This window comes from Methylobacterium sp. C25 (genome assembly GCF_021352225.1).
Lineage (GTDB): Bacteria > Pseudomonadota > Alphaproteobacteria > Rhizobiales > Beijerinckiaceae > Methylobacterium.
On record NZ_JAAUVI010000002.1, the window covers coordinates 53663 to 496450 of the forward strand.

Annotated in this window: 455 protein-coding genes, 6 tRNA genes and 3 pseudogenes (2 of these 464 only partly in view); 209 read left to right on the forward strand and 255 right to left on the reverse strand. The window is 65.8% G+C overall.

What is annotated here, in order from left to right:
* From HCU64_RS06405 to HCU64_RS06460, 12 genes are all read right to left on the reverse strand, one after another.
* On the reverse strand, window positions 1-212 hold the 5' portion of the coding sequence (locus HCU64_RS06405) for a hypothetical protein (protein WP_233383008.1). Its footprint begins 16 nt before the window's first position; only the first 212 of its 228 coding nucleotides appear in the window; its start codon is at window positions 210-212; its stop codon lies beyond the left edge, outside the window.
* Window positions 213-226: 14 nt separating this feature from the next.
* Window positions 227-634, reverse strand: coding sequence for a hypothetical protein (locus HCU64_RS06410; protein WP_233383009.1), 408 nt, complete (start codon window positions 632-634; stop codon window positions 227-229).
* Window positions 635-821: 187 nt separating this feature from the next.
* Window positions 822-1259, reverse strand: coding sequence for a hypothetical protein (locus HCU64_RS06415; protein ID WP_233383010.1), 438 nt, complete (start codon window positions 1257-1259; stop codon window positions 822-824).
* Window positions 1259-1573, reverse strand: coding sequence for a hypothetical protein (locus tag HCU64_RS06420; protein WP_233383011.1), 315 nt, complete (start codon window positions 1571-1573; stop codon window positions 1259-1261). The genes HCU64_RS06415 and HCU64_RS06420 overlap by 1 nt, the downstream gene beginning before the upstream one ends.
* Entirely contained in the window at window positions 1573-1737 is a 165-nt protein-coding gene (locus HCU64_RS06425) for a hypothetical protein (protein ID WP_233383012.1), read from the reverse strand. Before HCU64_RS06425 ends, HCU64_RS06420 begins: the two co-directional genes overlap by 1 nt.
* Before the next feature lies 1 nt (window position 1738).
* Window positions 1739-2611: a hypothetical protein gene (locus tag HCU64_RS06430; protein ID WP_233383013.1), complete on the reverse strand. Its 873-nt coding sequence runs from the start codon at window positions 2609-2611 to the stop codon at window positions 1739-1741.
* 339 nt (window positions 2612-2950) lie between these two features.
* Window positions 2951-3250: a hypothetical protein gene (locus tag HCU64_RS06435; protein ID WP_233383014.1), complete on the reverse strand. Its 300-nt coding sequence runs from the start codon at window positions 3248-3250 to the stop codon at window positions 2951-2953.
* Complete coding sequence (locus HCU64_RS06440; RefSeq protein ID WP_233383015.1) at window positions 3247-3750, reverse strand: hypothetical protein; 504 nt, start codon at window positions 3748-3750, stop codon at window positions 3247-3249. Before HCU64_RS06440 ends, HCU64_RS06435 begins: the two co-directional genes overlap by 4 nt.
* 2 nt (window positions 3751-3752) lie before the next feature.
* On the reverse strand, window positions 3753-5756 hold the full coding sequence (locus HCU64_RS06445; RefSeq protein WP_233383016.1) for a hypothetical protein: 2004 nt from the start codon (window positions 5754-5756) through the stop codon (window positions 3753-3755).
* A 65-nt stretch (window positions 5757-5821) separates the two neighbouring features.
* Window positions 5822-10510: a host specificity factor TipJ family phage tail protein gene (locus tag HCU64_RS06450; protein ID WP_233383017.1), complete on the reverse strand. Its 4689-nt coding sequence runs from the start codon at window positions 10508-10510 to the stop codon at window positions 5822-5824.
* 2 nt (window positions 10511-10512) lie between these two features.
* Complete coding sequence (locus tag HCU64_RS06455; protein ID WP_233383018.1) at window positions 10513-10911, reverse strand: glycoside hydrolase; 399 nt, start codon at window positions 10909-10911, stop codon at window positions 10513-10515.
* Window positions 10911-11183 (reverse strand): hypothetical protein, encoded by a 273-nt coding sequence (locus HCU64_RS06460; RefSeq protein ID WP_233383019.1) that lies wholly within the window; start codon window positions 11181-11183, stop codon window positions 10911-10913. Before HCU64_RS06460 ends, HCU64_RS06455 begins: the two co-directional genes overlap by 1 nt.
* Before the next feature lie 92 nt (window positions 11184-11275).
* Here HCU64_RS06460 and HCU64_RS06465 point away from each other — a divergent pair, with 92 nt between their 5' ends.
* On the forward strand, window positions 11276-11818 hold the full coding sequence (locus HCU64_RS06465; RefSeq protein ID WP_233383020.1) for a hypothetical protein: 543 nt from the start codon (window positions 11276-11278) through the stop codon (window positions 11816-11818).
* On the opposite strand, the gene HCU64_RS06470 is transcribed toward HCU64_RS06465, so the two are convergent.
* Genes HCU64_RS06470 through HCU64_RS06480 form a run of 3 tightly spaced genes read right to left on the reverse strand, consistent with a single transcriptional unit; the run spans window position 11819 to window position 16454 of the window.
* On the reverse strand, window positions 11819-12322 hold the full coding sequence (locus HCU64_RS06470; RefSeq protein WP_233383021.1) for a DUF1833 family protein: 504 nt from the start codon (window positions 12320-12322) through the stop codon (window positions 11819-11821).
* Window positions 12323-12326: 4 nt separating this feature from the next.
* Window positions 12327-12701 carry a hypothetical protein gene (locus HCU64_RS06475; protein ID WP_233383022.1) on the reverse strand — a complete coding sequence of 125 codons (375 nt, stop codon included), beginning with the start codon at window positions 12699-12701 and terminating at the stop codon, window positions 12327-12329.
* Window positions 12702-12710: 9 nt separating this feature from the next.
* Window positions 12711-16454: a phage tail length tape measure family protein gene (locus HCU64_RS06480; RefSeq protein WP_233383023.1), complete on the reverse strand. Its 3744-nt coding sequence runs from the start codon at window positions 16452-16454 to the stop codon at window positions 12711-12713.
* On the opposite strand from HCU64_RS06480, the gene HCU64_RS06485 reads away from it, so the two are divergent.
* Complete coding sequence (locus HCU64_RS06485) at window positions 16453-16842, forward strand: hypothetical protein (RefSeq protein WP_233383024.1); 390 nt, start codon at window positions 16453-16455, stop codon at window positions 16840-16842. The two genes, HCU64_RS06480 and HCU64_RS06485, sit on opposite strands and share 2 nt — an antisense overlap.
* Here the strand turns inward: HCU64_RS06485 and HCU64_RS25580 are convergent.
* From HCU64_RS25580 to HCU64_RS06525, 8 genes are read right to left on the reverse strand one after another with little or no spacing between them, the layout of a single operon-like run.
* Window positions 16826-17179 (reverse strand): phage tail assembly chaperone, encoded by a 354-nt coding sequence (locus HCU64_RS25580; RefSeq protein ID WP_442785934.1) that lies wholly within the window; start codon window positions 17177-17179, stop codon window positions 16826-16828. The two genes, HCU64_RS06485 and HCU64_RS25580, sit on opposite strands and share 17 nt — an antisense overlap.
* Complete coding sequence (locus tag HCU64_RS06495) at window positions 17176-17601, reverse strand: hypothetical protein (RefSeq protein ID WP_233383026.1); 426 nt, start codon at window positions 17599-17601, stop codon at window positions 17176-17178. Before HCU64_RS06495 ends, HCU64_RS25580 begins: the two co-directional genes overlap by 4 nt.
* On the reverse strand, window positions 17598-17798 hold the full coding sequence (locus HCU64_RS06500; RefSeq protein WP_233383027.1) for a hypothetical protein: 201 nt from the start codon (window positions 17796-17798) through the stop codon (window positions 17598-17600). The genes HCU64_RS06495 and HCU64_RS06500 overlap by 4 nt, the downstream gene beginning before the upstream one ends.
* An 11-nt stretch (window positions 17799-17809) precedes the next feature.
* A complete protein-coding gene (locus tag HCU64_RS06505; protein WP_233383028.1) occupies window positions 17810-18742 on the reverse strand; it encodes a phage tail tube protein in 933 nt (310 codons plus the stop codon).
* Between the two features lie 32 nt (window positions 18743-18774).
* The gene (locus HCU64_RS06510) at window positions 18775-19227 is read right to left on the reverse strand and encodes a phage tail terminator-like protein (RefSeq protein WP_233383029.1); all 453 of its coding nucleotides are present in this window, start codon (window positions 19225-19227) and stop codon (window positions 18775-18777) included.
* 1 nt (window position 19228) lies between these two features.
* Complete coding sequence (locus HCU64_RS06515; RefSeq protein ID WP_233383030.1) at window positions 19229-19855, reverse strand: hypothetical protein; 627 nt, start codon at window positions 19853-19855, stop codon at window positions 19229-19231.
* Between the two features lie 53 nt (window positions 19856-19908).
* On the reverse strand, window positions 19909-20250 hold the full coding sequence (locus tag HCU64_RS06520) for a hypothetical protein (RefSeq protein ID WP_233383031.1): 342 nt from the start codon (window positions 20248-20250) through the stop codon (window positions 19909-19911).
* Window positions 20247-20912, reverse strand: a complete 666-nt coding sequence (locus tag HCU64_RS06525) for a hypothetical protein (protein ID WP_233383032.1) — start codon at window positions 20910-20912, stop codon at window positions 20247-20249. Before HCU64_RS06525 ends, HCU64_RS06520 begins: the two co-directional genes overlap by 4 nt.
* Window positions 20913-20950: 38 nt before the next feature.
* Here HCU64_RS06525 and HCU64_RS06530 point away from each other — a divergent pair, with 38 nt between their 5' ends.
* Window positions 20951-21202, forward strand: coding sequence for a hypothetical protein (locus tag HCU64_RS06530; RefSeq protein ID WP_233383033.1), 252 nt, complete (start codon window positions 20951-20953; stop codon window positions 21200-21202).
* An 11-nt stretch (window positions 21203-21213) separates the two neighbouring features.
* Here HCU64_RS06530 and HCU64_RS06535 read toward each other — a convergent pair whose 3' ends face one another.
* The 9 genes from HCU64_RS06535 to HCU64_RS06575 all read right to left on the reverse strand — a co-directional run bounded on the left by HCU64_RS06535 (window position 21214) and on the right by HCU64_RS06575 (window position 29211).
* Window positions 21214-21360 carry a hypothetical protein gene (locus HCU64_RS06535; protein ID WP_233383034.1) on the reverse strand — a complete coding sequence of 49 codons (147 nt, stop codon included), beginning with the start codon at window positions 21358-21360 and terminating at the stop codon, window positions 21214-21216.
* Between the two features lie 473 nt (window positions 21361-21833).
* Window positions 21834-22010: a hypothetical protein gene (locus HCU64_RS06540; protein ID WP_233383035.1), complete on the reverse strand. Its 177-nt coding sequence runs from the start codon at window positions 22008-22010 to the stop codon at window positions 21834-21836.
* 273 nt (window positions 22011-22283) lie between these two features.
* Window positions 22284-22880, reverse strand: coding sequence for a hypothetical protein (locus tag HCU64_RS06545; protein ID WP_233383036.1), 597 nt, complete (start codon window positions 22878-22880; stop codon window positions 22284-22286).
* A 30-nt stretch (window positions 22881-22910) separates the two neighbouring features.
* On the reverse strand, window positions 22911-23201 hold the full coding sequence (locus tag HCU64_RS06550) for a hypothetical protein (RefSeq protein WP_233383037.1): 291 nt from the start codon (window positions 23199-23201) through the stop codon (window positions 22911-22913).
* An 80-nt stretch (window positions 23202-23281) separates the two neighbouring features.
* On the reverse strand, window positions 23282-24598 hold the full coding sequence (locus HCU64_RS06555) for a phage major capsid protein (protein ID WP_233383038.1): 1317 nt from the start codon (window positions 24596-24598) through the stop codon (window positions 23282-23284).
* Window positions 24599-24611: 13 nt separating this feature from the next.
* Window positions 24612-25619: a head maturation protease, ClpP-related gene (locus tag HCU64_RS06560; RefSeq protein WP_233383039.1), complete on the reverse strand. Its 1008-nt coding sequence runs from the start codon at window positions 25617-25619 to the stop codon at window positions 24612-24614.
* Entirely contained in the window at window positions 25612-26847 is a 1236-nt protein-coding gene (locus tag HCU64_RS06565; protein WP_233383040.1) for a phage portal protein, read from the reverse strand. Before HCU64_RS06565 ends, HCU64_RS06560 begins: the two co-directional genes overlap by 8 nt.
* A gap of 64 nt (window positions 26848-26911) precedes the next feature.
* On the reverse strand, window positions 26912-28618 hold the full coding sequence (locus HCU64_RS06570) for a terminase large subunit (RefSeq protein WP_233383041.1): 1707 nt from the start codon (window positions 28616-28618) through the stop codon (window positions 26912-26914).
* Window positions 28618-29211, reverse strand: coding sequence for a hypothetical protein (locus tag HCU64_RS06575; protein ID WP_233383042.1), 594 nt, complete (start codon window positions 29209-29211; stop codon window positions 28618-28620). Before HCU64_RS06575 ends, HCU64_RS06570 begins: the two co-directional genes overlap by 1 nt.
* Window positions 29212-29371: 160 nt before the next feature.
* Between HCU64_RS06575 and HCU64_RS06580 the strand changes: the two genes are divergently transcribed.
* Complete coding sequence (locus HCU64_RS06580) at window positions 29372-29569, forward strand: hypothetical protein (protein ID WP_233383043.1); 198 nt, start codon at window positions 29372-29374, stop codon at window positions 29567-29569.
* A 21-nt stretch (window positions 29570-29590) separates the two neighbouring features.
* Here HCU64_RS06580 and HCU64_RS06585 read toward each other — a convergent pair whose 3' ends face one another.
* The 23 genes and pseudogenes from HCU64_RS06585 to HCU64_RS06685 all read right to left on the reverse strand — a co-directional run bounded on the left by HCU64_RS06585 (window position 29591) and on the right by HCU64_RS06685 (window position 41937).
* Window positions 29591-29806, reverse strand: a complete 216-nt coding sequence (locus HCU64_RS06585; protein ID WP_233383044.1) for an HNH endonuclease — start codon at window positions 29804-29806, stop codon at window positions 29591-29593.
* An 890-nt stretch (window positions 29807-30696) separates the two neighbouring features.
* Entirely contained in the window at window positions 30697-31272 is a 576-nt protein-coding gene (locus tag HCU64_RS06590; protein ID WP_233383045.1) for an HNH endonuclease, read from the reverse strand.
* A 28-nt stretch (window positions 31273-31300) separates the two neighbouring features.
* Window positions 31301-31507, reverse strand: a pseudogene (locus tag HCU64_RS25585) (IS1 family transposase); the annotation flags it as partial.
* 29 nt (window positions 31508-31536) lie between these two features.
* Window positions 31537-32610: a helix-turn-helix domain-containing protein gene (locus HCU64_RS06595; protein WP_233383046.1), complete on the reverse strand. Its 1074-nt coding sequence runs from the start codon at window positions 32608-32610 to the stop codon at window positions 31537-31539.
* An 11-nt stretch (window positions 32611-32621) separates the two neighbouring features.
* A complete protein-coding gene (locus tag HCU64_RS06600; RefSeq protein WP_233383047.1) occupies window positions 32622-33233 on the reverse strand; it encodes a hypothetical protein in 612 nt (203 codons plus the stop codon).
* A 28-nt stretch (window positions 33234-33261) separates the two neighbouring features.
* Window positions 33262-33450 (reverse strand): hypothetical protein, encoded by a 189-nt coding sequence (locus HCU64_RS06605; RefSeq protein ID WP_233383048.1) that lies wholly within the window; start codon window positions 33448-33450, stop codon window positions 33262-33264.
* 62 nt (window positions 33451-33512) lie between these two features.
* Window positions 33513-33827: a hypothetical protein gene (locus HCU64_RS06610; RefSeq protein WP_233383049.1), complete on the reverse strand. Its 315-nt coding sequence runs from the start codon at window positions 33825-33827 to the stop codon at window positions 33513-33515.
* Window positions 33828-33952: 125 nt separating this feature from the next.
* Window positions 33953-34114, reverse strand: a pseudogene (locus tag HCU64_RS06615) (KOW motif-containing protein); the annotation flags it as partial.
* A gap of 734 nt (window positions 34115-34848) precedes the next feature.
* Window positions 34849-35121 (reverse strand): hypothetical protein, encoded by a 273-nt coding sequence (locus HCU64_RS06620; RefSeq protein ID WP_233383050.1) that lies wholly within the window; start codon window positions 35119-35121, stop codon window positions 34849-34851.
* Window positions 35118-35711, reverse strand: coding sequence for a GcrA family cell cycle regulator (locus tag HCU64_RS06625; protein WP_233383051.1), 594 nt, complete (start codon window positions 35709-35711; stop codon window positions 35118-35120). The genes HCU64_RS06620 and HCU64_RS06625 overlap by 4 nt, the downstream gene beginning before the upstream one ends.
* Window positions 35711-36271 carry a hypothetical protein gene (locus tag HCU64_RS06630; protein ID WP_233383052.1) on the reverse strand — a complete coding sequence of 187 codons (561 nt, stop codon included), beginning with the start codon at window positions 36269-36271 and terminating at the stop codon, window positions 35711-35713. Before HCU64_RS06630 ends, HCU64_RS06625 begins: the two co-directional genes overlap by 1 nt.
* A 16-nt stretch (window positions 36272-36287) precedes the next feature.
* Window positions 36288-37259: a DUF1376 domain-containing protein gene (locus HCU64_RS06635; protein ID WP_233383053.1), complete on the reverse strand. Its 972-nt coding sequence runs from the start codon at window positions 37257-37259 to the stop codon at window positions 36288-36290.
* A 6-nt stretch (window positions 37260-37265) separates the two neighbouring features.
* On the reverse strand, window positions 37266-37643 hold the full coding sequence (locus HCU64_RS06640) for a DUF3489 domain-containing protein (protein ID WP_233383054.1): 378 nt from the start codon (window positions 37641-37643) through the stop codon (window positions 37266-37268).
* Complete coding sequence (locus HCU64_RS06645) at window positions 37640-38416, reverse strand: DNA-methyltransferase (RefSeq protein ID WP_233383055.1); 777 nt, start codon at window positions 38414-38416, stop codon at window positions 37640-37642. The genes HCU64_RS06640 and HCU64_RS06645 overlap by 4 nt, the downstream gene beginning before the upstream one ends.
* Window positions 38417-38605: 189 nt before the next feature.
* Window positions 38606-38839 carry a hypothetical protein gene (locus HCU64_RS06650; RefSeq protein ID WP_233383056.1) on the reverse strand — a complete coding sequence of 78 codons (234 nt, stop codon included), beginning with the start codon at window positions 38837-38839 and terminating at the stop codon, window positions 38606-38608.
* Entirely contained in the window at window positions 38836-39411 is a 576-nt protein-coding gene (locus tag HCU64_RS06655; protein WP_233383057.1) for a hypothetical protein, read from the reverse strand. The genes HCU64_RS06650 and HCU64_RS06655 overlap by 4 nt, the downstream gene beginning before the upstream one ends.
* 3 nt (window positions 39412-39414) lie before the next feature.
* Window positions 39415-39696, reverse strand: coding sequence for a DUF2312 domain-containing protein (locus HCU64_RS06660; RefSeq protein WP_233383058.1), 282 nt, complete (start codon window positions 39694-39696; stop codon window positions 39415-39417).
* 83 nt (window positions 39697-39779) lie between these two features.
* Complete coding sequence (locus tag HCU64_RS06665; protein ID WP_233383059.1) at window positions 39780-40259, reverse strand: MucR family transcriptional regulator; 480 nt, start codon at window positions 40257-40259, stop codon at window positions 39780-39782.
* 47 nt (window positions 40260-40306) lie between these two features.
* Entirely contained in the window at window positions 40307-40567 is a 261-nt protein-coding gene (locus HCU64_RS06670) for a hypothetical protein (protein ID WP_233383060.1), read from the reverse strand.
* Entirely contained in the window at window positions 40564-40875 is a 312-nt protein-coding gene (locus HCU64_RS06675; RefSeq protein WP_233383061.1) for a TSCPD domain-containing protein, read from the reverse strand. Before HCU64_RS06675 ends, HCU64_RS06670 begins: the two co-directional genes overlap by 4 nt.
* Window positions 40872-40997: a hypothetical protein gene (locus tag HCU64_RS25225; RefSeq protein WP_267922216.1), complete on the reverse strand. Its 126-nt coding sequence runs from the start codon at window positions 40995-40997 to the stop codon at window positions 40872-40874. Before HCU64_RS25225 ends, HCU64_RS06675 begins: the two co-directional genes overlap by 4 nt.
* The gene (locus HCU64_RS06680) at window positions 40994-41416 is read right to left on the reverse strand and encodes a hypothetical protein (protein ID WP_233383062.1); all 423 of its coding nucleotides are present in this window, start codon (window positions 41414-41416) and stop codon (window positions 40994-40996) included. Before HCU64_RS06680 ends, HCU64_RS25225 begins: the two co-directional genes overlap by 4 nt.
* A gap of 368 nt (window positions 41417-41784) precedes the next feature.
* A complete protein-coding gene (locus HCU64_RS06685) occupies window positions 41785-41937 on the reverse strand; it encodes a hypothetical protein (protein WP_233383063.1) in 153 nt (50 codons plus the stop codon).
* Between the two features lie 126 nt (window positions 41938-42063).
* On the opposite strand from HCU64_RS06685, the gene HCU64_RS06690 reads away from it, so the two are divergent.
* Window positions 42064-42282, forward strand: coding sequence for a hypothetical protein (locus HCU64_RS06690; RefSeq protein ID WP_233383064.1), 219 nt, complete (start codon window positions 42064-42066; stop codon window positions 42280-42282).
* A gap of 24 nt (window positions 42283-42306) precedes the next feature.
* Here HCU64_RS06690 and HCU64_RS06695 read toward each other — a convergent pair whose 3' ends face one another.
* Complete coding sequence (locus HCU64_RS06695) at window positions 42307-42636, reverse strand: hypothetical protein (RefSeq protein ID WP_233383065.1); 330 nt, start codon at window positions 42634-42636, stop codon at window positions 42307-42309.
* Between the two features lie 87 nt (window positions 42637-42723).
* Here HCU64_RS06695 and HCU64_RS06700 point away from each other — a divergent pair, with 87 nt between their 5' ends.
* The 19 genes from HCU64_RS06700 to HCU64_RS06785 all read left to right on the forward strand — a co-directional run bounded on the left by HCU64_RS06700 (window position 42724) and on the right by HCU64_RS06785 (window position 51513).
* Window positions 42724-43461 carry a LexA family protein gene (locus HCU64_RS06700; RefSeq protein ID WP_233383066.1) on the forward strand — a complete coding sequence of 246 codons (738 nt, stop codon included), beginning with the start codon at window positions 42724-42726 and terminating at the stop codon, window positions 43459-43461.
* A 105-nt stretch (window positions 43462-43566) separates the two neighbouring features.
* Entirely contained in the window at window positions 43567-43809 is a 243-nt protein-coding gene (locus HCU64_RS06705; protein WP_233383067.1) for a hypothetical protein, read from the forward strand.
* A 203-nt stretch (window positions 43810-44012) separates the two neighbouring features.
* The gene (locus tag HCU64_RS06710) at window positions 44013-44837 is read left to right on the forward strand and encodes a ParB N-terminal domain-containing protein (RefSeq protein WP_233383068.1); all 825 of its coding nucleotides are present in this window, start codon (window positions 44013-44015) and stop codon (window positions 44835-44837) included.
* On the forward strand, window positions 44737-45690 hold the full coding sequence (locus HCU64_RS06715; protein ID WP_233383069.1) for a hypothetical protein: 954 nt from the start codon (window positions 44737-44739) through the stop codon (window positions 45688-45690). The genes HCU64_RS06710 and HCU64_RS06715 overlap by 101 nt, the downstream gene beginning before the upstream one ends.
* Window positions 45687-46094 (forward strand): hypothetical protein, encoded by a 408-nt coding sequence (locus tag HCU64_RS06720; RefSeq protein WP_233383070.1) that lies wholly within the window; start codon window positions 45687-45689, stop codon window positions 46092-46094. Before HCU64_RS06715 ends, HCU64_RS06720 begins: the two co-directional genes overlap by 4 nt.
* Window positions 46091-46399 (forward strand): hypothetical protein, encoded by a 309-nt coding sequence (locus tag HCU64_RS06725; protein ID WP_233383071.1) that lies wholly within the window; start codon window positions 46091-46093, stop codon window positions 46397-46399. The genes HCU64_RS06720 and HCU64_RS06725 overlap by 4 nt, the downstream gene beginning before the upstream one ends.
* Complete coding sequence (locus tag HCU64_RS06730) at window positions 46399-46737, forward strand: hypothetical protein (protein WP_233383072.1); 339 nt, start codon at window positions 46399-46401, stop codon at window positions 46735-46737. Before HCU64_RS06725 ends, HCU64_RS06730 begins: the two co-directional genes overlap by 1 nt.
* Before the next feature lies 1 nt (window position 46738).
* A complete protein-coding gene (locus HCU64_RS06735) occupies window positions 46739-47011 on the forward strand; it encodes a hypothetical protein (RefSeq protein ID WP_233383073.1) in 273 nt (90 codons plus the stop codon).
* A complete protein-coding gene (locus tag HCU64_RS25230) occupies window positions 47008-47139 on the forward strand; it encodes a hypothetical protein (RefSeq protein ID WP_267922217.1) in 132 nt (43 codons plus the stop codon). Before HCU64_RS06735 ends, HCU64_RS25230 begins: the two co-directional genes overlap by 4 nt.
* Complete coding sequence (locus HCU64_RS06740) at window positions 47132-47425, forward strand: hypothetical protein (RefSeq protein WP_233383074.1); 294 nt, start codon at window positions 47132-47134, stop codon at window positions 47423-47425. The genes HCU64_RS25230 and HCU64_RS06740 overlap by 8 nt, the downstream gene beginning before the upstream one ends.
* Window positions 47422-47817 carry an HNH endonuclease gene (locus HCU64_RS06745; RefSeq protein ID WP_233383075.1) on the forward strand — a complete coding sequence of 132 codons (396 nt, stop codon included), beginning with the start codon at window positions 47422-47424 and terminating at the stop codon, window positions 47815-47817. Before HCU64_RS06740 ends, HCU64_RS06745 begins: the two co-directional genes overlap by 4 nt.
* A gap of 32 nt (window positions 47818-47849) precedes the next feature.
* Entirely contained in the window at window positions 47850-48164 is a 315-nt protein-coding gene (locus HCU64_RS06750) for a hypothetical protein (protein ID WP_233383076.1), read from the forward strand.
* Window positions 48165-48289: 125 nt separating this feature from the next.
* Complete coding sequence (locus HCU64_RS06755; RefSeq protein WP_233383077.1) at window positions 48290-49342, forward strand: hypothetical protein; 1053 nt, start codon at window positions 48290-48292, stop codon at window positions 49340-49342.
* A complete protein-coding gene (locus HCU64_RS06760) occupies window positions 49342-49749 on the forward strand; it encodes a hypothetical protein (protein WP_233383078.1) in 408 nt (135 codons plus the stop codon). Before HCU64_RS06755 ends, HCU64_RS06760 begins: the two co-directional genes overlap by 1 nt.
* Window positions 49746-50399: a hypothetical protein gene (locus tag HCU64_RS06765; protein ID WP_233383079.1), complete on the forward strand. Its 654-nt coding sequence runs from the start codon at window positions 49746-49748 to the stop codon at window positions 50397-50399. Before HCU64_RS06760 ends, HCU64_RS06765 begins: the two co-directional genes overlap by 4 nt.
* Window positions 50396-50791: a hypothetical protein gene (locus tag HCU64_RS06770; RefSeq protein WP_233383080.1), complete on the forward strand. Its 396-nt coding sequence runs from the start codon at window positions 50396-50398 to the stop codon at window positions 50789-50791. Before HCU64_RS06765 ends, HCU64_RS06770 begins: the two co-directional genes overlap by 4 nt.
* On the forward strand, window positions 50788-51030 hold the full coding sequence (locus HCU64_RS06775; protein WP_233383081.1) for a hypothetical protein: 243 nt from the start codon (window positions 50788-50790) through the stop codon (window positions 51028-51030). The genes HCU64_RS06770 and HCU64_RS06775 overlap by 4 nt, the downstream gene beginning before the upstream one ends.
* Window positions 51027-51230 (forward strand): hypothetical protein, encoded by a 204-nt coding sequence (locus HCU64_RS06780; RefSeq protein WP_233383082.1) that lies wholly within the window; start codon window positions 51027-51029, stop codon window positions 51228-51230. Before HCU64_RS06775 ends, HCU64_RS06780 begins: the two co-directional genes overlap by 4 nt.
* A 91-nt stretch (window positions 51231-51321) precedes the next feature.
* A complete protein-coding gene (locus HCU64_RS06785; RefSeq protein WP_233383083.1) occupies window positions 51322-51513 on the forward strand; it encodes a helix-turn-helix domain-containing protein in 192 nt (63 codons plus the stop codon).
* On the opposite strand, the gene HCU64_RS06790 is transcribed toward HCU64_RS06785, so the two are convergent.
* Both HCU64_RS06790 and HCU64_RS06795 read right to left on the reverse strand, forming a co-directional pair.
* On the reverse strand, window positions 51468-52664 hold the full coding sequence (locus HCU64_RS06790; RefSeq protein WP_233383647.1) for a tyrosine-type recombinase/integrase: 1197 nt from the start codon (window positions 52662-52664) through the stop codon (window positions 51468-51470). The genes HCU64_RS06785 and HCU64_RS06790 overlap by 46 nt on opposite strands.
* Window positions 52665-52810: 146 nt before the next feature.
* Window positions 52811-52886, reverse strand: a tRNA-Ala gene (locus HCU64_RS06795).
* A gap of 119 nt (window positions 52887-53005) precedes the next feature.
* Here HCU64_RS06795 and HCU64_RS06800 point away from each other — a divergent pair.
* The gene (locus HCU64_RS06800; RefSeq protein ID WP_233383084.1) at window positions 53006-53296 is read left to right on the forward strand and encodes a YggT family protein; all 291 of its coding nucleotides are present in this window, start codon (window positions 53006-53008) and stop codon (window positions 53294-53296) included.
* Window positions 53297-53413: 117 nt separating this feature from the next.
* Entirely contained in the window at window positions 53414-54460 is a 1047-nt protein-coding gene (locus tag HCU64_RS06805; RefSeq protein WP_233383085.1) for a MaoC family dehydratase, read from the forward strand.
* On the opposite strand, the gene HCU64_RS06810 is transcribed toward HCU64_RS06805, so the two are convergent.
* From HCU64_RS06810 to HCU64_RS06820, 3 genes are all read right to left on the reverse strand, one after another.
* Entirely contained in the window at window positions 54457-55257 is an 801-nt protein-coding gene (locus HCU64_RS06810) for a TSUP family transporter (protein WP_233383648.1), read from the reverse strand. The two genes, HCU64_RS06805 and HCU64_RS06810, sit on opposite strands and share 4 nt — an antisense overlap.
* Before the next feature lie 109 nt (window positions 55258-55366).
* The gene (locus tag HCU64_RS06815) at window positions 55367-57601 is read right to left on the reverse strand and encodes a putative bifunctional diguanylate cyclase/phosphodiesterase (RefSeq protein WP_233383086.1); all 2235 of its coding nucleotides are present in this window, start codon (window positions 57599-57601) and stop codon (window positions 55367-55369) included.
* Between the two features lie 298 nt (window positions 57602-57899).
* Window positions 57900-58430, reverse strand: a complete 531-nt coding sequence (locus HCU64_RS06820; protein ID WP_233383649.1) for a L,D-transpeptidase — start codon at window positions 58428-58430, stop codon at window positions 57900-57902.
* Window positions 58431-58794: 364 nt separating this feature from the next.
* Between HCU64_RS06820 and HCU64_RS06825 the strand changes: the two genes are divergently transcribed.
* The 7 genes from HCU64_RS06825 (at window position 58795) to HCU64_RS06855 (ending at window position 67533) form a co-directional block, all read left to right on the forward strand.
* Window positions 58795-59070: a hypothetical protein gene (locus tag HCU64_RS06825; protein ID WP_233383087.1), complete on the forward strand. Its 276-nt coding sequence runs from the start codon at window positions 58795-58797 to the stop codon at window positions 59068-59070.
* A gap of 291 nt (window positions 59071-59361) precedes the next feature.
* Window positions 59362-60633, forward strand: a complete 1272-nt coding sequence (locus HCU64_RS06830; protein ID WP_442785920.1) for an efflux RND transporter periplasmic adaptor subunit — start codon at window positions 59362-59364, stop codon at window positions 60631-60633.
* Between the two features lie 15 nt (window positions 60634-60648).
* Entirely contained in the window at window positions 60649-63807 is a 3159-nt protein-coding gene (locus HCU64_RS06835) for an efflux RND transporter permease subunit (RefSeq protein WP_233383088.1), read from the forward strand.
* A gap of 224 nt (window positions 63808-64031) precedes the next feature.
* Entirely contained in the window at window positions 64032-64178 is a 147-nt protein-coding gene (locus HCU64_RS06840) for a hypothetical protein (RefSeq protein WP_233383089.1), read from the forward strand.
* 48 nt (window positions 64179-64226) lie between these two features.
* On the forward strand, window positions 64227-64952 hold the full coding sequence (recO, locus tag HCU64_RS06845) for a DNA repair protein RecO (protein ID WP_233383090.1): 726 nt from the start codon (window positions 64227-64229) through the stop codon (window positions 64950-64952).
* Between the two features lie 43 nt (window positions 64953-64995).
* Window positions 64996-67251 (forward strand): DNA topoisomerase IV subunit A, encoded by a 2256-nt coding sequence (gene parC / locus HCU64_RS06850; protein WP_233383091.1) that lies wholly within the window; start codon window positions 64996-64998, stop codon window positions 67249-67251.
* 108 nt (window positions 67252-67359) lie between these two features.
* A complete protein-coding gene (locus tag HCU64_RS06855) occupies window positions 67360-67533 on the forward strand; it encodes a hypothetical protein (protein ID WP_233383092.1) in 174 nt (57 codons plus the stop codon).
* 72 nt (window positions 67534-67605) lie between these two features.
* Here the strand turns inward: HCU64_RS06855 and HCU64_RS06860 are convergent, their stop codons facing one another.
* From HCU64_RS06860 to HCU64_RS06870, 3 genes are all read right to left on the reverse strand, one after another.
* A complete protein-coding gene (locus HCU64_RS06860; protein WP_233383093.1) occupies window positions 67606-69414 on the reverse strand; it encodes a pyrroloquinoline quinone-dependent dehydrogenase in 1809 nt (602 codons plus the stop codon).
* A 150-nt stretch (window positions 69415-69564) separates the two neighbouring features.
* On the reverse strand, window positions 69565-69840 hold the full coding sequence (gene infA, locus HCU64_RS06865) for a translation initiation factor IF-1 (protein ID WP_147081632.1): 276 nt from the start codon (window positions 69838-69840) through the stop codon (window positions 69565-69567).
* Window positions 69841-70055: 215 nt separating this feature from the next.
* A complete protein-coding gene (locus HCU64_RS06870; protein ID WP_233383094.1) occupies window positions 70056-71192 on the reverse strand; it encodes a branched-chain amino acid ABC transporter substrate-binding protein in 1137 nt (378 codons plus the stop codon).
* A 176-nt stretch (window positions 71193-71368) separates the two neighbouring features.
* Here HCU64_RS06870 and HCU64_RS06875 point away from each other — a divergent pair, with 176 nt between their 5' ends.
* Genes HCU64_RS06875 through HCU64_RS06885 form a run of 3 tightly spaced genes read left to right on the forward strand, consistent with a single transcriptional unit; the run spans window position 71369 to window position 73044 of the window.
* Complete coding sequence (locus HCU64_RS06875; protein WP_233383651.1) at window positions 71369-71692, forward strand: XdhC family protein; 324 nt, start codon at window positions 71369-71371, stop codon at window positions 71690-71692.
* A 10-nt stretch (window positions 71693-71702) separates the two neighbouring features.
* Window positions 71703-72443, forward strand: a complete 741-nt coding sequence (locus tag HCU64_RS06880) for an XdhC family protein (RefSeq protein WP_233383095.1) — start codon at window positions 71703-71705, stop codon at window positions 72441-72443.
* A complete protein-coding gene (locus tag HCU64_RS06885) occupies window positions 72436-73044 on the forward strand; it encodes a nucleotidyltransferase family protein (RefSeq protein WP_233383096.1) in 609 nt (202 codons plus the stop codon). Before HCU64_RS06880 ends, HCU64_RS06885 begins: the two co-directional genes overlap by 8 nt.
* Window positions 73045-73074: 30 nt before the next feature.
* Here HCU64_RS06885 and HCU64_RS06890 read toward each other — a convergent pair whose 3' ends face one another.
* The 3 genes from HCU64_RS06890 to gatC all read right to left on the reverse strand — a co-directional run bounded on the left by HCU64_RS06890 (window position 73075) and on the right by gatC (window position 75240).
* Window positions 73075-73335: a hypothetical protein gene (locus tag HCU64_RS06890; RefSeq protein WP_233383652.1), complete on the reverse strand. Its 261-nt coding sequence runs from the start codon at window positions 73333-73335 to the stop codon at window positions 73075-73077.
* Window positions 73336-73385: 50 nt separating this feature from the next.
* Entirely contained in the window at window positions 73386-74867 is a 1482-nt protein-coding gene (gatA, locus tag HCU64_RS06895; RefSeq protein ID WP_233383097.1) for an Asp-tRNA(Asn)/Glu-tRNA(Gln) amidotransferase subunit GatA, read from the reverse strand.
* An 85-nt stretch (window positions 74868-74952) separates the two neighbouring features.
* A complete protein-coding gene (gene gatC / locus HCU64_RS06900; protein ID WP_233383098.1) occupies window positions 74953-75240 on the reverse strand; it encodes an Asp-tRNA(Asn)/Glu-tRNA(Gln) amidotransferase subunit GatC in 288 nt (95 codons plus the stop codon).
* A 489-nt stretch (window positions 75241-75729) separates the two neighbouring features.
* Between gatC and HCU64_RS06905 the strand changes: the two genes are divergently transcribed.
* Window positions 75730-76332, forward strand: a complete 603-nt coding sequence (locus HCU64_RS06905) for an SMI1/KNR4 family protein (protein WP_233383099.1) — start codon at window positions 75730-75732, stop codon at window positions 76330-76332.
* Window positions 76329-76826, forward strand: a complete 498-nt coding sequence (gene ruvX, locus HCU64_RS06910) for a Holliday junction resolvase RuvX (RefSeq protein ID WP_233383100.1) — start codon at window positions 76329-76331, stop codon at window positions 76824-76826. Before HCU64_RS06905 ends, ruvX begins: the two co-directional genes overlap by 4 nt.
* On the opposite strand, the gene HCU64_RS06915 is transcribed toward ruvX, so the two are convergent.
* On the reverse strand, window positions 76816-77487 hold the full coding sequence (locus tag HCU64_RS06915) for a DJ-1/PfpI family protein (RefSeq protein ID WP_233383101.1): 672 nt from the start codon (window positions 77485-77487) through the stop codon (window positions 76816-76818). The two genes, ruvX and HCU64_RS06915, sit on opposite strands and share 11 nt — an antisense overlap.
* 171 nt (window positions 77488-77658) lie before the next feature.
* Between HCU64_RS06915 and HCU64_RS06920 the strand changes: the two genes are divergently transcribed.
* Entirely contained in the window at window positions 77659-78336 is a 678-nt protein-coding gene (locus HCU64_RS06920) for a gamma-glutamylcyclotransferase (protein WP_233383102.1), read from the forward strand.
* Window positions 78337-78343: 7 nt separating this feature from the next.
* Here HCU64_RS06920 and dprA read toward each other — a convergent pair whose 3' ends face one another.
* Genes dprA through HCU64_RS06940 form a run of 4 tightly spaced genes read right to left on the reverse strand, consistent with a single transcriptional unit; the run spans window position 78344 to window position 82425 of the window.
* Window positions 78344-79528 (reverse strand): DNA-processing protein DprA, encoded by a 1185-nt coding sequence (dprA, locus tag HCU64_RS06925; RefSeq protein WP_233383103.1) that lies wholly within the window; start codon window positions 79526-79528, stop codon window positions 78344-78346.
* 31 nt (window positions 79529-79559) lie between these two features.
* Window positions 79560-80159 carry a glycerol-3-phosphate 1-O-acyltransferase PlsY gene (gene plsY / locus HCU64_RS06930; protein ID WP_233383104.1) on the reverse strand — a complete coding sequence of 200 codons (600 nt, stop codon included), beginning with the start codon at window positions 80157-80159 and terminating at the stop codon, window positions 79560-79562.
* A complete protein-coding gene (locus HCU64_RS06935) occupies window positions 80159-81469 on the reverse strand; it encodes a dihydroorotase (protein WP_233383105.1) in 1311 nt (436 codons plus the stop codon). Before HCU64_RS06935 ends, plsY begins: the two co-directional genes overlap by 1 nt.
* Before the next feature lie 5 nt (window positions 81470-81474).
* A complete protein-coding gene (locus HCU64_RS06940; protein WP_233383106.1) occupies window positions 81475-82425 on the reverse strand; it encodes an aspartate carbamoyltransferase catalytic subunit in 951 nt (316 codons plus the stop codon).
* 234 nt (window positions 82426-82659) lie between these two features.
* Between HCU64_RS06940 and HCU64_RS06945 the strand changes: the two genes are divergently transcribed.
* The 3 genes from HCU64_RS06945 (at window position 82660) to HCU64_RS06955 (ending at window position 84759) form a co-directional block, all read left to right on the forward strand.
* Window positions 82660-82950, forward strand: a complete 291-nt coding sequence (locus HCU64_RS06945) for a hypothetical protein (RefSeq protein ID WP_233383107.1) — start codon at window positions 82660-82662, stop codon at window positions 82948-82950.
* A 91-nt stretch (window positions 82951-83041) separates the two neighbouring features.
* Entirely contained in the window at window positions 83042-83914 is an 873-nt protein-coding gene (locus HCU64_RS06950) for a cytochrome b/b6 domain-containing protein (RefSeq protein ID WP_233383108.1), read from the forward strand.
* Window positions 83911-84759 (forward strand): molybdopterin-binding protein, encoded by an 849-nt coding sequence (locus tag HCU64_RS06955; RefSeq protein WP_233383109.1) that lies wholly within the window; start codon window positions 83911-83913, stop codon window positions 84757-84759. The genes HCU64_RS06950 and HCU64_RS06955 overlap by 4 nt, the downstream gene beginning before the upstream one ends.
* Before the next feature lie 22 nt (window positions 84760-84781).
* Here HCU64_RS06955 and HCU64_RS06960 read toward each other — a convergent pair whose 3' ends face one another.
* The 6 genes from HCU64_RS06960 to HCU64_RS06985 all read right to left on the reverse strand — a co-directional run bounded on the left by HCU64_RS06960 (window position 84782) and on the right by HCU64_RS06985 (window position 91087).
* A complete protein-coding gene (locus tag HCU64_RS06960) occupies window positions 84782-85255 on the reverse strand; it encodes a GNAT family N-acetyltransferase (protein WP_233383110.1) in 474 nt (157 codons plus the stop codon).
* A 24-nt stretch (window positions 85256-85279) separates the two neighbouring features.
* Window positions 85280-86020, reverse strand: coding sequence for a class I SAM-dependent methyltransferase (locus tag HCU64_RS06965; RefSeq protein ID WP_233383111.1), 741 nt, complete (start codon window positions 86018-86020; stop codon window positions 85280-85282).
* Window positions 86017-86814 carry a phytanoyl-CoA dioxygenase family protein gene (locus tag HCU64_RS06970; RefSeq protein ID WP_233383112.1) on the reverse strand — a complete coding sequence of 266 codons (798 nt, stop codon included), beginning with the start codon at window positions 86812-86814 and terminating at the stop codon, window positions 86017-86019. The genes HCU64_RS06965 and HCU64_RS06970 overlap by 4 nt, the downstream gene beginning before the upstream one ends.
* A gap of 123 nt (window positions 86815-86937) precedes the next feature.
* Entirely contained in the window at window positions 86938-87696 is a 759-nt protein-coding gene (locus HCU64_RS06975; protein WP_233383113.1) for a WbqC family protein, read from the reverse strand.
* Window positions 87693-88961: a DegT/DnrJ/EryC1/StrS family aminotransferase gene (locus HCU64_RS06980; protein ID WP_233383114.1), complete on the reverse strand. Its 1269-nt coding sequence runs from the start codon at window positions 88959-88961 to the stop codon at window positions 87693-87695. The genes HCU64_RS06975 and HCU64_RS06980 overlap by 4 nt, the downstream gene beginning before the upstream one ends.
* Window positions 88961-91087, reverse strand: a complete 2127-nt coding sequence (locus HCU64_RS06985; protein ID WP_325169959.1) for an O-linked N-acetylglucosamine transferase family protein — start codon at window positions 91085-91087, stop codon at window positions 88961-88963. Before HCU64_RS06985 ends, HCU64_RS06980 begins: the two co-directional genes overlap by 1 nt.
* Window positions 91088-91270: 183 nt before the next feature.
* Between HCU64_RS06985 and HCU64_RS06990 the strand changes: the two genes are divergently transcribed.
* The 3 genes from HCU64_RS06990 (at window position 91271) to HCU64_RS07000 (ending at window position 95897) form a co-directional block, all read left to right on the forward strand.
* On the forward strand, window positions 91271-91654 hold the full coding sequence (locus HCU64_RS06990) for a tautomerase family protein (protein ID WP_233383116.1): 384 nt from the start codon (window positions 91271-91273) through the stop codon (window positions 91652-91654).
* Between the two features lie 149 nt (window positions 91655-91803).
* Window positions 91804-94467 carry a type I DNA topoisomerase gene (topA, locus tag HCU64_RS06995; RefSeq protein ID WP_233383117.1) on the forward strand — a complete coding sequence of 888 codons (2664 nt, stop codon included), beginning with the start codon at window positions 91804-91806 and terminating at the stop codon, window positions 94465-94467.
* Window positions 94468-94844: 377 nt separating this feature from the next.
* Window positions 94845-95897 (forward strand): threonine aldolase family protein, encoded by a 1053-nt coding sequence (locus tag HCU64_RS07000; protein WP_233383118.1) that lies wholly within the window; start codon window positions 94845-94847, stop codon window positions 95895-95897.
* Window positions 95898-95940: 43 nt separating this feature from the next.
* Here HCU64_RS07000 and HCU64_RS07005 read toward each other — a convergent pair whose 3' ends face one another.
* Entirely contained in the window at window positions 95941-96135 is a 195-nt protein-coding gene (locus HCU64_RS07005) for a hypothetical protein (RefSeq protein WP_233383119.1), read from the reverse strand.
* 318 nt (window positions 96136-96453) lie between these two features.
* Between HCU64_RS07005 and parE the strand changes: the two genes are divergently transcribed.
* The gene (gene parE, locus HCU64_RS07010) at window positions 96454-98499 is read left to right on the forward strand and encodes a DNA topoisomerase IV subunit B (RefSeq protein ID WP_233383120.1); all 2046 of its coding nucleotides are present in this window, start codon (window positions 96454-96456) and stop codon (window positions 98497-98499) included.
* A gap of 20 nt (window positions 98500-98519) precedes the next feature.
* On the opposite strand, the gene HCU64_RS07015 is transcribed toward parE, so the two are convergent.
* The 5 genes from HCU64_RS07015 to HCU64_RS07035 form a co-directional block, all read right to left on the reverse strand.
* Complete coding sequence (locus tag HCU64_RS07015) at window positions 98520-99299, reverse strand: bestrophin-like domain (RefSeq protein ID WP_233383121.1); 780 nt, start codon at window positions 99297-99299, stop codon at window positions 98520-98522.
* A gap of 137 nt (window positions 99300-99436) precedes the next feature.
* Window positions 99437-99709, reverse strand: a complete 273-nt coding sequence (locus tag HCU64_RS07020) for a GCG_CRPN prefix-to-repeats domain-containing protein (protein WP_233383122.1) — start codon at window positions 99707-99709, stop codon at window positions 99437-99439.
* 123 nt (window positions 99710-99832) lie between these two features.
* Window positions 99833-100111, reverse strand: a complete 279-nt coding sequence (locus HCU64_RS07025) for a GCG_CRPN prefix-to-repeats domain-containing protein (protein WP_233383123.1) — start codon at window positions 100109-100111, stop codon at window positions 99833-99835.
* A gap of 123 nt (window positions 100112-100234) precedes the next feature.
* Window positions 100235-101614 carry a sensor histidine kinase gene (locus tag HCU64_RS07030; protein WP_233383124.1) on the reverse strand — a complete coding sequence of 460 codons (1380 nt, stop codon included), beginning with the start codon at window positions 101612-101614 and terminating at the stop codon, window positions 100235-100237.
* A gap of 3 nt (window positions 101615-101617) precedes the next feature.
* A complete protein-coding gene (locus HCU64_RS07035; RefSeq protein WP_233383125.1) occupies window positions 101618-102337 on the reverse strand; it encodes a response regulator in 720 nt (239 codons plus the stop codon).
* 505 nt (window positions 102338-102842) lie between these two features.
* On the opposite strand from HCU64_RS07035, the gene HCU64_RS07040 reads away from it, so the two are divergent.
* Window positions 102843-104453, forward strand: coding sequence for a GGDEF domain-containing protein (locus HCU64_RS07040; RefSeq protein ID WP_233383126.1), 1611 nt, complete (start codon window positions 102843-102845; stop codon window positions 104451-104453).
* A 34-nt stretch (window positions 104454-104487) separates the two neighbouring features.
* On the opposite strand, the gene HCU64_RS07045 is transcribed toward HCU64_RS07040, so the two are convergent.
* Together HCU64_RS07045 and HCU64_RS07050 are read right to left on the reverse strand one after the other, a co-directional pair.
* A complete protein-coding gene (locus HCU64_RS07045) occupies window positions 104488-105624 on the reverse strand; it encodes an FAD-dependent monooxygenase (protein WP_233383127.1) in 1137 nt (378 codons plus the stop codon).
* Between the two features lie 130 nt (window positions 105625-105754).
* Window positions 105755-106681 carry an alpha/beta hydrolase gene (locus HCU64_RS07050; protein ID WP_233383128.1) on the reverse strand — a complete coding sequence of 309 codons (927 nt, stop codon included), beginning with the start codon at window positions 106679-106681 and terminating at the stop codon, window positions 105755-105757.
* A 142-nt stretch (window positions 106682-106823) separates the two neighbouring features.
* Between HCU64_RS07050 and HCU64_RS07055 the strand changes: the two genes are divergently transcribed.
* Window positions 106824-107615 carry a hypothetical protein gene (locus HCU64_RS07055; RefSeq protein ID WP_233383129.1) on the forward strand — a complete coding sequence of 264 codons (792 nt, stop codon included), beginning with the start codon at window positions 106824-106826 and terminating at the stop codon, window positions 107613-107615.
* Window positions 107616-107633: 18 nt separating this feature from the next.
* On the opposite strand, the gene HCU64_RS07060 is transcribed toward HCU64_RS07055, so the two are convergent.
* From HCU64_RS07060 to HCU64_RS07090, 7 genes are all read right to left on the reverse strand, one after another.
* Window positions 107634-108329: a hypothetical protein gene (locus tag HCU64_RS07060; RefSeq protein ID WP_233383130.1), complete on the reverse strand. Its 696-nt coding sequence runs from the start codon at window positions 108327-108329 to the stop codon at window positions 107634-107636.
* Between the two features lie 74 nt (window positions 108330-108403).
* Window positions 108404-108679, reverse strand: a complete 276-nt coding sequence (locus HCU64_RS07065; RefSeq protein WP_233383131.1) for a YiaA/YiaB family inner membrane protein — start codon at window positions 108677-108679, stop codon at window positions 108404-108406.
* Between the two features lie 39 nt (window positions 108680-108718).
* Window positions 108719-109393, reverse strand: a complete 675-nt coding sequence (locus tag HCU64_RS07070) for a PspA/IM30 family protein (protein ID WP_233383132.1) — start codon at window positions 109391-109393, stop codon at window positions 108719-108721.
* 216 nt (window positions 109394-109609) lie between these two features.
* The gene (locus HCU64_RS07075) at window positions 109610-110080 is read right to left on the reverse strand and encodes a DUF6163 family protein (RefSeq protein ID WP_233383133.1); all 471 of its coding nucleotides are present in this window, start codon (window positions 110078-110080) and stop codon (window positions 109610-109612) included.
* A gap of 13 nt (window positions 110081-110093) precedes the next feature.
* Window positions 110094-111155, reverse strand: coding sequence for an enoyl-CoA hydratase/isomerase family protein (locus HCU64_RS07080; RefSeq protein ID WP_233383134.1), 1062 nt, complete (start codon window positions 111153-111155; stop codon window positions 110094-110096).
* 118 nt (window positions 111156-111273) lie between these two features.
* Complete coding sequence (locus HCU64_RS07085; protein ID WP_233383653.1) at window positions 111274-112191, reverse strand: tripartite tricarboxylate transporter substrate-binding protein; 918 nt, start codon at window positions 112189-112191, stop codon at window positions 111274-111276.
* Window positions 112192-112412: 221 nt separating this feature from the next.
* Entirely contained in the window at window positions 112413-115082 is a 2670-nt protein-coding gene (locus tag HCU64_RS07090) for a DUF3772 domain-containing protein (RefSeq protein WP_442785921.1), read from the reverse strand.
* 598 nt (window positions 115083-115680) lie between these two features.
* Here HCU64_RS07090 and HCU64_RS07095 point away from each other — a divergent pair.
* Window positions 115681-116247, forward strand: a complete 567-nt coding sequence (locus tag HCU64_RS07095; protein ID WP_233383135.1) for an HNH endonuclease — start codon at window positions 115681-115683, stop codon at window positions 116245-116247.
* Between the two features lie 106 nt (window positions 116248-116353).
* A complete protein-coding gene (gene sugE, locus HCU64_RS07100) occupies window positions 116354-116668 on the forward strand; it encodes a quaternary ammonium compound efflux SMR transporter SugE (protein ID WP_233383136.1) in 315 nt (104 codons plus the stop codon).
* Window positions 116669-116671: 3 nt separating this feature from the next.
* Here sugE and HCU64_RS07105 read toward each other — a convergent pair whose 3' ends face one another.
* From HCU64_RS07105 to HCU64_RS07130, 6 genes are all read right to left on the reverse strand, one after another.
* Window positions 116672-117382, reverse strand: a complete 711-nt coding sequence (locus tag HCU64_RS07105; protein ID WP_233383137.1) for a DUF2459 domain-containing protein — start codon at window positions 117380-117382, stop codon at window positions 116672-116674.
* Window positions 117383-117440: 58 nt separating this feature from the next.
* Window positions 117441-120161, reverse strand: coding sequence for a valine--tRNA ligase (locus tag HCU64_RS07110; protein ID WP_233383138.1), 2721 nt, complete (start codon window positions 120159-120161; stop codon window positions 117441-117443).
* 105 nt (window positions 120162-120266) lie between these two features.
* Window positions 120267-120845 carry a PopZ family protein gene (locus HCU64_RS07115; RefSeq protein WP_233383139.1) on the reverse strand — a complete coding sequence of 193 codons (579 nt, stop codon included), beginning with the start codon at window positions 120843-120845 and terminating at the stop codon, window positions 120267-120269.
* 133 nt (window positions 120846-120978) lie between these two features.
* Window positions 120979-122373, reverse strand: a complete 1395-nt coding sequence (locus HCU64_RS07120; protein ID WP_233383140.1) for a TolC family outer membrane protein — start codon at window positions 122371-122373, stop codon at window positions 120979-120981.
* A 209-nt stretch (window positions 122374-122582) separates the two neighbouring features.
* Window positions 122583-123236 carry a protein-L-isoaspartate O-methyltransferase family protein gene (locus HCU64_RS07125; protein WP_233383141.1) on the reverse strand — a complete coding sequence of 218 codons (654 nt, stop codon included), beginning with the start codon at window positions 123234-123236 and terminating at the stop codon, window positions 122583-122585.
* Between the two features lie 273 nt (window positions 123237-123509).
* Window positions 123510-123583, reverse strand: a tRNA-Cys gene (locus HCU64_RS07130).
* Between the two features lie 263 nt (window positions 123584-123846).
* Between HCU64_RS07130 and HCU64_RS07135 the strand changes: the two genes are divergently transcribed.
* A tRNA-Asn gene (locus HCU64_RS07135) sits at window positions 123847-123922 on the forward strand.
* A 200-nt stretch (window positions 123923-124122) separates the two neighbouring features.
* Complete coding sequence (locus HCU64_RS07140) at window positions 124123-124425, forward strand: hypothetical protein (RefSeq protein ID WP_233383142.1); 303 nt, start codon at window positions 124123-124125, stop codon at window positions 124423-124425.
* A 750-nt stretch (window positions 124426-125175) separates the two neighbouring features.
* Here HCU64_RS07140 and HCU64_RS07145 read toward each other — a convergent pair.
* Together HCU64_RS07145 and HCU64_RS07150 are read right to left on the reverse strand one after the other, a co-directional pair.
* Entirely contained in the window at window positions 125176-125568 is a 393-nt protein-coding gene (locus HCU64_RS07145) for an acyl-CoA thioesterase (RefSeq protein WP_233383143.1), read from the reverse strand.
* 73 nt (window positions 125569-125641) lie between these two features.
* Window positions 125642-126214 carry a polysaccharide biosynthesis/export family protein gene (locus tag HCU64_RS07150; protein WP_233383144.1) on the reverse strand — a complete coding sequence of 191 codons (573 nt, stop codon included), beginning with the start codon at window positions 126212-126214 and terminating at the stop codon, window positions 125642-125644.
* 186 nt (window positions 126215-126400) lie between these two features.
* Between HCU64_RS07150 and HCU64_RS07155 the strand changes: the two genes are divergently transcribed.
* A complete protein-coding gene (locus HCU64_RS07155) occupies window positions 126401-128692 on the forward strand; it encodes a GumC family protein (RefSeq protein WP_233383145.1) in 2292 nt (763 codons plus the stop codon).
* A 5-nt stretch (window positions 128693-128697) separates the two neighbouring features.
* Here HCU64_RS07155 and HCU64_RS07160 read toward each other — a convergent pair whose 3' ends face one another.
* On the reverse strand, window positions 128698-129891 hold the full coding sequence (locus tag HCU64_RS07160) for a GNAT family N-acetyltransferase (RefSeq protein ID WP_233383146.1): 1194 nt from the start codon (window positions 129889-129891) through the stop codon (window positions 128698-128700).
* A 186-nt stretch (window positions 129892-130077) separates the two neighbouring features.
* Here HCU64_RS07160 and HCU64_RS07165 point away from each other — a divergent pair, with 186 nt between their 5' ends.
* Window positions 130078-131148, forward strand: a complete 1071-nt coding sequence (locus tag HCU64_RS07165) for a polysaccharide deacetylase family protein (protein WP_233383147.1) — start codon at window positions 130078-130080, stop codon at window positions 131146-131148.
* 33 nt (window positions 131149-131181) lie between these two features.
* Here the strand turns inward: HCU64_RS07165 and HCU64_RS07170 are convergent, their stop codons facing one another.
* Together HCU64_RS07170 and HCU64_RS07175 are read right to left on the reverse strand one after the other, a co-directional pair.
* Window positions 131182-132708: a caspase family protein gene (locus HCU64_RS07170; protein WP_233383148.1), complete on the reverse strand. Its 1527-nt coding sequence runs from the start codon at window positions 132706-132708 to the stop codon at window positions 131182-131184.
* Entirely contained in the window at window positions 132705-133577 is an 873-nt protein-coding gene (locus HCU64_RS07175) for a DUF4399 domain-containing protein (RefSeq protein WP_233383149.1), read from the reverse strand. Before HCU64_RS07175 ends, HCU64_RS07170 begins: the two co-directional genes overlap by 4 nt.
* A gap of 171 nt (window positions 133578-133748) precedes the next feature.
* Between HCU64_RS07175 and HCU64_RS07180 the strand changes: the two genes are divergently transcribed.
* The gene (locus HCU64_RS07180) at window positions 133749-135278 is read left to right on the forward strand and encodes an SUMF1/EgtB/PvdO family nonheme iron enzyme (RefSeq protein ID WP_233383150.1); all 1530 of its coding nucleotides are present in this window, start codon (window positions 133749-133751) and stop codon (window positions 135276-135278) included.
* Window positions 135279-135288: 10 nt separating this feature from the next.
* On the opposite strand, the gene HCU64_RS07185 is transcribed toward HCU64_RS07180, so the two are convergent.
* Together HCU64_RS07185 and HCU64_RS07190 are read right to left on the reverse strand one after the other, a co-directional pair.
* Window positions 135289-135696 carry a hypothetical protein gene (locus HCU64_RS07185; protein WP_233383151.1) on the reverse strand — a complete coding sequence of 136 codons (408 nt, stop codon included), beginning with the start codon at window positions 135694-135696 and terminating at the stop codon, window positions 135289-135291.
* Between the two features lie 76 nt (window positions 135697-135772).
* Complete coding sequence (locus HCU64_RS07190) at window positions 135773-135985, reverse strand: DUF2842 domain-containing protein (RefSeq protein ID WP_233383152.1); 213 nt, start codon at window positions 135983-135985, stop codon at window positions 135773-135775.
* 180 nt (window positions 135986-136165) lie between these two features.
* On the opposite strand from HCU64_RS07190, the gene HCU64_RS07195 reads away from it, so the two are divergent.
* Window positions 136166-137296: a COX15/CtaA family protein gene (locus tag HCU64_RS07195; RefSeq protein ID WP_233383153.1), complete on the forward strand. Its 1131-nt coding sequence runs from the start codon at window positions 136166-136168 to the stop codon at window positions 137294-137296.
* 262 nt (window positions 137297-137558) lie between these two features.
* Complete coding sequence (gene trhA, locus HCU64_RS07200) at window positions 137559-138239, forward strand: PAQR family membrane homeostasis protein TrhA (protein ID WP_233383154.1); 681 nt, start codon at window positions 137559-137561, stop codon at window positions 138237-138239.
* Between the two features lie 9 nt (window positions 138240-138248).
* Here trhA and HCU64_RS07205 read toward each other — a convergent pair whose 3' ends face one another.
* Window positions 138249-138497, reverse strand: coding sequence for a hypothetical protein (locus HCU64_RS07205; RefSeq protein WP_233383155.1), 249 nt, complete (start codon window positions 138495-138497; stop codon window positions 138249-138251).
* Between the two features lie 308 nt (window positions 138498-138805).
* Here HCU64_RS07205 and HCU64_RS07210 point away from each other — a divergent pair, with 308 nt between their 5' ends.
* Entirely contained in the window at window positions 138806-139027 is a 222-nt protein-coding gene (locus HCU64_RS07210; protein ID WP_233383156.1) for a hypothetical protein, read from the forward strand.
* A gap of 29 nt (window positions 139028-139056) precedes the next feature.
* Window positions 139057-139599: a hypothetical protein gene (locus tag HCU64_RS07215; RefSeq protein WP_233383157.1), complete on the forward strand. Its 543-nt coding sequence runs from the start codon at window positions 139057-139059 to the stop codon at window positions 139597-139599.
* A 7-nt stretch (window positions 139600-139606) separates the two neighbouring features.
* On the opposite strand, the gene HCU64_RS07220 is transcribed toward HCU64_RS07215, so the two are convergent.
* Window positions 139607-140677: a hypothetical protein gene (locus HCU64_RS07220; protein WP_233383158.1), complete on the reverse strand. Its 1071-nt coding sequence runs from the start codon at window positions 140675-140677 to the stop codon at window positions 139607-139609.
* Window positions 140678-140720: 43 nt separating this feature from the next.
* On the reverse strand, window positions 140721-143741 hold the full coding sequence (locus tag HCU64_RS07225) for a penicillin-binding protein 1A (RefSeq protein WP_233383159.1): 3021 nt from the start codon (window positions 143739-143741) through the stop codon (window positions 140721-140723).
* 241 nt (window positions 143742-143982) lie between these two features.
* Here HCU64_RS07225 and HCU64_RS07230 point away from each other — a divergent pair, with 241 nt between their 5' ends.
* From HCU64_RS07230 to gyrB, 3 genes are all read left to right on the forward strand, one after another.
* On the forward strand, window positions 143983-144480 hold the full coding sequence (locus tag HCU64_RS07230; RefSeq protein WP_233383160.1) for a hypothetical protein: 498 nt from the start codon (window positions 143983-143985) through the stop codon (window positions 144478-144480).
* Window positions 144481-144576: 96 nt separating this feature from the next.
* Window positions 144577-145224, forward strand: coding sequence for an MBL fold metallo-hydrolase (locus HCU64_RS07235; protein WP_233383161.1), 648 nt, complete (start codon window positions 144577-144579; stop codon window positions 145222-145224).
* A 266-nt stretch (window positions 145225-145490) separates the two neighbouring features.
* Complete coding sequence (gene gyrB / locus HCU64_RS07240; RefSeq protein ID WP_233383162.1) at window positions 145491-147938, forward strand: DNA topoisomerase (ATP-hydrolyzing) subunit B; 2448 nt, start codon at window positions 145491-145493, stop codon at window positions 147936-147938.
* A 12-nt stretch (window positions 147939-147950) separates the two neighbouring features.
* On the opposite strand, the gene HCU64_RS07245 is transcribed toward gyrB, so the two are convergent.
* Complete coding sequence (locus HCU64_RS07245) at window positions 147951-148184, reverse strand: hypothetical protein (protein ID WP_233383163.1); 234 nt, start codon at window positions 148182-148184, stop codon at window positions 147951-147953.
* A gap of 300 nt (window positions 148185-148484) precedes the next feature.
* Here HCU64_RS07245 and HCU64_RS07250 point away from each other — a divergent pair, with 300 nt between their 5' ends.
* Both HCU64_RS07250 and HCU64_RS07255 read left to right on the forward strand, forming a co-directional pair.
* A complete protein-coding gene (locus tag HCU64_RS07250) occupies window positions 148485-149705 on the forward strand; it encodes a glycosyltransferase (protein WP_233383164.1) in 1221 nt (406 codons plus the stop codon).
* 95 nt (window positions 149706-149800) lie between these two features.
* Entirely contained in the window at window positions 149801-151360 is a 1560-nt protein-coding gene (locus HCU64_RS07255) for an undecaprenyl-phosphate glucose phosphotransferase (RefSeq protein WP_233383165.1), read from the forward strand.
* Window positions 151361-151517: 157 nt separating this feature from the next.
* On the opposite strand, the gene HCU64_RS07260 is transcribed toward HCU64_RS07255, so the two are convergent.
* From HCU64_RS07260 to HCU64_RS07300, 9 genes are all read right to left on the reverse strand, one after another.
* Entirely contained in the window at window positions 151518-151928 is a 411-nt protein-coding gene (locus tag HCU64_RS07260; RefSeq protein ID WP_233383166.1) for an EF-hand domain-containing protein, read from the reverse strand.
* Between the two features lie 266 nt (window positions 151929-152194).
* A complete protein-coding gene (locus HCU64_RS07265; RefSeq protein WP_233383167.1) occupies window positions 152195-154747 on the reverse strand; it encodes a TonB-dependent receptor in 2553 nt (850 codons plus the stop codon).
* Between the two features lie 337 nt (window positions 154748-155084).
* The gene (locus tag HCU64_RS07270) at window positions 155085-155711 is read right to left on the reverse strand and encodes a hypothetical protein (protein ID WP_233383168.1); all 627 of its coding nucleotides are present in this window, start codon (window positions 155709-155711) and stop codon (window positions 155085-155087) included.
* Window positions 155712-155732: 21 nt separating this feature from the next.
* Complete coding sequence (locus HCU64_RS07275) at window positions 155733-156638, reverse strand: ABC transporter permease (RefSeq protein WP_233383169.1); 906 nt, start codon at window positions 156636-156638, stop codon at window positions 155733-155735.
* Entirely contained in the window at window positions 156635-157390 is a 756-nt protein-coding gene (locus HCU64_RS07280) for an ABC transporter ATP-binding protein (protein ID WP_233383170.1), read from the reverse strand. Before HCU64_RS07280 ends, HCU64_RS07275 begins: the two co-directional genes overlap by 4 nt.
* Entirely contained in the window at window positions 157387-157635 is a 249-nt protein-coding gene (locus tag HCU64_RS07285) for a hypothetical protein (protein WP_233383171.1), read from the reverse strand. The genes HCU64_RS07280 and HCU64_RS07285 overlap by 4 nt, the downstream gene beginning before the upstream one ends.
* Window positions 157636-157643: 8 nt before the next feature.
* The gene (locus HCU64_RS07290) at window positions 157644-158075 is read right to left on the reverse strand and encodes a hypothetical protein (protein WP_233383172.1); all 432 of its coding nucleotides are present in this window, start codon (window positions 158073-158075) and stop codon (window positions 157644-157646) included.
* A 182-nt stretch (window positions 158076-158257) separates the two neighbouring features.
* Window positions 158258-159244, reverse strand: coding sequence for a YVTN family beta-propeller repeat protein (locus tag HCU64_RS07295; RefSeq protein ID WP_233383173.1), 987 nt, complete (start codon window positions 159242-159244; stop codon window positions 158258-158260).
* A gap of 133 nt (window positions 159245-159377) precedes the next feature.
* Window positions 159378-160637 (reverse strand): ABC transporter substrate-binding protein, encoded by a 1260-nt coding sequence (locus HCU64_RS07300; RefSeq protein WP_442785923.1) that lies wholly within the window; start codon window positions 160635-160637, stop codon window positions 159378-159380.
* Window positions 160638-160869: 232 nt separating this feature from the next.
* Here HCU64_RS07300 and HCU64_RS07305 point away from each other — a divergent pair, with 232 nt between their 5' ends.
* The 8 genes and pseudogenes from HCU64_RS07305 (at window position 160870) to HCU64_RS07340 (ending at window position 167140) form a co-directional block, all read left to right on the forward strand.
* A complete protein-coding gene (locus HCU64_RS07305; protein WP_442785935.1) occupies window positions 160870-161394 on the forward strand; it encodes a DUF3280 domain-containing protein in 525 nt (174 codons plus the stop codon).
* Between the two features lie 35 nt (window positions 161395-161429).
* On the forward strand, window positions 161430-162146 hold the full coding sequence (locus HCU64_RS07310) for a (5-formylfuran-3-yl)methyl phosphate synthase (protein WP_442785924.1): 717 nt from the start codon (window positions 161430-161432) through the stop codon (window positions 162144-162146).
* Between the two features lie 2 nt (window positions 162147-162148).
* Window positions 162149-162706, forward strand: a pseudogene (locus tag HCU64_RS07315) (amino acid kinase family protein); the annotation flags it as partial.
* 170 nt (window positions 162707-162876) lie between these two features.
* A complete protein-coding gene (locus HCU64_RS07320) occupies window positions 162877-164367 on the forward strand; it encodes a DUF6513 domain-containing protein (protein ID WP_233383176.1) in 1491 nt (496 codons plus the stop codon).
* Window positions 164368-164372: 5 nt separating this feature from the next.
* Complete coding sequence (locus tag HCU64_RS07325) at window positions 164373-164969, forward strand: DUF447 domain-containing protein (RefSeq protein WP_233383177.1); 597 nt, start codon at window positions 164373-164375, stop codon at window positions 164967-164969.
* A 24-nt stretch (window positions 164970-164993) separates the two neighbouring features.
* On the forward strand, window positions 164994-165548 hold the full coding sequence (locus tag HCU64_RS07330) for an SRPBCC family protein (protein WP_233383178.1): 555 nt from the start codon (window positions 164994-164996) through the stop codon (window positions 165546-165548).
* Window positions 165549-165626: 78 nt separating this feature from the next.
* Window positions 165627-166157: an SRPBCC family protein gene (locus HCU64_RS07335; protein WP_183504673.1), complete on the forward strand. Its 531-nt coding sequence runs from the start codon at window positions 165627-165629 to the stop codon at window positions 166155-166157.
* Window positions 166158-166174: 17 nt separating this feature from the next.
* Window positions 166175-167140, forward strand: a complete 966-nt coding sequence (locus HCU64_RS07340; RefSeq protein ID WP_233383179.1) for a YncE family protein — start codon at window positions 166175-166177, stop codon at window positions 167138-167140.
* 30 nt (window positions 167141-167170) lie between these two features.
* Here the strand turns inward: HCU64_RS07340 and HCU64_RS07345 are convergent, their stop codons facing one another.
* The gene (locus tag HCU64_RS07345) at window positions 167171-167347 is read right to left on the reverse strand and encodes a hypothetical protein (RefSeq protein ID WP_233383180.1); all 177 of its coding nucleotides are present in this window, start codon (window positions 167345-167347) and stop codon (window positions 167171-167173) included.
* 126 nt (window positions 167348-167473) lie between these two features.
* On the opposite strand from HCU64_RS07345, the gene HCU64_RS07350 reads away from it, so the two are divergent.
* Entirely contained in the window at window positions 167474-168049 is a 576-nt protein-coding gene (locus HCU64_RS07350) for a hypothetical protein (protein ID WP_442785936.1), read from the forward strand.
* Between the two features lie 18 nt (window positions 168050-168067).
* Here the strand turns inward: HCU64_RS07350 and HCU64_RS07355 are convergent, their stop codons facing one another.
* Together HCU64_RS07355 and HCU64_RS07360 are read right to left on the reverse strand one after the other, a co-directional pair.
* Complete coding sequence (locus tag HCU64_RS07355; RefSeq protein ID WP_233383181.1) at window positions 168068-168547, reverse strand: SMI1/KNR4 family protein; 480 nt, start codon at window positions 168545-168547, stop codon at window positions 168068-168070.
* Window positions 168548-168571: 24 nt separating this feature from the next.
* On the reverse strand, window positions 168572-169618 hold the full coding sequence (locus tag HCU64_RS07360) for a hydantoinase/oxoprolinase family protein (protein ID WP_233383182.1): 1047 nt from the start codon (window positions 169616-169618) through the stop codon (window positions 168572-168574).
* Window positions 169619-169644: 26 nt separating this feature from the next.
* Here HCU64_RS07360 and HCU64_RS07365 point away from each other — a divergent pair, with 26 nt between their 5' ends.
* A complete protein-coding gene (locus tag HCU64_RS07365) occupies window positions 169645-170322 on the forward strand; it encodes a HisA/HisF-related TIM barrel protein (protein ID WP_233383183.1) in 678 nt (225 codons plus the stop codon).
* A 136-nt stretch (window positions 170323-170458) separates the two neighbouring features.
* On the opposite strand, the gene fae is transcribed toward HCU64_RS07365, so the two are convergent.
* The 7 genes from fae to HCU64_RS07400 form a co-directional block, all read right to left on the reverse strand.
* A complete protein-coding gene (fae, locus tag HCU64_RS07370) occupies window positions 170459-170971 on the reverse strand; it encodes a 5,6,7,8-tetrahydromethanopterin hydro-lyase (protein ID WP_233383184.1) in 513 nt (170 codons plus the stop codon).
* 234 nt (window positions 170972-171205) lie between these two features.
* On the reverse strand, window positions 171206-172060 hold the full coding sequence (locus HCU64_RS07375; RefSeq protein ID WP_233383185.1) for a triphosphoribosyl-dephospho-CoA synthase: 855 nt from the start codon (window positions 172058-172060) through the stop codon (window positions 171206-171208).
* Window positions 172057-172971, reverse strand: a complete 915-nt coding sequence (locus HCU64_RS07380; RefSeq protein WP_233383186.1) for an ATP-grasp domain-containing protein — start codon at window positions 172969-172971, stop codon at window positions 172057-172059. The genes HCU64_RS07375 and HCU64_RS07380 overlap by 4 nt, the downstream gene beginning before the upstream one ends.
* 15 nt (window positions 172972-172986) lie before the next feature.
* Window positions 172987-173958, reverse strand: coding sequence for a methenyltetrahydromethanopterin cyclohydrolase (mch, locus tag HCU64_RS07385; protein ID WP_233383187.1), 972 nt, complete (start codon window positions 173956-173958; stop codon window positions 172987-172989).
* On the reverse strand, window positions 173888-175096 hold the full coding sequence (locus HCU64_RS07390) for an ATP-grasp domain-containing protein (protein ID WP_233383188.1): 1209 nt from the start codon (window positions 175094-175096) through the stop codon (window positions 173888-173890). The genes mch and HCU64_RS07390 overlap by 71 nt, the downstream gene beginning before the upstream one ends.
* 14 nt (window positions 175097-175110) lie before the next feature.
* Entirely contained in the window at window positions 175111-176004 is an 894-nt protein-coding gene (locus tag HCU64_RS07395) for an NAD(P)-dependent methylenetetrahydromethanopterin dehydrogenase (RefSeq protein WP_233383189.1), read from the reverse strand.
* Window positions 176005-176121: 117 nt separating this feature from the next.
* Entirely contained in the window at window positions 176122-177144 is a 1023-nt protein-coding gene (locus tag HCU64_RS07400) for a beta-ribofuranosylaminobenzene 5'-phosphate synthase family protein (protein WP_233383190.1), read from the reverse strand.
* A gap of 370 nt (window positions 177145-177514) precedes the next feature.
* Between HCU64_RS07400 and HCU64_RS07405 the strand changes: the two genes are divergently transcribed.
* The 16 genes from HCU64_RS07405 to folK all read left to right on the forward strand — a co-directional run bounded on the left by HCU64_RS07405 (window position 177515) and on the right by folK (window position 191231).
* Window positions 177515-178591, forward strand: coding sequence for a formyltransferase (locus tag HCU64_RS07405; RefSeq protein WP_233383191.1), 1077 nt, complete (start codon window positions 177515-177517; stop codon window positions 178589-178591).
* On the forward strand, window positions 178585-180228 hold the full coding sequence (locus HCU64_RS07410; protein ID WP_233383192.1) for a formylmethanofuran dehydrogenase subunit A: 1644 nt from the start codon (window positions 178585-178587) through the stop codon (window positions 180226-180228). Before HCU64_RS07405 ends, HCU64_RS07410 begins: the two co-directional genes overlap by 7 nt.
* Before the next feature lie 28 nt (window positions 180229-180256).
* On the forward strand, window positions 180257-181195 hold the full coding sequence (fhcD, locus tag HCU64_RS07415; protein WP_233383193.1) for a formylmethanofuran--tetrahydromethanopterin N-formyltransferase: 939 nt from the start codon (window positions 180257-180259) through the stop codon (window positions 181193-181195).
* Window positions 181192-181989 carry a formylmethanofuran dehydrogenase subunit C gene (locus HCU64_RS07420; protein ID WP_233383194.1) on the forward strand — a complete coding sequence of 266 codons (798 nt, stop codon included), beginning with the start codon at window positions 181192-181194 and terminating at the stop codon, window positions 181987-181989. Before fhcD ends, HCU64_RS07420 begins: the two co-directional genes overlap by 4 nt.
* Before the next feature lie 108 nt (window positions 181990-182097).
* The gene (locus HCU64_RS07425) at window positions 182098-182304 is read left to right on the forward strand and encodes a hypothetical protein (RefSeq protein ID WP_233383195.1); all 207 of its coding nucleotides are present in this window, start codon (window positions 182098-182100) and stop codon (window positions 182302-182304) included.
* A gap of 88 nt (window positions 182305-182392) precedes the next feature.
* A complete protein-coding gene (locus HCU64_RS07430; RefSeq protein ID WP_233383196.1) occupies window positions 182393-184012 on the forward strand; it encodes a sensor histidine kinase in 1620 nt (539 codons plus the stop codon).
* The gene (locus HCU64_RS07435) at window positions 184009-184713 is read left to right on the forward strand and encodes a response regulator transcription factor (RefSeq protein WP_233383197.1); all 705 of its coding nucleotides are present in this window, start codon (window positions 184009-184011) and stop codon (window positions 184711-184713) included. Before HCU64_RS07430 ends, HCU64_RS07435 begins: the two co-directional genes overlap by 4 nt.
* 178 nt (window positions 184714-184891) lie before the next feature.
* Window positions 184892-184981, forward strand: a complete 90-nt coding sequence (gene pqqA / locus HCU64_RS07440) for a pyrroloquinoline quinone precursor peptide PqqA (protein ID WP_007564431.1) — start codon at window positions 184892-184894, stop codon at window positions 184979-184981.
* Between the two features lie 41 nt (window positions 184982-185022).
* Window positions 185023-185922, forward strand: coding sequence for a pyrroloquinoline quinone biosynthesis protein PqqB (pqqB, locus tag HCU64_RS07445; RefSeq protein WP_233383198.1), 900 nt, complete (start codon window positions 185023-185025; stop codon window positions 185920-185922).
* Between the two features lie 231 nt (window positions 185923-186153).
* Entirely contained in the window at window positions 186154-187230 is a 1077-nt protein-coding gene (gene pqqC / locus HCU64_RS07450; protein WP_233383199.1) for a pyrroloquinoline-quinone synthase PqqC, read from the forward strand.
* The gene (pqqE, locus tag HCU64_RS07455) at window positions 187227-188381 is read left to right on the forward strand and encodes a pyrroloquinoline quinone biosynthesis protein PqqE (RefSeq protein ID WP_233383200.1); all 1155 of its coding nucleotides are present in this window, start codon (window positions 187227-187229) and stop codon (window positions 188379-188381) included. The genes pqqC and pqqE overlap by 4 nt, the downstream gene beginning before the upstream one ends.
* 26 nt (window positions 188382-188407) lie before the next feature.
* Window positions 188408-189088: a hypothetical protein gene (locus tag HCU64_RS07460; RefSeq protein ID WP_442785937.1), complete on the forward strand. Its 681-nt coding sequence runs from the start codon at window positions 188408-188410 to the stop codon at window positions 189086-189088.
* Complete coding sequence (locus HCU64_RS07465) at window positions 189069-189440, forward strand: hypothetical protein (protein ID WP_233383202.1); 372 nt, start codon at window positions 189069-189071, stop codon at window positions 189438-189440. Before HCU64_RS07460 ends, HCU64_RS07465 begins: the two co-directional genes overlap by 20 nt.
* A gap of 165 nt (window positions 189441-189605) precedes the next feature.
* Window positions 189606-190388: a dihydropteroate synthase gene (folP, locus tag HCU64_RS07470; protein ID WP_233383657.1), complete on the forward strand. Its 783-nt coding sequence runs from the start codon at window positions 189606-189608 to the stop codon at window positions 190386-190388.
* Entirely contained in the window at window positions 190381-190758 is a 378-nt protein-coding gene (gene folB, locus HCU64_RS07475) for a dihydroneopterin aldolase (protein WP_233383203.1), read from the forward strand. The genes folP and folB overlap by 8 nt, the downstream gene beginning before the upstream one ends.
* Window positions 190755-191231, forward strand: a complete 477-nt coding sequence (folK, locus tag HCU64_RS07480) for a 2-amino-4-hydroxy-6-hydroxymethyldihydropteridine diphosphokinase (protein WP_233383204.1) — start codon at window positions 190755-190757, stop codon at window positions 191229-191231. The genes folB and folK overlap by 4 nt, the downstream gene beginning before the upstream one ends.
* A gap of 101 nt (window positions 191232-191332) precedes the next feature.
* Here the strand turns inward: folK and xoxJ are convergent, their stop codons facing one another.
* The 5 genes from xoxJ to HCU64_RS07505 form a co-directional block, all read right to left on the reverse strand.
* The gene (xoxJ, locus tag HCU64_RS07485) at window positions 191333-192184 is read right to left on the reverse strand and encodes a rare earth element methanol dehydrogenase accessory protein XoxJ (protein WP_233383205.1); all 852 of its coding nucleotides are present in this window, start codon (window positions 192182-192184) and stop codon (window positions 191333-191335) included.
* Complete coding sequence (locus HCU64_RS07490; RefSeq protein WP_233383658.1) at window positions 192184-192717, reverse strand: c-type cytochrome, methanol metabolism-related; 534 nt, start codon at window positions 192715-192717, stop codon at window positions 192184-192186. The genes xoxJ and HCU64_RS07490 overlap by 1 nt, the downstream gene beginning before the upstream one ends.
* Before the next feature lie 189 nt (window positions 192718-192906).
* Window positions 192907-194697, reverse strand: a complete 1791-nt coding sequence (gene xoxF1 / locus HCU64_RS07495) for a lanthanide-dependent methanol dehydrogenase XoxF1 (protein ID WP_233383206.1) — start codon at window positions 194695-194697, stop codon at window positions 192907-192909.
* Window positions 194698-195403: 706 nt separating this feature from the next.
* Window positions 195404-196087 (reverse strand): SDR family NAD(P)-dependent oxidoreductase, encoded by a 684-nt coding sequence (locus HCU64_RS07500; protein WP_233383207.1) that lies wholly within the window; start codon window positions 196085-196087, stop codon window positions 195404-195406.
* Between the two features lie 114 nt (window positions 196088-196201).
* On the reverse strand, window positions 196202-196918 hold the full coding sequence (locus tag HCU64_RS07505; protein ID WP_233383208.1) for an MgtC/SapB family protein: 717 nt from the start codon (window positions 196916-196918) through the stop codon (window positions 196202-196204).
* A 226-nt stretch (window positions 196919-197144) separates the two neighbouring features.
* Between HCU64_RS07505 and HCU64_RS07510 the strand changes: the two genes are divergently transcribed.
* The 7 genes from HCU64_RS07510 (at window position 197145) to HCU64_RS07540 (ending at window position 204111) form a co-directional block, all read left to right on the forward strand.
* Window positions 197145-198152 (forward strand): AAA family ATPase, encoded by a 1008-nt coding sequence (locus HCU64_RS07510; RefSeq protein WP_233383209.1) that lies wholly within the window; start codon window positions 197145-197147, stop codon window positions 198150-198152.
* A 106-nt stretch (window positions 198153-198258) separates the two neighbouring features.
* The gene (locus tag HCU64_RS07515) at window positions 198259-199185 is read left to right on the forward strand and encodes a DUF58 domain-containing protein (protein WP_233383210.1); all 927 of its coding nucleotides are present in this window, start codon (window positions 198259-198261) and stop codon (window positions 199183-199185) included.
* Window positions 199186-199347: 162 nt separating this feature from the next.
* Window positions 199348-199800: a DUF4381 domain-containing protein gene (locus HCU64_RS07520; protein WP_233383211.1), complete on the forward strand. Its 453-nt coding sequence runs from the start codon at window positions 199348-199350 to the stop codon at window positions 199798-199800.
* 1 nt (window position 199801) lies between these two features.
* Entirely contained in the window at window positions 199802-200824 is a 1023-nt protein-coding gene (locus tag HCU64_RS07525; RefSeq protein ID WP_233383212.1) for a VWA domain-containing protein, read from the forward strand.
* Between the two features lie 124 nt (window positions 200825-200948).
* Window positions 200949-201875: a VWA domain-containing protein gene (locus HCU64_RS07530; protein ID WP_233383213.1), complete on the forward strand. Its 927-nt coding sequence runs from the start codon at window positions 200949-200951 to the stop codon at window positions 201873-201875.
* Window positions 201875-202804 (forward strand): tetratricopeptide repeat protein, encoded by a 930-nt coding sequence (locus HCU64_RS07535; RefSeq protein ID WP_233383214.1) that lies wholly within the window; start codon window positions 201875-201877, stop codon window positions 202802-202804. The genes HCU64_RS07530 and HCU64_RS07535 overlap by 1 nt, the downstream gene beginning before the upstream one ends.
* Window positions 202801-204111, forward strand: a complete 1311-nt coding sequence (locus HCU64_RS07540) for a hypothetical protein (protein ID WP_442785938.1) — start codon at window positions 202801-202803, stop codon at window positions 204109-204111. The genes HCU64_RS07535 and HCU64_RS07540 overlap by 4 nt, the downstream gene beginning before the upstream one ends.
* Before the next feature lie 4 nt (window positions 204112-204115).
* On the opposite strand, the gene HCU64_RS07545 is transcribed toward HCU64_RS07540, so the two are convergent.
* Window positions 204116-204412 carry a hypothetical protein gene (locus tag HCU64_RS07545; protein WP_233383215.1) on the reverse strand — a complete coding sequence of 99 codons (297 nt, stop codon included), beginning with the start codon at window positions 204410-204412 and terminating at the stop codon, window positions 204116-204118.
* A gap of 420 nt (window positions 204413-204832) precedes the next feature.
* Between HCU64_RS07545 and bioB the strand changes: the two genes are divergently transcribed.
* Complete coding sequence (gene bioB / locus HCU64_RS07550) at window positions 204833-205840, forward strand: biotin synthase BioB (RefSeq protein WP_233383216.1); 1008 nt, start codon at window positions 204833-204835, stop codon at window positions 205838-205840.
* 216 nt (window positions 205841-206056) lie between these two features.
* On the opposite strand, the gene HCU64_RS07555 is transcribed toward bioB, so the two are convergent.
* From HCU64_RS07555 to mnmA, 3 genes are read right to left on the reverse strand one after another with little or no spacing between them, the layout of a single operon-like run.
* Window positions 206057-206848 (reverse strand): TVP38/TMEM64 family protein, encoded by a 792-nt coding sequence (locus HCU64_RS07555; RefSeq protein WP_233383217.1) that lies wholly within the window; start codon window positions 206846-206848, stop codon window positions 206057-206059.
* A 23-nt stretch (window positions 206849-206871) separates the two neighbouring features.
* Entirely contained in the window at window positions 206872-207537 is a 666-nt protein-coding gene (locus tag HCU64_RS07560; protein ID WP_233383218.1) for a class I SAM-dependent methyltransferase, read from the reverse strand.
* A gap of 33 nt (window positions 207538-207570) precedes the next feature.
* On the reverse strand, window positions 207571-208731 hold the full coding sequence (mnmA, locus tag HCU64_RS07565) for a tRNA 2-thiouridine(34) synthase MnmA (RefSeq protein ID WP_233383219.1): 1161 nt from the start codon (window positions 208729-208731) through the stop codon (window positions 207571-207573).
* A 298-nt stretch (window positions 208732-209029) separates the two neighbouring features.
* Between mnmA and HCU64_RS07570 the strand changes: the two genes are divergently transcribed.
* The 8 genes from HCU64_RS07570 to flbD all read left to right on the forward strand — a co-directional run bounded on the left by HCU64_RS07570 (window position 209030) and on the right by flbD (window position 216620).
* A complete protein-coding gene (locus HCU64_RS07570) occupies window positions 209030-210286 on the forward strand; it encodes a flagellar hook-length control protein FliK (RefSeq protein WP_233383220.1) in 1257 nt (418 codons plus the stop codon).
* Window positions 210287-210298: 12 nt separating this feature from the next.
* Entirely contained in the window at window positions 210299-210970 is a 672-nt protein-coding gene (locus HCU64_RS07575; RefSeq protein ID WP_233383221.1) for a flagellar hook assembly protein FlgD, read from the forward strand.
* A 118-nt stretch (window positions 210971-211088) separates the two neighbouring features.
* Window positions 211089-211364 carry a CtrA inhibitor SciP gene (gene sciP / locus HCU64_RS07580; RefSeq protein WP_147045024.1) on the forward strand — a complete coding sequence of 92 codons (276 nt, stop codon included), beginning with the start codon at window positions 211089-211091 and terminating at the stop codon, window positions 211362-211364.
* 185 nt (window positions 211365-211549) lie between these two features.
* Window positions 211550-213166 carry a flagellar basal-body MS-ring/collar protein FliF gene (gene fliF, locus HCU64_RS07585; RefSeq protein WP_233383660.1) on the forward strand — a complete coding sequence of 539 codons (1617 nt, stop codon included), beginning with the start codon at window positions 211550-211552 and terminating at the stop codon, window positions 213164-213166.
* 39 nt (window positions 213167-213205) lie between these two features.
* Entirely contained in the window at window positions 213206-214258 is a 1053-nt protein-coding gene (fliG, locus tag HCU64_RS07590; protein WP_233383222.1) for a flagellar motor switch protein FliG, read from the forward strand.
* Window positions 214255-214851 carry a FliH/SctL family protein gene (locus tag HCU64_RS07595; protein WP_233383223.1) on the forward strand — a complete coding sequence of 199 codons (597 nt, stop codon included), beginning with the start codon at window positions 214255-214257 and terminating at the stop codon, window positions 214849-214851. The genes fliG and HCU64_RS07595 overlap by 4 nt, the downstream gene beginning before the upstream one ends.
* 12 nt (window positions 214852-214863) lie before the next feature.
* Window positions 214864-215211, forward strand: a complete 348-nt coding sequence (gene fliN / locus HCU64_RS07600) for a flagellar motor switch protein FliN (RefSeq protein WP_233383224.1) — start codon at window positions 214864-214866, stop codon at window positions 215209-215211.
* 44 nt (window positions 215212-215255) lie between these two features.
* Window positions 215256-216620 (forward strand): sigma-54-dependent transcriptional regulator FlbD, encoded by a 1365-nt coding sequence (gene flbD / locus HCU64_RS07605; RefSeq protein ID WP_233383225.1) that lies wholly within the window; start codon window positions 215256-215258, stop codon window positions 216618-216620.
* A 7-nt stretch (window positions 216621-216627) separates the two neighbouring features.
* Here the strand turns inward: flbD and HCU64_RS07610 are convergent, their stop codons facing one another.
* Together HCU64_RS07610 and HCU64_RS07615 are read right to left on the reverse strand one after the other, a co-directional pair.
* Window positions 216628-216906, reverse strand: a complete 279-nt coding sequence (locus HCU64_RS07610; RefSeq protein ID WP_233383226.1) for a hypothetical protein — start codon at window positions 216904-216906, stop codon at window positions 216628-216630.
* 222 nt (window positions 216907-217128) lie between these two features.
* On the reverse strand, window positions 217129-218466 hold the full coding sequence (locus HCU64_RS07615; RefSeq protein ID WP_233383227.1) for a capsule biosynthesis protein: 1338 nt from the start codon (window positions 218464-218466) through the stop codon (window positions 217129-217131).
* 241 nt (window positions 218467-218707) lie between these two features.
* On the opposite strand from HCU64_RS07615, the gene HCU64_RS07620 reads away from it, so the two are divergent.
* From HCU64_RS07620 to HCU64_RS07630, 3 genes are all read left to right on the forward strand, one after another.
* Window positions 218708-219091 (forward strand): hypothetical protein, encoded by a 384-nt coding sequence (locus HCU64_RS07620; RefSeq protein ID WP_233383228.1) that lies wholly within the window; start codon window positions 218708-218710, stop codon window positions 219089-219091.
* Window positions 219091-220143 (forward strand): lysylphosphatidylglycerol synthase domain-containing protein, encoded by a 1053-nt coding sequence (locus tag HCU64_RS07625; protein WP_233383661.1) that lies wholly within the window; start codon window positions 219091-219093, stop codon window positions 220141-220143. The genes HCU64_RS07620 and HCU64_RS07625 overlap by 1 nt, the downstream gene beginning before the upstream one ends.
* Window positions 220144-220344: 201 nt before the next feature.
* Window positions 220345-221223 (forward strand): aldose 1-epimerase family protein, encoded by an 879-nt coding sequence (locus HCU64_RS07630; protein WP_233383229.1) that lies wholly within the window; start codon window positions 220345-220347, stop codon window positions 221221-221223.
* Between the two features lie 12 nt (window positions 221224-221235).
* Here HCU64_RS07630 and HCU64_RS07635 read toward each other — a convergent pair whose 3' ends face one another.
* The 3 genes from HCU64_RS07635 to HCU64_RS07645 all read right to left on the reverse strand — a co-directional run bounded on the left by HCU64_RS07635 (window position 221236) and on the right by HCU64_RS07645 (window position 222404).
* Window positions 221236-221763, reverse strand: a complete 528-nt coding sequence (locus HCU64_RS07635) for a hypothetical protein (RefSeq protein ID WP_233383230.1) — start codon at window positions 221761-221763, stop codon at window positions 221236-221238.
* Between the two features lie 5 nt (window positions 221764-221768).
* Window positions 221769-221978: a TOBE domain-containing protein gene (locus HCU64_RS07640; RefSeq protein WP_183505078.1), complete on the reverse strand. Its 210-nt coding sequence runs from the start codon at window positions 221976-221978 to the stop codon at window positions 221769-221771.
* Window positions 221979-222071: 93 nt separating this feature from the next.
* On the reverse strand, window positions 222072-222404 hold the full coding sequence (locus HCU64_RS07645) for a DUF2293 domain-containing protein (protein WP_233383231.1): 333 nt from the start codon (window positions 222402-222404) through the stop codon (window positions 222072-222074).
* A gap of 158 nt (window positions 222405-222562) precedes the next feature.
* On the opposite strand from HCU64_RS07645, the gene HCU64_RS07650 reads away from it, so the two are divergent.
* Window positions 222563-222895 carry a hypothetical protein gene (locus tag HCU64_RS07650; RefSeq protein WP_233383232.1) on the forward strand — a complete coding sequence of 111 codons (333 nt, stop codon included), beginning with the start codon at window positions 222563-222565 and terminating at the stop codon, window positions 222893-222895.
* 34 nt (window positions 222896-222929) lie between these two features.
* Entirely contained in the window at window positions 222930-223898 is a 969-nt protein-coding gene (locus HCU64_RS07655) for an ABC transporter ATP-binding protein (RefSeq protein WP_233383233.1), read from the forward strand.
* 8 nt (window positions 223899-223906) lie between these two features.
* Here HCU64_RS07655 and HCU64_RS07660 read toward each other — a convergent pair whose 3' ends face one another.
* From HCU64_RS07660 to HCU64_RS07670, 3 genes are all read right to left on the reverse strand, one after another.
* Window positions 223907-224350: an NUDIX hydrolase gene (locus tag HCU64_RS07660; protein ID WP_442785925.1), complete on the reverse strand. Its 444-nt coding sequence runs from the start codon at window positions 224348-224350 to the stop codon at window positions 223907-223909.
* A 269-nt stretch (window positions 224351-224619) separates the two neighbouring features.
* On the reverse strand, window positions 224620-225096 hold the full coding sequence (locus HCU64_RS07665; protein ID WP_442785926.1) for a MarR family winged helix-turn-helix transcriptional regulator: 477 nt from the start codon (window positions 225094-225096) through the stop codon (window positions 224620-224622).
* A 240-nt stretch (window positions 225097-225336) separates the two neighbouring features.
* Window positions 225337-225504 carry a DUF3309 domain-containing protein gene (locus HCU64_RS07670; protein ID WP_233383236.1) on the reverse strand — a complete coding sequence of 56 codons (168 nt, stop codon included), beginning with the start codon at window positions 225502-225504 and terminating at the stop codon, window positions 225337-225339.
* Window positions 225505-225924: 420 nt separating this feature from the next.
* Here HCU64_RS07670 and HCU64_RS07675 point away from each other — a divergent pair, with 420 nt between their 5' ends.
* From HCU64_RS07675 to HCU64_RS07680, 3 genes are all read left to right on the forward strand, one after another.
* Window positions 225925-227076, forward strand: a complete 1152-nt coding sequence (locus HCU64_RS07675) for a tyrosine-type recombinase/integrase (RefSeq protein ID WP_233383237.1) — start codon at window positions 225925-225927, stop codon at window positions 227074-227076.
* A 634-nt stretch (window positions 227077-227710) separates the two neighbouring features.
* Complete coding sequence (locus HCU64_RS25590; protein ID WP_442785939.1) at window positions 227711-227890, forward strand: helix-turn-helix domain-containing protein; 180 nt, start codon at window positions 227711-227713, stop codon at window positions 227888-227890.
* A 268-nt stretch (window positions 227891-228158) separates the two neighbouring features.
* Window positions 228159-229310: a hypothetical protein gene (locus HCU64_RS07680; protein ID WP_233383238.1), complete on the forward strand. Its 1152-nt coding sequence runs from the start codon at window positions 228159-228161 to the stop codon at window positions 229308-229310.
* 17 nt (window positions 229311-229327) lie between these two features.
* Here the strand turns inward: HCU64_RS07680 and HCU64_RS07685 are convergent, their stop codons facing one another.
* Window positions 229328-229690 carry a hypothetical protein gene (locus tag HCU64_RS07685; RefSeq protein ID WP_233383239.1) on the reverse strand — a complete coding sequence of 121 codons (363 nt, stop codon included), beginning with the start codon at window positions 229688-229690 and terminating at the stop codon, window positions 229328-229330.
* 288 nt (window positions 229691-229978) lie between these two features.
* Between HCU64_RS07685 and HCU64_RS07690 the strand changes: the two genes are divergently transcribed.
* From HCU64_RS07690 to HCU64_RS07720, 8 genes are all read left to right on the forward strand, one after another.
* Window positions 229979-230794 carry a hypothetical protein gene (locus tag HCU64_RS07690; RefSeq protein WP_233383240.1) on the forward strand — a complete coding sequence of 272 codons (816 nt, stop codon included), beginning with the start codon at window positions 229979-229981 and terminating at the stop codon, window positions 230792-230794.
* 905 nt (window positions 230795-231699) lie between these two features.
* Complete coding sequence (locus HCU64_RS07695) at window positions 231700-232428, forward strand: recombinase family protein (protein ID WP_233383241.1); 729 nt, start codon at window positions 231700-231702, stop codon at window positions 232426-232428.
* A gap of 209 nt (window positions 232429-232637) precedes the next feature.
* Window positions 232638-233072 carry a hypothetical protein gene (locus HCU64_RS07700; RefSeq protein WP_233383242.1) on the forward strand — a complete coding sequence of 145 codons (435 nt, stop codon included), beginning with the start codon at window positions 232638-232640 and terminating at the stop codon, window positions 233070-233072.
* A 21-nt stretch (window positions 233073-233093) separates the two neighbouring features.
* Window positions 233094-234221, forward strand: a complete 1128-nt coding sequence (locus HCU64_RS07705; RefSeq protein ID WP_233383243.1) for a phage tail protein — start codon at window positions 233094-233096, stop codon at window positions 234219-234221.
* A 21-nt stretch (window positions 234222-234242) separates the two neighbouring features.
* On the forward strand, window positions 234243-234674 hold the full coding sequence (locus HCU64_RS07710; RefSeq protein WP_233383244.1) for a hypothetical protein: 432 nt from the start codon (window positions 234243-234245) through the stop codon (window positions 234672-234674).
* A 336-nt stretch (window positions 234675-235010) separates the two neighbouring features.
* Window positions 235011-235313 (forward strand): winged helix-turn-helix transcriptional regulator, encoded by a 303-nt coding sequence (locus tag HCU64_RS07715; protein ID WP_233383245.1) that lies wholly within the window; start codon window positions 235011-235013, stop codon window positions 235311-235313.
* A gap of 151 nt (window positions 235314-235464) precedes the next feature.
* Window positions 235465-235629: a ribbon-helix-helix protein, CopG family gene (locus HCU64_RS25595; protein WP_442785927.1), complete on the forward strand. Its 165-nt coding sequence runs from the start codon at window positions 235465-235467 to the stop codon at window positions 235627-235629.
* Window positions 235626-236234 (forward strand): HNH endonuclease, encoded by a 609-nt coding sequence (locus HCU64_RS07720; RefSeq protein WP_233383246.1) that lies wholly within the window; start codon window positions 235626-235628, stop codon window positions 236232-236234. Before HCU64_RS25595 ends, HCU64_RS07720 begins: the two co-directional genes overlap by 4 nt.
* A 240-nt stretch (window positions 236235-236474) precedes the next feature.
* Here HCU64_RS07720 and HCU64_RS07725 read toward each other — a convergent pair whose 3' ends face one another.
* The 4 genes from HCU64_RS07725 to HCU64_RS07740 all read right to left on the reverse strand — a co-directional run bounded on the left by HCU64_RS07725 (window position 236475) and on the right by HCU64_RS07740 (window position 242068).
* On the reverse strand, window positions 236475-237893 hold the full coding sequence (locus HCU64_RS07725; protein ID WP_233383247.1) for a UvrD-helicase domain-containing protein: 1419 nt from the start codon (window positions 237891-237893) through the stop codon (window positions 236475-236477).
* Window positions 237883-239592 (reverse strand): ATP-dependent nuclease, encoded by a 1710-nt coding sequence (locus HCU64_RS07730; RefSeq protein ID WP_233383248.1) that lies wholly within the window; start codon window positions 239590-239592, stop codon window positions 237883-237885. Before HCU64_RS07730 ends, HCU64_RS07725 begins: the two co-directional genes overlap by 11 nt.
* Window positions 239593-240213: 621 nt before the next feature.
* Window positions 240214-240289: transfer RNA gene (locus tag HCU64_RS07735), tRNA-Lys, on the reverse strand.
* Window positions 240290-240511: 222 nt separating this feature from the next.
* Window positions 240512-242068: a 2-isopropylmalate synthase gene (locus HCU64_RS07740; RefSeq protein ID WP_233383249.1), complete on the reverse strand. Its 1557-nt coding sequence runs from the start codon at window positions 242066-242068 to the stop codon at window positions 240512-240514.
* A 470-nt stretch (window positions 242069-242538) separates the two neighbouring features.
* Between HCU64_RS07740 and HCU64_RS07745 the strand changes: the two genes are divergently transcribed.
* A complete protein-coding gene (locus tag HCU64_RS07745) occupies window positions 242539-242889 on the forward strand; it encodes a hypothetical protein (protein ID WP_233383250.1) in 351 nt (116 codons plus the stop codon).
* Between the two features lie 149 nt (window positions 242890-243038).
* On the forward strand, window positions 243039-243995 hold the full coding sequence (locus HCU64_RS07750; protein WP_233383251.1) for a TAXI family TRAP transporter solute-binding subunit: 957 nt from the start codon (window positions 243039-243041) through the stop codon (window positions 243993-243995).
* A 31-nt stretch (window positions 243996-244026) separates the two neighbouring features.
* Here the strand turns inward: HCU64_RS07750 and HCU64_RS07755 are convergent, their stop codons facing one another.
* The 3 genes from HCU64_RS07755 to pdxY all read right to left on the reverse strand — a co-directional run bounded on the left by HCU64_RS07755 (window position 244027) and on the right by pdxY (window position 246649).
* Complete coding sequence (locus tag HCU64_RS07755; RefSeq protein WP_233383252.1) at window positions 244027-244746, reverse strand: NUDIX hydrolase; 720 nt, start codon at window positions 244744-244746, stop codon at window positions 244027-244029.
* Entirely contained in the window at window positions 244739-245659 is a 921-nt protein-coding gene (locus HCU64_RS07760; RefSeq protein WP_233383253.1) for a PhzF family phenazine biosynthesis protein, read from the reverse strand. The genes HCU64_RS07755 and HCU64_RS07760 overlap by 8 nt, the downstream gene beginning before the upstream one ends.
* A 138-nt stretch (window positions 245660-245797) precedes the next feature.
* Window positions 245798-246649, reverse strand: a complete 852-nt coding sequence (gene pdxY, locus HCU64_RS07765; protein WP_233383662.1) for a pyridoxal kinase PdxY — start codon at window positions 246647-246649, stop codon at window positions 245798-245800.
* Between the two features lie 240 nt (window positions 246650-246889).
* On the opposite strand from pdxY, the gene HCU64_RS07770 reads away from it, so the two are divergent.
* The 3 genes from HCU64_RS07770 to HCU64_RS07780 all read left to right on the forward strand — a co-directional run bounded on the left by HCU64_RS07770 (window position 246890) and on the right by HCU64_RS07780 (window position 249402).
* Window positions 246890-248014 (forward strand): acyltransferase family protein, encoded by a 1125-nt coding sequence (locus HCU64_RS07770; RefSeq protein ID WP_233383254.1) that lies wholly within the window; start codon window positions 246890-246892, stop codon window positions 248012-248014.
* Between the two features lie 67 nt (window positions 248015-248081).
* Window positions 248082-248603, forward strand: coding sequence for a DedA family protein (locus HCU64_RS07775; protein WP_233383255.1), 522 nt, complete (start codon window positions 248082-248084; stop codon window positions 248601-248603).
* Between the two features lie 4 nt (window positions 248604-248607).
* Window positions 248608-249402, forward strand: a complete 795-nt coding sequence (locus tag HCU64_RS07780) for a cobalamin-binding protein (protein WP_233383256.1) — start codon at window positions 248608-248610, stop codon at window positions 249400-249402.
* Window positions 249403-249406: 4 nt separating this feature from the next.
* On the opposite strand, the gene HCU64_RS07785 is transcribed toward HCU64_RS07780, so the two are convergent.
* Window positions 249407-250009: a TetR/AcrR family transcriptional regulator gene (locus HCU64_RS07785; RefSeq protein WP_233383257.1), complete on the reverse strand. Its 603-nt coding sequence runs from the start codon at window positions 250007-250009 to the stop codon at window positions 249407-249409.
* 94 nt (window positions 250010-250103) lie between these two features.
* Here HCU64_RS07785 and HCU64_RS07790 point away from each other — a divergent pair, with 94 nt between their 5' ends.
* Window positions 250104-251132, forward strand: a complete 1029-nt coding sequence (locus tag HCU64_RS07790) for an SDR family oxidoreductase (protein ID WP_233383258.1) — start codon at window positions 250104-250106, stop codon at window positions 251130-251132.
* Window positions 251133-251343: 211 nt separating this feature from the next.
* Complete coding sequence (locus HCU64_RS07795) at window positions 251344-251829, forward strand: MmcB family DNA repair protein (protein WP_233383259.1); 486 nt, start codon at window positions 251344-251346, stop codon at window positions 251827-251829.
* Window positions 251830-251978: 149 nt separating this feature from the next.
* Here HCU64_RS07795 and HCU64_RS07800 read toward each other — a convergent pair whose 3' ends face one another.
* Window positions 251979-252974, reverse strand: a complete 996-nt coding sequence (locus HCU64_RS07800; RefSeq protein WP_233383260.1) for a glucokinase — start codon at window positions 252972-252974, stop codon at window positions 251979-251981.
* A gap of 76 nt (window positions 252975-253050) precedes the next feature.
* Window positions 253051-253806 (reverse strand): trehalose-phosphatase, encoded by a 756-nt coding sequence (otsB, locus tag HCU64_RS07805; RefSeq protein WP_233383261.1) that lies wholly within the window; start codon window positions 253804-253806, stop codon window positions 253051-253053.
* A 66-nt stretch (window positions 253807-253872) separates the two neighbouring features.
* Here otsB and HCU64_RS07810 point away from each other — a divergent pair, with 66 nt between their 5' ends.
* Complete coding sequence (locus HCU64_RS07810; protein WP_233383262.1) at window positions 253873-254370, forward strand: DUF427 domain-containing protein; 498 nt, start codon at window positions 253873-253875, stop codon at window positions 254368-254370.
* Window positions 254371-254373: 3 nt separating this feature from the next.
* Here the strand turns inward: HCU64_RS07810 and HCU64_RS07815 are convergent, their stop codons facing one another.
* Window positions 254374-254790: an FKBP-type peptidyl-prolyl cis-trans isomerase gene (locus HCU64_RS07815; protein ID WP_233383263.1), complete on the reverse strand. Its 417-nt coding sequence runs from the start codon at window positions 254788-254790 to the stop codon at window positions 254374-254376.
* Between the two features lie 98 nt (window positions 254791-254888).
* Window positions 254889-255041, reverse strand: coding sequence for a hypothetical protein (locus HCU64_RS07820; protein ID WP_233383264.1), 153 nt, complete (start codon window positions 255039-255041; stop codon window positions 254889-254891).
* A 188-nt stretch (window positions 255042-255229) separates the two neighbouring features.
* Between HCU64_RS07820 and tenA the strand changes: the two genes are divergently transcribed.
* Window positions 255230-255889 (forward strand): thiaminase II, encoded by a 660-nt coding sequence (tenA, locus tag HCU64_RS07825; RefSeq protein WP_233383265.1) that lies wholly within the window; start codon window positions 255230-255232, stop codon window positions 255887-255889.
* A gap of 74 nt (window positions 255890-255963) precedes the next feature.
* On the opposite strand, the gene HCU64_RS07830 is transcribed toward tenA, so the two are convergent.
* Window positions 255964-256437, reverse strand: a complete 474-nt coding sequence (locus HCU64_RS07830; protein ID WP_233383266.1) for a hypothetical protein — start codon at window positions 256435-256437, stop codon at window positions 255964-255966.
* A 170-nt stretch (window positions 256438-256607) separates the two neighbouring features.
* Here HCU64_RS07830 and HCU64_RS07835 point away from each other — a divergent pair, with 170 nt between their 5' ends.
* Complete coding sequence (locus HCU64_RS07835; protein ID WP_233383267.1) at window positions 256608-257423, forward strand: enoyl-CoA hydratase/isomerase family protein; 816 nt, start codon at window positions 256608-256610, stop codon at window positions 257421-257423.
* 40 nt (window positions 257424-257463) lie between these two features.
* Here the strand turns inward: HCU64_RS07835 and HCU64_RS07840 are convergent, their stop codons facing one another.
* From HCU64_RS07840 to HCU64_RS07855, 4 genes are all read right to left on the reverse strand, one after another.
* A complete protein-coding gene (locus tag HCU64_RS07840; protein ID WP_233383268.1) occupies window positions 257464-258159 on the reverse strand; it encodes a GntR family transcriptional regulator in 696 nt (231 codons plus the stop codon).
* 172 nt (window positions 258160-258331) lie between these two features.
* Complete coding sequence (locus tag HCU64_RS07845) at window positions 258332-258610, reverse strand: hypothetical protein (protein WP_233383269.1); 279 nt, start codon at window positions 258608-258610, stop codon at window positions 258332-258334.
* Window positions 258611-258737: 127 nt separating this feature from the next.
* Entirely contained in the window at window positions 258738-259373 is a 636-nt protein-coding gene (locus tag HCU64_RS07850; protein WP_233383270.1) for a DUF4194 domain-containing protein, read from the reverse strand.
* Complete coding sequence (locus HCU64_RS07855) at window positions 259366-260745, reverse strand: Wadjet anti-phage system protein JetA family protein (protein WP_233383271.1); 1380 nt, start codon at window positions 260743-260745, stop codon at window positions 259366-259368. The genes HCU64_RS07850 and HCU64_RS07855 overlap by 8 nt, the downstream gene beginning before the upstream one ends.
* A gap of 415 nt (window positions 260746-261160) precedes the next feature.
* Here HCU64_RS07855 and HCU64_RS07860 point away from each other — a divergent pair, with 415 nt between their 5' ends.
* Entirely contained in the window at window positions 261161-261445 is a 285-nt protein-coding gene (locus tag HCU64_RS07860) for a hypothetical protein (RefSeq protein WP_233383272.1), read from the forward strand.
* A gap of 146 nt (window positions 261446-261591) precedes the next feature.
* Window positions 261592-261930, forward strand: coding sequence for a hypothetical protein (locus HCU64_RS07865; RefSeq protein WP_233383273.1), 339 nt, complete (start codon window positions 261592-261594; stop codon window positions 261928-261930).
* 144 nt (window positions 261931-262074) lie between these two features.
* On the opposite strand, the gene HCU64_RS07870 is transcribed toward HCU64_RS07865, so the two are convergent.
* Window positions 262075-262971, reverse strand: a complete 897-nt coding sequence (locus tag HCU64_RS07870) for an HpcH/HpaI aldolase/citrate lyase family protein (protein ID WP_233383274.1) — start codon at window positions 262969-262971, stop codon at window positions 262075-262077.
* 322 nt (window positions 262972-263293) lie between these two features.
* Here HCU64_RS07870 and HCU64_RS07875 point away from each other — a divergent pair, with 322 nt between their 5' ends.
* Window positions 263294-263683 carry a tautomerase family protein gene (locus tag HCU64_RS07875; RefSeq protein ID WP_233383275.1) on the forward strand — a complete coding sequence of 130 codons (390 nt, stop codon included), beginning with the start codon at window positions 263294-263296 and terminating at the stop codon, window positions 263681-263683.
* Here the strand turns inward: HCU64_RS07875 and HCU64_RS07880 are convergent.
* On the reverse strand, window positions 263667-264563 hold the full coding sequence (locus HCU64_RS07880) for a LysR substrate-binding domain-containing protein (protein WP_233383276.1): 897 nt from the start codon (window positions 264561-264563) through the stop codon (window positions 263667-263669). The genes HCU64_RS07875 and HCU64_RS07880 overlap by 17 nt on opposite strands.
* A gap of 149 nt (window positions 264564-264712) precedes the next feature.
* Here HCU64_RS07880 and HCU64_RS07885 point away from each other — a divergent pair, with 149 nt between their 5' ends.
* The 4 genes from HCU64_RS07885 (at window position 264713) to HCU64_RS07900 (ending at window position 267073) form a co-directional block, all read left to right on the forward strand.
* The gene (locus HCU64_RS07885; protein WP_233383277.1) at window positions 264713-265894 is read left to right on the forward strand and encodes an MFS transporter; all 1182 of its coding nucleotides are present in this window, start codon (window positions 264713-264715) and stop codon (window positions 265892-265894) included.
* A gap of 129 nt (window positions 265895-266023) precedes the next feature.
* Window positions 266024-266416, forward strand: a complete 393-nt coding sequence (locus HCU64_RS07890) for a hypothetical protein (protein ID WP_233383278.1) — start codon at window positions 266024-266026, stop codon at window positions 266414-266416.
* 132 nt (window positions 266417-266548) lie between these two features.
* Window positions 266549-266788: a hypothetical protein gene (locus HCU64_RS07895; RefSeq protein ID WP_233383279.1), complete on the forward strand. Its 240-nt coding sequence runs from the start codon at window positions 266549-266551 to the stop codon at window positions 266786-266788.
* A complete protein-coding gene (locus HCU64_RS07900) occupies window positions 266789-267073 on the forward strand; it encodes a hypothetical protein (RefSeq protein WP_233383280.1) in 285 nt (94 codons plus the stop codon).
* Between the two features lie 54 nt (window positions 267074-267127).
* Here HCU64_RS07900 and HCU64_RS07905 read toward each other — a convergent pair whose 3' ends face one another.
* Window positions 267128-268459 (reverse strand): MATE family efflux transporter, encoded by a 1332-nt coding sequence (locus tag HCU64_RS07905; protein ID WP_233383281.1) that lies wholly within the window; start codon window positions 268457-268459, stop codon window positions 267128-267130.
* 48 nt (window positions 268460-268507) lie between these two features.
* Window positions 268508-269758, reverse strand: coding sequence for an MFS transporter (locus tag HCU64_RS07910; RefSeq protein WP_233383282.1), 1251 nt, complete (start codon window positions 269756-269758; stop codon window positions 268508-268510).
* Window positions 269759-269852: 94 nt separating this feature from the next.
* On the opposite strand from HCU64_RS07910, the gene HCU64_RS07915 reads away from it, so the two are divergent.
* On the forward strand, window positions 269853-270770 hold the full coding sequence (locus HCU64_RS07915) for a LysR family transcriptional regulator (RefSeq protein WP_233383283.1): 918 nt from the start codon (window positions 269853-269855) through the stop codon (window positions 270768-270770).
* 9 nt (window positions 270771-270779) lie between these two features.
* Here the strand turns inward: HCU64_RS07915 and HCU64_RS07920 are convergent, their stop codons facing one another.
* From HCU64_RS07920 to HCU64_RS07935, 4 genes are all read right to left on the reverse strand, one after another.
* Window positions 270780-271553 (reverse strand): lysophospholipid acyltransferase family protein, encoded by a 774-nt coding sequence (locus tag HCU64_RS07920; RefSeq protein ID WP_233383284.1) that lies wholly within the window; start codon window positions 271551-271553, stop codon window positions 270780-270782.
* A gap of 84 nt (window positions 271554-271637) precedes the next feature.
* Window positions 271638-273482 carry a reverse transcriptase family protein gene (locus HCU64_RS07925; protein WP_233383285.1) on the reverse strand — a complete coding sequence of 615 codons (1845 nt, stop codon included), beginning with the start codon at window positions 273480-273482 and terminating at the stop codon, window positions 271638-271640.
* Window positions 273483-273963: 481 nt separating this feature from the next.
* Complete coding sequence (locus HCU64_RS07930) at window positions 273964-275616, reverse strand: SWIM zinc finger family protein (RefSeq protein ID WP_233383286.1); 1653 nt, start codon at window positions 275614-275616, stop codon at window positions 273964-273966.
* Window positions 275616-278753, reverse strand: a complete 3138-nt coding sequence (locus HCU64_RS07935) for a hypothetical protein (protein ID WP_233383287.1) — start codon at window positions 278751-278753, stop codon at window positions 275616-275618. The genes HCU64_RS07930 and HCU64_RS07935 overlap by 1 nt, the downstream gene beginning before the upstream one ends.
* A gap of 237 nt (window positions 278754-278990) precedes the next feature.
* Between HCU64_RS07935 and HCU64_RS07940 the strand changes: the two genes are divergently transcribed.
* Window positions 278991-281546, forward strand: a complete 2556-nt coding sequence (locus HCU64_RS07940) for a PAS domain-containing protein (protein WP_442785928.1) — start codon at window positions 278991-278993, stop codon at window positions 281544-281546.
* A 55-nt stretch (window positions 281547-281601) separates the two neighbouring features.
* Here HCU64_RS07940 and HCU64_RS07945 read toward each other — a convergent pair whose 3' ends face one another.
* Window positions 281602-282777 carry a hypothetical protein gene (locus HCU64_RS07945; RefSeq protein WP_233383289.1) on the reverse strand — a complete coding sequence of 392 codons (1176 nt, stop codon included), beginning with the start codon at window positions 282775-282777 and terminating at the stop codon, window positions 281602-281604.
* Window positions 282778-282889: 112 nt separating this feature from the next.
* Here HCU64_RS07945 and HCU64_RS07950 point away from each other — a divergent pair, with 112 nt between their 5' ends.
* From HCU64_RS07950 to der, 3 genes are all read left to right on the forward strand, one after another.
* A complete protein-coding gene (locus HCU64_RS07950) occupies window positions 282890-283486 on the forward strand; it encodes an NnrU family protein (protein WP_233383290.1) in 597 nt (198 codons plus the stop codon).
* A gap of 105 nt (window positions 283487-283591) precedes the next feature.
* Window positions 283592-284302: a tetratricopeptide repeat protein gene (locus HCU64_RS07955; RefSeq protein WP_233383291.1), complete on the forward strand. Its 711-nt coding sequence runs from the start codon at window positions 283592-283594 to the stop codon at window positions 284300-284302.
* Window positions 284303-284330: 28 nt separating this feature from the next.
* Complete coding sequence (gene der / locus HCU64_RS07960) at window positions 284331-285674, forward strand: ribosome biogenesis GTPase Der (RefSeq protein ID WP_233383292.1); 1344 nt, start codon at window positions 284331-284333, stop codon at window positions 285672-285674.
* A 6-nt stretch (window positions 285675-285680) separates the two neighbouring features.
* Here der and HCU64_RS07965 read toward each other — a convergent pair whose 3' ends face one another.
* The 6 genes from HCU64_RS07965 to rpmG all read right to left on the reverse strand — a co-directional run bounded on the left by HCU64_RS07965 (window position 285681) and on the right by rpmG (window position 290724).
* Complete coding sequence (locus tag HCU64_RS07965; protein WP_233383293.1) at window positions 285681-286808, reverse strand: carboxylate-amine ligase; 1128 nt, start codon at window positions 286806-286808, stop codon at window positions 285681-285683.
* A gap of 69 nt (window positions 286809-286877) precedes the next feature.
* Complete coding sequence (locus tag HCU64_RS07970) at window positions 286878-287294, reverse strand: dihydrofolate reductase (RefSeq protein WP_233383294.1); 417 nt, start codon at window positions 287292-287294, stop codon at window positions 286878-286880.
* The gene (locus HCU64_RS07975) at window positions 287291-288052 is read right to left on the reverse strand and encodes an SDR family NAD(P)-dependent oxidoreductase (RefSeq protein ID WP_233383295.1); all 762 of its coding nucleotides are present in this window, start codon (window positions 288050-288052) and stop codon (window positions 287291-287293) included. Before HCU64_RS07975 ends, HCU64_RS07970 begins: the two co-directional genes overlap by 4 nt.
* Before the next feature lie 7 nt (window positions 288053-288059).
* Window positions 288060-289550 carry an amidophosphoribosyltransferase gene (purF, locus tag HCU64_RS07980; protein WP_233383296.1) on the reverse strand — a complete coding sequence of 497 codons (1491 nt, stop codon included), beginning with the start codon at window positions 289548-289550 and terminating at the stop codon, window positions 288060-288062.
* A 102-nt stretch (window positions 289551-289652) separates the two neighbouring features.
* Entirely contained in the window at window positions 289653-290264 is a 612-nt protein-coding gene (locus HCU64_RS07985; protein WP_233383297.1) for a CvpA family protein, read from the reverse strand.
* 292 nt (window positions 290265-290556) lie between these two features.
* A complete protein-coding gene (rpmG, locus tag HCU64_RS07990; protein ID WP_007565747.1) occupies window positions 290557-290724 on the reverse strand; it encodes a 50S ribosomal protein L33 in 168 nt (55 codons plus the stop codon).
* 239 nt (window positions 290725-290963) lie between these two features.
* Here rpmG and HCU64_RS07995 point away from each other — a divergent pair, with 239 nt between their 5' ends.
* On the forward strand, window positions 290964-291578 hold the full coding sequence (locus HCU64_RS07995; protein ID WP_233383298.1) for a cytochrome b: 615 nt from the start codon (window positions 290964-290966) through the stop codon (window positions 291576-291578).
* Here HCU64_RS07995 and panB read toward each other — a convergent pair.
* From panB to HCU64_RS08020, 5 genes are all read right to left on the reverse strand, one after another.
* Window positions 291560-292387, reverse strand: a complete 828-nt coding sequence (panB, locus tag HCU64_RS08000) for a 3-methyl-2-oxobutanoate hydroxymethyltransferase (RefSeq protein WP_233383299.1) — start codon at window positions 292385-292387, stop codon at window positions 291560-291562. The genes HCU64_RS07995 and panB overlap by 19 nt on opposite strands.
* A 363-nt stretch (window positions 292388-292750) precedes the next feature.
* A complete protein-coding gene (locus tag HCU64_RS08005) occupies window positions 292751-293137 on the reverse strand; it encodes a thioredoxin family protein (protein WP_233383300.1) in 387 nt (128 codons plus the stop codon).
* Window positions 293138-293159: 22 nt separating this feature from the next.
* Window positions 293160-293780, reverse strand: a complete 621-nt coding sequence (locus HCU64_RS08010) for a rhodanese-like domain-containing protein (RefSeq protein WP_233383301.1) — start codon at window positions 293778-293780, stop codon at window positions 293160-293162.
* A 7-nt stretch (window positions 293781-293787) separates the two neighbouring features.
* Window positions 293788-294603: a quinoprotein dehydrogenase-associated SoxYZ-like carrier gene (locus HCU64_RS08015; RefSeq protein WP_233383302.1), complete on the reverse strand. Its 816-nt coding sequence runs from the start codon at window positions 294601-294603 to the stop codon at window positions 293788-293790.
* A gap of 71 nt (window positions 294604-294674) precedes the next feature.
* Window positions 294675-295607, reverse strand: a complete 933-nt coding sequence (locus HCU64_RS08020; protein WP_233383303.1) for a quinoprotein relay system zinc metallohydrolase 2 — start codon at window positions 295605-295607, stop codon at window positions 294675-294677.
* Window positions 295608-295795: 188 nt separating this feature from the next.
* Between HCU64_RS08020 and HCU64_RS08025 the strand changes: the two genes are divergently transcribed.
* Window positions 295796-296380, forward strand: a complete 585-nt coding sequence (locus HCU64_RS08025) for a TetR/AcrR family transcriptional regulator (protein WP_233383304.1) — start codon at window positions 295796-295798, stop codon at window positions 296378-296380.
* On the opposite strand, the gene HCU64_RS08030 is transcribed toward HCU64_RS08025, so the two are convergent.
* From HCU64_RS08030 to HCU64_RS08040, 3 genes are all read right to left on the reverse strand, one after another.
* Complete coding sequence (locus HCU64_RS08030; RefSeq protein WP_233383305.1) at window positions 296363-297904, reverse strand: efflux transporter outer membrane subunit; 1542 nt, start codon at window positions 297902-297904, stop codon at window positions 296363-296365. The two genes, HCU64_RS08025 and HCU64_RS08030, sit on opposite strands and share 18 nt — an antisense overlap.
* Before the next feature lie 133 nt (window positions 297905-298037).
* Window positions 298038-301190 carry an efflux RND transporter permease subunit gene (locus tag HCU64_RS08035; protein WP_233383306.1) on the reverse strand — a complete coding sequence of 1051 codons (3153 nt, stop codon included), beginning with the start codon at window positions 301188-301190 and terminating at the stop codon, window positions 298038-298040.
* 21 nt (window positions 301191-301211) lie between these two features.
* Window positions 301212-302570 carry an efflux RND transporter periplasmic adaptor subunit gene (locus HCU64_RS08040; RefSeq protein ID WP_233383307.1) on the reverse strand — a complete coding sequence of 453 codons (1359 nt, stop codon included), beginning with the start codon at window positions 302568-302570 and terminating at the stop codon, window positions 301212-301214.
* A gap of 339 nt (window positions 302571-302909) precedes the next feature.
* Between HCU64_RS08040 and HCU64_RS08045 the strand changes: the two genes are divergently transcribed.
* Entirely contained in the window at window positions 302910-303893 is a 984-nt protein-coding gene (locus HCU64_RS08045) for a CobW family GTP-binding protein (protein WP_233383308.1), read from the forward strand.
* A 179-nt stretch (window positions 303894-304072) separates the two neighbouring features.
* The gene (locus HCU64_RS08050) at window positions 304073-304297 is read left to right on the forward strand and encodes a hypothetical protein (protein WP_233383309.1); all 225 of its coding nucleotides are present in this window, start codon (window positions 304073-304075) and stop codon (window positions 304295-304297) included.
* Window positions 304298-304307: 10 nt separating this feature from the next.
* Here the strand turns inward: HCU64_RS08050 and HCU64_RS08055 are convergent, their stop codons facing one another.
* Complete coding sequence (locus HCU64_RS08055) at window positions 304308-304643, reverse strand: hypothetical protein (protein ID WP_233383310.1); 336 nt, start codon at window positions 304641-304643, stop codon at window positions 304308-304310.
* 187 nt (window positions 304644-304830) lie between these two features.
* Here HCU64_RS08055 and HCU64_RS08060 point away from each other — a divergent pair, with 187 nt between their 5' ends.
* From HCU64_RS08060 to HCU64_RS08070, 3 genes are all read left to right on the forward strand, one after another.
* Window positions 304831-305577 carry a CDP-diacylglycerol diphosphatase gene (locus HCU64_RS08060; RefSeq protein ID WP_233383311.1) on the forward strand — a complete coding sequence of 249 codons (747 nt, stop codon included), beginning with the start codon at window positions 304831-304833 and terminating at the stop codon, window positions 305575-305577.
* A 378-nt stretch (window positions 305578-305955) separates the two neighbouring features.
* Window positions 305956-307218 carry an O-antigen ligase family protein gene (locus tag HCU64_RS08065; RefSeq protein ID WP_233383312.1) on the forward strand — a complete coding sequence of 421 codons (1263 nt, stop codon included), beginning with the start codon at window positions 305956-305958 and terminating at the stop codon, window positions 307216-307218.
* Window positions 307219-307336: 118 nt separating this feature from the next.
* On the forward strand, window positions 307337-310699 hold the full coding sequence (locus tag HCU64_RS08070; RefSeq protein WP_233383313.1) for an ATP-binding protein: 3363 nt from the start codon (window positions 307337-307339) through the stop codon (window positions 310697-310699).
* Between the two features lie 4 nt (window positions 310700-310703).
* Here the strand turns inward: HCU64_RS08070 and HCU64_RS08075 are convergent, their stop codons facing one another.
* The 6 genes from HCU64_RS08075 to HCU64_RS08100 all read right to left on the reverse strand — a co-directional run bounded on the left by HCU64_RS08075 (window position 310704) and on the right by HCU64_RS08100 (window position 315268).
* Complete coding sequence (locus HCU64_RS08075) at window positions 310704-311006, reverse strand: hypothetical protein (protein ID WP_233383314.1); 303 nt, start codon at window positions 311004-311006, stop codon at window positions 310704-310706.
* Between the two features lie 16 nt (window positions 311007-311022).
* The gene (locus HCU64_RS08080) at window positions 311023-311334 is read right to left on the reverse strand and encodes an EthD family reductase (protein ID WP_233383315.1); all 312 of its coding nucleotides are present in this window, start codon (window positions 311332-311334) and stop codon (window positions 311023-311025) included.
* A 74-nt stretch (window positions 311335-311408) separates the two neighbouring features.
* Window positions 311409-312311 (reverse strand): chlorophyll synthase ChlG, encoded by a 903-nt coding sequence (chlG, locus tag HCU64_RS08085; protein WP_233383316.1) that lies wholly within the window; start codon window positions 312309-312311, stop codon window positions 311409-311411.
* Window positions 312312-312464: 153 nt separating this feature from the next.
* Window positions 312465-312549, reverse strand: a tRNA-Leu gene (locus HCU64_RS08090).
* Between the two features lie 88 nt (window positions 312550-312637).
* Window positions 312638-313999: an ATP-binding response regulator gene (locus tag HCU64_RS08095; protein ID WP_233383317.1), complete on the reverse strand. Its 1362-nt coding sequence runs from the start codon at window positions 313997-313999 to the stop codon at window positions 312638-312640.
* A gap of 99 nt (window positions 314000-314098) precedes the next feature.
* Complete coding sequence (locus tag HCU64_RS08100) at window positions 314099-315268, reverse strand: FIST N-terminal domain-containing protein (protein ID WP_233383318.1); 1170 nt, start codon at window positions 315266-315268, stop codon at window positions 314099-314101.
* A gap of 310 nt (window positions 315269-315578) precedes the next feature.
* Between HCU64_RS08100 and HCU64_RS08105 the strand changes: the two genes are divergently transcribed.
* Entirely contained in the window at window positions 315579-317159 is a 1581-nt protein-coding gene (locus tag HCU64_RS08105; protein WP_233383319.1) for a putative bifunctional diguanylate cyclase/phosphodiesterase, read from the forward strand.
* Window positions 317160-317190: 31 nt separating this feature from the next.
* Here the strand turns inward: HCU64_RS08105 and HCU64_RS08110 are convergent, their stop codons facing one another.
* The gene (locus tag HCU64_RS08110; protein ID WP_233383320.1) at window positions 317191-318198 is read right to left on the reverse strand and encodes a YVTN family beta-propeller repeat protein; all 1008 of its coding nucleotides are present in this window, start codon (window positions 318196-318198) and stop codon (window positions 317191-317193) included.
* A 1-nt stretch (window position 318199) separates the two neighbouring features.
* On the reverse strand, window positions 318200-319405 hold the full coding sequence (locus HCU64_RS08115; RefSeq protein ID WP_233383321.1) for an ABC transporter substrate-binding protein: 1206 nt from the start codon (window positions 319403-319405) through the stop codon (window positions 318200-318202).
* A gap of 269 nt (window positions 319406-319674) precedes the next feature.
* Between HCU64_RS08115 and HCU64_RS08120 the strand changes: the two genes are divergently transcribed.
* From HCU64_RS08120 to HCU64_RS08145, 6 genes are all read left to right on the forward strand, one after another.
* Complete coding sequence (locus tag HCU64_RS08120) at window positions 319675-320958, forward strand: PQQ-dependent sugar dehydrogenase (RefSeq protein ID WP_233383322.1); 1284 nt, start codon at window positions 319675-319677, stop codon at window positions 320956-320958.
* Window positions 320955-321302 carry a c-type cytochrome gene (locus tag HCU64_RS08125; RefSeq protein ID WP_233383323.1) on the forward strand — a complete coding sequence of 116 codons (348 nt, stop codon included), beginning with the start codon at window positions 320955-320957 and terminating at the stop codon, window positions 321300-321302. Before HCU64_RS08120 ends, HCU64_RS08125 begins: the two co-directional genes overlap by 4 nt.
* Window positions 321303-321483: 181 nt before the next feature.
* Window positions 321484-321909 carry a cytochrome c-550 PedF gene (pedF, locus tag HCU64_RS08130; protein ID WP_233383324.1) on the forward strand — a complete coding sequence of 142 codons (426 nt, stop codon included), beginning with the start codon at window positions 321484-321486 and terminating at the stop codon, window positions 321907-321909.
* A gap of 36 nt (window positions 321910-321945) precedes the next feature.
* Window positions 321946-322794, forward strand: coding sequence for a substrate-binding periplasmic protein (locus tag HCU64_RS08135; RefSeq protein WP_233383325.1), 849 nt, complete (start codon window positions 321946-321948; stop codon window positions 322792-322794).
* Window positions 322795-323040: 246 nt separating this feature from the next.
* The gene (locus HCU64_RS08140) at window positions 323041-324843 is read left to right on the forward strand and encodes a PQQ-dependent methanol/ethanol family dehydrogenase (RefSeq protein ID WP_325169960.1); all 1803 of its coding nucleotides are present in this window, start codon (window positions 323041-323043) and stop codon (window positions 324841-324843) included.
* Window positions 324844-325041: 198 nt separating this feature from the next.
* The gene (locus tag HCU64_RS08145; RefSeq protein WP_233383326.1) at window positions 325042-325755 is read left to right on the forward strand and encodes a response regulator; all 714 of its coding nucleotides are present in this window, start codon (window positions 325042-325044) and stop codon (window positions 325753-325755) included.
* A 110-nt stretch (window positions 325756-325865) separates the two neighbouring features.
* Here the strand turns inward: HCU64_RS08145 and HCU64_RS08150 are convergent, their stop codons facing one another.
* The 5 genes from HCU64_RS08150 to HCU64_RS08170 all read right to left on the reverse strand — a co-directional run bounded on the left by HCU64_RS08150 (window position 325866) and on the right by HCU64_RS08170 (window position 331615).
* A complete protein-coding gene (locus tag HCU64_RS08150; RefSeq protein ID WP_233383327.1) occupies window positions 325866-326723 on the reverse strand; it encodes a CheR family methyltransferase in 858 nt (285 codons plus the stop codon).
* Window positions 326720-327883 carry a protein-glutamate methylesterase/protein-glutamine glutaminase gene (locus HCU64_RS08155; RefSeq protein WP_233383328.1) on the reverse strand — a complete coding sequence of 388 codons (1164 nt, stop codon included), beginning with the start codon at window positions 327881-327883 and terminating at the stop codon, window positions 326720-326722. The genes HCU64_RS08150 and HCU64_RS08155 overlap by 4 nt, the downstream gene beginning before the upstream one ends.
* A gap of 117 nt (window positions 327884-328000) precedes the next feature.
* Window positions 328001-328384, reverse strand: a complete 384-nt coding sequence (locus HCU64_RS08160) for a response regulator (RefSeq protein ID WP_233383329.1) — start codon at window positions 328382-328384, stop codon at window positions 328001-328003.
* 31 nt (window positions 328385-328415) lie between these two features.
* A complete protein-coding gene (locus HCU64_RS08165) occupies window positions 328416-328895 on the reverse strand; it encodes a chemotaxis protein CheW (RefSeq protein ID WP_233383330.1) in 480 nt (159 codons plus the stop codon).
* A gap of 26 nt (window positions 328896-328921) precedes the next feature.
* Window positions 328922-331615, reverse strand: a complete 2694-nt coding sequence (locus HCU64_RS08170) for a hybrid sensor histidine kinase/response regulator (RefSeq protein WP_233383331.1) — start codon at window positions 331613-331615, stop codon at window positions 328922-328924.
* Between the two features lie 374 nt (window positions 331616-331989).
* On the opposite strand from HCU64_RS08170, the gene HCU64_RS08175 reads away from it, so the two are divergent.
* Entirely contained in the window at window positions 331990-332478 is a 489-nt protein-coding gene (locus HCU64_RS08175; protein WP_233383332.1) for a PilZ domain-containing protein, read from the forward strand.
* Window positions 332479-332687: 209 nt separating this feature from the next.
* On the opposite strand, the gene chpT is transcribed toward HCU64_RS08175, so the two are convergent.
* Complete coding sequence (gene chpT / locus HCU64_RS08180) at window positions 332688-333419, reverse strand: histidine phosphotransferase ChpT (RefSeq protein WP_233383333.1); 732 nt, start codon at window positions 333417-333419, stop codon at window positions 332688-332690.
* A gap of 176 nt (window positions 333420-333595) precedes the next feature.
* Here chpT and HCU64_RS08185 point away from each other — a divergent pair, with 176 nt between their 5' ends.
* The 6 genes from HCU64_RS08185 to lysA all read left to right on the forward strand — a co-directional run bounded on the left by HCU64_RS08185 (window position 333596) and on the right by lysA (window position 338397).
* On the forward strand, window positions 333596-334528 hold the full coding sequence (locus HCU64_RS08185) for a 3'(2'),5'-bisphosphate nucleotidase CysQ family protein (RefSeq protein WP_233383334.1): 933 nt from the start codon (window positions 333596-333598) through the stop codon (window positions 334526-334528).
* An 89-nt stretch (window positions 334529-334617) separates the two neighbouring features.
* Window positions 334618-335229: a DUF1134 domain-containing protein gene (locus tag HCU64_RS08190; protein WP_233383335.1), complete on the forward strand. Its 612-nt coding sequence runs from the start codon at window positions 334618-334620 to the stop codon at window positions 335227-335229.
* A 138-nt stretch (window positions 335230-335367) separates the two neighbouring features.
* Window positions 335368-336192: a hypothetical protein gene (locus HCU64_RS08195; protein WP_233383336.1), complete on the forward strand. Its 825-nt coding sequence runs from the start codon at window positions 335368-335370 to the stop codon at window positions 336190-336192.
* 163 nt (window positions 336193-336355) lie between these two features.
* A complete protein-coding gene (locus HCU64_RS08200) occupies window positions 336356-336625 on the forward strand; it encodes a 3',5'-cyclic-nucleotide phosphodiesterase (protein WP_233383337.1) in 270 nt (89 codons plus the stop codon).
* Between the two features lie 90 nt (window positions 336626-336715).
* Window positions 336716-337081, forward strand: coding sequence for a hypothetical protein (locus tag HCU64_RS08205; RefSeq protein WP_233383338.1), 366 nt, complete (start codon window positions 336716-336718; stop codon window positions 337079-337081).
* Window positions 337082-337131: 50 nt separating this feature from the next.
* Window positions 337132-338397: a diaminopimelate decarboxylase gene (gene lysA / locus HCU64_RS08210; RefSeq protein ID WP_233383339.1), complete on the forward strand. Its 1266-nt coding sequence runs from the start codon at window positions 337132-337134 to the stop codon at window positions 338395-338397.
* Between the two features lie 30 nt (window positions 338398-338427).
* Here lysA and HCU64_RS08215 read toward each other — a convergent pair whose 3' ends face one another.
* Entirely contained in the window at window positions 338428-338658 is a 231-nt protein-coding gene (locus HCU64_RS08215) for a hypothetical protein (RefSeq protein WP_233383340.1), read from the reverse strand.
* A gap of 208 nt (window positions 338659-338866) precedes the next feature.
* Between HCU64_RS08215 and HCU64_RS08220 the strand changes: the two genes are divergently transcribed.
* The 4 genes from HCU64_RS08220 (at window position 338867) to HCU64_RS08235 (ending at window position 343314) form a co-directional block, all read left to right on the forward strand.
* Window positions 338867-341557 (forward strand): TIGR02302 family protein, encoded by a 2691-nt coding sequence (locus tag HCU64_RS08220; protein WP_233383341.1) that lies wholly within the window; start codon window positions 338867-338869, stop codon window positions 341555-341557.
* Between the two features lie 111 nt (window positions 341558-341668).
* Window positions 341669-341854, forward strand: coding sequence for a twin transmembrane helix small protein (locus HCU64_RS08225; RefSeq protein ID WP_233383342.1), 186 nt, complete (start codon window positions 341669-341671; stop codon window positions 341852-341854).
* A gap of 132 nt (window positions 341855-341986) precedes the next feature.
* On the forward strand, window positions 341987-342625 hold the full coding sequence (locus HCU64_RS08230; RefSeq protein ID WP_233383343.1) for an acyloxyacyl hydrolase: 639 nt from the start codon (window positions 341987-341989) through the stop codon (window positions 342623-342625).
* A 116-nt stretch (window positions 342626-342741) separates the two neighbouring features.
* Window positions 342742-343314, forward strand: a complete 573-nt coding sequence (locus HCU64_RS08235; protein WP_233383344.1) for a cob(I)yrinic acid a,c-diamide adenosyltransferase — start codon at window positions 342742-342744, stop codon at window positions 343312-343314.
* 6 nt (window positions 343315-343320) lie between these two features.
* Here HCU64_RS08235 and HCU64_RS08240 read toward each other — a convergent pair whose 3' ends face one another.
* On the reverse strand, window positions 343321-343569 hold the full coding sequence (locus tag HCU64_RS08240) for a hypothetical protein (protein WP_233383345.1): 249 nt from the start codon (window positions 343567-343569) through the stop codon (window positions 343321-343323).
* A gap of 254 nt (window positions 343570-343823) precedes the next feature.
* Here HCU64_RS08240 and HCU64_RS08245 point away from each other — a divergent pair, with 254 nt between their 5' ends.
* From HCU64_RS08245 to HCU64_RS08260, 4 genes are all read left to right on the forward strand, one after another.
* Window positions 343824-345926: a hypothetical protein gene (locus HCU64_RS08245; RefSeq protein WP_233383346.1), complete on the forward strand. Its 2103-nt coding sequence runs from the start codon at window positions 343824-343826 to the stop codon at window positions 345924-345926.
* A gap of 203 nt (window positions 345927-346129) precedes the next feature.
* Window positions 346130-346879, forward strand: coding sequence for an electron transfer flavoprotein subunit beta/FixA family protein (locus tag HCU64_RS08250; RefSeq protein WP_233383347.1), 750 nt, complete (start codon window positions 346130-346132; stop codon window positions 346877-346879).
* Between the two features lie 75 nt (window positions 346880-346954).
* Window positions 346955-347905 (forward strand): electron transfer flavoprotein subunit alpha/FixB family protein, encoded by a 951-nt coding sequence (locus HCU64_RS08255; protein WP_233383348.1) that lies wholly within the window; start codon window positions 346955-346957, stop codon window positions 347903-347905.
* A gap of 182 nt (window positions 347906-348087) precedes the next feature.
* Window positions 348088-348969: a 3-hydroxybutyryl-CoA dehydrogenase gene (locus HCU64_RS08260; protein WP_233383349.1), complete on the forward strand. Its 882-nt coding sequence runs from the start codon at window positions 348088-348090 to the stop codon at window positions 348967-348969.
* Window positions 348970-349104: 135 nt separating this feature from the next.
* Here the strand turns inward: HCU64_RS08260 and HCU64_RS08265 are convergent, their stop codons facing one another.
* From HCU64_RS08265 to HCU64_RS08290, 6 genes are all read right to left on the reverse strand, one after another.
* Window positions 349105-349347, reverse strand: coding sequence for a hypothetical protein (locus tag HCU64_RS08265; protein WP_233383350.1), 243 nt, complete (start codon window positions 349345-349347; stop codon window positions 349105-349107).
* Window positions 349348-349463: 116 nt separating this feature from the next.
* Window positions 349464-350468 (reverse strand): NAD(P)H-quinone oxidoreductase, encoded by a 1005-nt coding sequence (locus HCU64_RS08270; RefSeq protein WP_233383351.1) that lies wholly within the window; start codon window positions 350466-350468, stop codon window positions 349464-349466.
* Window positions 350469-350534: 66 nt separating this feature from the next.
* Window positions 350535-351167 carry a uracil phosphoribosyltransferase gene (gene upp / locus HCU64_RS08275; protein WP_233383352.1) on the reverse strand — a complete coding sequence of 211 codons (633 nt, stop codon included), beginning with the start codon at window positions 351165-351167 and terminating at the stop codon, window positions 350535-350537.
* An 82-nt stretch (window positions 351168-351249) separates the two neighbouring features.
* Window positions 351250-351600: a PilZ domain-containing protein gene (locus tag HCU64_RS08280; RefSeq protein WP_233383353.1), complete on the reverse strand. Its 351-nt coding sequence runs from the start codon at window positions 351598-351600 to the stop codon at window positions 351250-351252.
* A 137-nt stretch (window positions 351601-351737) separates the two neighbouring features.
* Window positions 351738-352937 (reverse strand): flagellin N-terminal helical domain-containing protein, encoded by a 1200-nt coding sequence (locus HCU64_RS08285; RefSeq protein ID WP_233383354.1) that lies wholly within the window; start codon window positions 352935-352937, stop codon window positions 351738-351740.
* 196 nt (window positions 352938-353133) lie between these two features.
* Window positions 353134-354348, reverse strand: a complete 1215-nt coding sequence (locus HCU64_RS08290) for a flagellin N-terminal helical domain-containing protein (RefSeq protein WP_233383355.1) — start codon at window positions 354346-354348, stop codon at window positions 353134-353136.
* A 188-nt stretch (window positions 354349-354536) separates the two neighbouring features.
* Here HCU64_RS08290 and HCU64_RS08295 point away from each other — a divergent pair, with 188 nt between their 5' ends.
* Window positions 354537-354950: a flagellar biosynthesis repressor FlbT gene (locus HCU64_RS08295; protein WP_233383356.1), complete on the forward strand. Its 414-nt coding sequence runs from the start codon at window positions 354537-354539 to the stop codon at window positions 354948-354950.
* Window positions 354951-354965: 15 nt separating this feature from the next.
* Here the strand turns inward: HCU64_RS08295 and glgX are convergent, their stop codons facing one another.
* Both glgX and HCU64_RS08305 read right to left on the reverse strand, forming a co-directional pair.
* The gene (gene glgX / locus HCU64_RS08300) at window positions 354966-357083 is read right to left on the reverse strand and encodes a glycogen debranching protein GlgX (protein ID WP_233383357.1); all 2118 of its coding nucleotides are present in this window, start codon (window positions 357081-357083) and stop codon (window positions 354966-354968) included.
* An 80-nt stretch (window positions 357084-357163) separates the two neighbouring features.
* Entirely contained in the window at window positions 357164-358585 is a 1422-nt protein-coding gene (locus tag HCU64_RS08305; protein ID WP_233383358.1) for an alpha,alpha-trehalose-phosphate synthase (UDP-forming), read from the reverse strand.
* A 449-nt stretch (window positions 358586-359034) separates the two neighbouring features.
* Here HCU64_RS08305 and HCU64_RS08310 point away from each other — a divergent pair, with 449 nt between their 5' ends.
* The 7 genes from HCU64_RS08310 (at window position 359035) to HCU64_RS08340 (ending at window position 363360) form a co-directional block, all read left to right on the forward strand.
* Window positions 359035-359496, forward strand: coding sequence for a hypothetical protein (locus HCU64_RS08310; protein ID WP_233383359.1), 462 nt, complete (start codon window positions 359035-359037; stop codon window positions 359494-359496).
* An 11-nt stretch (window positions 359497-359507) separates the two neighbouring features.
* On the forward strand, window positions 359508-359903 hold the full coding sequence (locus HCU64_RS08315) for a phage holin family protein (RefSeq protein WP_233383360.1): 396 nt from the start codon (window positions 359508-359510) through the stop codon (window positions 359901-359903).
* On the forward strand, window positions 359900-360286 hold the full coding sequence (locus tag HCU64_RS08320; protein ID WP_233383361.1) for a DUF3618 domain-containing protein: 387 nt from the start codon (window positions 359900-359902) through the stop codon (window positions 360284-360286). The genes HCU64_RS08315 and HCU64_RS08320 overlap by 4 nt, the downstream gene beginning before the upstream one ends.
* A 140-nt stretch (window positions 360287-360426) precedes the next feature.
* Window positions 360427-361146, forward strand: a complete 720-nt coding sequence (locus HCU64_RS08325) for a hypothetical protein (RefSeq protein ID WP_233383362.1) — start codon at window positions 360427-360429, stop codon at window positions 361144-361146.
* Between the two features lie 46 nt (window positions 361147-361192).
* Window positions 361193-361918, forward strand: coding sequence for a 5-oxoprolinase subunit PxpB (gene pxpB, locus HCU64_RS08330; RefSeq protein WP_233383363.1), 726 nt, complete (start codon window positions 361193-361195; stop codon window positions 361916-361918).
* The gene (locus HCU64_RS08335) at window positions 361915-362937 is read left to right on the forward strand and encodes a biotin-dependent carboxyltransferase family protein (RefSeq protein WP_233383364.1); all 1023 of its coding nucleotides are present in this window, start codon (window positions 361915-361917) and stop codon (window positions 362935-362937) included. Before pxpB ends, HCU64_RS08335 begins: the two co-directional genes overlap by 4 nt.
* A gap of 204 nt (window positions 362938-363141) precedes the next feature.
* On the forward strand, window positions 363142-363360 hold the full coding sequence (locus tag HCU64_RS08340) for a hypothetical protein (RefSeq protein ID WP_233383365.1): 219 nt from the start codon (window positions 363142-363144) through the stop codon (window positions 363358-363360).
* A gap of 6 nt (window positions 363361-363366) precedes the next feature.
* On the opposite strand, the gene HCU64_RS08345 is transcribed toward HCU64_RS08340, so the two are convergent.
* Window positions 363367-364266: a PfkB family carbohydrate kinase gene (locus tag HCU64_RS08345; RefSeq protein WP_233383366.1), complete on the reverse strand. Its 900-nt coding sequence runs from the start codon at window positions 364264-364266 to the stop codon at window positions 363367-363369.
* Between the two features lie 117 nt (window positions 364267-364383).
* Between HCU64_RS08345 and HCU64_RS08350 the strand changes: the two genes are divergently transcribed.
* Genes HCU64_RS08350 through HCU64_RS08360 form a run of 3 tightly spaced genes read left to right on the forward strand, consistent with a single transcriptional unit; the run spans window position 364384 to window position 366800 of the window.
* Complete coding sequence (locus HCU64_RS08350) at window positions 364384-365121, forward strand: GntR family transcriptional regulator (protein ID WP_233383367.1); 738 nt, start codon at window positions 364384-364386, stop codon at window positions 365119-365121.
* A 25-nt stretch (window positions 365122-365146) separates the two neighbouring features.
* Window positions 365147-366214 (forward strand): UV damage endonuclease UvsE, encoded by a 1068-nt coding sequence (locus tag HCU64_RS08355; protein WP_233383368.1) that lies wholly within the window; start codon window positions 365147-365149, stop codon window positions 366212-366214.
* Between the two features lie 31 nt (window positions 366215-366245).
* Complete coding sequence (locus tag HCU64_RS08360) at window positions 366246-366800, forward strand: RBBP9/YdeN family alpha/beta hydrolase (RefSeq protein WP_233383369.1); 555 nt, start codon at window positions 366246-366248, stop codon at window positions 366798-366800.
* 487 nt (window positions 366801-367287) lie between these two features.
* Here HCU64_RS08360 and HCU64_RS08365 read toward each other — a convergent pair whose 3' ends face one another.
* Window positions 367288-367923: a glutathione S-transferase N-terminal domain-containing protein gene (locus HCU64_RS08365; protein ID WP_233383370.1), complete on the reverse strand. Its 636-nt coding sequence runs from the start codon at window positions 367921-367923 to the stop codon at window positions 367288-367290.
* 235 nt (window positions 367924-368158) lie between these two features.
* Here HCU64_RS08365 and HCU64_RS08370 point away from each other — a divergent pair, with 235 nt between their 5' ends.
* From HCU64_RS08370 to HCU64_RS08390, 5 genes are all read left to right on the forward strand, one after another.
* On the forward strand, window positions 368159-368404 hold the full coding sequence (locus HCU64_RS08370; RefSeq protein ID WP_233383371.1) for a hypothetical protein: 246 nt from the start codon (window positions 368159-368161) through the stop codon (window positions 368402-368404).
* A gap of 10 nt (window positions 368405-368414) precedes the next feature.
* Complete coding sequence (locus HCU64_RS08375; protein ID WP_233383372.1) at window positions 368415-368909, forward strand: DUF4345 domain-containing protein; 495 nt, start codon at window positions 368415-368417, stop codon at window positions 368907-368909.
* Window positions 368910-369180: 271 nt separating this feature from the next.
* On the forward strand, window positions 369181-370518 hold the full coding sequence (locus tag HCU64_RS25410) for an O-antigen ligase family protein (protein ID WP_233383373.1): 1338 nt from the start codon (window positions 369181-369183) through the stop codon (window positions 370516-370518).
* Between the two features lie 84 nt (window positions 370519-370602).
* Window positions 370603-371874: an acyltransferase family protein gene (locus tag HCU64_RS08385; protein WP_233383374.1), complete on the forward strand. Its 1272-nt coding sequence runs from the start codon at window positions 370603-370605 to the stop codon at window positions 371872-371874.
* Complete coding sequence (locus HCU64_RS08390; RefSeq protein ID WP_233383375.1) at window positions 371874-373052, forward strand: endo-1,4-beta-xylanase; 1179 nt, start codon at window positions 371874-371876, stop codon at window positions 373050-373052. Before HCU64_RS08385 ends, HCU64_RS08390 begins: the two co-directional genes overlap by 1 nt.
* Window positions 373053-373061: 9 nt before the next feature.
* On the opposite strand, the gene HCU64_RS08395 is transcribed toward HCU64_RS08390, so the two are convergent.
* The 10 genes from HCU64_RS08395 to HCU64_RS08440 all read right to left on the reverse strand — a co-directional run bounded on the left by HCU64_RS08395 (window position 373062) and on the right by HCU64_RS08440 (window position 383716).
* Window positions 373062-373349 carry a hypothetical protein gene (locus HCU64_RS08395; protein ID WP_233383376.1) on the reverse strand — a complete coding sequence of 96 codons (288 nt, stop codon included), beginning with the start codon at window positions 373347-373349 and terminating at the stop codon, window positions 373062-373064.
* Between the two features lie 35 nt (window positions 373350-373384).
* Complete coding sequence (locus HCU64_RS08400) at window positions 373385-374350, reverse strand: outer membrane protein (protein WP_233383377.1); 966 nt, start codon at window positions 374348-374350, stop codon at window positions 373385-373387.
* Between the two features lie 202 nt (window positions 374351-374552).
* Window positions 374553-375392 carry an outer membrane protein gene (locus tag HCU64_RS08405; protein WP_233383378.1) on the reverse strand — a complete coding sequence of 280 codons (840 nt, stop codon included), beginning with the start codon at window positions 375390-375392 and terminating at the stop codon, window positions 374553-374555.
* Window positions 375393-375583: 191 nt separating this feature from the next.
* Window positions 375584-376456: an outer membrane protein gene (locus tag HCU64_RS08410; protein ID WP_233383379.1), complete on the reverse strand. Its 873-nt coding sequence runs from the start codon at window positions 376454-376456 to the stop codon at window positions 375584-375586.
* Between the two features lie 234 nt (window positions 376457-376690).
* On the reverse strand, window positions 376691-378034 hold the full coding sequence (glmM, locus tag HCU64_RS08415) for a phosphoglucosamine mutase (protein ID WP_233383380.1): 1344 nt from the start codon (window positions 378032-378034) through the stop codon (window positions 376691-376693).
* Between the two features lie 252 nt (window positions 378035-378286).
* Entirely contained in the window at window positions 378287-380215 is a 1929-nt protein-coding gene (ftsH, locus tag HCU64_RS08420) for an ATP-dependent zinc metalloprotease FtsH (protein ID WP_233383664.1), read from the reverse strand.
* A gap of 195 nt (window positions 380216-380410) precedes the next feature.
* Window positions 380411-381454, reverse strand: coding sequence for a tRNA lysidine(34) synthetase TilS (tilS, locus tag HCU64_RS08425; protein WP_233383381.1), 1044 nt, complete (start codon window positions 381452-381454; stop codon window positions 380411-380413).
* On the reverse strand, window positions 381451-382437 hold the full coding sequence (gene ybgF / locus HCU64_RS08430) for a tol-pal system protein YbgF (RefSeq protein ID WP_233383382.1): 987 nt from the start codon (window positions 382435-382437) through the stop codon (window positions 381451-381453). Before ybgF ends, tilS begins: the two co-directional genes overlap by 4 nt.
* A gap of 117 nt (window positions 382438-382554) precedes the next feature.
* A complete protein-coding gene (pal, locus tag HCU64_RS08435) occupies window positions 382555-383058 on the reverse strand; it encodes a peptidoglycan-associated lipoprotein Pal (protein WP_233383383.1) in 504 nt (167 codons plus the stop codon).
* Window positions 383059-383353: 295 nt separating this feature from the next.
* The gene (locus HCU64_RS08440; RefSeq protein WP_233383384.1) at window positions 383354-383716 is read right to left on the reverse strand and encodes an Hpt domain-containing protein; all 363 of its coding nucleotides are present in this window, start codon (window positions 383714-383716) and stop codon (window positions 383354-383356) included.
* Between the two features lie 186 nt (window positions 383717-383902).
* Between HCU64_RS08440 and HCU64_RS08445 the strand changes: the two genes are divergently transcribed.
* Entirely contained in the window at window positions 383903-384301 is a 399-nt protein-coding gene (locus HCU64_RS08445; protein ID WP_233383385.1) for a response regulator, read from the forward strand.
* Here HCU64_RS08445 and HCU64_RS08450 read toward each other — a convergent pair.
* Window positions 384284-385273 carry a WcbI family polysaccharide biosynthesis putative acetyltransferase gene (locus tag HCU64_RS08450; protein ID WP_267922260.1) on the reverse strand — a complete coding sequence of 330 codons (990 nt, stop codon included), beginning with the start codon at window positions 385271-385273 and terminating at the stop codon, window positions 384284-384286. The two genes, HCU64_RS08445 and HCU64_RS08450, sit on opposite strands and share 18 nt — an antisense overlap.
* A gap of 74 nt (window positions 385274-385347) precedes the next feature.
* Between HCU64_RS08450 and HCU64_RS08455 the strand changes: the two genes are divergently transcribed.
* Window positions 385348-386415, forward strand: coding sequence for a GSCFA domain-containing protein (locus tag HCU64_RS08455; protein ID WP_233383387.1), 1068 nt, complete (start codon window positions 385348-385350; stop codon window positions 386413-386415).
* A gap of 16 nt (window positions 386416-386431) precedes the next feature.
* Here HCU64_RS08455 and hemC read toward each other — a convergent pair whose 3' ends face one another.
* The 4 genes from hemC to HCU64_RS25600 form a co-directional block, all read right to left on the reverse strand.
* A complete protein-coding gene (gene hemC, locus HCU64_RS08460; protein WP_233383388.1) occupies window positions 386432-387361 on the reverse strand; it encodes a hydroxymethylbilane synthase in 930 nt (309 codons plus the stop codon).
* A 59-nt stretch (window positions 387362-387420) separates the two neighbouring features.
* Complete coding sequence (locus HCU64_RS08465) at window positions 387421-387720, reverse strand: antibiotic biosynthesis monooxygenase family protein (protein ID WP_233383389.1); 300 nt, start codon at window positions 387718-387720, stop codon at window positions 387421-387423.
* A gap of 179 nt (window positions 387721-387899) precedes the next feature.
* Window positions 387900-389225 carry a type III PLP-dependent enzyme gene (locus HCU64_RS08470; RefSeq protein ID WP_233383390.1) on the reverse strand — a complete coding sequence of 442 codons (1326 nt, stop codon included), beginning with the start codon at window positions 389223-389225 and terminating at the stop codon, window positions 387900-387902.
* A 699-nt stretch (window positions 389226-389924) separates the two neighbouring features.
* Entirely contained in the window at window positions 389925-390149 is a 225-nt protein-coding gene (locus HCU64_RS25600; RefSeq protein ID WP_442785929.1) for a DUF6894 family protein, read from the reverse strand.
* A 483-nt stretch (window positions 390150-390632) separates the two neighbouring features.
* Here HCU64_RS25600 and HCU64_RS08475 point away from each other — a divergent pair, with 483 nt between their 5' ends.
* The 4 genes from HCU64_RS08475 (at window position 390633) to HCU64_RS08490 (ending at window position 395385) form a co-directional block, all read left to right on the forward strand.
* Complete coding sequence (locus HCU64_RS08475) at window positions 390633-391235, forward strand: TetR/AcrR family transcriptional regulator (RefSeq protein WP_233383391.1); 603 nt, start codon at window positions 390633-390635, stop codon at window positions 391233-391235.
* A gap of 214 nt (window positions 391236-391449) precedes the next feature.
* A complete protein-coding gene (locus tag HCU64_RS08480; RefSeq protein WP_233383392.1) occupies window positions 391450-391902 on the forward strand; it encodes a (2Fe-2S)-binding protein in 453 nt (150 codons plus the stop codon).
* A gap of 11 nt (window positions 391903-391913) precedes the next feature.
* Window positions 391914-394073 (forward strand): xanthine dehydrogenase family protein molybdopterin-binding subunit, encoded by a 2160-nt coding sequence (locus HCU64_RS08485; protein ID WP_233383393.1) that lies wholly within the window; start codon window positions 391914-391916, stop codon window positions 394071-394073.
* Window positions 394074-394077: 4 nt separating this feature from the next.
* Complete coding sequence (locus HCU64_RS08490; RefSeq protein ID WP_233383394.1) at window positions 394078-395385, forward strand: c-type cytochrome; 1308 nt, start codon at window positions 394078-394080, stop codon at window positions 395383-395385.
* A 64-nt stretch (window positions 395386-395449) separates the two neighbouring features.
* Here the strand turns inward: HCU64_RS08490 and HCU64_RS08495 are convergent, their stop codons facing one another.
* Window positions 395450-398644: an efflux RND transporter permease subunit gene (locus tag HCU64_RS08495; RefSeq protein WP_233383395.1), complete on the reverse strand. Its 3195-nt coding sequence runs from the start codon at window positions 398642-398644 to the stop codon at window positions 395450-395452.
* Window positions 398645-398734: 90 nt separating this feature from the next.
* A complete protein-coding gene (locus HCU64_RS08500) occupies window positions 398735-399997 on the reverse strand; it encodes an efflux RND transporter periplasmic adaptor subunit (RefSeq protein ID WP_233383396.1) in 1263 nt (420 codons plus the stop codon).
* Window positions 399998-400085: 88 nt separating this feature from the next.
* Between HCU64_RS08500 and HCU64_RS08505 the strand changes: the two genes are divergently transcribed.
* On the forward strand, window positions 400086-400685 hold the full coding sequence (locus HCU64_RS08505; protein ID WP_233383397.1) for a TetR/AcrR family transcriptional regulator: 600 nt from the start codon (window positions 400086-400088) through the stop codon (window positions 400683-400685).
* A gap of 27 nt (window positions 400686-400712) precedes the next feature.
* On the opposite strand, the gene HCU64_RS08510 is transcribed toward HCU64_RS08505, so the two are convergent.
* Window positions 400713-401297 (reverse strand): TetR/AcrR family transcriptional regulator, encoded by a 585-nt coding sequence (locus HCU64_RS08510; RefSeq protein WP_233383398.1) that lies wholly within the window; start codon window positions 401295-401297, stop codon window positions 400713-400715.
* 117 nt (window positions 401298-401414) lie between these two features.
* On the opposite strand from HCU64_RS08510, the gene HCU64_RS08515 reads away from it, so the two are divergent.
* From HCU64_RS08515 to HCU64_RS08525, 3 genes are all read left to right on the forward strand, one after another.
* The gene (locus HCU64_RS08515; RefSeq protein WP_233383399.1) at window positions 401415-402377 is read left to right on the forward strand and encodes an SDR family NAD(P)-dependent oxidoreductase; all 963 of its coding nucleotides are present in this window, start codon (window positions 401415-401417) and stop codon (window positions 402375-402377) included.
* A 25-nt stretch (window positions 402378-402402) separates the two neighbouring features.
* On the forward strand, window positions 402403-403272 hold the full coding sequence (locus HCU64_RS08520; RefSeq protein ID WP_233383400.1) for an SDR family oxidoreductase: 870 nt from the start codon (window positions 402403-402405) through the stop codon (window positions 403270-403272).
* 338 nt (window positions 403273-403610) lie between these two features.
* The gene (locus HCU64_RS08525) at window positions 403611-404651 is read left to right on the forward strand and encodes an HD-GYP domain-containing protein (RefSeq protein WP_233383401.1); all 1041 of its coding nucleotides are present in this window, start codon (window positions 403611-403613) and stop codon (window positions 404649-404651) included.
* Between the two features lie 229 nt (window positions 404652-404880).
* On the opposite strand, the gene HCU64_RS08530 is transcribed toward HCU64_RS08525, so the two are convergent.
* From HCU64_RS08530 to HCU64_RS08555, 6 genes are all read right to left on the reverse strand, one after another.
* A tRNA-Ile gene (locus HCU64_RS08530) sits at window positions 404881-404956 on the reverse strand.
* Window positions 404957-405055: 99 nt separating this feature from the next.
* Complete coding sequence (locus HCU64_RS08535) at window positions 405056-406114, reverse strand: sulfate/molybdate ABC transporter ATP-binding protein (RefSeq protein ID WP_233383402.1); 1059 nt, start codon at window positions 406112-406114, stop codon at window positions 405056-405058.
* On the reverse strand, window positions 406098-406997 hold the full coding sequence (gene cysW, locus HCU64_RS08540; protein ID WP_233383403.1) for a sulfate ABC transporter permease subunit CysW: 900 nt from the start codon (window positions 406995-406997) through the stop codon (window positions 406098-406100). The genes HCU64_RS08535 and cysW overlap by 17 nt, the downstream gene beginning before the upstream one ends.
* Window positions 406990-407847, reverse strand: coding sequence for a sulfate ABC transporter permease subunit CysT (cysT, locus tag HCU64_RS08545; RefSeq protein ID WP_233383404.1), 858 nt, complete (start codon window positions 407845-407847; stop codon window positions 406990-406992). Before cysT ends, cysW begins: the two co-directional genes overlap by 8 nt.
* Before the next feature lie 7 nt (window positions 407848-407854).
* Window positions 407855-408829, reverse strand: a complete 975-nt coding sequence (locus tag HCU64_RS08550; RefSeq protein WP_233383665.1) for a sulfate ABC transporter substrate-binding protein — start codon at window positions 408827-408829, stop codon at window positions 407855-407857.
* Window positions 408830-409386: 557 nt separating this feature from the next.
* Window positions 409387-409830 (reverse strand): DUF488 domain-containing protein, encoded by a 444-nt coding sequence (locus tag HCU64_RS08555; RefSeq protein ID WP_233383405.1) that lies wholly within the window; start codon window positions 409828-409830, stop codon window positions 409387-409389.
* A 189-nt stretch (window positions 409831-410019) separates the two neighbouring features.
* On the opposite strand from HCU64_RS08555, the gene HCU64_RS08560 reads away from it, so the two are divergent.
* On the forward strand, window positions 410020-410883 hold the full coding sequence (locus HCU64_RS08560; protein ID WP_233383406.1) for a glycoside hydrolase family 25 protein: 864 nt from the start codon (window positions 410020-410022) through the stop codon (window positions 410881-410883).
* Between the two features lie 170 nt (window positions 410884-411053).
* Window positions 411054-411869: a Crp/Fnr family transcriptional regulator gene (locus tag HCU64_RS08565; protein WP_233383407.1), complete on the forward strand. Its 816-nt coding sequence runs from the start codon at window positions 411054-411056 to the stop codon at window positions 411867-411869.
* Window positions 411870-412027: 158 nt separating this feature from the next.
* Here the strand turns inward: HCU64_RS08565 and HCU64_RS08570 are convergent, their stop codons facing one another.
* The 10 genes from HCU64_RS08570 to dapF all read right to left on the reverse strand — a co-directional run bounded on the left by HCU64_RS08570 (window position 412028) and on the right by dapF (window position 423892).
* Window positions 412028-414082 (reverse strand): methyl-accepting chemotaxis protein, encoded by a 2055-nt coding sequence (locus HCU64_RS08570; protein ID WP_233383408.1) that lies wholly within the window; start codon window positions 414080-414082, stop codon window positions 412028-412030.
* Between the two features lie 325 nt (window positions 414083-414407).
* On the reverse strand, window positions 414408-415655 hold the full coding sequence (gene trpB, locus HCU64_RS08575) for a tryptophan synthase subunit beta (RefSeq protein ID WP_233383409.1): 1248 nt from the start codon (window positions 415653-415655) through the stop codon (window positions 414408-414410).
* A 139-nt stretch (window positions 415656-415794) separates the two neighbouring features.
* On the reverse strand, window positions 415795-416805 hold the full coding sequence (locus HCU64_RS08580; RefSeq protein WP_233383410.1) for a fumarylacetoacetate hydrolase family protein: 1011 nt from the start codon (window positions 416803-416805) through the stop codon (window positions 415795-415797).
* Between the two features lie 84 nt (window positions 416806-416889).
* Complete coding sequence (locus HCU64_RS08585) at window positions 416890-417534, reverse strand: phosphoribosylanthranilate isomerase (protein ID WP_233383411.1); 645 nt, start codon at window positions 417532-417534, stop codon at window positions 416890-416892.
* 22 nt (window positions 417535-417556) lie between these two features.
* Complete coding sequence (locus HCU64_RS08590; protein ID WP_233383412.1) at window positions 417557-417907, reverse strand: lipopolysaccharide assembly protein LapA domain-containing protein; 351 nt, start codon at window positions 417905-417907, stop codon at window positions 417557-417559.
* A 37-nt stretch (window positions 417908-417944) separates the two neighbouring features.
* A complete protein-coding gene (locus HCU64_RS08595; RefSeq protein WP_183504198.1) occupies window positions 417945-418262 on the reverse strand; it encodes an integration host factor subunit beta in 318 nt (105 codons plus the stop codon).
* A gap of 42 nt (window positions 418263-418304) precedes the next feature.
* Window positions 418305-419276, reverse strand: coding sequence for a signal peptide peptidase SppA (gene sppA / locus HCU64_RS08600; RefSeq protein ID WP_233383413.1), 972 nt, complete (start codon window positions 419274-419276; stop codon window positions 418305-418307).
* 419 nt (window positions 419277-419695) lie between these two features.
* Window positions 419696-421411 carry a 30S ribosomal protein S1 gene (gene rpsA, locus HCU64_RS08605; RefSeq protein WP_233383414.1) on the reverse strand — a complete coding sequence of 572 codons (1716 nt, stop codon included), beginning with the start codon at window positions 421409-421411 and terminating at the stop codon, window positions 419696-419698.
* Window positions 421412-421745: 334 nt separating this feature from the next.
* Window positions 421746-423005 carry a tRNA (N(6)-L-threonylcarbamoyladenosine(37)-C(2))-methylthiotransferase MtaB gene (gene mtaB, locus HCU64_RS08610; RefSeq protein ID WP_233383415.1) on the reverse strand — a complete coding sequence of 420 codons (1260 nt, stop codon included), beginning with the start codon at window positions 423003-423005 and terminating at the stop codon, window positions 421746-421748.
* Window positions 423002-423892, reverse strand: a complete 891-nt coding sequence (dapF, locus tag HCU64_RS08615) for a diaminopimelate epimerase (RefSeq protein ID WP_233383416.1) — start codon at window positions 423890-423892, stop codon at window positions 423002-423004. The genes mtaB and dapF overlap by 4 nt, the downstream gene beginning before the upstream one ends.
* 222 nt (window positions 423893-424114) lie before the next feature.
* On the opposite strand from dapF, the gene HCU64_RS08620 reads away from it, so the two are divergent.
* Both HCU64_RS08620 and trpS read left to right on the forward strand, forming a co-directional pair.
* Window positions 424115-424867, forward strand: coding sequence for a GyrI-like domain-containing protein (locus HCU64_RS08620; RefSeq protein ID WP_233383417.1), 753 nt, complete (start codon window positions 424115-424117; stop codon window positions 424865-424867).
* A gap of 276 nt (window positions 424868-425143) precedes the next feature.
* Complete coding sequence (trpS, locus tag HCU64_RS08625; RefSeq protein ID WP_233383418.1) at window positions 425144-426205, forward strand: tryptophan--tRNA ligase; 1062 nt, start codon at window positions 425144-425146, stop codon at window positions 426203-426205.
* On the opposite strand, the gene HCU64_RS08630 is transcribed toward trpS, so the two are convergent.
* From HCU64_RS08630 to HCU64_RS08660, 7 genes are all read right to left on the reverse strand, one after another.
* Window positions 426202-428277 (reverse strand): methyl-accepting chemotaxis protein, encoded by a 2076-nt coding sequence (locus HCU64_RS08630; RefSeq protein WP_233383419.1) that lies wholly within the window; start codon window positions 428275-428277, stop codon window positions 426202-426204. The genes trpS and HCU64_RS08630 overlap by 4 nt on opposite strands.
* Before the next feature lie 114 nt (window positions 428278-428391).
* Complete coding sequence (locus tag HCU64_RS08635) at window positions 428392-429045, reverse strand: pyridoxamine 5'-phosphate oxidase family protein (RefSeq protein ID WP_233383420.1); 654 nt, start codon at window positions 429043-429045, stop codon at window positions 428392-428394.
* A 479-nt stretch (window positions 429046-429524) separates the two neighbouring features.
* The gene (ilvC, locus tag HCU64_RS08640) at window positions 429525-430676 is read right to left on the reverse strand and encodes a ketol-acid reductoisomerase (RefSeq protein WP_267922264.1); all 1152 of its coding nucleotides are present in this window, start codon (window positions 430674-430676) and stop codon (window positions 429525-429527) included.
* Window positions 430573-431220 carry a TetR/AcrR family transcriptional regulator gene (locus HCU64_RS08645; protein ID WP_233383422.1) on the reverse strand — a complete coding sequence of 216 codons (648 nt, stop codon included), beginning with the start codon at window positions 431218-431220 and terminating at the stop codon, window positions 430573-430575. The genes ilvC and HCU64_RS08645 overlap by 104 nt, the downstream gene beginning before the upstream one ends.
* Window positions 431221-431306: 86 nt before the next feature.
* Complete coding sequence (locus HCU64_RS08650) at window positions 431307-431948, reverse strand: glutathione S-transferase family protein (RefSeq protein WP_233383423.1); 642 nt, start codon at window positions 431946-431948, stop codon at window positions 431307-431309.
* A gap of 486 nt (window positions 431949-432434) precedes the next feature.
* Entirely contained in the window at window positions 432435-432977 is a 543-nt protein-coding gene (gene ilvN / locus HCU64_RS08655; RefSeq protein WP_233383424.1) for an acetolactate synthase small subunit, read from the reverse strand.
* 139 nt (window positions 432978-433116) lie between these two features.
* Entirely contained in the window at window positions 433117-434892 is a 1776-nt protein-coding gene (locus HCU64_RS08660) for an acetolactate synthase 3 large subunit (RefSeq protein WP_233383425.1), read from the reverse strand.
* A gap of 377 nt (window positions 434893-435269) precedes the next feature.
* Here HCU64_RS08660 and HCU64_RS08665 point away from each other — a divergent pair, with 377 nt between their 5' ends.
* The 6 genes in view from HCU64_RS08665 to cheB are tightly spaced (at most 35 nt apart) and all read left to right on the forward strand, a layout consistent with a single transcriptional unit that may run on beyond the window.
* Window positions 435270-435764: a chemotaxis protein CheW gene (locus tag HCU64_RS08665; RefSeq protein WP_233383426.1), complete on the forward strand. Its 495-nt coding sequence runs from the start codon at window positions 435270-435272 to the stop codon at window positions 435762-435764.
* 11 nt (window positions 435765-435775) lie between these two features.
* Entirely contained in the window at window positions 435776-437254 is a 1479-nt protein-coding gene (locus HCU64_RS08670; protein ID WP_233383427.1) for a CheR family methyltransferase, read from the forward strand.
* Window positions 437251-437796, forward strand: coding sequence for a chemotaxis protein CheW (locus HCU64_RS08675; RefSeq protein ID WP_233383428.1), 546 nt, complete (start codon window positions 437251-437253; stop codon window positions 437794-437796). Before HCU64_RS08670 ends, HCU64_RS08675 begins: the two co-directional genes overlap by 4 nt.
* Window positions 437797-437831: 35 nt before the next feature.
* Window positions 437832-439505: a methyl-accepting chemotaxis protein gene (locus tag HCU64_RS08680; RefSeq protein ID WP_233383429.1), complete on the forward strand. Its 1674-nt coding sequence runs from the start codon at window positions 437832-437834 to the stop codon at window positions 439503-439505.
* A gap of 24 nt (window positions 439506-439529) precedes the next feature.
* On the forward strand, window positions 439530-441767 hold the full coding sequence (locus HCU64_RS08685) for a hybrid sensor histidine kinase/response regulator (RefSeq protein WP_233383430.1): 2238 nt from the start codon (window positions 439530-439532) through the stop codon (window positions 441765-441767).
* Between the two features lie 29 nt (window positions 441768-441796).
* A protein-coding gene (gene cheB, locus HCU64_RS08690) for a chemotaxis-specific protein-glutamate methyltransferase CheB (RefSeq protein ID WP_233383666.1) crosses the window boundary here: on the forward strand, window positions 441797-442788 show its 5' portion. Its footprint extends 61 nt past the window's final position; the window shows 992 of its 1053 coding nt (coding positions 1-992); it begins with the start codon at window positions 441797-441799; the stop codon falls past the right edge of the window.

The window sequence follows — 442788 nt, forward strand, 5'->3', positions numbered from 1 at the left end:
AGAAGCTGTTCCAGGGTCTCACCGCGGCTGCGCAACCTGCGCTCGGTGCGCTCACGAAGGCCGGCTTCAATCTCATCCGGGTCTTGGCCGGCGTCGCGCACCAATTCCTCGGACACGTCCCCGGCGCGTTGCTGGGCCTCGACGTTACGGGTGATCGCCGCGTCGAACTCGCTCGGGTCGTGGGTGTGAGGCGTCGGGAAGAACCACGACATGATCCACCTCCACATCAGGAGCGCTCCCGAGGCCGGAGCGTCTCCAGGATTGTCCGGGCGTTCGCCAGCGAATGGCGGATCTCCTGCGTGCCCAGCTCGACCTTCCGATTCAGGTCCTCGTTGGTGTCTCTGACCTCGCCGAAGGCGACCCTGATGCCCTCCATTGCGACGCCGATTTTCTCGGCGGCCGCCGTCGCCGCGTTCTGCGCGGTGATGATTTGCTTCTGGTCCTCGAGCTTCGACGCCTGGAGTGCCTTGATGTCCTGATACAAGGCACGGATCACGAGGACCGCGCCGAGAAACAGCAGAATGAAGATGATGCAGGTCGCGCCAAGGACGCCCTGATTGATGTAGACGTCGGCCGCCCCGGTCGCGGCCTTCGCGGCTTCCGCCGCCTGCGCGTGGGCTTCGTCGATCAGCACGCTACTGCCCCGCCGCCGCGATGATGAGCACGGCCGAGATCATGGCCACGATGAGAGCGAGAACCGGGGCGGCTTCCACGTCAGCCCGGAAAGCTAGGCTGAGGGGTGCCGAAGAACCAGATCACGAAGGCAATGAGCGCCACTGCTGCGACAGGCCCGGCGATGCAGATTAGGATCTCGCGCATGGTCAGCGCTTCGCGATAGCCGCAGCGCCAGCCCGGACTGCTTGGACGACGGGGGCGACCACGAAGAACGAGAGCAGGATCTTGCCCTGCCAGTCGTCGTAGGGAGCCGGCGGCTTCGGCACACCCCAAGCGCCGACCACATGCGAGCCGAACGGCGTCCAGAACGGCAGGCTGTCGAGGTAGATGCCTGCCGCGTGCAGCGCGGGCGGGACGGCGATAAGGTAGACGATCCAAGGGTACGCCGCCTGCGATGCCGCCTTCAGCTTATTGGCTTCGACGGCGGCTTGGAGCGTCGCAAGGTTCTGCTCCTTTTCCGAGGTCACACCGGCAATGACGATGTCCCGGCCGGATGCGTCACGCTGCTTGAAATAGGCCAGCACCGGCTCGGCAATGCCAGAGCCCAGGAGCTTGACGAGGAAGCCACCCAGAAGCGCGAGCATCAGCGGCGATCCTCGAACCGGCGTTCATCCCGATCCAGCACGATCGGCTTCGTGCCGACGGCGCGCAGGAGCAGCGTCAGCACGTTCACGCCGACGATCCAGAGAAGCGCCTGCTGTGGGGTCACCACCGAGCCGATGTTGACCGTCTGGAGGTAGCCGAGGATCAGCAGGACCGTGGAGGCGAGACCGCTGAGCACGTTCAGCAGAGTCGTTTTCCATGCGGTGCGCAGCGCGGCGGCAGGCTTCACCTTCTCGGTGAGCGCGTCGGACGTGACCGAGACAGCCTGGACGGCGGGCTTCGAATCGTCTGCCATCAGACTGCGAGCCCCGCGACGAACGCTCCGGCGATCAGGCCGAGCGCGATGAGGCTTCCGGTCCGCGGATGCACCGCGAGCCACGTCCAGATGTAGCGAAGGCCGGACTTGCCGGCGTTGCTCGCGAGCGTGGTGACGTTCGCTTCTGCGCTCTTCAGGTCCATGTCAGGAGCTCCAGATGTTGGTGAGCTTGGTGGCGAGCCAGTTTCCGAGCCGCGTGCGGACTGGGCTCGTCGGCGAGGCGATCGGAGGCGGCTGGATCTTCTCGATCGCTTCGGCCGTCGGGGTCAGGGGCTCGAGCGGAGACACCGAGACCGGCGGCCTAGGCACGCTCGACGCGGCGGCGTTCGCCTTGTGGCCGGCAGCGATCAGCGCGGCTTTGAAGCTCGCGTAGATGACCGCGATCGAGGCGCCCTCGTTGTCCGGATTGACCATCGCGCGGGCGGCGGTCGGGTTGTCGCGACCCGGCCCGAAATAGTCGGACAACTTCTTGCCCGTGTACCAGCCCTCGGAGAGGCCGGTGTAGAGCATGGCCGCCGCGATGAACGGGTCCAGCATCAGGGTCGGCGTCACCTCGAGGTCTTGCGCCCTGGTGAGGTATCCGAGGTCACGCAGCCGGCCCGTGGCGCGGCGCGCATTGTCTCGGCCGGTCGCCTGGACGTCGCCCATGCCGCGGAAGTCCCAGCCGTCGTTCGGCAGCTTGTTTCCGAGCCGGCCGCCGTAGACCTTGTTAGCGAGGGTCTGCGGATTGCGAACGTAGGGCTGCGCCGATGCCTCGGTCAGGAACCGGCTGGGCCAGACCTGGCGTATGCGAGCGGCCGTTGAGTAGCTCAGGTTCTCCAAGACGGGCCACATCGCGTGCCCGGTCTCGTGCTTCGTGGTCGCCAGGCAGTAGGCCAGTGGCGCGGTCTCCATCGCCGGAGGGCAGGCGTCGAGAAGCGCATTGAGGCCGTCGACCTGCCGTTGCGACAGGCTTCCGCCGAAAGGTGTCTTGCGCACAGCCGCGTAGAAGGCCGCGCGATCCAGGCTCGCAACCATGCGTATTCTCGCTCTTGGAACGGAGTTTGCTCGACGACTTAAGGATTCGAGCTGAGAGGGACTGGGTTGACGGAGGACTTTCAAAGAGAGGTGCTGGCGATCATCCAAGCGGACACGCATTCGGCGCAGTGCCGGAACCTGCCAGATGTCTACACAGCGGTCCGGGACAGCCTCTCCAGCGTCTGTCCTACGCCCCAGCGGATTGAGCTCATCCCCAACCTGAAGGTCCGAGGCTGCATTCGCGTACGGATCTGCGGTCCCGAGCTCGTCGGTGAATTTGAGGTCGGTCTACGGCGCGGAGGCAAATGAGCGCTCGGCCTCACCCGGCCGGCCAGGGTCTCAGGCGAGCGTCAGGTTCGCCGTCTGCACCGGAAACTGGATCGTCATGCCCTGATCGTTCACGCCCATCAGCGTGGTAAGCGGGCTGAACTCGGGATCGCAGAGCATCACGGTGCCGACATCGCCGACCATGAAGGCGCCGGGGATGCCGGTGCGATTCGTGACCCGAACGCGGTCGCCAAGCTTGAACGGAGCCGCCACCTGCCGGCGCTCGAACTCGGCATGGACGTGATCAGCAATCGCCTCGGGTGTGTCGAGCGTGGTCTCTTCGACCTTGGTCTGTCTGAGCGTGAGCATCATACGGCTCCAGGAAGCGGCCACTGGCCGGAAAGATCGCCCTTCGCCACCTGCGCCGCACGCCACAGACTTTCGTCGACGTCGGCGGCGGTGAAGCCGAAGGCGTCTTTGAGCTGCAGGAGCTGCGCGCACAGAACGTTGTTGGCGTATTCGAGCCGTTCCTTGGCGACCTTGCCCAGCATGGCCTGAGCCGGCACGCTGGAGGCGACGAGCGCGTTGACCTTCGCCGTCACGTCGTCGATCCGCCCCCAAAGTGTGAGACCGACGCGCCAATCACTGAGGGTCGGATTGTCTGGCACCGGTTGAGCAGGCGCTTCGAATTCTGCGATTGCGGCGGACCCGGCCTCGACCATCTCCATCAGCGCGTCGTAGGCCGGCAGCCCTTCTGACGGCGCCGCGAAGCTGATCTGTGCCGGCCCGGCGCTGTTTCCGAGCTGATCCCCTTCCGCGAGATCGACGATGATGGCGGTGTGGCCCGGGTCGGCAAAACGTGCGTTGATCATGGTCACATCCTCGAATCCAGGCCGACGGCACCGCCGCCCGCGAAGCTGCCCACGAGACCGGCCGTCTGTGCTGGGGTGGCCAAAGTGATCTGAGCCGCCGTAGTGCTGGCGAAGCCGACCGTTGCGCCGGTCACGTTCACGACGGCAGAGCCCGGCCGCTGGATTGCGCCGGAACCGCTGATCAGGGACGCGGCTGGCGGCACGCGCATCGGTTCGGTCGAGAAATCGGCCGTGGCGGCGAACTTCGTGCCGTCGCTCTCCCACCAGTTGCCGGAGCAGGCCGGCAGGAAACGCCAGTACCGCCGGCATCTGCGAGCATCGTCATCCTGGCTCGCGAGTTCGAAGGGCGGCGCTACGCTGCCCTCATACACACCGACATCGAAGAACTCACAGACGTTCGAGGTGCTGGCGAGGAAGTTGCTCTGCCCAGCAGAGCTCACACCGCCGCCCGTTGCCCAAGCCTCGCCCGCCGTCTGCAGACCGGAGCCGGCAGCGAGCACGAGCGTGAGAACGAGGCCGACGGTATTATCTCGCGCCCAGGTCCCAGCGACGTCACCCGGTATAGGCACCGTGATGATCTGATCCGTGTTGGCTTGGGGCCCGGTGATCGTGAACAGCTTCGCGAAGCAACGGCTGAATGCGCCGTTCCTGGCCGCCACGGCATAGGTGCCGGCAGGAAGCCGCACGCCCTTGCGCACCACGAAAGCGCGCGCATCCGTCGATCCGAGCTTGAGGTCCGCCACCTCGATGCCCTCGATCGGGATGGACAGCGTGCAGTAGTCATTGCTCCCAAGGCTGCCGGCCGCCGTGGTGACAGTCACGCGAACACGATTTGGAGAACCTGCCGGCGAGTTGCTGGCGATCTGCTGAGCGCTAATCCGGCCAGAAGAGCTCAGCTCTGCCTTGACCCCATCAACGACATACAGGCCGCCCCCTACAGGCGAGACCGTACTGACGCCGTTGGCCAGACTGATCCGCATCCCGGCATTGCCGAAGCGATTGCGCTTGCGCGTGTAGAGGGCATCGGTCCCCAACAGGCCGAGCATCGCGGGATAGTTCGCCGCCGCAAGGAGAGAGCGCCCGGCAGAGGAAGCGTCCGAGATGTCGGCCAACGCGATCGCGGCGGTCTTCAGCGACGTGCCGTCTGCGCGCGCATAGCTGCGCACGTGCCAGTTGCCGGATGAGTCCTGCGTGGCGTGGCAAGTGTCGCCGGCCTGTGTCGTGATGTTGGTGGCGCCCGGCAGCTTCAGCGACGTGGCGTTGTGCGTCAGCACGAGGCCGGCATCCTGGAAAGTGAGCAGCCGTTCGAGGTGCTTGCCAGGACCAAATGACGTGATCGTCACCGTGCCGGTGATCGTGACCTTCTTCTTACGGGCGGAGCTGAGATCGGTGAGCGACGCGGCTACCATCGTGACGGAGTCCGCGAGCGCATCCACACCACCAGTCGCCGTGTCGACGTAGATGGCATCGGTCAGGATCGTGCCATCTGCCGACGTGCGCAGCGTGATTGCTTCGGTCGTCGTCGTGGTGCCGCCGGTCGGTGTGTAGGTGACCGTCCGCTGCTCCATCCGGCCGAACAACACCCCGCCGACCGCGAAGGCGAGATAGGACACGCTGCTGGTGAGCTTCTTATCGAGCCAGAGCTGACGGTTGCCGCCGGCGAGGTTGGTATTGATGCCGCCGAAGGTCCGAAGGGCGTTCAGAACCTGATAATCGGCCTCGAGCTGCAGCACGGCCGCAGCGCCGACATAGGCGATCGTGTCGATGAGGAAGGCGGCGTTGGTGTAAGGCGCATCGACGGAGCCGATGAGCACGATGGTGCCGCCGCTGTTGCCCGTCGGAGTCACGGCAGCGATGATCAGGCCATCGCCTTTCACCCGGTCGCGCGCACCGAGGTAGAGCACCATCCCGGGCTGGACCTGGTTGAGGTCCATCCCCGAGATCGCAACGCTGTTGGTATTTTGCGCGACCGTCGCCGTAGCGGTGGCCGAGGTGAGAAAAGCCATGCGAGAGCGTCCTCAGGATGAGGGAGTGCAGATAAAAAAAGGTGAGTTGAGGCCGAAGCCGAGTATCAGCGTTTGGTTAGCTGATAGTCGAGCTGACCACCGATGATTTGGGCCACGTCGTTAGAGAACTGGCCCTGCCAAGCATAGACGAGTTCCAGCTTGTGCGTTCCCGGCGGGAGCTTGCGAAATACAGTAACCGTTCCCTCGCGATCCTGCGTGGTCGGGTTTGTAAAGCCATTGACGCCGTTGACAATAAACGGAGCACCGCCTGTGATGTTGTTTCCATTCAGAAACAGATAAAGCGAGAACGTTGCGGAAGTTAAGCGATTTTGATTTGTGATAGAATTTGCAGTAACGCGAGTTAGAGCATCAACACCGACAAGAAGACCAGCATTGGCGTCAACTGAGAGCGAGACAGACTGCGCGGTGCCAAAGCGTGTCGTAGAAGTTTGCCCGCTATCGACGGTGCCTATGGCTAGGGCGATAGAGTCGAAGGTGCTCACCGCGCCCGGCAGGATCGCGCTCTGCGTCACCCGTAGGCTCGGCACCGTCAGCGTCGTGCCATCGAAAGTGAAGGGATAGGTCAGGCCGCCATTTGCGGTAAGCGCGAACAGGTTTGCGTCGACCACAAACCGCGACGTGCCATCCGGCATCAGATCGAGATACCAGCCCGCGTTGCGCTGGACGCCATAGGTTTCGGTCGAGGCGACAGCGGCGAGGCGAACCGACACCCCGGACGGTGCCGAAACGGCGCTCATCCCAAAGCGCCCCGCAGCCGTGCCCGCCGAACTCTGCGCAAACAGCGTCGTGATGCTGGAGGCGTTGGCCGCATCACCAGAGGCGCGGGCCTGCGCTTCGTTCGAAACTCCAGCTTCTACGCCACCAACCCGCGAGAGCAGAGCGTCGTAATTCGAGGTCAGAACACCGTCCGCAGAGATCCGTGCCTGTGTCTCCGACGCGACCGAACCCTCGGCACTCCCCAGTCGAACGAGGTAGGCATCAAGCCGCTGCGCGAGCGCGCTTTCGCCTGTCGCAACGGTTTGGGTCAGCTGGCTGATGGTCGCCGTCGTCGACGCGAACTGAGCATCGTAGAGCGCCTGTGTTTGGACGAGCGCCTGCGTCGCATCGGCAACTGCCTTGGTGACCGAGACGAACTGCGCGGCGGCCTGATCCTGGAAGCTGAAGAGCTTCGTTTGGACCTGAGCCGTCGCCCGACCCGCATCATCGAAGCCCGCGGACAGGTTGGACTCGGCCCGAGCGAAGCTCTGCGACAAGGCGCCGAGCTGCTCGCCAAGCAAGCCCAGAAAGCCGGTGAGCGTCTTTGGAAGCAGGGCCTGATCGAGCGAGGCCGAGTTGGTCGATTGGACCGCCTGCGAGATAGTGCCCAACGCGGCGTTGAGCGATTGCTGCACTTGGCTGATCTGCAGGCCTTGAGCGCTCACGGTCGCCTGCTCGGCCTTGCTGGCAATGGAAGCGGCCTGCGCGTCGAGCCGCGTTTCCGCCGATCCCAGACGGGAAATCAGCGGGTTGAACTGCGCGCTCGTCACGAGGCTGGAGATCGTGCCCTGGAGCGCGTTCAGTGTCTGCGAAACCGTGGTGATTTGCGAGATCAGCCCGGAGAGGTCGCCGGTCTGCACCGAGCCATAGAGCTCGACTTGGTGCTTGAGCGCATCGACATTCACCGAAAGGCTCGTGACCTGCGTTCCGACCTCACTCTGCAGCGCCTCGATCGCGTAGAACCGGGCACGGCCCTCGGCAGGGATGACCTCAAGGCCAGCTGAGGCCAGAGAGCCCTGCAGATCGGCAAGCGCCTGCTGGTTCCGATCCGCCGAGGTGAGCAGAAGCTCCAGATCGCCGCGAAGGTCACCGATGATGGTGTCGACGTAACCCTGGCGCACGGATGGATCGAGTGCGAGGGCCTTACGGAGATTGTCGAGACCTTCGACGACAGGGGTGATCTTGTCGAGCTGGCCTTGAACGATGTCGTCGAGATCGTCGTAGGCGATCGGCGCCAGCGCCACGTTCAAGGCCGACGCCGGCAGGTCGACCGGCGTGTAGACGAAGACGCCCGGCAGTCCCGTCGCGCCGAAAGCACGAGCCCGCAGAACCAGCGTCGTCGGGTCGACCGGGTTCAATTCGATCGAGCCCGTCATGTCGGCGTCGCTGCGCGCGTCGAAGTGGCTGCCGTTGTCGTAGGACAGCCCAACCTCGAACGAGCGTGCGCCGCGTCCCGGCTGGATCGCATAGGTCAGCCGGAAGCCGGCCGCGATCGGCACGATGTTGGCCGTCAGGCTGAGGATCGACGGGCTCTCGGACTCCAGGATGCCGCCGTAGCCGGGAGGAGGATTGCCGGTGGCAGCGCCGATCGCTGCCCAGACACGAGGATCGTCGATCAGCGCCTCGATGTTCGCCTTGTAGGCGCCGTCCATCTTGGCCGATTGGATCAGGTAGTTTTCCTGAAGATCCACGAGCGCGCCGACCACGATGGTGGTCATGTCGCGCCGACCGTCCGAGAGTACCTTCGCGAGCGTCAGCCCGGTCTGGGCCTCGATCGACTGACGGTCGGACGCGCCAAGCACGATGTCGCGCGCGGACGCACCCTGCGAGACGGCCAGCGGCCCCCATTCCCGGCCGGCTCGATCGCGCAATGTCGCCATCTCGCCGGCAGCCAGCACGACGTCGCAATCGAGGTGCAGGGTGTCGCCGTCGTTGTCGACGACGCCGGCCGCCTTGCGCACGTCGATGAACCACGGGTCGACCGAGATGGAGTCGCCGCGCTTGTAGATGCGCCCTTCCATCTCGACGCCGAAGGGCGCGGCCTGCCGCCGGAAGGCACCGGATGAGGCCCGCCAGCGGGTAAGGTGCTGAGCGTGCGCGTAGCTCTTTACGCCCGTCCAGCGCTGCCGCGTCGGCGTCAGCGAGGCCTCGCCGTAGATCGCCAACGTCTGGTTCGGAACGCGGTAGTCGCCGTCCTGATCGAACTCCCCAATGACGTGGCCGGCGCCCGACTCTGTGTCGAGGTCGAAGGTGATCTGAGATGAGCCCTTGAGCATCTGCCGCCGGGTGATGACGTGACGGCGCACCGACTTCGGCTCGTCGCGCACGAGGCTCCAGAACCGGCCGAGATGGACAGGCTCGGCGCGCATGGCCAGGAGCACGCTCGCCGCCGCCTCGTAGACCGAGACGGGTCCACGGATCGTCGCGTCGAAGGTGTCGAACTCGCTGAGTGCGCCCGCGTAGTAAAGCGCCGTTCCGAGGTCGAGCTGATTGTCCGAGATCGCGCCGCCGTAATCCTGGTTGCGCATGATATCGAGGAAGGCCCAGACCGCCTTCGAGGTCTCTTGCTCGACCCACTGCGAGCCGGTCCACACGGGGATGATCGCCGCAGCGTCGATCTCGATCTCACCGAAGGCGGACGCTTGGTTGCCCTTCGTGGCGTACATGCGCAGCGCCATTTCGGTGACGCCCGGCCGGATCGCCACGTCGTTCACCCAACCCGAGGCGCCGTCCCACTGCGCGGCGTTGATGTTGGCCGCCCCCGCACCGGTTGACGCCGTCGTGTCGGCAAGGCGGTTCCGGCCACGCACGGCATACCGACCGGCCGGCACGTCGAGGAATTTGGTGTAGCGCAGCGGATGCGTGGCGAAGCGGAAGCCCTCGGTGGCGTCACTGCCGCTGTAGAGCGTCTGCCAAGGGCCGGTGATCGTCCCGCCAGCGTCGATCGGCGCATACTCGAACAGCACCGACCACGCGCCCACCTGGTTGGAGAGCACCACCTTCGATTTGGTGGTGATCGTGCTCGAGATGCCCTGTGGGAACTGGAAGTCGACCTGAAGGCGGTTGATGAGCGCGCCCGTCTGATTGATCAGGAAGGGGCCGGCGATGGTCGGATTGTCTTCCGGCCGGGGAAGCTGGCCGCCGACGCCCGCCGCCGAAATGACGTTGCTCGGGACCAGCGTCGACGGCGTGCCGTACAGGAACTCGATTGCGTTGCGAGCATCGTCGAAGGGCGGGAGGAACCCCGAGCCTTCCTTCCACATCACCTGCTTGCCGGCGCGGACCTGGTAGATGTGATACTTGCCGAGCCCATTCGTGTGGCGCTTGAGCAGGATCTGATCATCACCGTCGTACTGCGAGAAGTCCGGCTGCGAGAGGTCCGGCTTCATCCACGACCGGCCGTAGCCGCGCGGGATGCGGTCGCCGGGCTTCGGCAGATTGCCGCCGCCGGAAACGCCATAGATCTGCGTCGTGTCGGTCGGGGTCTTGTTCGCCTTGGCGCGGGACGCCAGGGAGAGCAGCGCGGTCCCGCCGATGACAAGGCCGGCTTGTAGGGCGAAGGTCGCCGTCGAGCCGAACACCAGGGACGGCAGCAGCGCGCCCGCGATCGGGCCAGCGAAGGCGGCGAGCGCGAGCCCGGCAATACCGAGAGCGATGGAAAGCGGCGACTTCCGGCGCGAGCCGGCTGATCCGCCACCGATGCCACCGCGCGGCAGGTAGACCACGACGACAACCGCGTCGGCCGGCAGGTAGCGTCGCGGCCAGGGCTTCACGTCTCCGGCCTTGTTTCGGCCGCGCGTAACCCACGCCTCGTCGATCGGCTGCAACGGGTCACGCGCCCGCTGGATAGCGATCATATGCGGGCGCGACTTGTCGACGTGCCGACCGACCACCTGCGAGAGGCGACGGCGGCGCGGGTCGAGCGTCCGCGGCGGCGCAAGAGACTTGCCCGCTGCATTGAGCGTCAGGAGGTGCATGATCAGCGCGGGACGTAGAACTCTGTGCGCCAGTTGCGCAGGTTGAGGCTCGCCGGATCGTCGAAGGTCACGCCCGCCTCCTCATCAGCATGCAGAACGCCGCCGCCGTCGAGGTCGAGGTAGACGCCGGCATGGATCGCTCGGGCGTGGCTGCCGGGCCGGTGCATCAGGACGATGGCTCCGTGGACCGGCGCCGGCACCTGCTGCCAGCGAGCACGCTCCTGATGGCCATGGAACGCCCTCACGAGTTCGCGGGCATTCGGCTTGTCATCGATGTCGACGGTCGGCAGGCCGCGCCCGAAGAGATCGCGCTGCACATCCTGGACGAGGCACCAGCAATGCTGACCGACCGACCAGGGGCGCCCTTGGATCGCCGAGACATAGGCCGCCGGATCCAGCATCAGCCAGCAGTCGTGAGGTTCGGAACGTGCATAGTCGCCCCGTCAAAACGGAACGGATACGTCATGCCGCTGTCGGCGCGGATCTCAAAGGCGCTCGCATCTACGATGACACGACTGGTCCCATCAGGCATGAGATCCAACGTGAAACTGGCTTGATCGTTGGGAGCGCCAAACGAGCCTGTGATGCGCTCGGGATCACAAATCACAGCCACAGCTACAAGCGCGGCAACCGGCGCAATGCCAAGCCACCGCATGAAGAAGCGTCGGTTCATGGGATCTCTCACGATGTGAAGAATGCGGTGTGGCCTGACCGCACTCGACTCTCGGTTGCGCGGCTGTTTTCAGTGACGCCATGGAGAGCGTCATGAGATTGCTGTTATTTGCCGCGGCTATGCTGCTGAGTGGCGCAGCGCCACAAGCACAGGTGCTGGATCAGTTTCAGGCAGCCAAGCCAGTTGACCCGGCAAATGTGATAAATCTTCCGATCTATAATGGAACGCAACCTGCGCTTAACGGATATGTTCAGACGTACGTCGTGCCAACAAGTGGGGTGACATTCGTCGGCGATGGTATTGGTAACCGGCAGTACATTAGCATTGATCAATTCGCTTCAGCGCAGCAGCTGCGGGACCAGCAGGCACGCCAGGATCAATTCGCTTTCTTCATGCGCAGAGACTTTGATCGACTGAGCCAAGGCATTGCCCTCGCTTCCGCGCTGACCGTCATGCCGCCCAACCCAGGCGATCGGTTCGCTGTCACCGTATCGGGCGCCGGCTTTGACGGCCGAGGCGCAGGCTCGATCAGTGGTACTTATCGAGTGCGCGAGGACATTCTGGTATTCGGCGGCTACGCGCGCAGCGAGACGCAGAACCTTGTGAAGGGCGGAGCGACGTTCTCGTTCCGCTGATCAGGAATTCCACAGACCCGGATAGGTCTCGATATCGTAGGTCCGGCGCGGGAAGGCCTGTGTCGCGATCTCCTTGAACGAAAGCTCGCCCTGCGCCGACGTGGCCGAGAGGCTGACCTTCTTCAGTTCGAGACCTTCGATCAGGTCTACCGGGGTCGCGAGGTCGTCGCCGAGATAGGCACGGTACGTGACCTTGATGGAGCCGGCACCGACTGCATCCTTCAGTACAGGGAAGAGCTTGTAGGACACGCCGTCGATCGAGAGTTGGGCCGGGGTCGGACCGCTATCCTCGAAGCCCGGCGGCGTAAGGTCGAAAGCGCAGGCGATGGCCGTGACCGACGTTCCGTTCTCCAGCGTGATCGTTACGTCCTCTTCGACGGCGGCCATGAAGTAGAGCGGCGCATCAAAGGACGGGTGATCGAGTTCCACGACATGGCGGACGACCTGATCGACCGGCCCGGAGGCATAGGCCTCGTCGCGGGATTGCTCGGCGGCTGTCGGCACACGCTCACCAGTCCAGGACGTTGAGGGTGAAAGTCACGATCATCCGATCAGGGCCATCAGGCTTCGCCTGCCAAGTGCCCTTCTCGATGTAGACGATCTTCTGTGGCCAGGGGTCGGGCGTGTTTGGCCGTCCGACCGGCATCTTGAATCGGGCCGTGCCCTGAACGAGCGTCACGACCACGAAGGTGTCGAGCGTGTCGAACTCTGCGTTCGGCATGCTGATCTGGTAGGCCAGCTTCGACCAGATCGCGATCGAGGTGGCCCGCATTCTCTCCGGCCCGTCCTCCATCTCGGTCGCTGCCGGAGGCGCAAACCGCTGCGGGACGTTGTAGGGATCGCGCAGCGGCCGGTAGCGGACGCCGGCGGGCCAGATGGACAAAGCCACGGATCAACCCCGAAGCCGACGGCCGCCGGAAACCGCTGCCGCCAGCGGCCCCTGCGCGCTTGCCACCCGACTGGCAGAACGTGCCTCGATCTTGTCGAGGATGATGTCCATCGATCCGTCTGATCTCTGCTTCACCTCGGCGCTGACCGGCTCGCCATTGTTGATGACGTTCACGACGGGCGGCCCAGCGTTTCCGTTGGCGGCAGGCATCCCGACCATGCCGCCATGCGACCCATTGCCGACGAAGCCGCCAATCTCGTAGCCTCGAGCACCTCGACGCATCGCCTCAAGCGTGCTCACGCCAATGCGTGCTGTGGCGCGAGCATCGAAGACATACTCGTTGCCGTGAACAACGCCGACTGGGACGTGAGGCGCTGCGGGGCCGGTCCAGCCGCCATCAGCGAAGCCGAAGAACTTGCCGATCGAGCCGAAGAGGTCGCCGCCGCCTCCCTTCGTGAGTATGCCGAAACCTTGGCTGATGACGCTGTCGAGCGCTTTCGAGATCAGCCGATCGGCGGCATTGCCGAAGGCATTGGACAGCGCCTCTGCCGCGTCTCCTCCCCGGCGCAGGGCCGTCGCGAACGACGTCACGCCTTCGGTGATCATCGACTTCTGGTCGGCGAGATCGATGGTCGCGCGAGAGCGCTCGATCACAGACTGCGCGGCCGGGGTCGAGGTGTCGCCGACGAGGCTGCGTGCACGCGCATAAGCCTGCTGATCGGTCGCGTCTCGACCAAGCTGAGCGCGAGCAAAATCGTCATCTCGCGCGAACTGAACAAGCTTTGCCTGCTGCGCGAGCGTCACCGTCTTGTCGATGAGCCCGCCGAAGGCGATCGAGGCCGCATCGCTGGCCGAGACGCCACGATCGAGCAACTCGTTGTATTTGGCCTGGCGCTGCTGAATCGTCTCCAGGGCTGCGCCATTGACGCCGTAGTTGCGGTTGAGGTTGTCGAGCTGCTGGCTCGCATCGCGCTGGGAGCGCGTGAGCGCGTCCTGGTCGCGGATCAGACCTTGCGTGGACGGGTCGCCCATCTGGCCGGCGCGCCGCAGGATATCGGCACCGTAGCCGGGGCCGGTCCCATAGTTATTCAGCGCCTTGCCGAGATCGCCGCCGGCATCTTTCAGCTTCATCTGAAGCACGCCATAGATGCCCTCGACCATTGTCGAGGTGTCCATCCGATCGAAGTCGCCGGGGAGGAAGCCGCGTCGCACCGCATCCGCCGCCGTCCCGCGCGTGATCTGACCAAGCCCGTATGCCGTGCCGACCGAGCCGTCCGGGTTGCGCTCCTTGGTGTAGCCGATGTTGAGGTCGCCGGTAGACTCGCGCTCGGCAATGGCGGCCACGATGCTGGCGGGGATCTGACCGAACTGTGGGTTCTGGGCTGCCGCCAGGATCTGCTGTTGGATTTGCCCGGACAGTCGAGCGAAGGCTCCTCCGCCTGTCGTCAGGTCCAGCGAGGACTGGCTGGTCAGCGTTTGCAGCTCGAGGCGCTGACGCTCCTTAATCGAATTGATCTGGAAGTCGCGGAGAAGCGGATCCTCGCGGTTGAGGTTCGCTGAGCGGATGTCGTCCTCGGCGCGCTTGTTGATGTCGGCGGCGGAGCGCCCCTGCGGCGTGAAACCAACCGTCTTGAGGCCGTACTGGGCATCGCGGACCGCATTGGCGAAGGCGGTCCCGCCTGCCGCCATATCCTCGCGCAACTGCTTCGCCGAGGCGGCCAAACCGTCCATCGAGCGCCGGGATGTGCCGTCCTTGTCGATCACGCCGTCGGCGAGATCCTTCCGAATGCGGGACGCGCCATCTTCAAGCTGCTTTAGAGATTGGGTCGTGGGATTGAGCGATCGGACCAACGCGTCGGTTTGCAGCCCGCGCTGAGCTAGTGAGGCCGTGCTGCTTTGCTTGCTGGCTTTGTCGATCTCGGCCTGCACCTCGGCGATCTGTCGCTTGATCGTATCGACATCGAAGCCCAGCAGACCGTCAAAGATGCCGCCGGCAGTGCCCATGTTCCGCTGGCGAAAGCTGAGCTGGCTCTGTAGGGTTTTCAGGCGCTCTTCGGCGTCGCCGCCGCCGAGACCCTTGTCGACGAACCGACCGATCGCGTCGAATTCATTGCTCGTGTTCCGGGAGAACTCCTGCCACTGGCGCGAGAAGAACCCCAGCCTTTGATCGGCATTCACGAGGCTCGTCGAGAAGGCGTCGAACAGAGCCTTCTGCGCAGCGAGCCGATTGCCCTGCGCGTCGAAGCGTTCGATGGTCTCCTTGGTGGTGGCGTCGAGGAATCCTAGCTGTGCGTTCAGCATCTCCGCACCCTTCACAGGGTCGGCGAATGCTTCGGCGAGCGCCTTGTTGGCGTCCGGTACTTCCTGTCGGGTCGTTGCAGCGTAGTCGCGAGCGGACCCCAGGAGCTTGCCGTACATCTCCGAGCCGATCCGGCCCGTGGCGGCGTATTCGGCGGCCATGTCGCGCGCGGAAGAGACCGACAGCCCGGCACCCATCGCGGAGCCAAGGGCAGACGAATTGATCTGGCCGACGCTGGCACCGCTGGCTCGCCCGATGCCGGACACCGAGAGCTGAAGATCCTTCTGCTGCGCCCGGTAAGATGCGAGCGCGGTGATGCCGAGGCCGGCGGCCGTCGTCACGACACCGATCGCCCCGCCTACCAGACCGAGCCCGCGGGCAGCGCCGGCCGCGCCGTCGGCGAGGTCCTTCACCTTGCCAGCGATCCCGCCGATGACGTCGCCAGCGCCCAGGCCGGCCTGCCCGGCAATCGTCGCCGCCGTTGGTAACTGCATCAGGCCCGCGCGGATCGGCGAGCTGCCCGAGAGAACTTGCTCGAAGAAGTCCTTTCCCTGGATGCCGATGTTCAGCAGCGCCTGGTTGCGAAACTCCTCGCTGATCTGCCGATTGTTTTGGTTGGCGGCCTGGGGCGCGCCGAGCGTCCCGAGACGACGACTCGCCTCGATGTTCGCGAGCGCTGCGCTTCCTTGCGCGCCTAGCTGCCCCCATCCAGCGGCTACATTTTTGGCCGACGTCGAGCGCAGGTCGACAATGCGCCGCTGCTGGTCGGCCTCCTCGCGATAGAGCTCCTCAAACACAGCCGCCGAAGCACGGGCGCTCTTAGTGCCGGCATCGACACCCAGGCGGCCGTTGATGTCGAACTGAGCCGTTAGCGCGGACTGCTGGGCGCGCGCCGTGGAAATAAACTCCTCACGCGCGGCGACCAGCGCCTCGGCCGCTTCACGCTCACGCGCGGCCTCTTCGAAAATGGCGGCCGAGGCCCGCGCTGATGATCCGGTCGAGCGATCCACGCCCAGAAGCTGGTTGATGTTGTACTGAGCCGAGCTCGCAGTCTGCTCGGCACGCGCCCGCGACACCTCGGCAGCCGCTGCGTTCTGCGCAGCGTTCGCGACACTACTGTAGCGCGCCTCCAACAGCGCAAGGGTTTGAGCATGGCTCGCGGCGTCCGTGCCGCCCCGCTGAAAGGCCGACCCGAGCTTGAGAGTCTGCTGCTCAAGCTGAAGCTGGGCGCGATAGACCGGGTCCACCGACGAACGAATGCGGTCATACGACGTGGTCGCCGAGCCGATGCGACGCGCAGCCTGCTCCGTAGCAACCGCTGCCTTGTCGGCGGACTGCCCTAGCTTGTCCTGAGAAGCAGCTGCAGCGTCGCCGTCGGCCCGGAACTTCTCCGCACCGGTCGACTCGTAGCTTACCTTCACGGTGCGGATAGTGGTGAGTGAAGCCATGAAGGACTACCTGACTTCGAGCGTGTGGATCGTCAGCGCACTGGGGCTCGGTCTGTCGACAAGTTCGGCCGACGCAGATCGGCTCGCAGACGAAATAAATATTGATGCGCAAGTGGTCGCGCGTCTCGCTGCAGTCGGAACCGGGTGCAAAAACGTCTTTTTGGTCAATAAAGAGAAGACCAATGCATTGGTCGCCATGAGAATTAAATCGGCAACAAAGAAGGCGAATGGCGACTTGTTTTTTGCGCTGGGCGCTGAATACACTAAGCAATATGCAGAACAGATCTCTTATCTGGGCATTGAGGAGTGGTGCGTCAGACAGAAGGCCGACCTGGACTTGATCGGCGTCAATATCCTGGGAGAAAGCTGCTTTAAGGCGCGCTGTTAGTCGCTATCTTCGCCTTCGCCGCTACGTCCTTCAGGTAGACCCGGTCCTGAGCCCCAATGAGCGCTTCGAACCGCTCAAAGGCATCAGGATCGGTGATGCCGTGCCTTGCCGCGTACCGCTCAATGCTCGACCAGGGGATATGACCGCATCCGCCAAGAGCACCCAGCGGGCGGTCTGGCGACAGCGACCAGAACGCATCACGGGCGAAGACGAGGTGATCTGGCAGGTCCGGCCGGTTCAGAAGCGCTTTCGGCGCCGTACCGTCTTCATCTGCCAGCTCTAACAGCCAAGCAGCGCGCTCGCCCCACTCCAGATCCCAGGCGAGCGCGTCTGTCAGTTTTTTGCGTCGGCCTTGGCGTCTGCCTCAGCATCGGAGGAAACGACACCCGCCGCCCAGGTCACCGCATTCCGGAACACGATGTACTCGGGCTCCGAGAGCAGGCGGCGGGCAGTCTCTGCGGAGTACGGCACGGGCCTGTCGAGGTCGCCGACCGCGCCGTCGCCGGTGAGGTTGTCCCATTCCAGTAGGATGCTCTCCAGCAGGCATTCGGTGTCGATGGCGAATGCGTCGTCATCCGAGAGCCCGCGCAGGCGGTTCTCGCGCGGCACCCTGGCGACCAGATCGTTCTGCAGGCGATTCCAGTCCTTGTTGCCGGACCCGCGCACTCGGAGGCGGAGATCGCCCATGCCCGGGATATTCTCGATCCACCGCCCCTGCTCGACGGCCGTGGTGTTCCTGCGGATGGCGGAGAGCTTCACGCGTCGGCGTCCTTCTGAGCGGTGGCGGGAATGGCGGCAGGCACCGGCTTCGGAGCGATCTCCTTCGCCAGTCCCTTCCCGATGATGAGATCGGCGAACTTATCCGACAGCTCCGGCTCGTCGCCGGCCGTGAACCGGCGCTCGTCCTTGTCGTTCGGGTAGCCGTCGAAGGTTTCTGTGATGCGGACGGTCTTCATCGCGGCGGCCCCTATGCGACGTTGCGGGTGAGGACGATGGTCGCCGCCGAGGTGTCGTCGTAGACGGCACGGAACGGGATCGAGACCATCACGTCGTCGTTGTTGCCGCCCGGCCGACGCTCGCCGTTGCCGAAGATGATCTTGGGCAGCGAGAAGGTGTACTTCTTGTTCGGAGCATTCCCGACCGTGAAGGACAGCGCGCCGCTGCCGTGGTCGAGCACCTTCTGATAGAGGTCGTTCGTCTCGAAGTAGCATTCGAGAGTGCCGGTAACCTCGCAGCGGCCATAGCCGAAGCTGTCGGTGAACAGGCTGCCGACGAGCGGACGGGTCCGCAGGTTGTTGTTGATCTCGATGTTGAGGCTGCGAACCTTCGGCGGGGTCGCGATGCCAGTCACCGTGAGTGCCGCGACGTTGGCTGAGGCGGTAGAGATCGGCGTCGTGCCGGGCGCCGCGTAGGTCGCGCCGGTGACGATCGCGGTGTCGAGCGCTTCCTGCTGGCCCATCAAAGTGACAGAGCCGGTGATCGCCGCTCGCGATGCGATGGCTAGGCTCAGCATCGAGACCATGCAGCCGTCGAAGCGGGAGAACGACTTGTTGCCGCCGCCGAGGTCAACGGTTTCCTCGAAGGTAAAGCTCTTCGCGGTCACGCCGTTTTTCAGGACGTCGGTCGCCCAGGCGCCGAACAGGACGCCCTCGAGCAGGTCATCGAGATTGCCGTAGGCGAGCTCGAAGTTGTAGGCGCCGGCCACGTCCTGTCCGAGCTGAAACTCGTCGCGGACGTTGCGATCGGCCTGGATCTCGTCCGAGGTGCCGGTTGTCTTGTTCGTACGGGGGCCACCGCCAGTGGCCCGGAACGTCTTGAACGAGGGCGTCGCCGGGGTCGTGCCGAATACCGTCTCCGGCACATAGGCAATCCGGCGGGTCGAACCGCTTGCAATCGTCATGGCTGTCTCCTGGATGGTAGGCGCAGCGGCGGCTAGCCGAAGAGGTCCGCTTGGTAGGGGACCGCGACCGAAAGGATGAAGTACCGGCCGTTGTCGTTACGATCGTCGATCGCTGGGGAGGATGGCGCGAAGGTCTGCACGCCTCCGAATTCTTTCCCTCGGAACAGCGCAGCGAGCTGATCGGCCAGTGTGAGGCCGTCTGCGACACCGCCCGCGCGGCGCGCCATAACATCGAGCTGAAACGTGCCAGTCTCTCGATAGACGTTGCTGCCCGGCGCACCGATCGTAAGCTGTTCGCCGTTCGCCACCGGGTACGAGACTTGAACGAAGGTGCCGTCCTCGGCCGGCGTGTCGCCCTCGAAATTGACACCGAAGACTGGGCATTCGCCGAGCCCGGCGTCCAGACGAGCTTGCACTGCAGTCTCTGACGACCAGTCGGCGGCCAGGCGCCCTTCGACAGCGTCGACGACGAGCTTCAGCGGCATGTCAGCGGCCCGGATCAATGATGATGGCGGGCTGACGGGTCAGCCAATCTTCGTGCGTCCGCGGGTTTCCACCACGGACCCGCTTGGCGAGTGCCGTAGCGTTGGCCGACTGCGCCCATTTGCCGACAGCGCCGCCTGGGAACGGTCGGTAGCCGAACCCGACATAGGCGACGTTGCCGAACCGTCGTTTCGCGAGCGTGGCAACGCCTTGGTAGACGCCGTCGGGCGCTTGGTTGGACTGTCCGCGCTCGATCTTCCGCGCGTACGGAACCTCGTTCAGCACCACGTACTGCTCGGCCGGCGGCGGCTCCGACGAGTCGAACTCGACATCATCCGCGAACCAGACGTGCGACCGCGCATAAGTGCCGCGCTTCACGGGCGAGTGGATGATCAACTGCTCGTCGACCCATTCGATGATGTCGGTGAGCAGCTTGAATTCGAACAGCACGCTGCTCTTTGGCATGATGCCGGCGAGCGTCTCGCGGCGCGCCCCGTCAATGAAGGTCTCGTGTTCCGGGACGTAGCCCAGGGCCTGCCGATTGGTATCCTGCGCCTCAGAGAGCGCGTCCTGCGCGGCCTCGGCGAGAAACGCCTGCTGCGCATCCGGTGAAAGCTCCTCGTCGAGCATCAGCGCGATGTCGCGAGCGATGGGATCGATGCGGACCGAGGTCCGGCCAGCCATCAGCCCCGCACCCAGAGCTCGATCCTCACAACCTGGTCGTTGAGCATCACCGGGTTGGCGACCTCGATGCTTCGAACCCGGCCCGCAACGACAACACGATCCAATCGAACGATGGGTCCAGCGAACCCGGATTTCGCGAGCTCTGTCGGCGACACGATCACCGTGCTGTCGCCTTGCTGGACACCTCCAGCGAGTTCGTCCGGCTTGTAGCCACGCACGAAGGCCCGAAGGCCCTTGTCCTGGCTCCCATCCTTCGCCGCGGCCTTCCGCAGCTGGATAGTCTGGCCCTTCCTGGCGACCTGCCGATCGAGCTTCGAGATCTCCTGCGCGGCGAGGCTCACGCGAACATCACCCTGCGGTATGCCGATAGGATGGATTCGGCCTCGGGATGCGGGAGGGCGGCCGACGTACCCTGGACGTAGTAATCGGTCTGGCCGACGCCCTCGGTTTGCTCGCTCTTGATCATAATGTCCCGGCCTGAGCCCGAGAGGGCGACGCCGACGAGGAGGATCACGGCCCGCTCGACAGCGGCAGGCAGAAGCGGAACGCCAGCGGGCGCGGAGCCGGAATCGCTCGGCAGAAACCAGCCGGTTTTGTACTCGACTGCAGCGCTGCGTCCGCGCCAGAGGATCGGCGTGCCGCTATGCAGGAGTCGGAGATAGAACAGTGAGATCGGATCTGCGGGCTCTTCGTCGAGCCGATAGCCGGACGGATCTAACACCGTACCGTCGAGCGAGACGCTCGCGACCGAGTTCACTGGAGCGCCCGAGAGTAGCGGCTCTGCACACCAAGTGCCGCGGCGACAGAGGTCGAAGTGCTCCCGCATTGTCTGTCGACCGAAGATGCGTCGACAGTAGGTTGCGGCTGTCTCCGAGGCTTGGTCGATGAAACGCCTGAGCTGATCGTCAGACGGCGAGTCTGCGGCGAGGCCGAGGTCGCTACGGACGTTCGCCGGGGTCGTCAGCGCGGTCGCCGTGGCGCGGGTGATGACAACAAGACTCATGCGGCACCCACGAATGAGACAAACGCCCGGATGGTGCGTTGCTCGTCCTCACCAGCGCGGAAATCGCCATGATCCCGATCAAGAAACTCGCCCGAGTTCTCACCGACCAAGTGGAAGGCGGCTTCCACCTGACACTTGAGGCCGAAGGTGGGGAGATCTTCCGTGTTTTCCTGACCGAGGGTCAGATGGGGGATCTTGCCGACGAGATCGACGAGGTACTCAGCGAGGACGACGTCGAAGACAATACGGCTCAAGCCGACGAGCCGACGACGGAAGAACAGCCGTCCTGACGCGGCCGCCATCAGTTGCAGATCACGCGCACGGTCAGGCTCGTGCCGCTATCGGCCTGTCGGAAGGGCGTTCCGGACAGGGCAAGCGTGCCTTGCGAGACCTTCACGTTCACGGTTGCGCCGGTCAGGCTTTGCGAGGCAACGCCGCCGGTCGTCATCTGTTGGGCACCGAGGATGGTAACCCAGCTCGGGATGATATCGACGTCTGGCGTGGAGGTGCAGGCCGACCACGTATACGTGGCGATTCCGCTCGCGTTGGCTGCTGCCGTGTAGCGCTCAACCCGCTTCGGTGTGCCGGCAGGGCCGGTGGCTCCGATGGGCCCCTGAGGCCCGGCTACTCCTGCGGGTCCGGCGGGTCCTTGCGACCCTTGAGGCCCTGCATCTCCCTTTGGGCCTCCCGGTCCGACCGAGCCCGTTTGGCCTGCTGGACCAGTTGGACCTGCTGCTCCGTTGGCTCCCGCGGGGCCTGTGGCGCCCGTTTCGCCTTTGGCGCCTTGGGGACCGGCGGCTCCGACATCACCCTTGGATCCTTGTGAGCCAGATTCGCCTTGCGGGCCTCTGGCTCCGGTCGCTCCTATACCACCCGCGGGTCCTGCCGGGCCAACTGGCCCGGTGTCCCCTTTTTCGCCCTTCAGTCCTGCGGCTCCCTGGCTGCCTTGAGAGCCTGTATCGCCTTTCGGGCCTGTTGCTCCGACTGCTCCTGCCGGACCCTGGCCGCCCACTGCTCCAGGGTCTCCTTTGGCGCCCGCCGCTCCTTGTGGTCCTGTCGCTCCGACATCGCCTTTGTCGCCTTTTGCTCCTTGAGCACCGGCAACTCCTTGGGGACCGACATCGCCCTGCGGCCCTTTCGCGCCGGGCGCGCCTGTGACGCCTGGATCTCCCTGTGCACCGACTACCCGCCCAACATCGGCGCTCGATCCGTCCGAGTAGGTCAGGACGAGGTGCCCGGCCCCATTGATCGTACTCGCCGCGACACTGCGCCCAACTGCTGCTGGGCTCATCATCATCGAGCTCTCGTCCTCCGCAGATGCGGGACAGGCGAGAAGCGCGAGGGCAGCTCCGATGGCGAGGATCCGGCGCATCAGTTGCCGCTCCCGTAATGCATCCGGAAGGCACATGGCGTCGTGCCCGGGTCGGTGAGTGCCATGATCGAGACGTATCGGGTCTGGCCGCCCATCGGATTGACTGAACTCCCGAGCACGCGCCCGGAACGGGCCATGAACAGCGTGTCCTGGAACTTGTTCGCGGTGCCGGTCGCCGAGGTGACGAGCTGCACGTTCCCGATGGTTTCGCCGCCGAGCGTCGCTGGCTGCGTAGTGACGGGCGCCGTCGCCGAAACCGTCGCGATGACGATGTCGACGTTGCACGGATTGATGCCGCGATAGACCAGCGCGCCGGCAGGCTGCTGGATGGCGTAGGTCTGCGGCGTCGTGCTGACCGGCAGCGCGAAAGCCTTCCCGTTGCGCTGGAACGGGGCGGTGAGCGCGTTCAGCGGCGAGGCTGCAACGCCACACGGCGTCGCCACCCGGGTCTCTGGATCGGCACAGAGCAGCACCTGACCCGGCACATCGGCGCCTCCCGGCTGACTGAAGGGCTGAAACCCTCCCTGATCAGCGGCAGCCGAGTGCGCGGCCGCGAGCCACAGGCCGGCGACCGCGATCCGGATCAGCTTGCGCATGGCGTGCTGTCCTAGGTTCAGCCTGATGGCCTACTTGTTCTTGGACTTCTTGGCCGCCTCGGCAACCTCGTCCTGGTCCATGGTCTCGACGCCCTGCTCGTTGAGAGCGTCGGCGACGGCCTGGTGACCTGGGATGGTCGGATCGTTGAAGTCGATCTTGTTCTGCAGGACCGACCTACCAGCCCGCGGATTGTCGTCGACCGCCGGATGGCTCATGTCGACGTCCGGAACGAGCTGCTGCGGCGCGCCGGAGGTGTCGATCGTCTTGGCAGGCGCGATGTCGGCAGCCTGTGAGCCGTCGTTCTGCTTGGTCTCGGCCATGATGGCCTCCCGTATTCGTGGAGATCTGGACGGCAGGCCGCGGCAGCCGGTGAGCCGCCGCGACGCTGTGCTGGCCGGCCTTAGGAGTTGGCAGCGACCTTCAGGGCCCGCATGGGCTCCGGGTTGTAGACGCCGCCACCCACACGCTTGACCGTGTAGAACTGGACGTACGGCTTGCTGGTGTAGGGGTCGCGCAGGACCGAGACACCGATCCGGTCGATCACCTGGTAGGTGGCGGCCATATCGCCGTAGAGGGCGACGATGTTGCCGGCCGCGACCACCGGCATGTCCGGTACTTCCACGATCGGCGAGCCGTTCAGGGTTTGCGGCTGGCCCTGCTGGTAGGCCGGCTGCCACAGGTAGTTACCCTGACCGTCCTTCAGCTTGCGCGCGGCGCCGAGCGACAGTCGGTTGATGTAGAGCTTCGCGTTGGCCGCGAAGTCGCCCGGGAGCGAGTACATCAGATCGATGAAGCCATCGCCCGTAAGAGCGGCTGCAGCCCCGGAGTTGCCGACGGCGATGGCGCCCCAAGGATGCTTCGCCGCGTTAGCCGCGCCAGTGACGTAGGTGAGGATACCGAACGGCTTATTGGCGCCGTCACCACTTAGGAAGGCGATGCCCTCCTGCCGGGCAAACTCGAACTCCACCTCCTCGCCGAGCCAGTCTTCGAGATTGATGGCGGAGTCGTCGAGCAGCTGCTGCGAGATCGCCGGGTTCGCGTAGAGCTCACCGGGGACGAAATCGAGCGAGCCGATGCCAGGGGTCGAGGTGGCGGGACGCGACGCGGTTTCGCCGACCCAGCCGGAGCCGACTGCGCGGTCAGTGAAAAGCTTCTTGAAGCCCGCCACCGAGATCCGAACGACGCGCGCGTTGGCGCGGATCGGCGAGACCTGCTTGAGGCGGCCGGTCAGAGAGCGATCCCACTCAATCGGGGTGAGATAGCCGCCGTTCGAGTCGGTGCCCTTGTCCATGGCAGCGGAGACGCTGCCCTTTCGCATCCAGGCCTTGTAGGCGCCCAGATACTCCGGATCAGCCGGCACGTCGCCGACACCACCGGCGCCAATCTGCGCAGCCGCCAGCTTTGCGTTCAGCTCGTCGAGCGCAGCCTTCGCATTGACCGTGTACTCGTCGAACTTGGTCTGGAGTGCGCCGACCGCGGTATTGACGCGCTCGACCTTCTCGGAGGCTACCACGTCAGCCTTGGCCTTGATCGTCTCCTCGTTCGCGGCCTTGAAGTCCTCGAAGGCCTTCGCAAGGTCTGCGAGCATCTTCTTCGGATCAGTGTTGTCGGCACGGATCACGGGGCTGAGAATGGCTCGAGGCATCGGACGGCTGCCGAGGTCGAGCAGATGCATCGGGGCGGCCTGTTCGACCGCCGCCGGCGTGACGTTCTTCATTGTCTGGATGCTCCTATGAGCGGATTGCTGCCATGAGGCCGGTCAGACCGGACCAGTCGTCTTCGCCAGCGCCCGGCGTGGCGGCGGTATCGAGAGCAGCGCCTGGCGTACCCTTGATTTTGTTGATCCGGTCGCGCGCTGCGGAGCGCGTCATGCCGGACGCGACGAGCTGAAGCTCCATCGCTCGCAAATCATTGACGTCGCGAGCCTTTGCTCGAGCAGCGTCGTCGACCTTCGTCTTGTCGGCCGACATCATCTTGTCGGCGAAGCCCTTCTCGATGGCCTGAGACCCGCTCATGTAGGTCTCGTCATCCATCATCTTCACGATAGCCTTGGCGTCGAGCCCGGTACGTGCCGCGTAGACATCAGCCATAGCCCGGTCGAAAGGCTCCAGGAACGCAGCGGCCTCCAGGAAGTCGTGCCGGTTTCCGCCGGCGAAGACCGCGCAGTTGTGGATCATGATGAAGCTGGCGGCGCTGATCTCGACCGTGTCAGCCGCCATCGTGATGATTGAAGCGGCCGAGGCGGCAATGCCCATCACCTTGATGGTCACGTCGTAGGGGTGCTCGCGCAGCACGTTGTAGATCGCGATCCCCTCGAACATGTCGCCGCCAAAGGAATTTATGTGCACCTCGACGGGGCGGCCGCCGATCGCGCGGAGCTGCGCCGTTGTCTTCTTTGCGGTGATGCCGTCGCCGGTCCAGAAATCCTCGCCCACCATGCCGAACATCGTGATCACGTTGTCGTCGATCTCGACGGCCTGGATTCCCGCAGCTTCGGCATTCCAGCGCTCGATCACTGGCGCGGGCGTGAACGCCGAGACCTTCTTCACGGCGGGCATCGGCAGCGCACCAGGACGGGTGCTCGGGTCGTTCTTCACTCGACCAATGATGCCGCGCGGACGCTGAGCCTTCACCAAGCTATTCAGCTCGCGGCTGCCGACCAGTTCAGGCCGGCCCTTCGTGGCTTCCTCGCCAGAAGGCTTCTGACCCTGGGTCGGCTTGCGGGTGTCTTCAGCCATTGCCAGGCGCTCCATTGTCGTTGAGCGGCGGACCGCCGTTGTGGCCCATCATCGGGTTGCTGAGCCGGTTGCCGTCGTCGTGGGCGGGCATATCGAGGGTCTCGCGGACCTCGTTCGGGGTCATCCAAGGCTGCTGACCGCCGGCGCCGAGCGCCTTCGCGAAATACTCGGCCTGGTCAGCCATCGAGCCGCGCAGTAGAGCGCCGGGATTGAACTTGGCCTCGTACTGCTCGGCCTCATCGTCATTGAGCAGAGCGACCTCGACCGCCTGCTGCCATGCCTCGAACCAGGGCCCGAGGGCGAAGGCGACGAAGAAGCGGCCAAGCGCCTCGATGCCCGACCCCCATGAGGTCTCGTCGACCATCAGGAGCGGCCTTGGTACGCCGAAGATCCGGGCGATCTCCTCGACCTGATAGCCCCGGGTTTCGTGGGACTGGGCGTCCTTCGCGTTCGCGCCGAGCGGCTTGTAGGTCAGCCCCTCTTCGAGGATCGGCGTGCCGCCGGCGTTGTCGGCGCCGGAGAAGCGGCCATCCCAGTAGCTCCGCAGATGCTTCAGCGCCGTTTCGCTGATCGTCTTCGGATGCTCGAGGGTCCCGTTGACGAAGCTGCCGTTCCGATAGAGCCGCGAGAGCGCTAGTTCGGCTGCAATCGCCAACCCGATCGCGTCTGCCGCTTGCCGGACCAGCGACATGCCGCACAGGCCGTCTTTCGACATGCTGCGGAGGTGGAAGACGTCGGGCGGGTCGAAGGTGCTCTGTGGCCCGTTGGTCGGGGTGTAGCGATACGACAGCGTAAGATCCGAGTTCTGGATAGGCCTCACGAAGTCGGGATCGAGCGGGATGAGCTGCTCGACAGTCTTGTTGCGCATGCTTCGGTCGCGGGACCGCACGATGCGGGCGTATCCGTTGCCTTTCACCAGCGCCCGGTGCTGCATCAGCGTCCGGAAATCGTAGGCCGTTTGCCAGACATTCGGCTTGCGATGGAGCACCCTAAACAACGGAACGTCGCGGGCTTTCTCCTTCGTGGCCTTGTCGACGAGATGCAGCGGAAGCATCCCGATCGACTGAGAGATGAGGCTCACCGACCGAAACACGGCCGGATTGCGCATGGCTCGCTCGACGCTGACCGTGATCCCGGACGCGGAGACCTGCCCTCCCCTCAGGTACTCGACGACAGCGGGGTCATCGAGGTCGAGGAACGACGCAGCCGCAAGCGGGATCACGGGCATGGATGCCTGAGGTTCCGCCGCAGGGGCCGAGCGGAAGAGATCCAGAAGTCCCATCCGCTATCCTTCAGACCATAAGGACGCCGCGGTCCTCGTAAACGGAGCGGGTGTTCACCGGCTCAGGGTTCAGCGACATCGGCACAACGGCGTCGAACAGCGCCATCACGGGATCGATTTTGGCGTCGCCTGCGTTCTGTTTCGTTGCGCGGATGCCGGTCGCGCTCGGCTCTATTTTCAGGTTCGACACGGACCAGGCCATGAGGCCGAGGCCGGCATGCCGAAGAGTCCCGTTCGCCAACTTCCGCTCTGCGGTCTTGATGGCGTTCATCATCCAGAGGCCCTGGGGGACACCAACGACCTGCTTCTCGTCTTGCGTCACGCCGATTTCGGCCAGCGCCTCGATGAACTCGCCGAGACCGGCCGGATCGACGCCCACGGTTGCTAGCAAGCCCGCAGCCTTCACGCGCGCTACGATCTCGACGATGGCGCTGATGTCGCCGAGTTCGTCATTGACGATCGTCAACTCTCCGGCCGCCCTGAACTCCTGCAGCTTCGTCGCGATCGACTTGCGCCGCGTCAGCACGCCCTCGTGGCACCACGCGTGAGACCACGCGAGCCAGTCGCGGGTCACCTTTTCTCGCCCGAGCACGCAAAGCCCGAACAGATCGTCGAGACCGCCGCCGTCGATGCCGATGCAGACGACTTCAGAGCGCTCGAGCACCGCATCGAGAGTGATCGTTGGGTCGGCGCCGCGGGACCAGAACTCGGCGCCAGGCCAGCGGTTTGCCCGAAGGTTCATCCCGATTTCGACGTTGAGATGCTTTGCCAGGAAGGTCCGGCGAGTGTCCTCGCCCTTCGCCTCTTCCTTCCGAAGCTCATCCTCCAGCCACTCCCGGCTCACTGACCGGTCAATATTCGGGTTCGTGATGTAGAAGTTGTCCGGGTCGAGGTAGGCCTTTGCCTCGATCATCGCCTTCGGGAACTCGTAGAGCAGGCCGAAGCTCTTCGGGTCGACGATCTTCCCGTCCCGCACGTCGCGGAAGTAGTCGAGCTTTGCCTTGAACACCCCTGCCGGCGGCTCGTCGCTCTGGGTCGAGAGCGAGATGACGAAGCCCTCGGGCCGAGACACCAGACCGCCCGTCGCCTCCCTTAGCATTGCGTCCGCCTTCGGGCGCTTTCCGAAGATCCAGAGCTCGTCGATCAGGATGCGGCCGGCCTTCTTGCCAGAGACTGTGTCCGTGTCGGCCGCGACCACCTTCAGCGCCGCGCGGGTGCTGAGATGCGTGATGGTCTTGAGATGGTCCTGCAGGTGAAGGAATCCGCCCTCGCCCTGCGACGCATCAAGCTCGGGGTCGGCCCGAACCATTGCAGCCGCGGGCTTGTAGGCGTTCTGCGCCACCTCGATCGTGGGCGCGAGGATCAGCACTTCTTCTTCGTGGCGCCAGTTGATGATGAGCGCCGTGAGCATGATGCCGGCGCCGAGGGTCGATTTGGTGTTCTTCTTGCTGATCAGCAGGAAGAAGTCCCGGATCAGCTGCTGACCCGTCTCTTCGTCATTGGCGCCGAAGATGGCGGCAACGAAATCGAACACCCAAGGCTCGCTCACCTCGCCGAAGGTCGGCTTTCCCGGCAGATCCACGACCCGCAGGGACTTGAAGACCCGCAGTGCGTCCTCTGCCGCCGCCGGGAAGAGCGGCTTGAACGGGATGAGCGACCGTCCGGCGACGATCCGCTTTTCCCAGTCCGGACACGCCGTGGTCCATTCGGGCCGCATCAGGAGCTGTGAACCAGCCTCGGCCCGTTACGCTGGGCGAACTTGCCGCCACCCGACAGCGCCTGATCGGCCGCACTCTGGCGCTGCTTCTTCTTGCCGTCGGGCGCCGAGGCCTCCGCAAAGGTCTTGGCGGCCAGGGCGAGGTTCTTCAGCGTCCCGGCACGGCTCGGCAGGCTGACCGCCTTCAGCATGGCGTCGCGGCGGCGCGCATCGTTCTTCCCGGTGGTAGCGTCCTCAATCGCTGTTTCGATCTCGCCAATGTTGGCGGTGTCGGCCTCAAGCTCGTCGAGCATGCGAACAGCGAGCTTCTGGCCTCGGCCGATGATGGCTTCGGGGCTCGCATCGAACTCTGCCGGAGCCGGGCGAATCCGCTCGACGATGGGTTCGACAGCGTCGGAATTGGGCTGTGCGGCCTGCGGAGCTGCCTGCGGAGCACCCTCGCCCCGGGGCGGCCACTTCTTCTCTTTGGCGCGGAGGCGGATGGCCTTATCCGAGATGCCGTACCAGCGAGCTATCTCCCTGATGGACTGATCGGTTTTCGAATACTCGCGCTCGACCGCCGCCCAGTCGATAGGTTTTTTTGCCTTGGCCATCACCCGCTGATCCGCGCTACTCCGCACCCTTCGAAATCACCCACCAGGAAAAAATCTGCGAATGGGACCCATTGCGGTAGCGGAGGCCCTAGGCTGGGGACTTTCGACCCCCCCAAGGGGGTGTCTTGGCTGGCCACCAGGGCGCATGTCATAGGGAGGCATGACGACAGAAGTGCCGCACCCCTATTCCATCACCGTCGAACCGCTGACGAAGCCCCAAGGCCACTACGGTTGGACGCTTAGGAAGCACGGAAAGCTCACCGAACGCTCAGACCGGGCATTCCCCAGTGAGAGCAAAGCCTTTGAGAGCGCCATGAAGGCAATTGAGCGCGATCAGGGCGGCTTCGAAATCCGGTAGTCCTCAGATTCACCGACTGCATTAGGTGTGAGGCCTCTCCGTCATCCTCTCGGCCCGAGCCCGCGCCGTCTTCACCTGATGGTGCTTCGGGCAGAGCGCCTGTCCGTTCGCCGGGTCGAGCGCCGCACCGCCGTCCTTCCGCTCAACGATGTGGTCGGCGTACAGCCTGACGCCGCCGTTGCCTCCGCGAACGCCGCATCCGTGCCATTGGCACCGCCAGCCAGCACGTCGCTTCACCTCTAAAGCCCAGGCTTTGTGTTCAGCCGTCTGGAGCTGGGTGTCAGCGACCTTCGGCGCCGGTCGAGCCGTCCGCGTGTCCAGCGTCGATAGACGGGAAGCTAAGATGGAGATGCGGGGGATTGTACTGCTTTCACCTCATTCCAGAGAAACTTATGAGGCCAGGACTTTCGCCTTGCGCTCGCAGCGCTCTGCTACTTCCGCGCATTCTCGTGCTGCGCCATCGTATCCGCCACGACGCCACAGTCGCGCGGCGCGCCGCCAATGCGCGGCGCAGCGATGACAGGCTTCGAGGGCAGTCTCAGCTACCATCCCATACCAACGGCAGCCAGCGGGCTCGGTTGCGGCGACTGGATTTGAACCAACGACCTTCAGGGTATGAGCCTGACCGGCTGTCAAGCTAGCGCAGGAGAAGGAAGGCGCTGGCGCCTAGGACTGCAAAGCTCAGCCAGAACCAGAACCGCCAGGGGTTTCCCTCTTTTGGGCCTCCGTACCGATCCACTGGCTTCAGGATCGGGCGGCGCTCCTCATAGCCAACCCCGAAGACGAAACTCACGACAAGCAGCAGGCATCCAAGGGCGGCTGCGAGTTCGATAAGCGATGTAAGGGACATCCTTCCCGACTGGCGAAAGTGGCAAGCGTCGCATTAAGACGCTTGCCACGCTCTCGGTTCCCAAGCGCCTGACGAGCTACCGGGCTGCTCTACGCCGACATGAAGTTGGGGGGGGCAGCGGACACGAGCCGCCATTTTCGCCGCCTGAGACGCCTCAGGGGCAGGGCCACCAGCTCATCCTTCGACCCGCACGCGGGGAGTACAAGGGGCGTCGTCCTGCGTGCATACATCCCGCATTGCGGTTGTAAGTCAAGGGTTTCCGCGCGGAGGTAGCGTCTCACTTTGAATTTTGCGCCTCTGAGATTCTTTCCTGCAAAGCCTCAACCGTCAGCGGCGGATCGCTTGTGTGAACCATCCGATGGCAGTTGGAGCACAGAACCGTCACTTCCTCGACGGTCACGACTTTCGGCTGCGCTAAGCCCTTTGCAACAGGATTTAGGTGGTGGCATTCGATAAAACCGATGCCAATTTTTCCATAGAACTTCTCAAAATTAAACCCGCAAGCACGACATATAGTTTTGTATTTTTCTTTCGCCGCAGACACTAAGCCTTTATTGCGTGTAATGATTTGCACTTCTGACCATTTACGTCCACCTTCAGTATATTCACTACTTGATTCGTCTACATCAGAAACGCAAACAAAGCCAAGGCCTTCCAGAATAGTTCTCGAGTCTCTTGTGGTTTTCTCAGAAGGGGCAGCCGGGGGATTGCAGGACGCCGCATAAATTGCTTTTAAGTCATAAAAGTTGTTATCATACAATACATAATGACTTTTAGCGCCAACGCCGCGGGCGTACTTTTGCAAAAAAGCTTTTTTCTTAATAACCTTATATTCTTCGATGCGCTCGAGCACGGATTTTCTTGTTGGCGTCATAGAAAACTCAGTGCGCCTCTCGCTTCTTATAAGCTCCCCGCCTCCCCAGCTTCGGCGCTGCCGCCTCCGCAAGAGCTGCGATATCCTCCACGCTCTACAACCGATCCGACACGCCAACTGCCATAGCCGGGCTCATCCGATGCTTCTTGCGCAGCTTCACGAAGTTGTACCAGACCGTATAGAGCGCGACCATGTGCGCATGGTTCTTGAACTTTTATGCTTGGCGCCAAGCATTGCGGGCAGTTAGCTCACTGCACGCAGATTGCCACGTGGGGATCGCTCAGGCGTCTCAACGACGCCAGCGAGGTTCCAGATAAGTCCCTCTAGCTCGTCGAGCGGTAGCCTCAACGCCTTCGCGATATCAGTTTTAGTTGTTCGTTCTTGCCATAGCTGCAGCAGTATCTTCTTCCAAACAATGGAAGTCTCCCGTTCTATGCCGACAGGCTCTTCAGAGCGATATCTTCTTTTTGTTAGTTCAATACAAAGGTTTTTGTACTGCCACTCTGTGACAATGCCAAGATTGTGCAGCCTATAAGCCATTGCCATAGCCGAAACGCGCCAACGCATCTTTGCTTTAAGAACTATCTCTAACGATACAGGTCGCGGCATTCGCGCTTTGACGTCATTCTCTGGCATCAGGAATGCAGAAGCGAAAGCATCGGCTTCTCGCTCCGCCGCGCGAGACTCTTTTGGATCACCATGCTTATGCATAACAAGGTGCCCAAGCTCATGGGCAGTGTCGAATATACTGCTTTCAGCGGTTTTGAAGTTGTTCAGAAATACGAATGGCTTGTTATCTCGCCAAAACGAAAACGCATTAACTGATGCTGTATTTTCGGAGAGAGAGAAAACGCGGACACCCTGCGTCTCCAAGAGGCCAAGCATATTCCCGATTGGCCTCTCGCCGAGAGACCAATGCTGACGCAACAGCATAGCTGCAACGGATGGACTTGTTTCGTAGCTTAGATCGATAAGATTGGCTTTAGGCAGACCAAAACGCGCTTCAACCCAATCGTTTAGCTGTAAGCCCAGCGAGCCAGCCGAGATCGCCGCATCGCGTTCCCGCGCACTCATCTTTGAGAAGCTGCGGAAACTCACGGAGGCGGTATCAATCTCCTCGGGGTCTTGTTCGGTGAAAAACTCGACGGGGAATCGCGTCGCCTTAGCGAGCTTGGCAATAGTCAGCTCGTCGGGCTCGTTATTGCCCTTCTCCAGGCGCGAGATCGTATCGACGGCAAGCTCTGCCTTTTCGGCAAGAGCCTTTCCCGTCATCCGCCGCCTTTTTCGGGCGAGGCTGAGTCTTTTCGCATTGAACATGGCTCGGTTCGCTAGATGCGGATCACTTGGGGGTCAAAATCATCAGCTGCATCGTCGGCCTCAAGCAGCGCGGAGCCGTCGTCCTCATCGCCGAAGCAAAGATAGATGCGCTCGATGAAGGCGGAGAAGGTGCCGGACGAGACGACTGGCCGAGACAGCTCCGCCGCGCCTTTTTCATCGACCATCAGGTAGAAAGTCGCTTCGCCGTCCGACGGGGCTGCTGCGAAGGTTGGAAGCTCCCCGAACATGTTGCCGATACAGGTCCGCTCGGCTCCTGCGCCCTTGCCGGACCGGGGCTTCGGGGTCGCGCTATAGTCGCACGCTACATCGACGTTGCTGAAGACTACCCGAACCTTCTCGTCATCGTTCCAAATTGCTTCGACGCCGTTCGGCCGTTCGACGCGCCATCCTCTACCGACAAACTCGTTCCGAAGCGCCCACGTGCCGTGCTGGTAGGCGAATGTTCCGGCAGCGTTCGCGCAATGGTGAGGTGTCGCGTTTGCTGCCTCGCTTCTTGCAACCCTAACCGCCCGAAGAAGACCTTCGCGGGTCAAGGCTAATTGCAGGATCCGCGGCTCAACCTCCCACGGCTTGCGCAGCACCACTGTTTCGATGAGACCCATCTGCCAACTCCATGTCGATTTTCATTACCTACTTGTAGGTCGCAAAAATCGACATGGCAACTAAGGTTTGGCCTACCGCTTCGCTGTTGCCTTTTGAGCGATCTCCGGCCGCCGCCCGCGCCGCGCCGCCCTTCTTACCCATTGCGGATGCGGCTTCATCCTTCTTGGGCTTAGCCGGGCCGTAGTCTTCTTCGTCCTCGCCGGTCGCGGTCCGCATCACCTTTACGGCGCTGCCGATCGCATTAGCGGGATGGCGCTAGACCTCAGGTTCGGTGGCCATCAGCGTGCATTTGCTTTGATTGCTTGCATAGTTGCAAAGAATGCTCGTACGTCCTCAGGATCGAGCACCCTTTCGCCCACCTTTATCCAGGGCTGCTTCCCATGATTGACTGGATGAATGACAGTCATAGCATAGATGATAGCTTCACCTAACAACCAGAAAGCTTCTGGATTTGGAGAGGGCGGTGTCTGGATATTTTTTAGATCGAAATTTGTTCTAGCTGGCGTGATCCCCAAAGGGAGCCAAACCAAGATTGCCGCCTCCTCCAACGAAAGCGAAAGACGATTTCCGGATGCGGTGGTAAAATCAGGCACGTTCAACTCCCTAATTGACGCCAAGCATACGCCAACGGGACGGCTCGCGCGAGGGATCGGAACGGGATCGTGAGGCCCGACCGTTCGGGATCACATTTCAAACTAAGACACTATCCACGCGGATGTCACAGCCTCCGGATCTGCTTGAACTCAAGCTCGACGGGCGTCGCGCCACCGAAAATCGACACTGCCACCTTCAAGCGCGAGCGGACGTCGTCGACTTCTTCGACTGTGGCATTGAAGCTGGCGAACGGGCCGTCCACGACGCGAACCACCTCACCGATCTCGATGGGGTCCGACAGGTCGAGGATCGGCGCCGCGCCTATCACGCAGTTCGCAAAGTTCTGCATTTCCTTCGGTCGAACCAGCGCCACCACCAGTCCGACTAGACCTGCTGCGTCCTTTCCCTCGACGCGTTCGTAGCGATCGACATTCCACGGGAACTCGCGCGCCGGCACCTCGACCTTGTCGCCGACCTCGACCTTGTCGAAGCGTGTCTCCAACGCATCTTGATGCTGGGCATCGGTGAGACGGCCGTACCTCTGGCCGGGAACGCGCTCGCCGAGCCAAGGGAAAGCCTTCTGCAGCTTGGCGAGATGCTCTTCGTTATCGACGCCCACGAACACCGTGCGTGCGACGAGCGGCACCCTGAGCTTCTGCTGTCGTCCTGAGGCTAGGACGCGCGTTACCTCGTCTTGAGCTCTGAAGTGCGGGATACCTTCCTGGCGGAGCTTCTGGCACAGCTCGTTTGTCCGGCCGACTGAGGCGCCGGCCATCACCCAGCGCTTGTCGTCGACGAGGTCGTGCTCGGCCCGGCGCTCGGCGATGCGTGCCGCCTCGCGTTCTAGCTGCTCCCGGACATGGCGTTCGCGCGGGCTCTCCGTCCGCGCGCTCTTCTTGGCCGATCCAGCAGCACGCGCCGCATCCTGCTCGCGCCGGATTTCTCCGCGCCGCATGAACGCCTTGTGGTCAGCCTCGCGGTCTCGCTTGATCCTGAGCCTCTGTTTCCGGGTCAATCGGCTCATCGGCAGGGTCCGTTTGTCGGTGCTGCGACAGCGACCGCATCCTGTTGCGGTCGAGCGATGCGCTGGCTGGCGTCGAGGTAGGTGAGCGCGCGGCCGTCGGGACTGACGATGAAGGCCGGCCCGTTGAGCGCACTGGTGCCGGTGAAGTCGCTCAGAGCGCGCTCGACCTCGTCCCGGAGCAACTTGCGCCAGGTTTCGACGTCGACGCCGTAGGCCCGTTCCATCCAGCGCAGAAGCGCGTGATCGGTGATGGCGAGGGCTACCGTCATCGCCAGATCCCGGTGCGCTCGTTGCCCTTCAGCTTGGTCGGCGTGACGTTGACGCGCTCCTGCCTCGGCTGGAACACTCGGGCTCGGTGCGCTTCACACCAGGATCCGTGAGGATCGTTTCGGCTGGCCGTAGTCGCCTCACCGCAGAACAGGTGCGGGCTGTGATCCGTGAGGGCGTAGCGGCATTGGAAGAGGCCGAGCTCGTGGAGTGGAATGCCGGTCGCGGCTGGCTGCTGTGGTTCGATCGGCCGCGGGAAAAGCGCCACCACGCGGGGCTCCGGCGGCCGCGGCGGTGCCCGGCGCTCGACACCGGCACGTTCTCCGTTCTTCACGCCATGCGGCCGTCCTGTGCTCTGCTGGCGCTTGCCCTTCCCGCATAGCCCCATCCTGGCGATCTTGCCGGAGACGCAGCTTCGGGAGACGGGCCGATTCAGGATCTCGGTCAGATCATCGGCGATCGCGCCGGCACTCAGGCCATCCTGTGTCCAGAGCTTCACGAAGCGTGCCGTGATTGCCGGAGACCAGATGCCCTCGGGATTGTAGGGCTCGGAGACGATGTGATGGTCAGTGAGAGGCTTGCACTTGGCCATTAGGCTGCGTCCTCGGTTTCTTTCGTCTGGGGATTGGGCTCGGCTTCGGCCGCTCGCTCTGCCGCCTCTCGACGGGCGGTGCGCTCGGCGAGCTCCGCCATCGCCGCAGGGTTGCGGTGTGGCCGCTCGGGTTCGCGTGGTTGGGCTGAACGCATCCGCGAGCGCTCCGCCGTCTCCTTCACGAACTGCGCATGATGCTCGGCGATCTTGGCGTGGTCCGCCTCGGTCGGGCTTTCGTAGACCTCGGCGTCGAGCACGAGCTTGATGCGCCCGCGCTCGGCCAAGGTGTCGGCGATGGCGAGGCGACATTCGTGCGCGACCTGCGCTGGCATCGGCGCGTAGGTCCGATCACCAAGGTATCCGTGCATGAACCGTGAGCAGACGTTCTCGACGATGGGCTCGGGAAACGGCGTCAGCATCAGCACGTAGCCCTCGATCGCGTCGTCGCTAGCGCTGTTCGCGATGACAAGGTTGCCGCGCATCAGCTCGACAGCGCGGACGATGGCGGCGCGGCGCGACGGGCTCAGCCAGCGGTCGATGTCGTCCACACGGGCCAGCATCAGGGCTCGCTCGCCCTCAGTGGGCGCGAGGCGGGAAGCCAAGGCGCGGCGGCGCCAGTCGGAGCCGTCCTCCAGGCGGTTCGTGAACGTCCTGATGAGGGTGTCGGTCCTGGGGTCCGCTGGCGCCAAAGTGCCCTTCAGCGTCAGCTTCGCTAGGGTCCTGGTCATGCCTGTCCTCCATCAACTCGAGGTGAGCCTGTCGGGCGCGGTCGAAGGCGCGCTGCTGGGGCGATGAGGCGTGTCCGTTGGGCGAGGCACGGGCCGGCGGCAGCGGCGGCTCGGCCGGCTGGTCGGCCCAGCGCCCTTGGTTCAGCCACGTCGTGGGGTGGCACCAATCGCGGGTCGGAGGCTTGCTGGCCTTGTAGCGGGCGAGGCCGTCCACGATCTCGGCGAACGAGACGCGGTCGCTGCGGCGAACGATGTCGAAGGCCCTCCGGGCGGCATCCTTCCCGACCTTGTGGGGGTAGGCAGCCCAGAACTCGTCGAAAGCCCGCGGAGGAAATGCGGAGTCCGCACGCGGATCAGATAGAGGTTCTGCCTCTATCTGATCTCTATCTCTCCCTCTTACTCTTTCTCTGCTTGATTTCGCTCCAACTGGGGTTGGAGCAACCGCTACATCAGCGTCGTTTGTTTTCAGGGACTTGCGGCGATTGTCTTGGGCCTGTGTTCCACCGATGTGCCCTGCGTCTGCCTGTTGTGTGCGGCGCGTCTCCCTCGCGTCTAGCTCACGTGTCACCCGGGTGTTGGTCAGATGTCCGTCGCGTTCGACGACTTTTCCGGCCTCGACGAGGTCCACGAGGAGCTTGCGAGCTTTGTTCGGATGGCACCGCCAGATGCGAGCGAGCGTCGTTGCGGCGCTCGGGATGGCGGCCTTGCGGCGGTAGAGCTGATGGCAGAGGCGCAGATACGCGGCCTCCTGTTCGAGCGTCAGCTCGTCGGTGCCCTCGTCCCAGGCTTCGAAGTCCATCTTGTAGAATTCGCCTGGCATGGGCGCTTACTCCGCATTCGCGGAGGCGTCGCCGGGCGCGGGCGAGGACGCGACGAGCTTCGCTGCGCGATAGAACGTCGTGGTGCCCTCACGCTTTCGCTCAACGGTCAGGCTCTCGGCCTTGGCGAGCGTGCTGATTGCGCCTCGGATTGTGTGAGGCTGCCAGCCGAGGGCGGACTGCAGTCGGTCGGCACGCTGCCAGCCGGCGAGCAGCATCCCGCGCAGGATGGCGCGCTTCGTGTCGGTGGGTGAGGCCTTAATCTTGGGCTTGTTCGATCCGATGACGAAGCCACCCTCGCAGGCCACGACGGAATCGGGATCGAGCCCCTGTTTGCGCGCGTCACGGCGCGCGTTCGATCTCACGGTGTAGATCTTCGGCTTCATGCCGATTCTCCGAAGAGGAAGGATTGATCGGGGCAGAGCTGCTGGCGCTTGAAGCGGCCGGGCGCCTTAAGGGCAGCCTCGATGCGGCGGCAGGACAGGTCGAACCAGCGCGTGTCTTGCTCGATGCCGACGAAGCAGCGGCCTGTCTTCACGGCAGCGACGCCGGTGGTGCCGGAGCCCATGAACGGGTCGCAGATGAGTTGGTCTGGCTGGCTGTAGAGGCTCACTAGCTCGACCATCAGCGGCACTGGCTTCTCGGTCGGATGCTCGCCCTGGCGATCGGCGTTCACGAGGTGAGTGAACACGCCGCGCCGGCCGCCGCCGTTCCAGCTACGATGGCCGCGACCGCACCATGCCGTGACCATGCACTCAGCGCCGCGGGCCGCGCCCTGGCCGTTGAATCGCGGCGAGGCGTCCGGCTTCACCCAGAACAGCGTCGTGTCGTATTTCGCCTTGGCGGCCTGGAGAGCGTCGCGCCAGGCGCGGACGCCCTCTGCGAGGGTGAAGAGCAGGCACCAGCCGTCAGAGGCGGCGACGCAGGCGGCGGCAACAGCGTCGCGCGTTCCGTTGATGCCGACGAAGCCGAGGTCGCCGTACATGGCGCGGCCGTCCGAGCGGACGATGCGCCGCTCCTTGGCGCCCTCGTGCAGCTCGTCCTCGTACGGAGGATCGCTGAAGATGTGCGCGACGGAGCCGAGGGTCGGCAGGATGTCCAGGCAATCGCCCAGGTGAAGGGTAATGCCGTCGGCGATTTGTTCGGTGCGGAGGCTCAAGCCCGAGCCCTCCATGCAGCGGCCTCGGCGATAGTCGCCGCGATGATCTGCTCGGCCGTCAGAGAGATCCGGCCGTCTCCGGCGCATTCATTGCAGCCCGGTCGGATCTTCATCTGCCAATTGCGCGACCGAGGCTTTCCCTGTGGAAAGCAGCACGAGCACCAGCGGCCATTGCCGATGAGGAAGCGGTCAGGCATCGCCCTGCCCTTCCTTCTTGCCGACCTGCCGCCACGTCTGCTGCCAGGACAGGATCCGATAGACGTCGGCTTCAGTGACCGGCTTGCCGTGGTGGTTTCGGTAGCCTTGGGCCGCGAGGGTTTTCGCGATGTCGTAGCTGTCGCGCTTCTTCGCCCAGAGGTCGGCGACCTCTCGATGCAGGGCGCTCCCGTCGGATTGGAATGGCGTGCGGGCGGCGGCCATCATCGGCGCAGCCCCGCGATGACGGTCTCGACCTGACCGAGCGACGCACCGGTGGCGATCGCGATGAGCTTGGGCGCCATGCCGTCGCGATGGCGGAGCTCGATCTCGGCCGCGATCTGGTCCTCGACCGGGACGGCCATGAGGACCATGCGGATGTCTTTGGGTTCGGTGCCGGGGTGCGGGCGGACTTCTCTAACGAACCGCTCTGTGGCTGCCGCGATGATGCCGGCCTGGGCCGCCGCATCGAGGCATGGCGCCGTGCGGTTCTCAGGCTTCCCGGTGAAGGACGGCATGTAGATGTCGACGTCGCAGAGGCCTGCGATGCGACCGGGTGCCGGAATGGTCGAGCTGATCGCGAGCACGGCGCCCTGCAGCCAGACCTTATAAGCTTGGGTGCAGATCCGGGTGTCGCCGACGCGGAAGAACGAGGTCGTGGTCTTCGGCGGCAGCGCGAACCGGATCTCTACTTGTCGCACGATGGGGCGACGCATGTAGACGCCGCGCTGCTCCGGTCGCTTGTGGAGCGCCTCGGTGCGTTTGATGCGCTTCTGTGCTGTCGGGGAGAGCGCGGCCATGGCCTAGACCGCCATCCCGAGGGCTTGGCAGTAGAGCTCTAGGATTGCCTCCTGCTCCTGGCGTTCGCTGTGGTCCTGCTTCCTGATCTTGAGGATGGCGCGGACAGCCTTCACGTCGAACCCGCGCCCTTTCAGCTCCGAGAACACCTCGGAGATGTCCTGCTTGATGGCGTCAGCCTCTTCCGCGAGCCGCTCGATGCGCTCGATGAACTGCTTGAGTTCGTCGGCTGCGACGCCCTCGGCGGAGGAAACAGGGGCTTGTTGCCCGGGACGTCCCGTGCTCATGTGCGGTTCTCCAAAAGTATCGTGACTGCGACCGCTCGAGCTTCCGTCTCAGGGAAAAGCTCGGGCGGTTTGCTTTTTGTGGCTCAGGCGGCGACGGGCTGCTGGGCTTCGCCGGCCGTGCGGGTGCCGAGGCCGATTCCCTTGGCGAGCGCGGAGCGGGCCGCCGAATAGCTGGCGGCGACCATCGGATAGTCGGCCGGCAGTCCGAACTGCGCCCGGTAGCTCTCTGGGGTCATCCCGTTCGTCGAGAGGTGGCGCTTCAACGTCTTGTAGGAGGCGCCGTCGATGAAGGAGATGAGCGCGTCCGGAGTGATGGATTTCCGGATCTGGGCGGGGGTGGCCTTCTCGCTGAGCTCGGGGCGCGCGGTCTCCGGCGCCGATGGCTGGCCGAGGGTCGTCACCGTTCCGTGCACGCTCTTGATGAGCGACGGCAGAGCTTCGGCCGTCACCGCGTTGTTCGAGACGTAGGCAGAGACGATGTCGCCAACGATGCTGATGGTCGGATCGAAGCGGGCGCCGGTATCGGTCAGCGGCAGACGGTGGACGGTCGAGGACTCGGACATGGTCGGCACTCCAACAGGGTGACGGGATCCGCCCGTCGGCGGGGAGTTCAGGTGCTTGGGCTGACGACCGCCGGGAGATCGGCGGATCGCCGCGGCACACGCAGGTCTGAGGAGGTGTCATCCGCGCTCACCTCCGCCTCTCGGCAGGCGCGCAGGATCTGCTCGGCGTAGTGGCGGGCGCCGTAGACGGGGAGGAGGAGTTCGCCGTGCGGCGCAGTGATTGCGAGGCGGACGTTGCCGGTGTCGGCCGCGACCACGGCGACGCTGGAGTTGATGCGGACGGAGCCGCCGGACAGCTCGACCTTCATGCTGGAATCTCCGCAATGCGATCGAGCGCGACGGAGAGAGCGCCAGCAGGACCGCCGCCCGCGGTACGGGTCAGAGCAGCGCGAAGATCGTCGGACGGGCATCCGCTCTGAAGCGCGAGCGACGCAGCGATGGCGCTATCGCGAGCGAGGACGTCGGCCTGGGAGTCCAGCTTGCCGCCATTGAGGAAAACCTCCGCGAGGCGGCCGTCCGAGAAACGGGAGAAGCCGGCGGTGTAGTCGATGTTGTCGTGCTGAAACTCGATGGTGATCGAGGCGCGACGGGTGGGCAGGCGCTCGCGGTCGATCATGCGCGCGCCTCAAACCAGTCGCCGACCCGCGCGAAGAACTTCGGCACGCCGATCGAAGCTTCGGACAGGCGGTGAAAACGGTCTGCTGCCCAGGCGCAGGCGATGCGGCGATAGCCCGTCACGCGGCAGTCTCCTGATAGGCCTGCTCCAGGGCGTTGATCTCTGTGCGGATGCGCTCGCGACGAATTTCGCGGCAGGCGCGGTCAATCCAGGAAGCGGGATTGTCCATGGTCGCGCAGAGAAGTTCAGGGCCGTAGGCGCCCAACAGCTTCAGGAAGGCAGCAGAGTTCGGCGCTGAGCCGCGATCCATCCAGCGCGCAACCGTTGCGGCCGCTATACCTGTATCGGCAGCGACGTTCTCAGCGGTCTTCTGAGGATGAAGCCTGCGAAGAAAATCGATCGTTCGATCTGCAACAACTGTTCGCTCATCTCCCACAACTGTGGGTGCATTCACGCGCGACTGTTTCATGACCTTCCCCGATGCTGCGAGCATCGAAAGGCGGTCAGACAGACCCTCGGGAATGAAGGAGACGGCACTCATGTCAGGCGGACCCGATGGAAATGAGCGGGGACGCGATACGCAGAACGAGAGCGCGGCCGAGGCTTTGGCGAGCAGAGCGGACGCGCGGGAAAGAGATCGAGCCGAAGCTCAGAAGCGCCTGGCAGCACTGATCCGAGACGGCGTGATCTGGTTTGGAGAAGGAAAGGGCCGAGACCCGAAGGCCTCGGCAGTCAGGGGAGGAACACACGAGGTGTTCGCCCTTTCGGGCCTGGGAAGCGCCGGAGCGGCGCGAATGGATGCTGGCACTCATGGCGCACACCACAGGATGGTGAGCACCGCGATGGGTGCGGCGACGATGAAGGACCACAGGGCGCCTTCGACCAGTGCGAGAGTTTGGCTCGATGCTGTCATCGGCCGATCTCCCGCGTCAGAGTGATCAGCTCACCGCGTTGGGCTTTTTCGTTCGCGACGATGACGGTTAAGACGACAGCGGCGACCCAGATGGTGATGCCCACTGTGATGGCGCCGCGGGTGATGGAATGAGGTTCCGACGCACGCATCAGGCGACTTCCCGCGTCGTCTGAGGTGACTTTGCTCGCACCTCCGCTTCGATGAGGAACAAGGCGCCCCTAGCCATCTCGGGACGCGCTACTCTCGAGCCGAAGATCGAATCGATAGGGCGAGAAATGAACGATACCGACAGCGCGCGCCTCGACGCGATCGAGACACTGCTAGGCCTGATGCTGAGGCGTGGCCCAAAGGAAGATGCCGTCGCAATCATCGACGACCTCCGCACGACGATCGCTGGAGCAAAACGGAACCGTCAGCTTCGTAAGCAAGCAGTCCCGGCGCTTGAGCACCTTGAGCACGTCCTGGCCGAGTGGGCAGATGCGCCGCGCTCTTGAAGCGGTGGAGATCGGAAATGGTGCTCATGCCGAAGCCCTTGCGGGTTCGGTGGGGGTGGAGCGCTTGGATGCAGCTCGAGCTGCGATACGGGCGACGACCCGAGCCCACTCGCCTTGGTCGGGCTTCGCGACCTGCTCCGGCCAATCCAGTCCTTCCGCCGGCCAGTGGGCAGAGAAGTACGCGAGGACCTCGTCGTACTTGCGGGCCGTGAAGCTCTTTGTTGGATCGCGAAGATTGTCGAAAAATCGACCGTCCCAGGCGGAAAGACGCCCGAGAGTGGAAAGCTTGAGCCCCTTCGCCGCGGCATACGCCTCGGCGATCAAGAGCAGATGGTTGGCGAGCTCGCGTTCCATGATGTGCGAGAATGTAGGACGAAACCCACTAAGTCAATGGGTTATAATCAACTCGCTTTCGGGCGGCCCCTGTTGGAAACAACCAACATGGCTAACCTCTTGAAAGAGCGAGTGCTTGCCCGCCTCGCTGCCTTAGAGCTCGGTCCCGTGGAAGCGGCGACGAAGGGTGGGCTTGAGCGCACGTTTATCCGCGACATAACCCACAAGGATAAGCAGACGGTCACCGTCCGCATGATGCCGAGACTTGCCGCCGCCCTGGCAACTACGTCAGCCTATCTCAGTGGCGAGATCGACGATCCGGCCATACCTTCCGAGGCTGCGCTGGAAGCGCGCCCCAGCCACGGAGAGATGATTACGGTGCCGAAGGTTGGGCGAGTGGAGGCAGGTGAGTTCAGAGAGGTGCTTGAGTTCGACGACTCCGAGCGCGAATTCCTTTTGGAGCACGTCGATGAAGAGTTCCCGCGCGCGCGGATGGTCGCCTTTGAGGTCGTAGGCGACTCAATGAACCGCGCCGAACCGGCCATCGCGCCCGGCTCGGTCGTGATCTGTGTGGACTTCGACGATACGGGATTGCCGCTGATGGACGGCATGATCGTCGTACTGGAGCGAACTCGGAACGGCGGCCTCACCCGAGAGTGGTCGGTAAAGGAGGTGGTGACCTTCAACGACCGAAACGAGTTCCAGCCGCGCTCTTCATCTGCGAAGCACGAAACGATCGTCGTTCGCGACAAGCCGGATGCGGACAACGGTGTAGAGGTGAAGGTTCTCGGCCTGGTGCGCCGGATATCCACACCCGTCCCGCGTTTTAAGCAACTGAAGCGCTGACGCTTTTCTCCTTCAACGCACAAGACCCTACCGTCGCGCGAGAAAGGATTCGACTCAGCGCTCCGAAAGAACAAATGTGGAACAAACCCACGAACGGAGACGCCCGTGTCATTCCAGGTTTCGACGATCCGCGCAGCCTTCACTCTGCGCTTGCGATGCCATCACTGCCTGAAGATCACCTGCCGCGAGTTGATTTCGCCAGACGTTGAGGACGCGCCGTCCGACATTGACGAGTTGCTGGGCAGCGCTTGGCTGAGCCGTCAGACTTTCGCCTGCGGAGAGTGCGAGAATCCCATCGCCACGTTGGTCAGCATCCAGAAAGACGAGCCTCCGTTGGTCATACAGTAGGATTAGGCCAACTTTCTAATTGACAGTAGGGTATAGCCCACTCTAGGCTTCCTCATCGCCCTTGGTGATGGAGCCTCCCCGTGCAATTCACGGCCGACCAATCGATCTGTCTCTGCCTCTGCGCCGGCGTGATGCTGGTCTCCTGGGTTTGGGGCGTCTTTCACCATCGCTACGGCCGGGGCTGAGCGATGGGTGCCGCAAACGTGGTCGCCTTCCCGACGGGCGACATCAGCTTCCATCCGTTGGCCGATCTGTTTCCTCTGATCGAGGGTCAGCAGTTCGAGGATCTGGTCGGGTCGATCCGCGAGAACGGCCAGCTCGATGCGATCATCCTGCTGGACGGGACGATCCTCGACGGTCGCAACCGGTTTCGTGCCTGCAAGGCGGCGGGCGTTCAGCCGCGCTTCGAAGTGTTCTCGGGAGAGAACCCGGCGAAGTTTGTCGCCGCCAAGAATGTTCACCGTCGCAATCTGACGACGAACGAGCGCGCTTTGATTGCGGCCAAGATGGCCGGCCTGGCGAATGGTTCAAACCAGCACGCCAAGCGCGAGAAGTCAGAGGGTGACGTTGAAACGTCACCCTGCGTTTCCCTCAGCCAGGCGGCTGAGCTGATGGGCGTCGCTCGCGACACGGTCGTGAGCGCCAAGACGATCATCGATCACGGCTCCGAGATCGATATCGCGTCTGCTCGAAAGGGGGCGGGTCTCCGGCCAATGGCCGACAAGATCCGAGCATCTTTCACGCCCGAGCAGCGGGCTGCGCGCGAGCGTGAGCAGGCGGAACGAAACGCCAGCAGCAATCGCGCAAATCCCGACCGCATCCGCACCCAGCAGATGCATGCAGAAGTCTGGGAACAGCTCAGGATCGCGATGGAAGCGCTAACCGCGCTGCCCTTGCCCTCCGATGTCGTCGGCATCGTGAAAGGCAATGCCGCCCGTCGACGGGCCACGGAAAACAAGTGTGCCGCCGCTGCGAAGTGGCTGTCCGATTTCGCTCAGCAGTGGGAGGCGCGCGATGGCCAGCGCTAAGGTTTCGAAGCAGCACGACATGGCATTCGACGGCGTGCGCGTCATGCTCACGCCCGAGCGGGCAACCGAACTTCTGGAGCACAATCAGCTCAACCGTCCGGTCAAAGATCAGCACGTCAAGCGCATCGCCAGCCAGATCGTCAGCGGCAAGTGGCGCTTTAACGGCGACACCATCAAGATCTCCGACGACGGGGGAATCCTCGACGGTCAGCACCGCCTCTGGGCCATCATCGAGGCCAAAGTCGCTGTTGAGACGATCATCATTCGCGGCATCGCCCGCGAGGCCTTCGCGACCATCGACACCGTACGGGCGCCGCGGTCTGGCGGAGACACACTTTCGCTGCTCGGCGTCAGCCGTCACCGGAACATCGTTTCTGGCGCCCTGTGCTGGTATCTGCGCCACCGCCGCGGCGTCCTGGAGAGCTACCGGGCACCTCAGAACCGGGTCGAGAACTCCGATATCGAAGCGGCGTTCGAACAAAACCGCAACATCGCGAAGGCGGTCGACAAGGCGATGCGGATTCGCCGTCTCGCCAACCCGTCGGTGATCGGCTTCGTCTACTACGTCGCTTCGACCCGTAACCCGGCCCTGGCCGAGCGCATGATGGCCGTGCTGGAGAACCCGGCCGGCGTGTCCGTCACGGACGCATTCTTCATGTTGCGCTCGCACTTCGCCTCAGGCTTCGACCCAAAGAAGCGCGACCCGGTCCAGTCTATCGCTCTGGCCTTCAAGGCACTGAACGCCGCGCATAACGACCTCGAGCTGAAGCACCTCAAGTGGCAGTCGCAGGGTCAGGTTGCGGAGGAGTTCCCGCGTCTCAACATCATGGCCGACAAAGCGGAGGCCGCATGATGTTCGAGCGCCCCCTCACCGTTACCGAGCTCGTCAGCGCCCGCGTTCGCGGCGAGAGCCGCAAGGCCAGCCGTGGCCGCGTTGCCCGACAGAATGACGTAGCCAAGCGCGAGCGTCTCACCGGAACGCAGGCCTGCTTCATACCGATCGCCGAGCGGGACGTACTTGCTAGTCGCCTCCGGGCGCTCGTGGCGCAGTCGCGGCTCGACCTGAACGCGGAACGCGCGCTTCGGCTCATTGTCGATGCCGAGCCATCCTATCGCCTGCCGGGGTGCGCAGCGCTCCGCCTCACACACCGGGACGCGGTGCTGCTGGGCAACGTCCTGCGTCGCCTGGGTGGCGAGCTGCCGGGGCTTGCCCGCATCGACGCAATCGCCTGCCGTGACGAGCGGAGGGCTTCGTGATGGGGTTCTCCCTCCAGAAGTCCCCTGATGGCTGGGTCGCGCTTCTCCACGGTGATCAGGCCGCGGAGATCGTCCACGCGCCGCACTTCCGCGCCTGGACCATCGAAGCCGATCGTGTGCGCTACCCGGCGCCGGCGGACCTGCCGGGCGTGTTCCGTGGCTGCCACTCCCATGAGGTGAAGGCGCTCGGTGACGTGTTCCGGTTCTTCGGTGTCCCGCTGCCGGGCGTCGCCGAGGCCGAGGTCTCCCTCATCCAGTTCGCGCATCGTCGCGGCATGCAGCTTCTCAGCGAGGAGGCAGCGTGATGGGCGCTCAACACACTTCAGGCCCATGGCAGGTCGAGACAAGGGGCAACGGCGGCGTCGTGGTTCGCGCGGCCGAGCAGCGGCCCGTCGCCGAGATTTGGTACAATGGCGATGACCCTGTTGCGAACGGTCATCTTGTTGCAGCCGCTCCCGACATGCTGGCAGCGGCCCAGGCCTTCGTCGCACCGTACGCCGATTTTGATGAAGGGAAGTTGCTTCAGGCCATGCGCCTGACGCCCGGCGATGTGCTGCGGTTCGGCGAAGTTGTGCTGACCCCGCACGTGGCTGCCTCAATCACCGTGGCGCGCGCAGCCATCGCGAAAGCGGAGGGCTGCTGACATGCGAACCCACGTCTTCAAGACATCCTTCTCCCTCGCGTTCGGCGAAGGCGCGTCGAGCTCGCTGTCGGTTCTCCTGAGCTACCGGATTCGCTTCGGTGACGAGGTCGAGATCCTGACGGCTCGGGTTCTCAGCGAAGAGGCGCCGAACTGGCTTCTGCGCCGGATCGAGAATGACCGGGCGCTGATGCGCGCGCTCCTGGCGCACACAGCCGAGGACGTGAAGTTCGAGCGTCGGCGCGCCGAGCCCCTCGAGATCCGGAGGGCGGCATGAACGGCACCGCTCTCGCCCTTGCCAGCTTCGTCTTCGTCGGCCTCTCGGTCTGCGCGATGATCGCCGTTCCCCTGCTCATTCGTTCGAACGACCAGCGCGAACGCCGCCGCGGAGGCTGGCATGGCTAAGGCTGCCGTCTACCTCCCGAAGCCTGTCGAATTCGGCCGCGGTCAGAACGACAGCGTCTGGATCCAATTTGAGACCGCTGCTGGTCAGCGCTGCTCACTCACATGGCCTGGAGACATCAAGGAGGCTGCGAGCTTTGCTCAGGCGGTCAACGCGATTCCTGGGCTTGTCGACGCCCTGAAGGCCATCCGCGCTGACGTCCGCGACCCTGACACGGACACGGCTATCTCCGGCGCATCCGGCGAGAAGCTCGACGATGCTCTGGCCGCCATGAGGGTTCGCCCATGAGCCGGACGAACTTCTCCAAAGCGACCAAGCGCGCCGCGCTCGACCGGGCGAACTGCCGCTGCGAAGGCATCCTCGAGACAGGCATCCGCTGCGATGCCCCGATCGGCCGCGGGCGCCCCGTCGAGTTCGACCACGTCCTTCAGGACTGGATGGGCGGCGATGCGACCCTCGAGAACTGCGAGGCGCTCTGCCCGCCCTGCCACAAGGTCAAGACGGCTGCTGATGCCGCCCGCCGGGCGAAGGCCAAGCGCCAGTTCGACCACCACAACGGGATCAAGGATCCGCACCGGCAGAAGCTGCAGGGACGCAGCTTCCGGCCGGCGCCGGCGCAGCGCAGCGCGTCTCGGCCCATCGCAAAATTCGCCGGCACGATCATGGAGCGCCGATCGTGAGCTATCAGCCCGACACGGCAGCGGAGTGACCCATGGGCGTCCGCACTACAGAATGCCCCGTCTGGAAAATCCCTGGCGCTGAGGCTCGGCTCGTCGAGCTCTGGACCAAAAGCAACGACAGCATCGAAGCGATCTGCCGTTGCCTCACCGCCGAGTACCGGATCCCGGTCCGACCTACGGCGCTGTCGAACAAGATCTCACGCATGGGCCTCCAAGGCTCGAGGCCACAGCCGGCACCGCCGCCCGAGGCCGACGAGGTCGAGACCATCTCCCTTCCCCATGGCTACGCGTATCGGGGCGGTCGCTTGCTCCGGGACGGTGCCGTTCTGGAGTTCCGGCAGCTATGACCCCTCCCCCGGTCTCTCCCACCACACCCGCTCCCCGGACCCTTGAGGCTCTGCGTTCTCTGAGCGAGAGGGCGACGCCCGGGCCTTGGGAAGTCGGCGAAGGGCTGCTTCTGAAGAACAGCGTGATGGTCCCGTGCCCCGGCGGCACGGAGCGGCTGTCTATTTTACGGGCCGACCTGATCGAAGCTCAGGATGCAGAAGGCCGTAAGTGGTTTGCCCCCGGCGACAGTGAGGCCAATGCCGCCTTCATCGTCGCCCTGGAAAATGCCTACCGCTCTGGCGAACTCGTCCATCGTAGCGCCTCCACCGCCCCCGGACGGCTTGATCGCGAGGCGGTGGCGCGGGCGATCCGATCGGCTTTGGTCGAGAATTGGTCCGACGCCGCGAACGCCCGCAGATGGGACGAAGACGTTCTGCTGACGGGTTGCCGCAAGGTTGGTGGCGGCAAGGGCTACGAGAAGCCCGAAGAGGCGGCACAGAACCTCGCTCTTGAAGCCGCCGACGCCATCCTCGCGCTAGCCCTAGCCTCACCAACTGCTCAGGGCCGCAAGAGGGAGAACGACAAGCCGAACCTCCGCGCCCGGATCACGAAAACGCTCATGACCCATCTGCCGGTGAGCCGGCCTCTGGCGGAAGAGGCAACGCGCTGGGTCTTCTGGGATTGCCTCTACAAGGACTACGTGCAGCCGCGTGAGGCCGCCGCCCTCGCCACCGCACCAGCGACGGATGCGGGGTTAGGGGCTGGGGTGCCGCTCAATCGTGACACCGTCACAGAGATAACGGCTGACGCGCTTCAAGCACTGCGAAAGTGGCAAGCGCAGACACGGGGACTTCGGGAGCCGACGCTCCGTGAGGTTGTCGAAACGATCATCCGCAAGGCACTCGCCGCATCCCTGTCACAACCGGAGACCGTGGCCGGGGGTGCCTCTCTGGAGCGCGTCCGGCATGTGAAGCGCGGAACCGAGTACGAGGTGCTGGGCGAGGCCGAGGCTCAGGTCAGCCACAACAAGCTGCCGACCGCAAGCTTCCACAAGCGGCCCATCCAAGATGGCGACGCGATCACCGTCTATCGCTGCATCAAGACCGGCAAGCTCTGGTGCCGCTTCACCGACGAGTTCCGTGACGGTCGCTTCGAGGCGCTTCCCACCGCTCCGGCTCGTGGCGTGGGAGGCGAGTGATGTGCAGCTATTGCGGTCACGAGTTCGGCGCCGGCTATCCCGATAGCGTATGCATCGACGGCTACCTCTGGGACGCCGACTCCGGCGACGAGGACGGTTTTACGAGTGGCGGCGAGTGGGCCTGTCCCGCTTGCAATACAGTGCAGATGCTCTCCGACGCACTGGAGGAGGCCAAGGAGGGCTCCTGCGGTCAATCGATGTGGAGGCCTTGGTGTGCGGCCACTCAATGGGAAAGCGCCTGCCAATCCGCTCTACGGAATAGCCGGAAGGAGGCCGAAGCTTTCATCCGCGCTATCGAGCCATTCCTAATCGTCGATTGGCCCAATCGTGAAGCGGTCTACGAGCGCGAGGCGCCGTGGGGCATCACGATTGAGAGAGTGTGGTCGCCGAGCGAGGTGCTCACATGACCGCCGCCCCAACCCCCAACGACATGGCCGATCGCGCGCTGCGGGAGGCGATGGCCGAAAAGGTCTATGCGGCGATCGAGAAGGCACAATGCCCTGGTCGCGAGGGGCCATACGGCCTCTACGACTACTCCAACTATGAAGGAGCCTCGGCTCCGCATGTCGTCCGGGATTTCCGAGACATGCGCAGCCCAGACTACGGCAAGTTCATCTTCCGATCGGATGACCCGGCCGTAGCACGAGACGAGTACGACCGGCTGACGCGGCTGCACATCGGCGAGACCGCCCTTGCTGCCGTAGACCCGTCCATCGCCGCCCTGCGCGCCGAGAACGAGCGGCTGAAGGCTGTCGAGATCGAAGCTCGCCTCAACGACCGGCCTGTCTATTCGCGCCGGAAGCTCATCGCAGAGCACGACGCTCTCGCCTCAGAACTCGGGCGGGTGAAGGCGGCTCTGAAGATCTCCCTCGACGGAGCGCGCGGCGGTAACGCTGACAAGTCGACTTCCGATCTCCTGCGCTGGGCTGCGCACCGTGTCCACGCCACGCACGGGGACGGTGAAGTCCCGACGCCGGCCATCTTCAACGAACGTGCCGTGATGCTTGATCGAGCTGTCTCGACGGCCCGCGCCGCCCTTCAGGGGCCGAAGCCATGAGCCGCGCGGATCTGGAAGGGCTGCTGGGCAAGATCGACGGGGTGTTTGACGACTTCGACGAGAAGCACGTCAACGCCTCGATCGCGGCCTCGGCCATCGGACTGATGATCCTGAACAATCGCGACGCTTTCGCCGCTCTCCGCTCTTCAGGCGCGGGCGCGGAGATGCGGGACGAAGGACGGTTGATTGCGACAGGATGGCTCACGCGGATGGGTCGCGAGGATGGCGAAGGTCGAGGCGTCACGGCCACCATGTTGGTGGACATGGAAATGGAGAACGCGGCCCGCTGGTCGGACGTGTGGTCCGGCAAGCGCTTTGAAATACGCGAATGCTCCGACCAATCCGGCAGAACTCTCCCCCGAGCCCTCCCGCTTGATGGAGGGCGGTCGTGAAGCTGACGGACGATCACCTCGCTTGCCTCGGGGCACTCGAAAAGCTTGCCCTCGCCGGCTGCCTGACAGGAAATCTGGCAGTGCGCGCCGGAGGCACGACGCGAGCCTCCTGGGCGACAAATCGGATGCGCACGCTTGCTAAGCGCGGTCTTGTCCAACGGCACGAGAGCAACGCCGAGCGCTGGTTCATCACCGAAGCTGGTCGCCAAGCCCTCGCGGCGCGGGGAGGCGATCAATGACACCGATCATCGTCTCCGCTGTCGTGTTCCTGGCGCTTGAGGGAACGGCCCACTTCAGCCGCATGCTGGCGTTCGGCGTCGCCATCGGAATGGCGCTGACATCGGCTCTGTACCTTCTCGCTGAACCGACACCCAAAGAGAAGGCCGACCCCAACAACGCAGCCCGTGTGGACGGGCGGGGTGGTCCGGACCATGGCTAAGCGCAAGCCCGTAGCTGCCGATCGTCTCGAGACCGATCAGCGCCCGCTCTCGAGACCTCTAGCCCTTAAACGACAGACCCAGGAGTCGGTGATGCAGCCCCTTGCCTATCGGATCGACCAGGCCGCCGCGATCATCGGCATCGGTCGAACGAAGCTCTACAGCTTGATCAGCAAGGGCAAGCTGAGAGCGCATCGACATGATGGCGTTACGCTGATCCACCGGGCCGATCTCGAGAGCTACTTGGCTGCGGGCGATCCCTTGCCGACGAAGGCCGCCCAGTGATCCATCAGGAGCCTGCGCTTCTCGAGCGCGTCTCCTCGGCGATAGGCCCGCTCGGTTTCATCGCCGACGAGGTGCGCCAGCGCGGCTTCGATCACCTCTCGAGGGTGGTCGGTCTCGTCGGCTGCCCAGTCTCGGAAGCTCGAGCGAAATCCGTGCGTGGTGACAGCATCCTTCTCGGCGCGCCGGAGCAGAGCTTCGAAGGCCATGTCGGACAGCATGCCACCGGTCGGGCTGGCGAACACCAGATCGTCGTCGGTTCGGGCCTCGAGTGCTCTTTCGGCCAGGATGGCGAGCGCGGCGGCCGGAAGCGGAACACGATGCGGTCGCTTCATCTTCATGCGCTCATCTGGAACGGTCCAAAGCGCGCCGATCGGATCGACCTCCGGCCAGCGCATGCCGCGGACCTCGCCGGATCTCGAGGCAGTCAGGATGATGAACTCGAGCGCTCGAGCCGTGACGGCTGGCCTCTGTCGCAGGCTAGACACGAACTCCGGCACTTCGGCCCAAGGCATCGCCGGATGGTGGCCTCTGCTCAGCCGCTTCGCTCGAGGGAGGATCGCCTCGAGGTGACCGCGCCAGCGCGCCGGGTTGTCGCCCGTTCGTTGACCGGCCGCTCGAGCAGCGTCCAACACACGTTCGATCCGGCCGCGCAGCCGACGCGCCGTCTCCGGCTTGACGTGCCAGATCGGGCGCAGGGCTTTCAGCACTTCATCCGTGCCGACGTCGGAAACCGGCAAGTCCCACATGCCATCGGTCTGATGCTCGAGCGTCTGGCGCCATTGCCAACGATGCTGTGCATTTCTCCAGACGGATTCGCGGTCATTCATGAAACTTTCTGCCGCGGACCCGAAGGTGATGACGGCCGGGGCAGCCTGTTTTGGTGGGGTGCGGCGCGCTTCAATGGGGTCCACCCCACCAGCGATTTGCTCTCGAGCTTCTGCCGCAACCTCTCGAGCGCGGGCCAGCGAGACGCTGATGACGGAGCCGAGCCCCATCTCGCGTCGGCGCCCATCAATGCGATAGAGAAGCACCCATCGCTTCGCGCCGGCATCGTCTACGACAAGATAGAGGCCGCCGCCGTCAGCGTGCCGTCCGCGCTCTGTGAGCGTCTGGACGCGACGGGCAGACAGGCGATTGACGGCTCGAGCCACAGCACCCCACCACGCACCCCACCGACGTTTGCGGATTGCCGCGAACACGTGAGAACATTTGCGAACGGATTTGTGCTAGTTTGGCGGAAGCCCGCAGCGGACGCCAGTCATAGGAGGACGGAAATGAACGCCCGCGAACGCCATCCTGGTGGAGCTGAGGGGATTCGAACCCCTGACCTCCGCAGTGCGATTGCGGCGCTCTCCCATCTGAGCTACAGCCCCGTCGAGGCGCCGGCCTTTTAGGCTTGGGCGTGTCATACTGTCAATTGCCGCGAGAGCCCCTGGCCGCCCTTGGGACGTGCCTTTGCGGGTGCGCGGACGCGTGGATCAGTAAGCCTCGGATGAACGCTCTTCTCTGGCTCTTCAACACCATCATCCAGCTCTACATCTACATCCTGATCGCGAGTGCCGTGCTGAGCTGGCTCATCGCGTTCAACGTCGTCAACGTGCGCTCTCCGGTGGTCTCCCAGATCGGTGAGTTCCTGTATCAGGTGACCGAGCCCGTTCTGCGCCCGATCCGCAACTTCCTGCCCAATCTCGGCGGTGTGGACGTGTCACCGGTCATCCTCATCCTGTTGCTGCTCTTCGTGCAGAAACTCGTGACCGATCTGGTGATCCAGCTCGCGTACTGAGCGCAGGAACGCCCCGTCACAACTTTTCCGGAGACATCGCTGCGGCCGGATGCTCTATGGGAGCATCGTGAGGCAAGCCTCTCTCCGAGCACCGTAATTCCCAGGACGACGAGACCCATGAAGACCAATCCGGGCCGCTTCTTCGAGGATTTTCGCCTCGGCGAGACCATCCGCCATGCGACGCCACGGACCGTCACCACTGGTGACGTTGCGCTCTACACGGCGCTCTACGGCCCTCGTTTCGCGGTGCAGTCCTCGGATGCCTTCGCCAAGGCGATCGGTTACCCGCAGAGCCCGCTCGACGATCTGCTGACCTTCCATGTCGTGTTCGGAAAGACTGTGCCGGACATCTCGCTGAACGCGCTGGCCAATCTCGGTTACGCCGAGGGCGGGTTCCACCGGCCGGTCTATCCAGGTGAGACGCTCTCCACGGTCTCCGAGGTCATCGGCCTGAAGGAGAGCTCGAACAAGCAGACCGGTGTGGTCTACGTACGCTCCACCGGCTCGGATTCCGCGGGCAAGACCGTGCTGAGCTATTGCCGGTGGGTGCTGGTGAAGAAGCGCGACCCCGAGGCGAAGATCGCCGAGGAACGCGTGCCCGATCTCGTCAAGGTGGTCGACCCGGCCGACCTCGCCCATTCGCTGCCGCCGCTCTCGGCGAAGGCCTACGACCTCGATCTCGCCGGCAGCCCCTATCGGTTCTCCGACTACGTGGCGGGTGAGCGTATCGACCATGTCGATGGCATGACCGTCGAGGAGGCCGAGCATCAAATCGCGACGCGCCTCTTCCAGAATACCGCGAAGGTGCATTTCGACGCTCACGCCACGAAGGAGACGCGGTTCGGCCGGCGCTTGATCTATGGCGGTCACGTCATCTCGCTGGCACGTGCGCTGAGCTTCAACGGCCTCGCCAACGCCTTTGCGCTCGCCGGCATCAATGCAGGGCGTCACGTGGCCCCGCTCTTTGCGGGCGACACGGTCTATGCCTGGAGCGAAGTGCTGGAGACGGCCGAGCTTCCCGGCCGCACGGATATCGGGGCGCTGCGCCTGCGCACCATCGCAACCAAGAACCAACCCTGCGGCAACTTCCCCGATCGTCAGGGCGACGGCTACGATCCGGCCGTGATCCTCGACTTCGACTATTGGGCCTTCATTCCGCGCTAAAACCCAAGCGCGCCAAGAACGGCGCGCCGCAGCGGGTTTCCCGGGTTTGAGAGCAGCTTCACGGCCATCGCGCAGGCGATGACGACGAGCAGCGGGCGGATCAGTCGGGCGCCGAGCCTGACTGCGAGCGCCGAGCCGGCCTGAGCGCCGATGAAGGCGCCGATCCCCATGGCGAGACCGACGGGCCAGACCACCGAGCCCTGAAGGGCGAAGAGCGCAAGGCTGCCCAGATTGCTGGCCGCGTTGCAGAGCTTGGTATGGGCCGTCGCGCGAACGACGCCGAGGCCGAGCAGAGTCACGAAGCCGATCATGTAGAACGAGCCGGCGCCCGGACCGAATACACCGTCGTAGAAGCCGACGGCAGGTGCGAGCGTCATCGCGAATTGCGCCGGCCTGATCCGCGCCGCGGCGTCCTCGTTGCTGATGCGGCGCGCGGTGGCGAAGTACAGCGCGATGCCGACGAGCAGCAGGGGCACCAGCGCGTCGAGGGTCCCGCGCGGTAGCAAGCTCACGCAAAGCGCACCGAAGATCGAGGCCGCCCCTGCGGCGAGCGCCGAGGGGAGCACGTCCGGCCAGTGGATCAGGCGGCGCCGTGCAAAGGCGATGCTCGCAGAAACGGAGCCGCTGCTACCCTGCAGCTTGTTGGTGGCGATGGCGCTGACCGGGTCGAACCCCGCTAGCAGCAGGGCGGGCAGCGTCAGCAGCCCTCCCCCGCCAGCGATGGCATCGAAGCAGCCTGCGACGACGGCGACTCCAAACAGCCCGGCAAGCGTTCCGGGATCGACGCTGGCGATCATGCGCAGAGCCGACGGGGTGACGAGACGACGATCACGGGGCAAGGCTCCAGGCCGGACGGGGCGTGCCTGCCTTAGCCGGTGTCGTGCTGCCGGGAAACGCCGCTTCGGGTCAAGAAGCCCGGCGTAGCCGTCGTTTGCTCGCCGAACCTGCGTGGTCGGCAGCCAAACGGGTCGCGAACTCCGCGGGCTCCATGCCCTTGCCGTAGCGGAAGCCCTGGACGAGACGGCAGCCCATCGCGAGCAGGGCTGCTTCTTGTTCAGCCGTCTCGATCCCCTCGGCGATCACCTGCAGGCCGAGGCCACGACCGATATCGAGCAGGCCTTTGACGATCGCCGCGTCAAAGGGGGCCGTAAGGATGTCGCGCACGAAGCTGCGGTCGATCTTGAGTTTCGTGAGCGGGAAGCTCTTGAGCATCGAGAGCGAGGCGAAGCCGGTGCCGAAATCGTCGAAAGCGATGCCGACGCCGCTTTCGTTGAGATTGCGCAGCGGACGTAGCATGTGGTCGTCTGGGCGCAGGGCGATGGTCTCGGTCACCTCGATCTCGAGGTCCTTCGGTTCGAGCCCGTGCCGCTCCAGGGCCTCCTTGACCACCTCTTCGAGGGTGCCGGCGCGCAGTTGTGCAGCAAACAGATTGACGGCCACCGGCATGGGCGGCAGCCCTGCTTCTCGCCAGGCTGCGGTCTGGCGGCAGGCCTCTTCGATCGTCCACCAGCCGATCGAGAGCGCGAGCACACTGGACTCGATGGCCGCCAGGAACTCACCGGGCATCACGAGCCCGCGTTCCGGATCCCGCCAGCGGATCAAGGCTTCTGAGCCGCAGATGCGGCCCGTCTCCAGATCGATCTGGGGCTGGTAGTGCAGTTCCAATTCCTGGCGCTCGATCGCAACCCTTACCCGGTCGAGCAGATTACGCCGCGCCGCTTCCGCGCTACGCATGGCAGGTTCGAACAGGCGGAAGCAGCGGCCGCCGTCGCGCCGCGCCCGGTCGAGCGCGAGGTCCGCACTGGCCAGCACTTCCTCGGCATCGCTACCGTGGCTCGGCGCGAGCGCTGCGCCGATGGCCACGCCGACATGCAGCGGATGATCGCCGACCTGGATCGGCTCGGCGAAGGCCAAGACCAGGGATTGCGCACAGGCCTGCGCCGCAAGGGGATCGGCAAGCCCGCGCAGTACCACGGCGAGTTCGTCGCTATGCAGCCGCGCCAGCAGAGCGCCGGGATCGAGGCGGGCGGTCAGCCGGACGCAGAGGGCTTCGAGCAGAGCGTCGCCGATGGCATGGCCGAGGTTGTCGTTGGCACCACGGAGACCCTCGACGCCGAGCACCAGGACGGTGGCCTCCCCTTGGCTCGCCTGGATGGCGGTGAGCTCTTCGATGACGCGATTGCGGTTCGGCAGGCCCGAACGCGGATCCTGGTGGGCGAGACGCAGCAGCCTGGCATCGCGACTCCGGCGCTCGGAAATATCCCGGATCGTGGCACCGATGGCGATGCCGGCGCTGCTTCGCCAGCTCGACAGCGACAGCTCGACGGGGATCTCGACGCCATCACGCTTGACCGCAGTCACTTCGACCGTCTTGCCGGCGAGACGGGGGGTGCCACCAGCCACCATGGCGGCCATGCCGGCCGTGTGCGGGCCGTGGAACCGCGTCGGCACGATGACGCGGACGTTGAGGCCCAGCATTCCGCCCGGCTGATAGCCGAGCATCCGCTCGCAGGCCGGATTGGCGAAGGTGATGGTGCCGACGCCGTCCGAAATCAGCAGCGGCGACTGTGTCGAGCTGAGGAAGCCGTGGGCTTGGTCGTAGACGGCACCCCGGCTCTCGTCCTCGAGGATCTCGACGACGATCCGTGCGATACGCTTCAACCGCGCCCGAGCGCGGCTCGGAAAAGCGCTGCGCGCCATGCGGTCGGCGACCGACAGCCAGCCAAGGACATCACCCTTCTGGCCGATCAGCGGGATGCCGACAAAGAACCGAAGGGAGGGTTCACCCGAGACCAGGGGATGCGTGGAGCGGGTGGGATCAGCGAGTGTATCGTGGACGATCACCGCGCCATCGAGTTCCAGCCCCCGAAGACAGCCGTCCTGCGCACGGGCGAAACCAGGGATGTTGCAAAGCGAGCTGCAGCCCTTCATCCACTGATGGCCACCGACGAGAGAGATCGCGGCGATCGGTGTGTCCGCGATGTCTGCTGCCAGACCGAGAAGTCGTTCGACATGCGGTATGTCGACGGCAGCCGGCATCGCGCTGGGCGGGCCATCCGGCTCCTGCAGCTGCGGCGTTCCGCAAGCTTGGGTAGTCGTCAGACCGGCTGAGCAGCTCGGTCCGGAGGCATCGTCGAGCATGCCCAGTGCAATCCTCGCCGTATCGTAGGCGGCGATACAATCCCTGGTGCACACTTTCAAATGGTTAAGACGTGAGCTCTAATCCTTCGCCGCATTCAAGATTTTCTCGCGCCCATAGCGAGTATTGCCGGGTTTCATCTTTCTCAACTCGCGTCGAAGCTTATTGATTGTATTTTGCATACCAGCAAATGCGAATGCTGGTCTGGTTCAGAGGCTAAAGCGTTTCGTTTTTCAAAACGATTTGACACGAGTACGCACGAGCCCCGCGCTCCCTGATGACGTGCGGGGCCCGAGTGCGTCAGTTGCGGACGATCACCTTCGTGCCGACGCGGACTCGATCATACAGGTCCACGACGTCCTTGTTGGTCATCCGGATGCAGCCCGACGAGACTGCGGCGCCCATCGTCTCGGGCTCGTTCGAGCCGTGGATGCGATAGAGCGACGAGCCGAGATACATGGCGCGGGCGCCGAGCGGGTTGTCTTGGCCTCCGGCCATGTAGCGCGGCAGATCGGGACGGCGGGCGAGCATCTGCTGGGGCGGACGCCAATCCGGCCATTCCTTCTTCATGGTCACGGACTTCACGCCGGACCATGAAAAGCCCTCTCGGCCGACGCCGACGCCGTACCGGACCGCCTCGTGGCCGTGAAGCACATAGTAGAGCCGCCGTTGGCTCGTGGAGACCACGATGGTGCCCGGCTTCTCCTTACCGCGCCAGGCGACGGTCTCGCGCGGGATGGCCTGCGTCTTGAAAATGTTCATGAAGTCGGCGAGCGGCCCGCTGTCGAGCGGATTGGCGCCAGCTTCGGGCGCGGCGCCCAGGCAGAGCATCGCGGCGATGGCAGCCGGTGCGATGGTGTGGCGGAAGGTCATGCCGATGGTGCTCCTCGTCGGTCCGATGCGCGCAGCCGCTTGGAGGTTGTGCGCGAGCTTCCCTGGAATGCCAGCCGAGTTGGGGCAGAAGGGAGGCGCCCCTGTGCGCTTCTGGCAACAAGCCCGGCGAAACCGCGTAGCGGCAAGTGGCGATTTGGTTCCGCCGTGAGCTGAGCGCCGGCTCGGGCAGAATGTCGCAGTGGCTTGCGCCGGGGAAGAATCCTCCCCAGTCTTCGGACCCGTGACGGCTACGCTCCTATCAAGACGGACGGGCCGGGCATGCTGCGCGCTGTTTGCCCTGCTCTGTCTCCTGACGACGGCCTTGTTCGCTGTAGTCGACGCCTCCGCGTCGAACACCGGCGTCACGGGCGACGTTCGTACGACTGCAGCGATCTCGGCGAGCGACCGCCAGGCTCCGCCCGTCTTCGCGGATCGCAATACGTCCGATGCCGACAATCCGTTCGAGCACGGCCGTCTTCCGGTCGCCGGTGCCGGCGTCACGGTGCCGCAAGCGATCTCGAGCAAGCCCGCATTGGGCAGCGTCGTCGGCTTGATCTCGGCCGAGCTCTCCTTGCCGGAACGGCCTCCACGGACCTGATCCGGTAGCGCTTGGCTTTGGCCGGCAGGTCGGTGTCCCGGCCATGCCGTCGTCGGATCGCCAAGATTTCTCGTCATTCTGCGACATCAGCCGGTCCATCGACGATGGCACGGTTGACGCATGACGATGCGTCCCGAACGTCCGCCCGGCCATCGCTGGCCTGGCCCAACGAGACATCGGCCTCGCGAATGCTCGCGCACTCCCTCAGGAGCGCCGCCCGCGAGTCTCGGCCATTCGGATTTCAGGAGGCTGTGCGCCTCCCACTGAGCGTATCGCAGGAGCGAACCCATCGTGACGTCGTCCAGCCAGAGCCCTCGCCAAGCCGCCCGCAGCGGTTGGACCTGGAGCGCCACGCTCGCCGTGAGCGTGGTGATGGTCGCCATCTCGGCCTGCAACGAGCAGAAGGCCGGCGCGCCCGTTCCGCTGCCGCCCCCTGAGGTCAGCGTCATCAAGGTGAAGGCGCAGCCGATTCCCTACCTGCGCGATCTGCCAGGACGCGTGGCACCCATGCGGATCGCCGAGGTGCGTTCGCGCGTCTCTGGCCTCGTCATCAAGCGCTTGTTCGAGCAGGGTAGTGCCGTCCATGAGGGCGACATCCTCTACAAGATCGATCCTGCTCCCTATCAGGTCGAACTCGCTAGCGCGGAGGCGGCGCTCGCCCGGACCGAGGCAGCCCTGGTCCTCGCGACACAGCAGGCCGATCGGCTGGAGACCCTGCTCGCCCGCAACACCGCGAGCCAGGCGCAATACGACGCCGCCGACGCCGCGCGGAAGCAGGCCGCTGCAGAGGTCGCAGGTGCAAAGGCCACGCGCGACCGCGCCAAGCTCAATCTGTCCTGGACGGACGTACGTGCCCCGATCTCGGGCCGTATCGGCCGCGCACTTCTGACCGAAGGGACCCTGATCGAGCAGGGCGCGACCGGCGTGCTCGCTACCGTGCAGCAGCTCGACCCGATCTATGTCGACATCACCCAGTCGGTCGGCGAGCTGAACAAGCTGCGCCGCGATTTCGCCAGTGGCGAGCTGGCCCGCCTCTCTCACGATGCCGCCAACGTGCACCTGATCATGGACGATGGCAGCCTCTACGGCTCGGCCGGGCGGCTGCTGTTCTCGGACGTGACCGCCGACCCGAGCACCGGCCAGGTGACGCTGCGCGTGCAGATCCCGAACCCGCACGATGAGCTGTTCCCCGGCATGTATGTCCGCGCCCGGATCAAGCAGGGCATCGATTCGGATGGCATCGCCGTGCCGCAGCAGGCGATCCAACGCACCAACGAGGGCAAGGCCGAGGTCTGGCTGGTGAAGCCGGACGGCCACGTCATGCTGCAGCCGGTCGAGGTCGGCCCGGTGGTCGACGGCAGCTGGGTCGTGCGCGAGGGGCTCGAGCCCGGGCAGAGCGTCGTGGTCGAGGGCTTCCAGAAGATCGTCGCCGGGATGCAGGTGCAGGCACGTCCCTGGAAGACGGAGGCGCCGGCCGGCGAGAAGCCGCACGATGCCGACGCGTCCGAGAAGGATTCGGCTTCGATCGACAAGTCGAACCAGCCCGTTGCTCAGGCTCGCTGAGGACGCGCGGATACCATGGCTCGCTTCTTCATCGATCGGCCCGTCTTCGCCTGGGTCGTCGCCCTGTTCATCATGCTGGGCGGCGCGCTTGCGATCCCGCAGCTTCCGGTGGCGCAGTATCCGATCATCGCTCCGCCCGCGATTGCGCTCAACACGCAATATCCCGGTGCCTCGGTGGAGAACCTCTATACGGGCACGACGCGCCTGATCGAGGACGAGCTGAACGGCGCGGCCAACATCCTCAGCTTCGAGTCGGCCTCCGACAGCTTCGGCGTCATCGAGATCACCGCGAACTTCATGCCGGGCACCGATCCCGGCTACGCGGGCGTCGAGGTCCAGAATCGTCTGAAGCGCGTCGAGGCGCGCCTGCCGGCCGAAGTGCGTCAGCAGGGTATCCTGGTCGAGGAAGCCTCGGCCGCCACGCTGAACATCATCACCCTGGTCTCTACGGACGGGAAGACCGACGAGGTCGGTCTCGGCGACTTCCTGATCCGCAACGTCATCAACGAGATCCGCCGCATCCCCGGCGTCGGTCGCGCGACGCTCTACTCGACCGAGCGCTCGCTCCGAATCTGGATCGACCCGGACAAGCTGCGCGGCCTCTCGCTGAACGCTGCCGACGTCACCAAGGCGATTGGCCGTCAGAACGTGCAGATCGCCTCCGGTGCCGTCGGCGCTCAGCCGAGCCCCGAGAGCCACGCGGTCAACTACCCGATCATCGTCAAGGGTCAGATGACCGAGCCGGACGCCTTCGGCGCCATCGTGCTGCGCGCCAATCCCGATGGGTCGAACGTGCGCCTGCGCGACGTCTCGCGGATCGAGCTCGGCGGCGACGACTACAAGTTTACCACGCGCCTCAATGGCGGCCCGGCCGCCGGTATCTCCGTGACGCTGGCGCCCGACGGCAACGCCATGGAGACCGCCAAGGCCATCCGGAAGAAGATGAACGAGCTGTCCCAGTTCTTCCCGGATACGGTGAAGTGGGACATTCCCTACGACATCACACCCGCTGTCGAGGCCTCTATCGAGAAGGTGCTCCACACGCTGGTCGAAGCCGTGGTGCTCGTCTTCATCGTGATGTTCCTGTTCCTCCAGAACATCCGCTACACGCTGATCCCGACCATCGTCGTGCCGATTGCGCTGCTCGGCACCTGCACGGTGATGCTGCTCGCCGGCTTCTCGGTGAACGTGCTCACCATGTTCGGCATGGTGCTCGCCATCGGCATCCTCGTCGACGACGCCATCGTCGTGGTCGAGAACGTCGAGCGCATCATGAACGAGGAGGGTCTCCCGCCGAAGGAGGCCACCAAGAAGGCGATGGGCCAGATCACCGGCGCCATCATCGGCATCACGCTGGTGCTCATCGCGGTGTTCATCCCGATGGCGTTCTTCCCCGGCTCCGTGGGCATCATCTACCGGCAGTTCTCGATCGCGATGGTCACCTCCATCGCCTTCTCGGCGCTGCTCGCCCTCTCGCTGACCCCTGCCCTCTGCGCCACGCTGCTCAAGCCCATCGAAAAGGGCCATGGCCACGCCAAGGGTGGCTTCTTCGGGTGGTTCAACCGCGTCGTCGACCGTGAGACGGCGCGCTACAGCCGCGGTGTCGGCTGGTTCATCAAGAAGTCCGGCCGCGTGATGATGATCTACGTCGCGCTGGTCGCCGGCGTTGGATTCGCCTTTGTGCGGATGCCCGAGGGCTTCCTGCCGCTGGAGGACCAGGGCTTCTTCACCGTCGACATCCAGACCCCGCCGGGCTCCTCCTACAACCGCACCATTTCCGCGGTGAAGAAGGTCGAGGATCACCTACTGGCTCAGCCGGGCGTCGCCACCGTGACGATGATCAACGGCTTCTCGTTCTCGGGCCAGGGCCAGATGACGAGCCAGGCCTTCGTGACGCTCAAGCCTTGGTCGGAGCGCGACGCGAGCCAGTCCGCCGCCAATCTCGTGAAGGGCACCAACGAAGCGATGGCCGGCTATCGCGACGCCGCCTTCGACGCGCAGGAGCCGCCGCCGATCGACAATCTCGGTAACGCGGCCGGCTTCTCGTTCCGCCTGCAGGACCGGGCGCAGAAGGGCTACACCGCCCTGCTCGCGGCGCAGGACCAGTTGCTCTCGCTCGCGAAGAAGAGCCCGGTCCTCGTCAAGATGAAGATCGAGGGCCTGCCCCCTGCCCCGCAGGCGGAGCTCGTGATCGATCGTGAGAAGGCGGCCGCGCTCGGCGTGAACTTCGAGGACATCAACGAGACGATCCAGGTCAATCTCGGCTCGGTCTACGTCAACGACTTCCCGAACCGGGGCAAGATGCAGCGCGTGATCGTCCAGTCGGACGATCTGCAGCGTCTCGGAGCGGCGGATCTGCTGAACTACGCGGTGAAGAACGCGCAGGGTACCATGGTGCCGATGTCGTCTTTCGCCGACCTGAAATGGAGTGTCGGCCCGGCCCAGATCGTCGGCTTCAACGGCTACCAGTCGGTGCGCTTCACGGGCGAGCCGGCCCCTGGCTACACGACCGGCGACACCATCAAGGAGATGGAACGGCTGATGACCTTCCTGCCGAAGGGCTTCGGCTACGCCTGGACGGGTCAGTCGCTGCAGGAAAAGGAGGCCGGGTCGCAGGCGACGCTTCTGCTCGCCTTGTCGGTGCTGATCGTCTTCCTATGTCTCGCGGCGCTCTACGAGAGTTGGGCGATCCCATTCTCGGTGCTGCTCGTGATCCCGCTCGGCGTGATCGGCTCCGTCGCGGCGGTCTATCTGCGCGGCATGCCGAACGACGTCTATTTCAAGATCGGGCTCATCACGATCATCGGCCTCTCGGCCAAGAACGCGATCCTGATCGTGGAATTCGCCAAGGACCTCTGGAAGCCGGGCACCTCGATCGTCGAGGCGACAATCACGGCGGCGCGCCTGCGCTTCCGCCCGATCGTGATGACCTCGCTGGCTTTCATCTTCGGCGTCGTGCCGCTCGCGATCGCGACCGGCGCCGCCTCGAAGAGCCAGCAGGCCATCGGCACCGGCGTGATGGGCGGCATGATCTCGGCCACCCTGCTCGCGGTGATGTTCGTGCCGGTGTTCTTCGTGGTGGTGATGCGTATCTTCAAGCGGAAGCAGGTCGCCGCTGGGGAGGAGGCTCAGGGCGAGCCGACGCCTGCCGGGCATCCGGCGCCGGCGGAGTGATGGTGGGGAGTGGGCGCTCGGTCGCCCACTCCACCACGCTTCCCAGGGTTCCCCTGGCCTCTCGACTACGGTGGTCGGCCGTCGCCGGGCGCGCGCCCAGCTTAACCTTCCGCAAACCATTCCGCAGCCGAATGGTGCGCTGCAGCGATCCATGTGCGCCAGCGCAAGTCCGCCCCATAAAGCCAAGCCTATGACCGCCACTCCTCGACGAGTGAAACAAGGTCATGCGGTACAAGGTTCTTCTGGTGCTCACGCTGCTCGCATTCGTGCTCGGCGGTCGCGCTCCGGGCATGCGCGAACTGCGCAATCCCGATGCCGAGCATGTCGGAGTGGGCCGTGCCGCCGTGGCGCTCAAACGCCACGTCGTCTGAGGCCTTGGGGCTCTCGGCTTTTCCGGCCGGCGGCCCTAATCCTCGGTCATGCAATGGTCCGACGACGGCCTGGTGCTCGGCCTACGCAAGCATGGCGAGACGGGTGTCATCCTCGAACTCATGACCGCCGAGCACGGGCGCCATCTCGGCCTCGTGCATGGCGGCCGCTCGCGCCGGATGCAGCCGATGCTGCAGCCGGGCAACACGCTGCACGCAACCTGGCGGGCGCGGATCGACGAGTCGCTCGGCTCCTACACCGTGGAGCCAGCGAGCCTCGTCGCCTCGCGGCTGATGGGGTCGGCGCTGGCGCTCTACGGTATTGGTCATATCGGTGCGCTGCTGCGGCTGCTGCCCGAGCGCGATCCGCATCTCGGTCTCTACGATGCGGCCCAAGTGCTGGTGGAGCATCTGGGCGATCGCAGTATCGCGCCGGCCCTCATGGTGCGCTTCGAGTTGGCCCTGCTGACCGAGCTGGGATTCGGCCTCGATCTCTCGAATTGCGCCGCCACCGGCGTGAACGATGCGCTGATCTACGTCTCGCCCAAGACCGGGCGCGCGGTCAGCGCCTCGGCCGGCGAGCCCTATCGCGACCGTCTTCTCAAGCTTCCCGCTTTCCTAAGGGACCGCAGCGGCGTACCGAGTGACGAGGAGATCGCTCACGGCTTCCGCCTGACCGGCTATTTCCTGTCCCAGCACATCTGGGAGCCACGTGGGCTGCAGCCCGCCGAGGAACGGGCACGATTCATCGCCAGCGGGACCGAGACCGAGGTATGATGTTCGTGTTATGTTCTATGTGAAACATCGACTGGGGTGAAGGATGGGCGAGGCTTTCGAGCCGCCGAGCAGTGATGGCAACGATGGCATCCAGAGCGTCGAGCTGAAGTCGGCTCTGGAGGACCGCTACTACGCCTATGCGCTCTCCACGATCATGCACCGGGCGCTGCCGGATGCCCGCGACGGGCTGAAGCCGGTGCATCGGCGCATCCTCTACGGCATGCGCCTGCTGCGGCTCGATCCGACCGCGGCCTTCAAGAAATGCGCAAAAATCGTCGGCGACGTGATGGGTGACTTCCACCCCCACGGCGACCAGGCGATCTACGACGCGCTGGTGCGCCTCAGCCAGGATTTCGCGCAGCGCTATCCGCTGGTCGACGGCCAGGGCAATTTCGGAAACATCGACGGCGATGGGCCGGCGGCCTACCGCTATACCGAGGCCCGGCTCACCGAGGTCGCCCGCCTGCTGCTCGACGGCATCGACGAGGACACGGTCGATTTCCGCGCCTCCTACAACGGCGAGAAGGAGGAGCCCGTCGTCCTGCCGGCGGCCTTCCCGAACCTGCTGGCTAACGGCTCGCAGGGCATCGCGGTCGGCATGGCGACCTCGATCCCGCCGCACAACGCCGCCGAATTGTGCGACGCCGCGCTCTACCTGATCCAGAACCGCGAGGCGTCGTCCGAGCAGCTCTGCACCTTCGTACAGGGCCCGGATTTCCCGACTGGCGGCGTGCTCATCGACAGCCCGGAATCGATCCGCGAAGCCTATCGCACCGGCCGCGGCGGCTTCCGCGTGCGCGCCCGCTGGATGAAAGAGGATCTCGGCCGCGGCACCTGGAACATCGTCGTCACCGAGATCCCCTACGGCGTGCCGAAGAGCCGGCTCATCGAGAAGATGGCCGAGCTTCTCCAGGAGAAGAAGCTGCCGCTGCTCGCCGACGTGCGTGACGAATCGGCCGAGGACGTGCGCGTGGTGCTGGAGCCACGCTCGCGCAGCGTCGACCCGGTCACGTTGATGGAATCGCTATTCCGGCTCACCGAGCTCGAAGCGCGTATCCCGCTGAACCTCAATGTGCTCGTCGGCGGCCTCGTGCCGCGCGTGATCGGGCTCGCCGAGTGCCTGCGCGAATGGATCGACCATCGCCGCGTCGTCCTGCAGCGCCGCTCGACCTTCCGCCTCGGTCAGATCGACCGCCGCCTCGAAATCCTCGGCGGCCTGCTCATCGTCTATCTCGATCTCGACGAGGTCATCCGCATCATCCGTGAGGAAGACGAGCCGAGGCCCGCGCTGCAGAAGCGCTTCGAACTCACCGAGCTCCAGGCCAACGCCATCCTCGACACGCGCCTGCGCAGCTTGCGCAAGCTCGAAGAGATGGAGCTGAAGCGCGAGTTCGACGACCTTACCAAGGAGAAGGCGGGGATCGACGAGCTTCTCGGATCCGAGAAGCTGCAATGGGCCGACATCACCAAGCAGATCCGCGCGGTGAAGAAGACCTTCGGGCCTGACACCAAGATCGGCAAGCGCCGCACCACGCTCGAAATCCCGCCCGACACCGCTGGCATCGACTTCACCGCCGCCATGGTCGAGCGCGAGCCGGTGACGGTGATCGTCTCGCAAAAGGGCTGGATCCGCGCACTGAAGGGCCATGTCGCCGACCTGTCGGGCGTGGCCTTCAAGGGCGACGATGCGCTGAAGGTCGCCTTCCCGAGCGAAACGACGGCCAAGGTCCTGGTGCTCGCCTCGAACGGCAAGGTCTTTACGCTGGAAGCCTCGAAGCTGCCGGGCGGCCGCGGCTTCGGCGATCCGATCCGGTTGATGGTCGATCTCGACGACGGCACCGAGATCGTCGCCGCCCTGCCCTACAAGCCGGAGAGCAAGCTGCTCATCGCCGGCACGGATGGGCGCGGCTTCGTCGCGCCGGCCGACGCGCTGATCGCCAACACCCGCAAGGGCAAGGGCATTCTCGGCCTCGACGACGGCGCCAGGGCAGCGTTCATCGTCCCGGCCGAGGGAACCCACGTTGCGGTGTGCAACTCGGCGAAGCTGATGCTGGTCTTCCCGATCTCCGAACTGCCGGAACTCGCCCGCGGCAAGGGCGTGCGGCTGCAGCGCTGTCGCCAGAGCGAGCTGACGGATGGCTGCGTGTTCCCGCTCACCGAGGGTCTGCCCTGGCGCGAGGTCGGCGGCGCGGTGCGGCTCGCCAACGCACAGGTGTTGGAGAAGTGGCTCGGCCACCGCGCCGAGGTCGGCACGCTGATGACGCGCAGCTTCCCGAAATTCGAGCGCTTCGGGAAATAGCCGCCGATCGTCGGCAGGGCCGCCCCATGTGCCACCGAGCACGGCGGCCCGGTCGAGCTAAAGGTTAAGCCTTCGTTCATGGCAGGACGCGAACCGCGGAGGGGCGCCATGAACAAGAGCTTGAAGGTCATCGTCGCCGGGTTGGTGCTGGCTGGAACCGTATCGGTTCCGGTGGCCCATGCAGCCAAGAGCCCGCGCGAATTGGCGCGCACTGAAGTCCCGGCCAAGGCCGATACGTGTAAGCCGAAATGGCCCTACATCGTTCTGACCTGCGTCGCCTGATCGTCCTTCGTCATTGCTTCGCTGCGCTCGCAGTGGCGGGATCAATCTGTCCTCTTTGAGCCCGAGGCCGGATCAGTCCGGCAGGCCGAACACGATCACCGCGCCTCCCTGGCGGAAGCCCCAGATCTGGCTGCCGCCGGCGGCGACGGCCACGAATTGCTTCCCGTCCAAGGCGAACGAGATCGGCGGCGCGTTCACGCCGGCTCCACAATTGAAGCGCCACAGCTTCTCACCGCTCTTCGCATCGTAGGCTGCGAAATCGCCGTTGCCCTCGCCGTTGAAGACGAGGCCGCCCTTGGTGGCGAGCACGCCGCCGACGAGCGGGTCCGGCGTCTTCTGCTGCCAGAGGATCTTGCCGTTCGCCTTCAGGTCGATGGCGGAGAGCAGGCCGTACTGGCCCGAGGCTGCCGGCTCGATGTTGAAATAGTGGACCGGCGGTTTGCCATCGACAGGCGGGAGCACCTGCGCCCGATAGGTCGAGGGCCAGTGCATGGCGGCGAGATAGACGACACCCTTCTCGGCATCGACGGAGGTCGGCGACCAGTTCACGCCACCGCCTACTCCGGGCGCGATCACGGTGCCTTCCAGGCTCGGCTGCTGGAAGAGGTTGGTCTGCGGCACGAAGGGCTCGGACTTGAAGAGCAGCTTGCCCGTTGCCCGATCGTGGACGAAGTACCAGCCGATCTTGCTGGCCTGCCCGACGACGGGCGTCGACTTGCCACCGATGTCGAGGTCGAACAGGGCGGGAGGGCTGGCGACGTCATAGCCCCAGAGGTCATGCGGCACCTGCTGGTAGTGCCAGACGATCTTGCCGGTCTTCGCATCCAGCGCGACGAGGGAAGAGGTGTAGAGGTTGTCGCCCGGCCGGCTCTCGCCGGCCGCTTGCGGCGACGGGTTGCCAATCCCGAAGAACAGCAAGCCAGTCTGCGAGTCGAGGGCTGGCGCGTGCCAGATCGAGCCGCCGCCGTAGCGCCAGGCATCCTTGTGCTCGGAGACGGCGGCCTTCTCGGCGGCGACGTCCCTGTGCATCGGGGTGCCGTAAGCGGTCGTCTCGACGAAGCTGCCTTCCCAGTCCTGCCGGGTCGTATCGAATTGCCAGGCGAGTTTGCCTGTCTGCGCGTCGAAGGCGGCAAGGAAACCGGGGCGACCGTAGCGTCCGGCGACGCCGATGACCGCGCCGAGCGGCGCTCCGGGCCTGTCGCTGTCGAGGTGCAGGCCGTAGCCGACACCGGTGATGCCGACGATCACCTTGCCGTCGAAGACCAGCGGCGCGGAGTTCGCACCGAGGCCAGTGGCGCCCGAGACCTTGCCCTTGAGGGCCGGGTCGGAGCCGGTCAGCGTGCTGCGGTCCTCGCTCGGGCCATCAGGCTCGGAGGCATCGGCGAGCGGGATGTCCCACGCCACCTTGCCGGTCGCCTGGTCCAGGGCAACGAGGCGCGCATCGACGGTGGCGACGAAGACTTTGCCGTAACCGAGTGCTGCGCCGCGATTGGCCGGTCCGCAGCAGAGCTTCTTCGTCCGAGGCTTGTGCTCGTAGCGCCAGATCTCCCGGCCGGTCCGGGCATCGACCGCCATGACGTGCGAGAACGGGGCGGTGACGTACATTACCCCATCGGCGACGAGGGGTGTGGTCTGGAAGGTCGCCGCAGTGCCGGTCTGGTAGATCCACTTCGGAACCAGCGTCTTCACGTTGTCCGTGCTGATCTGGTCGAGGGGCGAGAACCGGCGATCGGCGTAATCGCGGCCCGGCAGCAGCCAGTCCGACGAGTCCTTGTCGGCGCCGATGAGCCGCGCGTCGTCGACGGGCGCAGCGACGGCGGGCAAGGTCAGAAGCAGGATGGCAGCGAACAGACTCGCGAGCCGGTCGGCGAGGCGTGGCACGAAGGCGCTCTCCCTGTTGCGGCTTGGAGCGCCTGCCCGATCCGGACCAGAGCGCGCCGCTCGGGCGCGATCATCGGCGGTGACCGCCGTGCGTCAATTCTATCTTTGGTCCACCACGGCCCGCGACGGGCCGATCGGTGGTGGTACGGCTCAGCGGCGGCGGAACTGCTGGCCGCGCTGCGGCGGACGTGGGCCCGAGGCGCGCTCGTCCTTGTGGCGGAACACGAGGCGGCCCTTCTCGAGGTCGTAGGGCGACATCTCGACGGTCACGCGGTCGCCCGCCAGGGTCTTGATGCGGTTCTTCTTCATCTTGCCCGCCGTGTAGGCCACGATCTCGTGTCCCTGGTCGAGCTGCACGCGGTAGCGCGCGTCCGGAAGGATCTCGATCACGAGACCGTCGAACTGCATCAATTCTTCTTTCGCCATTCAACCTGTCTCCGGCCGGATCGCCGTCACGGGCGCATCGGCTGCATCGAAACCATCACTGCAATCTAGAACACTCGACCGTGCGGGTCCGATCCGCGGAGGCGCAGCCAGGACGAGCGAAAGCGTGATCTAGTCTTCGCGCCCTTCGCGCGCAACCTATCCACACCCTGAGGCGGCGACTTATCGACCGCCAAGGGCCGGATTATGCCGCGAGATCAGCGCGGAAGCTCGTTCCCCGCGTAGTCGATCCGGCCATCCGGCGTCTTGCGCCAGACGACGAGACCGTAGGGCGGATTTTTCAGGTCACCCCTGGCATCGAAAGCCACGTCGCCGAGGAGCGTGCGCAGCGGACGCCCGGAATGGAGGAATTCGGCGACGCGACGCGCATCGGCGGATTTCGTCGCCTCGATCGCGCCTTTCAACACTTCGACCGCCGCGTAGGAGCGCGCCGCGAAGGCCTCCGCCTCGGGTGGGCGTGATGCGGCTGGTTTGCGATCCTTGCCGTCGGGCAATTTGCGGGGCTCGGGGGCCAGCGTCATCACCGTCCCGTCGGCGCCGGGGCCGGCAATCTGCGCGAAATCCTTTTCGAGAATGCCGTCGCTGCCGATGAAAGTGCCGGCGAAGCCGCCGTCGCGCATTGCGCGCACCAGCAATGCGGCCTCGGCGGAACCTCCCCCGAAATAGACAGCGTCGACCTTGGCGGCCTTCATCCGCGCGACGAGGCCGGAAAAATCCTTGTCGCCCCGGCTGATGCCTTCGAACAGTGCTTCGCGCCCGCCGCGCTCCTTCAGCGCCCGCGTGGCCTCGTCGGCGAGCCCGCGGCCGAAGGCGGTCTTGTCGTTTATCAGGGCGACGGGCTTCCCGGCGAAGTGCTCCGCCAGCCAGGAACCGGCGAGCGCACCCTGCTGCGCATCGCTGCCGCAAAGGCGAAACACGTTCCACGCGCCGCGCGATGTCAGAGAGGTCCAGGCCGCGGCGGGCGTGATGGCAACGATCCCTGCATCCTCGTAGACGCCGAGGGCGGCCGCACTGGCGCCGGAATTCAGATGGCCGACGACGAGCGTTACGCCATCCGTTGCAAAGCTCTTGGCGACGATGGCGGCCTGTTTCGGATCGCCGGCATCGTCACGCACGACGAGCTGCAGCTTCTGTCCGTTGACGCCGCCGCCGCGGTTGATGTCGGCAACCGCCTGCTCGGCCCCGGCCTGCATGCCCTGGCCGAAGCCGGCATCCGGCCCCGTGAGCGGCGCGGCAAGGCCGATCCGAATCGGCGCCGGCGCAGCCGAGGCTGCGGCGGGCCAAGCCAGCAGAGCCGCCGCTGCAAGTGCGCGAAGCCGCCTGATCGCTGTCATGTCTGCCGCATCGCAGATCGCCGGATCCCCTGGCCGTTGGGTCAACGTGATAGCGCCGGGCGGCACGGCCCGGAAGCCAGCTTCGATTCCGCATTGCGAAATACAGCGCGGCGACTACCTCATTGACGAGACGCCTTCTCTCGCTGACCGGGGCAGCGCCCCTGGAGCTCAACACGATGCTTGCCACTGACCAGACCATCCTGCGCGAGGCCGAGGCCTGGCGCCGCGAGGGACGCGGCGTCGCATTGGCGACGGTGATCGAGACATGGGGCTCGGCGCCCCGGCCGGTCGGCAGCCATCTCGTGATCGAGCGCGACGGCAACTTCCTCGGTTCCGTTTCGGGGGGCTGCGTCGAGGGTGACGTGATCGCTGAGAGCCTCGACATCATCGAGAATGGAGGCTCCCGCGTGCTGGAATTCGGCGTTGCGGACGAGACGGCTTGGCGGGCCGGCCTGTCCTGCGGCGGACGTATCCGCGTCTTTGTCGAGCGGATCGACTGAGGCCGGCGCCATGAAGCTCGATCATCTCGCCGCCCTGAACGCCGAGCGCGACGCGCGCCGCCCGGCTATTCTCGTCACCGACACCGCAAACGGGACGCAGCGCCTGGTGCGTGAGATCGACATTGACGGCGACCCGCTCGCCGAGACGCTGCGGGAGCGTCTGCTGAGCGGCAAGAGTGGGATCGTCGAGGTAGAGGGGCGTTCGCTCTTCCTGACCGTGCAGGTGCCGCCGGTGCGGCTGCTGGTGGTTGGCGCAGTCCACATTTCGCAGGCCCTCTGCCCGATGGCCGCCGCGTTGGAACTCGACGTCACCGTGATCGATCCGCGCACGGCCTTCGCGACGCCGGAGCGGTTTCCCGACGTCGCCCTTCTGGCGGAATGGCCGGACGATGCCTTTGGCCGCCTCGCGCCGCTCGACCGTTACACGGCGCTCGCCGCGCTGACCCACGATCCGAAGATCGACGATCCCGCGTTGCTCGCGGCGCTGAAGGCGGAGTGCTTCTACGTCGGTGCCTTGGGCTCACGGAAATCGCATGCACGCCGGCTCGATCGCCTGCACGAGGCCGGGCTCGGCCCCGAGGCCACGGCTCGCATCCATGGGCCGATTGGCCTGGACATCGGCGCCATCACGCCGGCCGAGATCGCAGTCTCGATTCTCGCCGACGTGATCGCGACGCTCCGGCGAGATCGCATCCGCGGAAAGACGAAGGGCGAGCGCGCCGATTGCATGCGCCACGGCCTCGATGCCTGAGCCGACAATCGCCGCGGTCATCCTCGCGGCTGGTCGCGGCACCCGGTTCGGGCCAGCGCCGAAGTTGCTGGCATTGCTGGAGGGTGAGCCGCTTGTGCGGCATGTGGCGAAGGCGGCGCTGGCTTCGTCGGCAAGGCCGGTCGTCGTTGTCCTCGGCGCTCATGCCACTGCCGTCGCTGCCGCCCTCGACGGGCTCGACCTGCATCTCGTCGACAATCCGGATCACGCCGCCGGGCTCTCGACCTCCCTGCGTGCAGGGCTCGCAGCGCTGCCCGCCGATACGAGTGCTGCGATCGTTCTGCTCGGGGACATGCCGCGGATCTCCGCGGCCCATATCGATGCGCTTGCTGAAGCCTACCGGTTCGCCGACCCACGACCCGGCGCCGTCGTGCCGGTGACCTGCGGCCGGCGCGGCAATCCCGTATTGCTCGATCTCGATCGGCTTGCCGATGCGCTTGCGGCCGTGTCCGGCGACCGTGGCGCCGGGCCACTTCTCGCAGGCCGCGCCGACGTATTGGAGATCGCTATGGACGCGAGCGTCGCGTTCGACGTCGATACGCCGGAGGCGCTGGCAAGTTCAGTCGCGCGCGCCTCTCGTTGATCGCTCCTCCTCGTCGGAGGAAGCGGCCGTTCAGCGCTCCTTGATGATGCGGTGGGCCCCGTATCCCACCGAGGCCCAGACGAACGCTGCCGCGGTTCGTACCGGAAAGAACGTCGGTCCATCGTGACTGATGGGCGCCGGCCAGGGAATGCCGACGGCGCTGACCATCCAGGAAAACAGCACCGATACCGCGAGTCCGGCGATGGCCGCGATGAACAGCTTGCCGAACTGGTCCGCCTTCCATCCGAGGAACAGGGAAACGCCGATCAGGACCGGATCGAACGCCGCCATGATCCAGACGGCGACGGGATAGACCGGGACGGAGAGATGCTCGGCGGGGGTCACGCCCACCACGCCTTGGGCAGGCTCACGCGCCCGGCCGATTCCTCGATGACCTGCGAGGCGGCGAAGAGCGTCTCCTCGTCGAAGGGACGCCCGATCAGTTGCAGGCCCAGCGGCAGGCCCTGCGCGTCGAGGCCGGCGGGAACCGAGATACCCGGCAGGCCGGCCATGTTCACCGTCACCGTGAACACGTCGTTGAGATACATCTCGACCGGATCGGCCGAGCCCTTCTCGCCGATGCCGAAGGCGGCGGATGGCGTTGCCGGGGTCAGGATCGCGTCGACACCCGAGGCATAGGCCTCTTCGAAGTCGCGCTTGATCAGGGTGCGGATGCGCTGGGCGCGCACGTAATAGGCGTCGTAATAGCCGGCCGAGAGCACGTAGGTGCCGATCATGATGCGGCGGCGGACCTCGCGGCCGAAGCCGGCGGCGCGGGTGTTCTCGTACATCCCGGCGATGTCCTTGCCGGGCACGCGCAGGCCGTAGCGGACGCCGTCATAGCGGGCGAGGTTCGAGGAGGCCTCGGCCGGGGCGACGATGTAGTAGGCCGGCAGGGCGTATTTCGTGTGCGGCAGCGAGATCTCCTTGACCGTCGCGCCGGCGGCCTTGAGCCATTCCGCGCCCTGGTCCCAGAGCTTCAGGATCTCCGGCGACATGCCGTCGACCCTGTATTCCTTCGGGATGCCGATGGTCAGGCCCTTCACGCCCCACGAGACGGCGGCCTCGAAATCCGGCACCGGCATATCCACCGAGGTGGTGTCGCGCGGATCGTGGCCGGCCATGGAGCCGAGCAGGATCGCGCAGTCGCGCGTGGTGCGGGCGATCGGGCCGGCCTGGTCCAGCGAGGAGGCGTAGGCGACGATGCCCCAGCGCGAGCAGCGGCCGTAGGTCGGCTTGATGCCCACCGTGCCGGTGAAGGCGGCGGGCTGGCGGATCGAGCCGCCGGTATCCGTGGCGGTGGCGCCGAGGCAGAGATGCGCAGCAACTGCGGCCGAGGAGCCGCCGGAAGAGCCACCGGGGACGAGCTTGGTGTCCGAGCCGTTTCGACGCCAGGGCGAGATCACGTCGCCATAGGCGCTGGTCTCGTTCGACGAGCCCATGGCGAACTCGTCGAGGTTCAGCTTGCCGAGCATCACCGCCCCATCGCGCCAGAGCTGCGCCGAGACATTGGACTCGTAATGGGGCTCGAAGCCGCCAAGGATCTTGGAGCCCGCCGTGGTGTGGACACCCTGCGTGCAGAACAGGTCCTTGATGCCGAGCGGCAGGCCTTCCAGGCTCCGGGCCTCGCCCTTGGCGATCTTCTCGTCGCTGACCTCGGCCATCTTCAGCGCACGGTCGGGCGTCTCGACGAGATAGGCGTTGAGCACCCTCGCCTTCTCCAGCGCATCGATGTGAGCCTGCGTGATCTCGCGCGCCGAGAAGCGCTTCGCGATCAGCCCGTCGCGGGCATCGGCCAGGGTGAGTTCGTTGAGTGCCGTCATTCCCGATCCAGCTGGTCCGCCCATCGCCTGGGCGCGCTCCTCGCCGTGCGAGGAGGAAGAAAGGATGTTGCGCGTCGAGGTGCGGCTACTCGACGACCTTCGGCACCAGGAAGTAGTTGTCCTCGGTCTCGGGCGCGTTCGCGACGATGTCGGCAGCGCGGCCGCCCTCGGTGACGGTGTCGACGCGCTTCTTCATCACCATCGGAGTGACAGAAGTCATCGGCTGGACGCCCTCGACATCGACCTCGTTGAGCTGCTCGACGAAGGCCAGGATGGCGTTCAACTCGCCCTGGAGCGGCGCCACGTCCTCATCCGCGACCGCGATGCGCGCCAGATGCGCGATGCGCCGCACCGTTTTCTCGTCGACCGACATCGCGTCCTTGCCGTGCCAAATCCATTCGCGTGCCGAGAGGCCGCGGGTCGGCGGGGCTATAGCATCGGGTTTCGCGGGCGGGCAACGCCGCGCAGGGTCGCTCGGTTAGACCATCCGTCAGACGATCGCGTGCCCGATCGTTACGGGCTGCTCGACCAGGATCCCACGCCGCTGATACCGATCGGCGTAGCTGATACCGACAGCCAGCACCTCGATGGCAAGCGCCAGCATCAACACGTGCTTCCGCTTCAAGGTGCCCTTGCGTGCGGGCGCCGGAAGATCGGTCCGAGATGTCGGAGACGCGAGGCGGTCGAATGCGGCCATCGAGGACCCTGGTCGGGAGGGTTAATGGATCGTTAATGCCATATAGCCGTGCCTGATCCATTTGGCGCCATCTGAATTCTCGCGGATGGTGAACGGGCCGGTGGACAACCCGGAGGCGGCAGACGTAAGCCGGGGTTCAATCCGCGCCATTCCGGGAGGCCGATCATGTGGCAGGGCGTCTTCGCGGAAATCACGCCGGGGCTTCTCTCGACCGAGGCGGACATCGCGCGGGCCGAGGCCGAACTGGGCTTCGCGCTGCCCGCATCCTATCGAGCCTTCGCCCGGGAATGCGGGGCGGGCCGCATCGGCGGTCAGCTCCGGATCGCCACGCCGGTGCCCGTGCCCTCCGCCGACATCGTCACGCGGGCCCATGTTGTTGCCCACAGCGTGGCGGTGGCGATCGACAGCCTGTCCGAGAATCCCCTGACCCGTGACGAGCCGCACCGCTTCACCATCGAGGGCGATGCCGATGCGGCCCTGATGGAGCGTGCCGCGTTCTTCGGCGAGACCTCTGGCGGCAGCTTCCTGTTCTGGGACGTGACGCCCGGCGCGGAGGAGTACGAGATCTGGGCTCTCGACGCCGATCTGGAGACGATCCATTTCGGCGGAACCGATCTGCTCGCGCTGGTGCGGGGGCTCCAGGGTGCGGAAATCCTCCACATCCTCGGCGGGGCCGACGCGCCCCTGCCCTCGCTGTTCGAGGGCGACGACGAGGCGGCGCTCGCGCGGATCGCGCTCGAGGCTCCGGCCGGAGAGCTCGAGGCGTGAACCGGGAAGAAATCGCGGGTTTCGTCGGGGCATCGTCCGGCGGGCCCCGGCTGATGGGGCTCGATCTCGGCACGAAGACGATCGGGCTGGCGCTCTCCGATATCGGCCGGCAGATCGCCTCGCCGCTGGAGACGATCCGGCGCGTGAAGTTCACGCCCGACGTGGCGCGGCTCTCGGAACTCTGCGCGCAGCATCGCGTCGGCGGCCTCGTGATCGGCCTGCCGCTGAACATGGACGGGACAGAGGGGCCGAGGGTTCAGTCGACGCGCAGCTTCGTGCGCAACCTGAAGCCGATCCTGCCGCTGCCGGTCTTTCTGCAGGACGAGCGCCTGTCGAGCGCCGTGGTGAACCGGATGCTGATCGAGGCGGACGCCTCACGCGCCCGGCGCGGAGAGCTCGTGGACAAACTCGCCGCCGCCTACATCCTGCAGAGTTTTCTCGATGTGATGCGCGAAGCGCTGGTGCTGGACGCTGAGGATTCCGCTAGCGCGTGATCCGCGCGATCACAGCCTCGCGCTCGCGGCGGCTCGCCGCCAGCTTGTCCTTCACTGCGGCGACGATGCCGGGACGCGCGCGCTCCGGCGTGCCGGATTCGAAGGGCGGCGCCGGCGCGTATTCGAGATGAAGCTGGATCGCGCGCGCGGCGTCGTCATTGACCAGTTCTGCGATGAGCGTGAGCGCGAAATCGATGCCCGCAGTGACCCCGCCGCCGGTGACGATGTTGCCGTCCTGGACCACACGGCCCTGAGTCGGGATCGCGCCGAGGGCGGCGAGCAGGTCATGCGCGCCCCAATGCGTCGTCGCCTTGCGATTCTTCAGGAGGCCCGCCGCGCCAAGCACCAGCGAGCCCGTACAGACGGAGGTGACGTAGCGTGCATGCTCTGCCTGCCGGCGGATGAAATCGAGCGTCGTCTCGTCGGTAAGCAGCGGATTGATGCCGGAACCGCCCGGCACGCAGATCACGTCGAGTTGCGGGCAGTCCGCGAAGGTCACGGTCGGCGTGATCACCATCCCGGTCGAGCTCGTCACCGGAGTGAGCGACTTGGCGACGAGGTGCACCTCGACGTCGGGCAGCAGGGCGAAGACCTCATAGGGCCCGGTGAGATCCAGCTGCTGGACCTTGGGAAACGTCAGGAGGCCGATCTGGAGGGTCAAGGGCGTCGTCTTCGCTTCCGAAATGGCAGGATGTTGCAGGCATAGACCATCCGTTCGCCGCAGGCCCGCCCGTCCTCCGCCCGGCAGCCATGCGCCTGAGGCGACTGTCCACTCCGAGATCCGGGCCGTGCCGACCCTTGCCAGCTTCGTTGCGGGGTGCTGGATCGATGGATGGCCTCGCGATCCCTCGTCCTCACCGCCGAATTGATCGCCCGTGCCCATCCCGATCCCGTGGCCGACGACGAGACGGCGCTCCAGGTGATGACGGATGCGGAACTCGCGCCCGGACTGGCCCGAGCGCTCACCGCCCGCTCGGCTACGTCGGACCCCGTCTGGATCTTCGCCTATGGCTCACTGCTGTGGAGCCCGGAATTCGCGGTGACCGAGCAGAGGATCGGCCGTGTCCACGGTTGGCACCGCCGGTTCTGCCTGCTGCAGCGCCGTTTCCGTGGCTCGCCCGAGTGGCCGGGCGTGGTGCTAGCGCTGGAACCGGGCGGGTCGTGCCGCGGCGTCGCCTTTCGCCTCGACGGGCTCGACCCCCACGCGACACTGATGCCCGTCTGGCGGCGCGAGATGAAGGGCCGCGGCTACGAGGGGCGCTGGGTCGAGGTCGTCACGGATGAGGGGCCGGTCACGGCACTGACCTTCGTCGTGAACCGCGCCAGCGACCGCTATACCGGACGTCTCGACGAAGCGGCGATCGCCGACATCATCGCGACCGGCTGCGGGCATCTCGGGCCGAGCGCTGAATACCTGTTCCACACCGTGTCGGCCTGCGCCGAGCTCGGAATCCACGATCCGCATCTATGGCGCCTGCAGGCGCTGGTCGCCGATCGGTTGCGCGGCTGAGTCCCCCTCAGCCTGCGGCAAGCGAAACCGCACCGTTGCCGTGCCGCTCGACGCGCCCGTCGAGTTCGAGTTCCAGCAGCGCCGTCTGGACGATCCGGACCGACAGCCCGGCCGCACGCGACAGCTCGTCGGTGCCGATCGGTGTCGGGCTGAGGAAGGAAAGCAGGCGGGCGCTGTCCTCCTGCGGCGGCGCGGTCTCGGCAGCGAGGTCGGGCGCTGCGGCCGGCAGGCCAGCTCCGTCGAGATCGATCTCGTCCCAGAAATCCGGCTGCTCTTCCAGGGCCGCGTGCATAAGACCGAAGGCCTGTCCCTCGCTGAACGGATCGCTGCGCTCGACGAGCGGAGCGATAACGGTGAGGATATGCTCGACCTCCGCCACCAGCGTCGCGCCCTGACGGATCAGGTCGTTGGTGCCCTCCGCGCGTGGATCGAGCGGCGAACCCGGCACCGCGAAGACCTCCCTGCCCTGCTCCAGCGCGTAGCGCGCGGTGATGAGCGATCCGGAGCGGCGTGCGGCTTCGACCACCAGCGTGCCGAGGCCCAGCCCTGAAATGATGCGGTTGCGGCGGGGGAAATCGCGCCCGCGCGGCTCCCAGCCCATCGGCATCTCGGCGACGAGCACCCCTCCTTCTTCCAGGATTCTCTCGACCAACGGTCCGTGGTTCGACGGGTAGATCCGATCGTGGCCGCCAGCGAGCACGGCCACGGTGCCGGTGGCCAACGTAGCCTTGTGCGCGCTGGCATCGATGCCGCGCGCGAGTCCGGAAACCACGACGAGGCCTGCTTCGCCGAGCCCGCGGGCCAACCGGTCCGTCAGCGTCAATCCGGCTGCCGAGGCGTTGCGTGAGCCAACGATCGCCAGCGACGGGCCGGCAAGGGCCTCGAGGTTGCCGCGGACGGCGATCAGTGGCGGCGCTGCATCGGTGGCCTGGAGGCTACGCGGATAGGCGTCCTCGCCGGTGGCAATGAAGCGAACGCCGAACCGCGTAGCCGCCGCCATCTCCTTCTCGATCTCGGCCTTCGACGGCGGCGTCACCCGCTTGCCGGCGCGGCCGGTGATCGCGGGGAGAGCCTCGAGCGCGCCAACGGCGCCGCCGAACCGGCTGATGAGCCTGCGGAACGTGCGGGGGCCGACGCCGTCGGTGCGGATCAGGCGCAGCCAGTCGAGGCGCTGCGCGTCGGTGAGCTGCATCCGGCCCCTCCTCCCGGGAGAGGCGGCGAACTCAGCCCTTCTGCCCGATCCGCCCTTCGGTCCCCGCGATCAGTCGGCGGATGTTGGGCGTGTGCTTCCACCATAGCAGGGCGGCGAGCACGAGGAACAGCAGCGCAACCTGCGGATGTCCGAGTGCCCACAGGATCAGCGGCGTCGCGGCCGAGGCGGCGAGCGCAGAGAGCGATGAGTATTTCAACGCGAAGGCGAGACCGAGCCAGATCACCGCGAAGGCGAGCAACGCTAACGGGCTGAGGGCGAGCAGAACGCCGAGGAAGGTCGCGACGCCCTTCCCGCCCTTGAAGCCGAGCCAGACTGGGAAGAGATGGCCGAGAAAGGCCCCGAGGGCAGCCGCCAAGGCCGCCCCCTCGCCCCAATGCCCGGCGATCAGCACGGGCACGGTGCCCTTGAGGGCATCGAGCAGCAGCGTCGCGGCGGCGAGGCCCTTCCGGCCGGTGCGAAGCACGTTGGTCGCGCCGATATTGCCCGAGCCGATGGCCCGCACGTCGCCGAGCCCGGCGAATTTCGTGAGGATCAGGCCGAAGGGAATCGAGCCGCAGGCGTAGCCGAACACGAGACCGGCGAAGAGGAGCGGCCAGCCGGTGTCAGGCATCAGGCGGCACCCGCGAAAAGGTCGGAGCGGTGGACGATGCGGCCACCGACCAGGGTCATCATGGCGGCGCCCTGCAGCCGGGCCTCGTCGAATGGCGAGTTCTTGGAGCGCGACTTCAGCTGTCGCTTGTCGATCACGTAGGGCACGTCCGTATCGATCAGAACCAGGTCCGCCGGCGCACCAGGTGTTAGCTGCCCCGCCTCGCGGTTCAGGAGTCTGGCAGGGTTTGCCGAGAGCGCCGCGAGGACCCGCGCGAGCGGCACCTCGCCGGTATGGACAAGGCGGAGGGTTGCCCCGAGCAGGGTCTCGATGCCGAGCGCCCCATCCGCGGCCTCGGCGAAGGGCAGCCTTTTGGTCTCGACATCCTGCGGGTTGTGATCCGAGACGATGACGTCGATCACGCCCTCGTTCAGGGCCGCGATCACCGCGTGGCGGTCGGCCTCGCTGCGCAGCGGCGGCGAGAGCTTGCAGAAGGTCCGGTAGTGGCCGATGTCGCCCTCGTTCAGGACGAGGTTGTTCACCGAGACGCCGCAGGTCACCGGCAGGCCGTCCTGCTTGGCCCTGCGCACGATGTCCACCGAGTCGGCGCAGGAGATCATCGCCGCGTGGTAGCGCGCGCCGGTGAGGCGCACGAGGCGGATGTCGCGCTCGAGCATCACCGTCTCGGCCTCGCGCGGGATGCCGTGAAGGCCGAGCCGCGAGGCCATCTCGCCCTCGTTCATCACCCCGTCGCCGACGAGATCCGGCTCCTCGACATGCTGCATCAGCAGCGCGCCGAAATCGCGGGCATAGGTCAGGGCGCGGCGCATGAGCTGCGCGTTCGTCACCGCCTTGAGCCCGTCCGTGAAGGCGACGGCGCCGGCCTCCTGGAGAAGGCCGAACTCGGTCATTTCCTTGCCGGCCAGCCCCTTTGTGATGGCGGCCGCGGGCAGCACGTTGACGCTCGCCGTGTCGCGCGCCCGGCGCAGCACGAAATCGACGATCGGCGCGCCGTCGATCACCGGATTGGTGTCCGGCATGCAGACGAGTGTCGTCACGCCGCCGGCCGCAGCCGCGGCGCTCGCCGAGGCCAGCGTCTCCCGGTGCTCGGCGCCGGGCTCCCCGACGAAGGCGCGCAGATCGACGAGGCCCGGGGTGAGGACAGAATGGCCGCATTCGATCCGCTCGCATTCCTCCGGCACACCGGGCGTCGAACCCCAGGCGACCTCGGCGATGCGGCCGTCGACGACGAGGACAGAGCCGGGGGCCTCGCGACCGGTCGCGGGGTCGAGCAGGCGGGCGCTGGTGAGAAGAGCGGGACGCTGGGCCATCCGTGTCACTCGTTCGGCAGGTGCGTCGCGAGGGCTTCGAGCACGGCCATGCGCACGGCCACGCCCATCTCGACCTGCTCCCGGATCAGCGATTGGGAGCCGTCGGCGATCTCCGAAGAAATCTCGACGCCGCGGTTCATCGGGCCGGGATGCATGACGAGGGCGTCGGGTTTCGCGAGCGACAGCTTGTCGGCGTCGAGGCCGTAATAGCGAAAGTACTCCTTCACGCTGGGCACGAAGGAGCCGTGCATGCGCTCGCGCTGCAGGCGCAGCATCATGACGATGTCGCAGTCCTTCAGACCCTCGCGCATCTGCGTGAAGACCTCGACGCCGAAGCGCTCGATGCCCGGCGGCAGCAGATTGGAGGGGCCGATCACCCGCACACGGGCGCCGAGCGCCTGGAGCAGGATGATGTTCGAGCGGGCGACGCGCGAATGCAGGACGTCGCCGCAGATCGCGACCGTCAGGCCTTCGATCCGGCCCTTGTTGCGGCGGATGGTGAGCGCGTCGAGGAGCGCCTGGGTCGGGTGCTCGTGGGCGCCGTCGCCCGCATTCACCACCGCGCAATCGACCTTGCGAGCCAGCAGATGCACGGCGCCGGCCGCGTGGTGACGCACGACGATGATGTCGGGCCGCATGGCGTTGAGCGTCGCCGCGGTGTCGATCAGCGTCTCGCCCTTCTTCACCGAGGACGAGGCGACCGACATGTTCATCACGTCCGCGCCGAGTCGCTTCCCGGCGAGCTCGAACGAGGATTGCGTGCGGGTCGAGGGCTCGAAGAACAGGTTGATCTGGGTGCGCCCGCGCAGGACGTTGCGCTTCTTCTCGACCTGCCGGGACAGCGAGACCGCCGCCTCGGCCTGATCGAGCAATCCCTCGATATCAGGGCGCGACAGCCCCTCGATGCCGAGGAGGTGGCGGTGGGGAAAGCTCGGCGGGGATGCGGCGGGCGTCATATTGAGGCGATGGCTATAGGCGTCGCGGCCCAGGGCAGCAAGGCGATCGGCCCGACAGAAAATCGCTTCTCCATCGTCCTGAGCTGCAAAGGTTTTTCTCTTTGAAAAGCCCGTGGGTCGAAAAAAAAGTTGAAGGATTGGCGGCTAAGCCCATCTGAGCCGGTGTCCGGCGGGTCACTTCACGCGACGCTTCAACGCGCCGTTTGCAGCCCCGCGAAACCGGAAAGGTACAGTATGAACATTCGACTTCTCGCCACCGCCAGCGCCCTTTCGCTCGGCCTCGGCTTGTCCTCGGTCGCGATGGCGCAGGGCATGCAGCCGCAGGGTCAGCCCGGCATGGAACAGGGCCAGATGGGCGACGACATGGGCCAGGCGCAGCGCCCGATGAAGCGCGCCGCCCCTAAGAAGAAGATGAAGAAGTCCATGAAGAGCCAGAAGATGCGCTCCAATCAGCGCATGAATCAGGGCTCGGGCATGGAGCAGGGCGCGCCGGGTGCCGCCGGCGGCGCCGACGACGGGATGTAACTTTCCCGTCCGTTCAGACGTAGAAGATATGTCCGCCCGTCCGGTCCGACCGGGCGGGCGGTCTTCCTCTCGGCAACTGAACGAGACAGCCGTGGCCGCCACTTCGACGCCTGCCCCGCCCGCCATCGTCGACCCGCCCAGGCGGCAATGGACGTTCCGGCATCCGCTCGTGATCCGGGTGGCCCACTGGATCAACGTGGTCTGCCTCGCCGTGCTGCTGATGAGCGGCCTGCAGATCTTCAACGCCCACCCAGCGCTCTACTGGGGCTCGAAGTCGACCTTCGATACGCCGGCATTGGCCATCACCGACGACCAGACCGACAGCGGCGCCTCCCGCGGCATCGTGCAGATCGGGGGCCATACCTTCGACACCACCGGCTGGCTCGGCCTCTCGACCTACCAGGGCGAAGCCGCAGCGCGTGCTTTCCCCGCCTGGATCACGCTGCCGGCCAACCAGAATCTCGCGCAGGGGCGCCGCTGGCACTTCCTGTTCGCTTGGGCCTTCGTCATCAACGGCCTGATCTATCTGCTATACGGCATCGGCAGCGGCCAGCTTCGGCGCCGGGTCATCCCCGATGGCGACCAGATCCGGCATTTCGGCGCCTCGATCCGCGAGCACATCCTGTTGCGTTTCCCCAAGGGCGAGGAGGCGCGGCGCTACAACGTGCTGCAGAAGCTCACCTATCTCGTGGTCGTGCTCGTGCTGCTGCCGATGATGCTTTTCACCGGGCTCGGTATGTCGCCGGGCGTGAACGCGGCCTTCCCCTTCATCCTCGACGTGCTGGGCGGCCGCCAATCCGCGCGCACGCTCCACTTCATCACGGTGAACCTGCTCGTGCTCTTCGTGATCGTGCACGTGCTCCTGGTGATCGTCTCCGGCCTCTGGAACAACATGCGCTCAATGGTGACCGGCTGGTACACGATCGAAAACGAGACGCGCCGCGAAGGGGAGATCGCCCGATGACCCGTCGTCTCTCGATCCCCTCCCCCCACCGCCGCGGCTTCCTGGCCGGCGTGGCCGGCCTGTTCGGAACGGCCTCCCTAGGCGGCTGCGACAAGATCGCCGACAGCGCCTGGGGCACCCGCACCCTGAAGGCCGGAGAGGACGCCAACCTCTACGTCCAGCGCCTCCTGCTGAAGCCGACCTCACTCGCCCGCGAGTTCTCCGAGGCCGACATCTCCAAATGGTTCAAGCCGAACGGCACGATCGACCCGGAGGACACGCCCTACAAGGCGTTGGCCGCGAAGAACTTCTCGGCCTACACGCTTCGTGTCGACGGCCTCGTCGAGACCCCGCTCGATCTGTCCCTGGAGGAGCTGCGCAAGATGGCGGCCCGCACCCAGATCACGCGGCACGACTGCGTCGAGGGCTGGAGCGCCATTGGCAAGTGGAGCGGCGTGCCCCTTGCCGAGGTGCTGAACAAGGCGAAGCTCAAGCCGCAGGCGCGCTACATCGTCTTCCACTGTGCCGACACGATGGAGTACGCCCCGGCAGACGAAGCCGCGGCCGACGGCGATGCCAATGCCTCCGACGGTGCCGCGCCTGCCGGAAAGCCGATCCGCTACTACGAGAGCATCGACCTGACGGACGCCTTCCACCCGCAGACGATCCTTGCCTACGACATGAACGGCAAGCCGCTGCCGGTCTCCAACGGCGCGCCGTTGCGCCTGCGCGTCGAGCGCCAGCTCGGCTACAAGCAAGCCAAGTACATCATGCGGATCGAGGTGGCCGACACCCTCGCCCATGTCGGCCAGGGCAATGGCGGCTACTGGGAGGATAACGGCTACGAGTGGTACGCCGGGATTTGAGCGCGCCGTCCGCCCTCGCGCATCACGGCTGCGGAAGGCGCTCGGACGGCGGCGTGCGCAGATCCAGAAGCAGCTCGATGCCGTCACTACCTCGATCGCCGTCGCGAAACCCGACCGACCGGTAAAGCCCGACCGCGTGTGCGTCGGGCGCTACCGACAGGGCCAGCCGCGCGAAGCCGGAGGCTCGCGCATGCTCCAGCGCCTCGATCAACAGGCGGCGACCGATGCCCTTTTTTGTCCATGCCGGGACCACGCTGAGATTGGACAGAAACGCGGTCTGCCGATCCTCGGCGTTGCAGTAGAGAGCCGCGAGGCCGATCAGGTCGGCTCCGGACCAGGCCTCTGCCCGTTCCGCCCGATCAACCAGCCGGGCCGCGTAGTCTTCGATGGACACGCGGGTGCTGAGCGGGGTTCGAAAGGTGCCGTCGCAGGCGGCGAGATGCCGGCTGACATCGCCGGTTCGGGACCGGTTGCGCGTCAGGACGTACTCGCTCATCGCGCGGCCACCTCGGCAGGCCCGCTACTCGGCGCCTCTCTCGCAGACCACGTAGATGCTCGCGGTCAGGTCGGGGTATTGGGTCCCCAGCTGATAGCAGCCTTCGACATAGGCGTCCGTAATGATGCCCGCGGCGAGCGCCGCATCGAATTGATAGTTCGCCAGCGCCTTGAAGATCAGGCCGCCGCGCTGGAACACCGTGAAGCCTGCATCGCGCGTCGCCTGTTCGAGCGTGTCGAACGAGAAGGTATTGCAGTGGCCATTGGCGGCCTCGGCTGGCGTGACGGCGCTGTTGTGGGTGATCAGGCCCATCTTCACGGCGATCTGCCGCGAGGGCGCATTGGCATTCGGGACCAGGATGAACAGCCGCCCCTTGGGCGAGAGCCAGCGCCGGATCTTTCGAAGGACCAGCACCGGGTCGTCGAGGTGCTCGAGCGTGTTGATCAGGAAGATCGTGTCGAATTCCTCTTCGAGGGTGAGTTCCTCGAAGGTCGAGCAGATGAAGCGCGGACCGTCGCCGAGGCGCGCGCGGGCGGCTTCCACGAGGCTCGGCGCCGCTTCGACGACCGTCAGGTCCGCGTAGGAGCCCATCAGCCACTCGGTCGACTCGCCCATGTAGCAGCCGAGTTCGAGCGCACGGCCCGGCAACATGAAGGGCGTGAAGGCGCGCATCATGTAGCGACGGGTGATGGCGTCGAAATCGTAGTTGTAGCGCCGGTCGCCGACCTGAGCGGCTTCCCGGTCGTAGTCGCGCGCGAGGGTCATCCCTGGTTCGCCTGATAGAGCCGGTGCGCGGCCGGCTGGTAGAATTCCTCGTAGGAGGTCGGCACCATCGCGTTGTAGCCGAGCAGCTGGCGCAGCCTCGGCGACGCCTTCGCCCCGAACTCCGATCCGAGGAAGCGCGGATAGTCCATCTGCTGCTTCACGAAGGCGCGGCTGTAGCTCAGCGTCAGCGCGGTGCGCGTGCGGTCCGTGTGGTTGCTCCCGGCCGCATGCCACAGGTTCGAGTCGAACAGCACGATGCTGCCCGCCGGGCCGACCAGACGCTCGGACTCCGCCCAGAAGACGTCGTCGGCCGGCGGTGTCGATGAGCGATGCGATCCGGACAGGACATGCGTCGCGCCGTTCTCGGTGGTGAAGGGATCGACCATCACCAGCAGGTTCAGCATGAAGCGGAAGTCGCCGCCGAAGGTGCGCACGTCGCGATGGATGCGATGGAGGTAGCTCTTGGCAGCGGGGCTGACGCTCGCCGGATTGAAGGCGTGCAGGATGAAGGCCGCCCCACCGAAGTAATGGGACACCATCTCCTCGAGCCATCCGTTCTCGATGAAGCCATCGAGCGCCGGGTACTGGCCGACCGAGTGATGCGCGGTCCCGTCGGGCGCGGTGGTCGCGCCGCCCTCGACCTGCCGGCGCCCGCAATCGGCAACCGTGCCGAGCACCGCCTCGCGGATCGCTACGAGCTGTTCGCCGGGAATGACGCTTTCGAAGAGGACCCAGCCCTTTCGCCGCATCTGCTCGTCGAACCAATCGACGTCGCGCGGGACTGCGTCGGCCATGACTGCTTCCTGTCAGATCGAACGACCGGCACCTCGCCGCCATCGTCGGATGGCATTAGAGCCGCCCAACATGGTTAAGATTTGGTGAAGCATAGCCTGTCGCTCCGTCTTGCCCGTCGGTGACTACTGGAGCAGCGAAGGTTCGACGAAGCTTGCATCGGGGCGTTCCGCTGCCTCCGGCCGCTCGATCAGATCGTAGCCTTGGCTCAGCATGTCCCGCAGCCGATCGCGCGAATTGAACATCAGCACGTCGATGATCGACAGCCAGGGCACGAAGCCATGCTCGAACTGAGCGTAGGCCAATGGCTTCGAGCGCAGGAAGCGCAGTTGCATGCCCCACTCCGCGAAGGCCGGCGGATCATACAGATCGAGGCCGCCGATCGCGTTGACGTAGGTCGTCGCGCCGAGCCGCTCGCAGATGCCGATCACCCTGTCCTGCTTGCGCAAGGTGGTCGTTCCCTCGACGGCCGAGGCAATTCGGATCGGCGTCGCGATCCCCAGGTGCCGGCAGGTCAGGACCAGCGTCCGGTGCAGATAGTCGAAGAGGTTCGCGGCGCGGTGAGGAAGCGTGGCTTCCAGCAGCGGCATGGTTTCGGAAAGATGGGGCGCGCGCCGATAGGCTTGCTGCAGTTGCGCCAGGAGCTTGTCGGCCGAAAACTCCGCCGAGACGTGACGGTCGACGATGTCGAGCGTGTCGGAATCCTTCTCGATCGGAAGGGTGAAGATTACGGCCTCGCCATCGCGCAGGAAGCGATTGCGATTGATCCAGCCCTTCTTGGTGTATTTCGCCGTGTCGTAGACGACGAACTGATCCACGGCCGCAATCAGCTGGAAGTAGCCAATATACGGAAACAGGTAAGGCTGCATGATCGCAACCTTCATGGGCATCTGATCCGGCCTATGATGCGCGCCAGGGCGCGCTCCTCGAGGTCTGGATAGATCGGAAGGCACAGGATCCGGTCGGCGGCCGATGCCGCGACAGGCAAGTTTTCGCGGCTCGCGCTTGGGAGGCCGCTGTACATCGGGAAGTCCGAGATCAGCGGGTGGAAGTAGCGTCTGGCGTGGAGGCCGTCGGCCTTCAAGACCTCGTACAATGCATTCCGATCGATGGGATATTCCGGATCGATCAGGATCGGGAAATACGAGTAGTTGGTGGCGCAATCATCAGCCGGGGCGAGACACCGGATGCCGGGAATGCCGGCCAGCTCCCGTCGATAGCGCGCGTCGATCACCCGCCGCTGATCGATGGCCGCATCGATGTGCCGGAGTTGGAGTAGCCCGAGCGCAGCGTTGAACTCGCTCATCTTGCCGTTGAGGCCGACGTCGATAACCGAGGTCTCGCTCTCGAAACCGAAATTCTTGAGCTTTTCGATCCGGTCCTTCATCGCGGCGTCGTGGCAGACGATCGCGCCGCCCTCGAACGTGTTGAACACCTTCGTGGCGTGGAAGCTGAGGACGGAAAGGTCGCCGTAGCTCAGCACGCTACGTCCACGATAGCTCACGCCGAAAGCATGGGCGGCGTCGTAGATCACCTTGAGGCCGTGCCTTCGGGCGATGGCCTCGATCGCCTCGATGTCGCAGGGCCGGCCGTAGCAGTGAACCGGCAGGATCGCGGTTGTCCGAGGCGTGATCGCGGCTTCAATGGCCGCGGGATCGAGGTTGAGCGTCTGCGGATCGATGTCCGCAAACACGGGAGTGAGACCGCTCCACAGCAGCGCATGCGAGGTCGCTACGAAGGAGTATGGGGTCGTGATGACCTCGCCCGACAGGTCGAGCGCGCGCAGGGCCATGATCAATGCCGAGGTCGCATTGTTCAACAGCGCGACCTGCGGCACGCCGAGATGATCTCTGAGCCGCGCTTCCAACTCCTTGTGGTAGGGTCCGCCATTGCTGAGGACCCGGGTCTCCCAGATCCGGCGCAGCAGCGGCTCGAATTCCTCGAAGGGCGGCAGGTACGGGCGCGTGACGTAGACGGGCTCGTCGACGGCAGGTGTCGGAGCTGCGACCGCCTTCGTCTCGAAGGCCTGCGCGACCCCTTCCTCCAGCATCACCGCGAGCTCGCGGATGGTCTTCTGTCTGGGGGAACGGCGTCGGCTGACGCGCTCGGGCGGGGCGCCGTCCGTCGACCGAAGTGCGGCGCGGGACATCAGGGGTTTCCCGTGGCTGCGAGCCAACGCTGCCACATGGCTCGGAAGGCGTCGCCGATATCGGCGGCGAGGCGCTTCGGATCCATGAGGGCGCTCGAGAACATGCGCTCGCGCAATCCCGAGCGGATCGCGCGCAGCCGGGTGGGATCGCCTGCGAGCGCGAGTACCAGATCGACGTATTGCGCCGTCGTCTCGGCGATCAGCTCCTGTAGCCCGACGGCGCTGAGCACCAGCACCCCGGCGCGCGCAGGTGCATGCCTGCCGCCGAGCGTCACGAAGGGCACACCCATACAAAGAGTGTCGCAGCTGGTGGTCCCGCCCGAATAGGGGAAGGGGTCCAGGAGGATGTCGATGCGGTGGTAGAGCTCGAAGTAGCCGGAAGTGACTCTCGGGTGCAGATTCAGGCGGTCGAGCGGCAAACCGGCCTGTTCCAGCCGCGCCTCGATCCGAGCGCGCGTCCCGGGTTTGTCGACGTCGTTGATCACCATGAACAGGCGTGCATCGGGCGTCTCCCGAAGGATGCGTGCCCAGCATCCGAGCGCTTCGTCGCCGATTTTCTCGAAGCGGTTGAGCGCGCCGAACGTGACGAAGCCGTTGTCGTCGAACGGCATCCGGGCGCGGATGTCGGGAATGTCGGCCGGTGGCTGATAAGTGGCCGACACGCCCGGCAGCCTCCAGAGGGTCTCGGTATGGAGGTGTTCGGTCAGCCCTTCCGGATCGTGAAATCCGTCAGTGAGCCGGTAGTCCATCGCGGCCAGCCCGGTCGTGGCGGGATGCCCGATCCATGTCACCTGAATCGGCGCCGGCTTGCGGGCGAAGACCAGGAGTCGATGACCGCCGCTGTGACCCGAGAGATCGACGAGGATGTCGATCGCATCGGCTTCGATGAGATCGGCTGCCTCATCGTCGTTGAGCCCGGCGATGTTGGCCCAGCCGTCGAAGAGCGTGCGCAGGCGAGCGGAGGTCTCGTCTTCGGCGACCCGCGCCATGTAGGCGCGGATGTGGAGCTGCGATCGATCCAGATGCGCCAAGCACGGCTCCAGGAACCGCGCGACGGCGTGGCCGAAGAGGTCGCTCGAAACGAAGCCGATCCTCAGTTGGCGGTTCGGATCACGATCATGAGCGAAGGGCCTCGTCCGGAGCGCGTGGTCGGCAAAGGTCGCGGCGTAGGTTCTCGCGTCCCGCGCATAGTCTTCCGGCGAAAAGCTCTCGGCATAGAGCTTGGCGAACAGCCGATTGGAATGCGCGTGCTGCATCGTGGGATCGAGCGAGAGGGCCTTGTCATAGGCCTCGATCGCGTTCGGCATCTCACCGAGCGTCTTCAACGCGACACCGAGATTCACGTAGGCGCCCGCGTAACTCGGATCGAGCGCGATCGCCCGTCGCGCATGCTCGATGGACCGTCCGATGTCCCCGTGCTTCGTAAGGACAGCCGCTAGGTTGGAATGCGCCATGGCGAGGTCCGGATCGAGCGCGATCGCCTTCTCCTGGGCCGAGATCGACCCGACATCGTCACCCATCGTGTGCAGGAGCGTGCCGAGGGTCGTGAAGAAGGCAGCGCGTGTCGGATCCCGATAGATCGCGATGCCGAGGAGATCGAAGGCCGCCTGCAGGCGATTGGTGCGCGCGGCGATGACCCCGGCGTAATACGTCGCGTCAGCGTGGGTTTCGTCGAAGGCGATGACGAGTTCGAAGAACGACTCGGAGCGGACGAGATCGTCAGTGTCGTAAAGAGCGCGGCCCTTGCTATAGGCATCGTCGACAAACGCCTTCAGGACGACGCCGACCTGTTCGGCCGAAAAGCCCTGCGTCTTGAATTTCTCCATCAGGGCTCGGGCGTCGCCAAGCCTGTTGGTCTCCGTCAGCATCGCCGCGAGTGCCAGCCAACAATCGGCGCGATCGGGCGCGCCTCTCAAGGCAGCCACGAAATGCTGGATGGCGGGCTCGCTCTTGCCGGTTTGTCGAGCAAGCATGCCCGCTTCGAAATGCCCGTCCGTGTGGAGCGGATCGGCGTCGAGAACGAGCTTCAGCCTGTCACGGGCCTTGTCGTAGCGGCCCTGTGCCCGATGTCTCGAGGCTTCCGAAACGAGGTGCTCGACCGCAAGCGCACCACGTGAACGCCTCATGGAGCGCGGTGCGCGGTGCTTCAACATTTCTCGGCCCTTGAGATGCCGTGTAGCGTAGGAAATTCATGGTTAATGGCGAGTTAATCCACTCGCCCACACGCGATCTTCGACCTCGACCCGTGCGTTTCTTGCTGGATGACTGGGAAGGCTACGTCGAAGTCTGTGCCAATGCTGGAGAGCATCATGCCCCTCGTTCGCATCGCCATTCCTGCCGGCAGGGACGCGGCGTTCGCGCAGATGCTGTCCGGTGGCATCCAGGACGCGATGATCGCGACGATCGACGTGCCAGCGGACGATTTCTTCCAGGTGCTCACCGAGCACCAGAACCACATGCTCAGGATCGACCCCGGCTATCTTGGCGTCTCGCGTTCATCCGAGGCGATCATCGTCGAGATCTTGATGCGGAGCGGGAGGACCGATGCGCAGAAGCGCGCGCTCTACCGGACCATCGTCGCGAACCTGGAGCGGCGCGGAAACATTCGTCCACAGGACGTGATGATCACGCTCCGCGAGAACGAGCGCATCGACTGGTCGTTCGGTGACGGCGAGGCCCAGATCGCCCCGTGAAGAGTCGGCCCGCGACATTCCCGATTTGACAAGCCGCGCGGCCTAACCCACTTCTCCGCGGCGCGAGGCCCTGGCAGTTGCCGGGAGCGCACCTGCGCAACTCCTAAAAACAGGTCGTCGCGCCGAGGCTTCGTCAGGGGCAGAGGTATATGAAAGTCGTCGTCGTCGAGTCGCCGGCCAAGGCCAAGACGATCAACAAGTACCTCGGCAAGGACTATGAAGTCCTGGCCTCCTTCGGCCATATCCGCGACCTGCCGCCCAAGGACGGCTCGGTCGATCCGGAGGCCGACTTCGCGATGCTCTGGGAGCTCCAGGACAAGGGCTCGCAGCGGGTCTCGGAGATCGCCAAGGCGGTCAAGGGCGCCGAGAAGCTGATCCTCGCCACCGACCCGGATCGCGAGGGCGAGGCGATTTCCTGGCACGTGGTCGAGGCGCTGACCGCCAAGAAGGTGCTCAAGGGCATCCCGATCGAGCGCGTGACCTTCAACGCCATCACCAAGTCTTCGGTCGATGCGGCGATGCGCAAGCCGCGCCAGATCGACCAGGCTTTGGTCGACGCCTATCTCGCCCGCCGCGCGCTGGACTACCTCGTCGGCTTCAACCTCTCGCCGGTTCTCTGGCGCAAGCTGCCCGGCGCCAAGTCCGCCGGCCGCGTGCAGTCGGTGGCGCTCCGCCTCGTCGTCGAGCGCGAGATGGAGATCGAGCGCTTTAAGCCGCGCGAATACTGGTCGATCGTCGCGACGCTCGCCACCGCCGAGGGCGCGGTGTTCGAGGCGCGGCTGACCGGCGCCGACGGCAAGCGGATCCAGCGACTCGATGTCGGCACCGGCGAAGAGGCCGCGCGCTTCAAGAAGGATCTTGAACTCGCGACCTTCGCGGTGGCCTCCGTCGAGGCCAAGCCCGCCAAGCGCCACCCGGCTCCGCCCTTCACCACCTCGACCCTGCAGCAGGAGGCCTCGCGCAAGCTCGGGATGGCGCCGGCGCAGACCATGCGCGTCGCGCAAAGGCTCTACGAGGGCGTCGATATCGGTGGCGAGACGGTGGGCCTCATCACCTACATGCGTACCGACGGCGTCGACATGGCGCCGGAGGCGATCCGCGACGCGCGCTCGGTGATCGGCAAGGAATACGGCGACCGCTACGTTCCGGACGTGCCGCGCAAGTACTCGGTGAAGGCCAAGAACGCGCAGGAGGCCCACGAGGCCGTGCGCCCGACCGACATGGGCCGCCTGCCGAAGCAGGTCGCGCGCATGCTCGATCCCGAGCAGGCCCGGCTCTACGAGCTGATCTGGATCCGCACCGTCGCCAGCCAGATGGAATCGGCCGAACTCGAGCGCACCACGGTCGACATCACGGCCAAGGTCGGCCCCCGCACCATCGAACTGCGCGCCACCGGCCAGGTCGTGAAGTTCGACGGCTTCCTGACCCTCTACCAGGAGGGCAAGGACGACGAGGAGGACGAGGAGGGCAAGCGCCTGCCGCCGATGAAGGCGGGCGATCCGCTCAAGCGCGAGCGCATCGCTTCGACCCAGCACTTCACCGAGCCGCCGCCGCGCTATTCCGAGGCCAGTCTCGTCAAGCGCATGGAAGAGCTCGGCATCGGCCGGCCCTCGACCTACGCCGCCGTGCTGCAGACGCTGCGCGACCGTGAATACGTGAAGATCGAGAAGAAGCGCCTGCAGCCGGAGGACAAGGGCCGCCTCGTCACCGGCTTCCTGGAAAGCTTCTTCAAGCGCTACGTCGAGTACGATTTCACCGCCGACCTGGAAGAGCAGCTCGACCGCGTCTCGAACGCCGAGATCGACTGGCGCCAGGTTCTGCGCGACTTCTGGCGCGAGTTCTCCGCGGCGATCGACGGCACCAAGGAGCTGCGTGTCGCCGAGGTGCTGGAGGCGCTCAACGAGCTGCTCGGCCCGCACATCTTCCCGGAGAAGGCGGACGGCTCGAACCCGCGTGTCTGCCCGACCTGCGGCACCGGCCAGCTTTCGCTGAAGCTCGGCAAATACGGGGCCTTCATCGGTTGCTCGAACTATCCGGAGTGCAAGTACACCCGCCAGCTCGCGACCTCCGGCGTCGAGGGCGAAGGCGAAGGCACCTCGGAGGGCGGCCAGCCCGGCGTTCGCGTGCTCGGCGAGGACCCGAAAACCGGCCTGCAGGTGACCCTGCGCGACGGCCGCTTCGGCACCTTCGTTCAGCTCGGCGAGCAAGCCGCCGAGAAGGATGCGGAGAAGCCCAAACGCTCCTCGCTGCCGCGTGGCCTGTCCTCCGGTGACGTCACCCTGGAGATTGCCCTCAAGCTGCTCGCGTTGCCGCGCGAGGTGGCGAAGCACCCCGAGACCGGCGAGCCGATCCTCGCCAGCATCGGCCGCTACGGCCCCTATGTTCAGCACGGCCGCACCTACGCCAATCTCGGCAAGGACGACGACGTGCTGGAGATCGGCGGCAACCGCGCCATCGACCTGATCGTCGCCAAGGAACAGGGCGGCGGCCGCGGCCGGCCGTCGAGCGATCCGGGCCGGGCGCTCGGCAAGGACGAGGCCTCGGGCCGCGACCTCGTGGTGAAGGCCGGCAAATACGGCCCCTACGTCAGCGACGGCGAGGTCAACGCCACGCTACCGAAGACGATGTCCTCGGATTCGCTGACGCTCGCCCAGGCTATCGACTTGGTGAACGCCAAGCGCGCCTCGGGCGGCGGCAAGAAGGGTTCGGCGCGCGGGCGAAAGGCTCCGGCCAAGACCGCTGCCGCTGCGAAGAAGGCGCCCGCGAAAAAGGCCGCGGCCAAGAAGCCGGCTGCCAAGAAGGGCGCGAGCTAGTCGCTCGCCCCGGCGATCCCAGCCTGAGATGCGCGCGGCGGTCTCGAAGGGTCCTCCAGGCGGCTTCACGCAGACTGGATGATCCGTCGAGACCTGCGCTTCGCTTCGGCACGTCACAGGGTGAGGTTGTGTTTTGGATGGGCGCTTGCAGCGCCCTCCTCCGCCGAATAACCTCGCAATCAGCATCACGAGTTGAGCCGACGCTCAACGCCAACCTGCCCTCCCGGTAAGGTGGCGCCCTCGCGAGAGCATTTTCGAGCGAAGTGGACCCCGGTTCGCGTGTAGAAAATGCGTCTTGGCAAACCAAGGGGATGCGGCCGGTCCGGCAATCAAAGGGACTTCGCCGTGCGTCAGTTCATCCGAATGGGACAGCGTACGTGGCCGAGATCCTCAAAGAGCAGCAATTCGCCAGCGACAACTATTCGGGGGTCTGCCCCGAGGCCTGGGCGGCGATGGAGCAGGCCAATGCGGGGCACGCACCGGCCTATGGCGCCGATGCCTGGACCCAGCGGGCGTCGGATGCCTTCCGCGCGCTGTTCGAGACCGATTGCGAGGTCTTCTTCGCCTTCAACGGCACGGCCGCGAATTCGATGGCGCTGGCCTCGCTCTGCCAGAGCTATCACAGCGTGATCTGTGCCGAGAGCGCCCATGTCGAGACCGACGAATGCGGCGCTCCGGAATTCTTCTCCAACGGCTCGAAGCTGCTGGTCGCCCCGAGCGCTGACGGGCTGCTGACGCCGGCCTCGGTGCGCGCGGTGGCCGAGCGGCGCAGCGATATCCACTACCCGAAGCCGCGCGCGGTCACGATCACGCAATCCACCGAGACCGGCCGGGTCTATTCGATCGCGCAGCTTCAGGCTTTATCGGAGACCTGCCGCAGTCTCGGCTTGCGCCTCCACATGGACGGAGCGCGCTTCGCCAATGCCTGCGCTGCGCTTCGACTGTCCCCCGCGGAGCTGACCTGGAAGGCTGGGATCGACGTGCTCTGTTTCGGCGGCACCAAGAACGGCATGGCGGTGGGCGAGGCCATCCTGTTCTTCGACCGGGCGCTGGCCGAGGATTTCGACTACCGCTGCAAGCAGGCCGGCCAGCTCGCCTCGAAGATGCGCTACCTCTCGGCGCCCTGGGTCGGGATGCTGGAGAGCGGGGCGTGGCTCCGCAATGCCGGCCACGCCAATGCCTGCGCCCGCAGGCTCGCCGATGCGGTCTCGGACGTGCCGGGTATCGCCGCGATGTTTCCGGTGGAGGCGAACGCGGTGTTTCTCTCGATGCCGCCGGAGGTCCTCGACGCGCTGCGGCTGAAGGGCTGGCGCTTCTACACCTTCATCGGCGGTGGAGCGCGGTTCATGTTCGCCTGGGACACGGCGCCCGAGCGAGTCGATGCGCTGGCGCGCGACATTCGCGACTGCGCCGTTTTGGCGGCCGCGTGAGCCGTGATGGCTTCGCCTGCAGCTCGCTCTGACGAGTGGGGAATCAGACCAGATAGGTGATCGTCGCCGCCACGGCCGTCGCAACCGTGGCGATGGTGATCGTCGTGGGGGTCAGCAGCGACATGGCGCGGGAGGCCACCACCTTCTCGACCTCCTCGGCGCAGCCGAAGGCTTGGCCGGCCGCCTGCTCCAGGCGCACGAGGGAGAGATGACGCGCTTGGGCGGCGGCGGTGGTCATCGGAGGCGTCTCCCTGTCAGCCGAGTCGGCTGCTAAGCTTAAGCATTCGGATACCAACGCGCAAAACTCCGATTTGGTTCCGGCGCTAAAGTGCAGGCGAGACGATTTTAACCATGGCCGTCCGACAGTTCGGTGACACCGCCTTCACGCGGCGCGCCGGCGTTGCCGCCGATCACTGGCACCACCCCCAGCCCCTATGCGATGGTGCATGGCCTCCGGCACTCGGGAAGCGGCTTTCTGTTTCCTGTTTGTTCCGGTACATGACGAGGTATGAAAGCGAATGCTGCGCGTCCCCTTTCCGCCGCTCGGAGCCGCCGCGTGAGTGATCCTGCGCGCGATCTGTTCGGTCCCGGGGCGAAAGCCGCGCCGAAGGACCCCGCTGAACCCCGCCGCAAGCCAGCCGTGGTGCCGGCGCCCGCGAGCGCCGAGGCCGGCTACGATGCCTCCGCCATCGAGGTGCTGGAGGGGCTGGAGCCGGTGCGGCGTCGGCCAGGCATGTATATCGGCGGCACGGACGACCGCGCCTTGCACCACCTCTTCGCCGAGGTGATCGACAACTCGATGGACGAGGCGGTGGCGGGACACGCCAGCTTCATCGAGGTCGAGCTCGAGGAAGGCGGCACGCTCGTCGTCACCGACAATGGCCGCGGCATCCCGATCGACCCGCACCCGAAATTTCCGGGCAAGTCGGCGCTCGAGGTCATCATGACCACGCTGCATGCCGGCGGAAAATTCGACTCGAAGGTCTACGAGACCTCCGGCGGCCTGCACGGCGTCGGCATTTCGGTGGTGAACGCCCTCTCCGACCTGCTGGAGGTCGAGGTTGCCCGCAACCAGACCCTCTACCGCCAGACCTTCTCCCGCGGCCTGCCGCAGGGGCCGCTGGTCGAGGTCGGCCGCGTCAACAACCGGCGCGGCACCCGCACCCGCTTCCACCCCGATGCGCAAATTTTCGGGGCCCACCATTTCGACCCGCGCCGCCTCTTCAAGATGGCGCGCTCCAAGGCCTATCTGTTCGGCGGCGTCGAGATCCGCTGGCGCTGCGCGCCGTCCCTCGTCGAGGGCATGGAGGGCGTGCCCACGGAAGCCGTGCACAAGTTCCCCGGCGGCCTGCGCGACTATCTCGGCCGCGAGATCGAGGGCAAGGAGCTCGTCACCGACGCGGTTTTTTCGGGCAAGATCACCAAGCCAGGCGGCCACGGTTCGCTCGAATGGGCCGTCGCCTGGATGGTGCAGGATGACGGTGTCTCGTCCTCCTACTGCAACACGATCCCGACGCCGGAGGGCGGCACCCACGAATCCGGCCTGCGCGTCGCCCTGCTCCGGGCTCTGCGCGAACATGCCGAGCGGGTGAACCAGTCCAAGCGCATGGCCAACGTCACCACGGACGACGTGATGGCGACCTGCGCCTCCATGCTCTCCGTCTTCATCCGCGAGCCCGAGTTCCAGGGCCAGACCAAAGACAAGCTCGCTACCGTCGAGGCCTCGCGCATCGTCGAGACCGCGATCCGCGACGCCTTCGACCACTGGCTCGCCGCCTCCCCGGCCCAGGCCAACCGACTGCTCGATTGGGTGATCGAGCGCTGCGACGAGCGCATGCGCCGCCGCCAGGAGAAGGAGGTCGCCCGCAAGAGCGCCACACGCAAGCTGCGCCTGCCCGGCAAGCTCGCCGATTGCTCCAATGCCGGCACCACCGATTCCGAGATCTTCATCGTCGAGGGCGACTCGGCCGGCGGCTCGGCCAAGCAGGCGCGCGACCGCAAGACCCAAGCGATCCTGCCCTTGCGCGGGAAAATCCTCAATGTCGCCAGCGCTACGCGCGAAAAACTCGGCGCCAACCAGCTCATCGGCGACCTGACGCTGGCGCTCGGCTGCGGCACCGGCGCGCAGTTCAAGGAGGCTGATCTGCGCTACGAGCGCGTGATCATCATGACCGACGCCGATGTGGACGGCGCGCACATCGCCTCGCTCTTGATCACCTTCTTCTACCGGCAGATGCCCCGGCTCATCGACAAGGGCCACCTCTACCTCGCGATCCCGCCGCTCTACCGGCTGCAGCAGGGCTCGAAGACGGCTTATGCCCGCGACGATGCGGACAAGGACCGGATCATCAAGACGGTGTTCAAGAACGGCAAGGTCGAGATCGGCCGCTTCAAGGGCCTCGGCGAGATGATGCCGGCCCAGTTGAAGGAAACCACGATGGACCCGAAGAAGCGCACGCTCCTTCGCGTTGCCGTGCTGGACGAGGCGCGGGAATCGACGGGCGACACCGTCGAGCGCCTGATGGGCAACAAGCCGGAGGCGCGGTTCGCGTTTATTCAGGAGCGCGCAGCGTTTGCGGATGGGGCAGAGCTGGATATTTAGGTCGGGCGCAAGCCAGCCTTTCAGCGCTCCCCGCGCTCAAAATCCCCCAGCACGGCCTCCATCGCGTGCGGCGCCACTTTCACCGCCCCTGCGAAGGGCCGGTCTATGGCGGTGATGACGAGGAGGCCGGAAAAGATCAGGAAGGCCAGGATGCCGGTCATTAGCATCTGGGCGCGCAGGTTCTGGGTTCCGAAGAACAGCGTGAAGACGAGCGTCAGGATCGCGCCGCTCGACAGGATGAACCACAGCACCCGCGGCACCACGCCCGGCGCCAGCACGAGCCGCAGGCGGCGCGCCTGGGTCACGCCGTCGAGCTGGTCGAGGGCCTCGGCCAGCACGGCGTTGCCGCGGCCGTCGCCGGGGTGGAAAGCGAGCAAGGCCGCGTAGGCCCCGTCGAGCGCCCGGGTCGCGGCGCGGCTGGCCTCGCCGCGTTCCATTGCTGGCCATTCCTCGGCGATGACCGTCTTGCCGTAGTGGATCAGGGCGGTGCGGAAGGCGGCGCCGGGCTCGCCCTCGATCCCCTGCGACAGGCGGTAGAGGGTCGCGACCGAGCCGGCTTCCTTCGCGGCGGCGCCCTCGGCCTCGCTGAATTTTTCCCAGGCGATGATGACGGCGAAGGCGAGCAGCACCGCGTAGAGCACGCCGACCGTGGCGAAGGTGAAGCCGGCGACCTCGTTGTTGACCCGCAGGCGCTCGAGGCCGACGCGCCGGCGCACGAGGACCGGGGCGACCATCGCGAGCGCCGTCATCACGCCGACGAGGAGGGTGCCGGAGAGCCAGATCGGCTGGGTTGCCAGCATCGACAACAGCATGTCCGGCCGCCCCGTTTCGATCGACGGTGACTATGCCGAGTGGCGCGAGGGGCGGCAATCGGCGAAGGCCGCTCCAGCACGATGGCGCCTCGAGGATCAGGCGCATGCCGGGCCGGGCTCAGCCATCACCAGCGGTGATGCCAGCCGCCCCGGTGCCACCCGCCGTGCCACCCGAAGCGGCGCGGGCCACCCCATCCACCCCAGCGGTGCCAGCCGTAGTGCGGGCGGCCCCAGACGCCGGGCCCGTAGAAGCGCGGCCCCCAGGCGTTGGGGCGGCAGACGCCCCAGGGCGTACGATGGAAGCCGGGGCCGCAGCCGTCGCGGGCTTCGGCGATCCCCGCGCTGGCCCCGAGCAGTCCGAGGGCGACGAGGGGTGCTGCAATCCAGGTGCTACGCATGGTCTTCTCTTCCTGTGATGAGGTGGGTCGGCGCGTAGGCGGTCGCGGAACATGTTCCGAGCGAGCGCGCTGGCCTCTCGGTCGAGCGGCCGGGTCCCATGGCTCACGACGCCCGGTTTCGCCTCAGAAGCGGTTCGGCCAGCACTTGCGACCGTAGGGGCCGAGATGGAAGCCGGGCGGGCAGGCGCGGCCGCGCCCGTAGCCACCCCATTGTCCGCCCGACCTGCAGCCGCCATAGGGGCCACGATGGCCCATCGGGCCGCAGCCGCCATAGACCTGGATGATCTGAGCCTCGCCGCCAGTGTCGACGGCATTGACGATCGGCAGGGCCGAGGCCGGGCCAGCCAGTGAGACGGCCATCCCGAGCGCGAGCACGGGAGCGGCGACGAAGGTCTTCAACATCTCACATATCCTCCGATGGCGGCGGCGGCCTCGATGGCCGACCGTGAGGATGATGCTGCGCCCCGCTCCCTTCCCGGATGTGACGTGCGCGCGTCGCGTTGTGACGATTTGTAACTGAGAGTCTCAGCCGCGCCCGGCCCGAGGCAGGCTGAACGAAAATCGTGCGCCGCCGAGGCGACCCTCGGTCACCGCGAGCGTGCCGCCATGCGCCTCGACGATCTGCCGGGCGATGGCCAGCCCGAGGCCGCTGCCGCCGGTGCGGCGATTGCGCGAGCCCTCGACACGGTAGAAGGGACTGAAGATGGCAGCGCGCTGTGCTTCCGAGACGCCGGGGCCATCATCCTCGACACAGACGCGGCAGGCCTCCGTGCTCACCTCCAGCGCGACTTCGACCCGCTCACGGCCGAACTTCACCGCGTTGTCGACGAGGTTGGCGAGCACCCGCCGCAAGGCGATCGCATCGCCCGCCACGACCGCATCGTCAGGCCCTCCCGCGTCGCCGCCGACGAGGCTGACAGGCTGACCGAGGGCGTCGCGCTCCGCCACCTCGATCGCGGCGAGATCGGCGAGATCCACCCGCTCGCGCCTCTGCGAGATCGCGGTGCCGCGGGCGAAGGCGAGCGAGGTGTCGATGAGATCGGCCATGGCGTCGACATCGCCGATCATGCGCTCGCGTGCGGACTCGTCCGGCACGCCCTCGGCGCGCAGGCGTAGCCGGGTCAGGTAGGTCTTGATGTCGTGCGAGATCGCCCCGATCAGGAACGAGCGCTCCTGCAGCAGCCCGGCGACGCGCTCCTGCATGCCCTGAACCGCGCGGGCGAGGCGGCGGATATCCGGGGCGCCATCGGAGCCGATGGCAGAGGCCTCAGGATCGACCGGGCCGCCGTCGAAACCCTCCGCCACGGCGGTGAGGCGGCGCAGCGGGCGCATCTCGCGCTGCGTGGTGTAGAGCGCGAGCCCGGCGACCAGGATGCCGAGCAGGCCGATCCACAATCCCGGCGGAAGCCCGAGCAGCCGCAGGGCAAGGCCGCGGAATGGTTCGACATCCTCGATGATCAGCACCTTGCCGTCGGGCATCTGCCACGTGACGCGGGCCGGCCGCCCCTCGGTGCGGAAGATCGAGCGGCGCTCCGGCGCGGAGGCGTCGGTATAGGCTCGCAGGTCGCCCGTGATCTCCCCGCCGCCGAAGGTGCGGAGCGTCGCCTCGATGCGCGGTGCGCGGCGCAGGTCGGGCGCCTCCGCGGGCGCACTGTCGACGATCGACGCGCGGATGTGCAGGCCGTTGACCGCGCGCAGTATGCCCGAGCGCAGGCTCGGGTTCGCGTCGCGCATCAGGCCGATGATGCCGGCGGCCTGGGCGAGGCGCGGATAGGGGCCGGTGAACGTTTGGCGGGTCGTACTGCGCTCGATATGCGCGATCGCGATGGCGGCGCCGATGATCACGGCGAGCGCGAGCATGAGGATGAGCGTGAGGCGGCCGAGCAGACCGATGCGCGAGAGCATCGTTCAGGCCTGCGCCACCGACGCCGCGAGGATGTAGCCGGCGTTCCGCACCGTCTTGATGAGCGCCGCCGCGGCGCTTCCGCTCTCCTCCAACCGCTTGCGCAACCGGCTGACCTGAACGTCGATGGTGCGGTCGAAGGCGTCGGCGACGCGCCCGCGCGTCCAGTCGAGGAGCTGATCGCGGGAGAGCACGCGCTGGGGCCGCGTGACGAAACACATCAGCAGGTCGAACTCGGCGCTGGTCAGGACGATCTCGCTTTCGCCGGCCACCACGCGGCGTGCCCCGGCATCGATCACGAGATCGGCCACGCGCAACCGCTCCGGCGCGTCCACGTGATGCTCGGCGGCCGGCTTGGCGCGGCGCAGCACTGCGCGAATGCGCGCGAGCAGCACCCGTGGGTTGAACGGCTTCGAGACGTAGTCGTCGGCTCCCATTTCGAGGCCGAGCACCCGATCGATGTCCTCGTCCTTGGCGGTGAGCATGATGATCGGAGGACCTCCGGCCGCGCGCAGGCGCCGGCAGATCGAGAGCCCGTCCTCACCCGGCAGCATCCAGTCGAGCACGACGAGGTCCGGGGCCGGGCCATGCGCGAGCAGCTTGTCGAGGGCACCCCCCCCATCGAGTGGGCGCACGCAGAACCCCTCGCCTTCGAGGAATCCGCTGAGCAGCGCGCGGATCTCGGGGTCGTCCTCGACGATAGCGAGGGTCGTTCCGTCGTTCATGGGCTCAGCATAAGCGTGGGCGCAGACCCGGCAACGCAAAAGAGGCTGGCGTCACAAAACGTTACATGAGCAGGCATCTGCCGACTTCGGCCGCGACGAGAAAATGTCGGCGGCTGTTAATCATTATTCGGATGCCTATCCGAGGCGCAGATCAAACCCAGGCCACAAGTAGATTTGGAAAGCAGTTTCTTCAGGTGGTCGCGGAGTCGCGCTCTTTCTCGTTAAATAACGATCACGGAAAGCGATTTGAGAACCTGCCTCGACTCGATTAGCCTGCGATCAGTTGATTTGTTGCTGTGCGATTAACGATCTTCGTTGACGCTTGTTTCGGTATGTTCGTGCTTCAACGGGCGCTTGTGGTCTCCGCTCGCGAGACCTTCAAGGCCCAGCCATGGTCATCACCGACAGCGCGCTTCAGGCGTCCGCCCCGCATGAACGGCAGGGATTGATCAGGCGTCGAATGGTCGGGCAGGTCTGCCTCGTCCTTTTGATGATCACGATCGTCATGTCGGGGTTCTTCTTCACGAATTGGAACCAGCAGGCCCTGCTCGATCTGCGCGAGGGCGGACGGCAAGTGCGCATCGCTCAAGAAGCCTTGATGGATGCCGAGGCCTACGTGCTCAACAAGTCGCTCGGCGACCATGCCGTCGAGCATTCAACCTACAGCCGCGCCCTTGAGGCGCTGCACAGCCGGGACACTCAATTCACGAAACTCGACCGCTTCCTGCGAGCGCCGGACGGCACGCGGCGATCCGCAGTCGCCATCGTGAAGGCCCTAGAGACGAGTTGGACCGATGTCCTGGCGGTTGCCCGTGATGGCCGGCTCGACGAGGCGCAGGTGATGCTGCGCGAGCGCGGCAACGCCGCCCAGGTCGCCGGATTGCGCGCTGCCTTCGATCGCTTCCTGGTCGAATGGAACTCGCAATTCGCAAGCTATGAGACCCGCATCGAGATCGGCAAAGTGTTCGTGCTGCTCTCTGAGCTGGTCATCGGCGCCGTGATGATCTTCGCCTTCCGGGCCGGTGCGCGCGATGCGCGGGCACGCCAGGCGGCCATCGCGCAGATGGACGAATCCCGGACCCAGGTCGGCCATCTGTTCGAGATGACCGACATGCTGCAGAGCGCGGCTGACCGTCACGACGCCAACGCAGTGCTGCGTGCGACCGCAGGCCAACTGATCGGCGGATTCGGCGGCGCGCTCTATGTGTTCAACAACTCGCGGGACCGGCTCATCCTCTCGACCTCCTGGGCCTGCGAGGATGCCGATGCGTTGCCCGAGACGATCACCGTCAATCAGTGCTGGGCGATGAAGCGGGGCAAACCGCACATCAACCGTAGCGGCGGCCGGGCCCTCTGCTGCGAGCACCATGCATCGGCGGCGGCTGCCCTCGAAATTCCGATGATGGCGCGGGGCGAGAATCTCGGGCTCCTGCAGATCTTCGCCCATGGCGCGGAGGCCGAGGAGCGGCTCTCCCGCATCCTCTCGCTGAGCTCGGCGCTGGGGGATGCCATGTCACTCGCGCTGTCGAACATCGCGCTGCGCGAGAAGCTGCGCAACCAGGCGCTGCGCGACCCTCTCACCGGCCTCTACAACCGCCGCTACATGGAGGACAGCCTCGACCGATACGTGCGCCTCGCCGAGCGGGAGGGCCGCAAGGTCTCGGTGATCATGATCGACCTCGACCACTTCAAGCGGCTCAACGACGAGCACGGCCATGCGACCGGCGACGCCGTTCTGCGCGAGGCTGCGGCGGCGATCGTCGGGACCCTGCGCGAGACGGACGTCGCCTGCCGCTACGGCGGCGAGGAAATGATCGTCTTCCTGCCCGATTGCGATCTCGATGATGCGGCGGTGAAAGCCGAGCAGATCCGCGAGCGCATCGAGGCGCTCTCGGGTGCCCACGGCGCCCAGGTCTCGGCCTCGCTCGGCGTTTCCTCGGTCCCTGCCACGTCGAGCAACAGCGCGGACCTCGTCAAGGCCGCCGATACGGCCCTCTACCGGGCCAAGCACAATGGCCGTAACCAAGTGGCCCTGGCGCCGCTGCGCTCGGGCTGGCGGGGGCCGACGGACGGGCTGGACCAAGGCGCCGGCCCGCTGGCAATCGCCGCTGAGTGAAGCCCCGACGGGGCGCTCGATCCAAAGTTCGGCGTCACGCCTGGAGGACGGATTGCCTCAGCGGCTCGTAGGTCGAGCGGTAGCTCTTCGGTCCTACGATGGGCAGCAGCCTGCGCTGCAGCCAGCCCGGTAGCCGGGCGCTGCGGGAAACCCGGTCCTTCATCGCCTGGACGTGCTCGACACGGGGACGGCGGAGCCTCTCGTAGGTCTCTCCGACCGTGCCCCAATCCGGGCAATCGGCCAGCAGGCCAGCCAGCACCAGCGCGTCCTCGAGCGCCATCGCGGCGCCCTGCGCCCAAACCGGCGCGGTGGCATGTGCGGCATCGCCGACCAGAAGCACACGGCCGCGCGACCAGCGAGGGATGCGAACCTCTTCGAGCGGCGAATGATAGATCGAGTCCGGCCGTGCGAGGATCGACGCGAGAGTCTCTCGCACCGGGCGCGGAAAACTGCCGAAGACCGAGGCCGCTGCCGCGAGATCACTGCTCTCCGGCACGTCCCCGGTAAGGGCGGCCCAGCCATAGGCCTCGCCTTCGACCGGGATCAGTAGAAGCAGCCCGCGCCGGCCGCTCCACAGGGTCCAGCCGTCAATGCCCGGATTGGGCGCCATGAAGCGCCAGCTCGCGCGGGCCAACACGGCCGCGCCGAGAGCCGTCTCGCCGAATAGCGCACGGCGTACCGTCGAGCGGACGCCATCAGCACCGACCAATAGGGAACCGCGCTCGCTGGTGCCGTCCGCCAGTTCGACGGTGACGCCAGTCTCGTCCTGTCGGATCGCGGACACCCCGCAATTCTCACGGACGGTCTCGTCCGGCAGGCCCAGCCTCAACAGGTGAAGCAGATCAGCGCGACGCATGCAGCGCGGCTGCGCATCAGCATCCCAGAACGCACCTTCGTCGATGCCAAACAGGGTCCTATCGCGCTCGGTTCTGTAAGAACGGTGGCGAATGGCCGTGCCGGCCCTGACCAGCGCGTCGGCGAGCCCGAGCTCGGCCAGGGCGCGGATCGCGTTGCCCGGCAAGTTGATCGCGAGACCCGCATCGCCCGGCCCCGAACAGCGTTCGAGGACGAGCGCCGGGACGTTGCGGCGATGCAGAGCCCGCGCCACCGCGAGCCCGGCGACGCCACCTCCGACGATCAGCACGCGGTCGGTCGGGTCCGAGGTCATCATGGGCTCCGGTGCATTGCTTTGCGCGGTCCTCGCAGACGGGTGCGGGAGATGGCACGATCCCGCAGCCGCGTGAACGGCCTGCCCGTCGGGGCTGGGCCGAGCTGCGATCGCGCCGTCATCCGTCGAGACGTCAGCTCAGCATGCCGGCCCGTCGCAGCCACGCCTCGTACCAGCCTGGCCACGCCTCGCTCTCCGTGCCCGGGCGGCCCATGCCGAAGCCATGGCGGCCAGTCTGAGGCAGATGCTCCTCGACGGGCACGCCGGCCCGCATGCAGGCTTGCGTCATGATCCGGGTGTTCGCGGCAGCTGCGACCTGATCGTCCGCGGCGTGCACCAGGAAGACGGGCGGACCGCCGGCCCGGACTCCCGTCTGCACCGACCATTCGTAGGCGAGAGCAGGATCGCCATGGCGTCCGACGACCTGATGGGCGGTCGAACTGTCGTCGTAGGGCTGCTCCAGCGTGATGACGGGATAGGCCAAAGCTGCGCTCGACGGCTTGGCCGACAGGGCATCCATCGCGTCCACCGGATCGTAGGTCCGCAGGTCGAAGCGCGTTGCGGCCAGTCCCATCAGATAGCCGCCCGCCGAGAAGCCGAGCACGCCGACATGCTCCGGATCGAGCCCGTAGCGGCTGGCCCGCGCGCGGATCAGGCGGAGCGCCCGCTGGGCGTCCTGCAGAGGTGCCAGCCGTCCTGACGCCCAATCCTCGCGTGGCAAGCGGTAGAGCAGGGAGAAGGCGGTGATGCCGCGCGCCGCGAGCCAGCGACCGGCCGGCCGCGCCTCGAGATCCATCATGATCCGCCGATAGCCACCACCCGCCGCAATGAGCACGGCCGCGCCGTTTGGTTGCTCCGGCAGGAAGGCTTCGAGGCCCGGCAATGCGATGGAGCTGATCGCGCCCCTGCCATTGTCCTTCATCGGCCCCGAAGGACCACCGCCTCCCGGCGGCGTATCCGGCCAGAGCGGGATGAAGCCGGGCTCGGCCGCGATGACAGAGCGGCCAGCGGCGAGTGTCGCGCCGGCTCCGACCAGCAGCGCCCTTCGGTTGATCCTCATCCGTCGACCGTCTCGGCCACGCCTCGACGTCTGGCGTCCAGGGCGCAAATACACGATCTCTTCGAGACCGGCATGATCGTCGAGCGCGGATATTTCCAGCTGCCTCTTCTTGCCGCCCGTGTTCTAGAGGCTCGACCTGGCTTTGCTGCTCGACATGCTCCAGTCCCTGGTGACGCCCGCGCCCCTCGCCTACCGCCGCCTCGGCTGCGTCGGCGATGCGGTCCGGACTGGCTCTCGCTCGCGCCGATGCCGCCGGGCCTGGGCACCACATCTCGCCGCGACCCGCGAGGTCGTGTGCAAGGCGATCCACGGGGTAGCCCGGCACGATACCGCCGTGATCCTTGGGTCGGGCAGGCTCGACGACGTGCCGCTCACCATGCTCGCGAAGTCATTCGCCCGGGTCGTCCTGGTGGATGTCGTCCATCCCTTCGCGGCGCGTCGACGCGCTCGGCCTTATCGCAACGTCGAGATGATCACGGCCGATCTGAGCGGCAGCTTCTCGCTCGTGCTGTCGCGCGGCTCGGATCTTGAAGCGCCGCTGCCGCCCATCTGCAGCGAGCGCTCGACCGATCTGGTCGTCTCGGCCAACCTGCTCTCGCAGCTTCCGCTTCGCCCCATCGAGCGCCTTGAAGCCTCCTCCCGCGGCTATGGCCGCTGGCGGCCCGATGACGGCGACGACCTCGGCCGCGAGATCGTGGCACGTCATCTCGAAGCGCTGGCCGCTCTCCCTGCCCGTGTCTGCCTCGTGACCGATCTCGACCAGGTCGAGGAAGATCGCGAAGGCCACGTGCTCGATCGGTTGGATCTCCTCTACGGCACTACGCTCGGCGAGCCTGAGCGGGGCTGGAGCTGGGAGTTGGCACCTTTTGGGGAGATCGCCCGCGACCGGCGGTTGCTGCACGAGGTCGTGGGGTTTTCGGATTGGCGGCCGTAGGGCGGGCGGCATCGTTGCTCAAGCCGACTCCAGCTGGCGCAACCGAGGAGTGGCCGGCATCAACCTGCGCAGCACGATGTGCGTCGGCAAGAACAGGAGGAGCGGCAATCCGACGAGCATCAGCGAGAGCCAGGCCCAAGCCGGCATCCAAGCTTGTGCCGTCACGTCGCTGAAGCCCCAGACGTAGTTTATGTTCACCGGCGTCAGCCCGGCGTCGGTGCGTGGGGCCGGCATCAGGAAGAAGCAGACAAGGATCGTGATCACAGCCATCACGGTCCAGATCGGCAGCGCGCGGCGGTCGTAGCCAAGCCGGGCGACGAGGTAGACCAGCAGCAGCGGTAGCCATCCATGAAAGCCGGACAAGGCCCGCAAGAGCAAGGGTTTGGCCGGGTCGAACATGTACTCGGTCATGCCCGTGATCGGCCGGCCGATGGCGGTGCCGAGAAAATCGACGATCCAGAGGATCTGCGGTGCCAGGATGCCGACGGTGCAGAGCGAGATCAGCAACGGACTCTCGATCCAGATGCCGATCAGGGTGAGAAGCACGGCCTGATCGCAGAAATAAATGAAGTTCGTCGGACCGTAATGGAAGAGATAGACCGGGATCAGGACCAGCGCGAAGGCCGAGTAGGCGAGCTTCAACGACAGAGGAATTCTGGGTTCGCGCGCGACAAGCGCGGTGGGCGCCATCGAAATGGCGTTCGGGGCAGTCATCATCATCTCCGAAAACGGAAGGGATCAGCCGGCCGCGACGCCTTCGTGACATCGCGGGCCGGAGCCTGTCGGGATCAATCCTTGCCCACCGACATCAACAGGCGCTCGGTGCGGGCGTCCTCGATTCGGTTGTGCATGCGTTTGCTTTCGTGGACGTCGCGCATCGTCTTGGTGCAGGTCACGCAGGACTGGACGAGCATGACGACGCCCATGGCGAAGTAGCCCTTCATCCAGAAGTCGATCGGCATGAACAGGATGCCGATGGCGACCATCGCTGCAGAGGCGATGAAGGAGCCGTAGGTGAAGGTGACCCAGGCGCTCGAATGTTGGGGTGCGGTCTCGGTGGTCATGATGGATGTTTCCTCGGATGGCCGTAAGCAAGTGAAAGGTCAGGCGGCGTCGGCACGGCGGCGCAGCCGGTCGAGCACAGCGTCGGCGGTAGCCTTGCTGCTCGAGCCGAAGCCCTCGCGCGCCATGCGCTCCGCGATGTCCACGCCGGGATCGATCTCGGCCAATGCTGCCTCCGTATCGGCGGCCTCCAGCTGAAGCTCGCGAAGACGATTCAGCGTGGCCTCGGCCTCGGTCAGTGTCGCGAGTTCGTTCGGACCGGGATTGACCCGCATGCGGCGCACGGCCTCTGCGGCTGCGGCCGTGCGACGGCCGCGCTCGAGTTCGGCTTGACGCCGCGTCGCGTCGGCAACGACCGTGCGGATGCGCGCGACTTCAGCTTCGTAGCGACTGCGCGCCTGACGGATTGCGTCTCGCTCGGATTCGAGCTCGGCGATCGCTTGGGCGGCTTCCCGAGCGAGATCCTCGCGACCTGCGGACAGTGCCGCGATCGTGCGGGTTTCGAGGTCCGCAGCTCGGCTCTCTATTTCGGTGAGTTTTCGGCCCTCGGCCTGATCGGCCGCGATGGCTGCGGCCAGAGCGCGGCGGCTGCGCTCGAGGGAGGCGCGGGTCTCGCGGACCTGCTGGTCGAGGATCAGGAGCGCGTTGCGGTCGAGTAACTCTTCCTCGGCACGGGCCGCGGCGCCACGGGCGAGAATGCGGAACAGCTTGAGCATCGGTGTGTCTCCACAGGCGTGATCGATGTCACGCCGGATGGTTCACACGAGTTTGCACAGTGTTCAAGTGAGATATTGCACATCGTGCAAAATGCGCATCGCGGCTGCATCCGAGACGATGTCAGCGAGCCGTGTGACGGCTCGGCTCGCCGCTTGGCGGAAGACCCGGGGCTGTGAGTGACGAGAGGTCGGTGCCGCGCAGCGGCAACCGCGCGCCTACTGGTTCTCGCGGGCGGCGAGCCAGGACAATGTGAAATAAGCGACGATGGCGGCGCCCTGCAGGACGATCAGCAGGATCGGCATCGGCAGGAGTTGAGGCGTCAACACGGCGAGCGTGATGCCGCTGGTAGCGGCGAGCAGCCAGACCACGCCACCCCAGGCGCTGGTCAGCCAGAGGCCCACTGCAGCGGTGAAGTCGATCACGGCGAAATAGACCATCACCGTCTGCCGGCCGAGCGGCTCGCTTTCGAACGGAGGGCTGCCGGGAAGCACGTCGACGATATCGGCCCAGGTCAACACACCCTTGGCAACCCAGACCAGCGCCACGATGCGCATGAACCAGACCAGCACCGTGTCCCAATGCGTCTGCCGGCGCTCGGCACGCTCGATACGGTCGTTCGCGCCCTCGGCGCCTCCGATGCGCCCTCGGCCATCCCGCGTCGTGCCGACTTTTGTCAGGGCTTTCACCGGAAGGACCCGCTCAAGCGAAGGACGGCTCAGGGCCGTCGAGGGGTTCGAAGGCAGCAGCGATCGCCGCCGGATCGACCGCGTCGAGCGTGGCTGGCTGCCAGCGCGGCGCGCCGTCCTTGTCGACGATGACCGAGCGCACGCCTTCGAAGAAGTCGTTGCCGCCCATCACGCGGGTGCAGAGACGGTATTCCGTCAGCATTGCTTCGGCGAAGTCCAGATCGATCCCACGCCGCATCTGCTCGAACGCGATGAGCACACTCGTCGGCGAGCGCGAGCGGATCAGGGCCGCCGTCTCAGCCGGGAAGGATGCTCCGGACGACGCCGCCACGTCGAGGCGGCCGAGAACGTCGTGCAAGGTTGGGGCGGAGAAACACTCGTCGATCGTGCTGCGCTCGGCAACGAGCGGGCCGGTCTCGGGCCGTTCGGCCGTGAAGGCAGCAAGCGTGTCCTCGATATCCTCGCCCCTCGCCAGCGCGTTGACGATGGCCTCGAAATCGGCGGCCCGCGCGGCATGTGTGGCGAGACCGAGGGTGAGGGCATCGCCTGCTCCGACCCGTGCTCCTGTCACGGCGAGATAGGTGCCCGTGCGTCCTGGCAGGCGCGGAAGCGAATAGGTCATTCCGACATCGGGAAAGTAGCCGATGCCGGCCTCGGGCATGGCGAACATGTACTTCTCGGAGGCGACGCGCACGTCCCCGTGCAGCGAGAGCCCAACGCCTCCGCCCATCACGACGCCCTCGATCAGCGCGATGTAAGGCTTCGGATAGCGCTTCACGTAGGCGTCCAGCTGATACTCGCCGGTCCAGAACGCCATGGTCTCGTCGAAACGGCCGGCCTTGCCGAGTTCGTATATCTGGCGGATGTCGCCGCCTGCGCAGAAGGCCCGTCCGCCCGCCCCGCGGATGACGATCCGGCTGACAGCGTCGTCGGTTTCCCAGGCTTCCAACTGAGCGTGCATGGCTAGGATCATCGGCAGCGTCAGCGCGTTGAGCGCTTTCGGACGATTGAGGGTAATGAGGCCTGCCGCGCCTCGCCTTTCCAGGATGATTTCAGGACCGGCCTGATCCGACATGCACGCGCCTTCTCGTTGAAGCGCTTAGACGAAGTCTCAGACGCTCCGTCAATCACGGCCGAGCTGTCGTCGCGGGAAAGAGGGCTCGATCCGCGGCCACGCAAAAGTGGCGGCCGGCCTACTGGTTATCGACCGCCGCGCTCAGCGCCGGAGTCCAGCGCGCAACTTCGCTCTCCACGAGCTTTTGCAGGGCCGCGGGGCCGCGCTCGCTGCCCGTTGGGATCTTGCCGCCGAGCTTCAGCAGCCGCTCTCGCACGGTAGGGTCGTCGAGTGCCGCGTCGAGGGCGCCGACGAGCTTTGCCCTCACGTCTTTCGGCAGGTTCTTCGGCGCGAAGACGGCGTTCCAGGCGCTGACCTCGAAGCCGGGAAGCCCAGCCTCCCGCGTCGTCGGGACGTCTGGGAGGGCCGGCGAACGCTCCGGAGTGGCAATGGCGTAGGCCCTGATCGTTCCGGCCTTCAGGTGCGGCACCACATTGACGATCTGATCGGTCATGAAGTCGACCTGTCCGGAGACGAGGTCGTTCATGGCAGGGCCGGTGCCGCGATAGACGACGAAGGTCGGCTTCGCGTTGACCATCGCATCGAACAGCATCCCGGTTGAATGCGAGACTGAACCGACGCCGGCATGAGCCTGGCTATAGGTCGCGCCCTTGGTCTGCAGGGTCTCGATGAACCCCTTCAGGTCACTCGCCGGAAAATCCTTGCGGGCGACGACCAGCACCGGGGTTCCCGCCGCGACCCCGATCGGATCGAAGGTGCGGGCCGGGTCATATTTCAGGGTGCGGAAGAGGGCCGGAGCGGCCCCATGCGTGCCCATATGCCCGACCATGATGGTGTAGCCGTCGGGCTTGGCCCGCGAGGCCTCGGTGATGCCTGTGGTGCCGCCGCCGCCCGAGATGTTCTCGATCCGGATCGTCTGCCCGAGAGCCTTCGCCATGGACGGCGCGATGATCCGGGCGATCGTATCGGTCGGTCCGCCGGCCGCAAAAGGCACGACCAGGGCGATCGGTCGGTCCGGGTAGCCCTCCTCTGCCATTGTTGGAACCGATGCCGACAGAACCGCTCCCACGGCGAGAGCAGCAGCGAGCAGCGCGCGGGATCGATCGAGGGCGGACATCGGACATCCTCCTGGATGACAGCGCCTCACAGTTACGAGCAGCCGGTCATGGCCGGCAAGAGCTATGCCTGCCGGCCCTGTCGCGTGGTGATGCCGCCAGCGCGTTGATGCCGCCGAGGAAGCCGGTCGGCATCGCGTCATCAGGGCGCTGCGCCGAGCTTGCGGCGAATGGGCTCCCCACTCTCGCTGTCGCGGCGAGCCGGCTCCTCGGTATCGCCCCCCTTGCGCGCGGGAACGGTTCCGACGGCGCTCGCAATCTGGCCGAGCGCGTCTCGCACGGGCTCCAGCCCCTGAACGGTGATGAAGCTGGAGGCCGGTCCCATTGCTGGGATGAAGCCGGCTTCCGAGAGCGTCTTGAACACGGAGAAGTTGAGATCGCTCTGCACACTGGACCCGAGATTCACGTCGCTGATCATGGCGATCAGGTCGAATTCCAGGAACGGGTCGCCGATCTTCTTGAAGACGACGCGCGGTGGCGGCTGCTTGAGCACGTCCGCGTGGGCCTTCGCACACTCGACCAGCATCTCTGCCGCGCGCACCGGATCCTGGTTGCGCAGAACGCTCACCGAGACGATCACCCGCCCGCTGCGGTCGCCGCGCACGCGGTTCTTCACCACGCCCGAGATCAGGTTGGAATTCGGCACGATCACGGCCGAGCGGTCGAAGGTCTGGATCTCGGTCGAGCGCACCGAGATGCGCTTCACGATGCCCTCGCTGTCGCCGATCAGCACCTGGTCGCCGACCCGGATTGGGCGCTCCCAGAGCAAGAGCAGGCCCGAGACGAAGTTGTTGACGATGGACTGGAGGCCGAAACCGATACCGACCGAGAGCGCGCCGGCGACGATGGTGAGTTTCTCCAGGCTGAGGCCGAGATAGGAGAACGCCAGAGCGAGCGCGAGCAGGAAGCCGCAATAGCCCGCCATCGTCGAGATCGAGTTGCGTAAACCCGCATCGAGGTCAGTCGCGGGTAGGTAGGTATTCTCCAGCCAGCGCTGAATCGACCGTGTGACGAAGACCCCGAGCGCGAGGATGCCGAGGCCGAACACGATCCCGGAGAGCGAGATCGTGACGTCGCCGACCTTGAAGCCGAAAAAGGCCGAGCGCAGCGACGAGAAAACATCGTTCGAATCGAGCCCCCATGGTGCCAGCGCGAGGAGCAGCGCGACCGCGATGAGCACCAGCCGGGCCAGCCCCGTAGCGAGCACAGCGATCTGGTTGAGAGAGCGTTTGCGCAGGCCGGTATTGGCCTGGAGTGCGGTGGCGATCTTGGTGTCGTCGGTGAGTGAGCCGCCGATGAAGACGTCCGCGCTGGCAATGAGCAGCCAGAACAGCACGAAGAGGCTTGCCGTCCAGATCAATTGATCAACCAGGAACGACGCGAGGGCGACATAGCCGATAATGGCACCGATGCCGACGAGGACCGTCGCCGCCCAACCAAGCAGCCGCAGCGGGCCGCCAATGCCGCTCGACGTCTCGGTTCCGACGTAGGGACCGAAGCACGCCTCCTCCTTCTCCGCCGTGTCGGCGAAGCGGTGCAGGCCGATCGCCAGCAGCAACGCTGCGGTCACGGCACCGATGCCGCGGGTCGCGATGGAGATCGAAAGCGCGGCGTAGATGCCGGAGTTCAGAGCCTCGGTGGACTTCGAGACCGTAATGACGACCGCGATGCTGACCGCAAGGAGCTGTACGCGCCAGGCCGCCGCATCGCTGACTGGCGTCGGTCGCCAGGCCGGCTTGCCGACTGCCAGCAGCGCGTCGCAGAGCGCCTGGACAAAGGCGATGAAGGCAAGCCCGATCAGGATGGCGCTCGCCACCGGCATCAGCCGGGTCGGCAACAGGTTCGTGGCATCGAGCGCGTAGTAGATGGCATAGCTGCCGGCCACTGCCGGCACGGTGCCGAGGAGCAGCACGCGCCAGGCAGCAAGCAGCTTGGCTCGGCGGGATGGATCGGTCACCTTGATGTCGCGCCGGCCGAATTTTGGCGCGATGTTGCGCCGGCCGAAATACAGCGCGAACGAGATCCCGAAGGCCGCGCCGAGAACCAGCAGGTTCCACAGGCTGCCGTTGCGCGAGAAGAGATAGAGGATGTCTTCGAGCGCTGATTGAAGCGACTTGAGGTCCCGCGGCAGGTCGGCCCCGATCTTCATCCAGAGATCGGGACTGAACAGCGCGGATGAGCGCTCGAACAGGCCGCGGGTGAAGGCTGCACGGCGCTTGTTGGTGATCTGGTCGACGATCTGGTCGCTTTGGACCAGAAGCGACTTGGCCAGACGCTGTGTCTCGTCGATCTCGGTGACGGCGTGCTCGCGCTCGGCGCGCTCCTTGGCGACGTCCTCTCCCTCCTCCGTGTCCTTCGGCTTCGGCCCGAGTTGGGTCAGGCGCTCGCGCGCAGCCTCGAGCCGCGGCTCAAGGGCGGCGATGATCGTGCGGATCCGATCGGAAACGCTCTCCAGGCCGTCGCGGGCGCGGCTGAGAGCAGCGGGGTCGATGTCGCGGCCGGTGATCGACTTCTCGCGGGAATCGAGGTCGCCCTTGATCTGATCGAGGCGTCCGCGGACCGTCTTGATTCCCTCGGAGACCACCGGCTTCGCAACTGGCTTCGCCGCTGGAGCGGGTGTGGCCGCGGCGCCCTGTGCCGGCTGCGGCTTGTCGCCGCCAGCTTGGGGCGGCGGAGCCGCCTTCTGTTCCTGCGGTTGAGTGGGCGCCGCGCCCTGAGCCAGCGCCCCGGTTAGAGCCGCGAATCCGACACCTGCCAGGATTGCCGAGAGGGCCGCGATGCGCGCGGCGCGAAGGGTCGATCGAACCATCATCGTCCTTGTTCGAGGGCCGCGCCCGTGTCCGTGGCCAAAGTGATGTTCGCGACTGAGATGGAGCAGTTCGCGAAAATCGCACCGGTCGCGGTGTCTTCCGTCGCGGATCAATGGGGCGAAACGGTGCAGCTCGCACCTGAACATGTCGCTTAAGGATCGAATCTGTGCGCGCGACGTCTCGCCAATCCGACCGACCTTCACAACCCTGTCACGTCGATATTAGACTGAGCAGCAATGGACATGGCCCTGTCGTTTCGCTGCCGGGCAGCGACGATCGTCGTGACTCAGTCCGACGCCCCACTGCCCGCGTCTCACCGGCTGCCCCTCCCCGGCAGCCGTCGCCGCCGTTTCCATTCCGTTTTCGCTCCACGCCACCTCGGCGGCACTGTAACGGTCAAGCTTTCGCAGCGCGGAAGAAGAGCTGGGGGTGCCATGTCCGACCGGATCGGAGTATTGGACCAACCCACGGGGTCAGAGCTCGTGAACGCGATCAGAGAGTTGCGTCTATGACGAGTGCCCTCATCTTCGCTTTTGCCCTCCCATCGGCGGCGCGCTCCGAATGGCATTTCGGCGCGGCTGCCGATCATCGGAGGTCGACATGAACGCGCACGTCTCCAACCTGCGCACATTGGTGCTCAATGCCGACATGCAGCCGGTGAGCTGGGCGCCGCTCTCGGTCTGGAACTGGCAGGACGCGCTAGTGGCCGTGCTGCAAGAGCGCGTCATCCAAGTGAAGACCTACGACGACGTCGAGGTCCACTCCGCCAGCGAATCCTTCCAGGTTCCCTCGGTGGTGGCGCTCAAGAGCTACCACCGGCGCAAGAAAGTGGCTTTCACCCGGTACCACCTCTTCCTACGGGACGAGTTCACCTGCCAGTATTGCGGCGAGCGCCTGCCCCCGCAGGAACTGACCTTCGATCATGTCAATCCGCGTTCGAAGGGCGGTGAGTCGGTCTGGACCAACATCGTCGCGAGCTGCAGCGCGGACAACCTGCGCAAGGGCAACCGTTCGCTGGACCAGAGCGGAATGAACCTGCGCCGCAAGCCTTTCGAGCCGTCGCCCTACCAGCTCGACGCTATCGCCCGGCGTCTGCCCAAGGCCAAGAACGAGTTGCACAACACCTGGCTCGACTTCCTGTACTGGGACAGCCCGCTGGAAAGCTGAAGTCTCATCGCGCTTCGATGTGCGATCCGGCACTTGGCGGACAAGCGCGGGCCGCCATGGTCGGCTCCGGAAGCCCAGCGAAAGGTCGCCGGGCGAGGAGACCGTCATGGCCTGGGCCATTCTGTTCGTCGCCGGCCTGTTCGAGGTGGGCTGGGCCGTAGGACTGAAGTACGCGGACGGCTTCACGCGGCTTTGGCCATCGGTCTGGACGCTGGCGAGCATGGTGGTGAGCGTGGTGCTGCTCGCCTACGCGGTGAAATCCCTTCCGATCGGCACCGGATATGCGGTCTGGACCGGGATCGGCACGGTTGGCACGGCGATTCTCGGCATCGTGCTCTTCGCCGAGCCGGTCACCGCCATGCGGGTCGGCTGCATCGCCCTCGTGGTCGCGGGGATCCTCGGCCTGAAGCTCGCCGAGTGAGCGTCAGGGCGGCGGAAGTGCCGTCGCGCCCGAGCGCCAGGCGAGATCGAGGATCAGGCCGCGTGGATAGGTGTCGAGCACCGGCGCAACGGGCAGTCCTGCCGCGTTGAGCAGCCTCGCCGTCCAGTGGTTGCAGACATTCCCGAACCAGAAGCGGCCCGTGCCGGCATAGAACAGGCTCGGCCCGTAGAGGCCGGGGCCCTCCTCGATCGGCTGGCCGTCCTGGAGGCGAAAAGCGGCGTCGAGCCGGGCGAGCAGGCGTGCGAGGCCGGCCGGCGAGACGCGGATCGGCACGATCTCGGCCGCCGGGAAGACATGGCGCAGGTCGTCGGGCAGGCCGACTACCTGCACCACGCCGGCCCTGCCACCCGGGGTGAACAGCGCCTCGGCCGCGAGCCTCCAGTCGACGTCGGAGATCGTCGGCGTCGAGCGATAGAAGCGCGCCTCTCCCCAGCCGAATTCGATCTGGTCGTAGTCGCGGAAGCGGGTGGCGAGGTTCCGGAGCGCCGCAGCGGCGCCCTCGCCCCCCAGCGCCGCGCGGGGCAGCACGATGCCCGAATGCCAGCCATGGCTGACGAGGTGGATTTTTTGGGCGTTAGCTTCGGCGGGGGGGTAGAGGGCGGGATCGCCGGGCTTCGCCGTTAGCAGAGCGGCGATGAGCAGCGCCAGGACGACACTGGCAACGGCAAGGCCGAGACGGCGCAACCACGTCACGCCGGTTTCCCATCGAGCGCCCCTCCTCCCCACGAGGGAGAGGGAAAAAGCCGGCCCCTTACCCCTGATCCGTGAGCCGCGTCAGCGCCTCGCGGATCTTCTCCAGCCGCGCGGCCTCGCTGTCACGTCGTTCACGCTGCTCTTCGACGACCTCTTCCGGTGCGCGGGCGACGAAGTCGGCGTTATTCAGCTTGCCATCGAGCTTCTTGATCTCGCCCTCGGTTTTGCCCGCTTCCTTGCGCAGGCGGTCGACCTCGGCGGCGAGGTCGACGATGCCCTCCAGCGGGAGAGCCGCGACCGAGCCGCGCACGAGGAGCTGAACCGAGTTCTTCGGCGCATCCGTCTCGAATCGGATCTCGGACAGGCGGGCGAGGCGCAGCAGGGTGTCCTGCCAGCGCTGGACGCGCTCGCGCACGGTGCCGTCGACGCCGACGAGAACCAGCGGAATCTGTGCGCCGGCCGGCACGTTGGTCTCGGAGCGGGCCGAGCGGATCTCGGAGATCAGCTCGACCAGGAAGCCGACCTCGGCCTCGGCCTCGGAATTCGCGAGGCCGGAGAGATCGGGCCAGGAGGCGAGCGTCAGCAGGCCGCGATCGACCATGCCCTCGCCCTTGATCGCCCATAGCTCCTCCGTGAGGAACGGCATGAACGGGTGGAGCAGCTTGGCGATCTGATCGATCAGGTAGGCGATCGACTTCTGCGTCTCGTTCTTCAGCGCCGGATCGACGCCCTCGCCCTGCAGTACCGGCTTGGCGAGTTCGAGATACCAGTCACAGAAGATGTTCCAGACGAAGCGGTAGGCCGCGGCCGCCGCATCGTTGAAGCGGTAGGCGTCAAGCGCCGTGGCGACCTCGGAGACCGCGCGGGCGGCCTCGCCCAGCGCCCAGCGGTTGAGGACGGCCTTGGCCGCCTCCGGCTTGAAGTCCGGATCGAGGCGGCAGCCGTTCATCTCGGCGAAGCGCGAGGCGTTCCATAGCTTCGTCGCGAAGTTGCGGTAGCTCTCGACCTGGTTCGGGCCGAGCTTGATGTCGCGCCCCGGGGCGGCGAGCGCGGCCAGGGTGAAGCGCAGGGCGTCGGCGCCGTATTGCTCGATCAAGCCGAGCGGATCGACGACGTTGCCCTTCGATTTCGACATCTTGGCGCCGGTGGCGTCGCGGACCAGGGCGTGTAGGTAGACGGTCGAGAACGGTGCCTTGTCGGTGAGGTGGAGGCCCATCATGATCATGCGGGCGACCCAGAAGAACAGGATGTCCTTGCCGGTCACCAGCGTGTTGGTGGGGTAGTAGCGGGCGAGTTCCGGCGTCGCCTCGGGCCAGCCGAGGGTCGAGAACGGCCAGAGCGCCGAGGAGAACCAGGTGTCGAGGACGTCCTCGTCGCGCCGCAGGGTGACGGGGCCGCCGCGGGCCGACGCGGCTTTGGCCTGCGCCTCCTGCTCGTTCAGTGCGACGTAGATGCCGCCGTCCTCGTCGAACCAGGCCGGGATCTGGTGGCCCCACCAGAGCTGGCGCGAGATGCACCAGGGCTCGATGTTGGTGAGCCACTGGAAGAAGACCTTCTCGTTGTTCTCGGGGACGAAGCGGGTCTCACCGTCGCGCACCGCCTGGAGGGCGCGCTCGGCGAGCGGTTTCACGTTCACGTACCACTGGTCGGTGAGGTAGGGCTCGATGACCACGCCCGAACGGTCGCCATGCGGCACGGCGTGGACGTTGGGCTCGATCTTGAGGAGGAGGCCCTTCTCCTCCATCAGCGCGACGACGCGCTTGCGGGCGACGGCCCGGTCGAGGCCGTGGAGTTCCAGCGCCTCCGGCTCAGGATCGGCATCCTGCAGGAAGGCCTCGTTGCCGGCCAGCAGCATCTGCCCCTCTTCGTCGAGCACGTTGATGGCGCGCAGGCCGTGGCGCCGGCCGACCTCGAAGTCGTTGAAATCGTGGGCCGGGGTGATCTTCACTGCGCCGGTGCCCTTCTCCGGGTCGGAATAAGTGTCGGCGACGATCGGGATCGCGCGTCGCACCAGCGGCAAGAGCACCTTCTTGCCGATCAGGCCCGTGTAGCGCTTGTCGTCCGGGTGAACCGCGACGGCGGTGTCGCCGAGCATGGTCTCGGGGCGCGTGGTGGCGACCGTGATGGTCTCGCCGGTGAGGCCGTCGGCCTCGTCGACGACCGGGTAGTCGAAGTACCAGAGGTTGCCCTTGGTCTCGACCTGCAGGACTTCGAGGTCCGAGATCGCGGTCTGAAACTTCGGGTCCCAGTTCACGAGGCGCTTGTCGCGGTAGATCAGGCCCTGCGCATGCAGGTCGACGAAGGTCTTCAAAACGGCCTCTGAGAGGCCCTCGTCCATGGTGAAGCGCTCGCGCGACCAGTCGCAGGAGGCGCCGAGTCGCTTCAGCTGCCCAACGATGGCGCCGCCCGACTCTTCCTTCCAGGCCCAGACCTTCTCGAGGAAGGCCTCGCGGCCGAGCTCGCGCCGGCCGGGCTGCTGCCGCTCCATGAGCTGGCGCTCGACCACCATCTGCGTGGCGATGCCGGCATGGTCGGTGCCCGGCTGCCAGAGCACGTCGCGCCCGCGCATCCGCTCGAACCGGCAGAGGATGTCCTGCAGCGTGTTGTTGAGGGCATGGCCGATATGCAGCGAGCCCGTCACGTTCGGCGGCGGAATGACGATGCAGTAGGGCTCGGCGCCCGCGCGCTCGGGCCGGCCGGCACGGAACGCGCCCTCGGTTTCCCAGGCTGCGCCGACGCGCGCCTCGACGGCGGCGGGATCGAAGGTTTTGTCCATCATGGGGCGGTCGGGCCGTTGGTGCGGGCGGTCTTCTCAGGAAGACGCCGCTTTCAACCCTTCGCCGCCCCTGCGTCAACCGCGGGATCGCGCGATAGCCGGCCGAGACTACCGGCCTCTTGCAACCCGCTCGATCTCGGCGCGGACCAGGCGCTCGACCATGTTCGGCAGGTTCTCGTCGAGCCACGCTTTCAGCATCGGCTTGAGCATGTCCTTGACGAGGTCTTCGAGCGTGCGGGTGTTATTGGTCAATACGGTGTGGGCGAGCATTGTGAAATGCTGGCCGATGGCGTCATCCGTGTCCTTCGAGACGAGGCGCTCCACGACCTCTTCCTCGACCGCGGCTTGAAGACGCTGCGGCGCCTTCTCCGCAGCGGGGGGCGGTTGCGGCGGGGCGACCGGCTCGGGCTCGGTCATCGCAAAATCCACCTCGTCGAAGCCGAAATCGACCTCAGGTGGCTCGAAGGCGACGGGCTCGGGTCGGCGTACCGGCTTGGCGACTTGCGCGAGGTCGAGAACGTCGTCTGCGCGAGGCTTTGCGGCCGGCGATGGCGCTGGCTCCGGCTCTGCTTCGTTGCCGTTATCGTCCGCGATGATGCGTCGGATGGAGGCGAGGATCTCCTCCATGGAGGGCTCGCCCGCGGCGGGCTCCTTCATCTCCGGGAAACGGGGGCTTGCAGCACTCATCCTGACGACTACTCACGCGAGGGGTGCAGAAGAGAATCGGAGAAGATGGTTAACAATTCACTCGACGTTGACCAGGAAGCCGCCTGATCGCGCTGCGAGAGACGGGGAATCGCATCCCCGTCCCGGATCGAGGTCAGCGCCCGTCAGGCGTCGATACCCCGTACCAGAGGTCCTTGATCTGGTCGTAGTGTTCCTTGGCACTGTAGGGCGTGACCGGGAGCGAAGTGAAGCGCACGGTGAGCCGGCCGATGGATTGCACCACATCGTAGGAATAAACGACGCGGTCACGCTGAGCGAGGATCAGGTTCACGCGCGAACTCAGGAGTTCCTGCTGCGCGTTGAGGACGTCGAGGGTCGTGCGTTGGCCGACACGGGCCTCCTCACGCACGCCGTTCAGGGCAACCTCGTTGGCCTGGACTTGCGCTTGCGAGGCCAGAACCTGTGCCTTCGCGGCTTCGAGTCGGCCCCATGCCTGCACGATCACGGAGCGCACGCTATCGCGGTCGCGCTCGGCGATCAGTCGGGCCTGGCCGACCAACTCCTTGGCCTGACGGATCTGCGAGTACTCGGAGCCGCCCTGGTAGATCGGGATCGACAGGCGTCCGACGATCGAGGCAGCGGCGAAATTGTCGCCGGGAAATTGCGAGTCGTAGCGCTGCTGCACCTGCCCCTGGATGGCAGCGGTAGGCGACAGCATGCTCTCGGCGACCTTCACCTGCAACTCGGCCGCATCGACCGCGTGCAAAGAGGCCAGGATTTGCGGGTGCTCGTGCAGGCCGATCTCGATGCTCTCTTCGAGACTTTTCGGCACGAACCGATCGAACGGACGGCCCGGCGCGAGCTGGCGCGGCTCCACACCAATGTTCTGACGATACTGGGCGATCGCCGAGCGCAGCTGCGACTCGGCTCCGCTCACGCTTGAGCGGGCACCTGCCAGGCGGGCCTCGGCCTGTGCGACGTCGGTGCGCGTGACCTCGCCCACGTTGAAGCGGTCGCGGGTCTGCCGAAGCTGCTCTTCGAGCACTTCGACGTTGTTGCGCTGCAGCTCCAGGTTCGCCGTGCCGCTCAGGACGTACATGTAGGCCTGGGCTGCGTTGAACAGCGTCGTCATTTCCGTGAGGCGGATCGCCTCGCGGTTCGACAACACGTTCGACTCGGCCTGACGGGTCTGGCTGTCGGTCCGAAAGCCATTGAACAGGGTTTGGTTGATGGTGATGCCCGCGCCGCCGGGCCTTGTCACCTGGTTGAGCTGCTGGCTGGAGACTCGGCCCTGTGTCTGGGTCAGGCCGATATCCGCATCGATGGATACGGTCGGCCGATAGCCGGCCTGCGCCTGGTTCACGGTCTCGTCGACCGAACGCAGCCGGGCGCGCTCCGAGTTCAGAGCGGGGTTCGCGGCATAGGCCCGCGAAAGCGCGCTTTCTAGGGTTTCGGCTCCAGCCGGCCCGACGGTTACGAGCGCCAAAACGGCAGCGCTCGACAACCGACGCGCCCACCGCGCCGCAGGTGTCCGTACACTCACGCTCATCAGCCCTTGCGGTTTCTGAATGAACCGGCGGTCGCGATTGAGATTGCGACCTTCCACACGCCTGAAAGCGCGTTGCCGGCTTGCCCGCCTCAGTGCGAGCTTAGCCGATCGGGAACGCTGCGGGCCATATTGTGCAGGCGCGCTATCACCGATTGCTTAACGGTGGCGCATAAAGGCGACACTCGCTTAACCTGTGATGCAATCGCCCGTCAGAATGCGAAGCCGTGGGCCGCGGCAAAGTCCGGCAGTACCGGTAGGTTAGCGTCGAAGAGCGGGCGCGCGCCGAAGGCGTCGCCGGCTCGAACGAAGAGCGTGACCTTGGCGCCACGGTCCGGGCCGAGCACGCAGACCAAGCGTCCATCGTCCCGCAACTGGTCGAGCAGGGTTTGCGGCCGGGTCTCGACCCGCCCCTGGACCAGGATCGCATCGTAGGGACCTTGCGCTGCAACGCCCTCACCGAGCGGTCCGGCGATCACCTCGGCCGTTTGCCCGAGCCGCTCACGTGCCACCTGTGCCAAATCAGGGTCAGATTCGAGGGCCACCGCCCGCGCTTTCAACTCGGCGAGAAGCGCAGTTCCGTAGCCATAGCCTGCTGCCACGTCGAGCGCGCGCGCGCCCGGCCGGATCTTGAGCGCCTGGATCATGCGGGCGAGCACCATCGGCGCCGGCATGAAACGCGCGATCTCGCTGCCGCTGGAGAGCCGCAAGGTGCGGTCGATATAGGCGAAGTCCTCTGCCCCAGACTGCACGAAGCGCTCGCGGGGAACGGTGGCGAAGGCATCGAGCACCGGGATGTCGTTCACGTCGAACGTGCGCAACTGGCAATCGACCATGAGCTGTCGAGCCTGAGCGAAATCGAGCATGGAGGCTGCGACCCTTTTGGAAGGATCCGGTGCAGGCCTCGGGCGACCCCCGTGGTCGCTCGCCGCTCCGGCGCGCCGGGTTGTCGTGGATCGGTTCCAAAAAGGCAAGATTTCCGCGCGGCCTGAAGGCATCGGAACGGCGCAGGCTGCCGAGGCGGCACACTGCTATTCGGCGCCGCGAAATTCGGTCGCAACAAGGAAAAGGATGGAGTGTCGCGCGATGCTCGCGATATCGGCCCGTCGGGCCTCGATCGGTGCAATCGCCGAAAAAGATGGAGGCCTCGCCCGGAATCGAACCGGGGTGCAAGGATTTGCAGTCCTCTGCGTAACCACTCCGCCACGAGGCCGTCACGATGGCAGCGTCGGGATGCAACCATCATCTCCGACCGGGCGGCCGATCGGGGAGGACGGGTCTCTAGCAGAGCCGTAGGCCGATCGGCAACGGGGATTCCCGAACCATGGCGAATGGATTCTCTCCAGCCTCGGCTCAGCTCTGAGCCTGATCGCCATGCCAACAAGGTCTCTTGCGATCGTGGCACCGGAGCCACTTGCTTTGTTCGTCGGCGATGGGCTAAGGACCGCGCCGTGATCGCGACAGCGGCACCGGTGATCCCCGATAGCTCAGTTGGTAGAGCAGGCGACTGTTAATCGCCTTGTCGCAGGTTCGAGTCCTGCTCGGGGAGCCAATTTCCCATACATTTTGTTTTCGGCGGTTTTCTTGCGCAGTGCATGACAACAATCGTGCGGCGCTGCTGTTGGCCGTGCGCGGCCGAGGGGGTGTTCATCTCGCAACCGTGGGGGGCGTCGAACATTCGCCGTAAAAATTGTCGCAGATCCGTGCCCGGAAAGACCGAGATTCGCGCTCGGTTTGGGTGAGGTTGACGACATGAAGACGACGATCGCGACGGTTTTGATCGTGGGAAGCCTGACTGGCCTCGCGCCTGCAGCACAGGCCCGAGACGGCATCAGCGCGGGCGGCGCAGCCGCCCTCGGCGTGCTTGGTGGCCTCGCGGTCGGTGGTGCGATCGCTTCGTCGAACAACGACTATTACCCGGGCCGCCCGGTCTATCGCGCGCCTCGACCGGTCTACGTCGAGGAAGATGTCGGTCCCGTGTGCCATTTCGAACGCCGCCGCTATATCGACGCCTATGGTGACGTTCTCTTTCGGCGAGTTCGTGTCTGCGAATAAGTCCGCGCGAGAATGAGAATGCCCGGCCAGCATTGCCTGAGCCGAGCTTTTTTATGCGCCTTCGCCGATTAGGCGCGGCACGATGCAGATCGGTTCTGAGGGCGCTGGTAGAGCAGCGGCAAACAGCTCGAAGTTTTCCAAGCATAGAAGTCGGTACGCAGGCTCCGAACCGAATTTTGGGATCAATGCGGCGCGAACGGCCCGGGATTGGGCCCTGGAACTGGCTGAGGTTCGCGCTTCCCACGGTCGTCAGACTGCGGTTTCTGGCCGTCGACCGGACGGCTGGCGGCATCACCCTGCCCCGGGCGCTCCCTGTCCGGCTCGCTGCGCCCGACCTTTTCGTCATGCTCCTCAATTAGCTCTTCGGCAGTATCCCGGTCGCGCTCGCGATCCATCGCTCATCTCCTCGTTTACGAGTGACGAACTTTCGAACGGGCGTTCGGTTTCCCGCGTCGGCCAGCGAGCCCGGTCGAGCCTCGGGTTGCGCGCGCCCGGCTCTCTTCGCACCGTCCGCGTGGCGAGGCGCAGGGCGGCCTCGGTATGAGATTCCTGTCTTCTGCCCATTCGGCCGCTGTGGAGCCGAGGAAGGGTGTCGCTCGACCGAGCGTTCCTCATCGACGAACGCAGGAGGTCGGGCGACTTCTGATGGAAATGAATTTTCTAAGCGAAGGCGTCCGACTGAGGCCGGTTTGATCCAAGTGACAATCTGAGGCGCTGGACTGGAGCGGATGTGCAGACGCTGGCGACCGTTCAGGCTGGGATCGGCCGGGGCTTCCCGTCGTCGTCGATCGCTACGAACACGAAGGTTGCTGCGGTCACCTTTTCGCGGACCTGCGTGCGGAAGCGGCGGGCCCAGGCCTCGACCTCGATCGTCATGGAGGTGCGGCCGACGCGGCCGATGCGCGTATAGACGCAGAGAACATCGCCAACATGAACCGGGCGGATGAAAGTCATGGCATCGAGGGCGACCGTGACCACCCTGCCCTGCGCGCGGTCGACACCGGCGATGCCGCCGGCCTGGTCCATCTGCGAGAGGACCCATCCGCCGAAGATGTCGCCGTTGGCGTTGGTGTCGGCGGGCATCGCGATGGTGCGGACAGTAAGCTCGCCCTTCGGCTCGCCTTCGGCAACCGCCTCATCCATCTGCGCTTTCTCCCGCTTCGACTGCGCGTCCTTTATGCTCTGCGCAATCGATCGGGTCCAGTTGGAGCAGCTGCTAGAAGAAGCGCTCCTTGATCACAATGGTGTCGCCCGGTCGCACCGGATAACTCATCGGAACGATGCCGTTGACGAGGCCCCCCGGCCCTTCGCGCGTCAGCACGGCGTAGTCGCGCGCGGCGCGTGCGCCGAAGCCGGCGGCGATGGCCACAGCCGTCTCGACCGTCATGCCATTCACGTACTGGTACTGGCCCGAGGTCGTGACCTCGCCAAGGATGTAGAACGGCCGGTAGGCGTCGATCTCGACGGTGACATGCGGCTCGCGCAGGAACCCGTTCGAGAGCTTGCTCTCGATGAGTCGCGCGGCCTGCGCCGTGGTCTGGCCGCCGACCTGGACGGTGCCGACCAGCGGCAGCGCCACTCGGCCTCCGCCATCGACGGCGTAGATGTTCGAGAGGTTGTCCTGGCCAAATACGATGATGCGCAGCTTGTCGCCTGCCGACAGCGTGTAGCGCGCGGCGATGGAGCCGGTGCCGGTCGCGTCGAGTTCGCTGGTGCGGAAGTCCGGGCGCAAGCAGCCGCCGAGTGCCAGCGTCGACGCGAGAGCCAGGATCAGTGCTCGCCGGTTCATACGAATACGCCGTCGTTACGAAATGACTGATCCGGGTCTACGGCGATATGGTTAATGAAAGCTGACGTCCTGCATTCAGACACAGTCGCAATCAACGAGCTTAACTGTCAGTAAACCATGCCGGGTCTTATTGGTTAAGAGGGCCTTCGGGTCCCTGAAGTCTTGCCTTGCGTAAAGACGGTTGCCATGCCTCGCCGTTCATCGACTACCGATCCCTCGCCGCATCTGTCCTACCCGCCCTCGGCGCGGGATGGGCTGACGCTGTCGCAGGTCGCTCCGATCCTGCGGCGGTCCTGGGCCTGGATCCTCGTCCCGACCCTGCTGGTGGCGGCCGGCGCGGGTGTCTTCGTGCAGGTGGTCCCGCCCCGCTACACGGCGGAGTCGAAGATCCTGCTGGAGACCCGCGACCCGTCCTTTGCCCGCACCGCGACGGAGCGCGGCGATCAGGCGCAGCCGATCGACGAGCAGGCGGTGGCGAGCCAGGTCCAGGTGGTGATGTCGCGAGACCTCGCCCGTGAGGCGGTGCGCCGGCTCGACCTCGTCGGCAACCCCGAATTCGATCCGACCGCCGGCGAGCCCGGCCTGATCCGGCGTCTCCTGATGCTGGCAGGCCTGCGGAAGCCATCCCTCGACGCCAAGCCCGAGGACCGCGTCCTCGATACCTATTTCGACCGGCTCCTGGTCTATCCGGCCGGTAAGTCGCGAATCCTGCAGGTCGAGTTCAAGTCGGGCGATCCAGAGCTCGCCGCCAAGGCTGCCAACACGATCTCGGAGCTGTACATCGCTTCGCTGGAGGCCGCGAAAGTCGACACGGCCCGCTACGCGTCGACCTGGCTCGGCAGCAACATCGATACCCTGCGCGCTCGCGTTGCCGACGCCGAGGCGAAGGTCGAAGCCTACCGTGCCAAAAACGGCTTGATCAGCTCGGTCAACACCTCCGGCACCTCGCTCGGCGGTCAGCAGCTCGGCGAACTGTCGAGCCAGCTCTCGCAGGCCCGCACGATCAAGGCCGATCTCACGGGCCGCGTGAAGCTGCTCAAGGAGATGATCAAGGAAGGCCGCGCTTTCGAGATACCCGACGTCGCCAACAACGAACTGATCCGCCGCACGGTCGAAAGCCGGATGACGCTGCGCGCGCAGCTCGCCCTCGAATCGCGCACGCTGCTGCCGGCACATCCGCGCATCAAGGAGTTGACCGCGCAGGTCGAGGATCTCGACGCGCAGATCAAGGCCGCCGCCGAGCGCATCGTGCGCACGCTGGAGAACGACGCCAAGATCGCCAGTGCCCGCGTCGACAGCCTTCAGGCGACCGTGCAGGGCCAGAGCGACGTCGTCGCCAAAGGCAATTCCAGCGAGATCCAGCTTCGTGCCCTGGAGCGCGAGGCCAAGGTTCAGCGCGAGCAGCTTGAATCCTACCTCTCCCGCTACCGCGAGGCAGCCGCGCGCGACGCCGAGAGCGCGACGCCCGCCGATGCGCGCATCGTTTCGCGTGCGATGGTGCCGGAGCTGCCCTCCTTCCCGAAGAAGATCCCGATCGTCGGCTTCGCCACGATGCTGACGCTCATGCTCGCCGTCGCCGCCGTGCTCGGCCGCCACCTGCTCGCGACGCCGGAGGACGATCTCGACCGGCGCGCCACCCGTAGCGGATCGGGCCGCGACCCGTCCGGCACGATAGAGCCGGCTGCTGACCGCAGCGACTATCCCGAGCCGATGCCGCCGACCCGGCGCCGTCAGTCGCCCCGCATCGTTCCCGCCTATGGCAGCTTTGAGGCGCCTGTCACTGTCCACGCCGCCTTCCCTCGCCTCGTGGCAGAAGCGCGCGCCACGCCGTCCGTCGAGACGCCGGAGCAGGCTCGGCCGGCCGCGGCACAGGACGACCGCTACGCCCTGCAGATCCTGATCGATCGGCTCGGTACGACGACCGCTCAGGGTGGACGCTGCGTTCTCGTCGTCGAGACGACCGAGCCTGCCACCGCAACGGACGGCCTCGCCTGCGGTCTCGCTCGCGCTCTGGCCCCTCGCGCCACGACCCTGCTCGTGGATGTCGCTGGCGAGCCGGCCGGCCGCGGACATCCGGGCCTGACCGACCTCGTCGTTGGGGGGGCAGCCTTCCTCGACGTGATCCACCGTGCTGCTGGCTCGCGTCACCACGCGATCCGCACGGGCCTTGCCGACCGGTCGGTGCTGCTCGACGAGCCGCACGGCCTCGCCATCGGCCTCAACGCGATGGCACAGGCCTATGACTGGGTGATCTGCCGGCTGGTCGCGACGACGACCAATCCGGCCGACGACATGATGTCCGCTCTATCCGCCTGCATGGACTCGGTGGTGATCGCCTCCGACGCTGAGCCGGACGATGCTGGTCTCGTTGCCCTCTACGGCCTCGCTACCGAGGCCGGCGCGGGACAGGTGCTCGTGGCCCGCGATCCCCATGCTGAGGCGGCCGAGCCGCAGATGGCGCTCCGCCTGTCGGCCTGAAGGCGCTACGAGCGGCGCAGTTTGCGCAGGCGGCTTACCGCCTGCCACAGCTGTGGCGAGCGCTTGATGCGGCGCTTGAGCCGCGAGGCCGCGTTCGCCGCCAGCACGAACAGCTGACCACGCAGGGTCACCGGGATCAGCACTTCGACAAGTTCGATGGTTTCGTCGCAGATGCTCGACTTGTAGCGCGCTTCGCCGACACCGAGATCGAAGGCACGGCGCCCGGCGCTCGTCTGCTGGCCGATCAGGTGGTGCAGCAGGAGGTCGCCGGGGCTGAAGCGGCCGATCTCGGGATCGGGGTCGAACGAGGTCCACATCCCGCTGAAGCGGTCGTCGTTCACGGCGCCCCCGAAGGTCGCGAGCACCCGCCTGTCGTTTCTCGCGATCAGCGCATGCAGCTCGATCGCAGGGCGGCCCTCGCAGGGAGCGGTCGCACCTGCGATGAAGCGTCTCACGTCGTCGTCGGTGTAGGGGTTGGCGATACCCATGGCGGCGAAGCGCGTGCGCTTCTGTTCGTAGAAAGCCTCGAGGATCGCGGCGATGCTCTCGGGCGTCGTCGCCTGTACGTAGTCCACGGGGCCGAGTGCCTCGACGAGCTTGCGCTCCTTGGCGCGCAGCTTCTTGCGGGCGTCGCCGCTGAAGGAGCGCTTCACCGTTGCTTCGGCATCGGGGCCGAGCATAAGGCCGTAGGCGTCGCTGGCGCAGGGTGTGCCCCTGGCACTGAGCGGGTTGGCAGAGCCGTCCCAGAAGCGCGGCTGATGATCGAGGGCGTAGGCATCGATGCCCGCCGCCTGCCCGGCCCGCACGAGCGCAGCCTCCACCTCCTCCGCGGACAGTCCGGCGGCCTGATGCGAGGCAAAGAGAGGCATGTGGTAATTGGCGTGCTTGGCGCCGACAACGCGTGCCACCGTGAACCCGCGCATCCGTGCAATCAAAAGCGCCATCAGTGCAGCGGGCCGGCCAGCAGCGTCCCGCAGAACCAGGATGCGCAGGCGATCCTGCGCCTCAAGGCCCGCTACAAAGGCGGCGACCCAGTCGAAGCGCTGATACGGCGTCGCGAGGGCCTCTGGCGCCGTTTCCATGCTGCGCCAGAGCGCCTCGACACTCGCGAGGTCGGTGAAGAGCTCAGCCGTCAGGCCGTCGCGCAAGCTGTCACGGATCATGCCCGCACCCGTCAGGTCCTGTGCCAGACTCGTCATCGACCCGTCCTTGCCGGCCATTCGTCGTCCCCGGTCCAGTCGAGATAGCCCGCGAGAGCTGAACTCGGGATTGAAGGAGCCGGAACCGCCGGTGGCCGTCACCGGCGATCTCGCCGGATGGGTAACGAAAGCTTGTTCACTCACTCGCTACAGTCGCTGGCCGGGTTTCGTTCCGCAGGGCTTACGATGCTGTCGTCGCGCAATCGTCACCGGCTGTTCAGGGCCGGCTTCTCGGCCGTGTCGCTTGCCGGTGCGGACCGCTGGCTGGCACCGGCCACGCGCGGACGCGGACTGATCCTGACCTTCCACCACGTCCGCCCGGCGGCGCCGGCAGCATATGCGCCGAACAGTCTGCTCGCGATCACGCCGGACTTTCTCGATCGCACACTCACCCTGCTGCGGGCACGCGGTTTCGAACTGATCGGGCTCGACGCAGTCCCGGAGCGTTTGAGTGGGCGGGCCACCCAGGCACCCTTCGCTGTCCTGACCTTCGACGACGGCTATCGCGACAACCTGCAATTCGCTGCGCCCATTCTGGCGCGGCATGGCGCGCCTTGGACGCTGTTCGTCGCGAGCGATTTCGCGGAGGGGCGCGGACGCCTCTGGTGGATTGAACTCGAGCGGGCGATCGCCGCGCTCGACCGCGTCGCTCTGAGCCCTGAGCAGACGGGTGGGCTCGCCCTCGACCTGCTGGCTGGCGATGCGGCGCAGAAGTCGGCGGCCTTCGACGCCGTCTACCGCGCCTTGCGGTCGGCTCCGGAAGAGCGCCTGCTCGCGACGATCGCAGCGCTCTGCGAGCGCGCCGGCTTTGCACCCGGAAAGGTCGCCGAAGAGCTATGCCTGTCGTGGGACGAATTGCGCGCCCTTGCCGCTAATCCCGCTGTGACGATCGGTGCACATACGGTGAGCCATCCGATGCTTGCCAAGCACGATGAAACCTTCGCGCGGCGCGAGGTCGCCGAGAGCCGCGCACGGATCGCGGCCAGTCTCGGCCGCGACATCCGGCACCTTTCCTTCCCGGTTGGCGATCCGACCTCGGCGGGCCCTCGCGAATTCGCGATCGCACGAGAACTCGGTTTCGCGACCGCGGTGACGACGCGCCCCGGTCACCTCTTCGCCGATCATGCCGGGCATCTGCATGCTCTGCCGCGTGTCTCGATTAATGGGCTGCATCAGACCGATGCGGCGCTGGCGAGCCTGATCTCGGGCGTTCCGTTCTTGGTCTGGAATCGCGGCCGGCGGATCAATGTCGGCTGATGCGAGAGTCAGCCGCCGGAACCATCGTCACGTTCAGTTCTCCTGTAGGCTCTCGCGCAAACGCGAGACCTGGGGCTTCAGGGCTTTGCAGGTCAGATTCCGCTCGAATGTCTCGACCGCCGTCAGGTTCGGTGCCGATCTGAGGCGGGTGAGCGCCTTGGCCTCGTCCTCGCAACTCGGCGCGGAGCGATCGCTTCCCAGTGACACGGCAACGGCTGGAGTGCTCGTGGTGGGCTTCGTCGAGGGGGCGGCGAGTGACGCCTTGGCGCCGTCGGACGAGCCGGTGCTTTCGAGAAGCCGTGTGACCTGCGGCCGAAGTGCTTCGCATGTCAGGTCGCGCGCGAAGGCGGCGATTTCCTCCGCCACCTGCCGATCCCGCAGCATGGCGAGGGTTTCACGGTCGCGCTCGCAAGCGCTCCGCGGTACGACCTGAGCCACTTCTGGTTTGACCTCGACGGGGTCGTGCCGCCGCGCTTCCACCTTGACTGCTGGCGCCGGCTCTACGCCGGGGCGCTTGGGTGTCACCTTGGGGAGGTCGGCACGCGTCGCCACCGCTGGAGCCGGATCGTCCGGCAACTTCTGAAGCTGCGCGCGTGCGAGATCGGCCAGAAAGCCCGTGGGATGCGCTCGCAGGAAGTAATTCCAGGCATCCCGCGTTCCTATCCGATCCGCGAGCATGTAGTCGCGCGAACCGTCCGCGCTCGGATCTGTCTGCAAGACCGCTGGAGCCGGCTTTTCCGGAACGAGGCTAACCGTCGAGCCGCCGAGCGAACCGTAGACGAAAGGCTCCTGCTTGCCGCCCGTATCGCGCACGACGTCGTCGCGGACGCGGCCGAGGGCGACGCGGATGTCGAGGCCCGGTGTTGTCAGATGCTTGAGCAGCGCCGTGGTAAAGGGCGAATGATCCGTCTGGCCGTCATCTGCCACTGAGCCCGCTCGGGCGGCATAGGCGACGAGCGTATCGCTTGCGGCAGGCTCGACCTTGCCGAGACCCGCAGTAATCCCGCGCAAACTCACCGTCCGCTGCATCTGCGGGATGAAGGGGTTGTCGCGGCAAGCATCCAGGATGATGAGCCGCAGACGCCGCGCCGGCTCGACGGCGCGGATGATCCTCTCCAGCAAAACGCCTTCGTCTTCGGCGTCGAAATCCGTCTTGAGCCGCGCATCGACGGGGATGATGTAGTTGGCGCCGTTCACCTCGATCCCGTGCCCGGCGAAGAACACGACGGCGATTTCGGAATCCTTGGCAGTCCCGAGGAATGCGCGAATGGCGCGCTTTAGTTCCAGGCTTTCGAGGTCTTGCTTGAGCTCCACCTTCGTGAAGCCGGCCTTCTTAAACATTTCCGCGACGGACGAGGCGTCGCGCACCGGATTGGAGAGAACCGGCGCGTTGCGATAGGCCGAGTTGCCAATCACCAGCGCCACTCGTCGCTCGGACGCCTGCGCCTCCAGACCGGCCGGGGACAAAATGGAGCAGGCCAGCGCCAGCACGCGCAAGAGCCAGCCAGTCGTCGATTGGGCGCGCGAAGCCGGTCGCGAGGCTGCTCGTTCGTCGATCATCGCCGGCGCTTATGACGTTTGCGCCGCGGTGCCTGTCCGGATGCCGTGACGTTGACCGTGATCGGCTTCGAGACGACCGGTGGATCGTGCGCGACGTGGTTCTCGTCGGCCAGGACGAGCTGCAGCCTGTGCTGGCCGAGCGGCAACGAAACCTTCGCCTCGGTCTGCCCCGCGCCAAAATGGAGATGATTGGCATCGTTGGGAATCGGACGATCGAGCGGTGGCAGATCCGTATCGATGAGGAGGTGATGATGGCCGGTATTCGCCTTCGCGAAGCCTGCCGGTGCGACGCCCATGTTCTCGAGGCCGAACCGAATCAGCGGCGTGCGCGAGACGTAGCCGCCGTCGCGCGGGCTGACGATGTAGACCTTGGCGTCCTTCGGCGAGGGATGCCGGGCGCCCTTCTGCGCCGTCGTGGGTTCAGAGGCCGCGGCCTCCTTCACGATGACCTTGATGCGCTCCGACATCACGGGCGGTGAGTGCGGGATGTGCTTGTGGTCGGCCAGCAGGAGTTGAAGCGTGTGTTCGCCTGGCGGCAGGTCGAGCGTCGCCTCAGTCTGGCCAGCGCCGAAATGCAAGTGGTTCAGATCGTTCGGGATCGGCTCGTTCAGCTTTGGCAGGTCTGTGTCGATGAGCAGATGGTGATGGCCCGAATTGTCCTTCTGCAGGCCGGCCGCCGTCACGCCCATCCCGCGAAGGCCGAAATGCACCACGCTCGAGGGCGGAATGGTTGCGCCGTTCTTGAGGTCGATGAAGTACACCGCCGCGCCGGGCGGTGACGCACTCGGACCGGCCGGCTGTCCACCTTGGGCCAACACCGCGCCGGACTGCACAACTAGTACAACCGCGAGCCAAAAGGTTTGCCGCATCGCTATTCGGTGCACAGCATGGTTCCCGGCGGTCACGACTGAGGGATACAGTCTCCGCAAGACTTTCGTCCCGACGGAACACAATGGCAAGCCGTCACCTATGCAGACCTCACGAATCCTGTCACTTTCCGTGGAGGGTTGTCGGGCGCGCGTCGAGGATCTGCGGAAGACATGCGGAAGAGGTTGGCGACGGGACTGGCGTTGCTCCTGCTGCTGGTAATCTCGGCGACGGTTCACGTCCGTGCCCAGCAGCCGCCATCAGCCGATTCGGGTTCTCGCATCGCCTTGCTGCTCGGCAATGACCTCCAGGGGATCGGCGCTCAACTCGGTCGGCTCGGCTTCGCCACAACCATGATCGAGAATGCCGACAAGCGGCGCATGGCCGAGGCAGTGCGCAGCTTCGTCGCGAAGGCCCGCAACGGCTCGACGACCCTGTTCCTGTTCCGCGGCGCGATGTTGAGGCTGGGCCAGTCGAATATTTTGTTGCCCTCCGACGCACGGGGCGGCTCGGAGGAAGCGGCGCGGTCCGCCGGGATCGACCTGAACGCGATCGAGAGCGATCTCTCCCGCCGGGGCGCGTCGATCAAGATCATCATCGTCGACGCCCCGCGCAGCGGAGCCGTGGTGGAAGCCTTCGGGCTTCCGCACGGGCCGCCCGCAGCGCTGGAACTGCACGAGGGAACGCTCGCGATCGTTAACGCGAGCACGGACTCGCAGAAGGGCTCGCAGGGTGCGGCCGGCGACGCTGCCGATCCCTTCCTGCCGGAGCTTCAGCGTCAGACGGCCATCGCCAACGTGACACTCGAGCAGGCCTTCGCCAAGACGCGAAACGCCGTCGCCAAGGCCACGGCAGGCCGGCAGGTTCCCTTGGTGTCGTCCTCCCTCTTGAGTGACTTCTACATCACCGCGAACGTGCCGGCGGCCGCGCCGTCATCGAGCGGCGCTGCCACAGATGCCGACGCGACGGCGAAGGCGGCCGCCCCGCAGGCAGGCGAGACCTTCCGGGATTGCGACACTTGCCCTGAACTTGTGGTCGTTCCCTCCGGCGAATTTGCGATGGGCTCGACCGACAGCGAATTCGAGAAGCCGCAACACCGCGTGACGCTGGCGAAGCCCTTTGCCGTCGGCCGCTACGAGGTCACCTTCGCACAATGGGATGCCTGTGCTGCTGCCAAGGCCTGTCGCGCGGACATCGACGACCATGGCTTCGGGCGCGCCGATCGGCCGGTCATCGACGTGAGCTGGGACGAGGCACAGGTCTTCGTGAAATGGCTGTCGTCACAGACGAAACAGGCTTATCGGCTGCCGAGCGAAGCCGAGTGGGAATACGCTGCGCGCGCCGGGTCGCGTTCGGTTTTTCCCTGGGGAGCGGCCGCCGGCAACGCCAAAGCCAATTGCGACGACTGCTCCAGCAATCCCTCACGGACGACATTGCCGGTCGGCAGTTTCCGGCCGAATGCCTTCGGGCTGTTCGACACGGCCGGTAACGCGGCCGAATGGGTCGACGATTGCTGGAACGGCTCCTATCGGAGCGCCCCGTCGGACGGCTCGTCCTGGCGCACCGGGCAGTGCCAGATGCGGGTGCTTCGCGGCGGGGCATTTGCCAACAAGGCCAATGCGGCGCGCTCGTCCGCAAGGTTCCGCTACGATCGCGATGTCCGCTACTACACCAACGGGTTCCGCGTCGCCCGCGACCTATAGACGTGCCCGCTCAATGACGGCGTCGCCGTCTCCGGCGGCTCGATCCCTCCTCGCTCGAACCTCCGACGTCGAAGCTCGCGCTCTGCCGCCCTCCGCTGCGTGAATAACGGCTGCGCCGACCTCGGCGTGGAGTCTCATCGATCACGGGCTCTTCGAGAGCCGGCATGCCGGCAATGGCCGAAGGGGTTGGCGGCGGCACGGTGATCGCGGGGCCGCCGCCGGAATCGTCGCCTCCGGATACGCCCTTGGCGGCGGGGCCAAACATCGCGAGGCACTGATTGTAGGCCAAATCGTTCTTAAGCCGCTCGCAATCGGCGACGGAGCGTGGCGCACCCTGTGCCCAGGCAGCGGAGGCGAGCAGTGGCAGCAGACCTGCGGCACTAAGGGCAAGGATCGTCGATACGGGCAGACGGGGCATCGGGCGCGGTCGGCTCCGAGACTGATGGGGCGAGTTCGCGGCCTTCTGGAGAGGGAGTACGGCGAAATAAGGAGGATCAGGCAGGATCGTCCGGGCGCTCCATCCAACGGATCAGCGGCATCAGGGGAAAAATCCAGGCGATGCCAAGGATCGAGTAGAGAAATGCCTGCACCAGAGCTGGCGTCTCAGCGATGCGGCTGTCGGCGAGCGCCATTGCGAGCGGCGCATAGACGATCACGAAAGCCAGGATCGCGATGGTCCCGATCAGGGCGCGGATGCGGCGGGGCATGAGTCGGGTCCGAAGGCGTGTCTCGACGATGAGGGCAGGCCTAAAGCGCCTGTGCGAGCCTGGCAACGCATGTGGTTGCCGCTGCGACCCCGTCGGCGTTGCTCCGCGACCCACGCCCGGCCTAAAGCATCCCGACATGCCGGAACGTCCGGCGCGCGCCTTCAGACACCGCCGAGCCTCATGCCTTCTTCCCCTATCCCCGCCACCCGGGCCGCGGCCATCCGCCCGCATCGCCGTATGGTGCGGATCTGGCTCTACGTGCTCGCCGGGCTCGTTGTCGCGATGGTGGCGCTCGGCGGTGCGACCCGGCTGACCGGATCGGGCCTGTCGATCACAGAATGGAAGCCGGTTACCGGCGCGCTCCCGCCACTCTCGGCGGCAGACTGGGCCGCGGAGTTCGAGAAGTATCGCGACACGCCTCAGTACAAGATCCTCAACGAAGGCATGGGCCTCGATTCCTTCAAGGCGTTGTACTGGTGGGAATGGGCGCATCGCTTGCTCGGGCGGCTGATCGGCCTCGCATTCTTCCTGCCGCTGATTGTGTTCTGGCTTCGGGGCGCACTCGATAGGCGGCTCGGCCTTGGCCTCCTCGCGCTCGGCGTGATCGGCGCGTTCCAGGGCGCGATCGGCTGGATCATGGTGGCGTCCGGGCTCCAGCCCGGCATGACGGCGGTGGCGCCCGTGAAACTCGCGCTGCATCTCACGACGGCGAGCCTGATCCTGGCGGGTCTCGTCTGGCTCGCCGCCGGCACCCGCTCGACGGTGCTCGCGCCGGCGCCGGGACGCATCCGTGCGGGAGCCGTTGTGCTCATGGTTCTGGTTCTCGCCCAGATCGCACTCGGCGGCCTCGTCGCGGGCTCCCATGCCGGGCTGGCCTACAACACCTGGCCGACGATGAACGGCCGGCTCGTGCCGCCATTGGACACCCTGTTCGCGACGGTGCCCTGGATTGAGAACTTCGTCGACAACCTTACCCTCGTGCAGTTCAACCACCGGATCGTGGCTTATCTCGTCGTCCTCGCAGCGATCCTGCACGCGCTCGATGCGCGACTGAGCGCGGCCGGCACGGGCGCGGCGCGTCGGGCGGCAGGCGTCGCGATCCTGACGCTCGGACAAATGGGGCTCGGCATCGTCACGCTGTTGCTCGCGGTGCCGCTTTGGGCGGCACTCGCGCACCAGGTCTTCGCCATGGCGGTCCTGACGATGGCCACCGCCCATGCGCGGCTCAGCCGGGGCCACGATGCGGTCGCGGCGGCGGATGAGGCCGCCGTGCCGTTTGGCTTCGAGCAGCTCGCCGGCCGTCCGATCTGACCGCATAGCCCGTACCGTTTCGGGACTCCGCCGCGGCATGCCTCATGCAAGCTCCGCAAGGAGACCGGCGGAAGATCGGACTGTAGCGCCTTGCCGAACGCGGCAATGCGCTACAGGGCAGTACTCGTGCCGCACTGCACACGCGGCTCGAATCGGTTGTTCGTTCGAGCTTTGCACTGTGTCAGTGCAGCTCGGTATTCCGGTCGCGGAACAACTTGGACGTCTTGTGATTTATGATTGACCGATCGATGAGGAGCTTCAGATGTTCCTGGCGGAAGATGGAAGGCCGCTCGCGCTGACTTGGCACTACACCCGCGAGGAGCTGCGGGCCGATGGGGCCGTGCATCTTCTCGGGGTCGCCTTGGGCACCATTGGTGCAATCGCGCTCATCGTCATCGCCACCCTGACGCATCTTGGCTGGATCGCTCGGGCCTCGGTCCTGATCTATGCCGGCGCTCTCGTCGCCATGCTCGGCGTCTCCGCCGCCTACAACATGTGGCCGGTCTCGCCGCGCAAATGGATCCTGCGTCGGGTCGATCACGCCTTCATCTACCTGATGATCGCGGGGACCTACACGCCGCTCGTTGCGCTCGTCGGCAACGGCCCGGTTGCCTGGAGCCTGCTCGGGCTGATCTGGACCGTGGCTGCGATCGGAATCGCCATAAAGCTGCTGATGCCGGGCCGATGGGATCGCCTCTCGATCGTGCTCTATCTCATGCTCGGCTGGAGTGGCGTGCTCGCCTACGAGTCCACGATCGCAAGCCTTTCGCCGGCGGCCCTCTGGATGCTCGCCATCGGCGGACTGCTCTATTCCTTTGGCGTGGTCTTCCACGTCTGGCGCAGCCTGCCGTTTCAAAATGCGATCTGGCACGCCTTTGTGCTCGCGGCGGCATGCTGTCACTACGGTACGATCGTCACCAGCGTCCTCGCCGCCGGTAACTGACGGGCCCGTTCAGCCTGGGGCGGCTTCGCTGCCCTCGCCGAGACAGTCGAGCGCGCGTTCCACGGCGCCCACCGCTTCGAGCAGTCCCTGAACCATCGCGTCCACCTCGCAGGCGGGGCGGTTCATCAAGGCGGCCCTTTCGGCCAGATCCTGCAGCCCGTCGAGCGCGGCAAACAGATCGTCGGCAACCGAAACAACGTCGCAGCGCGGCCTGACGGTGACGGGTGCCGGACGGCGGAAGGGAACGACGTTGCTCATGGGGCGAGCCTTTCGCGATTTCGCCCCATTCTGCCACCGTCCGCCCGGCTTCCTCCACACGAATGCCGGGGTCTCGTGGCCTAACCCCCCGACTTCCGATCAGCGTGGTAAGCCCCGAGTGGCCTCTCGACATCACATCCAAGCGAAACCGTTAGGGAACGGTACAGAGTTGCTTGACGGAGACAGCGCCGGGTCGCAGGCCTGATGCGGACGATGGGATCCGTCCGATAGCGATCAGGCCATGCAGCTTTGCACGGTCGTTGCGCGACGGCCAGCGAGCCGCACATCTTGTTAACGGGAATCCACTGATGCGCCTGACCCTCGCCCTCTTCGTCGCCGGACTGGCCATGTCTGCGCTCTCCGGCTGCAACAGCACCGATTCCGGACCGGGCGGCAGCGGGCTCTCGGAGAGCTTCAACCCCGACAACTACCGCCGCTCGAGCAACACCAACGGCACACAGACTCGCCCTGACGTGAACCGCCAGTTCACGCAGCCGACGCTGCCGACGATCTCGAACCGCGGCTTCTGATCCGGGCGACCGGCGCGGCAGGGCACGGCATGAGAGGTTTCTCGATCGACGAGGGTGCCTGCGGCGCGGGAACCGGCTCCTACGAAGCTGGGCTGCTCACGCTGCCGGACGGCATGGCGCGCGGCGTCGAGACGATCGTGCGCCTGAGCCCTCATGCCGCGCCCCCCCGCAGCAGCGCCCTGCCGGGCTTCCTTGGAAACCTGCGCGAGGCATTGCCGGCGACGGGCGGTCTCGCAATGCCGGCGCGGCTCGCCGTTTCGACGGTGCGGGCCGGCCTCGGCGTGATCGAGGAGGGACTGACGCCTGATTCGACACAGCCCGCTGTGATCGACATCGACTTTGCCGACGGCACCACCATCGTCGCGCGGATGCGGCCGGAACTGATCGCCTCGCTGCGCCGGGATCGCGAGGTCGCCCTCGGCGCCCTCGATAGGGCTTCGCGCGGCGAGCCGCGCGCAGCGGAGGAGACCGCAGAGGCGCAGGAGGCGAGCGAGGCGCTTACCTCGATCTTCCGCTACGAGAAGCGCAATGGCCGCCTCCGCCGGGTCACCGAACCAGACGCAAAGGGCTGAGAAGCGATCAGTTCTTCGCCAGGGCCTCGGCGAAGGCGCTGATCCGGTTGCGGGAATAGGTCGGAAGTCCGGCGCTGATCGAATTGCCGGTGTTGAACGACGAATTGCCCATCAGCACCTGCACCGGGAGCAGGTTCTTGAGCACCGGCACGCGTACATATTCCTGTTTGCGGTCGAGCACGTCGGCCTTTACCGCGAGCGCCATGTAGGTGGTCACCACCGACTTGCCCGGATCGTTCGGCAGCGGCTGCACGACGGCCAGGAAGTTGCCGAAGCGCAGGATCTGGTTGACCCAGAAGATCGTCTGTTCGAGGCCGCCGGCGACCGGCGTGTCGATCTTCGTGAGCGCGTTGAGGCCGGCTGCCTCGCCGGGCTGCAGCACGCGCAGCTCGCTCTGGAACGAGACGAACTCGGCGACCTTCTTGGTCGAGCCGAGTTCGAGCTTGTTGGCGAGCCGGACGCCGAGCGGCAGCTTGCCTTCGAGATCGTAGCGCGACTCCAGGCAGACAGTGCTCGGCGCATCGCACCAGGCCCGGTCGGGACGTTTGGCAAAGGCGGCGGCTGGATCCTTGGTCGGGGTGACGTCGGCCGGGTTCAGCGCCTTGTGGCGGATCGCACCGTCCATCTTTGAGACGAAGTCGAGGGTGGCGTAGCGCGACACGTCGATGGCGCCGGGAGCCTTGTTCACGACGAAGCGGCCTTCCGCGACGTAGACCTTCAGGGTCTCGTGGCGCTGCTTCGTCACGCCATTGAGCGTCTGGCTGTAATCGGGCTCGGCGTAGCCCGGAAAAGGCGCCAGCGCCGCCGCCTCGGCGGGCCGTGTCTTGACCCAGTCATTATAGGAAATGAGCCCGCTCTCCGGATTGGTCGAGGCCTTGTCGCGGTAGTCCGTGAATAGGATGGTGCCGGGTTTGAGCGTCGCAACGTCGGTCGGGTCCAAGGCGCCCACGTCCTTCACGTTGGACGGCACGGTCGCCGAGGGCGCGGGGGGCGCCTGCAGCTTGATGGTCTCCTGAGCGTCAGCCGATCCAGCCGCCGCGAGGGCGAAGAGAAGGGTCGCCGAAAGCTGCTTCAGCACGTCGAATCCTTGGGGCTGTGAAGGCTATGCGCGGAGGCGCCGCTCAGTAGCGCGGATCGTCTCCGAACAGGTAGTCCGGATCGCGACGACGCGGTCGCGGGTAGCTGTCGGCGTCATCCCCGAATGGAGAAGGCTGAGCCTGACCATAGCGGTTGTGCCCTGGCCAGTTCTGATAGGGGTCGTAGCGCTGCTGCGTGCGCCGCGACGCATACGGATCGGTGTCGTTCCGGGCAAAGGGATCGAGCAGGTCGCTGCCATTGCGGCCGGCCCGGTTGCCGTAATAGTCGCCAGCGACGTCGGCGCCATCTTCGGAGTTGCCGTAGTCGCCGTCTTGGGAATCGGGCCGCATTGCGTACATCGTCTCGCGCGGCACGAGGTTGTACTGCGTGTCGGCAACCTGGCCGTTCTTCTTTCGGAAATGCTCGAGGAAACCTCCGCCGGAGAGCCGCTGCCCGCTCCTCGGATCGATCGGCAGGTCGGCGATCTGAGTCAGGGTTTCGGGCGATGGCGGCGCGAGCACGGTGCGCGGCACGCCATTGGCCCAGGCCGCCTGGAAGATCGACTTGGCGATCGGCACCGAAACATGGCCGCCGGTCTGGCCGCGGCCGAGCGTCTTGCGGATGCCATCGGCATTGTCGTAGCCGACCCAGACCACGACGCTGATCTCGTTGGTGAAGCCGGCGAACCAGGCGTCGTTCTCGTTCTCCGACGTGCCGGTCTTGCCGGCGACGTATTGTGAGATGCCGGACATCGCGGCGGCCGTGCCGTGCTGGGTCACGCCCTGCAGCATGGTCTTGAGCTGGTAGAAGGCGACGCGGTCGGCCGAGCCGATCCGCACCGGCGCCTTGGCCGGGTGGGTGAAGACCGGCTTGCCGTCCTTCTCGACCGATTCAAGAGAATAGGCGCTCGGGCGTGCACCCTCGTTGGCGATGGCGGCGTAGAAGCTCGCGAGGTCGATCATCCGCACTGGCTGCGCGCCGAGCACGAAGGGATAGTAGTTCTCGCACTCGGCGTAGAGTTGGGCTTCGAGGGCGATGTCGCAGACGCGCTTGAGGCTCTGCGGCGCCTTCTCGGCGATGCCGCCCTGGAGCAGGCGGGCGGTGACGAGGTTCTTCGAGAATTCGAGGCCGCGCCGCAGGGTGGTCGGGCCGGAGCCGCCGCCGTCGTAGTTTTTCGGCGACCAGGAATCCCCTGTCCCACCGATCGGCGGCAGCGTCACGGGAGAATCCATCACCAGGGTATTGGGCTGCAAGCCGGCATTCAGGGCCGCGAGATAGGTGAGCGGCTTGAGGGTCGAGCCGGGCTGACGGACGGTCTGAGTCACGCGGTTCAGCTGGCTCAGCGGGTAGGAGAAGCCGCCGGTCATCGCCAGGATGCGGCCGGTCTTGTTCTCCAGCACGATCGCTGCGCCCTGCACGGCCGGGCGGACGCGCAACTGGGCGCGCGGGGCGCGGGCGGACGGATCGACGAGCTTCACCCGCACCGCGTCGTAGAGCTGAAGCCGTCCGCGCGCAGCACCGGCATCGAGGCTCGCGACGCGCCCGTCCGCGAGGCCAACCTTGGTGCCAGCCTTGCCTGTGGAGAGGACGACCGCCAGCGGCCAATGAACGTCGTAGAGCACGGGCCGCGCCATTTCGAGGGCGCGCTGCCAGGCGGGTTTCGGACCGGCCGGCTTCGGAGGAAGCGGCTGCTTGAGGGCCGCCTTCCTGCCGCGGGTGGGTGCCGGCTCGGGCGGTGGCGGAGGCGGCAGCGCCGTTTCCACGGTCGGAGGCATCGCCTCGAACTTCTTCACGGCCTCGGCGAGGTTCATCTCCGGTCCGTCAAAGAAAACCCGACCCGTCCCGCGCTCGTAATTGGCGAGGCCATCCTGCAGGGCCGTCTCGACGGCTCTCTGCAGGCCGGAATTCACGGTGGAATGCACCGTGTAGGAGGTGCTGGTCAGCGATTCCAGGCCGGCGAAGGTGCGCGCCTCACGGCCGAGATGCTCGACGAAGTAGAAGCCGGCATCGCGGCGGACCTGCTCGAACGGCTTGATGCCGAGATCGCTCTTCTGTGCCTCGGCGAGCTGCTCCTCGGTGATGACGCCGTCCTCCTTCATGCGCGAGAGGACGTAGCCGCGGCGCTCGCGGGCGCGATCGGGGTACTTTTCGGGGCTGTAGTAATTCGGGCCCTTGGGTAGGCCGGCGAGGAGCGCCGCCTCGGCCACGCTGAGCTGCGCCACCGATTTCCCGAACCAGCTCCTGGCCGCCATCTCCACGCCGTAGGAGCCGCGGCCGAGATAGATGCCGTTGAGATAGAGGCCCAGGATCTGTGGCTTGGTCTGGATCTGCTCCAGCCGCGCCGCGACGATCATCTCGCGGATCTTGCGCTCGTAGGTGACGTCGTCGCCCACCGAGAGGTTCTTCACCACCTGCTGCGTGATGGTCGAGCCGCCCGCCGGGCGCCCTGGCGAGGCGAGGTTGCCGATGAAGGCGCGGATCACGCCGCGCTCGTCGATGCCGTGGTGCTGGTAGAAGCGCTTGTCCTCGGCCGCGACGAAGGCCTTCTGCACCATCTCCGGGATCTCGCCGATGGGCAGCACTCGGCGGCGTCCGTTGGTCTCGAAGGCCTCGGAATAGGTCTTGCCGGAATTGTCGAGGATGGTGCTCGCGCCCGGCAGCTTCGTATCCTTGAGCGCCTCGGCGGAGGGCAAGTCCTTCACCGCGTTGTTGTAGAACTCGATCACCGCGCGGGCGTCGAAGGGCGAGTTCGTCGGGTTCTCGCCCTTGCAGAACTGCTTGTAGCTCGTGTTCAGCTCGGCCAGATCGAGCCCGTGCAGAATCTTGGGCGCGTTGTCGCCTGCGACCGAGGACGGGTCCTCCATCGCCGTCGAGATCAGCTCGTCGAGATTGATGTCCTCGATGTCGAAGGCCTTGCGCATGTGCGCGCAGCCGTCGCGCAGCACCTGCACGACCTGATCGCGGTCCACCACCGGATCGAACTGCGTCTTCACCGCGTCCGGCCGCGTCGTGACCTGGCTGAGGGTCAGCGCGGTCGCGAACAGCTTGATCAGGATGGCGTTCATCGAGCGATGGGCACCGGTGCTATGACGCAAACGAAGGCGCCGTCCGAGGACAACGCCCGAGCCTCCATATGCGGTGCACAACGCGGCTGTTTTAAGGTGCCCGCGTCGGCGTGCCGGACATTGCGTGCAGCCGCGCACAGGCGACCGTTAAGAGGTGATCTACTGATCTCATCTGTCGAGAGGCCGATACGGAATCTTCGACCCGCGATGTTTCCCAGTGTTTACGAGCTCGGAGACCGTCATGACCCAGCGCATGATCGCCCTCGGTGCCGCTCTGACCTTCGCGGTCTCCTCGATCGCCCAAGCGGCCCCCCTCCCCTCGGCATCCGCCACGGTCGCGACGTCCGCTGCCGCACAGGGCGCCACGACGACCTGGGTCGACCCGCCGGCGAAGATTGCCGCCAAGCCGCTGCCGAGCGCCCCGGTCGCTTCCCAGACAGCGACCGGCCAGGGCCTCGCGTCCGTCAAAGAGCCGGCCAATACCGAGCCGGTGCAGGAGCCGGCGGCAGCGCAGGCCGCCGAGACTCGGAAGCATGCGCGGGCGTCGCGGCGAGCCGCTCCGGCTCCCGTGCGCCAGGCTGCCAAGCCGCGGGTCGTGCGTACGGTGCGCTATGCCGCTGGCGAAGGCGGCGCCTGGCGAACCGGGCGTGACAGCTTCGGCTTTTCCGGCTTCTTCGGCGGATGCCGGATCAGCGGCTTCGCCGGCTCGAACGGCTACCGCCTGAACCGGTTATGCTGATCGCCGGGAGCACCGCAGTCGCGGGTGCATTGCGCCACCGATCCGGCTAAGGAGACCGAAGGTGCCGAGCACCGGCACGCCACCGATCGGACGCCCATGACGGGAACGCTTCGCGCCGGGATCATCCCGGTCACGCCCTTCCAGCAGAACTGCACCCTGATCTGGGACGATGCGACCAAGATCGGTGCCGTGGTCGATCCCGGCGGAGACCTCGACCGGATCGAGCAGGCGATCCAGGGCCAGGGCCTGACGATCGAGAAGATCCTGCTCACCCACGGCCATATCGACCATGCTGGAGGCGCGGCCGAGCTAAAGGAGCGGCTGGGCGGCGTGCCGATCGAAGGGCCGCACCAGGCGGACCGCTTCCTGCTCGACCGGCTGCCGCAGACCGGCGCCGAATACGGCATCGCGGGCGCCCGCCAGGTCACGCCGGACCGCTGGCTCGACGAGGGCGACCAGGTCACCGTCTCGGGGCTGACCTTCGATATCCTGCACGCGCCGGGGCATTCGCCGGGTAGCGTGGTCTTCATGAGCGGAGACGAGCGGCTGGCGCTCGTCGGCGACGTGGTATTCCGCGGCTCGGTCGGCCGCACGGATCTTCCCGGGGGCAACCACGAGCAGTTGATCCGGGCGATTCTCGATAAGGTGCTGCCGCTCGGAGACGACGTGGCCTTCATCCCGGGGCACGGGCCGACCGGAACCCTCGGTGAGGAACGCGAGACCAACCCGTTTCTCCAGGGCTGAGACCAGTTCCAGCAGATTTTCTCCGCTGACCCCGGCGGTGACGAGCGTGTGTGAAGCGGCCTGATCGGCCTAGCGGCGCGCCCGACACGGTTGCCGAAAACTAATGCCGGCGGCCCGTAGGAGCCGGTCGAAAATCGATGCATTCGCAAGGCGGAACGCCTATATCAGCCGGGCACACAATTCGCAGGCGCGCGCCCGGCGCACCACCCTCACGTCGCCGGGCCGGATGATCCTTGAGCGAACACCTCGCCTGCTAGAGGAAGTTCATGTCCGACAACGAGAATCCCGCCGGCGCCGAAGAGTATGGCGCCGAGTCGATCCGAGTGCTTAAGGGCCTCGACGCCGTCCGCAAACGTCCCGGAATGTATATCGGCGACACCGACGACGGCTCCGGCCTCCACCACATGATCTATGAGGTCATCGACAACGGGATCGATGAGGCGCTCGCGGGGCATGCCAGCCTCGTGACCTTGACGCTCAATGCCGACGGCTCGGCCACTGTCTTCGACAACGGCCGCGGCATCCCGGTGGACATCCACAAGGAGGAAGGCGTCTCGGCGGCCGAGGTCATCATGACCCAGCTCCATGCCGGCGGTAAGTTCGACCAGAACTCCTATAAGGTCTCGGGCGGCCTCCACGGCGTCGGCGTCTCGGTTGTCAACGCGCTCTCGCAGTGGTTGCGCCTGCGCATCTGGCGCAACGGCCAGGAGCATATGATGGAGTTCCGCCACGGTGAGGCCGTGGCTCCGCTCGCCGTGGTCGGGCCGGCCGGCGACCGCCGCGGCACCGAGGTCAGCTTCCTGCCATCGACCGACACCTTCACCATGGTCGAGTTCGATTTCGGCACGTTGGAGAAGCGCCTGCGCGAGCTCGCCTTCCTGAACTCGGGCGTCCGCATCGTCATCGTCGATGCACGCCATGCCGAGCACAAGCGCGAGGAGCTCTGCTACGAGGGCGGCGTCGAGGAGTTCGTTCGCTACCTCGACCGCTCCCGCAAGCCGATCGACGGCGTGACCAAGCCGCTCGTGGTGCTGGGCGAGCGCGACGGCATCCGGGTCGAATGCGCCCTGTGGTGGAACGACTCGTTCAACGAGACCGTGCTGCCCTTCACCAACAACATCCCGCAGCGCGATGGCGGCACCCACATGGCGGGGTTCCGCGCGGCGCTGACCCGTCAGCTGACCGGCTACGCGGAATCCTCTGGCATCGCCAAGAAGGAGAAGGTCTCGCTCACCGGTGATGATTGCCGCGAGGGACTGACCGCGATCATCTCCGTGCAGGTGCCCGACCCGAAATTCTCCTCGCAGACCAAGGACAAACTGGTTTCCTCCGAGGTGCGCCCGGCGGTTGAGAACATCGTGAACCAGGGCCTTGCGACATGGCTCGAGGAGAACCCGTCACAGGCGAAATCCGTGATGGGCAAAGTCGTTCTGGCCGCGGCCGCCCGCGAGGCAGCCCGCAAGGCCCGCGAGACCATCACCCGCAAGGGCGCACTCGACATCGCCTCGCTGCCCGGCAAACTTGCCGACTGCCAGGAGCGCGATCCGACCAAGTGCGAGATCCTGCTGGTCGAGGGCGACTCGGCCGGCGGCTCGGCCAAGCAGGGCCGCGACCGTACTTTCCAGGCGGTCCTGCCGTTGCGCGGAAAGATCCTGAACGTTGAGCGCGTGCGCGCTGATCGGATGCTGTCCTCGGCCGAGATAGGAACGCTGATCACGGCGCTTGGCGCGGGCATCGGCCGCTCCTCGACCGACCGCGAAGGCTTCAACGCCGAGAAGCTGCGCTATCACCGCATCATCATCATGACCGATGCGGACGTGGACGGCTCCCACATCCGCACATTGCTGCTGACCTTCTTCTTCCGGCAGATGCCGGAGCTGATCGAGCGCGGCCACCTCTACATCGCGCAGCCGCCCCTCTACAAAGCCGAGCGCGGCCGCAAGGTGATCTACCTCAAGGACGAGCGGGCTCTCGAAGACTACCTGATCGACCAGGGCGTCGAAGGCGCGGTACTGCGGCTCGCTTCCGGGACCGAGTTCGGCGGCGAGCAGCTCAAGGTGCTCGTTGAGGAGGCTCGCAGCTTCCGCAGCACCCTGCAGGCTCTGCACACGCGCTACGACCGCTCCGTCGTGGAGCAGACGGTGCTTGCGGGTGCCCTGTCTCCCGAGATAGCCGAGAATGTCGGTGAAGCCGAAGCCCTGGCCGATGTGGTGGCCAAGCGCCTCGACCGGATCGCCGAGGATATCGAGCGCGGCTGGGTCGGCGAGGCTAGCGAGGGCGGCTACGCCTTCAGCCGGACTCTGCGCGGTGTCCGCCAGGTCTCGAGCCTCGACGCCTCGCTGATCTCGTCGCAGGAGGCCCGCCGGCTGCATTCGCGCGTCACGGCGCTTCGCGAGATTTACGACGAGCCCGTCACCCTCGCACGCAAGGGCGAGGAAGAAGTTCTTCATGGTCCCGTCGCCTTGTTCGAGACCATCATGGCCTTTGGCCGCAAGGGCCTGCAGCTCCAACGCTACAAGGGCCTGGGCGAGATGAACCCGCACCAGCTCTTCGAGACCACCCTCGATCGCGAGACCCGCTCGCTGCTCCAGGTGAAGGTCAAGGACAGCCAGGATGCCGACGACCTGTTCGTGAAGCTGATGGGCGACATCGTCGAGCCGCGCCGCGAGTTCATCCAGGAGAACGCGCTGAGCGTGGCGAACCTCGACGTGTAGTCGCCGCGAGCCTCACGGTTTGGAGGCGGCCGGCTGCTGATTGTCTCTGCCGGCCGCGACGTTAGACGCGGCGCGGGCCGCACGCGCCATCGCGATCAGATCGGCAGCCGTCAGCGTCGTGGCAGGCAGCCTTTTCCCGCGCGCCACGCCGGTTGGGATCGGAGGGCTCGCCGGCACTGCGCGTCGCGGACCGGGCCAGAGAAGAATCCGCATCCGGACGGCCTTGCCTTCTGTCCGCTGTCTCATCGCCGTGCTCCTTGCTGGAACGGCCAAGCTAGTGCCCCACCGACGTCGAACCATGCTTGACAGAGCGCAAGGTGGTGCTTCGCCGGCGCAAAAAGTGCTTTCCCCTGCGTGTAGCCAGGGTCTTTCCGGTTCGGTCGAATGCCGCGTGCGGCATTAGCCTGGCGCTTACCCTGGTTTTGGAAAGATCGTGCACGAGCCGCTTTGCGGGGGCGAAGGCGCGCCCTCCTTAACCGTCGGCCCACGCATCGTGCTGCAGGACTCTCGAAGCCGGCCAATGGCCGTCCGTCGAGGGAGCACGCCGTGGTCGCGTCCGCACATTCGCACAAGCCCGCTCAGGTCGATCGGGTCCTGCACGTGTTTCGTGCGCCGATCGGCGGCCTGTTTCGTCATGTCGTCGATCTCGCGCGCCTTCAGAGCGAGGCGGGGCATCTCGTCGGCATCGTCTGTGACTCGACGACGGGGGGAGGCCGCGCCGAGGAAGCTCTTCGCGAGCTGATGCCGTACCTGGCGCTGGGCGTGACCCGGATTCCGATGCGCAGGAATCCGCATCCGTCGGATCTCTCTGCGTTGATGAGCGTCCGGGACGTTGCCGAACGCATCCGCGCCACCATCCTGCATGGGCATGGCGCCAAAGGCGGTGTTTACGCCCGCCTCGCTCCCGTGCGCACCGATGACGGCGTACCGGGGCCGATCCGCGCCTATACCCCGCATGGGGGCAGCTACAATTATCGGCCCGGCAGCCTGCCGCACCGCGTCTACATGGCGGCCGAGGGTTTCCTGGCGCGGCACACCGACGTCTTCCTGTTCGAGAGCGAGTACGTCGCCTCGCGCCACCGGACCTTCGTCAGCGAGCCGCGATGCCAGATGCGCATCGTCCATAACGGGATCAGCGAGGCCGAGTTCGTGCCCATCGTCCCTGCCGACGCGCAGCACGATCTCGTCTATGTCGGCGAACTGCGCGAGGCGAAGGGCATCCCGTGGCTGCTCGATGCGCTGGCTTCCCTCCGTAGCCAGGGGCGCGCCTTGCGGCTCCTCATGGTCGGCTCGGGGCCGGATGCCGAAGCGGTGCGGGCTCATGCGGCGCGCCTGGGCCTAGCCGAGGCTGTCACGTTCGAGCCCCCGCAGCCGATCCGTCCCGTGCTCGCGCGCGGCCGGCTCATGGTGGTCCCGTCACTGGCGGAATCCCTCCCCTACGTCGTGCTGGAGGCGGCCGCCGCCGGACAGCCGCTCGTTGCCACGAATGTCGGCGGCATTCCCGAGATCTTCGGACCGAGCGCCTTCGATCTGGTTCCGCCCCGAGACGCCCACGCATTGGCCGAGGCGATCGCAAAGGTTCTCGATGCGACACCGGAGGCTAGAGAGGCTCGCTATGCCGCTTTGAGCACCTTCGTGCAGGCGCGCTTCTCGATGAGGCGCATGGGCGCCGATGTGCTTTCGGGCTACGCCGCGGCCTTCGCCGCGCGGGACGCCGCCCTGCCGTCCGGCGCCGAGGCTCGCGCAACCGCCCCGCAATCGGCCTGATTGCGGCGGCCCCATTAAACCTTCCGAGAGCGTCGGCGCGCTAGGCTCGCCAGCCGGCGCGTCACTCCCCTCGCGCAAGAGCCTGGACGTGAGCCATGAGTGCTTTCGGAGTTCGTGATCTGCTCGACGTGGCGGGCGCGCCCGGCACTGCTGAGCGGTCCGGTGCGGAGGATCGGATCGCCCATATGCAGGGGCCGCCCGCCTCGGCCCAACCGCCGGCTGAAGCACTGGCGCCCGTCCTGAAGGGCCCTGCCCTGACACCTGTGGTGCTGGTAGGCTGCGTGCGCGGCCTCGAGATCCTTTCGCTCGTCGTGCTCGGCTTCGTCGTTCAGCAGATCACGCTCGGCGGCGTCGTGCCGCTCGGCTGGTCCTATGTCGCGGTCATCCTCGCGATCGCGGGCCTTGCAGGCGCCGCCTTCCAGATCGGCGGCTGCTATCGGATCGCCGCCTTCCGCAGCATCGCGAAATCCTTCGCGAAGCTCGCGTTCGGTTGGTCGCTCGCCTTCCTCGTCGTCGCGACCGCCATGGTGCTCACCAAGCTGTCCGACCACTATTCGCGGATCTGGCTGGCGACCTTCTACGCAGGCGGCCTCAGCCTGCTGACCGTTGGTCGCGTCGTGCTCTTCGTGTTCACCGGCGTGCAGATGCGCAAGGGCCTCTTCGACCGCCGGACGGCGATCGTCGGCGGCGGTCCGGCCGCGGAAGAACTGATCCGGTCGCTGGAGGCCTCTGCCGACAGCAGCATCCGCATAGTCGGCGTGTTCGACGATCGGGGCGATGCGCGCTCCAACGATGTTGTCGCCGGGCACCCGAAGCTCGGCAACGTCAACGACCTCGTCGCCTATGCAAGGCGTGCGCGTATCGACCTGATCGTCTTCACGATTCCGATCTCGGCCGAGACGCGCATCCTGCAGATGCTCGCCAAGCTCTGGGTGCTGCCGATCGACATCCGGCTCTCGGCGCACGCGACGAAGCTGCGCCTGCGCCCGCGCGCCTATTCCTATCTCGGCGCCGTGCCGGTGCTCGATGTGTTCGACAAGCCGCTGGCCGACTGGGACGTCATCCTCAAGAACGTGTTCGACAGGATAGTCGCTGCTCTGGCGCTGATCGCCTTGGCCCCGGTGATGCTCAGCGTGGCACTCGCGGTGAAGTTCGGCTCGAAGGGACCGGTGCTGTTCAAGCAGAAGCGCTACGGCTTCAACAACGAGCTGATCGAGGTCTTCAAGTTCCGCTCGATGTATGTCGACCAGGGTGATGCCGGCGCCGCCAAGCTCGTGACAAAGGGCGACCCTCGCGTGACGCCGGTTGGCCGCTTCATCCGCAAGACCTCGCTCGATGAGCTGCCACAGCTTTTCAACGTGCTGAAGGGCAACCTCTCCCTGGTCGGTCCCCGGCCGCATGCGCTGCAGGCCAAGGCCGCCAACACGCTCTACGATCAGGTCGTCGACGGCTACTTCGCCCGCCACAAGGTCAAGCCGGGCATTACCGGCTGGGCCCAGATCAACGGCTGGCGCGGCGAGACCGACACCTCCGAGAAGCTGCAGCGCCGCGTCGAGCACGACCTGTACTACATCGAGAACTGGTCGATTCTGCTCGACATCCAGATCTTGGCGACGACGCCCTTCGCGCTGCTCAAGACCGAGAACGCTTACTGAGGAAGGGTGTCGGCAAGCGCTCGGCGAACTCGAGGCAAGTCAACGAAAAGGGGCGCGGATCGTGAGATCCGCGCCCCTTGCCGTCCGGTGGGAATTGTCGGCCGCTGATGCGGCTCGTTGCTCTGGTGACGATCCCCCGCCGAAGGGCGTTTCGATGTTAGCGGATGACCTGCACCAGGGCCGAACCGGCCGGGCTCATGAGCTCCTTGGCGTCGATGGTGCCGTCGTTGTCCGGATCGGCAGCCTTGAACAGGCCGAGCGCGAGGGCGACGTATTCCTTCTGGTCGAGCGTGCCGTCGTTGTCCGGGTCGGCCTTCTTGAGGTCGGCGGCGGTCAGGCGGCCGTCGAGCTCCTTGGCGTCGAGGGTGCCGTCCTTGTCCTTTTCGAGCTTGGCGAACGCGGCGGCGGCAGCCGTCTCGACTTCCTTGGCGTCGATGGTGCCGTCTTTGTCGGGATCGAAGGCGGCGATGTCGACCTTGGTCATGGTCGGGGCGGCGGCGAGCGGGGCGGCAGCGCCGAGGGTGACGATCGCCGCGAGAAGAGCGGCGCTGGTGAGCTTGATGGTCATGAAGGATCACTCCGGAGAAAGACGGCCACCGTAATGGCCAGCTTGAGACAACCGGTTCGAAGCCTCTTGCCGATGCAGCCTCATGCTGCAGGGCGCGGCCCCGACCTAACCTGGGTTGCGTAACTTGCCCGGGAGCATTTGGCAATAGCGATAAGGTATTTCTGGACCTTACGGGAGATCAAGCGTGGCTGCGGCCGTCCGCGAGATCAAACGTAAACGGCGCGGCTCCGGGGAGCCGCGCCGTCTGGTCGTTCCGTCTTGTCCGCTCAGTATTTGCGGATGATCGGCTCTTCCATCGGAACCGGATCGTCGCCGAACCGGTAGCGAAGGCCGGCATAGATCGACAGCGGCTGAGCTAGCGTCGTCGTGCGCGGATCATTGATGGGGTAACGGTTCGCGACCGTGCCGCCCTCAAGATATGTACCGAACGTTGCGTACTTGTTGTTGGTCAAGTTGGTGATGAGACCAAAGACCTGCAGGTTCCGCGTGACCTGGTAGGACGTGTTCAGGCCGAGCACGTAGTAGGCAGGCAGCGGCTTGTTCAGGTTCGACTCGTCGCCCCGATAGTAGGAGGACGAGAAGGCCTGAACGTTCATGCCGACACGCCAACCCGGCAGCACCATATAGTCGAATCCGGCCTTGATCTGGTGAGCCGGGATCAACGGCACCTTGTCGCCAGGCCTGACGAAGATCGCGCCATCGGCATCGGACGAGGGGTTGTTCGGCGAAGACAGCGTTCCGTTGAACTGGAACGTCGCGTCGACCAGAGCGTAGTTGGCGTAGAGAGAGAGATCGCCTCGCGAGTACTCGGCACCCACTTCGAAGCCCTGGCGACGGGTCGACGGCACGTTGACGTAGTAGCCGCGAGCCGCATTGCCGGGGGTGGCAAGCTGCAGGATGTCGTTGGCGAGATCGTTGCGGAAGGCGCCGATCTTATAGGTCAGCAATCCGCCGTCGTAGAAGTTCGGGATCGCACCACGGAAGCCCACCTCGTAGTTCTGCGCGGTGACCTGCTTGAGCGGCGGGTCGGCGACGAGCGAGTTCGGCAGGAGGCAGGGACGATCGGGATTCGAGCAGGCGAGCTCGAGCGGCGTCGGCGTGCGGTTCGACTCCGAGTAGCCACCATAGAGCGACATGAAGTCGAAGACCTTGTAGGTCAGGCCGGCGACGGGGTTGATCTTCGTAAAGTAGTGCGTGCCGTTGACGTCCGGTGAGAAGCCGGTCTGATCCGTCGCGGTGATCCGCGAGAAGTTCAGTCGGCCGCCGGCGGTAAGGGACAGTCGATCGGTGAGATCGATCGTGTCGGTGGCGTAGAGGCCCATCGACAAGGACGACCCGATCACCGAGCTCGGCGCGATACCGAGCGCGGCAGCCGTCCTCAGGAACTCTGTACCGAGGCCGGGGATGTTGCCGTAGGTCGGGTTGACGGGATTGGTCGTGACCGAGAGATCCGGGTTGATCACGCCGAGCGTGCTCGACGACTTGAACGAGTAATCCGCCGCGTCGATGCTGCCGCCGACGACGAAGCTGTTTCCGAAGCCGAACACGCGGTCGCGGTTGGCCGCCTGGAGCGAGCCGCCATAGCCGGTCGCCTCGGTCTTGGTCACGTCGATTGTGCCGTAGGGAACGCCGGCCGTGAACGGGATACCGTTCGCCGGAGTGCCGCGGCCGAGCATCAGGAACTGATTGCGGAACTGGGCCTGGGTCTGGCCCGGGGCCGGCGAGAAGCCGTCATCCTCGAAGCAGAGGCGGCCGCGGAAGTTGGAGCGGGTGCTGCAGTTCTCGAAATTGCCGTCGTTACCGTCGACATACTGGTTGCTGAAGCGACGGAAATAAGCGTTTCCTGCGAGATCCCAGGTCGGCGAGATGTCGACGCGACCCGTGACCTGCATCGTGCCCATCTGGGTCGTCGTGGTCTGCGGATAGGTGAAGATTGCGCGCGGATCGACTTGAGTGAAGTCGACCGGGGTCGCAGCCGCGGCACCGAAATACGTCCGGGCGAAGTTGCCGATCAGGTGGAATTCCGAATCCTGGGTCCGATAGCCGAGGTCCGTGTAGACGCGGCCAATCGTGCTCGGGCTCTCGTAGCGCCAGCCGCGATCGTTCAGGCCGTCGCCATTGAAGTAGAAGCTCCAGTCGCCGATCTGCTTGCCGTATTGCAGGCCGCCGCCGATACGGGCGTCCGAGCCACCGAGCGCGGTGACTTCGGTTCCCTGCCAGTTGAAGCCGTTCTTCATCTGGATGTTCACCGCGCCGCCGAGCGCGTTGAGGCCGAAGACCGGGTTCGAGGTGACGACGTCGATGCGCTGAATCGCCGAGGGCGGGATCAGGTCGAACTGAACGGTGTCGCCGAAGGCTTCGTTGACGCGCACGCCGTTCTGGTAGACGGCAAGGCCCTGCGCAACGCCCTGAACCGGCGATGCGGTGAAGCCGCGGTAGTTGACGTCGACGCGGTTGTTGCTGCCCTGCGAGTCGGTAAGGCTCAGGCCGGGCGTCACGCGAGCGAGCGTCGCCACCGCGTTGAACGTGCCGGTATCCTGCTCGAGCTGCGATGCAGTGACCGTCTCGACGGTGCTCGGGATCTTGTAGAGTGGCTGGGCGCCACCACGTAGGCGCTGCTCTACCGGAGCCGTCTGGCCGCCGGCCGGACCCGAGGCAACCACCCCGCGCCGTCCAATCCCGGTTCCCGATGACGCGCCGACGGGCGTCGTTGCGACAACAGAGATCTCGTCGAGAGTCGCCGATTCCTGAGCGTAACCCGCTCCTGGCAGTAGCGCGACCGAAGCAATCAGGCTGCTCCGCAGCACACGCATCGTCATTTTCCCCAGCCCCTTTTTTGGCGTCCCCGTTTTCGGGGTGTGCCGGGACTTTTCACGGGGTTGGGAAGCTCAGCAATTGCTGCTGCGGCACATTGCAGCCGGTAATAAGCGATTTATCAGGAATGATGGGCGCGCGTGGCGCTCGCGCAACATATTTCTGGAGAGATTTCAGTGGCTTAGGGATAATTAGGCAGTTTGTCCGGGATGATTTGGCAACCGTTTGAGATGTCTGAGAGGCTGCTCGTTTCGCAAATGTTACCGCCGTAATCGCGGACAGCAGCACCCGAGCCGCTTGCCGAATCATTCGTGCAAGCGCTCAGGCAAACCGGACTAAGCCTCAGAGTTTCGCCTGTATCTTCCTGGCGATTTCGCCGAGCCGCTGCTCCAGCAATGTCGGCACCTCGCAGACGTAGGTGACGGACTTGTTGCGCTCGTCGAAGATGCGGCGGTCCCAGTTGAAGGAGTTCTCGAGGTCGGTGCCCTCCTTGGTTGCAACCTTTGTCGCGTCTTCGGCCGGCCCCTCTCTCGTTTCGCTGATCTTGTCGGCCTCCTCACGGATGCGCTGGGCGAGACGGTGCTGGCCCTGTGCATAGCGGACGATGCCCGAAACGATGGTGTTGCGCTCGCCGTTGATCACCTCAAAGACGCCGGCAAAGACGCGAGTCAGCCGCTTGTCCTTCTCGTCCTTGTCCTTGATGTCCTTGGTGAAATCGTCGATCAGACCGTCGACATCGTTCAGCTCGGTGCGCCGCGAGGCAAGTTTGCGCGCAAACTGCGCCGCTTCGCGATCGTTGCCCCACTCGCCGGCTGCCGCCAGATCGGGGCCGGTCCAGAACGACCCATAACCGAGCGTTGAAACCTTGCGCTGGGCGCAAGGCCAGTCGGGATCGGGCTTCGGTTGCGCAAGGGCCGGTATGGCGACGGCCATCAGGCCGAAGCTTGCGAGAAGAAACGGACGGTACATGCGATTGTCCACGTCTAGGCTTCAGTTCGCCGCGCCTGCTGGTCCGCCGCGCCGGGCCATGATGCCGCGGCCGGGATCATAGGCGATGACGGCCAGGGTGAAGAACGCCAAGCCGGTCCCGATTACGACGGCGCAAGCGAGTGGCTCGAACTTCGCGTAAAGCGCGAAACGGACCAGCTCGACCGCGTGCGAAAACGGGTTGGCCTCGCAGATCCAGTAGAGCGTCTCACTCGACTCCCGGATCCGCCAGAGCGGATATAGGGCGGAAGAGGCAAAGAACATCGGGAAGATCACGAAGTTCATGATGCTCGCGAAGTTCTCGAGCTGGCGCACCATCGACGACAGGAACAGGCCGATGGCGCCGAGCATCAAGCCAGCGGCGATGAAAGCCGGCAGCGCCGTAAGGTAGCCCAGCGGCGGGATGTCGGTCTCCCAGAACCAAGCCACGGCGAGGAACGCGTAGGCCTGCACGATCGAGACCGAGACGCCCGCGATGAGCTTGGCCAGCAGCAGCGTCCAGCGCGGATAGGGCGAGGTCAGCAGCACCTTCATCGAGCCGACCTCGCGGTCGTAGACCATCGACAAGGATGACTGCATGCCGTTGAAAAGCTGGATCATCACGGCCAGGCCAGGCACCACGTAGACCTCGTACAGCACGTAGGTCTCGTAAGGCGGCGTGATCGAGACGCCGAGCGTGTTGCGAAAGCCGGCCGCGAAGATGAACAACCAGACCAGCGGCCGTACCAGCGCCGAGAAGAAGCGCTCCTTCTGATTGAAGAAGCGCAGCAACTCGCGGCGCACGATGCCACCGAGAGCCCGCAGGTAGCCTACGAAATCGAGCCGGCCGAGATGCGGCACCGGCTTCGCTGACGTTGCGCTGCTGCTCGGCGCCGCGGCGGCGATCGTGCTGTCGGAGGCGTTGCTCATGCCGCTGCCTTGCTCGGCTCGGCGACGAGGCGCCGGAAGGTGGTCTCAAGGCTCTCACCCGCTTCGCCGATGCCGCCGGCGAGACCGCGCGCAACCACCTGCCCCTTGTGCAGAACCACGACGTCGTCCTCGGCCGAGATTTCCTCGAAGATATGGGTCGCCCAAAGCACCGAGAGCCCCTCCTCTCGAACCAGCGCCCGCACGATGCCGACGATGTCTGCACGGGATTCGAGATCGAGACCGACGGTCGGCTCGTCGAGCAACAGCAGGCGCGGCTCGTGGATCAGCGAGCGTGCGATCTCGATGCGGCGCGACTGGCCGCCCGACAGCGTGCGGATCTTGTCGTTGCGCCGGTCGGCGAGACCGACGCGGTTGAGGAGCACGTCGATGCGGTCGCGCGCCGCACGCCGCGCAATTCCGTGCAGGCTGGCGTGGTAAAACAAGTTCTGCGCGACGGTGAGATCGGTATCCAGCGTGCGCGCCTGGAAGACCACGCCCAGGCGGGCCAGCGCGCGGGACGGTTCGCGGTCGAGGGGATGGCCGAGGATCGAGACCCGGCCGTGCTGATTGTTGTAGAGCCGCGTGACGACCGAGAAGAGCGTCGTCTTCCCGGCACCGTTCGGCCCGAGCAAAGCGGTGAAGCTGCCACGCTCGACCCGAAGCGAGACGTTCGACAGGGCCGCACGCTGACCGAAATTGTGGCTGACGTCGGCAATGTCGAGGGCTGCGCCCTCGCTCGGCTCTGGATTCATTTCAGTGCCCGCTTCGCGTCACCGACGGCATCCATGCACTCGTCGAACTCGCCCTCCTTTTGCTCGCGCTGAGCGTTCTTCAACGCCCGCTTGAGCTTGGCGAGGACGGGCTCGGCCGGCGCCTTGGCAATCTCGCCCTGGATCATCGTGATGCCGGTGGCGCAATCGGCCTTGTCGTCCGCGAGAGCGGGGGTGGCGAGGACGAGGGCAGCTAAGGTCATGCCCGTTGCGACGGATCGGTTCATCAGACGTCTCACTTCACCGAAATCGTGCCGGTCATGCCCTTGGACTCCAGTCCTTGCGCGTACCATTTGTAATCGCCCGGCTTGATCGCCACGAATTCGACGGCGATCTCGCCCGGATCGTCGAACTCGAGATGGTCCGGCGGGCCACCGCCGTGGATTTCCTTGTGCTCGATGACGATCTGGTTGAACCAGATATTCCGGAAAAACTCGGGCGCGTAGAACTTGTACTCCTGGTGGCCCTTGGCAATGATGCGAAGTCGGTAGGCCTTGCCGGCCTCCAGTTCGATGTCCTTGTTCTCGACGACGAAGTCGTTGCCGTCCTCGTTGCCCAGCACGAGGTCGGGCAGGTTTTGGCGCTTCTTCGTCAGGTCGAGCGCGCTGGCAGGCGCCGCGAACATCAAGGCCGAGCCGAGCAGCACGGCGAGCTTCCACACCTTCATTCCATCTCCTCCTGCCGCCGTTCGCCGGCGGTCCGACCGTGTTTTGTCTTAGTCCCAGCTCTCACCCCGAGGTGCCGCTGCGCAACTGAAGCCTCCGGCGTCCCAGGTATTCAGAGAGCTCCCCTTCGAGGCCTGCCGTCGCAGGCAACTCAGAATGAGGTTCCGGGTGGGATGTCCGCGTCCTAATTCTTTGAAATCGCCACGCCCCAGGGCAACAGGCCCGTCTGGATGCTCTTCAAAACCTTCAGGTTCTCGACGTCGATCACCGAGACGTCGTTCGAGCTGCCATTGGTCGTGTAGAGCTGCTTCTCGTCGGGCGTGAAGGCGAGCTGCCAGACGCGCTGACCCACCGGAAGATACTTCTCGACCTCGTAGGTCTTCGTGTTCACCACGGCGACGCGGTTGGCTGGACCCAGTGCCACGAAAGCCTTGGAACCGTCCTTGGTGAGCCGCACACCAACAGGCTGAATCTGCTCGTCGTTCACGCTCGGGATCTTGAAGGTCACCTTCTTGATCACCTTGCGGGTCGCCACGTCGATCACCGAGACGGTGCCGCCGACTTCGGCCGAGACCCAGAGCGTCTTGCCGTCACCCGAGAACTCGGCGAAGCGCGGGCGCGCATCGACCAGGACGTTGTCGATCACCTCGAAGGTCTTGGTATCGATGAAGTGGGCCATGTTGGTGGTCTCGGAGGTGTTCACGAGAACCTTCCCGTCCGGCGACAGGCCCATGCCTTCCGGCTCGACGCCGACCGGTACCTCGGCCAGCACTTTGTTCTTCTCGATGTCGATGATGGTGACCTGGCTGTCGTCCTCGTTGGCGACGTAGAGCGGGTTACCCGATGCCGCGAGGATGAACTGCTCCGGGTCGGGGCCGGAGCGCAGCGAGCGCGTGACCTTGCCGGTGGCGGTGTCGAGGACGTCGATGCGGTCGTCGTCGCTGGCGCAGACGAAGAGTTCCTTGTCATCCTTCGAGAGCGTGATGCCGCGCGGGCGCCGCCCCACCTTCCAGGTCGCGGTGACCGCCATGGTGTTGGTGTCGATGACGCTGACCGAGTTGCCCTTTTCGTTGGTCACGTAGGCGGTGAAGGCCTGCGCGGCCTCCGACAGCCCGAGCCAAGCTCCCGCGAGCACCGCAACGCTTACGCTCGCTCTGAAGCGACGGCCCATCAGCATCCTCCCTGTCGCGCGCGCTTTTCGCGCATTCGCCCCGGCGATCTAGCGCAATTTCCCGACAGGGACATTGGCCATTCAGCGGGATCGTCCGAATCCACAGCGTTTCATTGCCGCATCGAGCGCAGCGTTACTTGAACTTGCAGGTCGTCTCCGGCTGATCGGTGCCGAGCGTGTCAAGCGGCGTGCGCTGGTGGATGAAGCCCTGCTCCGGCGCCACGGACACCATCGCTTTCGGCTGCACAACGATGATCGGCTGGCGCAACTGGTGGTCCCAGGGGCGATAGCTCAGCGAGACGCCTTTGTAGGCTGGCAGGCTGAAGGTCGGATCCGTGAAGTACGGGATCAGCGTGGCCGCATCGGTGCTCTTCTTCTGCGTTGCTCCCTCGCCGACGCTGCGCACGCCCGCCCAGGCCTGGTAGTCGAGGGGCCGCATCAGCCTGCCCGAGAGCCTCCGGAAACGGTTCTGGGCCTGGGCCGCCCCCCAGGTCTCCAGCGTTGGATGCCAGGTCGTCGCCACCAAGCCGGCCGTTCCGGCGATGGGTCGCGGATCCACGGTGCGATACGGGACGTATTCGCCCCAATCCTGCTCCTCGTCGGCGACGATCGCCATGTCGTAGTCGATGCCCCGGGTGAAGATCATCGCCTCGGCGCGGGTCGGCGTATCGCCGCGCGCCTTCATCAGCGGGCCGAAGGTCCATGGTTTTTCTGCCGTGACCTTCAGGCCGAACTTCCTGGCGGAGTTCTTCATGGCCTCGGCATAGGCCTTGTCGCGGTCGCTGGGGCCGACGATCAGGAAGATCTTTCGCCAGCGCATCAGCGTCATGTACTGCGCGATCGCGTCGGTCTGCATCGCGCGGCTCGGGATGGTGTGGAAGACGTTGGCGCGGCAATCGGCCCCACGCAGGGAATCGTCTGGCGCGCCGGCGTTGAAGACGGCCACGCCGTCGCCCTTCAGCGCATCGGCGACGGCCAGAACTTCGGCTGCGGGCAGCGCGACCACGAAATACTTCACGCCCTTTCCGGCGAGTTCCTTGGCGGCGTCGACGGCGCTCTTGCCCTCCTCCAAGGCGACCTCGTCGAGAGCGTAGGTCTGCTTGGTGAAGCGGCCGGTGGTGTTGTTGTCCTTCACCGCCATGCGCGCGCCGGCGACGCCGAGATCTTCGGGATCGGCCTCCGCATCGTAGGACGAGGGCGCTGGGACCGGACGGTAGAGGAAGGCGATATGCGTCTCGCTGCCCGGCATGGTGGCAGGTTGCTGGGCCGTCGGCGAGCCGGGCGCAGGCTCGCCGGTCTCGGCCTTCGGCTCTTGAGCTATGCCGACCGCGCCGCTCATGACGGTGGCGAAGGCGGGCAGAACGGCGAGGAGGCGGAGGGCGGAAAAACGCATGCCCCGGGACGCTAACAACATCTCGGCGTGACCCTCAACGGTTGATGTATAAGGACTTTCTAAGCTCGCAACGCGGCGCGTCGGCGGTTGCGCTGCGGCAAATCCGGCCAGAGGAAACGAGAGCCCTCCGCGCCGACCGTTGCCAAAAGCTCCTCGCGCCCGACCTAAAACCGGACGAGGGCGATCCGTCTGAGCCGCTTGCCTGGAGGAATCTGTGATGAACCGGCGCCCGATGCTTACGCTTGGCCGTCTCGTGCTGGCGACCGTCGCGCTGATGCCGCTGCTCACGCCTGCCGCCATGGCCGAGATGGGGCGAAAGGCCGCGATCTTCACCGCCGAACTCGACGATCCGATGCTGCCCTATGGCCGCAAGCCGCCGCCGGCCTTCCTGAAGCGTCTCGACCTGATCACGGACGAGTTGCGCAAGACGCTCTCCGACAAGGGCAAGCTCGAGAGCGTCGACCTCGCTCCGCAGGCTGAGGAGATCAAGAAGCAGGCGCCGCTGTTCAAGTGCAACGGCTGTGTTCCGGATATCGCCAAGGCGCTGGGGGCGGATTACGCGGTGACGACCGTGGCCGAGAAAGGCGGCCCACAGCTTTTCAACCTGTCCGTCACGATCGTCGAGGTTGCATCCGGAAAGGTCGTGCGGAAGGGCATCGTCGTGATAAACGCCAATTCCGACGACGACTGGGCGCATGCCGCGCGCTCGGTGGTCAAGAACCGCCTGCTGGCGGAGCCGCTGCCGAACCCCTCCTGACCAGGAGGACGACGGCTCGCGATCCCCGAGTCCCGATGCGTCCCGTGTCCGAGCCATCCGAGAACAGTCCCCGCCTCCTCGTCAGCGTCCGCGATGCCGACGAAGCCGCGCTCGCCTGCGCGGCCGGTGTCGGCCTCGTCGATGCGAAAGACCCCGCGAACGGCGCCCTCGGCGCGCTGCCCGTGGAAACCGTGCGGGAGATCGTGAGGCGCGTCGGTGCCTCTGTCACGACGAGCGCAGTGGCCGGAGAGCCGGAGGACGCTGCGGCACTCGCTCCCATGGTCGCCGCCATGGCCGGCACCGGCGTCGACTACGTGAAAGTCGCGGTGCGGGCGGATCAGCCCGATATCGCCCTTGTCGAGGCGGCAGAGGCGGCGCCCGGGCGATTGATCGGTGTGCTTTTTGCCGGCGACGTCTTCGGGCTGAACGTCGTCTCGCGCCTAGCCGAGGCCGGTTTTTGCGGTGCGATGATCGACACGCGCGCGAAGGACGGACGACGCCTCGGCGACCTGCTTCTGCCGGATGACCTCGCAGCCTTCGTTGCGGCCTGCCACGCGCACGGGTTGCTCTCGGGGCTCGCGGGTTCGCTCGGTGTCGCAGACATTCCCGGCCTCGCCGCCCACGCGCCGGGCTATCTCGGATTCCGCGGCGGTCTCTGTCAGGACGGCGACCGTCGCAATGCGCTCGATCCGATAAGGGTCGGCGCCGCGATCGCGGCCCTGCGCGACCTCGATCGGCGCGACGCCGCGTGACGATGGCGGACGGCCCTCTGAGCGTGATCAAGGTCGGCGGCAGTTTGGCGTCCGATCCGGCCCGCTTGCGCGCCGTGCTGGCATCGCTCGCCGACGGCGGCGAAGGCCATGCCGTCATCGTGCCAGGCGGCGGACCGTTCGCCGATACGGTGCGCGCCTCGCAGGCATCGCTCGGATTTTCGGACGCGCTCGCCCACCGGCTCGCCCTCGGCGCGATGGGCCAGATGGCCGAGGTTCTTTCTGAGTTGGAGCCGCGGCTCTCGATCGTCCGAAGCGTCGAGGCGGCGAGAGCCCATGATGGCGTCTGCCTTTGGGATCCCGTGGGCCTGCGCGATGGACATCCCGACATTCCCGAGTCTTGGGACGTCACCTCCGACAGCCTCGCTCTGTGGCTTGCTGGCGCGCTCGGCGCGACGCGATGCGTGCTGGTGAAATCCGCGCCCTGCCCCGCCGATGCTTCGCCGGACCATCTCGCCGGACTCGGCCTCGTCGATCGCGCCTTCCCGGATTTCGCCCGTGCCTTTGCAGGCGAGATCGTCCTGTGCGGCTCGGACGCAATCTCCCACTCACCCCCTCATCCTGACGTGCGAGGCCCAGCCGAGCCTCGAAGGAAGGCTCCAGAAGCCACTGCGATCGCTGGAGCCCCTCCTCGAGGCTGCCGCTCCGCGCCAGCACCTCAGGATGAGGGTGTGGGTGGCGTCTTCCCATGCGCATCGGAGGACGAGGCGGCATGAGCGACCGCCCGGATCACCTCGTCTTCATTACCGGCAAGCTTGCCCATGCCCGGCTGGAAAAGGTCGCGAACACGCTGCCGGCTGAGCGCTTCAACTGGTCGATCGCCGATGCCGGCGTGAAGGTCGCCGCGCTGATGACCGAGGAGATCATCAAGCGCCGCATCACCATGCCCGAGGGGGCCACGCGCATCATCCTGCCGGGCCGCTGCCGAGCGAACCGCGAGGCACTGGCCGAGCACTTCAAGCTGCCCGTCGAGCTGGGCCCGGACGAGATCGTCGACCTGCCGGCCTATCTCGGTCTCGCGGGCCGCAAGGTCGATCTCTCGAAACACGACCTGCGCATCTTCTCCGAGATCGTCGATGCCTCGAAGATGAGCGTCGACCAGATCGTTGCGAAGGGCCTCGACCTCGCACGGCGCGGTTCGGACGTGATCGACCTCGGCGGCTTGCCCGACACACCCTTTCCGCACCTCGAAGACGCAGTGCGCGAGATGAAGCGCGCGGGCCTGACCGTGAGCGTCGACTCCTTCTCGCTCGACGAGCTGACGCGGGGAGCTAAAGGCGGTGCGGATTACCTGCTCAGCCTCAACGAGGAGACCCTCGATCTCGCCTTCGAGATCGGCGCCGTGCCGGTCCTGGTGCCGATGCGGCCCGATGACATGCCCTCTCTCGACCGGGCGATCGAGCGAATGGAGAAGGCGGGGCTGCCCTACATGGCCGACCCGATCCTCGAGCCGATCCATTTCGGTTTCGTCGAGTCGATCGCGCGCTACAACGACGTCCGCAAGCGCTGGCCCGACATCGAGATGATGATGGGCACCGGCAACCTCACTGAACTGACCGAGGCCGACAGCCTCGGCGTCACCGCGCTGCTCGCTGGAATGTGCTCGGAGCTCTCGATCCGCAACGTGCTGATCGTGCAGGTCTCGAACCATACGCGCCGCACCGTGGAGGAGCACGATGCGGCCCGACGTGTGATGTACGCGGCCAAGGCAGACTCCGCGCTGCCCAAGGGTTATGGCCGGGAGCTATTGGCACTTCACGACAAGCGACCCTTCGTGCAGACCCCGGACGAAATCGCCGCACTGGCGGCCGAGGTTCGCGATCCCAATTACCGCATCGCGGTCGCCGAGGATGGGATCCACGTCTACAACCGCGCGATCCACAAGGTCGGCACCGACGCAATGGCATTTTTCCCGGACATGGACGTGGCTTGCGACGGCGCTCACGCCTTTTACCTCGGCGGCGAGCTGACCAAGGCCGAGACTGCGTTCCGGCTCGGCAAGCGCTACGTGCAGGACGAGCCGCTCGATTGGGGCTGCGCGGCCGACCGCAACAGGGAAGACACCACCGCGTTCAAAAAGGCGGGTCACACCAGGCAGGGCGGCGCCGACGTACCACTGTCCGGAACGCGCGACGCCGTGCCTGCAGCCGAGGCGCCAAAGGGCCGGATCGTCTGCGGCAAGCTCGTGCCGGACGAGGGCTGAGCCACGTGCCGTTCATTCTCGAGACGATCGTCACCACGCTGTCGCCGGAGGGCGAACTGCACCTCGTGCCGTTCGGTCTTATCCGCGAAGGCGACGACTACGTGCTGGCGCCGTTCCGGCCCTCGCCGACCATCCTCAACCTCGAAGCCTCGCCGTTCTTCGCAGCCTCCGCGCCGACCGACGTGCGCGTCATCGCAGGCGTTGTCACGGGACGCCGCGAATGGCCGGTGGTCGATTGCGAGAAGATCCACGGCAAGCGGCTGGCCGCGTGCTTCGGCCATGCCGAGTTCGAGGTGCTCGACAAGGACGACGACGCCCAGCGCCCGCGCTATCGCGGCCGGATGGTCCATTCGGCCAGCCACAAGCCATTTCTCGGCTACAACCGGGCGCAGGCCGCGGTTCTGGAGGCGGCGATCCTCTCGACGCGCCTCAAGATGCTGGAGCCCGAGAAGATCCTGACCGAGATGGCCTACCATGCCATCGCGATCTCCAAGACCGCTGGTCCCGCCGAGCGCGAGGCCTGGGACTGGATCGAGGACAAGGTCGCGGACGCCCTCGGGCGCAGCGAGCGCGTTCTCCCACGAGCTGAACCCGCCGCGTGAGGCGGCAGACGGAGCAGATCACCGATGCGTAAGACGACCAGACGGACCCTGACGGCTGCGGCGGCTCTCGCCACCGCAAGCGTTCTCGCAGTCACCGCCCAGGCCCATGGCCCGACTCGCCGGAAAATTAGCGAGTCCATCGAGATCAACGCGCCGGCCGACAAGGTCTGGGCGGTCGTCGGCAACTTCAAGGATTCGAACTGGGTCGAGAACGTCGCCAAAACCGAGGCGCATGGCGACGATCCGGGCAAGTCGAAGCGGACGCTCACCCTCAAGAACGGTCATACGATCGAGGAGGAAGGCACCAACTACAAGCCTGACCGGATGCTGTTCGGCTACTTCATCGACAAGATCGACGTCGCCGATCTGCCGGTGAACGACTTCTCGTCAAACGTCACCGTCGAGGCTGAGGGCGATGGCAAGGCGAAGGTCGAGTGGAAGGCGGCGTTCTACCGCGGCTACATGAACAACGATCCGCCGCCGGAATTGAACGACGAGAATTCCGAGAAGGCGGTGAAGGCTTGGGTTCAGAAGAGCCTCGCCAATCTCAAGGCGCAGTTGGAGAAAGGCGCTTCCTGACGGGGTGACCTTAAAGCCCCGCACAACGATAAAGAGCGCCGCCGCCCCGGCGGCGCAAATGGGAGAGAGACGATCACGATGAGATATTACACGACAGCCGCCGTGGCGGTGTTGGCCGCAGTGTCCTTCGCCGCCCAGGCGCATGGCCCGAGCCGCCAGAAGGTGTCGGAAGAGGTCGAGATCAACGCACCGGCCGACAAGGTCTGGGCCGTGGTCGGCAACTTCCAGGATGGCAGCTGGATCCCGGTGGTCGAGAAGACCGAGGGCAAGGGCGGCAACGAGGTCAAGGCGACCCGTACCCTGCACCTCAAGGGCGGCGCTACCGTCGACGAGGAACTGGCCAAGTACGATGCCGGCAAGAAGACCTTCATGTACCGGATCAACAAGGTCGACGTGAAGGTTCTGCCGGTGAACGACTATTCCTCGACGATCGAGGTCGAGGATGCCGGCGGCAAGACCAAGGTGACCTGGAAGGGCGCTTTCTATCGCGGCTACATGAACAACGATCCGCCGCCCGAGCTGAACGACGAGGCCTCCAAGAAGGCCGTGTCGGGCCTCTACCGCGCGAGCCTCGATAACCTGAAGGCCAAGGTCGAGAAGGGCTCGTGAGGGCCCACCTCCGCGGAATGACGTCTCGGAGGGGCCGGCTCAAAGCCGGCCCTTTCAGTCTCGCCGCGCTTCTGCTCGTGTGGGCCAGCCCGTCGCTGGCGCAGGAGGCCTACGTCACCGCGCAACTCGCGAACGAGGTCGCCGTGGTGGATCTCGGTGCCGGCAAGGTGATCGCTCATATCCCGGTCGACGGTGCGCCGGCTGGTATCGCCCTCTCGCCGGACCGCAAGACAGCTTATGTCACGCGGCCCGAGGGGCAGTCGGTGGCGGTGCTCGATCTCGACAAGCGCACGGTCACGGCGAGCGTCGCCGTGCATGGCGGCCCGCTCGGGATCGCCGTCAACCCGAAGACCGGCGTGGTCTACGTTGCCGACTGGTATGCGACCCGCGTCGTCGTGCTGACGCCCTCCCCCGAAGGTTTGAAGCAGACCGGCGAGATCGCCGTCGGCAAGTCGCCCTCTGGCCTCGCCGTGACGCCCAATGGCGGCACGCTGCTGGTCGCCAATCGCGAGGCGGATTCGGTCTCCGTGGTCGACCTCGCCACGGCCAAGGAAACGCACGTCATCGCGGTGGGGCGGCACCCGTTCGGCCTCACGCTGTCGGCCGACGGCAGCCGGGCCTACACGGCCAACGTGACCTCGAACGACGTGTCCGTGATCGACGTCCCCGGTCACCGCGAGATCGGTCGCATCGCGACCGGTGATAGGCCCTACGTCGTGGCTCTGGCCGGCGGACACGGCTTCGTCACCGACCAGTATTCGAACAGCGTCACTGCCTTCGGCCTCGACGACCTCAAGCCGGCCGGCAGCATCGACGTCGAGGATCATCCCGAGGGCATCGCCGCGTCGCGGGACGGCAAGAGCCTCTACGTCGCCAACTGGGGCGACAACACGCTGAGCGTGATCGATGCCGCAACCCTCAAGGTCACCGGCAAGATCGCCGTGCCGGACGGGCCGAGGGCTTTCGGGGACTTTTTGCGCTAGCAGACCGGCCCGCGCTGGCGGGTATGCGTCTCAATCGTCATCCGCGGGCGAGTTCAGGATGTCTTCCAGCTCGTCCACCAGTTGGTCGATCTGATCCTCGCTGGCCAGCACCTTGACGGTGTCGCCGTCGGCTGTTGCGAAGGCGAGCTCGATGGAATCGCCGCTCCGCGCGGCCAGGATGCGGACGAGTTTCTTGGCGGCGCTCATGCGCGGGGCCTCATGGATGGATGGCTGACGGTCGAGGAGGCTCGACGCGGGACGACATCCGCAAAGCATGAGCGGAACCGTATTGTCGAGCCGGCGCTTTCTGGTGCTGGCCCGCCGAGTACCGCCATCGTGCCCCCTTACAGATCGATCCTCGTCCTCACCCTGCTGCTCGCGGTCTCCGGCGCGCTGGCGCAGACCGAAGAGCCTGCGCCCGTGCCCGCGCAAGAGGAGCCCGTCCCCGGCCCGCCGCCGCCATCGCCCGATCTCTCCGATCCGAACGCGCGCAACGCCGAGAGCCTGTCGGAGCCGGGACCGAACTCGACGATTCCCAAGACGCTCCGCGGCTCCGGTGCGAAGGCGGGCGGCCCTGCGAACGATCTCAATGTCGGCAGCGCGAGCGAAACACCTCGCCCGCGCAGCAATCTGGCCAACGTGCTCACGGGCAAGGAACTGTTCCACGGCAATTATTGCGGCGCCGGCCAGCGTGGCGAGGGCTTGCCGCCGACGGACCAGCTCGATGCCGCCTGCATGCGCCACGACGCCTGTTACGACGCCGCCGGCTACGCGTCCTGCGCCTGCGACCAAGTGCTCGGCCGCGAAGCCGGCGCCGTGGCCGATCAGCCGGGTGTGACTGCGGATGTCCGTGGCAAGGCGCTCAGCGTCGTCGAAGCCGCCGGTGTGCTTTCCTGCAAGTCGCCGTGAGCGGATTCCGGCCTGCGTCTACGCGGCGCGCGTGCTGAAGGGCTCGAACTCGCGCTCGGTGAACGGTTCGGCGATGACTCCCGAGCTGCACAGCCACTCGACCGCAGCGAGAAGGCCGCCTGCCACCGCGTGGATTTCCTCGGTGTCGCGTGGCAGCACGAGAATCCGATCGGGATCGCTCGGGCGAAACACCAACTCGTCGCCCTGGGTGGTATCGCCGACGATCACGCAGTCTGCCGCGTCGGGTTTCCCGAGCAGCGGACCGTCTCCCCAGAACCAATATTGCGCGACCCGCTGGCGCCACGTCGCCACATCGTTCGGCCCGCGGAGGATGCGGTGCGGCGGGTAGATGCGAACGAGGTCGCCTCCGAGGATTCCTTCGCCGAGCGTTGTCACGTAGGCGCGATAACCCTCCGGAAGCCGCGTGCCGAGGGCTGCTTCTGCAGCCAAGACCTCCTCGTACGTCGACAGGAAGAGGGGCCCGCCGATCACGCTCACGTCTCGCAGGTTCATCGAGCCACCTCAGGCGATCAGTGCCACCGCCACGGCCGGTCCGCAGGTCGAGACCCAGTCGGCATCGCGATCCGTCAGACCATCGGCGATGACGTCGGTGAAGGCGAGGCAGCGCCGACCGAGGCGGCGTGAGAGACGCTCGGCGACAAAGGCGCCAGCGCCACAGACGACGAGCGGCGCATCCTCGGGGAGGTCCGCCCGAGACAGGAGCGTCGCCGCGGCGTCGTGGAGCGGGCGGAGCTGCGCCTCCGCGAACCAGGCCGCGAGCGCTCGCCATTGCGCGGGCGAGCCCTCCCCATGGTCGCGGCCGATGATCCGGGCGAGGCGCGTCTCCGATTCCGCGATGGATTTTCCCTTAAGGTCTGCGCTGTGCTGTTGGTCCGCTCCCTCGGGAAGGTCGCCCAGCAAGCGATGGATATCGGCCGTGGTGGCGAAGGCTTCGGCCATCAACGCGGTGCGGCGACCCCGCCAGGGCGCATGCGTGGCGAGCGCAGGCAATGCTGTTCGCACGACGCCGGAATAGACGAGCTCGCCCGTCTCCAGCCGCTCGGCGTCGCTGTAGCCGGAGGCCGCGGGCCGGCCGTCGACGATCGGGATCAGGTCGGAGGTCGTCGAGCCGATGTCGACGAGGAGTGCGCTGCCGACGTGCCGTCCGACGAGCGCGGCGGTGGCGTGCCAGTTCGAGGAGGCGATGTCGGCGGCCTGCCGCTCGGCGGCTTCGGGCGCGACGAAGCCGGAGCGGCCGGCATAGATCCGCGCGGAGCCTTTCAGATTTGCGGCAGCCCAGGCGGCGAGCTGTGCGACGCCGTCCGCTCGGTCTCGGAAGCAGTCGGTCAGCTCGCCAGTCATGGTGACGGCGTGGCTAGCCTCACTGCGTGCCCAATCCGGTAGCGACGAGAGCGTCTCGTCGAGAGCGGGAATGCCGCGCCAGAGCTTGCAAGGCGCCTGCACCGCCTCTCTGACACGGCCGCCCGCTACGAGCGCAGCCTTGACATGCACCCCGCCGAGATCCCACCCCACCGTCGGGGCTGCTGGGTCATGCCGGGGCTGGCTCACGGGCGGCTCGCTGAGGCGGTGGACGGATGACGTTCCGGCTGATTCCGGTGATCGACCTGCGCGGCGGACTCGTCGTGCGAGCGCGCGCGGGCGACCGCGACGCCTATGCCCCGATCCGCACCCCTTTGGCCAGCGGATCGGCACCGGATGATGTCGCCCGCGGATTGCTCGCCGCTTGTCCGGCGGAGATCCTCTACGTCGCGGATCTCGACGCGATCGTGGATGGCCACGCGCCCGACCTAGCGAGCTTGCGCGCCATCCGCGCCGCCTGTCCCGCCGTGAGCCTCTGGCTCGATGCGGGTTTCTCGACGACGGAGGCTGTCAGAGCGTTTGTTGCTGAAGGTCTCGGCCAACCGGTGCTCGGCAGCGAGAGCCAAGCCGATTCAGCCCTCGTCCGCGCATGCGGCGATCGGGCGATTCTCTCGCTCGACAGCAGAGACGGAGCCTTTCTCGGCCCCCGCGATCTGCACGATGACCCGTCTTGCTGGCCGACGGACGTCATCGTGATGACCCTGGCACGCATCGGCGTGGGCGGCGGACCCGATGTTGCGGCTTTGGAACGTGTGACGCACGCGGCGCGTGGCCGCCGCGTCTATGCGGCCGGCGGCGTGCGGGGACCCGATGATGTCCGCGCATTACAGGAGATCGGTGTGGCTGGAGCCCTCGTTGCGTCGGCGATCCACGACGGCAAGCTTTTCCGGTAAGCCTCTGCGCGCAAAAAGAAAGGGACGGCTTTCGCCGTCCCAATCGTCGTCAGCGTCCAAGGAAGATGGAGGCCAGTCGCTGGAGCAGGCCCCGCGGTGCGGGCGGAGGCTCGCTCTGCCCAGGACTGTCCCCGATCTAAGCGTTGGCTGCGAAGGGGTGCTGCACCGAGTTGCGCTGCTCCGTGACGACCGAAGCCTTCGGCTCGCCGTTCACGGCGCGCTGGATGGAGAGCTTGGTGGCCTCGTAGTTGTACTTCTGGATCTTGGCGTCGTCGGCCGCTTCCCAGTGGATGAACACGCCGACCAGGATGAACAGGTCGTCGGCTTCGTCCACGGGGATGATGCCCTCGGCAACCGCGTCCTGAACGGCCTTGGCAACGCCGTGCTGGGCGGGGCCGAACATCTGGACGGCCTGACGGGCGTCGTTGATGGTGACCTTGTTGAACATCAGCGTGTTGGGCTTGCACGGCAGGTTCGGCGCGATGACCGCGAGCAGGCTGGTGAAGCCGTGCTTGTTGTTCACGAGACCGTTCGCGAAAGCCGTCTCAGCCGGCGAACCGCGGGGTCCGATGATCAGGTCGATGTGAGCGACTTCATTGCCGTCGCCGACGAGCGCTTCGCCGACCTGGAGCTTGGTGATCTTTGCCATTCGGGGATTCTCCCTGGATTTCCTCGGAGAAAAGGCTGCCCTCTTGTGAGGCGCAGCCTAAGCCGTCCTTGTTTCGGCGCTCGATGAGGAGCCGAGCCGGTTAGCCCGGACAGCGGCGCGGACCCTACAGCGGCGGATTTGCCGGAACAACCCGAGCAAGGCCCTGAAATCGGTAATTTTTCGGGGGTTCGGCGGATGGTTGACGGAACCGTTCTCGATCGAACGGTCAGGCAGTCAGCGAGCCTCGCCGCGCGCCGTGAGGATGGTGTCGGCAAACAGGGTCGCTACCGTGAAATCGGCGCTGGTCCCTGGATTGAGCCCGGCTTCTTTGAGGACCCGGTCATGCGCGAGCAGCACATCGACTGGCTCTCTTCTCAGGTCGATCCCGCCGAGCGCCCCGGCGGCCTCTTGCCGAACCTTCTCGGCCGTCTCGGCTCCATACTTCCGGGCGATGTGGCTGTCGGGAATGCTCGTCAGGAACGCGAGGTGAATGGCCGTCGTCGCCCAATTGGTCGAAAGATCCAGGCGCCGTGCCGCATCGAGGGCTGGCAGGCCGACGCTGAAGACGTCCTCGAAGCCGGTAACGTAAGCCCTTGCAATGCGGTCGCGGGGCGCGGCCTCGGCCATCGCTGCTCCGAGAGCCACCGACGTCGAGGCTTCAGTTACGTCATGGCGCTGCGCCGTCCCGAGTCCGCCGGGATTGGCATGCCGGATCGCCGCGAACACGTCGGCGCCGTCGCGTTCGTCGAGGGCAGAGAGGACGGCACTCATCCTTTGCTGGAGCCGCCCGGCCGTTTCGCTGGCGAGGGCGATCGGGGCACAGAGCAGAAGGATCCCGAGATTCGTGTTCTGGCCCACAGCCGAGATCGTCGCCTCGACGCCTCCGCGCACCCTCGCCCCGACGCTTGCGCCGGCGCGCGCGAGATGCGGTGCGGAAACCTCGGCGCTGGTGACGAAATCCGCCACCTCCATCCGGTGCCCGCCGGCATATGCGTGGACGTTGCCGACCTTGAGGGCGTCGAGCTCGGCGAGGCACGCCGCCCGGTAGAGATCGGCGACGATCGCTGGCGAGAGCGCGGTGCCGGTCACGCCTGCGACGCCACGAGCCTCGGCGGTCGCGCGGCCCGGACGGCGCCGAGAAATCCGCGCACGACGCTCGCCGCGATGTCGACCTCGGTGACCTGCTGGAGCCCCGACCAGGCCGGCATGGAATTGACTTCGAGAACCAGGAAGCCGCCCTCCCCGTCCTCGACGAGGTCGACGCCCGTGTAGTCGACCGCAATCGAAGCCGCCGCGGCTTCGGCTAGCTCGGCGGCCTTGGCTGGGACGTTCCAGGCGAAGGGCCGGCCTCCGCGGTGGACGTTGGTGATCCAGCCGTCGCCTTCGCGTATCATCCCGGCGATCGGCCGCCCCTCGCAGACGAAGACCCGGTAGTCGCGCCAGAGACCGTCGCGACGCGGGACGTAGCGCTGCAGGTAGTAGACGCGGTTCACGTCATCTTCCGGTGGCAACTCCTCGGGCCGCTCGATCAGCATCAAACCCTCGCCCTGTGAGCCGAAGAGCGGCTTGAGCACGATCGGCCGGCCGGGGCCGGCCTCGCGGGCGATCAGCTCGGCCGCTGCCTCACGCTTCGAGAAGACGAAGGTGTCCGGCGTCGGCAATCCGGCGCGGGCGACGGCAAGGCTGGTCGCCGCCTTGTCCACCGAGCGTTCGATCGCGGTCGGCGAGTTCCAGACCGTGACACCGGCCGAGACCAGGGCGTGGAGCACTCCGAGCCGCATGGTGGTGGCCTCGAAGGTGCCTCCTGCGATGGTCCTCATCAGGACCCCGTCGGGGAGGCCGTCCTCGAAGCCGGGTACGCGCAGGGGCTCGCCGCCACCCGTGACGATGGCGACGTCGGCGAGCGAGAACAGCACCGGTTCGATCCCGAAGGATTCGAGGGCGCCCCGCAACCTCGCCTTGTGCCAATTGCCGTTATCGGCCGCGAGCCCGATGCGCATGTGCTGGGGGATGCCTTACGCGAACGATGCGTCGACGAGGCTCGGCTCGAGCCGGCCGCCGCGGAAGGTGCTGCCGGTGCGGATCGAGGTCACGATCGCCTCCGCCGGCGAGAACAGCGCGCCGTCGATCTTGTAGAAGTCGCCGTTCACGCGGGAAAAGATCTCGGCGAAGGGCGCGCCATGGTCGCTCGACGTCGTCGACGGAAGCTGCTCGGCGAGCTGGCGCGCATCGGCATCCTCGGCATCCACGAAGAGCTGCACTCGGCCGCCATAGATGATGGCGTCGTTCGTACGACCCATCGCCTTCACGAAGTCGGGGTGCTGCGGCGAGAGCGGCGCAGAGCCGATCCCATCGACGATGGCATGCAGGTCGAAGCCGACCGTGTGCGCCTTGTGGAGTGCCACTTCGAGCACGCGGGCGACGACCTGGGTCGCGCCGGCGAGGCTCTGGGTCGGAGCGTAGACGAATGTGAGCTGTTCGGCCCGCAGCCCGGTGGCCTCGGCGACCTTCGCCACCACCGATGCCGGCGGGGCGCTGCCCGATTCGAGGACGAGCACGGTGCTGCCGGCGGAGTCGCGGTAGTTCAACTCCTTGTAGAGCTCCTCGACCACGGCGACGGCGCGTCCCGGACCGGAGCCCAGTGCGAAGAAGCCGGAATCGCCCGTCTCGTCGGCGAGGCTCCAGCCGGCATACTGGCTGCCGAGGCAGGCCAGAACCGGATCGGCCGAGTGGACGACGACCGAGTACGGCCAGGAGGCGATCGGCCCGGTCGGAGCGATGGTCACCGTGCCGAGGCCGCCCATGCAGATCTCAGCCAGACGGCGCCCGGCCTCGATCGAGCCGCGTACCTGCGAGCCGGCATCGACCATGCGGGCTCCGCTCTCGCGGGAGACGGCGAGCCGCAGGACGTCCGCGTCAGCGACCAGACGGTCGACCAGCGGCGCTGCCAGCGCGTTGATGCTCGGCGGCTTGATATCGGTAGCCATGGGTGTCCTCTCTCCCATCGAGCAGGGCGGCGATGGCGCCGGCCCTGTCCCGCAATGATTGTCGGACGGCCTCGGAATCCGGGCCGCTTGCCGTGACCGTGCAGAAGGGTGCGTCCCGCGCCACGAGGGAGCCCCCCCGCGGTCGATCGCGCGTGAAATCGGGCCATTCGAGCGGTGGCACGGAGGCGTAACGGTGGGCCGCGTAACAGATTTCCGAACCGGCCGCATCAACCGGTGATGGGTCGAGCGCCGGCAGGTTCCCGAGACTAGCCTCGACCTGCTGCACGAGAAGTGGCGTCCGACGCCGATCGAGCAGATCGAGCGTGGCGCCGGCCCGCGGATTGATCTCCAGGAGCCACCATGCGTCGCCGTCGACCAGCAGATCCGCGCTGGCGAGGCCGCGCAGCGCGGTCGCCTTGGCGAGACGCCCAACGGCCGCCGCGATCTCGGCGACGAGCGGCACGGAGAGGGCTGCGGGCTCGCCGCTGCCGCGTGCGACGGCACCTGCATAGCGGTAGGGACGGACCGCGCTCGGATGGCTCCACTGCTCGGTGACCGCGAGCGCCGCAATGTCGCGCCCGTCGGCCAAGAAGTTCAGGGCGTGGGCGCGGCCGGGGACGCGCTGCTGGAAATAGTGATCAGGCGGCGCATGACCGGCGGTCGCCGCGCGGATGTGGCTGCCGCCGGAACCTCCGGCCCGCTTCAGGAGCCAGGCGCGCCGGTCCGCAACCGGTTCGACCGAGATGCGCGGATGCGGGATCGAGAGACGTTCGCATAGACTGGCGAACAGGAGCGGGTCCTTGAGCGCGGCCACGGTGCCGGGACCGGCGCCGATCAGGCGATGGCGGGCGGCGATGCGGGCCATCAGTGCCGGTGCGTCCTCGAAGCCACTGCCGAGGATCACGCCGAGTACCCGATTGCCGGCGCGCGCCGTCAGATCGTCGAGCCCCGCAAGAACCGACTCTGCGCCGCTGCGGGCCATGCCGAAGCGGCCGGACAGCGTGCGATGCCCGTCGGCGAGTTCCAGGGTGTCCTCGTCACCGAACAGGTCGAGCACGTAGGGCCGCAACCCGGCTCGCCGGGCGGCCTGGGCCAGCGCCCGCCCCGACTGGGCTGCGATCAGGACCGCGTCGCGCATCGGGCTCGAAGGGGTCAGCCCGCCACCTCGACGGCGAGCTTGTAAGCGTCGCGGAAGTCGAGGCAGAGCGGCTCTTCTGCCGCCAGCATGCGCTGGAACAGGCGAGACTGCGTCTGGTATTTCACGTTTCCGACGGCCAGCGCACCGATGCCGACGCCCTTGCCGGTGGGCAACGCCACATCCTTGGCGTTCACGTCGATCCCGGCGATGCCGGCGGGCGGGACCGCGTTGACGTCCGAGGCGACCAGCAGCTTCGGCGCGGATTCGAGATCGGTCGCCGAGAGGATCGGGATGCCGGCAGGGCCGGCGGAGAGGATCACGTCGGCGTCCGTAATCGCCTTGCGCCGATCCTCCGGAGTGGTGCCGTCGACGGCGCCGACCTCGATGCCGAAGCGCCACTTCATGGTGAAGGCGATCTTCGAAACGCGCTCCTCGCCGTCATGGCCGACGAGCACGGTCTTGGCACCCTCAAGCGCTCCGATCACCGCCGCGACGTAGGCGACGACGCCGGCGCCGCCGAAGATCACGATGCGCTTGCCCTTGAGATCGGTACCGAACTTCGCCTTCAGCGCGCGGGATACCTCCGCGACCATGGCGGCGCCCGTGGTGAAGGAGCCGGCCGGGTCGGCGAAGATGTGGTTGGCGAAAGGCGGTACGAACGCCTTCTTGGCCCGGTCCACCATGTCGAGAGCGTCCTCGGCATTCTTGCCGCCGATGAAGATGCCGGTGCGCACGCCATCCTGCGGGGCACGCGAGAAGATCGAATCCTGAGTGATCGAGACGACGTCGGCGAGGTTCACCTCGGCATAGGTGACGATGGTCTCGAAGCCGGCATCCACTGCCATGTTGACGTCGAACGGGCTCATGTACTTGAGCGGCGTCAGCATGTGGAGGATCGAGCGGGCCATGATGCAGTGTCCTCTTGTCCCGGGCACGTCTGTCATTCGGCAACGACGTCCCGTGCAAAGCCGATGGGGCTCGCGTCGGTCAAGCTCAGGTTTCTTGAACGGGCGAGAAGAAAAACTCTAGATCTCGGCGATCGACGCGCCGTCGTTTCGGCCCTTGGCGATGACGAAGCGCAAACGACCCGGCCGCTCCAAAGATGCGACCAGCGCCTGCGCGTCCCGCTCCGATCGCATGAGTGCGAAGCCCGTCGGCCCCCAGGAGCTCTGGCCGTAGCCGGAGATGCCTTGTGCCGCCACGCTTCGTAGGACCTCGGCAACTGCGGCGCTGGCATAGCGCCCGCCCTGGTGGGGCGCGAAATAATCGCCGATCCGATCCTGGATCGTCGTGATGCCCCGCCCGAACGTGTCGAGGTCGGCCGTGGCGATGGCCGGGAGCACCTGCATCAGGGTGATGCGGCAGATCTCCGCGGCGCGCGATTCCTCGAAGGGAGGGAGATCGCGAAAGGCCTCCGTCTCGCGATGGCCGTGCACGCCGGTCGCGCCCTCGTCGAGGATCAGCACCACGCGCCACGCCTCGGGCCATGGCAGCCGCGAGATCACCGGCGGCGGCGCGCCGCTTGCGTCGCGACCGCCATCGACGATGAGACCGCCCTCGGTGAAGGCGGCGAGCCCGACGCCGGAGCGGTTGCCACGTTCGAGCACGTCGGCGAAATCGAGCAGGTCGACGGAGAGGCCATTGAGCCGGGCGAGCGCGGCCGCCACCGCGAGCGCTAGCTGCGTTCCCGAACCGAATCCGGCATGGGCCGGGATCGACTCCTCGACCTCGATGGCGACGGCATCGGACACGTCGAGATGGGCCGCCGCCGCGAGTAGGTAGGTGCGAATGCGCTCGGCCTCGGCCCCCTTGGCGGAGGCTCGCGCAGCGGCGCTTGCCTTGATCTGAAGCGCGGGGCTGTCGATGGCCAGCCCGATGCTTCCGAAGCGCCGGCCGAGGCCGCCATGCATGTCGAGGAAGCCGAAATGAAGTCTGGCCGGGGCGCGCACGCGCACCGCGGCGCTGCGGCCGATAGCCGGGATGCCGTCCTCGGGTCTCCTTACGGAACCCGTCGTGGTTGCGCCCATCCTGTCAGCGGACTCGGCCACGACGACACCCTCTCCTGTCCCGAGTGGCCCGCGCCTCTCGCGCGGGTCGAACTCGCCGGCTTGTCCCACGAGGAGCCTTCGGGAACAACAGGCGTGCTCGGCCAAGATCGGACTTGTGGACCGGTGCGCCCGAGAGGCTCAGGCCTCTGAAAACTCCAGTCTTGTCAAGTCCTCGCGACGTGCCGATCCCTCGGGCCATGCTTGCGAAATCTCCCCGGCAGGGCTTGCCGGGCACGGGTCGCCGATGCAAAACCCGCATCGCCTGCCTCGTGCAGAAGCAAACGTTTCGGAACGCTCCTTCCCTCGTCGGGAATGGGCGGCCGGCTTCGATCCGAAGTGGTCGCGGCTGAAGGCTCGGACGGGGAGGACGATGGCAGCCTGGGTCAAAGGAAACGCGGCCGATACGGACGCGGCGGTGGATGCCGCTGCAACCTTACTCGCAACCGCACGCACGCCCGTCTTCGCCGGCCTGAGCGCCGAGTTGGCCGCGGTCCGCGCCGCCTATCGCCTCGCCGACCGCATCGGCGCTTCGCTCGACCCGGCCGCCGGCGACAGCCTCTATGCCGAGCTCGGGTCGATCAGCGCCTCGGGCGCCCTCACCACCACGGCGCCCGAAGCGCTGGGCCGCGCCGACACCGTTCTCGTGATCGGTAAACGCCCCTGGGACGGCGATCTGGTCGCGGAGCTAGCGAAAACCAAGCCGGTGCGTGGTCGTGCGGCTGGCGCGGATCGCTCGGTGCTCTCGCTCGGCGGCTCGGCGAATGGCAGCAGCCGTCATGTCGCCTATGGGGTCGGCAATGCGAGCCTCGATGTCGCCATCGGTCATCTGCGCGCCTTCGTCCGCGGAAACTATGCCGGGGAGGAAGCGTTCGGCGACCTCGCCAAGCGCCTTCTGGCCGCGAAGTTCGGCGTCGTGATCTATGATGCCGGCGAGATCGGCGAGGCCGGCACGGACATGCTCCTCGGCCTCCTCAAGGATCTCGCTGAGACCACCCGCGTCTTCGCCCTGCCGTTAGCCGATCCGTTCCAGGGCCGCGCGGTGACCCAACTCGCAGCCTGGACCACGGGCCAAGCTCCCCGTGTCGGCTTCGGCCGGCACTTGCCCGAACACGACCCATGGCGCTTCGATAGCGCCCGTCAGGTTGCTGCGGGCGAGGTGGACGCTGCGCTCTGGCTCGCCTCTCTTCCCTCGCCGCGGCCGGACTGGCTCGGCAGCCTGCCCGCCATCGCGATCGTCGGCGAGGGCAGCGCGGATGCGCGTCCCGAGACGGCCGAGATTGTCATTACGGTCGGCGTGCCCGGCAGCTCCGCCGGTGGGGCCGTCTGGAATGAGCGCCGCGGCGTGATCGGCTATGTCGAGGCGACGGGCAAAGCCGTCGCCGACACGGCTGCGAGCGTCATCGCCGGCATCGCCAAGAAGGTCGAAGAGAAAGGCGCCTCATGCTGATTCGCATCCAGGGCGGCCGGGTCGTCGATCCGACCGACGGGCGCGATGCCGTCGGCGACGTCTGGATCGAGAACGGCAAGATCGTCGCGCCGTCCGAGCGCACGCCTGACCGCACCGTGGATGCCACGGGCTGCGTGGTCATGGCGGGCGGCGTCGAGGTCCATTCGCACATCGCCGGCGGCAACGTGGTGATGAGCCGCCTGCTGCTGCCGGACCTCTACGTCAGCGAGTCCGCGCCGAACGGCCATCCCTTCGCCCATGCCGGCGGCTCGGGATCCTGGGTTGGCGCAAACTACGCCAAGATGGGCTACACCACCGCCGTCGAGCCGGCCCTGCCGCCCTCGAACGCGCTCGCCACCCATCTCGAACTCGCAGACATCCCGCTGCTCGACCGCGGCGCGCTCGCCGTGCTCGGCAACGACGACCACCTCCTGCAGATCCTGCGCGATGGCGAAGGTAAGAACGCGGTGCGCGATCTCGTCGCCCATACGCTGTCCCATGCCCGCGGCCTCGGCGTGAAGTGCATCAATGCCGGTGGCGCCTCGGCCTTCAAGGACGGCGTGCTGAAGCTGAGCCTCGATGACGAGATCCCGGTCTATGGGCTCTCGACGCGGAAGATCATGACGGCGCTTCTCGACGCGGTCGAGGAAATCGGCGTGCCGCATCCGCTGCACGTCCACTGCAACAATCTCGGCCTGCCTGGAGCGGACGATTCCTTCGTCTCGACGCTGGACGCGGCCGAGGGCCGACGCATCCACTTCGCCCACGCCCAGTTCTACGCCTATGGCGCGGTCGACAAGGAGAACCCGCTAACTGGCGGCTTCCGTTCCGCGGCTGAGCGCATCACCGAGGCAATGGAGGCGCACCCGAACGCGACCTTCGACGTCGGCCAGGTCGTGTTCGGCCAGACGGTGACGATCTCGCTCGACGTTCTGCGCCAGTTCGCGGGCCGCAAGGGCGCGAACCCGAAGAAGTGGGCGCTCAGCGCCGGCGATGCCGAGGGCGGCGGCGTGGTGCCGTTCCTCTACAAGCCACGCGGCGGCGTTTCTTCGCTGCAATGGGCGATCGGCCTGGAGCTGATGCTCCTGTCGAAGGACCCCGAGCGCACCATCCTCACCACCGACCACCCGAATGGTGGCGTCTTCACCGAATATCCGCGCATCATCCACCTGCTGATGAGCCGCGAGGAGCGCGAGAAGGAGATCGCGACGCTGCCGGCCGTGGTCGGCGAGCGGTCGAGCCTGCCGACGATCGAGCGCGAATACACGCTCAGCGAGATCGCCCAGCTCACCCGCTCGGGTCCGGCCAAGCTCCTCGGCCTGACCGATCGCGGCCATCTGCGCGTCGGCGCCAAGGCGGACGTGGCGGTCTATCGCGACAGCCCGGACCGCACGGCGATGTTCTCACGCGCCAAGCTGGTGCTGAAGGATGGCGAGACCATCGTCGAGGACGGCGAGATCACGACGTGGCGCTTCGGCCGCACGCTGGAACTCGACGTCGAGGCGGATGCCGCCATCGTCAAGCGCAGTGAGACCTATCTGCAGGACCGCTACGGCCAGGGGCTCGACAGCTTCGCCGTGCCCGACGCGGCCTTCTCCGAGACCGAGAACTTCGAGGACGTCGCATGCCGGGCGTGATGCGTGACCGAACCGGGGCGGGCGACTGATGGCTGATTTCACCCTCAACGGCATCCGCGTCGTCGACACCTTCGCCGAGGCCTTCGACGTCGCCGGCACGGCGATCATCGTGACCAACGACACCCCTAAATGGGCGATGATCGCGGCCACCGTGATGACCGGGTTCGCCACCTCGGTGATTGGCTGCGGCGCCGAGGCCGGCATCGATGCCGAGCTCTCGCCGGAAGAGACGCCGGACGGCCGCCCGGGCGTGCGCATCCTGCTATTCGGCTTCGAGCCCAACGGGCTGAAGGACCAGCTCCTGAAGCGCGTCGGCCAGTGCATCCTGACCTGCCCCGGGACGGCCTGCTACGCCGGTGTCGAAGGCCCCACGAAGATCAAGCTCGGTGGCGCGATCCGCTATTTCGGCGACGGTTTCGCCGTGGCCAAGCGCCTGCCGGATGCTCAGGGCAAGCTGCGCCGCTACTGGCGCGTTCCGGTGATGGATGGCGAGTTCCTCTGCGAAGACTCGGTCCGCGCGGTCGACGGCGCCGTCGGCGGTGGCAACCTGCTCTTCCTCGGCCGGGTCCATTCCGAGACGCTGAAGGTTGCCGAGATCGCGGTCGAGGCGGCGAAATCGGTGCCCGGGGCGATCCTTCCCTTCCCCGGTGGCATCGTCCGCTCCGGCTCAAAAGTAGGTGGCCGCACCAAGGGCATGATGGCCTCCACTAACGATGCCTATTGTCCGACGCTGAAAGGTCGTGCCGGCTCCGAGCTGCCGCCCGAATGCGGAGTGGTGCTCGAGATCGTCATCGACGCCCTGACCTCCAAGGCGGTGGCCGAGTCGATGCGCCGGGGGCTGCACGCCGCGACCCAAGCGGGCGAGGCGCATGGCCTGATCGCAGTGACGGCCGGCAATTACGGCGGCAACCTCGGGCGCCACCACTACCATCTCAAGGACCTGCTCGGAGAGGCGCCGATCGCATGAGCACCCTCACCCTGCGCTCCGAGCCGGTCGAGCGAATCGACCTGCTGAACATCACGCCGAAGGCGCTGAGCAGCCTCTCGCATGCGGATGCCGCCAAGCTTCCCGTCGGTACGAGCCGACGTGGGCTTACGCTTGGTGATATCTTCGCGATCAAGCTCGACGGCTCCAATAGCCTGACCATCGAGGGTGGCTCCGCGCGGCTCGACCGCGTCGGTGCGGCCCTGTCCGAAGGCTCGATCCGTGTCGAGGGCAATGTCGGGCAGCGGCTCGGCGAGGGCATGGCCGGCGGCAGCCTTATGGTCACTGGTTCGGCGGGGCCATTTGCCGGGACCGGCGCTACCGGTGGCATCATCACCATCGAAGGCGATGCCGGCGACCATGCTGGCGGCGCGGTCTACGCCGCCAAGGCCGGGCTCGATGGCGCGACGCTGATCATCAATGGCAGCGCCGGCGACAAGCTCGGTGACCGCATGCGGCGCGGCATCATCCTCGTTCAAAAGGCGGGTGCCCGCGTGGGGCAACGCATGATCGCAGGGACCATCGTGGCCGGAGTGGTGGGCGACGAGCCGGGCTACGGCATGCGCCGCGGCACCATCGTCGCAGGAAGTCACGGCACGCTGCTGCCGACCTTCGCCGAAACCGGCACCCCCGACCTCGTTTTCCTGCGCCTGCTCGCCCGTTCGATCGGGACCCTTGGGGCCAAGAACCTCGATCTCTTGAAGGGGCCGATGCGGCGTTACTCGGGTGATCTCGCCACGATCGGCAAGGGCGAGCTGTTCACGCCGGCCGGATAAGATTGCCCGACCCGGCCTGCACAATATCTCTTGCCGGCTTTCCGGATCGTCCCAGTTGATGGCGTTGGGCCCTGTGAGCCCGAGCTCCGGACGCGAGGCCTGCAAACGATGTTCCTGCTGTTGTCCGTCTGCCTCCTCGCCGAGCCGGCGAAGTGCCACGAGGAACGGATCAACCTGTCATTGGGCAACCAGAACCCGGCGATCTGCTTGAGGAACTCGCAGGCGACGCTTGCCCAATGGGCCGGTGAGCACCCGGACCTGACCATCAAGTCGTGGCGCTGCGTCAGCAAAGCCAAGCTTCAGAACGACTTGTGATGGGGGCGCCGAGGCGCCGGCGCTTGGCCCCACGGCACGGTGGTGACACTGTCGTGCTCACGGCCAAGGGCCGACAGGGTCGGAGACGATGCGTTCGCTCAAAGTTCGGTTCGCGCTGTTGCTGCTCGGGACGGCGCTGCTCGTCATGCTGGCCGCGGCGAGCGTGTTGTGGTCGACGACTCTGTCCGAGCGCACGATCGACCGGGTGCTCGCCGCCCAGCATCGCCTCGAATTGCTGGCCGAGCTGTCCGGCCGCCTGACCCAATATGGCCTCGCCGCGGTCGAGACCCTCGGAAACCCCGACACGCCTCCCGAGGCGCTCTCGATCACCCGAGAGGCGGTGGACAAGGCTCTGAATACGGTCGAAGCCGCTATCGGCGGTGGCCTGGCCGCAAGTGAGGATCGGGTCGAGCAGATCCAGTACATGGCGCGGACGCGACCGCTGATGAAGCTTCGCTCCGCCCGCGTCATCCTCGACCGGCAAGTCTATCAGATCCAACGCGAAATCGACCCCGACAAGCGCAAGGATTCGATCCAGGGCGCCCTGAACGCCTTCGGCGCGATGACCGGGCAGCCGCTTTCCCTGCTGATCGAATCCGAGCGACGCGCCATGACGGCCGGCTCGGATGAAGCCCGCACCGTGTCGCAGCGGATGCGGACTCTGTCGCTCATCGGTCTCGCCATCGCTCTGGGCCTCGTCCTGGTGCTCTATCGGAGTGTGACGCGGCCGACCCTGGCGCGCATCGAGGCTGTGCGGTTGGCGGCGGGTGCCGTCGGCAGCGGTGCCCTCGACACGCGACTCTCTGTGGCGACGCGTGACGAACTCGGCCTGCTCGTCGCGAACTTCAACCGGATGGCGGCGCGGCTCGGGCGCCGCGAGCGCCACGTCGCGGCGGACCGCGCTGCACTCGAGGATACGATTGAGGCGCGTACGGCGGATCTGCGCGCTGCGAACGAGCGGCTCGAGATGGTCGACCGCTCCCGGCGCCGCTTCTTCGCCGATGTCAGCCACGAGCTTCGCACGCCTCTCACCGTGATCCTCGGCGAATGCGATCTCGCCAGTCGGTCGGCCGGCCGCACGGTCGATTACGGACCCGTCTTCGCGACGATCCGCAAGCGGGCGCAGGGCTTGAAGCGCCGGGTCGAGGATCTGCTGCGCGTCGCGCGCTCGGAGTCCGGCCAGATCGAGTTGGACCGTCGCCCGGTGAGCGCACTCGCCGTGCTGACCGCTGCCGTCGAAGGCGCAGCGAGCGAGGCAGCGAAACGCCGTGTGGCACTGAGCCTGGAGCCGGGAGAGCGCGACGTTGAGCTGCGGGCCGATCCCGAATGGCTGCGCCAAGTGGTGGAGAGTCTGACCGACAATGCGCTTCGCCATGCTACCGGCCTGACACGGATCGTGATCGCACTCGCCGAAAGTCGCAACGCCGGAGGCGTTCAAGCGCGGATCACCGTTACCGATGACGGCCCGGGCTTTCCCGAGCAGGGCGAGGACTTGTTCGAGCGGTTCCGGCGCGACGCGCATTCGGGAGAGCCGGGATTCGGCATAGGCTTAGCTCTAGCGCGCTGGGTGATAGAGCGGCATGATGGCATCATAAGCCTGGGCGCCGGCGTTGACGGATGCGGGGCGCGCGTGACGATCGAGTTGCCGGCCGCCGATATGGCCGCGGCTGACCACGGTCGCGAACGGGTGAGGACGGGAGTGGCATGACGCGCGTTTTGATCGTCGAGGACGACAGTGACATCCGCGGCATGCTCGCCCGGGGCCTCGAAGCCGAGGGCTTCTCCGTCGGCATGGCCGAGCGCGTCGACGATGCGCTGAGCGCGGCGCGCGACGATTCCCCCGAGGCCGTGGTCCTCGACATCACCCTGCCCGACGGCTCTGGCCACGACGTCTGCCGGTCCCTGCGTGAGGGCGGCTATCCCGGTGCGATCCTGTTTCTCAGCGCCCGCGACGAGATCCGTGACCGGGCCGAGGGGCTGGCGCTCGGCGCGGACGATTACATCGTCAAGCCGTTCGTCTTCGACGAGCTGCTTGCTCGCCTGCAGACGCATCTGCTGCGCCGGCGCGAGGCCGATTCGCCGCGAACCATCGTGACGGCGGGTCGTCTCGTGCTCGATCTCAATGTTCGCCAGGTCTCTTTTGGGGATGCGTCGGCACGCCTCACCCCCCGTGAGGCCGAGCTGCTCGCCCTGTTGATGGAAGAGGTCAATAAGCCGATCGCGCGCGGCACGATCTTCGACAAGCTCTGGGCGACCCAGGGCGGTCTCTCGCTGAATGTGGTCGATGTCTACGTGGGTTACCTGCGCAGCAAGCTGTCCGATTTCGTGCGCTTCGGCGGCCCGATCATCACGACCGTGCGCGGCAAAGGATTCATGCTCGACCTGCGCGGCCAAGACTTCCGTCATTAACGTTCGGCAATCCAGCTCACGGTATTTTGGGTAAATCCGGCAATTTGGCTCTTGCGGCGCCGGGTGGAATTGGCGATATAGCTCTCGCGCAAGAAATCTTAGCGCCGTCAGTGTCTTAGCATTCTCTTATAGAGCCATGCGGATGCTGCTGACGTTCTAGAAATATTGGAGAGATGCCATGAAGTGGGCCGCCCCCGTCGTTTCCGAGATCTGCGTCGGCATGGAAGTCACGAGCTACGAGTCGGCTGAGATCGACACCTTCAACTAAGGTGTAGCGCCGGCCGGGGATCGCAGGCAGCGGGTTCATCCATGCATGTCGTGATCCTCGGCTCGGCTGCCGGCGGCGGTGTTCCTCAGTGGAACTGCCGCTGCTCCATCTGCTCAATGGCTTGGGCAGGTGACCCCCGCGTAAAGTCCCGCACGCAGTCGAGCATCGCAGTCTCTCCGGACGGAGAACGCTGGCTCCTCGTGAATGCTTCCCCCGATATCCGGCAGCAGATTCAGGCCAACAGCGCGATGTTTCCGCGCGAGGGTCTGCGTCACTCGCCGATTCACTCGGTTCTGCTCACCAACGGCGATGTCGATCACGTCGCTGGCTTGCTGACCCTTCGCGAAGGTCAGACGTTCACGCTTTACGGAACGTCTGACATTCTCGGGTCCGTCACCGACAATCGCGTCTTCGACGTGATGGCTGCCAATGTCGTGACGCGGCAGCCGATCGCCGTGAATCAAGCTTTCGAGCCCGTGCCCGGCCTGACCGTTACACTGTTCTCCGTGCCCGGAAAGGTGCCGCTCTGGCTGGAGGACGCCAACATGAAAATCGGCGCCGAGACCGAGACTACGGTCGGCGCCATGATCGAGGCTGGTGGTAAGCGGCTTGCCTACATCCCCGGCTGCGCCCGCGTCACCGATGGCCTGAAACAGCGTATCGCGGGAGTCGACGCCCTGTTGTTCGACGGGACGGTGCTGGAAGACGACGACATGATCCGCGCTGGCGTCGGGACCAAGACCGGCTGGCGCATGGGCCATATTCAGATGAACGGCGAGACCGGCTCGATCGCCTCGCTGGCCGATGTCGATATCGGGCGCCGTGTCTTCGTCCATATCAACAACACGAACCCCGTTCTGGTCGAAGACTCGGCCGAACGGGCGAGCGTGGAAGAGCGCGGCTGGACCGTCGCCCATGACGGCCTGAGCCTCGCGCTCTAAGAGCTTTCTCAGGACGATAGCGTAGCCATTCTGCGCTATAAGATGAGCTGGCGCAACGACTTGAGCCTCATCGCAAGCGGTTCGCCAGCCGCCGCGAGAAGCTGGAAATTGCGTTCGAGAACAATATATTTTGCACGATACAATTGAGCCCACCGGATTGATGCTTTGGCATCGTGGTCGGCTCATCTAAGAATCGCTCCAGGAAACGCACGAGACGGACGCGCTGACGCCATGACCGCCCCCTTCCCGACTCCCGTTGCCGACCAGCGTCTCCTGACCCCCGAGGAACTGGAGGCAGCGCTCCGTGACATCGGCGCGCGCCGCTACCACAACCTGCACCCGTTCCACCGCTTGCTGCACGACGGCAAGCTGAACAAGGATCAGGTCCGCGCTTGGGCGCTGAACCGCTATTACTACCAGGCGATGATCCCGGTGAAGGACGCCGCGGTGCTTGCCCGGATGCACGATGCTGAGCTGCGCCGCGTCTGGCGCCAGCGTATCGTCGACCATGACGGCGATGCTCCCGGCGATGGTGGCATCGAGCGTTGGCTGAAGCTCGCCGAAGGCGTCGGCTTCCGCCGCGACTACGTGCTGTCCACCGACGGAATCCTCTCGGCCACGAAGTTCTCGGTCGAGGCCTATGTCCACTTCGTGAAGGAGAAGTCGCTGCTCGAAGCGATCGCCTCGTCGCTAACCGAGATGTTTTCGCCGACCATCATCTCCGAGCGCGTCTCGGGCATGCTCAAGAACTACGACTTCATCACCAAGGACACGCTCGCCTATTTCGAGAAGCGCCTCACCCAGGCGCCGCGTGATGCCGATTTCGCCCTCGATTACGTGAAACAGCACGCCACCACGCCGGAGCTGCAGCGCCAAGCGATGGCCGCGCTGACATTTAAGTGCAACGTGCTCTGGACGCAACTCGATGCCCTGTACTTCGCCTATGTCGCCCCCGGGATGGTGCCGCCGGATGCTTGGCAGCCTGGCGAGGGTCTCGTCGAGGCGACGTCCGCGGCAGCGGAGGGCAAACGCGGCCCTTTCGTCGGGACTGACGTACCTCGCCTCCCCCGCGGTGTGCGTCTGCGCTTCGACGATGTCCGCGGGAAGCACGTGCTGCTCGCGCCAGAGCGTACCTTCGATCTCGACGACAACGCCGTCGCCGTCCTGAAGCTGGTCGATGGCAAGCGCTCGGTCGGCGATATCGCGGGCGAGCTTGCAGCCATCTACGCCGCCGACCGTTCCGTCATTGAGGCCGACATCGGCGTGATGCTGGCCGATCTCGCACAGAAGAGGGTCCTGGAGCGATGAACGCACCGACACCCGCACCCGCCCCCGCCGAGGTCATCCCGGCGCCGGTGGGTCTGCTCGCCGAGCTAACCCATCGATGCCCCCTGCGCTGCCCCTATTGCTCCAATCCGATGGAGCTGGACCGGCGCTCGGCCGAACTCGATACACAGACTTGGTTGCGGGTGCTGACCGAGGCCTCGAAGCTCGGCGTTCTCCACGTCCACCTCTCCGGCGGCGAACCAACGGCGCGCCAGGACATCGTCGAGATCACGGCCAAATGCGCCGAACTCGGCCTCTACTCGAACCTGATCACCTCCGGCGTCGGTGGCGCGCTCCAAAAACTCGATGCGCTCTACGATGCCGGCCTCGACCATGTGCAGCTCTCGGTGCAGGGCGTCGACGCGGCGAACGCGGAAAAGATCGGCGGCCTCAAGAATGCGCAGCCGCAGAAGATGCAGTTCGCCGCCCGCGTCACCGAGCTCGGCCTGCCGCTGACCCTCAATTCGGTGATCCATCGCGGCAACATCCACGAGGTGCCCGGCTTCATCGATCTCGCGGTGAAGCTCGGCGCCAAGCGGCTTGAGGTCGCCCACACCCAGTATTACGGCTGGGCTTATGTGAACCGCGCCTCGCTGATGCCGAACAAGGCCCAGGTCGACGAGTCGATCCGCATCGTCGAGCGGGCTCGCGAGCAGCTCAAGGGCGAACTCGTCATCGACCTCGTGGTGCCGGACTATTACGCAAAGTACCCCAAGGCCTGCGCCGGCGGCTGGGGGCGCAAGCTCATGAACGTCACACCGCAGGGCAAGGTGCTACCCTGCCATGCGGCCGAGACGATCCCAGACCTCGAGTTCTGGTACGTCACGGACCACTCCCTCGGCGAGATCTGGACCCAGTCCCCGGCCTTCAATGCCTATCGCGGCACATCCTGGATGAAGGAGCCTTGCCGCTCCTGTGACCGGCGCGAGAAGGATTGGGGTGGCTGCCGCTGTCAGGCCCTTGCACTGGCCGGCGATGCTGCAGCGACCGATCCGGCCTGCTCGCTCTCGCCGCTCCACGGAAAGATGCGAGATCTTGCCACAGAGGAGGCCGCAGAGAACCCGCCGGACTACATCTACCGGACGATCGGGAGTAATGTGCAATCTCCTCTGAAGGAAAAGGCACCTCTTTGAAAACGAACGCCTTCGCCGCTGCCCTTATGCTGGCTGTGCTTCCCACTCTTGCGGGGGCCGCATCGGGGGACAGTCCAACGCCAAAGCCGGCCGCGGCCCAGGCGACGCCGGACGCTTCGGACGTGCTGTTCGAACAGCCGCAGATGAAGAACACGCAGCCGGGCACGACGCTGCGTTACGTCTATCTGCGGCGCAGTGGCATCACAAAGGGTCCCTACGGGCCGCCGATCGACGACGAAATCAAGCTGAAGATCGAGCCGGGTAAGAGCGCGGATGGCCGCGACATCCAGGTTCAGATGTTCTCGGGCGCCAACCGCGCGCCTGCCGGTCCCTTCGACGACATGCCGGGCAATCCGATCCTGCCGCTGTTCCTTGAGAACCATCTGAAGGGTCTTGCAGGCTTGCTGGAGGCGAACCCGCGCTACATCAAGAACGCAATCCGGGTCGGGCTGCGCAACAAGGCGACCGTCACTGCCACCAAGATCGATTTCAAGGGTAAGCAGGTGGACGGCTGGCGCATCGTGACCAAACCGTTCGAGGGTGACCCGCAGACCGCAAAGATGCGCGGATTTGACGGTCTCACCTACACCTTCGTTACCTCGCCGGAGGTTCCGGGCGAGATCGTCTCGATCGAGGCGCAGGCCAAGAAGCCGGATGGCGGCGAATTGCTCGAAGAGAGGCTGAGCTATGATCAGAACGCTGGCTAAGAGCGGCGCGCTCGTCGTCTGCCTCGCCGCACTGGCGGGGCCGGCTTCGTCTGAGGGCCTCGAGAACGACTATCCGACGGATGCGCGCGTCGATTACGTCTTCGGCTGCATGGCGGCCAACGGGCAGACCCGCGAGTCGATGGAGAAGTGCTCCTGCTCCGTCGACCAGCTCGCTGCGATCCTGCCCTACGACAAGTACGTCTCGGCTAGCACCATCCTCTCGATGCGCCAGGGTGCAGGCGGCCAGCGTCAGATGGCGTTCAAGTCCACCAAGATCTACGACGACAAGGTCGCCGATCTGCGCCGCGCCCAGGCCGAGGCGGAAATTCGTTGCTATCGCGGCGGGGCGTGAGCCTCGTCGATACGACGGTCCGGAACAGCCATTGCAGGAACGGCAAGGGCCGGGCACATGGCCGGGCCTGACCCTTCAGCCGGAGCCATCGTGTCCCCTGCCCTGCCTGCCGAGCGACGAAGCCTGCGCGACCTGTTGCCCGGTCTGGGCCAGCGATGCCTCGTCATGGGCATCCTCAACGTAACCCCGGACTCCTTCTCGGATGGCGGCCGCTTCGAGCGACCGGAGGTCGCGCTGGCGCAAGCCGGGGCCTTGGCCGCCGAGGGTGCGGCGCTCGTCGATATCGGGGGAGAGTCGACGCGGCCAGGCCATGTGCCGGTCTCGGCAGAGGAAGAGCAGAGCCGCGTCGTGCCGGTGATTGCGGCTTTGGCCGGTCGGCTCTCCGTTCCGATCTCCATCGACACCTACAAGGCCTCGACGGCAGAGGCCGCGCTGGCGGCGGGCGCTGCCATCGTCAACGACGTCTGGGGCTTGCAGCGCGAGCCCGACATCGCCCGCGTCGCGGCCAAACACGGCGCGCCGGTCATCGCGATGCATAACCGCGAGACCATCGATCCGGGCATCGACATCATTTCCGACATGCTGGCCTTCTTCGATCGCTCGCTCTCCATCGCCAGGCGCGCCGGCATCCCCGACGATTCGATCGCGCTCGATCCGGGTATCGGCTTCGGCAAATCTTGGGAGCAGCATCTCGAGGCTCTGCGTCGTCTGCCGGAAATCAAGGCGCTGGGCTTCCCGCTCCTCGTCGGCGTCTCGCGCAAATCCTTGCTCGGGCGCCTGCACGACAAGGAGACCGATCCGCAAGACCGGCTGTTCGGTTCGATCGCCGCGCACGTGCTGGCCGGGACGCTCGGCGCAGACATCCTGCGCGCGCACGACGTGCGGCCGCATGTCGAAGCTCTGCGCGTGGTCGACGCGGTCATGCGACCGGGGAACGGCCGTGGCTGATCGCATCCTCGTTCACCGCATCGCGGTCTTTGCCTATCACGGGCTGCTGGCCGAGGAAGAGCGGCTCGGACAGCGCTTCTTCATCTCGCTCGATTGCGGGCTGGACTTGGCGGCAGCAGGCGCTTCCGACGACGTCGCACAGACCGTGAGTTATGCCGACTTGACCGCGATCGCCGTCGAGATCGCCACCAAGCGCCGCTTCGCGCTGATCGAGGCGTTGGCGGAAGCGATTGCGGCCGAGATCCTCGCGCGTTTCCCGGTGATCGGGCGCGTGAGTGTGCGCGTGGATAAGCCGAGCGCGCCGGTCCCTGCCATCATCGACGGGGTCAGCGTCGAGATCACCCGAGTCCGGGCTGGAGCTGCGCGATGACACGCGCCTATCTCGGGCTCGGCAGCAATGTCGGCGACAAGGCGGCGATGCTCGCCGAGGCGGTCGATCGGCTTGCCGAGACGCCGGGCATCCGGCTGCTCGCCCGCTCACGCGACTACCGCACGCCGCCCTGGGGCGATACCGATCAGGACTGGTTCCTGAACGCGGCGATCGGGGTGGAAACGGAGCTGTCGCCGCATGATCTGCTCGAAGCAGGCCTCGCCATCGAGGCGTCGCTCGGGCGCGTGCGCGAGCGACGCTGGGGTCCACGGCTGATCGACATCGACGTGCTGTTCTACGAGGGTGCGGAAGTCAGCGACGAGCGCCTGATCCTACCCCACCGCTTCGTGCGAGAGCGTGCCTTCGTGCTGGTGCCACTCGAAGAAATCGCGCCCGATCTCGTCATCGGCGGCGAGACGGTGAGCGAGGCCTTGGCCAAGCTCGACCGGACGGGCATCACGCCCTTGGCGTAGGGCCGTCATCGTGAGCTCGGCGAAGCGACCCGAAGTCTTGCCACGCGATGCCGTCGCGGCGGCTCCGGATCGTGTCACTGCGTTCGCAATGGCGCCCTCGGCTACTGCGCCGACGATTGCAGAAGCTTGTTCTCTTCCTCGTCGAGCAACGGCACCTGGAACTCGCGCAGCACCTTCTCGATGTCGGCCTTTCGCTTGCGCAGAGCCGTGTTGAGCGTGCGCTTCCAGTCGTTCTCGTTCAGGCGCACGCCCATCGAGACGCGGAACGCCATGGGTGGCCGATCGGGCTCCTTCAGGAGCGGCACGACGTCCATCTCGACGCCGCTCTGCTTTGCGAGCCAGCCGCCGGACGGTCCCCACAGCAATGCGACGTCGAGCTTCTTCGAGGCGACGTCCGCGATAACCTCGGCCGCTACGGTCTGGAACTTGCGGTCCGCACCGAAAGCGTAGGCTGCGTAGGAGTGGGCCTGCGCCGTCAGCCCTAGGGCGCCGATCCGGTCGGCGGGCGGGGTGCCTGCGATCATGCCGATCTGCTTGTCCTTCAACCTCGGGTCGTCCAGCGAGGTGATGCCGGACAACTCGCCGTGACGGGAGATCAGAGCGTAGGACGAGCGGTAGTAGGGATTGGTCGGCTGGATGATGTCGCCGCCGGACGTGCCGATGATGACGTCGCACAATCCAGTACCGAGCGTGTTGCGGACGAAGCCAGGCCCTTGCGTCAACCAGTAGTAACGCAGCTTGACCTTGAGTTCGTCGGCGATGATCTCGGCGATCTTGTTCTCGAAGCCATCGCCCTTCTTCTCGGAGAACGGCATGTTGCCGGGATCCGAGCAGACGCGAAGGGTATCGGTGGTGACGAGATCGGGTAGGTGCTGCGCAGACGCGGTGCGCGCCCCTGCCGTGACCAGCAGGAGCGCGCCGAGCGCAGCGTGAAGCGATGCGCGGGTGATCATCAGCCGCCCAGGCAATCCTTCTCGGTCGTCTTGGCGGAGTCGGGCTTGTCCTCGTGCTCGCCCGGCCGAGCGCGGGGCCAAGCGCCAGCGGCGCGCGCACGCAGGTAGACGTAGAGATCGTCCGCGTAGCACATGACGTTCTTGTTGTCGGCGAAGGCCGGCATGACCTTCTGGTCGGACGAGTTCACGTCCTGCTTGCCGCCGGCGAGGATGCCCATGAACTCGCTGTAGGACAGGTGCTTCAGCGAGTCCTTGAGAGCGGGAGCGTAGGTCGAGCCCATCGCATCAGGGCCGTGGCAGACGTGGCACTCGGCGTGATAGCGGCGGTAGCCGGAATACAGGAACCAATCGACCTTCTTGCCGTCATTGACGATGTGGAAGGTCGGGTCGCCGTCCTTGTCCTTGTACTTGCCATCTTCGACCTTCACGGCCGCGCTGGCAGCGAGAACCTTGTCGTCGAGCTCCTTGACGTTGGGATCGAGCTTGTTTGCCATTGCCGCGTCTTCCGCACGGACGGCCACAGTCGAGAGCATTCCAAGTGCAACGGCGGCCAGAGCCGTCCGCAGCGCAGGCTTATTCGTATAACGCAACGGGTTTCTCCCAGTTTGTTTATTGCGCTGCAACATAAGAAGCCGCGCCAATTTTGAACGTAAGGACATAATCATAAAGATGCCGGCGCGGAAACCCGCGCCGGCACCAGTCAGTCACGCTAAAAGTGCGACTTAGTTGTTCGGCAGAGAGAACGCCGTCAGCTGACCACCGAGGTTGGTGTAGCTCGACAGAGCGGCGTAGCCACCGACGGCACCGAGACCAGCGTTCGGGTCGGTCAGGCCGGCCGCGAGGCCGATGCCGGCCCAGCCACCGACGCCCGACAGGACGGCGATGAACTGCTTGCCCTTGTGCTCGTAGGTCATCACGTTGCCGATGATGCCCGACGGGGTCTTGAACTTGTAGAGTTCCTTACCCGTCTTGGCGTCGACAGCCTTCAGGTAGCCCTCGAGGGTACCGTAGAAGACCACGTCGCCGGCAGTGGCAAGCGCGCCGCCCCAGGCCGAGAACTGCTCGGGGTTCGACCACTTGATCTTACCGACCTTGCCGTCCCAAGCGATGAAGTTACCCATGCCGCCATGGCTGTTCGGCGCGGGGTACATCGACAGGGTGGCGCCAACGTACGGCTGACCCGGGGTGTACGAGACCTTGAAGGGCTCGTAGTCCATGCAGACGTGGTTGGTCGGCACGTAGAACAGCTCGGTCTTCGGCGAGTAAGCCGCAGGCTGCTGATCCTTGGAGCCGAGAGCCGCCGGGCAGATGCCCTTCGAGTTCACGTCCTCGCCGTTCTGCTCGGTCGAGTACTTGGCGACGACGGCCGGACGGCCGGTCTTCATGTCCACGCCCGTGGTCCAGTTCACGGCCGGGTCGTACTTCTGGGCGACGAGGAGCTCGCCGGTGGCGCGATCGAGCGTGTAGCCGAGGCCGTTACGGTCGAAGTGCGTCAGGAGCGGGCGCTCCTTGCCGTCGATCTTCTGATCCGTGAGGATCATCTCGTTGATGCCGTCGAAGTCCCATTCGTCGTGCGGGGTCATCTGGTAGACCCACTTCGCCTTACCCGTGTCGGGGTTACGAGCGAAGATGGTCATCGACCACTTGTTGTCGCCCGGACGCTGCTTGGGGTTCCAGGTCGAGGGGTTGCCCGAGCCGTAGTAGAACAGGTCGAGCTTCGGATCGTAGGAGTACCAGCCCCAGGTGCAACCGCCGCCGGTCTTCCACTGGTCGCCTTCCCAGGTCTTGATCGAGGAGTCCTTGCCGATGGGCTTGCCCATGTCGGTGGTCTTCTCGGGGTCGACGAGCAGCTGGTCGTCGGTGCCGACCGAGTACGCGCGCCAGGCCTTCTTGCCGTCCTTCAGGTTGTAAGCGGTGACGTGGCACTGCACGCCGAACTCACCACCCGAGATACCGACGATGACCTTGTCCTTCACCGGGAGAACGGTGGCGGTGTTGGTCTCGCCCTTGGCCGGGTCGCCGTTCTTCACGGACCAGTTCACCTTGCCGGTCTTCGCATCGAGCGAGACGAGCGTGGTGTCTGCCTGATGCAGCAGGATGGCGCCGTCGGCATAGGCCAGACCACGGTTGACCGTGTCACAGCACATCACCGGGATGACGCTCGGATCCTGCTTCGGCTCGTACTTCCAAACGATCTTCGAGCCCTGGTCGAGGTCCAGAGCGTAGACGATGTTCGGGAAGGGGGTGTGGACGTACATCATGTTGCCGACCACGAGCGGCGAGCCCTCGTGACCGCGCAGCACGCCGGTCGAGAAGGTCCAGGCAACCTGGAGGTTCTTCACGTTGCTGGCGTTGATCTGGTCGAGCTTGGAATAACGCGTATTGGCATAGTCGACCGTCTGGAGCACCTGCTCCGCCGGGTTGGCGATGCCCTTCAGAACGCTTTCGTTGGCGAGCACTGGCGTTGCCGCCGCGATGCCCGCACCGAGTGCGAGGAGATGTACCGCTCTCATGGATTCCTCCGACAAGCCTTATTGCCTCGATCGTCGACGTAATGTCGCGAAGGTAGGTCGGCCTGTTGTTTGCGACAGGGATCGAGTTTCGCCTCGGCAGCTCGCGACAAACCCTTCAACGCACAGCGTAAAAGCACCTGTCGGGCTAGGGCCGCCATCCCTGGGCGGACCCCTCTGGTTCCGAAGCTTGAACGAACTCTAAGAAAAAAACCGACGCCGTCAACTCGCTTCAGCAAGCTGCGACAAAGACACGGTCAAGTCGCTGCAAATGATCTACTAACGGTCAAGCTGCCGGTGCTCTGCACAATTATTATGTTGCAGCGCACTGTAACGAATTACCATAGAAAAGCCGATTGAAGCGATTTGTCGTGTCGCATGCGACTTACGCATGCTCGGTCTTGAGAGCGATGCTTCCCATGCACTGGCAACGAGACAATCACGGCTTCAAGGAATACCGCGGGATTTTGTATGCCAAATTATCCCGTGCACTGCATCAGCGCGGGGTTCGCGCGTGAGCCAGCGGTGGCCAGTCCGAAGGTCGTTTGAACGCCAGCAGGGCCGCTGCGCTTTCTCGCCGCAGCGTCATCTCAGTGGTTTTCACTGAGCGGTCCGCGGTGCGTTCTGCACCGCAGAGTCCTTCTTAGAGAACCTAGCGTCTCTGGCGGACGTCGAAATCTCGTTGATTCTCCGGGTCCCGCTCTTCGCCTCACCAAGCCAGCGGCTGGCCCGTGTAATCAGGATAGGCGATCCCCCTCCTGCCGATCTGCCCCTCGATGACCTCGATCATGCCAGCGACGCTCGTCGGGATGTCGATGTCGGCGTCAGCCCCTCCCATATCGGTGCGCACCCAGCCAGGATGCAGGAGCAGCACGCCGAAGGGCCGCCCTCGGTGGCGCGCCTCGAAGCTGCGCGCATAGGTATTGAGTGCGGCCTTGCTCGCCCGATACGTCTCGGATCCGCCGTTCTCGTTCAGCGTGACGCTGCCGAGGATCGAGCTCATGAAGGCAATGGTTCCGCCCGGAGTGACCCGGTCGGCGAAAGCTTCGGCGAAGCGGATGGGGCTGACGGCGTTCGTCACATAGACCTGGGCGGCGACGTCGCGCGGGACGTGGTGCAACGGGTCCGCGATCGCGGTCGCTACACCAGCCACCACGAACACCAGGTCGAAGCTCCGCGCGCCGAGCCGCCCGCGGAGGGCGCCGACCGCATCATCGTCGTCGATGTCGACCGTCTCGATCGCAAGCGCCTCGGTCGCAAGCGCCGCGAGTTGCGGCGAGCGCTTTCGCTCGGTCGCGGTGACGCGCCACCCGCGCCCCAGCAAAGCCTCTACGAGCCCGAGACCGAGGCCGCGCGAGGCTCCGACAATCAAGGCAATGGGTGGTTCGGTCATGGTCGATCTCCCGCGCGGCCGTGCTCGAGCGTATAGCCGCCGAACGGGACTTGGGAGGGAGTGTGGTTCGGGAGAAGCCCTCGGATCCTCCTTGCCCCCGTCGGCGCATTCCGTTCAGTCGCCCGTCTGCACCGACCAAGTGGCGTGCCGGATGCCCGGCTGCTTCGCGAGCTCGGCCACCACTGCGTCGAGTTCCTTGGAATCGACGGCAGTCGCGGTCAGCGTGGCGACCACCTCGACGGCTTCCTCGCCGCGTTCCTCCACCTCGACGCCGCTCACCGGATAGGACGCTTCCTCCAGCCGCTCGACCAGGATGTCGCGTGCCGGGCCTGCAGCCTCGGCGTCCGTCGTCACCAGCACCTCGTAGGTTCCCTCGGTCGAACTTTCGTCGATCGGGATACGATCGATGAGGTTCACGAGTGGCCGCAGCAGCGTGTTGCCGGCCAGGACTGCGGCAGTGACGAAGCAAGCTTCCAGCGGCAGATCGGCTCCTGCGAACGCACCGACCGCGGCCGAGCACCAGAGGGTAGCGGCCGTGTTGAGGCCGCGCACGTTCATGCCCTCTTTCATAATGACGCCGGCACCGAGGAAGCCGATGCCGGAGATCACGTAGGCAACCGTTCGCGTCGCGCCATCGCCGCCGGTGAGCCGCATGCCGAGATCGACGAAGGCGGCCGCGCCGACGGAAACGAGCACTGCCGTGCGCAGACCTGCCGTCCGCTGCCGATACTGGCGTTCGGCGCCGATCAGCGTGCCGAGGCCGAAGGCGACGACGAGGCTGATCGCAGAGTTGAGAGCTTCGGGCGTGGGATAGGCGAAGGGACCGGGCATTGGGCTCTGCTTGGCCTAGCGATGTGACGGTTCGGTGAAGGCGGCGTCGCAGGCTTCCTCCCTCGGGCAAATTGACCGAGTCGGCGCCGGAACGGGTCAGCGGGATTGACGCCTAGCCCGGGCAGCGGGCACATCCGCTGCATGTGGCCCTCATAAGAAGCCACATCGAGGAGACGCATCATATGCCGGCAACCGGCCCAGCCTTCGTCATGGGGGCGACTCGCTCATGAGCGGTGCGACTTTGGCCGAGCGCCCCGCGACAACGTCATCCGCCGCCGATGGCGTCCATTCTCGCATCCTCGCGCTCCGCGATGGGCTCGAACATGGCCTGATCGGCTGCACAGGGCTCGTCGAGCGTCTGCTGATCGGTCTGCTGAGCGGTGGCCATCTGCTGATCGAAGGCGCACCGGGCCTTGCCAAGACCCGCGCCGTGAAGCGGCTCTCGGAGGGCCTCGACGGTTCTTTCGCCCGTGTCCAGTGCACGCCCGACCTGATGCCGGCCGACCTCACCGGTACGACGGTGTGGCGCCAGGATGCCGGGATCTTCGAGTTCCTTCCCGGCCCGCTCTTCCACTCGCTCATTCTGGTGGACGAGGTGAACCGCGCGCCGCCCAAGGTGCAGTCGGCCCTGTTGGAATCGATGGCCGAGAGCCAGATCACCGTGGCAGGCCATACCCATAAGCTGCCGGACCCGTTCATGGTGGTCGCGACGCAGAACCCCATCGAGCATGCCGGCACCTTCCCGCTGCCCGAGGCGCAGCTCGACCGCTTCTTGCTCCACGTCGTCGTCGACATGCCCGACGAGGCCTCCGAGCGGAAGATCCTCGACCTTGTCGAGGGCGAGCTGACCCATCACGCCGAGGCGATGCCGGTGAAGCTGTCGCTGGAGGAGATCCGCGTGGCGCGGGAGGCGGCGCTTGCCACCTACGTGTCGCCGGCGCTGAAGGATTATCTCGTGCGTCTCGTCGCCGGTACGCGCACCGACTCCGTCTCGCCCGAGCTGCGCGCTGCCATCGAGCACCCCGCTTCGCCACGCGGCACTCTCGCCCTGATGGTTGCGGGCAAGGCGCGCGCCTACCTGCACGGCCGCGATCACGTCATCCCCGAGGACGTCGCCGCCCTCGCCCGCGACGCCCTCGCCCACCGCATCGGCCTGACCTGGCGGGCGGCGGCCGAGGGACGCACTGCGCGCGGCATCATCGATGGGCTCGTGGCGCAGACGCGGGCGCTGTGAGGACGATGCTCGTCCCGGTCTTGCATTCTCCACTTCTAGACCTCCCCTCCGCTCCGGCACCGAAGGACGAGGGCGTGGCGGGGAACCACGGGTCAGACGCCTCGTCATGACCGCGTCCCCCGCTCCTGCCGATCCCTTCCAGGCTCCCGGAATTCACCTGTCCGGCGAGACCCTGATGGGTCTGCGCCATCTCGCCCGGCGTGGGGTCTCCCCTTCTTCGCGCACCCTGGCCGGCCTCCCCGGTGGCATCGTCACAAAGAAGCGTGGACGCGGCTCGGAGCCGGACGACGTGCGCCTGTGGTCGGAGGGCGACGACATGCGCTTCATCGACCGCAACGCTACCGCCCGCACGGGCGAGCTGCATGTGCGCACACATCATGACGAGCGTGATCGCGCCGTGGTCCTGCTCGCGGACTTTCGGCCGTCCATGCTGTTCGGCACGCGGCGTGCTCTGCGCTCGGTCGCGGCTGCGGAGGCGCTGGCCTTGCTCGGGTGGCGCGTCGTCGGCGACGGAGGCCGCGTCGGGCTGATCGTGGCCGGCGCCGGCGAGCCGGTGGTGATCCGCCCCGGCGGCGGCGAACGTGCGATGACCGCGATCACCGGAGCCATGGCCCAAGCCCATTCCGTGGCCCTCTCGGCCGTCGACAAAGATGACCCCCCGCTCGGGGCGATGCTGACCCTGGCGCGTTCTCTTCTGCCGTCCGGCGGTCACCTCGTGATGGCGACGGCCCTCGACGCGCCGGGCGCGGATTTCGACAGCTTGCTGACCATCCTCGCCGAACGTCTCTCGATCCGGCTCCTGCTCGTCTCGGACGCCTTCGAGCGGATGCGCATGCCGGGCTTCTATCCTTTCGCGACGCCCGACGGGCAGCGTGGCACCATCCAGGCAGCGCGCCGCGAAGACCACTCCAGGACGGCCGACGATCGCCTCGCCGAGATGCATCGACGCGGCATCGAGGGTCTGCGCATCGACGTCGAGAGCGGGCCGGAAGCCTACGCGCCCCTGATGGAGCGGCTCGATGCGATGCTGTGAGCATGGGTTCCCATCCCTGTCTCCTATCCGGGAGAGCTGCACCGGTGGAGCAGGACGGAAGGCTGGAGCGGCCTGTCCGGATGCGTCGCACTCGCTTCGCAACCCTCGCTCACGCGAGGAAGATCCTTCGCGGCGGGGTCGGGCTCACAGTCGGGCGCAGCGATGAACCCTGACCTCACGGCCCTGCGCGGCCTGCATCTTCCCCCCGCGGGCGGCAGCGTTCTCCAGGGCGAAATCATCGCCGCGATCGCAGTCGGCTTCGCCGCTGCGCTGATCGTCGGCCTCGCGCGGCTGTTGCAGGCCCGAATGCGCGCCACCGTCCGGCGCGCGGCGTTGAACGGGCTGAAGGACACGAGCGGTTTGGACCCGGAGGCGAGGCTGACGGCACAAGCCAGGCTGCTGCGTCGCGTCGTCCGCACGCTCTCGGGCGACGAGGCCGCCACCGTGCGCGGAACGGCCTGGGCCGCCACGCTCGACCGCACGTTCTCGACGGATTTCTTCAGCCGCGGTGCCGGACAGGTTCTCGTTGAGGGCCTGTACCGTAGGCCGGCTGCAGCCGACCTGATCGCGATCGATAGCGAGCTGGCGCGCCTGTTCTCTCGGATCAGGGGCTGACATGCCATCCTGGCTCTCCGCCCTCGTCTCGGCCTTCGATCTTGCGTCGCCCTATGCGCTCCTCCTGCTGCCGGTGCCGCTGCTGTTCGCGCGCCTCATGCCTGCCGAGCGCGAGGGCACCAGCGGTGCGCTGCGGGTGCCGCATTCCCTTGTCGGCGGGGGCGACCGCGGCGAGGGCCTGATCGCGCGTGGGCGCCGGCGGATTTGGCTGATCGCGACGCTCTGGCTTGCCCTGGTTGCGGCGCTGAGTGGCCCGCGCATCGTGCTCTCGGCCAACGCTCTGCCGGCTTCGGGCCGCGAGATCATCCTGACGCTCGACCTGTCGGGCAGCATGGAACGGAAGGATTTTGCGCTCGATGGCGAGTCCGTCAGCCGATTGGCAGCGGTCAAGCGCGTAGGCGCCGCCTTCATCCGTCGCCGCGCTGGGGACCGCATCGGCCTCGTCGCCTTCGCCGATCAGGCCTACGTCGCTGCAGCGCCGACCTTCGATACGGCTTCCGTCGCGCGCACGCTCGAGGAGGCCAATATCGGGCTCGTCGGCCGCTCCACCGGCATCGGTGACGGGCTTGGCCTCGCGTTGAAGCGGCTCGCGCCGGCTCAGATCGCGAGCGCGGATGAAGGCAGCCCGCCGCCTTCCTCCGACAAGGTGGTGGTGCTGCTTTCGGACGGCGCCAACAATGCCGGTCAGACTGCGCCGAAGGACGTCGCGGCGCTCGCGAAGGAGCTCGGCGTTCGGATCTACACGATCGCCCTGGGGCCCATCGACATGGCCGACAACCCGAACAACGAGCAGGACGTCGTCGACGTCGAGACGCTGCGCGAGATGGCCGAGATCAGCGGCGGCAAGGCTTTTCGGGTCAAGACCACGGACGACCTGAATGCGGTGGCCGATTCCATCGACCAGCTCGAAGGCGGCCGCGCCCAGGCGCCCCCGGTGCCGCTGCGGCGCGATCTCTGGCCCTGGCCTGCCGCCCTCGCCCTGCTCTGTGCCTGCGCGCTTCTCGCGGTGAGGCGCGACGCGTGATGGCGGCGAGCGTCATTGCCGGGGCTTCGGAGCAAACCGTGGCGACAGCCGTGAGGTCGGAGCGCGGTCTGCGGATTGCGTCGCCCTCGGCTCGCAATGACGATGCGGTCGGCAGGAGAGCGACGTGAGCCTCGACGCCTATGCCCTCCTCCGGCCCCTCTGGCTGCTCGCGATTCCGGTTGTCGCCCTGCTCACCCTGCGCGCGGCCTGGCGCTCGGCTCCGCTCGGCGACTGGGTGAAGGCGGTCGATCCCGCGCTGATGGCGATGCTGGCGCGGCGCGGTGCCATTCTCGGCGGTCGCCGGCAGGCCAATATCGTTGCGGCCCTGGCGGCCGGGCTGATCGCGCTGGCGCTGACCGGACCGGCCTTCGAGCGGCCCGACGCGGCGACCTTCCGTAACCTCGATGCCACCGTGGTGGTCCTCGACGTGTCGCGCTCGGTTACCGAAGGCGGGCGCTTCAAGGAGGCACGACAGGCGGCCGAGGCGGTGGCGCAGGCGGCCGGCAGCCGGTCGGTTGCCCTGGTGATCTATGCGGGCGACGCCTACACCGCCGTCTCGCCGACGACCGATCGGGATTCGATCGGCACGACTTTGTTCGCGCTCGACTCCGACACGGTACCCGACCGCGGCAGTCACCCCGAGCGCGGCCTGACCCTGGCCCGAAAGATCCTCGGCGAGGCGAACGTCGTCGCTGCGGACGTCGTGCTCATCAGCGACGGCGACGGCATCGGGCAAGCTGCCGAACGCGAGGCCGCTGCGATCCGCGAAAAAGGCTGGCACCTGCACGCGCTCTTCGTGCCCGCCGGCAGGGCACTGATGCCAGGCACGCCGAAGCCGGACCGTGCTGCCCTCGACAGGTTGGCCTCGCAGGGAGGTGGCCTGGCCGCGGATGTCGGCTCCGCGGAGCCGGTGCTCGACCGGGTCGGCGCGAGCACGGCCCAGCATCTCGTGGCCGGCGACTACAGCGTCCTGGCCTTTCACGATCTCGGCCGCTGGCTCCTGCTGCTGGCCCTGTTGCCCGCGTTGATCCTGTTTCGGAGGAGCGCCTAATGGCTGCCGCCCCGGATCATCGCCTGTTTCGTGCCGCCCTGCCCTTCCGCCGGACGGTCAATTCGCGTCGTTGGCGGCGGCCAATGCGCCTCGCCGGCCTCGGACTTGCGGGAGCCGCCATCCTCTCGCTCGTCCTCGTCTCGGATCCACGCACCACCTTCGGCCGTCTCCTGATGACGGGTGGCCTGCCGTCACTCGCCGCGAGCGTGTTGAGCGATGACGGATGGCGCGGCGCTGCGCTCTACGAGGCCGGTCGATATGCCGAGGCCATCGCGATCTTCCGCGCTCAGGGTAAGCGCGGCGCCTACAATCTCGGGAATGCGCTCGCTCGCTCGGGAGATCTCAAAGGCGCCGTCGATGCCTACGACGACGCCCTCGCCTACAACCCGCGCGACGCCGATGCCCAGGCCAACCGCTCCCTCGTCGCGAAGTTGATCGAAGAGGAGATCGACCGCGGCAAGGGGGGCGGCATCGCCAACGCCTCGGCCCAGTACAGCGCCCGTTTCGGTACGACCCAGAATCAGGACAAGGCGGACGACATCAAGGCCACCTCGAGCGGCGAGGGCCTCGCCGGCAACAAGGAGGCCGGGTCCAGCGAATCCCTGCCGGGCAACAGCCCCGTCGCTCGCCGCGGCCGATCGGACCAGCAATCGGTCGATTCCGGCAAGGGACAGGCGCGCGGCTCGGCCAGCGATGCGGCGGGTCGTGGTCGGCAGGGCGCAGGATCGGCGATGGTGGCCGCCGCGCCTGAGCGCGAGGCACGCCGCGTCACCAAGAGTTTCGAGGCGCACGAGATCCACGCGGACCGACTCTGGCTCCAGACCCTGCCGGACGAACCCGGGCGCTTCCTCAAGTTGCGACTCAAGGCCGAGCAGGCGCGCCGGATCGAGGCTGGAACGGCGATCCCGGGAGGCAGTAACCCGTGGTGACTCTTCTGGGATTTCTCGCGCGCCCGGCGCTCTGCCGTGGAGCGGGGAGCATTTGCCTAGCGCTGCTCGCGTTCCTTTTGGCAGCCCTGCCGGCCCGCGCCATCGAACCCGGTGACCTTACGCTCACCGTGTCACCGGAGCTGTCCGGTAACGCGCAGCCCTATGCCCGGGAAATGGTGCTTCTGAAGCTGCGCGGGGTTTACCGGACCCAGATCCTGCTCGAAGAGGTGCGCCAGCCGGCGCTGACCAACTTCTCCTGGACCCAGCTCGGCCGCGATTCCTGGACCCGGACGCAACTGCCGGACGGGCAGATGGCGCTGCTGTTCGAGCGCACCATCGCGATCTTTCCCCAACACACCGGCACCTTCACCATCGAGCCGTTTATCCACAAGCTGACCATCAACGACAATGGCGACCGCAAGGTCGTCGACGTGCACTCGGAGCCGATCGAGTTTCCCGTCGCCAAGTGGACAGCCGAAAGTGGCGGTCCCGACGCACCCGAGCCCTGGTGGCTGCCGGCACGTGACGTCACGATCACCGATTCCTGGGATCCCGATCCGGAAACGGTCAATCAGGGCGACACCGCCCGACGAATCGTCACCCTCGAGGCGCAGGGCATGCTTGCCGAGGGGCTGCCGCCGCGGCCGATCATGCGCACGCGCGGCATCGTCACCTTCGCCGGGCCGGTGAAGCGCGAGACCATCATCACCCCCATGGGTCCCGTTGCCCGCGCGACATATCAGTGGGACCTCAAGAAGGGCGTTCCCGAGATCATTGCCCTCGAGGGCATCCAGATACCCTGGTACGACACCCTCTCTCGCACGATGCGCGTGGCGGAGATTCCGGCCCGGCAGATCGGCGGCGGCCTGCCGGATCGCGAGGATGATCTGAAGTCCCGGAACCCGGTATCCTGGGCAACAATTGCAGCGGCCGGCTTGGCGGCCTTCGGGCTTGGGCTGGCGCTCATCGGGTTGGGGGCGAAGACACCGTCTCTGCGCGTCCGCCGCAGCGAGCGACAAGCGCTGCGTCGCGCCGCCGCGACGGGCGACGCGGTTGCGTTCCGGGCCGCCTTGGGGCGGGCGATGCAGGTCGAGCCGGATCTCGCGCGGGCATGGCAGACCGATCCGCAGGCAGCCGCTGCATTATCGGCGCTCGACAGGACGGTCTATGGAGCTGGCGAGAGCTCCGCGCCTGATCTGGATGGGCTGACCAAGCTCTTCACACGGCGTCGGAAAGCTGTCGTGTCCGTGCTCGCCGAGGAGCCGAGATTGGCTCCACTCGACGGTTGGGGCAGCTCTGCGCGCTGAGTGCTCAGCGCTTTGCGACGACGGCCTTCTGGGCCTTCTTTTCGGGTGCTGCGCCGGAGATCAGCTTCAACAGATGGCCCTGATCAAGGCCCTGCGTGACCGGCTCCGCCACGGCCTGAACACGCTCGACCTTGCGCGGCGTGATCGAGCCCGTCGTCACCGGATCGGGGATCGCAGCCATGGCGGCCGCCGGCGCGGGAGAGCCCGGATCGCGTTGGATGCGCAAGGCCCAATGGGCCGCAGTGGAGAGAGCGGCGATGGCGAGGATCGCCTTGATGCCGCCCGTAAGAAGGCGCCGCATGATCGATGGCCCGAAGAGACGCAACACGACGCGGAGGGTTCCCCGCGGCTTGCCTAGAGTTGCGCGGAAGCGTGAATGAACCTTCTCACGGCGCCGTGAACAGCGTCTCGTCCTGACACACGTTGCGAAATCTGTGGGCCATGCGCCGGGATCGCGGTTCCTGTTCCCCGCGCCCCCGACACGCCGACAGCGACTCGGCCCACTGAGCCTCACAGAGGCGGCGCAGAGAACTGGTCCGCGCCGCTCCGTCACTGCAAGCCCCACCGCCACGCAGGCCCGTTCGAGCTCGCGAAACCGTCGCAGGCGCATCGGCTGCGGGGAGGATCGATCTAGGATCGTTGACGTTCGGCGACAACCGAAGCTCGGCCGGATGTTGCCACCCCGGCTTGATTTTCGGGCCGAGATTCGCCTGATGGGCGCATGACAGAGCCAGCCGCCCTCCCCCGCCTCGAAACCAACGCTATCCGTCACGACTGGACGCTTGCCGAGGTGCAGGCCATCCACGACTTGCCGCTGCTGGACCTGGTTCACCGTGCCGGGACGGTGCATCGGGCGCATAACGACCCGGCCGACATTCAGCGGGCCTCCCTTCTGTCGATCAAGACCGGCGGCTGTCCGGAGGATTGTGCTTACTGCCCGCAATCCGCGCACCATAAGGAAGCCGGCATGTCGCGTCAGCGCCTGATGCCGGTGGACGCCGTGCTGCGCGAGGCTGCTGCCGCCAAGGCCCAGGGCGCTCACCGTTTCTGCATGGGCGCGGCCTGGCGCCAGCCGAAGGACGGGCCGGAATTCGACTCCGTGCTCGCGATGGTCCGCGGCGTGCGCGGCATGGGGATGGAGGCCTGTGTGACGCTCGGCATGCTCACGGCCTCCCAGGCCGAGCGCCTCGCCGAGGCGGGGCTGACATCCTACAACCACAACCTCGATACCGGCCCCGAATTCTACGGGGACATCATCTCGACCCGGACCTACGAGGACCGCCTGCAGACGCTGCAGCACGTCCGCGATGCCGGGATCGGCGTCTGCTGCGGCGGCATCGTCGGCATGGGTGAGCGGGTGCGCGATCGTGTCGAGATGCTGCAACTGCTGGCCAACCACGCGCCTCATCCCGAGAGCGTGCCGATCAACGCACTGGTCGCCGTCGAGGGCACGCCGTTGGAGGATCGCCCGGCCGTCGATCCGCTCGACCTTGTGCGGATGTGCGCCACGGCCCGGATCGTGATGCCGAAGGCGCGGGTGCGTCTCAGCGCCGGTCGCAAGGGGCTGACCCGTGAGGCGCAGATCCTGTGCTTCCTGGCCGGTGCGAACTCGATCTTCTACGGCGAGCGCCTGCTCACCACCGCCAACAACGAGGCTGACGAGGACGCGGCGCTGCTCCGCGACATTGGCGTCACGGTGCCGGAGATGACGCTGGCGGCTGCCGAATAAGCTGACGCCTCACGCGGCCACGGTTATCGCCTGCCGATCTGGAATGGTGAGAACGAAGCGCGCGCGCGCTCGGCCGAAGCTGCTCTCGCCGGCGCGCATGGAGCCTTGGAAGGGGGTGAACGGATAGGGCTTGGCCGGCACCGGGAATCCGGGCCCGCTAGCCGACACCATTATGGTCACCGCACCCTTGGCGCAGGGCTCACGCCGTCTCTTTGCTCAGGATCGCATGCCGCGGCGCGCGAGCCATCGGCGCAGGCCGACCGAAAGCAGGGCGAAAAGTGCGAGCGCGACGAGGCCGGCGATCATGCCGGGAGTGACGAGGCTGCGCAGATCGAGGGCGGCATCGCAGGACCCGTCGCCGCGGGCGAGGCAGACAGTCTTGGCGGCTTCATGCGCAGCCACGATCTCCTCGAGTCCGGCACCCGTGGCAGCGTAGACGAAGGCGCCCGGCGTCAGGCCAAGCAGCGTGGCGAGGACGAAAGTGCGCGGCCGGACGCCGAAGATGGCTGGCCCCAGATTGGTCATCCAGAACGGAAACAAGGGCAGCAGCCGCAGGAAGGCCACGTAGCCGAACGCGTCGCGTCGAAAGCCCTCGGCGAGCCGGCCGAGCCGCGAGCCAGCACGGCGCAGGAGAATGTCGCGCGCCGCATAGCGCCCGATGGAAAAGACGATCGCCGCCCCCGTGGTTGCCGAGCCGATCGCCGTCAGCGCGCCGGTCACCGTGCCGAACAGGAAGCCGCAGATCATGCTCAGTACGAGGCTCGCAGGCACCGAGACGACCACGCAGGCCACGTAGACCGCCGCCGCCACCGCAATCGCCCGGGGGCGGTTCTCCGCGACGGCCGCGTGCAACCAGGCGCGCGAGGCCATCAGCTGGTCCACGTCGAGCAGATGCGCGCCGCCGCCGATCAGCACCGCGAGCGAGATGCAGACCAGCAGGACGAGCGGCAGCCAGCGCAACCAAGCCTTACTCGGCCTTTCCGGGCGCGGCTCGTCGGCGCTGGTCATTGTGAGGAAGGTCCGATGATGGCCTAGGGGGCCTTCCGCATCCGCAGGATCTTGAAGAAGCCGCCGGGGAAGGTCGGTGCGACGCCAATGAACTCGACGTTGTTGCGCCGCGCCCAGGCCTCGATCCGCGTCGACTTGAAGTCCGACGACCAGCCGATCTTGGTGCAGAGGGGTGCCACGATTTCCTCGACCCGTGCCATCGGTCCATCGGTCTGTCCGAAATGGTTGGCGAGCACGATGCCGCCACCCGGGCGCACAACCCGCAGAAATTCAGAGAGCGCAGCCTCGGGATCCGGCACCAGCGTGATCAGGAACTGGGCCACAACCGCGTCGAAGGAATTGTCGGCGTAACCAAGCCGGCAGACATCCATCACCTGAAGACCGTGGACATGGGAGAGGCCACGGCGGCGCACCTTGGCCCGGGCCCGCTTCAGCATGTCCTCCGAAAGGTCGACGCCGCAGACGAAGCTGCCCGCCGGGTAGTAGCCGAGCGACAGGCCGGTGCCGACGCCCGCTTCCAGGACGCGCGGACCGTGCTCGACGGCCGCCTCGACAGCGGAGCGGGCGGCGGGCTCGGTGAGCTTGTCGTAGATCACGTCGTAGACGGGAGCCCAACGCGCGTAGGCCTTGCGCATCAAGGCCGTGCTGGGTCCAGCCGTGTTCGCCTCGGGCACTCGCTCGCTCAGCATGTCGAAGATCGTCTCCGGAAGGATTTCTTGCCGTTAGGCGGCCCGCGCATCGGCTTCGGCGGCGAGGGTCTGGACGCGACGGATCGTGCCGCCGCCGAGGACGCGGGACCGTTCGCTGGCGTCGGCATAGATCACGCAAGCCTGACCAGGGGAGACACCGTCCTCCGGCGTCGCCAGCACGATCTCGGCGCAGCCGGCCTCGACGTTCCAGTCGAGACGCGCCGGGCGCGGCTCCCGCGTGGAGCGGACGCGCACGGCGATGTCGGCTCCGTGAAGTTCCTGCATCGGGCCGTCTCCGAGCCAGTTCACGTCGTCCAGCCGGATGCGGCTCGTCGCCAGCGCCTCGCGGGGTCCGACGACGACGCGGGCGGTCTCGGGCTCCAGCCGGACGACGTAGAGCGGTGCGCCAGCGGCCACGCCGAGACCGCGGCGCTGGCCGACGGTGTAATGGATGATGCCCTCGTGCCGGCCGAGCGCGCGGCCTTCGAGGTCGACGATCTCGCCGGGCCGGGTCGCGTCGGGGCGCAGCTTGGCAATGACGTCGGCATAGCGACCCTGGGGCACGAAGCAGATATCCTGGCTGTCGGCCTTCTCGGCGACCGACAGGCCCAGGTCGCGGGCGAGCCGACGGGTCTCATCCTTGCCCATCTCGCCGAGGGGAAAGCGGAGAAAATCGAGCTGGGCCGGCGTGGTCGCGTAGAGGAAGTAGCTCTGGTCCCGCGCCGGGTCGAGCGCGCGGTAGAGGCCGCGCCCTCCCCCCGCCTGCGGCCGGCTCGCGACGTAGTGGCCGGTCGCCAACGCGTCGGCGCCGAGATCATGTGCCATGCCGAGCAGATCGCGGAACTTCACCGAGCGATTGCATTCGATGCAGGGGATCGGCGTCTCGCCCGCGAGGTAGCTGTCGGCGAAACGGTCGATCACCGCCTCGCGGAAGCGATCCTCGTAATCGAGTACGTAGTGCGGGATGCCCAGCACCTCGGCGACGCGTCGCGCGTCGTCGATGTCCTGCCCGGCGCAGCAGGCACCCTTGCGGTGAATGGCGGCGCCATGATCGTAAAGCTGCAGCGTGACGCCGACGACGTCGTAGCCTTCGCGCTTCAGGAGCCCGGCCACCACGGAAGAATCGACGCCGCCGGACATGGCGACGACGACGCGCGTCTCGTGCGGGGACTTCGGAAGATCGAGGGAATTCATCACGGCTGCATGCGGCCGGCGGAGCCGGATGCGGGTGGGTATAGCGATCCGAGGGCCGCGTTTCCAGCTATGGCGAGAGGACCCAAGGACATAGGTCGGCACATCACGCCAGCTCGCTCCCGCTCGATGGTGCGCGGGCCTCCAACCCTGACGACCGGGAAGAATCTGCCGGGCTGCGGCAATCTCCACCGGGCAGGCTGTCCGGACTGATAGAAAATCGAGTTATTTTTCAGATACTTGAAAAATTTTTGGACTGGCTCGCCGCTTGCTCACATCTCAGCGAAGGAGTGCGCGCCGGATGTCGCTGACGTTGAAGGATGTGGTGGAGAACCAGATGCGCCTGCGCGCGTCGGGTGTGCGTCGGGACGCTGACGACACGCGTGCCCGTCCCCAGGGCGCACGTGAGAGCTTCTCTGTCGATACATCCGAGCGGCCGGCCGCCCCTGATGCTGCAAAGGCGCGGTCATCCCAGACCGATGTCACCAAGCGGCAGGACGAGCAGGTTCGACCCGAGCGGAACACGGACGTGAAATCGGCAGCACCGCGCCCGGATCGTCCAGACACCGCAAAGAAGCCTGCCGCATCAGGTCGCGCCGGCAAGTCGCAGGATTCCAAAGCGGCACAGAAAGGCGCTGCCGAAGCGTCCGGGGCCGAGGCGGTTAAAGGAGACACCAGAACAATCGATCCGGCCAGCGGCGAGGCAGCGCCCGTCGAGACGACCGATGCCGGATCGCAGGCCGATGCCTCGTCGATCGTTGCCTTATTCGTCGCGCCACCAGCCGTGGCTCCGCCGCCGATTGCGACATCGCCCGCTTCGGATGGCGGCGCGTTGTCCGATGACGCATCCGAGATCGAGATCACCGAGGGCGCGACTAAGGGAGCGGCACCGTCCGATCCGAAATCCGGCGCAGCTTCCGCAACCGCCGCTGGAGCGAAAGCCGAGTTCCAGGCGATGCTCGGCGAACCGGCCGCATCATTGCAGTCCGGCGACGCGGGACAGACCGCAGCTTCGCCAAGTGCCGAGGCTGCGGGCACGGCCGTCGCATCCCCCGCGTCGCCCGCCTCTACGGACGCCAAGGCCACCACGGCAACTCATCCGCAGTCGCCGACGACGGCTCCCGTGCCGCTCGGCGCCGTGCCGATGACCATTGGCCTGCGTGCGCTCGGGGATTCAAACCGCTTCGAAATCCGCCTCGATCCGAAGGAGCTCGGCCGCATCGACGTGTCGATCGACATCGACAAGGGGAGCGGCACCGTGGGCGCACGCCTCGTCGTGGATAGACCGGAGACCCTCGCGCTTCTTCAGCGCGATGCGTCGAGCCTGCAGCAGGCGCTGTCGCAGACCGGCCTCGACGCGAGCGCCGGAATCAGCCTCTCGCTTCGCGGTGACGGAACCGGCCAGGGCAACGGCAACGCCTTCGGCACCCACGGTCAGCAGCAAGGCGGCGACCAAACCGATCGTCCCGGCCGACAGGCCGGAAACGATCAGCCTTCCATCGATCTCATCCCGCTGCGCTCCCTGACCGGGCTCGGCCGCGTCGACATCCGCATCTAAGGAGACACGCTCATGGCTTCAGGCATTTCCAACATTGCCAGCACGGCCTCGTCCTCCGCGGCAGCGAGCACGAGTACGCAGGCGATCGCCGGCAACTTCCAGCAGTTCCTGACGCTGCTGACGACGCAGCTCCAGAATCAGAATCCGCTCGATCCGATGGACACCAATCAGTTCACGCAGCAGCTGGTGCAGTTCGCCGGCGTCGAGCAGCAACTGAAGACGAACGACCGGCTCGATTCGATCCTGACCAACGCCAAGGCCTCCGCCTCGGCAACGGCCTCTAGCTTCATCGGCAAGACGATCACCGCAGATGGGACCAAGTCCACGCTGGCGGACGGCAGTGCCAGTTGGACGCTGACGCCGGCCCGTGCCGCGACGAAGGCCACGATCACGATCAGCGATGCCAACGGCAACATTGTCGCCACCCAGTCCACGACACTCGCGGCGGGCGCGCAGACCTATACGTGGGACGGCCGCGGCTCGTCGGGCTTCACCCAAGCGGACGGGACCTATTCCATCAAGGTCGACGCCTCCGATGCGACCGGCGCCACGGTCGCGGTCAGCACGTCCGTGACCGGGACCGTCGATAGCGTCGACCTCAGCGGTGACGAGCCTGTGCTCTCGGTTGGGACAGCAAAGCTCCCACTTTCGAGCGTGAAAAATCTTTCTAACGCAGGGGCTTAGGACGTTGTCCACATGGTACGCGCGATTTCGAATCAGATTCGATCGGACCGCTTCAACATATTTTAAGCGGGCGCAAGTAGCTTCCATCTCGACAGGTCAGTCGAGTGTAGAGCGTAACATGACCGAGACACCCCGCCCGAGAGTGAAGTACGTGATCGGGCCAGACGGGTCCCCGCTGACGATCGCGGATCTTCCCCCAGTATCTACCCGTCGTTGGGTCATCCGCCGCAAGGCGGAGGTCGTAGCTGCCGTCCGCGGCGGCCTGCTGAGCCTCGAAGAGGCCTGCCAGCGCTACACCCTGACCACCGAAGAGTTTCTGAGCTGGCAGTTTTCCATCGACCAGCACGGTCTCGCCGGACTGCGCACCACGCGCATCCAGCACTACCGCCACTAGCATTCCGCGTCGCCGCCCTTTCGGGCGCGTCGGGACTTTCAGAGCCGTGCCCGCAACACCGGGCACGGCTTTCTGCGTTCCACCGCCGGAATGAACCTTTCTTAACCAGCCGCTAACCACGCACCCGGCAAATCTTGCCGGGCGGGCCGCTCGGCGCCGCGATCGCTTTCGTGGGCGTACGGTCAGTGAAGTCGGTCCTCGAACTGGTGACGAAACTCGGGCCGGCACGGCTCGCCGCGATGGCGGCCGTCACGCTGACGCTCGTCGGCTTCTTCGCTTTCGTCATCCTGCGGATGTCGCGCCCGGACATGGGCGTGCTCTTCTCCGACCTGTCGATGCAGGATTCGGCGTCCGTGATCCGCGACCTCGATTCGCGTGGCATCACCTACGAGACCCGGGGCGATGCCGGCCAGACCATCCTGGCACCGCGTGCCGACCTCGCGCGGCTGCGCATGGACCTCGCCGGCAAGGGCCTGCCCCAGCAGGGAGGTGTCGGCTACGAGATCTTCGACAAGGGCGACGCCTTTTCCTCGACGAGCTTCGTCCAGAACGTGAATCACCTGCGCGCGCTCGAGGGCGAGTTGGCGCGCTCGATCCGCGCCATCGGCCGCGTCCAGGCCGCTCGCGTCCATCTCGTCCTGCCCGAGCGCCGCCTGTTCGAGCGCGACCGAGAGGCTCCGAGTGCTGCCATTGTGCTGAAGCTTGCAGGAGACCTCGACTCCTCGCAGGTCCGAGCCATCCGCCATCTCACGGCCTCCTCCGTCGAAGGCCTCAAGCCCGAGCGGGTCTCGATCGTCGACGAGCGCGGCCGCCTGTTGGCTGACGGTGCGCGCGGCGCCGAAGCCGACAGCGCCGTCGGCTACGAGGAGAAGCAGACGGGAATCGAGCGCCGGCTGCGCTCGCAGATCGAGGAGATCGTCGCCGGCGTCGTCGGCCAGGGCCGCGCCCGCGTCCAGGTCTCGGCCGATCTCGACGTCAATCGCATCGAGAGCCGGTCGGAGACCTTCGACCCCGAGAGCCGCGTCGTGCGCTCCAGCCAGACGCGCAGCGAGAACGCCCTGACCGGCGGGGCCGAGGGGCAGGTCAGCGTCGGAAACGAACTGCCGGGCGCCAACCAGCCCGACAAGCAGCCGAGCCAAAAGGATTCGAGCCAGAAGAACGAGGAGACGACGAACTACGAGATCTCCCGAGTCACCAAGACCGAGGTGGTCGAGGCCGGCCGCGTGAAGCGCCTCTCGGTCGCCGTGCTGGTCGATGGCGTCTACGTGCCGGGTGCCGATGGCAAGCCGACCTACCAGCCGCGCCCGGCCCAGGAGATCGACCGGATCACGGCGCTCGTTCGCACGGCGATCGGCTTCGACAAGACGCGCGGCGATCAGGTCGAGGTGGTCAATCTGCGCTTCGCCGAGGCTCCGACCACTCCGGAGTTCTCCGAGCCGACACTGGTCCAGTCGCTGCTTAGCCCGACCAAGGAAGACGTCATGCGCTGGGTGGAGCTCGCCGTGCTCTCCGCGCTCACCGTGCTGGTCCTGATGGCGGTGGTCCGTCCGCTGCTGAAGCGTGTGCTGGAGAGCGAGGCGCCCGTCGCGATGCTCGGCAGCCCCGTGGCGGCGGCGCTGCCTGGCGGAGGTGAACTCGCCGTGCCCGCCATCGCCGTGGAGAACCGCACCGCGACCTTTCTCGAACACGCCAAGCTGAACGGTAAGATCCAGGCCGAGACCGTCGAGCGCGTGGTCGACATGGTCCGCGCCAATCCGAACGAGACCGCCGAGGTTCTCCGCAACTGGATCCACGACAACTGAGATGAACGCGATCTCGTCCCTTCCTGAGAGGAACCGGTCATGGCAGCCGGCCTGAACCTCGCGACCCTGAACAGCTTCGATGCCAGCGGCGGCTTCGACCAGCTCACGGGCGCGCAGCGCGCCGCGACGCTCCTGCTGCTGCTCGGCGAGGCCGAGGGCGCCGCGATCTGGCGCCTGCTCGACGAAGAGGAGGTCAAGAAGGTCTCGCACGCGATGGTGCAGCTTGGCTCGCTCGAGGCCGAGACCATCGAGCGGCTGATCGTCGACTTCGTGTCGCGCCTGCCCTCGGGCGGCGGCATCACCTCGAACTACGAGCGCACCGAGTCGCTTCTGCTCAAGATCTTCCCGTCCGAGCAGGTCACCTCGATCATGGCGGAGATCAAGGGCGCCTCGGCGAAGCGCGTTTGGGGCAGCCTGACCCAGATCGACCCGGACATCCTCGCCGCCTTCCTGCGCAACGAATACCCGCAGACCGTCGCCGTCGTGCTCTCGAAGGTGCGGCCCGACTACGCGGCTCGTGTGCTCACCATCCTGCCGGAAGAGTTCGCGATCGACGTGCTCAACCGGATGCTGCGCATGGAGACCGTGCAGAAGGAGGCCCTGCGCCACATCGAGGAGACCCTGCGCGTCGAGTTCGTCTCGACCATCGCCCAGAGCACGCGCCGCGACGCGCACGAGCTTATGGCCGACGTCTTCAACGCCTTCGACCGCCAGACCGAGACGCGCTTCCTCGCCGCCCTCGACCAGGGCAATCGCGGCTCGGCCAAGCGCATCCGCGAATTGATGTTCACCTTCGAGGACCTGCTCAAGCTCGACCCGGGCTCCGTGCAGACCCTGATGCGCAGCATCGACAACGACACGCTCTGCCGCGCGCTGAAGGGTGCCGACGAGCGCGTGCGTGGCTTCTTCTTGGCCCAGATGTCGACCCGCGCCGCCAAGAACCTCACCGACGAGATGGGATCGATGGGCCCGATCCGCCTCAAGGAAGTGGATGAGGCACAGGCCAAGATGACCGAACTCGCGAAGGAGCTCGCCGAGAAGGGCGAGATCATGATCGCCAAGAATGGCGGCGAAGAGGAGCTGGTCTATTGAACGCGCGGCCCTTCCTGTTCGACACGGACTTCCGGCGGCCGAATGCGCAGGGCGCTGCGCGCGAGGCGGCGGCCGTCGCCGATGCGGAGGCGCGCGCTTATGCCCGCGGCCTCGAAGAGGGACGAGCCCAGGCCCAGGCGCAGGCCCAGGCTCGACTTTCCGACGCGCTGAATCGGCTCGCGCTCGCCGCATCGGGGCTCCTGTCGCAATCCGATGCCCGCGACGCTGAGCGTGAGGACCAGGCGATCACCTTCGCCACCGCACTCGCACGCAAGCTCGCGGGTGACGCCCTCGTTGCGAGCCCGCTAGCCGCTGTCGAGGAGGCGGCGCGCTCGGCGCTCCAGCATGTGCGCGGCGTGCCGCATCTCGTCGTCCGCGTGAACGACGCCATCGTCGAGGACGCGGAGGCGCTGGTGAAACGGCTTGCCCGCGAGCGCGGCTTCGAGGGGCGTCTCGTCGTGCTCGGCGAGCCGGACCTTCCGGAGGGCGATGCGCGCATCGAATGGGCCGACGGCGGCGTCGTGCGTGAGCGCGCACGGGTCGAAGAGGCGGCGCTCGGCGCCGCAGGCATTCTCTCATCACGGCACAGCTGAGGCATCGCATCCATGGCAAGCGACGATTTCCAACTGCCGCAGCTCGGCGACCTGGACCACTCCTTCGACGGCGCCGGTCCGGAATCGGTGCTCGACGCGCCGACCACGCCGAAGACCGCCTCGGATCTCGAACAGGTCTTCGACGTACCCGTCGTGGTGTCCGCGGTGCTCGGCTCCTCGCGCATGCCGATCGGCGACCTGTTGCGCCTCGAGCCCGGCGCGGTGCTGGAGCTCGACCGCAAGGTCGGCGAGGCCATCGACATCTTCGTGAACAACCGCCTCGTCGCCCGCGGCGAAGTCGTGCTGGTCGAGGAGCGCCTCGGCGTCACCATGACCGAGATCATCAAGAACGATCACTGAAACGACGCCGGGCCGAGAGGCCGAGCGAACGGAAAGATTGACCCATGCGGCTCCTCATCGTCGGACGGCTCTCGGGAGAGCTCGTCACCGCTTCGAAGATCGCCATGAACCGCGGTGCCGCCGTCACACATGCGGACGGAATCGAGCAGGGCCTCGCCGTCCTGCGTGCTCGCGGCGGCGACCTCGTGATGGTCGAGGTCAGCCTCGACATTCGCCGTTTCGTCACCGCCCTGGCCGAGGAGCGCATCCGCACCCCGGTCGTCGCGTGCGGCATCACCGCCGACGCCAAGGCGGCTGTCGCCGCGATCCAGGCCGGCGCCAAGGAGTACATCCCGCTCCCGCCCGATCCCGAAATGATCGCCGCAGTGCTGGAGGCGGTCGCCGCCGACGGCCGCAGCTTCGTCTGGCGCGACCCGTCCATGGAGCGCGTCGTCAAGCTCGCGGAGCAGATCGCCCGCTCGGACGCCTCCGTGCTGATCACTGGCGAGAGTGGCACCGGCAAGGAGGTGCTCGCCCGCCACGTTCACGCGCGCTCGAACCGCGCGAACAAGCCCTTTGTCTCGGTGAATTGCGCTGCCATTCCCGAGGCCCTGCTCGAATCCGAGCTGTTCGGGCACGAGAAGGGTGCCTTCACGGGTGCCGTCGCCCGCCGGATCGGCCGCTTCGAAGAGGCCAATGGCGGCACGCTACTCCTCGACGAGATCTCGGAGATGGATGTGCGCCTGCAGTCCAAGCTGCTGCGCGCGTTGCAGGAGCGTGTCATCGACCGCGTCGGCGGTTCAGCGCCGGTGAAAGTCGACATCCGCGTGCTCGCCACCTCGAACCGGCAACTCGCCGAGGAGGTGAAGAAGGGCACGTTCCGCGAGGATCTCTACTATCGCCTCAACGTCGTCCACCTGCGCATTCCGGCTCTGCGCGAGCGGCCGGCGGACATCCTCGAACTCGCCGCGCATTTCGCGAAGAAATACGCCGAGGCGAACGGTTTGCCGGTTCGCCCGCTCTCCCGCGAGGCGACGGCGCTGATCACGAAAAGCCCTTGGCGCGGCAACGTGCGCGAACTGGAGAACACGGTGCACCGCGCCGTGCTGCTCGCCACCGGCTCGGAGATTGGCAACGACGCGGTCCTGACGCCGGAGGGCGACGCGATCGGCGCCGTCGTCGGCCCCGCCGAGCGCGCGGCCCAGGTCGCCGAGGCCGCGACGCGCGGCCTGGTGGGCCGAACCGTCGCCGACGTGGAGCGCGACCTGATCCTCGACACGCTGGACCATTGCCTCGGCAACCGGACCCACGCGGCCAAGATCCTTGGCATCTCGATCCGGACGCTGCGCAACAAGCTCAACGAGTATGTCCAAGCGGGAATTGGCGTGGCCGAGCCGGGCAGCGTTCGGGCGGTCGCTGCCTACGGCTGAGGTGGCATCACCGGCGCCGACCGGATTGGGCGTCTGCGTCCTGCTTGGCTGCGACCTCGGCCAATTTCTTCAAGGTGACGTATCGGACGATGTCGATCTCGATGTCGCGGATGGTCTCCTCGACGAGGTGCCGCTGCAGGCTCCGCCGCGGATCGTGCGGATCGAGGTTCTCCCGCTCCTGTAGGCGGAGAACAGCCTGGCGTACGACGTCATAGACGGCATCGCGCTCTTCCCGGCTCATCGACGGGTTGACCGCACGCGCGACAAGATCTGTGAAATCCGACATGGGCCTATGACGGCAAAATCCCTCGGTGAGCCTCCTACCAGAGGTGCCCGCTCGCGATCCAGCCGCCGATGAGATCGCCCGTCTCGCTCGGACACGTCGTCGTCGCGTGTCTCGCACGAGGCACGAAAAGTTTCACCGAATCAACGGGTTGAGTCGGGCGTCAGCAAGGGGCTGACGCCACTGTTTTGCAGCCTGCTCAACTGCGCAGGCGGAAACACGCGATCAGAGCCGCTGGTCCTTGACGCCGCTGATCAGCAGCGATGCGGAACTCCAGAGCGCGAAGCAGCAGAAGAGCGTGATCAGGAGGACATGCCCCCGCTCCGGATAGATCGACGAGTCCGGGATCGTGGGTGGAACAAACGTCGCAAGATAGACCTGCTGCTTGCTCGCGGCGATGCGCGCCCTGTCAAGCATCAGGTGAAGCGACTCGTTGAGCTTCTCGGCGATCGTCTGCTCGACCTTCAGCCCTTCGAATTCGAGGAGGGCCTGCGTGATGTTGTTCGGGGCGCCCGCGGCGAGCCCCTCATTGGTCAGCTGGTTCCTCAGCCGCGTGATCTGACCGTCGACCGCCGCGACAGTCGCGACCAGCGTCTGGATACCGCGTGAATTCTCGTCGAGCCGTGAGCCGCGCAGCACCTGCAGGTCGTTCTCGGCCTTCAGCTTGTCCTTCTGCAGCTCACTGATGGTCTTCAGCGTCGACTCTGCGGTCTTGACCGGGTCGATGATGCCCCAGGTATTGCGGAAATTCTGGAGGGCGACGCGGGCCTTCTTCAGCCGTTCGTCCGAAGCCTGGGCGTCCTTTTCGGCGTGGGCGACGAGATCGGCCTGCGCGCGCCGGGAGATATCGTTGACCAGACCTTCCGAGCGCTCCATGACCAGCTTGGAGATCGCCAGCGCGTCCTCTGGCGTGAAGGCCCGCACTGTCACGGAGATCACGCCCGAGACCATCTCGATGTGGGCGTTAACGTGCTGGAGCCAATACTTCGCCAATTCCTCGATCGGCTGTCCGTCGCGGTAGCGCGCCCAGAAATCGGCCTCCCGTCGGGAAAACATCTTCGAGACCTGCAGCTCGGTCTGCGCGATCTCCGCCATGGCCCGACTCTGAATGAAGTCGCGGACGATAAAGCTGTCCTGGCTGTTGTGCTTGCCGATGAGGCCGGCGAACTCTCCGCCGCCTGTGGTCTGTCCCATCGGCTCGACATTGCCGCGAACCGCGAACTTGACCTCGGCGACGTATTGGTCGGAGGCGAACACGAAGAGGTAGAGCGCCATCAGCGCCGTCGGCAGAAGCACGAAGGCGCCTATGCGTTTGGCCAGGACGACCTGGAGTTTCTCTTCAGGCTTGGGTTCACTGGGTCGAAGGCCGGGCAGACGGCGCCAGTCGATCTGTTCCCGGGCACGCCGCAGCAATGCGACCGCACCCTTCGGCTTGATCGGATCGAGTGTCTCAGCGTTGCGGCGTAGCTCGGGCACGGAACGCCGGGCCAGATCCATCAGGCCTTGCAGGCCCTCACTCGGCCTCGTCTTGGCCTCGCGGTGCCTGACTTCGTCGGCATTCATTCAGTCGGGTCCCTGCGGATCCATCGGCGGGTATGAACCGTCGCGCTCCGGACATGAGCGCCTTACCACGATCGATGGGCCGGATCGCTCGTGCCTCGTCGTTGGGTCTCTTTTTTTTCAGCCCTTTTTGTGGCGCCTGCGGCACTTGGGCAGCAGCGCGGTGGTGGTAGGGAAACGGTGCTTCCGCGATACGAGGTTGGAAAGACGTTACCGCGCCCGCGATGCCGGAGGAGGACGCCGTTTGGGCAAGCAGGCAATTCAGGGGGCAGCGCCCGCAACCCGGACGACGATGCGTGCAGCGAAGGTCAAATTCGACGCCATCGTCGTGGTTTGCGCGAAATGCGCCAAGCGTCAGGGATTCGCCAAGCGTGATTTCTGCCGCTCATTGAAGCAGGCATTCCGGCGCGACACCCGTGGCCGGAAGATCAAGGTCGTCGAAAGCGGCTGCTTTGGTCCCTGTCCGAAGCGCCTGGTTGCCGTCGCCACACCGGCCTCGATGAGCCGCAGGCGGGTTGTGCTGCTCAATCCCGGTCTCATCTCGTCGGAGATCCAGGGACTGCTTCCCGATCTCGGTGTGGTCACCGCCCCGATATCCTCGGCCGCAAATCCTGGGAGCGGCGCGTGATGTCGCTCGGCATGGGCCGCCTCGGGCGCCCGCTGCTGCGCCGGCTGCCGCTCGCCGGTACGGTACTCGGCGTCGCGCTGGCACTCTGGCTTATTTCCACGAACGACCTCGCCGCCATCGGCGCGGCGTTCGGCCGGATCGGCTTTTTCGGTCTGGCGGGCGTTGTGCTGGTGCGTGTCGGGCTGATCCTCCTGTGTGGTCTCGCCTGGGCGCGCACCCTCGACGGCCTGGCGCACACCGGAAGCGCGCCCTTCGTCATCCTCCGCTTCGTCCGCGAGGGCATCAATGTGCTGCTTCCGGTTGCCTCCGTCGGCGGCGAGTTCGTGGGAGGGCGACTTCTGACCTTCTGGGGCGTCACCGGTACCCTGGCTGCGGCATCGGTCTTGGCCGACATGCTGATCCAGGTCGCCAGCGAGATGGCCTTCATCGTCCTGGGTGTGCTGCTGCTCCAGAAGGTCGAGGGCGAGCAAGCAGCCTCTCTGGCGAGTTGGACGCTCGAAGCCCTCGCGGTGGCCGCGATTCTGCTGTCAGCCTTCTTTTTCCTGCAACGATCCGGTGCAGCCCGGTTGATCGAGCGCCGTATCGTCTCGTTGGGACATCAGGTCTCCTCGGCTCCAGAGAACGGGGGAGGTGCCGAACCAGGCATTCAGGCGGCCCTGGATTCGGTTTGGGGACGCGGTCGACGCTTCGGTCTCGCCAAAGCCTTCTTCCTGCATCTCGCGGCTTGGGGCCTCGGCGCCACCGAGATCTGGATCGCGCTGGCCTGCCTCGGTATCGAAATCGGCATCACCGATGTCATCGTGCTGGAATCGCTCTCCCAGGCGATCAAGTCCGCGGCTTTCCCGGTACCGAGCGGGCTCGGCGTCCAAGAGGGAAGTTTCGTGCTCATCGGCGCCCTGTTCGGAATCGATGCGGGGACCGCCATCGCCCTGTCGCTGGTCAAGCGCGTGCCCGACGTGGTGCTCGGCCTGCCCTCTCTGATCGCCTGGCAGGTCCTGGAGGCCCGACGCGCGACAGTTCTTCCACCCGCTCCTGTCGCTGATCCCCGTTAGGCCAACTTTGTCCCGGGCCGGAAGGATCGTCTTCGAGCCCAAGGAAGGGCACACAACCCGATCCGCTCGCCTACGAGGGCGATGATCGGTTATGCATCATTACCGGGTTTGGGACTCTGCTCCGCTGTCGATCCTGTGCGGGCGTAGGCCTCGATGGAACCGGCCAAACCCGACGAGTGGCGTCGAAGGGAGGGCGAAGAGATGAGCGAGACCATCGAGATCCGTGCCGCTGACGGTACGAGCGCGCGCATCGCCCTGCGTGGCGCCGAGCCGGTTTCCTGGCAGGTCGGTGGGCGCGAGTACCTCTGGAGCGGCGATCCCGAGCACTGGAACCGGCATGCGCCATGGCTCTTCCCGGTCGTCGGAGCCTCGGCAGGCGGCGTCGTGCGTGTCGACGGCCGAACCTATCCTATGGCGCAACATGGCTTCGTGCGTGACCTCCCCTTCCGCGTGGTCACGCAGTCCGAGGATTCGGTGACTCTGCGGCTCGAGGACAGCGACGAAACCCGCTCCCACTATCCTTTCTCCTTTCGCCTCGACATCGACGTTCGGGTCGATGCAGCGCGTCTGCTCTTCGTTGTGAAGGTCGAGAATACCGGCGAGGCGGCTCTGCCCTACGCGATCGGCTTTCATCCCGCCTTCCCCTGGCCGTTCGCCGAGGGTGAGCGCCGAGCCGACGGTGGCTATCACGTCGTGTTCGACGAGGCCGAGGCTCCCGACGTGCCCGAGATCGCCGAAGGTGGCCTCATTGCCTCGGAGACGCGCGTGGTGCCGCTTACGGCCAATACGCTGCCGCTCGATCCCGAGATGTTCAAGGAGGCACTGGTTTTTCTCGACGCGAAGAGCCGTTCGATGCGCTTCGTCGGGCCGGGCGACAAAGCGATTGCCATGGCCGTGCAGGACTTCCCGCACCTCGCCATCTGGACGAAGCCGACAGCCCCGTTTCTCTCGCTCGAATGCTGGACCGGGCACGCCGATCGCGCTGGGTTCGAGGGTGAGTTGGCCGAGCGCGACTCGCAACGGTTGCTCGCTCCCGGTGGCCAGGCCCTGCACGGCGTTGGCCTCAGTCTCCAGGACTGACGCTGACCCCGGTTACTTCTCGACCGGCGTTACCGCGATACGGACCGTCTCGGACGGTGCATTGCTGACGCTGACAACAAGCGGCTTGGCATCGACCTTGAAGCGCACGCTCTTGCGCAGGGTCGCGCAGCCCTTGCGGCCACTATGGGCGCCGGGTTTGAGAACGGCGCCGCCCTCGGGTGCAACGTCGATCCAGCCCTCGCCCGAGAGCGTCACCTGGATCTCTCCCGGGGAAGCACGTCCGGCAACGCGGACATACCCCGCGAAGCTTCCAGGCTTGGGCTCGCGGCTCGGCGCCTGCGGCAGGTTAGCTTCGGCCACTGGTTTCAGCGCCAGCAGCGCGGCCGGGCGGTCGACCGGCAGGGTCGATCCCGAAATCGCGGCTGGTAGATCCGGCGCTGAGAACCAGGCGAGTTCGCGCGCGAGCGGCCAGTCGAAGCTCGCGCAGACATCCGCCTCTGGCCTCGCGGAATCCTCAGCCGCTGCGGCAGTGCCGGTGAGCGCGAGGACAACGAGGAGGGCAGAGGCGGTGGTGTGCATCGCGATCAGTCTACCGCGATCATCACATCGGAGCTCTTCACCACCGCATAGGCCTCGGACCCGACGGTGAGCTTGAGGCTGTCCACCGCCTCATTGGTGATCGACGAGGTGATGACCTGGCCGGGCGCGACCTCGATCTTCACGTGGGCCGTGGTAGCGCCCTTCTCCACCGAAACGATCTTGCCCTTGATGACGTTGCGCGCGCTGATCTTCATGACGTGTCCGTTCTTTCGATGCGAGGCGGCCGCGATGCGGCAGCGGGAGGGCGGCGACGTTCTGATCCGTGCCGGGGCGGAGATCAAGCCATCTCACGGCGCGGCCGCTTCCTCTTCGGGGTCGTCCGAGACCGTTCGTCGGCAGCCCCACTCCGAGAGGATTGCGTTCAGGTCGTCGAGCACGAAATGACGCGCGCTGTCGCGATCGTAGCCGTCATCCAGGAGCGAATCGTACTCCGTGAAGACGTGGCGGGCATAGGCGACGAGCGCGAGCCAAGCGGCCGTATCCGGAGCGGCGCCGCGCAAGCCGGCGCTCGACAGGGCGCGCTCGAGCGTGGCTTCTGCCTCGAAGGCCGGCAAACGCGGTGCGAGCTCTCTCAAAGCCTCGGCAACGGCCTCGCGGCGGTTTCGTGGCGCAGTGGACATGTGCCGTGTCGAACTCATCGCACCAAAACCCCTTCCGGCTGCGCCCGGCGGCGGCTTACGCTTGCGACCCGGCGACGCCAATGTCACTGTCGTCGGACCTCGGGTCGGTGCTGCAGCTGCTTTCGACGCTAGGCCCAGTCTTTCGGAATGATGATGCCATGCGCCGCCGTCTCGGAGCGTCCCCGCTAATCCTCGCTGCCGCACTGGTGAGCCTCAGTCTCGGTTCGCCGGCCGTGGCGCAAGGCGCTTCGCCGACCTCCCCGTCGGCCGACGGTGTGCTGCCGTCTGCTCCGAACGCTGGCCGCAACGTATCGGCAACGGGCCGCGTCATGCCGCCGGCGAGCGGGCGTTCGCCTGGTGGCGACCGCCGTCCGAACGAATCGTCCGTGGCGGCCGACATGCAGAAGGCTCAAAAAGCATCCGCGGCGCGGGAGAAGGCTTGGGATTCGAAGATGCGCCGGACGATGGGCTCGATCTGCTCCGGTTGCTGACGTCCTTCGGGCGCGGCCCTCGCCGGCGCGCGCCATGATCCTGTTCGAGGGCGTTTCCAAGCGTTTCGCGGGCGCCGACAGGCCCGCTGTCGACCGGCTCGATCTCACCGTACCCGAGGGGTCGACCTGCATCCTGCTGGGGCCTTCTGGCTGCGGCAAGTCGACGACGCTACGCATGGTCAACCGGCTCGTCGAACCGGATGCGGGCCGTGTGCTGGTGCACGGTGAGGATGTGGCAGGCGTAGATCCAGTGCGGCTGCGGCGCGGCATCGGCTACGTCCTGCAGGGAGTCGGGCTGTTTCCTCATCGCAGCGTGGCACAGAACGTGGCCACCGTGCCGGCGCTCCTGGGCTGGCCCCGGCCGCGGATCGTCGAGCGCGTCGACGCGATGCTCGCCATTGTCGGGCTAGACCCGGGCGAGTATCGCAACCGGCGCCCGGAGACCCTCTCGGGCGGGCAGCGCCAGCGTGTTGGCGTGGCGCGGGCCTTGGCCGCCGATCCACCCATCCTGCTGATGGACGAGCCGTTCGGCGCCGTCGATCCGGTGGCGCGCAGCCGGCTTCGAAGTGAGATCGGCGCGATCCTCGAACGGCTCGGTAAGACGGTGATGATCGTCACGCACGATCTCACCGAGGCTCTGCTGATGGGTGACCGGATCGTGCTGATGCGTGACGGCGCCGTTGTCCAGGCCGACACGCCCGAGCGGTTTCTGGCAAAGCCGGCCGACGCCTTCGCGTCCGATTTCATCGGTGCTGATCGGGTCCTGCGGCGTCTGGCGCTCGTCGCAGTTCGCGATGTCGCGGAGTCGGGAACGGCGCCCGGGGCGGCGAAGATCGGGCCCGAGGCCTCGCTCCAGGATGCGCTCGCCGTGATGCTTGCCTCAGGGGCCGACCGGCTCGCGCTGGACCATGGCGGTTCGCCGAGAGTGCTCACCCTCGACGCCGTAAGGGCGAAGATCCGCGAGGACAGCTCGCCCGACGCCGGACTCGCATGCGAAGCCTGAGGCGCCAATCAGCCGGTGGCGGCCGCCTCGCGCTTGCACGCCGCCCGGATGATGCCCGACAGCCCGGCCTCGGCGACGGCGTCGGCCGCATCGGATGGCGAGAACCACTGTCCCTCGCGCTGGCCCCTCTCGGGCCAATCCTTCAGTTGCTTGCGCACTTCCAGCGGAAACACCTTCACCTGGCAAAGCACGGAATCGCGGCTCTTCAGGCGCTTGTCGTAGAAGTAGAAGCCCAGCGGGCGCTTGCCGATATGTCCGACGAGCCCGGCCTCCTCGTAGGCCTCGCGTGCGGCCGCCTCATACGGTTTGCGGCCCTTCATCGGCCAACCCTTGGGGATCACCCAGCGCCGGCTTTCGCGGGACGTGATCAGGAAGATCGAGAAGCTGCCGTCGGGCATCCGTCGAAAGGGAAGAGCGCCGACCTGCCGGCGCGGCTCGAAGACCGATTCCATCTGGGCCGAACTCATTCCGCCCGGGCGCCCGGCCGGAGCCGGGCCATTGCAGGCGTTGATCGGTTCGAGTGTTTCGTGCGCGGCGCCATGAACTCAGTATCCAAGGCTGGCGCGAACGCTCAAGCAGAAATTTATCTGGCAAAGCATTTCGACTTTCCTCGCGCCGAATACGAGGGTCGTCAGGTGACAGGTTCGTGACATCCCGATCGATGATCTGAGATTTCTCTCTCAAGTTGCGCAGGCAAGGTCTGTTGAGACGGCCGACTGTCTCAGGGAACGATGCTGAGGTTCTCGATCAGGGCATTGAGATCGGCCCGCATCGCCTGGATCTCGGGCTCCGTCATGTGAAGCTGGCACATCACGGATTGCCGAACCGCAAGCGCTTCCGTGCGCAGTTCGTGGCCGCTGGCGGTCAGGGAGCATTCCACCTCGCGTTCGTCGGTGCGCCGCCGGCTGCGGATGACGAAACCCGCCGTCTCCAGCCGCTTGAGCACCGGTGTCAAAGTCCCCGAGTCGAGCCGGAGCCGCCGGCCGATCTCGGAGACCGTCACGCCATCGGTTTCCCAGAGCACCAGCAGCACGAGATATTGCGGATAGGTCAGCCCCATCCGCTCCAGCATCGGACGGTACGACTTGGTCATGCGATGCGCGGCGGCGTAGAGCGCGTAGCAGAGCTGATTGTCGAGCAGCAGCGGATCGCGGAGTTCTCCCGTCTGCTCGGTCTGCGCGTTCACCGTGCTCACCATCTCGCTGGGCCCCCTGCCCTCGGCCAGCCGTACCGAGGGAACGAGCGCCGACCGTTCGGGATCGGTGCCGCGATGTGGACATAGCACGGTCGAGGAAGGAAGCCCCTGAGATCCATGCACAAAACTCCCGGGAAATTTTTCATGTTCCCGCACGGATGATCTGTCGATGCGTCGCGCTGTTCTCTTCGCGCGCAACGCCGGTCCGCTGGATCGCGGTCACTCCGGGCCATCCCGAGCCAGCTACACGCCCGCGCCCTGAAGCGCCCGCACGATCAGGATCACCAGCAGCACGGTCAGCAGCAATCCGACGATGTTGCCCGGCCCACGATAGGCGCCGCGGAAGCCGAGATTGCCTCCTCCGAATGCGATCAGGATCAGGATGATCAGGAGGATTTCGACAAGGCCCATCGTGACGCTCCGTTCGGTGTCGGAGGGGCAACGGCGTTCATGGCGTGACGGTTTCGTATCGATGACGTGCGACAGCTATCGCTCGGCCGTTTCCGCCGCCGATTGTCTGCAAGACATGAAGATGACTGGATAGGACGATCCGCCAAGTCGCGGTTCGGGCGGTCGCCGAATTTGGCTCCGCCCGTCTCGTCCAAGTTCTTGGAATGATTGGTGGGCGCACTAGGGTTCGAACCTAGGACCCGCTGATTAAGAGTAAGTTGCTAGTTGCAACCCCCTCGGAGACACGCCAAGCGTTTAGCGCAATTATCCCTGCTTCAACAACCATTTGCGCTTGTCATTCGTTGCCATCGATGTACGTTCATGCATTGCGGGTACTGGTCCGTGCGCGGACATGATGCGGACACGAGCGCGGACATCAGAATGGCGCAACGAATCACGGAGACCTTGGTCAAGACCGCGCCATCGCCTCACGCTGGATCGCGCATCATTTATGACAGCGAATTAAAGGGGTTCGGGCTGCGCGTGACGGCATCGGGTGCTCGCGCCTTCGTCTTAAACTATCGTATTTCTGGGCGAGAGCGCCGCCTGACGATCGGCTCTGTTCCTGAATGGTCGGCTACTGCCGCCCGCAAGCACGCCGAGGGCCTCAAACGGGAGATCGACCTCGGGAAGGACCCAATGGCGGCCCGAGACGATGAGCGAGCAAGCCCAACGATGGCTGACCTTTGTAGCCTCTATCAATTGCGCCACTTACCGAGGAAGCGCGCGTCATCTCAGCGCGACGACCTTGCCGCTATCAAAACAATCATCAAGCCGAAGCTCGGTACCACTAAGGTGTCGCTCCTTACCCACTCGGACGTCGAGGCGTTGCACCGAGACATTTCGAAGCGTGCGCCTTTCCGCGCTAACCGCGTCGTAGCCCTTCTCTCGAAGATGCTCAGCCTCGCAGTGAAGTGGGGGTACCGAGCTGACAATCCCGCAAAGGGAATTGAACGCAATCCAGAGAATCAGCGCTATCGTTATCTCACCCCAGCCGAGCTTGGCAGGCTCGCGACCGCTTTGGAGGCTTATGCCAACCAGAACGTCGCCGATGCGATACGCCTTCTCCTCTTTACAGGCGCTCGCCGGATGGAGGTTCTTAGTGCGCAGTGGGAGCACTTCGATCTTCAAGCAGGCTCCTGGACGAAGCCCACAACCAATACGAAACAAAAGCGAGAACATCGCGTGCCGCTGTCTAGCGCAGCTCTCCGACTGCTTGTGGAGCTGCGTTGCGACGGCAGTGGACCGTATTTGTTTCCGGCACGAACAGGCGACGGCCATCTAACAGACATCAAGAAGGCGTGGGCAATCATCTCCAAGTCAGCTGCAATCGAAGCCTGCCGGCTGCACGATCTGAGGCACACCTACGCCTCTTATCTCGCATCTGCTGGTTACCCGCTGCACATGGTAGGCGCGCTGCTTGGCCACACACAGACACAGACCACGCAACGCTACGCACATCTGCTCGATGATCCTCTTCGTCAGGCGACAGAAAAGGTCGGATTGCTTATTGAAGGTAAATCGGGCGGATGACAGCGCGAATAGACGATCGAGACCATTGGTCAGTCCAGGAGAAGTATCAGCGGACGAAGAATGTCCTTTATGCTGTTCTAGCGATTGGACGATGGCACAGCAGGCCGGGTGCGAAAGAATCCGCGCCGCATTGGGCGCTGGACGCTTGTGCGGAGGTATTTGAGAAATCTATCGACGGCCTTGAACCTGTTGTGTCGCGCAAGCGTGGCCCTACGCCGTGCGCAAAAGATAGGGAGCGCATAGAAGAAGTGGCGAGAGCACGTCTCGCATGGATGCAGGACACGACAGGTTTGAGCAGCAGTAGGAAAGCTCCACGACTCGGAACCTTATTTCGAAAAATCCTGGAACGCGAAGGCGAGACTGACCCCGAGACTTTAAGGAGCGCCGTCAGACGGTTGAAGAACTCGTATGGTCCGGAATTTAAGGACCAAAATGGAAATCCGACAAATGAACGGGTTGCAGCCGAGGCCCGCCGATATGCGTTGCGAAGCGTAAGATGAACATAAGCTCGACACTCAAGTGGAACAATTAGACCTCTTGTTTGACCTCTTCATCCGCGATGTGATCGAATACACTTGTACGCACCTCAAACGAGCCGGGCGACGAGTGATCCATGGATATGATTAAAGGATACATGGAGAGACAAGAGCTGGCGGTAGCTCTTAGCATCCATGTTCGGACTTTAGATCGGTGGCATCTTGAAAGACGGGGGCCACCTCGGATCACCATTGGCCGACGCATTCTCTATCGTGAGGCCGCAGTCAACGAATGGCTTCAGGCCAACGAGGAAGCTGGTACGGTTCATCGGCGATGACTCAGCGAGCTTCACTAAATCAGCCGGTGCTCGCATGCCTGTATTTATTGCGAGCGCTTCTAACCTCGATCAGGGGCTTGATGACGGCTCGCGGACATAGCTCACTCGGAGAGCGCCTATCCGGAAGCAGTCTTTTCGAGGGTGACGCCCGTAGGGGCTATCCTGGAGTGAAAACGGTAGGCTCGCGCGGGCCCTCTACGCTCGAAAATGCGCTGCTGCGGCTGTGCGACGAGATCTTTGCACCCGGGTGCAAAACCGAGGTGCGGCCATGACGGGCGCTCGCAAACTCACTTCTGCGCCCGATACGCTTTCCAACGTCATTCCGCTATGGCCCGACATCGTCGTTTCGGCTTCAAAACCCGAGACCGGGAAGCGCCGAAAAACTCGTAGGAAGAGCACCCCAAAGGGGTCAACCGTGGGATCAATGACGCCATCGGTTCAGGCTGAAAACGTCATTGATAATAGTGGTTTGACAATGACCCTAGGGTCCACTCCCTTAGCGAAAACGGACGGTTCGGGGTCATCGATCCCACGGGATAAAGCGGATTTCCATCAGCTCGTCAGGAAACTCTCGAACGGGCAGTTGCGTAAGCATTTCCGCCTGGAGGCTCACTCTCACAGCGACATGAAGAAGCGTCGCAAAATGCACGGTGCAGTAGTGCATCCGATGTTCGAGGAATTCCGCTCGTTTTTGTTGCTCGTGGGGCCAAGGCCTGCACCGCAGTACACCTTAGACCGGGTGAGCCCGCATGATCCTGAATATGGGCCGGGGAAGGTTCGATGGGCTGACAAGCGCACGCAGGCGAACAACCGCCGCAACACAATCTACCTGACCGCTGATGGCGAGACCCTGTCCCTCGCGACCTGGGCCAGACGCCGAAACATGGACCCAAAAACCCTCCGCAAACGTCGGGATTACGGAGGGTGGACGGACCGAGAGATTATCTACGGGCGGACCGCTCAGACATCGCCGCAGATAGTTGACCAGCCTCCTGAGGTGAGGCCGTCCGACAGTGACGTTTGGCCTAGATTGAAGCGGGATCTTTGGGAGGAAGGCTTTCAAGGGTTCGTCGCCTACGCCAAGCACGATCCAACCCTGAAATGGTACACGGCTAGGCTGAACCGAGAGGTGTTTCTGGCCTGGATCGGCGGCAACCTGCTGCGGAAGGTGAAGAGCGAGCTGCGGGATAAATATCCCGGCTATGATGACCCCGAATACGACGCCGAGCCGCCCGAAGTCCGGAGAGACAGCTACTTCACCATCGTGGCGGCATACGAAGAGCCGGTTCGGCGAGCGCGGAGCGCCACGTTCAGCGATCGTGCTCTGTACGATCTCCTACGAAACTTCCTGAGCCGTTATCCCGTCCGGACGCTACCGCAGGACTGGGCGAGGCTCTTCAAGCGCCGTGAGGAGGAGTGATGCCCCTCTGCACATGTTCAGGCCGGCCGGCGCAGCCAAGCCCAGAGGCCTCGGGGAGCCGTAGCGAGTTCCCGCCACCGATCGGCTTCCTGGCGAGCTTCCGTCAGGCGCGTGCGCTCGATCTCCAACACGGCGTTCAGGATATCGACCTGGGCGGCTTGCATTCGCGACGCATCTCGATCGGTTACTGCCGTGGCAAGCTCCGCCTCCAGGCGCTCGATATGCCGCGTCAGCACGATGACGGCTTCCGAGATGTCACCCTTGTCGCTGGTGACATCCCCGGTGGCATCACCCGCGATGTCCCTGGCGTCGTCACCCGTGATGTCCCTGGGACTGTCACTGGAGACGTTCCGTTCTGCCTCCAGGCGCTCGATCGGCACCGCGACACGCGCTTTGCCGTCGTTCCCTTGGGTCTTGTGCCAGCCGCGACGGATCGCGAGACGCTTCGCGCTGGCTGTCGTGATCCCAAGGGCTGCGCCGAGATCCGCGTAGGTGAGCAGCTTGGTATCCAGGGGGTCACCCCCTCCATCCCCGGTGACGCCGCTGGTGATGTCCCGGTGGTGTCCCTAGTGGCGAGGGTGACGCTGGTTGGTTAACCGATCGTCAACGAAGATGTAGACCCATGAGAGATTGTCCAAAAGGCCCAGCAAAGGGAGGCCGTTAAGGCAATGGCGGACACTATGCCGATCTCCGATCCGGAGGGGTTTCCGACCAATGCGCAACTCAAAAAATGGAAACGCGCTCGACAGACAGAGGCTATCGTCGAGTGGTTCGGCCAAAATTTTGAGGACCCCGCCCATAGCACTCCGTACAACAGCGAGGAGGGCGGTTATCTCTACATATGGGGTGGTCCGTACGATACGAGTGAGGAGATCCTAGACAGGTTCGACGGGATCGCTTCGAAGGGCGCAATTGCTGACGCTATCTCCGAGCTGGAAAGCGAGGGTTCGGAGTGGGCACCGTCCCAAAGCCGCATTCAACCGGAAGAAGATGATTATGACGGGGCTTACGGGCCCTCTGATCATGCAGAGTTGCCTTTGGAAGAGGGATATTGGCGTGCTGAAATTGGGGCACGTCTAGATCAGCTTGAAACGGCCTTAGCAGAAGCGGGCCTAGGTCGTGCCGGAATAGGGCACAACAATCCCCCTTCTCCCATTCAAGATGATAGCCCTATCGAAGCTGCCGATCTCACTGAGATCCAACAGGCCATCGGTGAGGTGCGTACTCAAACAGTCGCAGAAACCCCTGATGGCGATAAGCTTTCCAGGCGTGCATCGCAGTTCAAGAACGTGGCACAGGCAATAGGCGTCTGGCTTGCTAAGAAGGGAGATCTGGCCTTCGACGAAGGGATTAAGATTGGCGTCAAAGTTTTAGGGGCTGGGGCGCTGTTCCTGTCAGCACAACCCGAACTTGAGAGGGTGCAAAGCGCTCTAAACCACGTTGCTGATGCCATCGTGCAGTTTGTCCACCTACTTGGCTTCTGAAATCAGAGGTGGGTCCTGGGCTACCCGGTCAGGGTTGATGACGAGACTGATTATCCCGTCATCAAACTCTCTTCGTCAGTGACCGAGATAAGCTACGACCAGGATGATCGAACCGATCATACCGAGACCGTATGTGACGGCTAGTATCGTGTATCCGTATACGAACATGGGGTTTCTCCCTTCTTCTTCTTCCACACCGGACAATCCCGGTGTGGGGATCGGTGGTTAGATTTCCGATCCGTTTTATTTAGCGATTTCGGTTTTTCAGGCAGCTCAAACGCCCGCACCCACGCCCTGATGGCGAGTGCCAAAATAAATTCCGAAGGCGGGAGCGTTTTGCTGCCCTTCGTAGTTTTCTGGCCAGCAGCTCGTCTGTTCCGGTTATGCCGCGGCACCCTCGAAAAAATATTTTCGGTTTAGGGGCCAACTAGACACCTGAAAAAGGTTCTAGCCCCGCCGAAACTCTGTTCGGTTTCCAGCCCGCCCTTACCCGGCGGGTTTTTTCGTGTCCAAACAACCTCTTACAACCCAAGCCATCCTCAAGCCCGCCCTTACCCGGCGGGCTTTTTCATGTCCGGAGCCCACCATGACCTACTTAGAGATCGCTACTGTTGCTGGCCCCACCCTCGCCAGTATTGCCGCATGCCTTACGGCTGGAGCCACACTCCTCGGGGCTTTGACCAGCTTCCTCGAACAACGCCGTAAGCATCAGCAGGCCAAGCGACGTCAGAGCGGGAAGGCCAAGCGTCCCCCGGTTCAGAAGGCATAGCCCCATGCATAGCTCGCGCGTTCTTACCCTCTGCTCTGCTTTAGGGCTTGCCGAGCCGAAGTTTTGCACCCAGGTTCAAAACAACAACATCCCTCCTCTCCACTAATTTGAGCAGCACCCCAAAGGGAGCAGCACGATGACCAAAGGCCGGTTCGTTGCCTATTACCGCGTGTCCACTGATCGGCAGGGTCGATCCGGGCTCGGCCTGAAGGCGCAGCAGGAGGCGGTGCGTCATCACCTGAATGGAGGGGCTTGGGAGCTGATCGCAGAGGTGACCGAGGTCGAGAGCGGGAAGCGCAATGACCGACCCAAGCTTACCGAGGCCCTGCGATTGTGCCGGCTCTACGGAGCAACCCTGATCATCGCGAAGATCGACCGGCTGGCGCGCAACGTCGCCTTCATCTCGAACCTGATGGAAAGCGGCGTGGACTTCGTGGCCGTGGATTTCCCGACCGCAAACCGGCTCACCGTGCACATCCTGGCCGCTGTCGCCGAGCACGAGGCCAAGGCCATCTCTGAACGCACCAAGGCTGCACTCGCTGCCGCAAAGGCCCGAGGCACCAAGCTCGGTGGTGATCGCGGTCAATTCATGGATATCCGCCACCTCGGGAGCGATCACAGCGTGGCGGTCCGGCAGCAGAAGGCCGACCAGCGTGCAACGGATCTGGCTCCGGTCATCCGTGAGCTTCAGGCGGCCGGCCTGACGGTGGCGGCTGTTGCCCGTGAGTTGACCCGGAGAGGCATTCCGACACCCCGAGGCAAGCACACCTGGGCAAGCCAGCAAGTCGTGAATGTCCTAGCCCGTGTTCCGGCACCCCCGGTTCAGTCGGATATCTCCAAGCCAGTGCGACGGCTGATAATCTAAATCCACTCCCGAATATCGATTGACTACGGATGTAGCGGGAAAACGGGTCTCCTAAGCCACCTGACAACCCGATCTAAGTCGATATTCGGCATGATCAGGGACAAAGCGTCCGTGTAAGACAGAGTATTTCTCAAAAATCGTCGCTTTTGGTATCGACCGACTGGTTAATAAGTGAAATTCTGGTGCTCAGCCATTGGTAATAGAGCGCCATGATCCTGACATCTCATTGGTTCGCAAAGCTTCCGCGCGATCACATCAAGATCGGTGTTTCTAGCGGCACGCCTTCTGGCTTCAAACATCTGCCGAGGATCGCGGAACTAGCTCCCGGACCTTACTTCAGGACCGCAGATGCCGAGACCTACCGGTCTCGCTACGTCACCCAGCTTGCACAGCTCGATCCTACCCAGATCGTCGATCGTATTGATCAGCTCGCACAGGGGCAGACCCCGGTACTCGTCTGCTGGGAAAGGCCCGGTACCGGCGACTGGTGCCATCGGGCGTGGATCAGCGTCTGGCTCGCTCACAGGCTTGGATTGATCGTCGAGGAATTCGGCCTTGAAGGTCGGGGCTTCGGGGCATCGCATCCGATGCTGCCCGAGGAGTACCGCCGACCCCAGTCTACGCCGGTCCCGACCCTTTTCTGATGCTTTTGGAGGATCTTGGAGATGGTCGATAGTCTGGCTGAAGGCCACATGATGCGTTGGGGCGCTTACACCTTCAAACTCACGACGGCGGCCTACCAAAAGCTTCGCAGGCAAGACACGTGGCGCTGGGCGACGCAGGAGCGCTTTGCGAACGATCCGGCAGAGCAGTTCATCGGCCGTGGGTCGAAGACGATGCTCCTGGAGGGCGTGATCTTCACCGCCTACAACCCAGGCCAGGGCGTCAGCGTAGCCCTGACGACGGCGGTAGGTACCCATCAGCTCGATCTGCTCCGCTACTACGCCGACCTGGGCGAGCCGCAGCAGATGGTGGACGGTCGCGGCAACGTGCTCGGACCTTGGGTTCTCGTCGGCATGTCTGAGGAGAGCGAATATTTCCTCGTGAATGGTGCCCCTCAGAAGCAGTGCTTCGGTCTGGAATTCCGCTACTACGCCCCCGACAGTGACGGCGGCTATGTGCAGTACGCCAAGGCGTCGGCCGCCTCGGTGCCCCTGCCTTCCCTCAGCTCAAACATCGCTTCGCAGCTCCAGGCCAGCGGACTGCCCGCTGATATCGCCCAGTCGCTCGGCAACCTCTCGCAGACATTTCAGGGGGTCAACTCGAACGTCATCAGCACGGACACCGTCTCGAATTTGGCCACCACGATCGGTGTCACGTTCGGCTTTGCTGAAGGTGGCTATCAAGTCGCCCTGTCGGTCCTGCAGAGGCTCACGAATGCGGGTGCTCCGGACATCACCAGCATCGTGAACACCGGCCTTCCTGGTGCGGCCTCGGCCTTTGCGCACATCGGGATCACCGATCAGGCGGCCGGCAACAACGTGCTCGCCCTGGCACAAAGCGCACCGGGCAATCTCGATCGGGGCACGTTCATGACCAACGCCGCCACGCAGATCGTGGAGGCCAGTGGCCGGCTCGGCGATATCGGTTCAGAACTGAGCCTGGGCACCATCGACCAGAACGACCGTGTCGCCGAGATCCTGGGCACGCTTGCCGGCTCCAAGGCCTCCAATCCCGAGACGTTCGCCGCGGCCTTCCCGGTCGAGACCTACGGCGAGCTGAACGTGATGACGGACAACGCCTCGTCCTTCGCCTCGAACATCTCGGCGGTCACCGAGGCGAGCCGCCGCTAGCGAACCACTCGGAGTGTGCTCATGAAAACCGCCCAGTGGGCCACATACAGCGGCCCAGGACGCATTGCCCTCAGTCAGGCACCAAGGGGCACACCGAAGGGCTACCGGCTCTCCAAGGCTCTCTACTTGGGCTCAGACGCTACTCTGGCGGAGGTCCAGGCGAGCTTCGCCTTGGCCGACGCCTGTGCGATCTGGCGAGCCTTCCACCTGCTCGTTTACCCGCATGAGCCCGTCCTGATGGGTGAGGCCCCGCTCGACGTGGACAGCTACCGGATGCAGGTCGCTTGCTGGATTGCGAGCCATACGGGGGAGAGCATCCCCGAGCTTGATCCGAAAACGTATCGGCCCACGAAGCAAGGCTGGCCAACTTTGCATGGTCTCCATTCTGCCAATCAGCTTAATCAAGCAAAGATCTTGAGATTGCACCCAGGTTCAAAAAGATCGATTTCTTGACGAAGAATGTAGTCAAACGTATAGACATCGTCCTCTAGCAATAGGGGACTTGACATGACTTCCGATCATATTACGTTGGCCACTGCAGGCGTAGTCGGAACCGGAGAGGGATCTCTATATACGGCGACACTTGTGCGGGGTTGTCTCTATGTTCTTCGGGACAAAGTGTTCCGTCGAGACGAGCCCGTAATCGTCAATCAGTGGGAGCGAGACCATCTCGCAAAGCATGCAGTCGAGCGCATTCTAAGGGCGAATTTCGATCCTGAGATCGATGATCCGGAAGATGCAATCGAAGCGGTATGCGCACTCACTTTCAAAATTCTGGAGTGAGAGCTGATGACCACTAGCATGTTCGACTTGTGGCCCTCCTGCACCCCCAAGGGTGGCGATCGGTCGAAGGTGGCCAAGGCTGCACCGACCAAGCTGGAGCCGGGTGCCAATAGCCCAGGTGAGAGCGCCATTCTGCGGGTACTGCGCAGCGGCCCGGTCACCACCGTCCAAGAGATTTCCCGAGAAGCTGGCCTCTCTCCCGAGGCCGCTGCCCTGCACATCCAGCGCCTTCAGGGCCGCAACCTTGTGCGAAGAGGCAGCACCTACGCGGGCTCCAGCTTCTACGAAGCTACTCGTCGGCCGATCTGACGATAGAGACCCCTTTCGAGCCCTAGCTTGGCAGGCTCCGGGGCTTTGAGAGGGAGGCGGGAAGCGTGCGGTCAGCGCATCTCGCTTTTGGAGGCGGCGGGGATCGATCCCTACGGTCCTCGCCGCTGCCTTCAATCCTTCGAGGAGCATCATGGAAAATCAAGTTCTCTCCGTCCGGCTACCTCGGAAGCTCGTTCAGGCCATTGATCAGCTTGCGATAGGGGATGGGCTCAATAAAGCAGCCCCTCGATCCGAGGTGATCAGAGATCTTCTCGCGAAGGTCGTAAGATCAGAGAGGCGAAAGCTATCGCGATGACTGTGAGAGCGACACGGGTAAGTTTTCCGTACAGGCTGGCGCACCACGACGATTTCCCAGGGGCGATCGTCATCCCTGATCAGATCGTCAGGAAGCTCAATAGCAGAGTGCACAAGGCCGGCGACAATGAGTGCTGGCGGTACATTCCGACCCGACCGTTCCGCTTCGTCGGCATCCTTCACGAGCCGAACCCGGCTCGCTATTTCGGGATACAGTGGACCGATCCCGAGACGGGCTTTTTTCAATCGGTCCCGGCCCATCGGCTGGCGCTGATCCAGGACAGTGGTCCGATCTCACCTGACCTTCTGGCCTGTCATCTCTGCGCGAACCCGTGGTGCTGCAATCCAGCGCATCTGTACGAGGGCACCTACAAGCAGAACGCCGCCGATCGCGTGCTGATGGAGGCCATTCTGCGCCATAGGGGCACGACGAAAGGTGTCGTGCTGCCTCGACATCCTCGATCGCAGATCGTCTGCGAGGAGCTGATTAGCGGTGTAGTTGACGTTCATGCCCGCAGTGCGTCCGTTGCCAATCTTAGCGGGCGCTCTCTGTTCCCTTCTCGCCGCCCTAGGCCTGCAAGAGCCGCAGTACAGCATCCAATCTGAGCATTAGTTCCGAGGCATCGAGTAATTGAAAAGCGACGCTTCCTAGACATCTGCTGGTCTGCCATCGGTCGCTAGATTAGACAAGCGGATGTTCGGGTTTCGGCAGTAGGTGGCGGAAATCTCTCGGTCCGCTTCGAAGCTTTTGCGGCAAAAAACAAACATTCTGCGCGGCATAGCTTGTCGCCTTAGCGTAGCTCTTCTTCGAAGTGCAGGCCGTCTGCGTTTGTATGATATCCAATGTTAGGCTGGCGTTATTATTGGGGTTGACGAACAAACGATCAGTTGTCGGGCCCCGCGGGTCATTGCCACGTAAAGGTGGCGATGATCCATAACACTTGGGTTAAGGATGACTGCAACATCGGCCTCTAAGCCCTTTAGCAAAAGCGTGCTGCCTACCGTGCGGGTTGCGAGGGGACGGCCTACGAGGCGGGACCGTTCCCTTACTGCAGTCGCAGCATCCGCGGGTGTCACTCCGTCTCGCCCGCGGCATGCCTTCAGCATGTCGTAGGCACCCCGTAGGATCGCCGGCCGGTGGGCACGGACGCCACCTTGGCTGTTGATCACCGATAGTAGGTCGGCCGCCGCGGCGTAGCTCGGGGCTTCGGCGAAACGCAGCGCGACTTCTTCAGCTCCAGTGGGCGCGATCCGAGCGCGTCCGCTTCGTAGGGTTACCAGACGCTGTATCATCGCGGCGGCGCCTACATTGGTCATAACGCTGCCGGCGAAGCTGATGACATGTTCGACAATGGTCGGGGAGGCGAGATCGAAGTTTTCGCCGAAGGCGACGAGATCCCGCATGTCAACATTCTCTACCACGACGCCGCCCGGTATTTGACCGGCGAAGTTCCGCTGCGCGTCTGGGTTGGTCGAGTCCGCCATAATGAGGACGCGTCCGTCGGCGACTGACGGCCTGGTAGACCCAGCCCCGAGACGTAGCCGATGGTCGTTAACGCCATCGAGCTGCACCCAACTAACGTTGGCGGGCGCCGTGCGGAGATCAACGGCGCCGCGAGCCTGTAGAAGGTGGCGCATTTCGAGGAGCCATCGGCCAAAAGCCTCTTCGCCAACATTGATCCATCGCCACGGCGTCGCGAGCTCCCCCGCATCTGGAAACTGTGGCTTCACCTGAGCTTCCCAATCCGCGGTCGGCCCTGCGAAATTGAAGATAGCCTGGAGGGGATCGCCAAGGACGCAGGTACGTAAGGCGGCGCTCGCGTTCGCGACGATCTCATGTTGGACCACGGAACAGTCCTGATACTCGTCCACGATGAGTCGGTCGTAGGTCGCTGCAAGGACGTCGTTGATGTGGCCGGTCATGAGCAGACCGCGTGCAGCGATGCGGATCGCTGGGTAGTGCTGTCGCGCTTGGGACAGGGTCAAGATTTCTGGATCATGGCCGCTGCGCCGAGGAAAAAGGGTGAGCAGCCGCATGGCCCAACCGTCAATTGTCGCCAGCCGGTACGCCGACGTCGCGACTTGGGCGCGCTCCAAGCGCCCGCGGAGTGCAGCTACCCCGGCATTGGTGTGGGTCAGGACCAGGACGGGTTTGCGGCCTGCATGGCGACTCAGAGCATGTGCAATAAGGTGGGTCTTGCCACAGCCCGCCGGAGCCGTAATCGTGCCCTGGTCGAAGGCAAGGAGATCGATTTCAGGCTCCACGGAATATCCACTGCTTAATGTCGGAGATCGTATTCCGGAAAATCTCGTCTGCGGTGGCGAGGTTTGGAAAGACAATGTCCCGCGCCGCCTCTTCCATCCTGGTGACCGACTTAAACCAGGAACCCTTCTTAGAGCGCGCGGCTTTGCCAAGCGTCTCTCGGGTTTGCAGGGAGAGCCCAACCCTACAGGCTGCAAAAGTGTGCTGGCCGTTGGAAGCGGAGCGAATATGGTCGTCCACTAGGTCAGCATCGAGCAGCTCGACTGCGCGTTCCAGTAGGCTGCCGACTGCAGCGTCCGAAAGGCATCGGAACATTTCGTCCTCAAGCGCGCAGCCGTCTCGCCACTTGAACACTGCGCCACCGTTTGCGAGGAACGCAGCTTCTTCGGCAGCCTCAGGCTGGACGTCGTCATCACGCAGGACAGCTACCCGGTAGCCTAGTCTCTGAAAAGCGCTAGCCCGGCCGTAGACCTGGGCGATGCCCTTTGCATCTACCCAGGCGATGCCGGCCGCAGTAATCGACTGCTCGCCGAGTGCGCTGCGATAAAGATCCATGCCGCGCAGAAGACCAACTTCACTGGCGCCTTCACAGACGACGATGGACGGCGCAAGGAAAGCCTCCGGATAGAGTCTGATCGTGCCCTGGACGTCGTCCGCGGTCCCCACCGTCCTCGCTTCGTGGCGGCCGCCGATATTGCGGACCACAAATAGCTGATCGCCACGGAGCTCACGGATTGCAACAGGCGAATGGGAGGTAATGAAGGCCTGCAGGGGAGGCGCCGCGTCTTTAGCGCCAATGGAGGTTAGTAGGCGGAGGATGCGGTGCGGTTCAAGACCGTGCTCAAGTTCGTCGATGAGCACTACAGTCGCCTTCTGCGCCGCTTGGCGTTGGAGACCGGCTAGGAGCAGTCGGGTCGAGCCGATTCCTAATGCCCGGAGTGGTACGCCATCAGCGCCGTGGAGCGCGATGGTACCGCCGCTGAAGGAGACTGAGTGGGTGTCGAGCATCGCCTTCAGACCTTCGCCGATTATAATGCCAAGGCTCTGGGCCGTCGCCTCGACGATCCGCAAGGTGCCTCCCAACTGAGCGTCGGCAAGGTCACCGAACGTCGCTCGCGCATTGCGGGCGGCGTCCGCTAGGGCGGCCGCCATCTCCGGTCGCTCATCGGATAGGCGGTTGAGCACCGAGCCCCGACGCCACGCGAGGTTATGGTCCGCTAAGCCGCCAACGCGGTTCGGCGCGAGCTGTGCGCGGTCGGCCCAAGTTAGGAATCGTGACTGGCCGGCGGTTTCAGCGCGATCGGACACTAAGGTCCAGACGGGGTCTAGGTCGCTGCCTACCGATAGGCGGACGCTGAGGACAGTCTCCGCTTGCGCTTCCGGCTCATCCTCGACGACGCCAGTCGCGGCATTGAAGCTGCGAAGGTAGGTCCCGTAGGTCTCCATGCTCTTCAAGTCGTCGTCCAACTCCCCGACCGTTGCGGTAATGACAATCGGGTTGGTGACATTCAGTCGATAGAAGTCGGCGTCAGTGAACGTCAGGGAACGGCGGGCGCCAAGGCAGAAGTCGATGGCGTCCAAGATCGAGGATTTGCCGGCATCGCCGGGGCCGATCAGGCAGTTGATCCCCGCAGAAGGAACCCAGGCGAGTTGTTGAATGCAACGGAAGTTCTTGATCTCGATGTGACGTATCCGAGCCATCTTCCTTCTCCCTCAGCGGAGAGCGGCACGCGATGGCCAGCCCCCTTTACAGCGGTCAAACCTGGTGCCTGCCGCTTAGATTCTTTTTTCAATGGAGTGCAGCAGTTTACGATAGGTGCCTGATTGGGCGCTCGGCAGCTGAGGCGCCGTTCAATTCTCTGCAAACTGACGAAAGGCCCCGGTGTCTTTCGCCATCGAAGCGTTACCCGCTTCGGTGTCTGGCCGGAAACGTTTGTTCCCTGTCGGACGATCGTTTAAATCCACTTATGGCGTTAAGCAGCAGCCGCCTTCGAAGTGCGGACGTCAGCCTTCGAACGCAGCGCAGTCAACCGTGTAGGACCGGGTTGCGTCGCAAACGGCCTCGTACCCGGAAAAGAGGCGTCAGATCCAGACCAATCGCTAGGAGATCAGCGAAGGGTCGTTGCACCCAGGTTCAAAGCTGGCTGTGAAAACTCCACGAGCCTGCTCAAGAAGCGCTGGAGCTCAATTCGCTTTTCCGACCGTAATCATGATAGGCCGCAGCACCAGCCTGCGCAGCTCGCCAAGGCCGCCTATTTCGGACACACTGCGGACATAGCGAAAGTGACTGAGCCAACAAAGGACTTAAGTCACTGATATATTTGGTGGGCGCACTAGGGTTCGAACCTAGGACCCGCTGATTAAGAGTCAGCTGCTCTACCAACTGAGCTATGCGCCCGTCGCCGAAACGACGACGCGGGGGCCACCAGTCCCCCGCGAGTGGGGGGCTGATAGCAATGCCGCCGGGGGCTGTCTACCCCCGACGGCCGAGTTTTCGGGGCAATCGCTCGAAAGCGATCGCCCCGGTTATTTTCTTGGCCTCAGTCGCCGGCGCCCGCCTCCGCGGGCTCAGGCTTTCGCTTCGCGGGCGCTCTTCGCGCCCGACGCCGCAAGAGCGGCTTCAGACCGTCGCCGCGTGCTGCGCATGCAGCCGCACGGAGGTGGCCGAGAGCTTGTTCAGCGCCGAGAGATAGGCCTTGGCGGAAGCCACCAGCGTGTCCGGATCGGCGCCGCGCGCGGTCATCGAGCGCTCGCCCGCCTTGAGGCGGACGGAGACCTCTGCCTGGGCGTCCGTGCCCTCGGTGACCGCGTGGACCTGATAGAGCTCGAGCACGGCGTCGTGCGGCACCATGGCCTTGATGCAGTTGAAGACCGCGTCGACCGGGCCGTTGCCGTCCGCTTCCTCGGTGAAGGTGCGGCTGTCCATGTCGATCTTCATGGTGGCCCGTTGCGGCCCGCGCGTGCCGGCGATCACCGAGAGCGAGACGAGCTTGATGCGGTCATGCGCCGTGGCGAGGTTCTCGTCGACCAGGGCCTCGATGTCCTCGTCGTAGACATGCTTCTTGCGGTCGGCGAGGTCCTTGAAGCGCTCGAACACGTCCTGCAACTGGTTGTCGGACAAGGACAGGCCGAGCTCCGTCAGCTTCGAGCGGAAGGCGGCACGGCCGGAATGCTTGCCCATCACCAGCGAGGTCTTGGTCAGGCCGACGGAGGCCGGAGTCATGATCTCGTAGGTGTTGGCGTGCTTGAGCATGCCGTCCTGGTGGATGCCGCTCTCGTGCGCGAAGGCGTTCCGGCCGACGATGGCCTTGTTGTACTGTACGGGGAAGTTCGTCGCGTGGCTGACGAGCTTCGAGGCGCGCGTCAGCATCGTGGAATCGATGCCGGTATCGTAGGGCATGACGTCGCCACGGGTGCGCAGGGCCATCACGACTTCTTCGAGCGCCGCATTCCCCGCGCGTTCGCCAATGCCGTTGATGGTGCACTCGATCTGCCGTGCGCCGCCCTCGACGCCGGCGAGCGAGTTGGCCACCGCGAGGCCGATGTCGTTGTGGCAGTGGGTCGAGAAGATCGCCTTGTCGGCGTTCGGCACGCGCTCGCGCACCTGCCGGAACATGTCCCGGTATTCCTCGGGCGTCGCGTAGCCGACGGTGTCGGGCAGGTTGATCGTGGTGGCACCCATGCGGATCGCCGATTCGACGCAGCGGCACAGATAGTCGATGCCGGTGCGGGTCGCGTCCATCGCCGACCACTCGACATCCTCGACGAGGTCGCGGGCCTGGGCGACCGTCTTCAGGATGATCTCGACCACTTCGTCCTCGGTCTTCCGCATCTGGTGCGCGAGGTGGATCGGCGAGGTCGAGACGAAGGTGTGGATGCGCCCGCGCTGCGCATGTCTCACTGCCTCGCCGGCCCGCGCGATGTCGGCGGGAATGGCGCGGGCGAGGCCGGCGATGGTGGCGCGCTTGGTGCGCTTGGCGATCTCGCTGACGGCCTCGAAGTCGCCATTCGAGGCGATCGGGAAGCCGGCCTCGATGATGTCGACGCCCATCGTGTCGAGCAACTCGGCGACCGCCAGCTTCTCGTCGAGGTTCATCGTGGCGCCGGGGCATTGCTCGCCGTCGCGCAGCGTCGTGTCGAAGATGACGACGCGGTCTTTATCGGTGGTGCTGGTCATGATCGTTGCTACCTTCTCGCGATGCGTTCTCCATCAGCGGGAGAGGCACCGAAACCCTGGATCGGTTGTCCGAAGCGCATCCCCTGAAGGCCCAGGCGGCCACGCCCGGACGGCCCTCAGGGGCGGGTAAGGAGAAGGCCTGCGAGAAGGAGCTTGGCGCGCGCGCTCGCCGCCGCGGAAGCGGTGGTCGAAATCGTCAGCGCTGAGCCGGCGAAAGCCACGGCTCGTCTCTCCTCGGTGGGGGCAACCCGGCATATCGCCGATCCCTGAAAGCCGTATCTAACTTTGGCGCGAAAGCCTGACAAGCGTACGGTTCTCGACAAGTGATGCGCGCCGGCCGCAACGGTGGGGAATCCGATCGGTTGCGACATCGGCGCGCGGCGGCCGCGATTGACCGACTGCCGGCAACGGCTCAGCTTCCAAGGTCAGAAGTACCGATCTCACGTCCTCGCAGTCCCGGAGACGTCGCCATGTCGATCCGCCGCACGGCTCTCGCCCTCGCCGCCCTCATTGCGGCCGGCTCACTCGGGGCCTGCAACAGCCTTTCGAGCGCCCCTGGCCCGACGGCTGCGGCCGCCCTGCCGGCCCAGCCCGCGGTGGCTCCCGTCGCCGATCTGGCGAAGGGGAGCGGTTGCGGCCCGACCATCGCGCATACGCGAGCGATCGTGGACAGCGACGTCGCGACCGAGAACCTCAATGCGTCCGTCGGCAAGCGCTTCACCGCGGACCTCGATGCCGCGGCGGCTGCCTGCGCTGCGGGGCGCAGCGCCGAGGGGATGCATCTTCTGGCGGCAGCCAAGTCGCGTTACGGATATCGCTGAACACCGCCTCCGGGTCCGCTTTCACCAGCCGCGAAGGCGGAAGCGTCGGCAACGGCTTCGTGAGCCGAGCCGGCATCCCTTTCCGACTTACGCGCGCTAGATGACGCCCGCCGGACGACATCGTGTCGTCCTCAAGGGCAGATTCATCAATGGCGAGACGGCTCACGCTTGCGGTGCTCTCGGTGCTGGCGCTGCTTTCGGCCGCGCAGGCGCAGCCGACGCCTCCCGCGCTCCAGGTCGTCCTCGGCACGGCGACGCCGGGCGGAGGGTTCCCGGCCTATGGCGAGGCGCTGGCCAAGGCCGTGCACGAGGTCGATCCGGCCCTTACCGTCGAATTGCGCACTACCAAGGGCTCGACCGAAAACCTCATTCTCCTCAGGGAGGGCAAGCTCGATCTCGCGCTGGTGCAGGGCGAATATGCTTTCGATGCCCTCGCCGCGCAGGGCGATACGCCGGGCCTCACCGTCGTCGCGCCCGTGGATACCACGCCCGGCATGTTCGTGGTCCCTGCAGCGAGCTCGATCCACGCCGTTTCCGATCTCCGCGGCAAGGCCATCGCCCTCGGCACGCGCAGCTCCGGCCTCACGGTGATGGGGCGCACCGTATTGAAGGGCTCAGGCATCGACCCCGAGCACGACATCACGCCGATCCTGCTCGACCGTGCCGGAGATGGCCCAACGCTGGTCATCGACGGAAAGGCGGCGGCGCTGTGGGGCGGCAGCGTCGGCTGGCCTGGTTTCAAGACGATGGCCGAAGCGCCTGGAGGTGCACGCTTCTTCGGCCCGGCGCCGGAGGCGGTCGAAGCCATCCTGGCGCTGCGACCTTCGCTTCGCCGCCTGACGATTCCGGCGAAGTCCTTCAAGGGACAGGACGCGGCGATCGATACGGTCGGCTCCTGGAGCTTCACCATGGGCAAGCCTGGCCTCGATCCGGCCGTGGTCTCGCGACTGGTGCGCGCCATCGACCAGGGCAAGGCACGGCTGGCGCAGCTCTATGCCCAGGGCGGCGAGAGCGATCCACGCAATCTGCCGGGCGCAACCAAGGCGAAGTGGCTGCATCCGGCGACGATCGACTACCTCAAGGAGATCGGGGCATTGCCGCGCTGAGATCGCAAGGGCGCGGCTCAGGCCGATGCGACTAGGCGAAGACGGCGTCGAGATAGGTCCTGACGTAGCCGGGCATGCGGGCCGGATCGATGTCGGCGGGGCTGCGCGCGATGACCATTCGGGCGAGTTCGGGTTCCTCGTCCCTGGCGTGGTGAGCCTCAGCCTGCGCTACCAACTCCTCGGCGCTCTCCGCAAAGGTGACGGGGCGCAGGAAGGCCAGCTGACCGTCGCCGCGCAGCAGCACCCACGGTGCGCGCCGCGCCTCCTTTGGCAGAACGAGACCCGTTTCCTCTTCGAACTCTCGTGCTGCGCTGTCGGGGAGATCGACGAGGCCGCCATCCCGGACATCCTCGCGATCCGGCGTGCCGCAGGGGAAATAGACCTGTCCGGCATTGGCGGTGTGAGCGCCCATCTCGCCGAGCAGCACCGCTCCGTCGCTCGTGTGAGGCACGATCGCCGAGAAGGCGTTGTAGACACCGGTCTTCGGCGCCTTCCAGTCGCGGGAGGCGATGAAGCGCGAGTAGCGCGTCTCGAAGAACCGGACCTCGCAGGCGCGGTTCGCAATCGTGCAGCCCTGGCTCAGCAGGACAGGCCCGTCGAACATGCCCGGACGCTCCGCGACGCGACGCTGCCAGTTGTCGTCGATCGCCTCCGCATTCTCCCGAGCCCAGGCCCAATCGTATTCGTCGAGCCGGGCGGAGACGCTTGCGAGGCGGACGAGGGTGAAGCCGTGCCCTGAGCCCTCAGACAAGCAGCTTGCCCTCGCTGATCAAAACGGCAGCGCCGCTGATTTCGGCGGAACGCAAGGTGCCGCCCTCGACCATAACCTGCAGGCCGATCTCGCTCGGACGGCCCATGGCGTAGCCCTGGCGGATGATCACGTCATGCGCGCCGTCGCCGAGCCGCTCGAATTGCATCAGCACGCCGGCGAAGGCGGCGGCCGCCGAACCCGTCGCCGGGTCTTCGGGGATGCCGCGATGCGGCGCGAACATCCGCGCCTGATAGCGCCGGCCAGTCGGAGCCGGATCCGGCGTGTAGAGGTAGAGGGCGCCGGTCTTGCCCGCCTCGTGGGCGCGATCGAAGGCGGCCGTGTCGAGCTTGGCCCGGTCGAGGGCCTCGCGGCTCGCGAGCGGCACGAAGGTGAAGGGCTCGCCGGTTCCGTGGCGGCTCGCCTTGTGCCGGAAATAGCCGATGTCTTCGGGCTTGAGCCCGAGCATGCTGGCGAGCGTGCTCGCCTCCAGCCCCTCTCCGGCGAAGACCGGCAGGCTCGGCACCTTGAAGCGGGCGCGGCCCATTCCCTTGCCCGTCTCGACCACGCATGGCACGACGCCGATGGTTTCCTCGAGCCCGAAGGCCGTCGCGTCGGCTTGGTTTTCGCCCCTATGCGTGGCGCGGTCGCGCAGGGCGAGGAGCACGGCCGTGCCGATCGTCGGGTGGCCAGCGAAGGGCAATTCGCTCAAGGGCGTGAAGATGCGCAGCCGCGCCCGGTGACGCGGCTGCTCGGGCGGCAGCACGAAGACCGTCTCCGACAGGTTGAACTCGCGGGCGATGGTCTGCATCGCCGCATCGTCCAGGCCCTCGGCATCCAGAACAACGGCGAGAGGATTGCCGGCGAGGGGCTCCTCCGTGAAGACGTCCAGGGTGGCGAAGCGGCGCTGGGTCATACGGTTCATCTCGGTCTGGGGGCCGCCAAGCGACAGAGATCGGCGGCTGGCGTCAAGGCCGAGATGGGCTTCCGGCTACCTCGTCGCGGCCAGCCGTCGGGCCATTCCGACGCTCGTGCTTCGACGCCGGTCGGGCGCTCATACGGCCTCGATCGGGAAAGTCTTGGTCGGGTTCACGAACTCGTCTTGTGCGTCGACGGTGAGAAGTTCCATCGAACCCGCCTCGGCCGTCGCCTTGAGCAGTCCGTGGATCGAGGAGGCGGCCATGCCGAGCGCCGTCGCGGCCGATCCGCTGCGCAGGTAGTGAACGAGGAACAGGGCGGCGACCGCATCGCCCGCGCCGCTCACCGCCTTGAGGTCGAGCCGCGGCGTGCGCACGCGCCAGAAGCTGCCGCCCTCCGCTGCCATCATGTCGATGGCATCGCCCGGAGTGGCGTCGGTGGAGAGGGAGGTGACGAGCACCACGCGCGGACCCATTGCCTGAATGGCAGAGGCCGCCGCCTTGGCCTCGGTGAGCGTCGTGGTCGGCAGATCGGAAAGCAGGTTCAGCTCGAACTGGTTCGGCGTGACGATATCGGCCGCGGGCACCGCGCGCTCGCGCATCAGATCGGCGATGCCGGGGCGAACATAGACGCCGGAATAGGTGTCGCCGATCACTGGGTCGCAGCAATAGAGCGCCTTCGCATTGGCCGCGCGCACCTTGGCGACCGCGTCGAGAATGGCGGTGCCGATATCGGGCGAGCCCATATAGCCCGAGAGCACGGCGTCGCAGTCGCCGAGCGCGCCGCGCTCTTCGACGCCCTGCACGACTTCCTCGATCGCCGGCCCGTCGAAGACGCGACCGCGCCAGGCGCCGTAGCCGGTGTGGTTCGAGAACTGGACCGTGTGAACGGGCAGCACCTCGACGCCCATGCGCTGCATCGGGAACACCGCGGAGGCGTTGCCGACATGGCCGTATGCGACGTGGGACTGGATCGAGAGAACCTTCATGGCGGGTCCGCCGATGATCAATGCCGTCGCCTGATAGCCGAGTTCGTCGACCGGCACATCAGCCTCCGTTCGACGGGATCTCCGCGCAGCCACGCCCCCGGAACGGGATTCCCCGTTTTCGGACAAATGCGAACGGCGCCGTTAATCCTAAACCAACGAATTGATGGTCGCCGGATGAAATCCGCGTAGGGATCGTGAGCCTGAGCGACCCCCTCCGTGGGTCGCGAGAGGGCCGGTGCCGTGTCGACATCCGTGGTTCAGCCGCCTGCGGCATCGGACGCGAAGATCCTGGTCCAGATCCAGTGGCTTCGCGCCATCGCGGCGATCATGGTGGTCTTCCACCATGCGAATTTTCACTGGAACGGGCTGCGCGAAGCCCTCGACCTGCCGGCGGCCGATTTCCTCGGCCTGAACTGCTGGTGGTTCGGCATCTACATTTTCTTCGTGATCTCCGGCTTCCTGATGGTGCGGGCGAGCCCCGATTTCGGCGTGCCTGGCGCATCGCGGCGATTCCTCGTGCGCCGCATCATCCGCATCGTGCCGCTCTACTGGCTACTGACGACGCTTTCGGTGCTGGCCCTGATCCTCGTCCCGTCGAGCCAGGTCATCGAGACGGGCACGCTCGCCTACGTCGTGAAATCCTACCTGTTCATCCCGGTCCTGCGCGTCTCCGGCGACATGCGGCCGATCCTCGGCCAGGGCTGGACGCTGAACTACGAGATGTTTTTCTACCTCTGTTTCGCCCTGGCGATGCTGCTACCGCGCCGGCTGGGCCTCACCGCACTGACGGCCAGCTTCCTGGCGCTCGCCTGGATCGGCCGGGACGCGACGGTCGCGACACCGATCTTCTACAGCGTCACGGACGGGTTGCTCGTGGTGTTCCTGTTCGGCTGCGGGCTCGGCCTCGCCCATGAGAAGGGCCTGCGGCTGCCCTGGCCGGTGGCCATTGCGGCGATCGTCTCTGGTATAGCCTGGCTGCTCGCCGATCTGCGGGGCTCTGCCCCCTGGGTCGCGGGCGTCCCGGCCCTGCTCGTGGTCGCCGGTGTGGCGCTGCGGCCGCCGCCGCGCGAGACTTTTGCCGGCCGCTGGTTCGCGGCGATCGGGGATGCCTCGTACAGCCTGTACCTGACACACACCTTCGTGCTGCGCGGCGTGTTCCTGGTTTGGAAGCGGCTCTGGCTCAGCGCGGCATCCGTCCCGTTTTTCATGCTGCTGTCGAGCCTCGCCGCGGTGGTCGCGAGCCTGCTGATTTACCGCTATGTCGAGCGGCCGATGACGCGGGCGCTGCTTGGGCGTTATCGCGCGATGGAAGCAAGAAACCGCCTGTCCGTGCTCGCGCCGGCGGCGGAGCCCCGCATCGCCTGATCGCGGCTCCTTGCGGGCCGAGCCCGCTCCGGCCACATGCTTGGCTCTCACTCAGAGCCTGCGAAGCATGGATTTCGACGCTATCCGCCAATCCGTCCTCGGCTTCGTCGAGTTGCACAAGGCATGGACGCCACTGGTCGCAGGCGTGCTCGCCTTCTGCGAGTCCCTGGCGTTCCTGTCGCTGCTGGTGCCGGCCACCGTGATCCTCGTCGGGATCGGCGCGCTGATCGGAGCGAGCGACATCCCGTTCTGGCCGGTGGTGATCGCCGCCGCCATCGGTGCTGCGCTCGGCGATTGGATCTCCTACGAGTTCGGCCGCTACTTCAAGGAAGACGCCAAGGGCTTCTGGCCAATGAGCCGCTATCCGGAGCCGACTCGCCGCGCCGAGGACTTCCTGCGTCGCTGGGGTGCCGGCGCCGTGGCGATCGGGCGGTTCTTCGGGCCGGTCCGCGCGGTGATCCCGCTCATTGCGGGCATCTTCGGCGTGAACCGACTGCCCTTCCAGGTCGCCAACGTCCTCTCGGCCGCGGTCTGGGCCTTCGTGCTGCTGGCGCCCGGCGCCGGGCTTCTCTCGTGGTTCCAGGGCTAGCGGCGTGAGGCGCTTCCCGCCCGAGCGCATCGTTTGCCTCACGGAAGAAACGGTCGAGACCCTGTATCTCCTCGGTGAGCAGGACCGCATCGTCGGCGTGTCCGGCTATGCGGTGCGCCCGCCTCAGGTGCGGCGGGAAAAACCGCGGGTCTCGGCCTTCACCAGCGCAGATCTCCCGAAGATCCTGGCACTGGAGCCGGACCTCGTCCTCGCCTTCTCGGACCTCCAGGCCGACATCGTCGCCGATCTCGCCCGCGCCGGCATCGCGGTGCACCTGTTCAACCAGCGCGACCTCGCCGGCTGCCTCGCCATGATCCGTACCGTCGGCGCCTTGGTCGGCGCTTCGGAAAAGGCCGAGGCGCTGGCGCAGGGCTACGAGCGCGATCTCGCCGCCGCTGCCGAAGCGAGCCGGGGACGACCACGGCCACGCGTCTATTTCGAGGAATGGGACGAGCCGATGATCTCGGGTATCGGCTGGGTCAGCGACCTGATCCGAGCCGCCGGAGCCGTCGACGTGTTTCCGGAGCTCTCGCGGGCGCAAGGGGCGAAGGACCGCATCGTTACCTCGGAGCAGGTCATCGCGGCTCGACCCGACATCATCCTGGCATCCTGGTGCGGGAAGAAGGTCAATGTCGAGCGCATCCGCGCGCGACCGGGCTGGGAGGCGATCCTCGCCGTGGCGGGCGGCTGCATCCACGAGATCAAGTCGCCGCTGATCCTGCAGCCGGGGCCAGCGGCGTTGACCGATGGCTTCGCGGCGATCCGGGCCGTGGTGGAAGCCTGGGCGGCCCGGACCTGATGACTTAGCCGCGCGCCGCAGGCTTGAGGATTTCCGCCAGCACCGGAGTCAGCAGGTCGACCAACACCGCCGGGTCGGCTTTGGCGAGCGCGTCGAGGCCCATCATCTGCCTCATGCCCTGGAAGCCTGCGACAAGCGCCAGGAAGATGGCCGCCCGCTCGCTCGGATGATCGGCGCCGACCGCGCCGCTCGCGGCCGCCTGGTGTGCCTGAGCGATGCGCTCGCGTGCGATCTGGGCTGCGGTCTCGCTGCCGGTCGAGCGCAACAGGATCTGGAAACCGTCGAGCGGGCTGGTCTCGCGTGCGGTGATGCCGACCAGGGCCTGCGCGAAAGCGCGCGGGATGTCCTTGGCCGCGAGGTTCTCCGGCGCGAGAATGACCGGATCGCGCATCGTGTCGGCAACCACCTCTCCGAACAGCCCCTCCTTCGATCCGAAATAGCGGCCCACCATCATGGCGGTGACGCCGGCTTCCGCTGCGATCGCGCGCAGGCCGACCCCGTCATAGCCATGTGCCGCGAAGGCGCGCCGCGCCGCCGCCAGGATCGCGGCTCTGGTGGCCGCCGCCTTGTCGGATCGCGTCACAGGCGATGAGGAAACGGCGTTCATTATACGACTGTAGACTTTCTGATCCATGTTGAGTATACGGCTGTAGACCAAAGGCGGCAATCGTTCGCCGTCTCGATGCGATCAGGACATTCTCATGACCGACGACCTCGTCCTCGTCACCGGTGGAACCGGCTTCATCGCCCAGCACTGCATTCTTGCCCTGCTCGACGCGGGATACCGGGTGCGGACGACCTTGCGCACGATGGCGCGCGAAGCCGAGGTGCGCCGTCATCTGCAGGCAGGCGGTGCGGAGCCCGGCGACCGCCTGTCCTTCGTCGTGGCCGATCTCGGGGCGGATCGCGGCTGGGCCGAGGCTGTCTCCGAATGCCTCTATGTGCTGCACGGCGCCTCCCCGACTCCGTCCGGCGATCAGGTGAGCGAGGAGGACTGGGTTCGGCCGGCGGTCGAGGGAAATCTCAGGGTGCTGCGTGCGGCCCGCGATGCCGGCGTGAAGCGGGTCGTCCTCACCTCCGCCTTTGGCGCGGTGGGTATGGGCCACAAGCCGATGAAGCGACCCTTCGACGAGACCGACTGGACCGATCTGAACGGCGACGTCGCGCTCTATCAGAAGTCGAAGACGCTCTCGGAGCGTGCGGCCTGGGAGTTCATCGCGGCCGAGGGACGCGGGCTCGAACTCGCCGCCGTGAACCCGACGGCGGTGCTCGGTCCGGTGCTCGGCGCCGACTACTCGCACTCGATCCGCATGATCAAGAACCTGATGGACGGGTTGCCGGGCTGCCCGAAGGTCAATTCTGGTTTCGTCGACGTGCGGGACGTCGCGGACCTGCATTTGCGCGCGATGACGGATCCCGCCGCGAATGGTGAGCGCTTCCTCGCCATTGCGGGCGAGAGCCTCTGGATCGCCGATGTCGCGCGGGTGCTTCGGGAACGCATGGGCGCCGCCGCGAGCAAGGTCACGACCCGCGAGATCCCCAACACCATCGTGCGCATCGGCGCGCATGCCAATCCCGCGATGAAGGCGCTGGTGCCGTTCCTCGGTCTCAACATGAACGCCACCAGCGAGAAGGCCATCCGCCTGCTCGGCTGGTCTCCGCGCCCGGCGGAAGAGGCCATCGTCGCCTCGGCGGAGAGCCTGGTTCAACTCGGCCTGATCGCCGGCTGAGCGCGAGCCCGAGCGCGTTTCCTGACGACGCCTTCGTCCGCGGCCTCGACCAGGCCGCGCACACTGGCCAGCCTATGGCCGCGCCGGTCGCTCGGTTCGGCGATCCGCGCGTCGATCTGCGGCCGCAGCGGCGACGCGGGCGTGAAACCGGGGATGACAAGCCGAGCCGCAGATGATTCAGTCATGCCGCACCCACCGCGTGTCGCCGTCCATGTCCGCTGCCCTCGCCCATGTCGTCTTGCCGCCCGATCGCCGTCAGTCGGCGACGGCGCTCCATGTTCAGCGCGGCGTGCGGCGGCTCTTCGCCGGGATGGGTTGCGTCACGCTGCCGGAATTCTCCCTGGCCAACGGACGCCGGGCCGACGTGATCGCCCTCTGTCCGGCCGGGCGGCTGACCATCGTCGAGATCAAGTCGAGCGTCGCGGATTTTCGTGCCGATCGGAAATGGCCGGACTATCGCGACTTCTGCGACCGCTTCCTGTTTGCGATTCCCGACACCGTGCCGGAGAGCCTGATCCCGGAGGAATGCGGCCTGATCGTCGCCGACGCCTTCGGTGCCGCGGTGCTGCGTGAGCCGTGCGAGCACCCGCTCAGCGGCGCTCGGAGGAAGGCCGTGACATTGCGATTCGCGCACTCGGCGGCGCGGCAGCTGCACACGCTGGCCGATCCCGGGGCGATCGGCGACGGGGCGCTCTGACACTCGCCGTCATTCCGGGGCCGCGGAGCGGAACCCGGAATCCAGAACCGCTGACGGAGCCATCATTGGCACCCTCGGCGGTTCTGGATTCCGGGTTCTCGCCTGCGGCGAGCCCCGGAACGACGGCGTGGTGTAGCGCTGCCGGCCCCTCAGCCGTGCCAGTTCTGACCGTGATAGATGAACCGGTCGCCCTCGCTCGCGAGCGCAGCGAGGCCGTTGAGGGCCGGGTCTTTCACCGTGATGACGCTGGTCGGGATGCCGTGCATCATCTCGGCAAAGGGCGGCTTGTGCTCGAAGCTCTTCCGGAAGCCGCCTTCGTTGAGCACCGGCAGGATACGCGGGGCGATGCCACCGCCGATATAGACGCCGCCGGTGGTCAGGAAGGTCAGGGCGAGATCACCGCAGACCCGGCCGAGATATTTTGAGAACAGGCGGATCGCCTCGGCGGCGTGCGGATCCTCGCCCGAGAGGCCGGTCTCGGTGACCTTAGACGGGTCGATGGCCGATCCGTCACCGCCGCCGCGCACGCGCCTCACGGCTGCATGGAGCCGGGCGAGGCCGGGGCCCGAGAGCAGCGCCTCGACGGTGATGCGGCCATCAATTCGCTCGAGGCCTGGCCAGATCTCGAAGTCTTCGTCGTCGCTAGGGCCGAAATCGGTGTGGCCGGCCTCGGTCGAAACGATGGCGAGGCGCTCCTGGTAAGGCACGAGCGCGGCGGCGCCGAAGCCGGTGCCGGGACCGAGGACGAGCCGGGCGCCGCGGCTGGAATGCCTGACGTCGCCGATCATCGAGAGATCGCCTTCGGTGATGTTCGCCGCGCCGGCCGCCACGGGCACGTAGTCGTTGACCACGACGACGCGGGTCAGTCCGAAATCCTTGCCGATGCGCTCGGCCTCGATCACCCAGTCGGCGTTGGTCAGGCGCACCGAGGGTGCGTCGACCCGGCCCGCGATGGCGAGGACGGCCGAGCGCGGCCTAGCGTCGCCGCCCTTGCCGAGGGAAGCGCGGATCGCGGCGCTGATGTCGGGATGACCCTTGGTCGGCTCGTGGGAGAGCATCCGCGGCGTGCCGCCAGCCTGCTCGATCAAGCCGAAGCGAGCATTCGTGCCGCCGATGTCGCCGAGGAGGACTGGAAATTCGAACATGGAGCCGCCGTCTCGCTTCGCCCCGCCGGTCGGACCGCTTCCTTGGGGCAGGCTATGGGATTGAACTTCGGTCGCGTCAGGCCGGCGGCAAGGCGTCGGGGTCGATCGGGGCTCCGTTGGCCCATGCGGCGATGAGCGCGCGGACATCAGCCGGGGCCGCCAGCCGGCGGCGGGCGATGGTCTCCTCGTCGCCGATGCGCACGCTGACGCCGCCATCGGCGTTCACGCTCTCGAAGGCGAGCTCGTCGGTCTTGTCGTCGCCAAAGAAGATCGCGCGGCGCCCGGCATAGGGCGGGCGCTCCAGGAAGGCGCGGATCGCGTGGCCCTTGGTGGCATCGGCAGGCACGACCTCGCCCACCGCCTTGCCGAGCTGCAGCCGATAGGCCGAGCCGAGTTCGGCGGCGAGCGCCTTGACGATGCCTTGCGCAGTCTCGGTATCGGCCTCGCTGGCGAGGCGCCAATGCACGGCGACGGAGGCGCCCTTGTCCTCGATCAGCACCTTGTCGAGGGCCGCGGCCTGTTGCTTCAGCCGCTCGACCCCGGCACGGAGCGTGGGGTGATCCTCCGGACGTCCGCCGCTGAGTCGGCCCTCGACCCGGCGTTCGACGCCGTGAAGACCGGCGACGTCGAAGCGCGAGGGCGCCAGGAAGTGGTCGATCACGCTGACGGGGCGCCCGGTCACGATCGCGAGAGCGCCGCCGAGGCGGCTCTTCAGGCTCTCGAGATTGGGAACCAGCGTCGGGTCGACCTGAACCGCGTCGGGGGTGGGGGCGAGCTCGGCGAGCGTGCCGTCGAAATCGAGGAAAACGGCGAAGGCGTCGGGCTCGCTCACGCGGGGTCCTTTCGGAGACTCGTCAGAGCGCTAGCTTGGGCGGAGGCCCCGAAAGGCAAGACGCCGATGCGCAGACCCGATCCGATCCCGCCGGCTCCCGGACAGGAAAGCGTCTGGGACTACCCGCGCCCTCCCCGGCTTGAGCGCGTCAGCCGACGGCTGCAGGTGATCTTCGGTGGCCAGGCCATCGCCGACACGACGTCGGGCTGGCGCGTGCTCGAGACGAGCCATCCGCCGACCTACTACTTCCCGGCGGATGCCGTGGCACCGGGCGCGCTCGGAGCCGCCCAGCGGGCCGGGATCTGCGAGTGGAAGGGTCTTGCGGTGATGTTCGACGTCATGTTCGGCGCGCACACGGCGCCCGGCGCCGCGTGGGCCTATCCGGATCCGAATCCGGGCTTTCGCGAGATCGCCGGCGCAGTCGCATTTTATGCCGGGCCGATGGGGGCTTGCCTCGTCGGCGAGATGCGCGCCGAGCCTCAGCCCGGCGGCTTCTATGGTGGCTGGATCACGCCCGACGTCACCGGTCCGTTCAAGGGCGGACCGGGGACGATGGGTTGGTAAGTCCTACTTAACGCCCAACAATTCGACGTCGAAGATCAGCGTGGCATTCGGGGGAATGACGCCGCCGGCGCCGCGCGCGCCGTAGCCGAGGGCGGCCGGGATGAGAAGGGTGCGCTTGCCGCCGACCTTCATGCCGGCGACGCCCTCGTCCCAGCCGCGGATGACCTGGCCGCCGCCGAGCGGGAAGGCGAAGGGCTGGTTGCGGTCGCGGGAGCTGTCGAACTTCTTGCCCTTCTTGCCGCCCTCATCAAGCCAGCCGGTGTAGTGGACGCTGACCTGCTGGCCGGGCTTGGCCTCCGCACCGGTGCCGACGACTTCGTCGGTATAGGTGAGGCCCGAGGCCGTGGTGACGGGAGAGGCGGCGGAAGCGGCGGCTGTCATGGCGAGGGCGAGTGCTCCGGCAAAAAGGGTCGAGCGCATGGATCGTTGATGTCCTGGCTGCTGCTGAACGGGCCGCGGGTTAGCACGGCGCGCGCAGCGACCCAAACGCCGCCCTGTCGATCGCCCGGGAGGGCTCGTCACAGATAGTGCCGGAATACGACGTCCGAGGCGGCCTGCTGCGTCGTCGCGGCAGCATCGCCATCTTTCGTGGGGCGGCAGGGCCCGAGGGCGGCGGGCACCGCCAAGGCCAGGAGTGTCAGCAGCCAGTGGAAAGACAGCTTGGACGTCATCGGCAAACTCCTCGATGGTCTCGGCTCCCCCGGTGACTGCTTTCGCAGACAGCCTGGACTTGCGGCTCCTGTTTGGAACAGCGCGGCCATTCGGGCTGTGCCGCTGCGCACATCGGGGTTAATGGCTGGCATCGGCCCTTGCGGGGCCGCACGACGTTTGCCGCCGACGATCCCTACAGGAGCCGCCCGTGTTCTCGACCGATGCCTGGGCACGAAACGCCGCGATCTACGAGGCGACACGCACGCACCCGTTCAACCGGGATCTCGCCGCCGGGACACTGCGGATGCCAGCCTTCCGCCACTACATGATTCAGGACGCGCATTACCTCGTCGCCTTCGCGCAGGCGCTCGCCGTGGCCGCGGCGAAATCCGACGATCCTGATCACATCGTGCAGTTCTCTGGCGCGGCTTCGGTGGCGATGGAAGTCGAGCGCTCGCTGCACACGGACTATTTCCGCCGCTTCGGGGTCACGGATGCCGAGGTCGCGGCCACCCCGCCGACCCCGGTGGCGCATCACTATCTCAGCTTCCTCATCGCCAGCGGCTTTCGCGAGCCGCTCGCCGTGCATCTCGCGGCCATGCTTCCCTGCTTCTGGATCTACCGGGAGATCGGCAACGATATCCATGCGAGCGCTGCAGCCGATAATCCGTATCGATCTTGGATCGATACCTATGCCGGGGAGGATTTTTCGCAGGCCGTCGATGCGATGATCGCGGTCACGGATGCGCTAGCCGCCCAGGTCGGCCCGAAGGTACTCGCCGGCATGCATGCGAGCTTCACGCGGGCGTGTCAGCTCGAGTGGATGTTCTGGGATTCGGCGTATCGCGAGGCGGGATGGCCGGTTTGAGCCAACCCTAGCCACGCAGTTAGTCCGAGGCTGCGCCGCGGTTACCGGAATGCCGGTGGTGGCTCGGAGGCTTGCTAGTACCGCGAATGCACCGCCGCACGGAACTCCGCCGGGCAGCCGGCTTCGACCCGGGGGCCAATCACCACGTCGCCCTGGCGCGGCATGTTGGCGGTGAGCGGCGCGGTGTCCTGGGTGCCGGGGACGAAGCCCGGGCCGAGCTGATCCTCGAAGAAGCCGGTGCCGATCTCGTAATAGCAGCGGTCGATGATCGCCGAGTAGGTGAGAGAGGTGCGGGAGACCGCGCTCTCCGGGCCGCCGGCGCCGCAGACCAGGGCGAAATCCACCCGGCCCGGCTGCGTGAGACGGATCGATTGCGAGCGGTGCGGCGGTACCGCGACCCAGGGGCCGCCATCGCGGCTGACGAGTGCCGTGAGCGCAGACTTGTTGACGATCTTGCGCGTGCAGCCCGCCTCGGCGGGAACAGCCACAACCCCGGCAAGGAGCCCCGCTGCGATGAACCCGATCGTCGTCGCTCTCACGCTCGTCATCCTTGGAAGTGCCGAAGCCCCACTTTGAACGGCGGTAGCACGAACACCTGGGTGCCGGAAGGTTCGCGGGGCCACGCTCGCGGGCTGAGTGCGCCGGGCTTGATCGCCACCGATCAACGCGCGACAGGGGCTCGCAGCGACCCGATCACCAGCCGAGGTAGGCCCATCCGATGAGCGAGCCCGATTCCAATCCAACGAACGAGCTTCTGTTCGAGACCGATCAAGCCGGGATCGCTCGCATCACGCTCAACCGGCCGCAGGCCCGCAACGCGCTGACCTTCGCCATGTACGAGGGACTGATCACCCTGTCCCAGCGGATCGAGGAGGATCGCTCGGTCAAGGCGGTGATCATCACCGGAGCTGGTGAGAAGGCCTTTGCGGCCGGCACCGACATCGCCCAGTTCCGCAGCTTCGAGAAGCCCGAGGATGCTCTGGGCTACGAGCGCTTCATGGACCGTGTGCTCGGCGCACTGGAGCGCCTGCGTGTGCCGACCATCGCTGCGGTGGCCGGGGCCTGCACCGGCGGCGGCGCAGCCATCGCCGCGGCCTGCGACATGCGGATCGCAACGCGCGACGCGCGCTTCGGCTTCCCGATCGCGCGTACGCTGGGCAACTGCCTGTCGCTCGGCAACCTGAAGCGGCTGTCCGGCCTAATCGGGCCGGCACGCGTGAAGGACATCCTGTTCACGGCCCGGCTCGTCGGCGCGGAGGAGGCACTGGGGATCGGCCTCGTCAACGAGGTGGTGGATGATGCAGCCGCCCTCGGAGAGCGCGCGACTGAGCTGGCGACGCTGTTGGCTGGGCATGCTCCGCTGACGCTCCAGGCGACCAAGGAAGGCTTGCGCCGGCTGGCCGAGGATGCTGTCGGCGATGATGAGGCACGGCCCGGCGACGACCTCATCCTGATGACCTACATGAGCCGCGACTTCCGCGAAGGCATGGAAGCGTTTCTCGGCAAGCGCCCGCCGAAATGGGAAGGCCGCTGAGTTGCGGCCGGTCTCTGCTGGATAAGGCTCGACGAAGGCGTCAGACGCCTTCGTGCTGCTCTGAATCCTGATCGCCGTAATTCGCGACGATCACCGGCTTCTTGCCGCGGATGTGCTCGCGCATCCGCTTGGCCAGGCCCTCGCCATCGCGGGCACGCAGCCGATCCATCAGGCCCTCGTGCTCCTCCACGGCCTGCGCCCATTGCTCGTCTGTCTGGTGCGCCCGATAGCGTGAGCGCTGCGTGCGGCCCGAGAGGCTGTCGTAGATCGATTGCAGGGTCGCGTTGCGGCTCGCGCTCATGATCGCTTCATGAATCTCGCGGTTCAGGCGAAAATACTCGACCTCTTCGCGCGCCTTCCAGGCTGCAATCATGCTGGCGTGCTTGTCCTCGATCGCGACGACCTCGTCCTGACCGATCCTCCGGCAGGCGATGTCGCAGGCCGTGGCCTCCAGCCCAGCGATGACCTCGATCATCTCCTCGATCTCGGCCTCGGAGATGCTGGCGACACGGGCGCCGCGGTTCGGAAGCAGCTCCAGCAGCCCTTCCGTGGCGAGAATCTTGATGGCTTCGCGCAAGGGCGTGCGAGAGATCCCGAAACGTTCGGTCAGCTCGCCCTCGTTGATGCGCGCCTTCGGCTCGAGCTCACCCGTCTGGATGAGTTCGCGCATGCGCTCGGCCACCTCGTCGTGCAGGTAGCGCCGGTTAATGCCGATCCCGGCCTCGATCTTCGTCATAGACCCATAAGAGTTTGGAGGCCTTCCCGAAAAGCGCCTCGCGGCTCGAAGCTAGGCTGAGCCGTGACGCATGTCGAGGCGACTACCCTTGATTGAGTGTGGCCGCCACATGAAATGTCACAGGAGTCCCGATCCCTGCAACTGGACTTAAGACGGCTGCTTGAAATGGCCGTTAGCGGCCCATGATCGCCTTAAGCGTCGATGGGTCGAGACCGCCGGCCCCAGCGCCCTGACCGGCCATGCCGCCGCTACTGCCCCCCGCACCGCCGATTCCGGTGGCCCCAAGCGATTGCTCGATCTTGTCGGTGCAGACCTGCTGGCAGATCGGCTCGACCATGGCCTGCGGTTGGCAGACCGGGATCGCCTTCCCGCGGATGCAGACACACTGGCACTCCGCCGATGCGAGGCTCGGTAGCAAGACCAAGGCGAGACCGGCCAGGATGGATCGCATGGGGTGAATCCGCTCGGTACATGGCGGCCAGGATAGCACGGCTGGCCCATGCCGGATGATAGCCGAGTTTGCGGTGTGCGCATGATGTGCCCAAGGCACAGGAAGCCCAGGATTGGGCCGCCGCCGATCAGGTGTCCCCGTCGCCGGCCGAAGCGGCCCAAGCCTGGACCTGGTCCATCCAGGCATCCGGCGAGAGCACCGCGATCCCGGGCAACACCATGAGCGGGGTTACGCGTTCGGCGCGGTCGCGCTCGCCGAGCTTCACTGCGCCCTTCCGAGCGAAGAGCCGAAGGATATCGGTCAACCGCGTCTCCTCGGGCGGGTCGCTGCGGGCGGCGGTGCGGATCTTTTCCGCAATGTCGTCGGTGGTGCACTCGACGATGCCGTCGGTGGTGACGCGATGGTCGCGCAGGCCCTCCTCGTAGACGAGCCGCAGGGACAGCAGCACGAGAGTCTCGTCCTTGCGCAGACGCTCCGCGGGCGCATCGTGCCGGGCGCCGTCCGTCGGCACACGTAGAAAAATCATCTGGTCGCGGTGCGATACCTCGAAGTCGTAGCCGAGGCAGGCGAAGTAATCGCGGAAGAACGGCGCGTAATGGCGCGCGAGCTCGTAGGAGCGGCCGATTCCGGGCGTGTCGGCATAGACCACCTGGATCTTGAGCAATGCCTGAAGCGCGCGGATCAAGTCCTCCTCGCCGGGAGCCTTCGATCCGGAGGGCGGCGGCTCGTCGCCGTCGATAATGGCGCGGAACGGCTCAAGCATGCGGTGCGCGCTCGACGGTGAAATCCGGGCAGTCGAGCCAGCCATTCTCGATCCGACCTTCGATGCGGGTCAGCCGATAGCGGCCGGAGAGCGCGCCGTCGAACAGCACGTCGAGCTCTCGCAGCCGTTGGAAGACAACGAAGGAATCGACGTCGTCGATTTCGATCTCCGAGGCGCGGATCGGTTTCCCGGTCGCGGAACGCAGTTCCAGGAAGGCGGCGATCGTCTGCGGCGTGACCGTCGTCCGGCGTCGAAATTCGTCCTTGGCCATGGCAAAGGCCTCGATCGACGCATCGCTCACCACATCCGGGAGCGGCTCGGTGACAATGGCGCGCCGCTTCAGCCGCGGCGAATAAAGATGGGGCGGTCCGATGGGCGGTCTCAGCGACAGAAGCGGTGGCTGGGGTGCGTTGGTGAGGTCGCTCACGGCGCCCACCGCGCGCAACGCTGCTGCCGTGCGTTCGATGCGGGCGCTATCGCGATTGCCCTCGTAGCGCAGGGCTGCCGCAATGCGCCGCTCCATCCGCGCGACGATGTCGGCCACCACGTCGAGGTGCCGGTCGAGGCTCTCGAAGATCCCGAGGATCTCGGTGAGTTCGCCGCGGACACTGCGTTCCGCCGCCTCGATGCCGGCAGCCCTCCCTTCCCGCACGGAACCTTCCGCCAGCGCCCGTACGGTGAGCGGATCGCGCAGCGCTCGACCCGCCTCGCGCACGATTCCGGAGCGGAAGCGGAACGGATTGAACCTGGTGTGCAGCGTTCGGTAATCGCTGACGAGGTGGCGCTCGACGAACTCGTCGAAATAGAGCCGGAAGGCCGCGCGCAGATCGTCTTCGGCGAGGATGCGCTCCTCGATCTTGCGCATAGAACCGGCGAGCCCACGCAGATGGCCAAGAAACTCGCGTGAGGATTTTGCGGCGTTGCTGAGGGCCTCGGAGCGTTCGCCTGGGTTCGACGTGGCGCTCTCGAGCGCGCTCAGGACGTCCAGCACCGCTCCGCCGTAGGAACGCGTCTCACCGCGATCGAGTCGGGCGAGATCGTCGAGCAGTAGACGCGCCTCCGGATCGAGGTCGACGACCGGCACATAGCGTTCGCGCCGCTCGACCAGCCAGCCCGCATCGAGCAGCCTCCGGTAGACTGCGGAACGCCGCTCCACCGGGTCGACCGGCGTGGTCTCGTCATCGGCGATCTCGGCCTGGGTCCAGTCCGCGCAGAAATCGCCGATCGCCGCCAGCAGCTCGCTCTTGCGCAGCGGCTCCATGGTGTCGCCGAACAGCCGCTCCCGCAGGTGCAGCAACAGGGCTGCATTGAAGGCCCTGCTGGGCGAAGCCAGTGGTTTGAACAGATCGTCGGAGAGGTGACTGAACAGCATCGTCTTGGCCGGAAGGACAAGCCGTGGCGGTGGCTCAGGTCAAGGGAGCGCCAACCGGTCTTGCAGGAAGAAGCGCCGAGTGGGGCCGTTATCCCCCACTTCGGGCCATTTCCAGACGCCCGGGCCGACGGTTCGATTTGGCGCGACGTCAGTCGAGGCCTTGCCGCATCCGAAGCTCCCTCGCCGAGTCTGAGCCCTGTCGTCCTTGGGGCACAACGGGGCCGCGGCGTAGAAGTGTCGCACCACCAGATCTCATAAAATTTCGAAATATCAGTGATTTGCATGATCTCGAGGCTGAGCATGAAGCCTTGGTTCGCCCTTCATTTGTGAACCCATCAGGACGACCATCGTTGGCTCGACATGTGACCCTTCGAGGGTCGAAGAGATGGAGCAAGCCTTGAAGAGATTTGCAGTCATGACCGCCGCCGCCCTCATCGGAGTGGGCAGCCTTGCCTCGACTGGCGCTGAAGCACGCGGACGCGGCGGTGCCGTCGCAGCCGGTGTCATCGGTGGCCTGGCACTGGGCGGGCTCGCCGCGGGTGCCGCCGCGAATTCTGGTTACGGATACGGCTATGGCCGTCCGGCCTATGGATATGGTGACGGCTATTACGGCGGATACCGCGGTGCCGGCTACGACGGCTATGATTACGGTCCCCGCTATCGCCGTCCGGGCTATGGCTATTACGGCTACGGCTACTGAGAAATGGACCTCGTTGAGCGAAGCGGTCGTGCCTCCGGGCACGGCCGTTTTTCATGCGTGGTCGCTCGACCGATTTGCGAAAGATTGAACTCTCCTCCGCGCCAAGCCGTTGGGGGCCATCGATTCCCGAGAAGAGGAGCTTCTCCATGAAAACGATCGCAGTTCTCTCGGCGGCTGCCGTCCTCGGCGTCGGCGCGCTGACATCGACGGGCGCGGAAGCACGCTGGCGTGGCGGCGGTGGCGCGGTGGCGGCAGGCATCGTCGGCGGTCTTGCCGCCGGTGCGTTGGCCGGTGCGGCGGCATCGGATTATGGCTACGCCCGGCCAGCCTATGGATATGACGACGGCTATCGCGGCGTCGGCTACGACGGTGGAGATGACGTGCCCGCCTATCGGACACGGCGCGTCGTGCGCGAGACCTACGAATACGGGCCCGGATATTCCTGGGGCGGTCCGCGCTACCGGCTGGACAACGACGAGGACTAGGATCGGTCCGCCTCTAAAGGCGGCCGCACGTGAGTGCGGCCGCCTGTCTCTACCGGATCAGAGTCCGGCATCCCCCGCATGTCATGGAACTCGGGGAAGGGTCTCATGACGCCTTTTCGATAGCCGGGAACAATCGGAGCCGCGCTAGCCCCGAGCCTCCGCATCGCGCGCTGCGATCGTCTCAGACCAGATCACTGCACGTGCAGCCATGCCGATATGCTGGCGCTCGTACATGCGCCCCTCGACCTTGATCGCGGCGCGCTTGGCGTTCTCCGGCAGATCGAACGCTTCGATGACCAGCCGCGCGCGGCGCACTTCCTCCTCGGTCGGCGCGAAGGAGGTGTTGGCCGGCTCGATCTGGTTGGGGTGGATCAGCGTCTTGCCGTCGAAGCCGAGATCTCGCGCTTGGCGGCATTCCTCGCGACAGCCCTCCGGGTCGGCGATGTCGTTCCAGACGCCGTCGAGAATCGTCAGGCCTTCGGCGCGGGCGGCAGCGAGAGCGAACATCATCCAAGGCAACATCGGCACGCGCCCGCGTACGAGCTGCGCCCACGTGTCCTTGGCGAGGTCGTTGGTGCCGAGCACAAAACAGGTCAGCCTTGTACGACGATCGCGACGCGCCTTGGCAATCTCGGCGATGTTCAAGATGGCGGCCGGCGTCTCGATCATCGCCCAGATCGCAATGGATTCGCGCGCGTCCAGTGCCTCGAGATGGTCGGCGATGCTCTCCAGCACGGCGGGAGAGGACACCTTCGGCATCAGGATGGCGTCGGGTTTGGCCTGGATCGCAGCGCGCAGATCTGCCTCGCCCCAGGGCGTCTGCGGAGCGTTGACCCGGATGATCAGTTCGCGATGGCCGTAACCGCCACCCTTCACCGCATTGCAGACCTGCTCGCGTGCCTCGTCCTTGGCCTCGTTCGCCACCGCGTCTTCGAGATCGAGGATCAGCGCGTCGGCAGGAAGGGTCTTGGCTTTTTCCAGGGCGCGCTGGTTCGAGCCCGGCATGTAGAGCACGCTACGGCGCAGGCGGAGGTCCGACATTGAGGTTCCCTTTGGCATGCGCGGACCCTTAGCGTGTGTGCAAAGGTCGATTCCAGTCATTTGCATTCAAAATGCAGAGGAATCGACGGCATCGTGCGGCGACTGTAAGGCGCTTGCGAGCGTATCCGCCAGAACGTCCGAGGTTGTCCACGGCACCCAAAGACGTGGCCGATCGCGGCGATTTCGCAAATTGCGCTGAAGAGACCGTGACTTGCGTTGAGATGGCCCGGCGACGAGAATACCAAAGTCTATCTCTGCTGCCACCGTCGCTGACGGCCGCTGGCGCAGCCGTGACGTTCACCAATTCCGGATAGGACATACGTTGCCTCTGCTCCGCTTCGACCTCATCGAGGGCCGTTCCGAGACCGAATTGAAGGCACTGCTCGACGCTGCGCACGAGGCGATGCTCGAAGCGTTTCAGGTTCCGCCGGGCGACCGCTACCAGATCGTCACCGAGCACAAGCCCTCGCGCATGATCGTCGAGGATACGGGCCTTGGCATTCAGCGCACGCGGGACATGGTCGTGCTGCAGATGATCACCCGGCCGCGCGGGCGGGAGAAGAAGGAGCTGTTCTATCGCCTGCTCACCGAGAAGCTGCAGGCGGCTTGCGGCATCTCTCCGGCCGACGTGCTGGTATCCACCGTTGAGAATACGGACGAGGACTGGAGCTTCGGCCACGGCCGCGCGCAGTTCCTCACGGGCGAGCTGTAGCAGGCTGGCCTTCCTCGACGAGCCAGTCGACGAAGGCCTTGAGCGAAGGCGTCTTGTCGGCGTCGTAGGGTGTGAGAGCGAAATAGCCCGGTCGTGCGACGCCGATCTCCGGGAACGGCGCCACGAGCCGGCCCGACGCAAGCGCGCCGTCGAGCACGGGGAACGGCCCAATTCCGAGGCCGAGGCCATCCTCGACCGCCTGTAGCGTCACGAAGAAGTGGTCGAAGACCTGCCGGCGCGCGTCGCGCGGCTGAGGCACACCCGCCGCCTGCATCCATTCCGTCCAATCGTTCGGGCGGGTCTCTGTGGCGAGCAGGATGTGCTGCGCCAGATCTGTCGGCAACTTCAGCGGAGTTCCTGCCAGCAGCGCGGGGCTGGCGACCAGCCTGTCTGTCTCGGTTAGGAATGGCACGGCGCGGTGCTGCGGCCAGGGCTCAGGTCCCCGGCGGATCGCGAGATCGAAGCCGCTGCGCAGTTCGTCATTCAGGGTCGTCACCGTGGCAACTGCGATCTCGGTCTCCGGCCGCGCAGCGCGGAACCGGTCGAGCCGGGGGATCAGCCAGCGCATGGCGAAGGTCGAGGGCGCATTGACACGAATGACGCGCGGCGTTGCCTTGCGCCCGCAGGCCTCGGCCGCCGCCGTCAGACGGTCGAAAGTCAGGCTGATCTCGGCGGCAAAGGCTCGCGCCGCAGGGGTCGCTGCCATCCGCCGACCGACACGGACGAACAGGCGCTGCCCCAGCCAGGATTCCAGGGCTGCGATCTGCCGGCTCACCGCGCCGTGCGTCAGCCCGAGTTCGGCTCCGGCCTCGGCGTAACTGCCGGTGCGCGCCGCCACCTCGAATACCCGAAGCGCGTGGAGGGGCGGAAGGCGGCGCATGGAAGGTATTTATCCGTGAGTTGAGCGCACAAGTTCCGTGAGACAATACCTCCTAATTTCCGAAAACTCACGGGTGTAGATGTTGTGCTCGACGTATTGCCTGAGAAGGAGTCCGAGTGAGCGGGTCAGCCTCTGTCGCGCGATCGGAAGTGGCCGCCGATCATGAGAAGGCCGAGCCCAGGCGCAGCCTGATCGGCGCCTGCCTCGCCCACGCTCTGCACGACGGCTACAGCGACCTACTCTACGTGCTCTTGCCCGTCTGGCAGACCGAGTTCGGCCTCTCCTATGCCGGCGTCGCGGTCATGCGCAGTCTCTATTACGGTACGATGGGTGGCCTGCAGGTGCCGGCCGATCGACTCGTGGACCGTCTGCCGATCCGCACGGCGCTCGCTCTATCGACGCTGATCGCGGCTTCGGGCTTCTGCGTGATGGCTTTCACGGGAAGCTTCTGGGGGCTTTGCGCCGGGCTTCTGCTGGCCGGGATGGGATCGAGTATCCAGCATCCACGCGGCTCGCTGCTCATTACTCAGGCCTTCGGCAAGGGTGCGCGTGGGCCGCTCGGGATCTACAACTTCTCCGGCGATCTCGGCAAAGCCGCGTTTCCCGTTTTAGTTGCGTTGCTGCTCGGACTCGTCGCTTGGCGCACGGCGGCCGGCTTCATCGCGGTGGCTGGCATCGTGGCGGCCATTGTCTTGCTACCGATCCTGCCGCGTGCGGCGGCCTTGCGTCACGACAGTAAGGCCTCGCAGGACGGATCGGGCGATCGCCGTGGCTTTCGCCTGCTGCTCACCATTGGCGGCCTCGATACGGCGACGCGCATGGGCTACCTGCTCTTTCTGCCCTTCTTGCTGCACGCCAAGGGCGGTGATCAGACGATGGTCGGGCTGAGCCTTGCACTGGTCTTCGCCGGGGGCGCCTTCGGCAAGGCAGCCTGCGGTTGGCTCGGTGAACATCTCGGCGTGGTGCGCAGCGTCGTCGCGACGGAATTGGCGACTGCCGTGCTCATCGCCGTGACGATCCCCCTCCCTCTCACCGCGACGCTCGTGGTGCTGCCAGTGATCGGCATCTTCCTCAATGGCACCTCCTCCGTGCTCTACGGAACGGTGCCGGAGCTGGCGCCGCGCGGCGACGTCGCGCGGGCTTTCGCGCTATTCTACACGGCGGTGATCGGCTCCGGCGGCGTTGCGCCGATTGCGTACGGCGCGCTCGCCGACCACACGGGCGAAACCTTCGGCGTCATGGCTGCGGCTTTGACGGCGCTGGTGATCGTGCCGCTGGTCCTGGGATTGCGGCCGGCTCTCGCGGCAAGCGGAGCAGTCGAGCGAGCTTGAGCATCGTGGCCGCTCGGATATTTTTAGTATGGCATAGCTTTTCTCTCGTCCTGCCAAGCATTTCCGGTCAATGTTTCGTCAAGATCGCGCGCGACACGACGATATCGATTTGGTCGGGGGGCGGTCGCCTTGAGAAAAGCTTGCTTCGGTCTGGTGCTGCTCGCGGGATTGTCTAGTCCCGTCGCAGCGATGGCCGCCGACAACACGGTCGTCGGCGTCGGCACTGGAGCCGTTGCTGGCGCACTCGTCGGTGGCCCGGTCGGAGCCGTCGTTGGCGCGGTCGCCGGTGGCTACATCGGCTCGAACTCCCGCAGCGCCCGTCCGCGCCACGCCCGTCGGTCCCGTCATGCCTATCGCCGTCGTGCCGCCCGCCCGGACATGGAGCGTGCCCGTCTTGCCGAGCGTGCGCCTATCCAGGAGCGAAGCCGGCCCGCGGCTTCTGAGATCAGCGCGCAGCCCCAATCCGAGACCACGGGTAGCACGCGCGCATCCGGATCAAAGGGCTGGAAGGATCCGAACTAGGCCGTGCGATCGACCTGTCTCCTAGAAATCACACCCGGCGAAATGACGAATGATGATCACCCCGCTGCCATTTTCATGACGCGAAGCCCGGCGCAGGATCGCTGAACGAAAGCGACAGCGAGCAAGGATGCCATGATTGATCCCGCCGCCAGCTTCCTCAACGTCGGTGCCTCCCGAATGGGGCAACCGAGAAGTGAGACCCAGACTGGTCTCGCTATCGGACGGGTGACCAAGGGGGTCGCCACCGCCATCGGAAAGTCACTCGCCGTCGAACGTGACGCCGCTCTTCCCGAAACCCTCGCCTCCCTCGTCGAGCGCCTGCAGGCAGGTCCGCTCGGTCAGACGCAACTCAAGCCCCGACGAGTCGCCTGAATGTCAAAGCCCGATCGTATGCTCTCCGCCGACGCCACCGTCGTTCAGTTCCCGCTCAGTGCCGCCGAGGCGGTTGCCGACGAGAACGTCGCCTCCGTAATCCAGGTCCTGCAGGACCAGCTCCAGCTCGCCCGCGAAGGCAAGCTGCGCTCGGTGGCCGTGGTCTCCGTCTCGAACGACGGCGCCGCCATCGGCACGCAGTGGTCCTGCACCAACGGCGACGTGGCCAGCCTCATCGGCAAGCTCGCCGTGCTCTCCCACGACATGATGGCCGCCCGGAACTGATTTTCCACCGGTTTCGCCATTCGAGAGCCGCCCGTTTTCGACGGGCGGCTTTTTCTATGCGTGTTGCGGAAACGTCTGCCGGCTGAGCCTCGGATACAGCAGCGCCTGCCCGATCCCGCGTGCGGCGAGGAACAGCAGGAAGGCTGCCCAGAGTCCGGCATTGCCCCAGCCGAGCGCCTGGAAGCAGACCAGTGCCAGCAGGTAGACGGTGACGGCAGCCATCATCAGGTCGCGCATCGCCCGCGTCCATGTCGCGCCGATGAAGATGCCGTCCATGGCGAAAGGCAGAGCTGCGAAGAACGGCGCCGCTGCCGCGAGCGGCAGATAGGCGTAGGCCGCGAGGCGCACATCCGGATTCGTCGTCACCGTATCGATGAAGGCGTGGCCGATGCCGAGGAACAGCGCACTCACGCCGATCCCGAATCCAAGGCTCCAAAGCAGATTGAGGCGTGCCGCCACAGTGAAGGCGTGCCGGTCGCGCGCACCCACCGCCTGACCGCAGGCGGCCTCCGAGGCGATGGTGAAGCCGTCGAGGAAGAAGCCGCCGATCAGGAACAGATTCCAGAGCACGGCATTCGCCGCCAACGTGATGTCGCCGAACCGCGCGCCGACGGCCGAGAACAGCACGATCGCCGCGACGAGCGCGAGGGTCCGAATCAGCACGTCGGCATTGATCTTAAGGGTCCGGATGAGCGCCGTCGCGTCGAGAACGTCGTCGCGGCTAACGCCGAAGGGCCGGGTGCCGAGGCGATGGACGATGGCGAGGCCGAAAGCCGTGCCGGCGGCGTCCGAGACCAGCGCCGAGATCGCCGCCCCGGCGATGCCAAGCCCGAGGCCGATCACCAGCACAAGCGTCAGGGCGATGTTCGTCAGGTTGATCGCGGCCTGGATCAAAAGGCCGAGATCGGTGCGCCCGCGCCCGAGCACCGAGCCGAGGATCGCGTAGTTCGCCAGGGTAAAGGGCGCGACGAAGATCCGGATGTGGAAGTAGGTCGCGAGCGCAATGAGCACGTCCGGGCTCGCACCGCTGACGAGCTCGACCACTCTGGCGATCGGTACCTGCGCCAGAACGAGGATCAGCCCGACTAAGGTTGCTGCCGTGAGCGCGCGGGCTAACGTCCGGGCTATCTCTGCGTCATCACGCGCGCCAACTGCCTGCGCGGTGAGGCCGGCCGTCGCCATGCGCAGGCAGCCGAAGCTCCAGAAGATCGCGTCGAACACCACGCCGCCGAGCGCCACCGCGCCGAGGAGCGCGGCATCGCCGAGGCGGCCAATTACCGTCGCTCCGACGAACCCGATGAGCGGCGTGGTGATGCTCGCCAGCGTCGCCGGAACGGCGAGCGCCAGCATGCGGCGGTTCGTGAGAGGCGTGAGCGTGGCCTGCATGCCGGGCTTATGCGGAGACGGAGCTCCACCTCGCAAGCGGCATCGCGCTTATCCGCGCGATGTGCGGTCCCCGAGGAAATCCGAGATCAACGAGAGAGCGCCGAAGCCCGCGCCCACCATGCAGACCGCCGGCCAGCCCCCCTGCGCCCAAGCATAGCCCGCCGCGGCGCTGCCGAGGGCCCCGCCGAGGAAGAAGATGCCGACGAACAGAGCATTGAGTCGTCCGCGCGCCTCCGAGGCGAGCAGGTTCACGGCCCGACGTCCGAGTGTCTGGTCCGTGATGACCCCGACGTCGAGGACGATCGCTGCGAGGCCGAGCAGCGCCAGGGGCCACCAGAACGGGCCGCCGAGCCGGTCGGCGAAGGCCGCGAGGCCGAAGCCGAGGATCGTCACGACGTGGGCCGCGATGGTGAGCTGCCGGGTCCAGCCGTGGTCCCCGGCGCGGCCGGCCAGCGGGGCCACGATCGCCCCGCTGGCTCCGACGAGGGCGAAGAGCGCGATATGCGACTGGTTAAGGCCGAACGGCGCCTGGGAGAGCCGGAGCGCGATTGCCGTCCAGAACACGGTGAAGGCCGCCATGCCGAGCGCCGCGGTCAGCGAGCGGCGGCGAAGCACCGGCTGCGTGGCGAGCAGGCTCGCGAGCGAGGCGATGAGGGCGGGGTAGCTGCCTGTCGCCTCGGGCCGGCGCACGGGAAGCCGCGTGCGCATCATCGGGATCAGCACGGCCATGCTGGCCGCGGAGATGACGTAGAAGGCGCGCCAGCCGAGGGTGTCGGCGACGAGGCTGGCGATGGGCCGGGAGAGCAGGACGCCGACCATCACCCCGCTCATGACGTCACCGATCACTTGGCCGCGCTCGGCTTCCCGCGCCATCGCGGCAGCAATCGGCACGAGAACCTGGATCGCCGAACAGGCGGCGCCGAGGAGGAAGAGCAAGGCGAGGAATGGCACGGCACCGGGCGCGAGCGCCGCCCCGATTGCCGACAGGACGGCGACCGCGAGCATGCCGATGACGAGGCCACGATTCTCGATCAGGTCGGAGAGCGGCACCAGGAAGAACAGCCCGGCGGCGTAGCCGAGCAAGCTCGCCGTGCCGATGAGCCCGGCCCAGCCCTCGCTGATCCGCAGTTCTGGCCCAATGACGCCGATCAGCGTCTGCGCAGCGGTGAGATCGACGAAGATCACGCCCACCGAGACCGCTAGGAACCAGACGGTGGCGCGCGGGATGCCCTGTCCATGGGCAACCGGAGCCACTGGCTCTGGATCGGCCGTCGTGAGGTTCTGCGTGCCTGCGGTCATGGGATTCTCGCCATCAACATCCGTCCCGGGGATGTGTCGCGGCTCTAGCCATGATACAAATCAATAATATTATCTTCTAACATGCGAGTTTCGCATGAACACAAACGATCTCGAAGCCTTCCTCGCCGTGATCGAGACGGGGTCACTGATGGCCGCAGCCGCTCGGCTGAACCTGACCCAGCCTGGGGTGACGCGGAGGGTGCAGAACCTGGAAGAGCAGCTCGGCGTCCAGCTCTTCGAGCGTCCGGCAAAGCCGCTGCGACCGACCGCGGCGGGTCGCGAGGCCTACGAACATGGCCGCCGGGTGCTGCAATCGATCGAGGATTTGCGCAGCGGCGCTTCGCCCAATGGCACCATCCGTGGCGAGCTGCGGATCGGCGTCACGATCGACCTTGCGGATTCGGCGCTGGCCGCACCCATCGACCGGCTGCGCGAGGCCTTTCCTGATCTGACCATTCGGCTGACCTCGGGCTGGTCGCCTCTGCTGATGGAGCAGGTGGCACGCAACCAGATCGATGCCGCGGCTATCACCTTGGCCGATGTCGGGCGGCCGATGGAGGATCTCGCAGCGGAAGATCTGCACGCCCAGACGGTCGTCGTCGTGGCGGGCCGCGGTCTCGACGTGCCGGACCACGCCACGCTGGCCGATCTCGCTCGTCATCCCTGGGTGACCAGCCAGGACGGGTGCGGCTTCCGGACGACCTTGCGTCGGCGGATGGAGGCGCAGGGCCTCAGCCTCACCGTCGGCGTGGAGGCGCCCTATACCGATCTTCGGCTCTCGCTCGTGGCGCGCGGCATGGGCCTCGCCATCGTTACGCCGCGTAAGCTCGCGCGTAGTCCCTTCCGCGAACAGATCCGGACGATCTCGGTCGAGGATTTCGAGCCGACGATCCGATCCTGGCTGGTTCATCGGCCGGTGACGGGCCGCCTGCGCAGGCCGATCGCCCTGTTTCGCGATGCCCTGCGAGAGGACATGGCCGACGAAGACGTCAGGCTGCTGGAGCCGGTCTGACCGACCGGCTCACGAGCCGGCGGCGCCCGATGCAGCCGGCATCGGCACCGACAGCCCCCGCCGGGCGAGGTCAGCACTGCCCTCGGCGAGAAGCGCGTTCGAGGCCATCTCGATCCGCTCCTGAACCTGCGGGAGGAACTCGGAGCGGCTGAGCCCATGCGGGATCGCCGGCAGGAATTCGATCGCCGTCGTGCCCGGCATCCGGCGGAATCCGTGCCGTCGCCAATACAGCCCGGTGTTCAGGGCGACCGGCACACAGGGCACGCCGAGAGCCACGTAGAGATGCGACAGGCCCTGCTTGTAGGCTGGCGGCGCGCCGGCGGCGCGGCGGGTGCCCTCGGGGAAGACGATGAGTTGGCGACCCTCGCGGATCGCCTTCGCCGCCGCCTCGTTGAGCTTCACCATCGTGCTTGCGCCCTTGGCGCGGTCGATCGGCACCATGCCCGAGCGACCGAGATACCAGCCGATCAGCGGTATCCACATCAACTCGCGCTTCAGCACGTAGGCGAAGCGATCGAAGGGAATCGTCAGCGCCAGCGTCTCGAGAGTGGATTGGTGCTTGGCCGCGATCAGCAGCGGACCTTCCGGGATGCTGTCGAGCCCGCGGAAATCGACCCGCGTGCCGGCGACGACCCGCAGCAGCCAGATAATGGTCCGGCCCCAGGCCTGTGCGAAGCGGATCGTCGCCTTTTGGGAGATCAGGACGGGCAACCCGACGATCGCGAACAGGGCCGTCACGACGTAGAACAGGGTGTTGAAGGCGAGCGAGCGGACGACGAGCATCGGAACCTGACGGACTGAGAGGCCCGCTTTAGCGCGGGCCGTTATGCATCGCCACCTTCGAGGCCGAGGTGGGCGCTCCCCTGATCAGCGCTTCTTTGCGGATCCCGCGACGTAGTAGCCGATCAGGAAGATCAGAGCGAAGGCCGCGAGCTTCGGCGAGGCGCTAGCGAGGATCCCAAGCAGGAGCAGGACGCCCAGGAGCTTGTAGATCCGTCGCGAGGCACGGCGGAGTGCGCCACGGCTTCCCTCCCCCGTATTGGCCGCTGGGCCGCTCGCAGCCGCACCCTGATTCCAGGCGCCGCCCGGCCCCTCCTGCTGCATCCTCGTCCGCATGCCCGCCGCGACGCCGATGGCGCTGCGGGGCGCGGCCGGCTGAGCTGGCTTCGGGGCAGGTTTCGGCGGCTCGACGAGGATCGGCTCGGGCTTCGGCGGTTCCGGCTCGGCTGGGCTCCACCACCGCGCGAGCGGGGACTCGCCGCGGGCGGACTTGGCGCGGAAGGAGGCCGCCTCCGGCACGGGTTTGGCAGCCTTGCCGTGTCTGGCTGCAAGCCGCCGGACATTGGTGACGAGCGGATCGCCGATGGCCGGCGTCACCATCCGCACGAAGAAGGCGAAACCGAGCGCCGCATCGAACACGTCGCGCGCCTTGCCCCAGTGCCGGCCGTCGGGACCGTTCTGGTCGATCTGGTGGAGCAGCGCGCGGAAGCGGCGAAGGGTCTCGCGGGGCACCGCGACCCGCTCGTTCACCGTGAGCCCCGTGACCTCCTGATGGCGGCCGCGGCGCATGACGCGGGTCTTGTCGGGATGGACAGTGAAACCCTCGGCCGCGACGATCTCGCCCACGTATTTCAGCAGTGCGGAGACCTTGGCGGCGCCCTCCCCTGAGGCCGAGAAGGTCATGTCGTCGGCATAGCGCGTGTAGGTAAAGCCGAGGGAGGCCGCGAGCGCGGCGAGGCGCTTGTCGAGCCGGATGCAGACGAGGTTGGTCAGCATCGGGCTCGTCGGCGCGCCCTGCGGCAGGCGGCGCGGGCCCTTGGCGGCGAAGAGGCGCTCGCCGTCGAGTTCCAGCTCGTCGACATCCGGCTCGGTGCAGAGGAGCGCCAGCACCGTCGCGACCGCCTCCGGAAAGCCGAGGCCGCGCAACTTGCCCTTCACCCGTTTGAAGGTCAGCGAGGGGAAGAAGTCCTTGAGGTCGAGATTGACCACGACCTCGCGGCCAACATGTGCCTGCGCATTGGTGACGATCGAGCGGCCCGGCACGAAGCCATGCGCGGCCTCGTGCACCGCGACCTTGTCGAGGATCGCATCGAGCACCCAGTATTGCGCGCGCTTGAGGCGCGGCATCGGCGCCGAGATGAGGCGCTCGCCGCCGGTCTTCTTCGGGATGGTGAAGCGCTGGTAGTGGCTGATGCGCGAGAGCGCGCGGTCGAAGGCGAGGAAGCGCAGTTCGGAGAGCGGGATGCCCATGGCGTCGGCCAGCGCCTTGGGGCTGGCGAGGGGCGGCAGGCCGGGCTTTAGGGGCTTCGTTGCGGAGTCGGAATGCAGGCCGGCAGAGACGCCCTCGCCGAGATAGAGCACGTCGCTCTTGCGGCGCTCGTGCCAGGCAAGCGCCTTGTCGTGTCGGCCTCTGGCGTTGCGGAGCTTGGTCTCCTTGCGACGGGCCAGCGCCTCCTTCTTGCGGCGCTTGTGCATCTCCTTGAGCGCCGTCTCGGGATCGCTCCAGAGCCGCTCCTTCTTGTGCAGCTCGGAGATCTCGCGGTGGATATCGCCGCGTCGCTTGATCAGTTCGGCTGGGAGATTCGGCTGCGCCTCGTTGCTCGGCCAGAAGCCGAGGCGGATCATCTCCTCGAGGATGACCTCGTCCTTCGAGGATTCACGGATGCGGTCGTAGAGCTGCTGCCGCGTCAGGCTGCCGGGCTGCACGGTCATGGCCGCGCTCCCGCATCGCAGGGAGATGGGAATACGAGGGACGCAGGCCGGGTTGCCTTCGTCTCATCTGAGGACTGGCGCGGTCCACTCGAAGGGACCCCGGCCACCGGTGCGGATTTGGGTTCAAGGAACCCAAACTGTAAATCCGCACCGGTGGCCTGGGGTCCCCCAGTGAAGACCGGGCCAGTGGCGCATTGCAGGGCAGGGTGCAAGGACGGCGAAGCGCCGCCCGGGTTGCAAGGTCCTGTCCAGCCTGCGTCCCTCGTGGGGGAAAAGCTACGGTCGAGTGGGTGGGAAGGCAAGGCTTTCCAACCCTCCACCTCATCCTGAGGTGCGAAGCAGAGCGGAGCCTCGAAGGAGGGCTCCAGGGATCGCGGTGCTTTCTGGAGCCCTCCTTCGAGGCTGCCGCTTCGCGTCCGCACCTCAGGAAGAGGTGGTTGGTGGGAGTTCGCGTGCTCGTTCATGGAGTCGGAAAAGGCCATCACGCCGCCTTCCCCTCGACCTGAGCATGAAACACCCGCCGCAGCGCAAGCATGTGCTCGCAGGGGCCGCGCATCAGCTTGTTGTGGCCGTAGAAGTAGCAATCGCAGCGCGCCTCAACGAGCCGGTCGTCTGCATCCAGAGCGATCATCGGCCGGTGCGTCTTGCCGTCGTCCAACACCTCGCCGCGGACGATGCGGCGGCCGTCGCGCTGGTCGGTGGACGCGATGGTGACGAGGCGTGCCTCAATGAAGCGGTCGGCCTTCTCCTCCTCCTCGGAGGCGAAGCGCAGTGCGCCCATGGCGAGCGGGTCGCGGGCCAGCTCGCGCAGGCGGTAGACGCCCTTGTCGAGGTCGTACATGGCCCGCCCGTTCTGGACATAGAGGCCGAGGGCCCCGGCAACGAGCGTGCGATCGAGGCCCGTTTCGGCACTGAGCGTCTCCACCGTTGCGAAGTGATGCTTTCGGAGTGCGCCGAAGACCCGCTCGGCTGAGGCCTGATCGACCCTGGTGCGCGGCGCCAAGAGATCGAACTGTCCGGCCCGGGACCAGTCGTTCGCAGTCCAGCCCGAGAGGCCGAGGGTGAAGCGCAGGCCGCCGAAATCCACTACCGCGAAGGATGGGAGGCCGGTGCCGAGGAGATGCAGCCGCACGGATTTTGCCAACGGGAGGGCCCGCGCGAGAATGGCGAGGCGGCGGCGGCCCCAGAGCCGGATCTCGGCGCCGCTCGTCCCGCGATAGATCGAGCGCCTGAACGTCAGCCGCTCGCCCCAGGGCTCGATCAGCACGCTCACCGGCTTGTCCGGCTCCAACAGGAAGCGCAGCGAGCGCGGCCCGTGGCGCTCCTTCTTCGCGGCGAGCCGGGTGATGATCGTGTGCATGTCGACCGGGTGCAGGTCGACGACGTGGGCCGGCTGCGCCATGGCGCTCGACACCTGGAGGAAGCCGCGCATCCAGCTGTCGGGCAGCTCGATCTTGTCCTCGCGATAGGTGTTCTCGCCCGTGGTCTGCACCTCGAAGCCGGTCGGATCGATCGACAGGGTGGTGTCGCGGTAGCTGCGGATCTTCTGGAACTCGTCGTAGAGCGCGTGGCTGTAGTCGATGTTCGTGGTGCCGCAGGCCATGTCCTCGATGCGCTCGAAAACGTCGTGGTCGCAGGACAGGCGGCCATAGGTGGATTCGTCGAGGCTGAAACACTCGAAGAAGACCTCGTCCGGATGCACGGTGATGACCGGATCGAGCACGATCCAGGCGTCGCGGTCGGCCTTGTAGAGCCAATTGAAGTAGCGCTGACGGGCATCGTAGAACGGCTTCATCAGGTCGCTGGAGCGCTTGCCGATCTCGCTCATCTCCTGGCGAAGCGCCTCGATCCGCGCCTTGGTGTCGTCGCGGTTGGCGAAGGCCTCGGCGAGAAGCTGCTGCTCGTGCCCCTTCAGCCACTCGAAATAGGCCGTGCGGTCCTTCGGCTTGAAGCGCAGGTCCGACACGACGACGTGGTGGAGCGCCGAGATCGCCTCGCGGAACGGCAGGTGCCGGGCCACGCGGCCGACGAAATAGGTCGGCTCGCGCAGGGTGTCGGGGGCGAAGCCGAGCAGCGTCGAGGCGGCGTCGGACGAAGCGCGGGTCTCGCCGAAATAGCGATGGACGAAGTTCATCAGGCAGCGTGTCCGGTCGGGCGGCTCGCGAGCGGACGGCGCGCGATCGGCAGAGAAGCGGAGGCGGCGAGGCCGGGATGGGCTTGGGCGATGTCGCGCAGGGCCAGCACGGCCTGCGCCCGGTCGCGCTCGGTGCCCGACAGGGTCAGGTCGGAAATGAGCGGCAGGACGGCCTCGGCGCGCGCCGGGTCGCGCAGGGCCTCGACCTTGAGAAAGGCGGCCATCCGGTCCTTGGCGACGCGACCCTTCAGCACCTGCAGCATGATGATGCGGGCGAGCGGAATCAGCTTGGCGAAGGCCTCGTCCGACTGCGCCTGCCCGATCAGCATCTCGGTGACGAGGAGGTGCATCGACTGGGCGGGATGTTCGAGCAGACGCGTGAGCTGCGCCTCGGCATTCTCGGGCCTGAGGCGGCTGCGCAGGAGATGGCGGGCGAAGGCGAGGACCTCCGGCTTCACGCTGTCAGTGACGACGGCGAGCGTGCCCGGCGACCAGACCTCGGGCGGCCAGGACTCGAACTGCCGCCTCGCGAACTCGTAGACTTCGGGCCATTCGGATTCGACGAGCGGCACCGCATCCTCGGCTTGCGCCTGAAAGCGCTGCGGCGCGGCCCCGTAGGCGGCTGTGGCCCATTGACGAGTCGCCAGGTGGGCGTGGTTGCCGAGCCGGGCGATCTGCCGGACGGAGAAATCTTCCGCCTTTCGGCCGGCAAGCAGCTCGGTGCCGAGCAACTGTGCCCCCTTGGCGCGGGCCTGGAGCAGACGCCAGACCATCCCGGCATCAAGTGCAGCGAGCTGTGCAGGCATCGCTTCGCGCAGAAGGGCAACGATGTCGGAGGGATAGTCGTCGTCCGGCGCGGTGGCGAAGAGCGTGTCGATGAGCTCGCGCGCCAGTCTTTCCGCGGTGGCCGGCTCGCGCGCGGCGATGCGGGCGACGAGTGGCCGGGCTGCTTGCCGCAACCGGGTCGAGCCCGAGGTTGCGAAGGCGAGCATCAGCGGCGCATGCCGCGACAGATCCTCGTCGCGCAAGCCGCCAAACAGCGTGAGGGCGGCTTCCTGCACGTCCTCGGAGGGTGACCCGAGCAACTCGCGCCAGGTCCCGTCCGGCAGCGTACCCGGATCGATGCCGCTGAGGCCGAGAAGGTCGATGCCTGCGGCAACCACGGCCGGCGCCCGATGGCTCATCAGCCGCCGCATGTCCGCATCGCCGAGCGGCATGGAACCGCCGGTCCAGAGATGACGGAGGCGGCCGCGCACGGTGCGGATGGTCGCGGCCTCCGACTCGCTTGGTTCTGTCGGCTTCGCCAGCAGCCAAGCGACGATCTGGTCCGTCAGCGGCTTCGAGAGCTCCGAGGCGAGCCGGCGCTCGCGTGCCCAGCCGAGAATCGGCTCGGCGAGGTCGGCATGCGCGGCCGTCAGCACGGCGAAGGCGAGGTCTGGGCTTGCCCAGGGCAAACTGGGCTCGCTGGCGATGCGGTCCGCTGCGAGACGGCGCGCCTCGACCAATTCGGCCCCGATCAGCAAGGCGAGTAATTCTTCGTCCGGGGCTCCGCCTGCGAGGCGCCCGCGCGCCTCCTCGAAGCCGAGTTGCAGCACCTCGGCATGCGCAGACGAGAGAAGCGCAGCGAGCTGGCCGGAGGTGAGCCCGGCGAGGAACCCTGGATTGGCCCTCAGCACGCGTACACCGAGCATGGCCACCGGCCAGATCGGGCTCCGTTCGGCGAACTGCAGGCCGAGATCGGGTCGTGCGTGCCAAAGCTCCGAAAACGCCTCGGGCCTGCTCGCCTCATGGCCTGAGGGCAACTCCATGAAGCTGAGGCTGCTCGGGCGCGCTTTCGCGCGCGGGTCGTTGCGCTGAAGCAGCTGGCTTGCCGTCCAGTTTTTCGCGAGCGGGCCGGAGGCTCTTTGCTCGCGCTCCCACTTGCCGCCTTGCCGCTGGACGAAATGAGTCCAAGTCGCGGGTCGGGCCAAGTCCGTCTCACGCAAGCCCAGTAGATAGGCGGCGGCAAGCTCCGCAAAGCTCGGATCGTTCAGCTCACCGCGTTTGCGCAGGGTGCGCCAGGTACGCCGGCGCAGGTACCGGAGGGTTGCCTCCGACAGGCCGACCGCGGCCTGTGCCCCGCCCGGCATCTCGCTCGGCTCGACGTATCGCCTGAGTTCGGAGACATAGACCTTGCCGCGATAGACGTTCCCGGGTCGGTACATCGGCGTCGCGGTCTCGAAGCGAAGCGCCGTCGCGGCGAAGAGCAGGCCGTCATCCGCCATCTCCGCGTATTTGTAGATCTTGCGAAGTCCGATCAGGTAGGGCGGCCGAGGCGGCAGGCGCCCGATGACGGCGGCGAGAACGACCTGCAACGCCATGTCGCCTTGAGCCCTGTGTGCCAGCGCCACGAGGGCACGCCCGAGGTCCAGGGCTCGTGCCGGGTCGCGCGGAGCGGCGAGCTCGGCGAGGGCGCCGGCCAGGCCGTCCGCATCCCGCGCTTCGGCAGCCCGCTTCAGCGGATTCGCCAGAGGCAGGGCCGCCTCCTCGCGGGCCTCACCCATGAGCCGCGAGACGAGAGCGAAGCGCGCGAGCTCCCCGACGAGCTGGCTGGAGGCCGTCTGCGCGATGATCCGCAGGGCTGGCGCGGCCTCGGCTCCGCCGGCCCGCGCCAGGGCGAAGACCAGCGAGTAGCTCGCATCGCGTCCGGTCTTCCGCGCCAGTTCGAGCAGTCCGGCCGTGGCCGCGCGGATGCGGACCTCGCCGATGCGCCAGAGTAGCCGGTCGAGATCCTTCGCGGGCCAGGGCGAGCGCAGGCAGGCATCCAGCCTCGCGAGCAGCTCGCGCTCGCGCCCGCCCTCCTGCGGCGCACGCGCTTCCGTCTCGCGCTCTGCGGGGATGGTCTCGTCGGTTCGCCGATAGCCCTCGTTGACCTTGGAGACGACGACGCTGTCGAAGATCCTGTCGGCCGACTCACGCGTCGCCGGGCTCGTCGTCTTGGTGCCTTCGCGCAAGGAAGCGCCGCGCCGGCCGTAACGGAAATTGACCAGGTAACGAACGTCGCCGGCGAGCCCGTCATTCTCGACGAGATCGACTTCATAGACCTTGTCGGACGTCCCGCCCTTGAACCAAAGCCTTGCCGAGCGGACGATATGCATCAGGACCTGAGCAGCTCCGAACCGGGGCGCTTCCTATAGCAACGCTGTACGGAAACTGACAAACCGATTGCTGCGGCACGCTCCCGGTCGACCTTTGCATAGGCATAGAACAAGCCTGCATCCTTACGAAATTCGGCCGTTTGATCTGGCGTCGTCTCACCGTGTTGGGCAGAAGGCACCGATGAGACGCCGCGGAGCCTTTCCTGCCAGCCTGATGAGTCCGGCACCGAAATCAGGGTGCGGCCGGTGAGCGGCGCGGAGACCGTCGATCTCCTGCGCCGCGCCGAACGTCTCGAAGAGGACGCAGCGCGGCTGCGCGCCCAGGCGGGCCAAGTAACGAGCGCCCGGAACGCGCCGACGGCAGAGGCGCTTCAACTGGCCGAGGATCGGCTTCGGCGCGCTCAGGAGGCCGGCGGCATCGGCGTGTTCTCGGTCGGGATCGATGATGGTGTCCTCCATCCGACGCCGGAATTCTGCCGCCTCTACGGGCTGCCAGAGCAGGCGAGCCATCCCGCGACGGCATTCGAGAGCCTTGTCGTTCCCGAGGACCGGCATCTGATCTCGACGGCCGAAAACCGCAGGCATGGCGAGCCACCCCGGGACGTCGAGTACCGGATCCGTCGCGCCGATACCGGCGAACTGCGATGGATTGCCCGCAAGGGCGGCATCGAGCGCGACGAGTCCGGCCGTCCAGTTCGCTTCTCGGGCGTGGCCCTTGACGTCACCGAGCAGAGATCGGCCCGAGACGCGCTTCGCGAGAGCGAGGAGCGCTACCGGGTCCTGTTCGAGGCCATCGACGACGGATTCTGCATCATCGAGTTCTTCGACGGGCCTCACGGTCCCTTAAGCGACTATGTCCATGTCGAGGCCAATCACGGCTACGAGCGCCACACCGGCATCGCGAACATCGTCGGCCAAACGCTTCGCGGCTTGGCGCCCGACGAGGCTGACGGATGGCTCGACCTCTATGGCGGCGTACTGCGAAACGGCCAGTCGATCAGGTTCGAGCGATACTTTGCGACTGCGGGGCGTCATATCGAAGTCTCGGCGGCCCGCGTCGAGCCCGCCAGCCGGCGGCAGGTTCTCGTGCTGTTCCGAGACATCACGGCGCGCAAGCACGCCGAGGACGCCCTGCGCGCGAGCGAGCGGGAGGCACGCGAGAATGCGCAGCGCGTGCAGCTCGCCCTCGAAGCCGGCGCAATTGGCGGCACATGGTTCTGGGACATCCCAGCCGATCGCTTCATCGTGGACGAGGCCTTCGCGCATAGTTTCGGGCTCGATCCCGCGGTCAGCCGGGAGGGCCTGAGCCTGTCGCAGATGCTGGAAACCGTTCACCCGGACGATCGGACCCAGCTCGCCGAATCGATCGAGGCCGCGATCACACGCGGGGGTCGCTACGCCCATCAATATCGGACCCGCCGTGCCGACGGAAAATACTACTGGCTGGAAGCGAATGGGCGCGTCGACCAAGCGCCGGATGGCACGCCCCTGAGCTCGCCTGGCGTCGTCATCGACCTGCAGGAGCGGCGTGCCATCGAGGCTGAACGCGACCGTGTCACCGCGATGCTGAGAGCCCTCAACGAGACGCTGGAGCAGCGCGTCGCCGAGCGTACGGCGGAGCTGATGCTGACTGAGGAGGCCCTGCGGCAATCCCAGAAGATGGAGGCTGTCGGCCAGCTCACCGGTGGCTTGGCGCACGACTTCAACAACATGCTGGCCGGCATCGCGGGCTCTCTGGAGCTGATGCAGTCACGCATGCTCCAGGGCCGGGTCTCGGACCTCGATCGCTACATCGCCGCCGCGCAGAGCGCGGCCAAGCGGGCGGCGGCGCTGACCCATCGCCTGCTTGCCTTCTCGCGCCGCCAGACCCTCGACCCAAAGCCCACGGACGTGAACCGGCTGATCGAGGGCATCGTCGAACTCGTGCGCCGCACCGTCGGCCCCTCCGTGGCGGTCGAGGTCGTCGGCGCGGGCGGGCTCTGGCCGACTTTGGTCGATCCGAGCCAGCTCGAGAATGCGTTGCTGAATCTGTGCATCAACGCCCGCGACGCGATGCCGGACGGTGGGCGCATCGTGATCGAGACGGGCAATCGCTGGCTCGATCACCGGGCGGCCAAGGAGCGCGACCTGGAGCCGGGTCAGTACATCTCGCTCTGCGTGTCAGATAACGGCACCGGCATGACATCGGACGTGATCGCAAAGGCGTTCGATCCGTTCTTCACGACGAAGCCCATGGGCGAGGGCACCGGGCTCGGCCTCTCGATGATCTATGGCTTCGTGAAGCAGTCGGGCGGCCAGGTGCGGATCTATTCGGAGCTCGGCGACGGCACGATGATCTGTCTCTACCTGCCCCGTCACCTCGGGGAAGCGGCCGGCCCGGACCTCGTGCCCGATCTCTCGGAGGCGGCGCGCGCCAAGGTCGGCGAAACGGTGCTCGTCGTCGACGACGAGCCGACCGTGCGGATGCTCGTCACCGAAGTCCTGGAAGATCTGGGCTACGCAGCGATCGAGGCGGCTGACGCGGCCTCGGGTCTGAAAGTGCTTCAATCGGACGTGCGCATCGACCTCCTCGTGACCGATGTCGGACTACCCGGCGGGATGAATGGGCGCCAGATGGCGGATGCTGCTCTGAGCAGCCGGCCCGAGCTGAAGGTGCTGTTCATCACCGGCTACGCCGAGAACGCCGCGTTGAACCACGGCCATCTCGCGCACGGCATGCAGGTGATGACCAAACCGTTCGCCCTGGAGGCGCTCGCGACTCGCATCCGTGGGATTATCGAGGGGGACGCCTGACGGCGTTCGATCATGGACGCAAAGTCGTGGCCGAGCGCGGATCGATCCCGCTCCGTCAGGGCCAGACCTTGATCGCAACCGGTCTGCGGACGAGGTCACGGTTCGAGGTGATCTCGCAACCCTTGGTCGCCAGCGTCGCGTAGAACAGCGCGGCCGTGTCGCCGACGTCATCGAAATTGCGGCCCTGCGCGGACGGATCGAGCAGAGAGGGGTAGGCGATCAGGCCGCTCCCTGCCCCGCAGACATCGTCGTAGAGTGTGGCTCCAGCCAGAAGCAGGCGCGGGTCGTCCCAGGCGACGAGGTCGCGCGAGGTCGTCCAGTAGAAGCCCGATTGTGGGAATTGGCCTCCGGCCTTGGCCATGAACACGGCGATGAACACCCCTGTGCCGCGATGGCGCACCACCGAGCCGACAGGAGCCGGGAATGGGGCGATCGGCTTGCAGGTGTCGGTGCGCTTGCCGGTCGTCCGATAGGGGTCCGGGAAGGCAGCCGTGAAACCCGTTCCCGTCCAGGCACGCCAACTCGCGGGGTTTGCCGGCGTCTCCGTGCGGAAGACGCAGACGCCGCTCCCCTGATCGCTGCCTGGCCTGTCCCACCCGGTGGTCGAGGCGAGGAAGTAGCGGTAGCGGCCGTCGGAAAAGATGTTCGAGGGGTTGAAGAAGCCCCGGTGCCTGCCCTGGTCGACCTCCTGGCGAAAGGGTGCGCCGGCCACCACCACGGGCGGCGTGCTGCGTGGGAAGCTCAGGCCACCATCGACCGAGGCCGCGCCGAGCACGGTGTTGTACCAGCACTCCATGTAGACCTTGGAGCGGCAGCGCCCCGGGTGCTCGTTGGCTTGGTATTCGTGATGAAGCAGGGCCGCCACGGCTTTGCCGTCTTCGGTCCAAGTCGCCGTGATCCACGAGCGATCGTCGTAGAGAGCCGGATCGTCCCGCTCGCCGGATTCGAGCACGACCCGGCAATCGATCTTGAGGTGGTCGAGATCCGGGCCTCTCAGCGCCCGGTTGCGGTAGTGCAGCCCGAAAAGGGCCACCGCGCCTGTCGCGTCGCGGAAAGCCCTGGAAGGAGCGTCGGGCACGTCTGCCCCGTCGCATGCATCGCGGGTGGCGACGAAGACCGGCGATGGCGGGCCGACCAGCGTCAGTGCGGAAAGCGGGGGATCGCCTTGGGCCCGCGCGGCACAGGCGAGCATCAGCGACCCGAGGAGGCCGGCGAAGACGCGAAGGATCATCGGGGCAGCCTGGACATCTTCGGCAAAGTCAGTCTTGAACCGTTACAGACAGGTTGCCGTCGCTTCGTCGGGGCACGGCGTCCACAGGTTGAACGGCCCCGCGGGAAACACGATGGCGATCCTGATCCTCGGCCTCGTGCTGTTTCTCGGCACCCATGCCTTTACGATGTTCCGCGGGCCGCGCGCCGAATTGATCGGGCGTGTCGGAGAGAATCGCTACAAGGGCGTCTACACGATCCTGTCGCTCCTCGGCTTCGTATTGATGATCTGGGGGTTCGGCCGCTACCGCGCGGACGGGATGATCCCGGTTTGGGATCCGCCGGTCTGGACGCGTCATCTCGCTGTGCTGCTGACGCTGTTCGCGTTCATTTGCCTCGCTGCGATGGGGCCGAAGCCGAGCCACATCCAGGCAGCTGTGAAGCATCCCATGTTGCTCGCCATCAAGATCTGGGCGACGGCGCACCTCCTCGCCAACGGCGATCTCGGTTCGATTTTGCTCTTCGGCGGGTTCCTGGCCTGGGCGGTCATCGCCCGCATCAGCCTCAAGCGGCGCACGGACGAGCCCGCTCGCAAGCTGCCGAAGCCTGCGCCTTCGGGTTGGCGCCGCGACATCACCGCCGTGCTGGCGGGCATCGTCGTTTGGTTCGTTTTCGCGCGCTTCCTGCATCCGCTCCTAATCGGTGTGGCCGTTTGGCCGGGGCAGGCCTGACGTCTTCCTCCGTCTTTCCCATTCGCCAAAGCCGGGCCGTCGTGCTAGGCGCGCGCCCTTGAGCAGGTTGAGGCGGGTTCGGCCCGATTGGGCGCCCGGAACGGTATGGCCGAGAACAACGAGTTCTTTCGCGAGGTCGAAGAGGACTATCGCCGCGACCAGATCGCCGCGATCTGGAAGCGCTACAGCGCGCTGATCATCGCCGCGGCGGTGCTGCTGACGGCCGGTGTCGGCGGCTGGCGCTACTGGCAGCATGCTCAACTGGTCCGTGCCGAGCAGGCCTCCGAGCAGTTCGACAAGGCGACCAAGGCGGCGACCGCCGGCAACGACGCCGAGGCCGACAAGGCCTTCGCCGAACTGCGCAACGACGGCACGACCGGCTACAAGATCCTCGCCCGGTTCCGCACCGCTGCCGACCTGTCGAAGCGCGATGCCGCCGCCTCGGCCGCCGAGTACGACAAGCTTGCCGCCGATACCTCGCTCGGAGACGGCCTGCGCGATCTCGCCCGCCTGCGTTCCGCGCTGATACGCGTCGATGCCGCCGATCCCACTCCCGCGATGACGAGCCTCCAGGGCCTCGCCACGCCGACCGGCACCTTCCGGCACACCGCCCGCGAGATGCTCGGCCTCGCTGCGCTCAAGAAGGGCGAGTACGAGGCCGCAGGCCGCTGGTTCGACCAGATCGCCGGCGATGCCGAGACCCCGCAGAGCCTCCGTCAGCGGGTCGAGGTCTATGAGGCGCTCGTCTCGGGTGGAACGGTGACGGTCACCGAGGCCAAGCCCGAACTGGCCGCGCCGCCACCAATGACCCGCTAGAAATCCTCGATTGTAGACTGACACCATCATGGACATGCCGACCGTCGCGATTGTCGGCCGCCCGAATGTCGGCAAGTCAACCCTGTTCAACCGTCTGGTTGGCAGGAAGCTCGCCCTCGTCGACGATCGGCCCGGCGTTACCCGCGACCGCCGCGAAGGCGACGTCGCCTTCGGTGGCCTCAAATTCCGCGTGATCGACACCGCCGGCCTCGAAGAGGCCGACGACGACACACTGACTGGCCGCATGCGTCTGCAGACCGAGGCCGCGATCCTCGAATCCGACGTCGTGTTGTTCGTGATCGATGCCCGCGCCGGCGTGCTCCCCGCCGACCGGGGCTTCGCCGAACTGGTGCGCCGTTCGGGTTGCCCGGTGATCCTGATCGCCAACAAGGCCGAGGGCACCAGCGGCCTTTCCGGCGCCTACGATGCATTCTCGCTCGGGCTCGGCGATCCGATCCCCTTCTCGGCCGAGCACGGCGAGGGTGTCGGAGAGCTCCACACGGCCCTGCAGGAAGTGCTCCCGGAGCCGGACGACGAAGACGAGGACGACGACCCCCGCGGCAAGGCCCTGCGCGTTGCCATCGTCGGCCGGCCGAATGCCGGCAAGTCGACGCTGATCAACCGCATGCTCGGCGAGGATCGTCTGCTCGTTGGCCCCGAGGCAGGCATCACGCGCGACTCGATCTCTCTCGACTGGGAATGGCGCGGCAAGCGGATCAAGCTGCACGACACGGCCGGGATGCGCCGCCGCGCACGGATCGATGACAAGCTGGAAAAGCTCGCGGTCTCTGACGGCCTGCGCGCCGTCCGCTTTGCCGAGGTCGTCGTCGTGCTGCTCGATGCCACGATCCCCTTCGAGAAGCAGGACCTCACCATCATCGACCTCGTCGAGAGCGAGGGCCGTGCCGTGGTGATCGGTCTCAACAAATGGGATCTGGTTGCCGACCAGCCAGGCCTGCTGAAGACGCTCCGGGAAGACTGCACGCGACTGCTGCCGCAGGTGCGCGGCGTCGGGGTGGTACCGCTCTCGGGACTGGCCGGAGAAGGCATCGACAAGCTGTTGCAGGCCATCATGGCCGCGTCCGAAGTCTGGAGCCGCCGCGTCTCGACATCGCGGATCAACGACTGGCTCAACGACGCGACCTCCCGGAACCCGCCGCCGGCCGTCTCGGGCCGTCGCATCAAGATCCGTTACGCGACGCAGGTGAAAAGCCGGCCGCCGCATTTCGCGTTGTTCGGCAACCAACTCGACGCGCTGCCGAAATCGTACACGCGCTACCTGGTCAACTCGCTGCGCGAGAGCTTCGATCTGCCCGGCACGCCGATCCGGCTGTCGCTCCGGACGACGCGCAACCCCTTCGACAAGGGCTGATCCGCCTCACGCGTCGCCGCGCGTCGTCTTGGCGAGCCAGTCCACCACTGAATCCATGGCGTGGCGATTGCTGGTCTCGCCGTCCTTCGCCTTTTCGAACAGCGCGATCTGCCGGTCCGCGCTGGTTCCCTCGCGGACGATGCGGTGGGCGTGCTCGACCTCGGCGCGACAGCCGAGGGATTCGACGTCCTCAGCTATCAGCGAGAGCACCGTGTCGAGATAGTCCGGGAAGGGATAGGCCTGCTCGGAGGCCTCGTCGATCAACTCGGCCTCCACGCCGTTGCGCTGGGCGCGCCATAGATTCTCCTGTGCCAGTGCCCGCGAGACGCCGCCGAGATGGGCATTGAGGTCTGGCCGCCGCTCCACGAGGCGCACGAGGCAGCGATAGATCGCGGCGATGGAGAGCGCGTCGTCGAGCCGAGTGCAGCTATCGGCGATGCGCAACTCCAGCGTCGGGAACTTCATCGACGGGCGAAGGGAGTACCAAAGAAAACTGGCATCCTGGATCGAGCCGGCATTGATCATGATGCGCACGTAGCGCGCGTAGTCTTCCTCCGTGGTGATCAACTCGGGTAGGCCGGTGCGGGGCAGCTCACCGAAGGCGCTGAGGCGGTAGGCCGAGAGGCCGGTCGGCTTGCCCTGCCAGAAGGGCGAGGAGGCCGAGAGGGCGAAGAGCAGGGGCTGGAACGGCAGCAGCCGGGTCATCAGCCCGACGCGGTTGTCCGGCTCCTTGACCTCGACATGAACGTGCATGCCGCAGATCAGGCTGCGGCGCCCAGCGAGCCCGACATCGCGCAGGATGCCGCGATAGCGGTCGCCCTTGGTGGGGAGTTGCTTGGCCCAATCCGCCACGGGATGGGTGCCGGCGGCGAAGACCACGAGCCCATGCTCGCGGCCGATATCGCCGAGCTGGCAGCGCTGCCGATGCAGCACCTCGCGCGCCTTCGCGAATTCCGTGGAGGGCGGCGTGCAGACCTCGACCTGGCATTGGAGCAACTCGCGCCCGATCTCGGGCAGCCGCTCGCCAGCCTCGACATGGAACGGCTTCACCGAGCGCCGCGGCGTACCGCGGGTCTCCGCATCGGCTAGAAAATACTCTTCCTCGATGCCGAACTGGTAGCCGTGACCGGCCATTCCGCGCCCTCCCCTGGCGCCCGGCTCGAACAGACCGGGCTCGGAGAACGTGTAGCGGGGCCGTTCGGTTCAGGTTGGCTGGATGCGCAACGCACCGCCTACCAGCCAGGCGGGATCGAACCAGCGGTCGGCCTCGCCGTCATAGGGCAGACGGGTGATGTCCCATTGCTGGATGTACTTGGCATAGACGTTCCAGACCGCGATGCCGCCGCCGACATAGATGCGCCGGCCCGGATAGCGCGCGAGCACCTCCTCGGGGTCCTCGTGCGAGCGGATCACATCGATGGTGCGGTCCTTGAAGGCGAATTCGGGAACCGAGGCGATCGTCTTGGGGCCGGCGATCAGGACGTGGCCCATGGTGATCGCGAAGAAGCGCGTCACGTCCTCGACGAAGACGGGATCGGTGTTGCCCTCCCAGGGGAGATGACCGTTGAGCCCGAGCTGCCCGCTCTGGCCAATGGCGCACATGCTGCGGACGTCGATCATGCCAGGGCCTCCGGCGGACCGAAGGCGAGCAGCTGACCGGTCGGAAAATCGAAGATCTTTCCGCTCTCGGTCCAAGCTGGGGAGGCCAGCCGCACGAAGCTCGGAGCGAGGTCCTCCGGTGTCTTCAGCGTCTCCGGGTCCTCGCCCGGCATGGCCGAGCGGCGCATGGCGGTGCGCAGCGGGCCGGGGCTGAGCAGCATGGCGCGGATGGGCGTGGTCGCGCTCTCGGCGGCGTAGGTGCGCACCATGGCGTCGAGCGCGGCTTTCGAGATCGAGTATGGCCCCCAATAGGCCCGGCACTTCGAGGCCGCACCGGAGGTCACGAAGATCGCGCGGCCGGCATCGGAGCGGCGCAGCAGCGGATCGAGGGAGCGGATCAGCCGCCAGTTCGCGGTGACGTTGATGTCGATCGTCTGCTGCCAGACCTTGGGCGTCAGGTGCCCGAGCGGCATCAGCGCTCCGAGAATGCCGGCATTGCCGACGAGGATGTCGAGCCGGCCCCAGCGCTCGTCGATCGCCGCGCCCAGCCGATCGATCGCGTCGTAGTCGGTGAGGTTCAAGGGAACGAGTGTGGCGGTCGAGCCGGCGGACTGGATCGCGTCGTCGAGCTCTTCGAGGGCGCCCTGCGTGCGCGCCACGGCGATCACATGCGCGCCGGCCTCGGCCAGCGCCAAAGCAGCGGCACGGCCAATGCCGCGCGAGGCACCGGTGACGACGGCGATCCGGCCGTCGAGCGGTTTCGCTTCATTCCCAGCCATCGCGGGATCAGTCGGCTTCGGCGAGCAGGGCGAGGCGGCGCTCACCGGCGATCTTCAGGTCGGTCAAACCCGTCGGGTAGTCGCCCGTAAAGCAGTGATCGGTGAATTGCGGGCAGGCCTCGTTGCGACTCTCCTCGCCCATGGCGCGGTAGAGGCCGGGGATCGAGAGGAAGGCCAGCGAATCCGCGCCGATATAGTCGCGCATGCCCTCGAGGTCGTAGGTCGCCGCGAGCAGCTTCTCACGCTCCGGCGTGTCGATCCCGTAGAAATCGGGATGCGTGATCGGCGGCGAGGCGATCCGGAAATGCACTTCCTTGGCGCCGGCCTCGCGCATCATGCGCACGATCTTGATGGAGGTGGTGCCGCGCACGAGGCTGTCGTCGACGAGCACGATGCGCTTGCCCTCAACCGCGGCGCGGTTGGCCGAGTGCTTCATGCGCACCCCGAGCTCGCGCACGGTCTGGGTCGGCTGGATGAAGGTGCGCCCGACATAGTGGTTGCGGATGATGCCCATTTCGAAGGGCAGCCCGGTCTCCTGGGCGTAGCCCAGGGCGGCGGGCACGCCGGAATCCGGCACGGGAATGACGATGTCGGCCTCGGCCGGCGCCTCGCGGGCGAGTTCCTTGCCGATATTCTTGCGGATCGCGTAGACGCTCTTGCCGTTCACCACCGAGTCCGGCCGGGCGAAGTAGATGTATTCGAAGATGCAGGGCCGCATCGGCTGCCGCTCAGCGAAGCGCATCGACTCGATGCCCTCCTCCGAAATCACCACGACCTCTCCGTTCTCGATGTCGCGCACGAAGCGGGCGCCGATGATGTCCAGCGCGCAGGTTTCCGAGGCGAGGATGTAGCGGCCGTCGAGTTCGCCCAGCACCAGCGGGCGGATTCCGAGCGGATCGCGCGCACCGATCAGCTTCTTGTTGGTCAGCGCCACGATGGCGTAGGCGCCCTCGATCCGCTGCAGGGCATCCACGAAGCGCTCGATGATGCGAGGTTTCCGGCTGCGTGCGGCGAGGTGCAGGATCACCTCGGTATCCGAGGTCGACTGCGTGATGGCGCCTTCGCTGACCAGCTCGCGGCGGATCGAGAGGGCGTTGGTCAAATTGCCGTTATGGGCCACCGCGAGCCCACCACTGGCCAGCTCCGCGAAGAGCGGCTGGACATTGCGGAGCACGGTCCCGCCCGTCGTCGAATAGCGGGTGTGGCCGATGGCGGCGCGGCCGCGCAGGCGCTCGATGGTGGCACGATCGGAGAAGTTGTCGCCGACGAGGCCCTGGCGGCGCTCGGAATGGAACACCAGCCCGTCGAAGGAGACGATGCCGGCCGCTTCCTGGCCGCGATGCTGCAGGGCGTGCAGGCCGAGGGCGACCACCGCCGAGGCATTCTCGTGGCCGTATATGCCGAAGACGCCGCACTCCTCGCGCAGCGTATCGCCATACTCGCCCAGCGGATCGCGATCGCTCTCCACGTCAGGGACGCTCACGCCGAGCTCAGGCATGCCGATACCGAATCCTCGTTGCCGGAACCGGGCTCCGGACGCTCTTGGAAAACCGCTACTTAGTCGGCCTTGCCGCCGTAACCAAGAACGGTTCCACGCAGATCAGCGTCCCGATGCCGGCGTGGCCGGCTGTGCATCGCTGCGCTTCTGGCCACCGACATCGGTTTCAGCCGGCGGCTCAACCGGCTCGCCGGTGCCGTCGCCCTTCGGCTTGCGCAGATTCTTCAGGAATCCCTCGGGGTTTGCCGGAAGCTGAGCGACTAGGGCATCTCCGGATTTCTCGAGATACGGCTTGCTCTTCGCCTGCGCAGCCCATTCCGGCATCTTACCCTGGACGAGCCAGGCCAGGAACACCCAGCCGATCACGCAGATCAAGAAGCCGCGCGCAGCGCCGAAGATGAAGCCGAGGGAGCGGTCGACCGCGCCGATGCGCGAATCGAGCACGATGTCGGAGATCTTCACGGTGATGATCGACACCACGATCAGAGTCCCGAGGAAGATCGCGGCGATCGAGGCAACGAGCGCGACGGTGTCGCTGGAGACGTGCTGCTTTACCGTAGGCAGCAACATCGGGTGCAGCGTCCAGGCGACCGCGGCGGCCACCACCCAGGCCACGATGGCGAGCACCTCGCGGGTGACGCCGCGAACGGCGGCCAGAAGTGCGGAGATCATCACGATGCCGAGCACCACGAGATCGAGGATCGAAAACGGCATCGCTGTCGGCAATCGTGGGGGCTGAGGAAGGCACGACGACATCGGCCAAACCGGTTCCCCCAGAACCGCAGGCCGTCGTCTCTTGGTTACCGAATATACCCCGCCGAACCTCGGCCGTCACCCGCCGCAGGGCCGAAACACGGTTCGTAATGGCCGACCGACCGTGCGACGCGGCACGTCATCGCCAAAAAAAAGACGCCGCCCCGTATGGAGCGGCGTCTTTTCCGAAGAGTGTTTGGGGCGTCTCGCGTGCGGGGAGACGCCGAAGCACTCAGATCAAGCCGGCGACGCCTTACTTGATCTTGGTCTCCTTGAACTCGACGTGCTTGCGAGCGACCGGGTCATACTTGCGCATGGTCAGCTTCTCGGTCTGGGTGCGCGAGTTCTTCTTGGTCACGTAGAAGTAACCGGTGTCGGCGGTGGAGATCAGCTTGATCTTGACGGTGACGGCCTTGGCCATGGCGCGGCGCTCCTGAAGCGGTGTGACGGGGCATTCCGCTCGGGCGAAACGCAAAAGGCCGGGCGAAACCCCGGCCGAATTCGGCGCGGTCAATGCCCGATCGGGCCACGTCCGTCAAGGCTCACGGCGCTACACTGGCCACCTACTCGACCGATGGCGTCGACCGACTTGCACATTATTGTAATTCGCGTTCTGTCGTCGTGACGCTTGCCGATCTGCTCACGCGAGAGAGGGGCTGCATGTCCTCGTCCGACCGCTCGCTTTCGATCACCCCCGAACTCACGCCGATGATCCCGCGCTACAGCGCGACGGCGCAGGTCCTGCACTGGCTAACCTCAGCCCTGGTCGTCGCAGTGCTGCCGCTGGCCTGGGTTGCCGCGAGCCTCGCGCGGGAGGAGCCGGCCAAGCCGGTGCTCTTCACCTTCCATAAGTCGGTCGGCCTGACGATCCTTGCTTTGGTGGTGGTCCGGATCCTGTGGCGGATCGTCAATCCACCGCCGCCGGAGGTCACGGAACCGCATGGCCTCGCGCTCATCGCGAAGGCGAGCCATTGGCTGCTCTATGCGGTCTTCCTGATCATGCCGGTCACCGGCTTCCTGCTCAGCGCCTTTAACGGCAACGCGACCCAGTTCTTCTACCTATTCCCGATCCCGGGGTTCGAGAAGAACAAGGAGCTTCACGAGGCCTTCGAGACGGCTCATCTCGTCGGACAGTGGGCGGTCTACCTCCTGGTCGGACTCCACATAGTGGCGACGGCCTGGCACGTTGCGATCCGCCGGGATTACGTGCTCGACCGGATGCTGCCCCGGCAGAATCCCGATCGGCTGCTGAAGCCTCACCCCCGTGGCGGATAGGTGTGCTCGATAGCCGGGAAGCGGCCTTCGCGGACCTCGTCGGCGTAGCCTTTGACGGCCTCTTCGATATGGGCGCGCAGCGAGCCGTAGCTCTTCACGAACTTCGGTGCGCGGTCTGACAGACCGAGCATGTCCTCAAGCACGAGGATCTGGCCGTCGCATTCCACGGTGGCGCCGATTCCGATGGTGAGCGCCGTAACATCCGTTGACCGACAGATCGCGCGCGCCACCGGTTCGACGATGCCCTCCATCACGATGGCGAAGGCGCCTGCCCGGCTAATCGCCACGGCATCTGCCATCAAGGCCTTCTCGCTTTCGGCCGAATGGCCCTGCACCCGAAACCCACCCATCGTGTTCACCGATTGCGGGGTGAGGCCAATATGGCCCATCACCGGCACGCCACGCTCGACGAGGAAGCCCACGGTCTCGGCGAACTTTGCGCCGCCCTCCATCTTGATGGCGCCAGCACCGGTCTCTTTGAGCACGCGGGAAGCCGTGAGAAAGGCCTGCTCCTTACTCGCCTCGTAGGAGCCGAAGGGCAGGTCGACGACGACCAGCGCCCGGGTGGTTCCGCGCATCACCGCCTGGGCCTGCACGATCATCATCTCCACCGTGACTGGCAGGGTCGACTCCATGCCGTGCATCACCATGCCGAGAGAATCGCCGACGAGGATGAAGTCGCAATAGGCGTCGAGGATGCTCGCCGTGTGAGCATGGTAGGCGGTGAGCGAGATGATCTTGCGCCCTTCGGCCTTGCATCGCGCGAGATCGACGGCTCGGAGGCGCCGTGACTGGACGACCTGCGACATGTTTTCTTGCCTCGATCCGTTGGCCCTGCGGCGACGCGTGCCCGCGCTGCAAAGGGCAGCAGCATACACGCACATTCGCGGCATAGCGCGCGCCGCGTGTTCGATCCAATCAGGACTATCGTTGAGGAGAGAAGCAGCCCGGAGAGGTCTGCATCACATGCGTGGTACGGTAACCCGTCCCGCTTGCCCTTGTTCGGGCGTTTCCTCCCTGGACTTCGAGCCGTCTCCGGGCGTGCCTTTTTTCCGCCACATCCCGACGGGTGTCAACAGCCGTATTCGCCTCGATGCAATTGAATTCGCTGAATTTTTGGGCGCGGCTCAGCATCTGCCTCAAGGCTAGGCGGATACCCGCGAGGATTGCAACTAGAGGGTCTTTTCAAGGAAGGATTCGATCCACTCCGGTTGTGTCTCCCCAACCGAACGACCGACTTCGTCCTTGCCCTTGAAGGCGATCAGGGTGCTTTGGCTGCGCGCGTTGAAGCGGCGGACCAATGCCTTCTGCGTGTCGAAGTCGATCTCGAAGATCGCGAGGTCGGAGAAGCGTGGGCCCGTGCCGAGTTTCAGCAAAATAGGCTTTTGAACTTTGCAGATCGGGCACCACGGGGCTGAGATCGTCACCAGAACCGGTCTGCCGGCCTTCTGAGCTGCATCGAAGGCGGCTTCGTCGAAGGGTGCCGGCGCCGCCGCGAAAGCCGCCGAGCCGCCAAGGATCAAGGCCGAGGCGGCGAGAAGGCTACGGCGCGTGACCATCGATCCAGTCCCTTCTTACGTATCAGTGCTGTGGCGCGACCGGCGGAGGAGCCTTCTCCTTGGTGGACGCCGTCCAGGCCTTGTCCGCTTCGACAACGCTCGTGTCATGGGTGTCCTGCCAGCCTTCGACGCCGAGCGGCCACCAGTAAATGCGGCTGTAACCGGCGCCAATTAGCCGCTTGCCCGCATTCCAGCTCCCCCAGCATTCCGGCCGGCAGAAGGTGACGATTGGCTTCGACTTGTCGCCGCCGGTCAACTCCTCGATGCGTTTGAAGAAGGCTGCCTGTTGCTCGGGCGTGAGAGGCACGACCCCGGCTCCTGGCAACCAAACCGCGCCGGGGATCGAGCGGTGGGAGGGCAACCAGAGCGTGCCCGGCGGCAGGCCTTCCGGCTTGCGATCGGCGAGCACGACGTCGAGCAGGAGCGGCTTGTCGTTCGCGATGAGCTTGTCGAGGCCAGCGAGGTTCACCACCGTCGCGCCCTTGAGCGTCTCCGGTGTGTATCCATGCTGCGGCCCGTCGTAGAGGTCTTGCGGCTCCGGTACGTTCACCGGAGAGTCCGCCGGAGCGGCCGCCACGAGCAGCCCTGCAAGAGTTGCAAGCACGGTCACTCCGACGGCACGCCTCAAGTCGGTGCGAGCCATCGTCCGCTCAGTTGCTCGGTGACGGAGCCTGGAAGGTGTGCTCCCACTTGCCGTCCTGGTTGTCGGAGGCGACGACCTTGATCGGTCCCTTACCCTCCGGCTTGAAGCCGAAGTTGATCACGGGGTTCGACGAGATCGATATGTCGCCGTCCATGTGGAAGATCAGCTTGTCGCCGTAGGACACGTCGAGCTTCTGGATGAACCGTGCCGGCGTGTAGTCGCGTGACACCTGATTCATCTGCATCCCCGAAAAGTTCGGATGGCGGATCATCAGAGTCGCCTCGGCCGGCTTGCCGGCGCCCATTTCGCCGAACTTCATCCGCATCTCGCCCATGCCCTTCATGGCCTCCTCGTCGCTCATGCCCATCGGGGCCGAGCAACCACCGGAAGCCTTCACGAAGCTCACGGACTCGTAGAACTTCCCGTCCGTCGTCTCGGTGACGGCGTGGACGTTGGTATAGTTGTTGACACGCACCCGCAGCTTGACCTCGCCCGGATCGGCAGCTGGACCAAAGGTGAAGTGAGCGGCGTAAGGCGTCGGGTTGTCGTCGATGACGAGCGACAGGCTCTTCACCTTGTCTTTCTGCGGCATGGTTAAAGTGATCGGAACCAACGCTGCATCGTCCGCGCGCTTGGGCGCGTCGATCTTCACCATCGCATCGCTCGGCTCGATGGTCTTGCCCGCGAAGAGCTCCTTCTTGAGATCGTTCCAGCGCTCCGCGCGCTCCTGATCGGTATCTGAAGCACCGGCGGCATAAGCCATTTCGGTAGTCAGCGCCGACGCCGAGAGCGAAAGGCCGAGGGCTACGATCAAGGCTTTCATGGCTTCCTCCTGATTGTTAACGGATTTAGCGCGCTTGCCGATCCGTGGATACGTGTTCGCTGCGCGGGGGATCACTCCCACTCCAGCTCCTTGTAGGCCTGGGTGACGTTTCGCGGATTGTAGGCGTCGAACAGGACCCACTTGTCTCGCTCATCCTGCGCAACGGTCTTCGTCGCTTTCTCGATGGAGACACTCGACGCGACTGCCTTGCGCGTCTGATCGCGCAGAGCGGTGAGGTAGCGGGTGATGTTGGCGAGTGCCGGTTCGAGATCGACGGTGGTCGGACCATGGCCGGGCACAGCGCGCTTTGCGCCGAACGTCTTCAGCCGGTCGATCTCCTTGAGCCAGCCGAGAAGGCTGCCGTCGAGCGAGGGGATGCGATGGACGAACAAGAGATCGGCCGGAAACAACAGGCCGCTCTCGGAGTCCAGCATCGAGAGATCGCAGTTGGTATGTGCCGTTCCGTGTGCGGTGAAGCTGAGTTTCCGTCCGCCGAGGTCGATTTCCGCGGCATCCCTCACTTCCATCGTCGGATAGACCACGCTGCCCGCCTTCTCGGCGCCGAGAATGTCTTCGAGCCGCTTACGGTAGAAGTCGCCGCGGGACTCGAGTGCCTCGCGTAAGGCGTGGTGACCGATGAAGATCGGCTTGTCTTCGCTGAAGGCCGAGGCACCAAAGCAGTGGTCCGGATGGACGTGGGTCAGCACGACGTGGCTGATCGGCTTCTCGGTGCGTTTCCGGATTTCGCTGCGGAGCCAGGCACCATCAGCGCGACTGCCCCCCGATTCCGTGACAAGCACCGAGTCGCGGCCGACGATGAAGCCGATATTGGCAATGGCGTCCGCATTGTCGGCGCTCGCTTCGCCGTCAATGCCGCGGCGAACGAATATGCCCGGCCCAACTTCGTCGAACCTGAACGCTTCGGCCGAGCGCCCGAGGGTCGGAAGGCAGCAGAGGCAGAGGCCACCGAATACGGCCTCGCGGCGGCTGGCGCGCCAACTCATCGCGTGACCTTCTCGGTTATCGCGACGCAGAGAGTCGATCCGCCTGGCGCGGGAACGCTCATTCGCAATTTCCTCCATCTTGTCTTTCTACCATTTAGTAGGTAGTCAGAGATTAGGTCAAGATCCGCGACAAACATTCGGGTATGATCGGCAATGGCCGTGATCCCGTTAGGCACAGACGACGGGCGATGAGGGACACACGCAGCGAATTGCTGATGCAGGCCGAGGTGCTCGTAAGGGGCCGCGGGTATTCTGGCTTCAGCTATGCCGACCTCGCGGAAGCTGTCGGCATCCGCAAGGCAAGCATTCACCACCATTTCCGCACGAAGGAGGATCTCGCGATCGCTCTCGTGGCGGCCTATGACGCGCGCTACGACGACGCGCTCGCGGCGATTCTCGAGCAGACCTCTGATGGAGCCGCCCGGATCGAAGCTTATGGCCGGCTCTATCTCTCCGGTGTCGAGCAGGGCCTGGGTTGTCTCTGCGCCGCCCTCGCCGTGGAACTCGTCACGCTCCCGGAGGCCTTGCGCCGGGACATTGCCCGTTTCTTCGACAAGCACATTGCCTGGCTGGAGCGCATCCTGGCTGACGGTGTTTCAGACGGAAGTATCCGGGCGAGCGTCGAGCCTGCCGATTCCGCCCGCATGGTGGTGGCGACGCTGGAGGGCGCGTTGCTGCTGGAGCGCCTGCTTGCAGGCGCGGAAGGTTTTTCGAGCAGTTTGAGGGCGCTTGCGGGTAGTCTCAGACCAACCGCTTCACAGGAAGGGTGCTAGATCCTTCTCCGGACGCGGCGCTGCGACGTCCATTCTGTTCCACCAACCGCCGCCGAGCGCCTGGAATAGCGCCACGGTGTCCGCGTACTGATTGGCGCGGGCGCCAGCCGATGTGACGAGGGCCGACAGGTAGGCCTGCTGGCCGATCAGCAACTGCGCGCTGTTGATGGCGCCTGCTTCGAACTGCTTGCGGATCAATCCGACGCTCTCGCTCGTCGCCTTCTCGGCGGCTGTCGCCGCCGCGACCGCATCTGCGTCCGATTGCAAGGCACGCAAGGTGTCGGCGACGTTCTGGAAGGCAGTGATGACGGTCTGACGGTACTGGGCCTGGGCGACCGTCAGCGCCTCCTCAGACGCGCGTTGGCGGCGGTAGAGCGTGCCGGCATCGAAGATCGGCTGCGCGACGGTACCGATGATCGAATAGAAGCCTGCCGCGGAGGTCGCGAGTTTGGCGATTTGCAACGCGCTCGACCCGCCATTGGCGCTGATCGTGAATTGGGGCAGGCGGTTGGCGACGGCGACGCCGATGCCGGCGCTCGCCTGCTGCACCAGCGCCTCCGCGGCTTTGACGTCCGGCCTCTGCTGCACGAGCCGGGAGGGCAGACTCACGGGTATCTTGGTGGGCAGGCGCAGGCTGCCGAGCGTGAACGTCTCGCTGACCTCCTCGCTCGGCAGGCGCCCGACCAGCGCGGTCAGCAGGTTGCGCTGCTGCGCGAGCTGCTTTTGCAGCGGCGGAAGCAGTTGTTGCGAGACCGAGAGCTGAGCCTGCTGCTGGATGACGTCGGCGCTGGCGATCTGCCCGAGCGAGAGCTGCTTGTTGTAGAGGTTGAGCACCTCGACCTGCGCCGCGATGACCTTCTTCGTCGCGTCAATCTGTGCGCGAAGCGAGGCTTCCTGGATCGCGGCGAGGACCACGTTCGAGGTCAGGGTAAGATAGGCTGCTTCGAGCTGGAACCGCTGGTTCTCGGCCGTCGCCTCAAGCCCCTCGATCTGGCGCCGGTTGCCGCCGAACACGTCCGGGGTGAACGCGACCTGCACCTGTGGCGTGAATAGGCTGTAGGTCAGTTTGGTCGGATCGTTGAGCGGACTCTGCAGCTGTCCGCCGGACGCCTTGTTGTAGGAGCCCTGCCCGTTGAAGCCGACCGTGGGGAACAGGGTGCCTTTCTGAGCCTCGACGTTCTCGCGCGCCATGCGCAGCGAGGCCTGGGCTGCGTCGAGCGACGGATTGTTGGCCAGTGCCTCCTCGACGAGGTGGTTGAGAGCCTTGGAGCGGAACAGCGTCCACCACTGGCCGGGAATGTCGGCGCCCTTGACGAAATCCTGATCCGCTGAGCCGCCCTGGGCGGTCTTCATGCCGCTCGCGGCGTGCGGATCCTTGAGTGCTCCACGGGTGTAGCCGGAGACGGCTGGATCGGCCGGCGCCATGTAGTCGGGGCCGACGGCGCAGGCGGACAGCCCCGAGGCCAACGCCAGAACGGCGACGGTCGAGCGCAGGCGTTCCGATCTCCGCGTGGCTCCCAGCATGCCCCCGTCCAGCGATACGCACTGCAGCGCTGCACTGCACAGGCGCCCGCGGAGAGCCCAAGTCAACGCGAAGCTTCGGTTGCGTGCGAGCCTTTCCGGCGCCTGTTGCGGGGGCAGCACGGGTTGCACCGTGTCAGGCTGCGGTTGCCTGTCCATGGACGCCCCGCGCCTCGGAGACCCGCTGCGGACGGCGGCGCGAGAACAGGGAGATCAGGACTGGAACGACGACGAGAATGAGGTTCGGCGCCAGCGTGATTCCGCCGACGACCACTAGGGCGAGCGGCTTCTGTACCTGCGAGCCGATGCCCGTCGACACCGCCGCCGGCAGGAGGCCGACGCAGGCGGCGACGCAGGTCATCATCACCGGCCTCATGCGGATGTTGGCGGCGTTCCAGACCGCGTCCTTGCGGCTCTGCCCCTCGTCAATGAGCTGGTTGTAGTAGGCGAGCAGGATCACGCCTTCCATCGTCGAGATGCCGAACAGCGCGATGAAGCCGATCGCCGCCGAGATCGAGAACGGCGTCCCCGTCAGGACCAGCGCGAAGATGCCGCCGATCATCGCCATCGGAATTACGCTGAGCGTCAGCGCCATGTCCACCACGGAGGAGAAGTTCACGTAGAGGAGCAGCGCGATCAGCGCGAGGGTGATCGGCACCACCACCGTAAGACGCGCCACGGCGTCCTGCAGATTGGTGAACTGGCCTACCCATTCGAGGTGATAGCCAGCCGGCAGCTGCACCTCGTCCGCCACACGCTTCTGCGCCTCGATCACAGCGCCGCCGAGATCGCGGCCGCGCACCGAGAATTTGACCGGGATGTAGCGTTCCTGATCCTCGCGGTAGATGAAGGCCGCGCCCGAGACGAGGTCGACGGTGGCAATTTCCGAGAGCGGCACTTGCACGACGCTGTCGCCCTGCTGCGCGCCGATCGTGATGTTGCGGATCGTCTCCAGCGAGCGACGGTACTCTGGAGCCAAACGGACGCGCATCGGGAAGTGCCGGTCCGAGCCGTATTCGTAGAGATCGCCTGCCGCCTGACCGCCGATGGCGGCCTGGACCGTGGTGTTGACGTCGCCTGGCGACAGGCCGAACCGCGCCGCCTTGCGGCGGTCGACGTCGATCCGCACCGTTGGCTGGCCGAGCGAGGTGAAGACCGCGAGATCCTCGATGCCCGGGACCGTGGCGAGCACCGCCTTGATCTTGTTGGCCGTGGCCGTGATCTGCTCGAGATCGCTGCCGTAGATCTTGACCGAGTTCTCGCCTTTCACGCCCGAGGCCGCCTCTTGGACGTTGTCCTCAATGTACTGCGAGAAGTTGAACTCTATACCAGGGAAGTCCGCCGCGAATTTCGCCTGCAGATCGGCGATGATCTCTTCCTTGGTCAGCCCCTTGCGCCACTCGTCGATGGGCTTGAGTGGCGCCAGAATCTCGACGTTGAAGAAGCCGGTCGCATCGGTGCCGTCGCTCGGCCGGCCCTGGTGCGAGAGCACGGTGACGACTTCCGGGACCTCCCGGACGATGCCGCGGATTTTCTCGACATAGGCGTTTCCGGCCTCGAGCGAGATCGAGCCCGGCATGGTGCCGCGGATGTAGAGGTTGCCCTCCTCCAGTTTCGGCAGGAATTCCAGGCCGAGTGTCTTGCCCGCGATACCGGCGGCGGCGAGGACGGCGATCGTGATGCCGAGCGCCAACAACTTATGATTCAGGGCCATGCGCAGCACGATCACGTGGCCGAAGCGCATTGCCCGCACGATCAGAGTGTCACGCTCTTCGACGTGGTTGGGCAGGATCAGCGCCGAGAGCGCCGGCGACACCGTGAAGGTCGCGAGCAGGCCGCCGACCAGCGCATAGGCGTAGGTCTTGGCCATCGGCCCGAAGATGTGGCCCTCGACACCGGTCAGCGTGAAGAGCGGCAGGAAGCCGACGATGATGATCGTGGCCGAGAAGAAGATCGCCCGGTTCACCTCCGAGCCGGCGATGGCGATGATGCCGAGCCGCCCGGTAAGGCCGCCGGGTGGCTTCTGACCTTCACTGTGTTCTGGTTCGGCCACGTGTCGAAACACGTTCTCGACCATGATCACGGTGGCATCGACGATCAGGCCGAAATCGATGGCGCCGAGCGACAGCAGGTTCGCGGAATCGCCGCGGATCACCAGGATCGCAATGGCGAAGCCAAGCGCGAATGGGATCGTCGCGGCCACGATGATCGCGCTGCGCAGCGAGCCGAGGAACAGCCACTGAACCACGAAGACCAGCACCACGCCGAAGACGAGGTTGTGCATCACGGTGTGGGTGGTGGTCTCGATCAGGCCACTGCGGTCGTAGATCCGCTCGATCTTTACGCCCGGTGGCAGGATGGTCGATGCGTTGATCCGGTCGATCTCGGCCTCGACACGACGCAACGTCGGCAGACTCTCACCGCCGCGGCTCATCAGGACGATCCCCTCGACGACGTCGCTTTGATCGTCGTGGCCGACGATGCCGAGGCGCGGCGCGCTCGACACGCGCACCTCAGCCACGTGGCGCACCAGAACCGGCACGCCCTTGACCTGCGTCAGCATCGTCTCGCGGATGTCGTCCATGTCGCGGATCAGGCCGACGCCACGTACGACGGCCGATTGCTCGCCGACGTTCAGTGTCTGGCCGCCGACGTTGATGCTCGAATTGTTGAGCGAGTTGATCACCTGGACGAGCGTCAGGCCGTAGGCCTGGAGCCGATTCAAGTCGACGGCGATCTCGTATTCCTTGGCCTTGCCGCCGAAGGCGGTGACGTCGACGACCCCGGGGATCGCCTTGAAGCGGCGCTGCAGCACCCAATCCTGCAGTGTCTTGAGGTCGGTGGGCGAGAATCCGGCCGGTCCGGTGATCTTATAGCGCATGATCTCTCCGACGGGGCTCGTCGGGGAGATCTGCGGCTGGGCGTTGTTCGGCAGCGGCGGCAGCTGAGACAGCCGGTTGAGCACCCGCTGCAGTGCCTCCTGGTAGGTGAACTCGTAATTGAACTGCACCTTCACATCGGACAGGCCGAACAGCGAAATGGTGCGCACCACCGTGGCGTTGGGAATGCCGGCGAGCTGCACCTCCAGCGGAATCGTGATGTAGCGCTCGATCTCGTCGGCCGATTGGCCCGGCACCTGGGTAATGACGTCGACGAGCGGCGGCACCGGGTCGGGATAAGCCTCGATGTTGAGCTGCAGGTAGCTGGCGTAGCCGATCCCGAGTGTCGTCAGGAACAGCAGGAAGACCAGAACGCGCTGTTTGAGGGAGAAGACGATCAGGGCGTTCATGGCGCGTCCCGTAACGGTCGATTAAGACGCGTTGCTGCCGCTGGCGGCGCGATCGATGAAGATGGCGCCACGGGTGACGACCTCCTCACCATTCTTCAGTCCCTCGACGACCTGGACGTTATCGCCATTCGTCAGGCCGAGCTTGACGTCGCGTGCCTCGATCGCGCCGTCAGGACGAGACACCCAGACATGCGCCTTCTCGCCCTCGTAGACGACGGCCGCGCTCGGGATGCTCGGCGAGAAGCGGTCGCCGCCGGTCGTGATGGTGAAGTTTGCGAACATCTCGGGCTTCAGCGAACGGTCGGGATTGTCGAGCTCCGCCCGCACGCCGAGGCGCCGCGTCGCCGCGTCGAGGCTAGTGGCAACGTAGCTGATCTTGGCGCGAAAGATCGTGCGCGGGAATCCGACGATGCGCGCATCGATGTCCTGGCCAATACGGACCTTCGGCACCTCGCTCTCGCGCACGTTGGCGATGAGCCAGACGGTGGAGAGATCGCCGATCACGAAGAGCGGGTCGCCGCTCGACGAGATGTACTGGCCGACGCCGACCTTGCGCTGGACGATGGTGCCGGCGATCGGCGCGCGGATCTCGGTCTCGGCGCTCATACGCCCGGCCTTCTCGAAGGCCGTGATCTCGTCATCGGTCTTGCCGAGTAGGCGCAGCTTGTTGCGGACCGCCTGTAGGGTCGCCTCGGCGGTCTTCAGGTCGCTCTGCGCGGCGATGACGTCGTTCTGGGCCTGTTCGTAATCCTTGAGCGAGGTGGCGCGCGCCTGGAACAGCTCCTGTTGCCGCGACGCAATGTTCTGTTCGAGCTTGTAGAGCGCCTGGGCCTTGTTGAGCCCGTTGATCGCACCCTGATAGTCGTTCTGGGCCTGAACCATGTCGCTGGCCTCGATGGTCAGCAGCACCTGGCCGGCCTTCACGTCGTCGCCGGCCCGCGCCAGCACCTTGGTCACGCGGCCCGAATAGGGCGAGCTGACCGGGACGTTGTCGTCCTCATTGACGGCGATGCGGCCCTCTGCGGCGTATTCCGGGCGAAAGGTCCCTGGCGCGACCGGCTTGATCTCGAGAGCGGTGCGCTGCTCCTTCGTCGGACGGAAAACGCGCTCGCCAGCATTGGCGGTCTTTGCCTCAGGCTTGTTGCCGGCAGTCTCCTTGACCTCGTTCTTGCCGGGCATGACGCTCTGCGCGATGGCTATGGCCTTTTCGGCAAGGTCGCGCACAGGCTGTGGCCAGATCGCAACGGCTGCGACCAAGGCGACGACGATCGACAGAAGAATCCCGAGACGCAGCATCGATCGGCGGGGCCGCTCGCGAGTCTCCTCGAAATAAGCGCGGGCAGAATCTGCCTCGGGCTCAACGGGTTTGCGCGCGTCCATGCTGTCTCGGGCTCGTGGTCACGGTGCTGCGGCCATCGTCGATCGAAGCGAATCAGCGATGGAGCCCGCGCGTCGCGACGCACAGAACTCCTTGATCCGGCTTCTGTAAGGCAGGGCACGCGACATCGCTCGTTGCCTCCCCCAGCGACAGGCGCCGGGCGGCCTGAACTGCCAAGCTTGAACGTCGCTGACAAGTGCCATCAGCGACGGATGGCAATGGCGAAGGATCCTCGGCACAGCCGCAATGGATGCCTTCTAACGCGAGCCCGATGACACAATATGACAGAGTGCTAGGTCATCCACCGACGGCCATCACCGCCAGCAACTCTACGGGTTCTCATGTCCGATACCGCGCGCCCCTCTTCGGAGAAGATTCCCGTCACCGTGCTCACCGGCTACCTTGGGGCCGGCAAGACGACGCTCCTCAACCGGATCCTCACCGAGAACCATGGCAAGCGCTACGCCGTGATCGTCAACGAGTTCGGTGAGATCGGCATCGACAACGATCTCGTCGTTGGCGCTGACGAGGAAGTGTTCGAGATGAACAACGGCTGCGTCTGCTGCACCGTGCGCGGCGACCTGATCCGCATCATGGACGGCCTGGTGAAGCGCCGCGGCAAGTTCGACGCCATCATCGTCGAGACGACTGGGCTCGCCGACCCGGCGCCCGTCGCGCAGACCTTCTTCGTCGACCAGGATGTCGGCGAGGCTGCGCGCCTCGACGCGGTCGTCACGGTCGCCGACGCGAAGTGGCTGTCGGATCGCTTGAAAGACGCTCCGGAGGCAAAGAACCAGATTGCCTTCGCCGACGTGATCCTCCTCAACAAGTCCGACCTCGTCGAGCCGGCCGACCTCGACCGGGTCGAGAGCGAGATCCGGGTGATCAATCCCTTCGCCAAGATCCACCGCACGCAAAACTGCGCCGTGCCGCTCGATGCCGTCCTGGAGCGTAATGCATTCGATCTCGCCCGTATCCTGGAGGTCGAGCCGGAATTCCTCGAGGAGGGGCATCACCACCATCACGACTCGGAAATCCAATCGATCTCGGCGCGGATCGATGGTCCGGTGGATCCGGAGACCTTCATGCCGTGGATCTCGACGCTCACGCAGGAGCAGGGGCCTGACATCCTGCGCTGCAAGGGCATCGTCGCCTTTCCGGACGAGCCGAAGCGCTTCGTGTTCCAGGGTGTCCACATGATCCTTGACGGCGATCTGCAGGCCGATTGGCGGGACGACGAGCCTCGCGTCTCACGCGTGGTGTTCATCGGCCGCAACCTTGATGCGGAGGCTATCCGAAAGGGTTTCCTGGCTTGCAAGGCATAGGGCGAACGGCTTCGTTCGACCCACTGTCAGCTCCTCCAACGGGTTAGCTGTACAAGAGGGAAAATCCGCATGGCGCCGCCGCTCCGGCGCGGCAGCGACCGATGATTTCACCGTTGACCGAACCCCTCGGCGCATGTCCTGTTCTTCTTTCGTTCTCATCTGGTTCGAAGGATAGGTCCATGCCGAGGAATGCGTATGCCGAGCCACATGAGCAGCCCGGCTGTCCTGTGGAGGACATCGTCACAGCCTATCTCGCGACGACGCATGGCGACGCTCGACTGGCTCTGCGCTGTGCCGTAACGGACGCGCTCTCGGACCTGATGGCGGCGGAGCGCCGTGCGCGGGATCGCAGCCGCCTGATTTCTCGCGGCTACGTCCGCGGACGATTCGAGGAGGCCGAATGAGCCTGGAGGCTCATTCCTCGCTGCTCCCGGCATTGTCGAGGGCTTCGAGCGCGGCTGGAAACTTCGCGAAGCGGGCGCGCAGCCGGCTCTCGTCCTGCTCGACCGTGTTGCATCTCAGCCGGAAGCGGGCCTGCGCGATCTGTGTGCCCCGCTCCGCATCCGTGGCCTCCTCGCCGGCCCAGTGATTGCACTCGGCAAGACGCTTCACGAAGGCCGCGACCTCCGGCGGCGGTGGCGCGGCCTTCGGGGTCGTGAGATCCAGAAGCTCTTGAGCCGACACTGGAGAGGCGGCCAAAAGGAGGAGCGCCGCCAGGGCAGAGCGCGGAAGGAGAGAGGATGGCGACATCGCGTGAATCTTCCGAAAAGCTCGGTCTGCCCGATTGTGCTGCCGACTCGTTCCGCAGTCACCGGGATAATGCGGCCCGCTGTGACGCCCAGCGCCTCGAGAGACCCGTCGCAAGTCGGGCGCCAAGATGGTTTCGCATACCTGCCGCCCGGACTGTTAACAGGTTCGCCGGATGGTAGATGGTGTCATGCGCGCCGCCCTCGCCTCGCTCGCCCTCGTTGTGACCGCGGGCGCGGCTTATGCCGGCGTGACCCGTGACACCCTCTGGGTCGTGACACGAACCTGCGTCGCTGCCCAGGCCACTTTCGGCAAACCCTTCCCCTGCCTGCGTGTCGATCTCGGCAGCCACGACCGACCCGGCTTCGCCATCTTGAAGGCTCCCCTGCTGAAGACGGAGGTCGTGGTAATGCCGACCGACCGGATCGCCGGCATCGAGGATCGTTCATTGCGCAAGGCGTCGGGCGCTGCTTATTGGCGGGGCGCTGCCGAGGCGCGTCACTTCGTCACCGACGCGCTGAAGGGCCGGCTCGATACCAGCGATGTCGCATTTGCCGTGAACTCGCAGGGTGGGCGCTCGCAGGATCAACTGCACATCCATCTCGACTGCGTTCGCCCGACGGTGCGCGCAGCGCTCCGCGCCCATTCGGGTATCTTCACGGCCGACTGGCGCCCCCTGCCCTTCCTGCTCGGAGGCGAGCGCTATTACGGGAAGCTTGTTCCGGCGGACACCCTGGATCGCCTTAACCCCTTCGAGCAGCTCGCGCATCTGCCGGGTCCGCACGATCTGCGGGCAACGAGTCTTGCCATGATCAGCACAGCTCCGGGCGATCCCGTGCCTGGTGCCTACCTGCTGGCTTATCGGGCGGGCGACAGCCATGCGGAATGGCTGCTCGACCACGACTGCGCACTGGCCGCGACGACGGCGGCTCAGTAGCGACGAGGGGCGGTTCGGGCGCGCCTCGTTCGGCGCTTCCGCTTCGGTTTCGCCGCGGGTGCGGTCTTGGTCATCGCATCGAGTGCGAGGCGCTGCTGGGCGCGCATGGCGTTCGTGGCGTGACCCATCCACCATGAAGCGGCTTGGTGGGCGGAAGAGAGCCAAAGGCTCATCACCGGGTTTTTCATGACAGCCTCCAAAGGGGGCTAACGGCCGACCCGCACAGATGTCCCGGAGGCGGGGCTTCGCCTTTCGTGAATCTCAACCATTCGGTGGTTTGATCACGGCTTGTACGGGACCGCGTGTTTGCGGGAGGGCGCCTGAAGCGGGGCGTCGTCTCGCGCGTTGCGTCGGGCGGTCCTCGGAGCGCGTCGAGCCATGTCGTCCACGGCTGCCGCCCTGCCCTCGCATGACAGCGCGGGCGCATGGGCCGAGATCCCCCTCGTCGCGGCCCTCCGAGGGCTTGCGAAGGTCATGCTCGCGGCCTTCATCTTCTTCGCCTGCTTCGCGTTTTCCGAAACCTCGCCCTACGACCTGATCGCGCTGCCCACGATGGCGCTCTGGCTGGCGCTCGGCATCCGCCTGCATCGCGGAGTGATGCCGCTGGTCGGCCTGTTGCTGCTTTATCTCGTCGCCATCGGCACGAGCCTGATGCCCTATTTGGCGGAACCTTTCCCGGTCACCTGGACGATCCAGCTCATCTATCTCGTGCTCACCTCCATCATCTTCGCGATGATCTTCTCCGACAACACGGAGAGCCGAATGGAGCTCGCGCTCAAGGCCTACACGGTGAGCTGCGTGTTTTCGGCCTTTCTCGGCCTGATCGGGTACCTGCAGATCCTCGGCATCGAGGATCTGTTCTACAAATACGACCGCGCCTCCGGCACCTTTCAGGACCCGAACGTGTTCGGCTCGTTCCTGACGCTCGGCGCGCTCTACCTGATGCACGGGCTGCTCACCGGCACGACGCGGCGGCCGGTCGTGTCCTTCGCCGCGCTGCTGGTGATCCTCGCCGGCATCTTCCTGTCCTTCTCGCGCGGCTCCTGGGGCGGGACGGTGGTGGCGACCGGGCTGATGATCCTCTCGGTCTATCGCACCAGCGCCTCGCCGCGGCTGCGCCGCAGGATCGTCGCGCTGAGTCTCGTGACCCTGGCGATCGGTGTCGTCGCAGTGATCGGGCTGCTCTCGATCGACCAGGTCCACAAGATGTTCGAGGCTCGCGCCGCGGTCACCCAGGACTACGACGAGGGCGAGACCGGGCGCTTCGGCAACCAGATCCGCGGAATCGGCATGCTCCTGGAGATGCCCTTCGGCATGGGCCCGATGCATTGGCGCCTGATCTTCAAGCTCGAGCCGCACAACTCGTATATCGGCAGCTTCGCCAATGGCGGCTGGCTCGGCGGCGCGACCTTCATCGTCCTCGTGGTGGCGACCGCCTTCGTCGGCTTCCGGCTGATGAGTCGGGACACGCCCTTCCGCGCCCATGCGCAGATCGTCTGGCCGGCTCTGATGATGTTCTTTCTGCAGGCCATGCAGATCGACATCGAGAAATGGCGCCACGTCTACATGATGCTGGGCATGGTCTGGGGGCTCGAGGCGGCCAGACTGCAATGGCTGTCGCGCCGGCACCGCGCCGCATAGGTCCCGAACGTCCCGTTAACCCCGCGTTAACGACGGTTAACTATCGATCCTCCAGGCGGCCATGCGAACAACTCAGAATTGCGGGCCGGGTCGACCTGCCTCAGGGGGGGCTTGTCCGGTGATCTCGCATCCGTCGGTCGAAGCGGACCGTCTGGCCGCGCTCCGCGCACTGCACATTCTCGATACGCCGTCGGAAGAGCATTTCGAGGCCGTCTGCCGCACGGCCAAGCGGATGTTCGGGGTTCCCACCGCCCTGGTCTCGCTCGTCGATGCCGACCGGCAGTGGCTGAAGAACGAGTGCAGCCCCGGCATCCAGAACCTTCCGCGCTCGGTGGCCTTCTGCGACCACACGATACGCAGCGATGCGGTCCTCGTCGTCGCCGATGCCACCCGCGACCCGCGCTTCGCGTCGAACCCCCTCGTGACCGGCGCGACGAACCTGCGCTTCTACGCTGGCGCGCCGCTGATCCTGCGCTCCGGCATCCGTGTCGGGGCGTTGTGCCTGATCGATACGGCGCCGCGCAGCTTCACCGACGACGATGTCGCGGCGCTGCGTGATCTCGCGGAGATCGTGGTCGCGCATCTGCGCCTGCACGAGGCCAACGAGCAGCGAGAGCGCGAGGCGGAGACCCGCAGGGCCCGCGAGCAGGTGATCGAAGCGCAGGCCTCGCAGTTGCGGATGCGCGAGGCGGCGCTCGGCGATGCGAACCGCCTCCTGACGCTGGCCGAGACCATCGCGCATGTCGGCCACTGGCGGGTCTCGCTCGCCGATGGCGCGACGGTGTGGTCGGACGGCACCTACGGCATCCTCGGTCGCGACACCGCTGCGCCGGTGCCCACGCTCGCCGAATCCCTGGCGGAGATCTATCATTTAAACGATCGCGAGCGCGTGAGCGCGATCGTGGCGGCGGCGGTGCAGGAGGGCGCCGTCTTCGCCTTCGAGGCGACGATCGTGCGTCCCGACGGCGAGGCCCGCGATGTCGCGGTTAGTGGTATCTGTGAGACGGGGCGGGACGGCGACGTTGTCGGCCTGTTCGGCACCATCCTCGACATCACCGAGCGTAAGAGCGCGGAGGCCGCGCTCGCGCAGAGCGAAGCGCGCTACCGTATCCTGGCCGATGCACTTCCGGTTCTCGTCTGGGCCGCTCACACCGAGAACGGGACGGCGACCTACACCAACACCTGCTTCAACGACTATTACGGCCCGATCGGCCCATCCCGCGCCGATCGCCGCCGCCGCGCCCATCCCGACGATGTCGGGCGGCTGGATGCCGCATGGCTCGGTTCGCGACACGGCGACCGGCCGTTCAACGTCGAGGTCCGGCTGCGACGGCACGACGGGATCTATCGCTGGCATAGGATCGTGATGATCCCGATCGCGCCGTCCGAGGAGGGCATGGCCGCGGAATGGCTCGGCACTGCGCTGGACGTCGACGACATCATCACGACGCAGAAGCGGCTCGAGGAGACCGGCGACCTGCTGCGTCTCGCCCAGGAAGCCGCCGACGCGGGCTCCTGGGACTTCGACATGCGCGCCGGCATCGTCGCATTGGATCGCGAGCACCAGCGGCTCTACGGGCTGCCCGAAGAGAGCGAGCTCTCGGTGCCCACAGCGACCTGGACCGGCCTCGTCCATCCCGATGACCGCGTCGGCGTCTGGGACGCGGTGCGGCGCGCCACCGACACCCATACCGACTACGTGGCCGAATACCGGATCATCGGTGGCGCCTCCGAGCGCTGGATGCATGCCTGCGGCCGCGTGCTCTATGACGCCGACGACCGGCCGATCCGTATGGTGGGCCTCAGCTTCGACGTCACCGAGCGCAAGCAGGCCGAGGCCGCGCTGCAGAGTGCAATAGCCGCTGCCGAGGCCGCGCGCGCGGAGGCAGAGCGCGCGAGCGAGGCGAAGAGCGAGTTCCTCGCGGCGATGAGCCACGAGATCCGCACGCCGTTGAACGGCATCCTCGGCTACGCGGACCTGCTGCTCGAAGGCAGGCGGCATAGCCGCGAGGACCAGCGCCGGCTCGAACTGATCCAGGGATCGGGCGCCGCGCTGCTCACCGTGGTCAACGACATCCTCGACTTCTCCAAGATCGAGGCTGGCCAGTTCGAGCTCGATCCGATCGCGTTCGCGCTGCACGGCCTCGTCGACAACACCGTCTCGATCGTGCGCGGAAGCGCGCTGAAGAGCCCGCTCTCGCTCGCCTGCCGGATCGACCCTGCTTTGCCGACCTTCGCGTTCGGCGATGCGAGCCGCCTGCGCCAAGTCCTGCTCAACCTGCTCAACAATGCCGTGAAGTTCACCCCGGCCGGTTCGGTGACGCTGTCGGTGGAGCACGAGGGCTCGCGCGTCTCGGCGACGGGCGAGACCGTGGAGGCGATGCGCTTCTCGGTATCCGACACCGGCATCGGCATCGCGCCGGAGCAGTTGGAGCGCCTGTTCAAGCGGTTCAGCCAGGTCGACGGCTCGATCAGCCGTCGCTTCGGCGGCTCGGGGCTCGGCCTCGCGATCTGCCGGAATCTCGTGACGATGATGGGCGGCGAGATCGGCGTCGAGAGCGAGATCGGCGTCGGCTCGACCTTCTGGTTCACGCTGGCGCTGCCGCGACGAGAGAGCGTACCGGAACTGGCCTCGGAAACGCTTCCCTTGTTCGCGACCCCAGAGTCGGAGCCAGCCGCGGCACACGAGGATGAGAAGCCCGCCCGCGTGCTCCTCGTCGAGGACGTGAAGATCAACCAGGAGCTCGCCCGGGCCGTCCTGGAAATCAAGGGATACCGCGTCGACATCGTCGAGGACGGAGCCGACGCAGTGGCGACGGTGCGCGCGACGGCAGACGGCCCGAACCCCTACGACGTCGTGCTGATGGACGTGCAGATGCCCGGGATGGATGGGCTGACGGCGACCCGCCTGATCCGCCAGATGCACGGCCATGCCGGCCAGGTGCCGATCGTCGCGATGACGGCCAATGTTCTGCCCAGGCAGATTGATGATCTGCAGGCGGCCGGCATGGACGACCATGTCGGCAAGCCGTTCAAGCGCGCCGAACTCTACGCCGCCATCGAGCGCTGGGTCGGGCGCGAGCGCAGCCGGCGGACCGGACAGGCGGCCTCAGCGAGCACTCCCGCGGGGACGCGCCCCCGCGAGGCGATCCTCGACCAGGACGCCTTCGCCAGCATCAAGGAGCGAATGGGTGCGGACCGCATCCAGGCCCTGCTGGTCCTGCTGGAGGAAGAGCTGCAAGCGCGTTTCGCCGCGACGGATCTGCAAAATTCCGACGTGGTCGACCGTGCCCAGCTGGCTCACGACGCCCACGCGATGGTCTCTGCCGCCGGCATTCTCGGCTTCGTCAGGCTGTCGCGGCTCTGCCGCGAGGTCGAGGCGGCCTGCCATGCCGGTGACGACCTCGTCCCCCTGATCCGACGGCTCGCCGAACTGCGCGGCGGAGCAATCCAGACCATTCAGGAACTGCGCGCGGCCTGAGCGTTCAGCCGTCGCCTTCGGCAAGCGGATCGCCGGTCCACTCCGTAGCGAACGCCGCGAGATGGCGTGAGTCCTGGAAGGCGAGCACGGTCACCTTGCGCTCGGCCGGCGGCGCGCCCGGATAAGGCGCGAGCAGAACCTTCTCCTGCGAGAGCCGCGCGCCGGGCGTCTGGCTCTCGATCCAGGATTGCGCTTCCGGAGTCAGCGTTTCGGGGTCGGCGAGCGCCCGCGAGTCGGCCCGCAGCACGATGATGGTCGAGGGAAGCGATGGATTGCTCCCCCGAAGCTGCTGGATGATGTCGATCATCGCTCGAACTGCCGCGTTACTCGGCGAAGTCGTTGATCTGGACGGCGGGCTGCGTGTCCGTGAAGTTCGGGATGTCGCCGAAGATCTCTTCGCCGTGTGCCTGCGCTGCGGCCGCGAAAGCGTCGGCGGATTCGAACCTGAGCAAGGCCATCACCTGGAATGGCGGAGGCGTACCGTCCGGCGTAGCGACGCCCTTCACCACCTCGTAGCCGTGCAGGCCCTTCGACGACCAACGCTCGCTTACCAGCGGCATGTGCGTCTTGAGATAGTAGCTCATGTCGAAGCGCGTGCCCGCGCCGCCCGGATACATCACGCTGATCAGGACCATGGCGTCTTCTCCCGCTTACGTTGTCGGTGCGGAGGGATAGACCATCGATCAATGGTGAGAGCAACGGTCTCTCGTCAGGCGACGAACCCGCGGACCGCGAAGGCGCTCGCCAGCATCCCCAGAACGTAGAGCGGGATGCCGAAACCGCTGTACCAGATCGCGCGCTCCGTCGGCGCGCGCAGGAAGTGCCGCATCAGGAGGCCCTGTCCGAGGAGCAGCACGGCGACGATCGCCGCCTCGACCGGGCGGCGCCAGGACAGCAGCAGGGCGATGACCACGATCTGCGGCAGCGCCATTACCCAGCAGGCGACGCTGGCGGCGCGCTCCCGCCCGAGCATGACCGGGAGCGACCGGATGCCCATCTCGCTGTCGCCCCGGACCGACTTGAAGTCGTTGAGCGTCATGATGCCGTGGGCACCCAGGCTGTACAGGAACGCGAGCGCGAGCGTCGACGTCGGAGGCAGGGCGCCGCCGATCATCACGGCCGTTCCGGTGATCCAGGCAAGGCCCTCGTAGCAGAGCCCGCAGGCTGCATTCCCCCACCAGCCGTTGCGCTTCAGCCGGAGGGGCGGAGCGCTGTAGGCCCAGGCGAGCGCCAGCCCGACGAGTGCCGAGACGAACACCCAGAGGCCGAGCCCGGCCGCGACGAGAAGGGACAGCCCCGTCCAGGCGATCGCGATGAAGAAGCCCCAACTGCCGGGAATGCGGCCCGAAGGGATCGGCCGATCCGGCTCGTTGATGGCGTCGACCTCGCGATCGTACCAGTCGTTCACCGCCTGGCTGGTGGCACAGACCAGCGGACCGGCGAGCAGGATGCCGGCAAGCGCGATGCCCCAGTGCCCCGCGAGCGGAATGCCCGACGCGACGACGCCGCAGCCAAAGGCCCACATCGGCGGAAACCAGGTCAGCGGCTTCAGAAGTTCGAGGACGGCAGACGGGGCCGGATAGGATCGGGCCGGTATCGCGACGCTTGGCATCCCCGCGTTCCTCGCCATCAGCCGGAGCGGCGCCCCAGGGGCCCATCCAACCGCCGCGAGAGCGTCATGTAAAGCGCTGTTGACAGATCGCGTGTGAAAACGGCCGTGACGGCGGCAGGCGTCGCCCGGATCGATCAGCCCTGTCGATGAAGGTGGTGCGGGCGGTCGGAATCGAACCGACACTCCTTTCGGAACCGGATTTTGAGTCCGGCGCGTCTACCAGTTCCACCACGCCCGCATGCGGCGGCGTCCTCCCGAGGGGAGTCGAACCATGCCGTCGCCGGTCAATGCCACACGCGACCCGACGACGTCCAGAGCGCGGCGGCTCAGGCGAGCATGTAGGCCAGCAGCGAGCGCAGTTGCGCCGGCTTGATCGGCTTGTGGACCAGTTCGGCTCCGGTCTCCATGACCTGCCGCTCGATCTCGCTGCTGTAATCGGCCGTGGTGACGATCACTGGCGTCACCCAGCCCTGCGTACGCCGGAGATAGCCGACCACGTCGAGACCGACTGCGCCATCGTCGAGATGATAGTCGATGATCATCACGTCGGGGCGCATCATGCCCTCGCTCAACGCCTGCACGACGCCCGCGAGGTCGCGGTGGGCGCGCACCTGGGCGTCCCAGTTCTTGAGGAGGCGCACCAGGGCCTCTGAGGTCGAGGCGTCGTTCTCGACGATGAGCACCCGGGCGCCGGTGAGCGTGGTGGCCACGGGCATAATGCGGATCTCAGCCTCGGGCCTCGGCTTCCCGCTCGGCAGGTCGAGCGTGATCCGCGTGCCGCGGCCGACCCGAGAATGCAGCGAGATCGGGTGGTCCAGTGTGGAGGCCATGCGCTGCACGATCGACAGGCCGAGGCCGAGGCCGAGCCCGGCCTCCGGATCGTCGGTATCCTTGCTGCCCCGGTAGAACTCCTCGAAGACCAGCGCCTGTTCGGCTTCGGGAATGCCGCGTCCGGTATCGATCACGTCGATGCGGCAGCGCTGGCCGCGCTTGCGCACCGCGATCAGGACGCCGCCGCTCTCGGTGTAGCGCACCGCGTTCGAGACCAGGTTCTGCAGGATGCGCTGCAGGAGCACGATGTCGGTCTCGACGAAGACGTCGCGGCAGCGCGTGACGAGGCGCAGGTCCTTGCGCTCGGCGAAGGGCCGGAAGCTCGCCTCGATGTTCGCGACGAGGTCGCGGAGCCGGACGGATTTCAGCACCGGGCGCACCACGCCGGCATCGAGCTTCGAGATGTCGATCAGCGTCTTGATCAGATCCTCGATGGTTTGCAGCCCGCGCTCGACCTGGCCGGCGACCGTCTGCGCCTCGGGGCTCGGCGAAAGATCGGCGAGAGCGGAGAGCGAGAGGCGCGCGGCGTTGAGCGGCTGCAGCAGATCGTGGCTCGCCGCCGCGAGGAAGCGCGTCTTGGAGCGGTTGGCGGTCTCGGCCTCTTCCTTGGCGGCCTGCAGCGCCTCGTTCGAGCGCTCCAGGCTGTACATCAGCGCCGTGAGCTCTTCCGTGCGCGAACGGACGCGCCCCTCCAGCGTGATCGCGGTCTGGAACAGCGAGTAGGCGCCGCCCTGCTGGTCCATCGCACGCTCGACATGGGCCATCAGCGAGGCGTTGATGCGCTCGAGCTTGTGCACGCGCCGGTTCAGGGCGTCGACCGTGTCGGGCGCGGTCTGCGGGAGGTCCGGGCCGTTCATCGCTGCTCGACCATGGCTGCGGCCCCTCGCGCCGACATCCCGGTCGGCTTCGGCGCAGACAATGCCACGAAACGATCCCGAGCGTTCATAGACCAAAGGTCAGACGGCGTTGCCGAGGCCGATGGCGATGCCGGTGAAGGTCTGGTTGAGGTGCATCGAACGGTACTGCTCGCCGTAGGTCTCGAAGCCGACGACGCCGTAGCGGCGGTAGAGGTCGGAGATCTTGTGGCGGACCTGCCGACTCTCCGCGTCGACGCGGCGCAGCACGCAGTCGAAGCCGATCACCACGTCGAGGCCGCCGAGCGCCGTATCGAGGCTCGACAACTCGGCCCGCGTCGCCTCGACGATGTCTCGCGGCTGGGCAAGCGTCAGCACCGCGCCCTCGCTGATCGCGCAGAAGAAGGTCAGCGATCCGTCCGGGTCGAGCCGGCTGATCGAGCGGCAATAATATTCCCCCCCGATCTTCACGGCGAGCGGATGAGCCGCGAAGCTCATCGGGGTGAGGTGCTCTGGATCGAGTCCGACCGCCATCGCGTATTCGCGCGCGGCGGGCTCCGCGTTGAGCTCGTAGACGCGCCGAGTCTCCTCGGAGGCCGCGGTCACGACGAATTTCTGCGCCGTCGGCTCGAAATTGTCGCTCTTGAAGATCCGGATCGGAAAATCGGTCTCGACGAGGATCAGCACCGCCGCGTTGGTGTGGACCTCCCCTTGGTGGATCAGCACGGTGCCCGAGAAGGCGAGGTCGTCGCCGGCCGAGCCGCCGACCAGCGGGATGCCGTCGAGCGCCCAGGCCACGGCAGAGACCACCGTCTCCTCGGCATTCGCCAGCGCGTCGATCAGCGAGAGCGCGAAGCGCTGGCCCGGATCGCGGTCCGGCCGGCCCTGGTCGAGGGTCCGGCGCAGTGCCCTGACCGAAGAGGCGGCGCTCTCCACGTCGAGCCGGTCGATCTCGGTGAGAACGTCGGAGACGATCCGGAACCCCTCGCGGGGGAAGGCGATGGCGACGAAGCCGCGGTCGATCGCGCCGGCCGGGCTGATCCCGCCCGACGTGCTGCATCCGGCGAGCCCGACGCCCGGAAATTGCTCGGCGACGGCGGCGGTGAGTTCGGTGGTGGAATAGGCAGGCGAGAAGAACAGGAGCAGATGTCCGATCGACGCGCGATCGAGCACCGACGCGATGGCGATCACGGCCTCGCGCGCGTCCGTCGCATCCGTCCAAGCTGTCTGGATTCCGCACAGATGCGCGCGCATCTGCGTTCCCTGCACCACTGCTTCACTCCCAGGCGCGAGGTCCGTCCGGTCACCGGCGGCCCTTTTCTGCTGAACTTTATGTCCGGATCGGCAAAGTCTGGCAATCGCTCCGCCGGCTGCGGTGGACAACGCGTTCGGGTGGTCCGCAGCATTGGCGCCGTCTGGGTTCGCCGGGCCAATCCGCGCCACGCAAGCCGATCGTTCAAGACTTGGTCACCATTCAAACAGTCAACCGGCCAATCTCGCCAAGTCGAATGCAGATGAGCGTTTTGATTAGATAGCCGTTAAGCCTCGAACGCTTTCATGCTTCGCACCAGGAGAGGGCCTTATGGCGAGCGGAAAGCGGGTCGGCCGGGGTGCGAGCGAGTTCTACGACCTCCTCTGCCTGATGATGATCGGTGTCTGCGGCTGGCTCGCCGGCATTCAGCTCGGGGCCTTCCGGACGCTCGACACCATCATGATCGATCACGGGCTAACCGAGCTGGTGATGCTCGGCTGCTTCGTCGGGCTTGGTGCCATCGTCGCAAGCCTTCACAAGTCCCTTCGGTTGCGCCGGGCGTTACGGGAGCGTGACAGCGCGGAGGCGCAGGCCCTGTCTGTGACGCGCCATGACGCCCTCACCGGGCTGGCGAACCGCCGCTGTTTCGTCGAGGGCGTGGATGCCGGCTTCCGGCGGGAAGCCGAGAAGACGGCGACTGTCCTGCTGATCGACCTCGATCGCTTCAAGCCGATCAACGACCTCTACGGCCACGCCGCGGGTGACATGGTGCTCTGTACCGTCGCCGAGCGCCTGAAGCAGGTTCTTCCCCCCGGCAGCCTCGCGGCGCGCCTCGGTGGTGACGAGTTCGCCGCCATGCTCCCTCCATTGGCCGGCAGGGAAGCAATCGCACGGGTGGCGCAGGGCGTGATCGCGGCGCTTTCGGCGCCGATCAGCTGGCAGAAGTCGGAGCTGAAGATTGGCGCGACCATCGGCATTGCGCTCGCAGGCGAGAGCGTCAGCGGTGCGGAGGCCGCGCTGCATGCGGCCGACCTCGCCATGTACCAGGGCAAGAAGGACGGCCGCGGCACGTTCCGCTTCTTCGAGAACGCGATGGGCGAGGAATTGCGCGCGCGCGCTCTCCTGGAATCGGAACTGCGCGGGGCGATCCTCGCTGGCCAGATCGAGCCGTTCTACCAGCCCGTGGTTTCGCTCCCGGGCCGCGAGCTGATCGGCTTCGAGGTGCTCGCCCGTTGGCTCCATCCCGAACGCGGCGTGCTGCTGCCGAGCGAGTTCATCCCGATCGCCGAGGAGACCGGGATGATCGGCGAGCTCTCCTACGACCTGCTTCGCCAGGCTTGCCGGGACGCGGCCGCATGGCCGTCGCACCTGCAGCTCGCCCTCAACGTGGCGCCTCAGCAGTTCCAGGACCATTGGTTCGCGGAGCAGATCCTCGCCGTGCTGAACGAGACCGGTTTCCCCGCACATCGCCTGGAGATTGAGATCACCGAGAGCGCGCTGATCCAGGATCTCGAGGCGACCCGGGCGACCCTGACGTCCTTGCAGAATCTCGGCGTGCGCATCGCGCTCGACGATTTCGGCACCGGCTATTCGAGCCTGTATCACCTGCGTGAGCTGAAGTTCGACAAGCTCAAGATCGACCGCAGCTACGTGAACTCGATCACCATGAGCGACGAGCGCGCGAAGCTGGTCGATGCGATCATCAAGCTCGGATCGAGCCTCGGCCTTGTCATGACGGCGGAGGGCATCGAGACGTCCGGCAGCCTCGACTGGCTAGAGGGTCAGGGCTGCGACTTCGGACAGGGCTATCTGTTCGGGAAGCCGATGTCGAAGCCAGAAGCCGATATGTACGTCGAGGGCGGTGCCCCCGAGGCGTCGGACGGCGCGGCGGCCGGACGGGCGGCTGCCTGAGCGATCGAACGAGCTTTTCGAGCCCGCAAACCTACTCAGCTGCGCCCGCGGATTTGTTGGCGCCTGCGCTGGTGGCGGGGCGGACGGCCGCGCCCCACGGAAAGCGCCCGACCTTGATGCTCTTGATCGCCTTGAGCGAGCCGACATCGATGACGGTCACGTCGCCCGATACGCCGTTGGTGGTCAGCAATCGGTCTTGCTCCGGCGTCAGCACCGTGTGCCAGACGCGGCGTCCGACCAGGATGTAGCTTATCACTTTCAGGGTCTTGGCATCGATCACCGCGACCCGGTCGGAGGGGCCGAGCGCCACGAAGGCGTAGCGGCCGTCGTCGGTCAGGCTGATCCCGACGGGCTGGATGCGGTCCCCCGAGATCCCCTTGATCTCGAAGCGGATCGTCTCGATCACCTTGCGGCTGGCGACGTCGATCACGGCGACCGTTCCGCCGATCTCCGACGAGACCCAGAGCCGGGTGCCGTCCTTGCTGAACTCGGCGTGGCGCGGGCGCTGCTCGACCTGGGTGGCGTCGATGGCCTGGAGCGTCTTGGTGTCGATCCAATGGACCATGTTGGTGGTCTCGGAGGTCGTCACCGCGGTCTTGCCGTCGGGGCTGACCGCCATGCCCTCCGGCTCGATGCCGACGTCGATCTGCGCCAGCACCTTGCGGGTTTCCGCGTCGACGACGGTGGTGGTGGCGTTGTTCTCGTTGGCGATGAACAGCGTCCTGCCGTCGGGCGCGAGGGAGAACTGCTCCGGATCCTCGCCCGATGGCAGGTCGTGGAGGAGCTTGCCGGTGGCCGGGTCGATGACCTGCACGGCATCGGAGTCACTGGCGCAGACGTAGAGGTGCTGCCCGTTCTTCGAGAAGACGATGCCACGCGGGCGCCGGCCGACCGGGAAGGTGCGGGTGACCTCGTAGGTCGTGGTGTCGATCACCGAGACCGAGTTGTCGCGCTCGTTGGTGACGTAGATCTCGTGGGCGAGCGCCGGCACGGCGAGCGCGCCGAACGCCAGCAGGCTCACGGTCGTGAGGCGGAGCATCCTATCCTCCCATCGCCTTGCAGGCGCTTTCGGGCTGGTCGAGGCCGAGGGTGTCGAGTTCGGTACGACGGTGCAGAAAGCCCTCGATCGGGGCGGCCGCCACCACGGCTCCGGGCCAGAGCAGGTAGAGCGGCTGGCGCAGCTGCCCGTTCCAGGGCCGGAAGCTCAGCGAACGACCCTTGAAGCCGCCCACCTCGAATTTCGGGCTGAGCATCAGATCCTTGATTGCGGCCGGATCGCCGGACTTGAGCTGCACGGCTGCCTCGCCAACGGCATGCACGGCCATCCACCCGGCCCAGTCGACCGGCAGCATCGTGCGGCCGGCGAGCTTCTTGAAACGCTGCTGGAGTTGCGCGGCCGCCCAGGCCTCGACGGCACGGCCCCAGGCGGCAGGCGTCAGCCCCTGTGTCCCGACGACAGGGCGCGGCGAGGCCGTGTTGTAGACGAGGTTTGTCCCGAACTCGCCGGCCTCGTCGGCCACCGCCACGACGTCGTGCTCGGGGCCGCGTGTCACGAGGGCAAACTCGCGCAGGGCGGAGTCGCGAAGATCCGCGCCGCGCGCGTCAAAGCTCGTTTCCGCGACGATCTTCGCGCCGAACTTCTTGGCGCTGCGCCGTAGCGCCTCGGCGTAGAGGCCGTCCGCTGGATTGGGGCCGGAGACGAGCAGCAGCCGCGTCCAGCGCTTGAAGACCAGAAGCTGCATCAGCGCGTCGGCAAGCATGTCTCGCGACGGGATGACGTGGAGCAGGCGGGCGCGGCAATCGCCGTCGCGCAGCCGGGTATCCGTGGCCCCGACATTGAGGAAGACGGTCTCCCTCCCCTCCTCCGAATCCGCCAGCGCGATCACGTCGTCAGCCGGTGCGTTGACCACCACGAAGCGCGGCGGGCCGTCCTTGGCGACCTCGGCGAAAGCCGCCCGGATGTCGGCGCCCGGCTCGACGACGGTCGGCTTGAGCGTGAAGGAGAGGCCGACGAAGCGCCCGGTGGCGTTCGAATCCTTGATGCCGAGCTCGGCGCCCCTGAGCCCCTCGTCCTCGGGGATCGGGTCCTCGTTGTTGAGGGGCGTCGGGCGCTCGATCCGACGCTCGATATAGTGGATCGTGACCGGTGCCGCGGCCGGTTTAACGGCCTGGGCATCGGCCGCGCCGGCCACGAGCAAGGCAATGGCCGCCAGGGCGCATCGAAGCCCGGCTGCGCGAAAGCGCATCCGTCGGCCGAACGTCCGGTCTCGTCTCGACCGCATCCCGATTGGTCTCGTTTCCAACCCCGTCCCGTTTTACCGGCAGGATAGGCGCCCCCCCCCTCTCGCGGAATTGGACCAAGGTCCGAGGTTCGGCCCAGCACGTGATCTCGCGATAGCGCCACGTCCACACACGCAAGCGTGAGCCTGCGCGTTCTTGTCCACGGTGAGGCGCCCGCTACAACGAGCGGCAACCGCCGTATCCATAATTATGGGCGGGCTCTGGAGGAAACGACATGCGAAGGTTCGGTCTCGCGTCGGTGGCGCTCGCCGCGTTCCTGGCTCCGCTCGGCGCGCTGGCGCAGAGCGCTCCCCCGGCCGCCGATGCCGGCAGCAAGGTGGACACCCTCGAGAAGCTGCAGGGCATGCAATCGACCGGCACCGCCGCCGGTGCCGAGATCCCGCAGACCGGCAAGCGCGCCGATGCGATCCGCAAAACGCTCTCAAAGATCAAGCTGCCCGCGGGCTTCAAGATCGACCTCTATGCCATCGTGCCCGATGCGCGTCAGATCGCCGTGGGGCCCAATGCCGGCGTACTCTTCGTCGGCACCCGCAAGACCAAGGTCTACACCGTCACCGATCGCGACAAGGACCGCGTCGCCGACGAGGTTCGCCCCTTCGCGCCGGGCGTCACCTTCCACGATCCGAACGGCGTCTGCTTCTCGCGCGATGGAGTTCTATTCATCGCCGAACTGAACCGCTTGCTGGCCTTCCCGGCCGCCGAGTTCTTCTACGAGAATCCGGACGTCGCGCTGAACGTTGTGGTGAAGCAGGGCGAACTGATCCCACCTTCGGAAGAAAGCTTCAATCACTCGGCCCACGTCTGCAAATTCGGGCCGGACGGCAAGATCTACATCGCGCTCGGCCAGCCGCATAACGTGCCGCCGAAGGAGAAGCTCGACCTCTACCACAAGACCGGTCTCGGCGGGATCATCCGTATGGATCCGCTCGGAAAGGACCGCGAGGTCTACGCGACCGGCATCCGCAACTCGGTGGGCATCGATTTCAGCCGCGAGGACAAGTCGCTCTGGTTCACCGACAATCAGGTCGACGGCATGGGCGACGACCAGCCGCCGGGCGAGCTGAACCGCGCCTCGAAGGCCGGCGAGAATTTCGGCTTCCCCTGGTACGGCGGCGGCAAGACCCGCACCGTCGAGTACAAGGACGAGACGCCGCCGAAGGACGTGGTCTTCCCGCAGGCCGAGATGCCCCCGCACGCGGCCGATCTCGGCATGACCTTCTACAATGCCAAGATGTTTCCCGAGAGCTATCGCGGTGGCATCTTCACCGCCGAGCACGGCTCATGGAACCGCACCCAGCCGCTCGGCGCCCGGGTGATGTTCACGCCGGTCAAGGACGGCAAGGCCGGCGAGCCGAAGCCCTTTGCCGAGGGCTGGCTCACGGGCGACGGCGAGTATCTCGGCCGCCCGGTGGACGTGGCCGTGCTGCAGGACGGCTCGCTGCTGGTCTCGGACGACACCACCGGCGCGATCTACCGCATCTCCTACGAGGGCAAATGAGGGCTCGTATCCTCAAGCGGGGAGCGGCGGCCGTCACGGCCGCCATTCTCCTCGGTGCGCTCGCAGCATCGCCTGGCTCGGCCGGCGATCCTGCTGCGGGTCGCAAGCGCGCAGTCGCCTGCCAGACCTGCCACGGCATCGACGGGGTCTCGAAAATGCCGGATGCGCCGAACCTCTCGGGCCAGGTCGAGGGATATCTCGTGAAGGCTCTCACGGATTTCCGATCGGGCGCGCGAAGCAACGAGACGATGAGCCTCGTCGCCAAGGATCTGAGCGATGCGGACATCGCCAATCTCGCGGCGCATTACGCACGCATCCAGGTCGAGATCACCCCGCCCGACTGATCGGACGGCGGCCTGCACAATCCTCCCGCCCGTGGTTGTACCAAAGCACAATGGGTTTGCTTGAACCCCCTTGGTAGCTTGGAACCAATCGAGATCAGCGCGTGCCAGAACGCGCCGATTTCACTCACGGCTCAGGCGACGGGCTCGCCAAAGACTGGCCGTTCAGGGAGGACAATTCGGTATGACCAAGAAGCTTGCGCTCGTGGGCAGCATTCTCGCAGCGCTCGTCGTATCGACCGGCGCCGTGTTCAGTCACGGCGATGTCCAGCCTCAGGAAATCAAGACCGATGGTCTCGATAAGCTCGGCGACGAGTGGAAGAACGAGAACCCGTATCGTGGCAACGAGACCGCCATCAAGATCGGCGCCTCCGGCTACAACCAGAACTGCGCCCGCTGCCACGGCCTGGAGGTCATCTCCGGCGGCCTCGCCCCCGATCTGCGCTACCTCGAGAAGGGCAAGGAAGGCGACGAGTGGTTCAAGGAGCGCGTGACCCACGGCGCCATCATCAACGGCGTCACCAAGATGCCCGTATTCGCCGGAGTGCTGTCGCAGGAAGGCCTGTGGGCGATCCGCAGCTTCCTGGAATCCAAGCACATCGACAACTAGGACGCGTGGCGACAGCGGCTGACGGCACCCGGACCCATGCGTAGCAAGATCCTCCTCGGTTTTACGGCGCTCGCTCTCGCGGCGGCGCCGGCCATGGCCCGTCCCTTCGACGAAGTCGTGAAGGACGGCACGCTGCGCGTGGTGCTCTATGAGCAGAACGCGCCGTTCTCCGACATGAAGGATGGCAAGCCCTACGGCATCGAGGTCGACCTCGCCGAGGCGATCGCCAAGGCGCTGAAGGTCAAGGCCGAGATCCGCCTCGTCGATGCCGGCGAGAACGTCGACGGCGACTTTCGGCTCAACCTCTGGAAGGGCGATCTCGCCGGCTCACCGCTCGCCGACCTGATGCTGCACGTGCCGATCGACAAGCTGCTGGCGATCCGCAACGAGCAGATCTTCATGACGCGGCCCTATTACGACGAGCGGCTCGCCTTCGCGTGGCGCAAGAACGCCGTCGAGAACTTCGAGACCGTCGGCGATATCGGCAAGACGCCGATCGACGTCGAGGGCAACAGCGCCTCCGATGCCATGCTGCTGACCGCCCAGGGTGGCCAGCTGCGGGAGAACCTGAAGCACTTCAAGAGCTTCGAAGAAGCCGCGAAGGCCTTCCTGGCCGGTGACGCGCCGATCCTCGCCGGCACGCGCGCCAATCTCGAGGCTGCTCTGTTCGCCGCCAAGGCGTCCAAGGACGAGATCGGTATCAAGGAATTGCGGCTCGGCGGACCGGTGAAGTTGAGCTGGGAAATCGGCGGCGCGGTGAAGAGCGACTCCCGCGATCTCGGCTATGCCATTGGCGATGCGATGACTGCCATGGCCGAAAACGGCAGCTTGAAGTCGATCTTCGAGAAGTATGGCGTCGAATACGCTGCCCCGAAGGGATATTGATAGGCAAGCATCTTAAGCTCAAATAGAGACGGTCAGAAAAATCTTCCGGGCCAGCAAGGTCGGCGGAGGTTATTTTGCTGTTTTCTGATTTTGCTGCCTATTTGTCTTCATAATAAGTGTCTTCTTATACTTATGGCCAATAACCCGTCTGGCCGACTCTGACTATCGTCCTGCGCGAGGCATGCCGCTCGTCCAATAAGGAGCACCAGCTCCCCGGCAGCCAGACGTTCAAGAGGAGGAGATGTCATGAGATTGCGTGACCAGTTTCTCACGGCGGCCGGGGCGCTCGCCCTGCTCGTCGGCGCGGCGGCGATGTCCGCGCCGCAGGCCAAGGAGCCGGAGAAGGCTGCGGCTTCCGGCGGCGTCAGCGATCAGGACATCCTGAACGACGCCAAGACCCCGGAAGACGTCGTCTCCTACGGCCTCGGCCCGCAGGCCCAGCGCTACAGCCCGCTCAAGGCCATCAACAAGGAGACCATCAAGGGTCTCGTCCCGGCTTATTCGTTCTCGTTCGGCGGTGAGAAGCAGCGCGGCCAGGAGAGCCAGGCGCTCGTCAAGGATGGCGTGATCTACGTCACCGGCTCGTACTCGCGCATGTACGCGATCGACTCGCGCACCGGTGAGAAGCTCTGGCAGTACGAGGCCCGCCTGCCCGAGGGCATCCTGCCCTGCTGCGACGTCGTGAACCGCGGCGCTGCGCTCTACAAGAACCTCGTGATCTTCGGCACGCTCGACGCCAAGCTTGTCGCCCTCGACCAGAAGACCGGCAAGGTCGTCTGGAAGAAGGACATCGACGATTTCAAGAGCGGCTACAGCTACACCGCTGCACCGCTCATCGTGAAGGGCAAGGTCATCACCGGCGTGTCCGGCGGTGAGTTCGGTGTCGTCGGCCGCGTCGAGGCCCGTGACGCCGAGACCGGCGAGCTCATCTGGCAGCGCCCGGTCATCGAAGGCCATATGGGCACGCTGAACGGTAAGGAATCCACGATGACCGGCAAGGTCAACGAGACCTGGCCGGGCGACATGTGGAAGTACGGCGGCGGCGCCACTTGGCTCGGCGGCACCTACGATCCCGAAACCAACCTGATCTACATGGGCACCGGCAATCCCGGCCCGTGGAACTCCTGGCTGCGTCCGGGCGACAACAAGTGGACCGCCTCGCGCATCGCCCTCAACCCGGAGAACGGCGAGATCGTCTGGGGCTTCCAGACCACCCCGCATGACGGCTGGGACTTCGACGGCGTGAACGAATTCGTGCCGTTCGACCTCAACAAGGGCGGCAAGACCATCAAGGCCGGCGCCACCGCCGACCGTAACGGCTTCTTCTACGTCCTCGACCGCACCAACGGTAAGTTCATCTCGGCCTCTCCCTTCGTCGAGAAGATCAACTGGGCGAGCGGCATCGATGAGAACGGCCGTCCGAAGTACATCGCCGAGAACCGCCCGGGCGACCCGTCCAAGGCGACCGGCGACGAAAAGAAGGGCAAGTCCGTGTTCGCGGTGCCGAGCTTCCTCGGCGGCAAGAACTGGATGCCGATCGGCTACAGCCCGGACACCAAGCTGTTCTACGTTCCGTCTAACGAGTGGGGCATGGACATCTGGAACGAGGCCGTCTCGTACAAGAAGGGCGCGGCCTATCTCGGCGCCGGCTTCACCATCAAGCCGGTCTTCGAGGACCATATCGGCTCGCTGAAGGCGATCGACCCGGCCACCGGCAAGGTGGTGTGGAACTACAAGAACAAGGCTCCGCTCTGGGGCGGCGTTCTGACCACGGGCGGCGGCCTCGTCTTCACCGGCACGCCGGAGGGCTTCCTGAAGGCCTTCGACGCCAAGACCGGTGAAGAGGTCTGGAAGTTCAACACGGGCACCGGCGTCGTCTCCTCCCCGATCACCTGGGAGCAGGACGGCGAGCAGTGGATCGGCGTCGCGGCCGGTTGGGGCGGTGCGGTTCCGCTCTGGGGTGGCGAGGTGGCCAAGTCCACCGCCGGCATCAACCAGGGCGGCAGCTTCTGGGCATTCAAGCTGCCGAAGAAGCTCGCGACCCGCTAAGGCGACACTCAACAGGCTTTCGGGACGGGGCTCTCATGCCCTGTCCCGATCGCCACCTTCCAAAACCATTCCGCGACGGGGCTGCTCCCCTGAGCAGTTCATTGCCGGAACGGACATTTCGCCGATCATTGGGTAGGCATGTCGCCGATCATGCAGACCGTACGCGCAAACGAGACGATTTCTCCTTCGGTTGGAGATATGCTCACCCCGGACCAGGGTATCGAGACCCGGCCGGAGGGCGTCGCGTTGCACCTTCTCATCGTCGACGATCACCCCCTGTTTCGCGAGGCGCTCGCGAGCGCGATCACTCTCGCCTTCCCCCAGGCGCGCCTAGAAGAGGCAGACGGCATCCGCTCCGCCTGCGACCTGCTCGCCAAGACGCCGACCATCGACCTGACGTTGCTCGATCTCTCCATGCAGGGCGTCACCGGCTTCGATGGCCTCGTCACGATCCGCACCCGCTTTCCCCGCATTCCGATCCTGATCGTCTCGGGGCTGGAAGATCCGCGCATCATGCGTGAGGCCGTCCATCATGGTGCCGCCGGCTTCGTGCCCAAGGCGGTGGATAAGGCCACGCTGACCCGCGCGATTTCGGAGGTGATGAACGGTGCCCTGTTCATGCCGCCGGAACTCGCCGGCAGCCCCGATCCGCTCCCGGCCCGCGCTAAGAAGACCCCGCTCGCCGAGCGCGTCGCTCTGCTGACGCCGCAGCAAATGCGTGTGCTGATGATGATCCGCCAGGGCAAGCTCAATAAGCAGATCGCTCACGAACTGCAGGTGGGCGATTCCACCGTGAAGGCCCACGTCTCCGAAATCCTGCGCAAGCTCGAAGTGATCAGCCGGACGCAGATTGTGATCGAGACGGCCTATATGGATTTCGACCAGAGCAACGGCTCGTTCACGGCGGGATAGGAGCCGCTCCGCTCCTGCGAGCGCCCTCAAACGCCTCCGGTTCAGCGGGTCTCTGTTCAGAGGCGCGCCTGAGCCGGCGCACCCTTCCCTTAGAGAGGGGCCGCGGGTGTTTACACCGCGGCCCGCATTGGGGGCGCGGGATGCGCCGCTGCGGTCGAGGCGACGCTCTTGCGGTAGAGCCCGCGATTGGCGCCGTCCGGCACGAGTGCGTCGGTGAGGCCGATCACGGTCTCGGCGGCCCCGAGCAGGACTGCCCCGTCCGGTGCGAGCGCCTTGGCGATCCGCCGCAGCACATCGCTCTTCGTAGGCATGTCGAAATAGATCAGCACGTTGCGGCAGAAAACGATGTCGAACGTGCCGAGATGGTCGAAGGGCTGGAGGAGATTCAGCGGCCGGAAGTCGATCATGCTGCCGAGGGCCGGATCAATGCGCCAGCGGTCCCCCTGCTGCGAGAAGTATTTGACGAGGAGCTGGGCGGGCAGACCGCGCTGCACCTCGAAGTGGCTGTAGAAGCCGGCCTTGGCCTTTTCCAGCACTTCGGTCGAGAGGTCGGTGGCGACGATCTCGATGTGCCAGCCAGCGAGCCGCGGCGCGGCCTCCTTGAGCAGCATCGCGAGCGAGTAAGGCTCCTGCCCACTTGAGGCCGCCGCGCTCCAGATGCGCAGGCGCCGGGTCGCAGCGCGCGCCGTGATCGCGCGCGGCAGCAGCACGTCGCGGAACATGTCGAACGGGGTCCGGTCGCGGAAGAAGAAGGTCTCGTTCGTGGTCATAGCCTCGACCACGGCCTGCTCGATGTCGCGGCGCGAGGCCCTCAGCGCCGTGCACAGATCGTTGAGCGTCGCGAGGTTGAAGCGACGGCAGATGGGATTCAGCCGGCTCTCGACGAGGTAGAGCTTCTCGGGTCCGAGCGCGAGGCCGGAGCGGTCCTTCAGGTAGGTCCGCAGGAAGTCGAAGGCGGGGTCGCTCATCGTGCCTGCCCCGTCAGATGGGACTTCAGGGCCGGGCCGATTTCCGGCAGCGGCAGCACACCGTGGCAGAGGCCGGCCTTGGCGACGCTGCCGGGCATGCCCCACACCGTGCTTGTGGCCTCGTCCTGCGCGAACAGCATGCCGCCGGCCTCGACGAGGGCACGTGCCCCAGGCGTGCCATCTGCACCCATGCCGGTGAGGATCACGCTCAGCGTCGCCGCACCGAACACTGCTGCGGCATCGAAGAACAAGACGTCGACCGCTGGACGGCAGAAGTTCACCACCGGACCGTCGTCGAGGCGGATCACGGGCTCGCCCTTGGCGAGGCCCATGTGACGGCCGCCGGGAGCGACGTAGATGCGGCCCGGCTGCAGCCGTTCGCCGTCCTTGCCCTCGGCCGCCGGCAGGCCGACGCGGGCGCCGAGATGCTCGGCGAAGACGGCGGTGAAGACCGGCGGCATGTGCTGGACGATGAGGGTCGGGACGCTGCGCAGGGTCTGCGCGCCGATCCGCTCCAGCACGTCTCCGACCGCGCGAGGGCCGCCGGTGGAGGAGCCGATCAGCAGGCAGCGCGGAGTGGCGATGGTGCGAGGCTTGGCTCGCAGCGTGATCGGTGAGGACAGACGCGAGGCTGCCGGTGCAGGCGCCGGAGCTGCTGCCGCGGATGCGCCGAGGCTCAATGGGGCGACCGGAGAGACGCGCCGGTGCCTCTTGCTACCGAACAGGCGTACCCGCTCGATCAGGTCGGTGCGGAAGGCGTCCGAGGTGGTGACGCCGCGTGAGCTTTCGGGCTTGGGCAGATAGTCGACCGCGCCGAGGGCGAGACACTTCAGCGAAATGTCGGCATTGCGCTGCGTCAGCGTCGACATCATCACGACCTGCAGGCCGGGAACCCGCGCCAGCATCAGCGGCAGCGCCGAGGTGCCGTCGAGCTCCGGCATGTCGATGTCGAGGAGCACGACGTCCGGGTCGTACTTGGACAGCGCGTCGAGAGCGATGCGGCCGTTCGAGGCGGTGGCCACGACCTCGAATCCGGACTCGGTGAGCCACCGTGAGACGAGACCACGCACCACAGCCGAGTCGTCGGCGATCAGGACCCGTGTCGGCGTGTTCGCCGAGGAGGCACCGGGGGGAGGAGTGACGGCGAGTGCGGCCGGCATGCGTTCAGCGCTTTCGGTGCAGGGTCGAGGGTGTCTCGGCAACGGACCTGCGAGCCGGAGACGGGACAGCGCGGGCTAGGATCAGGCGTTTTGGCTCAATGGCCCCTACGCCTGTGCTCAGGCAGCGTGTGCCTCGCGGGGCAGACCCACCTGCTCCAGCTTCGTCATCAGGATCTCGCGATCGAAGGGCTTCATGATGTACTCGTCAGCGCCGCCGTGCAGAGCGCGGGCGATGGCGCCGACGTCGTTCTCGGTGGTGCAGAACAGAACCTTCGGGTGCGCGCCGCCCGGAGTAGCCCGCAGTGCCGTGAGGAACTCGTAGCCGTCCATCTTCGGCATCGTCCAATCGAGCAGGATCACGTCCGGCATCGCCTGGTTGCACAGGGCGAGCGCGGTCTCGCCATCCTCGGCGTCCGAGACCTTGAGGTTCACGGTCTCGAGGATGCGCCGCGCCACCTTTCGGATCACGGCGGAGTCGTCGACGATCAGGGCAGTGTGCATGTCGGCTCTCGGCTGGGATTCGATGGGGACGTCAGGCCGCGATCGCTTCGCCGAAGGCGAGCAGCGCGCTGATGTCGAGGATGACGAGGAGGCGCCCGTCGAGCCGGTGGACGGCGCTGGCGAGGTCGCGCCAGCGGGCGTCCAGGTTGATCGGAACGGGCTCGCAGGTCTCAGCGCCGAGCTTCAGCACCTCGCCGACGCCGTCGGTGACGAGGGCGAAGGTCTCAGCGCCCTGCTCCAGGCCGATGGCCATGCAGGCCGCGCCCGGCTCGCGATCCGGCAGTCCGAGGCGGCGACGCAGGCAGAGCGCGGTGACGACGCGGCCGCGCAGATTGATCAGCCCGACGATCTCGCGGGGAGCGAGCGGCACGGCGGTGACGCCCGAGGGCATGAACACGTCGTGCACGCGCTCGATGGCGAGGCCGAACATCGCGTCACCGACGAAGACGGTGACGTAGTCGTGTTGACCCGAGACGGAGGCCTCGGAGGCGTTGGTGTTGGCAGCCTGCATGGCGGAGGTTCCGGAAGACATCGGGATCAGGCGGCTTGGTCGAGGGGAGTGGTGTTGAGCTCGCCCAGCGCGGCGACGAGGCCACTGCGGTCGAACTTCGCGACGAGGTCACTGATGGAGAGTGCGCGGGCCTTGGTGATCGACTCGGGGCCGATCTGACCGGACAGGGCGATCACCGGCAGGTCGCCGATGCGTCCGCCGTTCTTGCGCATGGCGGCGACGAGGTCGAAGCCGGTGCGGCCGGGCATCTCGAGATCCGCCACGACGACGCTGATCGCCGCGTCGGACTTGAGCTGGCGCAGCGCATCCTCGGCGCTCGCCGCCGTGGCGACCTCGTAGCCGGCCGCCTTCAGCACGGGGGTCAGCAGGTTGCGGAAGAACGCGGAGTCGTCGACGAGCAGCAACGTCGGGTTCTTGGCCTTCGGAGCCCGCGGGCCACGTGCCCAATCGTCATAGGCCAGCGGCAGGAAGTGGCTGACATCGACGATGTCGGTGGCGCGGCCGCGCAGCACCGCGGAGCCGATCAGGTCGGAACGGTCGGCGACGATCTCGACGTCGAGGTGATCCTCGACGATGTCGACGATCTCGTCGACCACGAGGCCCATGGCCCGGTCGCCGTCGGAGAACACCACCAGCGCCTGGCTGCCCTGCGAGCGGATCTCGATGGCCGGGTCGGCGGGAACCAGCGGCATCAGCTTGCCGCGATACTGGATCAGCGGCCGGCCGGCGAGCCACTCGATCTTGCCGGCATCGATCTCCTCGATGCGCGTGACGAGGGAGAGCGGAACCGCCTTGAAGCTGCCACCGCCCTTGAAGACGAGCAGCGTGGCCTTGTCGAGCGCGGCCTCGCCGGCCTCGTCCGCCTGCTCGGAGGCATCGCCGCTGGCGACGCCCTGGCCGACCTTGCGGGCGATGCCGTTCGGATCGACGATCAGCACCACGGCGCCGTCGCCGAGGATGGTGTTGCCGGCGAAGAGCGGGATGTGCCGCAGCTTCGACGACATCGGCTTCACGACGATTTCTTCCGTGTGGAAGACCTCGTCGACGAGGATGCCGAAGCGTTGGCGGCCGACCTGGGCGACCACGACGAAGCCGGAGACCGGCGTGTCGGCGACGGCCGCGCCCATGTCGCCATCCATCAGCGAGGAGAGCGAGGTGATCGGCAGCAGCCGCTCGCGCAGGCGCATCACGGGGGCGCCGTTGATGCGCTCGACCCGGTTCGTGCCTTCGGCCTCGATCCGCACCAGCTCGCGCACCGCGATCTGCGGTACGGCGTAGCGCTGGCCGGCGGACTCGACGATCAGCGCCGAGATGATGGCCAGCGTCAGCGGGATCTTGATGGTGAAGGTAGTGCCTTGGCCACGCTGGGTGGCGATGTCGATCATGCCGCCGATCGACTCGATGTTCGTCTTGACGACATCCATGCCGACACCGCGGCCGGAGACGGAGGTCACGACCTGCGCCGTCGAGAAGCCGGCGTGGAAAATGAACTTGGCGACGTCCGAGTCGCTCATGCGCTCGAGATCGGCCTGGGTGGCGATACCGCGATCGACGGCCTTGCGGCGGATGGCGGTGAGGTCGAGGCCGCGGCCGTCATCGGCGATCTCGATCGAGATGGTGCCGCCCTCGTGATAGGCGGAGAGGCGGATGGTGCCTCCCGCCGGCTTGCCGGCCTTGATGCGCTCGACGGTGGACTCGATGCCGTGGTCGGCGGAGTTCCGCACCATGTGGGTGAGCGGATCCTTGATCAGCTCGAGCACCTGCCGGTCGAGCTCGGTCTCGGCGCCGACCATGACCAGCTCGATGCCCTTCGACAGTTCGGCCGAGAGGTCGCGCACCACGCGCGGCAGCTTCTGCCAGGCATTGCCGATCGGCTGCATGCGGGTCTTCATCACGCCGTCCTGGAGTTCGGCGGTGACGTGGCTGAGCCGCTGCAGCGGGACCTTGTAGCTCGAATCCTCGTGGCGGCGGGCGATCTCGAGGAGCTGGTTGCGGGTCAGCACCAGCTCCGAGACCATCGTCATCAGGTGCTCGAGGGTCTCGACGTTGACCCGGATCGTGCGGTTCTTCTGCGCGGCCTCGGCCGCTTCAGCCGACATCTCGACGGGCTTCGATTCCGGCGCCTTCTCGGTGACCGGAGCGGCTGCTGCCGGAGCCGGCGCGGCGGCGACAGGGGCCGGCGTCTCGGGAATCACGGGCAGCGGCGGAAGCGGCGGCAGCTCGTCCGGGCCCTCGGCCTCCATGAAGGCGCGTTCCAGCTCCTCCAGCGAGACCTCGCCGGGCTTCAGCTCGCGCTCAAGGGTCTGCACGACCAGGGCCGCAGGAGCTGGGGCGGCCTCTTCGGCCGGCATCTGCGACATCGCATCGAGCGCTTCGATCAGGTCTGCATCGGAACCGGCCGGCTCGGTGCCGCCAGCTTCGAGATCCGCGAGGATCGCCTTGAGGCGGTCGAGGGTTGCGAGGATCAGCGTCACGGATGCGGAGCTGACCGGGAAACCATCGCGAAAGCGGCCCATCAGGTTCTCGGCGGCATGCGCCAAGGTTTCCAGCCGCGGCAGGCCGAGGAAGCCGCAGGTACCCTTGATGGTGTGGACTAGGCGGAAGATGTTCCGCAAGATCACCTGATTGTTGGGGTCCTGCTCGAATTTCACCAGTTCGGCATCAACGGTATCGAGATGCTCGGCGCTCTCAGTCAGGAACTCGCGAAGCAGATCGTCCATCGTGCAATACTCGGTCAACGCGCAGGCTCGTGCCATGCCTAGCGACTATTGACCGAATTGGGTTAGGGAAGCGTTTCTGCCGGCATGATTTTGCCGTCCTGTCTCAGGTCAAACCAGAACATCCAAGTGGAGAACTCCAGGTTCGATATCTCCGATCGGCGTTAATGCTTCGGTTACCATAACCGAACGTCTTAGTCGCGAATGCACGCAAGGCTTGAAACTATAGCGCAGCTTGCGACTTCACCGTTCAGTGCACTTTGAGGATTTGCGCGATGCTTGCCTTCGGAGAATTGCCCTGGGCGAACCAGGACCGTGTTACGGCCTCGGCGCGTTGCACGATCGGCGAGAGCAAGGAGTTTGCCTGCGTCGTCGACATGCTCGACAGCGAAACCGCAGCGGTCGCCTGCGATTACCTCGCCTCGGACGACGACATCGGCCAGGAGGTCATCTGCTACGTCGACGGGATCGGTCTGATCGCGGGCAGCGTGCGGGAACTGACCGAAACCGGCTTCACGATTGGCGTCGAGGTCAATGCCGAGCGCCACGCCCGAATCGAGGCGCGACTGACCTGGATGCGCGAGCACGTTCACGGCCTTGCGGACCGGCGTGCCAGCGCGCGCATCGTGCCCAAGCACCGACGCACCACCGTTAAATGGCCGGACGGCCGCCTGATCGATGCAGAAATCGCGGACCTGTCGATGTCAGGTGCCGGGCTGGTGCTCGCTGACAAACCGAGCGTGGGCGCGGTGGTGACGGTCGGCAAGCGCTTCGCCACGGTCGTGCGCCATAAGGACGATGGCATCGGCGTCGCCTTCCGCCTGCCGTTCAGCGCCGAGACGTTCAACGAACACGTGGTGTTGTGACCGAGGGCGACAATCGGGTCGTCATCGCTCCGGCTTCACGGCCCGCTGACGTGGCTCAACCGTTGGCGGATCTTCTTCGAGGCTGCAAACCGGAGCCCAGAACCCGCTCCTGATGCGTGGACACGAGATGTCCGCGCGGCCAATCGCCGATTCCGGGTTCACCTGTGGCGGCCCGGAATGACGGTGTGCAAGTTCAGGTCGTCGGCGTCCTAGGCCAGCGCGGTGTCCGGCGACTCGCTGTCCGATGGGCGGGAATCCTCGGGGACCGGGGCGTTTGCGGGAGCGGCCTCGGTAGCGGAGGTATTCGGCACGGCTTTGATCGTCACCGCGTCGCCCTCGATGGAGAAGCTCACGGACATTGCCGCGGCGCGGGCGACGAGGCCGGCGTAGTAGGCCAGGATCCCGTGGGAATCGACCGAACCGCTCTCCGGCGTGCCCGCGATCAGCTCCTCGGCATGGGGCGGGATGCGGGCATGCGAGCCCGTGGCTACGATCACGATTTCCGGCGCGTCGCCGTCGCCCGTCACCTTGACGTCGATCAGGCCGCCGCGGGGAATTGCGGTCGAGGCAATGACCACGAGGTTGAGGAGCAGCTTGACCTTGTTCTTCGGAAAGAGCGCCACCGGCGCGCTCCAGGCCACGTCCGGCTTCTCGTCGGCGAACATGTTGCGGGTGAGTTTTTCCGCGTCGGCGAGATCGATGGCAGCGCCCACCGAGCCCGAGGCGCCAAAGGCGATCCGCGCGAACTGGACCCGAGCCGAAGCGGTTCGCGCGCTCTTGCGGATCAGGTCGAGGGCGAATTCGCGCATTGAGGGATCGTTGTCGTCCTCGAGCACTTCGAGCCCGTTATTGATCGCACCGACCGGACTGATCAGGTCGTGGCAGACCCGCGAGCAGAGCAGCGCAGAGAGATCGAGGGCGTCGAGGGTAAGGCTGGCCATGAACCGCTCCGCGGTGAATTCGGTCTTAGATCCGCCGCGCTTGGCCGGGATGAACGAAGCTGTCGCAGCGTGCGCGTGCCCGGCACCGATAGACACCGTTCGCTGCTTTGAAAAGCGGCGGCTCATCTTGATGACGCCTGTCGACAAGCGGCCGCCTTCGGGGCATGACCTTTGAGATGAGTGTTTTGGGGTCAGAGTCGCGTTCGGCGGCGTCCCCTCGCCTGACGGCCCCGGTCTCGGATGCGTCGCGCGATGACGTCGCGGCGAGCCTTGCAGAAATCGCCTGCGGGGCCGGCGAGATCCTGCGCCGCTACCACGGCGGCGACTGCCCGCATCAGCTGAAGCCTGATGGCTCCCCGGCTAGCCTCGCCGACATGCGGTCTGAAGAGTTCATCGTCGCTGCGTTGAACCGTCTTTGGCCCGAGATTCCGGTCATCGCGGAGGAGACGAGTGGCGAGGCCAAGGCCGCCGAGCTGTTCTTCCTTGTCGATCCGCTCGATGGCACCCGCGATTTCCTGGCGGGCGTTCCCGAATACAGCGTCAACATCTGCCTGATCTGGAATGATCGGCCGATCGCGGCCGCCCTGGCGGCGCCTGGTCTCGGTCGGTGCTGGTATGCGGGCAGCCATGCCCTCGAAGCCCCCATGCGCGACGGACGGCTCGGCGAGCCGCGTCCGATCTCCGCACGTACGCCCCCGCGAGAGGGATTGGTTGCGCTGGTGAGCCGCTGCCACGGTGACGCCGAAACCGATGCCTGCCTCGACAGCCTGCCGATCGTGCTGCGGCGCGTGACGTCCTCGGCGCTCAAGTTCGGCCTGCTCGCCGCTGGCGAGGCCGATGTCTACGTTCGCTGCGTGCCGACGATGGAGTGGGACACTGCGGCCGGCGACCATATCCTTGCCGTTGCCGGCGGTTGGGTGGTGGGGCCGGATGGCGCGCGCCTGACCTACGGCCATCGCGGGCGATTCTATCGCAACGGCCCCTTCGCGGCGTTCGGTGAATGCGATCAGGCTCCTCCGGTTCCCCTCCCCTCGGATTGCTCGTCGAGCTATCGCGACAGGCGCCGTACCGGCGAGGTCACACGCGAAGAATCCTCGGCCCACTCGTGACGGCTCGTTAACCTTGTCTTGCCGTTAAAAGCCCATACTCCCCCGAATCAAAGGATTCGGCGCGGAAATGCCGCGCGAGGAGGACTGCGATGTCGACGAAGAAAGTGACGCAGCAGAAGCTGTCGCGCCGAGCCGTCATTCCCGCCCTGCTGGCAGCCCCTGCGGCCATCGTCCTGACCGGTCGCGAGGCCCTTGCGGTCGAGGATTTCGGTCGCCCCGAGAATTTCCGCCCCGCCGAGATCGTGGACAATGGCCACCGCTTCTTTGGCAGCGTGTCGCGCGGTTTGGCGCTGACCGTAGAGGAGGCCACCCGTCGCTGGGGCCAGCCGAACGGCTACATTCTCGGCCAGGAGGCTGCGGGCGCCTTCGTCGGCGGCCTGCGCTACGGCGAGGGCACGCTCTACACTCGGAACGCCGGCAACCGCCGCATTTACTGGCAGGGCCCGTCCATCGGCTTCGACGCCGGCGGCGACGGTGACCGCACCATGATGCTTGTCTACAACCTGCCGGGCCTGCGTGAGCTCTACCAGCGCTTCGGCGGTGTCGACGGGTCGGCCTATTTCGTGGGCGGCTTCGGCATGACGGCGGTGACCAACGACGGCATCGTCGTGGTTCCGATCCGCACTGGCGTCGGCGCCCGGCTCGGCATCAACGTCGGCTACCTCAAATTCACGAACCGGCCGACCTGGAACCCCTTCTGACGGCTTTGGGCGTGCCTTGAAGCAGGCCAGAACGCGCAATACAGCGTGGTGGTGCCGGCGTTCCCGGCATGCATCGCGCGCACTTTCGCGCGCCCCTAAGGTTTCACGCATGGGTCCGTCGGCGTGATCGAGACCGTGATGAGCTTCGCGCTCGGCTTCCTGGTGGCAAGCCTGGCCGCGCTTCTGATGCTGCCGGTGCTCAACCGCCGCGCGGCCCGTCTCGCCCGCCGGCGAATCGACGGGCTGTTTCCGATGTCGATGCAGGAGATCGCCGCGGAGCGCGACGCGCTGCGCGCCGAGTTCGCTGTTGCCGAGCGTCGCCTCGAGCGGAAGGTCGAGACGGCTCGGGCAGGCCGCCATGGCGACATGCAGACCGTCGGCGCCAAGCTGCTCGAAGTCGCCGCCCTGCAGCGCGACGTCGAAGGGCGCGATGCGGCACTCTCCGCGCGCAAGGTCGAGATCGATGAGGCGCTCACTCGCATCGCCGGGCTCGATCGCGACCTTTCCACCTCCCGCACCGACGGAGCCGCCAGCCTGGCGGCGTTGACCGCGCTGGAGATGGCCCACCGCGATATTCTGGTCGACCTGAAGACGACAAGGCGGGAGCGGGATGCCGTGCGCGAAGACCTCAAGGGTGCCCTGTCGCGCGACCAGGTGACTCGCACGCAGCCCACGGACGGCTCGTCCGACGAGAAGGGAGGCCCCGCCAGCCCTCCGGACGAGTTGCGCACTCGTCACGACGCGCTCGTCTCCGAGCGCGATACCCTCGCCGCGAGCCTCCAGGCAGCGGAGGCAGCATTGGCCAGCGCGCTTTCCGGTCGTCACGCCAAGGGATTGCCGCAGGGCGAGAACGACGACGCAGACCTGCGCCGGCGCATCACCGAGGTCGCCGACGCCCTGGTCAAGCGCGACCGTCTTCCTTCATCTGCCAGCTTTCCGCAGCCGGCCACCGCCGATACCTGATGCTGGCGACGTGCGCTGTCACGCTTGCCGCTGGGCTCTCAGGACAATAAGTCCGCGCTCACGACGGTATCGTCATGCGATCGCCCTGCCGATGCCTCGCTTCGACCATCGCGAGGCTGCATCCGATGCCGGCTTCCCTTTCACGCACGCTCCGAGACGACTTATGGCCTTGAACCTGAAGCCGTTCGCCCTTGCGGTGACCGCCCTTGCCGTCGCCAGCACCGCCCAGGCCGTCGAGTCCCGGCGCGGCAACGACACGCTCAAGAAGTACTGCACCGGCGATTACCTCTCCTATTGCGGCAACCTCGCTCCGGACGATCCGGCGACCGATGCCTGCTTCAAGACCAACTGGAAGAAGCTGTCGGAAAATTGCCGCCGCGCCATCGACGCCTACACGCCGACGCCTGCCGAGAAGAGCGGCAAGCGCGGCTGATCCGAAACGCGCATCGGCGTTGTTGCGCCGATGCGCTCGCATCCGGGCTCGCGAACGGCTAAGCTATCGCCGTTCATGCCGGACTCGTCGATGCACGCCCTCCCCGCCGCCCCGTCGCGCCCTGCGCCCAGGCGCCTGATCGCCATCGGGCTCTGCCTCTGCGTCGTTGCCCTGGCGGCCGGCGGCTGCGGTCGCCGCGGCAGGCTCGAGCCGCCGACGGATGCGCCGAGCCCAGCCGGGCGCACGACGGCCTCGCCCGCTTCGGCCCGTTCCCTTCCGCTCGGCACGGGAGCGGCCTCGGCAACTCCGGACTCGGATGCCGTGCGCGATGGAGACGAACTCCCCGCATCGGCCACGGCGCCCGCCATCGACTCCGCGCCGATTCAGACCAATCGCGGCGCCAAGAAGGGCTACAAGATCCCGAAGGATCCATTCATCCTCGACCCGATCCTCTGAGGGCGCTCAAGCCCCCTCGCCTCTGCCGCCCGTTCTGCTAAAGCGCGGGCATGCATCACTTCCAATATCGCGATGGGCGTCTTCACGCCGAGGACGTCGACCTGACCCTTCTCGCGGACGGGGTCGGCACGCCGTTCTACTGCTACGCCTCGGCCACGCTGGAGCGACACTACCGCGTCTTCTCCGAGGCCTTCGCCGGCGACGACGCCCTGACCTGCTTTGCTGTTAAGGCGAACTCGAACCAGGCGGTGCTGGCGACGCTGGCGCGCCTCGGCGCTGGCATGGACATCGTTTCGGAGGGCGAGTTGCGCCGGGCGCTCGCGGCCGGCGTGCCGGGCGAGCGCATCGTGTTCTCCGGTGTCGGCAAGACGCGCACCGAGATGGCGGCCGCGCTGCAGGCCGGCATCTTCTGCTTCAACGTCGAGAGCGAGCCGGAACTCGATGCACTCTCCGAGGTGGCCGTATCGATCGGTCGAGACGCGCCGGTCTCGATCCGGGTGAACCCGGATGTCGACGCGCTGACCCACGCCAAGATCGCGACAGGAAAATCCGAGAACAAGTTCGGCATCCCGATCGAACGGGCACGGGAAGTCTATGCCCATGCTGCGCGTCTGCCGGGCCTCTCGATCCACGGCGTCGACATGCATATCGGCAGCCAGATCACCGATCTCGCGCCCTTCGACCGGGCCGGCGCCCGTCTCTCGGCGCTGGCGCGCGAGCTGATGGCCGACGGCCACCCGTTGAAGCACATCGATTTCGGCGGCGGCCTCGGCATCCCCTATCGTGACGACAACGCCACGCCGCCCGACCCGACGGCGCTCGCCGAGGTGATGCGTCCGCATTTTCAGCCGCTCGGCCTTCGGCCGGTCTTCGAGATCGGCCGGATGATCTGCGGCAATGCCGGCATCCTCGTCACCCGCGTGATCTACGTGAAGCGCACGGCGAGCCGCACGTTCGTCATCGTCGATGCGGCGATGAACGACCTGATCCGCCCGACCCTCTACGAGGCCTTCCACGCCATGCGCCCGGTGGCCGAGCCCTCGGCCGACGCCCCTCGCATCGTTGCCGACGTGGTCGGCCCGGTCTGTGAGACCGGTGATTACTTGGCGCTGGGCCGCGACATGCCCGAGGTCGCGCCCGGGGATCTGATCGCGGTGATGACTGCGGGTGCCTATGGGGCAGTCCAGGCCAACACCTACAACACCCGGCTCCTGGTGCCGGAGGTGTTGGTCAGGGATGCGGAAGCCGTCCTGGTGCGGCCGCGTCCGAGCTACGAGGACTTGATCGGGCTCGATCGGATGCCGGCCTGGCTCTGATCCCTCGTTGGTGCTGCCGGCGTCGCTGCGTCAGGTCGTGTCCGCGTTGTGCTCGTCCATCCGCAGGCTCCAGACCATGTGGTCGTCCTTATCGGTCAGCCAGGCGAGATTGGTGCCGTCGACGATGAGGCTGTCCGCGTTGCTCAGCAGAGAGCTGATCGCCTCGCGGAGATTGGCAGCTTGGACGGTTTCGTCGCGAACGGGCGGGCGGACGACGCCGCGCTGATCCCGGAATGCGACGCGGAGGCGATAGGTCTGCAAAGGGCACTCGAATGACAGGTCGCCGTGGAGGCCAATGCCTGCACTGGACCGTACGATAGTCGACGTCCACCGGGACGATTAAGCAATGCCAGGAACTTGGCAACCGTCAAGCGCGGCTGGGTCAATTTGACCCCGTGGTGGACCGCTGCCACGGTATCACATTGGTTTAGACCGTGGTGGGCTCCGATCCCGCCAGAGCAAGGTTACGATGGCCGAGGCCGAAACGGCGACCTCCCGGACAGCACGCGACCCCGTCCGTGCGCGGCTCGACCGCCTCATAGCGGGTGCGCGTGCGGCCGGCTTGGTCGAGCGCGCTTGGCCGCTGCTCTGGCGCGGCCTGATGGTCGGTCTGGCCTTCCTCACCCTGTCCTGGCTCGGGCTGTGGCTCGAGTTGCCGCAGGTTTGGCGCATGGCGGGCCTCGCCGCCTTCGCGCTGCTCGCCGTCGCCGTGCTGGCTCCCCTCCTGAAACTGCGCGCGCTCGACCGCCGCCAGGCCCTCGCGCGTATCGACCGCGAGGCTGCCCGCGACGGGCGACCGGGTGGAGCGTTGGCGCATGATCCGGCCTCCGCGGTCGAGGACACGCTCGCCGTTGGCACGAGAGACCCGGCGACGAAGGCGCTGTGGGCCTTGCACCAGCGGCGGGCTGCCGCCGCCGTCGCGCGGCTTCGCGTCGGCTCACCACGGCCGGATATGCCGCGTCATGATCCCCTCGCGCTGCGTCTAGGCTTTGTGGTCGCCGCGATCGCCGCGCTCTTCGTGGCCGGTCCCGAATGGCGCGAGCGGATTGGTGCCGCCTTCGACTGGCGCGAGCCGCCCTCGCCCGGCCCGAGCTTCCGCGTCGACGGTTGGATCGATCCGCCGCTCTACACCCGTCTGCCGCCGCTGATCGTGACCATGTCCGGCGCCGAGGCCGGAAAATCCGCCGAGCAGCACCTGCGCGCGCCGGTAAACTCGACGCTGATCGTGCGGATCGCCGGTCACGGCGAGGCGACGCTGACGCCGAACGCCGTGCTCCAGCCGATCCGCAAAGATGCGAAGGACGATGCTGGTTCGCGCAAGGCCCCGCCGACCGGCGTTGCCTCCAGGACGGCGCAATCGGACCTTCGCGAGGAGCGCTTCCGGCTCGGTGCCGGGAATGCCGAGCTCAAGATCAAGACCGAGGGCGCGCCGTTGCAGCGCCTGACGATCGAGAGCATCCCCGACCGTCCGCCGGAGGTCGAGCGCGTCGGCGGTCTCGACGTCAACGGCCGCGGCACCTTCAACCTGACTTACCGGGCCAAGGACGATTACGGGATCGCCTCGGCCGAGGGGATCGTGGAGCCGTTGAAGCCGGGGCGCTCCCTCGTGCCGGTGCCGCGGCTGAACCTCGCGCTGCCGGCCGATGCCACCGGTGCTACCGATACGAAGACCCTGATCGATCTCACCGACAATCCCTGGTCGGGCGCGCGGGTGCGGCTGACCCTCGTCGTCAAGGATGAGCCCGGCCAGGAGGGGCGCACGCAGCCGGCCGAGATCACTCTGCCGGCGCGGCCCTTCATCCAGCCGCTGGCGCGCTCTCTGGCCGAAGAGCGCCGCCGCCTCGTCACAGCGCCGGACGACGACCGCAGGCGCGTCCAGATCGCTCTCGACGCGCTGCTGATCGCGCCCGAGACTTTCACGCCGCAGCCCTCGATTTTCCTGGGGCTCAAGACGGCTGCCGGCCGCCTGCGCGCGGCAAAGACCGACGAGGATCTGACGGCGGTGGCAGACCTCCTCTGGGAGATGGCCCTCAAGATCGAGGATGGCGATCTCTCCGATGCCGAGAAATCCCTGCGTGCTGCCCAAGACCGGCTCAAGGAGGCCATGGATCGCGGCGCGCCGGACGAGGAGATCAAGAAGCTCACCGACGACCTCAAGAAGGCGCTCGACCGCTTCATGAAGGAGTTCGCCGAGCGGCAGAACAAGGATCAGAAGAACGGTCAGCAGAAGCAGTCCGAACAGCAGCAGCAAGGAAAGCAGAAGACCGTCACGCCGGATCAGCTTCAGAAGATGATCCAGGACATGCAGGAAGCGATGAAGCGCGGCGACACGGCCGAGGCCCAGCGCCTGCTCGAACAGCTCCGCGGCATCCTGGAAAATCTTCAGAGCGCCCAGAACGGTCAGAAGCAGGGCCAGCAGCAGTCGCAGATGAACAAGCAGATGCAGGAGCTCGACCAGATGTCGCGCGACCAGCAGAAGCTGCGCGATCAGACCTTCAAGGAGTCTCAGGAACAACAGGGCCGTCCCCGCCAGAACAATCAGCAGAAGGGCCAACAGCAGCAGGGCCAGCAGAAACAGGGTCAGAAGGGGCAGCAAGGCCAACAAGGCCAGGGCCAGCAGCAGGAGGGTCAGCAGGGCCAGAACGGCAGCGAGCCGGGCCAAGGCAACACCGGCCAGCAGCAGCAGGCTTTACGCGAGCGGCTGCAAGAATTGCAGCGGCGCATGAAGGAGCAAGGCCTCGAGGGCGAGCAGGGCCTTTCCGACGCCGAGCAAGCCATGAAGGAGGCCGAGGATGCGCTGGGCCGCGGCCAGGGCGATCAGGCGGTGGATGCGCAGGGACGCGCTCTCGACGGGCTCAAGAAGGGCGCCGAGGGCATGCAGCAGCAAATGCAGCAGCAGGCAGAAGCCGAAGGTCAGGGCCAGCAGGACGGCGAGAATCCCGGTCAGCAGGGTCAGGCCGGCAATGCCGACGACGATCCGCTCGGACGGCCAACCAAGGGCCGCGATCTCTCCAACGGCAACGTCCGCGTACCGAATGCCGACGAATCGGCGGTGCAGCGCGCACGCAGGATCATGGAGGAGTTGCGGCGCAAGCTCGGCGACCCGACCCGTCCTCAGGAAGAGCTCGACTATTTCGAGCGTCTGCTGCGCCGGAACTGACGACAGGCCCGGCATGGCGTGGGAGCCGATGCGGGTCTAGTACGGCTCCCATGAGCGCGGCTTCCGGCTGGATTCCGGTCTGCCTCGCTTAGCGTTCGGGAAAGTCTGGTCATGTCCTCCAACACCCTCGTGCTCGCCGCCTGCATTGCGGTTGCCGCGGTCCTCTTCCTCGGTCTCGCGAACATGATGCGCGGCGGCAGCGCCAACCTCTCGCAGCGGCTGATGCGGCTGCGCGTGCTGCTTCAGTTTCTCGCCATCATCCTGATCATGGGCGTGCTGTGGTGGCGCGCCGCCTGACAGGCACGCGAGCCACAGGGTGTGACTGGCAGGACGCACAGGCTCGTTAACGTTCTCGTTCCGGATGAATTCGCGTCTCGGATAAGCCTGGCCGTGATATTTGGTGAAGGCTGAACTCCGGATCGCTCGCCGATGCACACGACTTTCTCCCGCCTCCTCGCCGGCACCCTGGCCCTGGCAGTCGCGACGGGTGCCACCCAGGCGGCCGATCTGAGCGCGCGGGCTCCGGCACCGATCCCGTACATGGCTCCGGTGCAGCCTTACAGCATCGTCTCCGAGATTCGGATCGGCGGCGCGGTTCACGATCCCGGCGCTCCCGAGGGCAAGCTCGGAAACTGGAGCAAGGTCGACGTCAACGGCGAAATCCTGTTCGCCAAGCCGCAAGTCAGCCTCGATCCGTTCTGGCAGGCCTTCGTGCCCCGCCCGACGGTCGGCGGCAGCTACAGCACCGGCGGTCGAACCAGCTACGCGTATATCGGTGGCACTTGGACGGTCGATCTCTTTCCCGAGACCTTTAACCGGCGCGTGTTCCTGGATGGGTTCTTCGGCGGCGCCGCTCACGACGGCTATACCGGCGAAAAGGCAGGCGCGCCCTTGGGGTTCAACCGCCTCGGCTGCAATCCGCTGTTCCGCGAGGCCGCCGCTCTCGGCTTCCGCATCACCGAGCATTGGAGCGTGATGGCCACCGTCGAGCACATGTCGAATGCCGGCCTGTGCCACGACAATCGCGGCCTGACGAATTTCGGCGGCAAGCTCGGCTACACCTTCTGAGCCTCTTGGAGCTTTCAGCCTCCCCGAGCAGCCTTTACGGCTTGCAAAGGCCCGCTGCGCGCGAGACATCCTCGCCCGGCGGGCTTTTTCGTTGCCCGATTGGGGACGGGTAGGCCGTGGTCAAGCTGAACAAGATCTACACGCGTACCGGCGACAAGGGCACGACGGGCCTTGCCAACGGTGAGCGACGCTCCAAGGCGGACCTGCGGGTCGAGGCCTATGGCGCGGTCGACGAGACCAATGCGTGCGTCGGTCTGGCGCGGCTCCATGCCGATGCGCGGATCGACGCGATGCTCGCAGCGATCCAGAACGACCTGTTCGATCTCGGCGCCGACCTCGCTACACCTCCGAGCGACAAGCCGCTGGAATACGAGCCCCTACGCATCGTTCCTTCGCAGGTCTCCCGTCTCGAGGCAGACATCGACGCGCTCAACGCCGATCTGAAGCCGCTGACCTCCTTCGTCCTGCCAGGCGGCTCGGCCTTCTCGGCGGCCCTCCATCTTGCCCGCACCGTCTGTCGCCGGGCCGAGCGGGTCACCGTGGCGCTCGCCGCGATCGATGCGGAAAAGATCTCGCCGGAGGCCGTGCAGTATCTCAACCGGCTGTCCGATTTCCTGTTCGTCGCCTCTCGAGTCGCCAACGCCAACGGAGCCGACGACGTGCTCTGGGTGCCTGGCAAGAATCGCTAAGCGGGCTCAGGACACCGTGAGGCGCTCCGTGTTCGCGGCGACGTGCTCGCGGTAGCGCGCGACGACGGCCGCGGGCGATTCGCCCGTGGCCAGCATTCCAAATGCCTCGATGGAGGCGCTGATTTTCTCCGTGACCATCGAGGCTATCTCGGCCTGGCCTTCGACACCGCCCCAGGCGATCCGTACGAGACGGAGCTCCACCACCTTCTGGGCTTCAAGGCCGAGCATCATCAGGCCGTGCAGAGGTCCGTACATGGCGGTCCCGAAGCAGCATTCGCGATCATTGTGCATCGCAACATGATAGCACGCTGAACTTTCAGCGCACTCACAAAAGCTACGCAGAGCGGATTCGGCGACACGCCTGTAACCGCGCTACTCTCACGGCCGAACCTTCGGCATCGAGCCGAGAGAGGTGCCGCTTGGACGTCCAGTCAGTCGATGGAGCGCGTCCTCGACGGTCGCGGGCCGGCGCCACACTTCTCTGGCTGTGGCGAGCCTATGGGAGGCTGGTGCGTCTGCTGACGACGATGGTCGTCGGCATCGTGCTGCTCTGCCTCGGCGTGCTGTTCATCAACTACGTCGTCCTGTCGACACCGAACGCCACGGCGTATCGCAACCTCGATCCTTCCCAAACCGCATGTCGCGATGGGCTCGCCAAGGGCTGGTCGATCCTGGCGGATCTCGGTCGCAAGACCCTCGACAACGATCAGGGGGCGGAGAGCGGCGGCTGGGAGGATGCGAGCAACGACGAGCGGACCGCCATCGCCCAGGATGCGGGCTGGCGGACGCGGCTTCGCTGCGCGCTGCAACGTCATCTCGTCCCGTCGACGAAGCCGGGCGGAAAACCTCTCGACTATCACCTCGGTTTTCTGGAGTTCCAGGAGACCGGTGAGCCCTATGCGCTGGTCTCCCGGAACGCTCGGGGTCGCGACGAGGCGATGACCTCGGCGATGCTGAAGGACAAGATGCAGGCGGCTCCCCATCGCCCAGGGGCGGATGGGGAGGCCCAGCCGGTCATCACCCAGCTCGACGCCCTGAAGCAGCATCTCTCGACCGGCTCGCACTACGTCATCGTGTTCATCCACGGCTGGCGCCATGACGCGCGGATCGGCGACGGCAACGTGGCCGACCTGCGGCTCTACGCGGCCCATGCCGCGCGGGTCCTCCAGGAACGGTGTCAGATCGAAGCGAGCGCCTGCGACACCAAGGTCACTGCGATCTATGTCGGCTGGCGCGGCGCCCGCGTCGACGAGCAGGGCCTCAAGGAGCGCTTCGGGGACACCGTCGGCGGCTTCCTCGGAAATCTCTCCGCAGGGGCGACCCTGTTCGACCGAAAGCCCGTGAGCGAGGCCATCGCGCCGGCGGCGGTCTCGGCGTTGCGAACGCTGGAGAGCGTGCTGGCACCGCCGCTCGGCCACAAGCCCGACGATCCGCGCGCGCGCAACAAGATGCTGGTCGTCGGCCACAGCCTCGGCGGCAACATGCTCGCCACCGGCTTGAAGGAGGACCTCGTCAAGGCCGTGCGGCGGCACAAGCTCGGCCAGGTGATGCCGCCGGTGCTCGGCAACCTCGTCCTGCTGATCAACCCCGCCTCGGAGGCAACGAAATGGACGGCGATCCAGCGCGAGGTCTGGAGCCGGGTCGCGACGCATGCCGACTCGAACACGCCGCTCTCGGAGGTCCAGCGCGATACCGGGTTCTTTCCCGCCGCACAGCGGCCGGTGATGGTCTCGATGACGGCCGCCCTCGCCTTCCCGGCCGGCGGGTTGCGGGCCGGCGATTGCGCCTGGATCGGCCTCGATGCGGATGACGGCTATCAGGATGCCCGAGCCAGGATCCGCGACCGCCTGAAGAGCACGGACGCGATGTTCGATGCCGGCGTCGACTACGATTGGGCGACGCACGATCTGTTCCCGACCTTCAAGTTCGACTTCCGCCCCGCCGCGGGCTGGCTGCGCCGTGCCGCGGGCCGCATCGAACACCGTCGGCCCGCTGGTGAGAGCTGTTCTGAGGCCGAGCCGGGCGACTGGCTCACCAGACTCGAAGCCCTTCCGATCCACGGCTTGGCCCTGCTCGCCGAGACCTTCCCGTTCCAGGACTCCTCTCGGGAAACGTCCCACACCATCGGCAATCTCGATCCGCCGCGGCCTGCCGCGGGCGTGCTGGCGGACGCCCAACCGTCCGCAGCCCCGTTCGGCACGACGCACGAACTGCTCGGATTACACGCCTCCGGCGAGGAGCGGCATCGCCCCTACGCGACCCTCGCGGATGCGCCGATCTCCTGCCCGCCGACGAACCGTTGGCTCAGCCGGGCGAGAACCCGGCAGGACGCCCAGTTCGGCCTGTATTGGGACAGCGAGAACCTGGCTCCAGCCGAGCGCGGCGTGCGCGGCCAGGGCGTACCCGCCGCCGAATTCCTGCACGGTCTGCAATTCGCCGGGATCGCGCCGATCACTGCCGCCAACGATCCGTTCTGGAACATGCGCGCCTTCGACAATGCGCTCGCGCGCCACGACGGCTACCGGCTGACCTCGTTCATCTGCGCGATCCACCAGCTCGTTCTCGACGACATTACCGGCGTGCCCCAGGACATGATCAGCACCATGCGGTGACGTCAGACGGTGGCCTCGTGGATGCACGGCAAAATCGCAAGCCCGGCAGGCACCTCCCGTACGTTTGGCTGCGTTGACAAGCCTGAAATCGGCTCGTTACGGTCCGCCCCCTAATTCATCCATGGTCGATGACCGTCGCCGTTGCGGGCCGCCCGCTCCTAGGGCTTGGGGCCCGCCGCGACGTGCCGGAGGAAGCTGCACCCATGAAGGTTCTCGTGCCCGTCAAGCGGGTTGTCGACTACAACGTCAAGATCCGCGTGAAGGCCGACGGCTCCGGCGTCGAACTCGCCAACGTCAAGATGTCAATGAACCCCTTCGACGAGATCGCCGTCGAGGAGGCGATCAAGCTGAAGGAAGCGGGCAAGGTGACCGAGGTCGTCGCCGTCTCGATCGGCCCCGAGAAGGCCCAGGAGACCCTGCGTACTGCGCTTGCCATGGGCGCGGACCGCGCCATCCTGGTGAAGACCGACGTGACCACCGAGCCGCTGGCCGTGGCCAAGCTCCTCAAGGCAGTCGTCGAGAAGGAGACGCCGAACCTCGTCATCCTCGGCAAGCAGGCGATCGACGACGATTGCAACCAGACTGGCCAGATGCTCGGCGCGCTGCTTGGGTGGCCGCAAGGCACATTCGCCTACAAGCTGACGGTCGAGGGCGAGAGCCTCGACGTGACCCGAGAGGTCGATGGCGGCCTGCAGACCGTGGGCCTCAAGCTTCCGGCGATTGTGACGACAGACCTGCGCCTCAACGAGCCGCGCTACGCCTCGCTGCCGAACATCATGAAGGCGAAGAAGAAGCCGCTCGACACGCTCTCCGCCGAGGAATTGGGCGTCGACGTGACCCCGAAGCTGAAGATCGTCAAGACCACCGAGCCCCCGGGCCGCTCTGCCGGCGTGAAGGTCGGTTCGGTCTCCGAGCTGGTGTCGAAGCTCAAGAACGAAGCCGGTGTGATCTGATTTTTTGGGCTTCCGCGCCGCTCCCGCCGACACGGTCGAGCGGCGCCCTCACCACATGATTGCGAGATCCGATCGATGACCACGCTCCTCTACGTCGAGCACGCCAATTCCGAGATCAAGGACGGCACGCTCAAGGCGCTCACCGCCGCCAAGGAACTCGGCGCCCCCATCCACGCCCTGGTGCTTGGCGCCGGGAGCAAGGCCGCGGCAGAAGCCGCCGGCAAGCTCGACGGCGTGGATAAGGTGCTGAACGCCGAAGACGCGGTCTACGACCACGACATGGCCGAGCCGATCGCCGCGCTCATTGCCAAGATCGCTGGTCCCTACGAGGCCATCATCTGCTCGGCCTCGACCACCGGCAAGAACATCCTGCCGCGTGTTGCAGCCCTGCTCGACGTGTCCCAGGTCTCGGACATCATCAAGGTGGTCTCGCCCGACACCTTCGAGCGGCCGATCTACGCCGGCAACGCCATCCAGACGGTACAGGCACCCGAAGGCAAGAAGGTGATCACCGTGCGTGGCGCCTCCTTTAAGCCGACCGGCGAAGGCGGCTCGCCCGCTCCCGTCGAGGCCGTGTCCGAGGGTGCTCAGGATGCCGGCGGTTCCGCCTACAAGAGCGAGGAGATCGCCAAGTCCGATCGCCCCGAACTCGCCTCGGCCAAGATCATCGTCTCCGGTGGCCGCGCGCTCGGCTCGTCCGACAAGTTCAAGGAAGTGATCGAGCCGCTGGCCGATGCCTTCGGTGCCGGTGTCGGCGCCTCGCGCGCTGCCGTCGATGCGGGCTACGCCCCCAACGACTGGCAGGTCGGCCAGACCGGTAAGGTCGTCGCACCGGATCTCTACGTCGCCGTCGGCATTTCCGGCGCGATCCAGCACCTCGCCGGCATGAAGGACTCGAAGGTCATCGTCGCCATCAACAAGGACGAGGATGCGCCGATTTTCCAGGTGGCCGATTACGGCCTCGTCGGCGACCTCTTCCAGATTGTGCCGGAACTTCAGGCCGAAGTGGCCAAGGTGAAGGGCTGAGGCTCGACAAATCCGGCCCGTGACGCGGGCCGGATAAATTTCGTATACCGCTCGACAGAAAAGGGGCTCCCGCAAAACCAAAAATGTTCTAGGGAGCGCGTTTGACGTGATTGTTGCGCTGCCGCATGTTCATTGGCGGTCCATGGGGCACTCTCGCGGTATCTGAGGATTCGGGAACGGCAATGGCCCTCGATATCAGGACAGTCGGCATCATTGGCGCCGGGCAGATGGGCAATGGCATTGCCCATGTCTGTGCGGCGGCCGGTCTCGACGTCCGCTTGAACGACCGCGATCCCGATCGCATCGGAGCGGGTCTTGCCGCGATCGAGGGCAACCTGACCCGGCAGGTTCAGAAGGGCACGCTCACCGAAGAGCAGAGCCGCAGTGCCATGGGTCGCATCGTCACCGCGCGCGGCTTCTCGGATCTCGAAGCCTGTGACCTCGTCATCGAGGCTGCCACCGAGGACGAAGCCACCAAGCGCCAGATCTTCCAAGCCCTCTGTCCGACTCTGCGCCCGGACACGCTGGTCGCCACCAACACGTCGTCGATTTCGATCACGCGGCTCGCGGCTTCGACCGACCGGCCCGAGCGTTTCATCGGCATCCATTTCATGAACCCGGTGCCGCTGATGCAGCTCGTCGAGCTGATCCGGGGCATCGCGACCGAAGACCCCACCTACGAAGCGGCCAAGCATTTCATCGCCAAGCTCGGCAAGATCTCGACGATGTCGGAGGATTTTCCGGCCTTCATCGTCAACCGCATCCTGCTGCCGATGATCAACGAGGCGATCTACACGCTCTACGAGGGCGTCGGCTCGGTGGAGTCGATCGATACCGCGATGAAGCTCGGCGCGAACCATCCCATGGGGCCGCTGCAACTCGCCGATTTCATCGGCTTGGATACCTGCCTTTCGGTGATGCAGGTGCTCTACGAAGGCCTTGCGGACTCGAAGTATCGCCCCTGCCCCCTCCTCGTGAAATACGTCGAAGCAGGGTGGCTCGGCCGCAAGACCAAGCGCGGCTTTTACGATTATCGCGGCGAGACACCGGTCCCCACCCGCTGAACTCAGCAGAGCCGAAGACAAAACAGCCAAGGCCAGCGTCCCGACTTCGGCGGATTGACCCTGATGTTGCGCTCGCAAGGACGCGACGCGGCAGGCCAGCATATCGCAGCTGCCGCGACCGTCTTCTTCTAGGGCTCACTTCGGCTTTTGCTCAGCCGGAACCGTCTTCTGCGGTGGCGTGGTCGGATTGTCGGCGGTCTGTTGAGCTGCTTGACCGCTCTGGCTCGCGTGATCCGCAGGCGAGACCTTCCCCTGCCAAGTCAAGGTGACGGCTCCCGCAATCACAGCCAGAAGCACCGCAGCAATCAGGACGTAGAGGATTGGCCTCCCCTTCTCGCCTTGGCGCGCCTGGGTTCCCGTCTCGACTTTGGCCATCATTACCTCGACTTACACGACACCATTGTCCGGTGACGGCCGGCAAACGCCGGCGAGAGTCGAGTGTTCCTAATCCGCCTCGCGGCAATAAGCCCGGATTTGGCGATGCTCGACAGAGCTCAGCGCCCAGTCGTCAGCATGATCTTTCCGAGATGCGCGCTCGATTCCATCAGCGCATGCGCCTTCGCCGCCTCCTCGAGCGGGAACGTCTCGTGGATGATCGGCCTGATCTTGCCCGCTTCGATCAGCGGCCAGACGTTGCTGCGCAACGCGTCAGCGATCGCTGCCTTGTTCTCCTTCGGTTGTGCCCGCAGCGTGGCGCCGGTGATGGTGAGACGCTTCAGCATGATCGGCGTGAGATTGACGCTCTCTGCCTTGTAGCCCTTCATGAAGGCGATTTGGACGAGGCGGCCTTCCACCGCCATCGAGGCGATATTCTTGGCGAGATAGGCCGCGCCGACCATGTCGAGGATCACGTCGACGCCACGGCCTTCCGTGAGCCGTTTGATCTCTTCGGCAAAATCGGCCTCGCGGTAGTTGATGGCGGCGTCCGCGCCGAGTTCCTCGCAGAACCGACACTTCTCGTCCGAGCCGGCTGTCGCGTAGACGATGGCGCCGTGCCGCTTGGCGATCTGGATCGCGGTCGAACCAATGCCGCTCGAGCCACCATGGACGAGAAAGCGCTCTCCCCGTTGCAGGCGCCCGCGCTGGATCACCGTACTGTAGACCGTGAAGACGGTCTCCGGCAGCGCGGCCGCCTCGATCAGTGAGAGGGACGCAGGTTTCAGCAGCACCTGCCCCACTTCCGCGACCGCGAATTCTGCATAGCCGCCGCTGATCACCAGCGCGCAAACCTCGTCGCCGATGGAGAATCCCGACACGCCCTCGCTCAGCGCCGCAATGCGGCCGGCGACTTCAAGGCCCGGGATCTCCGTTGCGCCCTTCGGCGGCGGATAAAGGCCCTGGCGCTGCATCACGTCGGGTCGGTTCACTCCGGCGGCGGCGACATCGATCAGCACCTGTCCGCGGCCAGGCTGCGGCAGCCCCACCGTTTCCACCGAGATCACCTCGGGGCCACCCGAGCCTTCGAAGCGGATCTGACGCATGGTGTCGGGGACGGGCATCGGGGAACTCCTTCAGACTTCTCCCCTAGTTGCGAAGGTTGCCCGCTGGGGCAAGGGGCTTTCGCCTCAGCGCGTCCCGTACATCCGGTCTCCGGCATCGCCGAGACCCGGCACGATGTAGCCGTGATCGTTCAGGTGGCTGTCGATCGCCGCGGTCCAGACCGGCACGTCCGGATGAACCCGCTGCAGGTGGGCGATTCCCTCGGGCGCTGCGAGCAGACAGACGAAGCGGAGGTCGAGTGCCCCCCGTCTCTTCAATTGCTCGATGGCAGCCACGGCCGAGTTCGCCGTGGCGAGCATCGGGTCGAGCACCAGGACGGTCCGGTCAGCAAGATCCGACGGGCTCTTGAAGTAGTATTCCACCGCCTGGAGAGACTCGGGATCACGATAGATGCCGATATGAGCCACGCGTGCGGCCGGCATCAGCGAAAGCATGCCATCGAGGAAGCCCACGCCGGCGCGCAGGATCGGAGCGAGCACCAACTTCTTGCCGGCGATCTGCTGGCCTTCCATCGCCTGAAGCGGCGTCTCGATGGTCACCGGTTCGAGGGGCAAGTCGCGCGTGACCTCGTAGGCCAGCAGCATGCCGATCTCGTTCAGGAGTTCGCGAAATCCCTTCGTCGAGCGCGTCACGTCGCGCATCAACGTCAGCTTGTGCTGGACGAGCGGGTGATCCACCACCGTGACGTTGGCTGCCATGCCCACGGGCTCCTTTGTTTCACGCACTGTCGCCCTTTATGCGCAGAATGCGCGGTCAGGCGAAGCCGGTTCGAAGGAGAGGTCAGTGAGCGGCACTCGCGGGCAGCCGCGCGATGCGCTCGATATGCACTCCGGCATAGCAATCCCGCTGCCAGGCGAGGCGGACCCGAAAGACGAAGCTGCGCCCATTCACCTTGAACATGAAGCGCTCGGGAAGCACGCATCCGCGCGGGATGCCGAGCCTTGCACCGGATTTCGAGACGTCCCTGACGATGCAGCGGATCTCCTCGCCGGATGGCAGGCGGATGACCGCGATCAGGTTGGCTTCGGTGCGTTCCTCACGGCGGTCGACCAGGCCCTTGCCTTCGGTGACGCCGATGGCGGCGGTGAGGTCCGGGTTTTCATCACCCCAATCGAGCGTAGCGTCCGACATACCGTTTCCTGCACTTCGCAGATCACGGAAATGTGTATCCCGATATCGGTTACGCGATGTCTAACGGCGTCTGCTCAAAACAGAGGCGGCCGGAGCTCTCACCCCGGCCGCCCAGAATTCGTGAAAAATATGGCCGATTACTGGAGCAGCTTCAGGATGCCCTGCTGAGCCTGATTGGCAAGCGAGAGCGCCGAGATGCCTAGCGACTGGCGGGTGGTCAGGGCCTGGGAGTTTGCGGCTTCTTCGTTGAGGTCGGCATCGGTGAGGTTCGCGGCGCCGGTGTCGAGCACGTTGATCAGGTGCTTCGAGAAGTCCTGACGGTTCTGAACGACCGAGAGGTTCGAGCCGAAGCTCGAAGACTTTGCACGCAGCGAGTCCGTGGCCGAGCTGAGAACATTGGCGGTCGACTTGATGTCCGCGTCGAGGAGGAAGTTGCCGCGGTTAGCGGCCGTCGCAACCGGGACCGAACCCGCGGTGCCCAGAACGGCGGAGAGGTTGAGGCCGGCGGAGGTCACGTCGACACCCTGGATGTCGAGGCTCGAGGTGTCCTTCTCGTTGAACGAGATGTGGAGCTTGTTCGACGTCGCATCGCTGCTGAGCAGGTTGACGCCGTTGTAGCTGGCATCCTTCGCGAGCTGGTCGATCTGCGTCAGCAGGCTGTTGTACTGCTGGGCGAGCGAGGCCCGGGTGTCGACTCCGGTGACGGTAAGCTCACTGCTCTTGCCGACTTTATCGTTGCCGGTGCCGTAGTAGTTGGTAACCGCCGCCGTACCAGAGCTGAACCCGAGCGCCGTCTGGCTGCCGGTGTCCTTGAACTCGATATCGGACGAGGCGTTCAGGACGAGCTTGGTGCCGGTGGTGTCCTTGGAATAGATCGCGGCACCAGCGGCGGTGTTCAGTTTGGTGATGGCGGTATCGATTGAGTCCGTGGTCGCGAGCGTAGCCGTCTTGGCCTCGCCATTGACGTAGAAACTTACGGTGCTGGCAGCTGCAGAGAAAGCCGTCGAAGCCGTTCCGCTGGTCGTGATCTGCGTGGCGAGCGCCTGGCTCGTGATCGACTTCGCCTGATCGACGAGCTTCTGGATCGAGGTGATGCCCTGGTTGGCAGCCTGGATCGTCTGAATGCCGTTGGAGATACCGTCGAGCAGGTTGCCGAGATCGCCCGAGCGGCTGCTGAGGCTGGCTGCGGTGAAGAAGTTGACCGGGTTGTCGAGGGCCGACGAGACCTTCTTGCCGGTGGAGAGGCGGTTCTGGGTCGTCGAGGTCAACGCAGCCGTGTCCTGCAGCGAGAGCAGGTTCTGACGGGTCGCGGCGGAAAGCGTGACATTGGACGACATTACAACTAGCCCGTTCTGGTTAATACGCCACCATCGTTGGCATTAGGGTTAATCTTGCACGTCAAGCCTTTCATTAAGGTTAAAGGTACGTGCCTGACGTTCGCTCAAGTCCAGTGTCATGACTCTATCCGCGACGCGCAAAAGGCCGAGGCATGGAGCCTCGGCCTTCTCGGTCTCAACGAGATCGTGTTGAGGATTAGCGCAGCAGCTGCAGGATGCCCTGCTGAGCCTGATTGGCCAGCGAGAGTGCCGAGATGCCCAGCGACTGACGGGTGGTCAGAGCCTGGGAGTTCGCGGCTTCCTCGTTGAGGTCGGCATCGGTGAGATTGGCGGCACCGGTGTCGAGCACGTTGATCAGGTTCTTCGAGAAGTCCTGACGGTTCTGAACGACCGAGAGGTTCGAACCGAAGGTCGAAGACTTCGCACGCAGCGAATCCGTGGCCGAAGCCAGCACATTGTTCGTCGCCTTGATGTCGGCGTCGAGCAGGAAGTTGCCACGGTTGGTAGCCGTCGCAGCCGTTGCGGTTGCCGAGGTCGAGGTGTTCGCCGCAAGGCTGAGGCCGGCGGAGGTCACGTCGACACCCTGGATGTCGAGGCTCGAGGTGTCCTTCTCGTTGAACGAGATGTGGAGCTTGTTCGACGTCGCATCGCTGCTGAGCAGGTTGACGCCGTTGTAACTGGCATCCTTCGCGAGCTGGTCGATCTGCGTCAGCAGGCTGTTGTACTGCTGGGCGAGCGAGGCCCGGGTGGAGACACCCGTCACGGCGAGATCGCCGCTCTGCTTGACGCCCTTGTCGACGCCAGTGCCGTAGTAGTTCGCGCCGGCCGAGTCCGCGGCACCGGCGGCGAAGCCGAGAGCGGTCTGGTCGGTTGACGCCTTGAACTCGATGTCCGAGGTGGCGTTCAGGACGATCTTCTTGCCGGTGGTGTCCTTGGAGAAGATCGACGAGCCGGCCGAGGTGTTGAGCGTGGCGATCGCGGTGTCGATGCTGTCCGTCGAGGCGAGCGCGGCGGTCTTTGCTTCACCGTTGACGTAGAACGTCACCGTCGAGGCACCGGTCGGTGCTGCGAAATCGGTAGAAGCCGTGCCAGTCGTGGTGATCTGCGTGGCGAGTGCCTGGCTGGTGATCGACTTCGCCTGATCGACGAGCTTCTGGATCGAGGTGAGGCCCTGGTTGGCAGCCTGGATCGTCTGAATGCCGTTGGAGATACCGTCGAGCAGGTTGCCGAGGTCGCCCGAGCGGCTGCTGAGGCTCTGCGCCGTGAAGAAGTTGACCGGGTTGTCGAGGGCCGACGAGACCTTCTTGCCGGTGGAGAGGCGGTTCTGGGTCGTCGAGGTCAACGCAGCCGTGTCCTGCAGCGAGAGCAGGTTCTGGCGGGTCGCGGCGGAAAGGGTAACGCTGGAAGACATGATCTGTAGATCCTTTTGATCTGATGCACCCCGTTTTGGAGTGGCCCGATCAAGCGCCCCCGCCCCCTTCCGAAACCTTACTTCGATCGCCGAGACTCGGCCGTATCGCCACCTCGTTGCCGGCTTGGTTGAGTGTTTCTTAACGGCCCAAGGCCGACATTCGGGCCGAATTGGAACGGGAGCGAATCATGCCCCTCAAGATCGATCTGAAGCCCAATGAGCGGCTCATCATCGGCAATGCCGCGATCCGCAACGGCGACCGACGGGCGAGCTTCGTGCTCGAGACGAACACGAAATTCCTGCGCGAGAGCGAGATCATTACCGAAAGCGAGGCGGACACGCCCTGCAAGAAGCTCTACGTGCTCCTGCAGGTGATCTACCTCGTGGACGAGACCTTCGAGGCCGAGAACGGCTTCACTGCTCTGGCGACCCAGATCATGGAAGCGGCGCCCAGCATGGCGCCGCGCATCGCCGCGATTCACGAATTCATGGCCTCTGGCGAACGTTATCGCGCCTTGAAGCTCGGTCGCGAACTCATCGCCTATGAGCGCGATCTGCTCGCTCGTGTCGTCCCTGCATCGACCGAATCCCTGCCGGCCTGAACTTGTAAGGTGGGGTCAGGCCGTTCCGCCGCACGCGTCGGCGGTGGGGACAGGCGGCGCCTTGAGCACTAGAACACTGCGCGGCGCGACCGGGACGCTGCCGCCCTCTTCGACGAGCGGAATCGTGTTTGGTGGGACTGTGCCGACCGCCAGCGTCGTGTCGAAGACGCGGCGCCAGGGGCCGCCGATCGCGCGGGCAAGCCGGAACTCGCACGGGCTCTCGGCGGCGTTCATCAGCACGAGCACGCGTTGCGCGCCCTCGATGTCGTTGCCGATCTGCATGCCGAAGTCCTTCCGGCCGGCATCGTCCCAGGCTGCCCCGTCCATCTCCGTGCCGTCGGGTGAAAGCCAATGGACGTCGCGCAACTCGGTTCCATCGACATGGGTGCCGTTCAGGAAGTGGCGGCGGCGGAGCGAGGGGCAGCGGCGGCGCAGCGCAGAGAGGTTGCCGACGAAGGACGCAAGGTCTGGATCGGGGTCGTGCGCCCAGTCCATCCAGCTCACCGCGTTGTCCTGGCAATAGGCGTTGTTGTTGCCCTGCTGGGTACGGCCGCGCTCGTCTCCCATCAGGAGCATCGGCACGCCCTGAGCCAGGAAGACCGTGGCCAGCATGTTGCGTGTCTGCCGTGCGCGAAGGCTCAAGATCGCGGGCTCGTCGGTCGCACCTTCAACGCCGTAATTGCGGGAGAGATTGTGCCCGTGTCCGTCGCGGTTTTCCTCGCCGTTGGCGTGGTTGTGTTTCTGCTCGTAGGCGACGACGTCCGCGAGTGTATAGCCGTCATGCGAGGCGGCATAGTTGATGCTCGCCTGTGGCGCTCGGCCCGACGGGTTGAAGATCTCCCGCGATCCCGAAAGGCCCTGAGTCAGCTTGCCGAGCAGGCCGTCATCGCCGCGCCAGAAGCCGCGCAGGTTGTCGCGGAACTGGTCGTTCCACTCGCTCCAGCCGTAGGGATAGCCGCCCAGCCGGTAGCCGCCGTGGCCGACATCCCAGGGCTCGGCGATCAGCTTGACGCGTGCAAGCACCGGGTCCTGCCGGATTGCCTGGAAAAAGGCGGCCCGGTGCCAGAAGTCGTAGGGCGAGCGGCCGAGGCTCGTCGCCAGGTCGAAACGGAAGCCGGCGACGCCGTAGGACTGGACCCAGTAGCGCAGGCTGTCGAGCACCATCTGCATGACGCGGGGATTGGCGACGTCGAGTGTGTTGCCGCAGCCAGTGCAGTCGACGTCCTCGCGCAGGTTCTCGGGCTTGAGCTTGTAATAGCTGTAGTTGTCGATGCCGCGGAACGACAGAGTCGGCCCCGTAGGACCGCCCTCGGCTGTGTGGTTGTAGACCACGTCGATGATGGTCTCGATCCCTGCTGCCGCGAGCTCGCGGATCGCGAAGCGCAGGCCGCCCGTACCGCCGTCACCGAGATAGCGCGGCTCGGGGGCGAAGTAGTTGTAGGGTTGGTAGCCCCAGAAATTCACGAGGCCCTTCTCGACCAGAAAACGATCATCGACGAACGCCTGGATCGGCAGGAGTTCGAGCGCCGTGACGCCGAGCTTGATCAAGTGATCGATGATCGCGGGGTGCGCCAGACCGAGATAAGTGCCTCGCTCCGATGCGGAGAGAGCCGGATGGGTCATGGTGAGCGCCTTGACGTGCGCCTCGTAGATGACTGTTTCGGAGAGCGGGCGAGCGTTCTGGCTAGGCGTGAAGTCCGGTGTGTCCGTTCGCGCGATCACCCCGCGCGGCATCGAGGGCGCGCTGTCGCGACGGTCGATGGCATCGTCGCGCTGCAGGCCCCGTCGAAAACCATAGACGGAATCGTTCCAGCGGATGCGGCCGGCGATCTCGCGGGCGTAGGGGTCGATGACAAGCTTGGCAGGGTTGAACCTGTGTCCGTGCGAAGGCTCCCAGGGGCCATGCACGCGGTAGCCGTATTGCTGGCCCGGAAGCACTCCGTGCAAATAGCCGTGGAAGACGTCGTCAGTCCGGCAGGGCAGCCGGATCACGTGCCGCTCGTGGCGCTCGCCCGGATCGAACAGGCAGAGATCGACGGCAGTCGCGTTCTGCGAAAACAGCGCGAAGTTCACGCCCCGGCCATCGAAGTGCGCGCCGAGCGGCGCTGGCACGCCTTCCTCGATGACGATCATCGTTTTCCTGAGCGTTCGCTGTCACGACCAGCAACGCTCAAGCCTTGCCCGATTTTGCGTGTGAGTGAAACCCGGCCCGATTACTCTGCCGCTGCGGCGGCCGTCGGCGGCGAGCGGTCGAGCACCCGGAAGCTTTCGAGCTCCGTCATGAAGTTGCGCGCCCACCAGTCGACGTCCTCGCGGACCATCCGCTCGTTCATCGGCTTCCAGCGGGCGAGCCGCTCATCGCGCGGCATGTACAGCGCCTCGCGGATTGCCTCAGACATCTCGAAGCGGTCATAGGGGTTCACCAGCAGCGCCTCTTGCATCTGCCGGGCAGCGCCTGCGAATTTCGAGAGCACGAGAACGCCGGGATCCTCCTCGCTCTGCGCGACGACGTACTCCTTGGCGACGAGGTTCATGCCGTCGCGCATCGGCGTTACGAGGCCGACGCGGGCTGCTCGGTAGAGGCCGGCCAAAACCGGCCGCGGATAGGCCTTGGTGACGTACTGGATCGGCGTCCAGGCCGGCTCGCCGAGCATGCCGTTGATGTCGCCGACCTTCTCGTTCACCTCGCGCGAGAGCTGCTCGTATTCCGGCACCTCGCTCCGGGATTTCGGCGTGATCTGGATATAGACGACGTTGCCGCGCTGGTCCGGGTTCGAAGCGAAGAAGCGGTCGACCGCCTCCATGCGCTCGGGCACGCCTTTGGAATAGTCGAGCCGGTCGACGCCGATCAGCAGCTTCCGGGTGCGTAGGCCGGCCATGGTCTCCCGGACCATCTTGTTGGATCCGGCTTTCTCGGCTGCTTCCTTGAACCCCGCTACGTCGATGCCGATGGGGAAGCTGCGGATTTTGGTGCGCCGTCCGTCGACCATCAGCGAGCCGCCACCCAGCGGAATTGCCCGCATGTCGTCGATCAGGTTGCGCGACAGGTTCAGGACGTCAGGCTCGGTCTGCAGGCCGATCAGGTCGTAGTCGGCGATGGCGCGCAGCAGGTCGCCGCTTGCCGGCAGCGTGTTGAATACGTCCGCGCCCGGCCAGGGAATGTGGTGGAAGTAACCGATTGGATTGTCGACGCCCTGGCCGCGCAGCTCGCTCGCCAGCGGGATCAGGTGATAGTCGTGCACCCAGACGAGGTCGTCCGGCTCCAGCAACTTGGCGAGGGCGCGGGCGAAGGACCGGTTGACGCGCTGATAGCCCGAATAGTCGGAGCGCGAATAGCTGCCGAGCCCCACGCGATAATGCATGATCGGCCAGAGCGCCCTGTTGGCGAAGCCGGCGTAATATTCTTTGTAGTCCTGCGGGGAGAGGTCGAGAACCGCATATTGTACCCGCCCACGCTCAATCAGTTTCGGCTCGGGATCGGGGTTTTCGGTGATCTCGCCGCTCCAGCCGAACCAGAGGCCCTCATAGGCGGAAAACGCCTCGTTCACCGCAACGGCGAGGCCTCCCGCGGAGACCGAAGCCTTGCCCTCCGCCGGTATCGCGACGCGGTTCGATACGATGACGAGACGTGCCACGAACTCGGACTCCGGACCTCAAAGGCTCGCCCAGGCGGCATGCCGCTCGGATCGAAGACACATTGCGGAAATGAAACGCGCGGCGAAGGCGCACGATCCGTCGCGTTTTGGTCGGGCGAAGACGGACGTCGGAGTTCGACTCGGCGGCATCCGGCGTTCCCTGATCCCCCTGCCCGTTCGGCGCTGCAACCTTAAACCGGGCTTTTCAGTTCCGCCATGGTTTTCGCTCGGAAAGTCCGACATTGGGGCTGCCAGCATCGCTTCATAGTAGCGTCGCAACCTGTACGCGGCGTGACCGCGACGTCGAATGCGCGCAATTCCAGGCTCGGTCCGCGTTCACAAGGCGGAACCCCCTGACGCCACCGATGTTACTCAGCCGAACATCGCCAGGACGTGCAATTCGTCGTCCTGGCCTTCTGGTCGACCGTACCGCCGAGGAGTATCGCCGAATGACCGCTTCCCCCAATCCTGGTCAGGCGAGCGATCCCGGTGATCTGAAGGATTTGAAACGGGACGTCGAAGAGACGGTGGATGTGGCGGTGGAACGCGGCAGGGGCTTCGCGGCGGCTGCACGTTCGCATGCGCTGAATTTCGCAGAAAGCCGTAAGGGCGAGGCGGCGCGTTCCGTTTCCGACATTGCCGATACACTTCGCGACAATGGAAAGGCGTTCGACGATCGCCCGAACGTGAAGGCCTTCTTCGACAGCGCAGCGGAAGGGCTGGACGACCTCGCCGGGTCCATCAAATCCCGCTCCTTCAACGAGTTGTACGAGGACGCGGAGGCTTTCGCGCGGCGCTCGCCGGTCGCCGTCGCGGTCGCGACCTTCGCGGCCGGCCTGTTGGTCGCCCGTTTCATCAAATCCTCCGGCGAGCGCCAGATCGACGCCGATCACGGTCGCGGACGCGACTGAGGAGACCGGAGATGTCGACCCCTCCCCCCGGCAATATTCAGAGCCTGATCGGCGATGCCCTCCGCGAGACGAGCGATCTCGCGCGTAAGGAGATCGCGCTTTTTCGTCAGGAGATGGTGAGCAACGTCCGCACGCTGTTCATCGGCCTCGCACTGATCGTCGCCGCAGCGGTCTTTGCCGTGGTGTCGCTGCTCGTGCTCATCGACGCTCTCGTGAAATACGTTGCGACGCTCGTGCACTCCGAATGGCTGGCGGCACTGATCGTCGGCGGCAGCTTCCTCTTCGTCGCGCTGATCCTCGGCTTCATCGGCGCCAGGGCGATGTCGCTGTCCAACCTCGCGCCAACGCGCACCACGCGACAGGTCCGTCAGGACGCGCGCGCCTTGTCGGAAAGGGTTTCCGGATGAGCGAGTCGTTGTCGGATCTCGAGAAGGACATCGAGGCGAGCCGCGCACGGCTCGACCAGACTATTGACCGCATCCAGGATCGGCTTTCGCCAGTCAATCTGGTGGACGAAATGCTCGGTTCTGCGCGCCAGACCCCGCTCAATGGTCTCTACGATGACGCGCTTGCCGTGGTGCGGCGCAACCCCTTGCCGGTGCTGCTGATCGCGGCGGGCGTGGGAATGCTGGTCAAAAAGCTCGCGCAAGGCCCACGCGCGCCGGTCGTCCGGCGGCCCCTTGCCGAGAGGATCGATCCGGCTCCCGGTACCGGCACCGAACGGGCCTACGATCCGGATCAGCCAGGCGGTCGTCCGGCGCGGATCCTCGACGACGATGCAAAGGCCTGAATCAGGACCTGGAAGTCCAGTCGGTCAGACCACGTCGTCGGCGTTCCCGTCCGATCGCGTGAACGTCCGAAAGTCCGACGGCAGTGTTTGCAGCGCGCGAGGCGTGCCGACCACCACAGAATGACATGCGGAGCGATGCAATGAGCGACAACAAGATGACAGGTGAGGCCGGCCTATCGCTGCCGGATGACATCACCGCCAAGGCCGGTTTGCCGCGGAGGGAGGAGGTGGAGCACTCGCTGCACGATATCGCCGACCGCGCCAGGCAGGACGTCAAGGATGCTCTCGCATCGGCGAGACAAAGCGGCGATCAAGCCGAAGAGGCCGCCGAAACCACCGCGCGGGAGGCTGCCAACGCCGCTTCGGACGTACGCGACCGTGTGTCGGACATGGCGGGATCGGCCCGCGAGCGCGTCGAGAGCACCGTGGACCGGGTGCGCGAACAAGCTGCCGACGCCTATGACGACGTGCGCTCCTGGGCAAACGATCGCATCGACAGGCACGGCCGCCGTGCCGCTGACCTCGCAGACCGGGGCTATGTGCGGCTGCGTGATGGCCGTAACGCGACCGAAGCGTTCGTGTCCGACAATCCTATGCTCGTCGGTGTCGTCGGCTTGGCGGCGGGGCTCCTTCTCGGCGCCCTTTTGCCTCGGACGCGTCGTGAGGACGAAGCTCTCGGCCCGTGGGCAGACGAGGTGCGCGACCAGGGCCTGCGCTACGCGCGCGAGATAACCCATCGCGGCCGTGAATATGTCGAGGCCGCCCTCGATACCGACACGCTCGATGCAGCTGTCCGCCGTGCGGGCACCAGGGAGGACGAGCCCTACGCGGGAGCGGACCGAACGGCGCATCGGCTCTGAGCGGGACGCACTTTACGCTCGGTGCCCGAGGCGGCTACGGGGCACAATGACCCTTCGGTATCCGCGTCTGCTGGCCTGCGGCGACACGGCCTTCACTGTCGAGTTCGGCGACGCCATCGACGCCGACTTGAATGCCGCTGTACTCGCGCTCGATGCCAGCCTCACCGAAGCGTCGCTGCCAGGGCTCGTCGAGACGGTACCGACCTATCGATCGCTGACGGTCCACTGCGACCCGGTGGCTGTCGACCCCGCAGAACTTGGACAGCAGGTGCTGGCGCTTGCGCGCTCTGAGCTGAAGCCCGCGAGGCCGGGCAGGGCTTGGCGCATCCCAGTCGTTTACGGCGGCGAGTTTGGTATCGATCTCGATGCCGTGGGGCAGCATCATGGCATCTCCCCGGACGAGGTGATCGCGCGCCATTCCGGCCGCGAGTACCGCGTCGCCATGCTCGGCTTCCTGCCAGGCTACGCCTATCTCAGCGGCCTCGATCCCACGCTTGCATTGTCCCGCCGGCCGTCACCGCGGCCGATGACGCCTGCCGGTACCATCTCGGTCGGCGGCATCCAGGCCCTGGTCGCCAGCATCGCGGCCCCGAGCGGCTGGCACCTGCTCGGCAGGACGCCCGTGCAAATCTTCATGCCCAGGCGGGAGCCGGTTTTCCTGCTGCAGCCCGGTGACGGCGTGCGCTTCGAGCCGATCGATCCCGATCGTTGGGACGCTCTCGACAGGGCCGCGGCAGCCGGCGAACCCGTTGCCGAACGGGTGGACGCGTGACCGTCACCCTTGTCGTCCTCGCCTGCGGCGCCTCCACCACCGTGCAGGACGGAGGGCGCCTTGGCTATCTGCGCTTCGGCCTGTCCGGCTCCGGACCGATCGACCACCTTGCTCACGCAGCGGCCAACGCTCTTGTCGGGAATTCGAGCGAAGCTCCGGCCATTGAGTTCGGCCTGTGCGGCGGCCGCTTTCGGGTCGAGGGGGGATCGCTGCGCCTCGCCCTGGCCGGCGCTCCCTGCCCGGTGAGCCTCGACGGCGAACTGGTTGCGCATCACCGATCGTTCGTGCTGCGCGAGGGCGCCGAACTGCGCATCGAGCGTCCACGCACCGGAGTCTTCGCCACGCTCGCGCTGGCAGGCAGCATGGCGTTGACGCCGGAAATGGGCAGCGTCTCGCTGCACCGACGAGCCGCTCTCGGCGGCTTCGATGGGCGCCCGTTGCGCGACGGAGACCGGATCAGCCTGACGCCGCAGCCGATTTCGGGCGAGGCCGACCGAGCGCTGGAGCCCGTGGCGATCGATCGCGAGCGGCAGATCCGTGTCGTACTCGGGCCTCAACAGGATCGCTTCACGATGCGCGGCGTGAAGACACTGCTCGGCTCGGGCTTCACTGTTTCCAACCAAGCCGATCGGATGGGCTACCAGCTCGACGGCCCTCCGATCGAGCACGGAGAAGCCGGCTTCAACATCGTCTCGGACGGCACCGTTGCCGGCTCGATCCAGGTGCCGGGCAGTTGCCGCCCCATCGTCCTGCTCGCCGACCGCCAAACGACCGGCGGCTATCCGAAAATCGCCACGGTTGCCTCGGCGGACCTGCGGCACCTGGGTCAGAGACGGCCGGGCGATGCTGTCAGATTCGCGGCCATTTCTCTTGAGGAGGCGGTCCACCTGGCGCGTGAACGCGCCGCCGAGGTCGCTGCGTTGCCCTCCCACCTCACGCCGTTCCTCGATGCGGCCGACCGGTTGGGTGCGGCCAATCTTGCGGGCGATGCGGTCGACGCCTTCGCCGCCGAGCCTTGAAGATCTGAGGGCCGCCGTCCGGAAACAAATCCGTGCTTGGTGACTACGCCAGTTAGGTCCAAAAACAGTCCAAAGGGCTCGATTCGAGCGAGCGCACTCACTCCGCATCGCAGACGTGCTCAGTGAGTGCAGGATGACGGACATCGCATTGCCGAAGGTCTTGCGAGCAAGTCAGCGGGCAGATCGAGAGAGGGTTTGACGAGTATGGCGCTGCCCTACGCGCTCCCGCTGGCCGAAGCGCTCGTTTTCACGGTCGGCTGTGCCGTATTGAACGCGCGCCGGTTCAATCCTGAGCGTGTCGGCGTCGTGCTGACCCTGATCGTCGCGGTCCTGTTCTTCGCGATCCTGATCGTGGGAACGGCCACCGAAGGTGTCGAGGTCGCCGTGCCTGGACCGGATGAGTTGCACTCCGTGCTCGAATGACCGGCCTCACGCTTCGGTATCCGTGCAGAAGCGTTCGAGTTCGGCCGTCGTCGGGAAGGCATCGAAGGCGCCGAACCGGGCAGCGGTGATAGCTCCGCAAGCCGCGGCCCGCGCCAAAGCTTCCGCGACTAGCCTTCCCTGCAACAGACTGACCGCGAAACCCGCCGAAAAGGCATCTCCAGCCCCGATCGTGTCGACCGCCGTCACGGGGACAGCCGCCTGCCGAGCGGGTGGCTCGGAACGGCTGAATGCCAGTGCACCGTCCTCGCCGAGCGTGACCACGACGATGTCTGGACCGGCCCGCATCAAGCGGTCCACCGTCGTCTCATCAGCGATGTCGATCCCGAGATCGACGGCTTCGACGCGGTTGACGATGAGGATCGAGGTGTCGGCGAGAATCCGAGAGTCGATCGGCCGGTTGGGTGACGGGTTCAGCAGCGTCCGGATGCCGCGTGCGCGGGCGGCGGCGAAGGCGGCCGCGATCGGCGCGTCCGGAGATTCGAACGTCGCCATGACGAGGTTGCAGTTTGCGATTCTCGCCGGCTCGACGTCCTTGGCTTCGAGGTATCGATTTGCGCCGAGGCTGACGGCAAGGCAGTTCTCTCCCGCCTGGTCCACGAAGCCGATTCCGGCGCCGGTGGACCCACTGCGCTTGAGCAGCATATCCGTCGCGAGTCCGGCTCCCTCGAAGGCGGAGACGGCGACGGAAGCGAATGGGTCGTCGCCGATCCCGAAGACGCCGTCGATCGCAGCACCGAGCCGATGCGCGGCGAGCGCGAGGTTGAACCCTTTCCCGCCTGGTTCTGCGACGAAAGCATCGGCATCGAGGGACTCACCGGCACGCGGAAGCCGTGCTACCTTGACGGAGCAGGCGACCACGAAGCTGCCTATGACGTAGATCCGCACCTGACGATGTCCCGGTAGCAGCAGTTGGCAACTAGAAAATCAACCGGCCCGTTCCGGCAAGTCTCAGCCAACGACTCTAAGGTCGTTTCTCTGCATCCCCTCGACCGCCCTTCGCTGATGTCGCTTCTGCGGCTGCGGGACGACACGGCGATGCCGCTCTACCAGCAGATCGACGAGCAGATCCACGCGCTGATCCTTTCCGGCGCGCTGCCGATGGGCACGGTCCTCCCCGCGGAGCGGCAGCTCGCCGAGAATCTCGGTGTCAGCCGCGTGACCATCCAGCGGGCCTACGCGGCCCTTCGCCAGCGCAACCTGCTCGCCTCTCAGGGACGCAGAGGGTTCCTGGTTCGGGCACGCCCCCATCAGGTCCATCCGGGAATGGATCGCCTGAAAGGCTTCACGGAAGAGATGCGCGAGCTCGGCAAGGTGCCGTCTTCGCGCATTGTCGAGCGGTCGCTGGTGGAAGATCGCTCGATCTCTTCGATCTTCGGCCTGCCCTCGACGGCACCGCTCTTGAAACTCACCCGCATCCGGTATGGCGACGAAGTCCCGATGTCTCGCGAGGTCGCGTGGTACAATCTCAAGGCCGTGCCGGAGCTCGCTGATGGGGATCTTTCGGGGTCGGTCTATGCCTTTCTCGCCGAACACACGGGCGCACGGCTCGTGAGCTGCGATCAGACCATCGAGGCCACGCTTCCCACGTCCGAGGAATGCCGGATCTTCGATTTCGATGAGCCGAGCCCCTGCCTTCTGATCAAGCGCCACAGCTTCACCGATACGCGCGTAATGATCGAGTATGTCGAGGGGCTGTTCCGCGGAGACGTGTACAGCTATCGGCTGACACTGCGGACCTGAGCTGCGCGCCCCGCGTTGTCGGGCCATGACGCGTTCGTCCTCCCGCCTCGGCTTCTGCTGCACCTTCATCCCCGACATGCCGCCCGGCGGCTATCCCACGCGAAAGGCCGAGCGTGAGGCCGTCCAGGCGATGAACCTCACCAGCACGACCATGACCTTTCTCGGGGGGCTGGCACCGGCCGCGCGGCGAGCAAAGCTCGACACGATCGCGCGGCACAATCTGGCTGCCCTGGGACGCCAGATCGACTGGGTCGCGCAGCGGAGGCCGATGGAGCGGCTGCTGCGCATCGCCAGCTCCCTGCTGCCCGGTTTCACCCATCCGGTCGCGATGGACATCTATGCCGAGCCGGGTCTGCGCCGGCTGATCGAGAACGGCCTTGCGCAGCTCGGCGAGCGGGCGCGGGCCGCCGGCATCCGCCTCAGCATGCATCCCGGCCAGTTCTGCATTATCGCCTCGCGCAACCCCTCGGCGCAGGCGAATGGTATCGCCGAACTCGAATACCACGCCGAGGCCATGTCCATGCTCGGCTACGGCAGCGGCTGGCACCCGCACGGCGCCCACATCAACATTCACGTCGGCGGCCGCGAGCCCGGAATCGAAGGGTTTCGTGATGGGCTGAAGCTGATCTCGCAGACCGCGCGCAATCTCCTCACCGCCGAGAATGATGAGATCTGCCACGGGCTCGACGCGGTGCTGCAACTCGCTGACGCCGTTCCAGTGGTACTCGACCTTCATCATCACTGGGTCGAGAGCGGTGGCGACTATATCGAGCCGGACGATCCCCGCATCGCGCGCATCCGCGAGTCGTGGCGCGGGACGCGGCCGCTGAGCCATATCAGCGTTTCCCGAGAAGACTTGCTCGATGGGCACGATCCGACGGTACCGCCCGATTTCGCGGCGCTGACCAAGGCTGGTCATTCGCGGCGTGACCTCGCTGCGCATTCCCATCTCATGTGGAACGCAGGAATCAACGCGCTCGTGGCGCGCCACCTCGCCTGGACCGATTTCGAGATCGAAGCGAAAGGCAAGAACCTCGCCTCGACCGCTCTGGCGGAATGGATCTCGTCCTCGTCCGTCGGTGCGGCTGCTTGATCGCGCCTCGGCCTCGACGGTAGGGAGGCGCATGAAGACGGGCGATTGCGATATCCTGATCTTGCCGGGCTACGCCGGCTCCGAGGAGGAGCACTGGCAGGCGCGTTGGGCCGGCCGCCTGCGCACGGGACGGGTCGTCGAGCAGGCGAATTGGCACGACCCCGATCCCGAGGCATGGATCGATCGGATTGTTGCGGCCGTGAAGGAGGCGACGCGTCCCGTCGTACTCATCGCGCACAGCCTAGGCGTGGTCGCAGCGGTCAAGGCTGCGCCGCGTTTCCCGAAGCAGGCCGTGCGCGGTGCCATGCTCGTCGCCTTCCCCGACATCGAAACCTGCACAGACCTTCCGGCTAGCGTCTGCTCCTTTGCGCCTGTACCGCGCGATCCTCTGCCCTTTCGGGCGTTGCTCGTGGCGAGCCGCACGGACCCGCATTGCAGCTACGAGCGGGCGGAAGAGTTCGCGGCTGCCTGGGGGGCGGAAATCGTCGATGCAGGCGAAGCTGGGCACATCAATGTCGCCAGCGGCCACGGCCCCTGGCCCGAGGGCCTCATGCGCCTCGCTGGGTTCATGCAGACGCTCAATTGATCAGGCAGAAACCAGTCCCAGCGCCTACGGTCCGACCGCTCGGGCACCAAGGCTGAGCGGGTTTCGCGACGGTAACGTTCCCGGGAGCCGGCGGCATCGGTGGGATCGGCGTATTGTCGTCCAGATCGGCCGCCTGGGCCTGAGTCGTCATCACGGCGGGAATCGTAGCGCCCGCGACCGCTTGCGCCGGAGCGGTCGAGCTGATTGCTCCGACGGCGGCTATGCTCGGAATACGGCGGGCCGTCGACAGGGAGGGCGTTGAAGGAAGCGGTGTCGAAGCGCTGGAACCGCGCAGCCGAAATCCACGGGCCTGGGTGTCCGCGACACCGCCGGCGAGCATCACGACCGACAAAGCAACGGCAATCGTCTTCATGGCTCCGCCTCCTACTGAGCAACAGGCTAGTGGCGGAGCGTTAACGGCATGCTCGTAATCCCGATCGTAGTTTAGTGGTCTCGGCTGCTGGGGATAACAGCGTGAATAAGGCGGTCAGACCGCGGCCAGCCCCCTCTGCACTGCGGGACGATTCAGGACCGATTCCAGCCAGCGCGCGACGTTGGCGTAAGTAGCGAGGTCAACGCCCTGCTTGTCGTAAAACTTGGCCCAGGTCAGCGTGGCGATGTCGGCGATGGAATAATCGCCAGCTAGGTATTCGCGGCCCTGCAGCCTGCGGTCGAGCACACCGTAGAGGCGTTTGGTCTCCTCGGTATAACGATCCACCGCGTAGGGGATCTTCTCTTTGGCGTAGATCCGGAAATGGTGAGCCTGGCCCAACATCGGACCGAAACCGCCGACTTGCCAGAAGAGCCACTCGTCGACTGCGACGCGGGCGCGTTCCTCGGTTGGGTAGAGGCAACCGGTCTTGCGCCCGAGATATTGCAGGATCGCACCGGACTCGAAGACCGAGATAGGCCCACCACCGGGACCGTCGGGATCGACGATCGCCGGGATCTTATTGTTGGGTGAGATGGCCAGAAAGTCGGGGGCCATCTGCTCGCCCTTGCCGATGTTCACCGGTACCACCCGGTAGGGCAGCCCGCACTCTTCCAGCATGATCGGGATCTTCCAGCCGTTCGGCGTGCTCCAGGTGTGAACGTCGATCACACCGGCCGTCGTTTGCGCCATGGTTGTCTCCGCGATCCGGGCCGCCGCTCGCTCCGGCGCGGCTTCCGATCGCGCGGAGTAGACCGCATTCGCCTCGGCATGAACAGGCTCGGCCCTCGTGAGCGCGATCGTCGCATGCGGTGAAACTCGGGAGCGCGTAAGTCGTTTTCGGTCTTGCCCTTTCCATTCGCTTGCGGCTGTGTCTGCCGATCCTGGCCCTGCACGGCGGGATGTTTTCATGCACGAGGTTGCCGGAATGTCGCTCCGTGTCGTCGCCTTGCTCGCCGCGGTGCTCTCGTTCGGGGGCCCGGCTTTGGCCCGCGAGGTGGCGAAGTCGACCGTCGCCGTACGCGAGAAGGAGCCCCAGCTGTCGCCGGCACGGGAACGGCAGAAGCGGTGCGGCGCCGAATGGCGTAGCCTCTCGACTGCGGACAAGGCGGCGAAGGGACCGACTTGGCCGCAATTCTACAGCAGGTGCGTCAAGCGCCTGAAGGCATCCTAGGGCGCTCGCCATGCAGCGCGAGCGCCACTTGTTGCAGCGGGTCGTCGCGGTCGCCGCGTTGCTGCCGATTGTCGCCGGCCTCTACGGGGTGCTGACCGGAATCGACGGCATCGGCACCGAGCGGATCGTCAACGTGTCCGCCGACAGCCACTTCCGTTACCTTTCCGGCTTGCTCACCGGCATCGGCATCCTGTTTTTGACCTGCGTGCCTGGGATCGAGCACAAGACCGGCCTTTTTCGCTTCCTCACCTTGGTTGTGGTGCTCGGCGGGCTGTCGCGTCTGCTCGGTCTCTACCTCACGGGCGTGCCGTCCATCGTGATGCTGGGTGCGCTCGCCTTCGAGCTGGGCGTGACCCCGATACTCTGCCTGTGGCAGGCGCGTGTGGCCCATCTCGCAGCTGGCGAGGAAGCCGAACGGCAAGCTCATGGCTCTCTCGGGCAAGGCTCAACCACGGGCGCATCGGCGTCCGCTCTCGCATCAACGGCCCGGTCACCGATCCGCTGATGCGGGTCGGCGGATATCTTGCGGAGGCGAAGTAGGCGGCCCTCCATCTCGGCGCCCAGGCCGGGATGGCGCTGATGGGCTATCGCAACCCAGACCGTCACGCAGTCTGGCACTCAGCACTCCTGGCGGGGCCTCGTATCAACCTTACGGACGGTTAGCTGGGCACAAAGTCTTCGCCGCCCCCAACCGGAGTGCGTTCTGCGCTAGTCTTCCATCGTTTCCGGACCGCCGCGCGCCGATGTGCCGGCCGGTCGCTCGATGAGGCCGCAGAGTGGCGTCGGCGATTGAAGTGCCTGCGAAGGGGCGAGCGCCCGCCGACCGTCCGTCCTTCGTCAAGGCGCGCGGCGACATGCCCGATGCGCTGCGCATGGCGCTCGGCGGAGCCTGCATCCTCGCCTTCTGGAACCACGCTCCGCTGGCGGATCTCAGCGACAAGAGCATCCTGGAGACCTCCACCGCCGGCAGCTGGCAGACGCAGGTCATCTTCCTGGTACTCGGCTTCTCTATGGCGCTGGCCCTGCGTCAGCTCGGTATCGAGAAGCTGCGGCCGCTGCTGACCTGGCCGCTGATGACGCTGTCCGGTTGGATGGGGCTGACGCTGTTGACCTCGGTCGATCCGCTGCTCTCGATCCGCCGCATCCTGCTCTTCGTGATCGTTACGATGATAGCGGCCGGCATTCCGGTGGTGATGCGCTCGGTCCGCCAGTTCGCCCTCACGCTTGCCGTGACGGCGATGATCATCGTGGTCGCCTCCTATCTCGCCGTCGTCTTCCTGCCTCAGCTCGCGATCCATTCGGCGGATTTCGATCTGCTCAACGAACCGGAGCACGAGGGTCTCTGGCGCGGGATCTTCGCGCACAAGAACGAGGCGGGCGGCGCCATGGCGCTGATGATCCTCACCGGCCTGTTCGTGGCCTCTGCGTTGAGCAGGGTCTGGGGCATCACCATCGTGCTGCTCGCGGCAGTGTTCCTGGCGGCGACGAACTCCAAGTCGGTCACCGCGCTCCTGCCCTTCATCGTGCTGGCGCCGAGCCTGTGCAGCTACATCCGGAACCGCTGGTTGCGGGCGGCGATCCTCATCGGCCCGACGGTGGCCGTCTCGCTGTTTTCTCTCGGCTCGGTCTTCTTCCCTCCGATCCGCGACGGCCTCGCCGGCGTCCTGCCCGACACCTCCTTCACCGGGCGAACGGAGATCTGGGAATTCGCGGCCAGCCACATCCTCGAGCGACCGCTATTCGGCTGGGGATTTGGTGCGTTCTGGGGCACCGAGCGGACGAAGTTCGGCTCCTCGGATCCCTTCAACTGGGTCACGAAGACCTCTCAGGCCCATAACACCTATCTCGACGTCTGCCTGCTGATCGGGCTGCCCGGCTTGCTGATGATTTTGGCCGCCTTCGTGGTGGCGCCGCTGCGTGATTTGCAGCGGATCGCGCCCGCGGGGCGGATCGATCCGATGACGCTCTACTTCGTGCGACTCTGGTTGCTGGCGCTGACCGGAGGCTCGTTCGAATCCGTGCTGTTCACGCCGAGCTCCTCGATCTGCTGCATGTTCATGCTCGCCATCTTCGGGCTGCGCTATCGCGCCTCCTACCGAACGGTGCCCGGCTGAGCGCCGAGATCACGAGACTTCGTGCGGATGGGCTGCCCCAGCACGACGCGGGCCGCGGGAACGAGCGGTGAGCGGCGGCAACGTTTGAGCGAGACGATGGGCTTCCTGCAAGAGCTTCGGAACCAAGACGGCCAGAGGCGACACGAGGCCCCCCCTGCGCGCGCTCATCAGCCGACCACGCCGCTGCCGGCTCTGACGTCCCTGCGCTTCTTGGCGGCTTTCTACGTCCTGGTCTTCCACTACGACCGCTTCTTCTTCCCCGATGGGCCGCGCAATACCGCGATCCTGCTCGGTCATACGGGCGTGACGTTCTTTTTCGTCCTGTCGGGCTTCATCCTCGCCTACACTTATCATGCGGTCGATCTCAGGGACCGGACATTGCGGCGGCGTTACCTCCTGGCGCGCTTCGCCAGGATCTATCCGGCCTTCCTGCTATCCCTCGCGATCAGTCTGCCGTGGTTCGCCGCCTGGGTGCTGAAGAGCGCGCCACCGCTCAAATGGCTGATGGCGTCGGGTGCGGTCCTCGCCCCGCTCGGTTTGCATGCCTGGGTGCCAGGGGCAGCCTGCTCGCTGAACTGTGCGAGCTGGTCGATCTCGGTCGAGGCGTTCTTCTACTTGCTGTTTCCTCTCTTGCTGCCGCTGGTGCTGCGCAGGCCGACCGAGTACGCGCTCGCCGCTCTCGGACTTTGGGCAGTGTTCGCTGCCTTCGGCACCTTGCTCTGGAACCGCTATGCGCCAGGAGTCTCGCTGATCGAGCCGGAGCCAGGCGGCACAGCTGCAATACTGCTCGCCCAGGGCATCAAGTACGATCCGCTGTTGCGGCTGCCCGAGTTCATCGCCGGGCTCGTACTCTTCGCCTGGTGGCGACAGATGCGTCCCGTCGCATCGGCCGACGAGATTGCTCTGCCTCGCTCCCGTGCCAAACCGTTCCTGGCCGCCGCGGCGCTGGCCGCCATCGTCCTGGTCCTGATCGATCCTTACGTGCCGGGCCCATTGATGCACAACGGGTTGAGCGCAATCGCCTGGGCTCCCCTGATCCTGGCGGGCGCGGAGCTGCGCGGAGGTGTCCTGGCGAGCGCGCCGCTGGTCTTTCTCGGACGGATCTCCTTTGCGCTCTATCTGCTGCACCTGCCGGCCTATGCGGCGATCAATTCGCTCGATCGTGCTCTGCACGGCGCGATTACCGGGGCTTCTCCGTGGCTTGGCGTCGGCCTGGCGACAACTCTGTCCCTCGCCCTGGCCGCTCTGGTGCATCTCTTCGTCGAGGAGCCGGCTCGGCTTGCCCTGTTGAATGGCAGGTTCAGACTGCCCGCGAGGCGCCCCGGGGGCGCCGTGGCCGAGAACAGAATCCAGTGATGACCGCAAATCGGCCGAGCCGCCGCGCCGTCCTGGGAAGCGGGGCTGCGGCGTTCGCGCTTGCCGGGACCGCCGAGGCCGCGCCCTCCCCGTTCGGCGACCTTGGCAAACCGTCCTGGTCTGCCGACGGTCTGCAGGCTGCCGCCGCCGCCAAGGGGCTCGCCTTCGGGACGGCAGTGCCGATCACGCGCTTCCGCCAGGACCGGCGCTGGCGTTCGCTCGCTGAGCGCGAATGCGGTGTGCTGGTCTGCGAGAACGCGATGAAGCTTTCGAGTGTCGTCCCGCGAGAGGGCGTGTTCGACACCGCCGCCGCCGACGAGACGCTAAGCTTCGCCCGAGCCAACGGCCAGCGCATGCGCGGCCACTGCCTCGTCTGGCATGAGGGCCTTCCGCCATGGGCCGAGACTATCCTGGCAAGCGGCAGCGCCTCGCGGGCGGAAACGCTGATGCGGCAATGGATCGGTGCCATGGCGCGGCGCTATCGCGGCGCTGTCGAGGCCTGGGACGTGGTCAACGAGATCGTTGTCCCCGCCGACCATCGACCCGGCGGCCTGCGCGCCACGCCGTGGCTCGCGACGCTCGGCCCCGGCTATGTCGACCTAGCCTTCCACATGCTCAAGGACGAGGATCCTGGCGCAGCGGCCGTCTACAACGAGAACGATTGCGAGCAGAAGGCAGACTGGATCGACGAGCGCCGCAGCGTCATCCTGCATTTACTGGAGGGAATGTTGAAGCGAGGTGTGCCGATCAGCCGGTTCGGCATCCAGGCCCATCTCACGAGCACCCTCCCCTTCGATGAGAAGACGCTGCGGATGTTCCTGCGCGAGATTGCCGGAATGGGCCTCGCCATCGAGATCACCGAGCTCGACATCGACGATCGCGCCTTTCCGGCAGATGTAGCGGCCCGCGACCGCGGTGTCGCCGATCTCGCGCGGCGCTTCCTCGAGACCGCCCTCGACGAGCCGGCAGTGCTCAACGTCCTGACGTGGGACCTGTACGACCCCGATACGTGGCTGAGTATCTATCCCGCACGGAAGCGGCCGGACGGCCTGCCCCAGCGCTCTCTCCCGTTTGATGCGGAGTATCGGCGAAAGCCGTTATGGGAAGCCATCCACACGACGTTTCGCGGCGCACCCGATCACCGAGCCGCGCGGCAGCGTCTGAGGGCGAAAGTCTGAAGCTCGGCGTCAGCGCAACGGAAACCGGCTCGGCGGCTCGTTGTACATCGGGACGTCGGTATTCCGAGGCAGATAGGCGTTGATCAGGAAATCCGGCGCACCGAAGTGCGGCGCGCGACGGCGCGGCGGCACGTATCGTGGATCGCGGTACCGGACCTCGGGAGCGAGGCGCGTTGCAGAAGCTTGGCGGTGTAACGCCCTCTCGCGACCGTGCCGGCTCTCCGCCAGCACGGGGCCGGCGAGGAAAAGGAGCGCAAGGGTCCCGCAGACGACTCGGCCGGCTGGGATGAGCGGCATGGAAACGGCCCTTCGATGGCGTGTCAGACGCTGCTTCAGAACTTGTAAGCCGCGCCGGCGCGGACGGTATTCACGTTGACCTTGTGGCCATTGAAATCGTTGAAGAGGACGTATTGGTACTCGCCGCGGATAAGGAAGTTCGAGGTGATCGCGTATTCGACGCCACCGCCAAGTGCGACGCCCGCGACGGCCTTGCTCTTCTTGGCAGAGTAAACCACGGTCGCCGGCGCTGGAGTCGTCTGGACGCCTTGTCCTGCTGGGGTTGTCCCATTCTCCGGATAGTTCTGGTTGAAGGCAGTGCTTCCATCCGGCTGCTGCTTGTAGCCGTGATTATAGACTGCAGCCGGTGATCCCGTTGTGAGGGCTTGGTTCGCCTCGTAGGTCTTACGGTCGTATCCGTAGTTTTGAACGACTGCTTCATCAAAAACTGTTGCGCGACCGACCGCAAAGCCACCGGACACGAAAGGCAGGAAGTTGCCGAACGCGTACCCAACCCGTCCGCGGACAGTGCCGAAATCCTCCAATTGGGTGGCGGACGTGCCCTTGACGTAAAGCGATTCGGCCATGCCGCCGGTAGTTAGGAGACGCCGACTAATCTCGTTGATCGACGCGCCGTTCCGATCGAAGCTGGTGTAGTCGACCTCAACACCGACCACCGCGTCGTCAAACTGAAAATTATAGCCCGCAAAGCCTCCGAAACTGGTCCCGCCAACGCGTTTCGACGGGAGCGTCAGAAGCGACGATACAGCGAATTCCTGCTCGATATCCCGGTTCCGAAAGTATGTGGCCAGCGGATCCTGCAACACGTTCTTAAATCCGAGGCCGGCCGAGCTATAGCCGCCATGCCCGCCGATATAGAAACCGCTCCAGTCGATGACCTGTGTCGAGACCGGCTCATAATCCGGGCCGCGCAGGTAATCGTCGGCGAAATCGGCGGCGCGCGCTGTGGACATGCTGCCGAGCGCGGTGAGTGCCAGGAAACCGATGGTGAGTTTACGCATCGTCATCGTCCTTCGGGCCGCACGACGCTTCAGCGCGGCTTGCCCCATGGACTGGTCTTACTTGAGTAACCTTAATGGTCGGTTGCTTTGCAGATATTCGTCTTGATCCGAAACGGCTCTTCCCAAGTGCGATGCTTCCGCACGAACGCATTCGGCCTGCCGTTCGGAACGGCAGGCCGGGATCCCTTTCTGAGGAGCTGCGTCAATTGCCGTAGGGGTTCTGCGAGATCATCGGCAGCACGCCGCCCGCGAACTGGTAGCGCAAGCCGACGCGCACTTCGTTTGATGTCAGATCCTTGAGCCTCGTGCTGTAGCCTGAGGAATCGAGGCCGCTCTTGACGCCGCCGAGGTCGACATAGCGATAGGCCGCGTCGAGGCTGAGGCCCGCCATAAGCTGGTAGGATACGCCGGCGGTGAGGCTCCAGGCCAAGGACGTGAACCCGTGATCGGGACGCGAGACCGGAGTGCGCGGGCCGATCGTGGGATTTCCATCGCAGTTGGTCGCGCTGGTGCAGGTGGTCTGCGTGTAATTGCCGTGGAAGCTGTTGTCGGCAAAGCCGATACCGCCGCCGAGATAAGGCGTCAGGCCCCACCAAGTCCCGAGATCCGCGTAGACATTGACGAGGCCGGTCAGGACGTCGACGTCGCCCGCTTCGATGTTGTAGCCGTAAGCGAAATTGGACCCGGAGGACAGCGCATGGAAGCGCGAGGGCGTGCGCTGATCAATCGTCGCGTCGATGCGAAGCCATTCGTTGACCCGATAGCCAACGCCACCGCCGTAACCAGCTTCGCTACTGAGCCGGAGGTCGAGGTAGGGTGGCAAGCTAGGGCTGGGGGGCGTCGCATCGCGCGGCTTGCCGAAATCGCTCGCCGTGGCGTCGACACGGAGATACCAGCCGCTCCCGACGGGCTGAGGCGCGACGATCTCTTCGGGCACGGGAGCATGGCGTAACAGATCAGCGGCGCCGGCGGATTGCACTGACAGGGGCGCGGCAAGGACGAGCCCTGCTCCGAGGATCCAGGCGCAATCTGGGAAACGCATGTCGGTGGTCTCTCCCGACGATGCCTCAGGGCGGTCATGTCGCAGTGTGGAGGCTATCGTCGCGATCTCATCATGCCCGACGCAAGTTATGATCCAGTTAAGCCTAACAAAATTCGATTTTTGGCGGCTTAAAACAGAAACGGCGCGAAAGTGATCCGCGCCGTTCCAAGATTTCGATGTCGAGTTCGCAATCAGTATTTGCGAACGAGCGGAGCGGGCTCATAGGCCGGAGCCAACGCCGGCAGCGGAGCTGCGCCGGCCGCACCGATCAGGTAGCGGAGGCCGATCTTGACGTCGTGAGAGGTCAGTTCGCTCACCTTGTAGCTCGCGAAGGAGCAGGTCGGATCGTTGACGCAGGCGACCGGGCCGGTCTTGGCGTGGCCCATGTTCAAGTAGCGGTACCCGACGTCGACCTTGAAGTTCGGGGTGACGTCGTAGGTCACACCGGCCTGAGCGGCCCATGCGAGGTTGGTGGAATTCTTGGTCGGCGCGGTGCCGAAGCCGCCGGCAGCCGTGCCGGCACCGATATCTTGGTAGCCGCTGATCTGGTTGAACGCGACGCCGACGCCGCCGCCGATATACGGCGTCAGGCACCACCAAGTGCCGAGGTCGATGTAGCCATTCGCCATGGTGACGATCGAGCGGAACTTGCCGGAATTGGTGTCGATGCCGGTACCGCCGTTCAGCGGGAAGCGCTCGACGTAGTGAAGGTCGCCACCGCCGCGGTACTCGCCGGTGATGTCGCCGCGCAGGAAGCTGTTGAACTGGTAGCCGACGCCGGCTCCGGCGAAGAACTGATCGCCTGCGGTGCGGTCGGTGATCGCATAGCCGGCCGGCAATGCAGCGCCCGTGACGCCGAGATTCGTTGTGACCTTCTCGAATTCAGCAGCGCCGACGCCGACGTCGCCACGCAGATACCAGCCGCCGCCGACGTCGACGGGCGCAGGCATGGGCGGGGGCGGAGGCGGCGGAAGGAGATCCGCGGCATGTGCGAGGCAGGGCGCTCCGACGCTCGCCATGAGCGTGAGGGAGCGCGCCAATGCATGAAGCTTGGAGCGGCCCATGGGATTTCCTTCACTCTTCGATACGTGCCGGAATCCGCGGGCGGCCGGCAGGGAGAACGAAGGGCATCATGGCCGAAGCTGGTTAAATCGTACTTAACGTAAAAAATTAGCCTTGCCGAAGTGTTGATTTCGTCATGACGACAGCCTGATCAAGTCATCGTGTGAATAGGCGCAGGCCACCGGACTGCCCTCGCAGGCGGCGATCCCGAGGCCTGGATCGGGTGGACGATGCGCTCAGGCAGCCGCGCGTGTGACGGCGTCAACCACCTCGTCCACGACCTCGTTGACCAGGTCGCGGTCATCGCCTTCGGCCATCACGCGGATGACGGGCTCGGTGCCGGACGGGCGAATGACGAGGCGGCCGGAGTTGCCGAGGCGCGCCTTGGCTTGTGCGATGGCCGTGACCACCGAATCCTGGCGCAGCGGCTCGCCGGAGCGGTAGCGGACGTTCTTCAGGATCTGCGGCAGCGGGTCGAAGCAGTGGCAGACCTCGCTCACCGGCCGCTCCAGGCGCTTGACGACGCTGAGGAGCTGAAGCGCGGCGACGAGGCCATCTCCCGTGGTGGCGTAATCGGACATGATGATGTGGCCCGATTGCTCGCCGCCGAGGTTGTAGCCGTGCTCGCGCATGTGCTCGAGTACGTAGCGGTCGCCGACTGCGGTGCGGGCGAGGTTGAGCCCGAGGCCGCCGAGGAAGCGTTCCAGGCCGAGATTCGACATGATGGTGGCGACGAGACCTGGCTGCGTCAGTCGTTCGTCCTCCTGCCAGGAGCGCGCGACCACGGCCATGAGCTGGTCGCCATCGACTTTCTGGCCCTTTTCGTCGACGATCAGGACCCTGTCCGCGTCGCCGTCGAGAGCGATGCCGACATCGGCACGCAGTTCCCGGACCTTGCTGATCAGGGCGTCCGGCGCGGTAGACCCGACATCAGCATTGATGTTGAAGCCATCCGGGTCGACGCCGATGGAAATGACCTCCGCACCGAGTTCCCAGAGGGTCTCAGGGGCGACGCGGTAGCCGGCGCCGTTGGCGCAATCGACCACGACGCGCAGCCCTTCCAGGGTGACCTGTCGCGGCAGCGTTCGCTTGGCGAACTCGATGTAGCGGGCATGCACGCTCTCGATGCGCTTGGCGCGGCCGAGTTCGCGCGACGTCGCGAGATTTTTTTTCATCTCGCCGTCGATCAGAGCCTCGATCTCATGCTCGACTTCGTCGGAAAGCTTGAACCCATCTGGGCCGAACAACTTGATGCCGTTATCCTCGAAGGGGTTGTGCGAGGCGGAGATCATCACGCCGAGATCGGCGCGCATCGAGCGCGTCAGCATGGCGACCGCGGGCGTCGGCATCGGACCGAGCAACATCACGTCCATGCCGACCGAGGTGAAGCCTGCGACCAGGGCCGTCTCGATCATGTAGCCGGAGAGCCGCGTATCCTTGCCGATCACGACGCGATGCCGGTGATCGCCGCGTTGAAAGACGATGCCAGCAGCCTGGCCGACCTTCAGCGCCAGCTCCGGTGTGATCACGCTGTTGGCGCGACCGCGGACACCGTCGGTCCCAAAATACTTTCGCGACATCGCCGTCGTAACCCCAAATTCCGGTGCCGCGCAGTTGTCGTCGAGCCGACATCTGCAAGCGGGGCAGTCAGTCTCGGTCTGTCACCGAGATCGTCGTCGCACAATCTGACGTAGCCCTTGCGATCTGGTGCTCAAACCCGGCAATCGCGAGGCGTCGTTACCACTTACTTTCGAGCCGCCAGCCACATCAACTGAAACGAGAAGAGCCCGCCAGCGGCGGGCTCTTCGTCAACACATTGCGCTGAAGGACACTCAGCCCTGGGGCTGCGGCGAAGGCTCCAGGCCCCCGTCGCTTCCACGCGGCCGGCCCCGGCCAGCGGAAGGTACGGATGAGCCACGCGACGGGGTCGATGGGATATCGCCGGAATCGCGTACCGGGGGCTCGCCCTGAAGCAGCTTGCGGATCTCGTCGCCCGACAGCGTCTCATATTCGAGCAACCCCTGCGCCAAGGCCTCCAGGTCGTCCTTCTTCTCGCTGAGGATTCGGCGCGCATCCTCAAGCCCGGTCTCGACCAGACGGCGGACCTCAGCATCGATTTTCTGAGCCGTCGACTCGGACACCGTCTGCTGGCGGCCCATCGACATGCCGAGGAAGACCTCGTCGTTATTGTCTCCGTACGCAACGGTGCCGAGCTCGGGCGAGAAGCCCCAGCGGGTCACCATCATCTTTGCAAGGCGCGTCGCCTGCTCGATGTCGGACTGCGCGCCGGACGTGACCTTGTCCTTGCCGAAGATCATCTCCTCGGCGATGCGGCCGCCCATCATGATCGCAAGCCGCGAGGTCATCTGCTCGAAGCTCATCGAGAGCTTGTCACGCTCGGGGAGCTGCATGACCATGCCGAGCGCGCGGCCGCGCGGAATGATCGTCGCCTTATGGACGGGATCGGTCGCCGGTACGTTGAAGGCGACGATGGCGTGGCCACCCTCGTGATAGGCGGTGAGCCGCTTCTCGTCCTCGGTCATGACCAGGGTGCGCCGCTCGGCGCCCATCATCACCTTGTCCTTCGCGTCCTCGAATTCGTGCATCGTGACGATGCGCTTGCCGCGCCGCGCCGCGAGCAGTGCGGACTCGTTGACAAGGTTCATCAGGTCGGCGCCGGAGAAGCCCGGCGTGCCGCGCGCGATCACCTTGAGGTCGACGTCTGGTGCCAACGGCACCTTGCGCACGTGGACGCGCAGAATGCGCTCGCGGCCGGTCACATCCGGGTTCGGCACCATGATCTGGCGGTCGAAGCGGCCGGGACGCAGCAGCGCGGGGTCGAGCACGTCGGGGCGGTTGGTCGCCGCGATGATGATGACGCCCTCGTTGGCCTCGAAGCCGTCCATCTCGACAAGGAGCTGGTTGAGGGTCTGCTCGCGCTCGTCGTTGCCGCCGCCGAGGCCGGCGCCGCGGTGACGTCCGACGGCGTCGATCTCGTCGATGAAGATGATGCAGGGCGCGTTCTTCTTGGCCTGCTCGAACATGTCGCGCACGCGGCTCGCGCCGACGCCGACGAACATTTCGACGAAGTCCGAGCCCGAGATCGTGAAGAACGGCACGTTCGCCTCGCCCGCGACGGCGCGTGCGATCAGCGTCTTACCCGTACCGGGCGGCCCGACGAGCAGCACGCCGCGCGGGATGCGGCCGCCGAGCCGCTGGAACTTCTGCGGGTCGCGCAGGAATTCAACGATCTCCTGCAGATCCTCCTTGGCCTCCTCGACGCCAGCGACGTCGTCGAAGCTGACGCGGCCGGAAGCCTCGGTCAGAAGCTTGGCCTTCGACTTGCCGAAGCCCATCGCTCTGCCCGCTCCCGACTGCATCTGGCGCGACAGGAAGATCCAGGCACCGATGAAGACGAGGATCGGCAGCCAGCTCACCAGGAGCTGGATGAACCAGGGCGTGTTGTCGGAGGGCGGCCGCGCGTTGATCTGAACGCCCTTGCCGGACAGCTTCGTCACGAGATTCGGGTCGTTCGGCGCGAAGGTCGAGAAATTGCCGCCGCCGACATAGGTGCCGCTGATGTCCTGGCCGGCGATTACCACGGACTGGATCTTGCCCGCGTCGGCATCGTTCAGGAGCTGGCTGTACGAGATCTCGCTGCCACCGCCCCGGTGACCCTGCCCCTGGAACAGGGTGACGAGGGCCAGGACGAGCAGGAAGATGACCACCCAAAGGGCAAAGTTGCGAAAATTCGGGTTCATCGACCAATCATTCCAGGACGAGCGCTGCGAGCCGTCCACTCATGCCTCGCTGAGTGAGCCTTACCCGAACGCTTCCCGTTTCACGCTTCTCCCCAGGGAGACGCAGATAGCGGCAACGTTCGGTGAAGGAGAGTCACTCCGGACACGTCCGGCCAATGTAAGCGCCCCCCCCTGCCTTGCCAAGTAAATCGGAGGCTACCGCGTCGTGACTGCGCGTGCCGCCGTTCCGGGCGAGCGCCGCGGCGGAGCGAGGGCGATCACGACGAGGCCGGCGGGCGTTGTCTCTACCAGTGTCCCGCGCAATGTCCGCCGCACGCGAGTCCCCTGCGCGAGCGCCGGCAGAAGGTCGTCGAGGACGAGTCTCTCGAGCCTTTCGAGCCTGTGCGGGGTCGCGCGTTGCGCATCGGGTTGGAGGGACGCGATGGCATGATCGAGCATGCGCAGCGTGATCGCTTCAGGGGCGGCAAGGAGGGACCCGCCGTCAAGGGCAAGAGTACCGACAGCACCAGGGCGCGTTGCTGTATCGAGCAGGTCGCGCGCAGCTCGCGAGAGCGCGGTCTCATCACGGGCGAGACGGTTGGCCAGGCGCGTGAGCCGCTCCCGAGTCAGGCCCTCGGCGGAGAGAGGAAGCATCAGCGCGCGCAGTCGGGCCCGGGTGAAGCGGTCATTGGTGTTGGACGGGTCGGTCGCGAAGGGCAGAGCGTTCGCCTCGCAATACGCGACGAGTTCGGCCTTCGGAATATCGAGGAACGGTCTCGCCAGCCGGATGCCGCCGCTGAGAGGCCGCTCGCGGGCCATACCGGCTAGTCCCCTCGGCCCGCTTCCAGCAACGAGCCGCATCAGCACGGTCTCGGCTTGGTCGTCGGCGGTATGCGCAGTCAGCACCAAGTCCGCGCCAATCGCAGCGGCATGGGCGGCCAGCAACCGATACCGAGCGGCTCGGGCTTGGGCTTGAAGACCGCCCCGCGGCCGCGTGCTCCAGCGCAAGACGGTGTGGCCGAGGCCGAGCGCTTCAGCGAGCCGTCCGACATCCTCGGCTTCGCGCACAGAGTCCGGCCTGAGGCCGTGATCGACGGTAGCGACGGCGAGGGACGTCTTCGGTGCGGCGCTTGCGGCAGCGTGCATGAGCGCCGTCGAGTCCGGGCCGCCGGACACGGCGAGCAGCACCACGCGCGGTGCTGCGAGGAAATAAGGAGTGAGAGCGCACGCCAGCCGGTCGGCGCCCTCCGCATGGATCACGCGGCGCAGCGCGCGCGCTTCTGCTCGCGCTCGACACCTTGTCGGACGGTGTTCGTCGCGCTCGGATACTTACGCTCGATCTCGGCAAGCGTCGCACAGGCCTGGGCCTTGGCGCCGAGCGCGTTGAGCGAGGCGCCGAGCTTCAGCATCGCCTCGGGGGCGACGGGCGATCCGGCATAGTCCGTTGAGACCTTGAGAAACTGTTCGGCCGCTTCGCGAGAGCGGTTGCGCTGCAGGTAGCTCTCACCGAGCCAATAGGTCGCCTTCGGGACCAGCCTGTCGCGTGGATGCGACTGGATGAACTGCCGCAAGCTCATCTCGGCCTGCTCGTATTGCCGGCCTTGGACGAGAGCGTAAGCCGCCTCGAAGTCCGATTTCGCGTCGCCGGTGCCGGTGGCCGCGACACTCGTCGAAGGCGTCGGCTCGATGGCACCCGTGGTCGGCACGGAGGGCGGCGGCGACAGGTCCACCGGGCCGCTCGGGCCGACATCCTGATCGTCGTCCGCACCTTCGTAATCGATCGCTGCCGGAATCCGGCGCGAGCCTTCGGCCTCGCGGGCGACCGGCGGGTTGGCGACGGGAGCCGACGGAGCGGCCGTGCCGATCTGGCGCGGGGCGCCCGGGGCGTTGGGATGCTGCTCGGGATCGAAGGCGTCGCCGCGCTTGCCGGGCCGCCCCTCGCCGGGATTGGTGCCCGAGGGCGAGGGACTGGCCGAAGGAGTGCGCTTGGCTGCCCCTCCGCCGCCCTTCGAGCCTTCCTGCAGGCGGAACTCGACGTCCTCCTGGAACTTGCGCAACTGCTCTTTGAGCTGGCGATTCTCGTACTGGAGGGTTTCGATCTGGCCCGAGAGCTGGCGCGTGACGTTCTCGACCCGATTGAGGCGGACGATCACGTCGGCGGCATCCTGCGCCTCGGCCTGAAAGCTTCCGAGGAAGACGAGGCTGGTGGCGACGGACGAGGCGAAAAGCAGGCGACGGAGCATGGCTTGGGGCACCGGTCGAAGAGCGTGCGCGCGGGAAAATCGCCCGCGCGCCGTATCAGAAGCCCCTGCTCGCGGCAAAACGAGGGCCGAGAGCCATGGGACGAGGTCGGACGTGCATCAAGAGCCGGCGCGGCCACCGTCGAGGACGCTGACGGCGCGGCGATTCTGAGACCAGCACGAGATGTCGTTGCACACGGCCACAGGGCGCTCCTTGCCGTAGGACACGGTGCGCATGCGCGAGCCGGCGATGCCGCGTGAGGAGAGGTAGTCCTGCACCGCCTGGGCGCGACGCGCGCCAAGGGAGAAGTTGTATTCGCGGGTGCCGCGCTCGTCGGCATGACCCTCGATCAGGAAGGTGTAGCGCGGGTACCGCTGCAGCCAGGAGGCCTGCTTGTCGAGGGTAGCGGTGGCGGTGGGGGTCAGGTCCGTCGAGTCCGACTCGAAGAACACGCGGTCGCCGACATTGACCACGAAGTCCTGCGCGCTGCCCGGCGTTGCCGCACCGGCGCCGAAGGCCGAGGCGTCCGCGAGGTCCTTGTCGTTGGAGCAGGCCGCGACGCTGAGCGCGGCGCAGAGCGCGACGGCCAGGGGAAGCACGCGGAAGCGAGCGGGTGTGGACATGGTCTGGTCTCCTCGCACGGCCTTCATCGTGTTCCGCCGTGACTTAAAAGCTTCGTCCAGGCCCTTTTAGACCCATGCGGTTAAGCGAAGGTTCGATCAACCTTGACGAGAGCTTTCCGTGTTCCGGTTTGGCCTCCGATGCGGTGCGTGATCGCACGCGCCGCCCGGCCCTCTCGTCTCCGCCGATCCGTCGGACCGGCGCGGCACTCTTCGCGCGACGATTGCGGCGTCCCGGCGGCACATGGGGCGGCGGTGCGAGTTGGCCGGTGGCTGTGGCGCTGCGACAACAGCGAGATCAGAGACGACCACGCAGGCTTGCAATCACCGGCCTCGCCCGCGCGGCCTCGGCCTGCACGGCTTGGAAGTCACCCTCGAGACTCGCTCTATCGAGGCAGGCCTGCTCCAGCGCCATGCAGGCCCGCGACAGGCTCATGAAGCCGAGAGTGCCGCTGACTGAGACGAGGGCGTGGGCGTGGGCGCCGAGATCAGTGCTCGTGGTCGTCGCCTGCCCCAGGCGTCGGACGATTTCCTCGTCGAGGCTGGCGAGCAGGTGCGCGAGCCGCTCGTTCCCGAACAGGTCAGCCAGGTCGGCGAGCGTCTCGGGATCGCAGATGGCCGGATCGACCTCGCCGAGTGGATCGGCCGCTAGGCTCATCATACTGTCGGTTCTCCTGATTTCGGCAGGTTATCCGGCGAGCGTTTATCAGAGATTAACCATTTCAGATCTCTCTTGTGCTGTGAGAACGTGGTGCGACCCCTCGGTCCGCTCGTGTCTCGGACACAAGATTGAACCACGAGCGTGGCACCCCTTGGCCGCCTCTGCTCCGAGACTGGGTTGAGAGCCATGACGCAGTCCGCCAGCGTCCTCATCGTCGAAGACAACTACCTCTTGCTCGAGATGCTCACGAGCCTGTGCGAGCAGCAGGGCATCCGCGTGTTCGCCGCCTCCAGCGGTGAGGACGCACTGACGATGCTGCGGCAGCGCGCCTCCGAGATCGACTGGCTGTTCACCGACATCTCGCTGCCGGGCATCATCGACGGCTGGGAGGTCGCAGCAGCCTATCGCGAGCGGCATCCCCGGCGCCCGGTGATCTACGCCTCGACCGCCCCGCACATCGCGCGGCGCACGGTCCCGGGGAGCATCTTCGTGCACAAGCCCTTCCAGGTGCGCGAGATCATCGCGTTGGCACGGATGATGGTCCAGGCTTCCGGCGAGGAATCGCTGCTAAGCGCCACCGGCTGACCGGAACAGCGCCCGAATCCCGGGATCCGCGCGCCAGGCTTCGATCCGCTCCGCGCGCAGATGCTCACGCGGAACTTTCGCGTACCGCGCGAAGCTCTCAGTGACGAAGCCCTTCAAGTCAAAGAGCCTCGGCGGTTGGCCCTTCAGGGTCTTCGCGCGGAACATGTTCTGTGCGGTCACGCCGTAGTGGCTCGCGATGGCGGGATAGATTGGCCACAGCGCCTCCTCGATGAGCGGGTCGGACAGGTAATCCTCCGCGGCCAGATCGAGCGGCCGCAGGCCCGACTCCACGGCGAGACGGGCCGCAATGTCGGCGAGCACGTGCAGCTTCGGATGGTTGCTGTCGTGCATGAAGCAGCCGCGGCGCTGCCAGCGCGCGAATTCCGACTCCAGGCCGAACTCGACCTCCCGCGCGGCGCTAAGCAGGTGCGCGGCCCCCTCCTCCCAGGCGCGATGGTAGCCGAGGCGCTCGAAGACGGCGCCGGTGTAGAGGCCGAGCGTCGCCTCGACGCTCAAGCCTTCGAGGAAGCCGAACAGCGCGATCGCCGAATGCGACGGGCCGAGCGGACCATGGACGAGAGCCGATAGCCGCAGGCTGTCGATGTCGCCGACATAGATCATGTCCGGGTGGAAAGCCGGAAAGACCACAATGGGAAACATCCGCAGGCGCGGCAGCTTGCGCTGCAGGTCGATCGTGTTGCCGCCGGGAAACGAGGCGAGCCAGAAGAAGTGCGAGAAGACGAAGTCGCTGTCGCGCAGGTGATGCGCCAGCCCGTCGTGGTCGCCGAAGCGCCGCTGAAGATGGGCGATGAGCTGGAGCTCGATCTGCGCATCGGGCAGCAGAAGCTGCAGCACCTGTGCGACACCCTCCGCCTGGCAATTGCCGATGACGGCGATCTTCGGCCCACGCCGTAGCGGCGCAGGTGCGGGCGAGCGCCACGGTGTTGCCCAGGATGGTATCGAGAAGGTCAGGGCGGAGAACGCGCCGGGCTGGTCCGGCCACGGGCGAAATTGCCGGCGTTCCGGATGATGGAGACGGGTCGATCGTGGCGACGAACCCTTACAGCGATCTACCGGCCGAGCGATTCTGGCGCAAGGCCGTGGCCGGCGTGCCGCCTTTCGCGGTCGATCCGCGGCCGAGGACGGCCTTAGCGATCCAGCGGGAGGATCGAGTCGCGACGGCCGGGTCTTGCTTTGCCCAGCGCGTCGCGGAGGCTTTGCGCGAGGCCGGTTTCAAGTACTACGTTACCGAGGCCGCGCCGGAGGGTACGCCCAAGGCCGAGGCCGACTCACGCCAGTTCGGCACTTACTCGGCCCGCTACGGCAACATCTACTATACCCGCCAGCTCATTCAGCTCTTCGATCGGGCCTACGGGACCTTCCAGCCCGAGCTGACGGCCTGGCAGCGGCAGGACGGGCGCTGGGTCGATCCGTTCCGCCCGACCATCGAGCCGGCCGGCTTCGCCAGCGAGGCGGAGGTGATCGCGGCGCGGGATGCGCATCTCGCGCAGGTTCGCGCCCTGTTCGAGACCCTCGATGTCTTCGTTCTGACGCTCGGCCTCAACGAAGGCTGGCGCTACCTCCCCGACGGTGCCGCCCTGCCGCTCGCACCGGGCGTCGCAGGAGGCGTCTTCGATCCCACGCTCTATGCCTGCGTCACCGCGGGCGCCGGCGAGATCGCCGAGGACTTGCGGGGGTTCCTGGCCCGGCTGCGTTCCGTCAATCCGGCTTCGCGGGTGATCATCACGGTCTCGCCCGTGCCGATGATCGCGACCTACCGGGACCGCCACGTGCTCGAATCGAACGGCTACTCGAAGGCGGTGCTGCGGGCGGCGGCGGGCGAGGTCTGCGACGGTGCTGACGCTGCTACCGTCTACTTCCCCTCCTACGAGATCATCACCGGCAGCGGCCCGGCTGGGCGCTATTTCAACGACGACCTCCGGACCATCACCGATGCCGGCGTCGGCCATGTGATGCGCTCGTTCCTTGGAGCTTTCGCGCCCGACCGCGTCGGTGCGTCCGTCAGCGCTGCCAGCTATGCCACAAAGGCCGAGTTTGCTGGCGTCTCCGGCGTGATCTGCGACGAGGAAGAGATCGAGCGCAGCGTGGCCTGAGGCCCTCGCTGCTACCCTACTGCAGGTGCCGGGCGTAGGTTTCGCCCGCCGCGCGCTTCAGCTCGGCACCCGCCTCACGGCCGATCGCGGCTGCGTCGCTTACGGATCCCTCGCGGGAAACCGCCCAGTGCCGGCTCCCGTCGCGTAGGAAGAGCAAGCCGTCGAGGCTGAGCCGGTCGCCGTCGATCCGGGCGAGCGCTGCGATCGGTGTGCGGCAGGAGCCGTCGAGTTCGGCCAGCAGCCCGCGCTCTGCATCGAGCGCCGTGGTGGTTTTTGCGCAGGCGATGGGCTGGAGCAAAGCTCGGATGTCGTCATCGCCGGCCCGCGTCTCGATGCCGAGCGCCCCCTGCGCCACCGCGGGCAGCATGTCCTCGACGGAGAGGACGCTGCGAGCGACATCCTCCATGCCGAGCCGTTGCAGCCCTGCCAAGGCGAGAAGCGTGGCGTCGCACTCGCCCGCTTCGAGCTTGCGCATCCGGGTGTTGGCGTTGCCGCGCAGCGGCACGATCCTGAGGTCCGGCCGGCGCATCAGCACTTGTGCGCCCCGTCGTAGTGAGGATGTCCCGACCCGCGCGCCAGCGGGCAGGTCCGCGAAGCCGTTGGCGCCATTGGCGGCGAGGAAGGCATCGCGCGGGTCGTCGCGTTCCAGGATGCAGGCGATGACAAGGCCATCAGGTAGCCACGTCTCGACGTCCTTCATGGAGTGAACGGCAACATCCACCTCGTTGGCGAACAGCGCCTGCTCCAGCTCTTTCGTGAAGAGCCCCTTGCCGCCGATCTCGGAGAGCGGCCGGTCGAGGATGCGGTCCGCCACGGTGGAGACCACGACGATCTCTGTCTCGAGCCCGGGATTGGCCGCGACGATCCTGTCGCGGACCATACCGGTCTGGGCCAGCGCCATCGGGCTGCCGCGGGTGCCGATTCGAAGGGGGCGTGACAGGCTCATGGCGATCGTCGTAGCCGAGGCAGGCTTGAGGTGTCACGCCCACCTGGTTCGTTGCGCACTCAGAACGCCTGGAGCGTCAGTTCCGTATGCTCCACTTGGGGCGGGCTCTCGAACGTATCGGAGACCAGAGCGCGGTAATCCTTCCAGGCCTGCGATCCCGTGAAATCTTTGGTGTGGGCCTCCAATGTGTCCCACTCGATCAGCAGTCGATAGCGCTGCGGTTTTTCCACCGAGCGGTAGACGCGGAAGCTGTGGCAACCCTTCGCCGCCCTGAAGATCTCTGCTGCCTTTTCGATCCCCGTTTCGAACTGGGCCTCCGACCCGGCCTTCACGTCGATCTGTGCGATTTCGAGGATCATGCTCGGTGCGTGCTCCGTTGTCGATCAGTGGCGCTCATAGCGCCTCGGCCAACATCGTCCCACCGAAATCCCTCAACATCCCCTGATCGTGAGCGCTTGCGCCACGATGACTTGAAGCCGCGGGCAGCCGATTGCGTCACTGGGCGAGACGGTGGAGAGCGAAGGGCGAACTGCGCCATTCAGCCGCCAATGTCAGGCGCCGCGACTGTCGCCTCGAAAGTCCCGCGCGCTCGGATCAGCGAGATGCGCCCTCGATCCACCAGCACCTCAGCCGGGGTCGGGTGGCTGAGAAAGCCGATCGGGCTGGCGGTGAGGCCGTAGGCGCCCGATTGCAGGATCGCGACGAGCTCGCCCGCGCGCAGGTCCGGCAGTTTGGCTTGGCGGGCCAGCGTATCGAGGGGGGTGCAGAGTGGCCCGACCACGCTGCAGGGCGAGGCCTCGCGGCCGCCCGGAACTGCCGCGACGACCGGGTAGTCCCGTTTGATCACCTGACCGAGATTTCCCGATGCTGCGAGATGATGATGCATGCCGCCGTCCATGACGAGAAAGCGGGTGCCGCGCGAGATCTTTGAGGCCAGTACCTGCGCGGCATAGAGACCCGAGGGGCCAACCAGGAAGCGGCCCGGCTCGATGAGTATTGTGGCGTCGCGAATGAGCGGCTCGTCGTGGACGAGCGCTTGGAGATCCTGGACGCGCTCTCCAAGGCGCTCAAGGTCGAGCGCCGTCTCGCCCTGGAAGTACGGGATGCCGAGGCCGCCGCCGAGATCGATCGTCTCCAGCGGCCGCCCGAGATGTTTCGCAGCCCTTACCGCCAGTCGCAGACCGTGCTCCCACTGGCCGGCAAGCACGCCGGCATCGAGAATCTGGGTTCCGGCGAAGAGATGGATGCCGGCAAGGCGCAATGAAGGCTGCCCCGAGACCACATCGATGACCGACTCCAGTTCCTCTTCGTCGAAGCCGAACGGCGACGGCTTGCCGCCCATCCGCATCGCTCCTCCCTGGGCCGTGGCCGAAGGGTTGATGCGCAGCGCTGCCTTGACCTCGACGCCGAGCCCCTGCCCGATCGAGGCCACGCGCGCGATCTCCTCGTGGCTTTCGAGATGGATTTCGCCAATCCCGCGCTCGATGACGTAGGCGAGTTCATCCGGGCGCTTGCCAGGGCCGGCGAACAGGATGCGTTCGGGATCGGCGCCTGCCGCGCGCGCGGCGGCGTACTCGGCAGCCGAGGCGATCTCCAATCCGGCTCCCTCCTCGACCAGTACACGCGCGATGGCAGGGTTCGGGTTCGCCTTGATGGAATAGTAGATGCCGGCAAAGCCAAAGACGGTATCCCTCAGGTGCCGGTAAGCACCGCGAATCCGCTCGGCATCATAGACATAGAGAGGCGTGCCGAATTGCTCGGCGAGATTTGTGAGTGGAATGCCGCCGATCGCAAGTTGTCCCTCGTATGATCCGAACAGGTCGGCGAGGTCTTGCGAAGATGAACGGCCGTCTATCTGCGGCATTCACGGTCCCGTCAGGCGCCCAGGCCTAGCCATGTCGCGGTGGAGCGAGCCCGAATAGCAGACGGATCTGTCTTTTACGACGGCCGATACGTCCGAGGCCAAACGGGACTGCAACCAACGTCGAGCGCAGGCGTTTACTGCCGAGCTTAGCTTGGCCTTATGACCGGAGGTTATGATGACCCTGATCACGTTTCTCGTCGCCGGCAACCTGATTATCGCTGGCGCCTTCTCCTGCATCGCGATGCTGGCGGAGTGACAGCGCCTCGGTGCACGGATGAAGTCTGAGGCGATCTGAAGGCTCGCAATAGTCCAGCCCTAGATCGAAAGAAGAGGCTCTCTTCGCTGCCCCGGTCAGCACCGCTGTGACGGTGGGACCTGCGACAGAAACAGCGCAATGAGTACCCAGGGGTGCACCCTGCGCACGCAGATCGGCGCCTTTCGGGGTCAAGACGGTGGGGCGCGGAGGTGGCGGCCATAGCCATGATCGGCGGCAGGCCTCCTACTGAGCGGATTCTTCGCGCAGGAAGCAGAAACACTGAGAAGACCAGACGAGGAAAGAACAGTCGACTCGGTCACACGAGAGGCTGAATACAAAGTCCTGCGCAATCTCCGTGTCCGGCTCTGGCGCTGTCGGTGTCAGTGGCTATTTGCTCAGTCGTCCAACATGCACACCTGTTCCTTCCGCGCAGCGACGGCAAGCTAGATCGGGAGCCGATGAAGATTGTTGCCTTTGTCATCTCGAATAATGAGGGTCCAACCTTCCGACTCGCCTAATCGTAGTGTCTGCCTCAGCTCTTCGAGCCCAAGCTTTGCCTGTTCTATTACGTCAGCAACGTTGTTAGCTTCGACGCCATGCTCATCGCGAATTACATCATCGTCTTTAACTGCGTCGAAGTAATATCGCGATGGCACAGTGCTCTCCATATTTCGTATTTTACTCGGCGCGAGCACACAAATACAATTACCAATTTAATCCGCGTGCGTGTGTGAAATGCTGTCGCACGTGTAGTTAAGTTTCCACAGACTGCGTAGTCAATATCCGCTTGATTTCCTGCCAAGCCACGGCTTACACCTAAAGGCCAATAAAGGGAGGTAGGGCCGTGATCCAGTCAAGCGCAAGCGAAGCTATCACTCCTTCTATGCCCGTCAATGCATCTCAAAACGAAGTGCGAGACCATATTCGTAAGGTTTTGCAGAAGCTTGCGTTGCACATAGCCGCAAAGCGCGCTGCCAAGAAGTCTTGATCCGGCTCAAGCGGGCTGTTCAGGCTCGCTCCGACCAAGTCATGAGATTGGGCGATGGTAGGGCGGCTAGCGAGGGCTTTCCGCTAGAAGTTTTCGGAAGTGTCGGCGGCAAAACCGATCTGCCCACTAGACGACCGGTCTAGTCCGGACTATCTGGGGGGCCATGACCACCGCGCGAGAGATGGGCGACGTTCGCCAGGGCATCCTTGCAACCGCCCAGGCGATCATGGCGGCGAAGGGATTCTCGGCTGTCGGACTCAACGAGATCCTCGCGGCTGCGGGTGTTCCGAAGGGATCGTTCTACCACTATTTCGGCTCCAAGGACGCTTTCGGCGAAGCGTTGTTGAAGAACTACTTCGACAACTACCTTACGGGTGTCGATGAGATCTTCGCGACGTCGAGCCTCACATTCGCCGATCGCCTGATCGCGTATTTCCGCCAGTGGCAGGAGAATCAGGGAGCGCTGGACTGCCAGGGCAAGTGCCTCGCGGTGAAGCTCGGCGCCGAAGTCGCAGATCTTTCCGAGGCCATGCGGGCAGTGCTGAAGAACGGCACGGCCGGCATCATCGGACGCCTCACCGAGGCCATCGAGAACGGCATTGCCGATGGGTCGCTCACGATCTCCGAAGATCCACGTAGCCTCGCCGAGACGCTCTATCATCTCTGGCTCGGTGCGAGTCTGAGGGCGAAGATCGTCCGGTCTACGCAACCGTTCGATTCCGCGATGGTGGCGACACAGCGCCTCCTCGACCGACGCTCGTCCTGACCTTGTGAGGCACGCCATGCAGACGGAACGGAGCGATTTGCAGCCTGATTATTCGACTGGTCTAATTTTTGAATTGGTCCGGTCACGATTTCCATGTCGGCGCTTTCGCCTCGCTGCTTCCCGCACCGGTGCAAATCCAGGATCGCGGGTCGCCCCCTGAACCACCAGCCCCGTCATCGGGGCCTTCCATCACCTTCGAACGAGGATTGGTTCTATGCCATCGATCGAGATCAACGGACACATGCGCGACTTCGATGTCGCTGACGACACCCCCCTCCTCTGGGCGCTTCGCGACGTCGCCGGACTGACGGGCACCAAGTTCGGTTGCGGCGTCGCCCTTTGCGGCTGCTGCACGGTTCATCTCGACGGCGAGCCGATCCGCTCCTGCGTTACCGCGATCGGCGATGTCGCCGGCCGCAAGATCACGACGATCGAAGCGATCGGCGAGACCGAGGCTGGTGCCAAGATTCAGAAGGCGTGGCTCGACCTCGAAGTCGTGCAGTGCGGCTACTGCCAGTCGGGCCAGATCATGTCGGCTGCGGCGCTCCTCGCTGGCAATCCCAAGCCGAGCGACGGCGACATCGATACGGCGATGAGCGGCAACATCTGTCGGTGCGGCACCTATCCGCGCATCCGCGCCGCCATCAAACACGCAGCGACGATCTGAGGAGGATGGACATGAACAAGCCGCTCTCCGATCGCGATCTCGCGCCGCTCCATCGCCGTGGCTTCCTGACGGGCGTCGGCGCGCTCGTCGTCGCCACATCCATCCCGGCCGGATCGCGCATGGCGCGTGCTGCCGCTGCCGAGTTCGCTCCGAACGCCTTCATCCGCATCGCCGGTGACGGCAAGATCACCTTGATCATGCGCGACGTCGAGATGGGCCAGGGCATTTGGACCGGCGCATCGATGCTGCTCGCGGAAGAGCTCGACGTCGGCCTCGACCAGGTCACGCCCGAGTTCGCTCCGCCGGACGAGAAGCTCTACGCGAGCCCAGTGCTGATGACCCAGGCGACGGGCGGCTCGACCTCGATCCGCGGTGATTGGGAGCAGTTCCGCAAGACCGCCGCGATCACCCGCGCGGTGCTCGTCCAGGCCGCCGCCCAGCAATGGGGTGTCGAGACGGCCTCGTGCACGGTCGAACGCGGTACCGTCCACCATTCCGCGTCCGGACGCACGGCCTCCTACGGGTCGCTCGCTGCACTCGCGGCGACGCTGCCCTTGCCGTCAGATGCTCCCCTGAAGCCGAAGGAGACCTGGAAGCTCATCGGCACGCCGCAGAAGCGGCTCGACACGCCGACCAAGGTCAATGGCGGCACCGTCTACGGCATCGATGTCCAGGTGCCGGGGCAGAAGGTCGCCAGCGTGGCGATGTGCCCGGTGGTCGGCGGCAAGCTCCGAAAGGTCGACGACAGCGCCGCGAAGAAGATCAAGGGCGTCGTCGCAGTGCTCAAGCTCGGCAACGGCGTCGCCGTCGTCGGCGATCATTTCGGGGCCGCGCAGAAGGGGCTGGAAGCGCTGGACGTCGAGTGGGATCTCGGCCCCAATGCCCGGCTCTCGCAGGCGGACATCATCGAGGGCCATCGCGTCGCCTCTCGCGGCACAGGGATCGTCGCGAAGGCCGAGGGCGACGCTCCGGCCGCAATTGCCGGCGGGGCGATCAAGCTGGACGCTGTCTATCAACTCCCCTTCCTGTCCCACGCGCCGATGGAGCCGATCAACTGCACCGTCCATGTGAAGCCGGACGGTGTCGATGTCTGGTGCGGCACGCAGGTGCCCGGCCGAGCGCAGGACGAGGCGGCCAAGGCGGCCGGCGTCGAGAAGGCCAAGGTCACCATCCATAGCCACATGATCGGCGGCGGCTTCGGGAGGCGGCTCGAGGCCGAGTATGTCGGCATCGCGACGGCCCTGGCGAAGCAGGTCCCCTACCCGCTCAAAATGATCTGGTCCCGTGAGACCGACATCCAGCACGACCGGTACCGGCCCTACTACTACGATCAGGTCTCGGCCGGTCTCGATGCGAAGGGCCGCATCGTCGGCTGGACTCACAAGGTCACCGGATCGAGCGTGATGGCCCGCTGGGCGCCCCCCGGCATGAAGCCGAACGGTCTCGACCCCGACACCGTCGAATGCGCGGAGGAGACGCCTTACGACATCCCGGCGCATCACGTGTCCTGGGTACGCCACGAACCGCCGGGTGTGGTCACGGCTTGGTGGCGCGGCGTCGGTCCGGCCCACAACGTCTTCGTCGTCGAGGTGGTGATCGACGAGCTGGCGCATGCCGCCAAGCAGGACCCGGTCGCCTTCCGCAAGCCGCTCCTCGCCAAGAACCCGCGTTCGCTGAAGGTGCTGGAACTCGCGGCCGAGAAGGCCGGCTGGGGGACGCCCCTGCCCAAGGGCGTCGGCCGCGGCATCATGCTGGAGAACGCCTTCGGTTCGTTCCTCTCGGTCGTGTGCGAGGCGGAGGTCACGGAGGGCGGCGACGTCAGGCTGCGCCGGATCGTGGCCGCGCTCGATTGCGGACAGGTGATCAACCCCGATTCCGTCAAGGCGCAGATCGAGGGCGGTCTCGTCTTTGGTCTCACGGCGGCGCTCTACGGCGAGATCACGCTCGACAAGGGCCGGGTGCAGCAGGGGAACTTCAACACCTACCGGATGCTGCGCATGAACGAGACGCCGCCCATCGAGGTGCATCTCGTCGACAGCAGCGAGAAGCCCGGCGGTCTCGGCGAGACCGGGACGGCCGCGGCTTTCCCGGCGGTGGCCAACGCGGTCTTCGCCGCGAGTGGCCGGCGCGTGCGCACGCTGCCGATCCTCAGCAACGCGAAGGTGGGGTGACGCCGTGGCCCGACGCATCCTCAAGCCCCTCATCACGGCCGCATCGGTCGTCGCCCTCGCGGGCGCCGTCTTCGTGGGCTGGCGCCTCTACGACCGGGACCCCGAGATCTCGGCCCCGGACGTCGCCCACACCCCGGAGCTGATCGCCAGGGGCGACTACCTCGTGAAGGCCGCCGATTGCGCGGCCTGCCACGACACGCCCGGCGGCAAGCCCTTCGCGGGCGGTCGCGCCTTCACGCTGCCGTTCGGAACGATCTACTCGACAAACATCACCGCCGATCGCGAGACCGGCATCGGCACCTGGAGCGACGACGACTTCGTGCGCGCTCTGCACAAGGGTGTCGCGAAGGACGGGTCGCATCTCTACCCGGCCTTCCCCTACTCCTCGTATACGGGCTTGAGCCGCGACGACATCGTGGCGATGAAGGCCTATCTGTTCTCGCTGCCGAGCGTTCACGCCCCGGCGACGGCCAACTCGCTGGGCTTCCCCTTCAACCAGCGCTGGACGCTGGCTTTCTGGAACCTCGCCTTCCTCGACCAGAAGCGTTTTCTTCCGGAGCCGAAGGCGAGCGCGGTCGAGAACCGCGGCGAGTACCTCGCGACGGCGCTCGGCCATTGCGGCGAATGCCACACGCCGCGCAATGTCGGCTTCGCCATGGCGATGTCGAAGCAGTTCGGCGGCGCGATGCTGGAGGGCTGGCACGCCTACAACATCACCACCGACAAGGGTTACGGCATCGGCGACTGGAGCGACGAGCAGCTCACCGCATATCTGTCGACCGGCCACGCCCCCGGGCGCGGCTCGGCGGCGGGTCCCATGGCCGAGGTCATCGCCAACAGCCTGCAATACCTGAAGCCCGAGGACATCGCCGCCCTCGTCGCCTATCTCCGCCGCGTCGAGCCGAAGACCGGCAAGCCGGGCACCGAGGTCAATCCGGCCCCCGCGACGATGACCTCATCGGTCGCGTGGAAGCCCGGCTCGATCGACACCGGGAACCAGGCCGGCCAGCGCCTCTTCGAGGGCGCCTGCGCCTCCTGCCACCAGTGGAACGGCGGTGGCCGCCAGACGCACTACGCCTCACTCGCCGGCAGCCAGGCGGTGAACGATCCGGCGGGCACCAACCTCGTCCGCGTCATGCTGGAGGGCGCCGACCTCAAGACGAGCAAGGGGCGCGGCTACATGCCGAGTTTCGCCGACAGCTACAGCGATGCCGAACTCGCCTCGGTCGCAAACTACGTGATCGGTCATTTCGGTGGCAAGCCGGGCCAGGTGACCGCGGCGGCGGTTCGGGAGCGTCGGACTCCGCACTAGCGTCGATGTCGATCGGAAGCCCGAAAGCCGCGGCGGCGTCTGAGCCGCCGCGGACCCGTTCGAGCTACGCGGGCTCGGCGATATGATCGTGGGCGATCGGCGCCACGGTCGCTCCGTGGTGCTTCAGTGCCTTGTCGCCGCTCAGTCGACGCAGCAGCACGTAGAAGACCGGCGTCAGGAACAGGCCGAAGGCGGTGACACCGATCATGCCGGAGAACACGGCGACGCCCATGGCGTTGCGCATCTCCGCGCCGGCCCCCGTGGCCGTCACAAGCGGCAGCACGCCCATGATGAAGGCCATGGAGGTCATCAGGATCGGGCGCAGCCGCAGCCGGCTCGCCTCGATGGCGGCCTGAAGGGGCGTGCGGCCAGCGATCTCCAACTCGCGGGCGAATTCCACGATCAGGATCGCGTTCTTCGCCGACAGGCCCACGAGGACGATCAGGCCGATCTGCGTGAAGACGTTGTTGTCGCCGGCCGACAGCCAGACACCGAACATCGCCGCGAGCAGCCCCATCGGCACGATCATCAGGATCGCCAAGGGCAGCGCGAGGCTCTCGTACTGCGCGGCCAGCACGAGGAAGACTAGGATCAGCGCGAGCGGGAAGACCCAGATCCCGGAATTGCCGGCAATGAACTCCTGGTAGGTCAGGTCTGTCCACTCGAAGGCGAAGCCGCGCGGCAGAGTTTCCGCGGCGATGCGCGTCGCCGCCGCCTGGGCCTGTCCCGACGAGTAGCCGGGTGCGGCGCCGGCATTCACGTCGGCGGAAAGGAAGCCGTTGTAGCGCATGGCCCGCTCGGGACCGGCGGTCTGGCGGACGCGCAGCAGCGCCGAGAGCGGCACCATCTCGCCGGAGCCGGCCCGGACCTTGAGCAGACCGACATCGTCGGAGCGGGCCCGGAACGGTGCATCGGCCTGGACGCGTACCGAGTAGGTGCGGCCGAACTTGTTGAAGTCGTTGACGTAGAGCGAGCCGAGATAGATCTGCAGCGTGTCGAACACGTCGGTGACGGGGATGCGCAGCTGCCGCGCCTTGGTGCGGTCGATATCCGCGAAGAGCTGCGGCACGTTCATCTGGAAGCTGGAGAACAGGCCCGCGAGTTCCGGCGCCTGGCTGGCCTTGGCCATAAAGGCCTTGGTGGCGTCGTTCAGCGCCTCGTAGCCGAGACCGGCCCGATCCTCGATCTGCAGCTTGAAGCCGCCGATGGTCCCGAGGCCGTTGACGGGTGGCGGCGGGAACATCGCGATGAAGGCCTCGGGGATCGCCGCGTACTTCTTGTTCAGCGACATCGCGATGGCCGCCCCGCTCAACGCGGGACCCTTGCGCTCGTCGAAGGGCTTCAGCGTCGAGAACACGATTCCCGAGTTCGAGCTGTTGGTGAAGCCATTGATCGACAGGCCCGGGAAGGCGACGGCGCTCTCGACGCCCGGCTCCTTGAGGGCGATCTCGCTCATCTTGCGGATCACCTCCTCGGTCCGGTCGAGGGTCGCGCCGTCAGGCAGCTGCGCGAAGCCGACGAGGTATTGCTTGTCCTGGCCGGGCACGAAGCCGCCCGGGATCTGGCGGAACAGCACCACGGTCAGGCCGACGAGCCCTGCATAGAGCACCATCATCACCGCCCGGCGCGAAACGACGAAGCCGACGCCACGACCATAACCGTTCGACGCCGCACCGAAGGCCCTGTTGAATCGGCGGAAGAACCAGCCGAGCAGCGTGTCGAGGATCCGGGTCAGGCGGTCCTTCGGCGCGTGATGGTCCTTCAACAGCAGGGCCGAGAGGGCCGGCGACAGGGTCAGCGAGTTGATCGCCGAGATCACCGTCGAGATCGCGATGGTCAGGGCGAACTGCTTGTAGAACTGGCCCGTCAGCCCGCTGATGAAGGCGAGCGGCACGAACACGGCCACGAGGACCAGGGCGATGGCGATGATCGGCCCGGAGACCTCGCGCATGGCCTGATAGCTGGCCTCGCGCGGCGAGAGCCCGGCCTCGATGTTGCGCTCGACGTTCTCGACCACGACGATGGCGTCGTCGACGACGATGCCGATGGCGAGCACGAGTCCGAACAGGCTCAGCGCGTTGATCGAGAACCCGAAGACATGCATCACCGCGAAGGTGCCGACGATCGAGACTGGCACGGCGAGCAGCGGGATGATCGAAGCCCGCCACGTCTGCAGGAACAGGATCACCACGAGGACGACGAGGGCGATCGCTTCCAGCAGCGTATGGATCACCGCCTCGATGGAGGCCCGCACGAACTGCGTCGGATCGTAGACGATCTGGTAGTCGACGCCCTCGGGCATGTTCTTCTTGATCTCGGCCATGGTCCGGCGGACCTCGTCCGAGATTTGGATCGCGTTCGAACCCGGCGACTGCGAGATCGGGATCGCGACGGCCGACTTGTTGTCGAGGAGCGAGCGGAGCGCATAGTCCGAGGCGCCGAGTTCGATCCGGGCAACGTCACGCAGGCGGGTGATCTCGCCATCCGCGCCGGTCTTCACGACGATGTCGCCGAACTGCTCCTCGCTGTTGAGGCGCCCTTCGGCATTGAGGGAGAGCTGCAAGTCGAGGCCCGGGACAGCCGGCGACGAGCCGATCACGCCGGCCGCGGCCTCGACGTTCTGGGCCTGGATCTCGCGCACGACGTCGCCGGCTGACAGGCCATGCTCGGCCACCTTCTGCGGGTCGAGCCAGATGCGCATCGAATAGTCACCGGAGCCGAAGAGCTGGACCTGCCCGACGCCGTCGAGCCGGGCGAGCCGGTCCTTGATGTTCAGCACCGCGTAGTTGCGCAGGTAAGTCATGTCGTAGCGCCCGTTGGGCGAGACGAGGTGCACGACCATGGTCAGGTCGGGCGAAGACTTCACCGTGACGATGCCGAGCTGACGCACCACGGCAGGCAACCGCGGCTCGGCCTGCGAGACACGGTTCTGGACGAGCTGTTGCGCCTTGTCGGGATCGGTGCCGAGCTTGAACGTCACCGTCAGCGTCATGATGCCGTCGGTCGTGGCCTGGCTCGACATGTAGAGCATGCCTTCGACGCCGTTGATCTGCTCCTCGATCGGCGTTGCCACGGTCTCGACGATGACCTTCGGATTGGCGCCGGGGAAGGTCGCGCGCACGACCACCGAGGGCGGCACCACGTCCGGATACTCGGAGATCGGCATCGCGAAGAGCGAGAGCAGGCCGCCGATGAAGATCAGCACGGACAGGACGCCGGCGAAGATCGGGCGGTCGATGAAGAACTTGGAGAGGTTCATGCCGCCCTCCGCGGGCGAATAGAGACGAAGGGAGAGAGGGCGGCCGCGTTGCGGCTGCCTGGGAGATCAATGAGGTGAGTAGGGCGGGTGCTAGCCGGGGTCGGCGTTCGCGAGCTTGCGCGTGGCCTGGCCCTCGGGGCGCAGGCCCATGGCGACGTCCTCGGGCTTGACGAGGCTGCCCGGACGAACGCGCTGCAACCCGTTGACCACGATCCGCTCGCCGCCGGAGAGCCCCGCGGTCACGACGCGTAGCCCGTCGACGGCGCGGCCGAGGGTGATGGCGCGGAACTCGGCGCGGCTGTCTGCGCCGACCACGAGGACGAACTTCTTGTCCTGGTCGGTGCCGATGGCGCGCTCATCGACGAGTACCAGCTTCTCCGGCACTGCCTGGCCGAGCCGCATGCGAGCGAACTGGCCCGGGATCAGGCGCCCATCGCCATTCGCGAACGTCGCGCGGACCCGGACCGTACCGCTATGCGCGTCGACCTTGTTGTCGATGAACTGGAGGTGGCCCCGCGAGGTGACGCCATCGGACGTGACCATCTCGACCGGGATGCGATCGAGCCGGCCGCGACCACCCTTCGGCTCAGCGATCGACGCGAGAGCCTTCAGCACGATCGTCTCGTTGGCATCGAAGCCCGCGTAAACGGGATCGACGGAGACGAGGGTCGTCAGGACGGCGCCGGCCGCTCCAGCCGTCACCAGATTGCCGGGCGTGATTTCGCGGCGTCCGACACGGCCGCCGACGGCGGCGCGGACCTGCGTGTATCCGAGGTTCAGCCGGGCCGTTTCCAGGGCGGCCTTGGCGCCGTCGAGGGCGGCTTTCGCTTCCTTGAACGCGTTGGCACGCACGTCGAGATCCCGAACCGTGACGATGGCCTGATCCGACAGTCGCCTGCCGCGCTCCAGGTCGCTCGTCGTCAGGGAGACGCGCGCCTCTGCACTGGCCACCTGCGCCTCCAGGCGCTGGACCTCGGCGGCGTAGGGCGCGGGATCAATCGTCACCAGCAGGTCGCCGGGCTTGACCAGCTCACCTTCGGCGAAATGCGTGGACTGGACCGCGCCGCCGACCCGCGCGCGTACATCGATGCGGTCGACCGCTTCGAGGCGACCCGAGAACTCGTCCCACAGCACGACGTCGCGCGGCTCCACCGTAGCGACGGCGGCGGTGACGGCCTGCTCCGCCGGCGCCGGCGCAGCAACGGCCTCGGCGCGGTGGAACATCGAAGGCGGTACGAGGCGATACGACGCGCTCGCAAGGAGCACGGCCACCATTCCGACCCCGGCGCTGCGTCGGAAGAAGAAGCGCGATAGGGATGGCGCACGATCAGGGTTCACGACCGACTCCGACATATGTACAGTTCGCTACACATGTCGGCATAGACGTTGGCCGTCAAGATGCTTATTTATCGTTCGATAAAGAAATTGGAGCCCGCAGACAATGGTGATGGGGAGGCCACGGTCCTTCTGCACCGACAAGGCACTCGACGAGGCGATGGAGGTGTTCTGGCGCCACGGCTACGACGGCTCGAGCCTTGCCATGCTCACCAAGGCCATGGGTATCAAGCCTCCGAGCCTGTACGCCGCCTTCGGTAGCAAGGAAGGTCTGCTCAAGGCTGCGCTCGATCGCTACGCCCAGCGGCGCTCCGAACACATGGGCTACGTGCTGGCCGGCGAAACGGCCCGGGACGTTGCCGAGCGGTTCCTCTTAAGCATTGCGGAAAGCCACACCGATCCGGCCAATCCCCCCGGTTGCCTTCTCGTCCAGGGCGGCCTCGCGTGTGGCGAAGGCTCTGAGAGCATCCCCTTCGAACTCGCGGCAAAGCGCGCGGAGACCGAGCGGGATCTCAAGGAACGCTTCGTCCTCGCCAAGCAGACCGGCGATCTCTCCGAGGATTCAGATCCGTCGGCCTTGGCGCGGTTTCTCTCGACCGTCGCCTCGGGAATGGGGGTCCTTGCATCATCCGGCGCCGACCGCGAGGCGCTTCGCGAGGTTGCACGAGTCTCGATTCGCGCGTTCTCCAGAACTCCGGTTGCCTGAGCTCGTAGATCGAAAAAGGAGTGATCGTCACCGGCTCGTGCGAAGGCCTTCGAGCAGCACATCGACCATCACGACGGCCGACCGCTTCCAGTTCTCGGCGGGGCTCATGTTCGCGATGCCAGCGATCGCGCGCAAAAGATCGAGCGGCTCCATGTCCATCCGGATTTGGCCTGTTTGGACGGCTGCGGCCACCAGCGTGCCGAGAGCTGCTCTGACCTTTGCGGACGACTCGCCGTAGAGCGCATCCGTTCCGCCGATCAGCGTCTTCAGCGCGTCCGACATGCCCTGCTTGGACTCGAGATACTCGACGAAGAGCATGAGCCATTCGCGCAGTGCGGCGACCGGCTCCAATTCTCTCGACAACCGCTCAGCGCCCGACAGCAGGGCTTCCGTCTCTTGCCGGTAGACGGCCTCGACGAGGGCGTCACGCGTCGGGAAGTGCCGATAGAGCGTGCCGATCCCGAGTTCGGCGTCCCGGGAGATCTGATCCAGGCTCGCCGAGGCGCCCTTCTCGGCGAAGGCGCGCTTGGCGGCCTCGATCAGGCGGAGCCGGTTTCGCTCGCCATCTGCGCGCAGCTTGCGCGTCGGGCTCTGCCCCTCGAGATCGGTCACGCGACAGCCATGGCTTGAAAGCGGAGATATCCTCCGTATATTAATCGGAGCCACCCTCCGTATAACATGAGAGTCGGTGGCAGATACCTGCCCAACACCTCGCGGGACCTGCATCCGATGACAACAGCGTTCAATGCAAAATCCACGGCGGACGACGTGCTGGCGGGGATTGATCTGACCGGGAAGCGGGTTCTGGTCACCGGCGTATCCGCCGGGCTCGGAGTGGAGACCGCGCGCGCCCTTTCCGCCCACGGGGCGGAAGTGATCGGCGCTGCGCGTGATCTCCAAAAGGCGTCTCGGGCGCTTGCCGAGGCTGGGGCCGGCGACGTCTCGACCATCACGCTCGATCTCGCGTCGCTGGCAAGCGTCAGAACCTGTGCCGATGTCCTGCTCGCCGACGGACGCACCTTCGACCTCGTGATCTGTAATGCCGGCGTGATGGCGCCGCCGCTCGGTCATACTGAGGACGGCTTCGAGATGCAGCTCGGCACCAACCATCTCGGCCACTTCGTGCTCGTCAACCGCATCGCGCAACTGCTTCGCTCCGGCAGCCGCGTGATCAGCCTATCTTCCGCTGGCCATCGCTACAGCGACGTCGATCTCGACGATCCGAATTTCGAGCGCACGACCTACGACCCGTGGGTCGGATACGGTCGCTCGAAGACCGCCAACATCCTCTTCTCGGTGGAACTCGACCGGCGTCGCAGGGTGCAGGGCATCCGGGCGGCAGCGGTTCATCCCGGTGGAATCGCCACGGAACTGGGACGTCACGCCTTCGCCGAGCCTGGCGCGCTGCAGAAGCGCCTCGACGAACTCAATGTCGAGCGCGCCGAGATCGGAGCGCCACCCTTCGAGATGAAGAGCGTGCCTCAGGGCGCAGCTACTTCGGTCTGGGCAGGCGTAGTCGCATCGGCGGACGAGATCGGCGGTCGCTACTGCGAAGATTGCCATGTCTCGCCGCTGCTCACGGGCGATCCGTCGAACGCGATGACCGAGGGCGTGCGGGGCTATGCGCTCGATCCCGAGAGCGCTGCGGCGCTCTGGGCGAAGAGCGAAGAACTCGTCGGCGAGCGCTTCTGATCGGCTGGCATCGAGGACAGCAGCCATGAAGACATGGTTCATAACCGGCATCAGCACCGGCTTCGGCCGGATCATGACAGAGCGATTGCTGGCCTCGGGTGACCGCGTTGCGGGAACCCTGCGCGACCGGGCCGTCCTCGGTGATCTAGAGGCACGGCATGGCGACCGATTGTGGCTCAGCACGCTCGACCTCACCGATACGGCCGCCATCCGCAACGTCGTCGATGCGGCATGGATGGCGATGGGACGCATCGACGTTGTGGTCAGCAATGCCGGCTATGGCCTGATGGGCGCGGCCGAAGAACTGACCGACGACCAGATCCGTCACCAGCTCGACACCAATCTGCTCGGCTCGATCCAGCTCGTTCGAGCCGCGCTGCCGCATTTGCGTCAGCAGGGCGGTGGCCGCATCCTGCAGCTATCGAGCATGGGTGGACAGGTCGCGTTTCCGGGCGGCTCGCTTTACCACGCGACCAAATGGGGCATCGAGGGCTTTATAGAGGCCGTCGCGCAAGAGGTAGCGGTCTTTGGGATCGGCTGCACCATCGTTCAGCCGGGTGGCGCGCGCACCGATTTCCGCAGCCGCAGCGTAGCGATAGGCCCCATCAACCGTGCCTACGAGGCCTCACCCTCACGCATGATCAATCGCGTGCTAGAAGACAGGACGATCCTGTCGCCGGGTGATCCCTTGAAGATGGTCGAGGCGATGATCGGGAGTGTCTCCCAGAACCCTGCGCCGCTTCGGCTAACGCTTGGCAAGGATGCGTTCACCTTGATCGAGCGGGCCTTGTCCACCCGGCTCACGGCTCTACGGACGCAAAGCGAACTCGCGTGCTCGACGGACGTGGCCGGTGAACCTAGCGGCGCGCCCTGGTTCGATCGAATAGACAGCTAAGATAGCCATTGTCGGTGACTTGCTGCCCCCTCCCGCTTTTGAGCGTGGATATGGACAGACAGATATCGGTCGCCTGGCACCCATTGGCCGGAAGTGGAAATTTTGCTCTCGGATTGTGGTTGCCCGAGCGACCGTTCCCGGGGAGATGCTGCCACGATCTTGCGGCTCTTGATCCGATCAAGCTGATCCACCTTCCGCCGAGTCTGCGCCAGTATTTTTGATACATTTTATTAACTAAGCAGGTAAACCTGAGGGTATAAGTTTTGTGAAATAAGTTTCTACCTGTTGGAACACTGGCGGATGCGCGTTGGATCGCGCATTCACACGGCTTGCTCAAAATGGCCATTGTATTGATCACGGACAATGTGAGGCGAAGCAGGCCGCTGATTGAAGCGTTGCAAAACCTTGGCGATTGCCGCGTCGTACAACTTGATGTCGACTGGAACAAGCAAGCGCCCGCTACGGCCATCGTTGCCGATTGCGACTTTACAGATCTGTCTGTTGCCCGTTGCCTCAAATCGTTGAAGGACCGGCAGGACATCACTCAAAAGGTGCTTGGGATCGCCTACAGAAACTCAAACAAGGCTCTGCAAACGGCAATGGCTCTCGGCCTCGACGCCTGCATTCCGTTCTACACCGAGCCGCACGTCGTAGTGGCCGCAGTCCAGAATCTGATCAATCCAAACGATGGCGATCTCAATGCGGCAATGCGTCGATGCGCCAACAAGGCAGCGACTGCGGTTGGGCAATTGTTCGAGTCAGCCGGCACAAGAGGAAGAATAGATCTCACAGCGGTAGACGATTCCGTCGATCCCATCCTCACCGCGCTCGAGGATGGCGGCTTAGCCCGGTGGCTCAACGCAATAGAGGCGCATGATAAGGCAACCTATCAGCACAGCCTGAGGGTGGCTGGGCTTTCCGCGCAATTCGCGACCTATGTTGGCTTTCCGGATGCGCAAAGGCGACGATTGGTTCGGGCTGCGCTGGTCCACGATCTAGGCAAGTCGCAGATCCCGCGAGAATTGTTGCTGAAAAGGGGCTCGCTGAACGCGGACGAGCTAGCGATCATGCGGACGCACACGACGCTCGGCTACGACGTTCTTCGGGCAAGCAGCGACGCCGATTCCGCGATGCTGGACGCCGTGAGGCATCATCATGAGCTTCTGGACGGAAGCGGATATCCAGATGGCCTGTCCGGCGACGGAATCAGCGACATCGTCCGGCTCTTGACGATATGCGACATCTATTCGGCCCTGACCGAACGTCGCTCTTACAAGCCTGCCATGGCATCCGATGAGGCGGTCAAAGTCCTCCAAGGAATGACAGGCAAAGTCGAACCGCGGTTCGTCCGGGCTCTCGACCGATCACTGGCTGCTTAAGATCAGGTGGTCGGCATTTGCGGCCTCGGCACTGCGTTTGATCGCGGATCGTTGACAGACGGGACGCCACCTAGGCGGCGCTATCGGCTTCAGCTCAAGCCACCGCTATCGGAGCGTCCCGCTCGCTCCACTCAAGATCGGTATGCCGAACGAACTCGCTCACGCACCCAGACGGCCCGAGCCGAAGTCTCTCGCGAGAACAGAAACAAGAATGTTTGGGGAAAACGCGTGGTGGGCCCGGCAGGACTCGAACCTGCAACCAGACCGTTATGAGCGGTCGGCTCTAACCATTGAGCTACAGGCCCAGCAGCACGAAGGCCTCTCCTAGCCGTTGGTGCAGCGCGCGTCATCCCGGATTTTTGCCCCGGCGTGACGGCCGGGGGGCAACTCCCGGCCGCTCTCAATCAATTTGCGAAGACGTAGCCGCTGTTGATCTTCAAGCCGACGGGATGGCCTGCATCCAAGCGAGCGTTGTCCGAGGCCTCGACCACCAGAAGTTTGCCGCCAGGGCGATCGACCTCGATACGCTGACGGCCCTGAGCCCGATAGGACGAGCGGACAAAGCCGTTGAGATGCGCGTGTTCCTCGTCGGCGAACTGAAGTTGCCAAGGTCGGACGTAGAGCTTGACCGGGCCGACTGCCGAGGCCGGTGCCGAGACGGGGGTCTCGCGGCCGTTGACGTGAACGCGCCCGTTCTGGGCGATGGCCTCGACCTCGATCGTGTCGCCGAGGAACTTCAGCACCGTCGGCGAGGCTGGGTGCTCCTGGACCTCGTCGGGCGTGCCGATCTGCTCCAGGCGCCCCTTGTCGAGCACCGCGACGCGGTCGGAGAGCTCCAGTGCCTCGTCCTGGTCGTGGGTCACGAAGATCGTGGTCTGGCCGGTGCGGTCGTGGATCTCGCGCAACCAACGGCGCAGGTCCTTCCGGACCTGGGCATCGAGAGCGCCGAAGGGCTCGTCGAGCAGCAGCACACGCGGCTCGACAGCGAGCGCACGGGCGAGCGCGATGCGCTGGCGCTGGCCGCCGGAGAGTTGCGAGGGATAGCGGTCGCCGAAATTCGACAGCTTGATCAGATCGAGCAGGTCGCCGACCCGCTTCTTGATCTCGGCCTTGGCCGGCCGTTCGGATCGCTTCCGGGCGTTGAGGCCGTAGGCGATGTTGTCGGCCACCGTCAGGTGCTTGAACAGGGCATAGTGCTGGAACACGAAGCCGACCGCGCGCTCCTGGACGGGCAAACGCGTGGCATCGTCTCCGCCGAAGATGATGCGCCCGGCATCTGGTCGATCGAGCCCTGCGATGATGCGCAGGAGCGTCGTCTTGCCCGAGCCCGAGGGGCCGAGAAGGCCGAGCAATTCGCCTGCCCTAACGTCGAGTGAGAGGTCGTGCAGGACGGCGGCCGTGTCGAAGGTCTTGGAGATCGCCTCGACGCGGATCGCCGTAGAACCGCTAGTGGCGGCGTGCACCCGCCGCGATGTCGTCGGCGTAGCGCCACTCGAGGAGAGACTTGATGACGAGGGTGACAAGAGCGAGGCCGGCAAGGAGGGAGGCGACGGCGAAAGAGGCAACGAAGTTGTACTCATTGTAGAGAATCTCCACGTGCAGCGGGAGTGTGTTGGTCAGGCCGCGGATATGGCCGGAAACGACGGAGACGGCGCCGAACTCGCCCATGGCGCGGGCGTTACAGAGCAGCACCGCGTAGAGCAGGCCCCAGCGGATGTTGGGCAGCGTGACCGTCCGGAAGGCGTGCCAGCCGGAGGCGCCGAGCGTCAGCGCCGCTTCCTCCTCGACCGTGCCCTGTTCCTGCATCAGCGGGATGAGTTGGCGAGCGACGAAGGGAAAGGTCACGAAAATCGTGGCGAGCACGATGCCAGGCACCGCGAAGATGATCTGGATGTCGTGCTCGATGAGCCAGGGGCCGATGAGACCCTGTGACCCGAAAACCAGCACGTAGATAAGCCCCGAGACCACGGGCGAGACCGAGAACGGCAGATCGATCAAGGTCACGAGCAGGTCGCGGCCCCAGAACTGGAACTTGGCGATCGCCCAGGCCGCCGCCACACCGAACACGACGTTGAACGGCACCGCGATGGCCGCCGTGATCAGGGTCAGCTTGATTGCCGCATGGGCGTCGGGCTCCTTGAAGGCGGCGAGATAGGCATCCAGCCCCTTGGCGAAGGCCTGAACGAAGACCGTCACCAGTGGCAGGACCAGGAACAAGGCCAGGAAGGCAATCGCCACCGCTATGAGGAGCACGCGGACCCAGCCCGTCTCGGTGACGACGCTTGCCGGAGGACGCAGCCCGGATTCGGCAACTGGGAAATCGGATGGAGTGATCGCCTCAGACATAGCCGAACCTCCGCCGGCTCCAGGCCTGGATCAGGTTGATGAGAAGCAGCACTGCGAACGAGATCGCGAGCATGATGGTCGCGATGGCGCAGGCGCCCGCATAGTCGAACTCCGAGAGCTTGATCACGATCAAGAGCGGCGCGATCTCGGAGACGTAAGGCAGGTTGCCGGCGATGAAGATGATCGAGCCGTACTCGCCGACGCCCCGGGCGAAGGCGAGAGCGAAGCCTGTCAGCACGGCCGGGATCAGCGGTGGCAGTACCACCTTGGTCAGGGTGCCGAGCCGGGTCGAGCCGAGGATGGCCGAGGCCTCCTCGACCTCTTTGTCGATCTCGGCGATCAGCGGCTGCACCGTACGAACGGCAAAGGGCAAGCCGATGAACACCATGGCGATGAAAATGCCCACCGGCGTGTAGGCCGCCTCGATTCCGACCTTGGCGAGTTGCTCGCCGACGAGACCATTTGGCGCGTAGAGCGAGGCGAGCGCGATACCGGCGACCGCTGTCGGCAGTGCGAAGGGAAGGTCGACGACGGCATCGATGACCCGTCGGCCTGGGAAGTCGTAGCGGGTCAGCACCCAGGCGACGATGCTGCCGAACAGCGATGCCGTCAGCGCAGCAAGCAACGAGACGCCGAAGCTCACGCGCAGCGCGCTGAACACGCGTGGGTCGGTGGCGACGCCCCAGATTCCGGAAAAGCCGAGGCCCGATGCACGGGCCACGAGGGCTGCGAGCGGCAGCAGGACGACCAGGGACAGGACGGTGAGGGTGTAGCCCAGCGTGAGCCCAAAACCGGGGATGACGCTGGGCTGACGAAACCGCCGCCTCGGACGAGGGGATGAGACGGCCATGGCTGCCTCAGTGACCCTGTTTGCCGAGCTGGTCGAACAGGCCGCCGTTGTCGAAATTCTTCTTCTGGATGTCGTCCCAGTTGCCCTGGAAGTCCTCGATCTTGAAGAGCTTGATTTCCGGCAGAAGCGCGAGGTCTTCCGTTTTGGCGGCCTCCCGCTTGATCGGGCGGTAATGATGCTTGGCGAAGATCGCCTGCGCCTTGTCCGAGTAGAGGAACTGTAGATAGGCCTCGGCCTGCTTGCGGGTGCCCTTCTTGTCGACATTGGCGTCGACGATGGCGACCGGCGGCTCGGCATAGATCGAGCTCGGCGGGACGACGACGTCGAACTTGTCACGCCCGAACTCGTCGAACACGAGGAAGGCCTCGTTCTCCCAGGTCGGCAGCACGTCGCCGAGGCCGCGCTGGGCGAAGGTCACGGTCGAGCCGCGAGCGCCCGTGTCGAGCACCGGGACGTTCTTGTAGACCTGACCGACGAAGGCGTTGGCCTTCTCGGCATCCTTGGCGTTCTGCTCGTAGGCGTAGCCCCAGGCGGCGAGGAAGTTCCAGCGGCCGCCCGCGGAGGTCTTGGGGTTCGGGGTGATCACCTTGACGTCCGGCTTCACCAGGTCGCCCCAGTCTTTGATGCCCTTCGGGTTGCCCTTGCGGACCAGGAACACCACGGTCGAGGTGTAGGGTAGCGCGCCGTTCGGCTGCTTGCTGCGCCAATCGGGATCGATCTTCTTCGAGAGCTTGGAGATCGAGTCGATGTCGGAGGGGATGCCGAGGGTGACGACGTCGGCCGGGATGCCGTCGATCACTGTTCGGGCCTGGGCACCGGAGCCGCCATGGGCGGCGCGCACCGTGATTGTCTCGCCGGTCTTGGCCTTCCACTCCTCGGAGAAGGCCGCGTTGATGTCTTTGTAGAGCTCGCGCGTCGGATCATACGAGACGTTGAGCAATTCGGTCTGGGCACGAAGCGCAGAGACGGACGTCAGGCCCATTGCGGCGCTGGCGGCAACGATCAGAGCAGATCGCCGCATCCCGAAAAACGTGGTCTGTCCGTGGTGTCGGGACATCGGCATAGGCAGCCCTGCATTTACAAAAGCAATTCGGCGCCGGCGGCATCCGAGAGGCTTCTTGTCGTTCCATAAAACGAACGATGTCAAGTCTAGGGCTGCGGATTCCCGATGCGGATTAGTATTTGTCGATATAGTTCTTGCTCGAAGAGTGCATCTATTTGGCCCGAAACAGAGCGAAACTTCTTCAGCAACTACCTGGCGCGCGGTGAATTTTCTCCCGGGCTGGCGTTCGGTAAAAAGAATTTATGAATCCGCTGGAGAGGGTCCTGTCGTCGTGCGATCTCCCGACGACGCAGGCTACTACGCGGCTTAACGCTTCATTCACCGTGAATCGGCGAGGCTGAGGAATGGTCGCGCTTACCGCCATTGCTGGCTTGCTGGTGCTGGGTGTTACCCTGGCCTGCGGAGCCCAGTGGGTCGCAATCAGCGACGCTAACCGCCAATGCGGCGGTTACTGGTAGCGCTCCGGATTCCCCGGCTCAGCCGAACAGATCCACCGTTGTGAAGCCTTTCGCGGCCAGCCGCTCGGTCAGTATTCTGCGGTGGCAAAGTGCGGGATCACGCTCGAAGCAGAGCAGGCAGATTGGTGACGTGCCCGCCAGCTCAGCGAGTGTGTCGAGGGCGAGGCCGCCATCGGCAGTGTCGAGCACCTCCTCGCAGTAGATTTTGCGCATCAGAGCCGCGTCGTGCGCGCGGGCCGCCTGGCGCCCGGCTTTCGGCGTTCCCAGGCCGCGAAGATGATCGTAGCCGAGGCCAGCTTCCTCGAGACTCGTCTTCAGCGCGCCCTTGGAGAATCCGCGCTTGCGTGAGTTAGCGACGGCTCGCACGTCGACGAGCCGGGCCACACCCGCGTCCTTGAGCGCGCCGGTCAGCCTCTCGGGATCAAGGCCTTCGTAGCCGATGGTAAACAGGATCTTGGCCATATCGTCCTCAACGAAACGCCAGAAGTCTCAAGATGTTGATGGTGCCGGCGGCACCCGATGCCGCCGGCATGTGGCTGTTCCGCCACTGGTGTCGAGAAACTGTTCGGTTGCCGTCAAAACTCCGTTAACCGCGTCTAGGGCATCGATTACCCATATTAGTTGCGCGGCCAAGGTCGAGCGGGGGCGTCGATGTCTTTCGAATGCGGGACCTTCCTCGCGTCTGCTTCGCGCAAAGGCGGTCTCCGTCGCTGGATCGGTCGTGCCACTGCCGCCGCGCTCCTGACAGGTCTGGCAGCCTGCGCCGGCGACACTTTCACCTATTACCCGACCAAGGGTGACGCGAAGCCTCATCCAGGCGTGGCAAAAGCCAAGCAGCATCCCATCCAGGGCATCGACATTTCCAAGTGGCAGGGCCCGGTGGACTGGGCCTCGGTGAAGGGCGCAGGCACCCAGTTCGTCTTCATCAAGGCGACCGAGGGCGGCGATCACGTCGACGACCGGTTCCGCGCAAACTGGGACGGCGCCGGCGCAGCCGGCGTGCCACGTGGAGCCTATCACTTCGTCTACTGGTGTCGCTCCCCCGAGGAGCAGATGGCTTGGTTCAAGCGCAACGTCCCGAACGACCCGACTGCCCTGCCGCCGGTGCTGGACGTGGAGTGGAACGGCCACTCACAGAGCTGCCCGAAAAAGCTACCGAAGGCAGAAGCGCTCGGAATGATCCGCTACATGCTCGCCGAAATGGAGCGGTATACCGGCAAGCGGCCCATCATTTACACGGACATCACCTTCCATAAGGACGTGCTCGAGGACGAACTGCCCGATTACCCGCACTGGCTGCGCTCAACCGCGGCCGAGCCCGAGCAGCGCTTTGCCAACCGCAAGTGGATGCTCTGGCAGTTCACCTCGACCGGCCGGGTACCGGGCGTGCAAGGCAACGTTGACCGCAACGCCTTCTATGGGACGCCGGCCGAGTGGGCATCCTTCCTCTCGACGGATTGCGATCCACGCGAGCACCCTCGGTTGTCGCGCCAAGGTCTCTGCACCGACAAGTGATTGCGGGCTGGCCTCGCCGGCTCGAAGCGCCGTAGTTTCTCGATAACTCTTTTTATCGAGCCGTCTGGCATCACGTTCGAAACTGCGCTCAAGGTCTACTAGCGTACAGACGCTCATGTCTCGAATGCGCTACGTGTCGGCGCAGACGAACCGTGAACATTGTGTGGCGAATGTCTGCAACGGCCGAGCTCATTGAAGCCAACCTGCTGCTCAAGGCCTTGCGCAGCGCGGACCGCGCCCTGCTTGAGCCCTATCTTGAGCCGATCGAGTTCAACCGCGGCGAGACAGTCTTCGCGGCAGGCGGCGAAATCTCCTACATCACTTTCCCGTGCGAGCGGACGGTCGTCACCCTGCTCATCACGATGCTGGATGGTCGCAGCGCCGAGACGGCGACGATCGGACGCGAGGGTGCCGTCGGCGGCATCGTCAGCGCCGGCGGCCTGCCGGCTTCAACCCACGCCGTTACCCAGCTCGGCGGGCCGGCTCTACGCATCGACTCAGCCCGCCTCCAGGAGGCGAAGCGCGTTTCGGAGCCGGTTCGCAATCTCTTCAGCCGCTATGCCGATTGCCTGCTAGCACAGGTCCTGCAGTCAGTGGCCTGCAACGCCTTGCATCCGATCGAGTCGCGGTGCCTTCGTTGGCTGATGACGCTGCAGGATCGGATTGGCTCCGACGTCCTGCCGGTGACACAGGAACTGCTCGCCGCAATGCTCGGCGTCCAGCGAACCTACCTGACCCGCATTCTGCGTACGCTGCAGATGAATGGCCTGATTGAGATCGGGCGCGGCCGTATCACCATCGTCGCGCGACCGGCGATGGAGAAGGCGGCCTGCGAGTGCCACGAATGCGTCAGGCGTCACTTCGATACCGTGCTCGGCGCCGTCTACGGGCCCACGGGCCGCTTCGTCGCCTTCGAGCCGCCGCCGCTTCCCAAGCGGCCGCGCCGCGGGCCGATCGTGACGGTCGCCGAGGGCATTGACCGGTAGCGACACAGCGATCCGACCAGGGTCTCAGGGTGTGCTCTCCCTTATGGGAAGAGGCCTGTCGTCGGGGTGGCTCGAGATCGAGCGGTCCCGTCGTTTCTGCGCAGACCCCGCCTCCTCGCCGCCCTGGAACGGCGAGGAGGGCACCGAGGTGATCGGAGTCAGGCGGCCCGTACCGTCGCCAGGAAACCGCCGATCTCCGAGCGAAGTGCCTCGGCCTGCCGAGCAAGGTCGCTCGCAGCACTGAGCACCTGCGCCGAACCTGCGCTGGTCGAATTCGCGGCTTCCGCCAAGCCTGCGATGTTCTCGGAGACCAGGCGGGCGCCGCGCGAGGTGTCCGCCGTCGTCCGCGCGATCTCGCCGGTGGCTGCGCCCTGCTCCTCGACGGCCGAGGCGATGTCGGCGGAGATCCGCGACAAGCTCTGGATCCTCGCGGTGATGCCGGTGATGCCGCTGACCGACGCTTCGGTCGAAGACGTGATCTCGCCGACGCGCGCAGCGATCTCCTCGGTAGCCTTGGCTGTCTGGTTGGCTAGGTTTTTCACCTCTGCAGCCACGACCGAAAAGCCGCGGCCGGCCTCCCCTGCCCGCGCCGCTTCGATGGTAGCGTTGAGAGCGAGCAGATTTGTCTGGCCGGCGATCTCCGAGATCAGCCCGACGATGCGGCCGATGCTGCCGGCTGCGCTGGCGAGGCGCTCGACCTCCTCGGTCATGCGGGCGGCGTCGCGCTCGGCGATACCTGCGGCATCCGCCGAGGCGCTGACCTGTGTCGCGATCTCGCGTATCGAGGCGGAGAGTTCCTCGGTCGCAGCCGCGACGGTGTCTGAGTGACGCGCGGCCTGCTCTGAGGCCTCGGCCACGGCGGTACTGCGATGGGAAGTCTCTCCGGCGGTCGAGCTCATGGCTCTGGCCGCGGCCTCGAGCTGGTGCGAAGCCGCTGAGACCGCCTCGACGATTCCGCCGACACGTGCCTCGAAACTGTCGGCCACGCCCATCATAGCGGCGCGCTGACCAGCGGCCTGCTCGGCGGTTATCCGCTGCTGCGCCTCACGACTGCGCTGGCGCTCGACGACGCTGTCGCGGAACTCTACGGCGGCGGCGGCGATAGCGCGCACCTCGTTCGGCCCCTTGGTCGCGATCTCCACGTCGGTCTTGCCGCGGCCGATCGCGGTCAGCACCTCCGCCATGCGGGCGAGCGGGCGGGCAATCGCTGAGCCAAGTCCGAAGGCGAGGAGCGCCGAGAGCGCAAGCGTGGTGACACCTGCAACGCCCCACATCCAGACCGCGTTCTCGGCCCGGGTACGGACCCCGCTGGCCGCGTCAGCGAGTCCGTGGGTCAGTTGATCTTCGATCGTTTTGAGACCGTCGATGCGCTGTGTCGCGAGCTTGAACCAGCCCTTGGCGTCGGTGAAGGCGAGCGGCTGGCCGGGAACGGTATCGAGAATCATGCCGCGGATCCGGGTGACCTCGCGCGCAGCTTCGGAGCCCTTGGCGGCGTCGAGGGCAGCAGCGTGCGCAGTCGGGCTCCCGAGTCGAAACAGCTCCTCGAAGGTCATCTGGTTGGCGGCCAGACCGTTCACCCTTTTGAGACCGGCGAGATCGAGCGTGCCGGAGGCGAGGATCGCGGAGGCAGCCGCGCGCTCTTGGCCTGCAAACTCTTTGAGCGAGAGGAAGGCTGAATAGGCCGAGACCCTCGCGCCGATCGCCGGGTCCGACGCCACCCGCGAGACCTCGCGCACGACGTTCAGCGCGTCGTTGATGACCCCCGTATAAAGCGCGTTGTTCTGCGGCGCGGTCGGACCCAGACCATCGACCGCTTTGCGGTGTGGCTCTATCTTGCCGACGGACATGCGCAACGCTGCGATCTTGCTCGCGAAGCCGTCCCCGATCCGCTGCTCGTCCGCGGCATCGAGGCCGCGGCTCATCGGCTCGCGTGTTGTGTCGAGAAGCTTGCGCTGCGCTGCTAGCTCGGGCGCGAACTGCGTACCCTTCGAGCCCAGGAAGAGACTCGAGGCACCGCGCTCTTTCTGTGCCTCATGGACGAAGGCGCTGATGGTACCCGACAGAGTCACGAGACCTTCGAGCCGGCTCATCTCGCGGCCTTGCGCCATCCGATCGAGCACCGCCAGCATCGCGACTGCCGCGAAGGCAAGACAGGGGATCAATGCGACCGCGACGATGCGACTGCGCAGGGACGAAAAAAGGCCGCCGGGCATGGGTAAACCTGAGCTTTCAGAAGTTGCTCGAAGTTGACCCGTGCCAGTGAAAAAAGAGTTTCCGCTGGATGATCGACATTAACCTATGGGCTGCGCGGATGCTCTAATTTTAAGCAGATATAGCCGCTTTTTAATGCTTTGGCTTAAGTCTTAGCCGTCGGTCTCTGATAAGGGTCTCAGGCGCTTCGGTCGTTGTGCATGATCCACAGACCTTCGAAAGTTAGCGCGCCGCTCCCACCTCAGTAAAGTCGCGCCGTATCGGAGCTGCTGTCGAGCTGAAACACGCCAGTACTTCCACTCACGCTCACGCTGATCAGGCCGACCTTCACGCGCCTCCGGACTTCGCAAAGATCTCCGATACCTGCGGGATGTCCTTGTCCCCGCGCCCCGAGAGGTTGAGGACCATCAGATGATCATTCGGCCGCTGCGGCGCCAACTCGATGACCCGTGCCAACGCATGGGCCGGCTCCAGGGCCGGGATGATGCCCTCGAGCGACGAGCACAGCTTGAACGCTTTCAGCGTCTCCGCGTCGGTCGCCGAGAGGTAGGTCACGCGGCCGGCCTCGTGCAGGAAGGCGTGCTCGGGGCCGATGCCGGGATAGTCGAGGCCCGCCGAGATCGAGTGGGCGTCGGCGATCTGTCCGTCCTCGTTCATCAGGAGATAGGTACGGTTGCCATGTAGCACCCCCGGCTTGCCGCCCGAGAGCGAGGCCGCATGCAAGCCGCTCGGGATACCGTGCCCGGCTGCTTCGACCCCGAAGATCTCGACTTCGCGGTCGTCGAGGAAGGGGTGGAACAGCCCCATGGCGTTCGAGCCGCCGCCGATGCAGGCGACGAGCGAGTTCGGCAGCCGGCCTTCGAGCGCCAGCATCTGTTCTTTGGTCTCGCGGCCGATGATCGATTGGAAGTCTCGCACCATGGCTGGATAGGGGTGCGGGCCGGCCACCGTACCGATGCAATAGAACGTGTCGGCGACATTGGTGACCCAGTCGCGCAGGGCCTCGTTCATCGCGTCCTTGAGCGTCTTGGTGCCCGATTGAACCGGGATCACCTCGGCGCCGAGCATCTTCATGCGGAACACGTTGGGAGCCTGCCGCTCGACATCGACGGCGCCCATGTAGACCACGCATTTCAGTCCGAAGCGCGCGCAGAGCGTCGCGGTAGCCACGCCGTGCTGGCCGGCTCCGGTCTCGGCGATGACCCGCGGCTTGCCCATGCGGCGTGCCAGCAGGATCTGGCCGAGCACGTTGTTCACCTTGTGCGAGCCGGTGTGATTCAGCTCCTCGCGCTTGAAATAGATTTTGGCGCCCTGCCCTTCCGGCGCGCCGGCACGCAGGTGCTCGGTCAGCCGCTCTGCGTAATAGAGCGGGCTCGGCCGGCCAATATAGTGAGTGCCGTAGTTCTCCATGTCCGCCTTGAAGGACGGGTCGGCCTTCGCCGCTTCATACGCCTTCTCGAGGTCGAGGATCAGCGGCATCAGCGTTTCGGCGACGAAGCGGCCGCCGAAAATGCCGAAGCGGCCCCGCTCGTCCGGGCCGGTGCGGAAGCTGTTGGGTTCAGGGGCGACGGTCACGGGCTGTCTCTGTCGATCGTGAAACGCATTGTAGCCCGCTGCTCTTGCGAGCCGGGCCAAGTCACGCGGACCATGCGGCGAAGCGGGTCGCCGTTGCAACCCGCCTTGTGCGGCTGGAATGACGGTCAGGCGTGGTTCGTCAGGTCAGCTTGAACTTCAGCTCGCCCAATCCCTCCAGGCTGCAGGCGATCTCGTCGCCGGCCTTGAGCCATTGGCGCTCGGCGCGCGGCTTCTTCTCGCCGAAAATCACGCCCTGCGGGGTGCCCGTGTAGAAGATGTCACCCGGCTTGATGGTCATGATCTTCGACGCGAAGCTGATGAGCTGCCGGCAATTGAAGATCATGTCGTTGGTGTTCCAGTCCTGCCGCTGGACGCCGTTGACTCGGGTCTCGAGCCGCAGATTGTTCGGATCCTTCACGAGGTCGGCCGTGACGAGGTAGGGGCCGAGCGGCGCAAAGCCGTCCGAGGTCTTGCCGATCATGAACTGCGAGGTCAGCGTCTGCAGATCGCGGGCCGAGAAGTCATTGCCGGTCGCGTAGCCTGCCACATAGTCGAGGGCATCGGCTTCCGAGACATCGCGGCACTCGCGGCCGAACACGATGACCAATTCGGTCTCGTAGTCGAATTCCTTGGCCGCCGCCGTCGGCAGCCTGATCGTTCCGCCGTGGTGGTTGAGTGCGTTATTGTACTTATTGAAGAGCGGCGGGTTCTTCGGGATTGGCGTTCCGGTCTCCTCGGCATGGTGCTTGTAGTTGAAGCCCATCATGATGATCTTTTCCGGCCGCGTGACGAGCGGCGCGTAGGCAATCTCGGCCTCCGTCAGGAGATGCGCCTGAGGCGCCTTCTCGGCGGCCGCCTTGACCAGGGCGGTGAGTTGCTCGCCCTTCCCGTTCTGCAGCAGATCATCCATGTCCGCCGGACAGGCCATGCCGAGGGCGCGACCGGCCGCGGTCACGTCGAGGACGCCGGACTGCGTCTTCACGCCAAGGCCGTAGCCTCCCTCTCGGCGCAGGTTCAACAGAGTCAGATTGCGCGGCATCGTGAAGCTCGCGGCCATTGCCGCAGCTTTCTCGACGGCCTGTGCGGCCCCAGTCCCAGTCACCATCGCGAGTCCGCCTGCCAGCTTGAGAAAATCACGACGATCGCTCATGGCACCCTCCCGTCTTGTATTCAGAATCCCATAACACGGGGCTCCGAACAGGCGGGGCCGGAGACGATCCGTCTCACGCAGAATTCATCGGCTGCGAACAGCCTCGATGAAGGCCGCGATGGCGGCCGGATCCTTCTGGCCGGGCCGGACCTCGACGCCGGAGGAGACATCGACGGCCGTTGCGCCTGTGCGCATCAAGGCGTCTGCGACAGTGTCTGGTGTCAGGCCGCCGGAAAGCATCCAACCGTCGGGCAGCGTGCCGGGTGTGATCAGGCCCCAGTCGAAAGACTGCCCATTTCCGCCCGGCAGCGCAGCATCCTTCGGCGGCTTGGCGTCGAGGAGAATACGGTCTGCAAACGCTGCGTAGGCTCGTACCTGCGCCAAGTCTGCGCTCGTGGCGACGCCAATGGCTTTCATCACTGGGAGACCGGACAGGCGACGGATCTCGGCGACGCGCTCTGGGCTTTCTTGTCCGTGCAACTGGATCATATCCAGGCCAATCGCCACGACGGCCGCGGTGACGAGCGCGTCGTTCGGATCAACGAGAAGCACGACACGCTGCGCCCGGCCCTGGGCCCGGCGCGAGAGCACGCCAGCGCGTTCGAGTGAAACGTGACGAGGGCTTTTTGCAAAATGGACGAAGCCGACGAGATCGGCGCCAGCGTCAAGTGCCGCGTCGAGCGTCGGTTCGGTGCTCAGCCCGCAAATCTTGACCGCAATCGAGGGCACGATGGGAAGGGCCGGTGCTGGATCAGCGTGGCGCCGGGAGAGCGGCAGCGGTGCCGTAGGCGGGGCTGCTACCGTCCGGCGGGAAGGTGCGGAGCTGCGCCGTTTCGCGCTCCAGCTTCTCGCGCTCCCTGCGATGATGGCGGGCGCTTGCCCGGGTCTTGCCCTGGCCGAGCCAGGAGCCGATGCCGCCGACGAGGATGCCGAGTGCCACCGCCGCGAACACGATCGCGTAGAGCGGCAGCACGACGCTGAAGGCCGGCTCGGGCGAAAATGGGTCGAAGGACAGCGTGACACTCTCGCGGTTAGCTACGGCGAGCAGGACCACGATGATGGCCACGGGCAGCAGCACGAGGGCTTTCAGAAAGCGGATCATCTCAAATCTCCGGCGCGATAGCTCGGCGGGGTCGGGCTCAGCCGGCCGCTGCTGCTCCGGTCTCCTCGCCGATCCCCGCCTGATTGAGTCGAAGGCGCATTTCCTTACCCGTCTTGAACACGGGGATCGCCTTCTCGGACACGGCAACGGGCTCGCCCGTGCGGGGGTTGCGTCCGCGCCGGGCCTCGCGGCGCTTCACCGAGAAGGCTCCGAAGCCACGCAGCTCGACCCGGTCGCCACGGGCCAATGCGTCGGCGATGGTATCGAGGATCGCGTTGACGAGCGTCTCGACGTCGCGCTGATAGAGATGCGGGTTCTGCTCGGCGATCTTGAGCACGAGTTCCGATTTGATCATGCGTCGGTCTTCCGAAGTCCGAATGGGAGCGAGAGGTCGTGGTCAGGGCGCTGGGCGCCAGAGCACGAGCAGGCCTCCGCCGGCATAGCTCTCCGCCTCCGAGCCGATGGCGCGAAGCCGTCCGGCGAGGTCGTCGAGGCCGACCAAGGCGGCGCTTGAGCCTAAGGCGGACCACAGCTTGAAGCCGCTCCCCGAGGTCGGCTTCCAGTCCTTCACGGGGAGGTCCTTGGCGACTCCCTTCTCCTTCTCCAGCCACGCGACCGCCTGGCGCTCGGCGCCGAGTTCGTCCACGAGCTTGAGCGGCACGCTCTGGCGGCCGGAAAAGACGCGGCCGTCGGCGACCTTGGCGAGTTCGTCGTCACTCATGTGCCGCCGCTCGGCCACCAGTCCCTTAAACCAGCCATAGGTGTCGGACACCACCGACGCGAGCGCAGCTTTGGCCTCGGGCGACGTGGGTGTGAAGCCGGACGGCTCAGCCTTGAGTGGCGACGACTTGATCGATTCCATCTTGACGCCGACCTTGTCGAGAAGGCCTGAGACTTCCGGATACTGGAACAGCACGCCGATCGAGCCGACGAGCGAGGTCTCGCGGGCGACGATGTGATCGGCGGCGATAGCGGTGATGTAGGCGCCTGACGCCGCCGTGCCGTCTACGAAGGCCACGATCGGCTTCTTCTCTGCGAGCGCACGCAGATTGCGGTACAGCTCCTCCGAGCCGGTGGTGGTGCCGCCGGGAGAGGATATCGAGACGACGACGCCCTTTACCGCACTCGCCTCGCCGACGCGCTTGATCAGGTTGGACGTGGACTCGCTACCAGCGATGAAGCCACCGATTGATATACGGGCAATCTGGCTCGGCGCTGCACTGAGCCCGAACAGCTCCGAGCCGGCTCGTGCGCGATAACCGATGGCGCCCACCGCCACGATCAGACCGCCGATACCGAGCACCCGCCAGAGGCTCAGCTTGCGGCGCAGGCGCCGGCGATCAATGAGAACTTCGGCGTCTGCAGCCATGCGGCAGCTCACTCCCTCGCCCGCCGGCCTCGGCGGGCCGGTTCTCGCTCCGTCTCCTCGCGCCGCCGAAAGGGGCGGATCGCCAAGCATCCGGAGCCGGTGAATTATCGACTCGTCGATCGCGAGGATTCCATGGGAAGCCGCGCTTTGCACTCGGTCTTTTTGAAGGACGCACAGACCTGCCGCAAGAGGCAAGTCCTTGATCCGAATAGGCTCACGGCTGTCGGCGTGCGACTGTGCCGTGTTCTAGACCTCGCAATGCCGCGTGAGCAAGGGGCTCGCGATCCCCGGCTCGCACGTCGTTGTGATGGAGGAGCGCGTGATGCGGTGATTGGCGTGACTGCGGAGGGTTGCCCTCAAAACAAAAAAGCCCCGGGAGCGACCAAGCGCTCCCGGGGCTTTTTCAGAGCGAGACGATCTTACTCGTCGTCGCCCTTCTTCTTGTTGAAGGCAGCGCCAAGGATGTCGCCGAGCGACGCACCAGAATCGGCGGAGCCAAACTGGGCCATCGCCTCCTTCTCCTCGGCGACTTCGAGCGCCTTGATGGAGACCTGAACGCGACGTGCCTTGCGGTCGAACTGGATCACGCGGGCGTCGAACTTCTCGCCGGCAGCGAAACGCTCGGGACGCTGGTCGCCGCGGTCGCGGGCGAGTTCGGCGCGACGAATGAAGGTCGTCAACTCGGTGTCGACGATCTTCACCTCGAGACCCGAATCCTTCACCTCGAGGACCTCGCAGGTCACGATCTGACCCTTCTTGAGGTCGCCGGCCTCGGCCATCGGATCGCCGCCGACCTGCTTTATGCCGAGCGAGATGCGCTCTTTCTCGACGTCGACGTCGAGAACCTGCGCCTTGACCATATCGCCCTTCTTGAACTCCTCGATGACCTGCTCGCCGGGGCGCTGCCAGTCGAGGTCCGAGAGATGGACCATGCCGTCGACGTCGCCCTCAAGGCCAATGAACAAGCCGAACTCGGTCTTGTTCTTGACCTCGCCCTCGACCTCGGACCCGACAGGGTGCTTCTCGGCGAAGGCTTCCCAAGGATTCTGCAGGGTCTGCTTGAGACCGAGCGAGATGCGGCGCTTGACCGGATCGACCTCGAGGATCTGCACTTCCACTTCCTGCGAGGTGGAGACGATCTTGCCGGGGTGGACGTTCTTCTTGGTCCAGCTCATCTCGGAGACGTGGATCAGGCCCTCGATGCCCGGCTCCAGCTCCACGAAGGCGCCGTAATCAGTGATGTTGGTCACACGGCCCTTGAGCTTGGCGTCGACCGGGTAGCGCTGGGCGATGCCCTCCCACGGATCGGCGAGCAGCTGCTTGATGCCGAGCGAGATGCGGTGGGTCTCGTGGTTGATCTTGATGATCTTGACCTTCACCGTCGCGCCGATCTGTACGACCTCGGACGGGTGGTTCACGCGGCGCCATGCCATGTCGGTGACGTGCAGCAGACCGTCGATGCCGCCGAGATCGACGAAGGCGCCGTACTCGGTGATGTTCTTGACGACGCCGTCTATGACCTGACCCTCTTCGAGGTTGGCCACCAGCTCGCTACGCTGCTCGGCGCGGCTCTCTTCGAGCACGGTCCGGCGCGAGACAACGATGTTGCCGCGGCGGCGATCCATCTTGAGGATCTGGAAGGGCTGCGGCGTGCCGAGCAGCGGGGTCACGTCGCGCACGGGGCGGATGTCGACCTGCGAGCGCGGCAGGAACGCCACGGCGCCGTCGAGGTCCACGGTGTAACCGCCCTTGACCTGGTTGAAGATCGTGCCGGTGACACGCTCATTGGCCTCGAACGACTTCTCGAGCTTGACCCAGCTCTCCTCGCGGCGGGCCTTGTCGCGCGAGATGACGGCTTCGCCGAGTGCGTTCTCGATGCGGTCGACGTAAACCTCGACGACATCGCCGACCTTCAGCTCGCCTTCGCGGCCGGGGCCCTGGAATTCCTTGAGGGCGACGCGGCCCTCCGTCTTCGCGCCGATATCGATGACGGCGACATCCTTCTCGATGCCGACGACGGTGCCCTTGACGACCGAGCCCTCGGTGATCTCGTGCTCGAGGAAGGACTCTTCGAGCAGCGCGGCGAAATCGTCACGGCTCGGCGCAGTATCGCGCGCGTTCAGACCTGCAGACATTCTCTCTCCTGAATGGCCTCTCCTGGAGGCCGGCGTCGGCGGCTCGTGTTGCGGAAGACCCTCTTCCTCGCCGCCTGGAACCTTCAAGGGTCCAGGCTCACCCCTCGTTCAGGAGAGGGCCGACGCATGCTCGAAAAGCGATGGTCGAGGGCCGACCTCCCGACGGACAGGAGGCGGGACAATCCGCAACTCACGAATCCGACTGAAGAATCAGGGCGTCATTACCGGAGAGATAGTGGTTTCGCAACTCGGGGAACTGGCAGCAGCTGCCATTCCCAGGCGTTCTGGGCGAACCTGGAACCGAAGGCCGGCCCCGGCTCCGAGCCTGGCCGCATCAGCGAAGGCTTACGTCAGTCGCCGAGAGCCGCTGCCCATCATGTCCGGCGATCGCGAGGGTGATGAGATCGCCGGGCTCAACCTGCCTCGCAAGGTCGGAGCTCAGCGTTACGCTCGTGAACGCCTCCGTCCGTCCGATGCCGCCGCGCTCAACCAAGATCGGACGGTGTTGCCCGACCTCGCTATCGAGATGCCGGATCAGAGCGTTCGCACCGGCTTGCCGGAGCCGAGAGGCACGCTCCTTGACGATGTCGACGGCGACCTGCGGCATCCGCTCGGCGGGCGTGCCGGGGCGGGGCGAGTACGGGAAGACATGAAGATGGGTCAGGCCGCATTCCTCTATGAGGTCGAGGGAGCGGACGAACTGGGCCTCCGACTCGGTAGGGAACCCAGCGATGAGATCGGCGCCGAAGACCGTGCCAGGCCGCAGCCGGCGGATCGTTTCACAAAAGCGGATGGCATCCCCACGTGAATGCCGGCGCTTCATCCGCTTGAGCACGAGATCGTCGCCGGCCTGCAGCGAGAGATGGAGATGTGGCATCAGCCGCTCCTCATTGGCGACGGCATCGAGCAGTTCGTCGTCGGCCTCCACGGAGTCGATGGACGAGAGACGTAGGCGTGCCAAGTCTGGCACGGCGGCCAGGATCGCCTTGACCAGCCGCCCGAGCGTCAGGTCATCGCCGAGGTCGCGGCCGTAAGCGGTTAGGTCGACACCGGTCAGCACCACCTCACGGCCGCCATGCTCGACGATGCGGCGAACCTGGGCCACGGCGTCATCCATAGTCACGGAACGTGAATTCCCGCGGCCGAACGGGATCACGCAGAAGGTGCAGCGATGATCGCAGCCATTCTGGACCGGCACGAAAGCCCGCGTATGCCCGCTGACCCCGGAAATCTGCGTTGGGACGGCCTCACGTTCGTCCATGATCGCGCGAGCGGTGCCATTCCCGTCGCGGCGCCAGACCTCGGCGCGTAGCTTGTCGGCATTGCCAACAAGGCGGGAGATCTCGGGCATCCCGGCATAGGCAGCGCGCTCAACCTCTGCCCCGCACCCGGTGACGACGATCTCGGCACCGGGACGCTCCCGCGCCAATTTCCGTATCGCCTTGCGGGCCTGCCTGCCGGCCTCCGCCGTCACCGCGCACGTATTGACCAGAACCAAGTCCCGGCCACGATCATGTCCGAGGGCATGCCCGCGCATCACCTCGGACTCGACCGTATTGAGCCGGCAGCCGAACGTGAGCGTCTCGACGCTCACGTCACGATGCTTTCGAATATGTCTGGCGCGAACGTGCCCTCCCCTTCGAGGAAGACCGGGCCGGTCATCAACACGTGGTCGTCGGCGCGCCACTCGATCGAGAGTTGTCCGCCCGGTAGAGCGACGGTGGCATGGCGACCGATCATGCGCAGCCGCGAGGCCGCGACTACGGTCGCGCAGGCAGCGGTGCCGCAGGCGAGCGTCAGACCCGCACCGCGCTCCCAGACGCGCAACTTGATCAGGTCGCGCCCGAGCACCTGCGCCAGCGAGATATTGGCCCGCTCCGGAAAAATCGGGTGACCCTCCAGCATCGGCCCGATCTTCGCGAGATCATACTCGTCGGGATCGCGGTCGACGAAGAAAACTGCGTGCGGGTTGCCCATGCTGACAACCGCCGGCGAATGCAGAATCGGGTCGTCGATCGGCCCGATCTGCAGCTCGATACGCCTGGTATCGGGAAACGGGTCACGGAGCGGGATCTCGTCCCACTTCAGACGCGGCTTGCCCATGTCGACGGTGAAGCTCCGGTCGGCCACGCGCCTGACGGCTACAAGTCCGGCTTCGGTCTCCAGCATCAGCGAGCCTGCGTCGGCGGGCCGCGCCATGGCGGGATCGTCGAGCATGGCGAACGCGACGCAGCGGGTGCCGTTACCGCAGGCGCCCGAACGCGATCCGTCCGTGTTGTAGATGCGCAGGTAGGCGTCTGTGCCTGGGGTGACGGGATCGTGCATCACCATGAGCTGGTCGAAGCGTGAGCGCGGATCCTCGGCGATGGCGCGCGCTTCCGGCCCGCTCACGATGATCCGGCTGCCGCGCAGATCGAGCACTACGATGGCGTTGCCGGCGCCGTGCATCTTCAGGAAGCGGTGATTGGCGAGTGCGTTCATACGGGCTGTCGGGAGATCGCTGCTGCCGGAGACGTTCGGGTGAGGTTGCCAGGTTCGGGACCAATTAAGGACCGCGTATATGGCAAACCGGGCCGCGGGACGCGAGAGCCGAGCCGGCATGCGCCGTGCGTATCGGTCTCGCGAAAGCCGCAGACCCTCGCTAGCTTGCGCACAACGTTGTGCCTGATGCGATTCCCACGGGCCTGAGACCGGAGCCTCCCCTTGATCCGCCCTCGTTCCGCGACCGCAGGCCTCGCCGCGATGATCGTGCTCGCCCTCGCCGCCGTCCCGGTCTTGGGTGAGGAGCCGGCGACTTCGAAGATACCGTCGCCCGCCGAAGCGAACCCGCTTTCGACCACGACCGCCCCCGATACCTCCGCGAAGCCGCCGGGAACGGCGATGCCGCTTCCCGACAAGGCTCTAATGCCGCCCGCCGCTGCCGGTGGGGCTCCGGCGCGCTCCACAGCCGCACCCGCGCGCGAGACGCTGGTGCCGGCGCCGGCCGAGCCGAACGACGTGGAGGAGGTCATTCTGCCGGCCAAACCCGCCGCGATCATCTCTGGCAAGGCGACTTGGGAGGAGGCCGTGTCGAGCCTTAGGACCACCTTTGCGCGCATCGAGGACGAACTCGCGAAGGCCGGCATCCGCCCCACCGGTCGTCCGATCTCGGTCTTCACCAAGACAGAAGACAATGGCTTCCAGTTCGAGGCGATGATCCCGATCGAGGCTGCACCGGCATCCGGGCCGACAACTGGCGATGGCCTGCATTTCGGTGCAACGCCGAGCGGAAAGGCCCTGCGCTTCCGTCACGCCGGCACCTACGACGAGATCAGCGGCACCTACGACACCCTGATCGCCTATTTCGACGCCAAGGACATCGCGCTGCAGGACCGCTTCATTGAGGAATATGTCACGGACATCAGCGATGCACCGGACGTGAAGCTCGACATCAACATTTACGCGCTGCCGAAATAACGCCTGTCGACGCTCCGACAGGGCGCAGGCGCCGGTTCCAGTGTCCCAGCCCTCGGTCACGGCCTAAAGCTGCCGTCCGGCCTGCGGCGACTGCGTCATGCTCTAGCCGGTTCCAACGGAGCAGCAACGAATGGCTGTCACGGTCCGAGCGGGATCTGAACGGACCCCTTCGATCCCCCTCCGCCCATCCTTGACCACGCCACGCAGCGGGTGCCAGAACCCGGCCCTTCGATCGGGCGGTGGTCCGCTCCGGCCATGGCTTGAAGGATCGCGCCGATGACGGCGTTCGCGGAACTGGTCTTCTCCGGCGTCCAGCCGACGGGAAACCTGCACCTCGGCAACTATCTCGGCGCGGTGAAGCGCTTCGTCGAGATGCAGGAGCGCGACGCGCAGTGCCTCTACTGCGTCGTCGACCTGCACGCGATCACGCTATGGCAGGACCCCGAGGCGCTGAAAGGTCAGATCCGCGAGGTCACCGCCGCCTTCCTCGCCGCCGGCATTGATCCCAAGCGCTCCATCGTGTTCAACCAGAGCCAGGTCCCCCAGCACGCCGAGCTGACCTGGATCTTCAACTGTGTCGCCCGCCTCGGCTGGCTCAACCGCATGACGCAGTTCAAGGACAAAGCCGGCAAGGACCGCGAGAACGCCTCGATCGGGCTCTACGACTATCCCGTGCTGATGGCCGCCGACATCCTGGCTTATCGGGCGACTCACGTCCCGGTCGGCGAGGACCAGAAGCAGCACCTCGAGCTGACCCGCGACATCGCGCAGAAATTCAACAACGACTTCGCGGGCTCGATCCTCGCGCACGGCCACGGCGAGCAGTTTTTCCCGCTCACAGAGCCGCTGATCGGCGGACCGGCAGCACGAGTGATGAGCCTTCGCGACGGCACCAAGAAGATGTCGAAATCGGACGCTTCCGACAATTCGCGCATCAATCTCAAGGACGATGCCGACACCATCGCGCAGAAGGTGCGCCGGGCGAAGACCGATCCCGATGCCCTGCCCTCCGAGGTCGACGGCCTCAAGGGGCGGCCGGAGGCGGACAACCTCGTCGGGATCTTCGCAGCGCTTCGGGGCATCAGCCGCGAGGACGTGCTGCGGGATTTCGGCGGAGCTCAGTTCTCCACCTTCAAGCCGGCGCTCGTTGATCTGGCGGTGTCGACGCTCGCCCCGATCGGGGCCGAGATGAAGCGGCTCTCGGACGATCCGGGCCACATCGACGCCGTGCTCGCGGACGGCTCGGAGCGGGCCGAGGCTATCGCCGCGCCGACGCTCGACGCGGTCAAGGATATCGTCGGCTTCGTGCGGCGCGGACCTGCCTTGAAGGCAGTTTAGGCCGCCCGGACGGTCTCGAGGAAGCGGTGCACCTCGGCGTTGAGGTGCTCTGACTGGACTGACAGCTCGGAAGCCGAGGCCAGGACCTGGGTCGCGGCGGCGCCTGTCATCTCGGCGGCGCCGGCGACGCCCGCGATATTCGTCGTGACTTCACCGGTGCCAGCCGCTGCCTGAGCCACGTTGCGGACGATCTCCTGGGTCGCCGCGCCCTGCTCCTCGACGGCTGCCGCGATTGTCGTGGCGACGTCGCTCATTTCCTCGATCCGCGCGGAGATGCTGCCGATCGCCGAGACGGCCTGCCCGGTCGAGCCCTGGATGCGGGTGATCTGGCTGGAAATCTCCTCGGTCGCTCGCGCCGTCTGGTTCGCCAACTCCTTGACCTCCGCGGCGACGACCGCGAAGCCGCGGCCCGCCTCCCCGGCCCGTGCCGCCTCGATCGTGGCGTTCAGAGCCAGCAGGTTGGTCTGGCCGGCAATCCCGCTGATGAGCGTGACGACGTCGCCGATCTTCGTGACGGCCACGTTCAGGTCCTGCACCAGCCCGGCGGTCTGCGCGGCCTCGCCGGCAGCAGCCTGAGCCAGCTGCGCGGATCCTTGAACTTGCCGGCCGATCTCCTGCACGGAGGCGCCGAGTTCTTCCGCCGCGGCGGCCACGGTGCCCACGTTGGAGGCCGCCTCTTCGGCGGCAGCGGCGACCGTCGTGGACTGGTTTGCTGTCTCAGTGGCCGTACCGGCCATACCTTGTGCCGTGGCCTGCAACTCGGTGGCCGCCGAGGTCACCGTGCCGACGATGCCACCGACCGCGCGTTCGAACTCGCCGGCAAGTGTCGTCATCAATTGTCTGCGGTCGCCGTCGGCGATGGCTTGCGCGATCGCTTTTTCGCGCGCGTCGGCCTCGGCCTGCGCGCGCAGGCCGTCGCGAAGCTGCAGTACGGCCTGGCCGACGAGTCCGACCTCGTCGCGGCGCTCTGCTTCCGGCACGCTTGCCTCGTAATTGCCCGCGGCCATTCCGCCGATTGTCCGGCCCAGGGCGCGGATCGGCGTGCCGACGAGACGCTGCAGCAAGCCGAACAGGACGCCGCAGCCGATCAGCACGCAGAGCACCGAGATGCCGATGAGCGTCCACTTGGCTTGGTCAGCCGCCGCGGTCAGGGTCGCAACGGGAACCGCCGCAACGATGGCCCAGCGCTCCTGGGTATCACCGGCCTGAATATGCTTCGCCATGTAGCGCCAGGTTGCGCCGTTCGGTCCTGATGCATCGACCACGACGTTAGAGCCAGCTGCGATGGCCTGTTTCGCCACGGCGGCGGCGGACGCGTCGATCGGTTCCAGTGGCTTGCCGGCCGCCTTGCGGTCTGGATGCGCGATGCTTGTTCCGCTCGCCGAGACGACGGCGAGGTAACCGGTGCCAAAGGGCTTCACCGCGCCCAGCGTGGTGTTGAGCGAGCCGAGATCGATGTCGATGCCGCCCGTGCCGGCATATTTGCCACCCACCGTGATCGGCGCGCCGAAGGACGTCATCACGACGTCTTTGCCGGCCACCGGATAGATGTAAGGCTCGACGGCGACCAAGCGATTGAGCTTCTTCGGCTGGAGATAGAAGGCGCCGTCCGCCTCGGTATCGTAACCTGTCAGGACCTCGCGTTTGATCTCGCCGCTACCGCGATTCCAGTAGGGCATGAAACGCCCGCTCGCGTCCGACGACGCGGTGCCGGCGAACTCCCCGTCCCGGCCGTCGAGGGCGTTCGGCTCCCAGCCAGTCCAGGCTCCAATCAGGTTCGGATTTGCGCGCAGGAGATCGCGCAGCGCTGCATCATAGACCGCCCGATCTTTGATGCCGCTCGATCGCATCGCTCCGGCCGCGACGGCGATGCTCTCCGCCACCTTTGCGGCGGTCGCGAGTTGGGTGCGAACCTCACGCGCTTCGTTCGACAGGGTCTCGGACTGGATCTTGGCCGTTTGCTCTTCGAACGATGCGCCGATGCGCTCTGTCAGGAAGGCTGTCCCGCCTGCGAAGACGACGGCCAAGGAAATGCTGCCGGCGATGGCAACTTTAAGAGGGAGCGAAGCCATGCCCGGACAAATTCCAGAAGAAGCCAACAAGCCGAATGATGTTGACCTACAACCGTTACTTGCCGGTTAAGCTTCGTTCCTTTCAGGAAAAATTGTTCCTGTCTGGAATTCCCGTCACGCCTCACCCTTCATGAGTTTTTCGCCATAAGCCTCCAGATCGAGCACGCCCTCCTTCTCGGCTCGAGCGCGATCTTCGTCGGCGATCACCTCTTGCACCATATCGAGCCGTTTCCACTGCGCGAGCGGTGTCGTGCTCTCTCGTTTCGGCACGTAGCGGCTTTCGCCGAGCTTCTTGTGCGGATGGATGTATCGCGGGCAGTTCACCCAGATCTGCGCAACGTCGATGTGCACAATGTACTGCGCCTCCTCGAACTCGGCGCGCAGGGGATCGTCGCGCACGACACGGGCGGTGCCCTGAACACGCAGGCGATGAGGCGTCTCGAAGTCGATGAAGAGCATGCCGACTTTGCCCTGGCCGGCGATGTTGCCCATAGAGAGGAACATCCCGTTGCCGTCATAGCCGGGAAAAGCCAGCGCGTTCGAGCCGACGACCCGGACGAAGCCGGTTGGGCCGCCCTTGTAAGAAACCGTCGGATTGCCTTCGTGGTCGACCGTCGAGAGGAAGAACATGTCGCGGCTTTCGATAAAGCCTCGCTCCTGCTCCCCGATGGCGTGCTGGACGTGATGCTTGTCTAGGAAATCGGCCAGCTTGCGCGTGTCGAACTCGTCCTGAAGCGCACGGTGCTCTTCGCTGTAGAGCGAGCCCATCTTCAAAGTCCTCCCGGTTGTCGTCTTATCCCGACATCGTGGCAGAGGTCGTCGGCGGCGGGAAGGGTCTTGCTTGATCTCGGAGCATGGCGCGAGAATGCGCGCTGGATCGTCTATCGAAGACGATTTTGATCGATCGGGTGACCCGCATGACGTCCGAGCTTCGTCGCCTCTGTTTACTCTCGGTAGCTGTCGCGCTTCTCAGCGTGCCCGAAGCTCTTGCCGAGAGCCGTCCCGATCGCACCGGGACGAATGGCGGACCCAATACGACCATCACGGCGCCGAATACGAACGCGCTTGGAGTCACGAAGCCCCCTGGCGTCGAAGAGGCAGCCCCGACATCGCAGGAGCGGCGCGAGCTCCAACGGATCGACCAGCAAGACAAACGGATCGAGAAGGATATCTGCGATGGTTGCGGCCGATAATCCTTTTCAAGAATAGGGAGACCGGGCAGCACCCGGTCTCCTTTTGTAGAACGCTTAGTTGCGGCTCTTGTCCACCAGAGCCTTCTCCGAGATCCACGGCATCATGCCGCGGAGCTTGGCGCCGACTTCCTCGATGGGGTGGGCGGCGAGCTTGGCGCGGGTGGCCTTGAACGAGGTCTGGCCGACCTTGTTCTCCAGCATCCAATTGCGGGTGAAGATGCCCGACTGGATGTCGTTGAGGACGCGCTTCATCTCGGCCTTGGTCTCCGGCGTCACGATGCGCGGGCCGGTGACGTACTCGCCGTACTCGGCGGTGTTCGAGATCGAGTAGTTCATGTTGGCGATGCCGCCCTCGTAGATGAGGTCGACGATCAGCTTCACCTCGTGGAGGCACTCGAAATAGGCCATCTCGGGGGCGTAGCCCGCCTCGACCAGCGTCTCGAAGCCGGCCTTGATCAACTCGACGAGACCGCCGCAGAGCACGGCCTGCTCGCCGAACAGGTCGGTCTCGCACTCTTCCTTGAAGGTCGTCTCGATGATGCCGGCGCGGCCGCCGCCATTGGCCGAGGCATAGGACAGGCCGAGATCATGGGCGTTGCCCGAGGCATCCTGCGCGATCGCGATCAGGGTCGGGACGCCGCCGCCCTTGAGGTACTCGCCGCGCACGGTGTGGCCGGGGCCCTTCGGGGCGACCATGAGCACGTCGAGGTCCTTGCGGGGCTCGATCAGGTTGAAGTGCACGTTGAGGCCGTGCGCGAACAGGAGGGCGGCGCCCTGCTTCATGTTGGCCTCGAGCGACTCCTTGTAGATGTCGCCCTGCAGCTCGTCGGGGGTGAGCATCATGACGACGTCGGCCTGCTTGGCGGCGTCGGCGACGTTCATCACCTTGAAGCCCTCGTGCTCGGCCTTCTTGGCGGTGGCCGAACCCTCGCGCAGCGCGATGACGATGTCCTTCACGCCGGAATCGCGCAGGTTGAGTGCGTGGGCATGGCCCTGGCTGCCGTAGCCGACGATGACGACCTTCTTGCCCTTGATCAGGTTCAGGTCGGCGTCGCGATCGTAATAAACCCGCATGTCGTTTGTCCTTTTCGAATGATCCGTTTCAGGATTTCGGGTGGCTTTTGACCTGGCCGTAGAGAGCCAGGAACTGGTCGACGGCCGCTTCGGCGTCGCGGTCGATCTCGGTGGCGCTAAGTGGCAGCGCATCGCCGAGTAGGAGGCGGATCTGGATGTCACGGCCGACGAGGCCGAAGAAGGTACGGAACGCCGCCTCGCTGTCCTCGAATGTCAGCAAACCGGCATCTCGCCCGGCCTCCAGGAGCGGCTTCAGTCGCTCGCCGATGGCAAATCTGCCATTGGCGAGGACGATGCCCCCGAGATTGCTTCGGCCGGAGGCGGCATGACCGATGGCAATGCGGTTCAAGGCGATCGAAGTCGAGCTGGCGATCACCTGAAGCCAGTTCGCGGCAAAGCCCTTCAGGCTGTCATGCAGGGTCGTGACATCGAGATGTTGGCCGTCGTAGCGCCCGGTGCGCACGCGCGATGCTTGCCACTGCACGGTCGCACGCAGCAGCCCGTCGCGGTCGCGATACCACTTGTACAGCGTCTCCTTCGAGCAACTGGCCCGGCGCGCCACGGCGTCCATCGTCAGTTGATCGCCACCCTCGACGATGAGATCGAGCACGGCATCGAGGACGACCTGCTGTCGTGCCGATGGCGTCTCAATATCCTGTTCAGCGGCTTCGATCATCACGTCGCCAAGGAGAACCGTACGTTACGGTTCGCCTTAGCGAGGTTCGAACATGAGTTCAAGCGGCGCGAGCGGCATTGCTGGCGTCATTCCGGAAGCCGCAATCCCTCCCCTTCGAATACGGTCCGCACCGCCGGCCGCTCCGCCATGCGGCGGGCATGTGCCGTCCAGGCTGGAAAGCTGGCCGGCATATCGAACTTGATTGTCGGTCCGCGGGCCCACGTCCACATGACGAGCAGGTAGGGATCAACCACGCTATAGCGCTCGCCGAGCGCCCAGCCGCCGTTAGAAAGCCGCACCTCCGTCATGGTGCAGATGTCGCCGAAGGCCTCGCGGCCTTTCGCTACGATGCCCGCGTGGGCAGCTTCGTCGCCGGTGTAGCGGGCCGGGCGCCGGGCGTGAGCGAAGGCGACATGATGGCTGGTCGCGATCCAGGTCATCCATTCGTCTGCCTGCGCCTGCTCGTGCAGATCCTCTGGCCAGAGGCCAGCTTGCGGGCGGCAGCGCGCAATGTGCCGCATGATCGCCGCGTTCTCCGTGAGCACCCAATCGTCCTCGACGAGAGCCGGTACCCGGCCCTTCTCGTTGACCGCGAGATAGCTGCCGGCGCGCTGGTCGCCCGCGGCGAGGTCGAGCCGAGCCGTCTCGTATGGCAGGCCGGATTCTTCGAGAACGATGTGCGAGGCCAGCGAGCAAGCGCCGGGAGCGTAGTAGAGGGTACGTTTCATGGTTCGTCCCCGTGCTTCAGTGCGGCAGGATTTGCTCGTCCCTGGCGAGTTCGATCAGAGCCGGCCGGATCTCTCCATCGTCCACGCTGGCGGTGAGATCGTAGAGGCCCTGATCGAAGGATCGCGTCATCTCGGCATTGAAGTAGACGCCCCGAGGCTCATCCGTATCCGCAGGATAAGGTGTCCGGAATTGCGCGATGCACCGCTCCACCGCTTCGGCGTGCTTCGTTAGCCCAATCTCGTGGAACGCCGTCCGTATTCGAGGCCGTCTCGCTCGGCGCGGATTTCCGTAGGCCTGTCGTCGATGGCTTTGGTCGTCGCCTCCCGCCGATCGTCAAACAGGAGGAAGAGCGTATCCTTGCTGGCAGCACTCTCGACGACCGTCCGAACGGGAATTGTCTTGAGAGCTTCCCAATCGGGGCGCGTCGGCCAGAAAAATGATCAACAGGAACAGGAGGATGGCGATCGCTACTGGGATCGTCAGCTTTACAGCGCTTCGGCACCTCGCTCCATTGCGGCAATACCGGTGCGCGAGATCTCGACCAGGCCGATCACCGTCATCAAGCGGATGAACCGGTCGATCTCCTCGGTGGCGCCGGTCAGCTCGAACACGAACGAGTTCAGCGTCGCGTCGAGCGTCTTCGCACCGAAGGCGGCGGCGAGGCGCAGGGCCTCGCTGCGGTGGTCGCCCTTGCCGACGACCTTCACGAGGCAGAGCTCGCGCTCGAGTGCCTTGCCCTGGAGCGTCAGATCCACGACCCGGTGGACCGGGACAAGCCGGTTCAGCTGCGCCTTGATCTGCTCGATCACCGCATTCGTGCCAGTGGTCACGATGGTGAAGCGCGAGATGTGGCGCGCCTCCTCGGTTTCCGACACCGTCAAGCTCTCGATGTTGTAGCCGCGGCCGGAGAACATGCCGGAAATACGGGCCAGAACGCCCGGCTCGTTGTCGGCGATCACGGCGAGCGTATGCCGATTGATCGGCTCGAACTTCGTTGGCTCGGGGTAATGCGTGTTCATGGCGTTCATCGCCGGTCTCCCAGGGCGTTCGTCTCAGCGACGAGTCGTCATCGATGTCATTCGTTCGAACCCGGTCCCGCGCTGGGCCCGGAAGCACATTGCCGCGCGGCGGCGGCAGTCCTCGGCCATAGGGCCGAGGGCTGCCGGATCACACTAGCATCTTGCCTTCGGCTGAGATCACGTCGCCGAGCTCAACGCCGGTCTCGCCGAGATAGTCTGAGAGCAGCATCTCGTTATGCGCCTTGCCCGACGGGATCATCGGGAAGCAATTCTCGGTCTTGTCGACGACGCAGTCGAAGATCACCGGACCGTCGTAGTCGAGCATCTCCTGGATCGCAGCGTCGAGTTCGCCCGGCTTCTCGCAGCGGATGCCCTTGGCGCCGTAGGCCTCTGCGAGCTTCACGAAATCCGGCAAGCTCTCCGAGTAGCTCTGCGAGTAGCGCGAACCGTGCAGCAACTCCTGCCACTGACGGACCATGCCCATGTACTCGTTGTTCAGGATGAATATCTTCACTGGCAGCCGGTACTGAACCGCCGTTGACAGCTCTTGCATGTTCATCAGGATCGAGGCCTCGCCGGCGATATCGATGACGAGCCCGTCCGGGTTTGCGAGTTGCGCGCCGATCGCGGCGGGCAGGCCGTAGCCCATGGTTCCAAGGCCGCCGGAGGTCATCCAGCGGTTCGGCTCCTCGAACTTGAAGTATTGCGCAGCCCACATCTGATGCTGGCCGACCTCCGTGGTCACGAAGGTCTTGCGATCCTTGCAGGCCTCATAGAGCCGCTGCACCGCGTATTGCGGCTTGATTATCGTGCCCGACGGCCAATAGGCGAGGCAGTCGCGTGCCCGCCACGTGGCGATCTTGCTGAACCACGGCTCCAGATCCTTCGCCGAGGGTTTCGCAGGCTGTGCGCGCCACAGGGCGAGCATGTCCTCGAGCACCGAGGCACAGTCGCCGACGATGCCGACATCGACCTTCACGACCTTGTTGATCGAGGAGGCATCCACGTCGATGTGGATCTTCTTCGAGTATGGGGCGAAAGCGTCGAGACGGCCGGTGATGCGATCATCGAACCGCGCACCGACGCAGATCATCACATCGCAATCGTGCATGGCCAGATTGGCCTCGTAGGTCCCGTGCATGCCGAGCATGCCCAGGAACTTGTCATCGGCAGCCGGGAAGGCACCGAGGCCCATCAAGGTCGAGGTCACCGGGAAGCCGGTCTCCTCAACGAGCTGGCGCAACAGGGCCGAGGCCTGCGGACCCGAATTGATGACGCCGCCGCCCGTGTAGAAGATCGGGCGTCGCGCCGTGGACATCAGTTCGACGGCCGCTCGGATGCGGTCCTGGTCGCCCTTGACGGCCGGGTGATAGGTCTTGTGAGCGTTATCGGCTGGACGCCGATAGACCCCCGTAGAGAATTGGATGTCTTTCGGCAGATCGACGACGACGGGGCCGGGCCGCCCGTGCGAGGCGATATAGAATGCCTCGTGCAGGATGCGCGGCAGGTCATCGATCGACCGAACGAGGTAGTTGTGCTTCGTGCAATGGCGGGTGATGCCGACTGTGTCGCATTCCTGGAAGGCGTCTGAGCCGATCAGATGGCTCGGAACCTGTCCCGTGATCGCAACGAGCGGGATCGAGTCCATCATCGCGTCAGTCAGGCCGGTGACGATGTTCGTCGCACCCGGGCCGGAGGTAACCAGGACGACGCCGACCTTGCCGGAGGACCGCGCATAGCCCTCGGCAGCATGAACCGCGCCCTGCTCGTGACGGACGAGGACGTGCTTGATCTTCTCCTCGCCGAAGAGCGCGTCGTAGATCGGGAGTACGGCGCCGCCGGGATAGCCGAACAGGGTGTCGACACCCTGATCCTGAAACGCCCTGATGACCATCTGGGCCCCGGTCATGACCTCGCCGCTCATCGTGTCCTCCATCATCCCTGTTCGTGCGACGACCCTGGAATTCGGCAACAAAAAAGGGCCCCGAGGGACCCTGCATGCGCCACCGACCGGGTCCGCGGGCTCCTTTAAGCCCGCCCCGTCCGTGGCGCTTCCGCTACGATAAGATTCGCACGCATGTCGAAAAAGCTCGAACCGTCCTCGAAAACCAGCGGCTCCTGTAATCCAAGGCCCGTGACCCGTCAACGGGATGATCCGCATCGCGAACACGTCGCGCTGATCAAACGAACGTGCATGCTCGGGAGGCGAGCCAGCCCTAGACCGTCCTCTCGAGGGCCAAGATTGCAGCCTCGCTTCATCGCGCCTATCTCGATCAAACGCTTCGACCACAAGGAGCCTCGGTGGCGCCGTCTTCGATCGCGACGTATCTCGTTTTCGACCTCGCAGGCACACCCTGTGCCCTGCACCGCGAATCTGTTCGCGAGATCCTTCCGCTCCCGCATCTGCACGCTCCGCCGGCAACTGGCGGCCCTCTTTCAGGGTTCCTCAACCTGGGCGGTGTCCCACTCCCCGTCCTCGATCTGGCTCAACTCCTTGGACAGCGTGATCACCCGGCGCCTCCGAACCCGTACCGACATGTGCTGCTCGCGGCTGACGGCGGCCTTGCTCTGCTCGTCGACCGAGTGACCGACGTCGTCGAGTCTCAATCGAACGCCGTGGCCGACACGCATACGCTCAACGGATGCGTCGAGGCTGAGATCGCGTTCGGCGGGCGTCTCGTGCATGTGCTGTCGATGGAGCGCATCCTGACTGCCGAGGAACGGGACCGTATCGAAGCCCTCACACGACGCGCCGCCGAGCGCCTCGGTTCGTTCGATGCCGTTGCGATGAGTTGAGGCTGCCGCGGATGCCCTTCGATAGCCGCCGCAGACGCGTTTTCGGGGCGGCAGGCGATGCTGCTTTCCCGGCTCTTAAGGCACGGGTGATCGCCCGGACCGGCCATCACTACTACGCCGACAAGGACGGCTTGCTCTTCGATCGACTCGTCAAACGCTTCAGGGCGCTGAACCTCGCCGATTGCTCTGCCTATATCCGCCATCTCGACGGCGCCCGCGGTCACGAGGAATGGACCGCGCTCGAGGCCGAGATCACCATCGGCGAAACGTTCTTCTTCCGATACGCAGAGCAGTTCGTCGCGCTTCGGGAACGGATCCTGCCCGCGCTGATCGAGGCCCGTGCCGTCGGGCGAACGCTGCGAATCTGGAGCGCCGGCTGCTCGACAGGGGCCGAGCCCTATTCCGTGGCGATCCTGCTGCACGAGTTGCTCGGTGCGGATCTTGGCAACTGGAACATCACCATCGTCGGCACAGACATAAGCGCCGCCGCCATCGCCACGGCTCGATCGGGTGAATACGGTCGCTGGGCCCTGCGAACCATGCCGGCGGAGGACCGGACGCGTTGGTTTCAGCCGACCGCTCCGAGATCCGGTGCAACCCGAGAAGGCGGTTACCGCCTTCGGGCCAAGTTCCGCGAGATGGTCCGCTTTGAGCGCGGCAATCTTATGGGACTCATCGACGGGAGTCTGCCCGCAGCCTTCGCCGGCTTCGATTTGATCTTGTGCCGCAACGTCCTGATTTATTTCAGCGGCGATCACGTGCTCGGCATCATGAGAGGCTTTGCCGATCGGCTTTGCCCGGGCGGCTGGCTACTCATCGGCCATGCCGAGCCCAATCCGACCTTCGACGCCTGGCTGACCCCGGTGGCGCTGCCCGGTACAGCCGCCTATCGCCGGAAGGACGAGCCGCTTACCTGCGGTGAGCCCCGGAGGCTTCCGGCTTGGAACGACGGTTCACCGTTCACGGGGATGCAGACCGCGCCGACGCTCGCCGACGCAGAGATGATTCCGCCGCTGATCGCGTCCGCCGCTCCGATCACGGTGTCCCAGATTGCTCCGAGTCCGCCGCCATCGCCCCCGTCGTCTGCCGACCTGCTGACGCGGATCCGCGCCTTGGCTGATTCGGGCGAAACCGGAGAGGCTTGGCGGCTCCTGGGCGAGGCATTGGAGGCTGAGCCGACGGCGGCGGCTCTGCGATACTACGAGGCTCTTCTCGCGTGCGACCTTGGACGCGAGGCTGAGGCTGAGCGGGCTTTTCGGGGCGCATTGTTTCTCGATCGCGATTTCGCGATGGCCCACCTCCATCTCGGCCTGCTGCTGACGAAGCAGGGCCGTCGCGCGCCGGCGATCCGCGCCCTCGACAACGCCCTGCGCCTCGCGCAAGGACTGCTTCCCGAAGAAGCTCTTCCCGAAGGAGATGGTGTGACGGCGGGCGAGCTCATGGCGACGGTGCGCCTCGCGCTTGGCAGGCTAGGGCGCGCGACGCCATGAACGAGACCGAGCTTTATCGTGTCCTGCTCGACGAGCGCTCCATGGCGCTCGCCGCGCGTGGGCAAGCCGGGCGAGACGTCGCCGCGCAACGCGATTATCTGGTCTGCGCGCTCGGCAACGAGCGCTATGGCATCGCTCTGGGCGCGATCGCGACAGTGCTGCCGCAGCGGCTTTGCACGGTTGTGCCCGGCGCTCCGGCGGCGCTTCGTGGGATTATCTCGCATGCCGGCATCATCGTTAGCGTGATCGATCTCGGGGTTGCCCTCGGGGGGGGCAGGGATAGTGCAACCGGCCAGTCCGGGCATCTTCTTCGGTTGCGTGCCGAGGGTCCTCCCGTGGCACTCGCAGTCGACCGCGTCATTCGCCTCGCGAGCATCGAGGCCGACGCGATCACTGTCGCGCCGACAGCCGGTCCACATCCGGGTTTGGGCGCGGAAGCGGTTTCGGGCTATGCACCCGCCGGCTCGGAGCGTGACGGTGCAGCCGGCGGCGGCTTCGCCATCCTCGATCTTCCGCGCCTCTTGCGTCCCTATTTGCCCTGATGCGCTCGCGCGCGATGACTGGAGAATGACGTCTCTTGTCGATCTCGATCGCCAACCGGATCCTTCTCGGCTTTGCCGCGGTCACGGCCGTTCTGATCGCCCTGGGGCTCTACGCCAGCGGTCAGATCAGTACTGTGCGGGAGACGATGGATCGGATCGTCTCCCGCGACTTGATGGTGCTGCGTCAGCTCGACGACCTCGGCAACAACCTGCGGGACTTGGGTCTCGATCGGCGAAACGCCGTGATCTCGGTGCTGATGCGAGAGCGTTCGCGGACAGTCGCAGACGAGCAATTCTATGCGTCCTGGAATCGGAAGGCCGATGGGATCGATAGCCTCCTGGCCGATCTCGTGCGCGAGAGTGCCGCTTTCCGGCAAGCAGCGATCTCGGACGAGCGCGCCGCCTCCTGGGAGCGCTTGAACGGCGTCCTCAAGGAGGCCGTCGAGAATTACCGAACTCTACGGAGCGCGAGCGACGCCCAGATGAAGGCGGTTCTCGCCAAGGACTTCGACCGGGTCGAGTCCACCAACGACGAGGCGACGCGCCTCTTCGAGGTCGCAGTCGCGAAGATTGGACGAGCGCGTTCCGCGCTCGACGAGAGCATCACTGCAGGTCAGCAGGGCGTCACGGATACGTATGAACGCAGCCGTTTCTCGATTCTGATGACTCTCGCGGGTGCCGTTCTGCTGAGCTTGCTCGTTACCTGGGCGATCAGCCGAGCGGTCGTCCGTCCGATCGAGACCGTCGTCGCCTTCGTCGAGCGCATTGGGACGGGCGATCTGACCGGGCGTACGGCCCTGACCGGAAAGGACGAGATCGGCCGCCTCGGCATCACGCTGAACGGGATGGTCGGCGGGCTGGCGGAACTGGCGCGCACCAACCGCTCGGCCACCGCCGATCTCAACGCCGCCGCCGCCGAGATCCGGGCCTCGGCCCAGGAGCAGGCGGCCAGCGTCGAGGAGCAGTTCGCTGCCGTGCAGGAAACAGCCGCCACAGTGGACGAGATCACCCATTCCGGCGCGCAGATCTCCAAACGCGCCACCGACGTCATCGCCTCGGCTCAGGCGTCCGCCCAGACCGCGCGACAGGGGCTGCGGGCGGCCTCCGACACGGCAAAGGCCATGGAGCTGATCCGCGAGCAGGGCGAGGCGGTGGCCGGCAACATCGTCGCCTTGAGCGAGAAGACCCAGGCGATCGGCGAGATCATCACCACGGTCAACGACATCTCCGAGCGCACGCACCTGCTCTCGCTCAATGCCGCCATCGAGGCGGCTGCCGCTGGCGAGAGCGGACGCAGCTTCGCCATCGTCGCGGCCGAGATGAAGCTGCTGGCTGATCAGGCCAAGGCTGCCACGGTGCAGGTTCGCTCGATCCTCTCGGAGATCCAGCGCGGCATCAATTCATCGGTGATGCTGACGGAAGAGGCGGTCAAGCGCGCCGCCACCGGCAAGACCCGCACGGATGCCACGGTGCGCACCATCGAGGAGATGGCCGCTCGGGTGGACGAAGGCGTCCAGACCTTCCAGCAGATCGTCGCCTCGACGAACCAGCAGCAACTCGGCATCGAGCAGGTGATGGGAGCGCTCCAGAACATCCGCCAGGCGAGCCAGCAGACGGCCGCCGGCACCCGCGAGGTCGAGATGGCCTCGGCCAACCTCACCGAGCTGGCGCAGGGCCTGATGGCCCTCGCCGAACGCTATCGGATCTGAAAGCCGCGGGCGCGCATTCGAAGAATGGACATTCGCCAGCAACTCCTCGCCGCCTTCGAGGCCGAGCATCGCGAGCATCTCGACGCGATCCGCTCGGGGCTCGCAGCCGCGGCCGAGAACAGGCAGGTGGACTGGAACGATATCTTTCGACGTGCCCACAGCCTCAAGGGCGCTTCCCGCGCTGTCGACCTCCCGCCGGTCGAGGCGGTGGCCCATCGCCTGGAAACGCTTTTCGAGCGGATCAAGGGTGGCGACCGCAGCCTCGATCGCGATGTACTCGCGGCAATCCATCTTGCACTCGATCGCGTCGAGGCCTTCGTCGCGGGCATGAAGGACGGCGCGCCCGTGATGCCGCCTGATGCGCTCGCTGTTCTCGACCGTTGCCTGTCGCCAGCCTCGCAGGATCTCGCACCCGCCGTGCCGCACGGGGGGATGGCACCGTCCTCTACCGAGCGGACCGACACCACGCCGGAACCGTCACCCGATCCTGCACGGCAGTCGATGTTACGCGTGCCGTCGGCGGCCGTCGAAGCGCTAACCGCGGCGACGCACGGGCTCGCCAACGCTTTATCCGGACAGGGCGCCATCGGCGAAGGCCTCGCCGGCCTCGCTGCGAACGCCACGAGTTTGCGCAAGCTCGTTGAGGCTATGCGCTCCGGCGGCCCGGCGCCCGATTCCGAGCGCTGCCGCGCCGATCTCGGAGAGTTGGATTCGGCCTTGAGCGCGATCATGCGGGACGCGCTGGACCTCGGCCGCCGGCATCGCTCCGCCGCCGCGGCAATCGACACTGCCTCGGCCCGCGTCCGCGAAGAAGCAGAGCGTCTGGCCCTGGTGCCGGCCGAAACGGCCTTCGGCGGCTTCGCGCGATCTCTGCGCGAAATGGCCCGAGAGGAGGGCGGCGAGGTCGAGGTGACCGTGCGAGGGCTCGACCTACCCGTTGATCGCGGCATGCTGCAGGCCCTGCGCGACCCGGTGCTGCATATTCTGAGGAACGCCATCGGACATGGTGCCGAGTCCGCACAAGAACGCCGCGAGGCAGGAAAGCCGGACGCGTTGTCGATCCTGTTCGAGGTCGAGGCGCGCGGCAGCCGGTTGGTCATCGGCGTGCACGATGACGGGCGGGGCCCCGACCTGCCTGCAATTGAGTCGCGGGCGCGCGAACGCGGCCTACTCGGCCAGAGCGAGATCGCCGATCCGGAGCGGCTGCTCGCCTTCGTGTTCGAGCCCGGTTTCTCGACTGCCCAGGGCGTCGACACGCTCTCGGGACGGGGGATCGGCCTCGCGGTGGTGGCAGACGCCGTCCGCAGGCTTCGTGGCAGCGTACGGCTGTCGGGTCGCGCGCCATACGGGGCGTCGCTCGTCGTCAATCTACCGCTCTCCGCAGCGCGCCGACCGCTGCTGCTGGTCGAGGATGGCGGAGCCACCTATGCCCTGCCGAGCGCGGCGGCGGAGCGCCTGATCCGTCTGGATTGGACGAACGACGTCGACACTGTTGCCGGCCGACCGGTCGGCCGGATTCAAGTCCAAGAAGGCGGCAAGGAAAGCGTGCTCACGCTGCCGATTGCCAGACTTGGGGATCTGGTGAGTCCTGCTTCGCAAGAGGACAACTCCCATGGCTCGGGACAGGTCATTCTGCTCCGCTGCAGCGGCCGGCGCTGCCTTCTGCAGGTCAACGCGCTTCAGGACGTCCGTACTCTGCTCGTCCTCCCGCCCCCCGCCATCGGCGCCGATCCTGGTCTGATCGTGGGGACGATCGTGCTTGGCAGCGAAACGCCAGTTCTCGTCCTGAATCCCGAAGGGTTGATCGAAAGAGCTGAGAATCCGGGGTTGCGGCAACGCGCATCTGGTATGAAAGCATACGTTGCCGACCACGGAACGATGCCGGAGCGGCGACGTTCGACGATTTTGGTCGTTGACGACTCCATCACCACACGCACCCTGGAGAAGAGCATCTTGGAAGCGGCCGGGTACCGCGTGGTCGTCTGCGTCGACGGGCAGGATGCGCTCGATCGCCTGCGTGCGGAGATCGAGCCCGTCGATCTCGTCCTGGCCGACGTCGAGATGCCGCGCCTTGATGGGTTCGGCCTGCTCAAGGCACTTCGCGCGGAGGCCGAGTTCGCTACGCTGCCGGTCATCCTGATGACGTCGCGCGGCGCCTCCGAGGATGTCGCACGCGGGCTCGAACTCGGGGCCGACGCCTACCTCACCAAGCAGAAGTTCGATCAGCGCGAACTTTTGGAAACGGTCGGCCAGTTGCTGTGAGTACAGGCGTAGGTGGCCCGGTCAGGGTGATGCTGGTCGAGGACTCCCTCGTCGTCCGCACACTGTTGACGCACATCGTGGCCCGCGACCCGCGGCTGACGCTCGCCGCGGCCGTCGCATCCGGCGAAGAAGCGCTCTCGGCAATCGAGACGGTACGGCCCGACGTCATCTCGATGGATATCCGCCTTCCGGGCATTGACGGCTTGGAGACGACGCGCCGCATCATGGCGGAGTGCCCGACACCGATCGTCGTGGTGGCGGACGCGGTCGAGGATTCGTCGTTGAAGATCTCGATGAATGCCCTGCGTGCCGGGGCTCTGTCCGTCGTCGAGAAGCCGGTCGCCACGACCAATGCGGGCTACGAGTCGGTTGCCGGGGAGATCTGCACGCAGCTGCGTATCATGGCCGCCGTCCCGGTCATTCGGCGGCGCCCCATCGGTTCGGGCTGGTCGAAGCGGGCCCACGATCTGGCGTCCCGCATACCGCCCACGCCGTCGTTGGAGACGCGGCCGACCGTGTTGGCCATCGCTGCCTCGACGGGTGGCCCCCCTGCCCTCGCCAAGGTTATCGGCTCACTACCGGCAGACTTTCCTCTGCCGATCCTGCTTGTCCAGCATATGGGCGCGGCTTTCATGGATGGCTTCGCCGCGTGGCTCGATGGTGTTGTCTCCTTGCCGGTCGCGATCGCTGAAGACGGGGAGCGCCTCGCGCCGTCGCGCGTCTACGTGGCACCGGGCGACCGGCACCTCGAGCTCGCGGCCGGCCGGTCACTCCGTGTTCTGGAAAGTGCGCCCGTGGGAGGTCAGCGCCCGGCTGCGACTGTGCTGTTCCGATCCGTCGCGCGTCAGGCCGGCGCGCGAGGTCTCGGGATTTTGCTGACGGGGATGGGCGAGGATGGCGCGCTCGGCCTCCTCGACATGCACCGGGCTGGAGCTCCGACCATTGCCGAGCACGAGAGTACCGCTGTCGTCTATGGCATGCCGGCAGCGGCAGTGCGTCTCTCCGCCGCCGGCAGCGTGCT

Bases quoted from the DNA above. Each gene is read 5' to 3' on its own strand.
- HCU64_RS06415 (WP_233383010.1), bottom strand. From the start codon at position 1,259: ATGCTCGCGCTTCTGGGTGGCTTCCTCGTCAAGCTCCTGGGCTCTGGC.
- HCU64_RS06420 (WP_233383011.1), bottom strand. From the start codon at position 1,573: ATGGCAGACGATTCGAAGCCCGCCGTCCAGGCTGTCTCGGTCACGTCC.
- HCU64_RS06425 (WP_233383012.1), bottom strand. From the start codon at position 1,737: ATGGACCTGAAGAGCGCAGAAGCGAACGTCACCACGCTCGCGAGCAAC.
- HCU64_RS06430 (WP_233383013.1), bottom strand. From the start codon at position 2,611: ATGGTTGCGAGCCTGGATCGCGCGGCCTTCTACGCGGCTGTGCGCAAG.
- HCU64_RS06435 (WP_233383014.1), bottom strand. From the start codon at position 3,250: ATGATGCTCACGCTCAGACAGACCAAGGTCGAAGAGACCACGCTCGAC.
- HCU64_RS06440 (WP_233383015.1), bottom strand. From the start codon at position 3,750: ATGATCAACGCACGTTTTGCCGACCCGGGCCACACCGCCATCATCGTC.
- HCU64_RS06445 (WP_233383016.1), bottom strand. From the start codon at position 5,756: ATGGCTTTTCTCACCTCGGCCACCGCTACGGCGACGGTCGCGCAAAAT.
- HCU64_RS06450 (WP_233383017.1), bottom strand. From the start codon at position 10,510: ATGCACCTCCTGACGCTCAATGCAGCGGGCAAGTCTCTTGCGCCGCCG.
- HCU64_RS06455 (WP_233383018.1), bottom strand. From the start codon at position 10,911: ATGCTGGATCCGGCGGCCTATGTCTCGGCGATCCAAGGGCGCCCCTGG.
- HCU64_RS06460 (WP_233383019.1), bottom strand. From the start codon at position 11,183: ATGAACCGACGCTTCTTCATGCGGTGGCTTGGCATTGCGCCGGTTGCC.
- HCU64_RS06465 (WP_233383020.1), top strand. From the start codon at position 11,276: ATGAGATTGCTGTTATTTGCCGCGGCTATGCTGCTGAGTGGCGCAGCG.
- HCU64_RS06485 (WP_233383024.1), top strand. From the start codon at position 16,453: ATGAAGGACTACCTGACTTCGAGCGTGTGGATCGTCAGCGCACTGGGG.
- HCU64_RS06480 (WP_233383023.1), bottom strand. From the start codon at position 16,454: ATGGCTTCACTCACCACTATCCGCACCGTGAAGGTAAGCTACGAGTCG.
- HCU64_RS06500 (WP_233383027.1), bottom strand. From the start codon at position 17,798: ATGAAGACCGTCCGCATCACAGAAACCTTCGACGGCTACCCGAACGAC.
- HCU64_RS06505 (WP_233383028.1), bottom strand. From the start codon at position 18,742: ATGACGATTGCAAGCGGTTCGACCCGCCGGATTGCCTATGTGCCGGAG.
- HCU64_RS06510 (WP_233383029.1), bottom strand. From the start codon at position 19,227: ATGCCGCTGAAGCTCGTCGTCGACGCTGTCGAAGGGCGCCTGGCCGCC.
- HCU64_RS06515 (WP_233383030.1), bottom strand. From the start codon at position 19,855: ATGCTCGACGAGGAGCTTTCACCGGATGCGCAGCAGGCGTTTCTCGCC.
- HCU64_RS06525 (WP_233383032.1), bottom strand. From the start codon at position 20,912: ATGAGTCTTGTTGTCATCACCCGCGCCACGGCGACCGCGCTGACGACC.
- HCU64_RS06535 (WP_233383034.1), bottom strand. From the start codon at position 21,360: ATGACGACCGGCGGCGTTGCCTCGCAAAGCCTGACCGGCGCAACCGTG.
- HCU64_RS06545 (WP_233383036.1), bottom strand. From the start codon at position 22,880: ATGCGCAAGCTGATCCGGATCGCGGTCGCCGGCCTGTGGCTCGCGGCC.
- HCU64_RS06550 (WP_233383037.1), bottom strand. From the start codon at position 23,201: ATGGCCGAGACCAAGCAGAACGACGGCTCACAGGCTGCCGACATCGCG.
- HCU64_RS06555 (WP_233383038.1), bottom strand. From the start codon at position 24,598: ATGAAGAACGTCACGCCGGCGGCGGTCGAACAGGCCGCCCCGATGCAT.
- HCU64_RS06560 (WP_233383039.1), bottom strand. From the start codon at position 25,619: ATGGCTGAAGACACCCGCAAGCCGACCCAGGGTCAGAAGCCTTCTGGC.
- HCU64_RS06565 (WP_233383040.1), bottom strand. From the start codon at position 26,847: ATGCCCGTGATCCCGCTTGCGGCTGCGTCGTTCCTCGACCTCGATGAC.
- HCU64_RS06570 (WP_233383041.1), bottom strand. From the start codon at position 28,618: ATGCGGCCCGAATGGACCACGGCGTGTCCGGACTGGGAAAAGCGGATC.
- HCU64_RS06575 (WP_233383042.1), bottom strand. From the start codon at position 29,211: ATGGCCAAGGCAAAAAAACCTATCGACTGGGCGGCGGTCGAGCGCGAG.
- HCU64_RS06580 (WP_233383043.1), top strand. From the start codon at position 29,372: ATGACGACAGAAGTGCCGCACCCCTATTCCATCACCGTCGAACCGCTG.
- HCU64_RS06595 (WP_233383046.1), bottom strand. From the start codon at position 32,610: ATGTTCAATGCGAAAAGACTCAGCCTCGCCCGAAAAAGGCGGCGGATG.
- HCU64_RS06600 (WP_233383047.1), bottom strand. From the start codon at position 33,233: ATGGGTCTCATCGAAACAGTGGTGCTGCGCAAGCCGTGGGAGGTTGAG.
- HCU64_RS06605 (WP_233383048.1), bottom strand. From the start codon at position 33,450: ATGCGGACCGCGACCGGCGAGGACGAAGAAGACTACGGCCCGGCTAAG.
- HCU64_RS06620 (WP_233383050.1), bottom strand. From the start codon at position 35,121: ATGACGGTAGCCCTCGCCATCACCGATCACGCGCTTCTGCGCTGGATG.
- HCU64_RS06625 (WP_233383051.1), bottom strand. From the start codon at position 35,711: ATGGCCAAGTGCAAGCCTCTCACTGACCATCACATCGTCTCCGAGCCC.
- HCU64_RS06630 (WP_233383052.1), bottom strand. From the start codon at position 36,271: ATGCTGGCCCGTGTGGACGACATCGACCGCTGGCTGAGCCCGTCGCGC.
- HCU64_RS06635 (WP_233383053.1), bottom strand. From the start codon at position 37,259: ATGCCAGGCGAATTCTACAAGATGGACTTCGAAGCCTGGGACGAGGGC.
- HCU64_RS06640 (WP_233383054.1), bottom strand. From the start codon at position 37,643: ATGAAGCCGAAGATCTACACCGTGAGATCGAACGCGCGCCGTGACGCG.
- HCU64_RS06650 (WP_233383056.1), bottom strand. From the start codon at position 38,839: ATGATGGCCGCCGCCCGCACGCCATTCCAATCCGACGGGAGCGCCCTG.
- HCU64_RS06655 (WP_233383057.1), bottom strand. From the start codon at position 39,411: ATGGCCGCGCTCTCCCCGACAGCACAGAAGCGCATCAAACGCACCGAG.
- HCU64_RS06660 (WP_233383058.1), bottom strand. From the start codon at position 39,696: ATGAGCACGGGACGTCCCGGGCAACAAGCCCCTGTTTCCTCCGCCGAG.
- HCU64_RS06665 (WP_233383059.1), bottom strand. From the start codon at position 40,259: ATGTCCGAGTCCTCGACCGTCCACCGTCTGCCGCTGACCGATACCGGC.
- HCU64_RS06670 (WP_233383060.1), bottom strand. From the start codon at position 40,567: ATGAAGGTCGAGCTGTCCGGCGGCTCCGTCCGCATCAACTCCAGCGTC.
- HCU64_RS06675 (WP_233383061.1), bottom strand. From the start codon at position 40,875: ATGATCGACCGCGAGCGCCTGCCCACCCGTCGCGCCTCGATCACCATC.
- HCU64_RS06680 (WP_233383062.1), bottom strand. From the start codon at position 41,416: ATGAGTGCCGTCTCCTTCATTCCCGAGGGTCTGTCTGACCGCCTTTCG.
- HCU64_RS06685 (WP_233383063.1), bottom strand. From the start codon at position 41,937: ATGCGTGCGTCGGAACCTCATTCCATCACCCGCGGCGCCATCACAGTG.
- HCU64_RS06690 (WP_233383064.1), top strand. From the start codon at position 42,064: ATGAACGATACCGACAGCGCGCGCCTCGACGCGATCGAGACACTGCTA.
- HCU64_RS06695 (WP_233383065.1), bottom strand. From the start codon at position 42,636: ATGGAACGCGAGCTCGCCAACCATCTGCTCTTGATCGCCGAGGCGTAT.
- HCU64_RS06700 (WP_233383066.1), top strand. From the start codon at position 42,724: ATGGCTAACCTCTTGAAAGAGCGAGTGCTTGCCCGCCTCGCTGCCTTA.
- HCU64_RS06715 (WP_233383069.1), top strand. From the start codon at position 44,737: ATGCCGCCCGTCGACGGGCCACGGAAAACAAGTGTGCCGCCGCTGCGA.
- HCU64_RS06720 (WP_233383070.1), top strand. From the start codon at position 45,687: ATGATGTTCGAGCGCCCCCTCACCGTTACCGAGCTCGTCAGCGCCCGC.
- HCU64_RS06730 (WP_233383072.1), top strand. From the start codon at position 46,399: ATGGGCGCTCAACACACTTCAGGCCCATGGCAGGTCGAGACAAGGGGC.
- HCU64_RS06735 (WP_233383073.1), top strand. From the start codon at position 46,739: ATGCGAACCCACGTCTTCAAGACATCCTTCTCCCTCGCGTTCGGCGAA.
- HCU64_RS25230 (WP_267922217.1), top strand. From the start codon at position 47,008: ATGAACGGCACCGCTCTCGCCCTTGCCAGCTTCGTCTTCGTCGGCCTC.
- HCU64_RS06740 (WP_233383074.1), top strand. From the start codon at position 47,132: ATGGCTAAGGCTGCCGTCTACCTCCCGAAGCCTGTCGAATTCGGCCGC.
- HCU64_RS06745 (WP_233383075.1), top strand. From the start codon at position 47,422: ATGAGCCGGACGAACTTCTCCAAAGCGACCAAGCGCGCCGCGCTCGAC.
- HCU64_RS06750 (WP_233383076.1), top strand. From the start codon at position 47,850: ATGGGCGTCCGCACTACAGAATGCCCCGTCTGGAAAATCCCTGGCGCT.
- HCU64_RS06755 (WP_233383077.1), top strand. From the start codon at position 48,290: ATGGTCCCGTGCCCCGGCGGCACGGAGCGGCTGTCTATTTTACGGGCC.
- HCU64_RS06760 (WP_233383078.1), top strand. From the start codon at position 49,342: ATGTGCAGCTATTGCGGTCACGAGTTCGGCGCCGGCTATCCCGATAGC.
- HCU64_RS06765 (WP_233383079.1), top strand. From the start codon at position 49,746: ATGACCGCCGCCCCAACCCCCAACGACATGGCCGATCGCGCGCTGCGG.
- HCU64_RS06770 (WP_233383080.1), top strand. From the start codon at position 50,396: ATGAGCCGCGCGGATCTGGAAGGGCTGCTGGGCAAGATCGACGGGGTG.
- HCU64_RS06780 (WP_233383082.1), top strand. From the start codon at position 51,027: ATGACACCGATCATCGTCTCCGCTGTCGTGTTCCTGGCGCTTGAGGGA.
- HCU64_RS06785 (WP_233383083.1), top strand. From the start codon at position 51,322: ATGCAGCCCCTTGCCTATCGGATCGACCAGGCCGCCGCGATCATCGGC.
- HCU64_RS06800 (WP_233383084.1), top strand. From the start codon at position 53,006: ATGAACGCTCTTCTCTGGCTCTTCAACACCATCATCCAGCTCTACATC.
- HCU64_RS06805 (WP_233383085.1), top strand. From the start codon at position 53,414: ATGAAGACCAATCCGGGCCGCTTCTTCGAGGATTTTCGCCTCGGCGAG.
- HCU64_RS06810 (WP_233383648.1), bottom strand. From the start codon at position 55,257: ATGATCGCCAGCGTCGATCCCGGAACGCTTGCCGGGCTGTTTGGAGTC.
- HCU64_RS06815 (WP_233383086.1), bottom strand. From the start codon at position 57,601: ATGCTCGACGATGCCTCCGGACCGAGCTGCTCAGCCGGTCTGACGACT.
- HCU64_RS06820 (WP_233383649.1), bottom strand. From the start codon at position 58,430: ATGCTCTGCCTGGGCGCCGCGCCCGAAGCTGGCGCCAATCCGCTCGAC.
- HCU64_RS06835 (WP_233383088.1), top strand. From the start codon at position 60,649: ATGGCTCGCTTCTTCATCGATCGGCCCGTCTTCGCCTGGGTCGTCGCC.
- HCU64_RS06840 (WP_233383089.1), top strand. From the start codon at position 64,032: ATGCGGTACAAGGTTCTTCTGGTGCTCACGCTGCTCGCATTCGTGCTC.
- recO (WP_233383090.1), top strand. From the start codon at position 64,227: ATGCAATGGTCCGACGACGGCCTGGTGCTCGGCCTACGCAAGCATGGC.
- parC (WP_233383091.1), top strand. From the start codon at position 64,996: ATGGGCGAGGCTTTCGAGCCGCCGAGCAGTGATGGCAACGATGGCATC.
- HCU64_RS06855 (WP_233383092.1), top strand. From the start codon at position 67,360: ATGAACAAGAGCTTGAAGGTCATCGTCGCCGGGTTGGTGCTGGCTGGA.
- infA (WP_147081632.1), bottom strand. From the start codon at position 69,840: ATGGCGAAAGAAGAATTGATGCAGTTCGACGGTCTCGTGATCGAGATC.
- HCU64_RS06870 (WP_233383094.1), bottom strand. From the start codon at position 71,192: ATGACAGCGATCAGGCGGCTTCGCGCACTTGCAGCGGCGGCTCTGCTG.
- HCU64_RS06875 (WP_233383651.1), top strand. From the start codon at position 71,369: ATGCTTGCCACTGACCAGACCATCCTGCGCGAGGCCGAGGCCTGGCGC.
- HCU64_RS06880 (WP_233383095.1), top strand. From the start codon at position 71,703: ATGAAGCTCGATCATCTCGCCGCCCTGAACGCCGAGCGCGACGCGCGC.
- HCU64_RS06885 (WP_233383096.1), top strand. From the start codon at position 72,436: ATGCCTGAGCCGACAATCGCCGCGGTCATCCTCGCGGCTGGTCGCGGC.
- HCU64_RS06890 (WP_233383652.1), bottom strand. From the start codon at position 73,335: ATGGCGGCGTTCGATCCGGTCCTGATCGGCGTTTCCCTGTTCCTCGGA.
- gatA (WP_233383097.1), bottom strand. From the start codon at position 74,867: ATGACGGCACTCAACGAACTCACCCTGGCCGATGCCCGCGACGGGCTG.
- gatC (WP_233383098.1), bottom strand. From the start codon at position 75,240: ATGTCGGTCGACGAGAAAACGGTGCGGCGCATCGCGCATCTGGCGCGC.
- HCU64_RS06905 (WP_233383099.1), top strand. From the start codon at position 75,730: ATGTGGCAGGGCGTCTTCGCGGAAATCACGCCGGGGCTTCTCTCGACC.
- HCU64_RS06920 (WP_233383102.1), top strand. From the start codon at position 77,659: ATGGCCTCGCGATCCCTCGTCCTCACCGCCGAATTGATCGCCCGTGCC.
- dprA (WP_233383103.1), bottom strand. From the start codon at position 79,528: ATGCAGCTCACCGACGCGCAGCGCCTCGACTGGCTGCGCCTGATCCGC.
- plsY (WP_233383104.1), bottom strand. From the start codon at position 80,159: ATGCCTGACACCGGCTGGCCGCTCCTCTTCGCCGGTCTCGTGTTCGGC.
- HCU64_RS06935 (WP_233383105.1), bottom strand. From the start codon at position 81,469: ATGGCCCAGCGTCCCGCTCTTCTCACCAGCGCCCGCCTGCTCGACCCC.
- HCU64_RS06940 (WP_233383106.1), bottom strand. From the start codon at position 82,425: ATGACGCCCGCCGCATCCCCGCCGAGCTTTCCCCACCGCCACCTCCTC.
- HCU64_RS06945 (WP_233383107.1), top strand. From the start codon at position 82,660: ATGAACATTCGACTTCTCGCCACCGCCAGCGCCCTTTCGCTCGGCCTC.
- HCU64_RS06955 (WP_233383109.1), top strand. From the start codon at position 83,911: ATGACCCGTCGTCTCTCGATCCCCTCCCCCCACCGCCGCGGCTTCCTG.
- HCU64_RS06960 (WP_233383110.1), bottom strand. From the start codon at position 85,255: ATGAGCGAGTACGTCCTGACGCGCAACCGGTCCCGAACCGGCGATGTC.
- HCU64_RS06965 (WP_233383111.1), bottom strand. From the start codon at position 86,020: ATGACCCTCGCGCGCGACTACGACCGGGAAGCCGCTCAGGTCGGCGAC.
- HCU64_RS06970 (WP_233383112.1), bottom strand. From the start codon at position 86,814: ATGGCCGACGCAGTCCCGCGCGACGTCGATTGGTTCGACGAGCAGATG.
- HCU64_RS06975 (WP_233383113.1), bottom strand. From the start codon at position 87,696: ATGAAGGTTGCGATCATGCAGCCTTACCTGTTTCCGTATATTGGCTAC.
- HCU64_RS06980 (WP_233383114.1), bottom strand. From the start codon at position 88,961: ATGTCCCGCGCCGCACTTCGGTCGACGGACGGCGCCCCGCCCGAGCGC.
- HCU64_RS06985 (WP_325169959.1), bottom strand. From the start codon at position 91,087: ATGAGGCGTTCACGTGGTGCGCTTGCGGTCGAGCACCTCGTTTCGGAA.
- HCU64_RS06990 (WP_233383116.1), top strand. From the start codon at position 91,271: ATGCCCCTCGTTCGCATCGCCATTCCTGCCGGCAGGGACGCGGCGTTC.
- topA (WP_233383117.1), top strand. From the start codon at position 91,804: ATGAAAGTCGTCGTCGTCGAGTCGCCGGCCAAGGCCAAGACGATCAAC.
- HCU64_RS07005 (WP_233383119.1), bottom strand. From the start codon at position 96,135: ATGACCACCGCCGCCGCCCAAGCGCGTCATCTCTCCCTCGTGCGCCTG.
- HCU64_RS07015 (WP_233383121.1), bottom strand. From the start codon at position 99,299: ATGCTGGCAACCCAGCCGATCTGGCTCTCCGGCACCCTCCTCGTCGGC.
- HCU64_RS07020 (WP_233383122.1), bottom strand. From the start codon at position 99,709: ATGCGTAGCACCTGGATTGCAGCACCCCTCGTCGCCCTCGGACTGCTC.
- HCU64_RS07025 (WP_233383123.1), bottom strand. From the start codon at position 100,111: ATGTTGAAGACCTTCGTCGCCGCTCCCGTGCTCGCGCTCGGGATGGCC.
- HCU64_RS07030 (WP_233383124.1), bottom strand. From the start codon at position 101,614: ATGCTCTCGCGCATCGGTCTGCTCGGCCGCCTCACGCTCATCCTCATG.
- HCU64_RS07035 (WP_233383125.1), bottom strand. From the start codon at position 102,337: ATGAACGACGGAACGACCCTCGCTATCGTCGAGGACGACCCCGAGATC.
- HCU64_RS07040 (WP_233383126.1), top strand. From the start codon at position 102,843: ATGTCGGGGTTCTTCTTCACGAATTGGAACCAGCAGGCCCTGCTCGAT.
- HCU64_RS07045 (WP_233383127.1), bottom strand. From the start codon at position 105,624: ATGATGACCTCGGACCCGACCGACCGCGTGCTGATCGTCGGAGGTGGC.
- HCU64_RS07050 (WP_233383128.1), bottom strand. From the start codon at position 106,681: ATGAGGATCAACCGAAGGGCGCTGCTGGTCGGAGCCGGCGCGACACTC.
- HCU64_RS07060 (WP_233383130.1), bottom strand. From the start codon at position 108,329: ATGACTGCCCCGAACGCCATTTCGATGGCGCCCACCGCGCTTGTCGCG.
- HCU64_RS07065 (WP_233383131.1), bottom strand. From the start codon at position 108,679: ATGACCACCGAGACCGCACCCCAACATTCGAGCGCCTGGGTCACCTTC.
- HCU64_RS07070 (WP_233383132.1), bottom strand. From the start codon at position 109,393: ATGCTCAAGCTGTTCCGCATTCTCGCCCGTGGCGCCGCGGCCCGTGCC.
- HCU64_RS07080 (WP_233383134.1), bottom strand. From the start codon at position 111,155: ATGTCGGATCAGGCCGGTCCTGAAATCATCCTGGAAAGGCGAGGCGCG.
- HCU64_RS07085 (WP_233383653.1), bottom strand. From the start codon at position 112,191: ATGGCAGAGGAGGGCTACCCGGACCGACCGATCGCCCTGGTCGTGCCT.
- HCU64_RS07090 (WP_442785921.1), bottom strand. From the start codon at position 115,082: ATGATGGTTCGATCGACCCTTCGCGCCGCGCGCATCGCGGCCCTCTCG.
- HCU64_RS07095 (WP_233383135.1), top strand. From the start codon at position 115,681: ATGAACGCGCACGTCTCCAACCTGCGCACATTGGTGCTCAATGCCGAC.
- sugE (WP_233383136.1), top strand. From the start codon at position 116,354: ATGGCCTGGGCCATTCTGTTCGTCGCCGGCCTGTTCGAGGTGGGCTGG.
- HCU64_RS07110 (WP_233383138.1), bottom strand. From the start codon at position 120,161: ATGATGGACAAAACCTTCGATCCCGCCGCCGTCGAGGCGCGCGTCGGC.
- HCU64_RS07115 (WP_233383139.1), bottom strand. From the start codon at position 120,845: ATGAGTGCTGCAAGCCCCCGTTTCCCGGAGATGAAGGAGCCCGCCGCG.
- HCU64_RS07120 (WP_233383140.1), bottom strand. From the start codon at position 122,373: ATGAGCGTGAGTGTACGGACACCTGCGGCGCGGTGGGCGCGTCGGTTG.
- HCU64_RS07125 (WP_233383141.1), bottom strand. From the start codon at position 123,236: ATGCTCGATTTCGCTCAGGCTCGACAGCTCATGGTCGATTGCCAGTTG.
- HCU64_RS07140 (WP_233383142.1), top strand. From the start codon at position 124,123: ATGAAGACGACGATCGCGACGGTTTTGATCGTGGGAAGCCTGACTGGC.
- HCU64_RS07145 (WP_233383143.1), bottom strand. From the start codon at position 125,568: ATGGATGAGGCGGTTGCCGAAGGCGAGCCGAAGGGCGAGCTTACTGTC.
- HCU64_RS07150 (WP_233383144.1), bottom strand. From the start codon at position 126,214: ATGAACCGGCGAGCACTGATCCTGGCTCTCGCGTCGACGCTGGCACTC.
- HCU64_RS07155 (WP_233383145.1), top strand. From the start codon at position 126,401: ATGCCTCGCCGTTCATCGACTACCGATCCCTCGCCGCATCTGTCCTAC.
- HCU64_RS07160 (WP_233383146.1), bottom strand. From the start codon at position 129,891: ATGACGAGTCTGGCACAGGACCTGACGGGTGCGGGCATGATCCGTGAC.
- HCU64_RS07165 (WP_233383147.1), top strand. From the start codon at position 130,078: ATGCTGTCGTCGCGCAATCGTCACCGGCTGTTCAGGGCCGGCTTCTCG.
- HCU64_RS07170 (WP_233383148.1), bottom strand. From the start codon at position 132,708: ATGATCGACGAACGAGCAGCCTCGCGACCGGCTTCGCGCGCCCAATCG.
- HCU64_RS07175 (WP_233383149.1), bottom strand. From the start codon at position 133,577: ATGCGGCAAACCTTTTGGCTCGCGGTTGTACTAGTTGTGCAGTCCGGC.
- HCU64_RS07180 (WP_233383150.1), top strand. From the start codon at position 133,749: ATGCGGAAGAGGTTGGCGACGGGACTGGCGTTGCTCCTGCTGCTGGTA.
- HCU64_RS07185 (WP_233383151.1), bottom strand. From the start codon at position 135,696: ATGCCCCGTCTGCCCGTATCGACGATCCTTGCCCTTAGTGCCGCAGGT.
- HCU64_RS07190 (WP_233383152.1), bottom strand. From the start codon at position 135,985: ATGCCCCGCCGCATCCGCGCCCTGATCGGGACCATCGCGATCCTGGCT.
- HCU64_RS07195 (WP_233383153.1), top strand. From the start codon at position 136,166: ATGCCTTCTTCCCCTATCCCCGCCACCCGGGCCGCGGCCATCCGCCCG.
- trhA (WP_233383154.1), top strand. From the start codon at position 137,559: ATGTTCCTGGCGGAAGATGGAAGGCCGCTCGCGCTGACTTGGCACTAC.
- HCU64_RS07205 (WP_233383155.1), bottom strand. From the start codon at position 138,497: ATGAGCAACGTCGTTCCCTTCCGCCGTCCGGCACCCGTCACCGTCAGG.
- HCU64_RS07210 (WP_233383156.1), top strand. From the start codon at position 138,806: ATGCGCCTGACCCTCGCCCTCTTCGTCGCCGGACTGGCCATGTCTGCG.
- HCU64_RS07215 (WP_233383157.1), top strand. From the start codon at position 139,057: ATGAGAGGTTTCTCGATCGACGAGGGTGCCTGCGGCGCGGGAACCGGC.
- HCU64_RS07225 (WP_233383159.1), bottom strand. From the start codon at position 143,741: ATGAACGCCATCCTGATCAAGCTGTTCGCGACCGCGCTGACCCTCAGC.
- HCU64_RS07230 (WP_233383160.1), top strand. From the start codon at position 143,983: ATGACCCAGCGCATGATCGCCCTCGGTGCCGCTCTGACCTTCGCGGTC.
- HCU64_RS07235 (WP_233383161.1), top strand. From the start codon at position 144,577: ATGACGGGAACGCTTCGCGCCGGGATCATCCCGGTCACGCCCTTCCAG.
- gyrB (WP_233383162.1), top strand. From the start codon at position 145,491: ATGTCCGACAACGAGAATCCCGCCGGCGCCGAAGAGTATGGCGCCGAG.
- HCU64_RS07245 (WP_233383163.1), bottom strand. From the start codon at position 148,184: ATGAGACAGCGGACAGAAGGCAAGGCCGTCCGGATGCGGATTCTTCTC.
- HCU64_RS07255 (WP_233383165.1), top strand. From the start codon at position 149,801: ATGAGTGCTTTCGGAGTTCGTGATCTGCTCGACGTGGCGGGCGCGCCC.
- HCU64_RS07260 (WP_233383166.1), bottom strand. From the start codon at position 151,928: ATGACCATCAAGCTCACCAGCGCCGCTCTTCTCGCGGCGATCGTCACC.
- HCU64_RS07265 (WP_233383167.1), bottom strand. From the start codon at position 154,747: ATGACGATGCGTGTGCTGCGGAGCAGCCTGATTGCTTCGGTCGCGCTA.
- HCU64_RS07270 (WP_233383168.1), bottom strand. From the start codon at position 155,711: ATGTACCGTCCGTTTCTTCTCGCAAGCTTCGGCCTGATGGCCGTCGCC.
- HCU64_RS07275 (WP_233383169.1), bottom strand. From the start codon at position 156,638: ATGAGCAACGCCTCCGACAGCACGATCGCCGCCGCGGCGCCGAGCAGC.
- HCU64_RS07280 (WP_233383170.1), bottom strand. From the start codon at position 157,390: ATGAATCCAGAGCCGAGCGAGGGCGCAGCCCTCGACATTGCCGACGTC.
- HCU64_RS07285 (WP_233383171.1), bottom strand. From the start codon at position 157,635: ATGAACCGATCCGTCGCAACGGGCATGACCTTAGCTGCCCTCGTCCTC.
- HCU64_RS07290 (WP_233383172.1), bottom strand. From the start codon at position 158,075: ATGAAGGTGTGGAAGCTCGCCGTGCTGCTCGGCTCGGCCTTGATGTTC.
- HCU64_RS07295 (WP_233383173.1), bottom strand. From the start codon at position 159,244: ATGGGCCGTCGCTTCAGAGCGAGCGTAAGCGTTGCGGTGCTCGCGGGA.
- HCU64_RS07300 (WP_442785923.1), bottom strand. From the start codon at position 160,637: ATGCGTTTTTCCGCCCTCCGCCTCCTCGCCGTTCTGCCCGCCTTCGCC.
- HCU64_RS07305 (WP_442785935.1), top strand. From the start codon at position 160,870: ATGCTTACGCTTGGCCGTCTCGTGCTGGCGACCGTCGCGCTGATGCCG.
- HCU64_RS07310 (WP_442785924.1), top strand. From the start codon at position 161,430: ATGCGTCCCGTGTCCGAGCCATCCGAGAACAGTCCCCGCCTCCTCGTC.
- HCU64_RS07320 (WP_233383176.1), top strand. From the start codon at position 162,877: ATGAGCGACCGCCCGGATCACCTCGTCTTCATTACCGGCAAGCTTGCC.
- HCU64_RS07330 (WP_233383178.1), top strand. From the start codon at position 164,994: ATGCGTAAGACGACCAGACGGACCCTGACGGCTGCGGCGGCTCTCGCC.
- HCU64_RS07335 (WP_183504673.1), top strand. From the start codon at position 165,627: ATGAGATATTACACGACAGCCGCCGTGGCGGTGTTGGCCGCAGTGTCC.
- HCU64_RS07340 (WP_233383179.1), top strand. From the start codon at position 166,175: ATGACGTCTCGGAGGGGCCGGCTCAAAGCCGGCCCTTTCAGTCTCGCC.
- HCU64_RS07345 (WP_233383180.1), bottom strand. From the start codon at position 167,347: ATGAGCGCCGCCAAGAAACTCGTCCGCATCCTGGCCGCGCGGAGCGGC.
- HCU64_RS07365 (WP_233383183.1), top strand. From the start codon at position 169,645: ATGACGTTCCGGCTGATTCCGGTGATCGACCTGCGCGGCGGACTCGTC.
- fae (WP_233383184.1), bottom strand. From the start codon at position 170,971: ATGGCAAAGATCACCAAGCTCCAGGTCGGCGAAGCGCTCGTCGGCGAC.
- HCU64_RS07380 (WP_233383186.1), bottom strand. From the start codon at position 172,971: ATGCGCATCGGGCTCGCGGCCGATAACGGCAATTGGCACAAGGCGAGG.
- mch (WP_233383187.1), bottom strand. From the start codon at position 173,958: ATGGCTACCGATATCAAGCCGCCGAGCATCAACGCGCTGGCAGCGCCG.
- HCU64_RS07390 (WP_233383188.1), bottom strand. From the start codon at position 175,096: ATGCGCGACGCGGTCCTGATCGCAGCCCAGTCGGGGCGGGCGCTGGCC.
- HCU64_RS07395 (WP_233383189.1), bottom strand. From the start codon at position 176,004: ATGGCCCGCTCGATCCTCCACATGCTGACGCCGCTCAAGTACATGAGC.
- HCU64_RS07405 (WP_233383191.1), top strand. From the start codon at position 177,515: ATGGCAGCCTGGGTCAAAGGAAACGCGGCCGATACGGACGCGGCGGTG.
- HCU64_RS07410 (WP_233383192.1), top strand. From the start codon at position 178,585: ATGCTGATTCGCATCCAGGGCGGCCGGGTCGTCGATCCGACCGACGGG.
- fhcD (WP_233383193.1), top strand. From the start codon at position 180,257: ATGGCTGATTTCACCCTCAACGGCATCCGCGTCGTCGACACCTTCGCC.
- HCU64_RS07420 (WP_233383194.1), top strand. From the start codon at position 181,192: ATGAGCACCCTCACCCTGCGCTCCGAGCCGGTCGAGCGAATCGACCTG.
- HCU64_RS07425 (WP_233383195.1), top strand. From the start codon at position 182,098: ATGTTCCTGCTGTTGTCCGTCTGCCTCCTCGCCGAGCCGGCGAAGTGC.
- HCU64_RS07430 (WP_233383196.1), top strand. From the start codon at position 182,393: ATGCGTTCGCTCAAAGTTCGGTTCGCGCTGTTGCTGCTCGGGACGGCG.
- HCU64_RS07435 (WP_233383197.1), top strand. From the start codon at position 184,009: ATGACGCGCGTTTTGATCGTCGAGGACGACAGTGACATCCGCGGCATG.
- pqqA (WP_007564431.1), top strand. From the start codon at position 184,892: ATGAAGTGGGCCGCCCCCGTCGTTTCCGAGATCTGCGTCGGCATGGAA.
- pqqB (WP_233383198.1), top strand. From the start codon at position 185,023: ATGCATGTCGTGATCCTCGGCTCGGCTGCCGGCGGCGGTGTTCCTCAG.
- pqqC (WP_233383199.1), top strand. From the start codon at position 186,154: ATGACCGCCCCCTTCCCGACTCCCGTTGCCGACCAGCGTCTCCTGACC.
- pqqE (WP_233383200.1), top strand. From the start codon at position 187,227: ATGAACGCACCGACACCCGCACCCGCCCCCGCCGAGGTCATCCCGGCG.
- HCU64_RS07460 (WP_442785937.1), top strand. From the start codon at position 188,408: ATGCTGGCTGTGCTTCCCACTCTTGCGGGGGCCGCATCGGGGGACAGT.
- HCU64_RS07465 (WP_233383202.1), top strand. From the start codon at position 189,069: ATGATCAGAACGCTGGCTAAGAGCGGCGCGCTCGTCGTCTGCCTCGCC.
- folP (WP_233383657.1), top strand. From the start codon at position 189,606: ATGGGCATCCTCAACGTAACCCCGGACTCCTTCTCGGATGGCGGCCGC.
- folK (WP_233383204.1), top strand. From the start codon at position 190,755: ATGACACGCGCCTATCTCGGGCTCGGCAGCAATGTCGGCGACAAGGCG.
- xoxJ (WP_233383205.1), bottom strand. From the start codon at position 192,184: ATGATCACCCGCGCATCGCTTCACGCTGCGCTCGGCGCGCTCCTGCTG.
- HCU64_RS07490 (WP_233383658.1), bottom strand. From the start codon at position 192,717: ATGCTCTCGACTGTGGCCGTCCGTGCGGAAGACGCGGCAATGGCAAAC.
- xoxF1 (WP_233383206.1), bottom strand. From the start codon at position 194,697: ATGAGAGCGGTACATCTCCTCGCACTCGGTGCGGGCATCGCGGCGGCA.
- HCU64_RS07500 (WP_233383207.1), bottom strand. From the start codon at position 196,087: ATGACCGAACCACCCATTGCCTTGATTGTCGGAGCCTCGCGCGGCCTC.
- HCU64_RS07505 (WP_233383208.1), bottom strand. From the start codon at position 196,918: ATGCCCGGTCCCTTCGCCTATCCCACGCCCGAAGCTCTCAACTCTGCG.
- HCU64_RS07510 (WP_233383209.1), top strand. From the start codon at position 197,145: ATGAGCGGTGCGACTTTGGCCGAGCGCCCCGCGACAACGTCATCCGCC.
- HCU64_RS07515 (WP_233383210.1), top strand. From the start codon at position 198,259: ATGACCGCGTCCCCCGCTCCTGCCGATCCCTTCCAGGCTCCCGGAATT.
- HCU64_RS07520 (WP_233383211.1), top strand. From the start codon at position 199,348: ATGAACCCTGACCTCACGGCCCTGCGCGGCCTGCATCTTCCCCCCGCG.
- HCU64_RS07525 (WP_233383212.1), top strand. From the start codon at position 199,802: ATGCCATCCTGGCTCTCCGCCCTCGTCTCGGCCTTCGATCTTGCGTCG.
- HCU64_RS07535 (WP_233383214.1), top strand. From the start codon at position 201,875: ATGGCTGCCGCCCCGGATCATCGCCTGTTTCGTGCCGCCCTGCCCTTC.
- HCU64_RS07545 (WP_233383215.1), bottom strand. From the start codon at position 204,412: ATGCGGCGCCTTCTTACGGGCGGCATCAAGGCGATCCTCGCCATCGCC.
- bioB (WP_233383216.1), top strand. From the start codon at position 204,833: ATGACAGAGCCAGCCGCCCTCCCCCGCCTCGAAACCAACGCTATCCGT.
- HCU64_RS07555 (WP_233383217.1), bottom strand. From the start codon at position 206,848: ATGACCAGCGCCGACGAGCCGCGCCCGGAAAGGCCGAGTAAGGCTTGG.
- HCU64_RS07560 (WP_233383218.1), bottom strand. From the start codon at position 207,537: ATGCTGAGCGAGCGAGTGCCCGAGGCGAACACGGCTGGACCCAGCACG.
- mnmA (WP_233383219.1), bottom strand. From the start codon at position 208,731: ATGAATTCCCTCGATCTTCCGAAGTCCCCGCACGAGACGCGCGTCGTC.
- HCU64_RS07570 (WP_233383220.1), top strand. From the start codon at position 209,030: ATGTCGCTGACGTTGAAGGATGTGGTGGAGAACCAGATGCGCCTGCGC.
- HCU64_RS07575 (WP_233383221.1), top strand. From the start codon at position 210,299: ATGGCTTCAGGCATTTCCAACATTGCCAGCACGGCCTCGTCCTCCGCG.
- sciP (WP_147045024.1), top strand. From the start codon at position 211,089: ATGACCGAGACACCCCGCCCGAGAGTGAAGTACGTGATCGGGCCAGAC.
- fliG (WP_233383222.1), top strand. From the start codon at position 213,206: ATGGCAGCCGGCCTGAACCTCGCGACCCTGAACAGCTTCGATGCCAGC.
- fliN (WP_233383224.1), top strand. From the start codon at position 214,864: ATGGCAAGCGACGATTTCCAACTGCCGCAGCTCGGCGACCTGGACCAC.
- flbD (WP_233383225.1), top strand. From the start codon at position 215,256: ATGCGGCTCCTCATCGTCGGACGGCTCTCGGGAGAGCTCGTCACCGCT.
- HCU64_RS07610 (WP_233383226.1), bottom strand. From the start codon at position 216,906: ATGTCGGATTTCACAGATCTTGTCGCGCGTGCGGTCAACCCGTCGATG.
- HCU64_RS07615 (WP_233383227.1), bottom strand. From the start codon at position 218,466: ATGAATGCCGACGAAGTCAGGCACCGCGAGGCCAAGACGAGGCCGAGT.
- HCU64_RS07625 (WP_233383661.1), top strand. From the start codon at position 219,091: ATGTCGCTCGGCATGGGCCGCCTCGGGCGCCCGCTGCTGCGCCGGCTG.
- HCU64_RS07630 (WP_233383229.1), top strand. From the start codon at position 220,345: ATGAGCGAGACCATCGAGATCCGTGCCGCTGACGGTACGAGCGCGCGC.
- HCU64_RS07635 (WP_233383230.1), bottom strand. From the start codon at position 221,763: ATGCACACCACCGCCTCTGCCCTCCTCGTTGTCCTCGCGCTCACCGGC.
- HCU64_RS07640 (WP_183505078.1), bottom strand. From the start codon at position 221,978: ATGAAGATCAGCGCGCGCAACGTCATCAAGGGCAAGATCGTTTCGGTG.
- HCU64_RS07645 (WP_233383231.1), bottom strand. From the start codon at position 222,404: ATGTCCACTGCGCCACGAAACCGCCGCGAGGCCGTTGCCGAGGCTTTG.
- HCU64_RS07650 (WP_233383232.1), top strand. From the start codon at position 222,563: ATGCGCCGCCGTCTCGGAGCGTCCCCGCTAATCCTCGCTGCCGCACTG.
- HCU64_RS07655 (WP_233383233.1), top strand. From the start codon at position 222,930: ATGATCCTGTTCGAGGGCGTTTCCAAGCGTTTCGCGGGCGCCGACAGG.
- HCU64_RS07660 (WP_442785925.1), bottom strand. From the start codon at position 224,350: ATGGAATCGGTCTTCGAGCCGCGCCGGCAGGTCGGCGCTCTTCCCTTT.
- HCU64_RS07665 (WP_442785926.1), bottom strand. From the start codon at position 225,096: ATGGTGAGCACGGTGAACGCGCAGACCGAGCAGACGGGAGAACTCCGC.
- HCU64_RS07670 (WP_233383236.1), bottom strand. From the start codon at position 225,504: ATGGGCCTTGTCGAAATCCTCCTGATCATCCTGATCCTGATCGCATTC.
- HCU64_RS07675 (WP_233383237.1), top strand. From the start codon at position 225,925: ATGGCGCAACGAATCACGGAGACCTTGGTCAAGACCGCGCCATCGCCT.
- HCU64_RS25590 (WP_442785939.1), top strand. From the start codon at position 227,711: ATGGAGAGACAAGAGCTGGCGGTAGCTCTTAGCATCCATGTTCGGACT.
- HCU64_RS07680 (WP_233383238.1), top strand. From the start codon at position 228,159: ATGACGGGCGCTCGCAAACTCACTTCTGCGCCCGATACGCTTTCCAAC.
- HCU64_RS07690 (WP_233383240.1), top strand. From the start codon at position 229,979: ATGGCGGACACTATGCCGATCTCCGATCCGGAGGGGTTTCCGACCAAT.
- HCU64_RS07695 (WP_233383241.1), top strand. From the start codon at position 231,700: ATGACCAAAGGCCGGTTCGTTGCCTATTACCGCGTGTCCACTGATCGG.
- HCU64_RS07700 (WP_233383242.1), top strand. From the start codon at position 232,638: ATGATCCTGACATCTCATTGGTTCGCAAAGCTTCCGCGCGATCACATC.
- HCU64_RS07705 (WP_233383243.1), top strand. From the start codon at position 233,094: ATGGTCGATAGTCTGGCTGAAGGCCACATGATGCGTTGGGGCGCTTAC.
- HCU64_RS07710 (WP_233383244.1), top strand. From the start codon at position 234,243: ATGAAAACCGCCCAGTGGGCCACATACAGCGGCCCAGGACGCATTGCC.
- HCU64_RS07715 (WP_233383245.1), top strand. From the start codon at position 235,011: ATGACCACTAGCATGTTCGACTTGTGGCCCTCCTGCACCCCCAAGGGT.
- HCU64_RS25595 (WP_442785927.1), top strand. From the start codon at position 235,465: ATGGAAAATCAAGTTCTCTCCGTCCGGCTACCTCGGAAGCTCGTTCAG.
- HCU64_RS07720 (WP_233383246.1), top strand. From the start codon at position 235,626: ATGACTGTGAGAGCGACACGGGTAAGTTTTCCGTACAGGCTGGCGCAC.
- HCU64_RS07730 (WP_233383248.1), bottom strand. From the start codon at position 239,592: ATGGCTCGGATACGTCACATCGAGATCAAGAACTTCCGTTGCATTCAA.
- HCU64_RS07740 (WP_233383249.1), bottom strand. From the start codon at position 242,068: ATGACCAGCACCACCGATAAAGACCGCGTCGTCATCTTCGACACGACG.
- HCU64_RS07745 (WP_233383250.1), top strand. From the start codon at position 242,539: ATGTCGATCCGCCGCACGGCTCTCGCCCTCGCCGCCCTCATTGCGGCC.
- HCU64_RS07750 (WP_233383251.1), top strand. From the start codon at position 243,039: ATGGCGAGACGGCTCACGCTTGCGGTGCTCTCGGTGCTGGCGCTGCTT.
- HCU64_RS07760 (WP_233383253.1), bottom strand. From the start codon at position 245,659: ATGACCCAGCGCCGCTTCGCCACCCTGGACGTCTTCACGGAGGAGCCC.
- pdxY (WP_233383662.1), bottom strand. From the start codon at position 246,649: ATGAAGGTTCTCTCGATCCAGTCCCACGTCGCATACGGCCATGTCGGC.
- HCU64_RS07775 (WP_233383255.1), top strand. From the start codon at position 248,082: ATGGATTTCGACGCTATCCGCCAATCCGTCCTCGGCTTCGTCGAGTTG.
- HCU64_RS07785 (WP_233383257.1), bottom strand. From the start codon at position 250,009: ATGAACGCCGTTTCCTCATCGCCTGTGACGCGATCCGACAAGGCGGCG.
- HCU64_RS07790 (WP_233383258.1), top strand. From the start codon at position 250,104: ATGACCGACGACCTCGTCCTCGTCACCGGTGGAACCGGCTTCATCGCC.
- HCU64_RS07795 (WP_233383259.1), top strand. From the start codon at position 251,344: ATGTCCGCTGCCCTCGCCCATGTCGTCTTGCCGCCCGATCGCCGTCAG.
- HCU64_RS07800 (WP_233383260.1), bottom strand. From the start codon at position 252,974: ATGTTCGAATTTCCAGTCCTCCTCGGCGACATCGGCGGCACGAATGCT.
- HCU64_RS07810 (WP_233383262.1), top strand. From the start codon at position 253,873: ATGCGCAGACCCGATCCGATCCCGCCGGCTCCCGGACAGGAAAGCGTC.
- HCU64_RS07815 (WP_233383263.1), bottom strand. From the start codon at position 254,790: ATGCGCTCGACCCTTTTTGCCGGAGCACTCGCCCTCGCCATGACAGCC.
- HCU64_RS07820 (WP_233383264.1), bottom strand. From the start codon at position 255,041: ATGACGTCCAAGCTGTCTTTCCACTGGCTGCTGACACTCCTGGCCTTG.
- HCU64_RS07830 (WP_233383266.1), bottom strand. From the start codon at position 256,437: ATGACGAGCGTGAGAGCGACGACGATCGGGTTCATCGCAGCGGGGCTC.
- HCU64_RS07835 (WP_233383267.1), top strand. From the start codon at position 256,608: ATGAGCGAGCCCGATTCCAATCCAACGAACGAGCTTCTGTTCGAGACC.
- HCU64_RS07840 (WP_233383268.1), bottom strand. From the start codon at position 258,159: ATGACGAAGATCGAGGCCGGGATCGGCATTAACCGGCGCTACCTGCAC.
- HCU64_RS07845 (WP_233383269.1), bottom strand. From the start codon at position 258,610: ATGCGATCCATCCTGGCCGGTCTCGCCTTGGTCTTGCTACCGAGCCTC.
- HCU64_RS07850 (WP_233383270.1), bottom strand. From the start codon at position 259,373: ATGCTTGAGCCGTTCCGCGCCATTATCGACGGCGACGAGCCGCCGCCC.
- HCU64_RS07855 (WP_233383271.1), bottom strand. From the start codon at position 260,745: ATGCTGTTCAGTCACCTCTCCGACGATCTGTTCAAACCACTGGCTTCG.
- HCU64_RS07860 (WP_233383272.1), top strand. From the start codon at position 261,161: ATGACCGCCGCCGCCCTCATCGGAGTGGGCAGCCTTGCCTCGACTGGC.
- HCU64_RS07865 (WP_233383273.1), top strand. From the start codon at position 261,592: ATGAAAACGATCGCAGTTCTCTCGGCGGCTGCCGTCCTCGGCGTCGGC.
- HCU64_RS07870 (WP_233383274.1), bottom strand. From the start codon at position 262,971: ATGTCGGACCTCCGCCTGCGCCGTAGCGTGCTCTACATGCCGGGCTCG.
- HCU64_RS07880 (WP_233383276.1), bottom strand. From the start codon at position 264,563: ATGCGCCGCCTTCCGCCCCTCCACGCGCTTCGGGTATTCGAGGTGGCG.
- HCU64_RS07895 (WP_233383279.1), top strand. From the start codon at position 266,549: ATGATTGATCCCGCCGCCAGCTTCCTCAACGTCGGTGCCTCCCGAATG.
- HCU64_RS07900 (WP_233383280.1), top strand. From the start codon at position 266,789: ATGTCAAAGCCCGATCGTATGCTCTCCGCCGACGCCACCGTCGTTCAG.
- HCU64_RS07905 (WP_233383281.1), bottom strand. From the start codon at position 268,459: ATGCAGGCCACGCTCACGCCTCTCACGAACCGCCGCATGCTGGCGCTC.
- HCU64_RS07910 (WP_233383282.1), bottom strand. From the start codon at position 269,758: ATGACCGCAGGCACGCAGAACCTCACGACGGCCGATCCAGAGCCAGTG.
- HCU64_RS07915 (WP_233383283.1), top strand. From the start codon at position 269,853: ATGAACACAAACGATCTCGAAGCCTTCCTCGCCGTGATCGAGACGGGG.
- HCU64_RS07920 (WP_233383284.1), bottom strand. From the start codon at position 271,553: ATGCTCGTCGTCCGCTCGCTCGCCTTCAACACCCTGTTCTACGTCGTG.
- HCU64_RS07925 (WP_233383285.1), bottom strand. From the start codon at position 273,482: ATGACCGTGCAGCCCGGCAGCCTGACGCGGCAGCAGCTCTACGACCGC.
- HCU64_RS07930 (WP_233383286.1), bottom strand. From the start codon at position 275,616: ATGAACTTCGTCCATCGCTATTTCGGCGAGACCCGCGCTTCGTCCGAC.
- HCU64_RS07935 (WP_233383287.1), bottom strand. From the start codon at position 278,753: ATGCATATCGTCCGCTCGGCAAGGCTTTGGTTCAAGGGCGGGACGTCC.
- HCU64_RS07945 (WP_233383289.1), bottom strand. From the start codon at position 282,777: ATGATCCTTCGCGTCTTCGCCGGCCTCCTCGGGTCGCTGATGCTCGCC.
- HCU64_RS07950 (WP_233383290.1), top strand. From the start codon at position 282,890: ATGGCGATCCTGATCCTCGGCCTCGTGCTGTTTCTCGGCACCCATGCC.
- HCU64_RS07955 (WP_233383291.1), top strand. From the start codon at position 283,592: ATGGCCGAGAACAACGAGTTCTTTCGCGAGGTCGAAGAGGACTATCGC.
- der (WP_233383292.1), top strand. From the start codon at position 284,331: ATGGACATGCCGACCGTCGCGATTGTCGGCCGCCCGAATGTCGGCAAG.
- HCU64_RS07965 (WP_233383293.1), bottom strand. From the start codon at position 286,808: ATGGCCGGTCACGGCTACCAGTTCGGCATCGAGGAAGAGTATTTTCTA.
- HCU64_RS07970 (WP_233383294.1), bottom strand. From the start codon at position 287,294: ATGATCGACGTCCGCAGCATGTGCGCCATTGGCCAGAGCGGGCAGCTC.
- HCU64_RS07975 (WP_233383295.1), bottom strand. From the start codon at position 288,052: ATGGCTGGGAATGAAGCGAAACCGCTCGACGGCCGGATCGCCGTCGTC.
- purF (WP_233383296.1), bottom strand. From the start codon at position 289,550: ATGCCTGAGCTCGGCGTGAGCGTCCCTGACGTGGAGAGCGATCGCGAT.
- HCU64_RS07985 (WP_233383297.1), bottom strand. From the start codon at position 290,264: ATGCCGTTTTCGATCCTCGATCTCGTGGTGCTCGGCATCGTGATGATC.
- rpmG (WP_007565747.1), bottom strand. From the start codon at position 290,724: ATGGCCAAGGCCGTCACCGTCAAGATCAAGCTGATCTCCACCGCCGAC.
- HCU64_RS07995 (WP_233383298.1), top strand. From the start codon at position 290,964: ATGTCCTCGTCCGACCGCTCGCTTTCGATCACCCCCGAACTCACGCCG.
- panB (WP_233383299.1), bottom strand. From the start codon at position 292,387: ATGTCGCAGGTCGTCCAGTCACGGCGCCTCCGAGCCGTCGATCTCGCG.
- HCU64_RS08005 (WP_233383300.1), bottom strand. From the start codon at position 293,137: ATGGTCACGCGCCGTAGCCTTCTCGCCGCCTCGGCCTTGATCCTTGGC.
- HCU64_RS08010 (WP_233383301.1), bottom strand. From the start codon at position 293,780: ATGGCTCGCACCGACTTGAGGCGTGCCGTCGGAGTGACCGTGCTTGCA.
- HCU64_RS08015 (WP_233383302.1), bottom strand. From the start codon at position 294,603: ATGAAAGCCTTGATCGTAGCCCTCGGCCTTTCGCTCTCGGCGTCGGCG.
- HCU64_RS08020 (WP_233383303.1), bottom strand. From the start codon at position 295,607: ATGAGTTGGCGCGCCAGCCGCCGCGAGGCCGTATTCGGTGGCCTCTGC.
- HCU64_RS08025 (WP_233383304.1), top strand. From the start codon at position 295,796: ATGAGGGACACACGCAGCGAATTGCTGATGCAGGCCGAGGTGCTCGTA.
- HCU64_RS08030 (WP_233383305.1), bottom strand. From the start codon at position 297,904: ATGCTGGGAGCCACGCGGAGATCGGAACGCCTGCGCTCGACCGTCGCC.
- HCU64_RS08035 (WP_233383306.1), bottom strand. From the start codon at position 301,190: ATGAACGCCCTGATCGTCTTCTCCCTCAAACAGCGCGTTCTGGTCTTC.
- HCU64_RS08040 (WP_233383307.1), bottom strand. From the start codon at position 302,570: ATGGACGCGCGCAAACCCGTTGAGCCCGAGGCAGATTCTGCCCGCGCT.
- HCU64_RS08045 (WP_233383308.1), top strand. From the start codon at position 302,910: ATGTCCGATACCGCGCGCCCCTCTTCGGAGAAGATTCCCGTCACCGTG.
- HCU64_RS08050 (WP_233383309.1), top strand. From the start codon at position 304,073: ATGCCGAGGAATGCGTATGCCGAGCCACATGAGCAGCCCGGCTGTCCT.
- HCU64_RS08055 (WP_233383310.1), bottom strand. From the start codon at position 304,643: ATGTCGCCATCCTCTCTCCTTCCGCGCTCTGCCCTGGCGGCGCTCCTC.
- HCU64_RS08060 (WP_233383311.1), top strand. From the start codon at position 304,831: ATGCGCGCCGCCCTCGCCTCGCTCGCCCTCGTTGTGACCGCGGGCGCG.
- HCU64_RS08065 (WP_233383312.1), top strand. From the start codon at position 305,956: ATGTCGTCCACGGCTGCCGCCCTGCCCTCGCATGACAGCGCGGGCGCA.
- HCU64_RS08075 (WP_233383314.1), bottom strand. From the start codon at position 311,006: ATGATCGACATCATCCAGCAGCTTCGGGGGAGCAATCCATCGCTTCCC.
- HCU64_RS08080 (WP_233383315.1), bottom strand. From the start codon at position 311,334: ATGGTCCTGATCAGCGTGATGTATCCGGGCGGCGCGGGCACGCGCTTC.
- chlG (WP_233383316.1), bottom strand. From the start codon at position 312,311: ATGCCAAGCGTCGCGATACCGGCCCGATCCTATCCGGCCCCGTCTGCC.
- HCU64_RS08095 (WP_233383317.1), bottom strand. From the start codon at position 313,999: ATGAACGGCCCGGACCTCCCGCAGACCGCGCCCGACACGGTCGACGCC.
- HCU64_RS08105 (WP_233383319.1), top strand. From the start codon at position 315,579: ATGGCGAGCGGAAAGCGGGTCGGCCGGGGTGCGAGCGAGTTCTACGAC.
- HCU64_RS08110 (WP_233383320.1), bottom strand. From the start codon at position 318,198: ATGCTCCGCCTCACGACCGTGAGCCTGCTGGCGTTCGGCGCGCTCGCC.
- HCU64_RS08115 (WP_233383321.1), bottom strand. From the start codon at position 319,405: ATGCGCTTTCGCGCAGCCGGGCTTCGATGCGCCCTGGCGGCCATTGCC.
- HCU64_RS08120 (WP_233383322.1), top strand. From the start codon at position 319,675: ATGCGAAGGTTCGGTCTCGCGTCGGTGGCGCTCGCCGCGTTCCTGGCT.
- HCU64_RS08125 (WP_233383323.1), top strand. From the start codon at position 320,955: ATGAGGGCTCGTATCCTCAAGCGGGGAGCGGCGGCCGTCACGGCCGCC.
- pedF (WP_233383324.1), top strand. From the start codon at position 321,484: ATGACCAAGAAGCTTGCGCTCGTGGGCAGCATTCTCGCAGCGCTCGTC.
- HCU64_RS08135 (WP_233383325.1), top strand. From the start codon at position 321,946: ATGCGTAGCAAGATCCTCCTCGGTTTTACGGCGCTCGCTCTCGCGGCG.
- HCU64_RS08140 (WP_325169960.1), top strand. From the start codon at position 323,041: ATGAGATTGCGTGACCAGTTTCTCACGGCGGCCGGGGCGCTCGCCCTG.
- HCU64_RS08145 (WP_233383326.1), top strand. From the start codon at position 325,042: ATGCTCACCCCGGACCAGGGTATCGAGACCCGGCCGGAGGGCGTCGCG.
- HCU64_RS08150 (WP_233383327.1), bottom strand. From the start codon at position 326,723: ATGAGCGACCCCGCCTTCGACTTCCTGCGGACCTACCTGAAGGACCGC.
- HCU64_RS08155 (WP_233383328.1), bottom strand. From the start codon at position 327,883: ATGCCGGCCGCACTCGCCGTCACTCCTCCCCCCGGTGCCTCCTCGGCG.
- HCU64_RS08160 (WP_233383329.1), bottom strand. From the start codon at position 328,384: ATGCACACTGCCCTGATCGTCGACGACTCCGCCGTGATCCGAAAGGTG.
- HCU64_RS08165 (WP_233383330.1), bottom strand. From the start codon at position 328,895: ATGCAGGCTGCCAACACCAACGCCTCCGAGGCCTCCGTCTCGGGTCAA.
- HCU64_RS08170 (WP_233383331.1), bottom strand. From the start codon at position 331,615: ATGGACGATCTGCTTCGCGAGTTCCTGACTGAGAGCGCCGAGCATCTC.
- HCU64_RS08175 (WP_233383332.1), top strand. From the start codon at position 331,990: ATGCTCGACAGCGAAACCGCAGCGGTCGCCTGCGATTACCTCGCCTCG.
- chpT (WP_233383333.1), bottom strand. From the start codon at position 333,419: ATGGCCAGCCTTACCCTCGACGCCCTCGATCTCTCTGCGCTGCTCTGC.
- HCU64_RS08185 (WP_233383334.1), top strand. From the start codon at position 333,596: ATGAGTGTTTTGGGGTCAGAGTCGCGTTCGGCGGCGTCCCCTCGCCTG.
- HCU64_RS08190 (WP_233383335.1), top strand. From the start codon at position 334,618: ATGTCGACGAAGAAAGTGACGCAGCAGAAGCTGTCGCGCCGAGCCGTC.
- HCU64_RS08195 (WP_233383336.1), top strand. From the start codon at position 335,368: ATGAGCTTCGCGCTCGGCTTCCTGGTGGCAAGCCTGGCCGCGCTTCTG.
- HCU64_RS08200 (WP_233383337.1), top strand. From the start codon at position 336,356: ATGGCCTTGAACCTGAAGCCGTTCGCCCTTGCGGTGACCGCCCTTGCC.
- HCU64_RS08205 (WP_233383338.1), top strand. From the start codon at position 336,716: ATGCACGCCCTCCCCGCCGCCCCGTCGCGCCCTGCGCCCAGGCGCCTG.
- lysA (WP_233383339.1), top strand. From the start codon at position 337,132: ATGCATCACTTCCAATATCGCGATGGGCGTCTTCACGCCGAGGACGTC.
- HCU64_RS08220 (WP_233383341.1), top strand. From the start codon at position 338,867: ATGGCCGAGGCCGAAACGGCGACCTCCCGGACAGCACGCGACCCCGTC.
- HCU64_RS08225 (WP_233383342.1), top strand. From the start codon at position 341,669: ATGTCCTCCAACACCCTCGTGCTCGCCGCCTGCATTGCGGTTGCCGCG.
- HCU64_RS08230 (WP_233383343.1), top strand. From the start codon at position 341,987: ATGCACACGACTTTCTCCCGCCTCCTCGCCGGCACCCTGGCCCTGGCA.
- HCU64_RS08240 (WP_233383345.1), bottom strand. From the start codon at position 343,569: ATGTACGGACCTCTGCACGGCCTGATGATGCTCGGCCTTGAAGCCCAG.
- HCU64_RS08250 (WP_233383347.1), top strand. From the start codon at position 346,130: ATGAAGGTTCTCGTGCCCGTCAAGCGGGTTGTCGACTACAACGTCAAG.
- HCU64_RS08255 (WP_233383348.1), top strand. From the start codon at position 346,955: ATGACCACGCTCCTCTACGTCGAGCACGCCAATTCCGAGATCAAGGAC.
- HCU64_RS08260 (WP_233383349.1), top strand. From the start codon at position 348,088: ATGGCCCTCGATATCAGGACAGTCGGCATCATTGGCGCCGGGCAGATG.
- HCU64_RS08265 (WP_233383350.1), bottom strand. From the start codon at position 349,347: ATGATGGCCAAAGTCGAGACGGGAACCCAGGCGCGCCAAGGCGAGAAG.
- HCU64_RS08270 (WP_233383351.1), bottom strand. From the start codon at position 350,468: ATGCCCGTCCCCGACACCATGCGTCAGATCCGCTTCGAAGGCTCGGGT.
- upp (WP_233383352.1), bottom strand. From the start codon at position 351,167: ATGGCAGCCAACGTCACGGTGGTGGATCACCCGCTCGTCCAGCACAAG.
- HCU64_RS08280 (WP_233383353.1), bottom strand. From the start codon at position 351,600: ATGTCGGACGCTACGCTCGATTGGGGTGATGAAAACCCGGACCTCACC.
- HCU64_RS08285 (WP_233383354.1), bottom strand. From the start codon at position 352,937: ATGTCGTCCAATGTCACGCTTTCCGCCGCGACCCGTCAGAACCTGCTC.
- HCU64_RS08290 (WP_233383355.1), bottom strand. From the start codon at position 354,348: ATGTCTTCCAGCGTTACCCTTTCCGCCGCGACCCGCCAGAACCTGCTC.
- HCU64_RS08295 (WP_233383356.1), top strand. From the start codon at position 354,537: ATGCCCCTCAAGATCGATCTGAAGCCCAATGAGCGGCTCATCATCGGC.
- glgX (WP_233383357.1), bottom strand. From the start codon at position 357,083: ATGATCGTCATCGAGGAAGGCGTGCCAGCGCCGCTCGGCGCGCACTTC.
- HCU64_RS08310 (WP_233383359.1), top strand. From the start codon at position 359,035: ATGACCGCTTCCCCCAATCCTGGTCAGGCGAGCGATCCCGGTGATCTG.
- HCU64_RS08315 (WP_233383360.1), top strand. From the start codon at position 359,508: ATGTCGACCCCTCCCCCCGGCAATATTCAGAGCCTGATCGGCGATGCC.
- HCU64_RS08320 (WP_233383361.1), top strand. From the start codon at position 359,900: ATGAGCGAGTCGTTGTCGGATCTCGAGAAGGACATCGAGGCGAGCCGC.
- HCU64_RS08325 (WP_233383362.1), top strand. From the start codon at position 360,427: ATGAGCGACAACAAGATGACAGGTGAGGCCGGCCTATCGCTGCCGGAT.
- pxpB (WP_233383363.1), top strand. From the start codon at position 361,193: ATGACCCTTCGGTATCCGCGTCTGCTGGCCTGCGGCGACACGGCCTTC.
- HCU64_RS08340 (WP_233383365.1), top strand. From the start codon at position 363,142: ATGGCGCTGCCCTACGCGCTCCCGCTGGCCGAAGCGCTCGTTTTCACG.
- HCU64_RS08350 (WP_233383367.1), top strand. From the start codon at position 364,384: ATGTCGCTTCTGCGGCTGCGGGACGACACGGCGATGCCGCTCTACCAG.
- HCU64_RS08355 (WP_233383368.1), top strand. From the start codon at position 365,147: ATGACGCGTTCGTCCTCCCGCCTCGGCTTCTGCTGCACCTTCATCCCC.
- HCU64_RS08360 (WP_233383369.1), top strand. From the start codon at position 366,246: ATGAAGACGGGCGATTGCGATATCCTGATCTTGCCGGGCTACGCCGGC.
- HCU64_RS08365 (WP_233383370.1), bottom strand. From the start codon at position 367,923: ATGGCGCAAACGACGGCCGGTGTGATCGACGTTCACACCTGGAGCACG.
- HCU64_RS08370 (WP_233383371.1), top strand. From the start codon at position 368,159: ATGTCGCTCCGTGTCGTCGCCTTGCTCGCCGCGGTGCTCTCGTTCGGG.
- HCU64_RS08375 (WP_233383372.1), top strand. From the start codon at position 368,415: ATGCAGCGCGAGCGCCACTTGTTGCAGCGGGTCGTCGCGGTCGCCGCG.
- HCU64_RS08390 (WP_233383375.1), top strand. From the start codon at position 371,874: ATGACCGCAAATCGGCCGAGCCGCCGCGCCGTCCTGGGAAGCGGGGCT.
- HCU64_RS08395 (WP_233383376.1), bottom strand. From the start codon at position 373,349: ATGCCGCTCATCCCAGCCGGCCGAGTCGTCTGCGGGACCCTTGCGCTC.
- HCU64_RS08400 (WP_233383377.1), bottom strand. From the start codon at position 374,350: ATGCGTAAACTCACCATCGGTTTCCTGGCACTCACCGCGCTCGGCAGC.
- HCU64_RS08405 (WP_233383378.1), bottom strand. From the start codon at position 375,392: ATGCGTTTCCCAGATTGCGCCTGGATCCTCGGAGCAGGGCTCGTCCTT.
- HCU64_RS08410 (WP_233383379.1), bottom strand. From the start codon at position 376,456: ATGGGCCGCTCCAAGCTTCATGCATTGGCGCGCTCCCTCACGCTCATG.
- glmM (WP_233383380.1), bottom strand. From the start codon at position 378,034: ATGTCGCGAAAGTATTTTGGGACCGACGGTGTCCGCGGTCGCGCCAAC.
- ftsH (WP_233383664.1), bottom strand. From the start codon at position 380,215: ATGAACCCGAATTTTCGCAACTTTGCCCTTTGGGTGGTCATCTTCCTG.
- ybgF (WP_233383382.1), bottom strand. From the start codon at position 382,437: ATGCTCCGTCGCCTGCTTTTCGCCTCGTCCGTCGCCACCAGCCTCGTC.
- pal (WP_233383383.1), bottom strand. From the start codon at position 383,058: ATGTCCACACCCGCTCGCTTCCGCGTGCTTCCCCTGGCCGTCGCGCTC.
- HCU64_RS08440 (WP_233383384.1), bottom strand. From the start codon at position 383,716: ATGATGAGCCTAGCGGCCGATCCACTCGGCGAGGTCGATCCGGCCATC.
- HCU64_RS08445 (WP_233383385.1), top strand. From the start codon at position 383,903: ATGACGCAGTCCGCCAGCGTCCTCATCGTCGAAGACAACTACCTCTTG.
- hemC (WP_233383388.1), bottom strand. From the start codon at position 387,361: ATGAGCCTGTCACGCCCCCTTCGAATCGGCACCCGCGGCAGCCCGATG.
- HCU64_RS08465 (WP_233383389.1), bottom strand. From the start codon at position 387,720: ATGATCCTCGAAATCGCACAGATCGACGTGAAGGCCGGGTCGGAGGCC.
- HCU64_RS08470 (WP_233383390.1), bottom strand. From the start codon at position 389,225: ATGCCGCAGATAGACGGCCGTTCATCTTCGCAAGACCTCGCCGACCTG.
- HCU64_RS25600 (WP_442785929.1), bottom strand. From the start codon at position 390,149: ATGGAGAGCACTGTGCCATCGCGATATTACTTCGACGCAGTTAAAGAC.
- HCU64_RS08475 (WP_233383391.1), top strand. From the start codon at position 390,633: ATGACCACCGCGCGAGAGATGGGCGACGTTCGCCAGGGCATCCTTGCA.
- HCU64_RS08480 (WP_233383392.1), top strand. From the start codon at position 391,450: ATGCCATCGATCGAGATCAACGGACACATGCGCGACTTCGATGTCGCT.
- HCU64_RS08485 (WP_233383393.1), top strand. From the start codon at position 391,914: ATGAACAAGCCGCTCTCCGATCGCGATCTCGCGCCGCTCCATCGCCGT.
- HCU64_RS08495 (WP_233383395.1), bottom strand. From the start codon at position 398,644: ATGAACCTCTCCAAGTTCTTCATCGACCGCCCGATCTTCGCCGGCGTC.
- HCU64_RS08500 (WP_233383396.1), bottom strand. From the start codon at position 399,997: ATGTCGGAGTCGGTCGTGAACCCTGATCGTGCGCCATCCCTATCGCGC.
- HCU64_RS08505 (WP_233383397.1), top strand. From the start codon at position 400,086: ATGGTGATGGGGAGGCCACGGTCCTTCTGCACCGACAAGGCACTCGAC.
- HCU64_RS08515 (WP_233383399.1), top strand. From the start codon at position 401,415: ATGACAACAGCGTTCAATGCAAAATCCACGGCGGACGACGTGCTGGCG.
- HCU64_RS08520 (WP_233383400.1), top strand. From the start codon at position 402,403: ATGAAGACATGGTTCATAACCGGCATCAGCACCGGCTTCGGCCGGATC.
- HCU64_RS08525 (WP_233383401.1), top strand. From the start codon at position 403,611: ATGGCCATTGTATTGATCACGGACAATGTGAGGCGAAGCAGGCCGCTG.
- cysW (WP_233383403.1), bottom strand. From the start codon at position 406,997: ATGTCTGAGGCGATCACTCCATCCGATTTCCCAGTTGCCGAATCCGGG.
- cysT (WP_233383404.1), bottom strand. From the start codon at position 407,847: ATGGCCGTCTCATCCCCTCGTCCGAGGCGGCGGTTTCGTCAGCCCAGC.
- HCU64_RS08550 (WP_233383665.1), bottom strand. From the start codon at position 408,829: ATGGGCCTGACGTCCGTCTCTGCGCTTCGTGCCCAGACCGAATTGCTC.
- HCU64_RS08555 (WP_233383405.1), bottom strand. From the start codon at position 409,830: ATGGCCAAGATCCTGTTTACCATCGGCTACGAAGGCCTTGATCCCGAG.
- HCU64_RS08560 (WP_233383406.1), top strand. From the start codon at position 410,020: ATGTCTTTCGAATGCGGGACCTTCCTCGCGTCTGCTTCGCGCAAAGGC.
- HCU64_RS08565 (WP_233383407.1), top strand. From the start codon at position 411,054: ATGTCTGCAACGGCCGAGCTCATTGAAGCCAACCTGCTGCTCAAGGCC.
- HCU64_RS08570 (WP_233383408.1), bottom strand. From the start codon at position 414,082: ATGCCCGGCGGCCTTTTTTCGTCCCTGCGCAGTCGCATCGTCGCGGTC.
- HCU64_RS08580 (WP_233383410.1), bottom strand. From the start codon at position 416,805: ATGAGCGATCGTCGTGATTTTCTCAAGCTGGCAGGCGGACTCGCGATG.
- HCU64_RS08590 (WP_233383412.1), bottom strand. From the start codon at position 417,907: ATGATCCGCTTTCTGAAAGCCCTCGTGCTGCTGCCCGTGGCCATCATC.
- HCU64_RS08595 (WP_183504198.1), bottom strand. From the start codon at position 418,262: ATGATCAAATCGGAACTCGTGCTCAAGATCGCCGAGCAGAACCCGCAT.
- sppA (WP_233383413.1), bottom strand. From the start codon at position 419,276: ATGGCTGCAGACGCCGAAGTTCTCATTGATCGCCGGCGCCTGCGCCGC.
- rpsA (WP_233383414.1), bottom strand. From the start codon at position 421,411: ATGTCTGCAGGTCTGAACGCGCGCGATACTGCGCCGAGCCGTGACGAT.
- dapF (WP_233383416.1), bottom strand. From the start codon at position 423,892: ATGAACGCACTCGCCAATCACCGCTTCCTGAAGATGCACGGCGCCGGC.
- trpS (WP_233383418.1), top strand. From the start codon at position 425,144: ATGACGGCGTTCGCGGAACTGGTCTTCTCCGGCGTCCAGCCGACGGGA.
- HCU64_RS08630 (WP_233383419.1), bottom strand. From the start codon at position 428,277: ATGGCTTCGCTCCCTCTTAAAGTTGCCATCGCCGGCAGCATTTCCTTG.
- HCU64_RS08635 (WP_233383420.1), bottom strand. From the start codon at position 429,045: ATGGGCTCGCTCTACAGCGAAGAGCACCGTGCGCTTCAGGACGAGTTC.
- ilvC (WP_267922264.1), bottom strand. From the start codon at position 430,676: ATGCGCTGCCACTTAGCGCCACCGAGATCGACCGCGACGCCGAAGCGG.
- HCU64_RS08645 (WP_233383422.1), bottom strand. From the start codon at position 431,220: ATGATCGAAGCCGCTGAACAGGATATTGAGACGCCATCGGCACGACAG.
- HCU64_RS08650 (WP_233383423.1), bottom strand. From the start codon at position 431,948: ATGAAACGTACCCTCTACTACGCTCCCGGCGCTTGCTCGCTGGCCTCG.
- ilvN (WP_233383424.1), bottom strand. From the start codon at position 432,977: ATGAACGCCATGAACACGCATTACCCCGAGCCAACGAAGTTCGAGCCG.
- HCU64_RS08660 (WP_233383425.1), bottom strand. From the start codon at position 434,892: ATGAGCGGCGAGGTCATGACCGGGGCCCAGATGGTCATCAGGGCGTTT.
- HCU64_RS08670 (WP_233383427.1), top strand. From the start codon at position 435,776: ATGCCCTTCGATAGCCGCCGCAGACGCGTTTTCGGGGCGGCAGGCGAT.
- HCU64_RS08675 (WP_233383428.1), top strand. From the start codon at position 437,251: ATGAACGAGACCGAGCTTTATCGTGTCCTGCTCGACGAGCGCTCCATG.
- HCU64_RS08685 (WP_233383430.1), top strand. From the start codon at position 439,530: ATGGACATTCGCCAGCAACTCCTCGCCGCCTTCGAGGCCGAGCATCGC.